Genomic DNA, 331283 nt, shown 5'->3' on the forward strand with positions numbered 1-331283 from the left:
TCCGGGTCATCTCCCCTATTGATGGCACACCAGCAGCCCGTGCGGGCATCCAGTCCGGTGATGTCATCACCATGGTGGACAATAAAAGCATTGCCGACCTCACGTTGGATCAGGCCGTCCGCAAAATGCGCGGCAAGCCGGGAACGCAGATCATCCTGACCATCCTGCGCCCCAAGACCGGCAAACAGCAGAATTACACCCTCATACGGGAGATCATCCATGTGCAGATCGTCCGTTCGGCCCTCTATGGGCAAACAGGCTATATCCGCCTCAGCGAATTTGATGATACCCTTGAGAAAGAAATGCGCAAGGCTTACGGCAAGCTTGTTCAATCTGTTGCCAAGACGCCCTATAAAACCCTGAACGGCCTTGTGCTAGACCTCCGTTCCGACCCGGGCGGAAAGCTGGACCAGGCCATTGCCGTGGCTCGTGACTTCATCAAGAACGGTGAGATCGTCTCCATCCGTGGCCGTCACCCGGAAGGTAACCAGCACTGGGATGGTGTCGATAAGGACATCACCCACGGCCTGCCCATTGTCGTGCTGACCAACGCGGGGTCGGCTTCCGCCAGTGAAATTGTGGCCGGTGCGCTGAAGGACCATCGCCGTGCCGTCATCATGGGGGATCGGACCTTCGGCAAAGGGTCCGTCCAGACGATTATCCCCATCGCCGACCAAGGGGCTATCCGGCTGACAACGGCCCGCTATTACACACCTTCTGGCCGGTCCATCCAGGGGCTGGGCATCACGCCGGATGTGCCCGTACTAGCAAGCCGGGATGATGACAGCCTCTTTACATACCATGAGGCCGATCTCGCCCACACCATCACCAACACAGATGGCAAGCTACCCAAGGAAGCCCCTCGGACAGACCTGCCCGCTTTTGCCAAAACCGTAGAGCGTCTTCCCCCGGCCAAATGGCCCACTTTCGACCCCACGAAGCCGGAAACCGACTTCCAGCTTCAGCAGGCTCTACATTTCATCAACGCACAGGCTGGCGGGCCTGATGCTGCCCATGAGGCCACCCTGCTCGCCCATCCGCAGCTCCCCCATGACGCTACCCCTAGCGAAAACAAAGACGATGCTGCGACAAAGGCAAAGAAGTAAGACCATGACCTTGCGTGAAACACTGGCTTACCGCCCCAATGTCGGCATTGTCCTCTTCAACGGGAAAGGCGAAATCTTCATGGCCCGCAGAGCAGACCTGCCAGGTGATATCTGGCAGTTCCCTCAAGGTGGCATTGATGAAGGTGAAGAGCCGGAACAGGCTGTCTGGCGGGAAATGAAAGAGGAAATCGGCACGAATAATGCCGCCATGATCGGCAAACGTGACGGCTGGTTTCTTTACGACCTCCCGGACCACCTCATCGGCAAGGCCCTGCACGGAAAGTATCGAGGGCAAAAGCAACAATGGTTCCTCTTCCGCTTTACCGGCCAAGACAGCGACATCAAGCTGGATACGTTTGAGGAAATTGAGTTCACTACATGGCGTTGGGTGCCGCCGGAGGATGTCCTCAGCGGCAAGTATAATCTAGGCTTCAAGAAAGAGGTTTATGAACGGCTCTTGCCGGACATCCTTGCCCTCTATCAAGCAGCTTCCAAGGCCTGAGCCTTCACCAGCCGGGCATAAAGCCCGGCTTTGGCCATGAGTTGGGCATGAGTACCCATCTCGACAATCTGGCCCTGATCCAGCACTACAATATGATCGGCACTCTGTACGGTGGAAAGCCGATGGGCCACAATGAGCGTCGTGCGCCCTTGCCGCAGCTGGGTCAGAGCTTCCTGCACACGGGCTTCATTCTCTGAATCCAGCGCACTAGTGGCTTCATCTAGCAGGAGCAGACGAGGATTACGCAGCAGGGCACGGGCCAGCATGATGCGTTGCCTCTGCCCGCCAGAAAGCCGCTGCCCACCGGGGCCGATGACTGTCTCCAATCCCTCCGGCAGATCATGCACAAAATCCAGTGCTGCCATGTGGCAGAGCGCATCCACTTCTGCCCGTGTTGCGGAAGGACGGCCAAGCTGGATATTCTCCCGCACACTCATGTCGAACAAGGCCGTTTCCTGGCTAACATAGGCCAAATGATCCCTCAGGCTGGCCAGTGTAAGGGAGCGTATATCTACTCCCTCCAGCGTGATCGCCCCTTCCGTCACGTCAAACAGGCGAGGGATCAGGGCCAGCATGGTGGACTTCCCCGCTCCGCTCGGCCCGACCAGAGCCACACTCTGCCCCGGCTTCACCTCCAGCGTGAGATGCCGCACCCCGTAATGGCCATCTTCATAACGGTAAGACACATTTTTAAAAACGAGATGCCCCGTCCCTTCTGGCAGAGGGCGGGCATCTGGATAGTCCTTTACGGTTGCTGGTTCATCCATGACGGCAAAAATGCGTCCCAAACCGGCTAGCCCTTCCTGCATGGAGGTATTCAGCGACCCCAAGGCCCGCAATGGCCGAGACGCCGCAAATAGGGCCGCAATAAACGCCGTGAAGTCACCCAACGTAGCCCCGCCCATCGCTGCCCGCCAGCCAGCAAAGCCCAGCACGAAAGCAATCGCCACCCCGCCGATAACTTCCAGCATTGGGTCCAGACGGGCACGATTGCTTGCAATGCGGAAGAACATATCATGCAGACGATCCAATGCAGAACCAATGCGTTGGTGCTCATGCGCCTCCATGCGGTAAATGCGTATCTGCCGGGATAGAGAAAAACTTTCCGTCAGCAGAGCGGAGGCTTCACCCACCTGCTCCTGCATCCCACCAGAGGCCCGCCGTACCCGCCGCCCCAGCTTTTGCACGGGGATGATGGCCAGCGGGTAGAGCACGACCGCAATCAGGCTCAGTTCCCAGTCTGTCCAGATCATAGACGCCACAAGCCCAATGATGGTAATGACATCACCCAACGCATTGACCGAGCGGGTCAATGCCTCTCGCATGGCGAGGGCATCGGTCGTAAAGCGAGCAGCCCAGCGGGCGGGGGCTTCCTTCTCGATCCGGGCGACATCAGCTTGCAGCGCATGGGTGAACATACGCTCTTGAAGACGCCGCACGACCTGAAGAACCAATGCCTGCACACTGACATTCTGCCCGTACTGCGCCAAAGCCTTAGCCCCCGTCACCGCCACTACCAGCATGGGAATCTGGTACAAGATGCGGGGATCATGCGCTGTGAACATGTCGATCGCCCGTTTGATGACAAGCGGATAAGCCGCTGTCAGCAGGGCCATGACAACCGTCAACATGATTATGACCAGCAGACGGAGCCGATTATGGGCGATGTCTTCCCGCCAGAGCCGCCGCATCAAAGAGAAGGTGGTATCATGCGCAGCCCCATCAGCGGGAAGCTGCCTATCTGTCTGCTGTGCCATGTAAGCCTTCTATCAGGCTCCTTACCGAGGTGAAAGCTGCCTACCCAGCCACTCCCGACAGGCTACAGCATCCGGGCGACAGCCCCGCTCCAACCACCAATGCTGCGCTTGCTTCAACCGCTGTCCCATTTCCGGCCCCGGCGTCACGCCAAGCGCAATCAGGTCCCGCCCTGCCAGAGGGAATACCGGTTGCTCCAGCATCGCCAGACGATGCCGCAACTCATCCCAGCCGGTGTCAGGCCGCCCAAGCTCCTGCGCCTGCACCAACCAGCTCCGCAGCAACAAAATGGACCTATCTTGCTGGAAAAGAACCCGCCTCAAAGCGTCATCCTCCAACGTGGCCACCAGCTTTGGCTCCGGCTTTGCAAAAGCGGTTAACATGGCCCGGCTCTCGTTGGAGAGTTTCAAATAAGCACCGATCTCGGCCACGCCCTGCCCACCTACACCACCGGGCGGATATAGCACTGCTAGCCTATGCAATGGCTCGGGGGGATCATCACAAGCCAGCAGACGTTCCAGATCAGACAAAGGCGCATGATGGGGCAGAAGCACAGCAAGGCTACCGGTCTCCTCCATCAGCCCCAACGTCCGCAGAAGCTGTGGACCTGACAGAATCTTCAACAACTCCATCGCTACACGTTCGACCGAAAGACGGGCCATCATATCTTTTAGATGAGCGATGGCCTGACAGGCTTCTTCATCCGGCTGGCCTCGGCCATACCGGGCAAAGAACCGAAAAAAACGCAGACACCGCAGGGCGTCTTCCTCAATGCGCTGGGCAGCCTTACCCACAAAGCGCACCCGCCCCGCCCGGAGATCATCCACCCCTCCGAAATAATCGTAAAGCTGCCCTTCTTGATCCAACGACATGGCGTTGATCGTAAAATCTCGCCGTTGGGCGTCTTCCTGCCAATCATCTGTCCACGCCACGACAGCATGACGGCCATCGGTGCTGACGTCACGCCGCAGGGTGGTAATTTCATACGGATGATGGTCGATCACCGCTGTGACGGTGCCATGCTCAAGACCAGTTGGAATCACCTTGGCCCCAACCTGTTCAAGCCGCCTCTGCGCCTCCTCTGGCGGGAACGGGCTAGCCAGATCAAGGTCATGCACCTCACGCCCGCAAAGGAGGTCTCGCACGCAGCCCCCCACCAACCGGGCTTGTGGCAGAGCCTCCCAAATGCGGCTCAATCCAGCATAACCGGGCACGGTAGAGAGAGCGGCCCGAAGAACTTCAGACGTTGGGCTCAAGGCCATCACAAACAGGACTCCTCAACATCATCCACAGTCTCATCTGGCAAACGGGAGAGAGGAAAGAATATCCCTCGGCTCCAGACGCCCAGACAGGGCTCTCCTTCCACACAACCCGGCACAGCTAGAGCGGCAAGCTCGAACAGCACAGCACGGCTTATGCGGGCTAGAATGGGCTGGCCTCCGGCTCCGGTTCGCATGTGGATGTAGGGTACGGTCGCTCCATCAGCCGGGCGGTCCCAGTCACAGAGGAGAGGATGTTCTGCATCTACACAAACAATCTCATCCAGATTAGTCCGCAGACAGAGCGTCTGCGTCTTCTCCGAACATCCCCGGAAATCCAGCTCCACAGCTAGAAAAGGGACATCATCCACCTGAATGACCCCCGCCTCTGTCGGTGTCCGCAGCCAATAACGACCTTTATGGTCTCGATCGAGACAGGACGCAAACAGGCACAGCATGGCCTTACGACGAATGGGCGTCCCCCGATACAGCCATGCCCCATCCCGCCGAATGTGAAAAGGCAGATGAAGGACCATATCATCCTCGGACATCACGGCTTCATCCGGCCCCTCAAGAACGGGTATAGGCCTTTCATAAGGCTTGATGCTCATGATTGCCTCCTTACTCCCTCATCACAACCCGTCACCATGCCATCCTTCCATCACGATGAACCCCTATGATGGTCCACCACTTTCCTGCGGCACTCCCTTTTTAAAGAGCCCCCTTACATGGTAGCTTACCGTCTGCTCCAGAGTTGGGAATGATCCCGGCCTGTTAAAACCCCCCTACCCTCTGGTTTCCGAATCTGTAATGACCCAGCATCCTCCCATTACCAGCTCACCCTCCGCCCCACAGGGAAAAACGCCTCACCCTGACGATACCGTGCGTGCCTTTGACGGGCTGGCCCCCCGGCTGAAAAAACTCACGCAGGAAATCGGCCGAATCGTCCTCGGGCAGGAAACAGTCATCCAGAATGTGCTGACAACCCTGCTTGGCGGTGGCCATGCGCTGCTGCTTGGTGCGCCCGGGCTGGGCAAGACACTGCTGGTGAATAGCTGCGCTCACGTTCTAGGGCTGGAGGATAGCCGCATCCAGTTTACGCCCGACCTCATGCCCTCGGACATTACCGGGGCGGAGATTCTGGAGCAGGATGAACAGGGCAAACGGCATTTCCGGTTTCTACCGGGGCCCCTTTTCGGGCAACTGGTTCTAGCTGATGAAATTAACCGAGCTAGCCCCCGCACTCAGTCGGCCCTGCTACAAGCCATGGCGGAAGGGCATGTCACGCAGGGAGGCAAGACATGGGCTCTGCCAAAGCCCTTCCATGTTCTGGCCACCCAGAATCCCATCGAGCAAGAGGGGACTTACCCCCTACCAGAAGCCCAGCTAGACCGTTTCATGATGCGTATTCCGCTGGACTTCCCCGCTCGGGACGCCGAACGGCGGATGCTGCTCCAAACCACAGGTGCCACAAAACGGAAAGCCGAGTGTCTATTCTCCACAGCCGACCTGCTCGCTACACAGAAGCTCGTGCGTACATTGCCTGTTGGGGAAACAATCGTGGAGGCCATCCTCACCCTTGTGCGGGGTCTGCGCCCGCAAGATGAGACTGCTAGTGATGACGTCCGCAATGCGCTGGATTATGGCCCCGGCCCCCGTGCCGCCCAGTCCCTCATGATCGCCAGCCGAGCACGGGCCATGCTGCATGGGCGCCTTTCCCCCTCGCTGGAAGATATCCGCATGCTCGCAGAACCTGTTTTGGCTCACCGTCTAGGTATCAACTTCGCCGCCCAGACGCAGGGTGTGGATGCCCGGCAGCTCATCGCTGCACAGCTAAAGCGCATCGGCTAGGCCGGCCCGTTACGACATCGCCCAGAGTACGGACATGGCCAGCTCCTCCTTCTTCCAGCGGTTCTTCAACCCCCGCAGCAAAGAACCCGATACAGGCCCGCAGCCCATCCCCCTGCCAGAGCTGGTACTCGCAGCCCGTGGGCTAGCACGGCAGCTACGCAGCGGGCCACACGGTAATCGCCGGGCTGGAGATGGGCATGAATTCTGGCAGTTCCGCCCCCATCAGCCGACAGAGCCTGCCTCCCTGATCGACTGGAAACAATCTGCCCGCTCGCCAGAGCCTGATCTGCTCTGGGTACGTGAACGGGAGCAACACACCCCCCGCCCCCTCTTCATCTGGGTAGACCCTTCAGCCTCCATGCGCTGGCGTTCCACCACCGCCCTACCAAGCAAATATGGTGCCGCTCTGGAAGATGCTCTCGCCCTTGGGCAAGCAGCTATGCTGGGGGGAGAAGATGTTGGTATTCCCGGCTCCCGCACCCGTTTTTCAGGTCATCAGGCACTCCCCCGGCTGGCCCATGCTCTTACGCAGCTTCCTACGCAGGATGGCACAGGCACAGATGCCGTATTGCCCGGTTTTGCCAGTATTCCCCCTCGTGCTGCCCTACTGCTTGTCAGTGATTTCCTCTGGCCAGAAGAGAGCATACAGCGCTGCCTTGCCCATCTGGCCACCCATCCCGGCCCTATCGCCCTGCTAGCCGTACTGGACCCACAGGAACATCATCTGCCTTTCAGCGGGTCCGTCCAGTTCAGCAGCTGCGAGGCTGAACCGGACCTGACACTCCCTGCCATAGAGAGCCTGCATAACGCCTATCAGCTACGGCTCACCGAACATTTCAGACAACTCGAAAAAGTCGGACGGGGGAAGCGGCCATTTTTCCGCTTCCACATCACCAATCAACCCGCCCTGCCGGTTCTGGCAGGCTGCCATAACTTTTTGCGGGAGCGGGCATGACCTTCCTTTCCCCTTACCTGCTGCTGTTTCTACTCGTTCTCCCCGCCTTATGGTGGCTGGTCCGAGCTATTCCGCCCCAGCCCCGGCGGCAACGTTTCCCCTCCCTCATTCTGCTGCGTACGCTCTCCCCTACCCGGCAGGATGCAGCACGCACACCGCTCTGGCTTCTGATCCTACGTATGGCAGCTCTGGCCCTGCTGATTCTGGCATTCTCCCAACCGCTCTACATTCCCCAGCAGAACCACCAGACACCGCAAAACCTGCTGCTCATTCTGGATAATGATTGGGCGGCCACTCCCCATTGGGAAGACCGGAAGAAACATGCCCTTGCCCTCGGCGAGGCCACCCTCCGTTCTGGTGGGCATGTCGCCCTCCTGCTCAGCGCACCAGAGGCCGATGGCCATATGCCGCGTCTCCTCCAGCCTACTGACCGTATAGCTCTTCAACAGGTGCTATCCGGCCTGTCAGCACAGCCGTGGCCCAGCGACCGGGAAGCCCTTGCCCGGGAGATTCAGGCCCTAGCCCCAGAATTGCGTGATGCCACTGTCATCACCCTGTCTGATGGGCTGGCACAGCCCGGTGATGAGGCCCTACAATCAGCCCTCCAACCAGCCCAGCACAAAGAAGATATACGCTGGCCTCGCTGTGACCTTTTCCGCCTCTCCATACAGCATGGCCCCCATTTAATGGTTCAAGCCGAGACACTCCCCGACTGCCCCAAGCAGACATTCCGCCTGCTGGGCATGAAGCTAGGGGCCGGCAACCATTTCACCATTCAGGCCAACGCCCTCCTCCCCACAGGTACCCCGCATGAGCTGGACCCCCTGCTACCGGAAGCGACAAACCTTGATGCCCTAAACCTGCCCTCCGTTCCCGGTCCGGCGGGGATCGTGCTACTGCCCGGCAGGGCAGGGCAGCGTCGGATTGGCCTTCTACGCACTAATGGGGATGATACCCCACTGACAGGTAGCAACTTCTATCTGGCCCGGGCCATGCAAGCCATCATCCCTTATCAGGAAGGAACAGCAGACAGCCTCCTCCCTCGTCACCCGGACATCATTATCGCTACGGATGGCACCCTCTCCGGCACAGCCTTGGATGATGTACTAGCCTGGGTTCGCAAAGGGGGTATCCTCATCCGCTTTGCAGGGCCTGATCTTGCACGCCAGAGCCAGCAAACCATGAAGGACGATGAAGCTGCCCTCCTGCCCGTACCACTCCTCTCCGGCATGCGGCAGCTTGGCGGGCCGATGTCGTGGGGGACCCCGCAGAAGCTAGCTCCTTTCCCGGTAAATACCCCTTTTGCTGGTCTGGCCATTCCTGATGACGCTACCATTTTCCGCCAACTACTGGCCCAACCTACAGATGACCTGTCCCGCCATGTCTGGGCCACATTGACGGACGGCACCCCGCTTGTAACAGCCCGGCGGGAAGGCCATGGTTTAACAATCCTCTTCCACATCACCCCAACGGCGGATTGGTCCAGCCTGCCCCTCTCGGGCCTGTTCCCCCAGATGATGGAACGCCTCATTACCCGTACACCCACCATGCAGCAGACAGGCGATGCCTCTCACACTCAGTCGGACAGCCTTGCGCCGTGGCGGGTCCTGAACCCTGACAAAACACTCGGTCTGCCAGCCCCGTCTGTCCGCCCTCTTCTCAAGGCAACAGACCAGACAGTTGATGCCCTTCACCAAGTCGGCTTCTATGGCGGGGCAGCACAGCATCACCCGCTCAATCTCGCCGATCATCAACGACCTCTGGCTGATGAAACAGCTCTCGGTTCGCTCCGACCCGCTGGGCAAGCCGTAATAGAGCGTCCCCTCTGGCCAGCCCTTATGCTGCTCGCACTCGGGCTTCTGCTGCTAGACCTCTGCCTTTCTCTGGGCCGGTCCGGGCTTTTCCGCCTATCCCGGCGGGCTATTCTCAGCTTAGGGGGTGGGCTGCTGATCGGGGGGCTTCAGACCTTCTCCCTCCATGCAGCAGACACCGATCAAACCGTCCCCCCTGCCGCCTTGGCGACCCGTCTCGCCCACATCCAGACGGGTGATGCCACGACAGATGACGCCGTTCAGCAAGGGCTTGAAGGGCTGACGGCTTTTCTAAACCAACGCAGCACAACGCATTTGGACCGACCCGTTGGGGTCGTGCCGGGGCAGGATGATCTTGCCTTCTATCCACTGCTTTACTGGCCCATCATACCCGGCACCCATCTGGATGAGGCGGGCAAAACCGCACTGAAGAATTATCTCCAACATAACGGCATGATCCTGATTGATGAAATGGGCGCAGGGGGTGCCATGGATGGCACAGATGGTTCCGCCACGCGTGCGGCCCTCAAAAATGCGACAGAAGGGCTGCCTATCCCTCCGCTCGCCCCCCTAAATGAGCAACACACCCTTTCCCATACCTTTTATCTGCTGCACGATTTCCCCGGTCGCATTGCAGGCCAGCCCGTCTATGTCAGCCGACAAACGAATGATGACAGCGAGGATGTCAGCCCTGTTATCATCGGCAATGCCGACTGGGCCCATGCTTGGGCCGTGGATAAGAATAGGGAACATCCCTTCGCCGTCATTCCCGATGGAGAGAGCCAGCGTACCCTGGCCTATCGTTTTGGTTTCAACACCATCATCTATGCTCTGACAGGCAATTATAAAAACGACCAACGCCATTATCCAGAAATGCTAAAACGCCTCAAAAACGGGGCGGATGATGGGTCAGATGGCCCCGATGAAAGTGAGGCTCCATGACAGGCGCACCTTCTTCCATCATTTGGGCACCTTGTCTGCCGCTCTGGCTACTCACGACACTAGCTACCCTCTGCCTGCTGATCGGCCTTTATGGTGCATTACGGAGGAGCCAAGGCGTCCTCTGGCGGATGGGAGCCCTACTGCTAGGGCTACTCTGGCTGGCCAACCCACGACAGACACATCCGCACATGCAGGTCCAACCACAGGATGCGCTCCTTGTGGTGGACATATCCCCCTCCATGGGGATTGGCGACCGGCAGAAGCTTGTCCAGCAAGCCCGAACACAGCTGCTGCATCAGGGGCGAACACTACATAATCTAACCATCCATGAGCTGGAGGTTCCTGGTGGGAACGGACAGGGAACACGCCTTTTTGAGGCCATGGACCGAGCGTCCCTCTCCCTGAACAATCCGGCAGGAATCTTCCTGCTAACTGATGGGATGGACCATGACATTCCCAGCCAACTCCCTCCTTCCCTCAAGGATATGACAGGGCGTGTCATCCCCCTACACCTTCTACTTGCTGCCAAGGGGGAAGAAACAGACCGGCGCCTCAGGGTTCTCAGTGCTCCGCCTTATGTCATTATCGGCCAGACGGCACATATCCGTATTCAGGTGGATGATCTCGGCACAACAGAGGGGCAGCCTGTCGATATTCTAGAACATGGTCCCGACGGCCAAACCAAAATACTCGCCCATACGCAAAGCGGCCAGCCTGTGGATTTGGACGTACCCGTTACCCATGCTGGCCTGACTCTAAAAGAACTCATTGCCTCTCCCCTACAGGGTGAAGCCTCCCTACGGAACAATAGTACCATCATCCGCCTCCAAGGTGTGCGGGACAGACTACGGGTGCTTCTAGTTTCCGGCGTACCCAATCAGGGGGCCCGTGTCTGGCGTACATTGCTGAAAGCCGATCCCTCTGTCGATCTCGTGCATTTTACCATTCTGCGTTCCCCAGATACGGAGGATGACACACCTCTTTCCGACCTCGCCCTGATCCCCTTTCCCACGCACGAGCTATTCGCCCAGAAGATCAACAGCTTCGATCTCATCATTTTGGATGGCTTCCGCAACCAGAACATCCTACCGGAAAGTTATCTGGAAAATATTGCCCGTTATGTCCGCAAAGGTGGGGGGCTGCTGGTCGTCGGCGGGCCGGAAATGACACAGATCGGTACCCTGCAAGATACCCCTGTCGGTTCTGTTCTACCGGCTCATATTCCGGCAGAAAATGGTGTCATCACACAACCTTTCTCTCCAGAGCGTACGGCACTGGGCCTTTCCCACCCTGTTACGCGGGCTCTGCCAGAACATGGCCCATGGGGTAATAAATGGGGGCCATGGTACAGGGCTCTCCGCACGGACCAGACACAGGGCCGTACTCTACTAGCCACACCTTCCGGCTCGCCCCTGCTTGTGCTGGATCAACGAGGACAAGGGCGTGTGGCCATGCTCCTCTCGGACCAGATATGGCTCTGGTCCCGTGGGGAAAAAGGCGGTGGCCCACAAGCCGAGTTACTGCGCCGCCTCTCGCACTGGCTGATGAAAGAGCCGGAGCTGGAGGAAAATCAGCTAGAAGCCCACATCGACCACGGCCGCTTGACCGTAACCAGAACCACCCTCACACCGCTGCATGATGTGCAAGCGGATGTCATCGGGCCCGATGGACACCATACAGCTCTTCCTCTCACCCATCATATGCCGGAGCATGAAAACCTCTGGTCGGGGAGCCTGATGCTGCCCTCCCTGCCCGAACAAACCGGGCGGATATGGACCATCCATCAGGATGAACTCAGCACGACCGTGGCCTTACCCGATACCAACCCACTGGAGGATCAAGACCTCCGCAGTACCGCTACCGGGCTGGCCTCTCTTGTCGCCCACTCTGGTGGGGCTGTGTTCTGGCTGGGGACTGGCAATGTGCCAGAGATAAGACAGATTGCCGAGGGCCATACACTGCATGGTAAAGGCTGGGCCGGTTTGCCTCTACACCAAACAGCCCTCTCCACCGGCAATACTAGTACAGCTTTTCTACCGGGATGGCTGCTTCTCATCCTCATTCTTGCAATGATGGGCCTTGGCTGGTGGCGTGAAGGACGGTAGAACAACAATAATCCTGCGTTGTGGCCCCGTGGTTCTGTAAAACTGACAGGCCCTTGCCACGGCCTGACGTGATCCCTGCGGCCCGTCCCGTGGCTGGTAGAAGAGAAGGCACTGTTCCCGATCATGCGCCCATTGAGTTCATTCCTGCCCCGTCTCGCTTTCGCCATCGGTCTTTCGGCTGCTTCGGTTGTGGTTATGCCACACCGTGCCCATGCACAGTCCGCTGATGAAGCTGAAGCCGAACAGGAAGCCATGGATGCCCAGAAACAGGCTGACGCCCGCAAAGAGGCGCGCCGCTCTGCCCCGCCTTCGGCTCTGCCTGGTGCTGACACTAATGATGGCGATAACAGCCACGCTCGAGTGGACATCAATCCAACCGCTGCCCTCTTTGATGCCATCAATCGTGGCTCTCTCCTTGGTGCAAAAGAGGCACTGAGCCGTGGTGCGGACATCAATGCCCGTAACGTACTGGAGCAGACCCCGCTGGACCTCGCCATTGACCTCGGCCGCAATGACATCATGTTCCAGCTTCTTTCCCTGCGGACCTACAACCCGGACGGCAAGCTCATCACCAGCACTACGCATGATGAAACCGACACTCATATCTCCGTCAGCGGTCAAGCCAGCCTCGCTGCTAAAGCTCCGGCACCTGTTGTAGAAAATCCGGGGCAGCCACTCCCATCAGTCGGCTTCCTGGGTTTTAATGGGCCATCCGCCCCTCCAACTCGGAAGGCCGTAGCTCATGCGCCACAACGTGGTGCCCGCCCGGTTGCACATCATACAACCCACCACAACACGCCCGCCCACAAGGCAACGCCACAGTAAGCGACTGTTTCGTTCATGAAACCTACAAAAAAGCCCTTCTCCGGGTTCCCCCGGGAAGGGCTTTTTTTATGACCTCTACGGCCCCTTTAGGAAGACGCCATAAGGGGCAGCGCACTGTAATAAATGATGGAAATACCTGCGAGGCAGATGAGGAACACCAACAGGTCCCAACAGAAACTAACAAAGGCAGATCGCTTCTGCGGGCGCATGATGACGATGTGAAACAAAATGGCAAAAACCAGTGCTATAACAGCAATGACCAACCCTGTATGTGTCTCAAAAAAATCCACGCTCCACCCTCCTTCATATCCTGAAGTGCCTGCCTTCAGGCACTCCTACGCAACAGGTGCGTCTCTTGCCGTAAGGTATCAATGGGTAGGAACTGCCCGTCCCGCTCAAAATACCAGAATGTCCAACCATTGCAGGATGCCGCATTAGTCAACAGAGCCCCCAGTTTATGGATAGACCCCCGATGCTGGCCAGAAACCAACGTGCCATCTGGCGAGACACGGGCTTTCAACCGCCGTTGGCGATCGTACACAACCGTACCGGCAGGCAGACTACCATTCTCCACGAATGACCCGAAAGGAATACGGGGCATCTCTCGCTTGGCTGGGGTGATCTCCAACTGATCCGGCGGAAGAACCTCCACCCGCTCCAGACGCGCTTCTGCCGCCTTGATGTAATCCGGGTGACGCTCAATAGCGAGATAACGACGCCCCAGCTTTTTGGCCACGGCAGGCGTCGTTCCCGTTCCACAGAACGGGTCCAGCACCACATCGTCCTCTACGGTCGAGGCCAGAAGAGTACGATGCAGAAGGCTTTCCGGCTTCTGCGTTGGGTGTAGCTTCAGCCCATGCTCGTTCTTCAGCCGCTCATTCCCCGTGCAGAGAGGCAGGTACCAATCTGAACGCATCTGAAGGTCCTCATTTAGAGCCTTCATCGCCTGGTAATTAAAACGATACTTACTCTCCGGGCCACGAGCCGCCCAGATCAGCGTTTCATGAGCATTGGTAAAGCGACGTCCCCGGAAATTAGGCATCGGGTTCGACTTACGCCAGATAATATCATTCAGGATCCAGAAGCCCAAATCCTGCATGATCGCCCCAAGGCGAAAAATATTATGATAAGAGCCAATGACCCAAATGGTGCCATCCTTGTGCAACAGGCGTCGTGCCTCACCCAGCCATGCACGGGTAAATTCATCATAGGCCTCATAGCCCGTGAACTTATCCCAGTCGTCATCCACGCCATCCACCACGCTCTCATCCGGGCGGCGCAATTCTCCCCGCAACTGGAGATTATAGGGGGGATCGGCAAAAACACAGTTCACACTGGCATCCGGGAGGGTCTTCATCACCTCCACACATTCCCCACGTAGAATCCTGTTCAGGGGCATATCCGCTTTCATGCTGCGTGAACCTTTGCTGCGATCATCTGCTTCACAGGGGCAAAGCTGCGCCTGTGGTGGAGGGTTACACCCTCTTCTTTTAATCCTGTCAGATGATGTGCCGTGCCGTACCCAGCGTTTCGCTCCCAGCCATAATCACCATGCCGTGTGGCGAGGCGGGTCATGAGCCTGTCCCGTACAACCTTAGCCAGAATGGAGGCCGCAGCAATGGAGAAGCTCTTACCATCCCCTTTGATAACCGTCTCCACCATGCAAGGCAGCTTAGGAGCACGATTGCCATCAATCAGGGCAGCAACAGGCCATTCCCCCAGCTCTTCAGCCAGACGATACATGGCACGCTGCATGGCCAAATGGCAGGCCTGGCCGATATTCAGCCGGTCGATCTCCGGGACAGAAGCCGCACCAAGAGCAGCACAAACCGTATCGTCCTCTAGCAGGGCCGCATAAGCCTTCTCACGCCGACGGGCTGTCAGCTTCTTGGAATCATCCAACAAACCGGACAACAAGGGCGATGGCGGCGTGCGGAACACAACAGCTGCCGCCACGACAGGCCCAGCCAAAGGGCCACGACCGACTTCATCCACACCGGCCACGAGCCCGTTATACTGTTCTTCCAGGCTATAATCCGGCATGGGGTCCTTCTTCCGCTCGCCTCATACGGCACATCATCTGTAATGCGCCGATTCTGAATCACTACGAGTCGAAAGAAAAGACCTTTTTTGAAATAAAATGAGTCAAGAGTAGAATTTGGAATAATACTGCCTAAAAAATAGGCATATACCCATCAAATCGCTCTATTAGAGCTGTTCCTGCCCATCCTGAGAGGGAGCAGTATCGTCCGTTCCAGCATCATGATGCACATCCTGACCCGGCTGCGCTTTATGCGGCGCAGAGGCCGCAGGCTGCTCTACCTGTTTCTGCTTCAAAAACAGGTCGAACCCTGGAGGAGGATTAGAAAACAAGACGGCCGCCTGCAGAAGGTTCAGAAAGATATAGGCAGCAAACAGCCCACCTCCTCGGTGAAGCACCTTTCTACGGCACCAAAAATACCCCGGTAGAAACAGCCACCACCAGAAAGATGGCGGCCTCACCCCGGCACGAGCTAGCGTCTGCCGATCTTTTACGAGGGTCAGAAACAAAATGGCAGAAACGCAGAGGCTCGTTATGGGTCGCCCCGGTGTCACGGCCCAGTGTGTCTGCTGACCGACCACGAGTAGTAGAAGATCAATCAACCCGGGCACCAGCATCAGCCAAGCCCAGACGGAGGAGACATGCCCCTCCTTTTTAGCTTCATCAGATGGGAGCGGCTTCTCGGTAGAAATGAGTATCCGAACACCAGCGGAAGGCGACACTAATCCAGCCTTACTGGCGGGTCGCCACTCATTTCCGAACCCCGGATGCCAGACGAGGGTCTGCGGACGGATATGACGATGAACGATCAGCCGTACCATCTCGCTGTGCGATACCGGCCCGACCTGCTGACCATCACGTTCGTAATACCACTGCATGAACCCTCTCCAGCTCCCTCTTTCCTTGGTTTAGCCACGCTTTCTGAAAATAAGGCGACCAATCACCAGCCCAACGAGGGAAACAATCCCCAGAGCAACAAAAGGACGCTCCTGGATGAAAGCTGTCACTGCTTCCAGGCGGCTCTCATTGGCATCATAAAGGTCTGCAAATTCATGCTTGGCACGGCCGCCCAGCTGATCAATCTTACCGCCTGCCTGCATAGCAGCATCACCAGAGATTGCACCAACTGCATCCTTAACCCGGCCCTTGGCTTCCTGCACGAACCCTTCGGCCTTCACAGAAGTTGTATCAACCATATCCATCGCTCCCAATCAGCGCCGTGCATTTTGCATGCATCATTTCACGTGCGGTGTCCTGCGCACCATGCGGCAAAGCACCACCCCGCAGATATGTAACCCTTAGGGGTTTTCTTCAAGAGGGAGAGGCAAGCACTCCGAAAGGAGAAAGGTATTTTTATGATTACCGAATGTTTTGGTGCAATTCCAACCAACCATCTTTAATATGCGCCAGACCTTCTGACATTATGTCGATAATGTGTATGCCCCTCGCTACTTCTACCATCAGGAGCGCCCTTCTGCCATGAGCACCGCCCCAGCTTCAGAAATAAGACAGGCCAGAAAGGGGAAAAAATGGTGGATTATCGGGGCAGTCCTGCTCGCTATCCTTCTTTTCCTGTTCCTGCGCCCCAACATCGGTGACAATCGCTCCGCTCATGCCCGTGGCGATACTGTGCAGGCCGTTGCCGTGGATACAGCCCATCGGGCCGATGTTCCCGTTATTCTCCAGCTGCTTGGTACGGTCGTACCCATTACCAACGTCACCATCACACCTCGTGTCAGCGGGCATATACTGGCCGTCTATTATGAAGAGGGGCAGCATGTTCATCGTGGTGAGGAGCTGGAACTGATCGACCCCCGCCCCTACGAAGCCACTTTGCACCAATATATGGGCACTCTTGCTGCCGACCGCGCCCAGCTGGCTAAAGCGCGTGTGGACAATGCCCGTTACCAGAAGCTGATAAAACAGAACTCCACCTCCGCCATGTTGGCAAAGGATCAGGAATTCACCGTCAAACAGCTAGAAGGGCAAGTTGCCTTTGATGAAGCCAATGTCCGCAACGCTACGCTCAATGTCCTTTATTGCCATATCGTCGCCCCCGTGGATGGCCGGGTGGGTATCCGTGCGCTGGATGCTGGAAACTATGTCACTGTCGGGCAGTCTGGCGGGCTAACGACCCTAACGCAGATGCAACCCATTTCCGTTATTTTCACCTTGCCGCAAAACAACCTGCCAGATGTGCAGGAGCAGCTTGCCAACCACCCCAGCCTAACCGTGGAAGCATGGAGCAGCGACAATACCACTCGTCTCGCCGTTGGTACGGTCAAAGCGCTAGATAGCCAGATTGATACTGCAACCGGCACAGTCCGCCTGCGTGGCATCTTCCCCAATGAGGGCGAACGCCTCTTCCCTAATGAGTTCGTCAATACTCATCTTCTCGTCCAAACGCTGAAGGGTGCTCTCGTTGTGCCCGGTAATGCCATCCAGACAGGCCCTGATGGTGCCTTTGTGTATGCCGTGCAGCAGGACATGACCGTTGCCATCCACCCCGTAAAGACCGGCTATAGTGATGACCATCTAACTGTCATCCTATCTGGCCTAAAGGAAGGGGACCGGGTCGTGACGGATGGCATCAATCATCTGCGGCCTGGTAGCAAAGTCGTCATTGCCGCTGGCCCCGGCACCCCCGAGCCCCCGGCCAACACGCCGTCACATTAATGACTGCACGGATGCCCACGCCCTTTTCCTGCCCGTCGACTGGAAGTACGAGCCTGTGAATCCTTCACGTCTCTTCATCGAACGCCCCGTTGCCACCAGCCTACTCATGCTGGCCATTATGCTGGCTGGCCTGCTGGGCTATCACTTCCTGCCCATCTCGGCCCTACCGGAAGTGGAATATCCTACCATCACGGTCTCCACCTTCTACCCCGGGGCCAGCCCGGACGTGATGAGCACATCTATTACTGCTCCGCTAGAAACCCAGCTGGGCCAGATGGCCGGGCTGGACCAGATGACATCACAATCTTCCGGCGGGGCCTCGGTCATCACGCTACGTTTCGGCCTGAATATGAAGATAGATATTGCCGAACAGGAAGTGCAGGCCGCCATCAATAATGTTGGCTCGCTGTTACCCAGCGATCTCCCCGCCCCCCCCATCTATGCCAAGGTCAATCCGGCCGATACACCGGTCATGACATTGGGCATCACTTCCCGCATCATGCCGCTGCCGGAGGTAGAGGATTACGTCAATACACGGCTAGTCCAGAAGATCAGTCAGATCTCCGGTGTTGGGCTGGTGACACTCTCTGGCGGTAATCGTAAGGCCTATCGGGTCCAGATCAATGTTCCTAAGCTGACCTCCTACGGCATCGCCTTAGATACGGTCCGGACCATCATCGGTACCGTAAACGTCAACTCCCCAACCGGGACATTCGATGGGCCACAACACGCCACATCTCTGCGGATTGATGGGCAGATTCAGTCCGTCCAGCAACTTATGGATCAGATTATCGCCTATCAGAACAATGGGCCGATCCGCCTCCGGGATGTCGGGCGTGTTGTAGAAGGCGCAGAAAACAGCCAGCTTGCTGCATGGGCTAACAAGACGCCCGCCCTTATCCTCAACATCCAACGTCAGCCCGGGGCGAATGTCATTGCCGTGGCGGATAATGTACGGACCATTCTACCACGCCTGAAGCAGGACCTCCCGCCAGGCATCGACATCATCCCTCTGACCGATCGCACCACCACCATCCGCGCTTCCGTTAATGATGTAGGGTTCGAGCTAGTCCTCGCCATGCTCCTTGTGGTGGGTGTTATCTTTGTCTTCCTTTGCAATGTGCCAGCCACCATCATTCCCGGCCTCTCCGTTCCGCTCTCGCTGATCGGTACCCTGTCGGCAATGTACATGATGGGTTTCTCGCTGGATAATCTATCCCTTATGTCCCTCACCATTGCTTCTGGCTTCGTGGTGGATGATGCGATTGTGGTGATTGAGAACATTTCCCGCTTCGTAGAGGCTGGGGAAGACCGCTATAGCGCAGCCCTGAAGGGTGCAAAGGAAATCGGCTTCACCATCATTTCCCTGACTGTGTCGCTCATTGCTGTTCTCATTCCACTGCTCTTTATGAGCGATGTAGTGGGCCGCCTCTTTCATGAATTCGCCATGACGCTGGCCATCACCATCACTATATCGGCTCTTGTCTCCATCACGCTCGTGCCCATGATGTGCGCCCGTATGCTGAGCGAGCATAGGCTGGATGAAGAAGGCCAAACCCACCGGAAAGGCTGTCTAGCCCTCTTCGCCCGGCGAACTAATCAGATGATGGAATGGGCCATCGGTCATTATGACCGTGCGCTAAATGTTGTCTTCCGGCATCAACCCCTGACACTGCTAACAACAGTGGGCAGCCTCATCATCACATGTCTCTTGGCATGGTCCATACCGAAAGGCTTTTTCCCGCCACAGGATACGGGCGTCATTCAGGCCATTTCTGTCATGCCAGCCAATATCTCCTTTGAGGGGATGCAGAAAAAACAAGCCGAACTGGGGGCCCTCCTCCTTCAGGACCCGGATATTGTCAGCCTGTCCTCCTTCATCGGCATTGATGGCCAGAATATGACGCTTAATTCCGGCCGTTTTCTCATCAATCTCAAACCGAAAGAAGAGCGGGGGGACTCTCTGACTGGGATACAGGCCCGACTAGAAAAAGCCGCTACCTCTCTGCCGGGTGTTCATCTTTACACCCAGCCCGTGCAGGACCTTTCGCTGGAATCCTCCGTTTCGGCCATGCAGTATCAGTTCCTGCTAGAAACGCCCGATTATAGTGATTTCTCGCTCTGGGTACCCCGCTTCCTTGATGCGCTGAAGCATGAGCCATCACTAGGTGGTGTCACTTCGGACCTTCAGGCGGACGGGCTGACAGCCATGCTCACGCTGGACCGAACCAACGGTGCCCGCTATTCCATCACACCGCAGACGGTCGATAACCTTCTTTATGACAGTTTCGGCCAGCGTCAGATTTCCACTATCTACACGCAGTCCAACCAATACCGTGTGATTCTGGAAACTGATCCACGCTTCCAAAAACATGAGAGTAGTCTCTCCCAGCTCTACCTACCTGGTATCTCTTCCGAGGCAGGCGGCAGCACGACCGGCCCCAGCCGTCAACCTACATCGGGCCTTGTGCCTCTGCTTCAGGTCACGACCCTCTCCCGCATGGTCTCTCCGCTGCTCATTACCCATTACGGGCAGTTCCCGGCCACGACCATCTCCTTTAATGTCGCACCGCACCATGCTCTGGGCGAAGCCACCACGGCCATTGAACATATCCGCGAGAAAATCGGCCTGCCTGCTACCTTCCAGACGGCTTTTCAGGGTACAGCGGCGGCCTTTCAGAACTCTCTGACTAATGAGCTGGGGCTGGTTATTGCCGCTGTTGTGGCTGTTTATATCGTGCTGGGTGTTCTGTATGAGAGTTTCATCCATCCTGTGACGATCCTCTCAACCCTCCCTTCCGCAGCTATTGGTGCCCTCCTTGGGTTATATATGTTCGATATGCCGCTGGACATCATGGGTATCATCGGCATTGTGCTACTGATCGGCATTGTGAAGAAAAACGCCATCATGATGATCGACTTTGCCCTTCAGGCCGAGCGTCAGGATGGCTTGCCCCCTATCCAAGCCATCCGTCAAGCTGCCCTGCTACGGTTCCGCCCTATTCTCATGACAACCCTCGCTGCCCTGTTCGGGGCATTACCTCTCCTGCTGAGCGTAGGAACAGGGGCGGAGCTGCGCCGCCCGCTCGGTGTGGCCATCGTTTTTGGGCTTATGCTGTCGCAGCTTCTGACTCTGTTCACCACGCCCGTCATTTATCTTTTCATGAATACATGCAGCCAGAAGGTGAAACGTCTTTTCCAGAACCGTCCTGACAGAAACGGCCTGCCTGCTGATACGCCGTGACGCTTATACGCCTCTTCGTCACCCGACCGGTCGGGACCATCCTCATGACGCTGGCCATGTTTTTGGCGGGCTGCATCGGCTATGTGAACCTGCCTGTCTCTGACCTTCCGGACGTTGATTTCCCGGTTGTTATGGTCATTGCCAACCAACCGGGTGGCTCCCCTTCCGAAATTGCCAGTACAGTTGCCGAGCCACTAGAGCGTCATCTTGGGGCCATTGCCGGGATTAGGGAGATCACCTCCCAATCTACCGTTAATCAAACCAGAATCCTTCTTCAGTTCGATCTTTCACGGGACATTGATGGTGCTGCCAGGGATGTTCAGTCTGCCCTAAGGGCGGCTCGACAAGACCTGCCCACTACCCTGCGCAGCGACCCCAGCTATATGAAGGCCAATGCAAACGGGCCGCCCATCATGGTCCTCTCGCTAACCTCATCCACACGCACGCCCCAGCAGCTCTACGATTTTGCCAACAATATCATCATGCCCGGCCTCAGTCAGGTCGAAGGGGTTGGCAATGTGGATATTCACGGCAGCGCCCTGCCCGCTGTGCGGGTGGAGATCAACCCCCTACGGCTCTTCCGCTACGGCATCGGTTTTGAAGATATCCGAGCAGCCCTGACATCCGCTAATGCTCACACGCCCAAAGGCTTTATCGAAATTCGGGGCAAACGCCTCATCCTCGCCACGAATGACCAAGCCACAAAGGCAAATGCTTACCGATCCCTCATCATCGCCTACCGCAATGGCCAGCCTGTGCGCCTCTCCGATGTCGCAGAGGTCGTGGATAGTGCAGAGGATCTCCGTCAGGCAGGGTATGTCAACGGAGAGCCGGATATCATCTGCACCGTCTATCCCCAAAGCGGGGCGAATATCATCAGAACCACCGATGGGCTGAAAGCCCGCCTGCCTATGCTACAGGCCGCCCTTCCGGGCAATACGCATCTGGAAATCCAACTCGACCGCTCCATCACCATCCGGGCCTCTCTGGCCGACACACAGCGCACGCTCATCCTGTCCGTCATTTTGGTCGTGTTCGTGGTGTTGCTCTTCCTGCGGGATGGTGTGTCTGTCCTCATCCCCGCTATCGTTGTGCCTGCCTCTATCATCACCACCTTCGCCCTGATGGAGCTGCTTGGGTATCAGCTAGACACCATGTCACTCATGGCCTTAACCATCGTAACCGGCTTTGTGGTGGATGATGCTATTGTCGTGCTGGAGAATATTACCCGTCACCGGGAAATGGGCAAAACAGCACAACAAGCCGCCATAGATGGCGCCGGGGAAGTCGTATTCACCGTTATTTCCATCACACTCTCTCTGGTCGTAGTGTTCGTGCCTATCCTGCTTATGGATGGCGTGTCTGGCCTATTCTTCCATGAATTTGCTGTGACGATCATTCTAGCGCTCTGCGTTTCCATGATGCTGTCTCTCAGCCTAACCCCCATGCTCAGTGCCCTGCTGCTATCCTTGGAGGGGAGTAACCGTTCCGATACGGGCCATCTCCGCCGTAGTCTGCGCTGGTGCGGGCAAAAACTGGATGAAGGCTTCCACAAGCTGACAAGTGGCTATATGCGCTCACTTCGGGTGGTCATGCGCCACCCGGTACCTGTGCTGCTCTCCTTACCTCTCAGCCTTATTTTGGCGGGCTGGCTCTTCACCACCCTCCCCAAGGAGCTGTTTCCTCAACAGGATGAAAGTATGCTCATGGGGCGATTAGTGGCCGATCAGGACATTTCCTTCCATGCTCTTCAGGCTCTAACCACCAAGGTAGAAAAAAGGCTGGCAAAAGACCCCGACGTTGTCAGCGTTATCGGCGGCCCCGGGAAACGCTCCGCCAACTCTGTGAACCTATTTGTCACGCTGAAGCCCAAAGCTGAACGCACGGACGATATTTCCGTCACGATCAACCGGCTCAACCACATTTTCCACCGCAAGGCGGACTTCTCCATCCGGCTACGCCTGCCCAGCATGATCGGCGGAGGGGCCCGCTCCACCGATGGTGCCTATCAATACAGCCTGCAAGGAGATTCTGCCGAAGAACTGTACCGATGGACACCACGGGTTGTAGAGGCTCTCTCCCACCTGCCCATGCTGGCTGATGTCACCTCCGACATGGAACAGGGCGGCCGTGGTATCACACTGGCCATTACCCGGGATACGGAAGCCCGCTACAATATCACCCCTCAGCTTGTCAGCAACGCCCTGTATGATGCCTTCGGCCAACGGGCAGCGTCCGTCATCTACGAACCCCTAAACCAATATCGTGTCATTATGGAGGCAGCCCCCGTTTTCTGGTCTGACCCGGACTTTCTGGCGCAGATGCGTGTCAGCATCACGGGGGGAACGGCCAACGGGGCTTATGCCTCCAACAACATCCGCGTACGGTCTAACAAAACTTCCGCCTCTCTTTCGCAGAGCCAACTGTCCTACATGAACTCCGTGGCCAATGCGCTCGCTGGGGGAAAGTCGGCCTCTAGCGGGTCCGCCGTGACGACGAGCAGCGAGACCATGGTGCCCCTGCCGCTGCTCGGCCCCTTGCGGAATGTCAATGCGCCTCTGTCCGTTAACCATCAGGGGCAGTTTGTGGCTACGACCATATCCTTCAACCTTGCACCAGGTGCCACATTAGGGCCTGCCATTCAGGCCGTGGAGCAAGCCATGGTTCGGCTCCACCTCCCCAACGCCATACAGGGCGGCTTTACCGGCAATGCTGCCAGCCTCAAGAAATCCGTCAGCCGGGAACCTCTATTGATCCTTGCAGCACTAATTGCCGTTTATGTCGTGCTGGGCATCCTCTATGAAAGCCTGATCCACCCGCTGACTATCCTTTCTACGCTCCCCTCTGCGGGTGTAGGGGCATTGCTGGCTGTTGGCTTTTTCGGGCAACCTTTCTCGCTTCTGACACTGATCGGCGTCATCCTGCTGATCGGTATCGTCAAAAAGAACGCCATCATGCTCATCGACTTTGCCATCCATGCACGCCATCACGGCAAAGGCGCACAAGAAGCTATTCTGACAGCCAGCCATCTGCGCTTCCGTCCTATTCTCATGACAACCTTTGCGGCAGCTCTGGGGGCCGTTCCTCTGCTGATAGGCAATGATTATGGCAGCGAAATGCGCCAACCACTCGGCCTATCTATTCTAGGGGGGCTATGCCTCAGCCAGCTTCTAACCCTCTATACGACCCCAGTTGTTTATCTCTCGCTTGACCGGCTGAGCTACAAGGTAAAACAGTACGTCTTCAAAAAACGCACATTGAGCAATCCAAAATCATAAATCTGGGTCAGAACAAGGCAGCATAGTACCGTCACTTGGACTTAAACCCTGTGTGAGTGAATGGGCATACGTCCTGAAGAAATCAAAAAGAGCAACAATCTTGGCACAGCTGCGGACGATGACGGCGTCGTATCATTTCTATTCTCCATTACCGTCTCTGAAAGAAACATATATTGAGCCTTCCAAGCAAAGACTAAAATAAAGCTATATTGCCTGAACGATATTCAAAATGAATCTATTAAACATGAATATCTGAAGAAATCGTAAGAGATTACAGCTCCATGTGGGTGCCGACAGGTTTGTTCATACAAAACAGGTACCCACATATGGGCGTATATTTAGAGCCTTTCCATATAATCCATTTCTGACAAAAAGCCTTCCTGCTGTAGCCATTGCAGACAGGAAATAGCGTAGCCACACAAAACATCACATCCTGCCTTTCTTTCCCCACACGATACCGCTAGCACCTACCAGCCTCCTCCGTAGCCCACTGATGTTCCTTATTCTAAAAAAGTAATAATGCTCATGAATGTGCCTTCATCTGATATAACGCCCCCTCAGGTAACCAATTGCCGTCTCCATCGTCATAACCGGATTTTCATGTCGTTTCCTTTTCGTGCCTTACGTTCTGCTGTTCTGACAACCGGCCTGCTCGCCACTTTGGGAGGGTGTATGGTCGGGCCGAATTATCACCGGCCAAAAGCGATCATTTCAGCACACTTCAAGGAAGCACCACCTCCGAAAGGCTGGATAAAAGCCAACCCCTCCATGAGCAATATGCCCAAGGGCGATTGGTGGACCGTATTCAACGACCCAACACTGAACCAGCTTGAGGGGGAAGTCAGTCGCTCCAACCAGAGCCTAAAGCAGTACGAAGCACAGTACCGCAAGGCACGGGCCATGATTGACTCCGTACGGGCCAGCCTTTTCCCAACGCTGAACGGCAAATTCGGCTTCAACCGCAACTCTAGCGGTGGCAGGACTATCAGCGGCCTAAATGCGGACCCACACACCTTTGTCAACACGACCAACACGTGGACTATGGGGCCCAATGCCAGCTGGACGATTGACGTCTGGGGTATGATCCGCCGGCAGATTGAACAGCAGGTTAGCTCGACACAGTCCAGCGCTGCCCTGCTGGCCAACATGCGGCTTTCCTACCAGCTAGAACTCGCCACCGATTATATGAACCTGCGCTATCAGGACAGCCTGATCGACCTGTTCACACGCAATGTTGGCCTATATCAGCACAATCTTGAAATTCTCAGCAATCAGCTAGCGGCCGGTGTCGCCGACCCTACGAGCGTGCTGCAGGCCAAATATCAGCTAGAATCAACTCAGGCCAGCCTGGCTAATGCCCATGTGGCTCGTGCTCAGTATGAACATGCCATTGCCGTGCTGATCGGCCGTCCTCCTGCCGATCTAACCATCGCACACGCCCCACTCCCATTCACCCTTCCGCCCATTCCCCAATTTCTACCTTCAGACCTATTGCAGAGACGCCCGGATATCGCCCAGGCAGAGCGGGAAATGGAAGGCTATAATGCCGAAATCGGTTATGAGATCGGCGCATTTTATCCACAAATCAGCATTTCTGCCAGTTACGGCTATAGTGGCAATCCCATCCAACATCTGATCCAGCTAGCCACACGCACATGGTCCCTCGGGGCAGCCGCCAGTGAAACACTCTTTAACGGAGGGGCTCGCTCCGCCGCTGTGCGAGAGGCCGAAGCCGACTACGACAACGCCGTTGCCAATTACAGGCAGGTCGTCCTCAAGGCCCTTCAGGATACAGAGGATCAGCTCTCCAACCTACATTATCTAGGCGATCAGATGACCTACCAGAATCAGGCTGTCGAGAGCGCACAGCGGGCCGTAGAGGTCTCCATGAACGAGTATCTGGCCGGGACACAAATCTATACCACCGTCATCACAGCGCAGCAGACAGCCCTGCAATATGAAGAATCTCGCCTACAGATCCAGCAGCAGCGGCTCAATAGTGTTATTCGCCTCATTACAGATATCGGCGGTGGCTGGGATACCAACCAGCTTCCCAGCAAAGATTCCCTACAGACGGACAATCCTTTCCTGCCCAGCTTTATTCAAAAAGATAAAAACTGATCTCATAAAAAAGGCGCCCCCTTCCTTCTGGAAGAGAGGCGCCTTTTTCCGAGGCAGAATCGCCCGGTGTCTTCAGGAAGCCTGCCGCCCCTGACATGACTTCTTCTTTCGACCCAGAAATGTCCCTACAAAAAAAGCAAATCCAGCCCATCCCCAAGGATGGTCCATTACTAGATCCTCAATTACGTCCTGTACCAGTCCCAGAATCGGGCGGCTTACGTCTTTCAGATTAGAACTCATGGCATTACCTGCTTTTCTATCGGGTACTCTTACCCCGTGAAAAAAGGCCGATGCCTAATGGCACCGACCTTTCCTTTATTCTCCCATTGGAGAAAAAGCTCAAGCAGCTTCCTGTTCTTCTTTCTGAACAGCACCACTATCTTTGCCTTTGGCTTCGACATTGCGGTCGAGCAGCTCGATCACAGCCATGTCAGCGTTATCGCCATAACGCACGCCAGCCTTCAGCACACGGCTGTAGCCGCCTGCACGGCTAGCATAACGCTGGCTCAGCTCGGAGAAGAGCTTGCTGACGATGGCATCGTCACGCAGCTGTGCAAAAGCCTGACGACGTGCGTGCAGCGTGCCACGCTTTGCCAGAGTGATCAGCTTCTCGACAACCGGGCGCAGCTCTTTAGCTTTCGGCAGAGTCGTGGAGATCTGCTCATGCTTGATGAGCGCAACAGCCATGTTGCGGAACATCGCAGCGCGATGAGTGGAGGTGACGCCAAGTTTACGTCCGCTCAGATTATGACGCATGTTGTTTCCCTAATCCTTCTACCCGAACTTCCCAGCCGGGGTTCTTAGAATGTCTCGTCGAGACGCCGGGCCAGATCCTCAATGCTCTCCGGCGGCCAAGCCGGGACATTCATCCCCAGCGAAAGCCCCATGCCTGTGAGCACTTCCTTGATCTCATTCAGCGACTTACGACCAAAATTCGGAGTCCGCAGCATTTCCTGCTCGCTCTTCTGCACGAGATCGCCAATATACACGATATTGTCGTTCTTCAGGCAGTTTGCACTACGCACGGAAAGCTCAAGCTCATCCACCTTACGCAGAAGGTGACGGCTGAACGGCAGATCATCCTGCGGCTCTTCATTCTGAACCGGACGCGGCTCATCAAAGTTGATGAAGAGCTGAAGCTGATCCTGCATGATGCGAGCAGCCAGTGCCAGTGCGTCTTCCGGAGTCACGACTCCGTTTGTCTCGACACTCAGCAGCAGCTTGTCATAGTCGGTGACCTGCCCCACACGGGTCGGCTCCACCTTATAGGAGACACGCTGCACAGGTGAATAAATCGCATCAATGGGGATCAAACCGATTGGCGCATCATCCGGACGGTTAGCAGAGGCAGGGACATACCCCTTGCCCATATTCACCGTGAATTCCATGCCAAGCTTGACATCATCGTCAAGCGTACAGATCACCAGATCCGGATTCATGATCTCGATATCATGGCCCGTCTGAATCTGCCCGGCCTTCACTTCTCCCGGCCCTGTAGCCGTGAGAACCATACGCTTCGGCCCTTCACCATGCATACGCAAAGCAAGCTGCTTAACGTTAAGCACGATGTCGGTCACATCCTCACGCACTCCCGCCACAGACGAGAACTCATGCAGGACTCCGTCAATCTGGATGGCCGTAACGGCAGCACCCTGAAGGGAGGAAAGAAGAATACGGCGCAGAGCATTGCCCATTGTAAGACCAAAACCGCGTTCCAACGGTTCTGCAACAATGGTTGCCATGCGAGAGGGAACCGGGCCGGGCTCGACTTCAAGCTTCTCCGGTTTGATGAGAGACTGCCAATTTTTCTGGAGAACCAAGATCATGGCCTTTCAAACAACGAAGCCCGCCATAGGATGGCGGTGCCAGGCCCGCACTATCGTGCGGTACGAACTCACCAAGGTTAATCTGGCTGCACCATCCATTCGTGACAGCCAGACCTACCAGATTTTTGCGTCCAGTATTAGACGCGGCGACGCTTGCGCGGACGGCAACCGTTATGCGGTACCGGTGTCATGTCGCGGATAGATGTGATCGTGAACCCGACAGCCTGAAGGGCACGCAGTGCGCTCTCACGCCCAGAACCAGGACCGGAAACTTCGATCTCCAGTGTCTCCATGCCGTGCTCACGAGCCTTACGACCCGCATCCTCGGCAGCCACCTGTGCGGCATAGGGAGTGGACTTACGTGAGCCCTTGAAGCCCTGTGCGCCAGAAGAAGACCATGCGATGGCATTGCCCTGGGCATCAGCAATCGTAATCATCGTGTTATTGAAGGTGGAAAGAACGTGAGCAACACCAGAGATGATGTTTTTACGTTCCTTCTTACGGATACGCGGTGCGGCAGCTTTGGCCATAATATGCTTGTCCTACTAAATCTGCGATAGCGTGAAAGAAGCAGCGCCTATTAGCGTGTTGCTTTCTTCTTACCTGCAATGGCAACAGCCTTACCCTTACGGGTGCGGGCGTTGGTATGCGTACGCTGACCACGAACCGGCAGACCACGACGATGACGCAGGCCACGATAGCAGCCAAGGTCCATCAGACGCTTGATGTTCATCGCCGTCTCACGACGGAGATCACCTTCCACACGATAATCGCTGTCGATCAGGTCACGGATCTTCGTCACCTCATCGTCAGACAGCTCATTCACGCGCTTGGCATTGTCAATGCCGAGCTTCTCACAGATAGCCTGTGCGCTCGACGGACCAATGCCATAAACATAGCGCAGACCGATGACCACCCGTTTGTTGGTCGGAATGTTTACGCCGGCAATACGTGCCACGCCAATTCTCCCATCCACACGGCTCACGGCCGTGTTTACAAAAATCTTTGTCTGACCGGACCATGGCCGCTCACCGGCGTCGGTCCCCAGAACGATTCCGCCCCTATTGCTAGGACTGCACGTTCATCTCATGCTGGGCGAATATACTGCCCTGCCAGACAAGTCAAACCATAAAGATCACTTTTCCGTGATCAGCTCATTCATTCAGGAAGCGATCTGATCAAGAAAGGCATCAATTGCCTTCCCGACTGTCTCAACATCCTGCATACCATCAATACGCTTCAAGCGACCATTCTGCTCATAATAAGGCAGAATGGGAGCTGTCTGCTTCCGATACACCTCCAGACGAGCATGGATGACCTCTGGATGATCATCAGCACGCCGGGAACCATCCTCATGCTGACGCTCCGAAAGACGCTTCACCAACGCTTCCTCGTCGACATCAAGAAGAATGACCGCATCAATCTTCAATCCCTGCTCCTTCAGCATGGAATCCAAGACTTCAGCCTGGCTTTCAGTCCGGGGGAAGCCATCAAGGATAACCCCCTCCCCACAATCAGGCTGGGCAATACGGTTCTCGATCATCTGAACAATGATCGGGTCGGGGACAAAATGTCCCTTTGCCATCAGCTCTTTGACCTCAAGGCCAATCGGCGTTTCTGCCTTCACCTCGGCACGCAGCATATCCCCTGTAGAGATCTGCTTCATGCCACGGTTGGCTTCAAGCCGTTTGGCCTGTGTTCCCTTACCCGCACCAGGCGGACCAAGAAGAATAATATTCACCGTACGTTCCTTCTTTCCTTACCGGCCCGGCCACGTGCACCTTTACGACCACGCTGCTTGCGGATTAGCCCCTGATACTGATGCGCCACCAGATGGGACTGTACCTGCGTCACCGTATCAATCGTTACTGACACGATAATGATCAGGCTGGTTCCGCCAAAATAGAACGGCACGTTATATTTATTGATCAGGAACTGCGGCAGCAGACAGACCAAAACCATGTAAGCGGCACCAATGGTCGTCAGCCTTGAAAGAATCCGGTCAAAATAACGCGCCGTATTGGCACCCGGGCGAATACCCGGCACAAAACCACCCTGCTTCCTCAGATTCTCAGCCGTTTCTTCAGGGTTGAAGGTCACAGCTGCATAAAAATAGGAGAAAAAGACAATCATAAGGGCATAAAACGCCATATAAAGCGGCTGCCCTTGAGAGAGCCACTGCCCAATATGCCCCAAGAATCCACCATTATTATGCATGAATCCAGAAAGCGTCGCTGGCACCAGCAACACTGATGACGCAAAGATTGGCGGAATGACGCCCGCAGTATTAACCTTCAACGGCATATGTGTGGAATCACCGCCGTAGATGCGGTTACCAACCTGCCGCTTGGGATACTGGATTACGACACGCCGTTGTGCCTGCTCCATAAACACAATGAAGGCAATAACCAGAAGCGCCAGCAGCAGAAAGACCACTACAAAAATCGGGGACAACGCACCAGTACGCCCCAACTCCAGCAGGCTGCCCAAAGCATGAGGCAGATTAGCTACAATACCCGAGAAAATGATCAGGGAAATCCCGTTACCAATCCCACGAGAAGTAATCTGCTCGCCTAGCCACATCAGAAACAATGTGCCTGTCACCAGCATCACAACGTAAGAGACGAGGAAACTCGGCCCCGGTGAGATGACCGCACTCAACCCTGCATTGGTATGCAGGCTGCTCAGCCCCATAGCAAAACCATAGGCCTGCACAATAGCAATCAGAACCGTCAGATAACGGGTATACTGGTTCAGCTTTTTCCGCCCACTCTCCCCTTCTTTCTTCAACGCTTCCATAGAAGGTAGCGCCGTAGAAAGAAGCTGGATGATAATGGAGGCACTGATATAGGGCATGATGTTAAGGGCAAAAATCGTCATGCGCCCCAAAGCACCGCCCGTGAACATGTCAAACATGCCCAGGATACCGCCCTGATGTTCCCCGACCAGCTGTCCCAGCACGGAGGCATCAATACCCGGAACCGGGATGAACGTTCCCAGTCGATAAACAATCAACGCACCTAGCGTAAACCAGATCCGTTTTTTCAGCTCCGTCGCCTTCGCAAAGGCACCCATATTCAGGTTACCGGCCAGCTGTTCTGCGGCAGAAGCCATCTCCCCGTCCTTTCATGAAAACAGCGTCGCCGCACATAGTACGGGACGCTGTTCACTAGTTCACCATCGTCCCAGCAAGCCGGGCAGGACAGGCTCAAGCTTCAGCCTGAGCATCCTTTTTCACAGCAAGAACCTTCACAGAGCCACCGGCTTTTTCCACTGCAGCCACGGCAGCAGCAGAAGCACCAGAGACCTCAAAGTTCACACCCTGAGACAGTTCACCCTTTGCCAGAAGACGCACACCAGCAACCTTACGGCTACCAACCAGACCTGCCTGGTAAAGTGCTTCTTCCGTCACAGGAGCAGACGCAGAAAGCTTACCAGCTTCCAGAGCCTTGCTCACTGCACCGATATTGACCGCAGCATATTCCTTACGGAAAATGTTGACGAAGCCACGCTTCGGCATACGGCGATAAATCGGCAGCTGACCACCCTCAAAGCCATTGATGGACACACCGGAGCGTGCCTTCTGACCCTTGTGACCCTTGCCGGAGGTCTTACCCTTTCCGGAACCGATACCACGACCGAGACGCTTCTTGCGATAGCGAGCCCCAGCGTTATCACGCAATTCATTCAGGTTCATATCAACCCTCCACCTTCACCAGGTGGGACACCTTGCGGATCATGCCACGGACAGAAGAGGTATCTTCCAGCTCACGGCTGGAGCCGATGCCACGAAGACCCAGCCCCTTCACCGTTTCCGCCTGACCCGGTTTGGAACCGATCACAGAAGCGATCTGCGTCACCCGGATTGTCTTGCCTTTTGTCTCAGACATTGGCAGCCTCCGTCTCTGACTGCTCACGACGTCCGAACAGCTCGAATGTCTTCTTGCCACGGCGAGCCGCAACCTGACGCGGGCTGCTTGCACGCTCAAGGGCGTTAAAAGCAGCTTTGATCATGTTATGCGGGTTCCGGGTTCCAAGGCTCTTAGCGACAACGTCACTGATGCCCAGGCTCTCGAAGACAGCGCGGATCGGACCACCAGCGATGATCCCCGTACCAGCCTCAGCTGCACGCACAACAACCTCACCAGCACCGAAGTGGCCCACTGCATCATGATGCAGGGTGCGACCCTCCTTCATCGGTACACGGATCATATTGCGGCGAGCACGCTCGGTTGCCTTACGAATGGCTTCCGGCACCTCACGGGCCTTACCAGCACCGTAACCAACGCGGCCCTTCTGATCGCCCACGACGACCAGAGCAGCGAAGGCAAAACGCCGACCACCCTTAACAACCTTGGCGACACGGTTGATGGTTACCAGCTTATCAACCAGCTCATCACCCTGCTCGCGCTCACGACCACCACGGCCGCCTTCTCTTGGCTCACGTGCCATGTGTGATCCTCCTTAGAAAGACAGCCCGCCCTCACGGGCAGCCTCTGCCAGGGCTTTCACCCGGCCATGATAGAGATAGGAGCCACGGTCGAACACGACTTCCTTGACCCCAGCCTTGACAGCGCGCTCAGCCACCAGCTTACCAATAACGGTAGCTGCTGCGATGTCCGCACCCGTTTTGCCGGCTTCACGAACAGTCTTCTCAAGCGTAGAGGCGCTGGCCAGCGTAATGCCACGGGCATCGTCGATGACCTGGACATGGATATTCTTGCTGGAACGGAAGACCGACAACCGCGGCCGGCCGCCGCTCTTGCGACGAAGCTGGAAACGCAGCCGCTTGCGGCGGCGTTCCTGCAATCCTTGCAGCGATGCCATTACTTCTTCTTACCTTCTTTCTGACGCAGAACTTCGGTCTCATAACGGACACCCTTGCCCTTATAAGGCTCGGGCTTACGGAAGCTGCGGATATCCAGAGCCACCTGACCAACGCGCTGCTTGTCGTTACCGTCAACCAGAATGGCTGTCGGACGGGGGGTCGTGATTTTCACATCAGACGGGATCGGGTAGACCACATCATGAGAGAAACCAAGGTTCATGACCAGATTGGAACCCTGAACAGCAGCACGGAAACCCGTACCCTGAATCTCAAGCCCTTTCTGGAAACCTTCAGAAACACCCTTGATCATGTTGGCGAACACCGCACGGGATGTCCCCCACATCGTCCAGCTCTTATTGGTACGACCACCCAGTGGAGACACGGTAACTTTGCCATCGGCAATCTTCACATCAACATGAGAAGACACCGGCACACTCAGTTCACCGCGCTTACCCTTAACGCAGAACATACCGTCTTTAACAGCTGCTTCCACGCCTGCGGGGAGGTCAATAGGATACTTACCTACGCGAGACATATTCCCTCCTTAGAAGACGCGGCAGAGGATCTCGCCACCAACATTGGCAGCCCGAGCCTCAACGTCTGAAAGAACACCACGCGGCGTGGAAAGGATGGAAACACCCAGACCAGCATAAACACGGGGCAGCTCTTTAATTTTGGAGTACACACGGCGACCTGGACGGGATACACGATGAATCTCGCGGATCACAGGCTGGCCATCAGCGTACTTCAGCTCGATGCGGAACTGGGAAATGCCCTTACGGACTTCCTCGGTCGTATAACCGCGGATATATCCTTCGCGCTTCAGTGCTTCCAGAACACTTGCACGCAATTTGGACGCCGGAGCAACGCAGGCAGCATGGCGGGCACGCTGAGCGTTACGGACCCGGGTGAGCATATCACCCAAAGGATCAGACATAGACATTCAGACTACCCTTTTACCAGCTGGACTTGACCATGCCGGGGATCTGCCCCGTAGAAGCAAGGTCACGCAAAGCAATACGGCACAGTTCAAACTTACGGTAGTTCCCACGGGGACGACCAGTCAGTTTGCAACGCAGACGCACGCGAGTCTGGGACCCATTGCGCGGCAGCTTGGCCAGTTTCAGTGTCGCTTCGAAGCGCTCCTCCATGGAGAGAGAGCGGTTCTTGATAGTATTTTTGAGAGCGGTCCGCTTTTCATGGTCACGCTGCGCCATAGCAGCACGACGATTATTACGGTTCACCGCAGAGACTTTCGCCATCTCGAATCTTCTCCCGGAACCTGTCAGGCCTATCCCGACGGTTTTCCAATCACCGGACTTGTAACGGAAACTCCCCCCTCATGTGAAGGGGGAAAGTCCACTTTTCCGTGATTGATACGAAAAATTGTCGCTCAGGACACGAACGGCAGATCAAATGCCTTCAGAAGAGCCTTAGCTTCTTCATCAGTCTTTGCCGTTGTCACAAAGATGATGTCCATACCACGGATGGCATCAACTCTGTCATAATCAATTTCCGGGAACACAATCTGCTCTTTCAGGCCCATGGCAAAATTGCCACGACCATCAAAGCCCTTGTTCGCCGGAAGACCACGGAAGTCACGGATACGCGGCATAGCGATCGTCACCAGACGATCCAAAAACTCGTACATACGAGCCTTACGCAGCGTTACCTTACAACCGATCGGCAGTCCTTCACGAATACGGAAACCCGCAACAGCCTTACGTGCCACAGTCTTGACAGGCTTCTGACCAGAAATCAGAGCCATCTCTTCAACAGCAGCATCCAGCTTTTTCTGATCAGCAGCAGCTTCACCGACACCCATATTCAAGACAATCTTCTCGAGCTTGGGAATCTGCATGTCGCTCTTATACCCGAACTGCTCACGCAGCTTAGCGCGGAGCTTGTCCTGATATTCCTGCTGCAGACGGGGCAGAACGGCATTCTTATTATCGCTCATCGTTCGCTCCTCAGCCTTCGATCACTTCGCCGGTCACCTTGGCGACACGAACCTTGCGACCATCTTCCAGAACACGGAAACCAACACGAGTCGGTTTACCACTCTTCGGGTCGATCAGCTTCAGATTGGACAGATGAATCGGCATCTCACGCTCGATGATGCCGCCACCCTCGCCCATGCGGTTTGGCTTTGTATGGCGCTTGGCAACAGCCACGCCACGTACAACAGCCTTTTCCACCTTCGGCAGGACAGAAAGAACTTCCCCACGCACACCGCGGGAACGTCCTGTCAGGACCAGAACCTGATCACCTTTTTTGATACGTGCAGCCATTACAGCACCTCCGGAGCCAGGGAGATGATCTTCATGAACTTGCGGGCACGCAGCTCACGAACAACCGGGCCAAAGATACGCGTACCAATCGGCTCCTGCTGCTTATTCAGCAGGACAGCAGCGTTCCGATCAAAGCGGATGGCAGAGCCATCAGCACGGCGCACCGGATAAGATGTACGAACAATGACGGCCTGATGGACATCACCCTTCTTCACCTTACCACGGGGAATTGCTTCCTTGACGGATACGACAATGATGTCGCCGACCGAGGCAGTCTTCCTCTTGGAGCCACCCAGCACCTTAATGCACTGCACCCGACGTGCGCCGGAGTTGTCAGCTACGTCAAGGTTGGTCTCGGGATGAATCATCTGTCTACCCCCTTATGCGCCGACAGAAGACGAGGCTGCCTCAGCAACATCGACTCCATTGCGGGAAATGACCGTCCACGTCTTACGCTTGGAAAGGGGTGCGCACTCAACGATGCGAACCACATCACCAATCTTGCATGCATTGGCATCATCATGCGCTGCATACTTTTTGGAACGGCGGATAAACTTCTTGTAGAGCGGGTGCATCACACGACGATCAACAAGAACGGTAACCGTCTTGTCCATCTTATCGCTTGTCACTCGCCCTGTCAGGACGCGCCTTGGCATCGTCCGTCTCCTCTCAGGACTTAGCGGCGGACGTTTTTGCGCCCGCACGGTTCTTCGACTGGGTCAGCAGTGTCTTGATACGAGCGACAGCACGACGCACGATCTTAACACGGCTGGTGTTCTCGGACTGGCCTGTAGCCGCAGAGAAACGCTGGTTAATCTGCTCACGCTTCAGATCAATCAGGAGAGCCTTGAGCTCATCCTCACTCTTTGCGCGCAGCTCAGCAACCTTATAGGTCGTCTCAGCCATTCTCAAGCCTCCCCGATACGCTGAATGAACTTGGTCTTAATCGGCAGCTTTGCAGCAGCCAAGCTAAGGGCCAAGCGAGCAACCTCCGGTGGCACCCCTTCGATTTCGAAGAGGATGCGGCCCGGCTTCACGCGGGCTGCCCAATACTCGGGGTTACCTTTACCGGAACCCATACGCACTTCTGCAGGCTTTGTCGAGACCGGAGTGTCCGGAAAAATCCGAATCCAGACGCGACCAGCACGCTTCATCGCACGTGTAATGGCACGACGGGAGGCCTCAATCTGGCGAGCCGTAATACGCTCCGGCTCCAGAGCCTTCAGACCATACGCACCAAAATTCAGCTGCGTACCGCCCTTGGCCATCCCATGAATACGGCCCTTGTGGGCCTTACGAAACTTTGTCCGCTTTGGAGAAAGCATGATTTTCTATCCTCACATCAAGCACCTCGGATAAAGAACGGGGGATAAACCCCCGCCTTTTAACGCTGAGGAGCCTGCTCCGCAGCACGACGGTCCTGAGCCATCGGATCGTGAGCCAGGATCTCACCTTTGAAGATCCAGACCTTCACGCCACAGGAACCGTAAGTGGTGTGCGCTGTAGAAGTCCCATAATCAATGTCGGCACGCAGTGTATGCAGCGGTACACGACCTTCGCGATACTGCTCGTCACGAGCAATCTCAGCGCCACCAAGACGACCGCTGCAGGTCACGCGGATACCCTGGGCACCCAGACGCATAGCAGACTGAATGGAGCGCTTCATAGCCCGACGGAAAGCAACACGACGCTCCAGCTGCTGGGCGATGTTGTCAGCCACCAGAGTCGCATCGATTTCCGGCTTACGGATCTCGACGATATTCAGAGCGACATCAGCTTTAGCCATGGCACTAAGGGTCTTGCGCAGAGCGTCAATGTCCTGCCCCTTCTTACCAATAATGACACCAGGACGTGCCGCATAGATCGTCACGCGAGGCTTCTTGGCGGGGCGCTCGATAACCACACGGGAAACACCAGCACCAGAAAGCTTCTTACGCAGGAACGCACGCAGCTTAAGGTCTTCATGGAGCAGACGGGCATAATCCCCGCCTGCATACCAGCGACTGTCCCACGTACGATTGACACCGAGCCGCAGCCCGATCGGATTAACCTTATGTCCCATAGATCAGGCTGCCTTCTGCTCTTTGGAGTTCTTGCCGGCCTTGGGGGCTTCTTCAGCCTCGGCACGCTCAGCAACAACAATCTTCAGGTGGCTGAAAAACTTCTCAACACGAGCAGAACGGCCACGGCCACGTGCATGGAAGCGTTTCATCACGATGGACTTGCCGACCTCAGCAGTTTTCACCACCAGCTTGTCAACATCAAGCTGATGATTATTCTCTGCATTGGCCACGGCACTCTCAAGAGCCTTCTTGACCTGCTGGGCAATGCGGCGACGTGAGAACGTCAGTGCAGCAATGGCCTTATCAGCCGGCTGGTTGCGGATCGTAGCAGCAACCAGATTCAGCTTACGCGGGCTAACACGAATATTACGGGCAACAGCCTGCGCTTCGGTATCAGCCAGGGTACGGATATGCTTAGGCTTACTCATACTCAGCCTCGCTTCGACTTCTTATCGGAACCATGACCGGTATAAGTACGGGTGGGTGAGAACTCACCGAACTTATGACCAACCATATGCTCCGTTACCTGCACAGGCAGGAACTTCTGACCATTATAGACGCCGAACGTCAGCCCGACGAACTGCGGCAGGATGGTGGAACGACGAGACCAAATCTTGATCACCTCATTCCGGCCCGATGCACGAGCCTTCTCAGCCTTACCAAACAGATACCCGTCGACGAACGGGCCTTTCCAGACGGAACGTGCCATCTTCTATGCCCCTCTCTTACTTGCCGGTTTTACGACGACGGATAATCAGGCTGTCCGTCTTCTTGTTGGTACGGGTCTTGTAGCCCTTGGTTGGCACACCCCACGGGGTGACAGGGTGACGACCACCAGAGGTACGTCCCTCACCACCACCATGTGGATGGTCAACAGGGTTCATGACCACACCACGGTTATGCGGACGACGGCCCATCCAACGGCGGCGACCAGCTTTACCGAAATGCTGGTTCATGTTGTCTGGGTTAGAAACCGCACCAACAGTTGCCATGCATTCAGCGCGCACGATGCGCAGCTCACCGGACTGCAGCTTAATCTGTGCGTAGCCAGCATCCTTACCCACGAGCTGGGCATAATTACCAGCAGAACGAGCAAGCTTGCCACCAGCACCGGGCTTCAGCTCGATGTTATGAATGATCGTACCAACCGGCATAGAGGCCAGCGGCATCGCATTACCCGGACGGACGTCAGCATGATGGGAAGCAACTACGCGGTCACCAGCCTTCACACGCTGCGGAGCCAGAATATAGGCCAGCTCACCATCTTCATAACGCACCAGTGCAATGAAGGCTGTACGATTGGGGTCATATTCCAGACGTTCAACCGTACCGACAACATCGAACTTGCGGCGTTTAAAATCAACATAACGGTAAGACTGCTTGTGCCCGCCACCACGGAAGCGCACAGTTGTACGCCCGTAGTTATTACGACCACCAGTTTTGTTCTTACCTTCCGTAAGCTGCTTGACGGGCTTGCCCTTCCAGAGCTCGCTCCGATCAATCAGCACGGTTCCACGAGTGCTTGGTGTCGTGGGATTAAAGTGCTTCAATGCCATGGTATCTTACCCCGCGCCTCAACCAAGCTTCGCTGTAAGGTCAATTGACTGACCCTCAGCAAGCTGGACATACGCCTTCTTGATGTCAGAACGGCGACCTGGACGACCTTTGACACGCTTTGTCTTACCCTTCTGGATCAGGGTGCTGACACCAGCAACCTTCACATTGAAGAGTTTCTCAACAGCGACCTTGATCTGCGGCTTCGTTGCTTCCAGTGCCACCTTGAACACAACCTGGTTCTTTTCAGAAGCCATGGTTGCCTTTTCAGTGATCAGCGGCGCACGCAGCACATCAAACAGAGCTTCCTGAGACAGACCAGCAGCCGCCTTACGTGCATTCAGAACTGTTTTCGTTGTCATGCCAGACGCTCCTTGAGACCCTCAAGAGCAGCTTGGGTAATCACCAGCACGTCATGCTTGAGAATATCATAAACATTTGCCCCGATCGTGGGCAGGAGATCAATCTTGGGCAGATTGGCAATCGCACGAGCAAAGGGCTGATCTGCCACCTGATCCACGATCAGAGCAGAAGAGCAACCAAGTGCCTTCAAACGAGCTGCAGCCTCACGAGTCTTCTCGACGCCAGCCAGATCCTTCAGAATGATCAGCTTGCCATCGGCAGCCTTCTGAGAAACAGCAGAACGCAAGCCAAGACGACGCACCTTCTTAGGCAGATCGAAGCCATGATCACGCACGACGGGACCATGAACAACACCACCAGTACGGAACTGCGGCGCTCTCAGAGAACCCTGACGGGCGGAGCCTGTTCCCTTCTGACGGTAGGGCTTCTTGGTTGTGCCCGAAACGACACCCCTACCCAGTGTTGCGTGTGTACCAGCGCGACGTTTGGCAAGCTGCCAGTTCACGACGCGGGCCATGATGTCCTTGCGGGGAACAATCCCGAAAATCTCTTTCGGCAGTGCGACTTTGCCGTCACTCCCGTTTTCGAGGGTTTTGATATCGTATTCCATATCCCTCACCCGGCGGCCTCAACGGTCGCTGCCGGATATGGCGCGTCCGCATTGCGGGCCTTCTTGATTGCATCGCGAACCAGAACAACACTGTTCTTGGCACCTGGGATAGCACCGCGCACCATAATCAGGTTGCGCTCTTCATCCACAGCAGCAATTTCGAGGTTTTGTGTTGTCACACGCTTGTCACCAAGGTGACCAGCCATCTTCTTGCCCTTAAAGACCTTACCAGGATCCTGGCGCTGACCTGTAGAGCCGTGAGAACGGTGACTGATGGACACACCGTGTGTGGCTTCAAGCCCGGCAAAGTTGTGGCGCTTCATAACGCCAGCAAAACCTTTACCCTTACTCCGGCCTGTGACGTCCACCTTCTGACCAACCACAAAATGGGCAGCAGAAAGCTTCGTACCCGGCTCCAAAACGGCATCTTCTGCCACACGGAACTCGGCCAGTTTCTTCTTAGGCTCAACCTTCACACGGGCAAAATGCCCACGGTTCGCTTTCGTGACGTGCTTGGCCTTTGCAGCCCCCATACCGAGCTGGATAGCCGTATAGCCATCACGCTCCTGTGTACGGGCATCCACAACCTCGACATTATCAAGGTGCAGCACCGTCACCGGCACATGTGTGCCGTCTTCTTTAAAGAGCCGGGTCATCCCCAGCTTTTTTGCAATCAATCCGGTACGCATCGTCTGGACCTTAGAGTTTAATCTCGACATCTACGCCAGCGGCGAGATCGAGCTTCATGAGGGCGTCCACGGTCTGCGGGGTCGGCTCGACAATGTCGAGCAGCCGACGGTGAGTTCTCATCTCGAACTGTTCGCGGCTCTTCTTATCCACATGCGGTGAACGATTCACAGTAAACCGGGCAATATGCGTCGGCAGGGGGATAGGCCCCCGAACCCGCGCACCCGTACGCTTCGCCGTATTGACGATCTCTTTCGTGCTATTGTCCAGCACGCGATGATCATACGCTTTAAGGCGAATGCGGATGTTCTGGTCGTCCATGATTTCACTTCATCCTTAATAAACCGGATGCCGTCCTACTGCATTTCTTTCAGAAATGGAACCCCGGCCGAAGAAAATTCGACCGGGGCCCCACATTCTAAAGCCAGCAGGGACTTAGGCGCTGATGGAAGCCACCACGCCGGCACCCACTGTACGGCCACCTTCACGAATAGCGAAGCGGAGACCTTCGTCCATGGCGATCGGAGCGATCAGCTCGACATCCATGGTTGCGTTATCACCCGGCATCACCATTTCGGTGCCTTCCGGCAGAGTCACAACACCAGTCACGTCCGTTGTACGGAAGTAGAACTGCGGACGATAGTTAGTGAAGAACGGTGTATGACGGCCACCCTCTTCCTTCGTCAGGATGTAGGCCTCAGCCTTGAACTTGCTGTGCGGGGTGATGGTGCCCGGCTTTGCCAGAACCTGACCACGCTCAACATCTTCACGCTTCGTACCACGCAGCAGAGCACCGATGTTATCACCAGCCTCACCACGATCCAGCAGCTTACGGAACATTTCAACGCCCGTAACTGTTGTCTTGACAGTGGCACGCAGACCAACGATCTCGACTTCGTCACCAACGTTGACTTCACCACGCTCAACACGGCCGGTCACAACCGTACCACGGCCGGAGATGGAGAACACGTCCTCGATCGGCATCAGGAACGGACGGTCAACCGGACGCTCCGGCTGCGGGATGTAGCTATCAACAGCCTTCATCAGCTCAAGGATAGCTTCCTTACCCTGCGCCGGGTTGCCATCTTCCAGAACGGCAAGAGCAGAACCCTTGACGATGGGGATATCGTCGCCCGGGAAGTCATAGGAGGACAGAAGCTCACGAACTTCCATCTCCACCAGTTCCAGCAGCTCCGGATCATCAACCTGGTCAACCTTGTTCAGGAAGACCACCAGAGCCGGCACACCGACCTGACGAGCCAGCAGGATGTGCTCACGCGTCTGCGGCATCGGGCCGTCAGCAGCGGACACAACCAGGATGGCACCATCCATCTGGGCGGCACCGGTGATCATGTTCTTCACATAGTCAGCGTGGCCGGGGCAGTCCACGTGAGCATAGTGACGGTTTTCCGTCTCGTACTCAACGTGAGCTGTGGAAATCGTAATACCACGAGCGCGCTCTTCAGGAGCCTTATCGATCTGGTCGTAGGCACTGAAGGTTGCACCACCGGTCTCGGCCAGTGTCTTTGTGATTGCAGCCGTCAGCGTGGTCTTACCATGGTCAACGTGACCAATCGTGCCGATGTTAACATGCGGCTTATTACGCTCAAATTTAGCCTTTGCCATCGTCTCTCTCCAAAACCTTGGCCCGGCAAGGGCCAAAGGTATGACTGAAACTTCATGCTGGCCATTCTGGAAATCAGAAAATGGCCAGAAGCCCTACTGCCGGTAAAATTACCAGCGATAATGGCTGAATGCCTTGTTGGCTTCAGCCATACGGTGCGTGTCTTCCCGTTTCTTGACGGCTGCACCACGGTTATTCACCGCGTCCATCAACTCATTGGAAAGACGGTCCTGCATGGTGTTCTCACCACGCTTGCGGGACGCCTCAATCAGCCAGCGAATAGCCAGCGCCTGACGACGTTCTGCACGAACCTCTACCGGAACCTGATAGGTCGCACCACCAACACGGCGGGAACGAACCTCAACAGCCGGCTTTACGTTATCCAACGCTGAGTGGAACATTGCCACCGGGTCAGCAGAGGACCCGCCACGCTTACGTAGCACTTCCAGTGCTCCATAAACGATACGCTCAGCAGTAGATTTCTTACCATCATACATCAACGCATTCATAAAACGCGTAATGACGGCATCTCCGAATTTTGGATCGGGAAGGATCTCACGCTTAACAGCGCGATGACGGCGACTCATTCCAAATACCCCTTATTTCGGCCGCTTGGCGCCATACAGCGAACGGCGCTGACGGCGTTTTGCGATACCCTGCGTATCCAGCACACCACGAAGAATGTGGTAACGCACACCGGGAAGATCCTTCACGCGACCACCGCGGATAAGAACGACACTATGTTCCTGAAGGTTGTGGCCTTCACCAGGAATATAGCTCACCACCTCATACCCGTTGGTCAGGCGCACCTTGGCGACCTTACGCAGGGCGGAGTTCGGTTTTTTCGGCGTTACAGTATAAACACGTGTGCAAACACCACGCTTCTGCGGACATCCCTGCAGAGCAGGAACCTTGTTCCGCTTCGCGGCCGGCTCCCGGCCCTTTGCGATCAACTGGTTGATGGTCGGCATGCGCCCTTCCCAATCCTTGTCCATATGCTGGCAGGGAGTATCCCTGCCACGACATTCCGTTCTAACCGACACGCGGCTGAACCGCCTGTCTTCGCACGATTGCACAGAAGAAAGGAAAGAATCTTCCCTCCTCCAAAGCTACTTGCCTCTGGACTTAACCTTTTTTTCTAAGAAACAAAAGTAGTACCAGATGCTATTTTTTATTCTGGGACGATTCCTTCACCTTAATAGGCGGGAACTGTCTAAGGCGCGGACCCTAAGTGGGCTTGCCCCAAGAGTCAAGCCTCTCCGCTTTCGCAGAGAGGCTTAACCACCAGAATTCCTTACTCAGCAGCGTCTTCTACCTCAGCCGGCCCCTTGTTAAGGCGAGCTGGGGCTTCATCCACTGCGAGATTACGCAGACGCCGCATGGCTCCCCCCGTCCCTGCCGGGATGAGACGACCCACGATCACGTTCTCCTTGAGACCACCCAGTGTGTCGATTCTACCAGATGTGGCAGCATCGGTAAGCACACGTGTGGTCTCCTGGAAGGACGCTGCGGAGATGAAAGACTGCGTCTGCAGGGATGCCTTTGTGATGCCCTGAAGGATTGGCATGGCCTTGGCTGGCTCACGCCCCTGCTCCAGCAGCATCCGGCTGTCCCGCTCAAACTCAATCCGGTCGACAGTCTCACCAATAAGGTAAGTAGAGTCACCCGGCTCCAGAATTTCCACCTTCTGCAGCATTTGACGAACAATCACTTCGATGTGCTTGTCGTTAATCTTCACACCCTGCAGACGATAGACGTCCTGAATCTCGTTAACGAGGTAGTCCGACAGGGCCTCCATACCCATGACCTTGAGAATATCATGCGGCACACGAGGACCATCCACAAGCGGATCACCCTTCTGAACAAAGTCACCTTCCTGCACGGAAATATGCTTGCCCTTAGGAATGAGATAATCCGTCCTTTCACCCGTCTCGTCATTATGCACGATAACACAACGCTTCGACTTATAGTCCTTACCGAACTCGATGCGGCCATCACCTTCGGCAATGATCGCATGATCCTTCGGACGACGAGCTTCGAACAGCTCGGCCACACGTGGCAGACCACCGGTAATATCACGCGTCTTGGAACCCTCACGCGGAATACGTGCCAGCACGTCACCCGCATGGACCACAGCCCCGTTCTCCACAGACAGAATACTATCAGGAGACAGGAAGTAACGAGCCTCGTTACCATTGGCCAGACGGACCACGTTACCATCAGCATCCTTAAGCTGCAGGCGAGGACGCAGATCCACACCCTTAGCAGCCTGCTTATAGTCCACGACCACGCGTGAGGTCAGACCAGTCACCTCGTCAACCCGCTCAACCAGCGTAATACTGTCGATCAGATCCTGATACTCGACTGTACCGGCCTGCTCGGTGATGATCGGCAATGTGTACGGATCCCACTCTGCCATCTTATCACCACGCTTGACCTCCTGCCCTTCGGCCACCATCAGGCGGGCACCGTAAGGCACACGGTAACGGGCTTTCTCCGCACCGGTCTCGTCAATAAGCAGAATCTCACAGTTCCGGGACATAACCACAGGAACATTCTGGGAGTTCTGAACGACGTTACGGTTACGGATGGTCACCTTACCATCACGGAAGGCTTCGACCATGGACTGTTCAGCACCACGGGTCGCCGCACCACCAATATGGAAGGTACGCATCGTCAGCTGTGTACCCGGCTCACCGATGGACTGAGCAGCGATAACGCCAACAGCCTCACCAATATTAACCGGCGTACCACGCGCCAGATCACGGCCATAGCAATGGGCGCAGATGCCAGCCTTGCTATCACAGGTCAGAACGGAGCGAATCTCAACCGCTTCGATTCCGGCCCCTTCGAGCAGTTCGACATCAGCCTCATCCAGAAGGCGATTCCGGGGAAGCAGCTTCTCACCCGTCATCGGATGGAAAGCATCCTGAGACAGGGTACGCCCCAGAGCACGCTCTGCAAGGGAGGCTACGACCTCACCACTATCCGTCACAGCCCGGACAACCAGACCACGCTCGCTGCCACAGTCTGTTTCGGTGATAATGCAATCCTGCGCCACATCCACCAAACGGCGTGTCAGGTAACCGGAGTTAGCCGTCTTCAGCGCCGTATCGGCAAGCCCCTTACGGGCACCATGGCTGGATGTGAAGTAATCAAGAACCGACAGGCCTTCTTTAAAGTTGGCCACAATCGGCTGCTCGATAATCTCACCAGATGGCTTCACCATCAGGCCACGCATACCGGCCAGCTGTTTCATCTGAGCCGGTGACCCACGGGCCCCGGAGTGACTCATCATCCAAACAGAGTTGGTCGGCTTACCCGGTACCTGCTTGGAGATCTCCTTAAGCATGGCCGCCTGCACTTCATCCGTACAACGGGACCAAGCATCCACCACCTTGTTATAGCGCTCGCCAGCGGTAATCAGACCTTCCTGATACTGCTGCTCAAACTCTTTAACCTCTTCCGTGGTCTTGTTCACCAAAGTGGTCTTTTCGGCCGGAACGATCATGTCGTCCTTACCGAAGGAGATACCAGCCTTAGCAGCATGACGGAAACCGAGAGCCATGAGACGATCACAGAAAATAACCGCCTCTTTCTGCCCACAATGACGATACACAGTATCAATCACATCGGACACCAGCTTCTTTGTCAGCTGACGGTTAATCAGACTGAACGGAACGGCCGGATGCTTCGGCAGAATCTGGGCGATCAGGGCACGTCCCGGTGTTGTCAGAATTGTCTGACGAACCGGCTTACCGTCCTCATCCTGAGCATCCAGACGCAGACGAATCTTATCATGCAGCTTCAGGGCATTGGACAGCAGAGCAGCTTCAATTTCCGCAACTGCCGCATAGGCAGGCGGAGCCGCCTTAATGACCTTGCCATCCTTGATCTCGGCTTCATCCGGCGTGAGGCGATATTCAGGCACCTCAAGGCTCAGATAATACAGACCAAGCACGATATCCTGAGACGGCACAATGATCGGCTTACCATTGGCCGGGCTGAGGATGTTGTTAGTGGACATCATCAGCACGCGGGCTTCCAGCTGGGCTTCCAGCGAAAGCGGCACATGCACAGCCATCTGATCACCGTCAAAGTCCGCATTAAAGGCGGTGCAGACCAGCGGATGCAGCTGAATAGCCTTACCTTCCACGAGGCTAGGCTCAAACGCCTGAATGCCCAGACGGTGCAGGGTCGGCGCACGGTTCAGCATTACCGGATGCTCACGGATGACCTCTTCAAGGATATCCCAAACTTCCGGACGCTCTTTCTCGACCATCCGCTTTGCAGCCTTGATGGTCGTGGCGTGACCGTACTTCTCCAGCTTGGAATAGATGAACGGCTTGAACAGCTCCAGCGCCATCTTCTTGGGAAGACCACACTGATGCAGCTTCAGCTCCGGCCCCACCACAATCACGGAACGACCAGAATAGTCCACACGCTTACCGAGCAGGTTCTGACGGAAGCGGCCCTGCTTCCCCTTCAGCATATCGGAAAGAGATTTCAGCGGACGTTTATTGGCACCGGTGATTGCACGACCACGACGACCATTGTCGAACAGCGCATCAACAGCTTCCTGCAGCATACGCTTTTCGTTACGGACAATAATATCCGGCGCACGCAGTTCGATCAGCCGCTTCAGACGGTTGTTACGGTTGATGACACGGCGATACAGGTCGTTGAGGTCGGACGTAGCAAAACGGCCACCATCCAGCGGCACAAGCGGGCGCAGTTCCGGCGGGATCACGGGCACGATGTCCATGATCATCCATTCCGGACGAGCGCCACTCTCTACGAAGGACTCGACCATCTTAAGACGCTTGACTAGCTTCTTGCGGGCCGCTTCGGATGTCGCCTTGCGCAATTTCTTGCGCATGATCGTCTTTTCCGAATCGCCTTCCATCACCTCGGCGTCGTAGTCGAACGGATCCGGCTCACCACGCTCACGGGCGGCACGGCTCAGCTCGGCTTCCTGTGCGTTCGGCAGACCCCAGTCATAGCTGGACAGCGCACGCTTGATCACCTCAGCGCCAATGCCAACATCCAGACCATCATCAGCGAACTCATCCATCAGCTCTTCGCAGCGGATTTCATCCAACAGATACTGGTCACGACGCTTGCCGTGCTTGTAGGATTCGACCTGATCAGATTCACAGACGCCCTTGTCGAGCACCAAGAACTTCTCGAAATACAGAACCGGCTCAACATCCTTGAGCGGCAGGTCCAGCATCGTGGCGATACGGCTCGGCAGAGACTTCAGGAACCAGATATGAGCAACCGGTGAAGCAAGGTCGATGTGCCCCATCCGCTCGCGGCGGACCTTGGCCAGCGTCACCTCGACACCGCACTTCTCACAGACGATCCCACGGAACTTCATCCGCTTGTACTTACCGCAGAGGCACTCATAGTCCTTGGTCGGACCAAAGATCCGAGCACAGAAGAGACCATCACGCTCCGGCTTGAAGGTACGATAGTTGATCGTTTCCGGTTTTTTGATCTCGCCATAAGACCATGACCGAATCTGCTCGCTAGAAGCAAGCAGGATTCGAATCTGGTCAAATGTGCCTGACTGACCAGACTGACCGAGAATCTTCATGAGTTCGTTCATTTGCCGAAACCCCACTGTGCCGGACGGCGTCCCGCCGGCACGTTAAACATGAACAATGAAGAAGAAGCGGAAAGCACTGCCCTCACAGCCCTCCCTGCTCAAGTTCGACATTCAGACCAAGCGACTTCAGTTCCTTCACCAGAACGTTGAAGCTCTCTGGAATACCAGCTTCAAAGTCGTCCTGCTCACGAACGATCGCCTCATACACCTTCGTACGGCCGGACACATCGTCCGACTTCACGGTCAGCATTTCCTGAAGCGTATAAGCTGCACCGTATGCCTCCAGTGCCCAGACCTCCATCTCACCGAAGCGCTGACCACCGAACTGTGCCTTACCACCAAGCGGCTGCTGGGTAACCAGCGAGTAAGGACCGATCGAACGGGCATGAATCTTGTCATCAACAAGATGATGCAGCTTCAGCATGTAGATGTAACCCACAGTAGACTGACGCTCGAACCTCTCGCCCGTACGCCCGTCAATCAGCTGGGACTGACCACTTTCACTGACACCCGCCTTCTTGAGCATTTCTTCAATGTCAGGAATGGAAGCACCATCAAACACCGGCGTAGCAATCGGCACGCCTTTGCGCAGATTGTTGGCCAGCTCAATCAGCTGATCATTGTCCATCGTGGCGATATCTTCATCGAAGATCTTCTCGCCATAGACATCTTTCAGACGATCCAGCAGCTCCTGACGGCGTTCACCCGTACGCTGGTATTCATCAACCATCGCACCGATGCTCTGACCGATATTGGCACAAGCCCAGCCCAGATGTGTCTCCAGAATCTGCCCCACATTCATGCGGGACGGCACGCCCAGAGGGTTCAGCAGCAAGTCAACCGGCTGACCATTCTCAAGGAACGGCATGTCCTCAACAGGAACAACACGGGAAACCACACCCTTATTACCATGACGACCAGCCATCTTGTCGCCCGGCTGAAGCTTACGCTTCACAGCAATGAAGACCTTGACCATCTTCATCACACCCGGTGGCAGTTCATCACCACGCTGGAGCTTCTCGACCTTATTGTCGAACCGGTTGTTAATGCGCTTGATGGCACCATCAAACTCACGGCAGAGCGTTTCCAGCTCGGCCATAACAGCCACATCGGCAACCGGGATGTTGCGCCACGTCACACGGGGATGCTCACCCAGCAGCTCTGCCGTGATCGGCGTACCAGCACGAACACCCTTGAAGCCTGCAGCAGCTTCCTGCCCGATCAGACGCTCCTTGAGACGGTTATAGAAGCTACGCTCCTGAATGCCCCGCTCATCGTCACGGTCCTTGGCCAGACGCTCGATCTCGGCGCGCTCGATCGCCATGGCGCGCTCGTCCTTATCCACACCACGACGGGAGAAGACACGGACATCAACCACCGTCCCGCTCGTGCCCGGGGGCAGCTTGAGGGAGGTGTCACGCACGTCAGAAGCTTTTTCACCGAAGATGGCACGTAGAAGTTTTTCTTCCGGTGTCATCGGGCTTTCGCCCTTCGGTGTGACCTTACCGATCAGAATATCGCCCGGGTTAACCTCGGCACCGACATAGACAATGCCGGCCTCATCGAGGTTGCGCAGAGCTTCCTCACCAACATTCGGAATGTCACGGGTGATCTCTTCCTGACCCAGCTTGGTATCACGGGCCATGACCTCGAATTCTTCAATGTGAATTGAAGTAAAGATGTCATCACGAGCAATACGCTCAGAGATCAGGATGGAGTCCTCAAAGTTGTAACCGTTCCACGGCACGAAGGCCACAAGCACGTTACGCCCCAGAGCCAACTCACCGAGCTCGGTGGACGGACCATCGGCAATGATGTCACCAGCAGCAACCATATCGCCAACCTTCACCAGCGGACGCTGATTGAGGCAGGTAGACTGGTTAGAACGCATATATTTACGCAGACGGTAAATATCCACGCCCTGGGTAGCACCCTGTTCGTCCGTGGCACGGATCACGATACGGGCACCATCCAGCTGGTCCACTACACCGCCACGCTTGGCAATGATAGTCGCCCCAGAGTCATGCGCCACAGGGCCTTCCATACCGGTACCAACCAGCGGAGCATCGGCCCGCACCAGCGGCACAGCCTGACGCTGCATGTTGGAGCCCATCAGTGCACGGTTGGCGTCATCGTTTTCCAAGAACGGAATAAGCGCAGCAGCCACGGAGACCAGCTGCTTCGGTGACACGTCACAGGCAGTCACCTGCTCCGGCGGCACAAGGCGGAAGTCACCAGTCTGACGAACAGCTACCAGCTCATCCGTCAGGCGGTTATCGCTCTGCTTAGCATCGGCCTGCGCCACCAGGAGACGTTCTTCTTCCATTGCGGACAGATACTTCCAGCCATCCTGGAAAACGCCGTCCTTCACCAGGCGGTAAGGCGTCTCGATAAAGCCGTACTTGTTCACCTTGGCATAGGTGGCCAGAGAGTTGATCAGACCAATGTTCGGCCCTTCCGGCGTCTCAATCGGGCAGATACGGCCGTAATGGGTCGGATGAACGTCACGCACCTCGAAGCCTGCTCGCTCACGGGTCAGACCGCCCGGACCAAGTGCCGACAGGCGGCGCTTATGGGTCACCTCGGAGAGAGGGTTGGTCTGATCCATAAACTGGCTAAGCTGGGAAGACCCGAAGAACTCACGCACAGCAGCAGCAGCAGGCTTAGCGTTGATCAGGTCATGCGGCATGACCGTATCAATATCGACAGACCCCATACGCTCACGGATAGCACGCTCCATGCGCAGCAGACCGATACGATACTGGTTCTCCATCAGCTCACCAACGGAGCGGACACGACGGTTACCGAGGTTGTCGATGTCATCGACCTGACCACGGCCATCCTTGAGATCGCACAGAATTTTAACCGTCCGCAGAATATCTTCCTTACGCAGCGTCCGCAGCGTATCGGGAGCATCCACATCCAGACGCATGTTCATCTTCACACGGCCGACAGCGGACAGGTCGTAACGATCCTGAGAGAAGAACAGGCCACGCAGCATAGCTTCCGCTGTCTCACGGGTCGGCGGCTCACCAGGGCGCATGATGCGATAAATATCGATCAGAGCCTCTTCCCGTGAGGTATTCTTATCCGCCATCAGCGTGTTACGGATCCACGGACCATGCGTACCATCAATGGCCAGAACCGGAAGTTCCTTCAGGCCCAGATCTTCCAGCTCGGTCAGCTTCTCTTCGGTCAGCTCCTCACCAGCTTCGGCATAAATCTCACCGGTTTTCTCATCGACAAGGTCATGAGCAATGAAGCGGCCCAGAATATCCAGACGCCCCACCTGCACAACACGGGTCTTCTCAGCGATTTTACGAACGAGACGGGCTGTCAGCTTAGTCTCAGCATCCGCAACCACTTCACCAGTATCGGCATCCACCAGCGGGCTGAGAAGTTTCAGACCACGGAAGGCATCCGGCTCGAACGGACGAGCCCATTCGCTGCCCATGCGAGTGAAAGGCACAATACCGTAGAACGTGGCGAGGATCTCATCCTCATCCATACCGGTGACTTCGAGCGCATCAACATCACCACCTTCAGCCAGCTTGCCCTCACGAGCTGTGAGATAGTTCTGCCCTTCCAACGCATAAAGCAGTGTTGTGACTGGCAGCTTGCGCTTACGGTCGATACGGACATGAATGATGTCTTTCGCATCGAACTCGAAATCAAGCCAAGAACCACGATAAGGGATGATACGAGCAGCGAAGAGATACTTCCCGGAGGAATGTGTCTTGCCCTTATCGTGATCGAAGAACACACCGGGACTACGATGCATCTGAGAAACGATGACACGCTCTGTCCCGTTGATGATGAAGGTCCCGTTATCCGTCATGAGCGGCATATCGCCCATATAGACCGGCTGCTCCTTCAGGTCGTGAATGGAGCGGGTCCCTGTATCTTCGTCAATATCCCATGTTGTCAGACGCAGAATGACCTTCAGCGGTGCTGCATAGGTCAACCCACGCTGGATGCACTCTTCCACATCGTATTTCGGTTCTTCGAATTCATAATACTGGAAGTCTAGCCGACCACGGCCAGCGAAATCATGAATCGGAAAAACTGAACGGAACACCTCCTGAAGGCCAGCCGGCTCGCGGCTGTCGGGGCGAACATTCATCTGCAGGAAAGCTTCATAGGAAGCCCGCTGCACGTCAATCAAATTAGGCATCGGCGCAATTTCGGGAATGCGCCCGAAACTCTTGCGGATCCTCTTACGCCCTGTGAACGATTTTGTGATCGCCATCTTATCCTGCCTCTGAACCAGACCTTCAAGTCGTCCGCTATATGACCATCCCATTACCCCATGGAATATCAGACGACTTGAACGGCTGGCTTAATTCTGTCCATGACGCGTGACGGAATGCCCTGTATAGACACTTTTCCTGTCAACGGCAAATGGGGCGGGCACCATAAAGCACCCGCCCACTCGCTCCAACGGCTTCCCCTAAGGGGACCGCATGGATGTAACTCTTACTTGATCTCGACTGTAGCGCCGTTATCTTCCAGAGCCTTCTTGATCTTCTCTGCCTCGTCCTTCGTGGCGCCTTCCTTGATGGTCTTCGGAGCGCCTTCGACCAGGTCCTTAGCTTCCTTCAGGCCCAGGCCTGTGATGCCACGGATTTCCTTGATGACGTTGATCTTCTTGTCACCAGCCTTGGCCAGCACGACGTCGAACTCTGTCTTCTCAGCAGCAGCTTCACCACCAGCAGCCGGAGCAGCAGCAGCAACAGCCACCGGAGCAGCAGCGGAAACGCCCCACTTCTCTTCGAGCAGCTTGGACAGCTCAGCAGCTTCCAGAACGGTAAGAGCGGACAGTTCGTCAACCAGTTTTGCCAGATCGGCCATGATAATATCCTCTAAGATGCGTAAATATCAGGCGGCTTCGCTCATGCGGGCCACCTTGTTAATCAAGCGGCTTCCGTGTCGCCTGTTCTGGCATAGGCACCAAGAACGCGAGCAAGCTGCCCAGCCGGAGCCTGGGTGACGCCTGCAATGCGGGTTGCCGGGGTACTGATCATACCAACCAGCTGTGCACGCAGCTCGTCCAGAGATGGCAGGGATGCCAGTGCCTTGACGCTATCAGCCGTAAGGGTCTGATTGCCAAGGGCACCACCAAGTACCACCAGCTTGTCATTCTTCTTGGCGAACTCGACCAGCACCTTTGCCACGCCAACCGGCTCATCCGACCAAGAAATGGCCGTCGGGCCTTTAAGCAGCGGCGCAATGCCGTCGAACTGGGTCCCATCCAGAGCACGGCTGACCAGCCGGTTCTTCGCGACCCTGTATGTCGCACCCACAGCGCGGATGTTACGACGCAGCTCTGTCGCATCAGCAACCGTCAGACCCAGATTCTGGGTGACGATAACCATGGACGTGCTACCGAACACTTTGCTGAGGGACTCGACAAAGGCCCGTTTTTCCGTACGGTCCAAAACCTTGTCTCCTCGGTTAGTCCGATTATCTCGGACCAGGTTACCCATAGGTCCTGCCCTGCCCTGCGGCACAACAAGACCCGCTCGCCTGTCCATATTGAGGAAGACCGCATCGCACCCGAGGGCTATAATACGTTCTACCCGTCTCACGCCTGCGCCCATCAAGGGCTTTAAGGAACCACGTCCCACATGCGTTCTAGGACAGGAAAAAGGAGCAGCGAACTGCTCCCACACCATTCCAAAGAATGGCGATTCCTTAACCTCTCGTCAATCAGCCTTCGAAGCTGGAGAGATCAATACGCACACCTACTCCCATTGTGGAAGAAAGTGAAGCTTTTTTCAGGTAAGTTCCCTTCGCACCGGACGGACGGGCCTTCTGCAGGGCATCCACCAGGGCCTTCACGTTCTCAGCAAGCTGAGACTCGGAGAAGGAAGCCTTACCAACGCCAGCGTGAACAATACCAGCACGCTCTGCGCGATATTCCACCTGACCAGATTTAGCAGCCTCAATAGCACCCTTGACATCCATCGTCACGGTACCGAGACGGGGGTTCGGCATCAGGCCACGCGGACCAAGGATCTTACCCAGACGACCCACCAGAGCCATCATGTCCGGTGTAGCAATGCAGCGATCGAACTCGATCTCGCCAGCCTGCACCTTCTCGGCCAGGTCTTCAGCACCGACAACCTCGGCACCAGCGGCAGTTGCTTCCTCAGCCTTCGGGCCACGAGCAAACACACCAACGCGCAGTGTCTTGCCTGTACCGTGCGGCAGGGAGATCAGACCACGGACCATCTGATCGGCATGACGAGGGTCAACACCCAGACCGATAGCGAATTCAACCGTCTCATCGAACTTAGCCGTTGCGTTGCCCTTTACCAGAGCCACAGCTTCGTTCAGGGAGTACAGCTTATCAGCCTCAACCTTGGAGCGCAGAGCAGCAATACGTTTATTCTTGGCCATGTCTTAGCCCTCCACCACATCAAGACCGATGGAACGGGCGGACCCAGCCAGCATACGCACGGCACCATCGATGTCGTTTGCGTTCATGTCCTGGAACTTCTTCTCAGCGATTTCACGCAGCTGGGAAGTCGTCACGGACCCGACGGACGCAGCACGGCCAACCGTCTGAGACCCCTTAGTGATCTTAGCAGCCTTCAGCAGGAAGTAAGTATTCGGCGGTGTCTTCGTGATGAAGGTGAAGGTGCGATCCGCATAGGCAGTGATCACAACCGGGATCGGCATACCCGGCTCGAGACTCTGCGTCTTTGCGTTAAATTCCTTACAGAACTGCATGATGTTCAGACCGCGCTGACCCAGCGCCGGACCAACCGGCGGAGACGGGTTAGCCTTGCCAGCCGGAATCTGCAGTTTGATGTAGCCAACTACTTTTTTGGCCATATCCGGGACTCCCTGATTTATAGTTCCCGAACCGTGGTTGAGACGGCAGGGATCATCCCCGCCTCCCACGTTCGACTGAGAGGGTGCCTAGACCATTCCCCCTATAGCGTCAAGCTGGAATCAGGGATGAACTGGCACGGCGGCCTTCCCTGTCAGGTCACTTTCAGCAGCTGGCGGCTGAATCTCAGACCCTTTCTGCTGAGTTCCCACCGGGACCTCACCAGCAGGCCGAGCATGATGAAGCCCCTCATACTGCAATGGTCCAATCGGGTCGATGCTCTTAATGTCCGGCAGCAACGTGTTCGACCACCCTCCACCGAGGGCACGGATCAGCCTAACCGTGGACTGCACCTGCCTCGTCTGCGCCTGCACCTCCAGCAGGCGGGCCTTTAGGGCATCCTGCTGTGCTACCAGTGCATCCAGATAGTTTGTCAGCCCACCTGTATAGAGAGCCATCGTCATGGCCTGCGTCCTCAAGGCGGCATCCACAGCCTGATGCTGCTGCAACTGCTCCTGATGGTACAAGGCTGTCTGGCTCAGACCGTCTTCCACGTCCTGAAATGCAGCTAGAACCGTGGCTCGGTAGGAATCCACGCGCTCCCGATACTGCGACCAGGCCCGTTGCAGGGCAGCACGCCGCATTCCACCCGTAAAGAGCGGCTCCACAGCCTGCACAGCCACCCGCCAGAACGCCTTAGCAACACTAGCGAGGTCAAACCCAGCATCCTCGAACCCGCCTGTCGCACTGATGGTGATATGCGGATAAAAGGCTGCTCTGGAGACGCCAATAGCCCGTGCTGCCGCAGCCATTTGCCGCTCACTCACAGCAACATCAGGTCGCCTTTCCAGCAGGGTGGAGGGGATCCCCTCCTTGACCCGGATCGTATCAAAATGAAGCCGGAAATCCTTGATCGGCTGAATGTGGAAGCTGGTAGGTACCACATTTACCATGACGGCAATGGCATGTTCCTGCACCTGCCGGGTCGCCAACAAATAGCTCTGTGCCGCCTGAGCGGAATATAGCTCATTCTCCGCACGGGACACATCTAGCCCTGCTCCGATGGCTCCGCCCTGCCGGAGACGGGTGATCTCCACTGCCGTACGGAAATACCGGATAGAATCGTCATACACGGCCAGCTGCGCATCAATCCCTCGCAGTGCCATATAATTTGATGCTAGCTCTGCCTGAAGGCTCAACCTCGTCAGGGCATACTCAGCTGCTCCGGCCTGTGCCAGATTCTTCTGCATATGTGTCTGATTACGGATGGCATCCCAGAAGTCCGGCTCCCACGTGGCTGCCCCGCTGTAGGCAACATTGGATTCATAAATGGGCGTGTTATTGCTACGTCGTAAGAAAAGCCGCCCTTCCGACTGCTTATTCCGGCTCATCTGCGCCCCACCGGCGATCTGAGGATACAGTCGGCTTTCTGTCTCACGGGCGATGTCACGCTCCTGCGTGAAAACCTCTGCTGCCGCCTGAAGGTCAGGATTATAAGTGTTCAGCCGTTCCTCAAGCTCATCAAGCTGGGGATCGTGAAAAATCTTCCACCACTCTCCCCTGACGACCGCATCAGCAGGCTTCGCATTGCCCATGATGCCTTTGCCTTCCCAGCCATCAGGATAGATGAAATGCGGCGTCTGATATTTTGGTGCCAGATCACATGATGTCAGAAAAAACGACAATCCACCCGCCAGCAGCGGCAGCTTCCGCCATGCCCTCATCATCAGTGCTGCCCCTGTCTGGTCGGCGCAGGTGCTGCTCCACCCTCACCCGGTTTTGGCTGGTCATCCGTGCTGTTTTCTTCCGGTGGCGGCATAGCACCAACACGGCGCAAATCGTTTGGCGTCACATTCGGAACTGGCTTTTCTAATTCCTTCGGTTTGACGTCATTATAACCACGGGTCGGCGTCACAACCCGGACCTCATCGCCGTCCAGCATATCCGCCGTTGGGTTGGCCACGATCTCATCATTCAGAGACATGCCGGAAAGCACTTGTGTCGTCATACCGAAATTCGTGCCGACCTGCACAGTTTCCAACCTGATGTGATTATTGACGACCTTAGCCACCTGCATCCCCTGCGCCCGAAAAATGAGCGCACTCGTCGGCACGATCAGCACATCCGGGTCACCCGGAGCCTGAATATGGGCCGTAGCATAGGAGTTGGGCCAAAGCAGGCCATCGGGATTGTCCAGAACCAGCTCGGTTGTCACTGTCCGGGTGGCAGCATTGAAGGCATTGGCCGTTGCTAGGAAACGGGCCTTGAACACACGTCCCGGATATTGAGGGACACTCAACTCCGCACTGATGCTAGGTGAAATGACACTCGCAAAATCCTGCGGGACGGACACGAAAACACGTATCCGGTGCACATCCGCCACAGAGAAGAGTTCAGCAATGGCACCACGGGAATTGAGATTACCCCCCGCAGCATTCACATAGTCCCCAACATTAACCAGACGGGATGTCACGATCCCATCAAACGGAGCTACGATCCGCTTGAAGTTTTCCAGAGCCTCCACCCGTTCAACTTCATGAGCGGCGGCATCAAGCTCGGCCTTCTGGGCGGCAGCATTGGCGGCTTGCACGTCCACTTCCTGCCGGGACACAGCCTGTGTTCCCCGCAAAGCCGTCCAACGTTTTGTGGTGATGAGCGCCAGCTGATAGCGGGCATTGACGACCTCATAATGCGCCTTAGCCGCTGCGTATTGGGCATCAATACTTGGCGTGCTGACTTCTGCCAGCAGGTCGCCACGTTTCACGTGGGCACCGTAATCCTTGTACCACATCTTCACATAGCCGGAGACCTGCGCATAAATCGGTGCCTCGTACCATGCGGCCAGATTGGCGGGTAGGTCCACAGTCCGGGTCGCTGGTCCCGGTTGGGCCTTTATCAGCACAACACGGGCAATAGAACTATCCTGCGCCTCCCGCACCAGTTCCCGCTTATGCCAGGCCCGTTGCACGAGACCCAGCACGACCAACCCAACCAGCACGGCCAGAACTATCAGAATCAGCAAACGCCCCTTACCACGGGCCACAGATGTTGTCTGATTGGTAGACGGATTCATGAAGGTTCTCCTTCTGGAGTGGTCTGGTCACCCTTCGGGGCACCGCCATGGATCAGAGCAAAAACACAGGGAACAAACAGCAGCGTCGCTACCGTTGCCATCAATAGCCCTCCGATGACCGCCTTGCCCAGTGGCGCATTGGAGGAATTGCTGATGGACATCGGGACCATACCGATCATCATCGCCAGGGCCGTCATCAGCACGGGGCGGATACGTTCGAACCCAGCTTCAGAGGCGGCAAGAACGGCATTGCCATGCGCTTCCAGACGTTCCCGGGCGAAAGCCACAACCAGCACGGCGTTAGCGGTGGCCGTTCCCATACACATGATAGCCCCTGTTAGAGCTGGCACGGACAGTGTGGTATGGGTCAGGAACAAGCTCCACGCGATACCACCCAAAGCCGCTGGCAGGGCCATGATGATAACGAACGGGTCCAGCCATGACTGAAAATTCACGACAATGATCAGATAGACCAGCACAATGGAGAGCAGCAGCCCGCCAATCAGCTGAACGTAGGCATTATTCATTGTCACGACCTGGCCACGCACCACCATACTGGAACCACGTGGCAGATTGGGGCGGACTTTCTCTACCTCCTGCCCAACAGCACGGGATAAGGTCCCAAGGTCCACACCTTCCGCAGCGACATAAATGTCGAACACCGGCATGATATTATAGTGGGAAACTTCCGCTGGGGTGCCCGTCTGTACGATATGGCTGACCCCTCCCAGAATCTGCATAGTTCCATTCTGGGGGTTCCCATCCCCCCTATCGATGGGCATTTTCTCAAGGTCATTGAGTGTCTGGAGATAGGTGGCGGGAGCCTGCACATCAATCAACTGGGATGTGCCCTGCGGGTTGAGATAGTACGTCTGACCAACCTGCGAACTCCCCGAAAGGGTCGTCAGGACATTAAAGGCAATATCTTTTTCGGTAATCCCCGTGCCCATAGCAAAACTACGATGAGCATTGATGAGCATGGTCGGCTGTGTCATCGGCTGCTGCACGCTGACATCCACAGCACCGGGAATCTGCCGAAGATGCTGCGCTAGATGAACAGCAAAATCATAATTATGTTGGAGGTCACGCCCAACGATCTGCACATCAATGGGGGACGGCAAACCAAAGTTGAGAATCTTCGCTGTAAGGTCACCTGGCTGAAAGGTAAAACCTATCCCCGGAAAGGCCGTCCCGAGGGACCGACGCAGCTGCTTCCGGTAATCGGAGATTGGACTCTCTGAATCCTCCAGCTGGATAGTAACATCACAATCCTGCGCCCCCGTCGTGGGAGAAGGCACCATGGCCTGATTCATCTGGCTCATCGGCAAGCCGCAGTTATTGACGATCAACTTCACCTGACCGGGTAAAGTCTCCCGAATTTTCTTCTCAATCAGCCCGCTTAATTTTGCGCTTTCTTCAATCCGGGTGCCAACCGGTGCCCGAAAATGCATCTGCATGGTCCCAGATTTGATCTCCGAGAAGAAATCCTGCCCAACAAAGAAAAGAAGAAGGAGAGACGCCAGCGCACCGGAAAGGAACAGAGCGATAAATTTCGTTCTGATCGACAGAACAGTCAGCAGGATCTCATGATACCCCTGCCTGAACTGTTCGAAATAAGACTCAAATTTTTCCTGAAACCTGCCAAAGAAGCCCCTCTTCCGGCTAGCGTAATCTGGATGTCGCTGTTTTTCCACCTGAGCAGCAAGCAGCCAGTTCGCCATTGTTGGCACGAGCGTTCTGGAAAGAATGAAAGAAGCAATCATCGCGAAAATGATGGCCTCGGCCATGGGCATGAACAGCCAGCCCGCAACGCCTGTCAGCTCGAAGAGAGGGAACCAGACGATACAGATACATGTTGTCGAAACAAATGTCGGAATAACGATCTGATTAGCAGCATCGACAATGGCAGGCTCAAGCTCTTTTCCCATATGAAGATGAGCATCGATATTCTCGATCATCACCGTGGCATCATCCACGAGAATACCGACAGCCAGTGCTAACCCGCCCAGCGTCATCACATTGATGGACTGCCCTGCCAGACTAAGGCCGATCAAGGCGGAAAGCATAGCCAGAGGAATAGACACCGCCACGATCACAGTCGAACGCCACGAACCCAGAAAAAGCAGAACGGTCAGGCTGGTCAGGATGGCAGCGGTGATCATTTCCCGCACCACATCGACAACGGATTCCTTCACGAAACTGGAAGCATCCGTCAGCACATCCATGCTTGTACCGGGAGGCAACGTCTTCTGAATATCAGGCAGTAACTTCTTGATCCCACTCACCACATCCAGCGTCGAGGCATTACCGCTTTTCAGAATAACGATCATCACCGCCTGCTTCCCCCGCACCAGCACGGCATTAGTCTGCGGCGGGCCGCCCTTATGCACCCAAGCTACATCCCGCAGGTAGATGACGGAATTGCCTACCTGCTTGATAGGCATTCGGTTGAAGGCTGCAATATCCAAAGGTGCAGAATTGGTCCGCACCATGAAATCCATAGCCCCGACCTTCTGATCCCCAGCCGGAAGAACAATATTCTGCTTATTCAGTGCACTAGCCACATCGACAGCGGAAAGCCGATGGGCCAGAAGCTTAACCGGGTCAATATCTACCATGATATCCGCCGCTACCCCCCCATAAGGGTTGGGAATAGCCGTACCCGCCACGGAAACAAGTTCAGGACGGATGAGGTTGGAAGCCATATTGTAGACTTCCGAAGCGGACATGTTGGGGTTGTTAACCTGTAGGGTCAGCACCGGAACGGAAGAGGCATCCAGTGCCAAAATAAGCGGCGGCGTGGCTCCGGTAGGAAGCTGCTTGATGACCGTCTGCGATACAGATGTAATCTGCGTCTGTGCTACGCTAACATCTGTGCCAGGTTGGAAGAAAACCTTGACGATCCCTCGCCCGTAATAAGAGCTGCTCTCAATATGTTCGATATTATTTACGGTCGCTGTTAACGTTCGCTCGTAATAATAAACGATACGACCTGAAACTTCCTCCGGCATCAACCCGGTATAGGACCAGACAACCGCAACAGTCGGAATCTTGATGTTAGGAAAAACATCCGTTGGCGTCCCCAGAATGGCCCTCACCCCGAAGATGAGGATCATGATGGACATGACAACAAACGTATAAGGCCGCCGCAGGGCTGTCAGGACAATGGCATTCATGACAGGCAGTCACCCACACTAGAGATATGCAGTCCTAGCGGAGTAAGAGAATCATCCCCCGCCCCTAATATCCCGCAATAGGCTCGTCTCTCTGTCTCAATACCGCTGAGCAATCTGTCTCTCCACCTGGAGGGGCCCCGAATATTCTGGGTCCCCCTTGCGCCGCATTCGGGGGATTATAACGACGACGCCCAAAGAAAAAATGCTTTTCATCTGAAAAGATTTTTAAGAAGCATGGCTCAGTTGCCAGCACTTTATTTACGCCTATCTGTTACCCTTGCCCCGTGCCCTGAGCGTCTTCCGGACGTGGGAAGATGAGACGGAATACTGTACCACTCCTCACCTCTCCCTCGCGGTTTTCCTCAATTACGAGGCGAGCTTCATGCAGCCGGACAATAGCCGCAACGAGGCTCAGCCCTAGCCCACTACCGGGAATGTGACGACTTTTATCCGCCCGGTAAAAACGGCTCATGACAGCATTGCGCTCTTCCACAGCAATGCCAACCCCCGTATCTCGCACCTCAAACCACGGTTCACACAGTTCATTACAGCCTGCCCGCAGGGTCACTGCACCACCCTCCTCCGTAAATTTGAGGGCATTATCAAGCAGGTTGGCGAGAACCTCATTTAGGAGATCCGCATCACCCCATAGTTCCACAGGCCCTTCATGCGGCAAGACAGACAGAGTCAACCCTTGCGTTTCCGCATTAGGTTCATACAGGTCGGCCATATCGGCAATCAACGGCATAACATCCATACGCCTAAAACCGGCCCGCCTCTGCCCATTTTCAATCTCCCCAATCCGCAGCAAAGCCGTAATAACCGAAAAACACTGCTCCAGATCACGCTGACACAGTGCCATCGCCTGCTCAAAGCGTGCTTCTTCCTCTGCTGTTGCAGCCATCATCGGAACAAAACCGTTCAGCCTGTCCAATCGGGCCTGAACACGGGCCAAAGGCGTGCGGAGGTCGTGGGCGATATCGTTGCCCACATCCCGCATTTCGCCCATCAGCTGCTCCAGCCGGTCCAGCATCCGGTTGACGGACCCTGCCAGACGGTCAAGGTCATCATGACCACGCCCGACAGGCAACCTTTCCCGCATCTGCCCTTTAACAATCTGCTCAATGGAATGATGCATCTTGGTGATGCGCCCCAACGCCCGGCGGCTCAATACCATTCCGGCGGTCAGGGCAAAAAGTACGACTGGCAACATGGAAAACAAGGCACATTGCCGAGCAACATGCCGTAGCTCATCCACCATATGGCGAGACCGCCCCAGCACCAGCAGGCGGGTCTTCCCCGGCTGCATCCCCGGCACTTCCACCACCAGAAAACGCATGACCGTCACGGAATGATCCGGCAAAACGAAGGACAGGTTTTGCGTAGACTGACTAGCTGTCAACCCCGCAGGCCATGCTGTCATATCTCCTGCAATGGGGTGATGTTCCTTATCGAACAAGGCCGCCGCATTAAGGAAAATACGCAGCTCACTTGTACTACGTTCCTTCAGCCGAACTTCCAGGTCCCCCGGAGCCTCCTGCATAAGGACAGAAGCCGAACGGCGCAGCAAATCATTGGTACGAAGCTGCTCATAGGTACTGATCTGCCCATAAAGCAGGACCAGCTCCAGCAGCATCCCCAGCACCACGACACAGACAAGCCCCAGCGTCAGCCGGAAAGCCGCCGTGCGGAACAGGTCACTCCGGAACACGTAAACAGAACCCAGCACCACGGATGCTGTGAATCAGTGGCTCTTCACCGTCCTTATCCACCTTGCGCCGCAATTTGCCGATATGCACATCCACGAGATTGGTGCGGGGCACAAACCGGTAATTCCAGACATCTTCCAGCAGCATGGTACGGGTCAGAACCGTATTGGGACGACGGATCATATATTCCAGCAAACGGAACTCCCGGGGGAGAAGATCAATCTCCCGCCCGTCCCGCCGTACCCGCCGCTCTAGAAGGTCCATTTCCAGCGGGCCCAGTTTCAACATGGAAGTGCGCCCATAAACAGGCCGCCGCAGCAGAGCTTCTAGCCGAGCCGCCAACTCTTCCATCACAAACGGTTTTGTAAGGTAATCATCCCCGCCCGCTTTCAAACCACTGATACGGTCATCCACTGCGGATAGAGCCGATAGGACAAGAACCGGCATGGTCATGCCCTGTTCTCTCAGGGTCTCCAGCACGCTCAGCCCGTCCAACCCCGGCAACATACGATCCATTACCAACAGGGCATAATCCCCCTTGCGGGCCATCTCCAGCCCTTCGGTTCCTGTCGCCGCACGGAGGACCTCATAGCCCCGCCCGCTCAGGTCCCCCACGATCTCCTCAGCAAGACTGTCATCATCCTCAACAAGCAGAATCCTCACGGGAGCCTGCTCATCACCCTCTGGCAACGTATCACTCGGCCAGGGCTGTCGTTCCATCTTTCTAGTTTTCTTTCCTGCCGCCATCTCATAGCCTCTCTTCTGACGGGTACGATACCATGTCCGCCATCAGCTACCAGCCCGCTCCGCTGCGGACTGCCCAGCCGCCACGCCGCTAGCCCAAGCCCATTGGAAGTTGTAGCCACCCAACCAGCCTGTCACATCCACGGCCTCGCCAACCATATACAGTCCCGGCACCGTGCGGACCTCCATCGTCTGGGACGAGAGGTCCCTCGTATCCACACCTCCCCGCATAACCTCTGCCTTGAGGTAACCTTCTGTCCCAACGGGGTTCAGCACCCAGTCATTCACCTGTGCAGCTAAAGCCCGAATCGCCTTCCCCGGCTGTTCAGCTAAGGGGCGTTCATCCAATTTCCCAGCAACCAGAACACGCACCAGCCGAGAGGGCAGAGCTTCTAGCAGAGCTGGCGCATGAGCCTTAGGCCGCTGTTGGCAGACTGCCCGCATAACCTCATGAGCATCCTGACCGGGTAGCAGATTCAGGCGCAGAGCCTGCCCGCTCTCCCACCATGACGAAATCTGAAGGATAGCCGGACCAGACACACCCCGGTGAGTAAAGACCATCCCGCCAGTAAAGACGGGCTTCTTCTGCCCCACCAGCGCAGCCGTGACCTGAAGAGACACACCGGCAAGATCTGGCCAAGGTTCCTCAAGGAGAAAAGGAACGAGAGCCGGAGCCGGCGGAACGACCCTCAACCCAAACTGCCGAGCCATTTTCAGGGTAAAATCCGTTGCGCCCAGTTTGGGAATGGACAACCCACCTGTCGCCAGAATGACAGACCGTGCCTGAACAGCCCCCCATGACGTATCCAGCGTAAAGATATAGCCATCATGCCTGATGTCGCTCAGAGAACACTCAAGCTGAAACTGTACTCCTGCCGCCAGGCACTCATCTTCCAGCATGGTGACGATCTGTCTGGCTGATTCATCGCAGAAAAGCTGACCGTCTTCCTTCTCATGCCAGCGGATACGGTGTTTTTCGACAAGGGAGAGGAAATCCCGTGGCCGATAACGCGCTAGAGCTGACCGGCAAAAACGTGGATTTTCAGAGCGATAATGCGTCCAATCCGCTTTTAAATTAGTGAAATTACACCGTCCCCCACCGGAAATGAGAATCTTCCGGCCCGGCTGATCGGCATGGTCAAGCAGGATAGTCGTCGCCCCTCTCTGCCCTGCTGTAGCAGCGGCCATCATTCCGGCTGCCCCCGCCCCTATGACGGCCACGTCCCATACTGTCATGCCTGCATCACCTTTCTCGGCGTTCGCTCAAAAATCAAGATCGGCATAATGGGCAGGAGGCTTCACACCGCTAACACGATCACTCAACAGGTCCCGGAAACAGGGACGGGACTTAATGCGGGCATACCAGTCTCGCACACATGGGGCTCGACGCCAGTCGATATCTCCCAGAAAGTCCAATGCGGAGATGTGGGCTGCGGCTATAAAATCTGCTGCTGTCAGAACGGAACCACCAAGCCATGTCCGTGTTTCGGCCAGATAACCGATATAATCCAGATGGAAACGAAGATTCTTATAACCAGCCTGAAGCACTTTACCATCGGGATGGCCCTGCCCGAAAAGACGCTTCTCGACCTTCTCCCCCAACAGATTGACCATAACCTCCTGCTGGAACAGTCGCTCGAACCAGTCCATCAGGCGGCGGACCTCCACACGTTCAGTCAGGCTACGCCCCATGAGGGAGACCTCTGGATAGGCATCCTCCAGATACTCAGCAATGACCCGCCCACCGGGCACGACCATGCCGTTATCCTCCACCAGAACAGGAACCTCACCTGCGGGATTTAAGTCATGAAAGCGTTCGTTCTGCTCCCACGTCTTTTCCACGACAAGCTCGAAAGGCAGTTTCTTCTCTGCCAGCATAAGCCGTACAAAACGCGATTGCGGAGACAGGGGTAAGTGATGCAGTATACGCATATGTTTTTCCTACGGCATTTTTGCACCAGGGAACAGAGACCATTCCGATCAGTCCAGACACAGCTACGGTGACCCCAAGTTCATGTCCAGCCCATCAGCATCTCAGTCATTTCATCTGTCAGATGCGTCTACAGTGCAAGCCCCGGCATCCAACGCTATGACCATTCGTGCCCGGGGTCGTTCCTTTTTGGCACTTATCCTCTCTCCAGAGGCACCCCTAAAGGAATGGCTGGCTGGCCTTGATGAGCATATGAGGCGGGCAGCCGGGTTCTTCAACCGTCAGCCTGTCATTCTGGACCTCAGCTTGCTAGATGAACATACCGAAGGTCTAGCCGACTTCCAGCAGGAACTACGCCAACGCCATGTGCATCTGATTGGCATAGAAGGTGGAGACCGCCACTGGGAAGCACTCCAGTCGTGGGAATGGCCCATCGAACTTCAGGGAGGACGCCCAAGCGGCCCCGTGAAACTCCCTGATAATGAAGAAGATAAACAGGACAGCGGCTCCACCGCCGCAACATTGCGGGAGCCCCTCATCATCAACCGTGCTGTGCGGTCCGGGCAATCCATCCAGAATCCTGATGGTGATGTCATTGTGCTGGGAGCCGTCTCTTCCGGGGCCGAGATCATTGCCGGGGGGTCTGTCCATGTCTATGGCCCACTGCGCGGGCGGGCTATAGCCGGTGTAGACGGCCACCCCCACGCCCGCATTTATACCGCCAAAATGGAAGCCGAACTGCTAGCTATTGATGGCTTCTATATGGTCGCCGAGGAAATGCCAGAGGAATCAATTGGGCAAGCGGCACAGGTTTATCTAGAAGATGAACGCCTAAAAGTTGTCCCTCTTCAGGCAGGAACCATTAGGGCATGATATTTATCTTTCCAGCAAAAAGGAAAATCCCATTTTGCCGGTAGAATGTCTTATCAATGCCTAGTCAATGCGGTAGAGTACGAAGCAATAGAATAAGGTTCGCTTTTCCTGAACCTTGACAGTCTGTAACAGTGTTAACAAAGGCTTACGGGCCACTACGGGAAAGCTGAAGAGTCCATGGCAAAGATCGTCGTTGTTACATCCGGCAAGGGGGGGGTTGGTAAGACAACCACAACAGCCGCCCTTGGGGCCGCTCTGGCAAGAAGTGGGCAAAATGTGGCGGTGGTCGACTTCGATGTCGGGCTGCGTAATCTGGACCTCATCATGGGGGTGGAACGCCGCGTCGTGTTCGACCTCATCAATGTTATTCAGGGTGAAGCCACACTCAATCAGGCTCTGATCCGTGATAAACGCTGCGAGACCCTGTCTATTCTGCCAGCCTCCCAGACCCGCGATAAAGATGCCCTAACAAGCGAGGGCGTAGAGCGGGTGATGAACGAACTGCGGGAACGTTTCGACTGGATCCTCTGTGACAGTCCTGCCGGGATTGAACGCGGCGCCCGTCTGGCCATGCACCACGCCGACCATGCCGTGATTGTCACCAACCCTGAAGTCAGCTCCGTGCGCGATTCAGACCGTATCATCGGTATGCTCGACAGCCAGACAGCCCGTGCGCAAAAGGGTGAGACGGTGGAAAAACACCTGCTCGTAACACGCTACGACCCGAGCCGCGCCTCCCGTGGGGAAATGCTGAGTGTTGAGGATGTCGTCGGTATTCTCTCCCTTCCCCTGCTTGGCATCGTGCCCGAGAGTGAGGACGTCCTCAAGGCATCCAACGTTGGTGCCCCTGTCACTTTTGCCTCACCGGAAAGTGCTCCCGCCCTTGCTTATTTCGAGGCTGTGGACCGGCTGGAAGGCAAAGACGTCCCCGTCACAATTCCGACAGAGAAACGTGGTCTGTTCGACCGCATCTTCAAAAAGAGGGGCTCATGAGTTTTCTGGACAGCTTTTTTTCCCGGAAACGCTCCGAGGCAAGCAGCAATGTGGCGCGGGACCGACTACAAATTCTTCTAGCGCACGAGCGTCAGGCTCAGGAGGGGGGCGATTCCACCCTCCTGCGCACTCTCCATGCCGAAATCCTTGAGGTTCTCGCACGTCATGTCTCCATTGATGAAGACAATGTGCAGATCAAGATGGATCGAGGCCAGAAATGTTCCAAGCTGGAAATCGACATTCAGGTGCCCCAGAGTGGCCTGAGGGCGCAGGTATCCACCGTGACACCTAATGAGGACCTCTGAAACAGCTTTAATCCACACTTAGCCGGAGACCCTGAGCGGGGCCCTTCCCCGCCGTTGTCCTCGGCCATGACAGACTATCGCTAAGCACTCGTCATAGTTCCTGATTTGTGCCCTGCCCGCCTGTAGTAGACAGAATGTCGGGTTAAGTAATTTTTAACTATTAATTATAGTTTATTTTGTGTTCTGAACAACACACAATTGTGTCTTTCATGCTGCGGTTTGTTCATAACACCCTTTATTCCATAGCCAGGACAGAAGCCGTTCTATATCAGGTCAACACTTAGTTTTTTTCTATTTTCACTATTTGAGATGGTTCTTGCTCAGAATCCCCTACTCTGCACGCAGAATTATGATCTCATCTGCTGGAAAGTTGTCCCGATGCGTTCCCTGCTTCTTTCGCGCCGTTTCGCTTCCCTGCCCTCCCTGCTTGGAATCGGGCTGGGCTGCATCCCCATTCTGCCGCTTCAGGCTAATGCCGCAGATAGGGACCCAACTATTGAGCAGCCACACACCTCCCATAAAAAGACCCCTTCATCAAGGAAGGTCACCAAAAAGCAGGCTGCCGCACCGCTCCTGCAACGACATGTTCAGCAGGTGCAGGGTGGCACGGAAACCCTCATCGTCACCGGTACACGAGAGATTGGGAAAAAGGCCCGTGATTCCATTGCTCCCGTTGATGTTGTCTCCAGCAAACAGCTCACCAACACTGGGCAGCCAACCCTGCGCGATGCCATGCAGCTCCTGCTGCCTTCCCTTACCGTTCCCACAGGTGGGTTTGATGCAGGGGCTCTGACTGATTCCATCAGCCTACGGGGGCTAAGTTCCAATGAGACGCTAATCCTCGTAAACGGGCACAGGCGGCACACCACGGCCAACATCTACGCCGATACTGGCCCGCAGCAAGGCACCACCCCTACCGACATCGATATGATCCCCCTCTCCGCTATCGACCATATCGAAGTGCTGAGAGACGGTGCCTCTGCCCAATATGGGTCAGACGCTATTGCAGGCGTGGTAAACATCATCCTCAAAAAACAGGATCATGGCCTGACGATACGCTCCAACAGCGGCATTACCAGTGATGGCGATGGCTACCAGCAAGGTCTCTTCATTGATGGCGGGGCCGCGTTTGCGCAAGACCGTGGTTTCATCCATGTCAGCGGTGATCTCGTCCATCAGGATCACAGTTTCCGCTCCGCACCAGATAGCCGGACTGGAACAACCATCAACAAAATCCTAAGCCAACCAGAGCAGACCCGTGAATCCGTGGCCATCAATGCAGGCTACGACATTACCAACACGCTCCAGCTTTACAGCACGGCTACCTATGCCCACCGCCATGCGGAAGCCTTCCAGAATTATCGTCTGCCCTCTTCCCTCTCCAGCACACCCGGTTATGCCGCCATTTACCCTGACGGCTACTCCCCCCTTCAGACGCTGGAAGAGAATGATTTTGAAATCACAGCGGGGCTAAAAGGCCGCCTTGCAGGCTGGCATTGGGACCTTTCCAGCACCTACGGGCGAGATTTCGACAATATCGGCCTGAAGAATGACGCCAACAAAGCCCTGCCTGCCTCTGCTCTTCAGACAACCTATAAAAGGGTGCAGGGCTTTAATGACACGCAATGGAATAATGAGCTGAACCTGAACCGGAAGCTCTATCTCCCCTTCTGGCCCCATAGCATCAACCTCGCCGGGGGGGCAGGCTACCGTTATGAAGCATATTCCATCGCCGAAGGCTCCAGTGCCAGTACATACGGCGGCGGGACAAGCCTAGCCCTTGCTGGCACAAGCCCCCGGAGTGCAGGCAATTCAAACCGTGATGTAGTTTCCGGCTATATTGATATCGCTACCCATCTAACAAAAAACTGGCAGCTAGACATGGCCGGGCGGTATGAACATTACACAGATGTCGGCAATACCCAGACTGGCAAGATTTCCACACGCTATGATGTATCAAAACGTCTGGCCTTCCGGGCAACCTTTAGCAATGGCTTCCATGCCCCCACTCTGGCACAGGAGCATTATTCAGCCCTGACCCTCTCCCCGACAGTTGCCCGTGGGCTTGTAGCGGCCACATCCCCCGGCGCCCTTGCCAGTGGTGCCCAGCGTCTGAAACCGGAGCAGAGCACGAACGTAGAAGGCGGCATCATTGCCGAGCCCTTCAAAGGGCTGCATGTCACGACTGACTTTTACCAAATCGACCTCCGGGGGCGCATCCTGCCCGGAAACAATATCTACGGCGTGGAAGCCGCCAATGTTCTGGCAGCCAATGGCATTACGGACCTGCCCGCCAACATCAATAATAACAACCTGTCCACCCAGTGGTTTGCCAATGTGGCCAATACCCGCACGCAGGGCATGGACATGACCATCACCTACACCACCAAGTTCCGCCACGCTGGACATATCGACTGGGATGCCGCCCTCAATCTCAACCGTACGAGGTTGCGCCATCAGGCCGTTCGTAGCGATGGCACACCGGTTCTCAATGCGCCAAGCCGAGCCTACATCACCACGGCCTATCCCCGCAGCAAGATCATCTTTGGTGGCACATGGGTATCACCGGCCCATCGCTGGGCCGTAGCCCTGCATGAAATCCGGTACGGGCAGACAACGTCCGCTCTTACTTATTATAAGAACAACAACACCTCGACCGCCTCCACCACCAACTATCTCCAGTTCCATAACAAGCCGAAATGGACAACCAATCTTTCAGTGACTTACAAAATCACCAAAGTGTGGAGTACGACACTGGGCGGAAATAACATCTTCGCAGCATTCCCCAGCAAGGTGCCCCGTGGGAACCGCTATCTGGGGGCACCCAAATATTACATGAGTACCTCCCAGCTCGGCATTAATGGTGGCTATTACTATCTGGATGTGTCAGCCCGCTTCTAAGAAACGGGCCAGACCTCACATCTCGGCCCATGTCCGCAGCAGGTTGTGATAAACATTAGTCAAACGCAGTACTTCTGCATCCTTGGGGCCATGGCTCTGGGTCAGGGCCATGATGCTCTGGTCCAGGTCAAACAGGATGGACCGATGTTCCTGCGACCGGATGACGGACTGCGCCCAGAAGAAAGAGCCCCAGCGGCTGCCCCGTGTCACGGGGGTGACCGTATGCAGGGCCGTGGTGGGATAGACAATCATGTCCCCCGCAGGCAAGCGCACACGCTTTTCTTCTGATGGCCCATGAAGGACCAGCTCGCCCCCGTCATATTCATCAAGATCAGAAATAAAAAGCGTACTGGACACATCCGTACGGATGCGATGCCCTGTACCGGGAATAGGCCGCAGGGCGTTGTCGACATGCGCCCCGAAATTCATCCCCACATCATAACGATTGAAGAGTGGCGGCACGAGGCGGAGCGGTAAAACGGCACTGTTATAAAGCGGGTTCGTCCCCAACTTACGCAGCACAAAGGTGGAGAGTTCCTTCCCTAGTGGGCTGTCTGGAGCGATCTGAAGATTATTCTTCACACTGCCAGACTGTGCCCCGGCCGTCCCCCTGCCATCAACCCACTCTCCCGCTGCCAGACGGGACCGCAGATCGGCCAGTTCTTCTGCCGTGAGAACACCCGGAATATGCAACATCATGAGATCATGCCTTTCAGGCAGGCCCGGCGGCACCGCCACTTACAGGAAAAGGAGCAGACGGGGCCGCCTGCTCCATGTGAAACCTTCACACCATCGTCCAGAGCTTTCAAGACCGGACATACAGAAGGCATGGCCGGCCCCGCCCCTCAGTAATCCATGGTCAGACGACCAAGGAACGTCCGCCCCGGTGCCGGTGTGGCATAGCCCGTGAAAAGACTATTGTAATTCAAGCGGTTCGCCAGATTGTACCCGTTGAGGGACACCTGCCAGTGCCGCCCAAAATGATGGGTGATGACGGAGTCAAAATCCACATTAGCGGGCACCTTGGCCGTGTTGTCGTTATTCAGATACACACCCTGACGCCACGTCAGACCACCGCCGATAGTGAAGTTCCACGGCGTACCGGGAAAGGCCTCATAAGCAGACCAGAGCGTCGCCTGATTGTGCGGTACATACTGAATCTGGTTACGCATCCGCCCGCCACCGTTGGAAGACGTTTTCGGATCATACAGCGCATAGGTGGCTGTGATATTCCAGCCCGGCAGGATCATCCCGCCAAGGGAAAGCTCCATCCCCTGGTTACGCTGCTGGGCACCCGTGTTGATGGTAGAGTTAGAAACCGGGTCGGTCGTCAGGGCATTGCTCTTGTCCAGACGGAAGAGCGAGATGGTCGCCCCCAGACGGTCATGAAGCAAGCTGAACTTGCTACCCACTTCATACAGACGAGCACGCTGCGGGCGTGTATCCACAGTTCCTTGTGCCCCCGGACGGACTGGTATGGCCCCGCTGGTCACATACATACCCGTCGGTGTGGTAGAACTGGCATAGGTGAAATAAACCGTCTGCCATTTTGTCGGGGTCAGCACGAGGCTAGCCGTGGGATTAAAGGTATTGGTCGTCTGTGGGAAACTCCTATCCGGATTATTCGGCAGGTTAGACAGGCCATACGCCCGGTAATTGCTCTGCCAGCGGTCCCAGCGGAACCCACCTTTAATAGACGCCCATTTCGTCAACCAGATCTGATCATACAGGAAGATACCTGTATCAAACCCATACCCCCGGCTGTTCGGCTTTTTACCGATACCCGCAATATTCGGCATAGAATCCGCTTTGGCTGAAACACGACGGACCATAGCATCTGGCACATTATACGGGTCCGGGTTCAGCATGTTCGCCGTTGGGACTGCCTTAGTAAGAGACACACCCTGATACGTATCCTGCTGACGGGAATCATGGACATATTCCATATCAAACCCAGTCACGACCTGATGCCGCAAGAAACCCGTATTGAAGTCAGCCTGCAAGGAAGCAACATCCTGAAAGGACCAGCTATTCTGCTTATAGGGCAGCGGCACACTTCCGTTAGTATTGCGCGTGATCACACCAGCACCGTAATTGCCACTATTCAGCGCATTAACGCATTTCGTACCGCACTGAACCTTGGAGGCCTCAAAGTCACGGCTATACTCACCAAAGCGCAAGTCGTTATGGAATGTCAGGTGGTCATTGAAGATGTGCTTTAACCGCAGCGTCTCCATCGTATCATCGGTATGGTTGTGGTCCTGCTGCTTGCCATACCAGTTCTGGCGGGGCACACCATATTCCGAGATCGGCCGCCCATAAGCGGAACCACGGGCCTTGATCACCGGCATACCGTAATCGGGCACGCTATTATCCGTCTCATGCATGACCTGAAGTACGACGGTCGTCTTCGTCCCCAGCCCAAAAGCGATGGAGGGGGCAATACCCCAGCGATGATCCCAGACATGGTCTCGCCCGACTACATCATTAGACGCACCCAGCCCCTCCAAACGGAAAGCCGTTGTATCGTTGATGCGCTTATTTACATCCACCGTGCCACGGAAATAATTCGCAGACCCACCGCTGAAATCCACATTATAGTGGTCATTAACAGTTGGCGTCTTCGTGACGACATTGATGGCACCGCCTGTCGTCCCATTACCAAAAACCTGTGAGGACGGCCCCTTGATAACGTTGACCGAATCATAATTGAAGCTATCACGAGAATAGACGCCAAAGTCCCGCAAGCCATCTTCATAGATGTCATTCTGTGCCGGGAATCCACGGATGAGGAACTGATCCCCATTCAAACCGCCAGCCCCTTCCCCAACGGACGCCGTAATGCCGGGGACATTGCGCAAGGCTTCATCCAGCGACTTGACGTTCTGCTGCTTGATGAGTTCACGGGGTACCACATCAATCGTCTGCGGCGTGTGCATGACATCCTGCGGCAGACGCCCCATGTCGTTGCTGGCATGCATCGTATTGAATGGATGGCCGATAACATGGATGCGCTCCACATGCGTAGCCTGAACACCAGTCTGTGTTGGTGCCTGGGCTGCTGCCTTAGATGCCGGTGCCCCAGCGTTATGCGTCTCCTCTGCTGTAGCCGAGCCAGCCTGATGTGGGGCTGTTGTATCAGCGGCATATGCGCCCCCAGCGACACCCCCCAGTGTCAGAACAGCCGAAGCCGGCTTGAGGCATTGATGGATAAAACGGCTCATATCAAGGTGCTCCACAGCAGAGTAATACGATCTCCAAAAAGAGGAAGACCCTGATAGATGATAATTATTCTCAATTTCAAACCTTAAACGCTCTTTCTAAACGCTTCGTAATGATATTGTGTCTTAATTGCCACAATCCCCCTATCCCCATAAAAATGGCTTTTTTCTCCTATTTTTCTGCAAAACCCTGCTCACAAAAAAGGTAAGAATCTATCTATTTTGTAGAAATGATAGGATATACCGAACAAAGAGATAAAGTTATTCTGCCCCCATCTCTCTGACGGCAGGTGCCTCTCAGGCCAGATGCAAAAGGCATCCGGCCTGAAAAAACATACTCAGTAATCCATCGTCAGGCGGCCAAGGAACGTCCGCCCCGGTGCCGGCGTGGAATAACCACTAAATAGCGTATTGTAATTCAGACGGTTCGCCAGATTATACCCGTTGAGGGATACCAGCCAGTGCCGCCCAAAATGATGGGAAATGACAGTGTCGAAATCCACATTAGCGGGCACCTTGGCCGTGTTGTCGTTATTCAGATACACACCCTGACGCCACGTCAGACCACCGCCGATAGTGAAGTTCCACGGCTTGCCGGGGAAGGCCTCATAAGCAGACCAAAGCGTCGCCTGATTATGCGGCACATACTGAATCTGATTATACTTCGCTCCACCATTATTACTGGATGTTTTGGGGTCATACAGGGCATAGGTTGCCGTGATATTCCAACCCGGCAGGATTAGCCCTCCCAGAGAAAGCTCCATCCCCTGGTTACGCTGCTGGGCACCCGTATTGATGGTAGCATTAGAAACCGGATCAGTCGTCAGGGCATTGTCTTTATCCAGGCGGAAGAGCGAGATGGTCGCCCCCAGACGGTCATGCAGGAAGCTGAACTTGCTTCCCACCTCATAGAGGCGAGCATGCTGTGGCCGGTTATCCACCGACCCGCCATTCTTACCCGGCCGCACCGGCACAGCCCCACTGGTGACGTACATACCGGTTGGTGTCGTAGAGCTGGCGTAGGTGAAATAGATTGTCTGCCATGTCGTTGGCGTCAGCACGAGGCTCGCCGTGGGGTTGAAAGTATTTTTCGTCTGCGGGAAACGGCGGTCATCATTGGGTACAGGGCGGTTCTTTTCGTTTGGCGTCATGGCTGGCCCGCCGGTTATGGTGTAGCCACTCTGCCAACGATCCCAACGGAACCCACCTTTGATAGACGCCCATTTCGTCAGCCAAATCTGATCATACAGGAAGATACCTGTATCAAAACCATAGCCATGGTTATCCGGCTTTCTACCCAGCCCGGCAATATACGGCATGTTCTTGATATTCTCTCCCCCCGGGACGCGCCTCGCCTGCGCATCCGTCACCTCATATGGGTTGGGGTGGAGTAGATTAGCCGCCGGGATAGCCTCGGCATAAACATCCTGATGACGGGAATCATGGACATATTCCATATCAAACCCAGTCACGACCTGATGTCGCAAGAAACCGGTCTTAAAGTCAGCCTGCAAAGAGGCAACATCCTGGAAGGACCAGCTATTCTGCTTATAGGGCAAGGGCACGCTATTGCCCGGCGTCGTACGATTTACCAACCCCTTGGCAAAATTACCGCCATTGATGGCATCAATACACCCTGCCCTACACACAACCTTAGAAGCCTCAAAATTGCGGCTATACTCACCGAAACGCAAGTCGTTATGGAATGTCAGATGGTCATTGAAGATGTGCTTTAACCGCAGCGTCTCCATCGTATCATCGGTATGGTTGTGGTCCTGCTGCTTGCCAAAGAAGTTGTGACGGGGCACGCCATATTCAGACAATGGCCGCCCATAGGCTGACCATTTTGTCTTGATGACAGGCATACCAAAGTCAGGCACGCTGTTGTCGGTCTGATGCGTGACCTGCAAAACAACGGTTGTCTTCGTTCCCAGCCCAAAGGCGATGGAAGGGGCGATACCCCAACGATGATCCCAGACATGGTCCCGCCCAACCACATTGTTGGAGGCTCCCAATCCTTCCAAACGGAAAGCGGTTTTGTCGTTGATGCGCTTATTTACATCCACCGTGCCACGGAAATAATCCGCAGACCCACCGCTGAAATCCACATTATAATGATCGGTGAGTGTCGGCGTCTTCGTCACGACATTGATGGCGCCGCCTGTCGTCCCATTACCGAAAACCTGTGAGGACGGCCCCTTGATAACGTTGACCGAATCATAATTGAAGCTATCACGAGCGTAGACACCAAAGTCCCGCAAGCCATCTTCATAGATGTCATTCTGTGCCGGGAATCCACGGATGAGGAACTGATCCCCATTCAAACCGCCAGCCCCTTCCCCAACGGACGCCGTAATGCCGGGGACATTGCGCAAGGCTTCATCCAGCGATTTGACGTTCTGCTGCTTGATGAGTTCACGGGGTACCACATCAATCGTCTGTGGCGTGTGCATGACATCCTGCGGCAGACGCCCCATATCGTTGCTGGCATGCATCGTATTGAATGGATGGCCGATAACATGGATGCGCTCCACATGCGTAGCCTGAACACCCTGTGTCTGTGCATCACCGCTGGGTTGCGCCGAGTGGTCTGTTCTCTGCCCTGTGGCGGGCATGGTCTCTTCCTGCGGGGAAGCGGACGCTGCGCAGGCCCCGCCTGCCACACTCCCCAAGGTGAGCACCGCTGAAACTGGTCGGAGACACTGATGAATAAATCGACTCATGGAACAATCTCTGTCTGAAAGGGGGTCACGCACGTCCTGAAAGGACAGCTGCTCCATAAATGCGAATAAGTCTTAATTTTAACTTTAAGAGATTCTTTCACCGGCACAGAGGGACAGTAACTGTGTTAAAAACGACACGTTTATTTTAAAAAGTTATTTACTATCTATAGAATGGCAGTTCGTAATCGGTATAGCCAGTTAGACCTTTAGGGTGACAATCCCCTCCTCTCACGACATCCCCATAAAAAAACTGCGCCCCTCTGATCAAAGAAGGGCGCAGCCAGAACATCGTCTGTCGTGATGGTCCGTTCAGTAATCCATGCTCAACCGCCCGAGGAAGGCACGCCCCGGTGCTGGTGTTACCCGGTTTGTAAAGAGCGAGTTATAATTGAGGCGATTGGAAAGATTGTACGCATTCAGCGAGACAACCCAATGCCGGTTGATACGGTGCGAAATATAGGAATCAAACTCCACATTCGCCGGTACCTTAGCCGTATTGGCAAGATCCAAATACACACCCTGACGCCACGTCAGCCCACCACCAATGGTGAAGTTCCACAGCTTGCCGGGGAAGGCCTCATAAGCAGACCAAATAGTCGCCTGATTATGCGGCACGTACTGGATGTTCCGCCCACGATTAGCACCAGACATGACCCGAGGATCATACAAAGCGTAAGTAGCTGTCACGTTCCAGCCCGGCAGGATCACACCACCAAGGGACAGCTCCAGCCCCTGATTACGCTCCTTCACACCTGTGGCAAGTATCTGCCCAGCAACTGGATCGGCCGTCAGAGCATTATTCTTATCCAACCGGAAGAGCGAAATCGTAGCACCAAGGCGGTCATGCAGCAGACTCATCTTGGAACCAACTTCATAAAGCTGGGAGCGTTCAGGCTGGCTAGCGACCTGACCATTTACAGGGCGGATTGGCAGGGCGCCGTTTGTCACATACATACCCATCGGGGTCGTGGAGCTAGCATAGGTAAAGTAGAAGGTCTGCCAGCTATTAGGGGTGATCAGCAGGCTAGCCGTTGGATTGATAACACCTGTCGTATCACGATAATCCAGAGCTGCAGAAGGGGCCTTCCCCAGCGGGCCACGTTGAGCTGCACTTTCCTGCCCGTCTGCGCCCCATGTCTCATACCTGGTCTGCCAACGATCCCAACGCAGCCCACCTTTGGCAGACAGCCACTTCGTGAACCATACCTGGTCGTACAGGAACAGCCCCGTATCAAAACCATAGCCGTGGGAATCAGGCCGCCCAAGACTATAGTTGGTGTTCTTCCAGCAATTTCCAGAATCAGCACGGCATGTTGAATAAGCGTAATCATCACGCTTCGGATGATAGGTGTTCTGCCACGGGATGGCCCGGTGCGCTCCGACAGCATCATAGGCATATTGCCGCCGAGAATCCTGCACATACTCTATATCGAACCCTGTCACGAGCTGATGCCGCAGGAACCCCGTATTAAAATCCGCCTGCAAGGAGGCAACATCTTGGAAAGACCAGCTCGACTGTTTGTACGGCATCGGCCCACCATTAAGGCCGATACCAGCCGCCGGATTAACCTTCTTATAGCCCGGGTTATAAATCTGCATTTCCGAGCATGAAGCATTGGCACACTGCGGTGTAGAAGCCGCAAAGTCACGGCTGTACTCTCCGAAGCGGAGGTCATTATGGAATGTGAAATGCCGGTTGAAGACATGCTTCAGCCGTAACGTCTCCATTGTGTCATCACTGTTATCGTGATCTTGCGATTTGCCATAAACATTGTTCCGGGACACGCCGAAAGACGATTTCTCCGTGATCGGATGGCCTTTGACAACCGGCACACCATAATCTGGCACATTGCGGGATGTCTGATGCATGACCTGAAGAACAACGGTTGTTTTGGTGCCGATACCAAAAGAGATAGACGGCGCAATACCCCAACGATGGGAATGGACATAGTCCCGCCCCACAACCTCATTGGAGTTCGCCATCCCCTCCAGACGGAAGGCTGATGTATCCCCGATACGTTTATTTACATCCACGACACCACGATAGAAATTGCCTGACCCACCGCTAAAGTCAGCCCCATAATGGTCACGCAATGTCGGAGTTTTGGTGATGATATTGATGGCACCGCCCGTTGTGCCATTCCCGAAGACCTCCGATGAGGGCCCCTTAATGACATTGACGGAATCCTGAAAGAAGCTGTCGCGAGTATAAACACCAAAATCCCGCAAACCATCTTCATAAATATCGTTCTGTGCAGGGAAACCACGGATGAGGAACTGATCGCCACTCATCCCGCCAGCCCCCTCCCCAACCGAGGAGGTAATACCGGGAACATTCTTCAGGGCTTCATCAAGAGACTTCGCATTCTGCTGTCTGATCAGCTCCCGCGGCACGACATCAATCGTCTGTGCCGTATGCATGACATCCTGTGGCATACGGCCCATATCGTTACTGGCATGCATCGTATTGAACGGATGACCAATAACATGAATCTGTTCAACGCCCTTGGCCTGAAGGCCCTTTCCTTCATCCGTATCCTCGGCAGGTGCCGTTGTATCCTGAGTGACATTTACCGCAGCCCCCGGCTCTGCATGAGCCCCTCCAACGACACTACCTAATGTCAGAGCAGCTGATAATGGCTTAAGACCACTACGAATAAAACGACTCATAAACCCCACCCAAGAAAGATATTGTTGGGGTTCATCTAAATGATAATCATTTTCATTATATACTAAAGTTTAATTTAAAACCCCTGAGAGCGTACCGCTCCTCTCACTAGAAACAGCTACAACCCCCCATTTTCTGCCATATTGAGAAAAGGGAATAAGCGGATAAATCAATTAATCCGATGTAATGATATGGCTCCTCTTATGAAGAACCATAGCTCTATTCCTACTCGAACGCACGAGGATAGCATAGCCTGACCAAATGGCGGCGGCAGAGCAAATCATCAGGCGTACCACTCTGCTTGCAGGCTAGTTCCAGCTCTTGCGTTGCTTGTGCTGCCTGAGACAACGCCACCAACGACCACCGCCTCATCCCTGCCAGAAACGCATCTTTACGGCGAAAGAAAACGGGCGGCTTCAACATACCCATCGCCTCCTGACGAGACTGCCCATTCTGCACCAGTAGGAAAGCTTGCTGAAACCGCTCCAACACGGACATTGTCACACGGGTAAAGGCTACAGAGGTGGCACCATCTCCCATAGCCCGCTCAAAAGCCCGATCCGCCTCCAGCCGATTTCCTGCCAAGGCAGCATAAATAGCATCATCCAACGAAGCTTGCCCGGAATCCCCTACACAAGCCTGCACATCCTCTACACTCAAGGTGCCACCAGGCTCGCCATACAGGCGTAATTTCTCGACTTCACTGCGGACCAATGCCCGGTCATTACCCAGATGCCCCAGCAACCAGGCCATACCGTCCCGATCCATACGGATTCTATCTTCTGCCAGAAGATCCACCACCGTACGGGAAAGAGAACGCCCCTCTTCCGGATAACAGCCAATGGAGGCCACATTTTTTGCTTTTTCTGCAAACTGCCGCAATTTGGACCGGGCACCAAGCCCCTGCCCCTCCAGAACAATCAACGTATCACTCTCATGCTCCAGAACGGCCTTTAGTGTGCCCAGAATGCCATCCTGTGCTCCTCGCAGCCAGACAACACGCCGCCCACCTGTCAAAGAAAGGGCAAGAGCCTCTTCCCCCAACCTGTCCTGTTCTTCCTCTTCTAGGCGGGCCAGCCGGAATGGGTCATCCAGATCATCCAAAACGGTCTGAACAGCCTCTTTCGCCCGCTCACGGATCAGCCCGCCGTCATCCCCATGAAGAAGAATCACACGCCAACTGCCAGCTTTCTCCAGTGTCTGTCTGACAGCCTGCGCCGTGATCTTCACAGACCGTTATCCTCTTCCTCCTCCAGATTCCGGCTGTCCTCACCGGTCCGTGTGGAGGCGTTGTTATTGCTACGGCCTGTTGCATTAGCCGGGAAACCATCAACACCAAGATAGCGCAGGTCTGTCCGCTGGGTTCCGGGCAAACGATCCAGATACGGGTCCCGCCCCGGACGGATGGATTTCTCCGCTCCTAACGACTGATGCGACCGGAACCACACAGCAACCTGCATAGTGATATCATGCGCCAGATTTTCGCCAATCCGCTTATAAAGCGTCTCGTTATTTAGCGTCTCGGCGAAATACTGCTCGATATTCATGTTGTAGCCATCCAACGTCCGAGCATAACCCTGCGCCAGCACAGTATTCGCATCCCCAACACGATAGAGACGCCAATCTGCCCAACCAACACCACGGGTATGACCGGATGTATTGTCCTGATGGATATCAACCGATTCAAGCGAAGCCGTAGCACTCACCTGCAAAATGTAACCCTCTGGGCGTTCCGGCCCATCGCCTGCCATTTCTTTCTGCAAGCCAAGGCGTAGCTCCTGACCGAAACGGGTCGGAATATTTGCTACGTAAACATCCTTCAGCTGATTACTGACGGCTTCATTCTTCTGTCCCGCCTGCTTGCCATAAAGAGGCTGGAAGCCACACGCTCCCAGACTGGCAAGCCCGGCCCCTGCCATCAAGACGCCGAGGCTCCAGCGGACCATCTTCCTCATCTGGGAGATATTGCTCATCCAGCCTCTCACACTCAGCCTGCCACCACGAAATTGACGATCCGGTTCGGCACGTGAATCTCCTTGACGATCCGCTTGCCCTCCAGTGCCTTCGCCACATTCGGCTCCACTCTGGCCTGCGCCAATACGGCATCCTTCGCTTCATCTGGTGCGCATGTGATGGTGCCACGCAGCTTGCCAAGAACCTGCACAGCAATGGTCACTTTCTTGACAGCCAACAGACTTTCATCCGCTTCCGGCCAGCTCCGTTCCACCACCATCGGGCCTTCCGGCTCCAGAAGTAGCATCAGCTCTTCTGCCAGATGCGGCATCATGGGGGAGATCAGCATGGCAAGCACATAAGCAGCCTCACGGCGGGCAGCAGGCAGACCGTCTCCGTCCTTACCCTCCGCGTCACCCAGTGCAGAAGACAGCTCGTGCAGGCGGGCTACAGCCACATTCGGCGTGAAACCTTCTAGCGCCTCCGTCACGGCAGCAATCGTCCGGTGCGTTACCTGGCGCAGCTCTTCCCCGGCGGCACCGTGAGCCGCATCGGCCTTATCCTTTGCCGCCACAGCCTGAACCTGCCGGTACAAACGCTGCATGAAACGCCCAGAAGCCGCCACGCCTGCCGCCGTCCATTCCATGTCACGCTCTGGCGGGCTGTCGGACAGCACGAACCAGCGGGCCGTATCAGCCCCATAACGCTCGATGATCTCTACCGGGGACACCGTGTTCCGCTTGGATTTGGACATCTTCTCCGAGCGTCCAACCGTAACGGGATTGCCATTATCCTTACGAACAACCGCATCACCACGATGCTCAACCTCTTCCGGATAGAGCCACTGGCTCCCATCACGGTAGCTCTCATGCGTGACCATACCCTGCGTGAAGAGGCCAGCAAATGGCTCGCTCACATCCAGATGGCCGGTCTTTTTCATCGCACGAGTAAAGAAGCGGGCATAAAGCAGGTGCAGGATGGCATGTTCAATACCACCGATATACTGATCCACAGCCAGCCAGCCATCAGCGGCTTTACGGTCGGTCGGTGTTGCTGCCTTGGGCGCTGTGAAACGAGCGAAGTACCATGAACTATCCACGAACGTATCGCAGGTATCCGTCTCGCGCCGTGCTGCTTCACCACATTTCGGGCAGGAAACATGCTTCCATGTCGGATGATGGTCCAGCGGATTGCCTGGCGTGTCAAAGCTGACATCCTCCGGCAGCGTCACCGGCAGCTGATCTTCCGGTACGGGAACAGCCCCACAGGAGTCGCAATAAATGATGGGGATCGGGCACCCCCAATAACGCTGACGGGAGATACCCCAGTCACGCAGACGCCAGTTGGTCACCCCCTGGCCAACACCAAGCGCCTCCACCCGCTCAATAGCGGCTCGGATGGCCTCTTTCGTACTCTTCCCGCTCAGAAAACCAGAATTATAGAGCGTTGCCTCACCCGTGACGGCCTTCTTGCCCACTGTGAAGCTGGCTTCTTCCTCCCCTGCAGGCAACAGGACGGAAGGAACATCCAAACCATATTTACGGGCGAAGTCCAGATCACGCTGATCCCCACAAGGGCAGCCGAACACAGCACCCGTGCCATATTCTGTCAGAACGAAATTGGCGATCCAGACCGGAGCCGTTTGCTCCGGGTTCAACGGATTCACCACACGCAGGCCTGTGTCGAAGCCGCGCTTCTCCATCGTGCTCAACGCTTCTTCGGACGTACCGACACGCTGGCATTCTTCAACGAAGCTCTGCGCTTGCGGGTTACTCGCTGCAATCTTGCGAGCTAACGGATGATCCGCTGCAATACCGATGAAGCTCAGACCGAATAGCGTGTCAGGCCGTGTTGTGAAGACCTCAATAGAATCCCCGTCCACATCATAACCCTGCGGTGGGTTATGCAGGCTGAAACGAACTTTCGCCCCTTCGGACCGGCCAATCCAGCGTTCCTGCATAGTGCGGACACGCTCCGGCCATTTATCCAGTTCCTTCAACCCCTCCAGAAGGGGCTCAGCAAAGTCGGTGATCTTCAAGAACCACTGGGAGAGTGTCTTCTTCTCCACCAGCGCACCAGACCGCCAACCTCGTCCATCCACGACCTGCTCATTAGCAAGCACAGTCTGGTCCACAGGGTCCCAGTTAACGGATGAATCACGCCGTTCCACCAGTCCAGCAGCCAACATATCGAGAAACAGCTTCTGCTGCTGGCCGTAATAGTCCGGCAGGCAGGTTGCGATCTCACGCTTCCAGTCCAGAGAGAAACCAAGCCGCTGGAGCGTACCACGCATAGTATCAATGTTCTGGAGGGTCCACTTACCCGGGTGCACGCCCCGTTCCCGTGCGGCATTTTCTGCAGGCAGGCCGAAGGCGTCCCAGCCCATCGGGTGCATCACGGCATAACCACGAGCACGCCTATAGCGGGCGACAACGTCACCCAGCGTGTAGTTGCGCACATGCCCTACATGCAACTGCCCCGACGGATAGGGGAACATTTCTAGAACATAATATTTCGGCTTATCGGCCGGGGGAACATCCGGTACGTGGAAAATGTCGGCTTCCGCCCACCGAGCCTGCCAGTGAGGCTCACGGGCATGAAAGTCGAAATTGGAAGACTCAGAAATGTTATTGGCTGTCATGTCACTCATTGGATTATCTTATTTCCCACCGCCATTCTCGGCCCGCAGCTGACGTGCCCGCTCCAGAATACGGGCTGTGATGTCCGCTGCTGTATTGGGGGCTGCGGGTGTATCTTCCCACTCTCCCCCATTAATGCGTGTCTGACGGAAGACGCTCAGCCGGATAGCATCCGAACGCAAGCGGCGGTCCAATACGTAGGCAGCAATCTTGAAGCGTTCATCCTGCGCACCCGGGGGCTGGTACCAGTCTGTCAGGATGACACCCCCCTGTGCATCGGCAGAGGCCATCGGCATGAAGGAAAGCGTATCAATCGCCCCACGCCAGAGATAAGCATTCACCCCACCACGGAGCTGATCATCACCACCCTGTGCGCCACGGTCCACGCCCAGAAGATGGTTACGAGGCAGTGTCAGCGACGACGGATCGCGCGGCTTTCCACCGCAGCCAGCCAGCCCGCCAACAGTCATCACCGCCAAGAGCGACAGTACCATAGGACGGCGTAGACCGTACCAGAGGACAGAAGAACGGGATACTGGGCGTGATGATGAAAGGAACATGGGCAAACCTGCAAAGGCCGTGCCAGGGCCGGTCTTGAACAAGGCTTCCAGCATGGCAGGGGTGGAAGCGTCGACTGTCAGAACAATCCCTTCTTATCGTGTTCCCCCTCATAGGCCAAGGGACATGGTACGGTGACAGGCTTGCGAAAGTGTAAAAAAAACGCTAGCTAGATGCTGCGTGTCCACGTAGCTCAGCAGGATAGAGCACAGGATTCCTAATCGCAATTGGGCACCGGGATGGCAAACCACCCGGTGAATTCGCTCAAAGTCGGGGAACGCTAACGCCGTTTTGGCCAAGCCAATCCCGAGCCAAGCCTACCCTATTAGTGGGCAGGAAGGTGTAGAGACTGTACGGGCGACACCGTGGCGGGCAGATGCCTGTGGTGAAGAGACAGTCCAGACCACGAACGGCCCTTCTACCAAAAAGGAGCCGGCGGTGAAAACCGAAGTGGTATGAATCCTGGGGTCGAGGGTTCGAATCCCCCCGTGGACACCACGCCAAACACCAATAGGATAGACTAGGATGACAGCCGGAGCAGACCCTCTCCTGCCCGCAAGGAAACCCGCATGACCCAACGAGATACTGAGGCCCTGCGGGCTTTTCAGGAATGGTTTCTTTCCATATCCGGCCCCGGCCTGACACACATTCCCCTCCACCAGCCGACCGCCCACAAAGACGGTATGATTGCCATCACTCTCTATCGGCGTAACGGCTATCAGGCGGAACTCTGCTACATTCCACAGGGTCGGAAGTATAGCTTTGCCTTTCCTGAGGAAAAGTCCGCCATCATGGCTTTCCTTGGTGGCTCGTTTGACTGTGATACATCTACAGTACCTAATTTTATTGAATCACATGGGCGTGATCTTGTACCAGATCGGCTCCTGGAACATCGAGGAACCGACCCCCATAAACCACGACTGGAACAGGCACACCCATCGCTGAAGCTGGCAGAGGAACTACGCACCATAGACCTTACAAACGGCAGTGCAGCCCGTGTTGTCTTCTTTTCCCCCCAAGGGAATGGTGTTGTTTTGGTCTGTAGTTTTTATGAAGACGACACCGACCCTAGCAGTGTGAACTATCTCCAAATGTTATCTGAGGGATATAGCGATTCCTCTGGAGATTCTTAAAACGTTCATTTATATTTGCTTAATCTTGCCTGCCACAGCATAGCCGAAGGATTCCCTGCGTCATGGCCAATTTCTACACTTACGACCCCAGTTACGATAACCTTTTCGCCATTGATAAAGACAGCGCTCCTAGCGGATGGCGTAAGGTTCTCAGAGGTAACACAGTCCACGATAATGATACGTCTGGCAATTATGTCAGTGGCACCGGCCCCTTAACAGGTAAGAACAGCCTTCTTTATTCATATAATGGCCTTTCACAGAACGGGATTGCCGTTGATGGTGGCTCCATAGCTATTATTGGGTCGAACGGCCTAATGACAGGTGCCACGGCACTTTATAATGCCTCTATTGAAGCTCTGGGTGGTGGCGTCATCTCCCGTGGGATTGTCGGCTCATCAGGGGCCATCTTTGCTGGCGGTGTGACCGGTGCCGGTGCTAACGGAAAGTACGTTAGTGCGGGTGGTACTGCGTTAGACCCCGTTGTCGGCTCCGGTGGGTATGCGCTTGCTGGCGGTGGTGCGGCCGACTTCGTCGTTAAAGGCTATACGGTGAATGGGTCCGGTGGTCTGATCAGCGGCGGGACGTTCAACCCGGGCAGCCTTTTCGGGATTGGTAACGGGGGAGTAGGTAGCGGCGGAACGCTCTTCGGTAGTCAGGCCGTTTTCTCCGGTGGGACCTCCAAAGATCAGCTATTTGCCCATAGCCGGGGTATCCAGCTGGTCCTCAGTAAGGGTTTGTCTTCCAACGCTACCATATTGGGTGGTACGCTTCTCAACTCTGGCGGAACCACCGCCGGTGCTACCATCAACAGTGGTGGGACAATTCAGGTCACCGGTGGAACGTACTTCAGCTGGCTTAACGCTAACTACGCCCTGCAATACGGTAGCTATGGTTTCGGCTCCTCTTATGACGATGTCGTTACATCCGGTGCGACTGAGATCGTCGGTCGTGATGGGACCGTAACGCGCTCCGTCCTCTCAAAAGGGGCGCAGGGAACGGTTCTTTATGGCGGGACAAGCGTGGCCCCCAACATCACCGGTGGTACAGAGACTGTTAGTTCCGGCGGGACGCTCCTCAATGGGGCTGTCAGAAATGGTGGTTCTGCCCTTGTTGCCTCGGGTGGCTACATTTCTGGCCTGAGTGCCAGCCAGGGCTATGCTGAAATTAAATCCGGTGGCGTTGGGTCTGATTTTGTCGCCAACAATGGCGGTACCATCCAGGTCGATAACGGCGGTAGCGCCAGTCACCTCGTTGTAAGTAACGGCGGTACCCTGACACTCCTCTCCGGCGGGACCATCAGAAACGGTGCTACCATCATCACCAATGCGACTGACCGCACCGTCTTCCCGGGCGGGGCATCGGTAGACTATATCGTGGCCAGTGGTGGTACATCGGTTATCACGTCCGGTGCTACAATTGGTGGCAACGCTGTCTATGCTGTTGGTAGTGGTACGGCTCTTGTTTCCGGCTCGGGTGCTGCCGTTGGTACTGCTATGGCCGGCTCTGGGTCGGACCCCAATAACGCTTCCGCCACCGGCGGTGCTGTTGTTATCGGCAACGGGGGTGTTGTCTCCTCCGCAACAGCCCAGGTGAATGGTGCCGTTGTCCTCGGCTCTGGAGGGGCGATCGCTAACGGGCTCTCCATCGTTGGCGGTACGGGCAGCCTCATGTCCGGTGGCTTGATCAACAACAGTATACCGCTACAGGTCTCTGCTGGCACTGCGACGGTTGCACAGGGGTCCTGGTATGGCGCCCCAACAACCACATCGGCTGTTGGTGGGTCCCTGTTTGTTGATTCCGGCTACAGCTTCAAGGAAATTGATGTTGGCAGCAATGGGACAGCCACCATTAATGGCGCCGATGTCTTCACCATAAACGTTGCCCCTAGTGCTGTTGACAACATTCGCGGCACAGGAACAATCCAGTACCTTTACGCCTCGAACGGGACGAATAACATCTCCAGTCAGGCTATCGTAGGTACCCTCAACGGAACGGGCGGAACGAACGACGTCTCCAGTGGGGCCTACGTCGTTAACCTCAATGCGACCGGCGGAACGAATACTATTTACGCCGCAGGCACCGTTGGGACTTTGACAGCCTCGGGTGCGACGAACACCATCTCCGGTAGGGGTGTCATCGGTGACCTCAACGCAACGGGCGGGACGAACAATCTTACCAGCGGGGCTATCCTCAACCTCAACGCTACGAATGCAACGAACCTTATTTCCGCTGGGGCGTTCCTCTACACCTTCAACGCAATCGGTGGCGTAAATAGCGTCAGTTCTGGTGCTCGCATTACCACCATGCTCAGTGCCAGCCAGGGCGCGTCTCTCGCCATTGCCAGCGGTGCTGTAGTACCGAATGTCACGCTTAATGGCGTCAATACGGACATCCCTCAGGGTGGTGCAGGCGTTAAGGTCCTTTCTGCTGTCAATGGGGCAACGAGCATCATCAACTCCGGTGCTCAGCTCAACAGCGTGTACCTCTCATCCGGTCAGGCCACTGTCGCCTCTGGTGCGTTCATTAGCCGCCTGACCATCATGAGCGGGGCTTCCGGTATTCTGAACTCCGGGGCATCTGTCCAGCACATCGACGTTGCTAAGGGCGGATGGGTCAGCGGGGCACGCATTGCCAATGGTGGCGAGCTGACTGTGTCCTCTGGCGGTACGGCTGTGCAGACCCTCGTCACGTACGATGCGGGTTCTGGCCAGCATGTTTCCAGCAGCCCCAACACCATGGTTCAGTCCGGCGGTACCCTGTCCGGCGCTACAATTATCGGTGCCACAAGTAGTGCTGGAACAAACAACCTGGGCGGCCTGCTGAACATTGATTCTGGTGCTGTACTCGTCAACACCTCCATGGGCTACAACGCCCGTATCCGTGTTGCTGGGCTGAAATACAGCAATTCCGGCAGTGTTAGCCTCAAACAGGGTATCCTGACGGTTTCCGAGAACGGCCAGACTTGGCAGATGAACCTGACAGGTAACTACGCTGACAACGGGTTCATCATCAATGATGACGGAAACGGCAATACCGTTATTGTCTATCAGAAGTGCTTCCTTGCTGGCAGCATGATCCGCACCCCCAAGGGGGAGAAAGCTGTGGAGCGGCTGCGTAAGGGCGAGCAGATCTGCGTTTTTAAAGACGGGAAAGAAGACGTTCGCGAGATTACGGCCGTCATCCAGCGTCGTGCCCGTGTTAACACGTCCCAGCCTGAGGATATGGCCGGTTGGTCCGTCATCGTGGCGAAGGATGCCTTTGGCGCAGGTCTGCCCAATAAGGACCTTTCTGTCACGCCGGAACATTGCTTCTACTTCGAAGGACGCTTCGTTCCTGCCCGTATGCTCGTCAACGGCACATCAATCCGCTACGATCACAGCCAGGTAGAGTATGACTACTACCATGTGCAGACGGCGCCTCATTCTGTCATCTGGGCCAATGATGTTTTGACAGAAAGCTGGTTGGATACAGACGAGGAAGAACTCTACAAGCCAGACGGTTCCTCGGAAGACATCCTGAGCTTGGCAGAGCGTCAGCGGCTTAACTGGGACGAACATGCTGCAGCACCGCTGGATGTTTCGCAGGCCTTCGTGAAACCACTTCACGAGACCTTCGCTGCACGGGCGGCTGAACTGGGCATCACAAAGGTCGAAACGGCTGCTGATACCTCCCATGATGGCATGACAGCGGACCCTGCCCCCTATATCCGGCTGGAAGATGGGCGGACTATTCGCCCGCAGCGGCATGAAGCAGGCCGTTATCTCTTCTCGCTGCCTGCTCATGCACGGCGTGTCATGCTTGGCTCTCGGACGTTCCGTCCTTCCGAAAATATCGGGCCACATATGGATGACCGCCGTGAGCTCGGTATGCTGGTTGGTCAGGTCTCTGTCTGGGCTGGAAGCCATGAACATGTCATTACCCGCCATCTGACAGAACGGCACCTGAAGGGCTGGGATGTTATCGAGGCCGGGCCGCACCGCTGGACGCAGGGAGAAGCAGAACTTCTTCTGCATGATGCTCCGTCCGCTAATGTTGGCCAGAACATGCTCAGCATCGAAGTACAGGCCGGCGGTCCTTACCGGCAGGCTTAAAACCTGCTACCCAAGGGAATAGAACTGTTCCCTTGGGGGCTGAAACGTCATAGGCTGTTTCATCACTTCCCAATGCAGGACTGATGGCAGCCCATGACGACAGCCCTTTTCCTGACAATTATAGAAGCCATCCTGCCCATATTGGTCACACTTGGGTTAGGCTATCTGGCTGCATGGCGTAGGGACTTCGACTCCCATCAGGCTGGTGTTCTCATCCGGCTTGTCATGCTCTATGCCCTACCCTTGGCTCTTCTAGCCTCTATCCTCAGCACACCACGGGAACGGGTTCTCTCAGCAGGGCCGTTAGCAGGCCTCATCCTCATGGCCATGCTCGGCGTCTATAGTGTTCTCTTCGCTATTTTGCGCTGGGGGCTAGGACGCAAACAAGGTGAAGCCGCTCTAATCACCATGACCGTAACGGGCCCGTCTGTTCCTTTTATTGGGATTCCTGTTCTTGGGCAGCTCTTTGGCCCGACCAGTGCCGTACCTATCTCTGTGGCATCTCTCGTCATGAATCTGTGTCAGATCCCTCTGACACTCATCCTGATGAACCATGACCAACAACGCCGGCAACGTCAGGATGATGAAGCACAATCCACATGGCAAACCACATTGCGGGAGCTAGGTGGCCACCTCCTCCACTCCTGCAAAGAGCCTGTTGTCTGGGTACCTATGCTGGCCTTTCTAATGGTGCTGGCTAATATCCACCTCCCGTTGCCACTCAAAAGCTCCCTCCAGCTTTTGGGTCATGCCACAGGGGGAACAGCGCTGTTCGCCTCTGGTGTGGTCCTCTGTGCCCGGCAGGTTCGGTTCAGCCTACCTGTGGGCCTCATGGTGCTGGGTAGGAACATTCTCATCCCGCTTGGCGTCTGTGCGCTCGCTTTCCTGTGGCATCTCCCCTCCCTCGCCATGCAACAAGGGGTCCTCGCCATGGCTATGCCCAGTGCTGCCATGAATGTCATTCTCGCCATGCGCTATCACATGATGGAGCGTGAAATCGCCTCGGTCCTTTTTTTCGGTACAATTAGCTCCATATTGACTCTGGCATTCTTCATCTGGCTGACAAACGCATGACACACTCTTCCTCCTTCCCTTCTTTCCTTTTTGTCTGCACTGGCAATATTTGCCGTTCGCCCCTGGCCGAACTCGCCATGCGACGGGAGGCTGAACAACGTGGCCTGACGGTTGATATTGATTCCGCCGGGACAGGAAACTGGCATGAAGGTGACCGACCAGACCCGCGCGCCCGTGCCACAGCACGGCGCCATGGTCTGGATGGTAATCCCTTACGGGCTCGCCAAGTCAGGACTATGGACTTTGATAGATTCGACCATATCATTGCCCTAGACAAATCCCACCTTGCTGCCCTGAAAAAGCTTCAACCCTCTGGCAGCAAGGCTCATGTCAGCCTTCTGTTGGACCATGTCCCCGGCCAGCAAGGACGGGATGTTATAGACCCCTATTATGGCTCTGAAGATGGTTTTGAAACCACATGGCGGGATGTCGAGGCAGGGTGTAAAGCCTTAGCCGCCCGTTATCTGGATACACCATCCTCCCGCTAAGCGATAGCCGGGCCCTGCCTAGTACCGGCCATCTCCTTACTTTCTGAAAGTATGCATCATGACTGCATCATCTTGGACAAAACAGCACCTGCTTCTGCTGGAACCTCTTCCAGAACCCACCTTGGCATCACTGGCAGAATATTTCATCATTCATCCTTTCACCAATATGGATGATCTAGCAAAGATTGCGCCGGATATTCGGGCCATCGCTACGGGAGGCTCCTACGGCGTAGCACCCGAGGTCATGGCTGCTCTGCCACATCTGGAGATTATTGCCGTCAACGGGGTTGGGCTGGACAAGATCGACCTTACAGGAGCCCAGAAACGACATATCCGGGTTACCGTTACCACAGACATTTCCACCAACGATGTCGCCGACATGGCCATGCTCCTCCTGCTGGCCCTGAAGCGTAATCTCAAAACTAATGAACAGTTCCTGCTTGATGGCAACTGGGCGGCCGGGAAACTGCCCCCTCTGGCCCATTCTCTCAATGGCCGGAAGCTGGGCATTGCTGGTTTTGGCCGCATCGGTCAGGCCGTTGCACGGCGGGCGCAAGCCAGCAATATGGAGGTTGCTTATTTTAACCCCCATCCTCGTGAAGGTAGCACCCTGACATTCGAACCCAGCCTCAAAGCGTTGGCGGCTTGGGCGGATATCCTCGTCATCACGCTTCCTGCCACCGCAGCGACAAAAAATATCGTCAATGCTGACATATTGGCAGCACTCGGCAAAAATGGTGTGCTGATCAACACAGCCCGAGGCAGTGTTATTGATGAAGAGGCCCTGCTGACAGCCCTAAAGAGCAAAAGCATCGCCGGGGCCGGGCTTGATGTCTTCCAGAACGAACCGACAATCAATCCGGCTTTCCTGACGCTGGATAATGTCGTTCTCCAACCGCATCAGGCTTCCGCCACAATCGAGACACGGCTAGCTATGGGGCAGAATATCATCGACAATCTGCTAGCCTATTTCAGTGGAAAGCCTCTACTCACACCGGCCTGCTGATTGGCCCTCCAAATGCATGACAGCCCGGAGTACCGCATCAAAAGGTACTCCGGGCTGTCTATCGCCTAGTCTGCCAAAGCAGAGATGATCAGAACCATTCCTTACGGTTCTTAACATACGTCAAATAAAAAGCCTCATCGGATTTTGTCATGTAAATAATGCCTTCAATAAAGGCAATAGCAGCGATGATGAGGCTCGGGAGACCCAAAAGGATAATCCCGAACACCGTCACCAACAGCATGATAATACCGGCACGGTTGTAACCCAGATAAAATTTGTGAACACCCAACCCGCCACAAAAAAGGGCCAACAGCCCAGCGATCATTTTGGATTTACCACCAATCTCCTCAAAGACGTTCCCCAATCCCCCTTGCCGGGTTTCTGGAACTACAAAGATAGACTGAGCCTCACCATCCTGCACTTCAAAATCAACTGCAGTGCCGTTACGCAGCAAGGCAACTTCAGACCCGAAGCTGCTCCCCTTGAAAGAATAACGTTTACCGTCACCCCCGCTGATAATACCCTCGCCCTGCTTCACATCGTAATTCAGAATGGTCCCACGCATCTCGTCTCTCCATCTCCATTAAGAAACCAGAGAGTAAAGGAGAACTGGCCAGACACAAAGCAACATTTCTGTCAGACATCATCGGACAGACATAAATTGCATTAATCTGTAACGTATACGCTCTATTCGGCAAACTGTTCCGCAATAATCCGTTCGGACAGGCTATGGTCAGGGTCGAATAGAAGCGTTACTTTCTTTTCATTATCCAACCGGACAACCACTTCATCCACATCACGAATCTCCTCCGGCCCTGCAACAGCCGAAGCGGGACGCTTCTCTGTGTCAGATAGGGTAAAACGGACTGTCACCCCTGCAGGTAAGAGGGCACCCCGCCAATGCCGAGGATGAAAGGGAGAAATGGGTGTCAGAGACAATAGCTCCGCCCCCAAAGGAATAATTGGCCCATGAGCTGAACGATTATACGCTGTCGAACCTGCGGGGGTCGACAAAATGATGCCATCACATGTCAGGCGGGGCATCCGCATCCGGCCATCAATCTCAATGCCAATATGGACCGTCTGACGGGTTTCCCGATACAGGAACACGTCATTAAAGCCTATACCCTCATGAATCTCCCCAGAGTTGGTCCGTGCCCACATATGCAACGGGGCGATTTCCGTATGCTGAGCATAGGCCAGACGCTGCGGAAGATGATCTTCTTCCGGGCAGTTCATAAGGAACCCGATCGTCCCGTAATTCATACCGAAAACGGGAACATCACTACCGCAGATATGCAGCAATGTCTCCAGCATGAAGCCATCCCCGCCTAGGCACACCAGCACCTCGGCCTGCTCCAGCGGAACATTACCGTACCGCCCGGTAAAGCGCTTCAACGCCTCCTGTGCAGCCTCAGTGGGAGCAGCAACGAAAGCTATATTCATACGCCGCCTCAGGGAGCCTCACTTCCCTGGTGCTGGATTACATCATAAGCCGCTGAACCGGGATACGCCCCCTTGCGAACATCCAGCACCGAAGGACAAACCAGCCTATCTTTATCATAGAGGGCCAGCACCCAGATTTTCCGCCCATCCAGACTGAGCAGCCCATGCACTTTCACGTCATTGGACAGACGAACGAAAGGCAATAGGGACTCCGGCATGACGACATCCCGCCCATCAGAGAGCAGAACGCCATCACCCGTGATCCGACTGACCGTGCCGGTAAAGACCGGCACCGGCTTTACGTCATACTGGCAGTCCGCCGCATGGGAGGCCACAGGGAACAGGCCAGCCAGCCCGGCTATCAGTACGGAAAGAGCAGAAAATCGGGTGATCATCATAAACCTCAATGTCTGAAGTGGCGCATCCCCGTAAAGACCATAGCAATACCCGCAGCATCCGCAGCGTCAATCACTTCCTGATCCCGGATGGACCCACCGGGCTGAATAACAGCCGTTGCCCCTGCAGCGACCACGCTCTCCAACCCATCGGCAAAGGGGAAGAAGGCATCAGAGGCAGCAACGGACCCCTTGGTCAAAGCCTCAGACTCCCCAGCTGCATGAGCAGCATCTTCGCTCTTGCGGGCGGCAATCCGCGCACTATCCACACGAGACATCTGCCCGGCACCGATGCCCACCGTAGCCTGATTCTTCACATAGATCACGGCGTTCGATTTCACATGTTTGGCAACACGGAAGGAGAACAGAAGGTCTGCCATTTCCTGCACTGTCGGCTTACGCTTCGTCACAACCTTCAGCATATCTTCCGTGACATGCCCGTTATCCCGGCTCTGGGCAAGGAACCCGCCAGAAACGGAGCGGAAAGACAGGCCCGGTGCCCGAGCATCCGGTACGCCGCCCGTCAACAGCAGACGCAGATTCTTCTTTTTGGCCAGAATAGCCTTTGCCCCTTCATCAGCATCAGGAGCCACGATCACCTCGGTGAAGATCGCACTGATCTGCTCAGCCGTGGCCTCATCCAGCTTACGGTTCAGAGCCACAATACCACCAAAGGCAGAAACCGGGTCACAGCGCAGAGCAGCCTTCCATGCCTCCACCAGCGTAGCCGCAGAAGCCACACCGCACGGATTGGCATGCTTGACGATCACCACGGTCGGCTCATCAAACTCAGCCACAGCCTCAAAGGCAGCATCCGTATCATTAAGGTTGTTATAGCTCAGGGCCTTACCCTGAATCTGCTTTGCCGTCGCCAAGCCGGGCCGTGTGCTGCCATCCCGATAGAAAGCCGCTGCCTGATGGGGGTTCTCACCATAACGCAGCAGCTCGTCACGCTGGCCGGACAGTGTCAGAACGGGCGGCAGAGCAACCTTGCCTTCTTCCCCATCCTTCTGGGTAAACCAAGCGGAGATCATCCCATCATAAGCTGCCGTATGCGTGTAGGCAGCAGCAGCCCATTCCCGGCGTTCTGCCAATGTCGTGCCCCCCTGCGCCAGAGCCGCAAGGAAACCCGCATACTGGGCAGGGCTTGTCAGAATAGCAACAGACGCAAAATTCTTAGCAGCCGCCCGCACCATGGCCGGACCACCAATATCAATATTCTCGACACACTGTTCAGCATCCGCACCGGAAGCCACAGTAGCCGCAAAGGGGTAGAGATTGACGCAGACCAGATCGATCGGCGCAATGCCATGTTCCTGCATCTGCGCCTTATGCTCTGCCTTGTCCCGCCGGCCAAGGATACCACCATGAATCCAGGGCACCAATGTCTTGACCCGACCATCCAGAATCTCGGGGAAGCCTGTATGCTCGGAGACTTCCTTTACCGGCAGGCCGGCTTCACGCAGCGTACGGGCAGAGCCACCTGTGGAAAGGATTTCAACATTCTGGGCCACAAGGGCACGAGCCAGATCAACCAGCCCTGTCTTGTCGGAAACGGACAGAAGGGCACGACGGGGAGAAAAGCGTGTATCAGTCATGTTTGTGGCATATCCCCGGCCTTCCCGCTGTGCAAGACAGATTCATGTAAACAGACCGCAAAAAGCCACTTTCTCACCATCTATGCCTTATCGGGCCGCTTTCTCTTCCTTTTCAGCCTTAGCATCAGCCGCCATGCGCTGTTCGGTGGCGGCCAGCACAGGCTGCCACCCTCCGCCCAAGGCACGATACAGACTAACAGCAGCCAGGGTTGTTTCCATCCGCAGATCCGCCAACGTTACCTGACTAGAAAGCAGCATGGATTCCGCCCTATCCACCTCCAGAAAGGGTACAGCTCCATCCGCATATTGCAGGCGGGCGGCGTTATAGGCCTTACGATTCTGCTGCACTAACTCCGTGACATGCTGATAACGGAGCTGAATCTGGGCTAGCCGCGTGATGGCATCATCCACATCCCGCCATGCATTCAGGACTGTCTGACGATACGCCAGAGCAGCTTCCTGCTGCTCTGCTTTCTTCAAGGCCAATGTACCCCGCAGGCGTCCACCTTCAAAGATCGGTACATTCACAGTCGGGCCGAGGGTGAAATATTTGGCCGCAGGCATGAAGAAATCGCCCGCCGAGAGGCTCTGCGTCCCTAGATTGCCCGCTAAGTTGATATCTGGATAAAATGCCGCCTTTGCAGCACCAACTTCAGCCGTGGCCGCATGGAGACGGGCATCCGCCACCATAATATCCGGCCTCCGCTGCGCCAGACTAGAAGGCACATCCACCCCCACCGAAACAGGTACGTCTAGCTGGGGCCGCACTGGCATCAGCTCTTCCTCCAGCGCACGAGGTGGGAGGTCTAGCATGACACTCATCGTATTAATCAGGGCAGCCTGCATGTCTCGCAAGGGAGGCAGGGCACTGTCTGTCTGCTCTACCTGACCACGAGCCTGTGCAACCTCTAGATCGTTCGCTGCGCCTTCCTTCTGACGGGCCAGAACGAGGGCCAGATCATGCCGCACAAGGGCCTGATGCCGCTCTGTCAGGCCTATCTGCGCCTGAACCGCCCGCAGGCGTAGATAGGCCTCCACGAAATCAGCAAGACGGGCCAGCGCAATACCCTGAGCATAAGCCTGCTGCTCCTCCACATGGGCCTTTCCGGCCTCCACAAGGCGGCGAATACGGCCAAAAACGTCCAGATCCCACGAGACAGAACCAATATTGGCATATTGCTCATATTGCAGATTAGAACCCGGTGCGGGCTCAGCAAGTGTCAGAAAACCTTTCCGGCTCTGCTGTGTCCATGTGTAAGACCCGGCCCAGTTCAGGCTTGGCACACCCTCTGCAGCCACAACCTTCAGCTGCCCACGGGCCTGAAGAACACGGGTGGCCGCCTGTCGGATATCCAGATTCTCGCGTGAGAGCCGTTCAATCAACCGGTTCAGAACCGGGTCATGCCATTGCTGCCACCAGCTAACATCCACCGTAGCGGGGCTTGTAAAACCACGGCTCCGCTTCTCCCGTGCATCTGCCGCCTTCTGCCACGCCGCAGGCTGATCAGCCTCCTTCGGAGTGTGATAGTCCGGCCCCATCCGCACACAGCCACCAAGAGCTAGCAGAACTAGCCCCACCGTTCCCTTCCAATACCGGACCGACAGACCCTTCATACTCATTTATCCGTCACCGCCCGGTCTGTCCGTGTCTGCGCCCTAACCACAGAACTCAGCCCCGTCTCCACGGTCGTCTCAACAGAGAAACCCATCCGCAGCAGACGGGCTAGGGGCTGCCCCGGCACCAGCGTGATCTTGACGGGTAAGCGTTGAACAATCTTAGTAAAATTGCCCGTAGCATTCTCCGGTGCCAAAGGCGCAAAGGCCGCACCAGAGGCCGGTGGCACGCTATCTACAACACCATCAAGGTCGATATCATAGGCATCCACATGGATACGGGCCTTCTGGCCGGGGCGCATGTTCTGGAGGGCAAGCTCCCGGTAATTCGCCTCAATCCAGAGCTGATCCATCGGCACGAGGACCATTAAAGCCGCCCCATCGGGCACATAATTGCCACTTTGGACGGTACGTTCCCCGACCATGCCATCAAAAGGGGCACGGATGGCCGTATAAGACAGGTTCAACTCGGCCTGGTGCACCCGTGCCCGATCAACATCCACCTGACGGCGGCTTGAATCCTGCCGAGCTTCCAACACACGAAGCTGTGCCTCGGCAGCATCTCTTTGAGCTTCCGCCGCCTGAAGAGAGGCTGTCAAATCATCCAGACTGGCACGGGTCCGCTCGCCCTCCTCCCGGCTTCCTGCACCATTGAGAGCCAAATGGGCATAGCGATTAGCATTCTGTTTGGCAAAAAGAAGCTGAGCGGAAAGCTGAGCCACCCGAGCCTTTGCTTCAGCAATAATAGCAGGCTGACGGGCCACGCTGGCGGCGGCATCCATCACGAGAGCACGATCATGCGCTTCTACCGCCCGGGCTTGATCCAAAGTCGTCTGATAATCACGCGGGTCAAGCTGCACCAGAACATCCCCAGCATGGACGGTTTGGTTATCATCCACAGCAACAGACATGACCTGACCGGGCACACGTGGCGCAATGACGCTGTAATGTGCTGTCACATAGGCATCGTTCGTCCAGACCCGTGCGGCGGGAATAAAAACGATGGCCAACACACTAACAACGAAAGCAAAAATAATTCCCCCGGCCAGCAGGAAGGGCCAGCGTCGCCGCCTTTCTCTGGCCAGTGCATCTCCATCAGCCGGAACATCCTTTGTGACACTAGCCTGCGGACGAGCATCCCCGGCCCTTTTGTCTGCTTTCTGTGTCATCCCTGTTTCTCCCGCTTTGTTATAGCCTGCATCCTGCGCCTGCTTTTCCCTCATGTCCTGATGGTCTCCTTATAATGAGCCACCGGGTGATCAGGAGATTTCGTTGCTCCACGAGGCGCAAAAACAACCCACGGCGGGTAGGTCCGCACCGGGACGAGCAGAATGAAGACCATCAGCACTGCTAGCAGAGCCGCCAAAACGCAGAACAAGTCCGACAGGGTCAACACGGCTGCCTGATGGTGAAACTGCTCTTTGAGGTAACTCATGCTGCCCCGAAAGCGAGGGCGTCCATCCGGCAAAAGCGGGGTTGGACTCTGGATAAGCGGACTACTGCCCTGCACCAAGGCATAACGATACTGCCCCAGATGATCCGCCAACCTATCTGAATGAAGGCCACCCCGCCACCGGCCCACCAGCTCCATCAACCATGTGCCACCAACCATCATGAAGGCCCGAGGCATATTCACCAGAGCCACAGCAAAAGGGGATTCTTCTGCCACCACGGCATTAGTGGACATCAGCAGCAGGGAGGATAGCACCATCACCCCGCCAATACCCTGAAGAAACTGCCAGATGTAAAATTCCGGTCGCTGCCACACGGAGGTAACCAGTGAATCCCCACAACAGGCGATGAACATGCACAGCATGCCGAAAAACCCGACAATCCGGCAATCCACATCCCGCCGGTTGAGCAGATAGCCCACCAGCGGGGCTATGGCGATCTCCACAGCGGCAACTTCCAGCGTGACGAGATAGCTTTGCTCGGGCCGGTATCCCACAACCTTTGTAAGGAACTGCAACGGCACAGCGGACGCCGAGAGGGACACCACCACGAACAGGCTGATCCCCCCAACCCCGTAAATATAATTATTCCGGCTGAGAAGCTGAAACCGGAAAAACGGCAAAGGATGCGTCCATTCATTCCAGATCAACAGTGGGACAGCTGCCAGCCCGATAGCCCCCAATACGCAGACCAACGGGGAATTAAACCAATCCAGCCAGTCCCCAAGGGAAAGAACGGTCGTCAAACACCAAGCTGCTACAGCGAAGAACAGCAGGCCATACCCATTAAAAATCTGAAGCCGGTGATGCTGTGGCTCCATGATGGGCATACCATACCAGATGAGCAACCCTGCCAAGGCCCCCAGCGGAATGGCCTGAAGGAAGATAAACTGCCAGCTGAGCAGGTCTGTCCACAATCCAGCAAGCATTGTCCCAAGATAAGGGAAACATGTGGAAACCAGCGTATAGGCCACTAGCCCATAAGCCCGCAGATTAAAGGGTAATATCTTAAGGATAGAGAACATCAGCAGTGGGATGGCAAAACCACCGGCCAACCCCTGCATACTCCGCAGAATGTAAAGCAAAAGCGGCGTCTGACAGAACGCCATAGGTACAATACTGCATACAGCCAATGTCAGCACAAAGAAGGCCCAGCGTCGCAAGCTAAAGGTTATGGCCATCCACGGGGAAAGCCCAGCTCCGATAACCTGTGCCGATGTATAGAGACTGACAAACCAGCGAGATGGGTCGTGACTGAGCCCCATACCGCCCATGATGTCATTAAGGCCCTGCGCCGATACCTGTTCGTTCAGTGTCGTCATGATAGCTGTCAGCAGAACGCCTGACAGGCCGATAATTGACGTCATATGGGCACGAACAGTTTGCAACAGTGTCTCCTGACTGAATGGTCAGGACTGTATCAGGGAACTGAAACGGGTTTAACCACAAGATCACATTTTCATGATTATTCGACCAGTCTGTTACATAGATGCAACAAGCCCATTCTTTCACCCATATTGCCCCAGATAACCGCTTAAAAAAAATAGCGGGGCATACAGCCACACTGCATGCCCCGCCATCTTCGAGATGGGAAGGTAAAACCTTCCCATCACATCAAACGCCCGTCTTAGCGCAGGCCCAGAGCCTTCGTACGCTTGGCAACTTCCTCAGGGGAAGCATCGCCAGCCGTCAGCCAGGAACCGCCGACACAGCCAACAGTCGGCAGAGCCAGCCAGTCCTTGTAGGTGGCTTCGGTGATGCCACCTGTCGGACAGAAGCGCACGCCAAGGTTACCGAACACGGCAGACAGCCCCTTAAGAGCCGGGATGCCGCCATTCGTCATGGCCGGGAAGAACTTGAAGCGACGCAGCCCCAGGTCCAGACCCATCATGATATCGCTAGCATTGGCTGTACCGGGCAGGAAAGGAACGTCACGCTCCAGCGCACCCTTAGCCAGAGCCGGCGTAATGCCGGGGCTAACGATGAACTTTGCGCCGGCCTTCATGGCCTTGTCCATCTGTTCGGTGTTCAGCACCGTACCGGCACCGACCAGCGCACCCTCCACTTTGGACATCTCAGAGATGACATCCAGAGCAGCCGGTGTACGCAGTGTCACTTCCAGAGTGGAGATACCACCAGCGACCAGAGCCTCGGCGATCGGACGGGCCTTAGCCACATCCTCAACAACCAGAACAGGCATAATCGGGCTGCGGTCCATCACCGCATCCAGTCTCTCGATGTAGCTCATACCTCGGTTCCTTTCTCAACATCATCACCGATTTCTTCAAGTTCACGATCCATCATGAACAACATCGGTGAAGCACCCTCCTCAGCGGACGGAGCCGCCTCACGCATGAGGGCGAAAAGTTCACGCCCCGTACCGGCTGTTGCACGGTGCGGCTTGGTCGGCGTGCGGGCTGCCCATTCTTTTTCATCCACCAGAGCTTCCAGCTTACCGGTGCGGGCACAGACACGGATGACATCGCCATCACGCACCTTGGCAAGCGGACCGCCCACCTGTGCTTCCGGCCCCACATGCACCACCGCCGGGACCTTACCGCTGGCACCGGAGAGACGGCCATCTGTCACCAGTGCGATCTTGAAGCCCTGATCCAGCTCAACACCGAGGGACGGGATCAGATTGTGCAGCTCTGGCATCCCATTGCCACGAGGGCCCTGGCCGATAACGATAACCACAACGTCACGATGCAGCTCGCCAGCCTTCTGGGCCTCCTTCACAGCGGTCTGGGACTGGAAGACACGAGCCGGTGCTTCGATAGTCAACAGATTATCTGCCACAGCGCTGGATTTGTACACGCCACGGCCCAGATTGCCCTGAAGCAGCTGGATACCACCGACCGGATGGAACGGCTCTTTTGCACCACGCAGGATTTCCAGATCGCTGGACGGCTTGGCAGGGGTATAAACGACGTTCTTGTCGTTACCCATCAGGGCACGCTTAGCGTAGTCATCCAGACCGTTCTCAGAGATGGTCGGTGCATCACGATGCAGCAGACCAGCGCTGGACAGCTCGGAGATGACTGTCGGCAGGCCACCAACTTCGTTGAACTTGTTCACATCGGACGGACCGCTCGGATAGACCTTGCAGAGTGTCGGCACAACAGCGGACAGCTCGGCAAAGTCTTCCCAGTTCACGATGATACCGGCGGCACGGGCCACAGCCGGAATGTGAATGGTGTGGTTTGTGGACCCACCTGTTGCCATCAGACCAACGATCGCATTGACGATGGCCTTCTCATTGACAACCTCAGCCATCGGGCGAGGATTTTTACCCTTATTGCTGATCTCGACCAGACGATGCACACTAGCACGTGTCATAGCCTGACGCAGCGGGGTATCAACCGGGATGAAGGAAGAATCCGGCATCATCAGCCCAAGGAATTCTGCCATCATCTGGTTAGTATTAGCTGTACCGTAGAAGGTACAGGTCCCTTCGCTGTGATAAGAGGCCATTTCGGCCTTCATCAGCTCATCTTTGCCAATCTTGCCCTGCACATAGAGCTGACGGACACGGACCTTCTCCTTATTCGGCAGGCCGGATGTCATCGGGCCAGACGGGATCAACATACCCGGCAGGTGACCAAAGCGCAGCGCACCCATCAGCAGGCCCGGTACGATCTTATCGCAGATACCAAGCAGGGCGACACCGTCATACATGGCATGGCTAAGGCCAACAGCCGTGGACTGGGCGATCACATCACGAGAGAACAGGGAAAGATCCATCCCTTCCTGCCCCTGCGTGACACCATCACACATGGCCGGAGCCCCACCAGCGACCTGAGCCGTGGCACCAACCTCGCGTGCAAAGACCTTCATCTGCTCTGGATAACGGCCATAAGGCTCGTGTGCAGAGAGCATATCGTTATAGGTCGTAATAATCCCCAGATTGGGACGCTGCTCAAACACCAGCTCCTGCTTATCGGCAGCGCTGGAGGCAGCAACGGCGTGAGCCAGATTGCCACAGGTCAGCCGGGACCTATCTGCACCTTTTTCACGATTACGCTCCATAAGAGTGAGGTAACGACGGCGGGACGTCTTGGACCGCTCAATAATTCTGGACGTTACACTCTCAACAACGGAATTCAGAGACATTGAAGCACTCGCTGTTCGGCTGGACACCCCACAGACAGACGGATAATTCCCCCTGAGAGACACGGCATCATATTATCATCCGCTCGCTTTCCATTTCTAACAGGGAAAGCATGCACTGCCTTTTGTAAGGAAAGACGCCTCCACGGGCAAGCGGGCCACCTATGCACATCTTAGCCATCACCATCTCACCCATGGCAGGGGGCCACCATAAAAAACCTTAATTTTTGAGAGTTTCCCAAGAAAAAACCCAGCTGAAGCCTCATGCTGCCATGCATGAAACTCCAGTCTGGGCTTTGTGAAACGAACCCCTCAACATGGCTGAACGGAACTCAGCTGGGCGAGTCACGCCCCTGCTCCTCCTCCTGGAAGCTCGGCCACTGCCCATCCGCCAGAGAAACAAGAGAAGGTGTAGCAACATGGAGGCGGCGGCCATACACCCAGTCATTCGTCAGGACATTGCGGACATATTGCCGTGTTTCCGCACTCGGCAGACACTCAATAAACATCAGAGGGTCCTGAAGGTCCTTCTGCCCGCTTTCCCACCGGATGATTGCCTGCGGCCCCGCATTGTAGGACGCCAGAACCTTCAACAATGAAGCTCCATCGCTCTGCTCACTCTGGGCAAGGCTGCGGGCCAGATAGAGCATGTAAAGCTGGCCAACCTCCAGATTATAACCCGGCTCTCTCAAACGCTGCTGCATGGCCTGATTAAAATCATCGCTGGAGGCTGCTGCCACTGTCTGCGGTAGATGGTACTGCTCACTCACGAAGCTGGCCGTCGTCGGTCGTACCTGCATCATTCCATAAGCCCCAGCGGCGGATGATGCAGCAGCATCAAAATTAGATTCCATCCGAGCCACCGCATAAACCAGAGCCGAAGAGAGGCGGAAGCCATGATGTGGATGGAGGTCCGGCAATGGCCCCAGAACATCCTTAAAGCCTTTATGATCCAGCTTGGCTAACGCCTGCTGCATCTGGTCGGCCAAGGCACGCATCCCCGCCTTCCTGACAACAAGCTGGAGAGAATGTGCCCGGACAGGGTCCATCAGCGCATCCTGCCACATCTGCCGGGCCAGCATTTCGGCCCGCCCCTGCTCCCCGATCTGAATCAGTGCGAAAAGGTGCGCCCCCTCGCCCATGGCGGCAACAACGTTAATATCAACTTCACTCAGGGTCGCTTGCTTGACCCCTGCCCGCCCAATTGTGGAAAGAACGCCAGATACAGCAGTCGCAGCCTGCGACTTATCCGAATGGAGCAGACGCCCCGCCAGCAGGCCGTAAAAACTCTCGCTCTGCACGGAGGCCCGACGCAACCATGTCTGGTATAAGGCCTCGTTACCGTGCCGCTCTGCTACACGCCCGGCCCAGAAAGACGCTGCTGCCTGTATGTCACCATCCGTTTGCTCGGCATTCGCAGCAGTCTCAAACAGGCTATAGGCGGCATCAAGCTGCCCCTCCCGCCAGGCCGCCAGACCAGCCGCATAGGCAGGAAGACCAACCCGATGCTCCCCTTTCTCCAATCCGGCAGACCCGACACGCAGTGCCGTCCGTGTATCCCCCTGACTGAGAGCCTGCATAGCAATCTCACCATGCAGCTGCGCCGCATAAGCGGAGGACATACCCGGAACAGTGCGTAGCTGAACAAGTGCGTTATGGACACCCTTCTCGCCTGAGGATGCTTTGTCCATCAGATCACGTTCCAGCAATCCGTTGCGTGTCAGCGTCTGAGAAAAAGGTACAACCCGGTCGGAGTGCTGGATATCAGCAACATCCCAGTACCCGGAGGAGAAAGTCATATTGGGGGCAGATACCCCTTTGCGAAGCTCTTCCAGCTTCTGCCTCAGCAACGGCGCATCAGGAAGAGCGGGATAACGGTGAAGCCAATCTGTAAGCTGAGCCTCGGACGGGTGAAAATATATACTCAGATAACATTCTGCCAGATAATCCGGCAAAAGGAGCTGCCCTGCCGGGCTATTCGTTTCCGAACCGTGGGCAAGCTCCCCAATCCGAGCGATATCCCCGGCACGGACTGCTGCAAAGAGCGCCTTATAGTGTCTGGCTACAGGAGCCGACAACGGATGTGGCAGGGAACCCCCCGCTACGGAAGAAGGTGGTGCATCGTGGCCCTCACCGTCTGGATGCTCCGGCACATGGGACGGAAAAGGAAGAGCCTGCCCCTGCGCCGGAAAAACAGTGTTTCCCGCCAGAATGGCAGCACCGAGAACGGCACCACGCCACACTGCGGGAGACCCACATGGCAATATCCATCGCATAATGCTGGGGGGAGTAACCCGGTTTTACGTTTCTGACAACCCTTGATGTTCAGGCAAATAATTCCAGCGTGCCTTTTACAGTAACCGCTCCCTAGTGAAGAATCCAGAATATTCTTTTGATTTTACACGCTGTTAGCCTTTTTTTTACACTCAACCACCAACGGGATTAAAAAACCGTCAATTTTATCTCCGCCGTATCTCTCGTACCCTCTTTCCAGAGTCTTTTACTAGGCACGACTCGGTAATTCACCCCTCCTCTGTAGACAGCGTCTCTCCCAAAAGAAGCATATCCCCCCACAGTGCCTTCCGCCGGCCAACATTCTCACCCAACTGAGCCGGGTGCCAAAGAGGTAGGAGAGGAACAGGCCCCTCCAGCCCTGGGATATGCGCCTCATGCCAACGACCACGCAGTTGGCTTAGGCGGGACGTTTTCTGCAACAGCATGAAGGCAGACGTACTGCCCATCGTGACGATCCGCCTAGGCCGGGCCAGAGCAACCGCCTTGTGCAGGATAGGCAGGCAGGCTTCCACATCGCGTTGTGAAACACTCTGCCCTCCCGGTGGCCGCCACGGAATGGCAGGTGCCATAGAAAGCTGCGCCCTCTCTAACCCCACGGACGACAGAATTTTGTCCAGCAGAGCCCCGACAGGCCCGGCAAACAAAGTCCCGTACCGGTCCTCGTCTTCATTTGGAACATCCCCAACCAGCAAGAGAGGCGCATCCTGTACAATGACCGGTGCTAGATGATGCTTTGCTGTCCGCATCAAACTGACCCCGGGAAGTTGCTGACTAGCCTTCATCAGGGCAGGCGCATCCTGAGCACCAGCAATCTCCGCCAGCACCTCTTCCAGCCCTTTTACGATACGCCGGGGCGTGACAGGTCGCTGTACGGGAGATACAGGCGAACGAGCAAGGCCCCGCCTAAGCTGGACAGGGCTTTCGTCCCAAACATCCCACGGCATATCTTCCATGAGGCCATCAATCCCCCATTCCTGATGCAGGCGAAGGGCAGCGAGGGCGTCCTGAGTGGAACAGGCTGGGAAAGATGCCATAATGAACAGGGACTCTTCTCTAACGGTTCCAAGGGAAAAGAGACGGCTACCGCCCCCTCATGGTCTTTAACCTCCCAATTTGTTACATAGCCTTATCAGAAATGAACACCCCTCCCCGGACACGACGACAGGACAGACCAGTCCTCCCAGCCTGTCCGCCTCTTTCTGCAAGGATGTCCTGCCATGGCGCTGCATCAGGATATGGCTCACGCCAAGATCAATCTGTACCTTCACGTCACCGGTCGCCGTGAAGATGGATACCACCTGCTGGACAGTCTGGCAGTCTTCGCTGGAGCGGGCGATCGCCTTTCCCTTTCCCCCGCCACACAGGGCCACGAGGAACATCTTACGTTGCAAGGCCCTTTCTCGGAGGGGCTGGAGGCCAATAGTGACAATCTCGCCCTGAAGGCCGCCCGAGGCCTCCGTCAGGCTCAGGAAGCTACCGGGAACACATTCCCAGCCGCTTCTCTATTGCTAGAAAAACACCTTCCCATTGCTTCCGGCATTGGGGGAGGGTCTGCCGATGCTGCCTGTGCTCTGCGGCTCCTAACCCGTTTCTGGCATCTACCGCCAGAAATGGCCCTCCGTGTCGCTCCTACTCTTGGGGCGGATGTTCCGGTCTGTCTGGCACAAAAAGCCACACGCATGGAGGGCATTGGCGAAATCCTGACAGCAGCCCCACCTCTGCCTACAATGGGTATGATACTGGTCAACCCGGGTGTTAGCGTCTCAACACCCAGCATTTTCAAACGGCTGGCAGCAACGGGCGGCATCAAAACCCGTGGACCGCTTAGCCTCCCCAAAGAAGGCTGGCCCACGCTGGATGCTCTCATCACCTTTCTGAAACAAACCGACAATGACCTCCAGCCCCACGCCATTGCTCAGGAGCCTGTTATAGCCACAGTTCTGGAGCATCTGGCGGCCCTGCCGGGTGTGCGATTCAGCCGTATGAGCGGTTCTGGCGCAACCTGTTTTGCTCTGTTCGATAGTGCAGACTGTGCCCTTAAGGCTGCGGAACACCTTGCAGAACAGCACACCGCCCGGACATGGTGGCACTGGGCTGGCCCTGTCCTACCCTGACCTCACCTGCACTTACCACCACAATAAAAAAGGCCCGCTACAGAAGCGGGCCTTCTCTATAATAAGACTAAAGAACCAGAGAACAGCTTACTGCGCCGTTCCCTTCAGGCGGGCATTACATTCGGAATAATAACCGCCGCCCTTCTGAATCCATTTCAGGCTACCATTCCGCCCGCTGCTCTTGTTGGCATTATACTGTGCCAGACATGTCTTCATGCGGGCCTTGCCCGGTGTAAGGGAGGCGAACTCTGGCGCAACTCGAGCTGGGAAAAGAGCAGCACCACTAGCAACCGGAGCAACAGCAGGGGCGGCAGCTGGTTTGCTGGCTCCAACCGGTGCAGGCTGAGCCGGGGCTATACCGCCATTTTTAGCACAATATCCCAACTTGAAATCAGCATATTTCTGTCCGCCCAACGCATTAGCCTTTTTGGCTTCGTCAAAAGCCTGACGGCAGGCTGTTGCGGACATTTTCCCCGCCGGGGCCGAGGCCGGAACCGCAAAGGCACCCTGCGCACCCAATACAGAACATACCACCACAGGCAGGCACAGACGTAGAAGCTTCATAGACGTACCCCTTCTCATTGTTCGTGATCAGGCTGAATGCCGGACACCAAAAATAGACGATTCCAGCCTTATAGGGCTGCTCTGCCTCCGACAAGAGGCAAAACATCCCCTCAAGCTCGCCTTAGTTCAACCGTTCCCCATGCTGGGTCAGATCAAGACCCATCTGCTCTTCTTCAGAAGAGACACGCATCCCGATCAGCCGGTCCACAACCCAGAAGATAAGTGCTGTCAACAAAACAGACCAAATGATCGTCACACCAACGGCCTCAACCTGCCGGAGCAGCTGGCTCCATCCGCCGCTCACACCAGCCGGATTAGAGGCCGTAGCTGAAAGCGGCCCGTAGGCGAACACACCTGTAAGGAGGGCACCAACAATCCCCCCCACACCATGCACACCAAAAGCATCAAGGCTATCATCGTAACCCAGCTTATTCTTCAACACCGCTGCGCTGTAGAAGCAGATTCCTCCAGCAACCAGCCCGATGACCAATGCCCCACCGGGCAACACAAAACCGGCAGCCGGGGTTACGGCCACAAGACCCGCCACCGCACCGGAGACAATACCCAGTGCCGTTGGCTTGCCATGCCGCCACCATTCCACAAGCATCCAGCCGACACCACCGCCAGCCGCAGCGACTTGTGTTGTCAACATGGCCATACCTGCACGGCCATTGGCACCCAGTGCCGACCCGGCATTGAAGCCAAACCAACCCACCCAGAGCAGAGCCGCCCCGATGATGGCATAGGCCAGATTATGCGGGGACATATCATCACGCTTCAGGCCATAACGACGACCGATCATGATGGCGCACACAAGACCGGCCACACCGGAATTGATATGCACGACCGTTCCACCGGCAAAATCCACAGCACCAAGACCAGCGACCCACCCCAGAGGACTCCACACCCAATGGGCAATGGGAGAATAAACCAGCAGGGACCAAAGGATTGTGAATACGCAAAGTGCCGAGAAGCGGATACGCCCCGCAAAAGCACCTGTCAGCAGGGCAGGCGTGATAATGGCAAAGGTCATCTGATACATTAGATAGACACTTTCCGGGATGGTCATGGGAGTCTCAGCCGAGGTGCCAGCCCCCAGCGTAAACGCTCCGTCCGCTCCCTGATGGATATGGTCCGCAATCCCACACAGGAAGAAACGAGACATATCCCCGATCCATGCCGTGCCCGTCGTAAACGCCAGACTATAGCCCAGCACGATCCAGACAATACTAACAATACAGCATATGCCGAAAGACTGGATCATGGTGGAAAGCACGTTCTTCCGCCGCACCATACCGGCATAGAACAACGCAAGACCGGGAATGGTCATCAACAGTACCAGAGCCGTGCTGACCAGCATCCACGAGGTATCACCTGTATCAATCGCGTGCATCAGAGAGCCCCCTCACCGGTTTCGCCTGTCCGGATACGGACCATCTGTTCCACATTGGCAACCATGATCTTCCCATCACCGATGCGCCCTGTCCGTGCTGCCTCGGTTATAGCATGAATGATATCAGGCACACGCTCATCCGGTACGACCGTTTCTATCTTAATCTTGGCGATGAAATTGATCGTATATTCCGCCCCACGGTAGATCTCCGTCTGGCCTTTCTGGCGCCCGAAGCCACGCACCTCCGTTACCGTCAGGCCATGCACGCCAAGCTCAGCGAGAGCCTCCCGCACGTCATCCAGTTTGAATGGCTTTATGATCGCCGTTACAAGTTTCATCCCCTGCGGCCCCTCTCCCATGGCTCTTTCACTGCTTGAAAGTGAAATCGTGCCACCTTCATAACGATTTCTGCAAGACTTTCTTTTCGGCAAGGATAGCGTTAGACACGATAAACCTGCTCCCCCAGCAAAAAGTGCCGCTATAGTGGGAGCGTCCAGCCATCTGTCGGGCCGGAAAGGAGCATCTGTTATGGGCACAGATTACGACCTCTGCATCAATGGTGGTGGCCCCATTGGGGCAACGCTGGCCTGCCTGCTGGCGCAAAAGGGACTACGCATCCTCCTGCTGGAACGCTCCCCCCTCTCTACCGCCCCAGCCCAAAACCCCGATGGCCGGGCCTATGCCCTCGCCGAGGGTATCCGCCCCCTACTGGAGGACGCCGGAATCTGGCAGGCTCTGCCACTCTCCCCACAACCCATCACCACCATTCATGTCACGGACGGTCAGGGCCGTATTCCTTCGACCTCCCGCACCACCATTACAGACGGGCTGAGTTTTACCGGCGAGGACGCCCCAGAAGACCGCCCCTTCGGCTGGATGGTAGAGGCCCACAACCTGCTGGCAGCCATTGCTCGCACCTTGATGAATCAACCGGGTCTTGATGTCCGGGCACCAGCAACAGGCCGCTTCACCTTCTCACCTGAACAAGCCCAGATTACCCTTGATACAGGAGAGAGCGTTACGGCCTCTCTTGTCATTGCGGCAGATGGGCGGCGGTCTCTGCTCCGCCAACAGGCGGGTATCGGTCTGACCCGTATTCCTTACAACAAGCTTGCCCTCGTAAGCGTGCTAGCCCATGAAAAACCCCATCACGGCAGTGCGCTTGAGAACTTCCTGCCTCAAGGACCTTTTGCACGCTTACCTCTACCCGGTACAGAAGCCCATCCCCACCGTTCTGCCATTGTTTGGACGGACCGACCGGAACGCATCGAACATTTTACACGCCTTGATGCCGCCAGCTTCACCCGACTGGTGAAAGACCGCCTCTGCGGGGAAGACCTCGGTGCTATCGAGGTAGCTGGCGAACATTGGACATACCCGCTAGCCTCCCAATATGCCCACCGCTATTACGCCACACGCCTTCTTCTGGCAGGAGATGCCGCCCACGGGCTGCACCCTGTCGCCGGACAGGGCATGAATCTCGGCTTCCGTGATGTCCGTACTCTCAATGACCTCCTAGGCGATGCTTACGCCTGTGGAGAGGACCTTGGGGCCCCGGCACTGCTCCAACGTTATCAACGCCTCAGCCGCCCGGGCAATCTCGCCATGCTAGCGGGCTGCGACATGATGGAGCGGCTCTTCAGTACAGACATGCCCATCATCCGTCATGCCCGTCATGCTGGGCTGATGGCGCTAAAACGCCTACCTGCTCTGCGACATGGTTTTGTTCAGCGAGCCATGGGATTATAAGACAACCGCTATGGCCAATTTTCTCGACAGGTTTCCACAATCCTCATCAGAGCCCGGATTTCTGGAAGAGTTCTGGGTCAATATGCGGGCACAGGCTTGCTGCTGTTCCGATGCGCTGATTCAAGGTCTTTTTGCCGTCAATATCTGCAATCATGCAGATTTTGCTTCGGCACTGGCCTCCCTGATCAGTGCCAAGCTCGCCGATCGTGCCATGACGGAGCCAGCCCTAATACACCTGATCGCCTCCATATTGGAGGCCAGCCCCGACATCATCCGTTCCGCTGCTTCGGACATCGTGGCAACCCTCCAAAGGGACCCGGCTTGCCCGGACCTTGCCACTCCCTTTCTATTCTTTAAGGGCTTTCATGCCCTGCAATCCTACCGCATCGCCCATCATCTTTGGCAGGCGGGGCGCAGGCCATTGGCTTATCACTTCCAGAGCCGTGTGAATGAGAAATTCGGGATCGACATACACCCGGCGGCCCGGATCGGCCAGCGCATCACCATTGACCACGGGACAGGCATCGTCATTGGGGAGACTACGATCATCGAGGATGACGTATCACTCTTTCAGGGTGTTACGCTTGGCGGAACTGGCAAGAACAGTGGGCAACGCCATCCCATCATTCGTCAGGGCTGCATGATTGGTGCCGGTGCCAAAATACTGGGCCATCTAGAAATTGGTGCCCATGCCCGTGTCGGGGCTGCTTCGGTCGTATTGGGTAACGTACCGCCTCATTCTACCGCTGTCGGCAACCCGGCCCGCATCGTCCGTTTTGGCGATATGGATCAGGACTTCACAAACTACCAGATATAACCAACCGCCCCTACTTATCCCCAGTTCAGGGGACAGGTTGGGGCATCATCCTGTGTGCCAGAGCGGGAGAAATGTGGATAAAATCCACTATCTCTTGGGAGTCCGCTAAATCCGGCTGTTGATGACTTATTCTAGTCTGGGTGGCCCTTCCCATCCGTTGCACAGCCCCTATGAAAAGGGCCGGACCCGCGCTTATGCACCAGTCCGGCCCCTTCTCAACCAGAGGCGTTACAAGCCCTAGCTCTTACTGATGAGAGAAATGGAAGCTCATTCCATAATCATATGTCTGGCCCGGCTTCAGCTCGATGCTCGGGAAACTCGGCATGTTCGGGCTGTTCGGGTAGAATTCCGGCTCGAAGGCCAGAGCATCCCACTTGTTGTACGGACGACCTGACGGCCCCTGATAGTTGCCGTACAGATGGTTAGCAGAATAGAACTGCATCCCCGGCATGTTGGTGGCTACGTCCATCACACGGCCGGAGCGGGGATCCGTCACACGAGCAACGACACGCTCCGTATTACCCGGCTGGGACGGACCGATCAGCACCATGCACTTATCATAGCCGCCCTGGGGCACCATCTGCGGGTCACGACTCAGCAGGCCTTCACCCACGGCATGGGGCTGACGGAAATCAAACGGCGTTCCATCAACAGAAGCCAGCTCACCCGTCGGGATGGAGTGATCGTCTGTCCGCAGGAAACGGTCAGCATAAATCTGCACCACTTCCGGGGCGATGGTCCCTGACCCCTCACCATTGAGGTTCCAGTAGTTATGCGTGGACAGGTTAACAACGGTTGGGGCCTTCGTGACCTCCGCATTGAACTTCAGGCTCAACGTATCATTACCGCTTAGACGGTAAGTGACCTGGGTCTTCAGCTCACCGGGGAAGCCCTGATCACCATCGGGGCTAACCAGCTTCAACACGACATAGGCCCCCTGAGAATCTACGCCCTTGCGCACGATCTTCCAGAGCTTACGGTCGAAACTATCGATGCCACCATGCAGGGTATTTGGCCCTTCATTGACATTCGTATGGTACTTCTCACCTTCCAGAGTGAAAGTACCACCGGCAATGCGGTTGGCGACACGTCCCAGAACGGCACCGAAGTGCGGGTCGGAGTTATGATTTTCATACCCGGCAAGGTTCGGGAAACCCAGAGCAATATTATCCAGACGACCATTACGATCCGGCACATCCACTTCGTGAATAATCGCCCCATAAGTCAGCACGACAACCTTCACACCATGATCATTAGTCAGGGTGACAGCCTTCACCTTCTGGCCAGTAGAAAGACGGCCCCAACTCTTCGCCTGGACCGTTGGTGCCGCGGAAGCCATGCCAGACAGGGCCACACTAGCAACCAAGGCACTGGCAGAGAGAAGCCAACTACGACTCTTTAGAAAACGGGACATAAAATCTCTCATAACCTTATGAAAATACATAACCCATCAGCGTGAGATGGATAGAAAACCCGTTTCCCGCCGGGGTTGACTTTCATCAGAAACCCCAACGATGCAAAAATGCAATACTTCTTTTCCTTAATATTCCTGAATATCCGAAAGGGGTAGGCAGCATGAGGTAAGTGCCATATGCTTGCAGGGTGTCAGTCTTTCGATTTGACACATGCAGAATCAAAATTGTGTGTTACGGCCCGTTCCCGTTTAGGCTCGCCATTGTCTTCCCTTATGGATGGCCATGGCAACGCCCCCCATAGCCGGGCCTTGAGAAAGAAGAAACAGGAGCGGCAACAGCATGGCGTGCACAGGCAGCACAGAACGGCATCATCGGGGCAAACTCCCTGTACTTTCCGCATTGGTCGGCTGCCTGGCTCTGCTGTCCCTTAGCGGGTGCGGCTCCCTCCATGCCAAACCACCAACCGACCCGGACGATCTGGCGGACTATAAGGCCGTCAACGATCCTTACGAGCCGTTCAACCGCAAAATGTTCAACCTGAACATGTGGGTCTATCACAAGGCCCTGCGGCCAGTAGGCCACTTCTGGAAGAACAATATCCCCCAGCCCATCCGCACATCTGTAGCTACACTGAATGAAACATGGCGCCAGCCAGCCGTGTTCTTCTCCGATGTAGGGGCAGGCCGCCCACGGCGGGCCGGTGATTCCTTCATGCGGTTCCTGCTGAACATGACAACAGCCGGTTTCTATGACGTAGCCCAGCATCTCGGCTACAAACAGCATGAGACCGACCCCGGCATGGTGATGGCCCTCTGGGGCATCAAGTCTGGGCCTTATATCTTCCTGCCCGGCTTGGGGCCCACCAATTTCCGTGACGCCGCAGGCTATGCCATCGGGCAGGGCCTGACACCCATCAATTATGTTCCAAGAGGATATGGTCTCATTAGCTTCAATTGGGGCTATAATATTCTCGGTACCTTCAATACCTTTGCAGATAGTACAGACCAACTAGACCAACTAGAACACCAAAGCCTCGACCCTTACGCCTTCATGCGGAGTGCATGGCAGCAGCAACGTCAGAGCCAGATAGACGCCCTTAAGGCTGACCACCGCGCCACTACCCCTGACTGGTACTGACCATTCCATCCTCCCCGAGGATAGCCTTTATTGGAAGGATCCCTATATATGATGCTCCGTCAGCTTACACGCCGCACCATTCTGGGAGCTGCCAGCCTGTTCGCTCTCGTCCCTACGCTAGCCTTTGCCGCACCCTCCGGCGATGAGGCCAAGGCATTCGTCAACGACTTTGGCGGGAAACTGGTCAATGTTCTCAATAGTGACGGCTCCCTAGAGAAGAAGCGCGAGGTCCTTCTGCCACTTCTGCTTGCCAATGTGGATGTGCAGGGAATCGGCCGCTACTGCCTTGGCCGTTTCTGGCGGGTCGCTACGCCAGAGCAGCAGAAGCTTTATCTTGAACTGTTTCAGGATGTCCTGCTGAATGCTGTCATGGCCCGTGTGGGAGAATACCAGAACATTTCCATCCGTCTGGTAGATACTGTGCCCTCACCAGCTGGCCAGAAAGTAACCCTTGAAATTTCCCGCCCCCATCAGCCATCCATCATGATGACGGCAGTCATTGATGGCGAGCCACCCAAAGTCGTAGACCTGTACGGGGAAGGTGCCAGCATGCGCCTGACGCAGCGCAGTGATTATACGACCTATCTCACCCGTCATGGTGGACAGGTGCAGACGCTCATCATGGCTCTCAAGCACCAGCTGGGTCGTGACTGAGCACATCCGTGCGACGAATCAACCAGTGGAAGGGGGGCTCCGGCCCCCTTTTCTCTTTAGCTGAATGGAGCCCTACCTTTCAGCTGCTACCCCACACTCCCCACGACCATCGCCCTGAATGACTGACGATCTCGCACTTTTTGACTTCACCCTCCCCCGGGATCATATCGCCACAGAGCCTGCCCGCCCTCGTGATATGGCGCAGCTCCTGCATGTTATCCCACCCACCCTTGCCGGAACCGATGAGGCATCCCTCGCCCTCCATCGCATCCGCAACCTGCCTGATCTGCTAAAAGAAGGCGATCTGCTCATAGCCAACGATACAGAGGTTATACGGGCCAAGATGGAAGCCCGACGGGGTGAAGCAAAAATCGGTATCACGCTGGATCGCATCCTGCCAGAAGGCCAATGGCACGCCCTAGCTCGCAATGCCCGCAAGCTCCGCCCCGGCGATCAGCTCCGCTTCGAGGACGACCCCGTCACCGCCGACGTGCTAACCAACGAAGGCGATGGTGCCGTCACCATCCGTTTCTCGGTAGAAGGTGATGAGTTCGATGCGTTTCTAGAGCGTCGGGCTGCTCTAGCCCTGCCGCCCTATATTGCTCGCCCTCACGGCCCAACCGAGGCGGACAATAGCGATTACCGCACTATTTTTTCCCGCTTCCGTGGGGCAGTGGCTGCTCCAACAGCGGGACTGCACTTTACAGAAGACCTGCTGAAGGCTCTGGCCGCCAAAGGGATCAGCAAACAGACCCTGACCCTGCATGTCGGGGCGGGCACGTTCCTGCCCGTACGCAGCACCATTGCCGAACATAAAATGCATGCGGAATGGGGACATATTGACAAAGAAACGGCCTGCCTCATCAACGAGACCCGTGCCAATGGGGGACGTGTCGTTGCCGTGGGAACGACCAGCCTGCGCCTTCTGGAAAGTGCCGCTGACGAACAGGGGATCGTCCATCCATGGACGGGCGAAACCTCCATCTTCATCAAACCCGGCTATCGCTTCCGGGCCGTAGATGCGTTGCTAACCAACTTCCATCTGCCCCGTTCTACGCTTTTTATGCTGGTTTGCGCTTTTGCCGGTACACAGACCATGCGCCATGCCTATCATCACGCCATCGCCGAGGGGCTGCGCTTCTATTCCTACGGCGATGCCTGCCTTCTGGAACGTGCCCCATGACGACTGAATCCATCCGCCCTACCCTAACCCCGTCCGACCATATGCACTGGCAGAAAGACGCCCAATGCGGGCAAGCACGTGCTGGCTGGCTGCATACCCGCCACGGCAGTGTGCCGACACCGACCTTCATGCCGGTTGGTACTGTCGGGACCGTCAAAGGGATTACGATGGATAATGTCCGGGCTACCGGGGCTGGCATCGTGCTGGGCAATACTTATCATCTCATGCTGCGCCCAACGGCTGAACGTGTCCAACGTCTCGGCGGGCTGCACCGCATGATGGACTGGCCCGGCCCCATCCTGACGGATTCTGGCGGATTTCAGGTCATGTCTCTGGGGCCATTGCGGAAGATGGATGAGGATGGTGTCACCTTCCGTTCCCACATTGATGGCAGCTCCCACCGGCTCACGCCTGAAAGCTCAACGGACATCCAATACAAGCTGGATGCCACCATCACCATGGCTTTTGATGAATGTCCTGCCCTCCCCGCTACAAAGGATGCTCTGGAAGCCTCCATGGAACGCTCCATGCGATGGGCTGCCCGTTCCCGTGAGGCCTTTATCGCCCGCCCTGGTTATGGGCAATTCGGCATCGTGCAGGGCGGCACAGAACAAGACCTGCGGGAACGCTCCGCCCTTGCCCTGCGTAAGATCGGCTTTGAAGGCTATGCCATCGGCGGGCTGGCCGTGGGCGAAGGGCAGGAACTGATGTTCTCCACGCTGGATTACACCACCCCCATGCTGCCCGAGGACCAGCCCCGTTATCTGATGGGCGTTGGCACGCCGGATGACCTGCTGGGTGCCGTCATGCGGGGCTGTGACATGTTCGACTGTGTCATGCCCTCCCGTGCCGGCCGTACTGCCCGCGCCTATACGGAGCGGGGCACGCTCAATCTCCGCAATGCCCGCTTTGCCGAGGATACCCGCCCCATCTCCCCCGAGGATGACAGCCCCATGGCAGGCCGGTACAGCCGAGCCTATCTGCACCATCTCTTCCGGGCTAATGAAATGCTGGGGCCGATGCTCCTGACCCTCCATAATCTTGCTTATTACCAGCGGCTCATGCGCCAGATACGAGCCGCCATCGTGGCTGGAACGCTGGAACAGACTGCCGCCGAACTCCGCCAAAACTGGGCCAAAGGCGACTGGAGTGAAGATGAATGGCCCATGCCCCGCTATCAGCAGGGCTAAATATTTCCCCCTAATGAGTGGCCAGTTCTCGCACGACTGGACTGGCCACCTGATAAGCTGCCCCGGTAGGGGCACAAAGCCCGGTAGATTTTCCCCATGTACGGCATTGGCCAGCATGATGACCGGGCCCCTCATTCAGGGGCATATCTAACCTGCAACGCCAGTGCCTGATCTACCTACGTCACGAAGAAAAATCGTAAAAATAACCGCAAAAAAGCACAAGAAATTCATGGTCTATAAAGACGGAATACGCCGGAATTACAAGAAAATCCCTTTCCATCTATAGTACCAACTGCCACACTTCCTAGATGAACGAAAACTCGCCCCCTCCCCAGCTTCAGAAACGTAGCCTCAGCCTATATGGGCATAGGACATCCATCGCACTGGAACCCGAATTCTGGCAGGTAGTGGAAAGCATGGCCCGTTCCCAGAATCTCGCCCTTGCTGCCTTCATAGCCCGGCTGGACCGGCACCGCCCCCCAGAACAAACTCTAGCTTCACTGCTCCGCCTTACTGCGCTGCGCTTTGCCCTTCGTCAGCCTCCCACCAGCGCAAAAGGCCACGATATTCCTGTTCCGCCTCTCCCATCCCCATGATAGAGTTTTGGACCATGTGAACAGGGAGAGGCGATAATGGCTTTCTGGGGTAAGATGTTTGGTGGCATTGCCGGATTTGCCGCAGGTGGGCCCATTGGCGGCATTCTAGGAGCCGTCTTAGGGCACATGAGCGATACGGACAGACTCCTCACCCCACTTTCTGGCACATGGGGGGACCGTTTCCCTGCACGGGGGCAGCCAGACCCACATAATGCCGCCTTCTTCACCGCAGCCAAGCTCTCCGCCCTCATGGGCAAGACAGATCAGCTTTACGGGTTGGGTGTTGTCACGCTCTCAGCAAAACTGGCTCGCATTGATGGCCCCGTAAACCGGGCAGAGATTGATGCCTTCAAAGGGGCTTTCCGCTTTCCTGAAGAGAACCAAAAAGAAGTTGGGCTGCTCTTTGACAAAGCCCGAAACAGAACAGACGATTTCGAGCTGTACGCACGGGAACTAGGCCGTGCTTTTGCCGACAAGCCAGAACCGCTGGAAACGCTACTTAGTGTTCTTTTCCGTATCGCCAAGGCAGACCTACCCGCTGGTGCGCCTCTGCATCCTGCAGAAATGGATTATCTCCTCCGCACACACAGGGCTTTCGGCCTCTCAAAACGAGCTTGGGAACGAGCTGAAGAAGGGCAGTCCCGGGCTGCCTCCACCTCTTCCGCAGCAGAATGTTATCGCATTCTGGGGATCAGTGCGACAGCGAGTGACGGCGAGGTCAGAGCCCGCTGGCGCATATTGATCCGTGAGTATCACCCCGACCGTCTCGCCCAGCGGCCTATGAGCGATGCTCAGCGTCAAGCAGCGCAGGAACGTGTAGCGCGCATTAATGCCGCATGGGACCAGATAAAACGGGACCGTGGCCTGTAAAGCAGGCCCTTCCCCTTAGGGCTGGGGCTGTCCCCCCAACGGTACAGCCACCCAACGCAACCCCTCACCATCCTGCACGAGCAACAGAATATCCGCCTTCTTCAGCTCACGAGCACGGTCCAGCGCAGCCTGTAGGGCCTCTGGCGTATTGACCTCCTGCTGCCCGACCTGAAGAATCAGATTCCCTTCCGCCAGCCCACGGCTAGCAGCGGGGCTAGCGTCATAAACCCGCATCACCAACACGCCACGTTGGCTATCCGTCAGACCGTACTGTGTGCGTGCTGTCTGGTCGACTACACCCAGCTTCACACCGAGTTCCCGCAGGGTTTTTACCGGATGCTCAGGCGGATGCGTATCGGACGGAAGAGGGTCTTTCTCCTCGGGATTCCGGCCCAGCGTTAGGTCCAGCTTCTGATACGCCCCCCGCCGCCAAAGCATGAAATGTACCGTCTCACCCGGCTGATACCCCGCTACAAGCCGCGGTAAGGTCTGACCTGTCACAGGCTGGCCATTCAGAGTGGTCAAGATATCGCCAACCTGCAACCCCGCCTTCTGGGCAGGCCCTCCCTTGTCGATTTCTGCCACAATGGCCCCTGTGCCCCGCTCCTTGCCCGCATCAACCTTATGGAAATCCAGGTCTTCTGCCATGCTCCGAGTAACATCCTGATAGCGTACCCCCAGCCAACCCCGCCGGACATAACCAGTCTGCCGTAGCTGGTTAATGATGCCTCGTGCATCATCAGAAGGAATAGCAAAACCAATCCCGATAGAATCCCCGCCAGAGCCACCATAGATCAGCGTATTGATCCCAATAACCTCACCTTTGAGATTAAAAAGTGGCCCGCCTGAGTTCCCATGATTGATAGCCGCATCCGTTTGAATGAAGTCATCATACAAACCGTGCTCCACATTACGCTTGCGGGATGAGATGATGCCTGCCGTCACCGTGCCACTCAGCCCGAACGGATTACCAATGGCCAACACCCAATCACCAATGCGGGCCTCATCACTATGCCCCAGAGGAACAGAAGGCAAAGGCCGATCCGCCTTCACCTGCAGCACGGCTAGATCCTCCTTACTGTCCCGGCCGACAATCCGGGCTGGATATTCTGTCCCATCCGACAGGGTTACGCTCACCTGCTGGGCATTATCGATAACGTGATTATTCGTCACCACCACACCGGAAGGGTCGATGATGAAGCCAGACCCCAATGCCTGCACCTGTCGGGCTGGCTTGCCATCCCCATGACGGCGATGGAGATAATCATGAAAGAACTTCTCCAGTGGCGATCCCGGAGGGAAAGGCGATGATTGCGGACCAGACGGCGTACTGCCATCCGGGCCTTCCGGCTGGTGATCATCAGGATGGATCACACTAGAGACGGAAATATTAACCACCGCTGGCAAGAGCCTATCCACCAACGCCGCAAAACCGGGCATCATGGCCGCCTCATGCGCTGCACGAGCGGTTGCACCGCTCCCTTGCTGCATCTCTTCCACCGGCAAGGTCGGCTCAGGCTCGGCGGCTTGCGCCCAAGCTCCAGCAGTATTCCCCAGAACACCAGATACGACAGCGCAGGACAGCCAGCGGGCTACCCTCTTGCGGGAGGAAAACGGAAGACAGGAAGACATGAATCGGATCATGCTGTAAAATCTACTCCACGGCAGAGCGGACGTCATCCTTCCAGCCGATAAGTTTATGTTTTTTTGCCTCACAAAGGGCATCGCATGAGAGGTCTTGCCCCATGACAGCTACCGACATGTCTTCCCTGAAAGACCTCATCTCCGAATTTCTCACAACGGAAGGGCCCTCAACCCCAACCAGTATAGAGGCCCTCACATTAGAGAATGGCCATCTCCACCTCATTCTGCGGACTACCGCAGACGGTGCAGCCTTTCTTCATAAAGCTCAAACCGCATTGGAAGAGAGGCTCAAGCAGCATCCTTCTGTCAACAGCCTGACCCTATCCTTGACCGCCCATCGCCCTACTACGGCTACGCCCCGCAAGGCTAGCGCAGAGGGCGGACATCGTCCTCTGGCCTTAGGGAAGCGACCAACAGGCCGCTCGGCCCCACCGGAGGCCTGCCTGCCAAACGTTCGGGCCGTCATTGCCGTAGCCTCTGGTAAAGGTGGTGTGGGAAAATCCACTACTGCCGTTAATCTGGCATGCAGTTTAGCCCGCCTAGGCCTAAAAACTGGCCTACTGGATGCAGACATCTACGGTCCTTCCCTGCCCCATATGCTGGGGGAGGACCAAAAGCCCACTGTAGAGGATGGCAAATTACGCCCACTGGAACGCTGGGGCCTGGAGAGCATGTCCATCGGTTATCTGGTAGACAAAGAACAGGCGATGATCTGGCGTGGCCCAATGGTCATGGGGGCCCTGACCCAGCTCATGAGTGATGTCTCGTGGGGGGCTTTGGATGTGCTCGTGGTCGATCTGCCACCCGGCACCGGCGATGCACAATTGACCCTGACCCGCAAACTTTCAGACAAATTGCAGGCTGGTGGTGCTGTCATTGTCTCCACCCCGCAGGATATTGCCCTTCTGGATGCCCGCAGGGGTGTAACGCTATTTGAAAAAACAGATACACCTATTCTGGGACTAATTGAAAATATGTCCTACTTCTGCTGCCCACACTGCCAAGAAAGAACCGATCTATTCGGGCATGGTGGGGCACGAAAAGAAGCAGAAAAACTCAATATTCCTTTCCTAGGTGAGATCCCTCTTCTACGGGACATAAGATGCAGTGCGGATGAAGGCACGCCTCTTGTCCTGCGAGAGCCAGAGCATCAAGCATCTCAAGCCTATAGGGCTATAGCCCTTGCCCTGAAGGACAGGCTATTCCCTTCCCAAGGCTAACCCTCCAGAGACGTCCTATCCTCTTCTGATTGAGCACTGAAAAAACCATGTTCCGTTTCTCTCTTTCACACGCTCTTCTCCCGACCGGGCTCGCCGTCCTGTCTCTGCTCAGCGTAAGTGCCTGCACCAGAGCCGACCAGACTGTCAGCCATCGTGGCCTTTCGTCTGATGGGTATGGCTTCGTGCAGGATGGTCCTGTTCTGGCACCCCCGGAACATCTCATGCAGCACCAGGCACCTGCCGTCCCCACAGACCGTTAATGTTACAGGGCGCGTGTTCGCTCATTTTCTATCCCTGCTTGGGCTAATGCCGGGATTTTTTTCTCTATTTTATGATTTTCCACTTGATTCCTAAGAGAAAAGATGAGATGTACGCCCCCGTCGCCGGATTAGCACAGTGGTAGTGCAGCGGTTTTGTAAACCGAAGGCCGGGAGTTCGAATCTCTCATCCGGCACCACAGTTTCCCCTGAAAATATGCCGTTTTCGAGCGTTTCAGAATGGGCGCATAAGGCAGTAAATCCGGCGGATTCGACGCGATAGGCCGGCACAAAACCCGGCGCACTTCGAATCGGGCTCTACTGGAGTCGCTTGGTAAGCCATCCCGTATTCATCTCGGTCATTTTCGTCAGGTTATGCACCGACTTCGGGTCGCATCGTGTATCGGTGCTCCCACACACCATGCCTTAATCGGCTACGACGTACAGCTACAATACCCAATCGCTCACAAGCAGTGCTGCGTCTGGAACCGTAATTAAAATACGGTCGCTCTCGTCATATCATCTAGCCTTTATGCTCACGACAGCATCTCCTGAGTCGCCATAAAAATAATGGTTCTCCATTTCCAAATTGCCGTCACTCCCCCCTGCTTTCCTTCCCTCGGTAGAATAAGTTAGAAGCGGCATAATTTCATTACCCTCCCATAACAGAGGCATCCCCTACCTTATGAAAAACACACTGCCCGGCTTCCTCAGGCTTTCCCGTCTGTTCGACATGTTCGAGGGAGCGGCCATGCTGATCCTGTCTGTCTGTATTACGCTGGTAGCGTGCCTTGGGCTGTTGCATGTCGTGGTGGCAGTAGCAAGGCTGATCATCCATGCTGGCCTCAATCCGACAGAGCCAGCTGTCCTTCAGGAAATCTTCGGCCTCTTCTTCACTGTTCTAATTGCGCTGGAGTTCCGCCATTCCATTCTCGTTCTCCCCGGCTCTGAATCGCAGGGGATGATCCGTATGCGCTCTGTTCTTCTCATCGGCATGATGGCCGCTGTGCGCAAATTCATCGTGCTAGACCTGAATGGCGTGAATGTCAGTGAGCTTCTGGCTCTTTCAGCCGCTGTTCTATCCCTCTCCGCTGCTTACTGGCTTGTCCGTGGTAAAGCCATGGCCCGTACGGACCCTTCTGCTGTTCCCCAGCAGACATCATCACCCAAGCAATAACCACCTTACAAAAAACCCCCTTTCCAGCCGCAGCGCTGGAAAGGGGGGCAAGAAGGCCCGGCTCCCTCATCAGGAGCCGCAGGCTGTATTCAACATCAGAACAACTGAATGTGCGACTTGAAACCGAGCATGGCCGCATCCTTCAGAACCCGCTGCATACCCGGGTTGAAGAAGTACTGGAAGTCCGGCGCGAAGGTCACACCCCGCATGACATGGATGCGGTAAGTCACTTCAAATGTGCCGCCCCAACGCTGCTCACCATAAGACCCCCACATGAGCGGTGCACCGCCACTCTGGTAATAGGCACTACCTGCGGCTGGGACCATACCATGTGCGATCTGGAACCGCTGAGCATCACGAGTGTAACGGCTGGAGCCTGTGTAGGAGAAGGAAACACCCACCGTATCCAGCGGGCGAGCCGCCCAGAAACCCGTATCAACCAGCCCGAAAGCATAAAGCTTTCCACGCATGGCCGTATCAGCCTTATTCCAATAGGCATCAAAGAAGGCAACAAGACCACCTTCAAGCGTATCAGCCGTCTTGTTCTTCATGATCATTTGATCCGCTAGGAACCACAGACCCCAATTGAAGTTACGGCGAATACCTGTACCCGGTACCTCATCACCAACCCCCTGACAGGTCGGGCAATTGGGAACGGTCATCCGAGTCCGCCACGCATTACGGCGGTTCGGTGGGTTATACACGCCTAGATAATGATCTGATGTATCTGGGGCAAAACCAAATTTATAATGCCCCGGCAGCTTCGCCTTGCCGAATTCGGGCTCCCACCCAATTTCAATTGGGGTCAGCACACCACTGATATTGGCGCCATTAAATTTGAAACCCGTACGGTTTTCCTGCACCCCATAGATGCCTCGTTCGGGGAAATAGATACCAACCTGAATATAGGTGCTGTCTGTGGGACGCCCACGAACACGGGCCCCCCAGCTCGTCCCTGGGTAAGATGACCGTGTGTATGTATCTGTCACCGCCTTGGGATTTCCGCAGAAGGCATTGTTCATGAAGTTACAGTAGATCGGGCTATTAGCGAAGTCCGTATTGGTGGACATACGGCCTGCAGCAATATTCAGCCGCCCCCCCCAAAGGGTTTCCTCACCATAGAAATGGATAAGGTGGAACGCCACATTACCACCACCACCATAGATTTCCTGGCTGGGGTTCACATTATCGCCAAACATCCTGCTGGCCGGAATACCGTAACGACCAACACCAATGATATGGGTCTGAAACCCACGGATCCCGGCTAATTTGTTCCAGTCAATATCATTTTCAAGACTGTACTGCCCAGCATTGGAAGACCCCTGCCTTAGCCCCAGCCCTTTTGTAGGGGAGGTAATAGCACCAGCAAATTCGTTGGTATTATCCAACATGAAGGCCACGCCACGCTCACGCAGCCATTCATTCCAATGCATTTTTTGCAGGATGGCCTCCGGCCGAGGGAGCGGCGGACCATCATTATTGAGCGGATCCCCCTCATGCAGAGGAATGTTCACACGCTCTAGCAGTTCTCGTCCGTTCTCACCAAACACACCGAACTCTTGGTCCGGATAATTGGAGTAAGGACGCCGCCGCAAGCCCATGTGGTGGATATAGGCCGCAGCGGCCTTCTCCGCATTTACCATCTCTGGCTTCTTAACCACGGAAGGCTGGGATACTGGCCGACCATCCCGTGCGAAAGCAGCCTGCTTCCCCGGTGCTGTCTCTGTCCGCTTCACAACAGAAGGCGTCTGCATAGCATGGGATAATGCACCCTGTGCCGAATAGAGCAGAGGCTGACCACCCCTGCCATTATCTGCTGCCCATGCAGATGCAACCCCCAAACATACGACGGCCGCTGCTGAAAAACAGGAAGAACCTGCTCTCATAAATACTTTTTTCTCAAAAAGACGCAGAATAGCCAGCATGGAAGACGCTGCCATATTCCTAATTCTCCCCAATAACCAACCCAGACTACCACAAAAGCGCATTACAAAGCGGTGTGAACTGCCTTCTATAAGGAAAATCTGACAAAAAAAAGTGATTTACACGGGTCGTTCGCTTTGAAAAAAATCAAGTGACTTATTAAGCACATCACGGCATAGCCTTTCGGGGCTGACAGCCGTCTGGAGGATATCCTCCTCCGAGCAACAAGCGAGCATTCTGGCCACCCGGTCCATCATGCCGGGATATAGCCTCATAAAAGCTTCCACCAGACATGTTCCGGATACAACGGCAGTGCCGTTATAAGCTCTGGACCCTAGCTTCAGCACTGCTAGATTCTCCATGAGAATCCCGGAGATCGCCAAACGCATCTTCTGCAATGCCCTACGAGAGAGAACATCCATACCATAAAGCCAGGTCACCAGAATATTTGTCAGAATACCTAATGAAAGCACTTTGACATCCTGCTTTGTCAGCTCATAAAAACCACTACTGGCATGGCCGGGCAATGTATCAACAAACCATGCAGCGAGGTCAAAGCAAGCAGAGAGACGACCAATATTCACAGCTTCATTGAAAGAGCAATGCTGAAACATATCAACTGGGATAAAGGAAATAACAATTTCATCCACCTCCCGTATCAATGGTGGATGATGACGCAGAATTGAGTCATAAATACTATTGTTGCCGCTACCATCATTCAGCCCGATAAGGCACCGTTTCTCATGCCCCGGCCTCCCCGTGCCGGGGAAGGGCCACGGCCCTTGCAAAAGGACAGGAAGCATCTGCACCCCCATGCCCACAAGCCCAGCTGATTCGTGATATCCCGCCAGAAAACGATCCGCTGGCTTCTCAATACGGCCCTGCGGCTGGAAAACAGCACCATACGCAGTTTTAGTGATGACACCAATCAGATCCGTTCTCTGTTCTCTGCCTGCCATCACCTGCCTCCAGATACTCCAGGGCGATCAGCCACAACCATGCAGTGCCACCACGGATAACCTTGCTCTACCCGTCACATAGAGCATAGGTTGGGGTCAAAACAATGTAAAATTACCCCTATCTTCCTGCTTGGCCACTATCTGACCATGCTGCAGCATGTCCCTTATCTGGGAGAGCCTTACACCATCAAGAACAACTCCCATGCCATAACATGGATTTCCAGCCCCTGGAGCAGCCTGTTCCACCTGCTCCAGCACGGTACGGACAGCCTCAACCTCCTGTGTTAGGGCATCAAGACTCTGGAGCCGTTCCATCTGGCCGTGGTCTAGCTGCCCTGTTCCGACATAATCCGAGACAACGGCCTGAACATCGGCCAGCCGACTACAGACATCATCCAGAATGGCCCCCAGCCTCTCCATCAGCACGGAAGTCCTTATGGTATCTGCCCCTCCGACAGGCTGGGCTCCTGTTTCCTTGGACATTATCTTTCTTTCTCCATACCAGTGCCTCCGGCTTGTAAAACCAGACCTCAGCACAGGTTTTGCAAGACTTTCCCTGTTGTCGGCCAGAAACGGATACGCCGTACCTGACTACCACCAAAGCTGTAGGACACGCAGCGGATATCTTCCTTCCGGAAATAATCCAGAAGGAAACCGACATTCTCCTGCCCAACATCGCTTGCGATGGACAGCACAGCGGCCCCGCCAAAAGCCTTGCATTGCAGACGCTCTCGCCCACCCCCTGCTTTTATGATCCCGGCCTCCAGTGCTTTCATAGCGTTGATCCCATACAGATAAGCTGCTGAATCCATGCTTCCTAGGCAGTCCTCCCCCGGCAGGAGAAAATGGTTCATTCCCCCAACACCTGCCTGAAGATCATACATGCAGACCGAAATGCACGACCCCAGCAACGTGCCGAACACCACGCTGGGATCGTCCGAAATGGCGATCTCCCCCTGAATAACAGTCGTGATCTTCAGCGTTTCCGTCACCTGATGGGCCCGAAAACTTTCTCTAGGGTTTCCTTCAGCTTGGCGACCGTATACGGCTTAGCCAGAAAGTTATTAACTCCAGCGGCTACGGCCTTCTGCACAAGCCCAGCATTGGCCTCACCTGTAAGGATGATGAACGCCAGTTTGGCTGTCTTCGGGTTGGAGCGCACAGCCTCCAACAAGGCTAGGCCATCCATTCCCGGCATATTGAAATCGGAAATCACCAGATGAATAGGATTGGTTTCTAGATAATCCAGGGCCTCTTTCCCATCCTTGCGTTGCACGACTCCCTTAAAGCCAAGAGCCGCCATATGGCTGGCAAGAACCTGCCGAATGGAAGCCTGATCATCTACAATTAAAGCTCGAATCTGAGATGCGGACGGCATTTATGAACCTTTCTGCCTTCTGATAATCACTCGTCAGGATCGCCTGACATAAAGAGCGCCATATCGGGCACTCCTGTCTTCTAATGCATGCCCATAGCAAGACCGGGGATCTCCATCAGGGATCCCACCTTCTCTACGGCGCCCAGCTCAGCAGCGACACGGGGCATGCCATACACAACGGAGGAAGCCCTGTCCTGCCCGATGGTCCGGGCCCCAGCCTGCCGCATGGCCAGCAGCCCTTCGGCTCCATCCCGCCCCATTCCCGTCAGGATAATGCCCAGCGAGGTACTGCCTGCCGTCTGGGCGATGGAATGGAAGAGCCTATCCACCGAGGGCCGATGCCCACCAACAGGCTCTCCCGCTCGCAATTTTGTGAAGAGCCGCGGCGCGTGGCCCTCCAAAACAAGATGCGTCTCTCCACCGGGAGCGATGCGGACCATACCGGGGGCCAGCATTTCCCCATCCTGCGCCTCGGCAACAGAAAGCTGAGGGATGAGGCTATCCAACCGTGCAGCAAAGCTGGATGTGTAAAGTGATGGCATATGCTGGCAAATAACGATGGGTGGGCTGTTAGCCGGGAAATCCTTGATCACCTCTTCCACCGCTTCCACCCCGCCAGTGGAGGAGCCAATGCCCACTACATCGAACGATGTACGCCATGTAGCGGCAGCACTTCCCGTGAGGGGTGCCATCCGCACCGGCCGTCCCCCCGCTGGAACAACCTGCCGCAGGCCGGGCTGGTACCGGGCAGCCTCCAACACGATCTGCCCCAAACCGGCAAAAGCCTCCCCTGCCCCGCCCTGTTTTGGGAAACATTCAAAAGCCCCCATCTGAAGGGCCGTAATGGCCGTATTGGCCCCCCGTGTGGTCATGCTGGACACCATCACCACCGGGATCGGTCGCAGCCGCATGATCTTCTCCAGAAATTGAAGTCCATTCATGCCCGGCATTTCAATATCCAGCGTAATGACATCCGGCTGGTCAGCAATGATGAGATCCCGTGCCTCGATTGGGTTCGAAGCCATGCCAATAACATCAATCTCGGGATATTTGAGAAAAGAGCGTTTGATTAGCTCTCTAGCGGTTCTTGAATCATCCACTACAAGAACCTTGACCCGTTCTTTCATGGCCTCAACCCTTTTTCATGTAGATTGTCGGTGCCACAGCCTCAAGGTGACAGTCCCTAACGCAGTCCACCCGCTCGGAATGACCAACATAGAGAAACCCACCCGGCACCAGCCGGTCCGCAAGCCTTTTCCAGAGAGCATTACGGGTTTCGTCATCAAAATAGATCACGACATTCCGGCAGAAGATGACGTCAAACTGGCCCTTGAAAGGCCATTCCCGGTTAAGATTGAGCGGCCGGAACGTAACAAGACGCCGTATCTCCCGCGCCATGCTAACCTGCTCCATCTCCACAGGTTCCATATAGGCATCCTGCCAGCGTTGGGGCACACTTCGGACCTCCTCTGCGGGGTACTGGCCGATGCGCCCCGTCTCCACCACAGCGTGATTGATGTCCGTAGCTAAAATCTTCAGGTCCATTCGCAAGGCATCCGGCAGCTCCGCCATAACGGACATTGCCATGCTCCATGGTTCCTGCCCGGTCGAGCAGGCCGCCGACCAAAGCCGCCCACGCCCCCCGGCACGCAGTTTTTCTCCCAGCTGCGGCAGGACATGCTCTTCCAGATGCTCAAAATGGCTTTTCTCCCGGAAGAATTGCGTCACATTGGTTGTCAGAACACAGATGAGCTCCTTTAGCTCTTCCTGTCCCTCCCGCCCGCTGACATAATCCAGATAATCACGAAAGGAAGCCCGCCCAGTCGCACGGATACGCCGGGACACACGGGAGAAAACAAGGCTGCGCTTGGAGATGGGCAGATTAATTCCCGCTTCCCTCCGGGCGATGTCCTGCACCCGCCGGAAATCGACCTCCGAATAGGAAAAGCCGCCCTGTGGCTCCATAGTCGTCATCGGCCTGCCCTCACCCTGCTGCCGTGCTGACAGCCTGATCCCCCAGCAGACGGCTCAGGACAGTATCCAACCGCAAGATGCGGATGACATACTCCCCTATACTGACAAGGCCGCTTAGCTCCGCCGCACCACCATCAACAGAAATGGGCTGAATTTCATCCAGAGCAATCTCCGTAATGCCGATGACACTATCCACCAGCAACCCGCATGTGGCACGGCTCGCACCATCCTCTATGATGATAACCACACGCCGCTCATTATCAGCCTGCGGGGCTGTGCCAAGATAATTGGCAAGATTGACAACCGTAACAATATTACCACGGATATTGATGGCTCCCTCCACATAAGCAGGGCAATGCGGCAGATAGGTCGGGTCCTCAAACTCCCTGATCTCTTTGATGCTCAGGATAGGAATGCAATATCGCTGCTCCCCCACCGTGAAAATGATCATCTGCTCCCGCCCTCCTGAGGATACGGGGGAGACTCCGTTCACCTGTCCGTCCGTCTGTTTCTTTTCTTCCAGAGACATAAGATCCATGACTTTCTTTTCTAACCCGCCCGTTACGCTGCCCGCTCTGCGATGGCTTCCAGCGCGCGGGTATCTACACGTTTCGTTGCAGAAACAATAAGCGTTGACACATCAAGAATGAGCGACACGCTACCATCCCCAAGAATGGTGGCAGCCGACACGCCCTTGATCTGGCGGTAATTCTTCTCGATGCTCTTGATGACGACCTGAGCTTGATCCCGGACACCATCCACAACCAATGCCGCACGGGCCCCTGCCTCATTCTCCACAACGAGAACGATCATCTGCCCTTCTTCCCCGGCACGGCCCATATGGTGAGGCTCTTCCTGCGTGCCGTTCTCCTCAGGGAGGGTTAGCTCATCTCCCAGATAGATCAACGGGATACACCGCCCCCTTACGGAAACGACATGGCTACCATCAGGGATGGTGTACACATCTTTCTTCATCTGCACCGTAACCAGCTCCACAACAGATGAAACCGGCACAACCATGGTAGAGCCACGGCACTCAATGAGCATTCCATCCAGCACGGCCAATGTCAGCGGCAGGCTAAGGGTGAAAAGTGTCCCTTTACCTGGCGTGCTCTGGATGTTCACACGCCCACCAAGATTCTGAATGGCCTGTTTGACCACATCCATCCCCACACCACGACCGGAAAGATCAGATACGGTTTCTGCCGTGGAGAAGCCGGGAGCAAAAATCAGCTCATTAATCTCATTCTCCCCAAGCGATGCGCCCGAGGCAACAATGCCCCGCTTGATAGCGGTCTGGAGAACACGCCGGGTATTGATCCCACCACCATCATCACGAATCTCGATCAGAATGCGCCCAGAACGATGCCGGGCAGAGAGCCAAATGGTGCCCTGCGCCGGTTTCCCTGCGGCCTGACGAGCCTGTGGGCTTTCAATGCCGTGGTCTACTGCATTACGCAGCATGTGGGTTAGCGGGTCTGTCAGATTTTCGATCAGGGTACGGTCAACCTCTGTTTCCTCCCCTTCCAACACGAGGGCGACATCCTTATTCGCCAGACTGCTGGCCTCTCGCACCACACGTTGCATCCGCTGAAACACATTGCGGACGGGCTGCGCACGGATCGCCATGACAGCCTCCTGAATATCCCGTGTCAGTGTCTTGATAACAGCCAGACGCTTGAGCAGTTCCGGGTCATACAAGGCCCCATCCCGTGTCAGGGCGGATTCAAGAGAGGCCTGCCCGATGACCATCTCACCGACCATGTCCATCAGCATACCAATCCGCCCGATATCCACGCGGATGGAAGCATTCTGTTCCCGCTTACGCCCTATTTTCGCTGGAGCCGAGGCAGGAGCAGACGCCGGAGCTGAAGGAGCGGGGTCAGCCTGTGGTACACTCTCCACCATCTCAGCTGGAACCGGAACAACCGGTACATCTTCCTGCACGGCGGCATCTTCTGCGGGCTCCGGCTCGACGGCTTCTCCGGCCTGACCGTCTCGGGCAATCTGAAAATCACAGACATCACCAACCCAATCAAATACCGCCTGGATATCTTCTTCTAGCGCACTACCCGGTGGCTCTGGCAGGCGGACTGTCCAGCCCAAACGGGCATCCTCAGCGGGGAGGTCTACCAGAGCGGGCAGCTCCTGCGTGCTACAAACGACATCCATAGCACCGGCCTCTTCTACCGGCAGAAGCTCTTGCAGCCCCAACAGAAGATTCCGAGCATCGTCACCACGGCTATATAGTTCGCTATGCGGCCGGAAGGTCACTGTCAGCCTTTGCGGCGGTGTCTCGCCGAAACCTTCAGCGTGATCGTCAAAATCAAATCCGCCCAGATCAACTGTTACGGGAGTGAAATCTTCTGGTACTGGTGTTTCGCCAACCTCGGAAGACGCTGGTGCATCCCCTCCCTGACCAATAATTGCCTCCAACTTGCGGACATTCTCATCTATCCGCCCTTCATCGACCTCATCACCCGTATGTTTTGCCTCAGCGACAAGATCACTCAGGACATCCATCGCAAGGAAGAACGTCTTGATGATGGCCTGGTCCGGTTCTACCTTGCCAGACCGCAAGCCATCCAGCGCACTTTCATACACATGGGCGAAGCGAACGAGACGGTCCAGACCGAAGGACGCCGCTCCACCCTTGATGGAATGTACCGCCCGGAAGATGGCATTGATGGTCTCTTGGCTGGACTCTTCCTCGGAGATTTCGCCCAGCCCCCTTTCCAGCTCGGGGAGGAGCTCATCACATTCCTCAAAGAATATCTTGAGAATATCGTCCATGACATCGCCCATATCACGCTCCCTTATGCTGTAACCCGCCGAATGGCCCATACGAGCTTCTCGGCATTGAAGGGTTTGGCTATCCAGCCCGTAGCCCCGAGGGACCGGGCGCGGTTCTTTTTCTCCTCATCCGTTTCAGTGGTCAGGCAAATAATGGGAATACGGGAAAAAGCTTCCAGCTTCCTCACCGCCTCGATGAACTGGAAACCATCCATACGAGGCATGTTGATATCTGTAATGATGGCCTGCGGGGCTGGAGATGCCTGTTGCAGTACCTCCAGCCCCTCGACACCATCGCCACCCTGAATGACATCATAGCCAGCTTCGCTAAGTGCCTTGCGTAGAACACCCTGCATAGTGCGGGAATCATCTACCGTCAGGACTCTTACCTTCTGTTCAGCCGTCATGGCGGCTCTCCTTCTCATCCATCGCTTCCAGAAGCTGCTGCTGAACACCAAACAGCGCAAAGGCTTCCGCTGCTTTTTCAGAACACGGACCGACTTTCAGCCCGCTGGCCAGAAGAAGCTGAAGGCAGAGCCCTCCGACGTAATCGACCGCGGATGCATCCAACAACGGCACTGCACCTGCTGCCGCCCCGGTCTCTTCCAGCAGGAGAGCCTTCAGCCCTGCTGCCGCACTCGTATCCAGACGCTGCGGCAGAGAAATGAGAGGACTCCCTCCCTGTACTGCCTCCGCCATTAGAAATGATCCCACCCTGTTTCATCATCCGAATGGGTCGGCAGAACCTTGCCATCTTGCTGAATCTCGCCGCGCTGACTGCTCAGCATCGGTGTTCTGCTCTTTGGAGGCATCTGGGCGGGGGCCTCATTGGCAAGGGCCGGCCTCTCATGAGAGAGTTGCAATTTCTGGTTGGAGCCAATGGTAAAGGTCGCCAATGTCTGACGCAGCTTAACGGTCTGCGTTGTCAGATTGTGGCTAGCAGCTGTGGATTCTTCGACCATAGCGGCATTCTGCTGGGTCATGCCATCCATGCTGCTCACAGCATCCGATACCTCTGCCAGACTACGGGCCTGCTCTTCAGTCGCTTTAGAGACAACCTCTACCCTGTCCGCCAGTGCTTCCGTCCCTTCTTCCACGTCCTTAAGCAGGCCGCTAGTCCGGGCGACAAGGCGGACACCTTCCTGCACATGGGCCGTGGCTGTCTCCAGCACATCACGGATCATATCGGCCGCCTTGGCAGACTGTTCCGCAAGGGACTGAACCTCCTTAGCGACCACAGCAAAGCCACGTCCAGCCTCACCAGCACGAGCGGCTTCCACACTGGCGTTAAGAGCCAGAACATTAGTCTTAAAGGCAATATCGCTCACAGAGCGTGTGATCTGCACGATATCGTCAGACGAGGTCTTGATGGAGTTCATCGCTACGCTGGTCTGTTCCATCCCATTGGAGGCCGTTTTGACTTTCTCCAGCGTTGCCTTGGTCTCGCTACTGGCGTGCGAGCAGTTGCTGGCTGTAACTTTGAAGCCAGAAGCAATGGATTTAACAGACGCTGTCACCTGCCCGAGACTTGCCGCCTGACGCTCCGTGCGTTTTGCCAGATCATCCGATGCTGTAGAAATCTCGCTAGCCCCATTGGCGATCATGTTGGAGCTTTCTGCCACGACAGACAGGGCACCACCCAGCCCGGTCAGAGACTCATTAAAGGCCTCCCGCACAGGACCAAACTCACCGTCAAACAGGGCGCTCGTAATGCGAATGGACAAATTACCCTGCGCCAGCATCTGCATGACACGGTTCAGCTCTTCCACAACGGCATGAGTGCGAGCCTCACGCTCCTTGAGCTTCTCCGTAGTGTCCAGAGCTTTATTGACAGCCTCATTATGCGCTTTTTCTGCTGCTTTCTGCTCCTGAAGGCTCAAGGCGAAAGAGGCTAGCATCTTGCCAACCCGTCCGACACAGTTTGTCCTGTTCTCATACGGGCTGAGGTCGGGCGTTTCCCCACGACCCAGAGCAATGCCCATATCTGTCAGTTTCTCGATAGGTTCAGTCAGAGCTTTGGTCAGGAACAGCCAAACAGCCCACGTAAGGGCCATACCAAAAAGGAGCGTTGCCATATTAATGATGGAAACACGGCTGAATATACCACTCTGGATATAGCCGACAGTCTCTACAAAGAGCTGTACAGCGAGATAAAGCTCGATGGCCAGCATTGCTACCCGTACCTGCACACGGAACGGAGCTGACTTATACAACCAGTTGAACATGAAAATGTCCCATCCCTCCAGAAATTTCATTCCTTCCGCCAGCATGACCAAAGGCTTGGCTGATGACAGAGTCTCAAGACATAATTTCTCAAAAAAACCATACAAAATGCATGGATTAGACTTGCCTATGCCAAAAACATGATGAAATTTTTAACGGAATAAAAGACATTTTTCAAAATAGATGAACAATATTCCTTAAATTAAGGTTTACGTTAATATTTAGGTTATGCCTTATTTACAGTTGGCTATTTGTTAATAGCTATGTAGCCATTCATATAAGCTTGGACAGCATTCTATGGTGAGGTTCCTCCCCTCCTACGAGTCTTCAACCTCTATACGGTCTAACGCTCATCTTGCCTTGCAGACCTGCCCTTGTTTGGCATCCTTCTGACAGTCCGTCATGCTAGCAATAGCACTACCCGCTCCCCCAAAGCGGAGAGACTGTGTCGTAGATGCCTGCTTTTCAGAGGAAGGACGGGCAGGCACGGTCTCCCGTCCCTTCAGGTGAAATCTCGGCAGATGCACCTTGCTGAACAACCTAAAAACGCCCCGGACTGGAAAAGAGGGACGCCCCGCCATTGCAGGCTCCGGAAATATCCCTCCCGCAAGCATTAAAAAAATCAATGAGATGACAAATACCCTATGTGGAGCATTGTTTTGTATCATAATATCACCCTAGTCTATATAGAAAATACACCCAGAGAGAGGCTTTATGACTACCGTATTACACTATGAAGCCCTGAAAGAAAGACAACGTAGCCTTCGGCATGATTTCCCCGAAACCATGGGGTTGCGAGTCCACCGTGCTATCAGCTGGATTGGCCGAGCCGAACAGTGCGGAAATGATGAAGATGCCCGCTTCATTTTCCTCTGGATTTCTTTCAATGCCGCTTACGCTGATGAAACCGATTTTCAAGGGACTACCATCGGCGAACGGGCTACCTTCATCAATTTCTTCAATAGGTTGACCCAGCATGACATGAAAGAAAAAACCATCTACACCGCCTTATGGCATCGCTTCTCCGGCCCTATCCGCACCCTCATGAACAACCACTATATATTCCATCAGTTCTGGCAACATCAGAATGGTATGGAGGGCTTTGAAAACTGGGAAGAGACATTCCAGACATCCACGCGGTCATTCCAACAAGCCTTTCAGGATGGCAATGTCCCCAAAGTTCTCCGTTTCGTCTTCGATCGCCTCTATGTTCTACGCAACCAACTGGTACATGGTGGGGCGACGTGGAACAGTAGCATCAACCGTCACCAAGTACGTGATGGAGCCGCCATCCTCGCCTTTCTCATGCCCCTTTTCGTGCAAATCATGATGGCTAACCCTCACGAAGACTGGGGCCGCCCCTTCTATCCGGTCGTAGATTAACAACACAGACCATCAAGCGAAGGTAGTCAGGTATAATCAAAAATAATCTGGCACTTCGCTTGAGATAGAATACTACTGAGTGCCGCTGTTGATGCTTCAGATGCGTCTGTAATGATGAGATAACAACCCGGCTTAACATATTGAGCCAATGTTATAATCTCCGAGGCACTATAAACAGAAGCCGAAACCTTTATTCCTGCGCCCCGTTGAGCCAAGGTCATGATTTCTGAAATAGATTTGCGTGGCATCACGCACTCCTTATCTCTAAATATAAGAATTTTTTCGTACGACACTAGGAAATCATCACTCAAGAAATCTCCCTTCCGTTACCGTAGATGACTATACGCCTCTCTACCCCAAAGTCTCTACCCTAAAACGAGGCTGTTACTGCCACCTATGACCATTTCTGACGTAACAACGAGCTAAATCTCATCACTATTCCTTTCATACCCCATACCAACATATAAGAAGCTATTACTATGTATGCACTCTATGCAGCCGTGTTAATCACCTAACGGGCAATCTTCGTACTTAACGCCATTATACAAGGCCAAGAAACTTGAAAAAACAACACGTTAACGCTTATGTAGAAGCACTAACCGTTAAATAGACATAACAGCTATAAACTAAGGAGAGCGTATTATGAGAAAAGAAAAACTGGCCGACATTATAAAACTTGCCCGCCGCCTCTCTGTCTCCGCTGAGGGCATGACCCTAGATGAAATAGCCAGCTATATGCAGGTCAGTCGCCGCACAGCCGAGCGCATCCGCGATGTTCTTCAAGAAGCATTTCCCGGTATGGATGTCCTAACAGATGGGCCCAAGCACCGCTTCCGCTTGCCTGCCGGTATCATGGACCGTTTTATGAACACACCAACTGCCGATGAGATGGCCGCCCTGCAACATGCAGCAACATCACTTGAGAGACAGAATGCCACAGGACGGGCCCTTCTCCTCTCCGAACTTTACAACAAAATTGAGAGCATGCTTCGCCCACCAGCCCGCACCCGTCTCGCACCAGACATCAATGCGCTTGTACTGGCAGAAGGCGATGCTATGCAGGCTGGCCCTCGCCCTACGGCTGATGCGCCCCTTCTAAGCACAATCCGCCATGCCCTAAAAGCAGGACATGCTCTGCATTTTACCTATCAATCTACCCAAAATGCAAAAAAGCGTACTGTTTCACCTTGGGGACTTCTATACGGTAAAGCCTATTACCTAGTCGGCCCCATGCAGGGCGTGGAAACCCCGGTCCTCTGGAGGCTAGACCGCCTCCAAGATGTAACAGAAGCAGGACTAGCTACCCTTCCCCCAGAAAACTGGTCCTTACAAGACTTTGCCAACCGTTCCTTTGGGGTATGGCAGAACAAGCAATATGACGTTGCTCTCCGCTTCTCACCCACCGCCGCCGCCGACGCCCGCCGTTTTCTCTTTCATCCCAGCCAAACCGTAACGGACGAAAAAGACGGTAGCCTACACGTCACCTTTACGGCCAGCGGACTACACGAAATGGCCTATCACCTCTTCACATGGGGCAAGGAAGTCACCATCCTCGCCCCTACTGAACTTAGGACAATCCTGCTAGAGATGTGTCAAGCAATCCTAGATAACGGTACTACTTGAAGACAATCACTTAAACTCTGAAGAAATCCTCAAGGAAAACTTTCAGACTTTTCCTCTGATCATCAACATCACCGGCGATTTGCCAAGAGAATACGCTACCCCTTTGACAATCATACAAAAACCACGCTCCCGCCCCATTACTGACCAAAGGTAACATCAAAGGTGGATAATCAGGGAGCAGTCGTAGCTTCTGCAACGCATTCCCGATGTTCAAATAATAATCTTTGGGGACCCCTAAACCATAGAACTCTTTCCCATCAAGATAGATAGTACCCATACATCTAAGATAATCTTTATAGTCATTATCAAAAGAAAATCCGATAATATGCTCAGAATTTTCAATATCACTATCACTAGATGTGGTAAAAATAGCACCCTTTTCGAGCAGGGTTTTTTTTACATTTTCCACAATACATTCCTCTCAGACAAAAATATCAGTTTATCACAAAGACTTTGTTCTATCCTGCCAATACTCATGTGTATTACGGCCAAAGTCTCTGATATCAGAGACAACACCAGTCTCCTGACGAAACAAATTCACTGCTGTATTTACGTTACTCATAATAGAATTTGTCACTTCAGCATACGGAGCATCTGACTTCTGCCCGATCTGATGCAATTCTACGACTTCTCCTGTTGGCGTTAATGGCGGAAGACCACGTTCCATACGCTCAGCATTTGTCCAGTTACGCACCGGATCAACCTGCTGCATGTCGATATCGGGCCGCACAAGAGCTATAGCGTCACCCACCTTGGCACCCTTTAGCCCTTCTTCTGCGTAAACACTCGCTTCACCTATCCCCGAAAGAGATATGATAATGCTACCAATCATCGTCTTATCCAAGCCTAACGCCTGCACAATAGCTCCGGCTTCCTGTGCTGTAACCTTAATCTCGTGCTTAACAGCCTCAATCTCAGCTTTAAAAGCATCTGGAATTGACTCACCGTCCAAAACACGCAAGGCTGTACCGACTACACTACCACCAAGCATCCCCCCCATGATGCCACCTTCCGGTCCTCCCACCATGGTGCCCAAAATTGCCCCTGCGGCCATACCACCATATCGCCCCCAAGAACCATCTGAAACATGTGTCTCTTGAGTCTCTTGAGTCTCTTGAGTCTCTCGAATACTACTCTGATTATTATTCATCATGCTACCGCTCCATCCTGACTAATGTAACCTCTCCACCGGGCACAAGTGGCGGTACGATCTACGTTATCAACCCCTGCCCAGTCGACCAACAAAAAAGAAGTCAACTGTCTCTGTGTTGTCCCAGGCAGTCTAAAATGCCGCTGAATTAATCTACCTACGGCAACATCCAAGTCTTGCTCAGACTGTTTTCGCCCAGCAATCAAAGCGATCTGGCGGCGTAACCCCACTATATCGGTTACAAGCTTTGCCAAAAGATAATTCTCAACTTCTGAAGACCGTGGCATTTCAGAAAAAGTCCCTGCCTCATATCGTCGTATATAAGACATCAATTTCTGACTAATCGCTTCATCAGGCCACCTTTGTGCCTGTTTCTCCAGAGCGGTGATATCCGGCTTACTCGCCATATTTGTCCATGGCCACATGAGAAACTTAATAGCGGCGGACTGAAAGGCTTTAACCTCCAAACTTGTCAACTTAGCCTTACCAGTTACCACCATTGGCTTGGATAACGTTTCTTCATCAAAACGATCCATATGGCACAACACAGCTTGCAACCACCCTGACTGCCTAACAACGGCTACACCGTTCTCCAACCGTGCCATTTCTTTGATCTGCTCATCATTTAAACCAATAGAGGCTCCCAACACACGGCGATCTTCCTCATCTGGCAAACGAAGAGCAATCTTCGTGCCTGTATTCCGAATAGCAGCGCGATGAACCGCTTGTGGAGACTGGTCAACGATGACAAAACCTTCACCGTAGGTTCTCATCTCTGCAATAGCATCTGTAATCATCTCAACAGATTTACCAATTACACCCCCCTGCTGCTCATCACCTCCTTGCGTTGCACCAGCACGCAAAAGATTATGGGCCTCTTCCAGCACAGTGACATGACGCAAAGGTGCATTCATCTCCCCCTGAGCCTGTCGGTATTCCACTAGCCGCATGACCAACATTCCCATGATGAGAGACCTTGTTTCAGCGGACCCAACACGGCTAAGGTCTACAAGGGCGGCTTTATCAAACAGGACTTCATCACCTGTCTCATCTGCTACAAAAATTCTGCCACTAAATCCACTTGTCAAAGACCTAACACGGGTACAAAGGGCCCCTGTATATTCGGCTTGTAAACGCTCACCGTACCCTGCTGCGGCAATCACATCTTCCAAGGCGGCAAGCAGCATCACAAAATCAGGATAAGCGGGATCACCATCACCCAGATAAACTGATGCCTCTACATTCCAGCCTGCTCGCTCATAAGCGACAATAACAGCCTCTTTCAACAAAATCGGCATAGCATTATAGAGCGGCCAGCAAACGCAGAATATCCCCGTTAAGCGGTCGATATGCTCCAACAAGGACAACTCTTTCGGGCAACGGAATGGATTTAATTTTAACCCATTCGCCCGTCCTGTCCCAGCATCATAGCAATTGACCTGCTCATACCCACCGAAAACCTGAGCATACTCCCCCTTAGCAGGCTCCACGACCAGAAAAGGAATCCCTGCTTCAAGCAATTGGTGCAACATAAGATACAGCGTATTGCTCTTGCCGGACCCCGTGGTGCCAGCCACAAAGGCATGTGTTCTCAACTGTTCCCGGTCGAGCCATATCTTTTGTGGCATATCCTCCCATAGGTGACGGATACAACCAAGCTTCAGAGCGGTCTGCCCCCGCCCTCTCCGCTGGTCGGACATCGTGCCATCAACATGCTGTATAGAACGCCCAAAAGGTTCAGCCTGCAATACGGGCAGGGTGGAGGCCGAGCGTCTCGGCAGACTCAACATCATAGCAGCTTCACGTGTGCTTACTATGGTAGCCGGTGAAAGACAGTTGCCCACATTCCCGTTCATCCCAGGAAGAGCCTGAGCACTCAGACGAGGATGATGAAAATCCCCTAACCACTTGCGCGGCAATTCAGCCGCTGCACCACTCCATGTAGTAATGGCATGAGTATCTTTACCAGAAGCTACCCCGCGCATCAGCCCTATGTAGGTACTCGCCAAGCTTTCCGAAACAGCCGGCGTATCCGCCACAAAATAAGCAGCCGCATTCCAACCACCATAAGAATGAGCTTCATCAAGCCGTTCAAGACGATAATCAATCGTTTTCAAAAATTGTTCGGCACTCTTGTTCTGCTGCTCGAATGTATGAGTGATGCCACGATTAACACCATCTGTTGTAGTATTCCCCTCACTTGTGGAAGTACCACCGGTTTTAGCCCAGGATGTAGAGGAATTAGTCCCACGACTCTCCCCCCAGCTCTCACTCTTCGTATCCGTCTTATGCGGAGCAATAGACGAACCCAGAATGTTCCCTATCTCTCCCGCACCGATGCCAGCTACAACCTCCCTAAGTAGACCGCCACCCGGTACCATGGCATCAGCCAGAACACCTAGCCCTGCTGCTAGTCCTGTCGTCAGACCACGAACAACAACACGCCCTCTAGAATCCTCGGTCGTGCCTGTACTTCCACCTATATTGGAAGTATGGTTCTCCCCCTCAGTAACCGTTTCAGAAAAACCCTCATTTATTGATTTTGTTAAGCTTTCTGCAACAGAGTGACTTTCCGACTGGTTATAAGCCGTTGTCGTCTTAACCAGAGGTGAGATTAGAGTCGCAAGACGCTCACAACTCGACCTCAGGACGCTCAGCTCTCCTGGCGATACTGGATCAGCCAATATTAACGCCTGATAGCGTTTCCCTTCTGCAGCATCAATAAAATGTTCCAACCCCTGAATAAACATGGATCGGTCCTCACTCGAGAGCCCAGGAACACTAGTTACCGCCGTCACGCTCCCCCATGAGTCCATCACCATCGTACCACACAAGGAGGCCGAGATCATCTTGGTGGCATCGCCATCCTGCTTTTCTAACTGGCTACCCGGGAAATGACCACGGAACACCTCCTGCAACAATGCGCCATGCTGCTCCCCAATGCCGGCACCAGATGCCCCACGTACACCAATGTACAGGTTCGTTTCCTGCCCTGTAGAATAAAGATAGAAAAAAATAGAACTCTTTACGGCACCAAGTGTAGCGTAGGCTGCTGTCGCACTCTCCAACACAGCCTCCCGGTTCTCCTGCACAAGGCGAGTAACCCGGAACAAACGTACATCACCGCCTAGAGTAAATCCTTCTTCATCTTTGAGCTGCGGACGCAGAACTGTGCAGCTGCCTAGCTGGGGCAAATAGTCCTGAGTGACAACGGACTTTGCCAGAGACAAATTACGTTCCGCTCTTTCCCGAGCCACAGCTAGTGTCTGATCAATCATATTCTGCTCCTGCAGCATTATCATTTTTCATCAAAGGCAGATTTGCGCCCGTTTATGGGGCAGAATGCACATACATATACGCAGCCACACCACCTACAACCAAAAGCAGCGCTACTCCCCCAACCAGCAAGACCTTAGTCAGGCCGCAGTCGTTTGGGGATACACTCGAACCACAGCCAAAAGGGCCAGTTCTTCCCTTTCCTGTCTGGGGGGATTGGGATGCCTTGACCTTCTCAGCAACAGGAAGCTGCCCTGTTTTGCGCAGCCGATCCCGAAGTTCAATCAACGCCCTGTAACGTCTCTCCGAGAAATTATCACGCGTCCATGCTGTTTGCTCATACAAATCCTTCTCGACCGGATTTTTTATCTCCGACTCTGGCAACGGATCGGCCAACATGGTCACAGCATAATCTACAAACAAATCATTAGGACGCCGCCTTTTGCACCACGCCAATGTCGTATAGAGATCGGCGGTACTAGTCGCTGGATTATTCAAAATCAACAGCATTGCCATACGTGCGTTGCCAACAGGCTCTTGGCTACTTCCAAAGAGATTTTCAAAATCGACAGGAAGCTGGCCGCGTGTATCCTCCCCTTTAGCCGAAGAGGTCGGCGTCTTAATGAGCTGCGCAGATGAACCAGACCTCGCATTTCCTGTCACAGATGAGGCTGCGGGCGATACCTGCTTCTCCAGCTTGCCAATAGCTTGTAGAATAGCCTGACGCTTTTTCAGCAGAGTTTGTACCTCATTTCCCGGCAAAAAAGAGCCGGGAGCTACACAACCCTTCTTATAACGTTGCCACAGCGGCTCATTCAACATGTCGAGTGACAACTTTTCAGCCGACATCTTGACTTCCCCATCTGAAGACTGGGTAAGCCACTTACGGCGAACCTCAGTATCAGGAAGCGATGTATTCTCAAAATCCTCAAAAAATTGAGACAATGATTCTGCTCTTTCACCCATATTCTTATTCTCCTTTCTCTGTAACATAATCTAATCAAGATTTTTTATTGAGTATTTCGTCCAGACGACCTCTTATTGCACGAATTTCTTCCAGATTTTTCTCTGCTTCGGCTTGTGCCCTAGCTTGTTCGGCTGCATCGCTTTCCCGCTTTTCAATATCCCGGTCCAGCTCATCCAACTTTTCTGGCAAAAGCTTGTTCACACGTTCCTTGAAGAGTTCCACGTAATCAGCACGATACGTTAGAATCTTCTCCTCTGCCCGCGATGTAGCGTCGTCAAAAGTCTCTGAAACATCGAGAGCCCGTTGGTTCCAAACTGCGTTTACGTTACCAACCTTGTAATCATAAACTTCCTTCTCTGAGCCCCAAGAGAACGGATTCCACCATCTGGATGTAGAAACCTTTCGGGCCTCCTTCACGACCTCGCTCGAATCAAGTTTCATATCCATACTAAACGTCACATTTTCCAAAGCACTCCACAATGGACGATTCATCGTGCCATCATCAAGGCCAGCAAATACGGCTTTTATCTTCTCAGCATAAAAAGATTCCAGCTCAGCCGCAATCTGTTGGTTTGAGTCCTCCATACAGCCATTGAGAAAGGCTAAATAAGTCTGAAAATAGCCTTTAAATTCTCTCATAAGAGAATTTAACTCGCTATTGACCCGACTAACATCATCAAGCCCGGTCAGGCGCCTCCCAGCCGTATTAAGAAACATTTCACGCTCAGTCCGTTTTTCCTGAATCGCCTTCACAAAAACTTGAGGGAGCTCTTCACGCTGTTTCAGCTCATCAAGAAAAGACTGACTTTCCCATACCTTCGTAGACTCGTTCCGCAACCGCTCCACAGCGTTCCGAATCTTCTTTATTTTTTCACCACTTTCCGAAATTAACTTTACAAACTGCTCCTCACTCCTTCCAATTTCCAACACTTCCTTTGCAACACTCGCAAGGCGATGCAGTCGGAACGAATAATTATATTTACGAGCATATCCTTTAATAGCTGCTTCCAAAGCAGTAATACCAGACCGGCATGCAAGTTCATTATTTCGATCAATCGCTACAGAGAAAGTAGTCGGGGCCTTCTCACTCAGATCAATACCCGGCCAATTACTCTCCGGATCCGGCAGGAAAGTCGTCTCCATACCAGTTAAATCGCCTTTTTCCTGACGCGTGAAACTACTAACTGGATTGGCCTTCTTTCGTGACAACAAGGCTAAGCGGGCTGATACAGGATAAATAAAGGGACTCTCAATACCAACACCTTCCAAATAATCGCGGCACTGTCCCAATATTCTATCAATGTCCTCCCCTTTTTCTGGATCAAAAGCGTCTGCTTTATTCAGAACGAAAAGGAACCGGTCTCGTGCCTGTGGATCGTCCTTTATGACCCTTCCAATCTCCTCCAATAATCTCCTATCATCATTAATACCCATCTGTTCAGAATTAAGAACATATAGAATAAGAGGTTTCTTTTTATTATCTTTTATCTTTGCCATGGTAATAACACCATGACTCTCATCACGGCTGTTATTAGGACCAGGTGTGTCCGTAAGAACAACATTAAGGTTCTTCTCATCCATCACGAAAGGAAGAGGCCCCTCCAACGAAATCGTATCTACCTGCTGATGACGATTCCACTTTCCCATCGTCTCAAGAGTGACATTCTCAGGACCGCCCATCTTTTTAGCATCGGAAGCACCCGGCGTGCCACGATAGGCCGTACCTGCATAAGATGCCCTCGGCACATTCTTAATTTCCGTTATGACAGCCGTTGTCGCCTCATTGGCAGACGGCATTAACTCTTTGTGCAAAAAGGCATTAATGAGAGTCGACTTGCCAGAAGACATAGTAGCGACAACATAAATATCAAACCTATCCCCTAGAGCTTCATCAATTTTTGCCTTTTTATCTGGATGTTCCTCCAATAACTTTTTAAAAAATAGTCTATCATATTGCTCATCAAGCCAATTCCTAAATTCCCCGAACTTCTCCTGCGGGGACGGCATGGCCTTATACTGCTTAAAAGTAATCTTAAAGCCCTGCTCATTCGCTTGGCGAACCATCTTCTCGACATCTTGTAGGTCGGACTCTGTTCCTGCGAATGTCAAATCAATGACATTCTCCCCTTGGTAGCGCTGCTTTAGCTCACCAGGCAGTTTATGGATCCACGTCTGAAGCATCTTCTGGCTCAGTACTGCTAGCTCGTTCGGCTTCTCAAGCTTTTTCCCATTTACCTCAATGGATCGATTATCTGGGCTAACTGGGTCATAAACCAAAGAAACATCAAGCATTAGATCACACAGCCATTACTAGAAAGATTAACCGGACAATAAGAACGCTAGGACCGAAAAAAAATCTTGGCAAGTCCATTTATCAGACCATACCTATAATCATATTACGTCATTTCCGGTCGCACATAACGACATGGGTGGAAATAAAAGATATATAAATAAATTTAAAATTTTTGTTTAAAATATTATCATTAGTAATGATCAAGAAAGGCAGAATAACATGAAATTTTCTCTATCCTTAGATGGGTATTGTGCAACAAGGATGGCAGAATGGCTCCCAGACGCCCATACATAAGAAGCGCAAGTGTCTGCTGGACTATAGCCAATGAGTTGAACGGCCCTAATAACCGTTACTGGACATGCCGCCCCGTCACAGTACCGGCCTATTTCTTTAACTAAACAATCAATCTTAAGGAATGATCATGCCAACACAGTTCTCACGCCGCAGGAAACCACTCTACACCCTTCTTGCCTTTGCACTGTCAGCCCTCTCATCTAGCGCGAGCTATGCGGCGTCTACAATTCGGGATGTCCGTGATACAGTCCAAGCCATTCCCGTCAAACTAGATGCAGAAGCGCAAGTACCCATCAAAAAAGGGGAGGTCCTTCAACTCCTCAAGCTCTATCACGACAACGCTAATGCATGGTCATGGAACGAATATCTCGCCTTTGAACCCTGCCCCCGCAATGCGACCCTTCGCTGTGCTGTGCCTTTCCAAGATACACAAGGGAAAGAGTACACCCTGAAAGATGCCCTTCATAACGAAGAAGATGCGCTAACCACCATCGGGTTTTACAGAGTAGAGAGCAGCCAAGGCCGTTGGAATCTCTTCATGATCCGCATGGAACGGCCGCTAGGTGATTCAACCTATGCGAAAACAGAGACAACAGCCCATATCAGCCTGTTCAAACTAGCTCCGCAAGCATCGGATGTCGCCATGCCAGAGAATAACTACTTTGAAGAAATCGCCACCCTTCCCATGGGCGGCTACTGCAATAGCACCGTGGCCCTCAGCACATTCCTCAACCAGCCCCTTCCCCCCGGGGTCGCACCCGATGGCTGCATGCAAGGCCAGTGAGATCATCTCCCCCTCCCATAACTACGGAGGGGGGCAGCAACCTCACGGAGCAATATTAGAATCAATCGGACTATTCATACGGTTAATCGTATCGGGACTGAGCTTGCGGATGCCAGCCAGATACTGAGATAGAATATTCGCACGGTCAGGCTGCATGTTGCCAATGACATCCGAAATCCGGCGAGGAATCATATGCTGTGCCACGGGAACAAGCACCCTCATGTCCAGAATATTGAACATGGCAGCAGCATCACGAGGTGGCATCTGCTCATAAATATGAGCCAACCGGGCAATGCTCTGCTCTACATCCTGCCGACGCTGTTCCTGCTGGGCTGAAAGTTCGGACGCATTCCGACCCAACGCCTGTAACTTCTCATCCAGCTCCTTCTGTTGCTGCTCAAGAGCCTTCTGCTGCTGCTGGAAACTCTCTTCCTGCCCCTGTACGGCCCGCCGATGAGTAGCCAATTCTCCACTTAGCCCCTGTTCAGCCAAACGAACACGGGAGTCCGGCTGCTCCTCGTCAACTTGACCCGTAGCGGGGTCATCATCTGCCAGACCATTGGCGGGCGTCCATCCCTGAAGATGATTCATGAAAAGACGCTGCTTGCTCGGCCGCAGACTCTCAGGTGCCTTCACACCGGCAGGGGCAGGCGTTACAGGCGCAGCTTTTGCGCCCGTACCATGAGGGGAAGCCTCCCCCGATTTACTAGAAGGCGCCTCACTCTGAGCAGAGGGAGTGCTAATCTGCGCCGCAAGAGAATGGAGGTTCAACGCCAGCAGCACCGTCATCAGGCAAGAGGCGAGATTGGTGATCTTGCTCAGCGAAAATCCGGGTTTTCTCATGGGTCTGACAGTCCCTCTCATGACGTTTCCCCTCAATCCTTCATCAGATTGATAGCCCGCGCCAACATGGACCGGGTAACCTGCATGGTATTGAGATTGGCCTCGTAAGAATGTTGGGCATCGTGGCTATCCATAATCTCAACGATAGAGCTGACATTGGGCATCTTCACATACCCCTGCTCATTGGCAGCCGGATGGGCGGGGTCATACCGCATCTGAAAGTCAGACTGATCCTCCCCGACAGACCGTACCGCCACGCTGGAGACGCCACTGGCACGGTCTAACGCTTCTCGGAAGGTTACTGTTTTACGGCGATACGGGTCAGCACCAGGGGAAGACCCTGTTGTCTCTGCGTTGGCAAGATTTTCGGCAGCAACACGCAAGCGGGCTGTCTGTGCTCGCATCCCGGCGGCTGAAACACCAATTGTATCGGAAAAATCCATTCTATCCTCCTCTCTCCTGTCCCGCTTTGCCCGCCCGGGCCTTACTGTCCGCCGCCACCTGCACCAAGAGCCATGCCGTAAAGCCCCATGTATCGGCCATAAACAGTAGTGGCGAAACGCTGCTGATCACTCGTCTGGGCAATCTTCCCCAGCTCGTCCTCCAGCACTACACGGTTACCGTCTAGCGAGGCCCGCCCGCCCTGCTTGCGGGCATGCGTCTCCCCCGCAGGCCCCAACATATGCCCCGGCTGCGTGCGCTTCAGTGCTATGGTATGGGCATTCTCCAAAACACCTTGAAACGGCGATACATCCTTAGGGCTGTAATGGGGCGTATTGGCATTGGCCACATTACCCGCCAGCACGGATTCACGGTTCTGAAGCCAGCTCATCCGCCGTTCCGCCAGATTTAGAAGGTCCGTTCCGCCTGTATGCGTCATGCTCATCTCACTTCACTCCTGCTTCGTGGGTTCACGGGGCCTGCTGTACAGACACAAGAAGACGGAACATCCGCCCGGCATCACCCTCAAAAGGCCGATCTCCTACACGGTTGCGTATCCATTCCAATGCTCCCGCATCCCCAGCACGGGAGGCATCCGAGGCAAAACGGAGGGCAAGAAGCTGCTGGTCCACCGTCAACTCTCCCTGTGGCGGCAAAAGCTGCTCCGCCATGCTGCGCAGGTCTGTAATGGCAGGGGACCATTCTTCCCGGTTCTCATGGATATGCGCCCGCATATCCGCCGCTTGCGGGTCCTGATCCGCCCCCAGCAGATACAGGGCCACTTCCGGCTTGCCCGAGGCCGCTGCCATACTGGCCATAAGGCGGGTCCGTCTAGCAGTTTCCTGTGCAGGCAGAGACGTATTGCCTGTGCTTGCCAGTATGTCAGAAGCCTTATCAAACAGGCCTCGCCTGATTTCATTCTCGGCCAAAGCATCCCCGGCTGCGGCTTTGTCCTGTGGGTTTGTCATCATGGGGATGGCCGTACTCATGGCGTCTCCGGCCTGTTCATCCAGCCCCAACCTGCCTAGCAGCTTACCGTAAGCCAACAGCAGGTCCCCTTTCTTCGCACTAGCGGGCAAGTCCGGCATATGCGCCCTAAGAAGAGCAGCCTCATGCAGCAAGGTAGCTTCATCTTGCGGTGTAACCTTGTGCCCTGCACCTGCCGGCTCGGACAGTCCCTGCACAACACCGGAAAGTGCAGCGGACAGCAGGGCTTGCATACGGGCTTCATCGTGTGGTGGGGGGGCCTGTCGAGCCTGATCCAACGCCTGAATCGCTGGCTCCCACTGATGCGCCCGTATATCGGCCCCGGCCCGCAACATATTCACAATACCGTCCCGGCCAGACAAACGAGCATCCGGCAACAGGGAGGCATATTGCCGGGCAGCTTTCTCGGCAGAAAGATGACCATCCCGGAAGCTCAGAGCCACACCCTCTTCCATAGCTTTCTCGGCAATGACGGGATCATGATCCACCGAAAGTGCTTCCAGAAGGCTAGTGGCCTTTTTCTCGTCACCATCACGCAACGCCCGCACCGCCTGAATGAAGCGGAACTTGCTGTCTTCCGGCAGATGGTTCAGGGCTTCACGCTCTTCTGGCGTTCCACGGCGCGCGATAAGTTCTGCCGCCACAGGCAATAAGGACGACCGCAATGGTTCGGGATAATTCAACAAGCGGGGCATATCCCGGGCCAGCAAACGAGTAGCATCACTGGCTTTCTCGCCAGAAAGAGCCTCATACAAGCCCTGCCACAGTTTCGTAGCCCGCATGGCCTGCTCCGGCCATTCCTGTACCAACTGAGCCGCAGCGTTCATCTGGCCCGTCAGCAGGTCAGTCGCTGCCAGAAAAAACCGTATATCCGGACGAAACGCCTCTTCTGGGTCATCCTCCAAGGCTACATCCATGATGGCCCGTGCATCCGGAAAAGCACCGACACCCAAGGCAGCCTGCGCCGCTTCTAGCCGTTTCCTAAAACGATCTTTTGGGGATGAATCTGCTGCAGCCACAAGAGCCTGACGGTAACGCTCCTGCGCTTGCGATGCTGTCAGATGTTTCAGGCCAAGCCAGTTCAAGTCCACATCACTGGCATAGACAGCTCTGTCCATATCCGCCAACGGGCGGTCATCAGCCCGTTGGAGCAGGTCTCCCTGCATGATGGCCCGCATGACCACCTGCGGCGGCTCATGTTGGGCAATCACGACACCTTCCAGAGATGGCCAGACGTCATAATCCTTGCCTTTACGCAAAGAAAGCAGACCACCATCATCCAGAGCGGTCGTCCCCACGACCAGCGGTGTTCCTGATGCCGGGTCCTTAATAGAAAAGACACGCCCTGGACGCCGCATGGGGAAAAGCAACCCATTCCCCCGTGGTTGAGGAGTAATTTCTGGTCTATCTGTATAATCCATGCCAGGTGGCGGCTGATCGCCCAACACCCATCCATCACTCTGCTGAGAAAGATAAAGCTGGCGTGTATCTGGCACGGGTAGGCTGATCATTGTTAGGTCCGGCAGCGTTGTCACACCCAACCGGGAAAATATACCATCCCCATGCAGGGCTGAGACATCCATGGGCTGGCGGGCATCCACCAAAATGATGAAACGATCCCCACTCTGATAAGCCGCAATACCCATCTGCTCGGGAACAGGAAGTAAAACCCTATTACGAGACGACACGGAAGCAGCCGGCTCATTACCTACCGTCTGAGAGACGTGACTGGATTCTGTGCCACGAGGCCCGGCTGCGCTGGCCTGCTCCCGACCCGCTTCTTCCAGAAACTGATTAAGGGACTGATCCTTGTGGTCTGCTGGAGCGGCTGGGTCCTGCTTCTTCGCAACAGCCCCTCCCTGTGCAGCTCCCACGCCTAAAACATGCGCCCCCCACCCCGAAGGCACCCCCTGAAGAAGGGGATCACCCGGTTTTACGTGATCCTGCACATGTAGAGACGATGAATCTGGCTTATTTGGTTGCGCCTGCTTCTGCATCACATGCGGGCGATTATGATGGGCACTCACAGGAGCCCGCTTATGGTCTGCTACAGGCTTCGGAGATGGGGACTTAACTGAGGCAGCATCCATAAAAGAGGACGCCCCGGACGTGGTCTGCTCTGCCAGAGCCGTGCCACATAGCAACCATGACGAACCACCAGATACAGCCCCGCCAAGTATGATCAGACTGGCAACACCATAGCCAGCCCTGCGCCAGATTCCATCTCCCGCCATGGCTCTAGAGACAGCCTTATGAACAGCGCATAGCATGGTGCCACATTCCCCCGTGGTGCTTGATCCGTTTCCGCAATCCCCTACGTCATGCGGAATGCCAAAGGCTCCGCATGACGCAACCGGCCATTAGGCCAGCAAATTAACAAAACTAGCTGTGGCGGAGTTTTTGCGGACCCCCTTGGCACTAGGAACGACCTGACCGGTCGCATCAAACTGCATGGAAGCCTCAGCCCCATTGCTGCGATGGGACGAAAGCTGCACACGGGCGGCTTTCTCCGACATGGCCGCCTTGCGCATCTCATTCGCCTGCTGAACTGTTTTAAGCCGCATGGCTGTGCCGATTTCGGAAGCTACTGATGTATCCGACATGATCTTTCCTCCCTGATATTTCATTCTGTATCGCTCTAACCGCCCCTCCTGATACCGAATACAAAAAGAAAAACAAAGCCATTTGCATACATATATGTGAAAATAACCTTACATAAACCTTATGTTAAGATAAAAAACATGGCGCTATCAAGGTGAAGATATTACAAACATGCCATTAACCCATGAAGAAAAAGGAGGTTAGAATCAGCCATGTCTCTATCCAGCATTACCAGTTCCGCAGCGCACAATTTTGATGCCGGACAGGCCTATGGGCGTGCGCAGCAACTCAGCCAATCCAGCAATTCCACCAGTAGCGCACTCGCAAGCGAGGGCGACAATACCGATGCGGTCTCCAGCTTTAGCTCTGTTCTCAACAATGCCATCCAGGGGGCCATCAACACAGGTAAGGTTGCTGAAAGCCAGACAGCTCAAGCCCTTTCTGGCAAAGGCAACATGTCCGACGTCGTAGCCTCTGTGGAGGAAGCCAAACTGACCCTCCAGACCGTCACGACCCTGCGGGACCGGTTCGTCAGTGCTTATCAGGATGTCATGCGGATGTCGGTCTGACCGATACAACAAAAACAGGAGGACAGTTCATGGGACACGCTGTTGATGTTCAGGAAGTCCTGCGTCAGACGCTTCTTGTTGCCGTCAAGCTGGGGGCTCCTTCTCTACTAGCCTCCCTGCTGGCGGGGCTTTGTGTATCCCTCTTCCAAGCCATGACACAGATTAGTGAAGCTACGCTGTCCTTCGTGCCGAAATTCATTGCCGCCACAGCCACACTAATCCTGACAGCCTCCTTCATGCATGCCACTATTCATGCCTATGCCGAAATGATCTTTGACCAGCTCATCAAGGCTGGGGGCGTCTGAATGTTATCCCTCTCCGACTTCTTCGGTTCGCCTGATCTAACAGCGCCGCATGGCTCATTACCTGTGCTGACAGGTATGTTTGCCATCATTCTCTGCCGGGTCAGTGCCGTTGTCATGCTGGCACCGGGATTAGGAGAGAGTGGTGCCCCGGCACGGGTGCGGGCTGGCCTCTGCTTAATGATCACGCTGGCACTGTTACCCGTACTCCAAAGCCGGCTGACGGCTGTATCGGGGGAGGCATTGCGGATGCCTGCCATGGCCCTCAAACTGATTGCAGGAGAGCTGCTCTGCGGCTTCTTCCTTGGGGCTCTGGCCCGGCTACTCACCATGTCTCTCGCCATTGCAGGGCAGATCATTGCCGTTTTTACTGGCATGGCCAGTGTCATCCAGACCGATAACCAGCTTGGGGCCTCCAGCACAGCAGTTAGCCACATGACAAGTGCTCTGGTGCCCATCATTCTCTTTTCCACTGGCCTCTATGCTTTTCCGCTTCTGGCTCTTTCTGGATCTTATACACTCTTCCCAGCGGGGCATGTAACAGCCATGATCATCGGGGATATGGCCATAGATATTACCCGGGCTATCAGCACCAGTTTTCTCATCGCCATGCAATTAGCCGCCCCCTATTTGCTACTCGGGACACTCTGGCCGGCTATGTTGGGTGTGCTGAACCGCCTCATGCCCTCCATACAGGTTTATTCTCTCGCTATTCCGGCCCAGATTCTGGGGGGAATCCTACTCATGGCCCTTCTGATCCAGATTCTGACAGGCACATGGACAGAAAAAATGCAGCTTTACCTTTCCACACTCCCCGGCCTCATGGCCCCCACCACACCCCCCGCCTAACCCCACATGGCAGAAGAGAATGGCAGCGGGGGCGGTGAAAAGTCACAAGCTCCAACAGAAAAACGCCTCCAAAAAGCTCGAGAAGAAGGCAATATTGCCCAATCTAAGGAGCTTCTAATCCTTGTCGCACTGGGTACCTTTCTTCTCGTCTTTGCATTGAGCATCCCCGCCTCGGCACGCCGGTTCATGCGGGAGATGAGCAGTCTTTTCCTCAATTTTGGTCGTGTTCCCAACGATCCCGCAGCCTTGTACGGTTTCACCCTCCAAGCCATCATGACAGGGCTGCATCTCATAGGCCCGCTGGTAGGGACAGGGGCCTGTGCCATATTGATGGGCGGCCTCCTTCAGACGGGGTTCCTCTTCCGCCCCGAAGCGTTAAAGCCAGATATCACCCGCCTCTCTCCCCTGAAGGGCATTAAACGAATTGTCAGCCTCAATAATCTCATTGAGCTGCTCAAAACCATCGCCAAAATCACCGTGTTTGGCCTGATCCTCTATAAAGTTGCCCTCCAGACCATCGATTTAGCACCACAAACAGAACGATGGACAACCTATCAGCTTATTGATGCCATGAAGTCCTGGTTCATTTATGCGGGCTTTATGGTTCTGGCCATACAATGCGTCATCACCGGGCTGGATGAGGTCTGGTCCCGTTATCACCGTTTCTCCAAACTGCGTATGAGCTTTCAGGACATCAAAGATGAAATGAAGCAGAGCGAAGGTGATCCGCAGGTCAAAAACCGCCTTCGACAACTCCGGCTCAGCCGTTCCCGCCGCCATATGAAGAAGGCCGTCCGAGAGGCTACGGTTATTGTGGTCAATCCAACCCATTATGCCGTTGCTATCCGCTATGACCAGAATAGCGGTACGGCACCGCAGATCGTGGCCAAAGGAACAGATGAGCTGGCCTTCCGCATCCGCGAGGTTGCCCGGGAGGAGAAGATTCCCATCATGTCTAACCCACCTCTGGCACGCGCCCTACATGCCTTGCCGCTGGACAGTGAAATCCCTGAAGAATTCTGGAAACCAGTAGCGACCATCATTGCCTATGTCGTCAGACTCAGAACACCCGGCTCCCGTACAATGCGCTCACCAGAGGCAGAACCACCAAAGCTTTAACACCCTGTTCAGGAAATGAGCATGTTATGTTTGATTTATTCAAAGCCATTTCATAGGGTTTTCTCCTAAATAGCCTTCATCACCAGGTCACAGACAAGGATAGAATCATGGCAGGTGTGTTCAATGCACTTACGACGGCTGTCAGCGGTATCAATGCCCAGTCAGACGCCTTTACCAACCTGAGTAACAATATCGCCAACAGCCAGACAGTCGGTTACAAAGCCAACACGACATCCTTTGCCGACTTCGTGGCTGGCAACATCACAGGCAATTCGGCCTCGCAGGCGGAGTCCAACACGGTTCAGGCCATTACCGTCCAGCATGTCGACAATTCTGGGACAGCCACCAGCAGCAGCAATGGTCTGGCCATGGATATTTCTGGCAGCGGCATGTTCGTTACCTCCAAACCGACAGGTGCCGGTACAGCCAATGCAGGCGCAACCAACTTCTCCGAGCAGAAATTCTACACGCGGAATGGTGATTTCCAGCAGGATAAAAAGGGCTATCTCGTCAACACATCTGGATATTATCTGGATGGCTATATGGCAGACTCAACAGGAACGCTGAGCAATATTCTCACCCCCATTAATGTCAGCAACATCGGGTTCAAACCGACAGCCACCACAACCATGACCCTGAATGCGGCTGTCGGAAAGCTACCTGCGGACTCCACAAATTACACACCACAGAGCTATACGACAGCCCCCACCACGACATACGACTCTAGCTCCAACCCGCATAAAATTGCCGTGCAATGGCAGGAGAGCGATACCAACCCGCTTATCTGGAATGTCTCTGCCTATGATGCTGATGGCAACGGCACTGTTGCACCGAACAGCTATCAGGTAGCTTTCGACCACTCTGGTGCTTTATCTTCCATCACCGACCTACAAACGGGTAAGACTGTTGGGTCCTCCACCTCTGGCTCCGCTGCGGAAATCCCCATCACCGCCCATTATGCGAATAATGAAGAGCAGACCATGACGCTCTCCCTCGGTACGATTGGCGGTACCAGCGGCACCACTATGGTAACCTCCAACAATTCTGCAGCTCCCAATCAGGCTAATCCCCTTACCCTGTCCGGTACAAAACTGACCATGAGCCCGACCACTCTCGGAACCTCCACGGACAGTCAGCAAAGCTATATGAGTTCCCCGCTGACCATCAGCAGTAAGGACAAAAACGGAACAACCACCAACACGCCTGTTTCCGTTAAATGGACCCAGACAGCCGCCTCCCCGCCTACATGGTCCGTACAGGCTGTTAACCCCTATGACAGCTCCGCCACATCTGCGGTCCAAGCGGACAAAGTTCATTCTGTCGTCTTCAACAAGGATGGCAGCATGCAGAGCTTTGACGGCCAAGCCGTTACCAAGGGCAATCCTGTCACGGCAAATCTGACCATCAATGGCAACAATTACAGCCTGGACCTCTCTAATGCGTCCCTGACAACTGGCACATCCACAGGGGCCGATACCAGTGCCCTGACCAATGACAGCATTACCTCAGGCACCTACAAAGGCGCAGAGATTGAAAGCGATGGCTCTGTCATGGCGCAGTTTGACAACGGATACAGCCAGCTCATTGGCAAGGTAGCCCTGACGAACTTCAACAACGTCAATGGGCTTCAGGCTGTGGATGGCCAGGCTTATCTTGCGACCGCACGGTCCGGCACACCCAAGACTGGTCTTGTTGGGGAGAACGGAACCGGGTCTCTTGCCGTTGGGTATGTAGAATCCTCTACAACGAACCTGACAGGCGATCTCTCGGCCCTTATCGTGGCGCAGGAGGCTTACAGTGCTAATACAAAGACCGTGACAACAGCGGATAATCTGCTTCAACAAACCATCGCTATGAAGCAATAAAATCCTAGAAACATCCCATAAACTAAAGGGCGCAGAGGTATATAACATCCTCTGCGCCCTTTCGCTTTTATAGCCCCACACACCTCATATGCCCATTAGGCGGCATCAAGCCTTGATGCGAGAGCGGCCTTTCTTCCCACGGTCATAATGACCCAGCCCGGTTCTGGAGGCCTCCAGCTTCTTCATCGTAGAATAGCTCTCACAAGCCATGGGATAGTCCGGTGATAGCCCCCAATAAACACGGTAACCATCAGGGCTCTGCCGATGCTGCCGTTCAATATGACGCTTCAGCATGCTGAAGGCCCCGCCACAATGCAGACAGATGATCTCATCACTAAAAACGGAATCTTCCGGTGCACAATAAGGCTCGCTCCGGTCTGCAATCCACTGGCCGGGCTTTTCTTTCACTTCCGGGGACATACCCTGCACGAAGTGGCTACCAAGCCCGCTCATGCCATAGCTTTCCTGCTGCGGCAAGCGAGCTGGGAGCCCAGTGAACGACTGGTTGCTACCTTCCTTCTCGGAAACCAGACCAGCTTCCATCTTACGAGCAAGAGCAGCGATCTCATCGGCTGCACTGGCCATATCATGAATGATGCCAACATCTGCAAGACCAGACAGGACATTCAATACCGCACCAGCCCGTTCGGGATAATGCTGGGATAGTGCCAAAAGAGTTTCTGTCATTACACGCAGACGATCCGCCTGACCGACAATATCACTCAATGTCTGGGATGACGAAAATTCTTGCTGGAACCGTGAGAGAAGACGCCCGATCCCTTTCTCAATGAACGTACTTGCTGATTGTAATGTCATATCCCACTCCCTTCTCCGGCCTACGCCTTGCGCTACATTAAATGATTGTTGCGCCCTTGCCTATAAGACCTTTTTCAAGGCCATTGCTCTAATAAAAGCAAGCTGATCCCAGTTCAAACAGACAAAGCCCATCAATCTGATAAGCATGACCATACTGCAGGAAAAAGCCAAAAAAATGGCCAACATGACCATTTCTTGAAAATAGCCTTCAAAAAAATAAAGCCCACCGGAAACACTCTCGGCGGGCCTACTTCTAACATCCTAAAAAGACGGGATTGTCATAACTATCCAACAGCATAGTCGCCTGACTACCCTTATAAAGGCAAAGGCAAGGTCATTCCAACATGCTATCCCCGCTGAATGCCACCATACCAGCCATACCTAAACCGATATTTAGGGCGAGTTCGTAAAGACTTCTGTCCTGTCCACACCCTGTAGGGCAAAGCGTGGGGGGGCCGCAACGCCTCATCATTCTGCCTTGCCTATAAGCAGAATCTACCATGCTACCTTCAGCGAGCGCACGTATATCGGAAAGGAAATCCTTCATGCGTCCTTCCGTTTCCGTAGGACAGAAAGAACCAGCTATACGATGCATTAGGCAATCCTTCTCTAAAATTTTGTCATGGTAGACATCTGCCCTCATATCACGTCCTCACGAACCCGGTATACAGGCCAATCATGTCGTAAAGTGCGTAGAAAGCAATCAGAAAGCTTTCCACATAAAGCGTTCTGACGGGCCCCATGTAGCACAGCATCCTTAAATATATCTTAAATACCCGACACCAGTGGAAAACTTTTACGGTTATTAAAGGATATAACAAAAACAACATCTCTGTTTTCTAGCATTTAATACTTCATGCATATCATATCATGACAAGATCATAACTTAACTGCCAACCTGTTCACGCGATGCAGGAAATATAACATGAACTGTCTCAAACGCTCGGCCATCACCATTAGTCTTCTTGCTATAACCTGTGGCATGTCTCTACCAGCCAAGGCACATGGCTTTTATGGTGGCAGTGAATATCTGCTCAACCCACCGCCGCCGCCGCCGCCACCCATGAGAGAGTTCACCCATCTTCCACCGCCACCACCGCCGCCGCCATCCTTCACAAATACATGGCAGCAGGACCGATACCGCCAAAATGACAAGCCAGCCCCATGGGCAGCCCCACTCTGGGGAAACTATCAGGACCCACGCTTTTCCAGTCAGAATGGCTGGGATGAACCTGCTTTCGTTCCGTGGAACACCTATATCCAGACACAAGCCCCCTATCCTGGTATGACCTACCCTCCAGCACCACCAAGCCGGAGCTGTGTCGATCAGAACTGCACTGGCCCCTGAGCTCATCCTGCCATGCATTTCTGTATTGTCGGAGCCGGCTTCAGCGGAGCCGTTACGGCCCGCCATCTGGCTGAACGAGGCCATCGCATCACCGTCATTGATGAACGCGCGCATTGCGGGGGTAACTGCCACACAGCACGGGACCCGCAGACGGGCATCATGCTCCATCACTATGGGCCTCACATATTCCACACAGCGCAGGAAAACGTCTGGCAGTATGTGCAGCGTTTCGGGAAATTTGCGCCCTACATCAACCGGGTAAAGGCCATCAGTCAGGGCCGGGTCTATACCCTGCCCATCACCTTACTGACCATCAATCAGTTTTTCGGCCGGACCATGCACCCCGCAGAAGCACGGGAATTCATTCACCAACAGGCTGTGCAGGACATTACGACCCCCCGCAATTTTGAGGAGCAGGCCCTCCATATGATCGGCCCTGCCCTCTATGAAGCCTTCTTTAAAGGCTACACAACCAAACAATGGGGTCTTCCACCAACCGACCTGCCGGCGGCCATCCTGAAACGGCTACCCGTGCGGTTCAATTACGATGACAACTATTTCAGCCATCCTTATCAGGGCATCCCAATAGAAGGCTACACCGCCCTTATAGAATCCATCCTTACCCACCCCCACATCACCGTGAGACTAGACACGGCCTTCGAGACATTCCGGAATCAGAATAATTTAGACCACATAATCTATACCGGCCCGCTGGATCGCTACTTCCGATTCTGTCATGGCCGCCTCGGCTATCGCACGCTGGATTTTGAACGCATTGATGCAGAAGGAGATTATCAGGGAACAGCCGTTATCAACTACTGTGATGCCACCACCCCCTATACCCGCATCAGCGAGCATAAGCACTTCGCCCCTTGGGAAGCGTCACTCTTCAGCAAAACAGTCTGTTTCCGTGAGTATAGCCGCCTAGCCGGGCCGGAGGACACACCCTATTATCCCATCCGCTTGGCCCGGGAAACAACCATGCTAGACCGCTATGTCCGCACAGCCATGGTCACCAGAAACGTCTCTTTCCTCGGCCGACTAGGCACTTATCGTTATCTGGACATGGATGTCACCATCGGCGAGGCATTGGAGGCTTGCACCATCATGGACCAGCACCTCGCCTTGGGCAAACCACTCCCCGTCTTCTTCACCGACCCGCATTGAGGCTCATCGATGAACGGCAGTCAGCCTTCGCTAATGGCCATTTCCAGCCCTTCTAGCACGTTACGGGCTGTATCTATCAATGGCGCAAGGCTGAGGGTGGGGTCCAGTATTGCCCTTATGCCGTACCTCTGCGCCTGATCAGCCATCCGAGCAAACAGCAGTCTATCTTCTGTCTCAACCATGCCAGCCTCCACAGCATTAGCCCGCTGGATCAGCGACCAGAGACGCTGGTTTTTGGCAAGGGCCTGATTCCGCTGGATGACATCCGTCTCATGCGCCGCACTTTCCAATGTGGCAATCAACCGCCGGAAACATTCGGCATCCGCCTCCCTGTCCGACAGAGACGAACTAGCCGCCAAGCGGTAAGCGTTCATGGCATTATTCTGATACATATTTCCCCCTCACAACCTCCCTATCCATCGTACAGGCAGCCATCACGCCACGACTGCCTGTTTTGAACCACCATGCCGTGTCAGATAGTTATCAGCTGGTAGATTGCACGTTGGACAGCGGAATCTCCGCATCACCCATCACCACATTCATCCCGGAACTGCCCTTCTTCATGCCCGTAACCGTACCCCGAACCGTAAAGGGAACATCCGCCGTATTGCCACGGCCATCCACACTCTTCACAGCGACACTGTAAGCACCATCGCTCAGAGATGTACCGTTGTCATCCTTGCCATCCCAGTTCCAAGAGGTCTGACCGTTATTCGCCCGCACCACATCGTGATAGACCACCTGCCCAGCACTGTTCGCCACGGAGATACCAACCATCTGCCCAGCCCCAGCCTGGAAGGACAGACCCGCAGACCCAGACTGCAATGGCAATGTAGAGCCAGACACACTGACCTGACGCCCCACCAGCCCTTTATCCTGCGTTAGCTGGGCAGTTTCATTCAGAGAGATAAGCGTATTGAGGTTGCTGTTAGTCTGCACCTGCTGTTCCACACTGGAGAACTGAGCCAGCTGTGCCGCCATGTTTTCCGTATTCATCGGGCTGCTAGGGTCCTGATGCTTTAACTGGGCCGTAAGCAGAGTCAGAAAGTTGTTTTCATTCTTTGCCATGGAGGCAAAAGCACCTTCCGTACTCCCCGCAGCTGAGCCACTTTGCCCTGCAGTGGAGAGAGAGGACGCCCCGCTACGAGCGGCACTATCCGTTGCCTGCTGCAAGGCCAGAAGATTGCTGGAAGACAGTGAATTGACCATGAGACTCTCCCTCCGAGATCGTGTGTCAGACTGAAATATTGAGATGGCCCGTGCGGACGGACCGAGTTGTGGCCGGGGCGGCGACATCGTCCCCCTCTGCCCGAACAAACGGCTCCTGCTGTAACGGAGCAGAGAGATCACGCCCCTGCCGGGAACGCTGATCCTGCTGCCTGCCACTCTCCCCACCAGCAAAGAAGCCTCCCTCCTGCTGGAAGGAAGACTGACCGGTATGCTGCCCCGATGCCTGATAGCCCCCCTGCCCCTGATGCTGCGATGTGTTCCGGTCCTGCCCCCCGGCCATGTGGCCTGCATCGGCAGGAAGGACATCAATCTTCATAAGACCAGCATGCAGACCGGCTTCATCCAACTGTCTGGCCAGAACATGATGTGTCTTCTGAAGTGCCTCGGTCGTGCCATCATCCTGCCCCTGCAGGGAAAGGGCAGACATACCCGCCGCCGAACGGTCCAGCTGAACATGAACTGAGGTTGAATCCGCCGTCATGACCGTCATGGTCAGTGTTCCGGCCTGTCCAACTGCGGCACGCCCAGTCAGCACCCCCGCAGCGGAACTCCCCTGCAAGACAGACAGGCCCGTTTCCGTAGCTGTCTGCCGTGTCTCGGACGTTACGACACCAGCCGTCCCGCCATGTGCTTCCGACTGTATAAGGCGACCTTCAGATGATGTCACAAGGCCAGCAAAAGATGAGAGATTACCCGGCATGTCCTGCCCGCTATCTCCAGCAGAAGCGTCCGTGTTCACAGTACCGCCATGCCCGGCCATACCCTGCTCACTACCAGACCTTCCTTGATCCCCACTCCCTGCCAAAGAAGGCTCCGGCTCTTTGGAAGACGCCTTCACCATGAGGCTAAAAAGGCTATCTGGCTGCCCTTCCGGCCCGTTACGGGTATCATCCTGACGAGATGTGGCAGATGCACCATTCACCATAAATGCCGAAACAGGCAAAATGCCTGCCGTGCTGGGCTGAAAACTCATCGTCTGCACGGTAGGGAATGTCCGGTCCTTCATGGCCTGTGTAGCCGACATCGCTGTAGCAGGAGCCTGAGCGGCCTGTTGCGACGCCATCAGAGTCGTTTCGGTCTGCCTCTCACCGGTGGCATGACCAGATGACACATTGCCATAACCTATGGGCTGCTGCTGACTATGAGAGGAGGCCCCCTCCATTGCGCCAGCGATAAACGACGTCATTGCGGATGTTGGAGCTGTTGCAGCACTTCCCACCGTGCCCATAGACAACAAAGCTTGGGACAAATGGCTTGTAGTGGACGATGCCGACATAGCCGTGGCACTAGCGGTTGCCTGCGTCGAGTTTCCCGCTAAAGCATTCCCCGTCAGGGCCATGCCCAGACCTGCACGAGAAAACTGATCATTATGGCTCAGGGCCTCTATCGACCCCGCATTAGAAAACGCCATCGCCATCCCCGTTCCGCCAGTCTGAGAAGACTCCAACGCACCAGACGATGAAACCTGAACCGGCTGCGGCGATGCCATGAGAGCCGCCAGAGACAGGGCCTGCATGTTCAGAGATGCGGCGGTCGCTGCATCATGATCCTGCGGGCTGTTCTGTTCCTGCTGCTCAGCAGCATGAGGATCAGCACCCGCCTTTTCATCCTCCGTTTTTTCTTCCTCTGCCCGGCTCACTCCGACGGAGGATAAACCAGCCGCCTTATCCTGTGCTTCTACAGCAGAATGTGACGCATCATCTGGCCGCCCTGTGCTCTTTGCCGGCTCATCAGTCCCTTTTTTCTCCGGCACTGTATCCCGCCCGCTTTCAGCTGGTGAGGATATATTTGCTTCACTATGATCGGACGGGGCCTGATCCGCCAGAACGCCGGCAAAGTTCTTCCCGGATGAAGAACGCACGCTCCCTCTACCAGCAGGCATGGTCGTTGAAGAACGGCCCGTGCTAGCGGTGGGCAAAGGGAGAGTTGAGAGTGAAGGACGGGGCATTACCATGGCGTTCTCACATTCATTCGGGCAGCATCATGTCTGTTAGGTCAGTTCACTCAACATGCTGTCGACTGCAGCAAAATCGGGCATAAATTCTTCGGGAATCTCCTTCCGGCCGATCTCGATACAAACCTGCGGAGGCTGCCCCTGAAGATACGCCACCAACACGGTGCGGATCGTCTCATAATAACGATTATCCATCTTCACGATGGCCCCCATCCGTGCGGCCAGAGGCCCCACGACACCATAAGCCAGCAGCACCCCAAGGAAGGTTCCCACAAGAGCCCCAGCGATCATTTCACCCAGAACGGCAGGCGGCTTACTGATGGCAGCCATGGTTTTCACCACCCCTAGAACCGCCGCCACAATACCCAGAGCAGGCAGCGCATCGGAAATACCGGAGAATGATTCCGCGATGTGCAAATCCTCATGCAGGTTCTTCTTCAGCTCCCGCCCCATAATCTCATCCAGCTGGTGGCTTTCATCCAAATTCATGCTGATGAGCCGCAAATAATCGCAGATCATGTCGCGGGTTTTCTCATCCTGCTTGATCCGCGGTGAGGTCGCAAAAATGCTGCTTTCCTGCGGCTCCTCAAAGTCATTTTCCAAAGAGGCAATGCCCTTCATATTGGCTTGCCGTAGGAGGCGGTACATCAATGCCAGGAGGTCCATGTAACTCTGCTGGCTGTGGCGAGGCCCCTTCACAACCAACATCAGATACCCGAAGACCGACTTTAATGCGGCCATGCTGTTGCTCATCACAAACACGCCCACGGCGGCCCCGAGAATGGTCAACAGCTCAAACGGCATAGATGCCAGCAAAGGGGCCAGCGCACCGCCTGAGGCCGCAAAGGAACCAAACACGCAAAGCAGTGCAAAAATCAGTCCACCGATATACAGCATCCTATCGTTCCTCTCTCAAAACGGCTTTGGGACCGCTTTTCTTCTTCCCATCCTGTATTGTCATTGTGCGCCTCCCTGTGAGGGCGCAGCTGTGTTCCCCTGAAAAGATGCAGGCAACGCATGGAGACGATGGATAAGTAGGACAATCCGCCGGTTCTCTGGTGCTTCAGGGTGGGCAGGGTCGGCCAGACTACGATCTGCGCGCCCTTCCACGCTCCTAATCCGCCTATCCGGATATCCAGCCCGCACTAGCAATTCCCGCACACGGTCTGCTCTCATCTCCGACAACGTCCAATTGGATAGGCCATGCGGATTGACCCTCCGCAGATGGTACGGAACGCCGTCTGTTTCCCCGACAATGGAGATATCTTCTGGCAGGCCGCCAAGCCACGCTCCGATCTGCTCCAACAGGGCCATGCCTTCCTTGTTGGGCATGGTCTCACCATTATCGAACATCGGTTTATGGGCAGTATCCTGCACCTCGATGCGGATCTCATCACTCCCCATTCGGAAACCGAGATTATCCTTCAGGCTACTCAACCCGGCCTCATGGGCGATGCTGGCCTTCAGCCCTTCCATCGTCTGCCGAAGATGGGCATCTTCCTGCACTGCCTGATGCAGAGCCCCCCCAGTGCCCGTAGCACCATAGCCATGCAACGCACTAGAAGACTGTACAAACGAGGTGCCAGCACTGCCATCCACCGCTTCATTACCCTGACCAACCTGCCCGATATTCTCTGCTGCGCCGCTCTTGGGCCCACCTAACGGAATGATCTCCGGCCGGCCAACACCTACTTCATCCGGACGATCTGCCGTACTAGAGGGCAGGATGCTGATACCGCTATTGGTCAGAATTCCTTCATCGGCTTTACCACCCCTCCGCCCCTGATCCTCTGGATGATTTTCAGAGGAATCCGGCTTCGGCGGTGGTTCATGGTCAGAATTATGGACCGTCCGCAAGGCAGAAGGCGCCGAAAGAGGGGATGTTTCTAGCAAAGCCTGATCCGACGTTGCCTTGCCGGTTCTGTCCGCCATTGGGTTAAAGAACAAGGCAATTCCACGCTTCTGCTCATCTGTGGTGATATTCAACAGCCACATGAGCAGAAAGAACGCCATCATGGCGGTCATGAAGTCGGCATAGGCCACCTTCCAAGCACCACCGTGATGACCAGCCTCCACCACTTCTTCCCGCTTGATGATAATGGGACGGCTATTCTTCCTGTTAGCCATGATGACAGCACCATCCTCCTGCTTCACCCATCAGCATCAGGCAACTAACCGCCCCAGCCATCATCAACGACCCCGATTATGGGCAATACCCACACGCACGGACGGCATGCCGGAGAACGATGCCGTACCGGTATGGGTCAGTTCGATGGACGTATCCAACCAGACTTCACCACCGATTTCCCGCCAACGTTTGCAGAAGGTGTAATCCTCACTGAGGTACGTACCGCTCTCGGCATCCACACTGCCCTCAAACAGTGCAAAGCGACGGCCATCCTCACCTGCTGGCGCATCAATACGCCTATATTCCAGCTCCGGATAAGCCTTGATCATACGGCTGATCGCATGACGGCTGATCATCATAAAACCTGTTCCAGCATAGGCTGTCTTCAACAGGGGACCATGCTCGTAGGTCTCATGCATAGCGGAAGTCTCGCCGACATAACGCAGCGAGGCTGTCTGCTGGCGTTCACCAGCTAGAATGTTATGTTTTGTCTCATCATCCCAGAAACGGTCACGCAGTGGATACAGCCCGGCGATCACGTCTTTCCCAGATTCAAAGAGACGTGTCGGTGCATTAGCAGGGAAGCTGATATCAGCATCCACAAAAAGAAGATGCGAGCAGTCTGACCGAAAATAGAAATTGGAAAGAAGCGTATTGCGCGCCCGTGTCACCAGAGCATCATCACCAACATGCATAACTGTCATGGGAATACTCTGACCGCTGGAGGCATAGCCGATAACGGACAGCATGTAACCAGTCGTTACCATCCCACCGAAACAGGGTGTTGCCAGCATAATCTTCCCTGAAGGTGTCGTCCCCGTCTGCATCGTTGCTATTTCCTCCATGAAGCCTGCCCTTAGAAAAAGGACATGATAAAGCTTATCTAGACATGAGGATACCGCAGCAAATTATTGAGCCTCAAGGCTTTTATAAGGAATAAAATTAAATTAGCGTCAAAACAAAGGCGATTTAACAATAATAAAACCGCAAAGAAGGTTCTATGTTATCTATTCTAAACCTTTTATTTACATTTCTAACCCTTCCAGAAATTTCTGATGCTGTGCCCGCTCATCAAGGCTCATTTGTTCCTGCTGCTGCACTCTCTGAACCCGCTCCAACTTCTCATGACGCAGCAAACCGTCTGTTGCTTCCTGCTCCCGCACCAGTCCCATCACTCGATTCCGTGCCACTCCACTCACCTGTCGGGCGTCTTCCAGTGCCTGTTCCAGCCGCTCCAACTCTTCTTGCGCTATGGGCAACCAGTAACGGTATCCGTTCCATAATGTCAGATCCTGCGCTTCTTCTTCTCGGGCTTTGCTGACAAGAATCCGGTTCTCCTGCATCTGGCTCTTTAGCTCTATGATGCTATTTTCAATCCGCTTTTCCTCTGCCAAGCAACGAGCCAACTCTATCCGAGCCAGATTGCTGTTCCGCTTCTGGAGCGTGCCAAGCGATGTCAGCGCCTTAAAGCGTGCCGGTTTCATGATCTCTCCTCCTTAAGCCTTACGCCGCATACCCGTTCGACCCTTCACCCTGTGACAAAATCTGTCGCAGACCAGCAAAGGCGTCTTCGAGTGACACACACTCCGTCTTCTTCTGGATGAGAAATTCCTCTAGCTGCGGGCCAAGCTGTACGGCGAGATCCGCCTCAGGGTCATTACCGGCCTTATAAGCCCCCAACCGCACAAGGTCCCGCACTTCCTCCCACTGGGAAAGAAGCCGCCGTGCCCGAACTGTCAGTTCATTTTCATCCTCGCTATTACAGCCTGGAACAGAGCGGGAAAGAGACCGCAGAATATTGATGGCGGGATACCGACCCGATTCGGCAATGGAACGCTCCAGCACAACATGACCATCCAGAATCCCCCGGACCGTATCGGTTACCGGTTCGTTCTGGTCATCACCTTCCACAAGAACGGAAAAGAAAGCCGTCATCTGACCTGCCCGGCCTTTCTCATCCAGAGCGCCCGGACCGGCTCGCTCCAACAGGCGAGGCAACGTAGCAAACACGCTAGGCGGATAACCACGGGTGGCTGGTACCTCGCCGGCAGAAAGACCAATCTCCCGCAGGGCCTGACAAAAGCGCGTGACGCTATCCATCAGCAACAGAACGGACTTACCTTGATCCCGAAAATATTCAGCCACCGCCATAGCACTATAGGCAGCTTCTCGACGCATCAGTGCAGAACTATCCGATGTGGCGACAACCAGAACAGACTTTGCCAACCCTTCTGGCCCCAGATCATCCTCCATAAATTCCCGGACTTCCCGGCCTCGCTCCCCCACAAGGGAAATAACCGTGACATCACAGGTCGTTTCTCTCGCCAGCATCCCCATAAGTGTGGATTTCCCCACGCCAGACCCAGCAAAAAGCCCAAGACGTTGCCCCTGACGGCATGTCGTGAACAGATTCAACGCTTTGATGCCTAGATCAATCCGTGGCCCAAGACGGGCCCGGCCTGCTGCTTCTGGCGGGGGGGCATGGCGCTGCTGCCGTATGGCCGATGGCAGAAGAGGCCCTTTACCATCCAAAGGCTGGCCCATAGGGTCCACAACACGGCCAATCCACGACTTATTAACCGCCAAACTGCTCGACGCACCCTGCTGCCCATGCCCATGCAGAACATGGAAAACAGGGCAGCCAGCACCAATGCCCTCAATGGATTCGTACGTCATGGCTAGAGCCTGCCCGTGACGGAACGCAATAATCTCCGCCAGAACATCCCGACCATCCAACGTTCTAATCCGTATCTGGTCTCCCACGGCTGTAAACAGGGTCATGCCAGTTACGGTAACGCATAGCCCTGACACATCCACAACACGGCCCAACAATTCCCCTATCGGGGCGTCCGCTATTGCGGGATGGATGACACTTGTCAGGGCGGTTATAATGTCCCTCTGCCGAGACAGTTGGACAGACAACATCACATGCCGTTCCTGTACATCCCGGCATTGGGCCTCAATATCTGGCAGAAAGAGCGGATCAAACATCAGAAAAGCCCAGAGGACGACGTCCCGTCGCTACTGCCGCCAAACAGAGCGAGAATGCCATCCCCACCATCATCCCCTCCAAAAAGATCGATCATACTGGCGGGCTTATCATCACTATTGTAGCTAGGATGTATCTGTATCTGTGTCAGATAACGTTCTGCATAACGCTGAACAGCATCAGGTTTGGAAAAGCTGTTCATATCTACTTTGTTGCTAATGATCCGTTTCTGCTGGTCAAAGTCCAGAGCACCAAACTGATCGGGGTCATACCCGCTGACAACCTCCGCCACACGTAGCAAGGTAGGGTCCGCCATCAGGTCATTCACTGTCTTCACCGTACCGGACTGCATCTTCCGGGTGAAATAGAGCGCATCACCCACGCCATCCTTCTGCTGGGCATCGCTCGTTTCATACTGGCGTTGCTCATAAGAGCTTACGGTCGTGGCAATCATGTCGGATGTAAAAGGCGTTGCAGAAGCCGTGCCATGCCCTGCCCCCATACTAGAAAATGCATCAGCAAAAGCCAGCCAGCTAGCGTTCTGCGATGTCCGCGCTAGGGAGGAGGATGAGGTGGGGTCCTGCGTCAACAAGGCTTTCTCTATCGCCTGCTGCGACCCGAGAGAGCTCAAGTTATAAGCCTTCAACACTACCTGGTTAGCGGAATAATTCCGCATTAACTGGTCTGCCGTGGTGATGGACGGTGCCTTATCCTGAAAATCCGCCACCATACGTTTAGCCGTATTGTCGCCCTTCACGCTGTCAGCCGCTGCTTTGACCTCATTCTTCTGGGCCATCAAAAACTGCGCCACGGGTGAAATGCCACTAAGTCCCATAAGCCACCTCCCTCCATAGAAGCATGTCGCTGACATGACCTCTGCCAGCATTCCGCTCAACATTAAAGCATTAATAATTAACATAAGGCTAAAAAGGACTTACTTTAACCATAGTATCATATGATGCGCCCTACAATCATTCCATATATCCACTATAAAGCATGTGATAAGAGCGGTACGACAAGAAGGATAGCCATGAAACATTACGTCATCAGCCTTACCCGGACACCGGACCGACTAGAGAGGTTTCGGCGGGTCAACCAGCATGCTCCCGACATCATCCACGCCCCCGGCATTGATGGCAAAACGCTGGATAGGCAGGGCGTCATCCAAGCTGACCTCCTTAGCAAGGACTGCCGTTTTACGGCGGGAGCTGTCGGGTCGGGGCTCACTCATGTTGCCTTGTGGGGTACCATCGCCAAGAGCGGAGAGCCTGCCACCATCTTTGAAGATGATGCGTTCCTCTGCCAAAACTTTGAGCAGAAAAGCCAACAGATCATCAACCAGCTACCAGAGGACTGGGAGGTCATCCTGTGGGGCCAAAACTCCGATGCGCCCCTGCATTATGAAGTCCTGCCGGGGCAGACGGACTGTTTCGCCCATTTCAATCAGAATGATGTTCGCCGTGGCATCGAAGAGTTCCGCCATCAGACGGTCGAAACACTGCCCTTCCGCCTGAAGCAGGCCTTTGGCATATGTGGTTATGCTGTATCTCCCCATGGGGCGCACTCTCTCATGAAACGCTGCCTGCCCATGACGACACTGCCCATCAATTATCCCTCACTTGGCAACAGAACCCTGCTGAGTACCAGCATTGATCACCTCATGAATCGCCATTATGTGGACATGAAGGCCTATTGTTGCGTCCCGCCTCTTGTCCTGACGGACAACTTAACAGCCCAAAGCCTGAACCGGGACTAAGCACCATGCCCATAAAAATCACCTGCCCGCCTGCGCTCTCAACGCTTGCCTGCACGGCTCTGCTAAGCCTAACGCTGACTGGGTGCACACGGCCAGCTGCCCCGTATCTGGAGAAAGGCAGTCTGCTCAGCCACGCCGGTTTCGTGGCACATGCCGCTAATACGACGGCCCGTTTTGCCCTCATGAACAGTCTACCACCCGGAAGCCTAACCTACCGCATGAGCCCAGAGGGACAACGCATCTATCTCTATGCCGACCCACTAGCTTGTGGCTGTGTCTATATGGGGGATGAAGCCGCTTACAGCACGTTACAGGCGCATATGCGGGCCATCATGCAGCGCAAACACGCTCATCATCCGCCGCAGGACCCACCTCTACCCGCCATGACCGCTGAAAATTATCGGGACACGACCCCATGGGACTGGACTGTCTGGAGTCCGGCAGCAGACCCGGACAATAACCAGCCCCGCCACATGATCGGTGGTTACTGGTAAAAAACGCAACGGGCCAAAAGCCCGTTGCTCAAGCTCGGTCATTCAGCGAAAGCGACCCGCAGGATGTATCCGACCCTGCTTCTCCTGTCCGGCTATAGCCATGCCGATTGGCTTCTACCGCACTCTCAATAAGCAGCTTCATCACGGCTTCCTGCGTCACAAGGGCTTCCTGCAACAGCTCACTATTCTGGGTAGACACCTCAACAAAACGCCGCTGCACCTGCTGGAAGCTGGAAGACAGATTCTCCGCCCGTACGCCATTCTTACGTGCCTGAGCAACAAGAGCGGCCAACTCCTCCATCGTGGAGGTTTTTTCCGGTAGAAGTGCCGCAGCGGCCGAGACATCATTATTCTGCAAGAAATGATTCTCCCGCACCATGATATCAGCGGCTCTGGTAAAGGCCCCCATGAGGTGGGGCAGGAAGGAACCATCCAGCCCCTGACCATCCTTGTCCCCTCTGGAGAAATGTTCAGCAAACCGACGCACGGTTTTACCAAGCTTCCGTAACGTCATGGTCTGTTCCCTTTTACTCTGCCACCGCTCTGGGCCGCTTTTTCCTGCATGGCTTTCATCCGGCCATAAACCTGATGAGCAATCCCCACACCACCGCTACGGGCGACCTCTTTCCCCAACTCCAGCACCTGCATGGAGCGGAACTGTTTCTCTGCATTGCCACCCCCGAAGGGGGCTGCGGAATTATCGACCGTATCAAACATAGGCTGGAGCATTTCCCCCAGAGCCATGGCCTCGAAATCCTGTGCGGTTTTACGCGTCTTGCTTTCATCCTGCTGTGAAAGGGGCTGGCTCCGGGCCGCCGGCTTTCCCACAGCATGAGTCGCCATAGGCATGGACGCTACATGCGAGACTGACGAAACACTCATGATTCAGCTTTTCCTTCCATATAAAGACAGAGGACCAGACCGGAACTGCCCTGCTCCTGTGGTCAGCGCACTTCCAACTCGGCCTGTAACGCCCCATCCGCCTTGATAGCCTGAAGAATACTAATCATGTCTCTAGGACCGACCCCTAAAGCGTTAAGACCGGTCACGAGGTTGGCCAGAGATGGGCCATCCGACAGAATACCCATCTTATGCTCACGGTCTGTCGTAACGTTGACCTGCGTTCTAGGAACAACCGCCGTCTGCCCTGCACCAAAGGCATTAGGCTGGGACACTTCGGGGCTATTCGTCACCTGCACGGTCAAATTCCCCTGCGCAATAGCCACCGTGGTGATGCGGACATTATCCCCGATGACAATGGTACCGGCGGCTTCATCTACAATGACCTTGGCCATCGTATCCGGTGTGACGGTCAAATCCCCGATCTCATACAGAGCTTCGGACACATTGCGCCCCGCCAGATTGACCGCCACTGTTCTGGGGTCATCCACACGGGCGGTTCCCCGGCCCATATGCCGGTTGATGACCGTGGCAATACGAACAGCTGTCGTATAATTCGAGTTCTTAAGAGAGAGATGGATGACCCCACCAGCACCCAGCAGCACAGGCACCTCCCGCTCCACCACGGCGCCGTTGGCGATGTGACCGCTGGTTGGCACGTTCCGGGTAGCGACCGCCCCCGGCCCTCGGGCTGTAAAAGCATTCGTCACAAGAGAGCCCTGCGCCACGGCATAAACCTCTCCATCAGCCGCCTGAAGGGGGGTGACAATCAACGTACCACCGGTCAAACTCTGCGCATCACCCACAGCAGAAACCGTCACGTCGATGCGGCTTCCCCCATGCGAAAAAGGCGGCAAACTGGCCGTAACCATGACAGCAGCGGTGTTATGCGTCTGTAACTGGATGGCCTTGTCGCGTATGTTAACGCCGAGACGATTGAGCATCCCGACCAATGTCTCACGGGTAAAAAGCGTGTTGGTCAACCGGTCTCCGGTGCCATTCAGGCCGACAACCAGCCCGTATCCCACCAGCTGGTTATCCCGAATGCCTTCATAATCCACAATATCCTTGATGCGGACCGCAGACGCATGGGCCGAGCCACCCAAAAACATGCCAGACAGCACGCACCCGAAGGTCACCAACATCATATAGCGACAGGCAGGCCGAGCTCCATTCAGACCTCGGGACAGCCAGGCGCAACAGCTCTTTAAAAACATCAAGCATAGTCTCCTACGCTCCAATCTAACCTTATATATGGAATATACAAGGTAAATTATTTATGATTAAGCCTTGTTAGCCTGAATATTTCCTGATGGAAAGCCTTGATGAGCACATGATAGCCTTCTCCCGGTACCACAGCCTCCGCCCCGGCTCCTTGTCCCGCTCTGCCATACAATATGTTTTAGGCCTGCTGCTGGGAGCGATCATTAGCCCACCCGCCACGGCACAGAATCTCTTTTCCCCTCTGGACCCTGCCCAGTCGCACCTCTGCCGCAACGCCACAGAGCAGGTAGAACGTGCCCTACGCCTGCCGGATGGTTTTCTCTCCGCCATCAGCCGGGTGGAAACGGGGCGACCGGATAGAAATGGCAACCTTATCCCATGGCCTTGGAGCATAAATGCTGCTGGCACGGGCCATTATTATGCCTCCCGACAGGAGGCCGTGGAGGCCGTAAAAAGCTTTCAACAACAAGGGATACAGTCCATTGATGTCGGCTGCCTACAGGTCAATCTTCTCCACCATCCAGCAGCCTTTCCCTCTCTGGACATGGCTTTCGACCCCTACAGCAATGCTCGCTATGCAGGGCTGTTCCTACAGAAACTGAAAGATCAGACAGGCAGCTGGCCACGAGCCGCCGCCGCCTATCATTCGCAGACAGGCACACTTGGAACCCCCTATCTGCAACAAGTTCTCCAGCAATGGGCCACACCATTGGACACGCCCCAACCACACACACCGCTACCCACCCCACCGTACCCGGCCGCAACCATGCCGGTAGCGGGGAACCATTCCAGCATCAGCCAAAACCACCCGGCACACACAACGGTGCCTTACCGGCCTTTCGTTATTCAATCAGCCTCCTCCCTTTCATCGGGAGCGCATCCTTCTGGAGGGGGCATTACCCATGCAACTAACGGGCCAGCTAGTTTTCTGGCCGCACTGCGCCATCAAGAAACGACACAGCCTTTACCGCCCACGAACCAACCTACCGCCACAGCCACACCGGGCCAGAACACCCCACAAGGGCACCGCCCTTTCCGTCCCTTTCGGGGGTATTTCCGACCTGCCATGCCACCACCACCGCATCAAAGGATAAAAAGCTCACAGAATGGGCGCAGCCTCGCCACCTATCGGGCTATGCCTGTCCATACCGTCAGCCCCATGCCTTATGTTCCGGCCTATTGAAGACCTGTTCACAGTCCCTCGTGACCTGATGAGGAAGACAGACTCTCTTTAAGTAGCCACCTCAGCGTTTGAGGTGTGGCAGAAGCTCCATCATCATATTGGAAAGACTCACAAAGCCTTCCTGCAACTGAGCCACCTGCTGCTGAAGCTGCATCATATAATGCCGCTCTAAATGGTTGCTCTGGATGAAGCCAGCCTGCAACTGCCGCAGGCGGTCACCACCCTGTATGGCTTTGCGTATCACGCTGTTTTTATAGGTAATTGAATAATCATACGGCACTTCATGCCAGCTCGTATCATTAGCGCCACCAGCTGCTAAACGATGATGATAAGAGCAGAGGAAGTCCCCAATGATGCCGATTTCTCCAGCAAGCATAATGCGGATGAACAGGTCATGATCCTCGACATAATCGAGCCGCGTTTCCACATCCCCTGCCACAGCCAAAGCAGACCGCCGAAAGAGAAACGTAATAGGCATGACAACATAAGCGTGAGACAGATACAGGCTATAATCCACCACAGCGCCGCTCTTGAGGCCATATTGATCGGTTTTTCTGTCTGTAATGATACGGCCATCTTCAACATGTTCGTACACATCGTAATTGCTGGTTGTGATACCCGCAAAGAAACCAGCTTTGTCCTTCTCGAGATAAGCGACTGTCTCTGCCAGGAAGGCAGGCTCCAACGTGTCATCATCATCATGAATGAGGATGTAGGGCTCATCAGAGACGGCGAGCGCAAGGGCCAATGCCTTGCTACGCCCGACTGACCGGGGCAGATCCACACAGGAGAGACGCTCCCCCCATGGAGCACTCTGCTCCGCCACGCAATCCCGCAAGGCGTTCATATCCCCACCATCATTGATGATGTGAATACGGAAATCCTGAAAACTCTGCCGCTTCAGACAGTCCAAAGCCCGACGCAAAAAGAGTGGACGGTTTTTTGTTCGTAATAGAATCGCTACTTTATGGGATGACATGCCTCAGGCCTCCATAATCCGCTGTCGCAGGCGGTGGCCTACGTCTTGCAGAACCGGGGCCAAAGATAGTTCCTGCGCCCGGAAGATACGCATGGTGGGGTACCACGGGGTCCGCTCCCCCTGATCCCCCCACCGCCAACAAGCATCCCAGCGACTGACAAGCCAAACCTCCCGGCCCAGTGCCCCCGCCAAATGCAGCGGTGCCGTATCTACGGAAATGACAAGGTCCAGACTTTCCATCAGGGCTGCCGTATCGGCCATGTCCTGCACGCTCCCCATCAGATCATGCACGACCGGCCCGCCTGCCTGTTCCAGCTCCTTACGCCGGGAGCCATATTGCAGGCTAAACACATCAGCCTGCACAGGGCCCAACGCCTCCATCATTTCGGCAAAACTGGTGGATCTCCGCCGGTCTGCCGCTACATCTTCCGCACTGGTTCGGGCATCCCCGGCCCATACCAACCCCACACGCAAACGCCGCCCGGTAGGTGATGGACCATCTATACGGCCATTCTGTGCCACGGCCTGTTCCACAAGATGGGCAAAATGATCCCGCCGCCGTTCTAGAACCTCCAAATACGGACTAAAGGCCGGGACATCGGCGGGGCTTCTGAGGCCACAAAAATAAGGAAGGTCCGGTATCGGAGAGGAAAAATCATACTCGCCCGCCAATTCTGGATGATCCAGAATATCCGTTATCGGGCAGACCTCCACCATAGGGTAGCTCTCCCGCAGTAGCCGGACTAACACTGGTGGAACAGCCAGCGTAACCCGCCCCGCCTGACGGGCAATCTGCGGCAGGAAGCGGATGAACTGGATCGTATCGCCCAGCCCCTGCTCCTGATAGAAGAGGATATTCTTTCCCTTGAGTGGGACATTCTTCGTCAACCGTGGCAGGTCCTGATAAAACCAACATTCGAGACTAGGCACACGGGGCACACGCTTTACATAACGGGCAAAACCTTCCTCGTACTCACCAGCCTTCAGAAGGGCGATGGCATAGCCAAAGGATACGGTCTCATGCCGGGAAGATAGTTCCATACCCCGGCGGTAGTAGGTTAGTGCCTCCCGGGAGCGGTTCAGCCGTTCCAGCGCGCAGCCCATATTATTATAGAGCGAGATGGAAGGCGGTTCATCCCGCAACCATACGGCCAATATCTGCTCGGCCTGATCGGCCATGCCAGCTTCCAGAAGTGCCATAGAGAGATGCGCCCCTACCAGTGGCCGATGTTCCGGCAGGGTCTGGGCAACCTCCATAAAGAGGGCCATAGCTTCCTCTCTCTGCCCCGCCGCCATGAGCGCATCCGCTAAAAAAACCTTTATCTCGCCCCGCACGGAAGCCATCGCCGGTTCTGTTTCTGGCAACAGGAGCAAAGCCTTGCGGAATACGGCAATCACTACCTCATATCGAGAGCAAAACCGATTCAGAAAAAGCCCCGCAGCCAGTATAAGGGGCACATCCTGCGTACTCTGTGCTGCCTGTATGGCTAACCCTACAGCGTGTTCTAATTCACCACAGGCAACCAGCTTCTGGCAGTAGGCTGTCAGTTCCTGTGGTGTTAGCGCACTCTGTTCATCCTCCGTCCCGGCTACGTGCTCCCCCCGTTCCACTTGCACCATCCTGCTGCCCTTCTTCATGGTTTCATTCCTAAATGACCTTAAAAGCCATATTTCATGAGAATAACATGTCCTTATAAGCCTTGATGGGCAAGGCTTTAATGGTTAAATTAAAAATCCATAGATAACATGCCTTAATAAACCCTGTTACAGGCCTTTCCCACAACTGGGGGGGGCTCTGGCAGCACAGCATCAGTCAGGATGACAATGTCCGCTTCCTCTTCCTCTCCGCAGCAGTCTGGCCCTTCTGCTCCCAAGGCGGCTACTGGTGCAGGAGAAGCTAGCGGCCTTGGGGGATGGATAAGCGGCTTAATACGAAATCCCGCCGAACTCTTCAGGCCGAATGGTGCCGCCTCCGGGATTGTCACCCGCCTGCCCGGAACGGACATTCTGCTGGCTCTGGGCGTGATCCTGCTGATCTCCATTCTCATCGTACCACTTCCCACTCTGATTCTAGATATCGGGCTCTCCCTTTCCATTACCTCCTCGGTGCTGATCCTCATGGTGGCGCTGTTTCTGGAGCGTCCGCTGGACTTCACCTCCTTCCCGACATTGCTCCTACTGACGACTATGTTCCGCCTCTCGCTGGAGGTAGCCACAACGAGGCTCATCCTCAGCCACGGGAATGAAGGAGCCTTTGCAGCCGGGCATGTCGTGGCCTCCTTCGGGGGCTTCCTCATGGGGAATGATGTGGTGATCGGCGGAATCGTCTTCTGTATCCTGCTGGTGGTGAATTTCATGGTCATCACCAAAGGGTCGGGCCGTATTGCCGAAGTCTCGGCTCGCTTCTTTCTGGATGCCATGCCCGGCAAGCAGATGGCCATTGATGCCGACCTCGCCTCTGGGGCCATCAATGAGCGTGCGGCTCGATCCAAACGTAAGGAACTGGAAGAGGAAAGTGCCTTCTATGGCGCTATGGATGGTGCGGCAAAATTTGTCCGCAATGACGCCATAGCGGGAATCCTTATCACGGCCATCAACATTCTTGGCGGGCTGACCATTGGTGTGCTGCGCCATGACATGCCTATCAGTGAAGCGGCAAAAACTTTCACGACCCTAACCATCGGTGACGGTCTGGTCTCCCAGATTCCTGCGCTACTGGTCTCACTAGCAGCTGGTATTGTCGTCACAAAAGGCGGGACGGATGGCTCTGCAGACGTCACGCTTTTCCGTCAGCTTGGGGGTAATGCCAAGCCGCTCGCCATTGCGGCCACCCTGTCGGCCCTGTTTGCCGTTATGCCCGGCCTGCCTGCCCTGCCCTTCCTTATGATTGCCGCTGTTGCCGGGATCGGGGCGTGGATCCGTTATAAAACACCACAAAAGGATGAAAGCGAGCAGGACCTCACCCAGCCGCCTGCCCCCACGACACAGCCCATTTCCGACCTTCTGAAGATTGACCTCCTCCGGCTGGAAATCGGCTACGGGCTGCTACCGCTTGCCAGCGGCGACAATGCCCAGATCACCAAACAGATCAAAGCACTCCGCCGCAAGATGGCAGCGGATATGGGCTTCATTACCCCCTCGGTACGGATTCAGGATAATATCCAGCTGGCGACAGACCAGTATATCATCAAACTCAAAGAGATTGACATTGCTTCCGGGGAGGTTCGTCCCAATCATCTTCTAGCTATCTGCCCATCTCACAAGAATGACCAGAACACCCTGCCCGGTGAGAAAACAACTGAGCCCTCCTTCAATCTGCCTGCCGTATGGATTGATCCTGACCTGAAGAAACAGGCAACAGACTGGGGGTATACTGTGGTGGACCCAGTCACCGTCATCATCACCCACCTGACGGAATCCATCAGCCAGAATCTGGGCGATCTGCTGACCTATGCCGCTACACAAGCCCTACTGGATGACCTGCCCTCTGAAGAGCAAAAGCTCGTCAATGACCTCATCCCCTCACAGGTTTCACTCAGCACGGTGCAGCGTGTCCTCCAATCGCTGTTGCAGGAGCGTATCTCCATCCGAGACCTGCCCACCATTCTGGAAAGCATACAAGAAGGGCACGCCCTCGCCGCCAAGGGCATCAAGGCGCTGACAGCCCATGTCCGCATCCGTCTCGCCCGACAAATCTGCAATAGTTATGTTGGTGCCTCCGGCTGTATCTCCATGATTACCCTCTCCCCCGACTGGGAGAGCAACATCCTCAACAACACGGTTGGGCAGGGTGATGACCGCACATTGGCCATGCCCCCGGCCATGCTGGACCGCTTTGTTACGGCGCTGCGTAGTGCCTTCGACCAAACAGCCTCATTAGGGGAAATGCCCGTTATCGTCACGACCTCTGCCACACGGGATTCCGTGCGGATGATCGTAGACCGTATCCGCCCCTCGGTCGCTGTCATGGCGCAGGCAGAAATCTATCCCCGCACCCGTATCCGTACCGTCGCTACAGTGAACTGAATTCTCCCGACAGATTACAACTCCCTCAACACCGGACCCTGACCCATGAGCAGCTTTTCCACCTATCAGACCTCCCACCAGCTTCCTCCCGGTTCTGCTGGCCCGGCCCGGCCAGATGGCGCACCAGGAGCCAGTGGAGACGTAGCCCTTCCGGCCAATGCCCTCAGCATCCCGGACATTCTGGCGTGGCATTCCATACCGCAGGAGCTGATCAACGCCATGGCGGGCAGCAGTCTCGCCGCAGGGCTAGAACGTATGATCGACTTTTCTCCTTTCCCCCTACAACTGGGGGTGCCGATGGCACTGGGGGGGGCCTCAGGCTCCGGCAAGTCCCTAACTCTAGCCAAACTAGCCGCCCGCTATGCCCGACAAGCCCGACAGTCTGGCGGCAGAATAAGGCGGCCCCTCGTCCTCGCATGCGACAGCACGCCGGGCAGTTACATCAAACTTGCCTCCATCCTGCGTGGCTGCGACATTGACCTCATGAAGGCCTATGGCGGCATAAATCCCCGCTTTATCGACAGCTATAACCGCATCATTCTGGTGGATTTGCCGGGGCTCTGCGTCTACTCCCCTAAGGCCATGACAGAAATGAGAGATGTCGTAGCCCGCACAGAAGCCAACCTTTCCCTCGTCATCCCGGCGGGGATGGACCCGGAGGAAAGTACGGACATTGCCGCTGCCTTCCAGCAATATGGTGCAAAATCGATGATTGCCAGCCGTATGGAACAATCCGGCCGCATTGGCAGCATCATCACAGCGGCAGCTTGCGGCCTGTCCCTAACCTATGGCAGCTACTCCGGCAGCATCAATGAAGGCTTTACCCAGCTGACACCTGCCATTCTTGCCCGGCGGCTTCTGGTACTGCCGGGGTGAGTAAGGCGGGGACTATCCCCCGCCAAAACTGCGAACCAGCCCGCCCGATACCATCTGAAACCCATCCACAAGCACAAAGAAAATCAGCTTGAAAGGTAGAGAAATGGTCGGAGGGGGCAACATCATCATGCCCAAGCTCATCAACACGCTAGAGGTAACAAGGTCGATTACCAAAAAAGGCAGATAGAGCAGAAAGCCCATCTCAAACCCACGACTTAGCTCTCCAACCATGAAGGCCGGAACAATGACCCGCCACGGCGGAGGTGGTGCAACCCCGTTGGCTGGTGCAGGCTGAGGCTTGAGCCCGGCCAGATGATAGAAGATGGCTACATCATTCGGACGGGCATTATGGATCATAAAATCCCGGAACGGCTCCGCCGCTGCCTGAAGCCCAGCCATCTCTTCCACACGGCCATCCATCAGAGGTTCAATGCCCTGCTGCCATGATCGTTCCAAAGTAGGTTGCATGACAAACAAAGTCAGGATCAAGGCCAGAGCCACCAGCACCATATTAGGCGGCGTCCCCTGCGCACCGATGGCACTCCGCAGAAGGGAGAGCGTGATGATAATGCGTGTGAAGGCTGTCATCATCACCAGCAGACTGGGGGCTAGAGACAGAAACGCTACAAGGGCTGTAAGCTGGATGAGGCGGCTTGTTGTCCCGGCCTCACCAATGCCACCACCTTTTCCCATGTCCAGCGTAACGGATTGCGCTGTAGCCGGATGAGCTAAAAAACACAGCAGCGTGATAGCCCCTACTAGACCAAACACCCCTACCGCCCCTAACAGCACAGCCCGCCGCAGACGCCGCCAAACCACTGCTATTTTTACCCTGCTCTCAGAGGCCAGGCGGCCTTCCATCGCACAGTCCGCCATCATGTCATCTCCCGCCTCTGTCCCTGTCCTGCTCGTCCCGTAGGGCATGATTCTGCCGTAGGACCCGCACCAGCCCCCAACCAACCGACGCACAGATCAGACGGGCCACCTGTCAGAATAATGGCTGTCGCCCGCCGCCCTTCTGCATCCCGGACAGCTACGGAGAACAGGGTCCGTTTCGTCCCCAGGGGGATAGCTTCCTGCACCTTCAGGGCACGTTCCTTCATGCCGCCATCGTTCAGCAAGGCTGGCATACGGTGCTTCAGCCGCCGCACACACCAAGGAGTGATAAAAATCAGCCCTACGACAAGCAAAAGGGCTAGAAGCGGGTTCATGTGAAAACCCATGACAGCGTGCATCATGGCACCAGAACCGTGCGTCTCTCCACCGGGGGCTACCATCATGTGCTAGCGGATGAAGACATGATCTCCGTCATTGTCACGGCGATGTTATCATCCTCAATGATGGTGATTTCACCACGGGCGATCAGCCTGTCATTGGCGTAAATATCAATGGAGGAACCAAGTTTACGATTCAACGGCACCACAGCACCGCGGCCAAGACGTACAAGGTCCCGGACCGGCATTTTCACATCACCCACAACAGCCGTAATCTTGACTGGAACATCGAGGATCGCTTCCCGCTCCCGTTCCTTTTCCTGCTGGGTGTCATGTAAGGTTCTGCCCTCTTCCTGCACATCCGAGGCAAAATCAGCCAGATCGACCTCTGGTGCGTGCGTCTGCTGCGCCGTTTCAGCTGTGTTGTTATCCTCTGCCATCGTTACTCTCCTTCATGCTCTGCTGTCTGTTCTTCATCCGTGGGCGGGTTGACTGCGGGGCGAGCCTCCGCAGCGGGTGGGCGGGTTAGGGCCTGCATGGCATCCTCCACACGCTGGCGAACCCCCTCCGCCCATTTTTGCTTGTCCAGAACAATTCGTGTCTCTTCTGCTGCAACTGTGAGATGTCCCATCTGCCGGTCCGCTTCCACATGCAGGGACACACCCTTCAACCCGGCCAATGCAGCCCGTAAAGCGGCCTCATCCGCTCCCGAGCAGGTCAGACTGACCGGCCCCTCACACCGCCGGACAAGTGCGGCGGCATCCTCTGCCAGATGGCGGCCCAGTTTTGTGCGGGACAAATCACCAGCGACCAACTCTTCCACCGTCTGGCATACGCCCTGCACAAACAAATCAGCCATCTGTGTCGCAATGTCATGACGGCGGCTTTCTTCTTCCTCCATGAAGGCCAGAACCTGCCGCACAGCCTCTGCCATCTGGCCGGAAAGCTGCTGACCAGCTGCCTGCTCGCCCGCATCATGTCCCTGCTGCCAGGCATCCCGTTTTAACTGCTCCAACTCATCGGGATGGAGCGTGACAACCGGCTCCGCAGTAGGGGCTTCCTCCTCCTGATCAGCCTCATCATCCCCCTGCTCCACACCTGCCAACATGACAGGATCATGAGCGGAAAAATCCTCCAAACTATCACTGAAAGCCCGGCTCCCGGCAAAAGACGTAGCCTCCAAGCCTGTTTGATGCTGCACATCCTGTCCCATTGGCGTCACTCGATGATCTCATCATCGGAAGAGGAGGGCGAAATATCAATTTCCCCATCATTAGCCATTGTCTTGATAAGGGTAATAAGCTCCATCTGGGCTGCTTCAGCATCCCTCATACGGACAGCCCCCAGCCCTCGGATCTCATCTTCCAGAAGGCCAGCGGCACGTTTGGAAACACAGCCAAAGAAGAGCTGACGAATGCCCTCATTCGTACCCTTAAGGGCCAGAGGCAGCCTGCTTTTGGCCTCACCATCACGATTGATGGCAGCCATAACACGCATCATATCATCCGGTGTCAGACGCTTAATGTCATCGAAGGTGAATTTCAGCTTATTCACCTTCTCCATATCTTCCTCGCTCCGGCGGCCAAGCTGTTCTGTCAGGAGTGCTTCGGTCTTCCGATCGAAATTATTGTATACCTCCGCCACAAAAGCGTAGCTGTCCCGCTTTGTGGAACGACCAAAGGCAGTAATAAGTTCCTTGCGCAAGGTTGTTTCCAAACTCTCCAACACATCTTTGCTAACCGGGCTCATATGCAAGATGCGCATGATGACATCCGTAGCGAAGTCTTCCGGGAAGAGTGAAAGAACACGGGCCACATGGGCCGGTGAAATGTAACTCAGAATAACAGCGACCGTCTGCGGCTGTTCGTTACGCAGATAATTGGCAAGAGCTGTTTCGGGCATATTGCCCATCTTTGCCCAGACACTCCGCCCAGAAGGCCCCCTAATGTCCTCCATAATCTTCTCGACCATTTCAGCCGGGAGGGCACGCTTCAGATAATCTTCTGTCGTTTCGTAACTACCAACAAAACCATCCGAACTTGCGAATTTCTGCGAGAATTCGCTACAGACAGCCTCCACAATCGAGGCCTTAACCAGCCCCAGAGACGACATAGCCCGCGAAATATCCCGCACCTCATCTTCCTGAAGGGAACGGAAAATACGGGCAGAATGTTCCTGCCCAATGGCCAACATCAAGATCGCAGCCTTCCGGCTACCGCTCATCCCTGCCGTCAAGCTGGGTGGTGCCACGCTGGATGATGAAACTTCATTGCCTGCCTCCGCAGGGAGTGCCTGTTCTGCCATGGTTGCGTCTCCTCAGCTTTCTGCCGCCTGTTTGGGGGGCTCCGGCTCAGCCAGCCAGTTGCGAACAACAGCGATGGCGTCTTCAGGATTCTCTTCAACACGCTGCACCACACGGGCCAGGGCCTCACGGCGCATCTCGCCTTCCACCCCTTCCACACTAATGCGGTCGCTACGTCCTGCCTCACCCTCGGCAGAACCTCCGCCGGCTCCGGCCGCAGAGCCACCGGTGGCGGTACCATCTGTTTCAGCTCCCTTGCGGGCACGGCGCAGGATGGGCCCGAGCAGCATAGCAGCGGCCCCCAGAAGAAGCAGAATGGGGACAATCCATTCCGCCAAATAGATCATCATCTCCCGGGTGAAGAATGGCGTATCTTGCTGAGGCAGATCAGCCCCGCCATCCACACGGAACGGCATAGACACCACATTAACCTCATCCCCTCGGGCCTTATCGTACCCGATAGCCGTCTGCACAAGCTGGGTCAGCCGTTTGACCTCTGTCTCATCCAACGGCTTCCACGATGGCTTACCTGCCTTATCGGTCGTGACTGTTCCATCGACCATGACAGCAAGACTAATACGGGACACACGAGGCCGGGTCTGATTAATGACACGGGTCCGTTTGCCGATCTCATAATTGTTGGTCTCGTCCGTCCGCTCCTCGCTGGAGCCAGTACGATTATTGCCTGCATTAGCATTCGGTAGGTTATTACCTACGCTGGTATTCTGGTTGGCTTCGGTATTGGCACTCTTGTCCGTACTCGTACTCTGAGAGCGTAGAACCTGCTGGTTGGGGTCGTAGGATTCATCCGTCTCATGAATGATGTCCGTATTCATGGTTACGGCGGCACGGGCCCGAACATGCCCCATACCCAGCGTGGGCGTTAGGATATCTTCCACCGCCTGCGCAAGTCGCTGCTCCTCGGAATGACGCTGCTTCTCGAGCGAAGATTCCTGCCCGGCGAGACTGTCCGGATCACCCGGACGAGCCAGCACGTCACCTCGTGTATCCACAATAGAAATGCCGTGTGTCCGCAACCCCGGCACAGCAGCCGACACCAGATTCTGGATCGCCGCAATTGCATCTTCCGATACGGCACCAGACCGGCCTACATCCAAAATGACGCTCGCCTGAGAAGGATTCGTTTCTGTAGAGAAAAGATCACGATGCGGTAGAACAAGATGAACCCGCACGTTCCGCACGCCATGAATTAAACGAATAGACCGCTCCAGCTCACCTTCCAGCGCTCTGGTTTCATTAATGCCTTGTTCAAACTGGGTACTGGTCAGCGTGCCGCTCTTATCAAAGAGTTCATACCCTACGGCACCACCACCGGGTAGACCGGCCTTTGCCAGCAGAAGACGAGCCTGCGCCACATCATTACCTGGAACGTACAGGCTGCGACCATCCGGCCCTGTTGTTGTCGGAATATGAGCCTTAGCCAGATCATCCACCATCTCGGCGGCTTCATTCAGCTCCAAATCACCATAAAGCAGAGCCATTGGCTCTGATCGATTATGGAAAGCAATCACCCCCAAAGACAGCAGAAGAAGCACACCGACAACCCCAAGGGCTGCAAGCCGCATACGGCCCAGACTCTTCAGCCCTTCCATGATCTTCGGCAAACGGAGCTTATCAAACTGCATATGACGGGTATCTACCTGCTGCTTTCACCCCGGACGCCAGACATGCTGTTTCCGGTATTCACCATAATCCGCCCTACTCGGAAGAGGACACCTTAACTACACCACCAATTAACCTTGCTATGATGGCGTGTAAAGTAGATATAAAGGTTAATTGTGGCAACTTTTGCAAATAAACCTTTAAGGAGCGTAATACGGATTGGAAGGCGGCACTTTGCCTTCCGGCATCATGAGGCGATTTGCATTCTGCTGTGTCGTCAATCCTCGTGGCCCTTCGTAAACTTCATGAGCCATGTTGGGAGTCAGTTCTGGCCGTGCCCAGCAATCAACACCATTCCAACTCTGTGTGCAGTAAGGCTGAGGGGGCAAGACACGTTCCGGTGGGTTGCACCAATCTTCTCCCTCGGCCAGATAACCGGCCTGACAGTCCCGCCCTGTCAGTTTACTGGCGAGATAATCCGGCGCACAGGCTGACAGCCCAGCAACAACAGGCAGCATGACCAACATACGCCGCCACAGACCATGAACGGAGCAAAGCCGCCTCATCATTCGTTTCTCTTTCATGACAGTCCCATCACTGCCGTGAGGGCAACAGAGGCCCGTGCTGGGACATGGTCTCATACTGTATATGATCCACCGTACCATCCGACGACACGGCATCCTGTCCGGCTGGCAGGTTCACGCCTCCATCACCAAAGGCAACGGGAACGGAGAGAACGGCATGATGAAAATGCCGAACGCCCCCTAAATACTGCGACACCAGATTCACCCGGTCCGGTGTCATATGGGCCATGATGCCAGAGAGCTTGCGGATGTTCATAGAGGCGGCAATGGCAATAAGCACATGCGGGTCCATCACATTGAAAACTGCCGCTGCCTCACGAGGGCGCATTGCCTCGTAGATACCTACCAGCCGGGCTGCTGCCTCCTGCGGGACCAGCTTGTGATTATCCACATGGTCAGACAGATCAGCCATGGACTGATTCAGCAGATGGAAACGAATCTCCAGTGCCTTGCGGGCCGAGCCCAAAATGCGCTGCTGCTCCTGCATCTGCTGCTCCACCCCATCGGCAGGCAAGGCATCACCTCCCGCTGCTATGGCAGGTCGCACGGTTGGCATCCCGCCGAGCAGCGTCAGCATCATGCAGAAGAAGGACCAGCCCTTATAGTGATGGAAACGCCTGCTGAGCATCAGCCCCCCAGTGGAATGTCAGCGTCCTGATCCGCCTCGCTGATATCAGGCGTCTGGGAAGGCCAATGCAGGTCTGGCTCATCATCCCCAGCCGGTATGCTAGCCTGCGGCTCTACCTTGCTGGCGTCAGCCTTTCTGGCTCCTCCCTTACGAGAAACAGAAATACGCACATCGCCTTCAAAATGGGCATCCTCATGGATGGCACAGCCTGTCGGGCTCCCCATCTCAATCACGCAATCCGAAATACGAGCACCGGCCCCGGCAGAAAGACGCGGCGTTGTGAAGGTCACACCGGATACGCTACCATCAATGATGATGGATGTCGCTTCTACCTGACCATCCTTCATAACGCCCGTTTCTGTGACGCAGAGCTGGCCAGCCTGAAGCTCGACATGCTCTACTTCACCGGCGATAGTCAGGCTCCCTTCCAAGGTCCCGCAAAGATTATCTACAACCAGACCGCTGGGAATGAAGCCTTCCGGCTGTTTTGAATCCGACATTCACTACCCCTTTATTTTTACGCCATCATTATGGCCATGCCAGACAGGCTAAACGAAGGCCATTTAAGGCGAATATTAGGAACATACCTTAAGGTTAGTCAATTAATAAACCTTGTAGGCATGATCATATCAAGTTCTTTTCATGGCTGTGCCATCAGAAAGGAAGAACGCTATCCAACACCTTCTGCCCGTACCGGGGCTGCTGATACTGCGAAAGCTGCCCCCGCCCGCCGTAAGAAATACGAGCCTCGGCAATACGGTCATGCGTTACGATATTATCTTCCGAAATATCCTGCGGTCGCACCACGCCACTGACCATGATCTGCCTCAGCTCACCATTTACCCGGACTTCCTGCCGGGCCACGACCACAAAATTACCATTAGGCAGAACCTGCGTGATGACACCTCCTAATGTCAGCGTGACCGTATCAATACGCCGGATCGTCCCCGCCCCGTTATTGGAACTAGAGCTGTTCGTCTGAAGAGCATCAGTACTCGTCAGATGAGACATAAGCCCCCCCTTCAGGCCGAAGAAACTCGGAATCCCGAAGGCTTCGGCACCACTGCCGGATGCTGTCGTATTGTTGGTCACGTTGGCCGTATCAGCCACCTGGATTTTCACAGTCAGAAGGTCTCCCGCCTGTGCCGCCCGTTGGTCCTTAAAAAAGGCACGGCTTCCCGGCCGCCAGAGGCTTCCGGCTTCAGTCGGCGGGGCCTGAAGCGGCGGGGTCGGCATGGTTACGGGGCGATAATCTGGTGCTAAAGTGGGATCGGCTGTCCGTGTCATCCGGGGGAGATGCCCCAACTCACTAAGCGTCTCTGCCCCCATACAGCCCGTCAACCCAAGCAGGGTAGTGGCAAGGCCTGCCATCCTAAAACCCTTGCGGAAGGAATGGATCATGGCCGGCTCCCATCACCCAGCATCAAGTTATTGATGCCAAGACGTTTCACTTCTTCCGAATCTGGGGGAATGGCTGTGGAGGATGCATCAACCCGCACCTCACCAGAGGCCATGACCTTGCCGATGAGGACCATCCGGCTCCCCAGATTCAGGGCATGGATGAACTGACCACTCCCGCCATCCTCCAAAGCTCTACCCGTAGCGGTCAGGCGGATACCGGTGCTGTTATAGCTGAGCAGGACCGGGTCCCCCCGATGCACCAAAACGGCCCGCCGCAGGTCTGTCCCCTGCACGGGCTGCCCTGTTCCAACCGTGCGGACAAGTGCCATACCGATCATCTTCTCCGGCTCTGGCAAAGAGCGGGCTAAGGGAGGCACAGTTCCTGTAAAAGCTGGGTCCATATGCATATCGTCTGGCTGGATGATATGACCAGATGGCAAAGCGTGGTCATACACCATCACCGGCTGTACCGGGCGGATACTACCCCGCAACGGGAAACTGCCCGCCCCCATCTCTCCCACAGAATGAGCAGGCTGCACGGTGGCGGAAAAAAGCCCCGTCTTATGGTCCCAGTTCAGATTCATAAGCGTAGCTGGGTCTGATTCGTTCTCACCAGCAACGAGCGGCGTAAAACTGGTCACATCCACCACGATGCTGCCACCGCCCTCATCCTGCGAGATCGCCTTGCGGACGAGAGCGGCATAATCCTCCCTCCCCAGCACATGCCCGGCTCTGGTCAATGTCAGACTGGTGGATGATGATTGGTCATCCCAGTCCACACCATACTGATCCGCCAATGCGATAAGCTGGCTGCCCCCAATAGTGATGCTCTTACCCGGTGCAGGAGCGGGGCCAAGCAGTCGGTCCTGCCCTGCACCCAGCCCATCGAAAACATCGGACAAATAGACGGAAGAGCCATGGACCACACCGGAAGGCCGCAAAGTGGCCGCCATGAGCGACCCTGAAGCCACCCCACCAGCCAGAACCAGCCCCACACCCAGCCGAGAAAAAGCCAGCAAAAAGCGCCGTCCGCCTCTCCAATATCCAGTGCCGAGAAAAGCCATGCTGCTCCAGCCCTTAGCGCAGGTTGGTCAGTGTCTGGAGCATCTCATCAGAAGCCGTGATGCTTTTACTGTTCATCTCATAGGCACGCTGTGCCGTGATGAGATCAGTAATTTCCGTCACCGCATTAACAGCCGATTCCTCAACAAAACCCTGGCGGATAGTCCCAAAACCTGTTGTCTCCGGGTTACCAATGATGGGGTCACCCGAGGAAGTCGTTTCTGTAAACAGGTTCTGCCCCATAGCGGCCAGACCATTCTCGTTCTGGAAGGTCGTCAACTGGATCTGTCCGGCGACCTGAGAATTCGGCTGCCCGGAAAGCGTGTATTGCACCTGTCCGGTCTGGTCGATGGTGATGTTCTCGGCATTGTTGGGGATGGAAATATTCGGAGTCAGCGGGTAGCCATCCGCCGTCACGATCGTGCCATCCTGAGAAAGGGAGAATGTGCCATCACGGGTATAGGCATATTCCCCATTCGGCAGAAGAATACGGAAATACCCCCGACCCTCTACGGCGAGGTCCAGCGCATTGCCAGTTTGCGACAATGTGCCTTGCTCATTAATGCGATAGATCGCCGCCGTGCGCACACCCAGACCCACCTGTGCCCCAGCAGGCACCCGGTACCCGGTATCGGAACTCATCGTCCCGACCCGGCGCAGGTCCTGATAAATCAGGTCCTGGAACTCAGCCCGGCGTCGCTTGTAGCCGGTCGTCGTCATATTGGCGATGTTGTGGGATATGGTTTCCACATTGGTGGACTGGGCCTGCATACCCGTTGATGCAACATCAAGTGATCTCAGCATAAATGAACATCCTCACAACTCTGCCATCACCCACGTTTCCAGCAACGCAAGGCCACCCTGACAATGGCAGGCACAGAAAACACATTAACCGTGCCTCCCCCATAAACCGACACAAAAACCATTATCAAGGTTAATTGTAAGAATAAATCATTAATTAAGCCATATATTAATGTTCAAATGATGGGATACTCTTCCATAAAGCATGAACAGATGGCATGATGTCTCTATTCTTGTCATGATATAACCTTTAGGAACAGTCTCCATGGATGTGACCGGTTATCTCGCCCTTTCGCGCATTGATGCGCTGACACGAGGGCTGGAGGTTACGGCCAATAATCTGGCCAACAGCAGCACGGATGGCTTTAAAGAACAGCGGGTTCTATTTTCTGACTATCTATCCCGCCAGCATGGTGATCAGCTCATTAATGGTGAAAAGACCCTGACCTACAATCAGGACAGATCCACCTATATGGATATGCTTCAGGGTGAACTGCGCCAGACAGGCAACCCACTAGACCTTGCCATCAACGGGTCTGGTTATTTCATGGTCCGCACCCAGCAGGGAATCCGGCTGACCCGCAACGGACAGTTCCACCGTAGTGATGATGGAACCCTGGTCGATTCCCTAGGTAATGCCTTGCTGGACGACCAGCGCCAACCCATCACCCTGACCCCTGATGACCAAGTTCTTCCCCTTGGCATTGGTGCGGATGGCATCATCTCGACAGAAAAAGGCGACATAACCCGCCTCGGCCTTGCGACGGTTGATAACCCCAATACGCTTCATGCTGAAGGGAATCATCTCCTCCGCCCAGCCAATGAAAATGACCTGCGCGCTGTGCCTGCCCAAGAGATTCGCCAAGGCATGCTGGAATCCAGCAACGTGAATGCCGTGGAAGAGACCACAGCAATGATCAAAACCCAACGGGAATATGACCTCAACTTCCAGCTACTTCAGACGGAATTCACTCGCAGGCTGAACGCCATCGACAAGATTGCGACAGAGGTAACGGCGTAGCTAATTTTAGCCATTTCAAGGCCTATTTAACAAATACAGGCTTTGTATTTAACTTCCCTTAAACTCAGAACCTTAGGGTGAGATGTGGATGACGTCGCTGGACCATCATCCAGACGTGTCTGGCCGTAGGGCCAGTCCCTCACTCCGGGAGAAAGACTGAAACCATGGATCTTGGCCTGTCCCTCAATATTGCCACATCCGGTCTCAAGACGATTGAGAACGAGCTTTCCACAGCATCCAACAATGTTACCAATGCATCCACGCCGGGTTATGTTTCGGAGACCGCCAACACATCCTCCACAGTCGTCTCCGGTGTGGGGGTTGGCACAACCTCAACCGCCAATCGGCTGAACATCTCCAAACCCCTTCAGGATGCGTTGTATCAGCAGAATGCCCATGTCTCCGGGCTAACAGCCACCAGCAACTCCCTTGCTGCCGTTTCTGCCGTGCAGGGAACCACAACGGGGTCTGATGGGGCCAATACCATCGGCACGCTGACCAACAATCTCCAGAATGTCAGCACGGCGTTCGTCAGTCTCTCCAACACACCGCAGAACAGTGCATCACAACAGGGTGTCATTTCCGCTGCGCAGACTCTTGTCAGCAACATCCATACCCTGTCCTCGGTCTATCAGGCTCAGCGTCAAAGCGCACAGGATGCCGTCACCAGTACAGTCTCTGGCATCAATACCGACCTGACCACAATCGGGCAGCTTTCCCAACAAATCATGCTAGCCCGCAGCTCTCACGCCGATACGGCAGACCTCGCCAACAAACGCCTAGAGGCCATGCAGAGCCTCTCCAACAAGCTAGGGGTTAACTTCACCGAGAAGCCAAATGGAGACATGCAGGTCACTACGCAGGACGGCACACGCTTGCCAACACGGCCGGACCAGCTTGGCCTCTCTGATGGGCAGTTCCTAGCCCCCAGCACAACATGGCCTCTTTCCACAAAAGCCACGGCTACCCTAAGCCCCAGCATGTACCATGCCACAGATGGCAGCGATCAGGGTGTGTCGGGCATCATGCTGGCCGGGAAAGACATCACCTCCCATCTGACAGATGGAACATTGGGAGCGAACCTGACCCTGCGGGACTCAACCTACCCGCAAATGCAAGCGCAGCTTGATGCCTTCTCCTACACACTCATCAACCGTTTCAACACTGCGGGGGTGCCCCTCTTCACCAATGGCAGCGCACAGTCTCTCTCCAGCGATCCAACGAAAACGGCACCAGCAGGACTGGTCGGGCTTTCCTCCCAACTCTCCGTCTCTGACACTTATCAGAAGACCCCATCCCTGCTGACAGCAGATGGACCGGACGGTCACAGCAGCACACTTGCCAATGCCGTCCTCAGCAAAGCCATGAGTGGAAGCCTAGAAGCCACATCCGGGGCACTGGCTGCGCCATCCTCCGCCCTCGGGCCGGATGGCACACAGGCCACAGGCTACGATGGAACGCAAAGCCTCGTCCAACTGGCTACATCCCTCACCACTAGTCAGGCAGGGGTGATTAGCCAGACCAGCAGCACCCTCTCCACGGCCACATCCATACAGACCTCTCTTTCCACCAAGGTTTCTTCTGTTTCCGGTGTAGACGTCAACAGCCAGATGGCTGCCATTGTGGCCCTAAAAAACTCCTACTCGGCCAATGCCAAGGTCGTCTCCATGGTGCAGTCCATGTTCAGCACATTGCTGGATGCCGTCCACTAACAGCCTACCCGGCCCCACAAGCCGGGTAGTTTTCCCCTCCCACCCCACAACCTACACAGGAGTGCAGCCCCATGAGCATGAATGTCAGCCAGTATGGTGCCGCCGGAACAAACCTGATCCTCAATGCGGGCATTAGGCAAATTGAATCCGAGCAGACAGACATTGCGTGGCAGACCTCACAGGGGACCACATCCTCCAGCATTTCTGGACTGGGGAGCGACCAACAGACCATTCTGTCCCTCAGCCCGAAACTGGCTGAACTAAATGGCTATCAAGACAATCTCTCGTCCGTCCAAAGCCGCCTATCCCTCAGCTCCACGGCTCTCAAACAGGTTACTGACCTTGCACAATCCCTCAATACCCAGCTGCTAGGAATGCTCTCCTCGGAAGGCAGCACCAGCACTGCCACATCCACCGCAGCCGACAGTGCACGAATGGGCCTAAGCAGCCTTGGAACAATCCTTAACACGTCTGATGGAAACGGCTTCATCTTTGCGGGCCAGAACACATCCACAGCCCCTGTCACATCGCCTTCAACGCTCAGCAACAGCCCGCTGGCGCAGACGATTTCCCGCCTCGTCTCTGGGCTTAATGATAGCAACAGCAACGAGGTCTTCAGTCAGGCTACAACCGCCAGCGCAGATAACAGCACGGGGATGAGTGTTTTTTCTCAGGCTCTTTCCCAGCCTGCCGATCAGGCTGGTCGCCTCCAATCCTCTGCCATCATCGGGCCAGATGGTTCCAGCGTCCAGACGGGGCCAGTCGCCACGGAAGGGGGGCAAGCCAGCAGCACCTCCACCGGCTCCCCCGTACGGGACCTCATGCGGGACATGATGATCATGACCTCCATGAAAGGGATGGCCTCGACCACACCCGGCTTTACCAGCCTTGTCCGCCAACTACACGATTCATTGGGCAAGACAACCAATCAGCTCATCGACATGAATACCAGCGTCGGTGTGACACAGAACACCCTGACCAAGCAGCAGGGTATCTATTCCAGCCTTCAGCTGATGGTGAAGGGACAGCTCTCCAATGGTCTCAACGTCAATCTTGCTGAAGTGGCATCCCGGTCTTCCGATCTCACCCTCCAGCTAAAAGCCTCTTTCTCTCTCATCGCCGATACCAAAAATATGTCACTCGCCGATTATCTCTAAACTCCATCCCCCACGAGTATGAAAAAACGGGCCATTCACCGCTTGAGCAGGTGGGTGGCCTTGGTGTTTCAGGCGGGACGCATGAACAGGACAGTGACATGGCCGAACAAGCCCTGAAGAGTCTGGGGTTCGATCTACCCTGAAAAATACCCCCACATAAAACCTGAACGCTATCCCAGACTTGTTGCCGAAGGGACAGTTCGAATACAAGGAGGGTCATGTTGCCACAGATAGGGACCCTCCAATGCCTCATATGACTATTGCCATAGGCTTGAAGGAAAACAATCTGATCCCCGCTCTAGTCTCCATAAAATCAATACTGGAAACAACCCGGAATAATCGAGCCTTGGCTTTTGCCATCTTTCATGATGGCATCAATGAACAGATCACCAGTCTGGTGAAGATGTTTCTATCCTCTTTCGAGGTAGATTTTTCCCTCATCAACATGCCTCGCATCCTCGCTGGTTTTCCCTACAAGGACATCATCTGCGAGTACCTGCTCTATCCTCTCCTCATACCCCAATATTTTACCTCACGGAATTTCATCATGAGCATCGGGGCGGGCTCGCTGGTGCGGGAGGATGTCCTTTCGCTACTGGAGCAGTTCCCTACCGAGAAAAAAATCGGGGCTGTCCGCTGTATGTACCATGCTCATACAGACCTTGATCGCTTTCACAATCTTACAGACACGGCCCGGACTGTTCTCCAAATAGAAGACACGGACCGTTACTTCAGCCGCAACCTGCTTCTTTTCAACAGGCAGGCCATCTCCGCAGAGGAAAGCCAAGCCTGTATCCAGCTACTAGACGAGGGATGGCATACTAAAGATGAAGCTATTTTGAATTACCTCTTCTGTAACTCATTGCATCTCTTCCCACAGCAATGGAACTTCCAGATGCCCCTCTTCTCGAAACCAGATGAGGCCTTTGCCCCTTCCTGCCGTCAGGCCATTGCTGAGAGCCGCCACAACATCAAACTTGGCCAGTTTTCCAGCTTTCTCGCCCCGGATGACATGGATGCCGCTTTAAAGCAGAGCAATGACCTTGTCCAAGAGTACAAAAGGATGGCTCTCTCAGTCATACATGATACCCAGAACAAGTTGGCACATCTTCTGTTCGACCCTATGTGGACAACGCTTGAAAAGATCACATAACACCCCGCCTTACTGCCCTGCCCGATCTCATTGCGCTTTCTCAGGTTACCCCATCATGAAGACCGTCCCCATTGTCATGTCTCTGGACAAGGCCTATGTCATCCCCGCCATTGCCACGATACGGTCTGTGCTCGACTCAGTGTCTGACAAAAGCTGCATACCGTTCGTTATCTTCCACAAAGAGCTAGACCCCTTCACCATCAAGGTGGTGACATCTTTGGTAAACGATGCTGGCGGGACAATAACCTTTACGAATGTCCAACACCATTTTGCGGACTACCGGCTCTCCGCAGAAGAAATGTACTATGCGCTGCTCATACCGAGCATGATGACAGATTATGAATTCGTCTTCTTTCTAGATGCTGACCTCATCGTGACTGGTGACATTCTCTCCCTCATCCACGAAATGCCAAAAGATAAAAAGATAGGGGCCGTGCGCTGTTTTTTCCGCAACACGATTCTCCCCGATGACTCACCAGCCGAGCTACATACGCACACACTTAAAACCGGATTGACCGACACACGCCGCTATTTCAATGCTGGCCTTATGCTCTTCAACATGAAAAACATAACCCAATGGGACATTAACCGCGGCTTCCAGCTCATCAAAAAACACTGGACAGGACATGCCGAAAGTATCCTCAATGTAGTGTTCCACGAGTCTGTGCATTTTTTCTCAACCCGCTGGAACTTCGCCATGACGTTCGTCTTCGAAATGGCTATGCCCTTCCAGCCGGATGTGCAGGACGATATCGATGAAAGCAGAAAGAACATTCAGGTGCAGCATTTCCTGTATGTATCCAAACCGTGGCACAAATATCACTACCAGCTGCTAGCGGTAGCCGGGTGCCCGGAACTCACCCAGTATCTCCAAAATTACAAGCAAATCCTGCGCACCACCATGAATGATGTCTCCAACCGGGCAGCCCGCTTTGTCTATGGCCCCTCATGGCAGGCTACAAAAGCTTATTTAAACCCTGAAGAAACACTCCAGCTGCCATAAAAAACGCCACCGTGAAAACACGGCGGCGTCTTCCGCGGCTTTGTCCAGAGAGATGCCGCTCCCCGAAAGGGCCGGCCACCTTTCCCTTACTGGAACAGGGAAAGGATGTTCTGAGACTGACCATTGGCAATGGAGAGAGACTTAATGCCAAGGGACTGCTTGGTCTGCAGGGAGGTCAGCTTAGCGGACTCAGCAGACATATCAGCATCTGTCAGAGCACCAGAGGCAGCCGTCAGAGAGTCGGAAGACTTCTGGCCGTAGGAGCTCATGGTGTCGATGGTCTGCTGGTTAGAACCCAGATCAGACGTAACGTTCGTCATGGCAACAATGGCCTTCTGAACACGCCCGACCATAGCAGCAACAGCCTCAGTCGGATTCTTACCCGTGTAGGCAAGGGCAACACCAGAGGAGGTCGTTGTCAGGAAGTTATTGGATGTCGGGTCACCTTCGGCCTGACCATTGGTCGTCAGACCCAGAACATCTGTCAGCGTAGCACCGGAACCACCAGTCGTAGAAGCAATCAGGCTGCCATAGCCTGTCAGTGTCTGTGTATCACCCTGAAGACCTGTAACAAAGGTCAGGCTGTTGGCAGTGATGCCCAGGCTGGTGCTGGTGCTAGCAGCCGTACCACCGAACAGCAGGTTGATCCCCTTTGTCGTAGCGTTACGAGCAATGGTATCGATGCTCTTCATGTAGCCTGTCAGCTCCTTGTCGAGCTGGCCCAGGGAGGACTCGTTGCCCATGTTGTTACCAACAGTGGTAACAGCATTCTGGACGTTCTGCAGAATGTTGATGATGCTGTTAGCAGCAGAGTTGGTGGAGCTGACAATCTGGGAAGCATAGCTCAGACCATCATTAACCGCGCTCTGACCAGCAATATCACCCCCGATCTGGGAGGAAATACCGAAAGCAGCCGGGTTATCAGAAGCGTTGGCAACCTTCTTACCGGTGGATACGGCATTTTCCGTCTTGGCCAGATCGCTCTGCGTGGTGTTCAGTGTTTCCAGAGCAACCATTGAGGACTGGTTGGTATTGATAGAAAGACTCACAGTCTTTTCTCCTTGTGCATCTGTATTACAAAACAACGAGCTCGTCGTTGACAGATGAATAGAAACACAGAAACCTTACATGTTTCTTACAAAGGGCATTTCAAAATAACGGAGCAAAGAAAAATACCGCTCTTTAGCCATCAGATTCATTTTTCCGTAAATAAGGCCTTGGGCTGCGCAGCCGCCCCGGGGCGGGCACAACAATCTGATCAGAGAAATGAGGAACAGACTCTTCCTCTAGTTGAACAGATTCGACCACTTTGGTTTGCTCAAGGGCTTTCTGCTGTTTTTCCAACTGCTCTTCTAACTGGTGCAGCATGGCCTTTGCTGCTTCCACCGCACCATTTAGGTCAGATTCCTGTTTTTCCGAATGTGCCAGAACACCAGACAGAGACTCGGCAGTCTCTTTCGTCATTTTCTGCTGGTCGATAAGGTCTTCTTCTACATTGCGGGCACGCTCCAGCAAGACAGACAAACGCCTGTCCCCCTGTGTCACCTCATGCCGGACACGCTCGAACATATGATTCATCTGCTCTGTCGAGGCATCAAGCGTAGCAACCATCTCATTCAGTGCTGTGTAGGAGTCCCGGATGACACCCAACCGCCGGACGATAAGGCGTGAGCTGATGATCCCGGCTATCAGGACAACCATCAAAAGAATCTCGATGATGAGCTGACTATTGTTCAGAAGCATGATGTCCCCTCTGTTCTGCTGACTGCTGCTCCACCGAAATGGAACTAAGAGACGCCAGCAGCTCCGGCGTCAGATCTTCTTCCAGCGGGATAAGACGCTGATCTATCCGGACAGCCTGCATCCGATGCAACCGGCCCAGCGTACCTTCAAAAATTGGTGTTCCATCACATTCCATCCTTACAGAATGTGGGGTTTCTCCCTTGCTTGGCAGGTGGAGGACACTCCCTTTCTTCAACGCCAGAATCTGGGACAGCGGGAAAGACGCCGTCTCGAACACGGTAGAAACAGTCACACTTGTTTCCATTATTTCGGAAATGAGATGATTTTCCCATATGGAGTCATTGCCGAAATTTTCCCCCATAAACTGCTGGGAAAGTTTCTCTCTTACAGGCTCCAGCGTGGCATAAGGGATGACGATATCCATATCCCCACTCCTGTCGCCCATATCAATATGAAACCGGGCCGCAATAGCTGCATTGGAAGGACGGGCAATCACCGCCAGACTGGAGCTAATCTCCAACCGCTCGAAATTCAGATCAACCTTACCAACCGGGGCAAAGGCCTCAGACAGATCTGCCAATGTAATGACGATCAATTTCTCAATAAGGGCTCTCTCAAGCGCTGTATGAGGGCGATTCTCAATAATCTTCGGGCCGGCTCCCCGCTCTCCGCCCATCAATATGTCCACAATGGAATAAGACAGGGACGAATCAACAACGACCAGCCCGTAGTTTCGCCACTGCTCCGCCCGGAAAACGGAGAACAGAGAAGAAGATGGTACTTCGCCCATGTAATCCCCAAAACGCAGGGACCGCATGTTCTCCATAGTGATATCGACATTATCATTGGTAAAGCCACGCAATGTCGAAGAAAGAAACCGCACAAGCCGGTCGAACACATTCTCCAGCATGGGCATGCGCTCATAGGCTACAAAACCAGCCTTGATGATGCGCTCCATCCCGCTTTCTTCCCGCATAGCAGAGCCGGAAAACGCATTACCGAGCATGGCATCAATAGCGGACTGGTCCAACGCATGGCCGTCCTCTTCACCATCATCCCCCTCATGCGCAGCGACCCCGGAGGAGGATACGCCTTCCTCTTCCGGGGTATTATTCCATGCGGCATGGTCTTCTGTGTCCGGGCCGGGCTGCTCCACTCCCTGCCCTTCTGTCAGGCCAGACTGATCAGCCTGCGCCTGCTCCTCTTCATCCGCCATTGAGTCCAGATCCACCTTACTGGGTTAGAAGTTCCGTAATATAAATGTTTGTGACATTCAGCGGGGCAAAGGCCACACGCAGGCGTCTCAGCAACGCTTCCCTCAGGCGGTAAAAGCCACTGCCATGCAGGTCCTGCGGGCGGCTTTCATGCAGATATGTCTGAAAAATATCCTGCACCTCAGGAATACGCCCCTGAAGAGCTGCCAAAGTTTCGGCGCCCTCCACCTCTACGCTGGCTGTCATCTTGACATAAACCGTCCGCCCGGCACCGTTATCCAGATTTGCCGTTGCGGAAGGAACAGACAGAAGAAGGCGGTGCGAAGCCTCCTCCTTTCCCTCTGCTGCCATAGCCTTGGCTGCAGGCTTCCCCCCCCCACCGAACGGAGGGAGATGGGCTTGCCAGGCTCCCACGCCCCCGCCAATCAACAACAGGGGCACGGCGGCCAGAATAGCCATTTTCTTCTTGGAAAAGCCTTTCTTGCCGTCAGTCGTAGCGCCTGTTTCATCGCCTCCAGCTGCCGAAGGGTCTGCCTCTTCACTCATGCCATTCCGCTCCGTTCTTAATCCTGATGGACCGGTTGTCTGGCCACCTTTTCTACAAGACGGCGCCCATCCATCTCACCAGCCATGGCTGTCACACCCAGACCGGCAGAAACGGGTATGCTGGCCTCCCGGATAGCCTGCTGGACAGGTGCAACCTCATCCTCTGCACGGGCACCAAGTGGCAGGAAGGCTTCTTCATTCAGCCGATACCCCATGCCCCAACTCGTGATGAAAGGCTTCTGAATCCCTCTTGCGCGCAGTTTTTGGCGAATACGGCACACCATAACATCAATGGTCTTGCTGATTGGCTTTTCCCGACCGGCATACAGGGTAGACAAAATGGCCGCCTTGTTCAGCAGGCTACCCCGGCGGCGTACCATAAGGGACATAATGTCATATTCACCCTGCGTCAGCGGCAGAAGCTCATCATCTACCAACACCTCACGGGTATCTTCCTTCACCGTCAGACGACCCACCGTGATGATCTGACTGGTCACGCCGTGATCCATAACACGCCGGACAATGGCCTTTAGCCGTGCAAGAAGTTCCACCGGCCCGACCGTAATAGGCACACAGTCATCCGCGCCAGCAGCAAGGGCCTCCGCCACGTTATGGGCTGTAAGGTTTCGTGCAATGACCAAAATCGGCAGGCTGAAACGGTTGTTACGAATCGTACGGATTAGCAGCGGGTCTGGGTTAGTCTGCTGAATGACAGCCACATCGGACTGATCATTACGCAGAGCACTCAGTACACCCTCCCGCCCGGAAATACGCAGAAAGATTCCTCCTTCTGAAACAGCTTCAGACAGAGTGGAGCAAGGCCGCCCATCCATATTCTTCGGACTATCACCAACGCAGATCAATCTCATGGCAGTTTTCCTTTTTTTCATCGTTCTACGTCTCCTACTATCAAGGCATAATGCTAACGTGACATTAAAATATCCTTCCATATTTTAAATGCAATCAGAATATTCCTTTAAATGAAGAGAAAAATTGCCACAAACCCTATCACATCAAGGCCTTTTTATGTCCTTTTTAAAAAAGACTACTCTCACTTTTCCCTTGACGTCAGCCCTCTCTGTTAATGAACTAGACATCTCCACAACCCAATCACGGAAGGGGACCACACATGGCCCACATCCATCTCATCAATGGTGCAAAACCTTTTGCCCACTCCGCAGGAGAGCTGAACAACACCCTCCAGGACCTTGCTGCGGCCTGCCTGCACGATCATGGCTTATCTGTCAGTCAGACTGTCATTGATGAGGGCTATGATGTTGAGGACGAGATTAAGGCCTTTCAGAAAGCAGAGACCATCATCTACCAATTCCCCGGCTGGTGGATGGGCACGCCATGGCCTCTAAAGAAATATATGGATAGCGTCTTCACGCAGGCTCATGGCGTATTTTACAGCAACGATGGTCGCAGCCGGCACGATCCTTCAAAACATTATGGGTCAGGTGGCCTGCTGCAGGGTAAACGCTTCATGGTCTCCACCACATGGAATGCCCCTCTCGAGGCATTTGAGGATAAAGAACAGTTCTTCGGTGGTGGTGGAATCGACGCCGTGCTGTTTCCCTTTTATCGGGCACATGCCTTTCTCGGCATGCAAAAACTACCCACCTTTCTCGCAACCGATGTAATGAAGAATCCGAATATAGACGCTATAAAGGCCGCCTACCGCCGCCATATCGAACAGGTCATCATCACCCCATAAACTGCTAGGTCAGGAAGATCAGACACCGGGGGCAAAGCCATGTCCTGCACCCAGCTTTCTGCCCTTCGGGCAGCCGTCCTCCGCCATTGCCCGGAAAAGGTAACGCATACAACGTTCGACTTCCTGACCCTCTATCTTACAGTGAAGGCCAGTATCTGATCTCCACACTGGACCTTCCCGTCTCTGGCCAGATCACTCATGCCTCGGTAGAAACTCCTTATCTGGCCCTATGTGTCAGCGTCTCCCTAACAGAGCGATCTAACGGGCATGACACCCGTCCAATATCGGACCAAACTCCGCCTGCATGATTGAACACAAAATAGACACATCGCAGACTCACAGTCGACCCGTCTCATAGCCGCTTTTCCTGAGAAGGGATCGTTCCATGCGTACCATTGGTTTTGCTTGTAACTCTGCTGAAGAGGCGCTCATCCCCTTCCATTTCGACCGCCGCTCTCCACGTCCCAACGATGTGGTGATGGAGATCCTCTATTGTGGTGTTTGTCATTCCGACCTGCATTGGGCACGCAATGACTGGGGGCAAACAATTTACCCCGCCGTCCCGGGGCACGAGATCGTAGGGCGTGTCATTAGTGTTGGGCCGGATGTTACCCACCACAAAGTGGGCGACATTGTTGCTGTTGGCTGCATGGTTGATAGCTGCCAAACATGCGACCAATGCCAAAAAGGGGAAGAACAATATTGCCGTGAAGGAATGTGCGGCGGCACATATGGCGGCATGGATGCCGTGGAGAAAACCCCCAACATGGGCGGCTACTCCAAACATCTAGTCGCCCGTGAAGAATTTGTACTGAAGGTACCCAAAGGGCTGGATATTTCCAGAGCCGCACCACTGGTTTGTGCGGGTGTCACGACATGGTCGCCGCTTCGTACATGGCAGGTTGGACCGGGCAAGCGAGTAGCCGTCATCGGTTTTGGCGGATTAGGGCAGATGGCCGTAAAACTGGCTGTTGCCCTGGGGGCCGAAGTCACCGTTCTCTCCCGCAGCCATGCAAAAGAGCAGGAAGCCCTTGCGCTAGGAGCCAAAAGACTACTGGTTTCTACCGATGAAACAGCAATGAAGAAGGCAGCCCATAGTCTCGACCTCATCCTCAACACCACCCCGGTAAAACACGATGTCACACCCTATCTGCCCCTGCTAGATGTGGACGGCACAATCATTATGATCGGGCAGATCGGCCCCATGCCGGAGAGTTCCAGCGTGCCGCTTATTTACGGCCGCCGCCGTGTGGCTGGCTCTTTCATCGGGAGCATCCGTGAAACACAAGAGGTTCTGGATTTTTGCGCTAGCAAGAATATCCTACCAGAAACGAAGATGATCCCCATTCAGGACGTCAACAAAGCGTTTGAACATCTCGAAAAAGGTGACACATACTACCGTTTCGTTATCGACATGAGCACATTGACAGTAGATTGATCATCCAATCCGCCCCACCCCAACCTCGGGTGGGGCGGCCCATGTCATTTCCCTGCCAAAACCGCCTCTAAATACGGGCCTGTTCTGCTAGCGGGATTCCGGGCTACCTCTTCCGGCGGGCCGGAAGCAATAATCTTCCCGCCCTTTTCCCCACTGCCGGGGCCGATGTCGACCACCCAGTCACTCGCCGCCGCTACACGCATGTTATGTTCGGTCACCACCACGCTATGCCCCTGCTCCACCAGCGACTGAAGCTGCCCCAGCAACCTGTCCGTATCGGAGGGGTGTAGGCCGGTCGTAGGTTCATCCAGAATATAGAGCATGGGGGCGGGCCGGCGCTTCTGTAGCTCTGTTGCCAGTTTGAGCCGCTGCGCCTCGCCGCCGGAAAGTTCCGGTGCGGGCTGGCCAAGGCGGAGATAGCCAAGGCCGGACTGCTCCAACGTTTCCAAACCACGAGCCAATGCACCATCGCCAGCAAAGAAGGTGCAAGCCTCTTCCACTGTCATAGCCAGCACATCAGCGATGTTTTTCTCCCGCAACGTGATGGCGAGCACCTCGTCCTTATAGCGTGCCCCATGGCAGACCGGGCAAGGAGCCTCCACACCGGGCATGAAGAGCAAACCAACCGAGACCGTTCCCAACCCCTCGCAATGCGGGCACCGCCCCTTGGTCACATTGAAGCTAAAGCAGCTTTCATCCAGCTTCGCCTTGCGTGCCGCGTCCGTAGCCGCAAAAAGTTTGCGTATCTGGTCAAAAATGCCCGTGTAAGTGGCCAGATTAGAACGTGACGTCCGCCCGATAGGCTTCTGCGTAATAATGGCCAGACGCCGGACATGCTCCAGCCCCGCAACGACACACCCCTCCGGCTGGGCCTCCACACCCTCATCCGCCAGCGGCGTGGTGTCATCACCATCCTGCGGTTCGTCCGCTTCCTCGACCTTCTGGCCCAGCGCACGCCCCAAAAGACTTACCAGAGCCTGACTGATCAGACTGGACTTGCCAGAACCAGAAACACCTGTCACGCTCACCAGCACACCAAGCGGTAGCTGCAGGGACAGGTCCTTCATGTTCCGCCATGTGATGCCCTCAAGCTGGAGCCACCGCTCCACCTGCCGACTAGGTCCACGCTCCAGAGGTGGCGGGGTAAAGAGATAAGGCCGTGTGCGAGAGGCTTCCACCTGCCGCAAACCATCTGGCGGCCCACTGTAAAGCACCTGCCCGCCATGGCTGCCCGCCCCGGGGCCGATATCCACCAACCAATCTGCTCGCCGCATAACGACAGGATCATGCTCCACAACCAGCAGGGAGTTTCCAGCCCGGGGCAGACGGGCCAGCACGTTCAACAAGGCCTCGATATCCGCCGGATGCAGTCCAGCGGCGGGTTCATCCAGCACATAGGCCACGCCAAACAGGGCAGAATGAACCTGCGTCCCCAGCCGTAGACGCTGATATTCACCGGGAGAAAGACTATCCACAGTCCGGTCTGTCTGCAGATAGCCAAGCCCTAGCTCCAGCAAAATCTCCAACCGCCGGAGCAGAGCCGTACCGATTTCCTCAATCACACGCCCCTGCGCATCGCCCCGCCGCTCCCCGGCCAGCTGGTCTTTCAGCACGGCATAAAGCTGTTCCAGCGGCAGGTGAAACAGGGAGGCAATATCCTGCCCCGCAAATGTCACGGCCAGAGCCTCAGGCTTTAGACGAGCACCATGACAGACCGGGCAGCGTGTCGCCTGCATGAAGGCCGCCGCACGGGCACGCATCTTCGCACTCTTTGAGCCGTGAAAACTCTGCATCACATGGCGGCGTGCACTGGCGAAGGTACCCTGATAAGTCGCCGGTTCTCCCCGCTTCATGGCCGCCTGACTCTCGGCGTAGTTCAGGCCCCGGTAGATCGGTTCTGTCGGGGTTTCATCCGTGTACAGAATCCAGTCCCGTGTTTCCTTGGGCAGGTCCTGCCAAGGTGTATCCAGATCGACCCCACGCATCATGAGAATGTCCCGCAGGTTCTGCCCCTGCCACGCACCGGGCCATGCGGCCACGGCTTTTTCCCGCAGGGTCAGTGTCGGGTCGGGCACCATCTTTTCTTCCACGACATCATAGAGCCACCCCGTGCCCTGACAACGTGGACAGGCTCCCTGCGGCGTATTGGCGGAGAAATCGTCACTCTCCAGCATGGACGCACCAGCTGGATACGTTCCTGCCCGGGAATAGAGCATACGCAGCAAATTGGAGAGGGTCGTCACACTGCCCACGGACGACCGGCTGCTCGTGCCCGCCTGCTGCTGAAGGGCAATGACAGGAGGCAGCCCTTCGATGCTGCGGATTTTCGGTGGGGGCAGCTGGTGGAACAACCGCCGTGCGTAGGGAGCGACCGTCTCCAGATACCGCCGCTGCGCCTCGGCATAGAGCGTCCCGAACGCCAGCGAAGACTTGCCCGAGCCAGAAACACCGGTAAACACCACCAGACAACCCCGTGGTACCTCCAGCGAGACATCCTTCAGGTTATGCTCCTGCGCACCTTCTATACGGATCATGTCTGCTGTTTTCCAATAGTGAGAAGGCTGATTATCCGATGGCACCATAACCGTATGCTCCTTCTGACCAGTTCTCGACATATCAGTCAAAACTGGTCGTTATCATGAAAAAAATACTAACATGCCTATTCTCAGCAAAACAGTTGAGACCCACACGCCCCACCCCGGATTTTCAACACCAGGCGATAACATAATAAATCATGAACCAGATAACGGACGAACCTGACCTACCCGATGATAAATGCCTTGTTCTTGGAGGCGATCTAACAGAAGCTGTCTGGACAAGCGACGGCCAACCCATCTTTTTGGAAGACCTACCCATAACGGACCAGCTCCGCACCAAACTGGATGAGTGGATACGCCTTACCAATGATTTTGAATATTACCTACCGAAAAAAGAGCGTGCACCTTTTGACCTAAAAGGTTTTACAGCTACCGGGCTGACTCTTGCCAAAGAGCTAAAAGCTGAGCTCCCGGACTGGACCATACTCTATTGCGATGAATGGCTCTGGCAGAACCAGGATAATCTTTTCCTGTCGGATGATGACTGCCGCTATGAAGTTACGGAAAACACCCCGGCTACACCTCCATATCAAGGGCCTTCACGTCATGAGAGCAACACACACTTCATCAACAACCCTGTCCGTCAGGCCGAACCGTCCCAAACAGACAGGCTACGACTGGATTACCAAAACCTAAGAGGGACCCTACCCTCCACTATGGCCCTGCGAACCTATCGTGCCATCAGCTGGATTGGACGGGCAGACAGCATTCAAAATGATACAGATGGAAAGGTCATATCACTCTGGATTGCCATGAGCGCCCTTTACACCGATGACCGGGAAGGTTCTGCCAGCCATGAAGACCAGAAAACTATCCGTGACAGCTTTCTTCAGAAACTGATCGAGCATGACACAGACAATACCCTGCAAAAGCTGCTATGGGACGGACTGCTCCCTGCCATTCGTAGCCTTAGTGAGGATCATTACCTTTTTGCACCATACTGGCATCATAAACATGGCCATGACGGTTATGAAGACTGGGACAAACATTTTCACCTATCTGTCAGTCATCACGAAGCTGCCATAAGGGCGAAAAACGCCACTAATGTGCTGAGCATCCTGTTTGACCGGCTGCATGTCCTGCGTAGTCAGCTTCTCTACGGGGGGGGCTACATGGCAGAGCAGCCTCAACCGACAGCCCATCGAACAGGCCGCCATAGTACTTGGTACCCTTCTGCCAACCTTCATCACCATCATGATACACACTCCCCGTGAAAACTGGCACCGTCCCTTCTATCCAGTATTTAGCTAAGTAGCCCAACGTACCATCGCCATTTACTTTCTTTCCCTTCCTTGATTAAAAAAATAACTCGGCCACCCTGAAAGGAATCCCCATGCTGACAGGACAAATCCGCAACCAGATTGACCAGATATGGAACGCTTTCCACTCTGGTGGTGTTTCCAATCCCCTGTCTGTCATTGAACAGCTAACCTTTCTAATCTTCATAAAGCGCCTGGATGATCTGCAGCTGACCATGGAAACCAGAGCGGAAACGCTTGGCGAGCCCATCACGAACCCCATCTTCCCCGCAGGGACGGATGAGGAAGGCGAGCCTTACAGCAACCTCCGCTGGTCCCGTTTCAAGAATTTTGAACCCCGTGAAATGATGCGAGTTGTGGATGAGCACGTCTTCCCCTTCCTGCGGTCTCTGGGAGAGAAAGGCTCATCCTACGGCCAGCACATGAAGGATGCACGACTTGGCTTCTCCAGTGCCAGCCTTCTGGCCAAAGCCGTGGCCATGCTGGATAAGCTGGACATGAACAACCGGGACACAAAAGGCGATGTGTACGAGTACATGCTCGGCAAGCTGGCCAGTGCTGGTACCAATGGCCAGTTCCGTACACCTCGACACATAATACAGCTCATGGTCGCACTAAGGCGACCTACTCCAACAGACACCATCTGTGATCCTGCCGCTGGCACATGCGGCTTTCTCATGGAGGCCGGGGAATATCTCCGTCACCACGAGCCCCAGATGCTACGCAATGCGGAACAGCGTGACCATTTTCTAAACCATATGTTCCATGGGTTCGACTTTGATGCCACGATGCTCCGCATTGGCTCCATGAACATGCTTCTGCACGGGCTGGACAATGCTGAGGTTTCCTATCGGGACAGCCTGTCTGAACGTTATGGCAAAGATGAAGGCCTCTATTCTCTTATCCTCGCCAATCCTCCTTTCAAGGGGTCGCTTGACGAAACAACAGTCGCAAAAAATCTTCTCCAATTCAGCAAGACGAAGAAAACCGAACTGCTCTTTCTGACCCTTTTCCTCCGCCTCCTGAAAGTGGGAGGACGTGCAGCGGTCATCGTGCCGGAAGGCGTCCTATTCGGCAGTTCCGCCGCTCACAAGAAGATACGGAAAACGCTGGTCGAATCCCACAAGCTGGAAGGCATCATCAAACTGCCATCTGGCGTTTTCCGTCCCTACGCTGGCGTATCCTGCGGGATCATCCTCTTTACCAAAACAGGCGTTGGAGGGACGGATAATGTCTGGTTCTACGACATGCAAGCCGATGGCTTTTCTCTGGACGACAAACGCACGCCCCTTCTGGACCCGGAGCAGCTTGGCCCTACCCCGGCTCACCCGTTGGACGATGCAGAGCATGAAAAGAACAACCTGCCTGACATACTCGCCCGTTGGAACGCCCTGACAGCAGAAGCTGACCGCCCCCGCACGGCTCAAAGCTTTCTTGTCCCCAAGGAAGATATAGCGGCCAAAGATTATGATCTTTCCATGAGTCGATATAAAATGATCGAACAGGAAGAAATCAATTATCCCACCCCTACCGAACTTCTGGCCGAACTGAATGAGCTAGATGCCAACATCACCGCCGGAATGGCCGCCCTGAAGGAGATGCTGGGATGACCGCACAAACGTGGCCAATGGTGAAATTGGGTGATGTAGCCAATATCAACCCTCCTGCTCCCCAACATCTCCCCCATGACACTATAGTCAGCTTTCTTCCCATGAAAAATGTATCAGAAGATGGCTCACTTGTACTGGACGAATGTCCATATAATGGAACAAAGAAAGGTTATACTAGTCTAAAAAAGCAAGATATCATCGTTGCTAAAATCACTCCGTGCTTTGAAAATAAAAAAATAGCCATTGCACATATACCTAATAAATATGGGTTTGGCTCAACAGAATTTCATGTAATCCGCTGCTCTGAAAAATTAAATAATAGATTCGCTTTTTACTTCTTGCGACAAGATAGGATTAATAAGCTCGGTCAAGAGTATATGACGGGGAGCGCAGGGCAAAAGCGCATCCCCCAGACCTTTCTAAAAGACCTTCTAATCCCCCTCCCACCCCTTTCAGAGCAGAAACGTATCGCCGCCATTCTGGATAAAGCATATGATCTATGCCAGCTTCGTAGACACGCCTTAAAGAAGCTGGATGTGCTGGGTGAGGCTATTTTTCATGATATGTTTAGATACATTGAAAAAGATAATGCGAATATACGCATTACGAAACTAGAAAATATTATTGAGATACTAGACAATATGCGCCGTCCTATAACAAAAAAAGATCGCAACCCCGGCATTTTCCCATATTACGGAGCAACCGGAGTTCTTGACTATATTGATAAATACATTTTTAATGAACCCCTAGTCTTACTTGGTGAGGATGGGGCTAAATGGGGTAAATCAGAAAAAAGTGCTTACCCTATTTTAGGGAAGACATGGGTAAATAACCATGCGCACGTTCTCAAACCTAATAGGAAAAAAATAACCGATATTTTTCTAATATTCTTTCTTAACAAGACCGACCTGACACCTTTCGTGTCAGGTACCACCGTGCCCAAACTAAATCAAAAAAATACAAAGCAGATTCCCATCCCCCTCCCACCCCTCGCGGAACAGGAGCGTTTTGCTGCCCGCATTGCAAAGATTGAAGCACTTCAGGAGCATCACAGGCAGGCACTGGCAAAGCAAGAAATGCTGTTTCAGTCTCTCCAACAACGGGCTTTTCGAGGAGAGTTATAACCGCCCGGCTTCCTCACCCAACGTCCATCCCCTTTCTCAGGAAAAACCATCATGCATCAATTCACATTTCTAAAGACCGATTTCCCAATCATCTACAAATACGCCACAAAAGCTGAACAGGCAGCACTCTCCGACCCACGAGGGGCCTGCTTTTGGGCACGGCTGGCACTAGAGACTACCATCAAATGGCTCTACACAAATGAACCATTCCTTGCTCAGGAAAACCTGATTCTTCGGGAAACAACCCTTGCCCAGAAACTCAGTACCGATTCATTCTACCAGCTTGTCGGCCCCACCCTGGCCTACAAGGCACGCTATGTGAAAGATCAAGGGAACCGTGCCGCCCATGACCATAAACCCATTACACGGCATGATTCCACATCGACAGTCAGCGAATTTTTTCACATCGCCTACTGGCTGGCCCGCACCTATAGCCGTTCGGCAAAACCTGCCGAAACCCTGCAGTTCGACCCCACAAAACTAGAAGAAACGCTCACCATCACCTCTTCCACTGTCAGCCAAATACAAGAAATGCGGCAAGAACTGGACAAGGAAGAACAACTCCGCCGGGAAGCAGAAAAAAAACAGATTGAGTCCGAAGAAGGTCGCAGAAAAGCAGAAGAAGAACTTGCTATCATCCGTGCAGAGGTAGAAGCATTACGCCTCGCCAGCCAGAAAGTACCAGACCGGCACAATTATGACGAAGCAACGACCCGCAGCCTTCTCATTGACCTTCTGCTAAAAGAAGCAGGCTGGTCACTGGAGGGAGCCGATGATAAGGAGTTCCCGGTTGCGGGGATGCCCAACAGCAGCGGTCAGGGACGTGTGGATTACGTCCTCTGGGGGGATGATGGCAAACCGCTCGCGCTCGTAGAAGCCAAATCAACCCGCAAAAACGCAAAAGCAGGCCAGCATCAGGCAAAACTGTATGCTGACTGCCTCGAAAAAACCTACGGCCAGCGTCCCCTCATCTTCTACACGAACGGTTATGAGCATTGGCTGTGGGATGACCACACATATCCCCCGCGGCAGGTGGAAGGCTTCTTCAAGAAAGATGAAATAGAGCGCATCATCCAGCGCCGTCAGACCTGCCGTCCTCTCGCCGAAATTCCAGCCTCCACGAAAATCGTGGACCGCTTCTATCAGATACGGGCCATCGGCCGCGTTGGCGAAAGTTTTGAGCAGGATCACCGGCGCAAGGCACTACTCGTCATGGCAACTGGTACGGGCAAGACCCGCACGACAATTGCCCTGATTGATCAGCTCATGCGTGCCAACAGGATACGGAATGTCCTGTTTCTAGCCGACCGTATTGCCCTTGTTGAGCAGGCAGAACGGGCCTTCAGAGAGCACCTGCCTACGGCTCCTCTTGCCAATCTTCTCAAAATATCACGCAGCTCCACCAATACGATTACAGGGGCGCATGTCATTTTTTCCACTTACCAGAGCATGATCAGCAAGCTGGAGGAGATGGACGGTGATATCCGCCGCTTCGGCCCTGGTCATTTCGACCTCATCATTGTCGATGAAGCACACCGCTCCATCTACCGCAAATATAAGGCCCTTTTTTCCTATTTTGACAGTCTTCTGCTCGGCCTGACTGCTACACCCCGCGATGAAATCGACCGCGACACCTATCAACTTTTTGACCTGAAAACGGGCACGCCGACAGATGTCTATGACCTGGAAGACGCCATTGCAGATAAGATGCTTGTCCCGCCGGAAGGGATCGCCGTCTCGCTTCGTCTCCCCCGGGATGGGCTACGTTACGATGAGCTAAGTGATGAAGAAAAAGAACAATGGGCAGCTCTGGAATGGGGTGATGAAGGCAACTTACCCACTCAGCTGGAAGGCAGTGATTTCAATAAATCCATCTTCAATGCCGATACGATTGATCTCGTCATCGAACAGCTCATGACAGAAGGCATCCATGTAGAGAATGGCAACAAACTGGGCAAAACCATCATCTTTGCCCGCTCCAGTCGCCACGCCCAAGCCATCATAGACCGCTTCAATGTCAATTATCCGGAACTAAAGGGCCATTTTGCCCAACAGATTGACTATTCCATCTCCCACGCTCAAAGCCTGATTGACGATTTCTCCAAATCCGACAGTAATCCTCAAATCGCAGTCTCAGTGGATATGCTGGATACAGGCATCGACATCCCAGAAATCGTCAATCTGGTATTCTTCCGCCCCGTTTACTCTCATACGAAGTTCTGGCAGATGATCGGAAGGGGAACACGACTGTGCCCCGATCTCTTTGGCCCCGGTAAAGACAAGACCTGCTTCCGCATCTTTGACTATTACGACAATCTGAAAACATTCAACACGGAACTGAAACGCCCTGCAGTCGCCCTACAACCTTCCCTGAATGAACGTCTGTTCTGCTCACGGCTGGATTTACTTGCCGCCCTTGAAACGACACAGAACCAACACACTACTCTACAAAACAGCCTGAAAACCCGCCTGCGCAACGAAGTGCAGGCCCTGAACCCCAATAATGTCCTTGTACGCCCCCACCTTCGTGTTCTGGAGCACTTCCAGTCTGACGATGCGTGGGCCACCCTGAGCGCCGAGGATCGTACAGTTCTGGCAGATGACCTGGCAGCTCTCCCCACCGCCTTCCGTGAACCGGAAGACAATCTGCCTGCCAAACAGTTCGATCTTCTCATAATACGGGGACAACTGGCCTTACTGCAAAAAGCAGCCAGTTTTGTCGGTATCCAGAAACAGATATGTCAGGTTGCCTCCGCTTTGGAGGGGCTTGCCAACATCCCCCTCGTCAAACACGAACTGCCTCTGATCAATAAGCTACAGGATGCCGCATGGTGGGAAGGTATCACTGTCGACATGCTGGAAGATGTGCGCTGCCGTCTCCGGACACTCGTCCAACTCATTGAGACAAAAACCAACCCCATATTATATACCTCTTTTCAGGATGAACGCGGCCCATCAGAGGCAGTGTCTCTGACACTTACTAACACAAGTGTCGATAAAAACCGTTTCAAACGACAGGTCCGGAAGTTTCTTGATACCCATCTTGACCATGCAAGCCTCCTGAAAATCCGCCGTGGCGAACCTTTGACACAACAGGACCTCCAGGCACTCGAACAGCTCCTGCAACAGGGCGATCTGGCCATGGATGACACCGTACGGGCAGATATAGAAGCAGAAGGTGGCCTCGTACGCTTTCTTCGTTCTCTAACGGGATTGGACCGTGTTTATGCCCGTCGGGCTTTCGACAATTTCATCCAGAGCCACCAGCCACTGACAGCCGATCAGATTGAGTTTCTGGAACTTGTCATCAGCAGTCTCTGTGAAAATGGCTTCCTGTCTCCTACTACTCTATTTGAAAGCCCCTTTACCGACATCAACATGCACGGCATCAGCGGATTGTTTGGTAAGGAAGAGACTCAAACCCTCCTTTCCATCGTCCGTTCATTTGAGCTTGTCACGGACAAAACTACTACTGCATCTCAACCGTAAAATGGATATGTCAAAGGGACCAATAGCCCAAGGCTGCCATTGGTCCCCTGCATAAATCAAAACAACTGGGCACCAGTCTCTAATCCTCACAACAGGACAGACCAATCACCCCTCCACGAGGAAGGACTGCAACATAACAATCAACTTTTCAGGGAAAACATCCTGGTGGAGGGGGTTGGATTCGAACCAACGTAGGCGTACGCCAGCGGATTTACAGTCCGCCCCCTTTAGCCACTCGGGCACCCCTCCGAACTCAGGATGTGCGTGTGATAATACGCATTTCTTACTATGTCAATGCGATCAAGAAAGATTATACAAAGGATTATGGCTAGAAAATCATCCTCCCGCCGTGTGGCACTGCCCGAGGCGCAAAATCTCTCCCGCAACCGCTCCCGCCGCAGCACAACCAAACACGGAGCCCCCGCTACTGGTAAAGGCTACTGGATCTACGGCCAGCATGCCGTGGAGGCTGCCCTCCTGAATCCAGCACGAATCATCTATAGCCTTCTTGCTACGAAAGAAGCCGCAGACTCCCTGCCCGACACAGCACATCAGCCCCGCATCGTCAGCCGGGAAGAGCTGGATGCCCTCTGCGGCAAGGACGCCGTGCATCAGGGCGTCTGCCTAAATGTCGAACCGCTGGAAAACCCCGCCATTGTGGATGTCATCGACCGCCCCGGCCCCATTCTGGTGCTGGATCAGGTCACAGACCCTCGCAACATTGGGGCCATCTTGCGCTCGGCCGCTGCCTTCGGGGCCGCTGCCCTCCTAGTGCAGGACCGCCATACGCCCGATGAAACCGGCACCATGGCCAAGGCTGCCTCTGGCGGGCTAGACGTCGTGCCCATCATCCGGGAAACCAACATCTCCCGTGCTTTGCAAGGACTGCAAAAAGCCGGATTCTGGGTTGTCGGGCTGGATGCAGGCGGCACAAGACTGGACCGTAATCAGCTCGGCGACCGCCGTATCGCTCTGGTTCTGGGGGCCGAGGGGGCCGGTCTGCGCCGCCTGACACGGGAAACCTGCGATGAGATCGCCTCAATCTACATGTCCGGCCCGATGGAGAGCCTGAACGTCTCCAACGCTTCCGCCGTAGCCCTGTACGAGCTGACCCGCCCGCTGGACTAATACCCTCCTACAAAAAAAGGGGTGGGACCGGAAATACCAGTCACCACCCCGCCTTCAGGCGATATTATCAGCCCATCACTTGGCGAACGGATAATCCGTATAGCCCTTGGCTCCAATCGGGCCGTACCATGTCGCCATGTCATCATCCTGAAACGGCAGATCATCCTTCAGGCGACGCACAAGGTCCGGATTCGCAATGTAAGCACGACCAAAGCTGATAGCATCAGCCTTACCCTCCGCCACGGCCTTCAGGGCTTCATCCCGTGTATATTCCTGATTCAGCACCAGCGGACGGGTAAAGACCTTGCGAATTTCCGGTGACAGTTTCGGCTGATCGGTAGCACCACCAAAAGTAAACGTGCTGGACGGGTTGGATTCACGGAGTTCCAGCCATGCCACACCCAGATCATTCAGCATCTTTGCTGCCGGAATGAAAACAGCCTCCGGATTGCTGTCCACCGTGCCCTGCACCTCCCCATTGGGAGAGAGGCGGACGCCAACATGCTCGGCCCCAATTTCCTTGATGACAGCTTCCGTCACCTCACGCAGCAGGCGCAGGCGGTTCTCAACAGACCCGCCGTAAGCGTCCGTCCGGTGATTAGTGCTGTCCCGCAGGAACTCATCCAGCAGATAGCCATTGGCAGAATGAATCTGCACACCATCAAAACCGGCCTTCATCGCATTGCGGGCCGCATGGGCATAGCTTTCCACAATCCCCGGAATCTCATCCAGACGCAGCGCACGGGCTTCCTCATAAGGGGCCTTGCCCTCATAAGTATGAATATGCCCCGGTGCCGTTGAGGGAGACGGTGCCACTGGCTGCTCGCCTGTAACGGAGGAATGAACCATCCGCCCCATGTGCCAGAGCTGGCAGACAATCTTGCCGCCCTTCTCGTGCACGGCATCGGTAACGGCCTTCCAGCCCTTCACCTGCTCCTCATTCCAGATACCCGTGGCATAGGCCCAGCCAAGACCCTGACGGGAAATACCCACCGCCTCGGAGATAATCAGGCCAGCACTTGCTCGTTGAGCATAATACTCTGCCATGATGGATGTCGGTACGGCATCTTTGCCTGCCCGTGACCGTGTAAGCGGTGCCATGACGACACGATTCGCCGCCTTGATGGACCCAAAGGAAATAGTGTCAAAAAGTGTTGGCATGGTGTTTTCTCCTAAAAAACATAACCAGGCAGATAACGGAGACGGAGACACACAGTGTCACCGCTCGTTCTTCTCAAACGCTAACACTTCCTTTTTGTTCTATCAACATAGAACAATAAAATTTGTTCCATATAAATAAAACTATAAAACCTTGACAAAATGCCCCGGAACTCCCGATACACATGACCATGGCTGTGCTGTATCACCACCCCGTCCCGGAAGACATCACCCTCCTGCCCCTCCTGCGGGCCGTAGCAGACCCCGTGCGTCTAGGCATCATCTGCCATCTGCACAGTCTGGGCGAAGCTAACTGCACGACCCTTCTGCGTGGCAGGCCAAAGTCCAGCATGTCGCATCATTTTCAGGTCCTGCGAGAGGCCGGCATCCTGCACACCCGTGTGGAAGGGGTCCAGCACCACAACACACTCCGTCTTGATGTGTTGGAAGAACGCTTCCCCGGCCTGATGGCCTCCATCCTGCGGGAATGTCCTACCTCTCTACCAGAGAACGGCTGACCCACCGCCAGCCTATCCTCATGGCCTCATGCCATCACCGTTCAGCAGGGCTTGCCACTGTCAGCTCTGCCACAAGGCGGGCCTGCTCTGGCTGCCAAAGCAGAATGCGGGCATTTCCCTGCTCATCCCGCAACGTAACGGCCAACGCACCATCAGGGCGGGCCGTAACAGCCATGACCTGCTCACCCACATGACGAGGCAGTTTCAGCAAGGCTGGCCCTGCCAGTGACGATGGCCCCGCCATCGTCTGTACTGCAGCCGAAGGTGACGCCGAATGATTCATCATGCGATGGATGATGATCCCCACCAGCAGAACCGTCCCCAGAATAATCATCATCCCCATGATGATGACAGCCGCCACCAGAGCTCTAGGGGTACGAGGCGGGTTCGACTCGCTGTTTTGTCCCGGCTCGACTAGATTAGGGGACATGTCCGACTCATTCATTTCCGATTCTCTCCCAGCGGATGCACCCGCACTCTTCTCTTTCACCATCACGCACGAGCAAGCGGGGCAGCGGGCTGACCGTATGCTGGCCGATGCCATCGGCACCCTGTCCCGCTCCCGTGTTAAAGCTCTGATCGAGACAGGGCACCTTACCTGCAACGGCACGCCCCGGCGAGACCCTGCCTTCACCCTGCGTGAGGGGATGCAGCTAGAACTACGCCTCCCCCCGCCAGAACCCGCTCGCCCGCAAGCAGAAAGCATCCCTCTGGACATCCTCTTTGAGGATAGGGACCTCATTGTACTGGATAAACCAGCCGGACTGGTCGTGCATCCTGCCCCCGGCAATGAAACGGGCACTCTCGTCAACGCCCTTCTCGGCCATTGCGGGCCGGATTTTGAAGGCATTGGCGGCGAGAAACGCCCCGGCATTGTCCACCGGCTGGACAAGGATACATCCGGCGTGATGGTCGTAGCCAAAACCCCACTCGCCCATGAGGCCCTATCCGAGGCCTTTGCCAACCGCACAATGGAACGGGCTTATCTCGCTCTAACATGGGGTCTTCTTCCCCCCTCAGGCGAATTTGAAGGGGCCATCGGTCGCGATAAGCGGGACCGCAAACGCATGGCTGTGGTCACCCAAGGCGGCAAGCACGCTCTGACACGTTTCACTACAAAAGAGACCTTCCATGCTGGTGTGTCCCTTGTGGAATGTCGGCTAGCAACCGGGCGAACCCATCAGATCCGTGTTCATCTCTCCCATAATGGGCACCCCCTACTGGGCGACCCGGTCTATCTGCGCCGTGTACCGGCTGCCGCTCGCAAACTACCCGTAGATGTACGCCACCAAGCCCTCGACTTCCCCCGGCAGGCTCTACATGCCGCCACGCTGGGTTTTATCCACCCACGAACAAAGGAAGAACTGCATTTCTCCGCCCCTCTTCCAGACGATCTTCAAGCTCTGATAAGGGCTCTCTCGGAAGGGTGCCCCACATAACTTTTTATTAAGTTTGACTTCCTGAATGAATCAATTAGAGAATTATAGGACAAGAAGCGTCCCATAAAGAATGAACATGTCTCTATTGCCATATTTGCGATAGAGATACGAGCAGACCAGCATTAGGATGGACGGGCTGGTCTCATCGTTCCTGTGGTGGAGGGGCTGGTCCGGTTTACCTGCCTTTTCATCAGCCGGGTGCAAGGAGTCGAAATCGTATGAAGTCTCCCTCAACTCTTCCCGCCATCGGTCCAGAGACCAATCTTTCCCGTTATCTGCAGGAAATCCGGCGGTTTCCCCTTCTCACTTCCGAACAGGAATTGGCCCTTGCCCGCCGCTGGCGTGACGAGCACGACAGCACTGCCGCTCACGAGCTAGTCACATCACATCTGCGCCTCGTTGCAAAAATCGCCATGAGCTACCGGGGCTATGGCCTGCCCGTTAGCGAGCTGATCAGCGAAGGCAATATCGGCATGATGCAGGCTGTCCGCCGTTTTGACCCGGAACGGGGCTTCCGTCTGGCAACCTATGCCATGTGGTGGATCCGTGCGGCCATTCAGGAATATATCCTCCATAGCTGGTCTCTAGTGAAGATGGGTACGACCGCTGCCCAGAAGAAACTCTTCTTCAATCTTCGCCGTCTCAAGGGGCAGATGCAGGCTTACGAGGAAGGCGACCTCCAACCGGAGCAGATCAACCATATCGCCAAGACCCTTGGCGTGCCGGAGCAGGATGTCATCTCCATGAATCGCCGCCTTACCGCACCGGACCACAGCCTGAATGCCCCGCTGCGTGTGGATGGTGAACAGGAATGGCAAGACTGGCTGGTAGACCAGAACGAAAATCAGGAAGACACACTGGCCGAGAGCGAAGACATGGCCGGTCGCAAGGCCCTGCTGACCGAAGCCATGCAGACCCTCAATGAGCGTGAACGCCACATTTTGACAGAACGCCGCCTGAAGGAAGACCCTTCCACACTGGAGGAGCTCTCCCATCATTATGGTGTCTCCCGTGAGCGTATCCGCCAGATTGAGGCTCGTGCCATGGAGAAGTTACAAAAGGCTATGGCCTCCGCCGTTAAGGAACGGCGTAAGGAGCAGGGGTTCTCAGAAGACGAGGAGTAACCCCTCCTCCAAACTTTGAGACTTTACAAAACGCAGCCCGACCCTGTTCCCGCTGCGTTTTTTTATGGCAACCATTCCACACACAAAAAAGGCGGCACCCCGAAGGGTAACCGCCTTTCCTGCAAAACCAGTATGACCTGATCTTACTTGGCGCGCAACACCTCAACACCCGGAAGGGTCTTACCCTCCAGCCACTCGAGGAAGGCACCGCCAGCCGTAGAGACATAGCTCATACGGTCGGCTACGCCAGCGTGACGCAGAGCGGAAACGGTGTCACCACCGCCAGCCACCGTCAGCAGCTTGCCTTCTTCGGTCAGCTTGGCAGCGGCACGAGCCACTTCCACCGTTGCCTTGTCGAACGGAGCAATCTCGAAAGCACCCAGCGGACCGTTCCAGACCAGAGTCTTCAGGTCGGCCAGATGTTTGGAGATCAGCTCAGCCGTCTTCGGCCCAGCATCAAGGATCATGGTGTCTTCAGGCACCTTGTCCACCGGCACGACCTCAGAGGCAGCACCCGCCTTGAACTCACGAGCCACGACAGCATCAACCGGCAGAACCAGCTTGCAGCCTTTTTCCTTAGCGTGAGCAGCAATCTTGCGGGCTGTCTCATGCATGTCGGATTCCTGAAGGGACTTACCGACCTTCACGCCTTCTGCAGCGAGGAAGGTATTGGCCATCGCCCCACCGATGAACAGAACGTCCACCTTATCCAGCACGTTACCAATCAGGTCCAATTTCGTGGAGATCTTGGAACCACCGATCACGGCACCAACAGGACGCTTCGGACTTTCCAGCGCAGCGGAAAGAGCCTTCAGCTCAGCTTCCATCAGGCGGCCAGCATAAGCGGGCAGCAGATGGGCCACACCCTCTGTAGAGGCATGGGCACGGTGAGCAGCAGAGAAAGCATCGTCCACATAGATATCCCCGTTGGCAGCCAGTGCCTTGGAGAACTCAGGATCGTTCTTCTCTTCCTCAGCGTGGAAGCGTGTGTTCTCCAGCAGAAGAACATCGCCATCCTTCAGCGCATCCACGGCTTCTTTAGCCTTGGGGCCTACGCAGTCCGTAGCGAAAGCAACCGGGCGACCCAGAAGCTCACCCAGACGTTTGCCAACAGGTGCCAGCGACATCTCAGGAACGACCTTGCCCTTGGGGCGGTCGAAGTGACTGAGAAGGATGACCTTAGCCCCCTTCTCAGTCAGCTCACGGATGGTCGGCAGCACACGCTCGATACGGGTCGTATCGGTAATGGCACCCTCATGCATGGGGACATTCAGGTCAGCGCGGAGAAGTACGCGTTTGCCACGTACCTCCGCCTTATCAAGCGTGCGAAAAGCCATGATCAGAGTTTCCCGAACAGAGAAGCCGTGTCAGACATGCGGTTGGAGAAGCCCCACTCGTTATCGTACCATGCGCAGATACGAACCAGCTCACCACCGTCAACCAGTGCTGTCTGCGTAGCATCGAAGGTGGAGGAGAACGGAACGTGGTTGAAGTCGTGGCTCACCAGCGGCTCCGTGTTGTAGCCAAGGATGCCCTTCAGGCGGCCTTCAGAAGCCTGACGGAGAGCCTCGTTAACTTCCTCAACGGAAGACGGCTTACGCTTCGGCACGAAGTCCAGAGAGACGAGGGACACGTTCGGCGTTGGCACGCGGATGGCTGTACCATCCAGCTTACCCTTAAGCTGCGGCAGAACCAGACCAACAGCACGGGCAGCACCCGTGGATGTCGGGATGATGTTGACAGCAGCAGCACGGGCACGACGCGGGTCTTTGTGCAGTGTGTCGATGGTGCGCTGGTCACCCGTGTAGGAGTGAACGGTCACCATGTAACCACGCTCAATGCCGAATGTCTCATCCAGAACGGAAGCAACCGGGGAGAGACAGTTGGTTGTGCAGGAAGCGTTGGAAACAATGGTCATGCCCGGCTTCAGGGCATCATTGTTCACGCCGTACACGATTGTGGCGTCAGCGTCCTTACCCGGAGCGGAGATCAGCACGTGCTTGGCACCAGCTGTCAGCAGGGCAGAAGCCTTGTCACGGGCCGTGAAGAGGCCTGTGCATTCCATGGCCACATCAACACCCTGAAGCGGAATCTCTTCCGGGTTGCGATGGGCTGTCACCTTGATCGGACCGATCGTGCGGCCCTGATGGGTCTTGATGAGCAGATCGCCATTGACGACCTCGACCTCAGCCGGCAGGCGACCGTGGACGGTGTCATACTTCAGAAGGTGAGCGTTGGCTTCCACGGAGCCGAGATCGTTGATCAGAACCGGCTCGACGTCAGTGCGTCCGCTTTCGATGATGCCACGAAGAACCAGACGCCCGATACGTCCGAACCCGTTGATTGCAATTTTAACGGCCATTGGTCGCTTCCTCCGTAATTGGTAGCTAAAGGACTTCTTATCCATAGCACCACTGCCAGAGAGGGACAGAGGGAAAATGAAGTTTTTAAAGCAGCCCTGCTTCCCTCTTGCGTCATGCCCCGCTTCCTGTAACTAATTGTTTTATGATGGCTCTTTTTGTCCCCCGCTCCATCCTGCGAGTCCGTTTTACCGTTCTGCTCCTGCTGGCAGCGCCTCTCTGTGCCTGTAATCCTATCGATCAGCGCACATTTGATGCCCAGGCTGGCAGACCGCCCAAGACAGCGGCCCCACCTCTGCCAACCCCCACCCCTGAAAAACCAGCCTTCCTTCAGATTGCTGGCGGCACACCAGAGCAAGACTACGGTCCAGCGGTAGAAAAAGCCACAAAACTGGCACTGAGCCGCAAGACGAACATCCTGTTTATCGTCCAAGGCATGGCTCCCATGCAGAAGACACCGGAGGCTGAAACACAGTCCCTTCAGCATCTGACGCAAACTCTCGTCAATCCGGTTGCCAGCCATATTCTGGCTGCCGGGGCCCGCCCCATCCAGCTCGAGATGCGGGTCGGCTCCAACCCGACCCTTCAAAGCGACATGGTACGTATTTATGTTCGATAGGCTCCCTCGTCTTACCTGTGCCGTTCTTCTTAAGCAGGCAGACCGCAATCTGTTGGGATGGCTAGCATGGCACCTAGCCCTTGGGATTGAACATATCGCCATCATGGATAGCGGTGCCTTTGATGATGCCCGGCAGATTGTCCAGAGCCTCCAGCAGGACTGGCCCCTCTCATGGCACCCGGTAGAAGCCGAACCGGACCAGACTCCCGAGGAACATCGTCTGGAGATGACCCGGCAGGCCATTTCCCATCTGCACCACGTCACCCAAGCCATGCCGCAGGAGGTTATTGACGAGGAAAACGGCGAAACCACCCCTGTGGATGACTGGGTCATCGTTCTGGATGCCGATGAATATCTAGCCCCTAGCCGTGAACTGATCTCCCTGCTGTATCAGGCTAAGGAAGAAACTACCGCCTTTGCTCTGCACTGGCGAATTTACGGTGATGCAGGCCTGCTTACGCCTCCGCCAGGCCATGTCGTTGCCAACCATACATGGCACGCCCCACCTATGTTTGCCGACCATCGGTTTGTCCGTCTTATAGCCCGGCTAGACTGCCTACCCACCCCAGCCAAACTGACCGACCCGCACATGCTGGGGCTATCCCCCGAGCAGATCCTCCGTCCTAATGGGCGTCCCTTTATACCCGGCGACGAAGCTCTCCACTCGGAATTGTGGGAGGGTGGATGCATCCAGCATTACATCTGCGCTCTGGCCCATAATGAAGAGGAACTCCCTCCTCCCATGCGGGCCTATTACAACCGCAATGAACAGATGACGGCACCGCAAACGCGGGACCTGCAAACCATGCGCCAGCTGGCCAACCAGCTAAGAGAGAGCGCCCTGCGGGCAGGCCTCTCCCGCTTGCAGAAGCTTGTAGAGCCTCAGCTGGAGGAAGCTCAGCTAAAACATCAGGAAGATGAAACGGATTTAGCCATCCGGAGCCACGTACAGCATGACACGTTCCACTATGACCGGATACGCTCCTCTGTCCGAAGTGACCTACTCCTAAACCCACAATTCTCTACCCGTTATGAAACAGGGCAGACCGTTCTTCTTCGCTTCCCAGAAGGAAGATTGCTGGAAGGCGATCCACCGAATCACCATGAACCACTCATCGGATTCCGGCTGGAAAGCACCCCGCACCTCCTTACCCTCTATGGGCAGGACCGTTCACCCTTCACCCTCGGGGATGCACCCTGTCCGTTTGGCATGGCCAGCCTGCGCATTACACCCAGCACACAACAGCAGTTTGTCCATCTGCCACACGAGACCGGTCATGGCAGCACACCGCTGGAAATAATACCAACCAATGCGGTACCTGCCTTCCTTTACACCCCTCTACCACCTATTGATGAACCAGATGGGCTGAGTGTTCACGGGCTCCTCACATGGCTTGCAGGGCATCCCGACCTCCAGCCCTATGATCTTGCACGGGCGTTGCTGCTGCTCTCCCCGGCCTCTGCCCAACACCTACATAATCTGGCCCCTATTCTGGCAGAATTTCTACCATCTCAGCCTAAGCCAGACTTCCTACCCTAAATTGCACTCTAAACAGGGGGCTTAAACGCCCCCTAGAAAAGATGAGGCAGCCCCCACAGGGCCATCGCTACCAGCCCGCCCCCCAGACACAACCCGACTAAAAGCAACAGAAGAGCTGATGGGCTTCTAGCGTCTCGGGGGCGCTCAGCCAAGGCAGCGAGGCTAGCCCGTAAAGCGGCCAACTCTTCCTGATGCGCCCGTTCTTCATCCTGATGCCGCCGCACTACGCCGCTCTGCTGCCTAATAAAACTGACTGCCTCCGCCGTTGTTTGGAAAAAACAGTCCACCATGTGCGGTAGGATGGTGGTAGCCGTATCACTACTATCAGCTGCAACATCATACGCTAAGACACGATAGACTGGACATTGCAGCAGGCCTTTCACGAAAGGTGAAGAATCCATCTCGGCCAGACGGCTTCCAGCAATCACCAGCAAGATAACATCCTGCTCCACACCATGCAGATAAGAAAGCTCTGCACAGCCATCATGATCCGGTATCGACCGTACCGTTACATTCCGTTCTGTCCAAAAACCACCGAGCGACTGTCGGACAGCTTTCAGCCTCTCCAACCCGACACCAACACCCAGCAACAGCATCCTAGCCCCCTCACGAACGGGAAAACTACGCCGTTGCGGGGGCATCTCCCGCAAAAGCTGCAAAAGCTCTTCTCGTTGCCTTTCCGCCGCCTCTTCGGCATCCCGTATGATGGACAAAACTTCAAATCGAGGAGTAATCTGCCCCCGGTGCAGATGCGCCCTCAACAGGCCGCAGACACGGACATGCTCCCCCGCATGCAGCCCTTCCCCCTCCAACAAAGAGGGGGACATATCCAGCAAAAGAGATGTACCTGTCTGCCCATCTAACAGAGGCGTCCCTTCTCGACGACGCCAGCAATCCGGTGGCACGTCCCCTATCACCCCACTAACAATGATAGGCACCTGCCACTCTGCAAAACGGGCACAGATATCCGTAAGACGCCGCCGGAACAAAGCCTGTACTTGCTCCGGCTCCATGACAGGACATGTCTCTTCCGACCGCAGCGGAGGAAATACGGAGGACCGCCGTGAAAACACCTCCATAAACTTTTCCCTCCCCAAATGACAAAAGGCCCCAGAACCAGACTGGAGCCTCTTCTATCATTTCCTGCTCAGGCCAACGAAGACCCTTTTCCTTCATTCAGAGCCCTGCATCAGGCTTTCTGGCTGAACAGTTCCTCATAAATCTCCGGCTTAAACCCCACCATGACCGTCTCTCCTTTCTCAAGGACAGGGCGGCGCACCAAGGTTGGGTGTTCCAGCATCAGGGCCACGGCACGGGTTTCCGTCAGGTCCTGCTTCGCTGCATCATCAAGACGGCGAAATGTCAGGCTGGAACGGTTGAGGAGCTTCTCCCACCCTACAATCTTGGCCCATCCCTCTAACCGAGAAGCTGTCAGCCCATCTTTGCGAACATCATGATAGCGGACAGCGATGCCCCGCTCTTCCAGCCAGTTCATGGCCTTCTTGACGGTAGAGCAGGTCTTGATCCCATACAGAACAACCGTATCAACCATACCGAATGTGCCTCTCCATAAGGAAACGGACTATTTCATTTTTCATGAAAAATAGGGACAATATATGGCCTCAACAGAAAACTGGAAGCCTAAAAGAATGGTGCTGCTGGCGAGGATTGAACTCGCGACCTCTCCCTTACCAAGGGAGTGCTCTACCACTGAGCTACAGCAGCATTGCTGTCCTATGGCGGGTTAACTAGCCTGTTCGTCCCCGCCATGCAACCCCTAATCAGTCGTCGCGGTAAATCTTTTCATGCCGTTCGTGACGCTCCTGCGCCTCCAGCGACAATGTGGCAATCGGGCGAGCTTCCAACCGCTGAAGGCCGATGGGCTCACCTGTTTCCTCACAATAGCCATAAGACCCATCCTCAATCCGGGCCAGAGCCATATCAATCTTGATGATCAACTTACGGGCACGGTCACGGGTCCGCAGCTCGAAGGCGCGATCCGTTTCCACGGTGGCACGGTCCGTCAGATCAGCCTCACGGATACCCCCCTCAGACAGACTGGCCAAAGTCTCCCCGGCCTCCTTGAGAAGGTCCATCCGCCAATGAAGAAGCTTCTGCCGAAAATACGCCAGCTGCTGTTCATTCATGAACTCTTCATCTTCTGAAGGGCGGTAGTCAGGTGAAAGCGTGATCATTCAGAACTCCCTCTCGCAGAGCCTCCCCCACCCCACCGCTCCATAGCGACACGGACAGAGAAGTTGATGACCGGTTTATATCGGTCCGGTCAGAAATCGCCAAGACAGAGACCCGGGTTTTTTTGGTGAATATTCCATTTCAGGGAGAGAATAGTGCCAGTTTTCTCAACCTCACGCTTTATAACCCATATATTATATGGGACTTCCATTGTTCATTTATAAAAATGCTACAAGTATTTTATTTAACATTAACATAATGGGGCACCCTAGAGGTGGGAATCCCTCAGTTTTTTGCCAGAGCACCCCACCGGCTAGCCCGCACCCGCAGAACACGGCGACGCTCCATCTCCAGCACCTCGAAAAGCCAGCCAGAGAAAACGACCTTATCCCCCTTAGCCGGCACACGCCGCAGCAGAGCCATCACCGCCCCACCGAGTGTGTGATAACGGCCATCCTCAGGCGGAACGGGAATATCCAAACGCACACACACATCATCAATCGGCATGGTGCCATCGAGGATATATTCTTCTTTCCCATCGGCTTCCGTGACTTTTCTTGCCGACACGTCCAGCGCTTCATCCCCAATAATGGCCTCAAATACATCTGAGGGTGTCACAATCCCTTCAAAAGACCCGTATTCATCAAAAACGAATACAATCCCCAGAGAAATACCTTTGAGGCGTTCAATCATCCCCTGCGCTGTTAAGCTATCGGGGATAGCAGGCGGTGTCCGCAGGACAGCTTCTACGGAGAGAGGCAGGCCCAGAAGCAGCCTGTCCATCACATCTTTAGCCAGCATGACACCAACGGGGTGATCTACATCACCATCACACACCACAATGCGCCCATAAGAAGACTGGCGCAGCTTTTTGGCCAGTGTTTCGGCATCGGCATTGCGGTCTACCCAAAACAGTTCATTACGAGGCGTCATGATGGCCCGAACGGGACGGTCAGCCAAACGGAGCAGACGCTCGATAATCGCCCGTTCTTCCGTCTCCAATATGCCCGCCTGCATACCTTCTTGCAGAACGGCCTTCAGCTCCTCCTCCGTCACGGTTACACGGGGCATGGAGCCAATACCGATCAGCCGTAGAACGAGGTCTGTTGTCTTGCTCAACAACCAAACGACCGGCCTCGTACACCAGGCCAACACCACCAGAGTAGATGAGAGACGAATGGCAATGGTTTCCGGACGCCGCAAAGCAATCTGCTTGGGCACCAGTTCACCAAAAACCAGCATGGCGAATGTAATCAACGCCACAACGATGATGATGGACAGCTCCCCCGCAAAAGGCTCCGGAACCGCCCAATGCTCAATAAGCCGCTGAACCCCTTCTTCCAACTGGCTGCCACCGAAGGCACCCTCCAGAATGGAAACGAGAGTCATGCCGATCTGTACGGTCGGCAGGAAATTCTGAGGATTTTCTGCTAATTTAAGCGCCCGTTCTGCGCCTGCTACTTTCTTCTGTGCCAGATTGGACAGCCGGGCCCTCTTAGCCGAGATAAGAGCCAGCTCTCCCGTAGCGAAAATGCCATTGAGAAAGATCAGAAGAAGAATTGTCAGAACGGGAATCATCATAGGACTTATCCTGCCCTGATCTGCTCCACGCTACAAGACGCAGTGGAGCCCTCATCAGGGCAGGAAAGGAAAAACAGCCCTTACCTTACTTGGCAGCCGGAGCAGCAGAGCCTTCCGTACGGCCATTAATGCGGACACGTGGCCCACGAGCAGGCTTCTTGCCGCTCTTGGCTTCCTCGCCCTCAATACGCTCGAGCTGACGGGCTACTTCATCATCATAGCCATAAGAAGCCGGACGCTGATTGGCCAGAGAGATTTCTGGAGCCATGGGCTTTTCCGTCTCCGGTCCCTGAAGAGCCACTTTGATGAAATGCAGAGGGCGGCGGACCGCATCCATCACCGCAGTGGACTCATAACCGGAATGGACCATGCAATCGGCGCATTTCTCATAAGCGCCCGTGCCGTACTGATCCCACGCTGTATCGTCCATCAGCTCCTTAAAGGTCTTGGCGTAACCTTCACCGAGCAGATAGCAAGGACGCTGCCAGCCAAAAACCGTACGCAGCGGCTTACCCCATGGCGTGCAGTGGTAGGTCTCATTTCCTGCAAGAAAGTTCAGGAACAGTGGAGACTGCGTAAAGCGCCATTTATGGCCCTTGCCCAGACGGAAAATATCCCGGAACAGTGTCTTGGTCTTCTGGCGGTTCAGGAAGTGTTCCTGATCCGGAGCACGCTCATAGGCATAACCCGGTGCCGTCATAACACCATCAACACCCAGCTTCATGACTTCATCAAAGAATGCCGCCACACGCTCCGGCTTCACACCGTCAAAGAGCGTGCAGTTAATGGACACACGGAAGCCCTTGGACTTAGCCAATTTAATGGCCTTGACCGCACGCTCATACACGCCTTCCTGGCAGACAGACGAATCGTGCATCTGCTGGTCACCATCCAGATGGATGTCCCATGAGAAGAAAGGTGATGGTTTGTAATCATCGATCTTCTTCTCCAGCAGGAGGGCATTGGTGCAGAGGTAAACGTACTTCTTGCGTGCAACCAGCCCTTCGATGATCTGCGGCATCTCCTTATGCAGCAGCGGCTCGCCACCGGCCACGGCGATCACGGGGGCACCTGCCTCGGTATCAGCGTCCATGCACTCTTGATAGCTCATGCGCTGATTGAGAATCTTTGCGGGATAATCAATTTTGCCACAACCTGCGCAAGCCAGGTTGCAGCGGAACAGCGGCTCAAGCATCAGCACCAGCGGATAGCGTTTGCGTCCAGTCAGGTGCTGCTTGAGAACGTACCGTCCAACTCGGACAGCCTGCATCAATGGTACGGCCATTATAATCCTCTGATCATTTCTCCACTGGGGGCTGCATCACGGTATCAGAACACCCGTGCCTAGCGTACGGAATATCCTTCCATCGCTGGGACCCACCACGAAACCTGCCGGTTCCTTTGCAGAAGCAGCAAGGAAATGCAAGCACAAGAGGACATCCTTCCTCCCCTTCTGCACGCCCCTGATGCCCCATGCCACTGCTATAACGCCGTCAGACTCGTTCATTCAATCATAGTGCGCTATACTACCCTGCCAACTGTAGCAGATTCACCACAGTTACGCAGCATCCCGTAGGGACCCCGTGCCAAGAGTCCCATGGCCTCTTGCATGAACAGGCACATAGGAGGAAAGAGCATGCATATGAAACGTTGTCTTATGTTTTCCACTGGCATGATGGCCTTGCTAGCAGCTGTCCCCACCGCCATCGCCCCCTACTCCGCACAGGCGGCCGGCCGCTCTGCGGCTACTGCCCCAGCGGCGGCTCCTTCTACACCGCAAGCCCCGATTGCTGGCCTCTATAAAGCGCTGGAACAGTCCGAACATTCCGGGGCTGGCATTGGCAAGCGTAGCGCCATGATCGCCCCGCAAGTTGACCGGGCTTTCAACATGGATGCTATTCTCAAGCGTTCAGTCGGTCTGCATTACGACCAGCTCTCTCCCAGTGAGCGCGACGCCCTTATCAGCGCCTTCAAGCGGTTTACCATTGCCCGCTATGCGTCCACGTTCAAACCGGGGACAGACGCTACCTTCACCGTTGCCCAGAGCAGCGTGGACGAAGGGCGCACCATCGTCCATACGACCATTGGCAACAAGAACGATTCTCCCGAGTCTGCCACCCCCATTGATTACGTAATGGTTCAGGGCCCAGATGGCTGGCGTATCGTGGACATCCTGCTAGATGGCCATATCAGCCAGGTTGCTGCCCAGCGGGCTGACTTTAAAACCATCTTCAGTCAGAGTGGCGCCAGCGGACTGGCTCGTACGCTGACAAAGAAAGCAGATGACTTCCTGCAAGAATAAAACTGGACTGCATGGCTTTTCTCTTTTCAGACCCTTCCAAGACCATATCTAACCACTGGAATCGCCATGGCAGGGCTGGCAGGTTTTTCCTGCCAGCCAAGCAGACGGCCTTTATCCACCAGCAGGGGGCCATTCTGCCATATCAACATTATCATTCTAACGGACATCCTTGCTGATGCCTTCACTGCTTACGATAGCGTCTGCCGTGAGCGGCGCCTTTTCACTGGCCGGGTACATACAGGGCGCCGTAGGGACAGTCCTACTGGAACGATTCCGCCGGACCGTTCATGTCCCTGGTGATGCGTCTCCGTCCCCTCAACAGGGAAAACTCACCCCTCGTGAAGATTCCCTGCCGGGCGTGAGCATCATGAAACCCCTGCACGGGGACGAGCCTCTTCTGGAAGACGCACTGGAGACGTTTTTCCAACAGGATTACCCAGCGGCACGGCAAATCGTCTTTGGCCTTCAAGACAAGAACGACCCCGCTATAAAGGTCGTCCAGAAGCTACAGATGCGTTATCCAGAACAGGATGTAGCTATCGTCATCGACCAGACAGAACATGGCCCTAACCGCAAGGTGGGCAATCTCATCAACATGTTCCCCGCCTGCAAACATGACATACTAATCATTTCCGATTCCGACATTCATGTCAGTACGGATTACGTCACCAGCATTGTGCAGGCACTTCAGCAAGAGGGCGTCCAACTTGCCACGACTCTCTATGCGGGGCTGCCAGCCAGCCAGACGCTTGTCCGCAAACTAGGGGCCTGTAGCATCAACACCAATTTCCTACCCGGTGTCATGATGTCCCGCCTTATGGGGCGACAGGACTGCCTAGGGGCCACCATGGCCCTACGGCGGGAACATCTCGCAGAGATCGGCGGGCTGGAGGCCCTAGTCCAGCATGTAGCTGACGATGCTGTGCTCGGGCAGTGCATCCGCCGCAATGGTGGGAAAATCGCCTTGGCCCACACCATCTGTCAGACCACCGTAGCTGAGACAGATATGGGCGATCTCTTCCGCCACGAACTACGCTGGGGGCGGACTGTCCGCAGTGTGGAACCGGTCGGCTATGGGCTTTCCGCCCTCCAGCTACCGCTCTTCTGGGGAAGCCTCTGTGTCCTTTTTGCACCAGCCCGCTTATTTTCCTGGGCTCTGCTAGGGGGCGGGCTTCTCTGCCGCCACGTCATGACACGCCGCATCGGACAGCTTACAAACTGCGCTATGCTCGGCCTTTTACCCCATCTCATCTTCCGGGATTGGCTCTCAGCCCTTGTCATGATTGGTAGCGCTCGTGGCACACATGTAACGTGGCGGGGGCAGTCGCTGCACATCTCCCGTGGCAAAAAACTTCCGAAGTCCCTATAACAAGCTCAATTCACCTTGAGTGCCCCTTTCTCCCGTCAACGATACCGGCGTTGACAGGCCGACATTATCAGGAGTGTCCGTTCATGTTGAGAACACTGTTTCTGCAGCCCCCATCTTTTGATGGTTTTGATGGTGGTGCTGGCTCACGTTATCAGGCCAAGCGGGAAATCCGCTCCTTCTGGTATCCCACGTGGCTGGCCCAGCCTGCAGCAATGGTACCCGGTTCACGCCTGATTGACGCCCCCCCGGCCAAAATGGGCATGGGGCCGATCCTTGAGGATGTGAAGAATCGTGATCTGGTGATCATGCACACCTCCACCCCCTCCTTCCCGTCTGACGTCCGCGTAGCCCAGATGCTGAAGGACGCCAACCCGAAGCTGAAGATCGGTATGGTTGGTGCCAAGGTGGCCGTGCAGCCGGATGAAAGTCTGGCACAGGGCAGCCCGATTGACTTCGTGGCCCGTAATGAGTTCGACTTCACCATTAAGGAAATTGCCGAAGGCAAACCCCTTGCTGAGGTAGACGGTATCACTTGGCGCAATGAAAATGGTGAGATCATCACCAATAAAGACCGCGCCATGATTGAAGACATGGACAGCCTGCCCTTCGTCACGGAAGTGTACAAACGTGACCTGAAGATTGAAGATTACTTCATCGGCTACCTAAAACACCCGTACATCTCCATCTATACGGGCCGTGGCTGTAAATCTCGCTGCACCTTCTGCCTGTGGCCGCAGACAGTGGGCGGGCACCGTTACCGTACACGCAGCCCCGAGCATGTGGCAGCCGAGATCAAGCTCGCCATGAAATACTTCCCGCAGGTGAAAGAGTTCTTCTTCGACGATGATACCTTCACCGATGACCTCCCCCGTGCCGAGGCCATCGCCCGTGAGCTGGGCAAGCTGGGTGTGACATGGTCCTGCAATGCCAAAGCCAACGTGCCTTACGAGACGCTAAAAGTTCTGCGGGACAATGGCCTGCGTCTGCTGCTCGTTGGTTATGAGAGTGGTAACCAGCAGATCCTGCACAACATCAAGAAGGGCATGCGCATCGAGACAGCTCGTGAGTTCACAAAGAACTGTCACAAGCTGGGCATCAAGATTCACGGGACCTTCATCGTTGGCCTGCCGGGTGAGACAAAAGAGACCATCCGTGAGACCATCGAATACGCCAAGGAAATCAACCCGCATACCATGCAGGTTTCCCTTGCTGCACCGTATCCGGGTACATTCCTGCACAAGCAGGCTTCTGAAAATGGCTGGCTGAACGAAGAAGAAGCCGAGCTGATTGACGATAACGGCGTGCAGATCGCCCCGCTGCATTACCCGCACCTCTCCCATACGGAAATCTTCAAGAGTGTGGAGACCTTCTATAAGGAGTTCTACTTCCGCCCTTCCAAGATTTTTGCCATCCTCAAGGAAATGGTTACCGACCCGCAGATGCTCAAGCGGCGCCTGCGTGAGGGTGTAGAGTTCTTCCAGTTCCTCCGTCAGCGTCATTCTTCCTGATGGCGGTCTGAAACTACCGAGCAGAAAAAGGCGGCTCTATCAGGCCGCCTTTTTTATACCCCGCGCCGACATTCCCATGCGGGCCTGATTAAGGCATCATGAGATGCAATCCGCCGCACATCATGTGCCCGCAACATCCATTCCCCTTCTCCCATGAGCCAGACCATGACTGTTGCCCCCGACCGCCGTGTCATTTTCTCTGCTGATGATTTCGGCATGAGTGTGGAAGTCAATGAAGCTATTGAAGAGGCCCACCGTAATGGCCTTCTTAGTACGGCCAGCCTCATGGTCGCTGCCCCCGCTTTTGAGGACGCTCTAAGACGGGCTCAGAGAATGCCCAACCTGAAGCTAGGGCTGCATCTTGTTGTTATTGAGGGCGACTCCCAGCTCCATCTGCCCATCATCACGGATCAGAAAGGCTGGTTCGGCAGCAATCAGCTTGCTCTAGGCTTCCAATATTTCTTTTCCCCCGCCACACGCTCCGCCCTGAAGAAGGAAATCCACGCCCAGTTCCAGCAATTTGCCCGTACAGGGCTGGAGCTGAACCATGCCAATGCACATAAACACATGCATTTGCACCCGACCATCGGGCGTATAATGCTCCATGTTGGCAAAGCATACGGGCTAAAAGCCGTCCGCACACCTATGGAGCCCGCTGCCCCGCTAGGAGAAAAACCCAGCCTTGGGGATCGTGCTCTAGAACAATGGACCCGCATCCTCCGCCGCCAGATTCATCAGGCGGGCATGAAGACAAATGACTCCTGCTTCGGCCTGCGTTGGTCTGGCCATATGACGCCAGAGCGCATCCATCACCTCATCCCGCAACTGCCACCCGGTGTCAGTGAAATCTATTTTCACCCAGCGAAAGGCCAGAACAGCCAGATGGCAACCCTCATGCCCGGTTATCAGCCAGAGCAGGAACTCGCCACACTGACCAGCCCCGTGACAAAAGACCTTCTGGCGGCCAACGCTATCCAGACCACAACATGGGATGCCCTCTGAACCACCTCTCCCGTTGCTCCCATAAAAAAAGGCCAGCTTCCCGGGAGGAAACTGGCCTTTTCTTTCATCTGACCGATTTATCAGACCTTCAGAGAGAAGCCTGCATCAGGCCGGCCACCGAGACGGGTTATGACATGGCCTGCAGCCTCGTTCCCCAGCGTAGCACACTCCACCAAGGGACGCTTCCGGCTGTAACCAGCCAGAAAACCAGCTGCAAAAGCATCACCCGCACCCGTTGTATCAACAACTTTCACGGGCTTTGTCGGCACCTCATGCCGTGTCTCACCCGCCTGAACAACGGCACCCTTCTCCCCACGTGTTACCACGCCCAGCGCTACATCGCCGGAAAGGGCCTTCAGAGCCTCATCGAGATGTTCCGTCTCATACAGAGCCAAAATCTCTCCCTCATTAGCGAACAGAATATCAACTGATTCCGCTACAAAGGAACGGAACGCCGCCTGATGACGCTGGATGCAGAACGCATCAGACAATGTCAGAGCCACTTTACGCCCGGCCTCATGAGCCAACCGAGCCGCATGATAGAAAGCCTCCTGCGCCTGTGGACGGTCGAACAGGTAGCCTTCCAGATAGGTAATGGCTGATTCTGCCACGACCTCTGCTACGACATCCTCCGGGGTGAACTCCACACAGGCACCCAGATAAGTGAACATAGTACGCTGACCATCCGGTGTGATCAGCACGATGCAGCGGGCTGTCGGGATATTCTCGTTCCCAGAAAGTGGAGCTGAGGGAAAAGCAATGCCCTGTGCCTTCATATCAGCAGTGAATTCATCACCAGCCTTGTCCGCCGCGACCTTACCTAGATAGGCTGTCTTCGTGCCCATCCGTGCGGCTACGACCGCACTATTCGCCGCTGAACCACCACCGGCTACCTGCTCGACACGAATACGCTCTTCAATCCGTGCCATTGTGGGGGCGTCAATCAGGGTCATGCTACCCGGTGCAGCACCAAATTCGGCCAACGTCTCGGCACTGACAGTGGCCAGTACATCCACAATGGCGTTACCGATGCAGAGAAGGTCATATCTGGGAGCGGTAGAAGACATAAACAGCGACTTTCTTTCATTTTTCAGGCAATCTATCTGCTACCATAACGCCCGTAGCTGGCATATCAATGCATCTTTGACACCCAGCATTGACAGGCCAGCGAAAAGCCCCCTTTACTGGGACGGTCACTCTGGCCGGGAACGCCTTTTGGCTCTATTTCGGTTACACATCTTCTGCTGGAACGGGGTTCCAGCATCATAGTTCAACAGACCTGTGGCCCATACAGCCCCACCCAACTGTCTGACCAAAGGAAATCATGTCTCTACCTACGCCTCCTTCCCCCATGCCCGGTTCCGCTCCCCGCCAGCGGGCCTCCTCCAGCCGCTTCCATGGTCAGGATAATGGCGGCTATACCGATAACGCCCGCACGCTTATCGTACACAGTGGCGTCACCATCCGTGGCAACATCGAGAACATCGAACGTCTCATCATTGAGGGAACCCTCGAGGTGGAGCATCTGACCGTCAAAGAGATTGTCATCTCTCCTGAAGGGTCGTTCCGTGGTGCTGCCGAGGCAGGAACTGCGGAAATTTCTGGTACGCTGGAAGGCGAGCTGACCGTCCGCAACACACTCACCGTCCGTGCTAGTGGGCGTCTCATCGGCGATGCAGAATGTCGCCGCCTACAGGTAGAAGAAGGCGGACAGATCACCGGCAAACTGGGCATGATCACCTCCCCACTCCCAGGGACAAAAGAACACGTCCATACTCAGCCCCATGATATGGCTGATGCACCGGCAGGAGCGCAGAAAGGCTGACATACAGTTCAGCATCATGAGATAGAAAAGGCTGCCACCCCACATCGGGATGGCAGCCTTTTTTTCGTGGCAGATTACCACGCCCCCGTCACTTCACTCAGTGGCGGCGGTCACGGATCTTCACATAGGCAATAGCCGCATGTTCGGCACAATAGGGCTTACCAGACAAAGGCGTCGCCCCACAGAAATGGAACTCTGGCGTACCCGGGTCACCGATGGGCCACTGGCAGGTCGGCCCCTGACGTGAGGCACGCTCCACTGCCCCCCGTACACGGCGGGGCGGGGCCACTTTACGCTGCGGAATAGGTGGTGCAGCCGGACGAGGGGCCGGAGCTGGCTCGGCTTCTTTCGCCTCCTCCACAGCCACGGGAGAAACCGTATCCTCTTTCAGCGCAGCCGCCTTAGCGGGCTTCTCTTCACTGGCGGGTTTATCAGCCTTTACCTTGCTCTTGGTCGGCTTTGCTGCCCCCTCCGCAGGGGCTTTCACCGTTTTGGCAGCAGGTGCCTTTTTCTTCTCCACAGGCTGAGCAGAAGGTGCGGGCGTTCCTACCTCTGTCTCTGCCGTAACAGGTGCAGCTTCAGCCTTCTTAGCACGGGAGCGAGCAGGCTTAGCCGCCCCCTCTACAGCTGTCTTGTTGCGGATAGGAGAAGGACGAGGCGGCAAGCCAAGACGATGAGCCTTACCGACAACCGCATTTTTTGTAATAGCAAGCTGGCGGCCGATCTCAGCCGTTGAGAGGCCCTGCTCCCAAAGCTCCTTGAGCCGTGCGATCAGCTCGTCTGTCCATTCCATAGCCATCCACGTTTTCTCCACTCATTCCCACAGCATAGTATCGTGGCGATCCTGCACCGTATATTTAGCAGAAACTGGGCCAACCCAAAACCGGCCCGCTGCCCTCATGCACCCCGGACAGAAAAGGTTATGCCCTGTCCACTACCTGCAACTGCCCCTTGCTGACAAACAGAACCTTTTCTCCCCTCAACAGGGCTTGTGCCTCATGGCCGAAAAGCTTGGCTCGCCATCCTTTAAGAACCGGCAAATCCGTCTCCCCCTGTGCCAGGCGATCCAGCTCGTCAGAAGATGCAATCAGCCGTGCCGCCACACGCCCCTCCTCACTCCGTGCCGTGAGAAGAACCTTGAGAAGAGCCAACACACCAGACGGTGCCCGAGGACGTTCTGCTCTGCGTTTATTCGGCAATTCCGGCCGTTCACTCTCCGGACACTGCTCTCCTCGTTGCACCGCAGCCAAAATCCCACGCCCTAGCTCACTTCTGGAGAAATCAGCCGTAACGCCACGTATCCGGGCCAGAGACCCACTATCTTGCGGGCGGGAGACGGCAATCTCCAACAAGCTTTCATCTCGGATGATGCGCTGGCGGGGTAAATCGGCCTGCTGGGCAGCTTCCTCCCGCCATGCGGCAACCTCCCGCAGAATAGCTAGCACTTTGCGGTTATTAGTCCGTGGCTTCAACTTCACCCAGAGGCCTCTAGGATCGGGCCGGAACACGCTAACTTCACCTAGGGCCGCAAGTTCATCCTTCACCCACGGGAGACGACCCTGCTCCTCCAGCTGATGAAGCAGTTTTTCGTAAATAACCCGCAGATGGGTCACATCTGCACTGGCATAAGCAATCTGAGCTTTAGAAAGCGGACGAGCCGCCCAATCGCTAAAACGGTGCGACTTATCAATGCTCTGGCCTGTCATGGAAGAAACAAGATTGTCATACCCAACCTGCTCACCAAAGCCAGCCACCATAGCCGCCACCTGTGTATCAAACACATTAACAGGCAGTTCATCAAACAGATGTAGGAAAATCTCAAGGTCCTGCCGAGCAGCATGAAAAACCTTCACGCAATCCGGCTCAGCCAGAAGAGCGGCTAGTGGGGAAAGATCAATGCCCGGTGCGCAGGCATCAATCAGGGCCACATCCTCAACACCGCCAAGCTGAACAAGGCATAGACGAGGCCAATAGGTCTTCTCCCGCACGAACTCCGTATCAACCGCCACAAATGGCTCGTGACGCAACTTCTCGCAAAGAGATGACACCCCGGCCGAGGTGGTAATCATAACGGGGGCAGGAAAATCAGGCTTTTTTGACATGGCGGCCATCTTACACTCTCTGCTGGAGGCTGACCATCGCCTCCACCGGCATATCCCCATAAAAACAGCCCGACAGCAGAGGGTCACTCCGCCATCGGGCCATGATCAAACCTCATACGGGATATGAAGAACTATATTACCCGATATGAGAGTCCAGCCATGCTTTGAGCTGGCTCTTGGGCAGGGCACCCATCTGCTGGGCCACCGGCTTGCCAGCCTTAAAAAGAATCATCGTCGGGATGCTACGTACACCAAAGGTTGTAGGTGTTTCAGGGTTGGAGTCGATATCCACCTTTGCCACGGTGACACGGCCTTTATAATCCCGGCCGATCTCATCCAACGCCGGAGCGATCATGCGGCACGGGCCACACCATTCCGCCCAGAAATCCACCAGAACAAAACCCTCAGCCTTGAGAACATCTGCCTCGAAGCTCTGATCAGTCACTGCTACCGTATGCTCGCTCATGATATAATCCTTCCCCTCACAAACACTGTAATCCACACCTGGTATCTCTGATATGAATCAGACAGGTGACCAGCTGTGCCGCCCCTGTGCCGCAACGGGGGCCTTACACGCTCTTTTTTAATCAAGTACCTCTCTAGTACTGTTACCTTTGCAGATGAGACATCTGCTTGAGAAACAGGTATTGCCGCACAGCGTAATATGTTTTCTCTATATTAGACAGAGGGTAACAGACTCCTAACACCATTCTCCTCACCCCAAGGGCATATTCTGCTTATCCAGCAGAGATTCCGGCAGTTCCGTCACGGAGGGGCCATCTACCCAGACAAGGAAGCAGCGGACTGGATGCCCCGGATACAGCCCCTGCATAACACGCCGATAACTGGCCATCTGCCCCAGATAGGCTGCTGGCACACGCTCCACCCGAGAAGGGGAGCGGCCCGTCTTATAATCGCAAAGCCATACAGTCTGGCCATCAAAGCAGAAACGGTCCACTTGCCCCAGCACGACCCGCCCCGTGCCATCCCCCGGACGGCCCAGAGTGCCAGAAACCCCCTGCTCAGCTCGACTCCCCGGCCCGAAAAGTGGCGCAAGAACATCCATCCCCATAACAGACACAACATGCTCTGCCAGACTGATGACATCCTCTTCCGCCAGCCCTGGCATGGTATGCCGCAACCATGCTTCGGCCTTCCTCTGCTGCTCTGCTACTGGCACATCTGGCAAGAACTGTAACAACCTATGTACCAGCGTTCCACGCTCCATAGCATCCTGACGACGACGGGCAGGCTGGGGAATAACGAGCCCATCCTGCAGAATCTCCAGCGGCGACCGAGACGCAGGCAACGGACCATAAGCTGCATCTTCCGGCCGACTCGGTGCCAGCGGGCGGGCCAAGGCATCTTCATGCGGTGCGGGCGTTACCTGCCAATCTGGTGCCTGTCCTATCCAAGCAGGCAGCATAGGCTTAGCCTGTGTAGAGCCGGACCGCCCTTTCCCAGAAGATGGTGCCGCCGTAACGGGCATCTCCAGCACGAAACGATCCCCCACCCAATCATCCTCAAAAGAGGTAACGGTGACGGCTGCTTTTTCTTTCTTCAAACGTTCCATACCCGCAAGACAATACTCATACCAAGTGGTACCCTTTTTGCCCTTATTGCCAGGCTCCCAACCGCAGATAAGCAACGCATCACTGGCACGGGTCAGAGCTACATAAAGCAGACGGTTCTTCTCCTCCTCCTGACGGGCCTGCTGCTGAGCCTGCAATGATTTTATCTGATCCGTCTCTACATCCTTATGCGGCACCCAAAGGGGACCATACAGCTCATCCCCAGCAAGGCTGGTGTCGGGCATGGCGACATCCAACTCTACCCATGAAAGAGAATCAGCCCTCCCCACCTGACCAGTCGTGTCGGGCAGGATAACCAAGCGAGCCTGCAACCCTTTGGACCCATGCACCGTCATAATCCGCACGGCATCAATCTCGGCTTCACCCTCTCGCTTGCTTTCCACATTACTAGCCCGTAGCCAGTGCAAAAAACCCTGAAGAGACGGCGGATGCTGGGTTTCATACGTCAGGGCGGCTGTCAGCAGCTCATCCACGGGCTCGGCGGCTTCGGCACCAAGACGGGCCAGAAGACGGGCACGCCCCCCCTGTACACCCAAAGCCTGCATGAGGATGTCATAAGGCGTATCGTAGTCCACACGCTTATAAAGGGCCTGTAACCGCTCCCACGCTGCCTGCCATTCTGGCCGTTCTTTGTGTCGTCGGGCTAGAAGACTCCAAAGCGGCATACCGTCCCGCCCCAGCTCCCGCCGCCGTCCATCCGCCGTTGCCAGAGCCATGAGGGAATCATCACTCAACCCACCCAGAGGAGACGTCAGCACGCTGGCCAGACTGAGGTCATCCTGCGGCAGCAAAAGTGCATCACAGAGTGTCATTAAGTCCTGAACGGCAGCCTGTTCCACCAGCCCGCTTCCAATGAAACTTGCCACCGGTACACCCCGTGCCTTCAGAGCCCGGATCAACGCCCGCAGAAAGTCAGAGCGTTTGCGTACCAGAATCATCACCTCACCGGCTTTTAGCGGTGCTGTACCGGGCTGGAGCGGGCGGCCTATCTGCTCCTGAATATGTCTGGCTAATGCATCAGCCAGACGCTGCGAGGCACTCCGCTTATCCTCATTCTTCTTCGGTGCACGCCACGGGTTGGCTTCTTCCCCAGCCAGGTCAATGTCTTCCTCTGCCTTAAGGGGGACTAGAGGCCACAACTCCACACGCCCACCGCCGCCAGAACGGGCCGACTGATGCGCAAGCGCACTGTCATCCCCCTGTTCCCGCAAGCCATCCAGAGCGGTATTATCATCACCAGCAAAGACGGCATCCACAAAATCAAGAACAGGCGGCAGAGACCGGAAAGAGACGTTCAGCTGCGGGTCTTCCCAAAGAAAACCAGCACCTTTCACACGGCGGGCGAATTCATGCCGCCATTTATGGAACTGCTCCGGTTCTGCGCCCTGAAAGCGATAGATGGATTGTTTAAAATCCCCCACCGCAAAGACGGTCCGAGGCCGAGGCGTCTCCTCCCGCCCCCCAACGCCAGAGAAAAAATCCGCCGTCAAAGCACCGGCAATCTCCCATTGCAGGCTAGAATTATCCTGCACTTCATCCAGCAAAAGATGATCGATACCGCCGTCCAACTTGTACAGAACCCATGCCGCCCCCGGCTCCCGCAGAACATCACGAGTCCGGGCGATCAGGTCATTATAATCAACCGCTCCACGGTTCCGTTTCTCATCAGCAAATCGCCCCATGACCGGCAGCGCAAGGGACAGAAAAGCCACATTGAGCTCTAAAAGCCGTTGGGTGCGAAGACGCTCTTGCAACACCTGCTGACGTCTGCTCTCATCCAGACAGCGCTGCACCAAGTTAGGAGCCGCCTTACGGGCCTTAGCCCCTAGATGGTGGCTCATGTCCTTGATCTCGCCTTTCTGCTTAAACAAGAGCGACAACAGCACCGTATCATCCCGCTCGGCAGGGTTATCACACTCCAGCCAGCTCAGAAACGTTTTAAACTGTTCCCTTTTAGAAACCGCCAGACACGACAAAGCCTCCTGAATATCAGCCCGCCATGCCGCTTCATCTTCCAGTCGGCAGGCTTCAGCCTTCAAGGCTGCGAAAGACTCACTCCCCGCTTCTAGCAGCCTCTGATAGGCCTCTTTCACCCGATCCGGCCACATCTCCCAAATTCGCAGCAAAGGCTGAAGCAAACCAGACTTCTGATTAAACTGCCTAAGCAAGCCCAACATACTGTTAAAATCCGTCAAACCCGCCAGAGTCTGCACAGGGTCCTGATCCTGCGCCAGACTATCCTCCAACGCACGACGAAGAGCCATCTGGCCGTCCGCTTCTTCCATCAGGACAAAATGCGGGTCCAGCTCTGCCTCCAGCGGGAAACGCCGCAAAAGAGACTGACAAAAGGCATGGATGGTCTCAATCTGTAAACCGCCCGGCGCATCCAGCACTTTCAGGAACAGGCCACGGGCACGTTCCCGTGTGGCAGGCGTATTGGGAACATCCAACGCCGCCAACGCATCCCCCAGTTTTTCATCCGAAAGAGATACCCAGTGACCGAGATGGCTTTGCAAACGATGGGCCATTTCGGCGGCAGCAGCCTTTGTGTAGGTCAGACACAAAATGCGGGAAGGCTCTGACCCTTCCAACAACATAGGCTGGCCATCAGCACCGATCTGCTCCAAAGGTAACATGAGGCGAAGGAGCCGGTCGATCAGCAGCTTCGTCTTTCCTGACCCTGCCGAGGCCGAAACGAACACGGAAGCCATAGGGTTCGAAGCCCGCTTCTGGGCTTGATTGGCGGCATCAAGGGCCTTCTGATGATCGGCCTTACCTTGTACTGAAAACGCAGTCATGCCTCATCGCCTCCTGCCAGCTGCCACTCCGCAACGCGGGCAAGCTGGGTATAGTCACTATAACGAGCCGTTTTCCCGGCCCAAGGCTGGGACCGATAAGGCTGGGATGGGTTATCATAATCCGCTAGAAGGGTCCGCAACTGCTCAAGGACTGGACTTACCAGATCATCCAGCGATGCCCCTGACCTTGGACCAGGAATGGGTTTTTTCTCACCAACCGTCATCCCTCCGCTCAGTTTCCAGTAGGTTAACGCTTTCGTTTTCAAAGCAGGTAGCCCTTCAAAAGCACCCTTTTCCAGAAAAGCAGCTTCCAGCACCAACTGGGATGACCACCCCTCAACTACCTCTTTGTTTCTGGGAACACTCCCCGTCTTGTAATCAAAGATGCGCCCTGTCGGGGCCTCGCCCGGCTCATCCCACAAATCAATACGATCCGCCCGGCCGATGATACGAAACTCACCACCCGGCAAGCCCCGCAACGTGTAGTCCAGCGGCACCTCGGTATAGGATGTACAATTCAAACGCCCTACTCGACGCCAATACTCCTGCGCCAACACCCAATCGGCAATACGGTGCAGGCGGGGCCGCCACCAACTGGCAAGAGCCGGATTCACCACCGCTTCATCAAGCACCTCGTCAAAATGACGGTGCAGCGTCTGTTCTGCATGTTTCGGCCATGTACTGGGATGCTGCTGGACCATGCGCTCCAACGCTGCATGAACAATATTCCCATAATCAGCATGCTCCGCCCCCTCTTCCAAGGGGGGTAGAGCCCGCAGACCCAGCACATAACGAGCATAGATAGCGTATGGGTCCTGCTTGAGCAGATCAACCTTGGTGATGCTCAACTGCCGAGGGCGCAGATGTAGAGGGGGGCATGGTTCTGGCGGGGCCACTGGCATCGCCTCACCGAGGGGCATATCCAACATGGTCTGCCATGCCAAAGCTGGGTGATGGGGAAGCGTGATCTGCTGCCCTTCAAGAAACGCCGAAAGACGCATCAACCACCGGGCAGGAACGGATGGAGACCCTTCCCGCCGCCGTGCATGCGAGAGAATGACAGTCTTCGACGCTAATACAGCCGCCACAAAGTCATGCGCCTGTGCCCCAATGTGCCGCTCTGGCGAGGGCAGGCCAACACGCTGACGCATGGGGCGGCTCATCCATGGGCCAGATTCCGCAGCTGGAGGCCAGACACCTTCATTCAAACCGCCCAGAATAACAGTATCAAAGGCCAGAAGGCGCGCTTCCAACACACCATAAATGGAAATTCGGGGGTGGGCGAGTTCCACACCACCCTGATAGCCCCGCAGACCCGTCAGCGTCTTGCCTGCCATGCTGGCCGTCAGCAAACCTTCCAGAACTTTTAGAGGCTGAGGAGGAAGATCACCCGTATGGCTCATCAGCTCAACAAAATGTCGAGACAAAGCCCCACCATCTTCTCCCAACCAAAGCCGGGAACCAGGGCGGGACTGGTCAGCTTCGTGCCCCTCATCCTCCACTGTGGCGAGCCGCTCGGCAGTCTCCAGAAGGGCCGCTAGCAGCTCTGGTACAGAGGCGGTCTCTGCCACCCCTAACAAAGGCCCAAACGCTTCCTCCACCTTATCTAGAAAGAGTTCGAGACGTTCCGGACTATCTGGTGCATCGGCCTGATAGCCGTTATCTGTCCGCTGCGCTTCCTGCAATACGTCAAGAGCACGGCGCAGCCCCTCTAACCCTGGCTGAGGTGCAGGACCACGCAGAAGCCGCCTCTCCAGAAGGCGAGCACTGGCACGGGCACGGCCGGGGGTCATCCCCAAAGCCACCAGCGGATGCTTGAGGACAGACAGAAGCGCAACCGGGCTGAACCGAGCTGCGACTGCCTGAGCAATAAGCCGTAGAAAAACAGCCGTTGGAGTACGAACCAGCGGCTCCCCAGCACTATCATCCGCATGAATGCCAAAACGCAGCAACTCAGCCCGGACACGATCTGCCAACCCACGATCCGGCGTTACCAACGCACCAGTCCGCCCCGGCTGGCTGGCTACATCCCGCAGGATCAACGCAATGGCCTGCGCCTCCTGCTGCGAGTCCGCTGCTGGTAACAGGCTGATCCCAGAGGGTGTAACATCCCCCACAGGCTGCCCCCAACGGGCAATGCCTGCCTCCGGCAACATAACATGCTGAAAGAGATTTTCCCGTTCTGGGCGCAGCAAGTCTCCCCACAGGGCAATATCCGACCGTTTCACCCCGACCCGTGATAAAAACTCATGAAACAGGGCCTGAGGATGCGTTGGAGGAAGCTGCTCCCACAACTCTTCATCCATATGACAATCCAGCCCCTGAAAGACCACCATACCTTTCGGCAGTGCTGCTACGGCCTCCAATGCTGTGGCCACACCTGCGGAGCCATCCACAAACCCCACAGCCCAGAGCGGATAATCCGGTGGCATATCTGCCCAAAGGCTGGCCTGTGCCTCAATCAGAGCAACTTGCCGAGCCATGATATTGCTACGCCCTTCCTCCTGAAGGATGGCAGGCCATGCTTCCGTAACAATCTGGAGAAACTCCAACGTCTTTTGCCAGTGCCCGGCAAAGTCATCCGTCACAGCTTTTGGTAGAGTCTCGTGGAGGTCCACACCATTCCGCTCAGCATCATCCATCAATTCTGCCAGAGCCTGCGCCAATGGCCAGACACGATCAATCGTGCCGCCTTCCCGGCCGGATGTGGTGGTGAAAAAAGGCGCTGCCAGAATCAACCGTGCTAGCATCGCCAGCCGGAAAACCGGCCCCACAGCGGGCGGTAAGCTCTCATCCAGCGTCATGGGGAAGAGGCTCTGCTGTTCCAAATCACCTAAAGACACAATGGCCGGAAGCAAAGCTGGTTGGCCATCCAAAACCCGTAGGAAAGCCTCCATGAGGGCACGGGCTACACGGCGACCAGGCACGAGAATCGTACCGCTATCACCACCACTTCGCCCAGTCGAGCTAGCTTCACCCCCCACACGGTCTAACCAGTTCCGCACGACCGTATCCAGAAATGGGCAAGACGCTGGAACAGTCGCAATATTCAATGGATATGCTTGTGTCATGGCGTCAGCCCCTCCACCAACGTTGCCGAAAGAGCCTTCAGTCGTTCCTCCGGCCAACCACGCAGAGTTACAACACGTTCCTCCTCACCCCGCCCATGCACGAACATGAAATACAGTGCATCCTCAGGCATCAACTCTTCAGCACGTTCTGGCCATTCCACCAGCATGATACTCTCACAAGCATCATCCCAAGACAGTTCATACAATTCATCTGGGCCGGATAGACGCCAAAGATCATAATGGAACACCATTCCAGCCTTGGTGTCATAGGGTTGGACCAACGCAAAAGTCGGGCTGGGGACTTCCAAAGATTCATCACCTGCCAGATGGCGGATCAATGCCCGAGCAAATGTGCTTTTACCGGCACCCATCTCCCCCTGAAGGGCCAGACAGTCCCCGCTGCCGAGCATCCCTGCAAGATGCCGTGCCAGAAGAACCGTCTGCTGCGGAGAAGAAAGATGCACGTCCATAGGAAAAAAAATGCCCTGTATCGCTACCTAATATGATGTCTGCAATCATTGCCGAAGCGTCATCCAGACACAAGAGAAAGCCTCTCCCGGCTACGTCCGTTTCTGTCGGAAGAATAAACAGGAAGCCACGCTACCGGGCACGCAAAAAACAAACCTCTACTCGGGAGGCAAAAAAATGCTTATGAATACTAGCATGACACATGCAGCTTCTACCCACACGACAGATGTCGCCATTATTGGCGCAGGCCCAACGGCACTTTTTGCCGCTTTTGAATGTCGGATGCTACGTCTGGACTGTATCCTAACGGATGTTCTCGACAGTGTGGGGGGGCAATGTGCCGCCCTATACCCGGAAAAACCGATCTATGACATTCCGGCCCATCCCTCCATCACCGGCGGAGACCTTATTGCCGCCCTAGAGGAGCAAATTGCCCCCTTCAACGTGCCCCGCCTGCTTGGCAGCCGGGTTAGCCATCTGGAAGGTAAGCCCGGGGCCTTCACCCTGAAGAATGAGCGTGGCGACACAATCCATGCTAAAGCCATCATCATCGCTGCCGGGGCTGGTGCCTTCGGGCCGAACCGCCCTCCACTGGACGGGCTGGACGCTTATGAACGCAGCGGTGCCGTGCAGTATTACGTAAAGAAACGGGCCGACTTCACCGGCAAGCGCATCGTCGTGGCCGGGGGCGGGGATTCCGCACTGGACTGGGCCCTCTCCCTTTCCGACCTTGCCGAGAAAGTTTATCTCGTCCACCGGCGGGACCGCTTCCGTGGAGCACCAGAGACACTGGCGCAGATTGAAGCAAAAATCACCGCCGGGGCTATCGAGAAGGTCGTCCCCTACCAGCTGCATGGCCTGAAGGGCGAAAACGGCCAGCTGACCCACGTAGACCTCATCGCCATGGATGACACAGTCCGCTCTCTGGAAGCGGACGTGCTGCTGCCTTTCTATGGGCTTTCAACAGACCTTGGCCCGGTAGCCTCGTGGGGGCTGGAAACACAGCGCAGCACCATTGCTGTGAACCCAGCCACCATGCAGACCAGTCTTGAGGGCATCTTTGCCATTGGTGACGTGGCCCAATATCCCGGTAAAATGAAGCTGATCCTTCAGGGCTTCTCTGAAGGGGCCGTGGCCGCCCATGCGGCGCATCATGTCGCCCATCCTGACAAGGCTCTGCGCTTTGAACATTCCACAAGCCGGGGCCAGCCGGGCACGCCTTGATACGACTTCGCCGCCCATGAAAAAAGCAGGTACCCGAACCGGGCACCTGCTTTTCTTTTATCTACTTGATGACAGGTCCGGTCAGGCAACTTCCTTCAGGAAAACAACCTTTGAAGCCCCGCCCTCAACAAGGGTTTCAATGGCCTTGTTGAACACACGCCCATGCTCGGTCCCCATATGGGCCTTAAAGGCCGCCTCATCCCGGTAACTTTCCTCGACATGGAACAGGTCCGGCTCATCCTCCAGCGTATAGACGATAAACCGCACGCAACCCGGCTCGGCCCGCACATTTTCGGCCAGGGCTGTCAGCAGGCTAGCAACCTTCTCCCGATGGCCGGGGAGTGCTCTCATGGTGGCATAGAGGCTCTTGGTCATGACATTTTTTCCCTTCTTCCCTTATGAAGCCCCACCATCATGCCACAATAGGGCAGAAACCTGATACAGCCTGACATAGAAAAAGGCCGGAGCAATGCCCCGGCCTTTCCGTATTTCCCGAAACGGATGCTAAGCCTTAGCCCTTTGCACCACGAGCGGCACGCTTGCGCTCGTGCGGGTCCAGATAACGCTTACGCAGACGGATAGCAGACGGTGTAACTTCCACCAGCTCATCATCTTCGATGTAGGCAATAGCCTGCTCAAGGCTCATCTTGCGGGGCGGAACCAGCACGACGGCATCATCCTTACCGGAGGCACGCATGTTTGTGAGCTTCTTCTCACGCACGGCGTTCACTTCCAGATCATTCTCACGAGAATGCTCACCAAGGATCATGCCGGTGTAGATCTTCTCACCCGCATCCACGAAGAGCGTCCCACGATCCTGAAGGGAGAACAGCGCATACGGCGTTGTCGCACCATCCTCGGCAGAGATCAGGGAGCCATTGCGGCGACCTTCAATCGCACCAGCATGCGGCTGGTAGGAATGGAAGAGACGGTTCATCAGACCGGACCCACGGGTGTCGGTCAGGAACTCGCCGTGATAGCCGATCAGACCACGAGACGGGATCATGAATGTCAGGCGGACCTTGTCACCACCGGACTGACGCATGTCCTGCATCACACCCTTACGCAGAGACATCTTCTCCACGACCACGCCGGAATAAGGCTCGTCCACGTCGATGACGACTTCCTCGAACGGCTCTTCCTGCTCACCCGTTTCCGGATTCTCACGGAACAGCACACGGGGACGACCGATGGTCAGCTCGAAGCCTTCACGGCGCATGTTCTCGATCAGAACGCCCAGCTGAAGCTCACCACGACCAGCCACCTCGAACGCCTCGCTTTCCGGGCTGTCCGTCACCTTGATGGCCACGTTGCCTTCCGTCTCCTTAAAGAGGCGGTCACGGATCTGACGAGACGTTACCTTCTTGCCTTCACGACCACCCAGCGGACCGTCATTGATGCGGAAGGTCATGGAGAGGGTCGGCGGGTCGATCGGTGTGGAGGGCAGCGGCTCCTCGATGGACGGCTCGGCCAGCGTGTCAGGAATGGTAGCCTCGGAAAGACCAGCAATGGCGACAATATCACCAGCTTCAGCTTCCTCGACGGGCACACGGTCCAGACCACGGAAGGACAGCAGCTTGGTGATACGGCCTGTCTCAACCACGCTACCATCGGCACGGAGGGCACGGATCGGCATGTTCACCTTAGCACGGCCCTGCTCGATACGGCCTGTCAGGATACGACCAAGGAAGTTGTCGCTCTCCAGAATGGTGGAGACCATGGCGAACGGCTTGTCCTTATCCAGCCCCGGGCTCGGAACATGCTTAAGGACGAGGTCGAACAGCGGATGCAGGTTCTCGCGCGGGCCTTCCAGCTCTGTATCCGCCCAGCCCTGACGGCCAGAAGCGTAAAGCATGGGGAAGTCCAGCTGCTCATCATTGGCACCAAGGGCAGCGAAGAGGTCGAACACCTCATCGTGCACCTCGTCCGGGCGAGCATCGCCACGGTCCACCTTATTAACGACAACCATCGGGCGCAGGCCACGGGCCAGAGCCTTACCCAGCACGAATTTTGTCTGCGGCAGGGCACCCTCAGCGGCATCCACCAGAATCACAGCACCATCCACCATGCTCAGGATGCGCTCCACCTCACCGCCGAAGTCGGCGTGGCCCGGTGTGTCGATGATGTTGATGCGGGTGTTCTTCCACACCACAGAGGTACATTTGGCGAGAATGGTAATCCCGCGCTCACGCTCGAGATCATTGCTATCCATCGCACGCTCGGTGACGGCCTGATTCTCACGGAAAGTACCAGACTGCTGGAGTAGCTGATCTACGAGTGTTGTTTTCCCATGATCGACATGGGCAATAATGGCAATGTTACGGATGTCCATGAACGATCTTTCAGGAAGTGACAGATTGGGACAGAATGATGCCCTTACTGCACCGAAACTGATTTTTTTGCAAATCCGAACCGTGTATTAACCCCGTACAGCATCAGATTTTATGCCTTCATTTTTTCATTCCTGCGGCAAAGGACCAGTTTCATGACCGATCACACGCCCAAAGGCCCCACCGCTCCCGGCACGGAAAAACTCAGCCAACTTGGTCGCCAGACCATCCAGCCGGAGTCGCCCGATGTTGCCGAGCTGGAACGTGTCCCAGCCCCCCATAAGGGACGGCGTTATGTTGTCCGCTTTACCGCACCAGAATTCACATCCCTCTGCCCAGTGACAGGCCAGCCGGATTTTGCCCATATCGTCATCGACTACATCCCGCGGGACTGGATTGTGGAGAGCAAGTCTCTCAAACTCTATCTCACTAGCTTCCGCAATCACGGGGCCTTCCATGAGGATTGTTCTGTAACCATCGCCACACGCCTTGTAGAGCTGCTAGACCCAGAATGGCTGCGTATCGGGGCCTACTGGTACCCCCGTGGCGGTATGCCGATTGATGTCTTCTGGCAAACAGGCCCTGCCCCGGCTGATGTTTGGATTCCTGCACAGGATGTTCCCGGCTACCGGGGCCGCGGCTAAAACCGCAATGAAGGGCACGGACCAAACCGTGCCCTATTTCTCCCCTCAGAAACCGAGCGTCACATCCCCGCCAATCAAGATACGATTCTGATGCCGGAAATCAGCAAAAGGGCGAGTGTTGTTGAGCGAACGATCAAACCGAATTTCTGGGCGGATCTGAAGCAACTTGATGTGATGGCCGATATTCGGCCGCCAGACGGCGTTAAAAGACAAATCGCCATACGTAGTCGCGGGGGCGGTGTAAGTGCGTGCGGGCAGGCCCAACAGTGACCGCCCATACCCCGTATCTTCCGGGTACTGCACGACGAATTGACCCGTACTGTCCCGATATACTTCTGCTCTAGCGTTAAAGGTCAGGGTCGAGGTTGCTGCATAGGCCCCCCAAACAACGCCACTCCATGTGTTGGCATCCAGCCCTTCATCATGCACCTGCGTAGCCTCGGCTGTCAGGCTCCATTTGGGATTGATCTGCCATGTAGCGTTGATGTCATTCCAAAAACGCTGTGCCTCATGCGCCCGGTGGCTACCCAGCAGGCGGCGGGGGTCTTCTGGCCCGACACGCAGCAGATAGGTCACGGACAAGGCACCACCAGCCAACTGACTGGCATTGAACCCCACATAACCTGCTGGCTCACCATTATTATTCCCACGGCCAAAGGACTTCTGATTCCCTGCATCCATCCCAAACAAAACGGCATAATGGGAGTTCAGATGCCATTGCCCATAAAAACCAACATGCTCAAAAGGATTGGAATACTGCGCCGTGTAGGACATGGTGTAAAAAGCACGTCCTGCCGGGTTCAGCACTTCCACCCCCATGGGGGACGAAAGAATCCCAAGCTGCATATCCAATCCGTCTTTTGTCAGCCACGGCATATGCAGAGCGATGTTCGCCTGAATGGGCGTTAACTGATAACGGTGATGGTCCAGCCAGCGGTCAGAAATCCCTGTGGTAATGTACGCTCTGGCATCGGAGCCATAAAGCATCTGGATATTAGCCCCAAGACCATAACCATCACCAATCGAATCCACGGGTTTTGTGATCGTCAAAGCAACCTGATTGAGCATCCCCGTATCGCTGTGGGACTGGAGAAGCTGGCCAAAATTCATGCCATTATCAGGGTGGCCCGTATTGGCCATCGCCCCACCTTCTACCTGCAAGCCAACATCAATGTCGGAGAACCAGCTTTTCCCTGCTGAAGGCACTGTGGCAGGCTGTACAGCACTAGGTGCCGCTACCGGTGCTGGAGATGAGACTACCGCACCTGAAGAAGCAGAGCCGGCCTGCGTAGCCTGAACGGACCCACCTTGCTCGCTAGGGGCGGCCTGTGCGCCCTCCACACCCAGATCGACCCCGCCACACAAGCTCATCATCATTACAACATACCGCCAGTGCTGCATGATCCATCCCACCTATTGTTCCGCTTCCGTAAGTATATCCATCTTCTGAAAAACGGAACAACAGCAAAAACGACCTTCGGCTCAAAAACTAGACACAAAAAAGGGGACCGCACAGTCAGGCAGTCCCCTCTATCCGTCTTTCATCCCCACTTAGAAAGAAATGGACGATTCCAGATCAATCAGCATGGCGTCCTTGTACCGCTTCACAGCTCCCGGGCTCCAAAGATACTGAAGCCCCGGCCGCAAAAGCAGCCAGCGTGTGGGGCGATACCCGTAATTAAGCTCGATGGCTTCTTCCGAATGTGGAGCATATAGCCCAGCACCCCGCCCCGTGTGCTGGAGATGTTCTATCCAATGTGTAACCTTCGGGTTAGCCCAAAGGGCTTTCATGCCGAAGCTGATCGTATCATCGGGGCGGCTAGCAAAGGTACCTTTACGGGTGATACCAGCCGTCACGAAATAAGGGGCAATGGCCGTACGGGGATCACCCCATGTGAAGGAAGCAAAAAATGCTGTGCCACGATGCGGGTCTGCACCATCACGCTGCAACATACGGTCGAACTGGAACCACCCACCAAATCGCCCCCGCACCTTGGAGACTGGTGCGTCCTGCGCTGCCGAGGCTGGGATGTTATAGGTTCCCATCTGGCCATAAACGTTCTTGACCTCGGACGTATCCCAATAACCACCGATCTTTATGTTCGTCTGCAACGGGCCGCTATAATCATCACTGCCACCCTGATGCCAACCAAGCTGAAACGGCAAAAACGTGCCGGTCGCCCCATGTAGATTCATCTTCCAACCATTCCGCACACCGGAAATAGTCGGGTCCACACTGTAAGCCCCAAACTGCACCAAATAATGGTCATTCCCCGCCGGGTAGAGCTTGATCCACGCCCCCGGATGAGCCGTTGGGTAGAAGCCATAGCCTGAGTTCATGGCGATGGACTGCGGCATACCGCATATGCCGTTATTCTGGAACTGGCAGTACAGGTTGGCCCCCCAATAGGTAGAAGACTGCTCAAAGTCATTCTCCGTATTGATCTCACCAACCTCGGTCTGCACATAGTTATTCCAGTGCATTTCCCAACTGAGACGGCCAAGGCGCATGGTTTCACCCGCGCCATAAATTTCCATCGGGCTATTAATGACGGGCAAGGTATTCCCCAACCCTGCCCCCTGACGGGCAAGAGTCAGGAAATGCAGCACACCAGCATTGAAGGCGACACCTGTCAGCTTCTTCAGATCGAAATCCAAAGACAGGGCTTCTTCATCCGCATAGCGGGCCGCACGGGATTTCCCCCCGAATGGATTACCTGCCGAATCCTGAAAATAACGCCCGCCCACCGTCACACCGTGATCGGCCAGCCAGCTCCGTGCGCCCCATGGGTCCCCGAAAAACCCATCCTGATTAACAAAATCATGCCAACTATTAGGGAAAAGCCCCTTCTGCTGCGCCGGGGCTGCCTGCTCGGAGGCCCCACGGGAAAAAGGATCTCCCGGGATCGGAAGCGGCACAGACCCGAAGGCCCGCTGCTCATCCGTTTTCGTGACACCGTAATGCCCTGCCTTTAGCAGTTCCTGCCGTTGAGCCGGTGTAACATCACCAACGGAGCCCCCGCTCTGTCTGACAGCTGATGAAGCAGAGGCGGAATCCTGTGCAAAAACGGCATGACTCCCGAGCATCAAAGCAATACCCATTACTGCCGTACCAGCCGCCTTCTGCCACATTCCACGCATACACTAGCCTTTATAGCCGTTGATCGGAGAGGGACCTGAAGGACAGACGCACCATGGCAGCCTTCAGCACGACAATGCCAGAACAGGCTACAGACAGCACCGCCGTAAGGGATAACACTGTCCCTTTAATAAAATTTATCGCTAACATCCAGTGATGAAATCTGTCTGTACCATATCGGTCCGATCTACAGCGTCAATTTCATGTGACTTCTTTTACAATTTTCCCCTGTTGCTGATCACGATGCTGCCGCCCCAGACGGCGGGTAAGTGGCAGCAGAAGGGCCATGATGATGCACAGCCCCCCACACCCCAGAAACAACCCTCTAAACAGGGCCACATAACCAGCCAAACTACCGCCAGCATCCGCCGGGACACTGGCAAGGTCCGCTACAAGACTACCCAGATACATGCCAATACCCCAGAGCAGGAATAACGCTCCCATCAGAACCGCACTAATACGAGCCGGGGCATAACGGGCCACAATAGCCAGACCAAGCCCTATGGTCAGAAGCTCCCCGAGGGACATGGTGCCATAACCTGCCACCATCACCCATGGCGACACCAACCCCGCACTATGGCCAGACGCCACCCACCAAATGAAAAAGGCTAGCGTCACCAAACCGTATCCCAACAGAATTTTCACCGCTGGAGAGGCATCATGCCCCTTGCTTGCATGACGCCGATACAGCCACGCCAACACTGGGCTGAACAGCATGACAGCTATCGGATTCAGTGCCTGGAACTGCCCAGCGGACATAGTGAACAGCCGCCAAGGGCCCAGCTGATACACACCGGACACATCCCGCATGGCAAAGAGTGTCAGAGAGGTTTGCATCTGCTGATAAAAAATCTGATAGGCCATCGTCTGAGTACAAAGGATGTAAGTCAGCAAAAGGCCGGGTCTCTCACTCTCCTCTGCCCGCACATAAAGCCAGACCCAGAGCAAGATCAGCCCCCCTCCAGCCAGAATGATGCAAAGCCTAACCAAGGCCGGGCTGTGCAGCACCCATGTGCAAAAAGCCCAAACAGCCAGCAGAACAAGCAGGATTCCTCCACCCAGAGCACCTTTTCTCACAGGGCCGGACAAACGCTCCATCAATGGGATCGGCAGGGCTGTAGGTCCATGCTGTTTTAAGGCCTCAGCCACCCGCCCTGCTAGAAAGCGGCGCATCCGTCCGCCACGCACAGCATAATAGCCCAGCCCGACCAGAAGCCCCCCAGAGCACGCCAGAAAAGCCACAGCCGCCCCATAACGCTGCTGGAGCCATGGCATCAGCAACATGGAAACAGTCGAACCGACATTGATGGCCATATAGTAGAGCGTAAAGGCGGCATCCAGCGCTGTGCCATCCCCGGCATAGATGCGGCGTACTAATGTCCCCGCATTAGGTTTAAACAGCCCATTTGACAGGGCAATTAGCGTCAATGCCGGGAGGAAAACATCCGGATAGCCAAGAGAGAGAGCCAGCATCCCATACCCTGCCGTCAGCCCAATGGCTCCCATGAGCATGGTCAAGCGTGACCCTAAGCACTGATCCCCAAGCAGCCCCCCCAATACTGGGAGACTGTACATAAGAAACCCCAACCCACCTTGCATGAGGTTAACGTCATGGTCATGCATATGGAGCTGAACGACCATAAAGACGGTCAGAACGGCCTGCATCCCGTAATAACCGAAACGCTCCCATAGCTCGATGGCCATGACGACAGCAAAAGCTTGCCGCCGTGCGGATAGAAAATTCACCGCAGAGTGCTGTTGATCGGTCATGAAAGCACGCTACTCCATTACGGGAAGGAAACTGATACTTCCCTCACATAGCGCAAAATTCAACCACCGGCGAGGTGGAACCCATCAACCTGCAAAATCCCCACCACGCCCAACACGCACACAGCCACGACAAACACAATGGCTACCAATGCACCCAGAACGCTGGACTGCCTGACACGCTGCCAGAAAGACGCTCCCCAGACCATGGCCCTCTCTTCTCCCGCTTCGCCTCGCCCTTGTATGGGGCCAGCACCAGCATGGCAGAAACAGGCCACTCACACCTTACATAAACTGTGGAATGACCTGCACTACCCTTCACATAATTTCACACCCCGCCCGACAGGGCCGCCTGTGCCTGATGTCAGCTCTTTGCTTCCGCTTCTCCATCAGCTTCACGGCGCAGAAGGGCTTCTAGCTCTGGCGAGATAGTCCCCAGCGTGACACGCAAGGTCACCAGCAGGTTACCTGCCGCATGGTTCTTATCCGCAGCAATACCACGCCCTCCCAGCCGCAGGACCGTACCACTATCAGAATGCGGCTTAACCTTCAGCGCAACCGTTCCGGCAGGAGTGCGGACATGCACCTTGCCCCCCAGCACAGCTGTACGAAGGTCAACATCCTGCGTGACACGCAGATTACGACCCTCACGCTTATAATAAGGGTCTTCAGCCACATGAATCTTCAGCAACACATCACCAGCAGGCCCGGGGCGACCATCCATACCAGGCTGCCCCGGCTGGCCTTTACCCTTCAGCCGAAGGGTTTTGCCATCCTCAATACCGGCCGGAATGGCGACGGCAACCTCACGCCCACCACTAAGGCTGACCTCACGACGAGTTCCAAGGGCACACTCCTCCATGCTGATGCGCAACTCACCATGCAGGTCCTCACCCCGGCGGGGCCGGGAGGACCGAAAACCACCACCCCCGCCAAAAGCACCGAAAATATCCCCTAGGTCCTCGGGGTTGAAGCCACCGCCAGAGAATCCCCCAAAGCCGCCAAAACCACCAGCACCGGCACCAGCCCCACCGCCGAAGCCACCACCAAAGGGGCCACGCACCTGACCATCCGCATCGATCTCGCCACGATCAAACTGGCCACGCTTTTCCTCGTCTCCAATAATCTCGTACGCCTTGCCGATCTCCTTGAAGCGTTCCTCGGCCTTGGTATCACCGGGGTTACGATCAGGGTGATACTGCTTGACTAGCCGACGGTAGGCACTGCGGATTTCCTTTTCCGAAGCCGTATTGCTTACGCCAAGAACCTTATATGGGTCAGTCGCCATTACTGTCCTGCATCCTCCAGATCCGTATCATCCAACAGGTCGATCAGCACGGCCAAAACCCTGCTTTTGGAGTAGCCTTCTGCCTCCGCCTCCTTGATGAGAGTCCGCACCCGGGGGCGCAGAAAATCGGCGGCTGACTGTGCTGGCGTACCTGTCATGGGAAAAACCTTTCTTTTCTAAAGAAGTGGTGTGCCTATAAGGTAAGGTCAATAGAAAACGAGGTTTTGCCTCTGCATTTCCCGCAACTCTACCCAACCTTACCGGAAGACAGTTCTCCATGCCGCCTACTGACAGTCTCCCCCCTGCCAGAACACCCCGTCGGCTTATCATTACAGGCAGTGACAGCCGCTATTTTCCTCTGCTTCAAGAGCTCATTGCCTCTATTCGCCGCTTTCCAGCTCTGGAGCGGATAGACATTGCCTGCATTGATGGCGGGCTGACACAGTCGCAAAGTCTTCAGCTAGAGCAGCAAGGTCTTATTGTCCGCAGCCCGAAAGCCTTCCCCCATGTCTCACGCCGGGCACTCCGCAAACGACCCAATCTAGCCATTGAACTTTCTAAAATGTGGCTGGATCAACTCTTCCCAACACACGATACGCTCGTCTGGATTGATGCGGACGCTTGGGTGCAGGACAGTCAGGCCGTAACCTTGCTCTTTCAAGCTGCTGAACAGACACCATACGCTTTGGCCATCACGCCGGAAATCTTCCTCCACAAGCCGCTCTTCCGGCTACGGTGGCTACCTTGCAACCTCGTACAACTCCGCTCCATCCTGTACAAAAATGCCCGCTTGGCACGGCTCCCCCGTTCGATCTGCCGCAGTATTGGCGTTCGCCCGACCCTCAATGCCGGTGTATTCGCTCTCTCCCGCATGGCCCCTCACTGGCCCCGGCTCCAGCACTGGCAAGGAGTGGCCCTGCGTCATGGCAAGATATTCAGCTCCGGCCAGCTTGCCATAGCTCTGACGAGCTATCATGAAGGCTATACTACTGCCCTAATGCCCGCCGGATGCAACTACCTAGGACCGTGGCAGACTGACCCACATACTGGCCTGCTCTGCGATGTTACCTTCCCTCATAACCCTGTCGGGATCGTTCATCTTGCCGGCTATGACGCCATGCGGCTGGACCCGACCGTCACACTGGATGTCCCTGACCGGACGGGAAAGACACGTGCGCTTAATCTGCGCTTCAGCACGATGCAAGCCAGCCGTTCCGACTTAAACTAGAGCATCCCTCTGACTTACCGGCTGAAGGCCCGCAGAATCATATCTCTGCTTTCATGCTGTTCCACCTTCAAGGTGGTGTTGGAAAGCTCCCGCCCCTGCCAGCCAGCACCAAAGGCAATATAAAGCGAAATGGCATCATCCATGCGCTTACCCGTTGCCGACACTGCGGCCACCCGGCGGGACAAGTAGGTCTGCTGGGAGTTCAGAACATCCAGATAGCCCGTCAACCCGGCAGCATAGAGCTTACGGGCACGGGACAAGGCCAATCCAGCCTGCGTAGCGGCCTCCCGCTCTTCTCGCACAAGCTCATTATCCTGATGCCAGTCATCCAGGCTATCTTCTACTTCCCGGAAGGCATTCAAAACAGTCTGGCGATATTGCAGGCGACTGGCCTCTGCCTCGCTTCTAGCTTGGGCAATCTGGGCACTATATTTGCCCCCGTGCAGGATAGGCAGAGACGCCATCATCATCACATTCCAACTCATCCCCCCAAGTTGAAAGGCCTGATAGGCAGCTGACGCATTGGGATTGAATGTCAGTGGAATACTGAAATTGGGATAAAGATTGGAAATCGTGATCCCGATGCGGGACACGCTGGCCGCATAACGCCGCTCAGCAGAGCGGATATCTGGCCGGTTGGTCAACACGGTTGAGGGGAGCATAGCCGGGAACGGCGGCAGGGTCGGAATAGGTTTACGTTCTTCTAGGTCGGGTTGCTCCTTACCGGGCATCTCACCCATCAGCACATTAATGGCATGGATGAGCTGTTCCTGCCGTGCCCGCAAGGGGGGAAGGCGGGCCAACTCTGCATGTTCTTCTGTCCGGGATTGGGCAATAGCCAAAGTATTACCGACACCGTTGTTGAAGAGCCGCTCCACCAGGTTAGTGCTGTCACGGGCTGTGCGAATGGAGTCCTCCGTCACGCTCATCCGTGTCTGGATGGTCCGCAGCTCAATATAATCTGTCACTAGCTGGCTTAACAAAGACAGAAGCAGCCCCCGCCGCTCCTCAATGCTAACCTCTACCAGCCTTTTACGCTCCTGCACCTGCCGGGAGATATGACCAAAAATATCAATCTCCCAACTCGCCCGAGCACCATAGGTCAGCACAGACGCATGGGGGTGGTTGTTCGGATTACCCGGGCGCAAGGGCCAGTTATCAACATTAATGGAGTAACGGCTGTCCCCTCCCCCGGCATTGGCATCTAACTGCGGATACCAATTGGACTGCGCTTGCCGGCGGATGGACTGCTCAGCCAATACATGCTCGGTTGCGACCTGAAGGTCGTAATTCCCCTTGATGGTCTGTTCGACCAGCCTATCCAGAACCGGGTCATGGAACTGCGCCCACCAGTCTCGAAGATTAGCTTCCGTCTCGGCAATTTCTTCCTTCGTTGCCGGGTGGGGCTCACTAGTGAAATGGCCCGGCACCTTCATCTTGTCCGGCTTATATTCCGGCCCGACCATGCAAGAGGTCAGGAAAAGGCAACTACTGATAGCAAGGGGAACAAACCGTTTCTTCATCTTACAGGTGATCCTGCAACCATGTCGTTAGCAGGCCCCTGCCTCCGGCTTTTTCCTTCCCTACGGCCACGGTGGCTGTCATGCCAGCGGAAAGAATGACCTCCGGCGGCATTTCATCAATCTCGATACGTACAGGAATACGCTGCGCCAGCCGCACCCACGTGAAGATCGGGTTTACGTCCGGCAGGCCAAGCCTATCCGACACACCGTTCGCATCATTAATACCTCGGCCTATACTGACCACATGCCCCTTGAGGATATGGCGGTAGCCCATCAGCTTGATGCGAGCCTTATCCCCAACATGCACGCCATGCATCTTGGTTTCTTCAAAGTAACCATACACCCAATAGCTATTGGCATCGATCACAGCCATGCGGGACTGTCCGGCTGTCACATAGTCGCCAACACGCAGATTGAGGTTAGTCACATATCCATCCACGGCAGAATAAACCGTAGAACGCTGAAGGTTCAGCAAGGCCGTATCCAAAGCGGACCGTGCTTCCTCCAGTCGGGCGCGGCGCACTTCCATCTCGGAGTCAAAGACGTCCTGTTCCTCCCGGGATACAACGCCTCCCAATCCACGCCGCCGCTTCGCATTCAGGACACTCAGCTTGTAATCTTCCGTAACACCAGCAAGACGGGCTCTAGCCTCATCAATCCTGAGTTTGAAACGCAGCGGATCAATCGTGAAAAGTGGATCACCTTTATGGACAAACTGGTTATCCACGACAGGGACAGAAACAACCGTTCCAGACACTTCAGGAGTCGCCGTAACGACATAGACACGTACCCGGCCATCACGTGTCCAAGGGTCAAGGACATATAGGTCCCATACGACGTATCCCAGCCCAATGGCCAGTGCGATGATGATCAATGTCAGTATTGGGCGTAAGAGACGCCGGAACCAGTTCATACCCCCGCTCCACCTCAGACGAAAATAACCAGCAGACAGAGAACACAGACGTATAGGGCGATCTCAAACAAAGCGACATGCCAAAACCAGCCCAGCGCACCAAGACGCCAAAGCCCGTAACGCAGAGCCAGTGTCACCAGCACAGCACAAACGGCATAAACAGCTATGGGAGAAACAAACACACCACAGAGGCTGACTTCCGAAAGCATCATACGCCGCATCCCCCGAAAGACCGGGACCATGCGGGTGATGTATCTGACGCTATGCTCACATTGCTCCCCATCGCACCTGCAAAAGGTCTGGTGTTCATCCAGACAGGTCGGTTCTTCGTTTTATCGAAGGTACCATACCGGACTTCCACCTGAGAGACAGCACGAAATGCCATCAATCCACCGTCCTGCTTCCAGCCATAGGGGGAAACAGCCTGCGCTGCTCCGCACCATCACTTACAGGCCCCCAATCCGAGCAGAATCGCACCGAAAAAAACAGCCCATGGCAGAAGCGGCCCCTGAAGGCCGCTTCTTTTCTCTCATACGTCGATGGAACCGGTAAAATCACTTTTTCCGGCGTGTAAAAGCCCCTTTAGCAAAACGCCAGGCATGCCCACCAAGGGTACGCCCCACCGGCCCACTAGCGAGACCCAGCAGGGATGTCAGAGCGAAATTCTGCTTCAGTTCATGGAGCTTCCTATCCCGCTCCATACGAGCGCGCTCCTCCGCAGTGCCAGTATGACCAGCACGCAGTGCCAGAAGCAGGAAGATAACAACAAACAGGATATCAATCCCCAGCACGCAGGTCGCAGACAGCAGAAGGCCCAAATGACAAACCTGCCGGAAAAACGCCCAGAATACCCAATGGAGCGTGACAGCCGCAAAAGCGAGAAACACGAGTGCTACAACAAGAAAGCACAACCGGATTCCATGCCGCTTTGCACATTCCTTGAAAATCTTTCCCTGGGCAGCAAGCACTGCCTGCCCAAGTTCCAGTAGACCATTCATGATACGACTGCTGCCCTTCCAAATTTACGAAACACTAAGGCTCATGCCGAAAAGAAGACAGAACGCACCCTTTCGCAGGCCATCGCCCCATGTATAGCACCACACGAAAAAAAGCCAAAGTACCCCTCTTATATGAAGAAGAGGCCCTCGACCAAAATCAAGCTAATACACCCCTTCTATTGTACCCTCAAAAAAAGGCATAAAGATGTCTTATTTCGTTTCTCATCATCATCTGTAACGAAGTTTCAAGAATCACTATGTAATAAGCTCTCGTATCCGCCAGTCTCCTAAACCGACCTTTCCTTGGTTCACACTGCCACCTCAACAGTCTGTACGGTGCCGCACACGTTATGAGAATATCCCGCTCCCGGAACTACCCAAGCCCCTCCTCCGACAGAAACCGCCGCCTATTCAACGTTATTATTGCGGCCGTTCACCTAATCGGAACACTCTTTGGAAAAGGTCGTCACTCTATCTGCCACTTATCAGCATACTGCCTGTTTCTTGCCGCTATGGCGGGTGCTGCCTCCCTTTTAGCCCCCACCGCTACAGCCAACACACAGACAGACTCCCTCCCTCAGGGGAAAACATATTATTGGGCTATCCCGGAGCAGAAACTCGTTGGCCCAGTCCTACGCAGCTCCAGCTCCCTAGAGCTCAAATTCCTAGGCCGTGAAGATCGAGGACTGGACGAAATAGAGCAGCAGTCTCTCGCTTACCCGCAAACCATTCAGGCCATCATGCTGGACAGCACGGAGTCGGCCATCGCCTGTGCACGCTCATGGCTACAGCCCCTGCACACGCTAGACCGATGCGGCCAACCAGCTGGTTTCTTCCGCAATATCCTCTTCCGGGACACATCCCGCGTCACATCACCACCACACTGGACAACCCTATGGGATGTTGCCCGCTATCCTGGCCAGCGGACCTTCTTCCGAGGGCCCCGCATGACACTGGAAATCGCCCTTCTGGCCGATAACGTCCCCCCCAGTAAAATCTATGCCGAACTTTCTACCAATGCCGGAATCGACCGTGCCTTCCATAAGCTCAACCAGTTGAGGCCTTATATCGTCTGGTGGCACTCCCCTACCGATGCCCAACGCATCCTACAGAGACAGACCGTCCTGATGGGGGTCATCCCCGGTGCCATCATTCTCTCCCCCCAGACGAAAGACACACTTACACGGCCCTATCAACCGGACATGAACCATATTCTTTATAGCCCCGCCGTATGGGGCATTCCCGCAACACTCCCACCCGAAAAGACCGATGAGACACGTGCTATTCTTCTGCGCAATCCGCCTCATCTTCCCTATCTTCCCGATACTTTACCCGCCGAATCACTTGAAATCAGCGACAATTTCTGGGCAACACATGCGCTGCTGCTGAGTGAACGCTTTAACGCATGGCTCACTCGCTCCACGCCCCCGTGCCATTCCTCCTCTATGCCATCGATGATGGAGACGCCCCAAAGATGACAGACCCTCTTCCCTTCTGGCAGACTACTTCCTTACAAGACATGACACCCAGCCAGTGGGAATCGCTCTGTGATGGCTGCGGCCGCTGCTGCCTAAACAAACTGCGTGATGAGGATACAGACGAAATCATCTGGACTGATGTCTCCTGCCGCCTGCTCGACACACAGACCTGCCGCTGCACCAATTATGAACGACGCCAGAGGAAAGTCCCGGACTGCATTTCCCTCACCCCTGCCATTCTAGAAGAAGTCGACTGGCTCCCACCAAGCTGCGCTTATCGTCTCCTACGGGATGGATTTGACCTGCCAGACTGGCACCCCCTCCGTACCGGGACAAGCGATAGCGTCATAAAGGCAGGAGCCTCGGCCAGTGGACGCTGCATCAGCGAGCGGCGGGCTGGAATGCTGGAAGACCACATTACCGACTGGCCCGGAAGCTGGCCTGAAAATGCGCCCCCCTGCATTGTGCACCATAAGCATGACAATAGCTGACCCTTCATGCTGAGTCCGCCTGTTCTCTGGCGTGTATCTTCACGGGCACGGCGAATTATCCTTCGTCTGGATATTCGCAAACGGGCCATCATCGTTACTCTACCTGCCGGAGTAACCCGTCAGCAGGGTATGCGCTTCCTGCAAAGCCAATCCCAATGGCTGACACAGGCCATGTCAGAGCTGCCTCTCTCTGCCATAGAGCAAGGGCAAATATGGTTAGAGGGACAGTCCATCTCCATTCTCCCCACTACTACGCTGGATGGACGCACACGCCTGACAGACAACGGACTACATATCGGCCACCCGCCCGAAGAACACCCTCGTTATCTCTCCGCCTTCCTGAAGCGTCGGGCAGAAAGAATTTTTCCGTCCCTCTTCCAGCAAGAAAGCCTCAGAATGGGTGCTTCACCGGCAAAGCTCACCCTGCGTGATGTCAAAAGCCGCTGGGGGAGCTGCACAAAGCAAGGCCGCATCATGCTCAGCTGGCGGCTCATCATGGCTCCGCCGGACATTTACACTTATGTGATGGTGCATGAGCTTGCCCATCTCAGCCATTTCAATCACGGGCCAGATTTCTGGGCTCTTGTGGACCAATATGCCCCGGGCGGACAGCTAGGGCGTAAAAAAGCTGAAAAATGGCTCTCGCAGAATGGTGCTCATTTATTGGCCATGATATAGACACACCATTCCCTGTGCGCGCTTGGCGGAATGGTAGACGCACGAGACTTAAAATCTCGAGTTCGGTTAGAACGTGCGGGTTCAAGTCCCGCAGCGCGCACCACGGGCTTCCTTTTCCTAGCCTATACCGTTGCATTTCTGCTCGTCACCACCCTATCCTCCTGTAAAAGCGTATCTGTCTGGTCCCAGTGCCTGATTGATCTCACAATCTCTTTGCAGACCTGCTCCGTCCAGCAGAGTAAGGAACGTCATGGTGTTTGCCCGAGTCCGTCGATTTTTCAAACCCTCCCCCCCTCACCAGCAGGAACCTGAACTGCCGGCCAATCTTGCGGAAATCTACCGTCAGGCCCGCAATGGCCATGTGCTGGAGCAGGTTCTGTGGGGGAAAGTGTTGCTAGATAGCCAATACGTCCCTCGTGACGTGGACAAAGCACGGGAATGGTTCACCATAGCGGCCTCTGCCAATTATGGCCCTGCCCACAATATGCTTGGTCGTTGCTCACAATTCGGCTGGGGGTGCCCGCTGGACCTCGCAGAGGCCGTCAGCCATTATCGCAAAGCAGCTCAACTGGATGATTTATGGGGTACCTACAATCTCGGCATCTGCCATATGCGGGGCATGGGGGTAGAGGCTGACCGGCGAACGGCCTTTCTTCTATTCCGCCGTGCAGCACTACGGGGCCATGCGAAATCCATGAATCTGCTGGCCCGTTTCATTGAAGAAGGGTGGGAAACCCCGGCCAATCCGATCGCTGCGCTGGAATGGTATCAACGTTCTGCCGATGGCGGGGATTATCGCGGGCAGCATAACTACGCCACAGCCCTGCTGGGCATGGGGCAGCCGGATGAAGCCCTCCGCTACTGGCGTATAGCCGTAAAGGACGCCACACCGGACATTCTTCAGGCCATGCAACGAGAGCTGGAACAGCCCGATGCTCCGCAGGACCCAGAGCTTATGGAGACGCTCCAGCACCGACTACGCACCGTCCTGCCGAAAACCGACTGACGGCTTCCGGCACGGCTCTCACCTTACATTCAGAGAGATACGGAATGGACCCAACCAAACGGGTCCGGCTCCTCCCCACGCTGTAGGCCACATAGAGCGGTACGCAGCTTCATGGTGACCGGACCGGCTGTCTTACCATCACCAAAGGCTACGGAGCCTGCTTCCCGACGGAACTCGCCAATCGGTGAAATAACCGCCGCTGTGCCGCAGGCAAAAGCTTCCGTAATCTCACCAGCTGCCGCAGCTTTGAACACGTCTTCAATAGCCACAGGCTCCTCAACCATTGTCAGCCCCATTTTACGGCCCAACTTGAGGATGCTGTCCCTCGTGATCCCTCGCAGGATCGTCCCGCCCAGTGGCGGGGTCACCACACTGCCATCCTTGCGCACAAACATGACATTCATCCCGCCCATTTCATCAATGAAGCGGCGTTCCTTCGCATCAAGAAACAGCACCTGACTACAACCATGATCAGCGGCTTCCTGCTGGGGCAGTAGGCTGGCTGCATAATTGCCGCCACATTTGGCCTCACCCGTTCCGCCGGGTGCTGCACGAGTATAGCTCTCGGACACCCAAACCGGGATGCTGCCATTGCCGCTGAAATAGCCACCAACAGGGCTTGCCAGCACAATGAACAAATATTCATTAGCCCGCTTCACCCCCAGAAAGACCTCATTGGAGATCATGAAGGGGCGCAGATACAGGCTCTGCTCCGGGTTGGACGGGACCCAGTCATGATCCACCTTCAGCAGCTCCTTGATAGCACCAAGGAAAAGCTCTTCTGGCAGTTCCGCCATGGAAAGACGGCGGGCAGATGCCGCAAAGCGGGCTGCGTTAGCCTCCGGACGGAACAGGGTGACAGCCCCACCCTTGCCACGATAGGCTTTCAACCCCTCGAAAATCTCCTGACCATAATGCAGCACGGTAGAAGCCGGATCGATCTGCAAAGGCTGACGGGGAATAATTTTGGCATCATGCCAGCCTTTTTCATCCGTATAACGAATGACAGCCATATGGTCCGTAAAGACACGCCCGAATTTCGGGTCCGCCATCAGATCCTGCCGCTGCTCTGCGGATGTTGGCGTGGTTGTCCGTTCGATTCTGAACTCTACCATGATACCTTCTGCCTTCCCGATCAGTTCCAAGGGATTACATTTCAGAAATTATAGGGTGTGTCGTCAAGGGGGCAGTATATGAAATACTATATCTATTAATAAGATATTTTTTGAAACTTTATTTCACACACACCTAAACCCGCACAAATTGAAGACAAGAAAAAACCCCCACCCGTGAAGGTGAGGGTTTTCCCCGGCGTTGGCCAGTTTTCCGTAAGGCTGAAAAGATCAGCGCTTGGAGAACTGGAAGGAACGGCGAGCCTTAGCCTTACCGTACTTCTTACGCTCAACAACACGGCTATCACGTGTCAGGAAGCCGGCCATCTTCAGCACGCCACGCAGCTCCGGCTCGTAGTGAGTCAGGGCACGGGAGATACCATGACGGACCGCACCAGCCTGACCGGAAAGACCACCGCCAGTGACCGTGCAATACACGTCAAACTGGTTGTAGCGATCTGTCAGCAGGAAGGGCTGTGTGATCAGCATACGCAGCACAGGGCGTGCGAAATAGTTCGTGACAGGGCGGCCGTTAACGGTGATCTCACCTTTACCCGGCTTGATCCATACACGAGCCACAGCGTCCTTACGACGACCCGTTGCATAGGAACGGCCCTGCGCATCGCGCTTGGCTTCATAAACAGGAGCTGCATTAGCAACAGCAGGAGCCGCATTGGCCAGGTCCTGCAAAGTGCCGGTAAGCTCGGCGGCGGGGCGCTCTTGAGTTTCTGACATAATGGCAGGCCTTACTGACGTTTCAGGGTATTCTTGCGGTTCAGGGAAGCAACATCCAGCTTGACGGGCTTCTGCCCCTCATGCGGGTGCTCCGTACCAGCGTAGACATACAGGTGCTTCATCTGAGCGCGCTGCAGCGGACCACGAGTGATCATACGCTCAACAGCCTTCTCCACGACCTGACCAGGGTTCTTACCCTCAAGACGCTGCGTGATGGTGCGCTCTTTGATCCCACCCGGATGGCCGGTGTGATAATGGAAGAGCTTCTGACCGACCTTGTTGCCTGTCAGGGCGATCTTCTCAGCGTTGATGACAACAACCGCATCACCGCAATCAACATGCGGTGTGTACTGCGGCTTATGCTTGCCGCGCAGACGGTTGGCAATGATGGTGGCGAGACGGCCCAGAACCAGCCCTTCGGCATCGATCAGGATCCAGTTTCTCGTCACCTCCGCGGGTTTCAGCGAAAGTGTGGTCTTCATGACGTATCATTTCCAGTTTGAGATGCCACAACAATAGCGGCATCAGGAAAAAGACTATCCCCGACCAGTGCCTACCTTAATAATCGAGACAGACACCCTGAAAGCCGGAAACAGATTCAGGATGTGGGCCTTATTGCGGGAGTGAAGGAAAAGGTCAAGCCCTTTATTTTAGAACATATCTCCATAGATGGCAGAAAACAGCCACTTTCTAAGTGTGGTAACTTAATACCGTAAAATAATATGCCTTTTATCCCCTCTCCTACTCCAGATAGCCCTCTCCCCCATTTGCTCATGCCCCTGCCAAAGGGTATTGTGCCGGTTCATATAAGACTGCCCAAGTGAGGTATGTTCAACATGCAACGGTTACGGCTTCCCCTCTGTCTGGCCTTTCTCATCCTGATTCTGGGTGGGCTGGGTGTCTACCGTGAGGCAGGAATCCGTCTCTCCCACGCTCTGGACCGCTTTAGAGCCGCTCTGCCCGCTGGGGCGAACTTCCATTATACAAAAGTACGACCTGCCTTCTTGCTGGGCGGGGTGACGCTGTATGATGTCTCTTTCCATTATAAAGATACGGATTTCCACGCTCGGAGGGTCCGTTTCGGCTATCCCAAGCTGCTTTCCAGCGGGACGCTAAGACTGGCCAGCCTGCTGCTGGACTCCCCAAGCTATACCGACCATACCCACCAGATTACGGCCACAGAGGCCTCCTTCCATCACCTCCACATCCCTTCATCTGCTGAAACGCTTCATGAAGGGCATGGCGAGGCGGACAGTATGCACTCCCTAGCGGCCATTATGTCTTTTGAACCAGAAGACGTTACGGCACTGCGCTTTGAGCATATGCAGCTCACACACCTTCATGTCACGCAAGTGGATAATCCCTCTTCAGCAGCACCAACTGTAGAGAACGTGGCGTCATCACGCCCTTTCACGATACGGACCCTCTCGGCTGAGAGTCTTGTTGTGGAAGGTTATGGCCAGGGTCTGCGTGTTCATACGCTCATGAATGGCCTTTCCATGTCCGTTTCCCTACCAAGCGGTAAGGAAAGCATCGTCCCCCCTGTATTGCGGCAGATTCTCCTCCCCAATAATACCGGGGCTCCTGTCCAGATGGATGCGCCCATGGAGATGAATCTGGCACTTCAGCATCTGGAAGCCCGGGAAGGCTATATCCAATGGCTAAAGCGGCCTTTCCAGCACTCTGGCAATCCATCGGAAGCCTTCTGGCAGGACCCTGCCGCTACCCTATGGGAAAAGCCAGGTAAGCTGGAAATTGACGGCCTGTCCCTTCTGTTCAACCAACATGATCTACGCCGCACCCTTATTCTGAACCATCTGGCAGGGGAAAGACGGGCTGGGGAAAATAATGACCTCCGTACGGAAGGAGAATTGCGAGGGCTGACAACCCGTCTTTCGCCACCTCCCTCGCTACAGGCCGCTCCCATCAGCCTACCGACGGATTATCACATCGTTTCTACCTCTCAGAAAAAGATGAGCGAATGGCAGGAGACTCTTCAGCTCCGCACCCTCTTCGGCAAAGACAGTCCCAGCCTGATGACTGTGGAATTCAATCTGCCCGACATCAATCCGCTCCATCTGGGTGATAACAGCGTGTCCCGTTTTCTGCAGGCGGGGCAATGTCTGGGAACAGAACTGACCATACAAGGGCTCGATATCTTCGCCTATTACGGCATCCTCACCCATCAGTCTGATACTCCGCCCGATTCCGCCAAACCGGCAGACAAGCCAGAGGCAGCAAAACCCGTTCTGGATGCTCCAAAGGGCTCCATGATGGCTGAACAGGGCTATATGGTTACGCCCCGCTTTAATGCGCTGGCCCTTCAGAAACCTATTCTGGCCCCCGTGCTGGACTTCCTACTGGCACCTGAACGCCGAACCATTACCTTTAAAACCGGCCCGCTGTCCCTTGAGGAACTATCCCGCATCTCCAGCGACAGCAACGACACGGCACGGTTCGACCGGCTGCATGTGATCGGCGTCACGACACAAGACCAATAAACGCACCGCAGAAGAAACCTGCGCTAGTCACTCAATTTTTTAAGGGGAAGGGCTGGGGCGAATGACGGGATTCGAACCCGCGACCACCGGTACCACAAACCGGCGCTCTACCAACTGAGCTACATCCGCCACACAGCGACACGACATCTATTAAATCCTGCTTGCTCCGTCCAGCCCTCAAAAGCATTTTTGTCATATTTTTTTTAAAAAATGGACTTTCCTTCCCCTCATCGCTCCACAGAACGCACGAGGCTTTCCGTACTTTCCGGCCACAATGCTTCACAGCTTTTCTCGTGGAGCCTATAGTCACAGCATCATTGGCCGTACCGGGCCTGACAGTACGGTAGCACTTCCAGCAGGGCTGCCCCTACATCTTCATCCGTAACAGAGAGAAGGACCCGCCGCATTTATGGCCACTGATTCCTACATCCAACAATGGACCCAGCGACCGGTCAAAGAGATTTTAGCAGGCATGGTAGGGACGTTTGCCCTCATCCCGGAGGTCATCGCCTTCTCTTATATTGCTGGTGTGTCCCCTGCTGTTTCACTTTTTGCCTCCTTCGTCATTTCCGTCTCCATCGCTATTTTTGGTGGCAGGCCGGGAATGATCTCCGGTGCTGCCGGATCAGTCGCCCTTGTGCTAGCACCGCTCGTCCATACTCATGGCGTGCAATATATGCTGCTGGCAACGCTGATGGCGGGGGGACTACAAGTCATCTTCGGCCTGATGCGCCTTCATTCCCTCATGCGGTTTGTTTCCAGCGAGGTCCGTACCGGCTTTGTCAATGCGCTGGCCATCCTCATTTTCTCCGCACAAGTACCACAGATGCTAGGGGTGAGCTGGCAGACGCATCTGCTCATCATCATTGGGCTGGTCATCATCTATCTTCTGCCCCGGCTCTCCAAGGCCATTCCTTCACCGCTCATCTGCATCATCGTGTTGACGGCCATCACCGCCATTCACCCAATGCCAGTCCGTACCATTGCGGACCTCGGGCCGCTGCCGACTGGTCTGCCACAATTCACTCTGCCTCAGCTCCCCCTGAATGCAGAGACCCTCGCCACCATCTTCCCCTATGCACTGGCGGTGGCGGCTGTCGGGCTGCTGGAATCCCTGATGACGGCAAGCGTAGTTGATGAGCTGACAGACACACACGGTTCACCGCAAAGAGAGTGTACCGGTCTGGGTATTTCCAACATCTTTGTTGGCCTGTTCGGCGGGATTGCCGGATGTGGCATGATTGGCCAGACGGTCGGCAATCTACGCTATGGCGGGCGGGGGCGTCTCTCTACCTTTACAGCCGGGGCCTTCCTCCTGCTGCTGATGGTCGTGCTGCATCCGTGGGTTGCCCGTGTGCCGGTTGCCGCTCTTGTCGCCATCATGATCATGGTCTCCATCAGCACCTTTGCGTGGGGTAGCCTGAAAGACCTATTCCATCATCCCAAACTCACCAGCCTTATCATGCTCGTTACCGTTGGCGTGGTTGTCCTTACCCACAATCTAGCGGCGGGCGTGCTAGTCGGCGTGCTGCTCTCTGGCCTGTTCTTTGCATGGCATACGGCTCGGCTGGTACAAGTCCGCTCCACAGAGGAGCATGACATACTGACCTATCACATACAGGGGCAGATTTTCTTCGCTTCGGCAGACCTTATGGCCGAGGCCATGACCTACACCACCCATGCCCACCGTGTCACGCTGGACCTCTCCCATGCTCGGTTCTGGGACATCACAGCCGTGCAAACTCTGGAAAAGATCGTCAGCAAATTCCGCAAACACGGCAAGGAGGTCACAGTCTGCGGGCTAGACAACGCCCAACATGGCATCCTTACAGAACAATCCGATGAAGAAGCCTTCACCATCTGAAAAGCCTTAGCACTCTGACATGAAAAAGGCCTCCGGCACGACTGTCCCGGAGGCCTTTCTTTATGGGCAGGGCTTATCAGTCTGCCCGCTGTGGCGTGAGAGGGAGAGCTGGAAACTGCCGCATAAAACGCTGCTGATCCGCTGGGAACAGACGAACCTGAAGATGCAGCATCTCCTCATCATCCAGCCGTTCCATCACCTCGCCATGTTCATACAACCAAGCCAATGCGGCACCATCCGTGACGGAAAGACTCACAGCAAAATGCTTCATAGACCGTGTCATGAAAGCATCTATGGCCTCCATGAGGTCCGGCAGGCCTTCCCCTGTCAGGGCGGAGACAGCCACACTCCCCTCACGCCGGGGCACGGCGTCTGTTCCCCCTAGAAGGTCCGCCTTGTTGAGAACCTCAATCGTTCGTTCCGACCATGCTTCATCCAGCATGTCATCCGCTGTCATGTCACGCAGAACAGACAGCACGTCTTCCCGCTGGGACGCACTATCTGGATGGGCTGCATCACGCACATGCAGGATAATGTCCGCCTCGGCCACTTCTTCCAACGTTGCCCGGAAGGCGGCAATCAATTCGGTTGGCAGGTCGCTAATAAAGCCCACCGTATCGGAGAGGATCACCCGGCGGCCAGAAGGCAGGGTCAAGTTCCGCATCGTTGGGTCCAACGTGGCGAAGAGCTGATCCTGAGCGTGGACACCCGCCCCGGTAATGCGGTTAAATAAAGTGGATTTCCCCGCATTGGTATAACCAACCAAAGCCACAACCGGAAATGGCACCTTACGGCGAGCATGACGGTGCAGACCACGGGTCCGACGGACCTGTTCCAACTCCTTACGTAATTTGACAAGACGCTCATCCAGCATCCGTCTATCCGCTTCGATCTGCGTTTCACCCGGCCCACCGAGGAAGCCAAAGCCACCACGTTGCCGCTCAAGGTGCGTCCAGAGCCGGACAAGGCGGGATCGCTGATATTCCAGATGTGCCAGTTCGACCTGAAGCACACCCTCCCGCGTGGCGGCTCTTGCTCCGAAAATATCCAAAATCAGGCCGGTACGATCGACCACCTTGCAGCCCATCTCTTTTTCCAGATTGCGCTGCTGAGCAGGCGAAAGGCGGGCATCCACCACCACCACACCAACGGACTCCGCCTTGACGATCTCTGTCAGCTCTTCCAGCTGCCCCACCCCTAGCAAAGTAGCCGGCCGCTTTGCCCGCAGGGGATAGATGGCTGTATGGACAATCTCCAACCCGATGGATGCTGCCAGCCCTACTGCTTCCTCCAGCCGGGCTTCTGCTGCACGACCCTCCAGAAAATCCTGTTTCCCAGCGGGGAGAACAACGGCGGCGAGCGTGGGTTTACGGGCGGTTTCCTGGGGCTGACGTCTCAAATCCGGAATATCCTGTCTTCAAAATCCTGTATCTGCCTTCATGCAGGCCTGCTTCATATGGGAGGCAGCCGTGCCGGGGACAAGAACCCCCTCAGCGGGGGTAGGATCAGGGCAGGTCTGAAAGAGCTGCCACAGGCATGATGGTACTGACCGCATGTTTGTAAACAAGCTGCACATGCCCATCTCGGCGGAGCAGCACGCTCTGGGTATCAAACCGTGTAATGACCCCCTGCAACTTGACGCCATTGACCAGAAACACCGTCACCGGCTCTTCCCGCTGCTGCACATGAGCCAGAAACTGCTCTTGCACGTCACCTTTTGTCTGTTCTGACATGGATTCCTTCATCATTTCCCATCCTGCCCGTCACGTTCCGATGATGCGGCAGACCGGTCTTCCTGTGTTACGCCAAGCTGCTTGAGCTTACGGTGCAGGGCGCTCCGCTCCATGCAAACAAAATTGGCTGTCCGGCTGATATTACCACCAAACCGCATCAGCTGGACCTGTAAATATTGTGTCTCGAACTGGTCTCGTGCTTCCCGCAAAGGCAGGCTCATTACATCAGCATCCGCCGTCAGACAGGTCATAGACGGGGCACCCTCCCGCACGACCTCCGGCAACATGTCCGCCCGGATGACATTCTGCGCCTCGCCATCCCCGCTGGGGGCCAGAATAAGCATCCGCTCCATCAGGTTCCGCAACTCACGGATATTGCCCGGCCATTCATAAGTCTGAAGGCAAGCCAACGCATCCACAGCGAGCGTCCGAAGCGGCAAACCGGAGGAACGGGCGCAACTTTCCAAAAAATGCTGTGCCATGACCGGAATATCCTCCGGCCTCTCCGAAAGGGCTGGAACCTGCAACGGCACAACGGCCAACCGATAATACAGGTCCTCCCGAAAGCGGCGATGGGCAATTTCAGCCTGAAGGTCCCGGCTGGTAGTAGCCAGTACCCGAACATCCACCTTCACGCTATGACTGCCCCCGAGACGCTCGAACGTATTGACCTGCAAGGCCCGCACGATCTTACCCTGCGTCTCCAGCGGCATATCCGCCACTTCATCCAGAAGCAAAGTCCCCTTATGGGCACGCTCCAGAAGACCCGGACGCCCCGGACGGTCACCTCCTCCCTCAACACCGAAGAGTTCCTCTTCCAGATGTTCCGGGGCCAGAGCGGCGCAGTTCAACACCACAAACGGGCCTTCTGCCCTTTTGGATTCGGCATGAATCAACCGCGCTACCACTTCCTTACCCACACCCGCTGGCCCGCTGATCAGCACACGGGAATTAGTGGGTGCTACCCGGCTAATCTGCCCTCGCAGCGCATTAACCAGTGCACTGCTGCCCATGAGCGTGTTCTGCTCACCAGCCCGCAGACGCAGCTCGGCATTCTCTTTACGCAATCGGGCGGCCTCTAGCGCACGCCGGACAATGACCAGAAGACGATCCGACTGGAAGGGCTTCTCCAAAAAATCATAAGCCCCTTGGTGCAGGCTGGAGACGGCTGTCTCGATCGTTCCATGACCGGAGATCATGATGATGGGAATATCAGGCCGCTCCTCCCGGAACAGGCTTAGCAGAGCCATGCCATCAAGACGGGAATTCTGAAGCCAGATATCCAATATCACCAACGAAGGTCGATTCTCACGAAACGCCCGTATGGCCGCATCCGCATCCGCAGCACCACAGGTGACATAACCATCATCCTCCAGAATCCCGGCCAGCAGGAGACGGATATCCGGCTCGTCATCAACGATCAGAATTTCATGCTCCATGGGATACCTTCATGCTCCGCTTGCGCCCTCTGCTGCAAGCTCCTTCTCCGCCAGCGGGAAACTCAGTGCCACCAGGGTACCAGCTGTTCCCACCTCGCCAGTACCGGCGAGTGCCTGACGCTCCTCCTCCGTCAGGGACCGCAGATGCAGCCGCCCCTTATGAGCCTCCATCGCCCGATGTACGATAGCCAGCCCAAGCCCAGTCCCCTTCTCCTTATGGGTAACATAAGGCTCGGTCAGACGTTGATGCTCCCCAGCAGGTAGGCCAGCACCATTATCAGCAACGCCAATGATTGCCGCTCCATCCTCAAGCGTCAAGCTAAGGACAATCCAACCCAATATTGACCGCCCCTCTCCGATACGCCGTTCTGTCATCAAGATGGCGTCCGCTGCATTCTGTAGCAGATTGATAAGGGACTGACCAATCAGGCGATGATCACACCGCACCATAACCGGCCCGCCAGCGGGAACGTCCAACCGATAAGCAATCTCTGGATGGGCATTCTGCTGGAGGAACATGGCATCCCGGCATAGGCGAACAAGGTCATACTCGGCCATTTCCGGCCGTGGCATACGGGCAAAAGATGAAAACTCATCCACCATACGCCCAATATCACCCACCTGCCGAACGATCGTGCTGATAAGCTGGTCGTAAATTTCCGGGTCGCTCACAATTTCCTTATGGAACCGCCGCCGCAGCCGCTCCGCAGCCAGCTGGATAGGCGTCAGCGGATTCTTGATCTCATGGGCAATACGGCGGGCCACATCCGCCCATGCGGCCTTACGCTGGGCAACCTGCAACAGGGTAATATCATCAAACGTGACAACATAACCCGCCGTGTCCTCATGTCCGTTCTGGTCCGACACAGCACATACAGACAAAGTACGCCCAGCCCCAGCACCGCCACCACCACCCGGACCGCCCGGCGCACGGGCACTGTCGGTGTCGATCTGAATTTCAGCGCAATGCTCTCGGCCGGGATAATCCCGAACAGCCTGAAGCAGCTCAGCAAATTCCGGCACACAGTCTACAAGCGGACGGCCCTTAGCGGCCTCTAGGTCCCGCTGAAGAATGAAAGAAGCGGCCCGATTGGGAAGCTCGAGATTCTGGTCATGATCTAGCCCGATCACACCGGCCGAAACACCCGCTAGAACGGTCTCCGTAAAACGGCGGCGTTCATCAATCTGATCATAAGCCAGCATTAGCTCCGAGCGTTGGCTGGCAAGCTGGCTGGCCATCAGGTTGAAGGCACGGGACAGGGTCACCAGTTCATCCTCCCGGCTCCCCCGGCCCTCCACCGGGACACGGGCTGTCAGGTCCCCTTTAGAAATACGACGTGCCGCCCAGATCAACAGACTGAGCGGGCGGGTAATCCTATTGGCCTGCGACAAACCGCTGAGCATCCCCACCGCCAACACTAATAGGCCCATCAAAGCCAGAATAACGACAAGCGTTAGCTGGGTCTTGCCACGATTATTGAGCATCCGCTGGTAGTCCTGCACCAGCGTGTTTGTCCGTGTCATGTGATGAAGAATATCCGGGTCCACCGGCCGGGTTATGACCAGCATCAGGCCCGAATTACCCCCTAGCGAGACCACACCCCGCACAAGTTGGGCCTCTGGCTGGTCCAGCAGCACGACCTCACCCGTCCGGGCCATAGCAGCTACGGAACGGGGGGGGAGTTCTTTTTCCGGGTCGCCCGCCCGGATGGCCATCAGCCCCCCCGTAGCGATAATCTTGTAAGTGATCGGGTTAAAGATGATGGCATCATTCAACCCTCGTTCCGTCACCTCATCTTCCAAAAGAGCCTGAAGGCGGGGCTGGTCATGGAATAAGTCCGTTCCATGAGCGAACATCTCATCGTTCTGAACCGTCAGAAGCGTATTCGCCAATGCGAAGGCTTCCGTTCTCGTATTCTCGTTATGCTCCCGCAGATACCCCGCCGCTACAGACCGGGCCTCGCTCAAAGCCGTATTGACCCGGTTTGAAAACCAGATTTCCACACCATAATGGAAGAATAGGGCGGACAGTGCCCCTACCATCAGCGCCGGGGCTACAGCCACCACACCAAAAAGCATAACAAGCTGACTATGCAGCCGCGCCCCTGCCTGCCCCATGCGCCGCTCGGCGAGCATACGGCCAATCTGCCGTACCCCAGCAGCCGCAATGAGCAGAAGCGTGATGAAATCCAGCAGAAAAAGAAGAGCCTGTGCCCTCGGCACCCGGGCCAGAGACACCCCTCCCGCAAGGACGATAAACGTCACGAAGGTAAGAACCAACGCTATGACTGTCAGCACCACCACACCATCGGGGCTGGTCAACCGCCCGATGGAGGCCCGTATCTTGCCGGCAAGACGTCTGATCGTCACGATCTCTTCCCTTCTCAACGCTCCCCGGACCGTGATCCGGAGCGGGGGACGATAATGTGAAGTTCCTTGATGCGTTTACGCAACGTATTGCGGTTCAACCCCAGAAGGGAAGCTGCCCGAAGCTGATTCCCACCCGTATGATGCAGTGCCATAGTGATAAGCGGCCTTTCTACCGCTCCCACCACGCTGCCATGCAGATTGCAGCTGCCCGCTTCCAGACCAGCCCGCACATAACTGCGCATGACAGGTTCGAACATCGCAGCCAGACCTCCGTTCCGATCACTGGAAAGAGCCCGCACAGCCCGCAGGCGGTCCGGCCCGAGGCACTGCGCCACGGGGAGAGAGGCTAGCCAGTGTTTCAGACCATCCTCCAACCCACCGTGCCGCAGCAGCGTGGCCTGATCATGGCGGCTCGCCACCACAATACGCACGGCCTCCTCCCGCTTGACCTGCGGCCTATGTGCCAAAAAGGCAGCAAAACGCTTTTGCAGTTCCGGGCATAGGCAATCCAGCTCATCCAGCAGCAGCGTGCCACCACGGGCCTGCTCCAGCCACCCATTGCCCGCCGTGCCAAATAACCGCTCTTCCCGCAGGGCGCGGGGTACGGCTGTCAGCCCCGCAACAACAAAGGCTCCTTCTGAGCAAGGACTATGGGCGTGAATCCGCTGGGCTACATCCAGCCGCTCCTGCGAGCTGGCACCATACAGAAACAGAGGCCGCATCGCCCGGACCTCACGGGCCGTTTGCTCGCCCATCACGCTGCGTGCCGGGCTAGGGCACCTTCTCGGTCACGCACGATGCCAGCGGCAATAGCTTCATCATAAAACTGCTCGAGCAAAGCGATGACAGCCGGGGCTGTATCCAACCGGTTCACCTCCGCCCGGAAAGCCGCAGACCCCGGAAGCCCGGCGGAATACCACGAGACATGTTTACGAGCGAGGCGCAGGCCGGGCCGCTCACCGAAATAATCCATCATCATGTGATAATGCTTCAGGACGATTTCTTTTTCCGTTGCGAGATCAGGGTCTGGCACATCCACACCACTCCGCAAGGACTGGACCAACTGGGCCGGGAACCAAGGCCGCCCGTAGCAGCCACGCCCCACCATCACCCCATCTGCCCCTGATTCTGCCAGTGCCTGACGGGCCGTAGCCATGCTGACAATATCACCATTAACAATCACTGGCAGCTTTACGGCATCCTTGACCTTACGGACGAACTTCCAATCCGCATGGCCGTTGTAGAACATCTGACGAGTGCGCCCATGTACCGTAATCAGGCGGATACCCACATCCTCGGCAATACGGGCTAAAGTGGGAGCATTGAGATGTTCATGGTCCCAGCCCATCCGCATTTTCAGGGTGACGGGCACATCTACAGCCTTAACGGTGGCCTCTAGCAAACGGGCAGCCAGCCTCTCATCCTTCATAAGGGACGAACCGGCCATCTGACCAATAGCCACCTTTTTGACCGGACAGCCAAAATTGATGTCTACAACATCTGCTCCACCAGCCACGGCAATCTTTGCTGCCTCACCCATAGCCTGCGGGTCGCACCCGGCCAATTGAACGGCATTAACGCCACCAGCCCCCGCACTGCGGGCCATGCTCAGGGTTCTCTCATTCTCCCGCACCATCGCCCAAGAGGCAATCATCTCCGACACGACAAGCCCCGCCCCCAGCTCTCTGGTCAGTCGGCGGAACGGCAGATCCGTAACACCGGACATAGGTGCGAGGATGACGGGGTCATCAATCACGCAGCCCGGCCCCAGAGTGATGGGCGGCAGAGGAATCGGCATTGGCATGGATATCGGATACCTGTCAGGTTTTCATGGAGTAAATTGAAGCGAGATTTTACCGTTACCCCCGGCAAAGCGCAAACAACACTCCCGTTACCCCCATCGGCGGCGGGCCCGCCTCATAGAAAGGATCTCCCGGTCATGACGCTGCACACCAGCCGGGGTGACCTCAAAGCGTCCATCCTCCCGCTGCCGAGCCAGCCCCATACCCGCCAGCCGCAACAGGCAGGACCTGTCCTTAAGGGGGGCTCGGAAGTCGGGCATACGGCCCTCCGGCGGCGGACCGACCGGGCGGCCTGTCTCACCACTCAATACCAGCCTGTGTAGGGCCGAGCGGCAGCAGGTTTCCAGATACAGTTCGTCCCAGCTCATGATATCCTGTCCTCCTCATGGGTGCTGACCATGTAATTAACGCATCTTTGACATTCCGTAATGCCAGCACCTGAAATCTGGTCCAATCGGGTTCTAATCTAGACACTCTCTGACAATGATGCCCGCTACGTCTACGATGAAGGAGACTCCCGCAAATATGTCTACAGGGCTTCTTTTGCCGCCATGCTAGTCATTCATGGTAAGGGTATGGACTGGCCCACGGTCTGCTCAATATGGCCCGGACCATACAGGACAGCTGACAGGAAATCCCTTGACAAGACCGGTCATGCGTTCTGAAAGGTTTTCTAACCGTCAGTGAGGGAAGAGTGAATGCTTGATATCGGAAAAACAGCCACATGGCTTCTACGCCGCCTCAACCCTGAAACTGCACATGAGCTTGCTATTCATAGCATTGCCCATGGGCTCGCTGGTCGTGGCAAGCCCGATCATTCAGCCCTCCGGACAGAAGCACTGGGGCTTTCCTTCCCTAATCCGATCGGTCTGGCAGCAGGATTCGACAAGAACGCCCGTGCCGTAAGAGGCCTGACCAAACTTGGCTTTGGCTTTGTGGAGACTGGAACGGTTACACCCCGCCCCCAGCCGGGCAATCCCCGCCCTCGCCTCTTCCGACTGGTCGAAGACAGAGCCATCATCAACCGCATGGGCTTCAATAGTTGCGGGATTGATCAGTTCTGCCAGAATCTGGCGTCGCTCTTCCGACCGAACAGGCACGGTCAGGTAGGGCCCGCCGATGCACCGCTGGGTATCAATCTAGGCATCAACAAAACAGGCGCCGACCCGCTGGTGGACTATCCCGCTCTCGTAGGGCGGACAAAATCTTATGCCGATTATCTGACCATCAATCTCTCCTCCCCCAATACCCCCGGGCTGCGGGACCTTCAGGCGGCCGATATGCTGGCCCGCCTACTAGAGGCCATCCAGACTGCCCATCCGGACCGTCCCCCGCTACTGGTAAAGCTGGCACCTGACCTTGAGGATGAGGCCTATGCTCCTATTCTTCAGGCGGTGATTGACGGTGGGGCCGATGGTCTCATTCTCACCAACACCACTCTTGCCCGCCCAACATCCCTAAAAGACCCACACCGTGACGAAACGGGCGGTCTCTCCGGTGCGCCGCTGGCAGACCGAGCACGCCATGTGCTCCAGCTTGTAAGCGAGCTGAACAAAGGCCGCCTCTGCCTTGTTTCCTCCGGTGGTATCGAAACCGGACGGGATATTCTCGAACGCCTGAAGATGGGGGCAAACCTCGTGCAGATCTATACAGCCTTCATCTACGAAGGCCCCGCTGTGTTGACACGGCTAAAGCAGGAACTGCTGCACGAAATGAGCCGTTCTGGCATTCGCAGCCTTGCCGCTCTTCAACGCTGAACCACTGTAACGCAGGACCTATATTGCACCATGAAAACGGCTCTGGTCGGCATTGTAAAAAACGAAGAACATGACATCCTGTACTGGTTGGCTTGGCATGCCCTCCTTGGTGTGGATAGTTTCATTCTCTTTGATGATGATTCTGATGATGGCACGAGAGATCTCATCGCCGCCGCTAGCGTACATTGGGATATACGGCTCTTCCATATTCGTGAGCACAGCCTCGACCTAACCAATCAAGGCTTTGTGGACCGCCAGAAGCAAGTCTATCTGGATGCCCTCACCGCTATGAGCGGGCAACATTTTGACTGGGTCGGTTTTCTGGATACGGACGAATATGTCAGGCTGGACAACCATGCCAGCCTACCGGAATTCCTCGGTTCATTACCTGATGATGCCGGGGCCGTGGCATTGCACTGGCAGGTTTACGGCCATAATGATCTCATCTCGACCCCTAGCCTGCCCCCTTCTCATAGCTTCAGCCGCCATAGCACGGCTGAGGAACCCATAAACCGGCATGTTAAAAGTTTCATCCGCCCGGCCTGCTGGGACAAAGGTAAATGGGTCAATGTCCATTATTTTGAACTGAAAAAAGGCCGCTACGTCACCGCATCCGGTGCGCCTGTCACTTGGTCGCCTACACCCGGCATCACGGCGGAGCCACCGGACTGGTCTATTGCCTACCTGATGCATTTCCAGCGCCGCAGCCTGGAACAGTTCGTAAAACGTGCCCTCATCAGAAAGGACCTTCAACTCTCATTGGGTGACCACCGGCTTACCCAGTGGAATGAGATTGAAGACCCCTCCCCCCGGGAAAAAACGGCTGATGTCCTCCGTTGGGTAAAACCCATCATCATGACAGGGGCCATGACTGCGCTTGAGGGAATACGCCGCCAGCATCCGCCTGTCTCTGGCCTGACACCTCCCCCATCCCGACAGAAGCCAACCGGCTTCCGCATCTTTTCTCTGCATCCAAAAGATGCCCGCCATCTCGGTGTCAGCGGGGGTATACTCCATGACACGGGGCAGGCTGACCAGCAGAGCCATGATTTCCAGCTCTTCCTTCTCCAGAGCTTAAAGCATCGGGAGGCAGCCTTTCTCTTTGGTCTGGATGGATCAGATCGGATTCAAGACTTTTTCATCCTACGTGATGGCCGCCTCACCGGCTTGCCACGCTATGATATCCTGCCCGTTGTCGAGCAGTCTGCCATTGCATTAAGGCAGCGAGGCGGTCAGGGGCATTTTCTATGCTCACCCCCAAAAGAACCGCTGACACCTGACAGGCTAAAGGCTGGCCTTTGGGAATGCTTCCTTAGCATCCCTCAGGAAACTACACCCTCCGGGGGCTCGTGGCTGAATGTACCCGCCCTGAACATGCTGGAAATGGCTCTAACGCCATCTTCTTTCACACTGGGAAACATCACCGCTCTAACAGCCATCGACCGGGAAGCCACAGTATGGCTGCTTCCTTTTCTGGCACTCCACCTGGAAACGCTTCAATACAAAGAGCTACGTAGCCATCTGGGTGCTCTGGCACCGTTCATTCTGTAAGGCTGCGATCCTTTTACGGACTTTACTCTCCGCAATAAAAAAGGCTCACCATTTAGATGGTGAGCCTTTTTTGTGCCTTCCAGCCTGATAGTGTTTCAGCGTCCTAGCTTGCGTAGCTTCACTCCGCTCATCAGGCGTTCCTCAATCTTTGCGAGGGACATGCCCTTTGTCTCCGGCACGTACAGGTAGGTCATGCCGATAAAGATGAAGTTCAGCACAGCCAGCAGCCAGAATGTGCCAGAAGCACCAAAAGCCTCCATCAGCGGCAGAAAGCTGACACTCACGCCCATATTAGCCAGCCAGTTCGTCAATGTGGAAACAGACATGCCAAAGTCACGCCCCTGAATAGGCTGAATCTCCGCACACAGCACCCACATCAGCGGTCCGGCTGACATAGCGTGCCCCGCACAGAAAATCATCAGCACAAACACAGCAATCATCTGAGAGGCCTGTTCAGCCATTCCCTCATGCAGCAGACCGGCCAGCACCCCCATCGCCAGAGCCATGACAGAGAACCCAACGTAAAGGATAGGCTTACGCCCCCAGCGATCCACCAGACCAATTGCCACGAATGTGGCGAGCATATTCACCAGGCCAATAATGGCCGTACACCACATCTGTGCATGTGAATCAAAATGCGCTGCCTGGAGAATCTTAGGCGCATAGAACATGACGATATTAATGCCCGCAAGCTGCTGCATAGCCTGAAGGGCAACCCCCAGAAGCACAGAGCGACGGAAGTTGCTATTCCGCCTCAGCAAGGACCAGCCTTCCTGTTTGGTCTCCAACTGCTGACGGATGGCCTGAATCTCCTTAGCGGCTTCCAGCGGGTCATTACGCAGGTCCATGAGAATCCTGCGGGCCTCCTTATGCCGCCCTTTCATGACCAGCCAATGCGGGCTGTAAGGCAGAAACAACACCCCGATAAAGAACAGTGCTGCCGGACACGCCGCAAAACCGAACATGCCCCGCCAACTACCACGGTAGGAAAAATAGGTATCCGCCAGAAAGGCTACGAAAATCCCAATCGTCAGCATCAGCTGATACGTGGAAATCATAGCCCCACGGGATTCCTCGCTGGCAATCTCGGAAAGGTAAAGCGGAGCCGTAAAAGCGGACAATCCTACAGCATAGCCCATCACCACACGAAACGAGATCATGGAGGGAATAGACCAGCTTAGTGAGCAACCAAGAGCCCCCACCACGAACACGCCTGCCCCACAGATGAGCGCACGCTTCCGGCCAACTTTCTGGGCAAGTTTACTCGCACTGACAGAGCCCAAAGCAGCCCCTGCCATCATGGCACTAACAACCCATGAAAGGGCAATCGTGGATGGATGAAACTCCCGTGAAAACAGGTCCAGCGCACCAGAAACCACACCGATATCAATACCGGACATCAACCCGCCCAGCGCAGCTACAATACCGATGACAAGGATCTTGAATTTCGTAGGGTCGAAAAATGACGCATCATCATCACCCGTTCCGGATGATACGGAATGGGAATCAACTTCATCTACCATGCAAAGAGCCTACCCTCTCTGTAACAGATCACCCCCATATGAAACCGGGCAGAAAAGACGAACCGTCCTCCCTGCCCGGCAACAAATGAACAGAGCTAATCTTTAATCAACGACCAAGATCACGCAGCTTTACACCACTCATGAGGCGTTCCTCAATGGTTTCCAAAGAAACATCCTTTGTTTCCGGAACAAAGAGGTAAAGTAACACGATACCAATGGCGTTGAATGCAGCGAACAGCCAGAAAGTATTTGGGCCACCGACCAGCTCCAGCACACTAAGGAACGTTGTGCCGATCAACAGGTTACTTAGCATGTTGGTACCCGTGGAAATGGAGATGCCAAGGCTGCGGCCTGCAGCAGGCTGAATCTCCGAGCAGATCACCCACATAAGCGGCCCAGCGGACATGGCGAACCCACCTACGAAGATAATGATCATACCCAGTGCCAAAAGCTGGAGCGACAAACTTGTCGTACCGTACCAGAGCAGGAAGGCCAGAATGGCCATACTCGCTGCCATGCTGACATACCCAGCATACAGGATAGGCTTACGCCCCCAGCGGTCCGAATAACCAACAGCAACGAATGTCATCAGCACGTTCACAAGGCCGATCAGAGCCGTGCACCACATCTGTGCCTCGAGACTGAAATGGGCTGTCTCCAAAATACGGGGAGCATAATACATGATGATGTTGATGCCAGCGAACTGCTGCATGATCTGAAGCAGCATACCAAGCCCAAGAGAGCGGCGGTAATTGCTGTTGGTCCGCAGCAGTTTCCAACCCTCTTCTTTGGTCTGCAACTGCTCACCAATCGCCTGAAGCTCCCTATGGGCCTGCGCTGGGGCATCACGAAGACGGGTCATCGTCTGGAGGGCTTCTTCCTTACGTCCCTTGATCATCAGCCAACGTGGGCTCTGCGGCAGGAAGAGGAAAATCACCAGAAACACGATAGCTGGCACGGCTTCCACCATCAGCATGGAACGCCATGCACCAGAGGATGCAAACCAGCTATTGGAGAAGAATGCCAGAAAGATACCGATCGTCTTGAGCAACTGATACAGCGAGACCATGGCACCACGCTGCTCCTTCCTCGCTACCTCGGAGAGATAAAGCGGGGTGGAGAAGTCAGAAAGCCCCATGCCCATGCCCACCAGCACACGGCAGATGATCATCATGGCGATGGACTGCGACGCCGCACAGCCAAAAGCACCGATAGAGAAAAAAGCTGCTGCTGTCGTCAGCGTGTACTTGCGCCCCAGACGCTGGGTAAGCTGGCCGCCTGTCAGAGCGCCGATCGTCGCACCGACCAACATACCCCCGACAATCCACTCCAGAGCAACTGTAGAGGCATGGAACTCCATACCAAATGGACGCAGCACACCGGAGATGACACCAATATCCATACCGCACATCAGCCCTGCCAGAGAGGCAAGAATGCAGATGAAAAGCACTCTCCGTCTGGCAGCGGGATCAACAACATGCTGTGGAGATTCAGCTGTCCTGTTCATAACATCGGACCTTTTTAGTGGAGGGAAGACTCCCTGAATGGAATCATCCATATCATAAAAAACAGTTTAACCTATGAGCTACATTTTCTTGCCAGATCACAGTTATGAGAGGTAAGGTAACATACTGATTTTTAGTCATTTTTTCAAAAATCGGTAAGCCCTTTCCGGCCTAAAAAACAGCTCTATTCCTAACTTTTCCTTACCGGCGATGCCTCGGCACAGCGGGCGCAGACTCCCTCAATCTCCACCGTTGCAGCCTCGGCACGAAACCCTTGCCCTCGGGCAGACTGCAACAGGACAGCCGCCACAACATCCTGCTCCAGCTCCTGCACCTGACCACAACCACGACAGATGAGAAACTGAGCCCGGTGAACACCCCAAGCCTTATGGGATGTGCAACAGTCTTCACAATCCAACCGATGGCGGCACCCCACAAAGGCACTAAGCCGCTCAATGCGATGGATCAGCCCCTGTTCCAACAGGAAATCCAAAGCCCGATAAACCGTAGGCGGCACGGCTCGTGGCTGATAAACACGTAGCAGGGAGAGAATATCATAAGCACCCAGCGGTTTTGTTTCGGACAGGACCAACCCCAACACCAGGCGGCGGACAGGCGTCAACTTCTGCCCGTGATGCTGGCACCAGTGGGCAACCTCTTCCAACCGGGTTGCCACCTCTACACTGAACTCTGCTCCCCCAACCTCTTTGGTGGTTCCTGCCGCTTCGTTCCCTGCCTTCATGCTCTATCACCCAGCGGGGGTGCGGCCCAGCGACATGCGGCTAGCCCATTACGGGCAAGCTCCCGATGCAAAACCATCACCGGGGCACGCAGCTCACCAATCATCGGGTCTGCAACAATATCCTGCGCCAAGGCTTCTACAACCGTAACGGAACGATGCCGCCCCCCACTACACCCAACAGCAATAGTGACGTATTTCTTTCCTTCCTGTGCAAAGCGGGGCAGCACAGTCCGCACCAAACCCAACACATGATCATAAAAGGACTGAAAGAACGGATCCGCCTTCACATAATCCGCTACATCGGCATCCAACCCCGTGTGGGGGCGTAGACCCTCATCATAATGAGGGTTCCGGAGGAACCGGGCATCCAGCACGATATCCGCCTCCCGTGGCAGGCCAGCCGGATAGGCAAAAGACATCAGAGCCACGGACAACATGGTCCCCACCCCGGCACTGAAGCGAGCCTCAATCATTTGACGCAAGGCAGGCAGGGGCAGATCGCTTGTATCAATCACAAAATCAGCAACAGCCCGTAGCGGCTCCAGCAATCCCGCTTCCTGCTCCAACGCAGGGCGGAGGCCACCCTCCCCAGCCAGCGGATGCCGCCGCCTTGTCGCCGTGAACCGGCGCAGCAGGATATCATAATCAGCCGTAGCAAAAATCAGCTGAGTTACGCAGTCCGGCTCCCGACGAGCCTGCATCAGAAAATCCACAATCCGATGGGCCTCAAAGCCACGGCTGCGCACATCCACCCCAATGGCCAGACGAGGGCCAGAACGGGTAACAAGGGCCTCGAACAGATCAAGCGGCGGGTTGTCTACAACCTCATGGTCAAGGTCTTCCAACATACGCAGGATGGAAGCTTTCCCAGCACCGGAAAGCCCCGTCACCAGCACAATACTTCCTGAAGACCGGCCCTGTGTCCTCATGCCCATGCCCTGTTTCCCTGCACCACACTGGCGGAACTGCCACGATGCCGCCAGCATAACACAGTCTCCGACCTATAAGAAACAGGCCTTCCATCCACCTGCCCCATACAGCCTACCCTATGGAGAGGGCACAACACTAACAGAGATGAGGCGAGGAAGACGAATGACAAAACGGGCACCACAGACACGGCTCTGCTTCGTCAGCGGGTCTATGTCCTCCCGGTTCTCGGCATGAATAGTGCCATCAAACGCCAAGATGATTTGCCGGCTTATGGCTAGCCCCAGACCAGAATGTTGGCCGAAATTCTCCCCGGCAGGTCGTTCTGAATAGAAACGGTCGAAGATGCTATCCAGCTTCGCTGGCGGGATACCGGGGCCTTCATCCTCCACAGCAATCTCGACAGTCGGGCCACCGGGGATGATCGTGCCATCTTCCGCTAGTCTGGGCGGGCCCTTCCTAACCCGGACAACAAGCCGAACGACACTATTAGGTGGCGAAAAAGACTTCGCATTGCCGATGAGATTATGCAGAACCTGAACAAGTCCATCCCGCCCGACCAAAACGTGGAGGGCTTCCTCCCCTTCAGGCACAGCTAGCATCAGCCGAACAGAATTCGGCTTGCTTGTGGCACGATTCACTTCCACGAACAGCCCCAGAAGCTCGATAACATCCACCGCCACCCGTGCACCCCGCTGGAGCTCTCCCTCCACCCGGCTAGCAAAGGAAATATCGGTAATCAGCCGCTCCAACCGCTGAACATCCCCCCCCAGAATACTGAGCAACCTATCACGTGCCTGCACATCCGCAATGCGCGGCAAAGTATCCAGAGCGGAACGGATGGAAGAAAGCGGGTTTTTTAGCTCATGGCTGACCTCCGCGGCAAAACGCTCCACATCATCCATTCTGGCCCACAGGGCCAAAGCACTTTCACGCAAGGCCCGAGCGAGTTCGCCAATCTCATCACGCCTGCTAAGCAGTGTATAAGGCAGACCATCCACCCGCCCTTTTCCAGGTTCCCGCATCTCCCTCGACCGGGCGACAAGGCAACGCAAAGGGCGAGCCAACGTCAGAGCAAAATACCATGAGAGCAGCACGGCGGCCCCCATGCTCAACAGTAGTACGATGACGATAAGCCAGCGTACTCCCATAATAGCCCGGTCGATATCTGTATTATACCGAGTAAGCTGAAGAACACCGACAGTCTCCCCCTGCACGATGACAGGTTCTACAACCGTCATGACCAATTCGTGCTGAGCGGTCATCCGAATGTAAGGTGGTAGCTCCTCCTGTGCGCTAAGATGGACATCCTCATCTGTATCTTGTCCAAAATTCTGCGATGTTGTGGAGTTATCTAGCGGGACCTCCCCCTCCCGGGTGCTGAGGGGAATCAACGACAACACCCAGTCGTAAACACGATCAGCCAGACTAACATTGGGCTGCCAGCGGGCCCCACTGATTGCGCGATCGCCTTGGCTACTTTCTGTCAAAACAGACCCGTTAGGCGCATAAAGCCTGACCTGCGCATTACGGCTGAAGCGGATCATATTATCCAAAAAGAAATGCGCTTTGTCTTTATCAAGACTGACCTCGTCACCATCCTCCCCGGTCCGTTGAGCCTGCTGAAGAACAGAAGCGTAAATGCGCGCCTGCTCCCGCAAGGCCTCTACGCTGTCATTCAGCAGGGTATTCCGCAGCGCATTGATGGAGAGCAACATCCCCCCCATAAAGAGCAGGGGCAGGAAGTTGACCAGCATCAGGCGGTTTGTCAGCGGTGATACCCACTGCCTGAACCTCACCGCCCGAAAGCGAAGCCATATGCGCCGCAGAGTACCAATCGGCTCTTCGCTACCAGCTACCATGCCAGTGCCTCACCGACGTAGGAGAAGAGTGACTTTACAGGGCACGCCATAATGATCACCTCACTCCCGGTACCGGTATCCGACTCCATAAAGAGTCTCGATATGATTGAAACACTCATCCACCCGGCGAAACTTCTTGCGAACCCGCTTAATGTGACTATCGATCGTACGATCATCCACATAAATGCTATCCCCATAGGCAGCATCAATGAGCTGATCACGAGATTTCACTAGCCCTGGGCGTACTACCAATGCTTTAACGAGCAGAAATTCAGTAACCGTTAAGGCTACTTCCTGCCCATTCCAGAGGCACTGATGCCGGGCTTCATCCAAGGCTAATGCGCCCCGAACAAGGATACTGCTACTTGCTCCTGCCTCCCCCGTGATCTCCGCCTGACTGACCTCATGCCGCCGTAGCAGGGCCCGAATCCGCTCCACCAGAAGACGAACAGAGAACGGCTTGGTGATATAATCATCCGCTCCCAGACGCAGCCCCATGAGCTGATCCATCTCCTCATCTTTGGAGGTTAGGAAAATGACCGGCAGGCTGCTCGACCGCATACGCAGCCGCCGCAGCAGCTCCATCCCATCCATACGGGGCATCTTCACATCCAGCACTGCCAGAGAGGTCGAACGCGACAAAATGCCCTGCAAGGCACTCTCCCCATCCGTGTAGACATGAACCGTGAAACCCTCAGCCTCTAGTGTCATCTGAACAGAAGTCAGGATGTTCCGATCGTCATCTACAAGAGCAATAACCGGAACCTGCTGCGTTTTTGAACCATGTTTCTCTTCCGTGTGAGACGGAACCACGGAAGGGAAAGGGGGCTTCTTCATGCAAACTCCTGTGCCTTGGCAACGTAACAAGCAATAAAAAATCTCAACACAAAGTTAAGATAATCTACGACAAATATTAACAGGAAGAATACTGCCAACATATGCCACTATTCTGACAACATTATACATTGTTTTTCGGTAATTCCGCTAGCACATTATGTAAATATGATTTTTTACGCTTGAAACTGGTATCGATGTCACATTCTCCCCGACACTCCCCTCCCCCTTGCTTTTGCAGCATACAGCACTATCTCCTATAGGCACGAAGGGGGACTTCCCCATACCGCCACGGCCATGAAAACCCGAGGGGATATAGTGAGTCGAGGAGGTGCAAAAAGTCACCCATGAAGACGAGAACAGGGTCACGATATGACAGAGCAGACTTCGCATACCGAAACACCACAGACCGACGCCACACAGCACACAGCCCAGCCGCATGATGCAGCATCTCAGGCTGAACATCACGAAGGCCACGCCGAGGGCGAGCAGGCCGAAGCGAGCGGTGCCGAAGAGCGTATCGCTGCCCTTGAAGAAAAACTGAGCGAGATGGAAGACCGCTGGAAGCGGTCCGAGGCAGACAACCAGAATCTCCGGACACGCCACAAGCGGGAAGTCGAAGATACCCGCCATTACGCTGTTCAAAAATTTGCCCGTGATGTCGTTGAAGCTGCCGATAATCTCCGCCGTGGCCTGGCCGCCCTGCCGCCTTATAAGGAAGGCGAAGACGCTCTAATTACCGAAATGCGCAAGGGCTTTGAGGGAACAGAACGCTCCTTCCTCTCCATTTTGGAACGCCACGGCATCACCCGGCTGGACCCAACGCATAAACCGTTTGATGCCAACCTACATCAGGCCATGCAGGAACAGGAAGTCGACCACCTCCCACCAAATCACATCGTTCAGGCATGGTCGCCGACATGGATGCTGAAGGACCGCCTGCTTAAGCCGGCCATGGTCGTTGTCTCCAACGCCTCCTCCACAGGGCAGCCTCCTAAGGAGGACTGATCCCTCTGGTACGGTCCGCCCAAAGCCTCATGCCGCATAAAATACTCATTATCCGTCATGGGGCTTTGGGAGACCTCTTTCAGGCGTTTGAGGCCTTCGCCTCCATTCGCCACGCTTTCCCCCACGCCCATATCACCCTCCTGACGGCCAGTCCCTACCATGAGCTGGCGTCATGCTGCCCGTGGTTCGATGCCATCGCCACGGATGACCGCCCCCCCATCACCAATCTACGACACTGGTTAAGAATCCGCCGTCTCCTACGAGAGATGGATATGGTGTTCGACCTACAAAACTCTGGTCGCACAGCCCGTTATTTCCGCCTTATACGCCCAGGCACTGCATGGTCTGGCCAGAACCGACGAGCCAGCCTACCACACCGCAACCCACAAGCCCGCCAGATGCACACGCTCATGCGGCAAGCCGACCAGCTTCGGGCTGCCGGTGTGCCTTTGCAGCCCCGCACTGTTCCGGATTTCCTGACAGGCCAAGGGCCACGACTGCCCTCACCCTATATCGTGCTAGTGCCCGGTGCTGCCCCGCATCGACCGGCCAAACGCTGGCCCGCCCCCTATTTTGCGACACTCGCCCAGACCATCACAACATGGGGGTATCAACCCGTCATCATTGGCAGCACCATGGACCGCCCACTAGCAGAGACCATCCATGCACAAACCCCGCAGACTCTGGACCTAACAGGCCGGACAAGTCTACCTGCTCTAGCGGGCCTACTCCATCGGGCTACATTCTGCATCGGCAACGATACCGGGCCACTCCACATAGCCGCTGCGATGGACTGCCCCACCCTGACACTCTTCTCCGCCACCAGTAACCCAAGACGCTGCGCCCCTCTTGGCATCACACCGGGACGTAGCCGAGTGCTGGCATGCCCCGATCTGCCCGCCCTAGCACCGGAACGTGTCATAAAGCTGTTGGAGAGCTGGGGGCACCCGCTCATGCAGGCTCGTACAATGCTTCACAACAAAGATTAACTGAAGAAACATACGCCCCTATTTCATAGGGCAAACCGGGTATAACTGACAAAAAAACCACTCTTCCCCCTCTGACTTCATATTAGGGCTTGCAGGACAGAGCCATAAAAGGCCATTTTTGCCCCCATCTCTATCTGCTGCCCTATCCCCAAACAGGAGGGCAGCATCCTTTCTGCTCAATGACCAAGGAGTTCCTCCATGCCCGCCATTACCCTGCCCGATGGAAGCATTCGCACCTTCGATGGGGCAGTGACCGGGACAACCATCGCCGAGGCCATCGGGCCGGGACTTGCTCGTGCCGCCATGGCCATGGAAGTGGATGGAAAAGCCGTAGACCTCGGCTTTACAATCAATGAGGACAGCACCGTCCGCTTCATCACACGCAAAGATGATGATGTGCTGGAGATGATCCGTCACGATGCCGCCCATGTCATGGCCGAGGCCGTGCAAGAACTCTGGCCGGGTACACAGGTCACCATTGGCCCGAGCATTAAAGACGGTTTCTATTACGATTTCTTCCGGGATAAACCTTTCACACCGGCAGACTTCGAAGCCATTGAAGCCAAAATGGCCGAGATCATCGCACGGGGTGATGCCTTCACCCGTGAGGTCTGGGACCGTGACGAAGCCATCGCCTTCTTTGAGAAGCGTGGTGAAAAGTTCAAAGCTGAGCTGATCCGAGACCTACCAGAAAGTGAAGACATCTCCATCTACCGTCAGGGTGAATGGTTGGACCTCTGCCGTGGGCCGCATCTCCGCAGCACGGCGGATGTGGGCAATGCCTTCAAGCTGATGCGTGTGGCCGGGGCCTACTGGCGTGGCGACCACCGCAACCCCATGCTGACCCGCATCTACGGCACAGCATGGCGGGACAAAAAAGAGCTGAAAGCCTATCTTCTGCGGCTAGAAGAGGCCGAGAAGCGGGATCATCGCCGCATTGGCCGGGATATGGACCTCTTCCATATTCAGGAAGAAGCAGTCGGGCAGATTTTCTGGCACCAGAAAGGCTGGCGTCTCTACACCGCCGTGCAGGATTACATGCGCCGTGCCCAGAACCGGAACGACTATCAGGAAGTTCGCACCCCGCAGCTCGTGGACCGGACCCTCTGGGAAGCCTCCGGCCACTGGGATAAATACCGGGAACATATGTTCATCGCCACAGTAGAGGATGAGGACAAGACCCTCGCCCTCAAACCGATGAACTGCCCCTGCCATGTGCAAATTTTCCGTCATGGCCTGCGCTCCTATCGTGAGCTCCCCCTGCGTATGGCAGAATTCGGAGCCTGCCACCGGTATGAGCCGTCTGGCTCCCTACATGGCATCATGCGGGTGCGTGGCTTCACGCAGGATGACGCCCACATCTTCTGCACGGATGACCAGATCGCCGAAGAAACAGCCCGTTTCGTCACCATGCTGGGCGAGGTCTATAAAGACTTCGGCTTCGAAAGCTTCCGTGTGAAATTCTCCGACCGCCCCGAAACCCGTGCCGGGTCTGACGAGGTGTGGGACCGGGCCGAAGGTGCCCTCAAGCGGGCCTGCGAGATGGTCGGTGTGGATTATGAGCTGAATCCCGGTGAAGGGGCCTTCTATGGTCCGAAGCTGGAGTTCGTCCTAACCGATGCCATCGGGCGTGACTGGCAGTGCGGTACGCTCCAGGTGGACTATGTTCTGCCAGAGCGGCTGGATGCCTCCTACATTGGCGAGGACAGTGCTCGCCACCGCCCTGTCATGCTGCATCGTGCCATCCTTGGCAGTTTCGAGCGATTCCTTGGTATCTTGATCGAGCAGTATGCAGGCAAGTTCCCGCTCTGGCTGGCCCCAACACAGGTTGTGGTGGCCAGCATCGTGACGGATGCCGCCGACTATGCGCTGGAGGTCACCGAACGTCTGCGCAAGGCTGGTCTCCACGCCGAGGCAGACATCCGCAATGAGAAGATCAACGCCAAAGTGCGTGAGCACAGCTTGGCCCGTGTGCCGGTCATGCTCGTGGTCGGCCGCCGTGAAGCTGAGGAAGGTACAGTGAGCGTCCGCCGCCTTGGTGAACAGGCGCAGAACGTCATCGCTACCGATGAGATTATCGCCGCACTGGCCGCAGAAGCCACACCGCCGGATATCCTACGGGCAGCCTCTACAAAAACGGTCTGATCGCCACTGTCTCTGCCCCCTTGCACCATACCGGTGCGGGGGGTATGAATCTGAACAGGTAGTTTGAGTCCCGTTGCTTCTGCCGTTGTGACGGGCCCGTAGTATCAACAGGAGATGACCATAGCTAGACCGCCGTTTCACGCCGCCCCGAACCGCGATGGGCCGCGTGTCAATGAAGAGATCCGGGTGCCGCAGGTACGTGTTATTGACGCCGAAGGTGAGATGATCGGCATCATGCCGACGCGTGAGGCCCTTTCCCGCGCTTTTTCTGAAGGGATGGACCTTCTGGAAATCAGCCCAACGGCGGAGCCTCCGGTTGCGAAGATCCTCGATTACGGCAAGTTCAAATACGAACAGCAGAAAAAGCGTAACGAAGCCCGTAAAAAGCAGAAGGTCATTGAGATCAAGGAAGTGAAAGTTCGTCCCGGTACCGGGGAACACGACTTCCAGACCAAGGCTAAGGCTGTGCGCTCCTTCCTGGAGGAAGGCGACAAGGTCAAGGTTTCACTGCGCTTTAAAGGGCGTGAAGTGGCCCATCAGGACCTCGGCGCCAAAATGATGCACCGTATCCGTGAATCGGTGGATGACATCGCCAAAGCTGAACAGATGCCCCGGCTTGAGAATCGCCAGATGATCATGATTCTGGCCCCCAACAAGCAGCGGGACAGCAAGTGAGTTTCTACGCTATCCTGTCCTGAAGACGGCGGAAGAACACATAAAAAAGACCCCGGCCCTGTAGACGGAGCCGGGGTCTTTTTTATCCTCACTTTTATTGTACGCCCCTTCCATAAAAGAGAGGCGTACGGGCCTTCATGGTCCCTTCAAGCTGCATGGTTCTCCACCAGCGCATGGGACCGCTGCCGCCCCAGCAACGTGCAGAGCGTTGAGGTCGGCGCACTCTGGTTCAACGTATAGAAGTGGAAATGCTCCACCCCTTCTGCCTTCAGACGCTGGCAGATGCGGTCTACCACCACGGCACTCAGGCGAGAGCGGATCGGGGGCAGATCATCTACCCCCTCAAAAAGGGCTTTCAACTCATCCGGGACAGAGGCACCGCACATTTTTGCAAAACGCCATGCCTGTGACGCCCGACCAATCGGCAAGATACCCGGCACGATCGGTTTGGTGATCCCCGCTTTCACCGCCCGGTCCCGAAACCGCAGAAATTTTTCCGGGTCGAAAAAGAACTGAGTAATAGCCCGATCCGCCCCAGCATCGAACTTCTCTTTCAGATGATCGATATCAGAACTAGCCGATTCTGCTTCTGGGTGAGTTTCGGGGTAAGCCGCTACGGAAATCTCAAACGGGGCAATTTTCTTCAAGCCCGCTACGAGATTCGCCGCATAGTGATACCCTTCTGAATGTGGAGCGTAGGGAACAGGCGGAGCACCTTTCACAGCTGGCGGGTCGCCCCGCAGAGCCACAATATGCTTTACCCCGATATCCCAATATGCTCTGGCCACATCATCAACATCCCCACGGGAGGCATTCACACAGGTAAGATGCCCCGCCAATGGTGTGGCTACCTTTCCTGACATCTGCCGCAAGGTCTCAAGAGTGCGGTCCCGGGAAGAACCGCCAGCCCCATAGGTGACGGACATGAAGCGAGGCTCATAGGCCGTAAGCCGCTGAGCAACCCGCAGGAGAGAAGCGGCTTTTTCGTCCGTCTTCGCCGGGAAAAATTCAAATGAGACCTCAGGCATGATGCCAGTTCCTTTTACATACGGTTCTATGTAACCCTTGATTGCTGATCCAACGGTAAGCGGCCCATCCAGAGCTTCACCGTCAATTCTCCATCGAGAGAGACAGGGGGGTCTGCTTCCAGCCCTGCCGCCTCAAACCATTGCTGCATGCGTTCATCACTAAAGCCGAGATACATGTGGGCATCCCGTGTGCGGAGTTCCTCACGGTCATGCAGGGCGAAGTCCACCACCAGCAGGCGCCCGCCGGGGCTAAGAATCCGAGCCGACTCGGCAATGACGGCAGCCGGGTGCTGCGCATAACGCAACGCCTGATGCAGGATGGTTAGATCAGCCGAGCCAGCAGCCAACGGCAGAGCATAAAAATTCCCCTGCCTCAGCTTGATCTCTTCACCATCTGCCGTCCGATTCTCTTCCAGCTTGACCCGGGCCAGCCTCAACATGGAGGGGCTACGGTCAAACCCGATGGCACTTTCACACTGCGGGGCCAGAAGCTCGAGCATACGCCCTGTTCCTGTCCCAATATCCACAACACGCCCAAGCGGCCCATCGCCCACCAGTTTTATGATGGCCGATTCGACAGACTGTTCCGAAACATGCAGGGAGCGAATCGCATCCCACTCCGCTGCATGGACCTCAAACCAATCCTCAGCCTCCCCCATGCGGACATTCCGCACGGCTTGAAGGCGCTGCCGGTCCGCCCGGCCCATCTCATCATCATCCTCTTCGTGATAACGCCGCCAATGGTCCAACGCCGCAAAGATAGGTTCCAGATCATTCTCATCCCCAAGGGCGAGAAAAACCCAACTTCCTTCCTTGCGCCGTTCTACCAATTCAGCCTCGGCCAGCACTTTTACATGCCGGGAGACCCGCGGCTGGCTTTGGCCCAAAACTTGGGCCAACTCGCCAACTGACAACTCCATTTCACGCAGTAAGCGCAAAATTCTCAAACGCGTAGGCTCAGCAAGAGCCTGAAAGATTATAAGAGCACGATCCATGCGAGATATATATAATGACTTCATTATATATGCAATATGTGTTGACACTTTTAAAAAGCCCTGCCACTTCTGGTTCTCACAACGCATCCCGGTTCGCTTTTTCATCTTTCATGAAAGGTGAGCAGGACGCTTCTCCAGCTGCTTCTCCCGAGGCAGTCTTGATCTATCGGTGGGGCATAGACCGCCCGTTTGCCTTTCTCCCCCCAGCGGCTTTCCTCTGCAGGGTGGTGGAAGGCAAATGGACCGGCCCCACCAAACGCCAGGAGGCATGTCATGACCGTACGCGTCGCAACATTGGGCTTTCCCCGTATCGGTGGCCGCCGCGAACTAAAAAAAGCTCTGGAAAGTTTCTGGGCCGGTAACAGCAGCGAAGCCGAACTGCTTCAGACTTCCGCCAGCCTCCGTAAGGAGAACTGGACCCGCCAGAAGGAGCAGGGAGCGGACATCATCCCCTCCAACGATTTCTCCCTCTATGACCATGTGCTGGATACCAGCGCCCTAGTCGGTGCCGTGCCGGAGATCTATGGCCATAAGGGCGGTAAAGTGGACCTCACCACTTATTTCGCTATCGCTCGTGGCCGTCAGGTTGCCGGTGGTGAGGTTGCCGAGGGCCATGCAAACTGTTCCTGCCATCACCATGAAGCCACCGATGTTCCCGCTGCGGAAATGACGAAATGGTTCGACACGAACTATCATTACCTCGTGCCGGAATTCAAAGAAGGCCAGAGCTTCAGCCTCTCCTCCACCAAAATTATCGATGAGTATAAAGAAGCCAAGGCTCTGGGTATTGAGACACGCCCTGTCCTGCTGGGGCCGGTAAGCTTCCTGCTGCTGGGTAAGGCCCATGGCAAGGCTTTCAACAAGCTGGACCTGCTGCCGGGGCTGCTCGCCGTCTATACCGAGGTACTGCGTGAGCTGCGTCAGGCTGGTGCTGAATGGGTTCAGATTGACGAGCCGACTCTGGTGCTGGACCTTGATGATGCTGCCCGTAAGGCTTTTGCCTTTGCTTACCAGGGCCTCACAAGTGCCGTTCCGGACATCAAACTGCTGCTGACAACCTATTTTGGTGGTCTGGGCGACAATCTGGATACAGCACTCTCTCTGCCGGTCCACGGCCTGCATGTTGACCTCGTCCGTGCACCGCAGCAGCTGGAAGAGGTTGTCGCCAAGGCACGCCCGGACCTGCTGCTCTCCCTCGGTGTGATTGATGGCCGGAACATCTGGAAGGCTGATCTTTCCAAGATTCTGAAGCACATTGCTCCGATTGCTGCCAAGCGTGACATCATCGTAGCTCCGTCCTGTTCCCTGCTACACACGCCGATTGATCTGGAGCGTGAAACGCAGCTGGATGCCGAGATAAAAAACTGGCTGGCCTTTGCCGTGCAGAAAATTGCCGAACTCGCCACCATCGCCAAGGCCCTCAATGAAGGCCATGAGAGCGTAAAGGCCGTTCTGGAAGCCTCCGATGCTGCTGCCGAAAGCCGCCGCACTTCCACACGCATCCATAATCAGGATGTGAAGAAGCGTGCCGCCCAGAAGGATGCCAAGCTGACACAGCGTCAGTCTGCTTTCCCTGTCCGCCAGAAGGCGCAGGAAGAGGCCCTGAAGCTGCCGCTCTTCCCTACCACGACCATCGGTTCCTTCCCGCAGACGAAGGAAGTGCGCCAGGCCCGTGCCCGCCACGCCAAGAAGGAACTTTCCACGCAGGATTATGTGGCCTTCCTGCAGAAGGAAACGGAATCTGCCATCAAATGGCAGGAAGAAGTTGGTCTGGACGTACTCGTGCATGGTGAGTTCGAGCGTAACGACATGGTGCAGTATTTTGGTGAGAAGCTTTCAGGCTTCGTCTTCACCAAACATGCTTGGGTGCAGTCCTACGGCTCCCGCTATGTCCGCCCGCCCATCATCTTTGGTGATGTCTCCCGCCCAGCAGCCATGACGCTCGACTGGTGGCAGTATGCACAGTCCTGCTCCCAAAAACCGGTCAAGGGCATGCTGACAGGCCCGGTCACAATCCTGAACTGGTCCTTCGTCCGTGACGATCAGCCACGCTCCGAGACATGCCGTCAGATCGCCTTCGCCATCCGTGACGAAGTGCAGGACCTGGAGAAGGCTGGCTGCCCCGTCATCCAGATTGACGAAGCCGCCCTGCGTGAAGGTCTCCCCCTACGCCGCAAAGACTGGCAGCATTATCTGGATTGGGCTGTAGAAAGCTTCCGTGTCACGGCCAGCGGTGTGCAGGACAAGACACAGATCCACACCCATATGTGCTACTCTGAGTTCAACGACATCATCCAGGCCATCGCCGACATGGATGCTGACGTAATCTCCATCGAGACGGCACGCTCCAAAATGGAACTGCTGGAAGCCTTCACCGATCACAAATACCCCGCCGAGATCGGCCCGGGCGTGTATGATATTCACTCCCCCCGTGTCCCGTCTGTCGAGGAAATGGTCGAGCTGCTGCGTGCCGCTGAGAAGAAGGTGCCTCGCCGCCAGCTGTGGGTGAACCCGGATTGCGGCCTGAAGACCCGTAACTGGAAAGAAGTCCGCCCGGCCATCGCCAACATGGTCAAGGCTGCTGAAATCCTGCGTGGCTGAAGGTTGAAAGAGATGGAACCCGGCTTCGTTACCTAGCACGATCCATCCAAATGAAGCCGGGTTCCGGGGGGCGATTTAGAACAGTCTCCCCCACATGAAAAGGGCTCCCTCACTGGGGAGCCCTTTTCTATAGGAACGTAATACTAATATTTATTTTTTCTTGGTTATTCTATCCACACGCGAATTCACAATATCCTTAATTGCTTTCTTCATTACCTCTCCAGCCTCGCCTGAGCATGAAAGGCAAACCTCATTAAAGAAATCATCTGCTACTGTGTAATTACGACATCCAGGCACCCTACATACCAAAATATTTCCATTACACACTGAGCAGACACATACATCTCTAGTAAAATTACACTTTTTTACAACTATACCTCTAACTTTATTGTGACAATGAGGACATACCCCAAAAGGTTTTAACTGGACCATCCCATTTCCCCCTATAATCTTTACTGCGACAATATACACTCAATATGTAGTAAAAACTATTCATCACCTCTTACCTACTGTTCCTCATCAATGAGCCACAGATGCCCCAGCAGTAGGCACAACATGGCAGGCAAAGGACACGCCTTCTTTGTCCTCCCGAGCGAACGTGACCTCATCGCCTTTAGCCCACCAGCTATAGCGATCTCCCACATATTTAGCCCCATCACCCGCCACAACATTGGCAAAAACCATCACCCGACCATCCACGGGCAGGACGGCCAGAGCCATAATATCCGCACTCAGATAGGTAACAGTAAAGCGACCCGCAGGCAGGGAGGTCCGCAGGGACCGAACATCATCGCCCGCCTTTTTCTCGTCCAGACTACATGTGTAATCAACATCCTGCCGCCCTACGATCTCATCAGCCGGAAGGGGAATCAGGAGATGATTACCCGTTTTATGTGTCGGCGCAGCCTTCTTACGAGGGGATGTAGGCTGGGCGGGCGTAGCCTGCTGGGGGTGGTTAGCGGCACTCTCCTCTGCCTGTGCCTTTTCTCCACGAGAGCAGGCCACCGCCAATAGCAGCCCACACATAAAAACAACTCTCAGCCGATCAGATACCATCAGTCGCAACTCCCCTCAGTTCAGCAAGACGCTTCTCAGCCCTGCGCTCTTCTCTCGGTGGGCGAGGCTGGCAGGCCATGAAATATAGCCCCGTTACAAAAGCCAGCTGCGAAAGCAGGCCCAAACGGTTCCAAAGCCATGTGGTGGGAGAAGAAGGAGCGATAAAAACAGATATGGTTTCGTAAATAAGAAAAGCCAGACAAATCAGCCGCAAACTGCGCATCAACGGGCGAAGAGGGTTGAGCGTATTGGACTGCACCAAGGGGCGGAACCGCTGGAAGCCGATGAACAATACAATACTGCACAGAAGCACCAGAACAGATTGCACACTCTCGCTGATGGAGGCTCCATAAATCAGCAATGGCGCAAAAAGACAGGCAACCTGTAGGATGACGGAACCAAGTTCAAAATTGATGCCAATGCTCCAAGCCGATATGGGTTCAGGCATACGGTCTGCAATGGGCTGGAACAGCCTGTCCAGAATGAAATCATCCAGTGCCTGAAGAAACCCCTCCTTCATCCTGTCTCCTTTTCTCTGGTATCATGCCCATCTGGCACAATCTGCCCTGACCAGGACTATAACAGAACACGCCCCCTTGACGATATGTCACCGGCACACTGAAAACAGACGACAGACACCTTCCTCTGCTGAAAGGATGCGCAGCCCTCATGGCTTTACCCGCTTCACTGTTCCGTCCAGCCCTGCTTGCGGTCACTCTTCTGACCACTAGCCTCACGGCTCTGCCCGCTCTGGCTGACACGGCTACCCAGCCTGCTACGCCCAGCCCTGCGGCTCCCGCTCCATCTGCCACGGCTCCCGCCATGCTCAGCACAGCCGATGAGGAAGGCGTCACCCGGGCCACACTGAAAAACGGCCTACGTGTCATCATCGTCCAGAATCACTTGGCCCCGGTCGTACAGACGATGATGAATTACGAGGTCGGGTCTGTCGATGCGCCCAAGGGTTTCCCCGGCACGGCCCATGCTCTTGAACATATGATGTTCAATGGTTCCAAAACCCTCAGCCGGGACCAGCTAGCCACGCTCAGCGCACGGTTGGGTAATAACGACAATGCCGATACCACGGCAGATGTCACACAATATTACTTCACGGCCCCTGCCAGCGATCTCGATATTCTTCTGCGTATTGAAGCGGGCCGGATGGAAGGTCTGACCCTCAGCAAGGACGAATGGGCTCATGAGCGTGGTGCCATCGAGCAGGAAGTCTCCCGGGACCTTTCCAGCCCGATCTACCGTTATCTCTCGCAGGTGCGGGGTCTACTTTATAAGGGTACACCTTACGAAGCCGATGCTCTGGGGAGTCGCCCCACCTTCGATGCCACGACAGTCGACCAGCTCCGTCAGTTCTATGAAAGCTGGTATGCCCCTAATAATGCCGTGCTGGTCATCACCGGGGATGTAGACCCGACCGAAACACTGAAGAAGGTTGAAGCCGCCTTCGGTGCCCTACCCTCTCGCCCTCTTCCAGCTCGCCCAGAGGTCACACCCAAACCCGTCGCTCATCGGGACCTCTCCCTGCCAACGGACCTACCAGCTGGACTAGTCACGCTGGCGTGGCAGATGCCTGGACAGCGTGATCCCCGCTATGCAGCTGCAACCCTCCTGGCTGATGTGCTCGCCAGCCAGCGGGCTGATCTATTTGCCCTCGTACCACAGGGCAAAGCACTGGAAACCGGCTTCATGTATGCGCCAGAGGCGCAAGGCGGTATTGCCACAGCCTATGCCGTGTTCCCGCAGGGCGGCAATCCAACCCCTGTCCGGGTCAATATGGCAGCCATTCTGGAACATTACCGTTCATCTGGCCTCCCGGCAGACCTCATCGAGGCCGCCCGGCGCAGAGAAATTGCTGCTCTGGAGTTCAATGCCAACAGCATCAGCGGGCAGGCAGAAAGCTGGTCTCAGGCTGTCGCCATCCAGCATCTGAACAACCCTCGTGACATAATCCGCGCCTTCCAAAAGGTCACCAAAGCGGATGTCGATACCCTGGCACGGGAATGGCTAGACCCCAGCCACGCCATCAGTGCAACACTAACGCCCAGCAACTCGGGCAAGCCGCTAGCTGATAAGGGCTTTGGTGGTGCAGAATCCTTCACCAACCCACCAAAGGAGCATGTCACTCTGCCAGACTGGGCAGAACAGGCCCTTGCCCGCCTGACTCTACCAGCAGCCTCACCCCAGCCTTATGCAACGACACTCCCCAATGGCCTGCGGCTTATCGTCCAGCCCGAACATGTAAGCCACACAATCGAACTATACGGCACCATCCGCCAGAACCCTGCGCTGGAACAACCCTTAGGGAAGGAAGGCGTTGCCTCTCTAACGGACCGGCTCTTCCTCTATGGCAGCACCAAACATGACCGACTGGCCCTAGCCCGGGCTCTTGATGATATTTCCGCCGAGGAGGAAGCCGGCAGCAGCTTCAGCCTCAGCACCCTAACGGAGTCCTTCGGCACTGGCCTGTCCCTTTTGGCAGAACATGAGCTGCACCCCGCATTCCCCTCTAGCGCCTTCGCCATCACACGGGAGCAGGAAGCTCGCAGCCAGAAAGGCACGCTCCAGTCTCCAGCCTATCATTTTGGCCGAGCCATCAAGAAGGCTCTTGTCCCGGCAAAGGACCCCACCCTGCGTGAAGCAACGCCAGAGAGCATCCGTGCCCTTACACTCAACGATGTGAATGCCTATTACCGGAATACCTACCGGCCAGACCTGACGACCATCGTCATCATAGGCGATATCACACCGGAGGAAGCCACCCAGAAAATCACAGCCGCCTTCGGGGGCTGGCAGGCCACAGGCCCTACGCCACAGGTTGATCTTGCACCAATTCCGCCCAGCCGGGCTAGTAAGGCTGTCATTGCCGACCCAGGACGCTCTCAGGACAAAGTGACCCTCACAGAAACACTAAACCTAACCATTACCAACCCAGACCGTCACGCTCTGGCGGTAGGTAATACCATTCTGGGAGATGGCTTCTCCTCCCTTCTGATGCAGGACCTCCGTGTTCGCACGGGGTATGTCTATGGGGTTGGTAGCAGCCTGAATTACAGCCGCACACGCAGCAGCTTCTCCATTACCTTTGGGGCAGACCCCGCTAAGGTGCCCGCTGCGCAAGCCCTTGCTATAAAGGACCTAAACCGGCTGAGAACAAAGCCTGTTTCTGCCGAGACGCTAGACCTCGCCAAAGCCACCCTGCTCCGCAGTTTCCCGATGAGCCGGGCCAGCTTTGACTCCCTTGCAGAACTCTGGCTCTCCCTCATTGACCTAGACCTGCCCCTGGATAACCCAGACAGAGCTGCAAAGGCTGTTTATGACATGACGGCTACAAACGTGCAGAAGGCCTTTGCCCAATGGATCCGCCCGGCGGACATGGCCCGCATCATCATGGGTCCAGCCCCTGCAAAATAAACTTTATTCCCTGCCGTGCAGAGATGGCAGGGAATAAAACCGCCTGAAACAAAAAGGGCACCCTAACAAGGGTGCCCTTCTTTCCATCCACCATAAAACGGATGGTACTGTCACAACGGCTCTATCAGAGCAGCTTTTCTTCCATCAGATAATCTACAGCCTGTGCAATACGGTTGCCGTACAGATGCTCCCGCATGGTCCGTTCCTGCGCCTTTTTAGCCATCTCAAAACGCAGATCATCATCCCGGAGATAACGATTCACGATCTGCTCAAAGTCATCACGGTTGGAGAAGATCGGAATCTCATCCGCGCTATAGTACCGCCGCAATTCATGAGTTTCTTCATGAAAGACCTGAAACGCCCCAGCTGCAGCAGCCTCAAACGTACGTGGCCCCGGTGTGGAAGGGGAGATCATGAAGCGTTTATTTTCAAAATGCAGGGACCGCCCCAAATTCAGCACAATACGTGAACGGCTATACAGTTCGATGAGCTGCTGCTTTTCAATCCGAGCATCGGAGAAACCCACACCCATCTCGCCCCAGCCCGGCCCGATGATGCGGATATTAAGCTGCTGAAGCACCGGCATGAGGTTGCGCACAACTTCCTTACGGGAACTGAAAGCCACACCGCAGAAAAGCACATCAATGGTTTTTTCTACCTGCTGGTCGATCGGCACATAATGCTGCTTCGGGCAGGCCCCCAGCGGCAGATGGAAGACCCGATCCCGCTGATAGAAATTATGCCCCCAGCGATCGCAGGAGAAGATCACATCAAAGTCATTGGCGATCTGGTAATGCGCATCCTGCTCATAAGGGTCTTCCGTAGCCCAGAAGGTCGTCACAGCACCGACCTTCTTCGCAGCCCGCGATACCTCACCAAAATAAGTGCTCTCTGGCAGATAGGACCCTGAGGCAAAAACGAGGGCCGGACGCAACGTCTGGATAGCAGAGGCTGCTGCCGTCACATGGACGGAAATCACATTCCCTTTGCCAAAGCAGTTTTCCAACCCCTCCACGATGGTTGCGCGCACCTGAGCATTGGCATGGCTCTCGTAACGGCCACCACTGCACAGTAGAACCTTCTGTTCTTTTCTGCTCACTTTGTTTTTTTTCCGATTGTTCTTCACGGCGGTCTGCCCTTCACCTGCGCTCATCTGTCACTCCCCCCACAACGCCTTGCCCCATGTCAGTTCAGGGAGGCATCCACAATCTGTTTCAATTTGCGTCTGAAATCCTCTAGGTCGGTATCCCGCTTTACAGCCTCCAGGGCAGACTGGCGGATACTCTGCCAGAGTGTTTCATCGCCATACAGCTGCTCCACAGCTGCGGCAAAACCTGCCGGGTCGGCTCCGGATGCGCTCAACAGGCTTTCCCCAGCCTGCCAGCCTACCTCCTCCCGGAGCAGGTCTGTTACGACCATGGGCAGCCCCCGAGCAGCGGCCTCGTGGACCTTAAATGGCAACCCACCAGCGAAACGTGTCGGTGCCACAAACACCCGATACTGGTCAAACAGGGCATCCAGATCATCCACCGGCCCCAGAATCTCAACACGATCATGCTGCCCTAGCGGGGTCATATCTACCGCTGGGTGAACATAGCCTGCAATATGCAGGCACACACCCTCCGGTAGAGCCTTGATGAGGGGTAATACCTCCTCAACAAACCACTTCATACTATCATAATTGGGAGATGCCTCACTATGGAAAGCTCCCAGGAAAAGAATGTCTCGCCGCTCCCCATAAGGCCGGGGGGTCGGTCTAACCGCCATCCCATGGCCTAGAACCATCACATTAGGATAGCCTGCCTGACGAATCAGATCGGCATCATGCTCGGTCACAGCCACGATCTGCTGGCAGTAATGGGCGCAGCGCAATTCCTCCGCTAGCAATTTTTCCTGCTCCGCTGCCCATTCCTGCTCTGTTAGTTCTGGTGCCGGGCTACCATCGGCCATAAGACCCGTCACACGCTGCTGGAGAAGGGTTCTTGGGGCTGCCACGACCTCCGTATCCAGAACGGACCCGCAATGCGGTAGGAAGCGACTTGCCTCATTCAGCAAGGGCAAGAGACGAGCCATGTTATGAGTCCGCCCCACCCAGAGCAGGTCATAATACCCGGCCCGTTCCTCCAGAAATGCCGGCAGTGTGGACATATCTTGATTGAAAACCAGCTCCACTTCCTCCGGGAAGTCCCGGTAAAGCAGGAAGGGCGGCGTTTGTTCCCGCATAACGGGGAAGACCGTCACATGATAATCCAGCGCCACAAGTGCACGGACAATATCATTGGACCGCACATAACCAGACCCCAAACCCCGTAAGGGAATCCGGTCCTCAATCAACAAGACACGCTGACGCTCCGGTCGGCGTCGCTCACGACCCAGCAGAGCATTGCGGATATGCTGAGGCTGCTGCTGCCGGAGAAACTCCTGATGCTGCTGGGCGAAGACCTTCCAGTGCCGCTGGATAAGCTGATGAGACCCGCTCTGCCCAGAACTGCCGAACTCTAGATGCTCGACCATTGCCAGAGGTTCATAAACGATCCGTGCCCCGATCTTCTGAAGCCGGACACACAGGTCCGTATCCTCGAAATAGGCAGGCCAATAGCGGGTGTCATACCCGCCCAGCCGCCGTAGAAGCCCCGTCCTAACCAACAGAAAAGCCGCCGATCCGTAATCGACCTCCCTGCTGAAACTAGCCTCCGGAATATTGGGGTCATCCTGCCGCCGGTACCCGTAAGTTGCCCCGTCCCGCCAGATGATGGACCCTGCCTCCTGAAGGTACAGATTAGTCCGTACCAACCGGGCAGCTACCGCACCGGTTGTATCAAGGCGATACAGACGCTTCAAAGCATGATGCAGAGCATCAGGGTAAAGCCGTACATCGTTGTTTAGATAGAGGACGACCGGCGCCGTAACATGGGCCAATGCCTCGTTACAGCCCAGCAGATAACCGATATTCACCTTGTGCCGAAGGATGATCGCTCCCTCGACAAGCTGCTCCAGCCCGGATGTCTCATCACGGGAGCCTGAATCCACAAGGATCAGCTGGATCGCCCCATCATACCCAGCCCGCAGAGATGCCAGAGCCTGAAGGGTCAGGTCGATCTGGTCATGCACGACCATAATGACGCTGACCTCCGCCATGCCACGCACACGGAAATCCAGCTTCCGACGTGCCAGAGCGGGAAGATACAGAGCTGCATCATCCCGAAAAAGCTGGCGTGTCTCCTCCTCATCAGGCAATGGCTCTTCATGCTCCACTGGCACAGCCTGACCATGCTTTTCCGCTACCAGACGAGCGAAGGGACTATCGTACACCCCCCCCTCACAATCCGACCAGACAAGCGGATGCCGCTTGTAAGAGGCTAGATCAATCCCTTCTGCGGGGGAGCGACCCTCATGCGCACCGAATAGAACGAAATGTTCATACCCATTCCGCAATCCCGTACCCCCTACGGAGGGCAGAATGTCCGGTGATGTCCTACGGTAATAGGCTTCATCAAACCAAGCAGACGGACTGAACGCATCCGGTGTCGGATTGGTCAGATAATGATGCAATGCGTTGCCGTACTCGCCGGCATCAATAGCCTCCTGCACCTGCGGATATGTCTTCAGATACCACGCAGCATCAAAATACCACGAGATTGGTTCAGCATCCACGATATGAGACGGCAGAGCCAACCACGAGGCTAGTAGCCCCTCCGAGCCAAACCATTCCTCGTAGCGCTCTGCCATTTTCTGAAGCAGGACAACATCAACAAAAGGCCCAGCCCGGAAACCATGCATCTCGCCATAGGAGAGATAATGATCATACCCATTACGGAAGCCACGTTCTGCTAAATACCGGTCTGTGAGCTCCATATACCGGCGGCGATAAGCCACCTCATCAAACAGCCAGTGCGGTGACAGACGGTGATACCCTTCCGCACAATAATGCTCGAAGCCAGACTTCCAGCGTTTTTCCAGCAGGCCACGCCGGACCTCCGGATAAGCCTGCCTGTACCAGATTTCATCGAAATACCGGTTGGGCGAATGCCCCCTATGGCAGCCTATATCTTCGTAGAAACGCTGCGGATCATCATAACCATGCTGAAACATCAGCTCCTGCGCATCGGGATAGCGCAGTAAGTACCATTGCGGTTGAAACTCCAGCCACCGGGGGGATAAATCCCCCGACGAACCAGCTTTCATCTCCGTCATGTCGGAACTCATTGCCTGGATTGACGGTGAGATAGATCTAGCACCAACCGCCGGATACGCTCCTGCTGCTCGTCTTTTGGCATTTCACGATACAGCGTCCGACAGCGTCCGCCTTCCATCTCCATGCAGACATCCGTCACGACCGTGCCGAACAACTCCCCGACGATGTTCACCAAGGCCAGATGCCAGACACCAGACATTGGGCGGACCCGCCCCTTCCACGGTCTCAACATCCCCTCAAACCCAGAGCAAAGCGGCGCATCATTATGGGCTGTCCGCACGTCATCCCGTGCGAAGCGGGACATAGCAAACAAGACGATCTCATCCGTCTCTGCCCCAACGAGGGCCACATAAGCCGTACCAGAACGGCCCTGCCCCGCCATGAAGCTCCAGCCCCGAACGGCAACACCGCCTACTTCTTCCGGTGAGATACCCTGATCTTTACTCTCATCGGCTGTCAGCAATTCCAGACGGTCGAAGAAGTAGAACTGCGTTCCATGCTCCTGCGCAAACAGGCGCCCCCTTGGGAAGCGAGTCAACGGCACACCACGCAGCACGTTGTCATTATTCACAACCCGGTAGAAGTCGCTCAGGATCGTATCATTACTCGGCTTGAACGACCGGATGCTCCTGACCTTGCTACCTTCGACCTCCAGGCCGTAGGAAAGAAGCTGGAACGCCCCACGGCCATTGATGGAGTTGACGATACCGATCCGGTACCAGCCCTCACACCATTTACCACGCAGAGCCGCCTTGACCGAGAAGCCCGAACGCCGTGGCACATCGGCACCAAACAGCTCGCAAATATCTCCGCGGCTCTCCCGCTCGCTCTTCAGGAAGATCAACGGATTCTGCTCATCCTCGCTGATCAGCACAACATGCAGCTGCCCCGCTGTCGTGATGCTGGGGAGGAACAACCAACCACGAAGATGAAACTCATCAGCCGGTTTGAATGTCTTCTCTGCACCCTCGACAAGAACATGATGGCAGATATCATCCAAGTAGCAATTAGCACCCTGAATGGCGAACCAGTCGTTGATATGTGTCGGTAGGCTAATGGCCACATCCCGCACCAACGGCGGATCGAAAATATGCCGGGGCGGAGCCTGATTCTTCCAAGAGGCTATGGGCAGAATACCAAGCTGCCCAGCATCCAACATAAGATCGGACACGCCAAGCAGACGCTTCGGTGCCAAGCTCTGATACAGCTTGAACAACCCCGCAGCATATTCACCTTCATGCGTCCAGAGGTCAGGTGTAATGGCCTTCATCATCTTCTGGCGGATATCTTCGGAAGACCGCAGGAGCTCCAGCCGCTCCAGCACGACATCTGGCCGACCAACCGGTACTTTGAAGCCGTTGACGCTATCCGTCACCCGGTCATCCAGTGCGCCAATTGCCGTGACGATAGGCACAAGCCCATACTGCCATGCCTCGGACAAGGAGATGCAGTAGGTCTCGGGCCATATGGACAAGAACAGAGCTACATCAGCCTGTTTCATGACATCCGTATTACCAATGTCATACCGCCCATGAACCGTCACATTCGGGCGGTTCAGGTTGTTTAGCACTGGCTGATAGTCTGGATGGACATAACCCAGGATATGGAAATGGAAGTGATCCGGATGGGCTGCCTCGATTAGGGAGAGAATGGTATCTGCTCCCTTAGTCCGGGCAAAATTGCCAACAATGGCCACACCCAACGGACGTTCCCCGAGAGGCTCATACGTATTGGGGATAACCGGCACCGTTACATCAGGGCTTGGGATCCCATTAACCAGACTGACCTTCCTATCCAGGACAGGGTAAATTTGATGCATGAAGTCCCGGGAATGAGCCGTACCAAACATGATGGCATCAACATGATGCAGCATCCGGTCGATGAAGGCACGGCGTGTCTGTTCCCCGCCATACTCAACCCCCTCGGCCTGCTTCAGCATGATATCCATGGCGAGAACAGATTTAAACTGATCCTCCACATGCCGCATTTCCTGATTCAGCAGGTTATAACGGGACGATACCAGCCAGAAATCATGCGCCGAGAACAGCACGCCCACCCCACTTGCCTTAGCAATGAGTGGCAATGACAGGGCGTGGTGCCCGAGGTGCTGGAAGTGGACAATGTCGATATTGTACTGGCCCAGCACGCTGGAGAATACTGTTTCTTCCTGCGCATCGCAGACAACATCATCCCAGCTACGTTCAGCAACGTCGAAACGCTCCAACTCGTGCCCGTTGGCAGAGAGGAGGCGGCAGCTTGTCCCCCGCCGCAGCCAGAAGAAGAACTCCACATCCCGGCCAAGGAAGGAGCAAAGCTCCCGCTGGTAAACCTCGACCCCACCCCAGACCTGCTCATGAATGGTGGAGTGAGTGCACATCAACACCCGCAGGCGGTCACGCCGTGGGGTTGGCACCACATTGGCCGGCGCATGGCATTTGAACTCCGCCTGCGTAATCTTACGGATGACCTGCAAACGATGGGCATAAAGATGCCGCCCGATAACCGACTTCTGCGCCGCGCGGGCAGAATCCTGCCGCAGCTTGCGGTCGTTCAGCAAGCGGGCAATATGCTCCACCACTTCATCGTCATCATAAGCCAGATGGACGCCATCTACACTTTTAAAGTGTTCGACATCCATACCCGGAGCGACTTCAACAACCTGTGCTGTTCCCGCCAAACCGAGCTCAAAATAGCGTGGGCCCGGTGCTGTGGCCTGGCTGACATCGCCGTGGCTGGCATAGTCCCGGAACATTGTCAGCGTTACGGCACTGACATTTGCAAAATCAATAAAGGCCTCATGGCTGACAGGCCTCTGAAGGGCCAGTGCAGCAATATCATCCGGTAGAGGCGGCAGATACTCATTCCCCGGGCAGACAAGCTTCAGTCGCACATCGGGGAAGCTGGCCAGCACACGCCGCAGGGTGCGCACCCGGTTGGGCCACATCGTGCCAGCAAAAAACAAATCATACTCACAATCCGCAGCATTCAGCACAGGCCGTTCATGCAGGCTCGGGCTTGCGGCTAGTGGCAAATAATGCCCCTTACCTTGGTAAACCGGTACAGAAGCAGGATCGTTAGTGAAAATATAATCGAACAGCGGGGCGAGCTGGGCGTTTACCTCCTGCATGAAGGGGTCTTCAAACGTCCAGAGAATCACAGTCTTAAAAGCAGGCCGTACACGGCGGATCAGGGCCTGATTAATGCGCTGCCCATCAATACAAAGCAGGGTATCGTGCTGCCCGGAGGCCGCAGCACTTGCCAAACTCAGATTATCAGCAACAAGGATGTTCTCTTTCCCGAACAGCTCTTCCGCTGCACGCTGTATTGCCAATGTCAGGTAGGCATTCGGGTTATGGGTATAATTTGTGTTGTAAATGATCGCCATTGCTAGCCCTAAATCTTTTAGAGAGAACCCATCTTGCAGCCGATTGCGCAGACGGGCCATGATAACAACTTACTTACAAAAAACGAACCCATTCGGAACACAACCCCAACAAAATGTTAAGGCCGCCCTTATAAAACGATAAAAGGGCGACCAGCTGGCCGCCCTTTTACCACCCTAAATCATAAAGAAAACATTAAAATTTTCCCCATAATCTAGGTTATACCTCTCAATCTTCGGAAGTGCGACGACGAATAGCCGCACCCAGAATATCACCAAGAGAAGCACCAGAGTCGGAAGAACCGTACTCGCTGATCGCCTGCTTGTCTTCCTCGACCTCACGGCCACGAATCGTCAGGGACAGCTTACGGGAAGAACGATCCAGACCAACAACCTTGGCATCGACCTTCTCACCAACAGCGAAGCGTTCCGGACGCTGCTCGCTCTTGTCACGGGCCAACTCACCACGGCGGATGAAGCCTGTCAGGACATCATCAACCTTGACCTCAATCCCGTTGCTCTGAACAGCCGTCACAACGCAGGTGACAACATCACCCTTGTTGATGCGGTCCAGCACATCGGCAGCCGGGTCTTCCTGAAGCTGCTTGATACCCAGAGAGATACGTTCTTTCTCGGCATCCACGTCGAGAACCTTGGCCTGAACAACCTGGCCCTTCTCGTAGCGCTTCATGACCTCTTCGCCGGCCTCATCCCAAGACAGGTCAGACATGTGAACCATGCCATCGATGTCAGCGGACAGACCAATGAACAGACCGAACTCAGTGATGTTGCGGATCTCGCCTTCGATGACAGAGCCAACCTTGTGCTCTTCAGCGAACTGCTCCCACGGATTGCGCTGAACCTGCTTCAGGCCCAGAGAAATACGGCGCTTTGCGCTGTCCACATCCAGCACCATGACTTCGACTTCCTGAGACGTAGCCACGATCTTGCCCGGATGGACGTTCTTCTTCGTCCAGGACATTTCGGAAACGTGGACCAGACCTTCAACGCCCGGCTCCAGCTCAACGAATGCACCGTAATCCGTGATGTTGGTCACGCGGCCCGTAAAGCGGGCATTGACCGGATACTTAACGGCCACGTTCTCCCACGGATCAGCCTCAAGCTGCTTCATGCCCAGGGAGATACGCTGTGTATCGGAGTTGAAGCGGATCACCTGCACGCGGACAGGCTGGCCGATCTGAAGAGCTTCAGACGGATGGTTGATGCGCTTCCAAGCGATGTCGGTGACATGCAGAAGACCATCAACGCCGCCGAGGTCAACGAACGCACCGTAATCGGTGATGTTCTTGACGACGCCATCAAGGATCATGCCTTCCTTCAGGCCCTGGATCAGCTCAGAACGCTGCTCAGCACGGGTCTCTTCCAGAACGGCACGACGGGACACAACGATGTTGCCACGGGCACGGTCCATCTTCAGGATCTGGAACGGCTGCGGCTGGCCCATCAGCGGCCCAACGTCACGCACGGGGCGGATATCAACCTGGCTGCCCGGCAGGAAGGCCATGGCGCCACCCAGATCAACCGTGAAGCCACCCTTCACACGACCATAAATCGTGCCGTTGACACGCTGGTTGTGTGCAAAGGCGCTCTCCAGAGCGGTCCATGCCTCTTCACGACGGGCCTTCTCGCGAGACAGCACGATGGAACCGTCACGGTCCTCGTAACGCTCGATGAACAGTTCAAACACATCACCCGGCTTCACATCCGGGGTTGTGCCCGCAGGACCGAACTCACGCAGAGCCACGCGGCCCTCGCTCTTCAGGCCAACGTCGACAATAGCGTGATCGTCCGTCAGGCGGATGACACGACCGCGGACAACGGTACCGTCAAACGCACTGTCGCTACCCAGTGTTTCATCCAGCAGGGCAGCAAAATCTTCTTTACCGTGTTCCGGTGTATTCTGAGTGGCAGAAGCCATGTATTTCCAGCATTCCAGAGTGCCGCAGCCTATAGACCCGACACCCAGCCATGCGCCACTTTTCAAGCCCACAACCTCTAGGGTGGATCAACAAAAAGTGCCGTCTCCTCCCAGCCCCACAGCCCGAAGCGGAAGTCATCATAAATCGTATATCCCCTACCCTATGGCAGGGAATTCGTAATGCCGTGGGCTGTACGACATCACGCTTCCCTCACCAACACGCATAAAGGGGGAACTGTCAACAGCGAAGATATGAAAATCAACGCCGGATGATGCCCTTTTCCTGTAGAATCTGGCAGACATGGTCCAGCACACCAGCCGCATCAAGATCGTCCGTAACGACCATCACGGCATCCTCGGCAGGCCGCAGCGGCGCAGCCGCACGGGCAGCGTCCTGTTCATCCCGTGTATTGATGGCGGCAATCTCCTCGGCCAATCTGGCCGGATCTGTGCATGGCTGCCCATGACGCTGCTCATACCGCCGCTGCGCCCGAACCTCCGGTGAGGCCGTGATGAAGAACTTAGCCGGCGCATCCGGGAACACGACTGTGCCAATGTCACGACCATCTACTACCGCCCCACGGGCACGCCCGAAATGACGCTGCCGCTCCAGCAGGGCCGCCCGGACCTCGGGATGACGGGCCACAATGGACGCCGCCTGATCTACCTCCGGCTCCCGCAAATCATTCCGGCGCATATCTTCCGGCACAAGCTGGCGGGCTTGTTCTGGCCCATCATGAGCTGGGTCCCCCCCCTGATCCAACACCCGACGGGCAACGGCCCGATAAAGAAGCCCCGTATCCAGATAGGGAAGCTCCAGCACCTCTGCCAACTGGCGGGCTAACGTGCCCTTCCCTGCGGCAGCGGGGCCATCAATAGCGATGACTGGATATTTTGCGCTCCGCTTGCTCATGGCTTCAGCCCCGCTCCGAGCGTATTCATCAGCGATACGAATCCGGGGAAGCTGGTCTCGATAAACGCTGTATCGTCAATATGAACAGGCCGTTCAGCCGCAAGCCCCAGCACGGTAGCACTCATGGCTAGACGGTGATCCATATGGGTTTGGACCTTCCCACCACCGGGCAGGCTCGTCTGCCCTTCAATAATCAGGTCATCCCCTTCGACATGCACTTTGGCGCCATTGGCCTCCAGCAACGCTACAGTAGAGGCCAGACGGTCACTCTCCTTCACCCGCAACTCGGCAAGACCACGCAGGCGGGATGTTCCTTCCGCAAAAGCACAGGCAACGGCCAAAACCGGATATTCATCGATCATGGAAGGCACACGCACAGCGGGCACGTCCACAGCCTTAAGCCGTCCCGCACGGACATGCAGGTCTCCGATAACCTCGCCGCCCTCGGTCCGCTCATCACGAAGCTCAAGGGAGGCCCCCATTTCCTTCAATGTCTTGAAAAGACCCGTCCGCAATGGATTCTGCCCCACAGCCTCTACAACAATCTCCGAACCCGGCACGAGCAGAGCCGCCACAACTGGGAAAGCCGCTGATGATGGATCCCCTGGTACCAGCACATCCTGCGCCACAAGACGGGCCGGGCCTTTCAGCGTGATGCGACGCCCAGCCTCGGGCAGCTCTTCAACCTTCACCTCTGTACCGAAATGGCGCAGCATATTTTCAGTATGATCACGGGTTGGGGCAGGTTCTTCTACCACCGTTTCGCCTTCACAATTCAGGCCAGCCAGCAGAATAGCCGACTTAACCTGTGCTGACGCCACCGGAAGACAATAATGCAACGGCTTACCCTTACCCGTGCCCTCTACGGCCATAGGCAGTTTATGTCCTGCACGTGTAACGAATCGTGCCCCTGTCTTGCTCAGCGGTACACTGACCCGCCCCATCGGACGACCACGCAGAGAGGCATCCCCCGTCATGATGCTCATAAAAGGATGAGTCGCCAGAACACCGCTCAGCAAACGGGCTGCCGTGCCGGAATTACCCATATCCAGCACATCAGCAGGCTCTTGCAGCCCATTTACACCGCAGCCATCCACAATCCAGCGGCCATCCTTCTGCACGACCTTCGCCCCAAGGGCACGCATGGCCTCTGCCGTACGCAGAACATCCTCACCTTCTAGCAGGCCGGAAATATGAGTCCGCCCCTCTGCAAGGGCAGCAAACATCAACGCACGATGGCTTATGGATTTATCTCCGGGAACACGGATCCGCCCGGCCAGCCCAGCTGGGGCGGAGGAGACGGTCAAAGGACGCTGTGCTGTCATAATCCTGCTTCACATCATCAAGGGTAAGATCATACAATTAGGCCAGACTACTCCATTCATCTGGAAAAGTCTGTCCCCTTCATGTCGCAATTCTGCCGATAGGAACGCGCCATGCAGAGGGGCTTCCCCCCGCTACCACCACACAGAGAAATATTTGACAGCGGGGCATTTCAGTGGCATGGCCCAGACACTTCTATTCTGTGGCAATATGGGCTCCAACATTATGGCAAAACCAGAACTCGGTCTGAAACGGACATGCGTTGACTGTAATGCACGCTTCTATGATCTCAACCGCGTACCGGCTGTCTGCCCGAAATGTGGGACAACCCAGCCAACCAATCTTTCCCGTCTGAAGAAAGAAGACGAGCTCGCTGACGAGAAAGACAAGAATCTCGCTCAGGAAGAGCATGAGGATGATATGGACATTGATACCGGTGATGACGATGATGTCATCTCCGATGACAATGATCTGGATGATGATGACGATATCAGTCAGGACATCGAAGTCTCGACCGACAAAGATGACCGGGACGATTCATAAGGGCCGTCCCCCTTTGTATGGAGTGACCCGCTTTCGGCAGGGCTCCTCCCCTCGCAGGAGCCGCATCCTTCCCTGGATGCGGCTTTTCTGTATGACGGGCCTTTTACTAGCCAGCACAACAGCGCAAGCCCACAGCGGGCAGGCTAGCCCTCACGACATCACACCCCGCCCCTCCACACCGGCAGCCCTTGCTCATGAGCTAGGGCAGCGGGACAGTGCTACCGCCGCCCTACAGCAGCATTGCTCCCTCCCCATCACGGCCAGCCTGCTCGACAAACATGCATCACCTGCCCTGCAACGAGATGCCCAACAGGCCTTACAGGTGCCTCCCACGGCACGACTGGAATCCCGGCACGTTCAGCTCCTTTGCGGCCCACAAATACGATCGGAAGCATGGAACCTATACCTGCCCGATCGTCTGACACCACAAGCCCGCCACCTATTGGCCAGCACGCACGTACCGTTCGGAAAGGCCATTGGAGAGACAAATTTCATCCGCCAGCGGCTAGGTAGCCATTTCACCGATCTACCCCCCGGCATTGGCCTAGAAAATCGGGCCATCCTCCGCCGCAGGACAGATAAACAAGGTTTTGCCTATCTGATTGAGCGTTATACGGCTGCCGCTCTGGATGTTAGGAAGCCGCAGGCGACCAGTTCAAATGCTGACCACCGTCAGGAGCCAGCATCTGGCCCGTAATAGAAGGCAGCATCAGAAACATGCGGGCAATGGCAGCAATCTCATCCGGGGAAGCTCCCCGTTGAAGAGGCGTACTGCGGCACATACTCTCGAAATGCTCCAAAGACTGCCCCTCTGCAGGCAAGACCGGCCCCGGCCCAATGGCATTAACCCTAATGCGCGGTGCCATCCCCAACGCCATGCTACGGGTCAGGCTCCATAAAGCGGAACGGGAGACGGTATAGCTGACGAAATGGGGCGTCAGATTCCAGACACGCTGGTCCAACATATTGATGATCAGCCCCTCAGCACCTTCTGGCAGAGATTTGGCCACGGCCTGAGAGAGAACGAACGGGGCCCGGAGGTTTGGCTCCATATGCGCATCCCAGCTTTGGCGGGTCACGCCGCCCAGCTCGTCCCGTTCAAAAACAGATGCGTTATTAATGAGAACACCGACCGGCCCCAGCTGCGCCTCAACCTCGGCCAGCATGGGCAGCAGAGCCGTTTCCTCGGCCAGATCAGCCTGCACGACACAGCCACGGCCCCCAATATGCTTCAACAAAGCCTCGGCTTCATCACGGCTACGGCGGCAATGGATAGCAACGGCAAACCCTTCACGGGCCAACATCTCCACCATAGCACGGCCAAGACGACGTGCCCCGCCTGTCACCAACGCAACACGGGGCATATGAGGCGACAGACCAACCATGCTTACAGAACCTTTCTGGACGAGAGGGCCGCCGCCAATGTGCCTTCATCTAGCACATCCAGCGCACCCCCCATCGGGACACCATGCCCCAGACGGCTTACTGCTACCCCATATGGGGCCAGCTTTTCCTGTAGCCAATGGGCTGTGGTCGCACCCTCTACCGTGGCACCAAGAGCAAGAATGACTTCCTCTACTCCACCGGCCTGAATACGCTCCATAAGACCCGTCAGATTGAGATCATCCGGCCCACAACCAGAAAGAGCGGACAAGACACCGCCTAACACTTGATACCGCCCCCGGTGCATCCCGGCCCGCTCCAACGCCCAAAGATCACCCACGCTCTCCACCACACAAATGACAGAGGAATCACGCTGGGGGTCTGCACAAAGGGAACAAGGTGTGCAGCTATCCAAATTGCCGCACTGCGGGCAGGTATGGATCGCCCTTGCTGCCTCCTGCATGGCGTTTATCAGAGGCTGAAGGCGTGTTTCTGGGGCCTGCAACAGAGCCAGAGCCGCCCGGCGGGCCGAGCGAGGACCAAGACCGGGCAGGCGGGCCAGACGAGACATCAGGGCTTCAATTTCAGGGCTTATGCGCACGTCGGACCCCTATCTCCTTGTCCTCTTCAGAAAGGCATATCCATGCCCGGCGGCAACTGTAGGCCACCAGTGACTTTCTTCATCTCTTCCTTACTAATCGCTTCTGTCTTTTTGCGGGCATCCGCAAAGGCAGCCAGAATCAAATCCTGCAAAGTTTCCATATCCTCTGGATCGGCCAACTTAGGATCAATGGTGATACCGGTCAGCACGCCCTTGCCTGTCAGTGTCAGCCGTACAAGCCCGTTGCCAGCTTCGCCATCAACCTTCATGGATTCCAGCGCAGCCTGAGCCTCTTTCATGCGGGCCTGCATCTGTGTGGCCTGCTTCATCATACCGGCAAGATTCTTCATTGTGTCACTCCTTAGTTACAGGGCTAAACTAGGGCCGTAGTCAGCCTCTGGGGGTCAGTAAAAATCATCCTCATCAGGATAATCAGCATCCAACGGGGCAAATTCCAAATAAGCGGGAACATCCTCGCCCAGCGGGACGACGGTTTCCGGCGGGAGGCCGTAATCATCCAGTGTATGATCCCTCACCTCACCAATCTGCGCCTTTGGGAAATGCCGCATGATGGCTTGAACGAGAGGATGCTGCTTGGCCTTATCCTTATATAAGGCAACAACCTCCGCCCCTTGCTCATCCAACGTGGGTTCCCCCTGCTCATCGGAGGCAATAACCTGCCAGCAACCGGGATACAGCCCATCCAGCAGGTCTGTAAGAGACCGGAAGGTCTGCCGCTTCTGCTCCTCATCCGCCTCGGCAATCCGCAGTACAAGCCTCGGTGGGGCAAACTCCACGAGGTGCCCCAAATGCCGCAAGGTCCCATGCAGGCGGGCCGCTTTCTGCTGCCGCACGAGAGCAACCAGCTCCCGCCAGCTACGAGGGATAGGCGGGATCGTATCATTCTGCTCGTCAGACTTCTGCGCAACAGGCGTCCCATTCTCTGTAGCCAGACGAAGAGGGCTAGGCGGAGGGGTTTCCTGAACCGGCTCCGGCTGGGATTTCAGAACCGTGCTACCTTGCCTGACCGGCCCACTCCCCTGTGGGGACACCGAAGCTGATGGCCCAGCCCCCGGGCCAGTACCGCCGGAAGGGGCCGATACGGTTCGGGACGATACAGAAGCCGTCTTTTCTGAGCCTCCCACTATAGGTGCCTGTGAAGACGGACCTCCAAGAGCTGGGCCGCCCCCGGTAGTAGAGATATCCCCACCAGATGGAGCCTCTTGAAGTTGGCGAATCAACTTATCTGGCGTCGGCAACATACTGGCATGACAAAGACGGATCAGCACCATCTCAGCAGCTTGACGCCTGTCTGGGGCCATTTCCACCTCGGCCACCCCTTTCAGAAGCAGCTGCCATGCCCGCCCCAGAACCGTAACACCAACATGGTCTACAATCGCCCCGCCACGGACACGCTCCATTTCTGGCAGCTCCCCCCCGTCCCGCAACTCAGGCAAAGCCTTAATGCGGGAGAGGAGATGAAGCACGTCCATCAGGTCCATCAGCAGCTCGCCTAGGTCCGCACCACGAGCATAAGCCTGCCCGGCTATCTTCAACACATCAGCAACCTGCCCATGGAGGGCCGCCTCCAACAAGTCGAACACCATGCCACGATCCGCCAGCCCTAGCATGTCTGCTACGCTGGCCGTATCGGAAGCACCTTGTGCAATAGCTTGATCCAGCAGAGACAATCCATCACGCACGGACCCATCCGCCGCCCGAGCGATAAGAGCCAGTGCCCCCTCTTCCAGCTCGGCCCCTTCTTTACGGGCAATACGGGCAAAATGCTCGGCCAGCATAGTCTGCGGCACACGCCGGAGGTCGAAACGCTGGCAGCGGGACAGCACCGTGACAGGGACCTTCCGCAGTTCAGTCGTGGCAAAGATAAAAGTGACCTGTGCAGGTGGCTCTTCCAGAGTTTTCAGCAACGCATTGAAGGCATTGCGGGACAGCATATGCACTTCGTCAATCACGAAGACTTTCATGCGGGCCTGCATAGGCCGGAAACGGGATGCCTCGATGATCTCCCGGACGTCATCCACACCAGTACGGGAGGCGGCATCCATCTCCAGCACGTCGGGATGGCGGTCTGCCAGAATCGCCGTACAGTTAGGGCAGACGCCGCATGGATCGGCTGTTGGGCCCCCTTTGCCATCAACCCCGGTACAATTCAGAGCTCGGGCAATAATGCGAGCTGTGGTGGTCTTTCCTACACCCCGTACACCTGTCAGCATAAAGGCATGAGCCACACGCCCCACAGCAAAGGCACGGCGAAGGATACGGACCAGCCCTTCTTGCCCGATCAGATCATCAAATGTTCGAGGACGATATTTACGAGCAAGAACGCAGTAAGGTGTTCCACTCTTTGAAGGCTCTACCTCTGCCGGGGGTTCGTCAGAGAAAAAACCGGCTCCGCCTTCAGGAGGGAGGGGAATATCTTCTTCACTCACGGCTGCAACGTGCCTCCCACAGCTTTCATTGTCTGGAAAGGACGCCCCGGAGGCCCGGTGGCCTGCTTTGCTGCTCCCTGCGTCCAGAGGCCTGCATGGCAATCAGAGGAGAGAGACCGGACACCCGACCCGATACGATCTTACTACGGCTGCTCCCTTCCGGGCCTGACCGGGTTTGCAAGTCAACCGCCCAGGGCCGATCTCCCAAGCGGGCTTCTAGCACAGGAACAGGGGGGGCAGGCAAGGATTACTTTCACCAATACCCCATATCCCCCCTCAGGGGGCAACCGCTCCCCCACCAGGATGGCGCGGGTCTGCCACACCATAGAACGGCCCTATCGTTTTCGAAGGGGCCGCCTTGCCATCCAGCCGAGGGCCGCCCACCAGAATGGCTTCCGTAATCCCCCAAGGACGATGGGCAACAAAGTGGTAGCCCTCTTGTTCCAACGTCTTCTGCACGTCTGGACTCAGGGCCCCTGTTTCCATCTCCACATCATCGGGCTTCCACTGCTCATGCAGGCGAGGCAGGTCAACGGCCTGTGCCAGATCAAGCCCATAATCCACAACGCCGAGCAAGCTGGACAGCACAATGGTGGGGATGCGGGAGCCTCCAGGGCTGCCCGTGACCATCACGACACGCCCATCCCGGCTAATGATGGTTGGTGCCATGGAAGAAAGTGGCGTCTTACCCGGCGCAATGGCATTCGCCACGGAACCAACAATGCCGAACATATTTGGCTCCCCCGGCTTGACGGAAAAATCATCCATCTCATCATTCATCCAGATGCCGGTTCGCCCCCCCATGACACCTGCACCAAACCAGCCATTCAGCGTATAAGTTGTAGAAACGGCCATGCCACGAGAATCAATCGTGGAGAAATGGGTCGTTTCATGCTTCTCCATGGCCGGTTCAGCAGCTGGTTGCACCATGCCGGGAGCAGGGCGACCAACCTGCAGCTCATCAGAGGACACAGCCCTATTGCTGGGCAATGCGGCCCGTATTTGCGCCGCATAGGCTGGATTGAGCAAACAAGAGACCGGATTGACCACAAAGGCCGGGTCTCCTAGGTCCCGCCTATCAGAATAAGCGTGGCGCATCGCCTCCAGCTCCAACCGGACAGCAGGCGCACTATGCAAGCCAAGGCGACCCATATCATAGCCGGAGAGGATATTGAGGACCTCACACACAGCCACACCACCACCACTTGGCGGCGGGGCCGTTTCAACCTGATAGCCACGATATTGGCAAGTGATCGGCTTCATGAACCGGGGCCTATAGGTGTGGAAATCCGCTTCTGTTAGGAAGCCCCCCCCTAGACGCGCGGCACGGAGGATTTCTGCGGTGATAGGACCACGATAAAAAGCATCCTCACCATTCTTGGCGATCAGCTCCAGCGACTGGGCCAAACCAGGCTGAACCAGCCGATCCCCTATCGTGAGTTCACTACCATCAGGCCGCAGAAAGATGCCACGGGCATACTCATCCTGCTGAAAATAACTGGTCGATGTATGCAGCAGCTCTACATCACCCTCTTCCAGCACAAAACCATCCCGTGCCAAGGCGATGGCCGGGGCCATATCCTTCGCTCGGCTTAACCGCCCCCAGCGTTTACGGACAGCTTCCAGCCCGGCGACCGTCCCCGGTACGGCCACGGCTTTCCAGCCCACTGTGGAAAGGCCCGGTTTTACATGGCCGGTTTCATCCAGATACATCGTGGGCAAGGACCGCAGAGGAGCATGTTCCCGGAAGTCTATGAACACGGCTGGCCCGTGTGGTGGCCGTAGGGTCATGAACCCACCACCACCAAGATTCCCCGCTGCTGGATAAACCACGGCCAAGGCATAGCCCACGGCTACAGCAGCATCGGCCGCATTACCCCCTTCCCGCAGGATACGGGCACCAGCCTCGGAAGCCAGATGCTGGGCGGAGACGACCATGCCCCTCTCCCCCTTCACCAGCGTGCCGGGGCGGGTAGTATCCGGCCCGAAGGCCAGAGGGTCATGCGCTGCACTTAATGGTTCGGCATGAGAGAGGGAAACGCTACCAAGCAGCATCCCTCCCAGCACTAGCCGAACAGTCAGTTGACGCAGTGCCATCATGGGCGCCTTTCCTTTCCGCAGACTGGTTTCAGAGAGAGTAAGGAGGCTTCGTATAACCACGGGGGGACAGGGTGAAGATTTCGTACCCATCTTCCGTCACACCCAATTGATGCTCGAACTGGGCAGACAGGGAGCGATCCCGTGTTACGGCGGTCCAATCATCGGCCAGCACCTTCACATCCGGGCGACCAAGATTAAGCATTGGCTCGATGGTGAAAACCATGCCTGCCTTCAGCACAGTACCCTGCCCGGGGCGGCCATAGTGTAGAACACTCGGTGCCTCATGGAAGTTGCGGCCGATACCATGCCCGCAGAAGTCCCGCACCACACCAAGGCGATTCTTCTCGGCAAAACTCTGAATGGCATGACCAATATCGCCCAGCGTAGCACCGGGGCGGACCTGCTCGATCCCTAACATAAGGGCCTGGTAGGTCAGGTCGATCAACTTCTCGGCTTTGCGGGGGGCTTTGCCCACCACATACATACGAGATGTATCGCCGTACCAACCATTCAGAATGGACGTGACATCAATGTTAAGGATGTCACCTTCCTGCAGGCGGCGGTCACCGGGAATACCGTGGCAGACAACATGGTTGAGGGAAATGCAGCAGGATTTCGGGAACCCATGATAGTTGAGAGGTGCCGGTGTCGCACCGTGCTCCAATGTGTAGTCATGGACGATCCTATCCAGCTCGCCCGTTGTAATGCCGGGGCGGACATGCTCGGTGATCATATCCAGAGTGGCAGCAGCAAGCTGCCCGGCTGCCTTGAGATGTTTAAAATCGTCCGCTGTATAATGCTGGATGCTGCGCCCGTCTCGAGAAGACATGAAGTACCGTAATCCCTGTTCTTGTCTATAATAGTGCTATCGGCTCGGCCATAATGCCAGAACTACCTGCAGAATGCGCCCTGCCCTGTTCCAGCGCAAGACCCCGCAGACACAGACGGGATATCAGGCCCATCCTATACCGGGAATAACGGCCAAACAAAAAAGGCCCTTCCCGCATCATGCACGGAAGGGCCTTGGGTCATGCCATTAGGAACGATGATGCCCCCGGCGGGATGCCCAAGAATGATGCAACCCACGCGGCGCACCACGTGAGCGATAAGAGACCAGCATAACCCCCCGGCGCAGATGGGACCGATGCAGCCCACCCCCACCACGGCGGGCCATAGCGTAATAACGGCCCGACCTCTTGATCAACGGTAACGGGTCCTGCCCGGAGGCAGAAAAGCCTCCATCCAGCAGGGAGATCATCGTCTGGTTCCGGCTCTCATTACTCGAAGCACCCAGCACGACACCGATCAGCCGCACCTGCCCCTGCTGTGCCGAACTAACGAGATTATGGCCAGCCAGATCGGTATAACCGGTCTTGAAACCGTCAGCCCCCTGATACACTCCGAGGAGCGGATCATGATTGGGGATCATATGGCGGCGGAACGGGAACTCCCGCACACCGAAATAATGATAATATTGTGGGAAATCCCGCATCAGTGCCCGCGCCAATACGGAAAGATCCCGGGCTGTGGTGACCTGATCGGGGTCTGGCAGACCCGAGGCATTGCGGAATGTCGTATGCGCCATGCCAAGCCGCCGTGCCTGCTCGGTCATCAGTGCGGCAAAGCGGGCCTCATCCCCACCACCCAAATACTCACCTAGCACGCAAGCAGCATCGTTGGCGGACTTGGTTACAAGGGCCAGAATGGCTTGTTCCACTGCCAAATGCGTCCCCGGGCGCAGGCCCAGTTTAGACGGTGCCTGTGTGGAGGCGTGAATGGAAACCGGCATACTGTCCCGAAGAGTGAGGTTGCCACGTTCCAACGCTTGGAACGTCATATACAACGTCATCATCTTCGTAAGGGATGCAGGGTAACGCTGAAGGTCGGCGTCCGATTCGGACAGTACAGCACCTGTCCGGGCATCAATGACCAAAGACGAGACATGACCAGCAAATTGCGCCCGTGCCGTACCAGAGAAAGCAGCCAAAGCGACCACACACGAAAACAGGGCACGACTGAAAAACGGGCGCATCAGATGGAAATATCCTTAGGTTGGCAGGAATCCACAAAAAATCAGAAAGCGCATGACCTTAATATTCTGTCCCCAGCCCTGTCCAGAATTTTCCATCTTCTGCACCTGATATCGTACCCACCTATTTAAGAGTGAGGAAAGATTTCCATCACAAAGCTGTTACGAATCAGGCTGACAAAACAAGATACAACCAGCAGAAAAACGCCATATCCATCTGAAACCATACTTAAACTGAGACAGCCGCTCAGTATCGTCGCCATATGATTCCTACATTTTCCTGCTAGACTAAGGGCTGTATCTGCAAATAAATCAGGAGAGTTTCCCTATGCAGCGTAGGCCATATACCATGGCACATGGGCGCCCCATGGCCTCCAGTATGGGCGATACCCATATCGCCCTCCCTCCCCATGCTGCACGGGAAGATACTCTGACCTCCCAAAAGACAGAGTTCGCCTATCCTTCCATGTACAGGGTCGTCCTCCTCAACGATGATTACACCCCCATGGATTTCGTAGTCTTCGTGCTGGAACAGTTTTTTGATAAATCCCCGGCCGAAGCACAAGCCATTATGCTGGAGGTCCATAACCGGGGCAGCGGCGTTTGTGGGGTCTTTACCTACGAAATTGCCGAAACCAAGGTTGGCCAGGTGATGGACCTCGCCCAGAAGAACCAACACCCCCTCCAATGCACCCTTGAGAAAGCCTGAAGCCATCGCCACTTAATATGGATTGACAGATTTCTGTGCTGCCATTTCATCATTCTGACATTCCTTCATGGCACAAGGAGCGCCTATGTTGTCTTCCACACTTGAACAGACGCTTCAGCGTGCGCTCATTCTGGCAGGTCAGAATCATCATGAATTCATTACGCTAGAACATCTCCTCTTCGCCCTGTGCGATGACCGGGATGCTATGGCGGTCTTTGCAGCCTGCCGGACCGACCTTGAGCTGCTCCGGCAAGATGTCGACCATTTCCTTTCTCATGAGCAACAGGCCATCATCCGCCCCGAGCTTGATGATGCCCCCCAGCCAACGGCAGCCTTCCAGAGGGTGATCCAGCGGGCGGCTGTTCACATCCAAAGTGCCGGGCAAGCCGTCATGACCGGGGCGCATGTTCTGATCTCCATGTTCGCCGAGAAGGAAAGTCACGCTGTTTTCTTCCTCCATCAACGAGGCCTCACACGGCTAAACGCCATTCATGCCATGCAGCATGATGACGTAGCCACCAGCCCACACCAGGCGGATTCTACCGGACGCAAAGCCAGAACCACCCGCAAGGAGGGCAATGACACCAACGAGACCGCCGAGGCTGATACAAAAGACGCCCTACAGACCTACTGCACGGACCTCAACGAGCGGGCCCGTCATGACAAAATCGACCCGCTCATCGGCCGAGAGAAGGAGGTGGAACGTGTTGTCCAAATCCTATGCCGCCGGACCAAGAATAACCCCCTGTTGGTCGGTGATCCCGGTGTAGGTAAGACGGCCATTGCAGAAGGGCTGGCCCAAAGAATTGTGAAAGGCAGAGTCCCCGCCGTGCTCGCCAATGCCCAGCTCTACAGTCTGGACCTTGGGGCCCTGCTGGCTGGAACACGCTATCGTGGCGACTTTGAGGAACGGCTCAAAGCCATCATGAGCGAGCTAGAGCAAAATCCCGGCAGCCTGCTCTTCATTGATGAGATACACATGCTCATCGGCGCAGGAGCCACGACCAATGGGTCCATGGATGCCTCCAATCTTCTCAAGCCCGCTCTCGCTGCTGGGAAGCTGCATTGCATTGGTTCCACCACGTATCAGGAATACCGGCGGCATTTTGAGAAGGATCACGCCCTGACCCGGCGTTTCCAGAAGATTGATGTCACTGAACCATCACCAGCCGATGCGATCCGTATTCTGCGAGGCCTGAAGGAGCGTTACGAGGAACACCACAATATCCGCTTCACCGATCCGGCTATCCGCAGTGCTGTGGAGCTTTCCGTCCGTTACATTCACGATCGCAAGCTGCCTGATAAGGCCATTGATGTCATTGATGAAGCCGGAGCAGCCTGCCGCCTTCTGCCCAACAACCGCAAGAGACGCACAGTCGGCACTCGGGATATCGAGGCCACAATATCCCGCATTGCCCATATCCCTCCCCGGCATCTCTCCACGGATGACCGAACCTCCATACGCCACCTGCCGACAGACCTTCGCAAAGCTGTTTTCGGTCAGGATGCAGCACTGGATGCACTCTCTTCGGCTGTCATGCTGTCCCGGGCTGGGCTGCGGGATGTGGAAAAAACTATCGGTAGCTATCTCTTCTCCGGCCCTACAGGGGTTGGCAAGACAGAAGCAGCCCGGCAGTTGGCCCAGTCACTGGGCATCAAGCTAATCCGTTTTGACATGTCGGAATATATGGAAGCTCATTCCATCTCCCGGCTAATCGGTACACCACCGGGTTACGTAGGGTTTGAACAAGGTGGCCTGCTGACCAGCGCCATAGACCAGACACCCCATGCCGTCCTACTACTGGATGAGATTGAGAAAGCCCATCCAGACCTTTTCAACATCCTGCTTCAGGTCATGGATCATGGCAAGCTGACGGACAATACCGGCAAAACGGTGGATTTCCGCAATGTCATTCTCATCATGACCAGTAATGCCGGGGCCAGTGACCTCTCCAAGGAGGCCATCGGCTTCGCCCGTTCAGCACGGTCCGGCGATGATGAAGAAGCGATCAAACGGCTCTTCTCACCAGAATTCCGCAATCGGCTGGATGCCATCATTCCCTTTGCCCCGCTAACGCCAGCGGTCGTTACTCATGTTGTGGAAAAGTTCCTGACCCAACTCACCACCATGCTGGCAGCAAAGAATGTCTCCCTGCATCTCACAACCTCCGCTAAGGCGTGGTTGGCTGAGCGAGGCTATGACAAATCCAGCGGTGCCCGCCCACTAGGACGCCTGATTGAAAATCACATCAAGAAACCGCTGGCTGAGGAAATCCTCTTCGGCAAGCTGATGGAGGGCGGGACGGTCAAAATCGGCGCACGTGATGGGCAGCTGACCTTCGCCATCTCTGCCCCTACGGAAGTCCCCTCTCCCAAAAAGGGGCGTAAAAAGGCTGGAACACTGGCCCCGGCTTAATGCCGGGGCACAGCCATCTTATTCGTAACGCTGGCCATTCACGCTAACGTACCCAGCCCACGGCCAACGGCGGCTTGTGCCGTGATGGGTCCAATCTAGCCCCTGCCGACTGGGGCCATCATAATAATACCGCCCCTGTACTTCGACCTGATCCCCAACCTTCACCCACGGCCATGATGGTGCTTTCATCTCATCAAGGTTGGATACCACACGAATGGGCTGGCCTCCGGCAACGGACATCAGAAAATAGCCATGCATACCGCTCCGGCTACGGCGGGCCCGATAGACTTTCACCACATTCCCGCAAACATGTTCCGGCAAGTCCAGATGCTGGCCGTAAGGCACCTGTTTATGGGCAAACTGCTGGGCGTACCCTGCCTGATCCTTCACAAACTGCGCATTATCACACTGGGCTGGCATTGTTGCCTCTGCCGCTGCTGAATGGCTCAATGCTACAGTACCGAGCAGGGCCGCAAGAAGGCCTGCTCTCAGCATGGTCGGATGAAAAAACCGCATATCATCTCTCTTTCCTCCCCCTTCCCCCACGGGCGAGGCAGGAGTATCCTTGAGGGGTTTCATCATTACTGGGATACACAACCAGACATGATTTCCATCCATTACCGGATGTCCCCCTAACGGCTCAACCATATTCATGGCCGGGCACTCCATCACCACCTTATGGCAGGGAGGAAAAGACCATGCCCCTACATCACCTGAAAACACTCCGTGACCGGCTGAAGACAACACGGGGCAAAACCAGAGAAACACCCGTTACCTTCGCAGACAGCCAGCCGGTTTTCGAGATCGTGGCCCTTGGCGTACGAAGCGGTGTAGCCGATGGCAATCTTTCCTCCTATCTGGTCCGTCCTCTAGGCACGAATGAGGCTGTCATCTGTGACGCAGGAACCCTAGGACATGGGCTGAAACGCGCCGAGGCCCGAGGCGTTCTAGATGATATTCCCATCATGCCGGATTCCACACTTAGCCGGGCTGGCCATGTGCTCAAGCAAACTGTCCGGGCTTATCTCATCAGCCATGCCCATCTCGACCACGTGGCTGGGCTGGTTCTTTCCTCTCCCGAAGATACGCCCAAACCCATCTATGCTTTGCCAGAAACGAACGCCCTTCTAGCTGAACATCTTTTCAATGGCCGTATCTGGGGTGCCATGGGGGATAAAGGACCAGAACCCCGCATCGGAAAATACAGCTATAAAGATATGGAAGCCGGGAAAAGCCAGAACATTGAAGGCAGCGGGCTGGAAATCACGGCTTGGCCTCTCAGCCATGCCAGCACGACTTCCACGGCCTTCCTCATTCAACACCATGGACGGGCCATTCTCTATCTGGGTGATACGCAAGCAGATCAACCAGATGGCCCACAGAACCTCCAAAAACTTTGGAAGGCTATTGCGCCTCTGCTGCGAGAGAAAAAGCTGCACACCATCATCATGGGCGTAACCTATCCGGATGCACAGCCAGAAAACGCCCTCTGTGGCCAGCTTCGCCCTAAAGACCTGCTACAAACTCTGCGGGACCTGGGACATATTTGCGGCGGGCGTCACCATATCCGGGGGCTGCGTGTTCTTGTTAGCCATGTAAAAGAAACATTCCATGAAGGCAGCAACCCAGTGCAGCATCTTTATCGGGAACTGCAAGACGGCAATGATATTGGTATCCATTTCATGATGGCAGAGCAGAGCGCACGCTATCTTGTCTGACGGGTACAACGACAACAACATGATGAAACGGCGGACCTTCCTCACCGGCCTCGGTTTGGGAGGTCTCGCTTTTTCCGGTCCATCTCTCGCAAGAGGAGATGGACATCATCCTGCACGGACTAAACAACGGCATCTGCCTCATGGTCATGAGCACGCACCTGCTGCCCCGCCATCCGATGCGCCCGCTCTCAGTACGCTCTCAGACACAACACGTCAGCAGATTACCCAACTTGTCAGCATAGCTCCTCATAAATCACGGCAAGAGCGCATCATGCTGATCTCACAATTCATGAAGGGCACGCCCTATCTGGCGCAGCCACTTATTGGCTCAGCGAGTACAGCCGAAGAGCTTATTCTTTCATGGCGGGGTGTAAATTGCATGACCTTCGTGGAAATCATTCTAGCCGCTAGCCAAAGCTTTAATGTGGAGCAATTCATACACGCACTAATTGCCACACGATACAGCCATCATCATGTCAGCTTTACAGAACGACGACATTTTCTGAGTGACTGGTTACATGGCTCACCCGTTCTTTGTCGTGATCTGAGCCCGAAATTTTCGTATGCACAGCGGGTTGAGAAAACACTGAACCTGAAACTCTCTTCTTCCAACAATCCAGATAACGGGCATGAAAAGACCCAAGACCGTTATGTGCCGGGTATTCCACTGAAGAAACGCCTCATCACCTACCTGCCAACACGACCATTGCTTGATGATTTACAAACCGGTGGTGTTCGCAAGATTGTAAAAACGGGCGATGTTATCGGTATTTATAGCCCATTGGCAGGGTTAGATGTCTTCCATATCGGGCTAGCAATTTGGCACGGTAGAACCCTGCTCTTCCGCAACGCCTCTTCCCTTCCCGAACATCGCTATGTCGTGGACACCCCCCTTGACCACTACTTACAAGAACGCCGAGGGGCCATCATATATCGCCCCCGCTAGATACCAGCAGGAAACAATACAGTCATAATATATTGATAAATACAATTAATAAGGGAATCTCTCCCCCTCGTAAACGAGAGGGAGGTAATCCTTCGCATGGAAAACCATGTTACCGTGGTTTCCCAACCGATTTGCCTAGACTCAATACTAAAAATAATACTTAAATAATGTCAATAGATATGAAGGAAAACATTTTATGATACCTATCTCCGAATCCCTCCTATTCGGTCTTGATGTTGGAATCAGCTCATGTGGCTGGGCCGTACTCAAGCACTCAGACACAACAGGACACATAGAAGCCCTTGGAAGCTGGTGCTTTGATGCCCCCGAAACAAAGACAGAACGCACACCCACCAATCAGATCAGACGCTCCAGCCGCCTTCTCCGCCGTGTCGTCCGCCGTCGCCGCAACCGGATGACTGAGATACGCCGTCTCTTTGCTCGGCATGGCCTGATCGATAATGACCGACCAGATGCTCTCCACCAACCTGCCATTGACCCATGGGAAATGAGGGGGCAGGGCCTTGATCGCCAACTGACTCCCGAAGAATTTGCCGTGGCTTTGGCTCATATTGCCAAACATCGAGGCTTCAAATCCTCTGCGAAGCGTGTCAAAAGCAATGCCTCGCCTGACGACAGTAAAATGTTGGCCGCGCTTGCAAAAACCAAAGAGCTATCAGCCCAATATCGCACAGTCGGCGAAATGTTCGCCCGTGATTCCGCCTATGTACAGCGGCGGCGCAACCGGGATGGTCTCTTTGACCGTACAATAAGCCGGGATGACCTCATCGATGAGGCAAAAATCCTCTTCAATAGGCAACGTAAGCTAGGCAACCCCGTTGCCAGTACCGAAATTGAGGAAGCTTTTACCCGCATCGCCTTTTGGCAGAACCCCATGCAGGACAGCGGCGTACTGGTAGCCTCCTGCCCTTTCGAGCCGAAAGAAAAACGTTCATCCCGGTTCTCACCGTCCTTCGAGCGGTTTCGTCTTCTCTGCCGCCTTATCAATCTCCGTGTTACCGATGGCCCAGAAGAACGCCCTCTGACAGAAGAAGAGCTACGCCTTGCCTACGAGCACGCAGGTAAAACACGCAAACTGACAGCCGCCGCCATCCGTAAGCTCATCGGTCTACGGGATGATCAACACTTCACCACCATACCACCAGAGCAAGAAAAACAAGACATCACAAGCCGGACGGGAGAGACGTTTGCAGGCACGGCAACGTTCCGTTCCGTACTGGGAGAATCGTTATGGCGGCAGTTACTGCCACATCCTGAATGGCTTGATAACGCTGCATGGATCATCAGTTTCCATGAACTAACGGAAACTATCATAAAGAAACTGGGCGAAATCGGCCTTCCTGTCGAAGCCTACGAACTCATCTGCCATGCTCTGAAAAGTGACAAAAGTCCATTTGCAAAATTCAAAGGGGCCTCCTCCCTCTCCGACAAAGCAGTACGGGCTCTTATCCCCTACCTTCAGCAGGGTCTAACGTACGACAAAGCCTGCCAGAAGGCGGGATATGATCACGCTGCATCCCGATTCAGCGGCCGTGCAACAATCGATACAAAAGCCAAATTTAACGCTCTCATGGCTGAGGTCCGGGACAGTATTGCCAACCCCATCGCCAGAAAAGCCTTGAGTGAAGGGATGAAACAGCTCTGGGCCATGCGAAACCGCTGGGGTCTACCGGGGGCCATCTGTATTGAACTTGCTCGTGATGTAGGTAACAGCCTTGAAAAACGTAAGGAAATTGAGCGTAACCTCAAAACCACGGCCAAACAGCGTGCCAGAGAGCGTGAAGAAGCCTGTGAACTACTGAACTTGAAGGAGGTTTCTTCAGATATCCTCCTACAGTACCGCCTCTGGAAAGAACAGGGAGGCCACTGCTGTTATTCGGGCAAGTCCATTACACCGGACATGCTCATGGCACAGGATAATCGGATTCAAATTGATCATATCCTGCCTTGGTCTCGTTTTGGGGATGACAGTTACAGCAATAAAGGGCTTTGCCTCGCAAAAGAAAATCAAGCAAAAAAAAACCAGACACCCTATGAGTGGATTCATGGCCAGGGAACCACGGCCCAGAAGGAACAATGGGACAAATTTGTCGCCGATGTGGAAAGCCGTAAAAACACCAAGGGCCTGAAAAAGCGCAATTTCCTTCTTAAAGGCAGCAAAGAGATAGAGAAACGTTTCCGTAGCCGCAATCTCAATGATACACGCTATGCGGCCCGCCTAATGGTCGAGGCGGCACGCCTGCTATATCCCGCCGGACAGCGCGGCGAAAAAGGGGGAACAAGGCGGGTATTCACCCGTCCTGGGGCTCTAACAGCTGCTCTCCGTCATGCTTGGGGTGTTGAATCCCTCAAAAAGATCGATGGGGAACGCCTCCATGATAACCGTCATCATGCACTGGATGCCGCCATTGTGGCTGCTGTCAGCGAAGCGGAAATCCAGAAACTCACGAAGTCTTTTCAGGAATGTGAGCAGAAAGGCCTATCCCGCCCCATGCGGGATGTTGCCCCACCATGGGACGGATTCCGGGATCAGTTAAAAGAAAAATACGAGACCATTTTCGTCGCCCGTCCCGAACGCCAGCGGGCCCGTGGGCAAGGCCACGAAGCCACGATCCAACAGGTCCGGGAAGAAGAAACAGGCCCGGTCATCTATGAACGCAAAGCCGTCAGCGCCCTAACCTTAGCTGATCTTGCCAAAATCAAAGACCCAGACCGCAATGCCGGTCTTATCGCCTCCCTCCGCCAGTGGATTGAAGCTGGGAAGCCAGCAGACAAGCCACCAAGAACCCCGTGCCACCAGAGCGCAGCAGGCCATGAAATACGCAAAGTACGCCTTGCTACCAAAACTAAACCAGCTGTTCCTGTCCGGGGGGGCATGGCGAACAGAGGTGACATGACACGGGTTGATATCTTCAAAGTCATCGGGAAAAAGGGGAAGCCAGAATGGTACATGATCCCCATATATCCCCACCAGATCATGAATCGTTCCCAATGGCCAGCTCCCCCTAATAAAGCTGTCGTCGCGGGTAAGTCCGAAGCAGACTGGCCTATCATGGGGGCGGAAGCTCTGTTCCAGTTTAGTCTCTATCCCCGCAGTTATGTGCGTCTTTTTAACAAGGGTACTGTCAAAGAAGGCTATTTCTGCGGCTGTAACCGGTCCACAGCTTCTATTACTCTGGCCGATTCAACCGGTGCTGCACCGTTACAACAAGGCATCGGTATAAAAACTCAGGAGCATATCCAAAAATTTTCCGTTAATCGCTTCGGCGAATTGTCACCCGTTAAACAGGAGACACGAACATGGCATGGCGTTGCGTGCACATCTCCCGACCAACACGATTGAAGCTAAAAGACGGACAAATGCTTATTGTGCAGGATGATGACACCATCACCCTGCCATTAGAGGACATAGCCTGCTGCGTACTCGACACGCCACAGATCACTCTTTCTGGTGCCCTGCTTTCCACGCTTGCCGTGCAGGGCATCATCTTGATCGTACCGGATGCCAGACACCACCCAGCCGGACTTCTCCTCCCCTTCCACCAGCACTATGCACAAGCAGACATCATACAGTTTCAGATATCCGCTTCTTTGCCACTCCGTAAACGACTTTGGCAGCTGCTCGTCACTGCGAAGATCAACAATCAAGCGGCCGTTCTGAACATGCAAAGGCATGGTGAGGCCAAAAGGTTGCAAAACATGATAGACCTCGTGACCTCAGGCGATAAGGCTAACATCGAGGCACAAGCCGCCCGCTTTTACTGGTCCCGGCTTTTTCTCAACTTCACTCGCGCCAACGAAGCTGATAAGCGCAATGGCCTTTTAAATTATGGCTATGCCATCCTTCGTGCAGCCTTGGCACGTGCCTGCGTTGCTGCAGGACTTATCCCTTCACTAGGAGTGCATCATGCATCTCGCACCAACGCTTTCAATCTTGTTGATGATCTCATAGAACCTTTCCGCCCCTTCGTGGACCAGATGGTAGCCCAATACCATCCGGAACCAGCCACTGCTTCAGCCAGTCTTGAGGACCGCCAGTTCATGGTTGGCATCCTGTCACAATCTGTTCTGATAGGCCAAGAAACCATGACCATTCTTGCAGCGACTGAAATTGTTGCCTCTAACCTGGTTAAAGCCCTTGAACATAACAGTGCTGCCTTACTGCGCCTGCCTGTCTGCATCGCTGGGGGTAGCTCATGAAAGCAGAGGAGACCCGATTCTTGTGGCTAATAATCTTTTTCGACCTCCCCGTCCGCACCAAAATTCAAAGACGGCAGGCAGCGCAGTTTCGTAATTTCCTACGTGATGATGGATTCATCATGCTACAATATTCCGTCTATGTTCGTGTCGGACGGGGACAAGACAGTCTCGATAAACATTTACGCCGGGTTCGGACCGCCCTCCCTAAAGAAGGAAGCGTCCGAGCTTTGCAAGTAACGGACAAACAGTATGGAAGGATGGAGATTATGCTCGGCCTTGCCAAAAAAACCGAAGGAATAGGCACGAAACAGATGGTGTTGCTATGATTTTCGATTGTAAAAACAATGAAAAATCATGCAACATCAATCTGTTTCGCAAGAGCTAGCCTACCATAGGCAAATCGGTAGGGAAACCACGGCTCCCTAAAAGAAGAGCTTTTTTCTTATTAAAGCCTACCATAGGCAAATCGGTAGGGAAACCACGGCTGGTTCGGCTCGATGGGCCGGAAAATCTGAAGCCTACCATAGGCAAATCGGTAGGGAAACCACGGCTTCCACCGTCTGGCATACGCCCTGCACAAACAAATCAAGCCTACCATAGGCAAATCGGTAGGGAAACCACGGCCTCGGGAACAGCACACCCTCATATTGGCAAAGCCTACCATAGGCAAATCCCTAGCCATCCAGGCGATATTAATCCAAGCGATTTGGATTGATGTGTTTTTTTTGGGGTGTATATTTGGATGCGGGGGTAGGATTTGAACCTACGACCTTCAGGTTATGAGCCTGACGAGCTACCGGGCTGCTCCACCCCGCGGTAGTGGGTGGTATATATAGAGAGAGGGTGAGCGAGGG

The 331283-nt window shown here is 55.3% G+C and carries 291 protein-coding genes, 6 tRNA genes and 1 other RNA gene (1 of these 298 only partly in view); 99 read left to right on the top strand and 199 right to left on the bottom strand.

The features are described 5' to 3' along the window. Positions 1-1106, top strand: partial view of a S41 family peptidase gene (locus tag CPA57_RS05495; RefSeq protein WP_182081883.1) — the 3' portion only. Its footprint begins 403 nt before the window's first position; 1106 of the gene's 1509 nt are visible here — the last part of the coding sequence; its start codon lies off the left edge, out of view; the stop codon is at positions 1104-1106. Between the two features lie 4 nt (positions 1107-1110). Then, entirely contained in the window at positions 1111-1608 is a 498-nt protein-coding gene (locus tag CPA57_RS05500) for an RNA pyrophosphohydrolase (RefSeq protein ID WP_182081884.1), read from the top strand. Here the strand turns inward: CPA57_RS05500 and CPA57_RS05505 are convergent. The 3 genes from CPA57_RS05505 to CPA57_RS05515 all read right to left on the bottom strand — a co-directional run bounded on the left by CPA57_RS05505 (position 1587) and on the right by CPA57_RS05515 (position 5173). Beyond that, positions 1587-3299: an ABC transporter ATP-binding protein gene (locus tag CPA57_RS05505; protein WP_182082085.1), complete on the bottom strand. Its 1713-nt coding sequence runs from the start codon at positions 3297-3299 to the stop codon at positions 1587-1589. The two genes, CPA57_RS05500 and CPA57_RS05505, sit on opposite strands and share 22 nt — an antisense overlap. Positions 3300-3386: 87 nt before the next feature. Beyond that, positions 3387-4625, bottom strand: coding sequence for a CCA tRNA nucleotidyltransferase (locus CPA57_RS05510; protein WP_182081885.1), 1239 nt, complete (start codon positions 4623-4625; stop codon positions 3387-3389). Beyond that, positions 4625-5173, bottom strand: coding sequence for a DUF1285 domain-containing protein (locus CPA57_RS05515; protein ID WP_229709318.1), 549 nt, complete (start codon positions 5171-5173; stop codon positions 4625-4627). Before CPA57_RS05515 ends, CPA57_RS05510 begins: the two co-directional genes overlap by 1 nt. A gap of 259 nt (positions 5174-5432) precedes the next feature. On the opposite strand from CPA57_RS05515, the gene CPA57_RS05520 reads away from it, so the two are divergent. From CPA57_RS05520 to CPA57_RS05540, 5 genes are all read left to right on the top strand, one after another. Continuing rightward, positions 5433-6473 (top strand): AAA family ATPase, encoded by a 1041-nt coding sequence (locus CPA57_RS05520; RefSeq protein WP_182081887.1) that lies wholly within the window; start codon positions 5433-5435, stop codon positions 6471-6473. 34 nt (positions 6474-6507) lie between these two features. Further along, positions 6508-7428, top strand: a complete 921-nt coding sequence (locus CPA57_RS05525; protein WP_182081888.1) for a DUF58 domain-containing protein — start codon at positions 6508-6510, stop codon at positions 7426-7428. Continuing rightward, the gene (locus CPA57_RS05530) at positions 7425-10181 is read left to right on the top strand and encodes a DUF4159 domain-containing protein (protein WP_182081889.1); all 2757 of its coding nucleotides are present in this window, start codon (positions 7425-7427) and stop codon (positions 10179-10181) included. The genes CPA57_RS05525 and CPA57_RS05530 overlap by 4 nt, the downstream gene beginning before the upstream one ends. Next, the gene (locus CPA57_RS05535) at positions 10178-12286 is read left to right on the top strand and encodes a glutamine amidotransferase (RefSeq protein ID WP_182081890.1); all 2109 of its coding nucleotides are present in this window, start codon (positions 10178-10180) and stop codon (positions 12284-12286) included. Before CPA57_RS05530 ends, CPA57_RS05535 begins: the two co-directional genes overlap by 4 nt. Positions 12287-12409: 123 nt before the next feature. Next, positions 12410-13111 carry an ankyrin repeat domain-containing protein gene (locus CPA57_RS05540; protein WP_182081891.1) on the top strand — a complete coding sequence of 234 codons (702 nt, stop codon included), beginning with the start codon at positions 12410-12412 and terminating at the stop codon, positions 13109-13111. 86 nt (positions 13112-13197) lie between these two features. Here CPA57_RS05540 and CPA57_RS05545 read toward each other — a convergent pair whose 3' ends face one another. From CPA57_RS05545 to CPA57_RS05565, 5 genes are all read right to left on the bottom strand, one after another. Beyond that, positions 13198-13401 (bottom strand): hypothetical protein, encoded by a 204-nt coding sequence (locus CPA57_RS05545; RefSeq protein WP_182081892.1) that lies wholly within the window; start codon positions 13399-13401, stop codon positions 13198-13200. Between the two features lie 35 nt (positions 13402-13436). Beyond that, positions 13437-14522, bottom strand: a complete 1086-nt coding sequence (locus CPA57_RS05550; RefSeq protein ID WP_182081893.1) for a site-specific DNA-methyltransferase — start codon at positions 14520-14522, stop codon at positions 13437-13439. Next, positions 14519-15154 carry a ribonuclease HII gene (locus tag CPA57_RS05555; protein ID WP_182081894.1) on the bottom strand — a complete coding sequence of 212 codons (636 nt, stop codon included), beginning with the start codon at positions 15152-15154 and terminating at the stop codon, positions 14519-14521. Before CPA57_RS05555 ends, CPA57_RS05550 begins: the two co-directional genes overlap by 4 nt. Positions 15155-15319: 165 nt before the next feature. Continuing rightward, positions 15320-16030, bottom strand: coding sequence for a DUF4339 domain-containing protein (locus tag CPA57_RS05560; RefSeq protein ID WP_182081895.1), 711 nt, complete (start codon positions 16028-16030; stop codon positions 15320-15322). 30 nt (positions 16031-16060) lie between these two features. Next, complete coding sequence (locus CPA57_RS05565; RefSeq protein ID WP_182081896.1) at positions 16061-16348, bottom strand: CsbD family protein; 288 nt, start codon at positions 16346-16348, stop codon at positions 16061-16063. A gap of 283 nt (positions 16349-16631) precedes the next feature. Between CPA57_RS05565 and CPA57_RS05570 the strand changes: the two genes are divergently transcribed. The 4 genes from CPA57_RS05570 to CPA57_RS05585 all read left to right on the top strand — a co-directional run bounded on the left by CPA57_RS05570 (position 16632) and on the right by CPA57_RS05585 (position 26471). Beyond that, on the top strand, positions 16632-17828 hold the full coding sequence (locus CPA57_RS05570; RefSeq protein ID WP_182081897.1) for an efflux RND transporter periplasmic adaptor subunit: 1197 nt from the start codon (positions 16632-16634) through the stop codon (positions 17826-17828). A gap of 55 nt (positions 17829-17883) precedes the next feature. Continuing rightward, on the top strand, positions 17884-21072 hold the full coding sequence (locus CPA57_RS05575; RefSeq protein WP_182081898.1) for an efflux RND transporter permease subunit: 3189 nt from the start codon (positions 17884-17886) through the stop codon (positions 21070-21072). Beyond that, complete coding sequence (locus tag CPA57_RS05580; protein WP_182081899.1) at positions 21069-24350, top strand: efflux RND transporter permease subunit; 3282 nt, start codon at positions 21069-21071, stop codon at positions 24348-24350. Before CPA57_RS05575 ends, CPA57_RS05580 begins: the two co-directional genes overlap by 4 nt. Before the next feature lie 600 nt (positions 24351-24950). Next, positions 24951-26471: an efflux transporter outer membrane subunit gene (locus CPA57_RS05585; RefSeq protein ID WP_182081900.1), complete on the top strand. Its 1521-nt coding sequence runs from the start codon at positions 24951-24953 to the stop codon at positions 26469-26471. 339 nt (positions 26472-26810) lie between these two features. Here CPA57_RS05585 and rplQ read toward each other — a convergent pair whose 3' ends face one another. The 43 genes from rplQ to CPA57_RS05800 form a co-directional block, all read right to left on the bottom strand. Next, positions 26811-27227 carry a 50S ribosomal protein L17 gene (gene rplQ / locus CPA57_RS05590; RefSeq protein ID WP_077396247.1) on the bottom strand — a complete coding sequence of 139 codons (417 nt, stop codon included), beginning with the start codon at positions 27225-27227 and terminating at the stop codon, positions 26811-26813. A 44-nt stretch (positions 27228-27271) separates the two neighbouring features. Continuing rightward, entirely contained in the window at positions 27272-28291 is a 1020-nt protein-coding gene (locus CPA57_RS05595) for a DNA-directed RNA polymerase subunit alpha (protein WP_182082086.1), read from the bottom strand. 143 nt (positions 28292-28434) lie between these two features. Next, complete coding sequence (rpsK, locus tag CPA57_RS05600) at positions 28435-28827, bottom strand: 30S ribosomal protein S11 (RefSeq protein ID WP_043557862.1); 393 nt, start codon at positions 28825-28827, stop codon at positions 28435-28437. 50 nt (positions 28828-28877) lie between these two features. Continuing rightward, positions 28878-29255: a 30S ribosomal protein S13 gene (rpsM, locus tag CPA57_RS05605; RefSeq protein ID WP_043558318.1), complete on the bottom strand. Its 378-nt coding sequence runs from the start codon at positions 29253-29255 to the stop codon at positions 28878-28880. A gap of 204 nt (positions 29256-29459) precedes the next feature. Further along, entirely contained in the window at positions 29460-30038 is a 579-nt protein-coding gene (locus CPA57_RS05610; RefSeq protein WP_182081901.1) for an adenylate kinase, read from the bottom strand. Beyond that, positions 30035-31411, bottom strand: a complete 1377-nt coding sequence (gene secY, locus CPA57_RS05615; RefSeq protein WP_182081902.1) for a preprotein translocase subunit SecY — start codon at positions 31409-31411, stop codon at positions 30035-30037. Before secY ends, CPA57_RS05610 begins: the two co-directional genes overlap by 4 nt. A gap of 94 nt (positions 31412-31505) precedes the next feature. Further along, entirely contained in the window at positions 31506-31994 is a 489-nt protein-coding gene (gene rplO, locus CPA57_RS05620; protein WP_077396244.1) for a 50S ribosomal protein L15, read from the bottom strand. A gap of 1 nt (position 31995) precedes the next feature. After that, on the bottom strand, positions 31996-32187 hold the full coding sequence (gene rpmD, locus CPA57_RS05625) for a 50S ribosomal protein L30 (RefSeq protein ID WP_077396243.1): 192 nt from the start codon (positions 32185-32187) through the stop codon (positions 31996-31998). Then, positions 32180-32749 (bottom strand): 30S ribosomal protein S5, encoded by a 570-nt coding sequence (rpsE, locus tag CPA57_RS05630; protein ID WP_043557855.1) that lies wholly within the window; start codon positions 32747-32749, stop codon positions 32180-32182. The genes rpmD and rpsE overlap by 8 nt, the downstream gene beginning before the upstream one ends. 12 nt (positions 32750-32761) lie before the next feature. Continuing rightward, the gene (gene rplR, locus CPA57_RS05635) at positions 32762-33124 is read right to left on the bottom strand and encodes a 50S ribosomal protein L18 (protein WP_077396242.1); all 363 of its coding nucleotides are present in this window, start codon (positions 33122-33124) and stop codon (positions 32762-32764) included. Beyond that, positions 33124-33660: a 50S ribosomal protein L6 gene (gene rplF / locus CPA57_RS05640; RefSeq protein ID WP_182081903.1), complete on the bottom strand. Its 537-nt coding sequence runs from the start codon at positions 33658-33660 to the stop codon at positions 33124-33126. The genes rplR and rplF overlap by 1 nt, the downstream gene beginning before the upstream one ends. A gap of 9 nt (positions 33661-33669) precedes the next feature. Continuing rightward, positions 33670-34068, bottom strand: a complete 399-nt coding sequence (gene rpsH / locus CPA57_RS05645; RefSeq protein ID WP_077396240.1) for a 30S ribosomal protein S8 — start codon at positions 34066-34068, stop codon at positions 33670-33672. A gap of 13 nt (positions 34069-34081) precedes the next feature. After that, entirely contained in the window at positions 34082-34387 is a 306-nt protein-coding gene (gene rpsN, locus CPA57_RS05650) for a 30S ribosomal protein S14 (protein ID WP_077396239.1), read from the bottom strand. Between the two features lie 131 nt (positions 34388-34518). Further along, positions 34519-35085, bottom strand: a complete 567-nt coding sequence (rplE, locus tag CPA57_RS05655) for a 50S ribosomal protein L5 (RefSeq protein ID WP_077396238.1) — start codon at positions 35083-35085, stop codon at positions 34519-34521. 10 nt (positions 35086-35095) lie between these two features. Then, positions 35096-35416 carry a 50S ribosomal protein L24 gene (gene rplX / locus CPA57_RS05660; RefSeq protein WP_077396237.1) on the bottom strand — a complete coding sequence of 107 codons (321 nt, stop codon included), beginning with the start codon at positions 35414-35416 and terminating at the stop codon, positions 35096-35098. Beyond that, a complete protein-coding gene (gene rplN / locus CPA57_RS05665) occupies positions 35416-35784 on the bottom strand; it encodes a 50S ribosomal protein L14 (protein WP_043557844.1) in 369 nt (122 codons plus the stop codon). The genes rplX and rplN overlap by 1 nt, the downstream gene beginning before the upstream one ends. A 12-nt stretch (positions 35785-35796) precedes the next feature. Further along, positions 35797-36072, bottom strand: coding sequence for a 30S ribosomal protein S17 (gene rpsQ, locus CPA57_RS05670; RefSeq protein WP_077396236.1), 276 nt, complete (start codon positions 36070-36072; stop codon positions 35797-35799). Positions 36073-36085: 13 nt separating this feature from the next. Next, positions 36086-36322 carry a 50S ribosomal protein L29 gene (rpmC, locus tag CPA57_RS05675; protein WP_077396235.1) on the bottom strand — a complete coding sequence of 79 codons (237 nt, stop codon included), beginning with the start codon at positions 36320-36322 and terminating at the stop codon, positions 36086-36088. Between the two features lie 2 nt (positions 36323-36324). Continuing rightward, positions 36325-36741, bottom strand: coding sequence for a 50S ribosomal protein L16 (gene rplP, locus CPA57_RS05680; RefSeq protein ID WP_043557840.1), 417 nt, complete (start codon positions 36739-36741; stop codon positions 36325-36327). A gap of 59 nt (positions 36742-36800) precedes the next feature. Beyond that, a complete protein-coding gene (gene rpsC, locus CPA57_RS05685; RefSeq protein WP_077396234.1) occupies positions 36801-37478 on the bottom strand; it encodes a 30S ribosomal protein S3 in 678 nt (225 codons plus the stop codon). 3 nt (positions 37479-37481) lie between these two features. Continuing rightward, on the bottom strand, positions 37482-37907 hold the full coding sequence (gene rplV, locus CPA57_RS05690) for a 50S ribosomal protein L22 (RefSeq protein ID WP_077396233.1): 426 nt from the start codon (positions 37905-37907) through the stop codon (positions 37482-37484). 2 nt (positions 37908-37909) lie between these two features. Continuing rightward, complete coding sequence (rpsS, locus tag CPA57_RS05695) at positions 37910-38188, bottom strand: 30S ribosomal protein S19 (protein WP_043557836.1); 279 nt, start codon at positions 38186-38188, stop codon at positions 37910-37912. Positions 38189-38204: 16 nt separating this feature from the next. Beyond that, positions 38205-39035, bottom strand: a complete 831-nt coding sequence (gene rplB / locus CPA57_RS05700) for a 50S ribosomal protein L2 (RefSeq protein ID WP_077396232.1) — start codon at positions 39033-39035, stop codon at positions 38205-38207. A gap of 18 nt (positions 39036-39053) precedes the next feature. Then, the gene (locus tag CPA57_RS05705; protein ID WP_181005181.1) at positions 39054-39350 is read right to left on the bottom strand and encodes a 50S ribosomal protein L23; all 297 of its coding nucleotides are present in this window, start codon (positions 39348-39350) and stop codon (positions 39054-39056) included. 41 nt (positions 39351-39391) lie between these two features. Continuing rightward, positions 39392-40006 carry a 50S ribosomal protein L4 gene (rplD, locus tag CPA57_RS05710; RefSeq protein WP_077396231.1) on the bottom strand — a complete coding sequence of 205 codons (615 nt, stop codon included), beginning with the start codon at positions 40004-40006 and terminating at the stop codon, positions 39392-39394. Between the two features lie 5 nt (positions 40007-40011). Continuing rightward, positions 40012-40695 carry a 50S ribosomal protein L3 gene (gene rplC / locus CPA57_RS05715; protein ID WP_077396230.1) on the bottom strand — a complete coding sequence of 228 codons (684 nt, stop codon included), beginning with the start codon at positions 40693-40695 and terminating at the stop codon, positions 40012-40014. Positions 40696-40705: 10 nt separating this feature from the next. After that, the gene (rpsJ, locus tag CPA57_RS05720; protein WP_018980179.1) at positions 40706-41014 is read right to left on the bottom strand and encodes a 30S ribosomal protein S10; all 309 of its coding nucleotides are present in this window, start codon (positions 41012-41014) and stop codon (positions 40706-40708) included. A 114-nt stretch (positions 41015-41128) separates the two neighbouring features. Further along, positions 41129-42319 (bottom strand): elongation factor Tu, encoded by a 1191-nt coding sequence (gene tuf / locus CPA57_RS05725; protein ID WP_182081904.1) that lies wholly within the window; start codon positions 42317-42319, stop codon positions 41129-41131. A 108-nt stretch (positions 42320-42427) separates the two neighbouring features. Continuing rightward, a complete protein-coding gene (gene rpsG, locus CPA57_RS05730; RefSeq protein WP_043557827.1) occupies positions 42428-42904 on the bottom strand; it encodes a 30S ribosomal protein S7 in 477 nt (158 codons plus the stop codon). Between the two features lie 12 nt (positions 42905-42916). Beyond that, positions 42917-43288 (bottom strand): 30S ribosomal protein S12, encoded by a 372-nt coding sequence (gene rpsL / locus CPA57_RS05735; protein ID WP_023979007.1) that lies wholly within the window; start codon positions 43286-43288, stop codon positions 42917-42919. Positions 43289-43611: 323 nt separating this feature from the next. Next, positions 43612-47928 (bottom strand): DNA-directed RNA polymerase subunit beta', encoded by a 4317-nt coding sequence (gene rpoC / locus CPA57_RS05740; protein WP_182081905.1) that lies wholly within the window; start codon positions 47926-47928, stop codon positions 43612-43614. Between the two features lie 82 nt (positions 47929-48010). Further along, positions 48011-52177 carry a DNA-directed RNA polymerase subunit beta gene (gene rpoB / locus CPA57_RS05745; RefSeq protein WP_182081906.1) on the bottom strand — a complete coding sequence of 1389 codons (4167 nt, stop codon included), beginning with the start codon at positions 52175-52177 and terminating at the stop codon, positions 48011-48013. A 227-nt stretch (positions 52178-52404) separates the two neighbouring features. Then, complete coding sequence (gene rplL / locus CPA57_RS05750) at positions 52405-52779, bottom strand: 50S ribosomal protein L7/L12 (protein ID WP_077396226.1); 375 nt, start codon at positions 52777-52779, stop codon at positions 52405-52407. A gap of 62 nt (positions 52780-52841) precedes the next feature. Then, a complete protein-coding gene (rplJ, locus tag CPA57_RS05755; RefSeq protein WP_077396350.1) occupies positions 52842-53366 on the bottom strand; it encodes a 50S ribosomal protein L10 in 525 nt (174 codons plus the stop codon). Positions 53367-53637: 271 nt separating this feature from the next. Then, positions 53638-54330, bottom strand: coding sequence for a 50S ribosomal protein L1 (gene rplA / locus CPA57_RS05760; RefSeq protein WP_077396225.1), 693 nt, complete (start codon positions 54328-54330; stop codon positions 53638-53640). Between the two features lie 3 nt (positions 54331-54333). Next, the gene (rplK, locus tag CPA57_RS05765) at positions 54334-54768 is read right to left on the bottom strand and encodes a 50S ribosomal protein L11 (RefSeq protein WP_077396224.1); all 435 of its coding nucleotides are present in this window, start codon (positions 54766-54768) and stop codon (positions 54334-54336) included. A gap of 120 nt (positions 54769-54888) precedes the next feature. Then, positions 54889-56493, bottom strand: coding sequence for an efflux transporter outer membrane subunit (locus CPA57_RS05770; RefSeq protein WP_182081907.1), 1605 nt, complete (start codon positions 56491-56493; stop codon positions 54889-54891). Further along, on the bottom strand, positions 56493-57839 hold the full coding sequence (locus CPA57_RS05775) for an efflux RND transporter periplasmic adaptor subunit (RefSeq protein ID WP_182081908.1): 1347 nt from the start codon (positions 57837-57839) through the stop codon (positions 56493-56495). The genes CPA57_RS05770 and CPA57_RS05775 overlap by 1 nt, the downstream gene beginning before the upstream one ends. Further along, a complete protein-coding gene (locus tag CPA57_RS05780) occupies positions 57836-61015 on the bottom strand; it encodes an efflux RND transporter permease subunit (protein ID WP_182081909.1) in 3180 nt (1059 codons plus the stop codon). Before CPA57_RS05780 ends, CPA57_RS05775 begins: the two co-directional genes overlap by 4 nt. 271 nt (positions 61016-61286) lie before the next feature. Next, a complete protein-coding gene (locus CPA57_RS05785; protein ID WP_182082088.1) occupies positions 61287-62726 on the bottom strand; it encodes a sensor histidine kinase in 1440 nt (479 codons plus the stop codon). Next, complete coding sequence (locus tag CPA57_RS05790) at positions 62713-63444, bottom strand: response regulator transcription factor (protein ID WP_182082087.1); 732 nt, start codon at positions 63442-63444, stop codon at positions 62713-62715. The genes CPA57_RS05785 and CPA57_RS05790 overlap by 14 nt, the downstream gene beginning before the upstream one ends. A 69-nt stretch (positions 63445-63513) precedes the next feature. Next, complete coding sequence (locus CPA57_RS05795) at positions 63514-64704, bottom strand: BaiN/RdsA family NAD(P)/FAD-dependent oxidoreductase (protein ID WP_182081910.1); 1191 nt, start codon at positions 64702-64704, stop codon at positions 63514-63516. A gap of 27 nt (positions 64705-64731) precedes the next feature. After that, on the bottom strand, positions 64732-65400 hold the full coding sequence (locus CPA57_RS05800; protein ID WP_182081911.1) for a glutathione S-transferase family protein: 669 nt from the start codon (positions 65398-65400) through the stop codon (positions 64732-64734). 82 nt (positions 65401-65482) lie between these two features. Between CPA57_RS05800 and minC the strand changes: the two genes are divergently transcribed. The 4 genes from minC (at position 65483) to CPA57_RS05820 (ending at position 70470) form a co-directional block, all read left to right on the top strand. Continuing rightward, the gene (minC, locus tag CPA57_RS05805; RefSeq protein ID WP_407647564.1) at positions 65483-66271 is read left to right on the top strand and encodes a septum site-determining protein MinC; all 789 of its coding nucleotides are present in this window, start codon (positions 65483-65485) and stop codon (positions 66269-66271) included. 177 nt (positions 66272-66448) lie between these two features. Beyond that, entirely contained in the window at positions 66449-67264 is an 816-nt protein-coding gene (gene minD, locus CPA57_RS05810; RefSeq protein WP_182081912.1) for a septum site-determining protein MinD, read from the top strand. After that, positions 67261-67569 (top strand): cell division topological specificity factor MinE, encoded by a 309-nt coding sequence (gene minE, locus CPA57_RS05815; protein ID WP_077396216.1) that lies wholly within the window; start codon positions 67261-67263, stop codon positions 67567-67569. Before minD ends, minE begins: the two co-directional genes overlap by 4 nt. A 378-nt stretch (positions 67570-67947) precedes the next feature. Further along, positions 67948-70470, top strand: coding sequence for a TonB-dependent receptor plug domain-containing protein (locus CPA57_RS05820; RefSeq protein ID WP_182081913.1), 2523 nt, complete (start codon positions 67948-67950; stop codon positions 70468-70470). Positions 70471-70485: 15 nt separating this feature from the next. On the opposite strand, the gene CPA57_RS05825 is transcribed toward CPA57_RS05820, so the two are convergent. From CPA57_RS05825 to CPA57_RS05860, 8 genes are all read right to left on the bottom strand, one after another. Then, positions 70486-71169 carry a Fe2+-dependent dioxygenase gene (locus CPA57_RS05825; protein WP_182081914.1) on the bottom strand — a complete coding sequence of 228 codons (684 nt, stop codon included), beginning with the start codon at positions 71167-71169 and terminating at the stop codon, positions 70486-70488. A 146-nt stretch (positions 71170-71315) separates the two neighbouring features. Continuing rightward, on the bottom strand, positions 71316-73694 hold the full coding sequence (locus CPA57_RS05830) for a TonB-dependent receptor (RefSeq protein WP_182081915.1): 2379 nt from the start codon (positions 73692-73694) through the stop codon (positions 71316-71318). A gap of 335 nt (positions 73695-74029) precedes the next feature. Further along, positions 74030-76414, bottom strand: a complete 2385-nt coding sequence (locus CPA57_RS05835) for a TonB-dependent receptor (RefSeq protein WP_182081916.1) — start codon at positions 76412-76414, stop codon at positions 74030-74032. A gap of 309 nt (positions 76415-76723) precedes the next feature. Beyond that, positions 76724-79084 carry a TonB-dependent receptor gene (locus CPA57_RS05840; RefSeq protein WP_182081917.1) on the bottom strand — a complete coding sequence of 787 codons (2361 nt, stop codon included), beginning with the start codon at positions 79082-79084 and terminating at the stop codon, positions 76724-76726. Between the two features lie 223 nt (positions 79085-79307). Further along, positions 79308-80312, bottom strand: a complete 1005-nt coding sequence (gene holA / locus CPA57_RS05845) for a DNA polymerase III subunit delta (RefSeq protein ID WP_182081918.1) — start codon at positions 80310-80312, stop codon at positions 79308-79310. Beyond that, positions 80309-81055 (bottom strand): hypothetical protein, encoded by a 747-nt coding sequence (locus tag CPA57_RS05850; RefSeq protein WP_229709289.1) that lies wholly within the window; start codon positions 81053-81055, stop codon positions 80309-80311. Before CPA57_RS05850 ends, holA begins: the two co-directional genes overlap by 4 nt. Positions 81056-81069: 14 nt before the next feature. After that, positions 81070-83685 carry a leucine--tRNA ligase gene (gene leuS, locus CPA57_RS05855; RefSeq protein WP_407647565.1) on the bottom strand — a complete coding sequence of 872 codons (2616 nt, stop codon included), beginning with the start codon at positions 83683-83685 and terminating at the stop codon, positions 81070-81072. 9 nt (positions 83686-83694) lie between these two features. After that, entirely contained in the window at positions 83695-84234 is a 540-nt protein-coding gene (locus tag CPA57_RS05860) for a DUF3576 domain-containing protein (protein ID WP_407647566.1), read from the bottom strand. Between the two features lie 289 nt (positions 84235-84523). Here CPA57_RS05860 and CPA57_RS05865 point away from each other — a divergent pair, with 289 nt between their 5' ends. The 6 genes from CPA57_RS05865 to CPA57_RS05890 all read left to right on the top strand — a co-directional run bounded on the left by CPA57_RS05865 (position 84524) and on the right by CPA57_RS05890 (position 92024). Continuing rightward, positions 84524-84691: a hypothetical protein gene (locus CPA57_RS05865; protein WP_182081919.1), complete on the top strand. Its 168-nt coding sequence runs from the start codon at positions 84524-84526 to the stop codon at positions 84689-84691. A 110-nt stretch (positions 84692-84801) separates the two neighbouring features. Further along, positions 84802-85365, top strand: a complete 564-nt coding sequence (locus CPA57_RS05870) for a hypothetical protein (protein ID WP_182081920.1) — start codon at positions 84802-84804, stop codon at positions 85363-85365. A 62-nt stretch (positions 85366-85427) separates the two neighbouring features. Next, positions 85428-89456 carry a Hint domain-containing protein gene (locus CPA57_RS05875; RefSeq protein ID WP_182081921.1) on the top strand — a complete coding sequence of 1343 codons (4029 nt, stop codon included), beginning with the start codon at positions 85428-85430 and terminating at the stop codon, positions 89454-89456. 93 nt (positions 89457-89549) lie between these two features. Next, complete coding sequence (locus tag CPA57_RS05880) at positions 89550-90530, top strand: AEC family transporter (RefSeq protein WP_182081922.1); 981 nt, start codon at positions 89550-89552, stop codon at positions 90528-90530. After that, a complete protein-coding gene (locus CPA57_RS05885) occupies positions 90527-91018 on the top strand; it encodes a low molecular weight protein-tyrosine-phosphatase (protein ID WP_182081923.1) in 492 nt (163 codons plus the stop codon). Before CPA57_RS05880 ends, CPA57_RS05885 begins: the two co-directional genes overlap by 4 nt. Positions 91019-91076: 58 nt before the next feature. Further along, positions 91077-92024, top strand: a complete 948-nt coding sequence (locus CPA57_RS05890; RefSeq protein ID WP_182081924.1) for a 2-hydroxyacid dehydrogenase — start codon at positions 91077-91079, stop codon at positions 92022-92024. A gap of 88 nt (positions 92025-92112) precedes the next feature. Here CPA57_RS05890 and CPA57_RS05895 read toward each other — a convergent pair whose 3' ends face one another. The 11 genes from CPA57_RS05895 to CPA57_RS05945 all read right to left on the bottom strand — a co-directional run bounded on the left by CPA57_RS05895 (position 92113) and on the right by CPA57_RS05945 (position 105967). Beyond that, the gene (locus tag CPA57_RS05895) at positions 92113-92589 is read right to left on the bottom strand and encodes a TM2 domain-containing protein (protein ID WP_182081925.1); all 477 of its coding nucleotides are present in this window, start codon (positions 92587-92589) and stop codon (positions 92113-92115) included. Between the two features lie 122 nt (positions 92590-92711). Then, positions 92712-93470, bottom strand: coding sequence for an NAD kinase (locus tag CPA57_RS05900; RefSeq protein WP_182081926.1), 759 nt, complete (start codon positions 93468-93470; stop codon positions 92712-92714). Positions 93471-93478: 8 nt separating this feature from the next. Next, positions 93479-93868, bottom strand: coding sequence for a hypothetical protein (locus CPA57_RS05905; protein WP_182081927.1), 390 nt, complete (start codon positions 93866-93868; stop codon positions 93479-93481). Positions 93869-93873: 5 nt separating this feature from the next. Beyond that, positions 93874-95463, bottom strand: coding sequence for a bifunctional phosphoribosylaminoimidazolecarboxamide formyltransferase/IMP cyclohydrolase (gene purH, locus CPA57_RS05910; protein WP_182081928.1), 1590 nt, complete (start codon positions 95461-95463; stop codon positions 93874-93876). 87 nt (positions 95464-95550) lie between these two features. Further along, positions 95551-97083, bottom strand: coding sequence for an efflux transporter outer membrane subunit (locus CPA57_RS05915; protein WP_229709290.1), 1533 nt, complete (start codon positions 97081-97083; stop codon positions 95551-95553). Beyond that, complete coding sequence (locus CPA57_RS05920) at positions 97080-98300, bottom strand: HlyD family secretion protein (RefSeq protein ID WP_229709291.1); 1221 nt, start codon at positions 98298-98300, stop codon at positions 97080-97082. The genes CPA57_RS05915 and CPA57_RS05920 overlap by 4 nt, the downstream gene beginning before the upstream one ends. Then, a complete protein-coding gene (locus CPA57_RS05925; RefSeq protein WP_229709292.1) occupies positions 98297-99916 on the bottom strand; it encodes an MFS transporter in 1620 nt (539 codons plus the stop codon). The genes CPA57_RS05920 and CPA57_RS05925 overlap by 4 nt, the downstream gene beginning before the upstream one ends. A gap of 239 nt (positions 99917-100155) precedes the next feature. Next, positions 100156-100776, bottom strand: a complete 621-nt coding sequence (gene eda, locus CPA57_RS05930; protein ID WP_077396200.1) for a bifunctional 4-hydroxy-2-oxoglutarate aldolase/2-dehydro-3-deoxy-phosphogluconate aldolase — start codon at positions 100774-100776, stop codon at positions 100156-100158. Next, positions 100773-102641 (bottom strand): phosphogluconate dehydratase, encoded by a 1869-nt coding sequence (gene edd, locus CPA57_RS05935; protein WP_182081929.1) that lies wholly within the window; start codon positions 102639-102641, stop codon positions 100773-100775. Before edd ends, eda begins: the two co-directional genes overlap by 4 nt. Before the next feature lie 329 nt (positions 102642-102970). Continuing rightward, the gene (locus CPA57_RS05940) at positions 102971-104914 is read right to left on the bottom strand and encodes a transglycosylase SLT domain-containing protein (RefSeq protein WP_182081930.1); all 1944 of its coding nucleotides are present in this window, start codon (positions 104912-104914) and stop codon (positions 102971-102973) included. 246 nt (positions 104915-105160) lie between these two features. Then, complete coding sequence (locus CPA57_RS05945; RefSeq protein WP_182081931.1) at positions 105161-105967, bottom strand: uracil-DNA glycosylase; 807 nt, start codon at positions 105965-105967, stop codon at positions 105161-105163. Between the two features lie 183 nt (positions 105968-106150). Here CPA57_RS05945 and CPA57_RS05950 point away from each other — a divergent pair, with 183 nt between their 5' ends. Next, complete coding sequence (locus tag CPA57_RS05950) at positions 106151-107047, top strand: 4-(cytidine 5'-diphospho)-2-C-methyl-D-erythritol kinase (RefSeq protein ID WP_182081932.1); 897 nt, start codon at positions 106151-106153, stop codon at positions 107045-107047. Between the two features lie 87 nt (positions 107048-107134). On the opposite strand, the gene CPA57_RS05955 is transcribed toward CPA57_RS05950, so the two are convergent. From CPA57_RS05955 to CPA57_RS05965, 3 genes are all read right to left on the bottom strand, one after another. Further along, positions 107135-107611 (bottom strand): hypothetical protein, encoded by a 477-nt coding sequence (locus CPA57_RS05955; RefSeq protein WP_229709293.1) that lies wholly within the window; start codon positions 107609-107611, stop codon positions 107135-107137. A gap of 121 nt (positions 107612-107732) precedes the next feature. Continuing rightward, positions 107733-109004, bottom strand: coding sequence for an ammonium transporter (locus CPA57_RS05960; protein ID WP_182081933.1), 1272 nt, complete (start codon positions 109002-109004; stop codon positions 107733-107735). Further along, a complete protein-coding gene (locus CPA57_RS05965; RefSeq protein ID WP_182081934.1) occupies positions 109004-109342 on the bottom strand; it encodes a P-II family nitrogen regulator in 339 nt (112 codons plus the stop codon). Before CPA57_RS05965 ends, CPA57_RS05960 begins: the two co-directional genes overlap by 1 nt. Before the next feature lie 190 nt (positions 109343-109532). On the opposite strand from CPA57_RS05965, the gene CPA57_RS05970 reads away from it, so the two are divergent. Continuing rightward, on the top strand, positions 109533-110753 hold the full coding sequence (locus tag CPA57_RS05970; RefSeq protein WP_182081935.1) for an FAD-dependent monooxygenase: 1221 nt from the start codon (positions 109533-109535) through the stop codon (positions 110751-110753). Positions 110754-110835: 82 nt separating this feature from the next. After that, positions 110836-111570 (top strand): serine O-acetyltransferase, encoded by a 735-nt coding sequence (gene cysE / locus CPA57_RS05975; protein WP_229709321.1) that lies wholly within the window; start codon positions 110836-110838, stop codon positions 111568-111570. Between the two features lie 244 nt (positions 111571-111814). Here cysE and CPA57_RS05980 read toward each other — a convergent pair whose 3' ends face one another. Beyond that, positions 111815-112984, bottom strand: a complete 1170-nt coding sequence (locus CPA57_RS05980; RefSeq protein ID WP_182081937.1) for an aldose epimerase family protein — start codon at positions 112982-112984, stop codon at positions 111815-111817. 340 nt (positions 112985-113324) lie between these two features. Here CPA57_RS05980 and CPA57_RS05985 point away from each other — a divergent pair, with 340 nt between their 5' ends. The 6 genes from CPA57_RS05985 (at position 113325) to CPA57_RS06010 (ending at position 118615) form a co-directional block, all read left to right on the top strand. Next, the gene (locus tag CPA57_RS05985; protein ID WP_182081938.1) at positions 113325-114122 is read left to right on the top strand and encodes an MlaA family lipoprotein; all 798 of its coding nucleotides are present in this window, start codon (positions 113325-113327) and stop codon (positions 114120-114122) included. 48 nt (positions 114123-114170) lie between these two features. Further along, a complete protein-coding gene (locus CPA57_RS05990) occupies positions 114171-114776 on the top strand; it encodes an MlaC/ttg2D family ABC transporter substrate-binding protein (protein WP_229709294.1) in 606 nt (201 codons plus the stop codon). A gap of 118 nt (positions 114777-114894) precedes the next feature. Beyond that, a complete protein-coding gene (queA, locus tag CPA57_RS05995) occupies positions 114895-115959 on the top strand; it encodes a tRNA preQ1(34) S-adenosylmethionine ribosyltransferase-isomerase QueA (RefSeq protein ID WP_182081939.1) in 1065 nt (354 codons plus the stop codon). Positions 115960-116000: 41 nt separating this feature from the next. Further along, positions 116001-117149 (top strand): tRNA guanosine(34) transglycosylase Tgt, encoded by a 1149-nt coding sequence (gene tgt / locus CPA57_RS06000; RefSeq protein WP_182082098.1) that lies wholly within the window; start codon positions 116001-116003, stop codon positions 117147-117149. Between the two features lie 308 nt (positions 117150-117457). Next, on the top strand, positions 117458-117745 hold the full coding sequence (locus tag CPA57_RS06005; protein WP_182081940.1) for a ribbon-helix-helix domain-containing protein: 288 nt from the start codon (positions 117458-117460) through the stop codon (positions 117743-117745). Between the two features lie 36 nt (positions 117746-117781). Further along, entirely contained in the window at positions 117782-118615 is an 834-nt protein-coding gene (locus tag CPA57_RS06010) for a TerB family tellurite resistance protein (RefSeq protein ID WP_182081941.1), read from the top strand. Positions 118616-118630: 15 nt separating this feature from the next. Here the strand turns inward: CPA57_RS06010 and CPA57_RS06015 are convergent, their stop codons facing one another. Further along, a complete protein-coding gene (locus CPA57_RS06015; protein ID WP_182081942.1) occupies positions 118631-120247 on the bottom strand; it encodes a Do family serine endopeptidase in 1617 nt (538 codons plus the stop codon). A gap of 113 nt (positions 120248-120360) precedes the next feature. Between CPA57_RS06015 and CPA57_RS06020 the strand changes: the two genes are divergently transcribed. From CPA57_RS06020 to CPA57_RS06035, 4 genes are all read left to right on the top strand, one after another. Further along, positions 120361-121479 (top strand): Mrp/NBP35 family ATP-binding protein, encoded by a 1119-nt coding sequence (locus CPA57_RS06020; RefSeq protein WP_182081943.1) that lies wholly within the window; start codon positions 120361-120363, stop codon positions 121477-121479. A gap of 47 nt (positions 121480-121526) precedes the next feature. Beyond that, a complete protein-coding gene (locus CPA57_RS06025) occupies positions 121527-121739 on the top strand; it encodes a hypothetical protein (protein WP_182081944.1) in 213 nt (70 codons plus the stop codon). A gap of 122 nt (positions 121740-121861) precedes the next feature. After that, positions 121862-121936 (top strand) — tRNA-Thr (locus CPA57_RS06030). Between the two features lie 485 nt (positions 121937-122421). Beyond that, positions 122422-122913, top strand: a complete 492-nt coding sequence (locus CPA57_RS06035; RefSeq protein WP_182081945.1) for a phosphate-starvation-inducible PsiE family protein — start codon at positions 122422-122424, stop codon at positions 122911-122913. Positions 122914-123008: 95 nt separating this feature from the next. On the opposite strand, the gene CPA57_RS06040 is transcribed toward CPA57_RS06035, so the two are convergent. The 13 genes from CPA57_RS06040 to CPA57_RS06100 all read right to left on the bottom strand — a co-directional run bounded on the left by CPA57_RS06040 (position 123009) and on the right by CPA57_RS06100 (position 134651). Beyond that, positions 123009-124853: a carbohydrate porin gene (locus CPA57_RS06040; protein WP_229709295.1), complete on the bottom strand. Its 1845-nt coding sequence runs from the start codon at positions 124851-124853 to the stop codon at positions 123009-123011. A 102-nt stretch (positions 124854-124955) separates the two neighbouring features. Beyond that, positions 124956-125795, bottom strand: coding sequence for a hypothetical protein (locus tag CPA57_RS06045; RefSeq protein WP_182081946.1), 840 nt, complete (start codon positions 125793-125795; stop codon positions 124956-124958). Positions 125796-125891: 96 nt separating this feature from the next. Next, positions 125892-126278, bottom strand: coding sequence for a hypothetical protein (locus tag CPA57_RS06050; RefSeq protein WP_182081947.1), 387 nt, complete (start codon positions 126276-126278; stop codon positions 125892-125894). A gap of 47 nt (positions 126279-126325) precedes the next feature. Further along, positions 126326-126787 carry a chemotaxis protein CheD gene (locus CPA57_RS06055; protein ID WP_182081948.1) on the bottom strand — a complete coding sequence of 154 codons (462 nt, stop codon included), beginning with the start codon at positions 126785-126787 and terminating at the stop codon, positions 126326-126328. Further along, the gene (locus tag CPA57_RS06060; protein WP_182081949.1) at positions 126784-127173 is read right to left on the bottom strand and encodes a response regulator; all 390 of its coding nucleotides are present in this window, start codon (positions 127171-127173) and stop codon (positions 126784-126786) included. Before CPA57_RS06060 ends, CPA57_RS06055 begins: the two co-directional genes overlap by 4 nt. 80 nt (positions 127174-127253) lie before the next feature. Continuing rightward, the gene (locus CPA57_RS06065) at positions 127254-128300 is read right to left on the bottom strand and encodes a protein-glutamate methylesterase/protein-glutamine glutaminase (RefSeq protein ID WP_182081950.1); all 1047 of its coding nucleotides are present in this window, start codon (positions 128298-128300) and stop codon (positions 127254-127256) included. A gap of 4 nt (positions 128301-128304) precedes the next feature. Next, positions 128305-129147, bottom strand: coding sequence for a CheR family methyltransferase (locus tag CPA57_RS06070; RefSeq protein ID WP_182081951.1), 843 nt, complete (start codon positions 129145-129147; stop codon positions 128305-128307). A gap of 10 nt (positions 129148-129157) precedes the next feature. Further along, positions 129158-129685, bottom strand: a complete 528-nt coding sequence (locus tag CPA57_RS06075; protein WP_229709296.1) for a chemotaxis protein CheW — start codon at positions 129683-129685, stop codon at positions 129158-129160. A 23-nt stretch (positions 129686-129708) separates the two neighbouring features. Then, positions 129709-131991, bottom strand: a complete 2283-nt coding sequence (locus CPA57_RS06080; protein WP_229709297.1) for a chemotaxis protein CheA — start codon at positions 131989-131991, stop codon at positions 129709-129711. After that, positions 131964-132347, bottom strand: a complete 384-nt coding sequence (locus CPA57_RS06085) for a response regulator (RefSeq protein WP_182081952.1) — start codon at positions 132345-132347, stop codon at positions 131964-131966. The genes CPA57_RS06080 and CPA57_RS06085 overlap by 28 nt, the downstream gene beginning before the upstream one ends. Further along, positions 132337-132639: a hypothetical protein gene (locus tag CPA57_RS06090; RefSeq protein WP_182081953.1), complete on the bottom strand. Its 303-nt coding sequence runs from the start codon at positions 132637-132639 to the stop codon at positions 132337-132339. The genes CPA57_RS06085 and CPA57_RS06090 overlap by 11 nt, the downstream gene beginning before the upstream one ends. Further along, positions 132639-134165 carry a methyl-accepting chemotaxis protein gene (locus tag CPA57_RS06095; RefSeq protein WP_182081954.1) on the bottom strand — a complete coding sequence of 509 codons (1527 nt, stop codon included), beginning with the start codon at positions 134163-134165 and terminating at the stop codon, positions 132639-132641. The genes CPA57_RS06090 and CPA57_RS06095 overlap by 1 nt, the downstream gene beginning before the upstream one ends. Positions 134166-134513: 348 nt before the next feature. Continuing rightward, on the bottom strand, positions 134514-134651 hold the full coding sequence (locus CPA57_RS06100; protein WP_182081955.1) for a hypothetical protein: 138 nt from the start codon (positions 134649-134651) through the stop codon (positions 134514-134516). 226 nt (positions 134652-134877) lie between these two features. Between CPA57_RS06100 and CPA57_RS06105 the strand changes: the two genes are divergently transcribed. Beyond that, a complete protein-coding gene (locus CPA57_RS06105) occupies positions 134878-135546 on the top strand; it encodes a HEPN domain-containing protein (protein ID WP_229709298.1) in 669 nt (222 codons plus the stop codon). A gap of 26 nt (positions 135547-135572) precedes the next feature. On the opposite strand, the gene CPA57_RS06110 is transcribed toward CPA57_RS06105, so the two are convergent. Then, positions 135573-135857, bottom strand: a complete 285-nt coding sequence (locus CPA57_RS06110; protein WP_182081956.1) for a hypothetical protein — start codon at positions 135855-135857, stop codon at positions 135573-135575. A 331-nt stretch (positions 135858-136188) separates the two neighbouring features. Here CPA57_RS06110 and CPA57_RS06115 point away from each other — a divergent pair, with 331 nt between their 5' ends. Beyond that, positions 136189-137169, top strand: a complete 981-nt coding sequence (locus CPA57_RS06115; protein ID WP_182081957.1) for a helix-turn-helix transcriptional regulator — start codon at positions 136189-136191, stop codon at positions 137167-137169. A 10-nt stretch (positions 137170-137179) separates the two neighbouring features. On the opposite strand, the gene CPA57_RS06120 is transcribed toward CPA57_RS06115, so the two are convergent. From CPA57_RS06120 to CPA57_RS06140, 5 genes are read right to left on the bottom strand one after another with little or no spacing between them, the layout of a single operon-like run. Beyond that, a complete protein-coding gene (locus tag CPA57_RS06120) occupies positions 137180-137578 on the bottom strand; it encodes an SMI1/KNR4 family protein (protein WP_182081958.1) in 399 nt (132 codons plus the stop codon). 33 nt (positions 137579-137611) lie between these two features. Further along, positions 137612-138322, bottom strand: coding sequence for an HNH/ENDO VII family nuclease (locus tag CPA57_RS06125; RefSeq protein WP_182081959.1), 711 nt, complete (start codon positions 138320-138322; stop codon positions 137612-137614). After that, positions 138319-141597: an ATP-binding protein gene (locus CPA57_RS06130; protein ID WP_182081960.1), complete on the bottom strand. Its 3279-nt coding sequence runs from the start codon at positions 141595-141597 to the stop codon at positions 138319-138321. The genes CPA57_RS06125 and CPA57_RS06130 overlap by 4 nt, the downstream gene beginning before the upstream one ends. Before the next feature lie 52 nt (positions 141598-141649). After that, positions 141650-142561 (bottom strand): hypothetical protein, encoded by a 912-nt coding sequence (locus CPA57_RS06135; protein WP_182081961.1) that lies wholly within the window; start codon positions 142559-142561, stop codon positions 141650-141652. A gap of 34 nt (positions 142562-142595) precedes the next feature. Continuing rightward, complete coding sequence (locus CPA57_RS06140; RefSeq protein ID WP_182081962.1) at positions 142596-144854, bottom strand: dynamin family protein; 2259 nt, start codon at positions 144852-144854, stop codon at positions 142596-142598. A 422-nt stretch (positions 144855-145276) separates the two neighbouring features. Here CPA57_RS06140 and CPA57_RS06145 point away from each other — a divergent pair, with 422 nt between their 5' ends. Next, a complete protein-coding gene (locus tag CPA57_RS06145) occupies positions 145277-145933 on the top strand; it encodes a hypothetical protein (RefSeq protein ID WP_182081963.1) in 657 nt (218 codons plus the stop codon). A gap of 42 nt (positions 145934-145975) precedes the next feature. Here the strand turns inward: CPA57_RS06145 and CPA57_RS06150 are convergent, their stop codons facing one another. The 5 genes from CPA57_RS06150 to CPA57_RS06170 all read right to left on the bottom strand — a co-directional run bounded on the left by CPA57_RS06150 (position 145976) and on the right by CPA57_RS06170 (position 150807). Next, on the bottom strand, positions 145976-146776 hold the full coding sequence (locus CPA57_RS06150) for a MotE family protein (protein WP_182081964.1): 801 nt from the start codon (positions 146774-146776) through the stop codon (positions 145976-145978). Between the two features lie 32 nt (positions 146777-146808). After that, on the bottom strand, positions 146809-147219 hold the full coding sequence (gene flgC / locus CPA57_RS06155) for a flagellar basal body rod protein FlgC (RefSeq protein WP_077396152.1): 411 nt from the start codon (positions 147217-147219) through the stop codon (positions 146809-146811). Between the two features lie 41 nt (positions 147220-147260). Then, the gene (locus CPA57_RS06160) at positions 147261-147662 is read right to left on the bottom strand and encodes a flagellar basal body rod protein FlgB (protein WP_182081965.1); all 402 of its coding nucleotides are present in this window, start codon (positions 147660-147662) and stop codon (positions 147261-147263) included. 25 nt (positions 147663-147687) lie between these two features. Continuing rightward, positions 147688-150438: an ATP-binding protein gene (locus CPA57_RS06165; RefSeq protein WP_182081966.1), complete on the bottom strand. Its 2751-nt coding sequence runs from the start codon at positions 150436-150438 to the stop codon at positions 147688-147690. Between the two features lie 126 nt (positions 150439-150564). Then, on the bottom strand, positions 150565-150807 hold the full coding sequence (locus CPA57_RS06170; protein WP_077396147.1) for a hypothetical protein: 243 nt from the start codon (positions 150805-150807) through the stop codon (positions 150565-150567). A 210-nt stretch (positions 150808-151017) separates the two neighbouring features. Between CPA57_RS06170 and fliE the strand changes: the two genes are divergently transcribed. The 5 genes from fliE (at position 151018) to CPA57_RS06195 (ending at position 155509) form a co-directional block, all read left to right on the top strand. Next, positions 151018-151374: a flagellar hook-basal body complex protein FliE gene (fliE, locus tag CPA57_RS06175; protein ID WP_182081967.1), complete on the top strand. Its 357-nt coding sequence runs from the start codon at positions 151018-151020 to the stop codon at positions 151372-151374. Between the two features lie 29 nt (positions 151375-151403). Further along, the gene (locus tag CPA57_RS06180; RefSeq protein ID WP_077396143.1) at positions 151404-151679 is read left to right on the top strand and encodes an EscS/YscS/HrcS family type III secretion system export apparatus protein; all 276 of its coding nucleotides are present in this window, start codon (positions 151404-151406) and stop codon (positions 151677-151679) included. After that, on the top strand, positions 151680-152525 hold the full coding sequence (locus CPA57_RS06185; protein ID WP_229709299.1) for a flagellar biosynthetic protein FliR: 846 nt from the start codon (positions 151680-151682) through the stop codon (positions 152523-152525). It begins immediately after the preceding gene. A gap of 6 nt (positions 152526-152531) precedes the next feature. Continuing rightward, complete coding sequence (locus CPA57_RS06190) at positions 152532-153644, top strand: EscU/YscU/HrcU family type III secretion system export apparatus switch protein (protein ID WP_182081968.1); 1113 nt, start codon at positions 152532-152534, stop codon at positions 153642-153644. 107 nt (positions 153645-153751) lie between these two features. After that, the gene (locus tag CPA57_RS06195; RefSeq protein ID WP_182081969.1) at positions 153752-155509 is read left to right on the top strand and encodes a flagellar hook-basal body complex protein; all 1758 of its coding nucleotides are present in this window, start codon (positions 153752-153754) and stop codon (positions 155507-155509) included. Positions 155510-155614: 105 nt separating this feature from the next. Here CPA57_RS06195 and CPA57_RS06200 read toward each other — a convergent pair whose 3' ends face one another. Next, positions 155615-156325, bottom strand: a complete 711-nt coding sequence (locus tag CPA57_RS06200) for a MucR family transcriptional regulator (RefSeq protein ID WP_182081970.1) — start codon at positions 156323-156325, stop codon at positions 155615-155617. A 925-nt stretch (positions 156326-157250) separates the two neighbouring features. Between CPA57_RS06200 and CPA57_RS06205 the strand changes: the two genes are divergently transcribed. Then, positions 157251-157673 (top strand): hypothetical protein, encoded by a 423-nt coding sequence (locus tag CPA57_RS06205; RefSeq protein ID WP_182081971.1) that lies wholly within the window; start codon positions 157251-157253, stop codon positions 157671-157673. Between the two features lie 12 nt (positions 157674-157685). Continuing rightward, positions 157686-158840, top strand: coding sequence for a UDP-galactopyranose mutase (glf, locus tag CPA57_RS06210; RefSeq protein WP_182081972.1), 1155 nt, complete (start codon positions 157686-157688; stop codon positions 158838-158840). A gap of 20 nt (positions 158841-158860) precedes the next feature. On the opposite strand, the gene CPA57_RS06215 is transcribed toward glf, so the two are convergent. The 9 genes from CPA57_RS06215 to CPA57_RS06255 all read right to left on the bottom strand — a co-directional run bounded on the left by CPA57_RS06215 (position 158861) and on the right by CPA57_RS06255 (position 167976). After that, a complete protein-coding gene (locus tag CPA57_RS06215; protein WP_182081973.1) occupies positions 158861-159232 on the bottom strand; it encodes a flagellar biosynthesis regulator FlaF in 372 nt (123 codons plus the stop codon). A 91-nt stretch (positions 159233-159323) separates the two neighbouring features. Further along, positions 159324-160049 carry a flagellar hook assembly protein FlgD gene (locus CPA57_RS06220; protein ID WP_182081974.1) on the bottom strand — a complete coding sequence of 242 codons (726 nt, stop codon included), beginning with the start codon at positions 160047-160049 and terminating at the stop codon, positions 159324-159326. 25 nt (positions 160050-160074) lie between these two features. Beyond that, on the bottom strand, positions 160075-161931 hold the full coding sequence (locus CPA57_RS06225) for a hypothetical protein (protein WP_182081975.1): 1857 nt from the start codon (positions 161929-161931) through the stop codon (positions 160075-160077). Between the two features lie 129 nt (positions 161932-162060). Further along, positions 162061-162921 (bottom strand): flagellar motor stator protein MotA, encoded by an 861-nt coding sequence (gene motA / locus CPA57_RS06230; RefSeq protein WP_182081976.1) that lies wholly within the window; start codon positions 162919-162921, stop codon positions 162061-162063. Positions 162922-162981: 60 nt separating this feature from the next. Then, positions 162982-164151, bottom strand: coding sequence for a flagellar motor protein MotB (locus CPA57_RS08960; protein ID WP_229709300.1), 1170 nt, complete (start codon positions 164149-164151; stop codon positions 162982-162984). A gap of 63 nt (positions 164152-164214) precedes the next feature. Then, entirely contained in the window at positions 164215-164997 is a 783-nt protein-coding gene (locus tag CPA57_RS06240; protein WP_229709301.1) for a hypothetical protein, read from the bottom strand. A 180-nt stretch (positions 164998-165177) separates the two neighbouring features. Further along, positions 165178-165636 (bottom strand): hypothetical protein, encoded by a 459-nt coding sequence (locus CPA57_RS06245; protein WP_182081977.1) that lies wholly within the window; start codon positions 165634-165636, stop codon positions 165178-165180. A 19-nt stretch (positions 165637-165655) separates the two neighbouring features. Beyond that, positions 165656-167077 carry a flagellar protein export ATPase FliI gene (gene fliI / locus CPA57_RS06250; RefSeq protein WP_182082105.1) on the bottom strand — a complete coding sequence of 474 codons (1422 nt, stop codon included), beginning with the start codon at positions 167075-167077 and terminating at the stop codon, positions 165656-165658. A gap of 65 nt (positions 167078-167142) precedes the next feature. Further along, positions 167143-167976: a DUF1217 domain-containing protein gene (locus CPA57_RS06255; RefSeq protein ID WP_229709303.1), complete on the bottom strand. Its 834-nt coding sequence runs from the start codon at positions 167974-167976 to the stop codon at positions 167143-167145. 195 nt (positions 167977-168171) lie between these two features. Between CPA57_RS06255 and CPA57_RS06260 the strand changes: the two genes are divergently transcribed. Both CPA57_RS06260 and CPA57_RS06265 read left to right on the top strand, forming a co-directional pair. After that, on the top strand, positions 168172-168897 hold the full coding sequence (locus CPA57_RS06260; protein WP_182081979.1) for a glycosyltransferase family 25 protein: 726 nt from the start codon (positions 168172-168174) through the stop codon (positions 168895-168897). A 5-nt stretch (positions 168898-168902) separates the two neighbouring features. After that, entirely contained in the window at positions 168903-169391 is a 489-nt protein-coding gene (locus tag CPA57_RS06265; protein WP_182081980.1) for a hypothetical protein, read from the top strand. Positions 169392-169419: 28 nt separating this feature from the next. On the opposite strand, the gene CPA57_RS06270 is transcribed toward CPA57_RS06265, so the two are convergent. The 3 genes from CPA57_RS06270 to CPA57_RS06280 form a co-directional block, all read right to left on the bottom strand. Further along, complete coding sequence (locus CPA57_RS06270; protein WP_182081981.1) at positions 169420-169905, bottom strand: hypothetical protein; 486 nt, start codon at positions 169903-169905, stop codon at positions 169420-169422. Next, on the bottom strand, positions 169902-170273 hold the full coding sequence (locus tag CPA57_RS06275) for a rod-binding protein (RefSeq protein ID WP_182081982.1): 372 nt from the start codon (positions 170271-170273) through the stop codon (positions 169902-169904). Before CPA57_RS06275 ends, CPA57_RS06270 begins: the two co-directional genes overlap by 4 nt. Before the next feature lie 62 nt (positions 170274-170335). After that, positions 170336-171439: a flagellar basal body P-ring protein FlgI gene (locus CPA57_RS06280; RefSeq protein ID WP_182082106.1), complete on the bottom strand. Its 1104-nt coding sequence runs from the start codon at positions 171437-171439 to the stop codon at positions 170336-170338. Positions 171440-171624: 185 nt separating this feature from the next. Between CPA57_RS06280 and CPA57_RS06285 the strand changes: the two genes are divergently transcribed. Further along, on the top strand, positions 171625-172698 hold the full coding sequence (locus CPA57_RS06285) for a lysozyme family protein (RefSeq protein ID WP_182081983.1): 1074 nt from the start codon (positions 171625-171627) through the stop codon (positions 172696-172698). A 61-nt stretch (positions 172699-172759) separates the two neighbouring features. On the opposite strand, the gene CPA57_RS06290 is transcribed toward CPA57_RS06285, so the two are convergent. Then, entirely contained in the window at positions 172760-173677 is a 918-nt protein-coding gene (locus CPA57_RS06290) for a glycosyltransferase family 2 protein (protein ID WP_182081984.1), read from the bottom strand. A gap of 3 nt (positions 173678-173680) precedes the next feature. Beyond that, a complete protein-coding gene (locus CPA57_RS06295; protein WP_182081985.1) occupies positions 173681-175315 on the bottom strand; it encodes a tetratricopeptide repeat protein in 1635 nt (544 codons plus the stop codon). 186 nt (positions 175316-175501) lie between these two features. Between CPA57_RS06295 and flhA the strand changes: the two genes are divergently transcribed. Both flhA and CPA57_RS06305 read left to right on the top strand, forming a co-directional pair. Next, positions 175502-177703 carry a flagellar biosynthesis protein FlhA gene (gene flhA / locus CPA57_RS06300; protein WP_182081986.1) on the top strand — a complete coding sequence of 734 codons (2202 nt, stop codon included), beginning with the start codon at positions 175502-175504 and terminating at the stop codon, positions 177701-177703. 45 nt (positions 177704-177748) lie between these two features. Further along, on the top strand, positions 177749-178579 hold the full coding sequence (locus CPA57_RS06305) for a hypothetical protein (protein ID WP_182081987.1): 831 nt from the start codon (positions 177749-177751) through the stop codon (positions 178577-178579). Between the two features lie 12 nt (positions 178580-178591). Here the strand turns inward: CPA57_RS06305 and fliP are convergent, their stop codons facing one another. The 12 genes from fliP to flgG all read right to left on the bottom strand — a co-directional run bounded on the left by fliP (position 178592) and on the right by flgG (position 188197). Further along, positions 178592-179458, bottom strand: a complete 867-nt coding sequence (fliP, locus tag CPA57_RS06310; protein WP_229709304.1) for a flagellar type III secretion system pore protein FliP — start codon at positions 179456-179458, stop codon at positions 178592-178594. Then, positions 179455-179859 (bottom strand): hypothetical protein, encoded by a 405-nt coding sequence (locus CPA57_RS06315; protein ID WP_182081988.1) that lies wholly within the window; start codon positions 179857-179859, stop codon positions 179455-179457. Before CPA57_RS06315 ends, fliP begins: the two co-directional genes overlap by 4 nt. Continuing rightward, positions 179856-180233, bottom strand: coding sequence for a flagellar motor switch protein FliN (fliN, locus tag CPA57_RS06320; protein WP_229709305.1), 378 nt, complete (start codon positions 180231-180233; stop codon positions 179856-179858). Before fliN ends, CPA57_RS06315 begins: the two co-directional genes overlap by 4 nt. Before the next feature lie 2 nt (positions 180234-180235). Further along, positions 180236-181015, bottom strand: coding sequence for a FliH/SctL family protein (locus tag CPA57_RS06325; RefSeq protein WP_182081989.1), 780 nt, complete (start codon positions 181013-181015; stop codon positions 180236-180238). Further along, positions 181012-182097: a flagellar motor switch protein FliG gene (locus tag CPA57_RS06330; RefSeq protein WP_182081990.1), complete on the bottom strand. Its 1086-nt coding sequence runs from the start codon at positions 182095-182097 to the stop codon at positions 181012-181014. Before CPA57_RS06330 ends, CPA57_RS06325 begins: the two co-directional genes overlap by 4 nt. A gap of 12 nt (positions 182098-182109) precedes the next feature. After that, positions 182110-183741 carry a flagellar basal-body MS-ring/collar protein FliF gene (gene fliF / locus CPA57_RS06335; RefSeq protein WP_229709306.1) on the bottom strand — a complete coding sequence of 544 codons (1632 nt, stop codon included), beginning with the start codon at positions 183739-183741 and terminating at the stop codon, positions 182110-182112. Between the two features lie 177 nt (positions 183742-183918). After that, positions 183919-184302, bottom strand: coding sequence for a hypothetical protein (locus tag CPA57_RS06340; RefSeq protein WP_229709307.1), 384 nt, complete (start codon positions 184300-184302; stop codon positions 183919-183921). A 10-nt stretch (positions 184303-184312) separates the two neighbouring features. Next, complete coding sequence (locus tag CPA57_RS06345; RefSeq protein WP_182081991.1) at positions 184313-184930, bottom strand: MotE family protein; 618 nt, start codon at positions 184928-184930, stop codon at positions 184313-184315. After that, the gene (locus CPA57_RS06350) at positions 184930-185430 is read right to left on the bottom strand and encodes a bactofilin family protein (RefSeq protein WP_182081992.1); all 501 of its coding nucleotides are present in this window, start codon (positions 185428-185430) and stop codon (positions 184930-184932) included. The genes CPA57_RS06345 and CPA57_RS06350 overlap by 1 nt, the downstream gene beginning before the upstream one ends. 154 nt (positions 185431-185584) lie before the next feature. Continuing rightward, positions 185585-186331 (bottom strand): flagellar basal body L-ring protein FlgH, encoded by a 747-nt coding sequence (flgH, locus tag CPA57_RS06355; RefSeq protein WP_077396097.1) that lies wholly within the window; start codon positions 186329-186331, stop codon positions 185585-185587. Next, positions 186328-187350 (bottom strand): flagellar basal body P-ring formation chaperone FlgA, encoded by a 1023-nt coding sequence (flgA, locus tag CPA57_RS06360; RefSeq protein WP_182081993.1) that lies wholly within the window; start codon positions 187348-187350, stop codon positions 186328-186330. Before flgA ends, flgH begins: the two co-directional genes overlap by 4 nt. 58 nt (positions 187351-187408) lie before the next feature. Beyond that, positions 187409-188197, bottom strand: coding sequence for a flagellar basal-body rod protein FlgG (flgG, locus tag CPA57_RS06365; protein WP_043558144.1), 789 nt, complete (start codon positions 188195-188197; stop codon positions 187409-187411). A gap of 262 nt (positions 188198-188459) precedes the next feature. Between flgG and flgF the strand changes: the two genes are divergently transcribed. The 5 genes from flgF (at position 188460) to CPA57_RS06390 (ending at position 194240) form a co-directional block, all read left to right on the top strand. Continuing rightward, positions 188460-189215, top strand: a complete 756-nt coding sequence (gene flgF, locus CPA57_RS06370) for a flagellar basal-body rod protein FlgF (protein ID WP_182081994.1) — start codon at positions 188460-188462, stop codon at positions 189213-189215. Between the two features lie 164 nt (positions 189216-189379). Beyond that, positions 189380-190927: a flagellar hook-associated protein FlgK gene (gene flgK / locus CPA57_RS06375; RefSeq protein WP_182081995.1), complete on the top strand. Its 1548-nt coding sequence runs from the start codon at positions 189380-189382 to the stop codon at positions 190925-190927. A 71-nt stretch (positions 190928-190998) separates the two neighbouring features. Then, complete coding sequence (locus CPA57_RS06380) at positions 190999-192084, top strand: flagellar biosynthesis protein FlgL (protein WP_182081996.1); 1086 nt, start codon at positions 190999-191001, stop codon at positions 192082-192084. Positions 192085-192328: 244 nt separating this feature from the next. Beyond that, positions 192329-193237, top strand: coding sequence for a glycosyltransferase (locus CPA57_RS06385; RefSeq protein WP_182081997.1), 909 nt, complete (start codon positions 192329-192331; stop codon positions 193235-193237). Between the two features lie 55 nt (positions 193238-193292). Further along, positions 193293-194240, top strand: coding sequence for a glycosyltransferase family 8 protein (locus CPA57_RS06390; RefSeq protein ID WP_182081998.1), 948 nt, complete (start codon positions 193293-193295; stop codon positions 194238-194240). Between the two features lie 86 nt (positions 194241-194326). On the opposite strand, the gene CPA57_RS06395 is transcribed toward CPA57_RS06390, so the two are convergent. From CPA57_RS06395 to CPA57_RS06415, 5 genes are all read right to left on the bottom strand, one after another. Beyond that, positions 194327-195289 (bottom strand): flagellin, encoded by a 963-nt coding sequence (locus CPA57_RS06395; RefSeq protein ID WP_182081999.1) that lies wholly within the window; start codon positions 195287-195289, stop codon positions 194327-194329. 133 nt (positions 195290-195422) lie between these two features. After that, positions 195423-195983, bottom strand: a complete 561-nt coding sequence (locus tag CPA57_RS06400) for a hypothetical protein (RefSeq protein WP_182082000.1) — start codon at positions 195981-195983, stop codon at positions 195423-195425. Continuing rightward, positions 195967-197199 carry a flagellar motor switch protein FliM gene (gene fliM / locus CPA57_RS06405; RefSeq protein WP_182082001.1) on the bottom strand — a complete coding sequence of 411 codons (1233 nt, stop codon included), beginning with the start codon at positions 197197-197199 and terminating at the stop codon, positions 195967-195969. The genes CPA57_RS06400 and fliM overlap by 17 nt, the downstream gene beginning before the upstream one ends. 16 nt (positions 197200-197215) lie before the next feature. Continuing rightward, the gene (locus CPA57_RS06410; protein WP_182082002.1) at positions 197216-197743 is read right to left on the bottom strand and encodes a flagellar basal body-associated FliL family protein; all 528 of its coding nucleotides are present in this window, start codon (positions 197741-197743) and stop codon (positions 197216-197218) included. Positions 197744-197760: 17 nt separating this feature from the next. Continuing rightward, positions 197761-198612, bottom strand: coding sequence for a response regulator transcription factor (locus tag CPA57_RS06415; RefSeq protein WP_182082003.1), 852 nt, complete (start codon positions 198610-198612; stop codon positions 197761-197763). 260 nt (positions 198613-198872) lie between these two features. On the opposite strand from CPA57_RS06415, the gene CPA57_RS06420 reads away from it, so the two are divergent. The 3 genes from CPA57_RS06420 (at position 198873) to CPA57_RS06430 (ending at position 200898) form a co-directional block, all read left to right on the top strand. Further along, positions 198873-199460 (top strand): NAD(P)H-dependent oxidoreductase, encoded by a 588-nt coding sequence (locus CPA57_RS06420; RefSeq protein WP_182082004.1) that lies wholly within the window; start codon positions 198873-198875, stop codon positions 199458-199460. A 167-nt stretch (positions 199461-199627) separates the two neighbouring features. Further along, complete coding sequence (locus tag CPA57_RS08965) at positions 199628-199768, top strand: AraC family transcriptional regulator (protein WP_229709325.1); 141 nt, start codon at positions 199628-199630, stop codon at positions 199766-199768. A 77-nt stretch (positions 199769-199845) separates the two neighbouring features. Next, positions 199846-200898: an NAD(P)-dependent alcohol dehydrogenase gene (locus tag CPA57_RS06430; protein ID WP_182082005.1), complete on the top strand. Its 1053-nt coding sequence runs from the start codon at positions 199846-199848 to the stop codon at positions 200896-200898. Positions 200899-200942: 44 nt separating this feature from the next. Here CPA57_RS06430 and CPA57_RS06435 read toward each other — a convergent pair whose 3' ends face one another. Then, complete coding sequence (locus CPA57_RS06435) at positions 200943-203432, bottom strand: excinuclease ABC subunit UvrA (RefSeq protein WP_326831357.1); 2490 nt, start codon at positions 203430-203432, stop codon at positions 200943-200945. Positions 203433-203632: 200 nt separating this feature from the next. Between CPA57_RS06435 and CPA57_RS06440 the strand changes: the two genes are divergently transcribed. From CPA57_RS06440 to CPA57_RS06455, 4 genes are all read left to right on the top strand, one after another. Further along, the gene (locus tag CPA57_RS06440) at positions 203633-204709 is read left to right on the top strand and encodes a hypothetical protein (protein WP_182082007.1); all 1077 of its coding nucleotides are present in this window, start codon (positions 203633-203635) and stop codon (positions 204707-204709) included. Positions 204710-204828: 119 nt separating this feature from the next. Next, the gene (locus CPA57_RS06445; RefSeq protein ID WP_182082008.1) at positions 204829-206364 is read left to right on the top strand and encodes a type I restriction-modification system subunit M; all 1536 of its coding nucleotides are present in this window, start codon (positions 204829-204831) and stop codon (positions 206362-206364) included. Next, entirely contained in the window at positions 206361-207488 is a 1128-nt protein-coding gene (locus CPA57_RS06450) for a restriction endonuclease subunit S (RefSeq protein ID WP_182082009.1), read from the top strand. Before CPA57_RS06445 ends, CPA57_RS06450 begins: the two co-directional genes overlap by 4 nt. Before the next feature lie 51 nt (positions 207489-207539). Continuing rightward, positions 207540-210977, top strand: a complete 3438-nt coding sequence (locus CPA57_RS06455; protein WP_182082010.1) for a DEAD/DEAH box helicase family protein — start codon at positions 207540-207542, stop codon at positions 210975-210977. A 163-nt stretch (positions 210978-211140) separates the two neighbouring features. On the opposite strand, the gene CPA57_RS06460 is transcribed toward CPA57_RS06455, so the two are convergent. After that, positions 211141-211226, bottom strand: a tRNA-Tyr gene (locus CPA57_RS06460). A 75-nt stretch (positions 211227-211301) separates the two neighbouring features. Between CPA57_RS06460 and rlmB the strand changes: the two genes are divergently transcribed. Further along, complete coding sequence (gene rlmB / locus CPA57_RS06465) at positions 211302-212105, top strand: 23S rRNA (guanosine(2251)-2'-O)-methyltransferase RlmB (protein ID WP_077396069.1); 804 nt, start codon at positions 211302-211304, stop codon at positions 212103-212105. 75 nt (positions 212106-212180) lie between these two features. Here the strand turns inward: rlmB and CPA57_RS06470 are convergent, their stop codons facing one another. Next, on the bottom strand, positions 212181-213266 hold the full coding sequence (locus CPA57_RS06470) for an alkene reductase (RefSeq protein WP_182082011.1): 1086 nt from the start codon (positions 213264-213266) through the stop codon (positions 212181-212183). 188 nt (positions 213267-213454) lie between these two features. Between CPA57_RS06470 and CPA57_RS06475 the strand changes: the two genes are divergently transcribed. Beyond that, positions 213455-213781, top strand: a complete 327-nt coding sequence (locus CPA57_RS06475) for an ArsR/SmtB family transcription factor (protein ID WP_182082111.1) — start codon at positions 213455-213457, stop codon at positions 213779-213781. 34 nt (positions 213782-213815) lie between these two features. Here the strand turns inward: CPA57_RS06475 and CPA57_RS06480 are convergent, their stop codons facing one another. Continuing rightward, the gene (locus tag CPA57_RS06480) at positions 213816-214226 is read right to left on the bottom strand and encodes a DUF6476 family protein (protein ID WP_229709308.1); all 411 of its coding nucleotides are present in this window, start codon (positions 214224-214226) and stop codon (positions 213816-213818) included. Here CPA57_RS06480 and CPA57_RS06485 point away from each other — a divergent pair. Together CPA57_RS06485 and rpoH are read left to right on the top strand one after the other, a co-directional pair. Beyond that, the gene (locus CPA57_RS06485; protein ID WP_182082012.1) at positions 214210-215220 is read left to right on the top strand and encodes an RluA family pseudouridine synthase; all 1011 of its coding nucleotides are present in this window, start codon (positions 214210-214212) and stop codon (positions 215218-215220) included. The genes CPA57_RS06480 and CPA57_RS06485 overlap by 17 nt on opposite strands. Positions 215221-215438: 218 nt before the next feature. Continuing rightward, on the top strand, positions 215439-216344 hold the full coding sequence (gene rpoH, locus CPA57_RS06490) for an RNA polymerase sigma factor RpoH (protein ID WP_182082013.1): 906 nt from the start codon (positions 215439-215441) through the stop codon (positions 216342-216344). A gap of 143 nt (positions 216345-216487) precedes the next feature. Here the strand turns inward: rpoH and CPA57_RS06495 are convergent, their stop codons facing one another. Continuing rightward, a complete protein-coding gene (locus CPA57_RS06495; protein ID WP_182082014.1) occupies positions 216488-217681 on the bottom strand; it encodes a phosphoglycerate kinase in 1194 nt (397 codons plus the stop codon). 2 nt (positions 217682-217683) lie between these two features. After that, a complete protein-coding gene (gene gap / locus CPA57_RS06500) occupies positions 217684-218706 on the bottom strand; it encodes a type I glyceraldehyde-3-phosphate dehydrogenase (RefSeq protein ID WP_077396058.1) in 1023 nt (340 codons plus the stop codon). Between the two features lie 143 nt (positions 218707-218849). Here gap and CPA57_RS06505 point away from each other — a divergent pair, with 143 nt between their 5' ends. Both CPA57_RS06505 and CPA57_RS06510 read left to right on the top strand, forming a co-directional pair. Next, positions 218850-219323 (top strand): hypothetical protein, encoded by a 474-nt coding sequence (locus CPA57_RS06505; RefSeq protein WP_229709309.1) that lies wholly within the window; start codon positions 218850-218852, stop codon positions 219321-219323. After that, positions 219313-220863 (top strand): glycosyltransferase family 2 protein, encoded by a 1551-nt coding sequence (locus CPA57_RS06510; protein WP_182082015.1) that lies wholly within the window; start codon positions 219313-219315, stop codon positions 220861-220863. The genes CPA57_RS06505 and CPA57_RS06510 overlap by 11 nt, the downstream gene beginning before the upstream one ends. A 32-nt stretch (positions 220864-220895) precedes the next feature. Here CPA57_RS06510 and CPA57_RS06515 read toward each other — a convergent pair whose 3' ends face one another. The 6 genes from CPA57_RS06515 to hpnH all read right to left on the bottom strand — a co-directional run bounded on the left by CPA57_RS06515 (position 220896) and on the right by hpnH (position 225922). Continuing rightward, complete coding sequence (locus CPA57_RS06515) at positions 220896-221942, bottom strand: hypothetical protein (RefSeq protein WP_182082016.1); 1047 nt, start codon at positions 221940-221942, stop codon at positions 220896-220898. Between the two features lie 110 nt (positions 221943-222052). Further along, positions 222053-222415, bottom strand: coding sequence for an arsenate reductase (locus CPA57_RS06520; RefSeq protein WP_182082017.1), 363 nt, complete (start codon positions 222413-222415; stop codon positions 222053-222055). Positions 222416-222513: 98 nt separating this feature from the next. Next, positions 222514-222588: transfer RNA gene (locus CPA57_RS06525), tRNA-Thr, on the bottom strand. 56 nt (positions 222589-222644) lie between these two features. Then, positions 222645-223058: an RNA polymerase-binding protein DksA gene (gene dksA, locus CPA57_RS06530; RefSeq protein WP_182082018.1), complete on the bottom strand. Its 414-nt coding sequence runs from the start codon at positions 223056-223058 to the stop codon at positions 222645-222647. 283 nt (positions 223059-223341) lie between these two features. Then, positions 223342-224637 carry a hemolysin family protein gene (locus CPA57_RS06535; RefSeq protein ID WP_182082019.1) on the bottom strand — a complete coding sequence of 432 codons (1296 nt, stop codon included), beginning with the start codon at positions 224635-224637 and terminating at the stop codon, positions 223342-223344. 85 nt (positions 224638-224722) lie between these two features. Beyond that, positions 224723-225922, bottom strand: a complete 1200-nt coding sequence (gene hpnH, locus CPA57_RS06540; RefSeq protein WP_077396048.1) for an adenosyl-hopene transferase HpnH — start codon at positions 225920-225922, stop codon at positions 224723-224725. Between the two features lie 351 nt (positions 225923-226273). On the opposite strand from hpnH, the gene CPA57_RS06545 reads away from it, so the two are divergent. From CPA57_RS06545 to hpnK, 4 genes are all read left to right on the top strand, one after another. Then, on the top strand, positions 226274-226939 hold the full coding sequence (locus CPA57_RS06545; protein WP_229709310.1) for an ABC transporter substrate-binding protein: 666 nt from the start codon (positions 226274-226276) through the stop codon (positions 226937-226939). A gap of 175 nt (positions 226940-227114) precedes the next feature. Continuing rightward, entirely contained in the window at positions 227115-228308 is a 1194-nt protein-coding gene (gene hpnI / locus CPA57_RS06550; RefSeq protein ID WP_182082020.1) for a bacteriohopanetetrol glucosamine biosynthesis glycosyltransferase HpnI, read from the top strand. An 83-nt stretch (positions 228309-228391) separates the two neighbouring features. After that, entirely contained in the window at positions 228392-229816 is a 1425-nt protein-coding gene (gene hpnJ, locus CPA57_RS06555) for a hopanoid biosynthesis associated radical SAM protein HpnJ (protein ID WP_182082021.1), read from the top strand. Positions 229817-229981: 165 nt separating this feature from the next. After that, positions 229982-230818 carry a hopanoid biosynthesis-associated protein HpnK gene (gene hpnK / locus CPA57_RS06560; protein WP_182082022.1) on the top strand — a complete coding sequence of 279 codons (837 nt, stop codon included), beginning with the start codon at positions 229982-229984 and terminating at the stop codon, positions 230816-230818. An 80-nt stretch (positions 230819-230898) separates the two neighbouring features. Here hpnK and CPA57_RS06565 read toward each other — a convergent pair whose 3' ends face one another. Next, on the bottom strand, positions 230899-231885 hold the full coding sequence (locus CPA57_RS06565; protein WP_182082023.1) for an adenosine kinase: 987 nt from the start codon (positions 231883-231885) through the stop codon (positions 230899-230901). Positions 231886-232142: 257 nt separating this feature from the next. Between CPA57_RS06565 and CPA57_RS06570 the strand changes: the two genes are divergently transcribed. Further along, complete coding sequence (locus CPA57_RS06570; RefSeq protein ID WP_182082024.1) at positions 232143-232643, top strand: bactofilin family protein; 501 nt, start codon at positions 232143-232145, stop codon at positions 232641-232643. A 97-nt stretch (positions 232644-232740) separates the two neighbouring features. Here the strand turns inward: CPA57_RS06570 and CPA57_RS06575 are convergent, their stop codons facing one another. The 6 genes from CPA57_RS06575 to tsaE all read right to left on the bottom strand — a co-directional run bounded on the left by CPA57_RS06575 (position 232741) and on the right by tsaE (position 242676). Next, entirely contained in the window at positions 232741-233442 is a 702-nt protein-coding gene (locus CPA57_RS06575) for a GcrA family cell cycle regulator (RefSeq protein ID WP_407647567.1), read from the bottom strand. A 121-nt stretch (positions 233443-233563) separates the two neighbouring features. Then, positions 233564-234754: a ribonuclease D gene (rnd, locus tag CPA57_RS06580; RefSeq protein ID WP_182082026.1), complete on the bottom strand. Its 1191-nt coding sequence runs from the start codon at positions 234752-234754 to the stop codon at positions 233564-233566. Positions 234755-234881: 127 nt separating this feature from the next. Beyond that, entirely contained in the window at positions 234882-235211 is a 330-nt protein-coding gene (gene trxA, locus CPA57_RS06585; protein ID WP_077396035.1) for a thioredoxin TrxA, read from the bottom strand. Positions 235212-235460: 249 nt separating this feature from the next. Then, complete coding sequence (gene addA, locus CPA57_RS06590; RefSeq protein WP_182082027.1) at positions 235461-239135, bottom strand: double-strand break repair helicase AddA; 3675 nt, start codon at positions 239133-239135, stop codon at positions 235461-235463. Beyond that, positions 239132-242206, bottom strand: coding sequence for a double-strand break repair protein AddB (gene addB, locus CPA57_RS06595; RefSeq protein WP_229709311.1), 3075 nt, complete (start codon positions 242204-242206; stop codon positions 239132-239134). The genes addA and addB overlap by 4 nt, the downstream gene beginning before the upstream one ends. Next, the gene (gene tsaE / locus CPA57_RS06600; protein WP_182082028.1) at positions 242203-242676 is read right to left on the bottom strand and encodes a tRNA (adenosine(37)-N6)-threonylcarbamoyltransferase complex ATPase subunit type 1 TsaE; all 474 of its coding nucleotides are present in this window, start codon (positions 242674-242676) and stop codon (positions 242203-242205) included. The genes addB and tsaE overlap by 4 nt, the downstream gene beginning before the upstream one ends. Positions 242677-242869: 193 nt before the next feature. Between tsaE and CPA57_RS06605 the strand changes: the two genes are divergently transcribed. Next, positions 242870-243898 (top strand): NAD(P)/FAD-dependent oxidoreductase, encoded by a 1029-nt coding sequence (locus tag CPA57_RS06605; protein WP_182082116.1) that lies wholly within the window; start codon positions 242870-242872, stop codon positions 243896-243898. 81 nt (positions 243899-243979) lie between these two features. Here CPA57_RS06605 and CPA57_RS06610 read toward each other — a convergent pair whose 3' ends face one another. Next, on the bottom strand, positions 243980-244273 hold the full coding sequence (locus CPA57_RS06610; RefSeq protein ID WP_182082029.1) for a putative quinol monooxygenase: 294 nt from the start codon (positions 244271-244273) through the stop codon (positions 243980-243982). Between the two features lie 136 nt (positions 244274-244409). Further along, complete coding sequence (gene typA / locus CPA57_RS06615) at positions 244410-246230, bottom strand: translational GTPase TypA (protein ID WP_043558056.1); 1821 nt, start codon at positions 246228-246230, stop codon at positions 244410-244412. Positions 246231-246383: 153 nt separating this feature from the next. Here typA and queF point away from each other — a divergent pair, with 153 nt between their 5' ends. Further along, the gene (gene queF / locus CPA57_RS06620) at positions 246384-246872 is read left to right on the top strand and encodes a preQ(1) synthase (RefSeq protein WP_182082030.1); all 489 of its coding nucleotides are present in this window, start codon (positions 246384-246386) and stop codon (positions 246870-246872) included. Positions 246873-246917: 45 nt separating this feature from the next. Here the strand turns inward: queF and CPA57_RS06625 are convergent, their stop codons facing one another. The 6 genes from CPA57_RS06625 to CPA57_RS06650 form a co-directional block, all read right to left on the bottom strand. Beyond that, on the bottom strand, positions 246918-248273 hold the full coding sequence (locus CPA57_RS06625; protein ID WP_229709312.1) for an outer membrane beta-barrel protein: 1356 nt from the start codon (positions 248271-248273) through the stop codon (positions 246918-246920). Between the two features lie 150 nt (positions 248274-248423). Continuing rightward, positions 248424-250013 carry a carbohydrate porin gene (locus tag CPA57_RS06630; protein WP_229709313.1) on the bottom strand — a complete coding sequence of 530 codons (1590 nt, stop codon included), beginning with the start codon at positions 250011-250013 and terminating at the stop codon, positions 248424-248426. A gap of 199 nt (positions 250014-250212) precedes the next feature. Further along, entirely contained in the window at positions 250213-251781 is a 1569-nt protein-coding gene (locus tag CPA57_RS06635) for a peptide MFS transporter (RefSeq protein WP_182082031.1), read from the bottom strand. 59 nt (positions 251782-251840) lie between these two features. Beyond that, positions 251841-252056, bottom strand: coding sequence for a hypothetical protein (locus CPA57_RS06640; protein ID WP_182082032.1), 216 nt, complete (start codon positions 252054-252056; stop codon positions 251841-251843). A gap of 86 nt (positions 252057-252142) precedes the next feature. Continuing rightward, a complete protein-coding gene (locus tag CPA57_RS06645) occupies positions 252143-253066 on the bottom strand; it encodes a DnaJ C-terminal domain-containing protein (RefSeq protein WP_182082033.1) in 924 nt (307 codons plus the stop codon). Further along, the gene (locus CPA57_RS06650; protein WP_164468757.1) at positions 253066-253224 is read right to left on the bottom strand and encodes a hypothetical protein; all 159 of its coding nucleotides are present in this window, start codon (positions 253222-253224) and stop codon (positions 253066-253068) included. The genes CPA57_RS06645 and CPA57_RS06650 overlap by 1 nt, the downstream gene beginning before the upstream one ends. A gap of 119 nt (positions 253225-253343) precedes the next feature. Between CPA57_RS06650 and CPA57_RS06655 the strand changes: the two genes are divergently transcribed. Continuing rightward, positions 253344-254294, top strand: a complete 951-nt coding sequence (locus tag CPA57_RS06655) for a glycosyl transferase (RefSeq protein ID WP_182082034.1) — start codon at positions 253344-253346, stop codon at positions 254292-254294. Positions 254295-254308: 14 nt separating this feature from the next. Here CPA57_RS06655 and CPA57_RS06660 read toward each other — a convergent pair whose 3' ends face one another. The 4 genes from CPA57_RS06660 to CPA57_RS06675 all read right to left on the bottom strand — a co-directional run bounded on the left by CPA57_RS06660 (position 254309) and on the right by CPA57_RS06675 (position 257728). Further along, positions 254309-255817 carry an efflux transporter outer membrane subunit gene (locus CPA57_RS06660; protein WP_182082035.1) on the bottom strand — a complete coding sequence of 503 codons (1509 nt, stop codon included), beginning with the start codon at positions 255815-255817 and terminating at the stop codon, positions 254309-254311. A gap of 1 nt (position 255818) precedes the next feature. Next, complete coding sequence (locus CPA57_RS06665) at positions 255819-256730, bottom strand: HlyD family efflux transporter periplasmic adaptor subunit (RefSeq protein ID WP_077396018.1); 912 nt, start codon at positions 256728-256730, stop codon at positions 255819-255821. 14 nt (positions 256731-256744) lie between these two features. Beyond that, a complete protein-coding gene (locus tag CPA57_RS06670) occupies positions 256745-256939 on the bottom strand; it encodes a DUF1656 domain-containing protein (RefSeq protein WP_077396315.1) in 195 nt (64 codons plus the stop codon). 345 nt (positions 256940-257284) lie between these two features. Continuing rightward, positions 257285-257728: a hypothetical protein gene (locus CPA57_RS06675; RefSeq protein ID WP_182082036.1), complete on the bottom strand. Its 444-nt coding sequence runs from the start codon at positions 257726-257728 to the stop codon at positions 257285-257287. Between the two features lie 512 nt (positions 257729-258240). On the opposite strand from CPA57_RS06675, the gene CPA57_RS06680 reads away from it, so the two are divergent. The 5 genes from CPA57_RS06680 to CPA57_RS06700 all read left to right on the top strand — a co-directional run bounded on the left by CPA57_RS06680 (position 258241) and on the right by CPA57_RS06700 (position 261381). Further along, complete coding sequence (locus CPA57_RS06680; RefSeq protein WP_182082037.1) at positions 258241-259206, top strand: extracellular solute-binding protein; 966 nt, start codon at positions 258241-258243, stop codon at positions 259204-259206. Further along, positions 259203-259697 (top strand): YcgN family cysteine cluster protein, encoded by a 495-nt coding sequence (locus CPA57_RS06685; protein ID WP_182082038.1) that lies wholly within the window; start codon positions 259203-259205, stop codon positions 259695-259697. Before CPA57_RS06680 ends, CPA57_RS06685 begins: the two co-directional genes overlap by 4 nt. 6 nt (positions 259698-259703) lie before the next feature. Continuing rightward, entirely contained in the window at positions 259704-260375 is a 672-nt protein-coding gene (locus CPA57_RS06690; protein ID WP_182082039.1) for a M48 family metallopeptidase, read from the top strand. 16 nt (positions 260376-260391) lie between these two features. Then, positions 260392-260478 (top strand) — tRNA-Leu (locus CPA57_RS06695). A gap of 147 nt (positions 260479-260625) precedes the next feature. Then, on the top strand, positions 260626-261381 hold the full coding sequence (locus CPA57_RS06700) for a tetratricopeptide repeat protein (RefSeq protein WP_182082040.1): 756 nt from the start codon (positions 260626-260628) through the stop codon (positions 261379-261381). Positions 261382-261410: 29 nt separating this feature from the next. Here the strand turns inward: CPA57_RS06700 and CPA57_RS06705 are convergent, their stop codons facing one another. From CPA57_RS06705 to rplM, 3 genes are all read right to left on the bottom strand, one after another. After that, complete coding sequence (locus CPA57_RS06705; RefSeq protein WP_182082041.1) at positions 261411-262496, bottom strand: branched-chain amino acid aminotransferase; 1086 nt, start codon at positions 262494-262496, stop codon at positions 261411-261413. 228 nt (positions 262497-262724) lie between these two features. Next, positions 262725-263228 (bottom strand): 30S ribosomal protein S9, encoded by a 504-nt coding sequence (gene rpsI, locus CPA57_RS06710; RefSeq protein WP_043558030.1) that lies wholly within the window; start codon positions 263226-263228, stop codon positions 262725-262727. An 11-nt stretch (positions 263229-263239) separates the two neighbouring features. Then, positions 263240-263710: a 50S ribosomal protein L13 gene (gene rplM / locus CPA57_RS06715; protein ID WP_043558027.1), complete on the bottom strand. Its 471-nt coding sequence runs from the start codon at positions 263708-263710 to the stop codon at positions 263240-263242. Positions 263711-264064: 354 nt separating this feature from the next. On the opposite strand from rplM, the gene CPA57_RS06720 reads away from it, so the two are divergent. Next, positions 264065-265729, top strand: coding sequence for a hypothetical protein (locus CPA57_RS06720; protein WP_182082042.1), 1665 nt, complete (start codon positions 264065-264067; stop codon positions 265727-265729). A gap of 53 nt (positions 265730-265782) precedes the next feature. Here CPA57_RS06720 and CPA57_RS06725 read toward each other — a convergent pair. After that, a tRNA-His gene (locus CPA57_RS06725) sits at positions 265783-265858 on the bottom strand. Between the two features lie 280 nt (positions 265859-266138). Here CPA57_RS06725 and CPA57_RS06730 point away from each other — a divergent pair. Next, a complete protein-coding gene (locus CPA57_RS06730) occupies positions 266139-267593 on the top strand; it encodes a SulP family inorganic anion transporter (RefSeq protein WP_182082043.1) in 1455 nt (484 codons plus the stop codon). 76 nt (positions 267594-267669) lie between these two features. Here CPA57_RS06730 and hflX read toward each other — a convergent pair whose 3' ends face one another. The 7 genes from hflX to CPA57_RS06765 form a co-directional block, all read right to left on the bottom strand. Beyond that, complete coding sequence (gene hflX, locus CPA57_RS06735; protein ID WP_182082044.1) at positions 267670-268992, bottom strand: GTPase HflX; 1323 nt, start codon at positions 268990-268992, stop codon at positions 267670-267672. Between the two features lie 106 nt (positions 268993-269098). Beyond that, complete coding sequence (hfq, locus tag CPA57_RS06740) at positions 269099-269326, bottom strand: RNA chaperone Hfq (protein ID WP_182082045.1); 228 nt, start codon at positions 269324-269326, stop codon at positions 269099-269101. An 11-nt stretch (positions 269327-269337) separates the two neighbouring features. Then, complete coding sequence (ntrX, locus tag CPA57_RS06745) at positions 269338-270765, bottom strand: nitrogen assimilation response regulator NtrX (RefSeq protein WP_182082046.1); 1428 nt, start codon at positions 270763-270765, stop codon at positions 269338-269340. Positions 270766-270774: 9 nt separating this feature from the next. Then, on the bottom strand, positions 270775-273129 hold the full coding sequence (locus CPA57_RS06750) for a sensor histidine kinase NtrY-like (RefSeq protein ID WP_407647568.1): 2355 nt from the start codon (positions 273127-273129) through the stop codon (positions 270775-270777). A gap of 20 nt (positions 273130-273149) precedes the next feature. Continuing rightward, positions 273150-273890, bottom strand: a complete 741-nt coding sequence (locus CPA57_RS06755) for a helix-turn-helix domain-containing protein (RefSeq protein ID WP_182082047.1) — start codon at positions 273888-273890, stop codon at positions 273150-273152. After that, positions 273890-274939, bottom strand: a complete 1050-nt coding sequence (gene dusB / locus CPA57_RS06760) for a tRNA dihydrouridine synthase DusB (protein ID WP_182082048.1) — start codon at positions 274937-274939, stop codon at positions 273890-273892. Before dusB ends, CPA57_RS06755 begins: the two co-directional genes overlap by 1 nt. Positions 274940-275026: 87 nt before the next feature. Continuing rightward, positions 275027-275305: a hypothetical protein gene (locus tag CPA57_RS06765; RefSeq protein ID WP_182082049.1), complete on the bottom strand. Its 279-nt coding sequence runs from the start codon at positions 275303-275305 to the stop codon at positions 275027-275029. Between the two features lie 330 nt (positions 275306-275635). On the opposite strand from CPA57_RS06765, the gene CPA57_RS06770 reads away from it, so the two are divergent. Both CPA57_RS06770 and CPA57_RS06775 read left to right on the top strand, forming a co-directional pair. Then, positions 275636-276694: a quinone-dependent dihydroorotate dehydrogenase gene (locus tag CPA57_RS06770; RefSeq protein WP_182082050.1), complete on the top strand. Its 1059-nt coding sequence runs from the start codon at positions 275636-275638 to the stop codon at positions 276692-276694. Between the two features lie 30 nt (positions 276695-276724). Next, a complete protein-coding gene (locus CPA57_RS06775; protein ID WP_182082051.1) occupies positions 276725-278245 on the top strand; it encodes a glycosyltransferase family 2 protein in 1521 nt (506 codons plus the stop codon). A 95-nt stretch (positions 278246-278340) separates the two neighbouring features. On the opposite strand, the gene CPA57_RS06780 is transcribed toward CPA57_RS06775, so the two are convergent. From CPA57_RS06780 to CPA57_RS06805, 6 genes are all read right to left on the bottom strand, one after another. Further along, on the bottom strand, positions 278341-279768 hold the full coding sequence (locus tag CPA57_RS06780; RefSeq protein WP_182082052.1) for a sugar porter family MFS transporter: 1428 nt from the start codon (positions 279766-279768) through the stop codon (positions 278341-278343). 106 nt (positions 279769-279874) lie between these two features. Then, positions 279875-281275 (bottom strand): sugar porter family MFS transporter, encoded by a 1401-nt coding sequence (locus CPA57_RS06785; protein WP_182082053.1) that lies wholly within the window; start codon positions 281273-281275, stop codon positions 279875-279877. A 188-nt stretch (positions 281276-281463) separates the two neighbouring features. Beyond that, complete coding sequence (locus CPA57_RS06790; protein ID WP_182082054.1) at positions 281464-282015, bottom strand: Fur family transcriptional regulator; 552 nt, start codon at positions 282013-282015, stop codon at positions 281464-281466. Beyond that, entirely contained in the window at positions 282012-282944 is a 933-nt protein-coding gene (gene rapZ, locus CPA57_RS06795) for an RNase adapter RapZ (protein WP_407647569.1), read from the bottom strand. Before rapZ ends, CPA57_RS06790 begins: the two co-directional genes overlap by 4 nt. A 117-nt stretch (positions 282945-283061) precedes the next feature. Next, positions 283062-284804: an ATP-binding protein gene (locus CPA57_RS06800; protein ID WP_195805430.1), complete on the bottom strand. Its 1743-nt coding sequence runs from the start codon at positions 284802-284804 to the stop codon at positions 283062-283064. 60 nt (positions 284805-284864) lie between these two features. Next, positions 284865-285641, bottom strand: coding sequence for a response regulator transcription factor (locus CPA57_RS06805; protein ID WP_077395978.1), 777 nt, complete (start codon positions 285639-285641; stop codon positions 284865-284867). A gap of 369 nt (positions 285642-286010) precedes the next feature. Between CPA57_RS06805 and CPA57_RS06810 the strand changes: the two genes are divergently transcribed. The 4 genes from CPA57_RS06810 to infC all read left to right on the top strand — a co-directional run bounded on the left by CPA57_RS06810 (position 286011) and on the right by infC (position 290455). Then, positions 286011-286646, top strand: a complete 636-nt coding sequence (locus CPA57_RS06810; RefSeq protein WP_182082055.1) for a nucleotide exchange factor GrpE — start codon at positions 286011-286013, stop codon at positions 286644-286646. A gap of 29 nt (positions 286647-286675) precedes the next feature. Continuing rightward, a complete protein-coding gene (locus CPA57_RS06815) occupies positions 286676-287635 on the top strand; it encodes a glycosyltransferase family 9 protein (protein WP_182082056.1) in 960 nt (319 codons plus the stop codon). A 198-nt stretch (positions 287636-287833) separates the two neighbouring features. Next, positions 287834-289780: a threonine--tRNA ligase gene (gene thrS / locus CPA57_RS06820; RefSeq protein ID WP_182082057.1), complete on the top strand. Its 1947-nt coding sequence runs from the start codon at positions 287834-287836 to the stop codon at positions 289778-289780. A 114-nt stretch (positions 289781-289894) separates the two neighbouring features. After that, positions 289895-290455, top strand: coding sequence for a translation initiation factor IF-3 (gene infC / locus CPA57_RS06825; protein WP_077395972.1), 561 nt, complete (start codon positions 289895-289897; stop codon positions 290453-290455). Between the two features lie 146 nt (positions 290456-290601). Here infC and metF read toward each other — a convergent pair whose 3' ends face one another. Continuing rightward, positions 290602-291483 carry a methylenetetrahydrofolate reductase [NAD(P)H] gene (gene metF / locus CPA57_RS06830; RefSeq protein WP_182082058.1) on the bottom strand — a complete coding sequence of 294 codons (882 nt, stop codon included), beginning with the start codon at positions 291481-291483 and terminating at the stop codon, positions 290602-290604. 26 nt (positions 291484-291509) lie between these two features. Next, a complete protein-coding gene (locus CPA57_RS06835) occupies positions 291510-292502 on the bottom strand; it encodes an ArsR/SmtB family transcription factor (protein WP_229709314.1) in 993 nt (330 codons plus the stop codon). Between the two features lie 249 nt (positions 292503-292751). On the opposite strand from CPA57_RS06835, the gene metE reads away from it, so the two are divergent. After that, a complete protein-coding gene (metE, locus tag CPA57_RS06840; protein WP_182082059.1) occupies positions 292752-295079 on the top strand; it encodes a 5-methyltetrahydropteroyltriglutamate--homocysteine S-methyltransferase in 2328 nt (775 codons plus the stop codon). Positions 295080-295598: 519 nt separating this feature from the next. On the opposite strand, the gene CPA57_RS06845 is transcribed toward metE, so the two are convergent. Beyond that, entirely contained in the window at positions 295599-296135 is a 537-nt protein-coding gene (locus tag CPA57_RS06845) for an MliC family protein (RefSeq protein WP_182082060.1), read from the bottom strand. Further along, positions 296125-296655, bottom strand: coding sequence for a hypothetical protein (locus CPA57_RS06850; RefSeq protein WP_182082061.1), 531 nt, complete (start codon positions 296653-296655; stop codon positions 296125-296127). The genes CPA57_RS06845 and CPA57_RS06850 overlap by 11 nt, the downstream gene beginning before the upstream one ends. Before the next feature lie 149 nt (positions 296656-296804). Between CPA57_RS06850 and CPA57_RS06855 the strand changes: the two genes are divergently transcribed. Continuing rightward, positions 296805-299561 carry a M16 family metallopeptidase gene (locus CPA57_RS06855; RefSeq protein ID WP_182082062.1) on the top strand — a complete coding sequence of 919 codons (2757 nt, stop codon included), beginning with the start codon at positions 296805-296807 and terminating at the stop codon, positions 299559-299561. Between the two features lie 124 nt (positions 299562-299685). Here CPA57_RS06855 and CPA57_RS06860 read toward each other — a convergent pair whose 3' ends face one another. The 6 genes from CPA57_RS06860 to aroA form a co-directional block, all read right to left on the bottom strand. Next, positions 299686-300714: a CgeB family protein gene (locus CPA57_RS06860; protein ID WP_077395960.1), complete on the bottom strand. Its 1029-nt coding sequence runs from the start codon at positions 300712-300714 to the stop codon at positions 299686-299688. A gap of 32 nt (positions 300715-300746) precedes the next feature. Further along, positions 300747-303755 (bottom strand): glycosyltransferase, encoded by a 3009-nt coding sequence (locus CPA57_RS06865; RefSeq protein ID WP_182082063.1) that lies wholly within the window; start codon positions 303753-303755, stop codon positions 300747-300749. Positions 303756-303763: 8 nt separating this feature from the next. After that, positions 303764-307201, bottom strand: coding sequence for a glycosyltransferase (locus tag CPA57_RS06870; protein WP_229709315.1), 3438 nt, complete (start codon positions 307199-307201; stop codon positions 303764-303766). Between the two features lie 166 nt (positions 307202-307367). Then, a complete protein-coding gene (gene rpsA / locus CPA57_RS06875) occupies positions 307368-309077 on the bottom strand; it encodes a 30S ribosomal protein S1 (protein WP_182082064.1) in 1710 nt (569 codons plus the stop codon). Positions 309078-309336: 259 nt separating this feature from the next. Further along, complete coding sequence (locus CPA57_RS06880) at positions 309337-309990, bottom strand: (d)CMP kinase (protein ID WP_182082065.1); 654 nt, start codon at positions 309988-309990, stop codon at positions 309337-309339. Beyond that, the gene (gene aroA, locus CPA57_RS06885; protein WP_182082066.1) at positions 309987-311315 is read right to left on the bottom strand and encodes a 3-phosphoshikimate 1-carboxyvinyltransferase; all 1329 of its coding nucleotides are present in this window, start codon (positions 311313-311315) and stop codon (positions 309987-309989) included. The genes CPA57_RS06880 and aroA overlap by 4 nt, the downstream gene beginning before the upstream one ends. A gap of 223 nt (positions 311316-311538) precedes the next feature. On the opposite strand from aroA, the gene CPA57_RS06890 reads away from it, so the two are divergent. Together CPA57_RS06890 and CPA57_RS06895 are read left to right on the top strand one after the other, a co-directional pair. Continuing rightward, on the top strand, positions 311539-311856 hold the full coding sequence (locus CPA57_RS06890) for a TIGR02300 family protein (RefSeq protein ID WP_077396310.1): 318 nt from the start codon (positions 311539-311541) through the stop codon (positions 311854-311856). 91 nt (positions 311857-311947) lie between these two features. Beyond that, positions 311948-312553 carry a hypothetical protein gene (locus tag CPA57_RS06895; RefSeq protein ID WP_182082067.1) on the top strand — a complete coding sequence of 202 codons (606 nt, stop codon included), beginning with the start codon at positions 311948-311950 and terminating at the stop codon, positions 312551-312553. Here the strand turns inward: CPA57_RS06895 and CPA57_RS06900 are convergent. From CPA57_RS06900 to CPA57_RS06935, 8 genes are all read right to left on the bottom strand, one after another. Next, on the bottom strand, positions 312489-313241 hold the full coding sequence (locus CPA57_RS06900; protein WP_182082068.1) for an SDR family oxidoreductase: 753 nt from the start codon (positions 313239-313241) through the stop codon (positions 312489-312491). The two genes, CPA57_RS06895 and CPA57_RS06900, sit on opposite strands and share 65 nt — an antisense overlap. A 2-nt stretch (positions 313242-313243) precedes the next feature. Further along, positions 313244-313810, bottom strand: a complete 567-nt coding sequence (gene recR / locus CPA57_RS06905) for a recombination mediator RecR (protein ID WP_195805437.1) — start codon at positions 313808-313810, stop codon at positions 313244-313246. A 56-nt stretch (positions 313811-313866) separates the two neighbouring features. Then, positions 313867-314190, bottom strand: coding sequence for a YbaB/EbfC family nucleoid-associated protein (locus CPA57_RS06910; RefSeq protein ID WP_077395948.1), 324 nt, complete (start codon positions 314188-314190; stop codon positions 313867-313869). Between the two features lie 54 nt (positions 314191-314244). After that, complete coding sequence (locus tag CPA57_RS06915) at positions 314245-316290, bottom strand: DNA polymerase III subunit gamma/tau (RefSeq protein WP_182082070.1); 2046 nt, start codon at positions 316288-316290, stop codon at positions 314245-314247. 108 nt (positions 316291-316398) lie between these two features. Next, positions 316399-316495: signal recognition particle sRNA small type (ffs, locus tag CPA57_RS06920), an RNA gene on the bottom strand. 71 nt (positions 316496-316566) lie between these two features. Further along, positions 316567-318345, bottom strand: coding sequence for a gamma-glutamyltransferase (gene ggt, locus CPA57_RS06925; RefSeq protein WP_229709328.1), 1779 nt, complete (start codon positions 318343-318345; stop codon positions 316567-316569). 73 nt (positions 318346-318418) lie between these two features. Further along, complete coding sequence (gene map / locus CPA57_RS06930) at positions 318419-319219, bottom strand: type I methionyl aminopeptidase (RefSeq protein ID WP_182082072.1); 801 nt, start codon at positions 319217-319219, stop codon at positions 318419-318421. 207 nt (positions 319220-319426) lie between these two features. After that, positions 319427-320422 carry a D-alanyl-D-alanine carboxypeptidase family protein gene (locus CPA57_RS06935; RefSeq protein WP_182082073.1) on the bottom strand — a complete coding sequence of 332 codons (996 nt, stop codon included), beginning with the start codon at positions 320420-320422 and terminating at the stop codon, positions 319427-319429. A gap of 325 nt (positions 320423-320747) precedes the next feature. On the opposite strand from CPA57_RS06935, the gene clpS reads away from it, so the two are divergent. Together clpS and clpA are read left to right on the top strand one after the other, a co-directional pair. Further along, positions 320748-321128 (top strand): ATP-dependent Clp protease adapter ClpS, encoded by a 381-nt coding sequence (clpS, locus tag CPA57_RS06940; protein ID WP_229709316.1) that lies wholly within the window; start codon positions 320748-320750, stop codon positions 321126-321128. Between the two features lie 85 nt (positions 321129-321213). Then, entirely contained in the window at positions 321214-323544 is a 2331-nt protein-coding gene (gene clpA / locus CPA57_RS06945; RefSeq protein WP_182082074.1) for an ATP-dependent Clp protease ATP-binding subunit ClpA, read from the top strand. An 18-nt stretch (positions 323545-323562) separates the two neighbouring features. Here the strand turns inward: clpA and CPA57_RS06950 are convergent, their stop codons facing one another. Continuing rightward, on the bottom strand, positions 323563-324060 hold the full coding sequence (locus tag CPA57_RS06950) for a DUF3465 domain-containing protein (RefSeq protein WP_182082075.1): 498 nt from the start codon (positions 324058-324060) through the stop codon (positions 323563-323565). Positions 324061-324242: 182 nt separating this feature from the next. Here CPA57_RS06950 and CPA57_RS06955 point away from each other — a divergent pair, with 182 nt between their 5' ends. The 5 genes from CPA57_RS06955 to cas2 all read left to right on the top strand — a co-directional run bounded on the left by CPA57_RS06955 (position 324243) and on the right by cas2 (position 330755). Continuing rightward, the gene (locus tag CPA57_RS06955) at positions 324243-325262 is read left to right on the top strand and encodes an MBL fold metallo-hydrolase (protein ID WP_182082076.1); all 1020 of its coding nucleotides are present in this window, start codon (positions 324243-324245) and stop codon (positions 325260-325262) included. Further along, entirely contained in the window at positions 325255-326208 is a 954-nt protein-coding gene (locus CPA57_RS06960; RefSeq protein WP_182082077.1) for an N-acetylmuramoyl-L-alanine amidase-like domain-containing protein, read from the top strand. Before CPA57_RS06955 ends, CPA57_RS06960 begins: the two co-directional genes overlap by 8 nt. A 196-nt stretch (positions 326209-326404) precedes the next feature. After that, positions 326405-329572 carry a type II CRISPR RNA-guided endonuclease Cas9 gene (gene cas9, locus CPA57_RS06965; protein ID WP_182082078.1) on the top strand — a complete coding sequence of 1056 codons (3168 nt, stop codon included), beginning with the start codon at positions 326405-326407 and terminating at the stop codon, positions 329570-329572. Then, entirely contained in the window at positions 329530-330429 is a 900-nt protein-coding gene (gene cas1, locus CPA57_RS06970; RefSeq protein ID WP_182082079.1) for a type II CRISPR-associated endonuclease Cas1, read from the top strand. The genes cas9 and cas1 overlap by 43 nt, the downstream gene beginning before the upstream one ends. Positions 330430-330449: 20 nt before the next feature. Further along, the gene (cas2, locus tag CPA57_RS06975) at positions 330450-330755 is read left to right on the top strand and encodes a CRISPR-associated endonuclease Cas2 (RefSeq protein ID WP_229709317.1); all 306 of its coding nucleotides are present in this window, start codon (positions 330450-330452) and stop codon (positions 330753-330755) included. A gap of 413 nt (positions 330756-331168) precedes the next feature. On the opposite strand, the gene CPA57_RS06980 is transcribed toward cas2, so the two are convergent. Then, a tRNA-Met gene (locus CPA57_RS06980) sits at positions 331169-331245 on the bottom strand. Positions 331246-331283 lie beyond the last annotated feature (38 nt).

The sequence above is a fragment of the Bombella favorum genome (genome assembly GCF_014048475.1).
Lineage (GTDB): Bacteria > Pseudomonadota > Alphaproteobacteria > Acetobacterales > Acetobacteraceae > Bombella > Bombella favorum.

What these genes read in the sequence shown, in the direction of transcription:
- CPA57_RS05500 (WP_182081884.1), top strand. Translation starts at nt 1,111, where the DNA reads ATGACCTTGCGTGAAACACTGGCTTACCGCCCCAATGTCGGCATTGTC.
- CPA57_RS05505 (WP_182082085.1), bottom strand. Translation starts at nt 3,299, where the DNA reads ATGCGGCGGCTCTGGCGGGAAGACATCGCCCATAATCGGCTCCGTCTG.
- CPA57_RS05510 (WP_182081885.1), bottom strand. Translation starts at nt 4,625, where the DNA reads ATGGCCTTGAGCCCAACGTCTGAAGTTCTTCGGGCCGCTCTCTCTACC.
- CPA57_RS05515 (WP_229709318.1), bottom strand. Translation starts at nt 5,173, where the DNA reads ATGTCCGAGGATGATATGGTCCTTCATCTGCCTTTTCACATTCGGCGG.
- CPA57_RS05520 (WP_182081887.1), top strand. Translation starts at nt 5,433, where the DNA reads ATGACCCAGCATCCTCCCATTACCAGCTCACCCTCCGCCCCACAGGGA.
- CPA57_RS05525 (WP_182081888.1), top strand. Translation starts at nt 6,508, where the DNA reads ATGGCCAGCTCCTCCTTCTTCCAGCGGTTCTTCAACCCCCGCAGCAAA.
- CPA57_RS05530 (WP_182081889.1), top strand. Translation starts at nt 7,425, where the DNA reads ATGACCTTCCTTTCCCCTTACCTGCTGCTGTTTCTACTCGTTCTCCCC.
- CPA57_RS05535 (WP_182081890.1), top strand. Translation starts at nt 10,178, where the DNA reads ATGACAGGCGCACCTTCTTCCATCATTTGGGCACCTTGTCTGCCGCTC.
- CPA57_RS05540 (WP_182081891.1), top strand. Translation starts at nt 12,410, where the DNA reads ATGCGCCCATTGAGTTCATTCCTGCCCCGTCTCGCTTTCGCCATCGGT.
- CPA57_RS05550 (WP_182081893.1), bottom strand. Translation starts at nt 14,522, where the DNA reads ATGAAAGCGGATATGCCCCTGAACAGGATTCTACGTGGGGAATGTGTG.
- CPA57_RS05555 (WP_182081894.1), bottom strand. Translation starts at nt 15,154, where the DNA reads ATGCCGGATTATAGCCTGGAAGAACAGTATAACGGGCTCGTGGCCGGT.
- CPA57_RS05560 (WP_182081895.1), bottom strand. Translation starts at nt 16,030, where the DNA reads ATGCAGTGGTATTACGAACGTGATGGTCAGCAGGTCGGGCCGGTATCG.
- CPA57_RS05565 (WP_182081896.1), bottom strand. Translation starts at nt 16,348, where the DNA reads ATGGTTGATACAACTTCTGTGAAGGCCGAAGGGTTCGTGCAGGAAGCC.
- CPA57_RS05570 (WP_182081897.1), top strand. Translation starts at nt 16,632, where the DNA reads ATGAGCACCGCCCCAGCTTCAGAAATAAGACAGGCCAGAAAGGGGAAA.
- CPA57_RS05585 (WP_182081900.1), top strand. Translation starts at nt 24,951, where the DNA reads ATGTCGTTTCCTTTTCGTGCCTTACGTTCTGCTGTTCTGACAACCGGC.
- rplQ (WP_077396247.1), bottom strand. Translation starts at nt 27,227, where the DNA reads ATGCGTCATAATCTGAGCGGACGTAAACTTGGCGTCACCTCCACTCAT.
- rpsK (WP_043557862.1), bottom strand. Translation starts at nt 28,827, where the DNA reads ATGGCCAAAGCTGCCGCACCGCGTATCCGTAAGAAGGAACGTAAAAAC.
- secY (WP_182081902.1), bottom strand. Translation starts at nt 31,411, where the DNA reads ATGGCTTCTGCCGCAGAACAGCTGGCCGGTAACCTGAATATGGGTGCC.
- rplO (WP_077396244.1), bottom strand. Translation starts at nt 31,994, where the DNA reads ATGAACCTGAATGAATTGCGTGATAACGCTGGGGCTCGCTATCGCAAG.
- rpmD (WP_077396243.1), bottom strand. Translation starts at nt 32,187, where the DNA reads ATGTCTGAGACAAAAGGCAAGACAATCCGGGTGACGCAGATCGCTTCT.
- rpsE (WP_043557855.1), bottom strand. Translation starts at nt 32,749, where the DNA reads ATGGCACGTGAGCCAAGAGAAGGCGGCCGTGGTGGTCGTGAGCGCGAG.
- rplR (WP_077396242.1), bottom strand. Translation starts at nt 33,124, where the DNA reads ATGGCATCGCTGCAAGGATTGCAGGAACGCCGCCGCAAGCGGCTGCGT.
- rplF (WP_182081903.1), bottom strand. Translation starts at nt 33,660, where the DNA reads ATGTCTCGCGTAGGTAAGTATCCTATTGACCTCCCCGCAGGCGTGGAA.
- rpsH (WP_077396240.1), bottom strand. Translation starts at nt 34,068, where the DNA reads ATGTCTATGTCTGATCCTTTGGGTGATATGCTCACCCGGGTCCGTAAC.
- rpsN (WP_077396239.1), bottom strand. Translation starts at nt 34,387, where the DNA reads ATGGCGAAAGTCTCTGCGGTGAACCGTAATAATCGTCGTGCTGCTATG.
- rplE (WP_077396238.1), bottom strand. Translation starts at nt 35,085, where the DNA reads ATGAGCGATAATAAGAATGCCGTTCTGCCCCGTCTGCAGCAGGAATAT.
- rplX (WP_077396237.1), bottom strand. Translation starts at nt 35,416, where the DNA reads ATGGCTGCACGTATCAAAAAAGGTGATCAGGTTCTGGTCCTGACAGGA.
- rplN (WP_043557844.1), bottom strand. Translation starts at nt 35,784, where the DNA reads ATGATTCATCCCGAGACCAACCTTGACGTAGCTGACAACTCCGGCGCA.
- rpsQ (WP_077396236.1), bottom strand. Translation starts at nt 36,072, where the DNA reads ATGCCAAGGCGCGTCCTGACAGGGCGAGTGACAAGCGATAAGATGGAC.
- rpmC (WP_077396235.1), bottom strand. Translation starts at nt 36,322, where the DNA reads ATGGCTGAGACGACCTATAAGGTTGCTGAGCTGCGCGCAAAGAGTGAG.
- rplP (WP_043557840.1), bottom strand. Translation starts at nt 36,741, where the DNA reads ATGCTTTCTCCAAAGCGGACAAAGTTTCGTAAGGCCCACAAGGGCCGT.
- rpsC (WP_077396234.1), bottom strand. Translation starts at nt 37,478, where the DNA reads ATGGGACATAAGGTTAATCCGATCGGGCTGCGGCTCGGTGTCAATCGT.
- rplV (WP_077396233.1), bottom strand. Translation starts at nt 37,907, where the DNA reads ATGAGTAAGCCTAAGCATATCCGTACCCTGGCTGATACCGAAGCGCAG.
- rpsS (WP_043557836.1), bottom strand. Translation starts at nt 38,188, where the DNA reads ATGGCACGTTCCGTCTGGAAAGGCCCGTTCGTCGACGGGTATCTGTTT.
- rplB (WP_077396232.1), bottom strand. Translation starts at nt 39,035, where the DNA reads ATGGCATTGAAGCACTTTAATCCCACGACACCAAGCACTCGTGGAACC.
- rplD (WP_077396231.1), bottom strand. Translation starts at nt 40,006, where the DNA reads ATGGAATACGATATCAAAACCCTCGAAAACGGGAGTGACGGCAAAGTC.
- rplC (WP_077396230.1), bottom strand. Translation starts at nt 40,695, where the DNA reads ATGCGTACCGGATTGATTGCAAAAAAGCTGGGGATGACCCGGCTCTTT.
- rpsJ (WP_018980179.1), bottom strand. Translation starts at nt 41,014, where the DNA reads ATGGACGACCAGAACATCCGCATTCGCCTTAAAGCGTATGATCATCGC.
- tuf (WP_182081904.1), bottom strand. Translation starts at nt 42,319, where the DNA reads ATGGCAAAGGCTAAATTTGAGCGTAATAAGCCGCATGTTAACATCGGC.
- rpsG (WP_043557827.1), bottom strand. Translation starts at nt 42,904, where the DNA reads ATGAGTCGCCGTCATCGCGCTGTTAAGCGTGAGATCCTTCCCGATCCA.
- rpsL (WP_023979007.1), bottom strand. Translation starts at nt 43,288, where the DNA reads ATGCCGACCATCAACCAGTTGATCGCAAAGGGCCGGGAGCCGGCCGCG.
- rpoC (WP_182081905.1), bottom strand. Translation starts at nt 47,928, where the DNA reads ATGAACGAACTCATGAAGATTCTCGGTCAGTCTGGTCAGTCAGGCACA.
- rpoB (WP_182081906.1), bottom strand. Translation starts at nt 52,177, where the DNA reads ATGGCGATCACAAAATCGTTCACAGGGCGTAAGAGGATCCGCAAGAGT.
- rplL (WP_077396226.1), bottom strand. Translation starts at nt 52,779, where the DNA reads ATGGCCGATCTGGCAAAACTGGTTGACGAACTGTCCGCTCTTACCGTT.
- rplA (WP_077396225.1), bottom strand. Translation starts at nt 54,330, where the DNA reads ATGGCCAAGAATAAACGTATTGCTGCTCTGCGCTCCAAGGTTGAGGCT.
- rplK (WP_077396224.1), bottom strand. Translation starts at nt 54,768, where the DNA reads ATGGCCAAAAAAGTAGTTGGCTACATCAAACTGCAGATTCCGGCTGGC.
- CPA57_RS05770 (WP_182081907.1), bottom strand. Translation starts at nt 56,493, where the DNA reads ATGATGAGGGCATGGCGGAAGCTGCCGCTGCTGGCGGGTGGATTGTCG.
- CPA57_RS05775 (WP_182081908.1), bottom strand. Translation starts at nt 57,839, where the DNA reads ATGAATCCGTCTACCAATCAGACAACATCTGTGGCCCGTGGTAAGGGG.
- CPA57_RS05780 (WP_182081909.1), bottom strand. Translation starts at nt 61,015, where the DNA reads ATGAATGCCATTGTCCTGACAGCCCTGCGGCGGCCTTATACGTTTGTT.
- CPA57_RS05790 (WP_182082087.1), bottom strand. Translation starts at nt 63,444, where the DNA reads ATGGAACGACAGCCCTGGCCGAGTGATACGTTGCCAGAGGGTGATGAG.
- CPA57_RS05795 (WP_182081910.1), bottom strand. Translation starts at nt 64,704, where the DNA reads ATGACAGTATGGGACGTGGCCGTCATAGGGGCGGGGGCAGCCGGAATG.
- CPA57_RS05800 (WP_182081911.1), bottom strand. Translation starts at nt 65,400, where the DNA reads ATGCGTATACTGCATCACTTACCCCTGTCTCCGCAATCGCGTTTTGTA.
- minC (WP_407647564.1), top strand. Translation starts at nt 65,483, where the DNA reads ATGTCCAGCCCATCAGCATCTCAGTCATTTCATCTGTCAGATGCGTCT.
- minD (WP_182081912.1), top strand. Translation starts at nt 66,449, where the DNA reads ATGGCAAAGATCGTCGTTGTTACATCCGGCAAGGGGGGGGTTGGTAAG.
- minE (WP_077396216.1), top strand. Translation starts at nt 67,261, where the DNA reads ATGAGTTTTCTGGACAGCTTTTTTTCCCGGAAACGCTCCGAGGCAAGC.
- CPA57_RS05820 (WP_182081913.1), top strand. Translation starts at nt 67,948, where the DNA reads ATGCGTTCCCTGCTTCTTTCGCGCCGTTTCGCTTCCCTGCCCTCCCTG.
- CPA57_RS05825 (WP_182081914.1), bottom strand. Translation starts at nt 71,169, where the DNA reads ATGATGTTGCATATTCCGGGTGTTCTCACGGCAGAAGAACTGGCCGAT.
- CPA57_RS05830 (WP_182081915.1), bottom strand. Translation starts at nt 73,694, where the DNA reads ATGAGCCGTTTTATCCATCAATGCCTCAAGCCGGCTTCGGCTGTTCTG.
- CPA57_RS05835 (WP_182081916.1), bottom strand. Translation starts at nt 76,414, where the DNA reads ATGAGTCGATTTATTCATCAGTGTCTCCGACCAGTTTCAGCGGTGCTC.
- CPA57_RS05840 (WP_182081917.1), bottom strand. Translation starts at nt 79,084, where the DNA reads ATGAGTCGTTTTATTCGTAGTGGTCTTAAGCCATTATCAGCTGCTCTG.
- CPA57_RS05850 (WP_229709289.1), bottom strand. Translation starts at nt 81,055, where the DNA reads ATGAGCAATATCTCCCAGATGAGGAAGATGGTCCGCTGGAGCCTCGGC.
- leuS (WP_407647565.1), bottom strand. Translation starts at nt 83,685, where the DNA reads ATGAGTGACATGACAGCCAATAACATTTCTGAGTCTTCCAATTTCGAC.
- CPA57_RS05860 (WP_407647566.1), bottom strand. Translation starts at nt 84,234, where the DNA reads ATGTTCCTTTCATCATCACGCCCAGTATCCCGTTCTTCTGTCCTCTGG.
- CPA57_RS05870 (WP_182081920.1), top strand. Translation starts at nt 84,802, where the DNA reads ATGACCCAACGAGATACTGAGGCCCTGCGGGCTTTTCAGGAATGGTTT.
- CPA57_RS05875 (WP_182081921.1), top strand. Translation starts at nt 85,428, where the DNA reads ATGGCCAATTTCTACACTTACGACCCCAGTTACGATAACCTTTTCGCC.
- CPA57_RS05880 (WP_182081922.1), top strand. Translation starts at nt 89,550, where the DNA reads ATGACGACAGCCCTTTTCCTGACAATTATAGAAGCCATCCTGCCCATA.
- CPA57_RS05885 (WP_182081923.1), top strand. Translation starts at nt 90,527, where the DNA reads ATGACACACTCTTCCTCCTTCCCTTCTTTCCTTTTTGTCTGCACTGGC.
- CPA57_RS05890 (WP_182081924.1), top strand. Translation starts at nt 91,077, where the DNA reads ATGACTGCATCATCTTGGACAAAACAGCACCTGCTTCTGCTGGAACCT.
- CPA57_RS05895 (WP_182081925.1), bottom strand. Translation starts at nt 92,589, where the DNA reads ATGCGTGGGACCATTCTGAATTACGATGTGAAGCAGGGCGAGGGTATT.
- CPA57_RS05900 (WP_182081926.1), bottom strand. Translation starts at nt 93,470, where the DNA reads ATGAATATAGCTTTCGTTGCTGCTCCCACTGAGGCTGCACAGGAGGCG.
- CPA57_RS05905 (WP_182081927.1), bottom strand. Translation starts at nt 93,868, where the DNA reads ATGATGATCACCCGATTTTCTGCTCTTTCCGTACTGATAGCCGGGCTG.
- purH (WP_182081928.1), bottom strand. Translation starts at nt 95,463, where the DNA reads ATGACTGATACACGCTTTTCTCCCCGTCGTGCCCTTCTGTCCGTTTCC.
- CPA57_RS05915 (WP_229709290.1), bottom strand. Translation starts at nt 97,083, where the DNA reads ATGAGTATGAAGGGTCTGTCGGTCCGGTATTGGAAGGGAACGGTGGGG.
- CPA57_RS05920 (WP_229709291.1), bottom strand. Translation starts at nt 98,300, where the DNA reads ATGAGGGAAAAGCAGGCGCAGGATGCAGGCTATAACAAAGCGGGAGAA.
- eda (WP_077396200.1), bottom strand. Translation starts at nt 100,776, where the DNA reads ATGAGCTACATCGAGAGACTGGATGCGGTGATGGACCGCAGCCCGATT.
- edd (WP_182081929.1), bottom strand. Translation starts at nt 102,641, where the DNA reads ATGTCTCTGAATTCCGTTGTTGAGAGTGTAACGTCCAGAATTATTGAG.
- CPA57_RS05940 (WP_182081930.1), bottom strand. Translation starts at nt 104,914, where the DNA reads ATGCGATGGATATTGCCATGTGGGTCTCCCGCAGTGTGGCGTGGTGCC.
- CPA57_RS05945 (WP_182081931.1), bottom strand. Translation starts at nt 105,967, where the DNA reads ATGGCATCTTTCCCAGCCTGTTCCACTCAGGACGCCCTCGCTGCCCTT.
- CPA57_RS05950 (WP_182081932.1), top strand. Translation starts at nt 106,151, where the DNA reads ATGGCGCTGCATCAGGATATGGCTCACGCCAAGATCAATCTGTACCTT.
- CPA57_RS05955 (WP_229709293.1), bottom strand. Translation starts at nt 107,611, where the DNA reads ATGAAGCTTCTACGTCTGTGCCTGCCTGTGGTGGTATGTTCTGTATTG.
- CPA57_RS05960 (WP_182081933.1), bottom strand. Translation starts at nt 109,004, where the DNA reads ATGCACGCGATTGATACAGGTGATACCTCGTGGATGCTGGTCAGCACG.
- CPA57_RS05965 (WP_182081934.1), bottom strand. Translation starts at nt 109,342, where the DNA reads ATGAAACTTGTAACGGCGATCATAAAGCCATTCAAACTGGATGACGTG.
- CPA57_RS05970 (WP_182081935.1), top strand. Translation starts at nt 109,533, where the DNA reads ATGGGCACAGATTACGACCTCTGCATCAATGGTGGTGGCCCCATTGGG.
- cysE (WP_229709321.1), top strand. Translation starts at nt 110,836, where the DNA reads ATGCGGGCACAGGCTTGCTGCTGTTCCGATGCGCTGATTCAAGGTCTT.
- CPA57_RS05980 (WP_182081937.1), bottom strand. Translation starts at nt 112,984, where the DNA reads ATGTCCCGTTTTCTAAAGAGTCGTAGTTGGCTTCTCTCTGCCAGTGCC.
- CPA57_RS05985 (WP_182081938.1), top strand. Translation starts at nt 113,325, where the DNA reads ATGGCGTGCACAGGCAGCACAGAACGGCATCATCGGGGCAAACTCCCT.
- CPA57_RS05990 (WP_229709294.1), top strand. Translation starts at nt 114,171, where the DNA reads ATGATGCTCCGTCAGCTTACACGCCGCACCATTCTGGGAGCTGCCAGC.
- queA (WP_182081939.1), top strand. Translation starts at nt 114,895, where the DNA reads ATGACTGACGATCTCGCACTTTTTGACTTCACCCTCCCCCGGGATCAT.
- tgt (WP_182082098.1), top strand. Translation starts at nt 116,001, where the DNA reads ATGCACTGGCAGAAAGACGCCCAATGCGGGCAAGCACGTGCTGGCTGG.
- CPA57_RS06005 (WP_182081940.1), top strand. Translation starts at nt 117,458, where the DNA reads ATGAACGAAAACTCGCCCCCTCCCCAGCTTCAGAAACGTAGCCTCAGC.
- CPA57_RS06010 (WP_182081941.1), top strand. Translation starts at nt 117,782, where the DNA reads ATGGCTTTCTGGGGTAAGATGTTTGGTGGCATTGCCGGATTTGCCGCA.
- CPA57_RS06015 (WP_182081942.1), bottom strand. Translation starts at nt 120,247, where the DNA reads ATGTCTTCCTGTCTTCCGTTTTCCTCCCGCAAGAGGGTAGCCCGCTGG.
- CPA57_RS06020 (WP_182081943.1), top strand. Translation starts at nt 120,361, where the DNA reads ATGACAGCTACCGACATGTCTTCCCTGAAAGACCTCATCTCCGAATTT.
- CPA57_RS06025 (WP_182081944.1), top strand. Translation starts at nt 121,527, where the DNA reads ATGTTCCGTTTCTCTCTTTCACACGCTCTTCTCCCGACCGGGCTCGCC.
- CPA57_RS06035 (WP_182081945.1), top strand. Translation starts at nt 122,422, where the DNA reads ATGAAAAACACACTGCCCGGCTTCCTCAGGCTTTCCCGTCTGTTCGAC.
- CPA57_RS06040 (WP_229709295.1), bottom strand. Translation starts at nt 124,853, where the DNA reads ATGGCAGCGTCTTCCATGCTGGCTATTCTGCGTCTTTTTGAGAAAAAA.
- CPA57_RS06045 (WP_182081946.1), bottom strand. Translation starts at nt 125,795, where the DNA reads ATGGCAGGCAGAGAACAGAGAACGGATCTGATTGGTGTCATCACTAAA.
- CPA57_RS06050 (WP_182081947.1), bottom strand. Translation starts at nt 126,278, where the DNA reads ATGTCCAAGGAAACAGGAGCCCAGCCTGTCGGAGGGGCAGATACCATA.
- CPA57_RS06060 (WP_182081949.1), bottom strand. Translation starts at nt 127,173, where the DNA reads ATGCCGTCCGCATCTCAGATTCGAGCTTTAATTGTAGATGATCAGGCT.
- CPA57_RS06065 (WP_182081950.1), bottom strand. Translation starts at nt 128,300, where the DNA reads ATGAAAGAACGGGTCAAGGTTCTTGTAGTGGATGATTCAAGAACCGCT.
- CPA57_RS06070 (WP_182081951.1), bottom strand. Translation starts at nt 129,147, where the DNA reads ATGACGACTATGGAGCCACAGGGCGGCTTTTCCTATTCGGAGGTCGAT.
- CPA57_RS06075 (WP_229709296.1), bottom strand. Translation starts at nt 129,685, where the DNA reads ATGGATCTTATGTCTCTGGAAGAAAAGAAACAGACGGACGGACAGGTG.
- CPA57_RS06080 (WP_229709297.1), bottom strand. Translation starts at nt 131,991, where the DNA reads ATGGGCCATTCGGCGGGTTACAGCATAAGGGAGCGTGATATGGGCGAT.
- CPA57_RS06085 (WP_182081952.1), bottom strand. Translation starts at nt 132,347, where the DNA reads ATGACGGCTGAACAGAAGGTAAGAGTCCTGACGGTAGATGATTCCCGC.
- CPA57_RS06090 (WP_182081953.1), bottom strand. Translation starts at nt 132,639, where the DNA reads ATGGCGGAGGCAGTACAGGGAGGGAGTCCTCTCATTTCTCTGCCGCAG.
- CPA57_RS06095 (WP_182081954.1), bottom strand. Translation starts at nt 134,165, where the DNA reads ATGTTCAACTGGTTGTATAAGTCAGCTCCGTTCCGTGTGCAGGTACGG.
- CPA57_RS06105 (WP_229709298.1), top strand. Translation starts at nt 134,878, where the DNA reads ATGACTACCGTATTACACTATGAAGCCCTGAAAGAAAGACAACGTAGC.
- CPA57_RS06115 (WP_182081957.1), top strand. Translation starts at nt 136,189, where the DNA reads ATGAGAAAAGAAAAACTGGCCGACATTATAAAACTTGCCCGCCGCCTC.
- CPA57_RS06125 (WP_182081959.1), bottom strand. Translation starts at nt 138,322, where the DNA reads ATGATGAATAATAATCAGAGTAGTATTCGAGAGACTCAAGAGACTCAA.
- CPA57_RS06130 (WP_182081960.1), bottom strand. Translation starts at nt 141,597, where the DNA reads ATGATTGATCAGACACTAGCTGTGGCTCGGGAAAGAGCGGAACGTAAT.
- CPA57_RS06135 (WP_182081961.1), bottom strand. Translation starts at nt 142,561, where the DNA reads ATGGGTGAAAGAGCAGAATCATTGTCTCAATTTTTTGAGGATTTTGAG.
- CPA57_RS06140 (WP_182081962.1), bottom strand. Translation starts at nt 144,854, where the DNA reads ATGCTTGATGTTTCTTTGGTTTATGACCCAGTTAGCCCAGATAATCGA.
- CPA57_RS06145 (WP_182081963.1), top strand. Translation starts at nt 145,277, where the DNA reads ATGCCAACACAGTTCTCACGCCGCAGGAAACCACTCTACACCCTTCTT.
- CPA57_RS06150 (WP_182081964.1), bottom strand. Translation starts at nt 146,776, where the DNA reads ATGAGAAAACCCGGATTTTCGCTGAGCAAGATCACCAATCTCGCCTCT.
- flgC (WP_077396152.1), bottom strand. Translation starts at nt 147,219, where the DNA reads ATGGATTTTTCCGATACAATTGGTGTTTCAGCCGCCGGGATGCGAGCA.
- CPA57_RS06160 (WP_182081965.1), bottom strand. Translation starts at nt 147,662, where the DNA reads ATGAGCATGACGCATACAGGCGGAACGGACCTTCTAAATCTGGCGGAA.
- CPA57_RS06165 (WP_182081966.1), bottom strand. Translation starts at nt 150,438, where the DNA reads ATGGCGGGAGATGGAATCTGGCGCAGGGCTGGCTATGGTGTTGCCAGT.
- CPA57_RS06170 (WP_077396147.1), bottom strand. Translation starts at nt 150,807, where the DNA reads ATGTCGGATACATCAGTAGCTTCCGAAATCGGCACAGCCATGCGGCTT.
- fliE (WP_182081967.1), top strand. Translation starts at nt 151,018, where the DNA reads ATGTCTCTATCCAGCATTACCAGTTCCGCAGCGCACAATTTTGATGCC.
- CPA57_RS06180 (WP_077396143.1), top strand. Translation starts at nt 151,404, where the DNA reads ATGGGACACGCTGTTGATGTTCAGGAAGTCCTGCGTCAGACGCTTCTT.
- CPA57_RS06185 (WP_229709299.1), top strand. Translation starts at nt 151,680, where the DNA reads ATGTTATCCCTCTCCGACTTCTTCGGTTCGCCTGATCTAACAGCGCCG.
- CPA57_RS06190 (WP_182081968.1), top strand. Translation starts at nt 152,532, where the DNA reads ATGGCAGAAGAGAATGGCAGCGGGGGCGGTGAAAAGTCACAAGCTCCA.
- CPA57_RS06195 (WP_182081969.1), top strand. Translation starts at nt 153,752, where the DNA reads ATGGCAGGTGTGTTCAATGCACTTACGACGGCTGTCAGCGGTATCAAT.
- CPA57_RS06200 (WP_182081970.1), bottom strand. Translation starts at nt 156,325, where the DNA reads ATGACATTACAATCAGCAAGTACGTTCATTGAGAAAGGGATCGGGCGT.
- CPA57_RS06205 (WP_182081971.1), top strand. Translation starts at nt 157,251, where the DNA reads ATGAACTGTCTCAAACGCTCGGCCATCACCATTAGTCTTCTTGCTATA.
- glf (WP_182081972.1), top strand. Translation starts at nt 157,686, where the DNA reads ATGCATTTCTGTATTGTCGGAGCCGGCTTCAGCGGAGCCGTTACGGCC.
- CPA57_RS06215 (WP_182081973.1), bottom strand. Translation starts at nt 159,232, where the DNA reads ATGTATCAGAATAATGCCATGAACGCTTACCGCTTGGCGGCTAGTTCG.
- CPA57_RS06220 (WP_182081974.1), bottom strand. Translation starts at nt 160,049, where the DNA reads ATGGTCAATTCACTGTCTTCCAGCAATCTTCTGGCCTTGCAGCAGGCA.
- motA (WP_182081976.1), bottom strand. Translation starts at nt 162,921, where the DNA reads ATGCTGTATATCGGTGGACTGATTTTTGCACTGCTTTGCGTGTTTGGT.
- CPA57_RS08960 (WP_229709300.1), bottom strand. Translation starts at nt 164,151, where the DNA reads ATGGCTAACAGGAAGAATAGCCGTCCCATTATCATCAAGCGGGAAGAA.
- CPA57_RS06240 (WP_229709301.1), bottom strand. Translation starts at nt 164,997, where the DNA reads ATGGAGGAAATAGCAACGATGCAGACGGGGACGACACCTTCAGGGAAG.
- CPA57_RS06245 (WP_182081977.1), bottom strand. Translation starts at nt 165,636, where the DNA reads ATGAAACCGGCACGCTTTAAGGCGCTGACATCGCTTGGCACGCTCCAG.
- fliI (WP_182082105.1), bottom strand. Translation starts at nt 167,077, where the DNA reads ATGTTGTCTGTCCAACTGTCTCGGCAGAGGGACATTATAACCGCCCTG.
- CPA57_RS06255 (WP_229709303.1), bottom strand. Translation starts at nt 167,976, where the DNA reads ATGGGACTTAGTGGCATTTCACCCGTGGCGCAGTTTTTGATGGCCCAG.
- CPA57_RS06260 (WP_182081979.1), top strand. Translation starts at nt 168,172, where the DNA reads ATGAAACATTACGTCATCAGCCTTACCCGGACACCGGACCGACTAGAG.
- CPA57_RS06265 (WP_182081980.1), top strand. Translation starts at nt 168,903, where the DNA reads ATGCCCATAAAAATCACCTGCCCGCCTGCGCTCTCAACGCTTGCCTGC.
- CPA57_RS06270 (WP_182081981.1), bottom strand. Translation starts at nt 169,905, where the DNA reads ATGACGTTACGGAAGCTTGGTAAAACCGTGCGTCGGTTTGCTGAACAT.
- CPA57_RS06275 (WP_182081982.1), bottom strand. Translation starts at nt 170,273, where the DNA reads ATGAGTGTTTCGTCAGTCTCGCATGTAGCGTCCATGCCTATGGCGACT.
- CPA57_RS06280 (WP_182082106.1), bottom strand. Translation starts at nt 171,439, where the DNA reads ATGATGTTGGTGACCTTCGGGTGCGTGCTGTCTGGCATGTTTTTGGGT.
- CPA57_RS06285 (WP_182081983.1), top strand. Translation starts at nt 171,625, where the DNA reads ATGATAGCCTTCTCCCGGTACCACAGCCTCCGCCCCGGCTCCTTGTCC.
- CPA57_RS06290 (WP_182081984.1), bottom strand. Translation starts at nt 173,677, where the DNA reads ATGTCATCCCATAAAGTAGCGATTCTATTACGAACAAAAAACCGTCCA.
- CPA57_RS06295 (WP_182081985.1), bottom strand. Translation starts at nt 175,315, where the DNA reads ATGAAGAAGGGCAGCAGGATGGTGCAAGTGGAACGGGGGGAGCACGTA.
- flhA (WP_182081986.1), top strand. Translation starts at nt 175,502, where the DNA reads ATGTCCGCTTCCTCTTCCTCTCCGCAGCAGTCTGGCCCTTCTGCTCCC.
- CPA57_RS06305 (WP_182081987.1), top strand. Translation starts at nt 177,749, where the DNA reads ATGAGCAGCTTTTCCACCTATCAGACCTCCCACCAGCTTCCTCCCGGT.
- fliP (WP_229709304.1), bottom strand. Translation starts at nt 179,458, where the DNA reads ATGATGGCGGACTGTGCGATGGAAGGCCGCCTGGCCTCTGAGAGCAGG.
- CPA57_RS06315 (WP_182081988.1), bottom strand. Translation starts at nt 179,859, where the DNA reads ATGATGGTAGCCCCCGGTGGAGAGACGCACGGTTCTGGTGCCATGATG.
- fliN (WP_229709305.1), bottom strand. Translation starts at nt 180,233, where the DNA reads ATGGCAGAGGATAACAACACAGCTGAAACGGCGCAGCAGACGCACGCA.
- CPA57_RS06330 (WP_182081990.1), bottom strand. Translation starts at nt 182,097, where the DNA reads ATGGCAGAACAGGCACTCCCTGCGGAGGCAGGCAATGAAGTTTCATCA.
- fliF (WP_229709306.1), bottom strand. Translation starts at nt 183,741, where the DNA reads ATGCAGTTTGATAAGCTCCGTTTGCCGAAGATCATGGAAGGGCTGAAG.
- CPA57_RS06340 (WP_229709307.1), bottom strand. Translation starts at nt 184,302, where the DNA reads ATGAAAGAGAAACGAATGATGAGGCGGCTTTGCTCCGTTCATGGTCTG.
- CPA57_RS06345 (WP_182081991.1), bottom strand. Translation starts at nt 184,930, where the DNA reads ATGCTCAGCAGGCGTTTCCATCACTATAAGGGCTGGTCCTTCTTCTGC.
- CPA57_RS06350 (WP_182081992.1), bottom strand. Translation starts at nt 185,430, where the DNA reads ATGTCGGATTCAAAACAGCCGGAAGGCTTCATTCCCAGCGGTCTGGTT.
- flgH (WP_077396097.1), bottom strand. Translation starts at nt 186,331, where the DNA reads ATGATCCATTCCTTCCGCAAGGGTTTTAGGATGGCAGGCCTTGCCACT.
- flgG (WP_043558144.1), bottom strand. Translation starts at nt 188,197, where the DNA reads ATGCTGAGATCACTTGATGTTGCATCAACGGGTATGCAGGCCCAGTCC.
- flgF (WP_182081994.1), top strand. Translation starts at nt 188,460, where the DNA reads ATGGATGTGACCGGTTATCTCGCCCTTTCGCGCATTGATGCGCTGACA.
- flgK (WP_182081995.1), top strand. Translation starts at nt 189,380, where the DNA reads ATGGATCTTGGCCTGTCCCTCAATATTGCCACATCCGGTCTCAAGACG.
- CPA57_RS06380 (WP_182081996.1), top strand. Translation starts at nt 190,999, where the DNA reads ATGAGCATGAATGTCAGCCAGTATGGTGCCGCCGGAACAAACCTGATC.
- CPA57_RS06385 (WP_182081997.1), top strand. Translation starts at nt 192,329, where the DNA reads ATGCCTCATATGACTATTGCCATAGGCTTGAAGGAAAACAATCTGATC.
- CPA57_RS06390 (WP_182081998.1), top strand. Translation starts at nt 193,293, where the DNA reads ATGAAGACCGTCCCCATTGTCATGTCTCTGGACAAGGCCTATGTCATC.
- CPA57_RS06400 (WP_182082000.1), bottom strand. Translation starts at nt 195,983, where the DNA reads ATGCTTCTGAACAATAGTCAGCTCATCATCGAGATTCTTTTGATGGTT.
- fliM (WP_182082001.1), bottom strand. Translation starts at nt 197,199, where the DNA reads ATGGCGGATGAAGAGGAGCAGGCGCAGGCTGATCAGTCTGGCCTGACA.
- CPA57_RS06410 (WP_182082002.1), bottom strand. Translation starts at nt 197,743, where the DNA reads ATGAGTGAAGAGGCAGACCCTTCGGCAGCTGGAGGCGATGAAACAGGC.
- CPA57_RS06415 (WP_182082003.1), bottom strand. Translation starts at nt 198,612, where the DNA reads ATGAGATTGATCTGCGTTGGTGATAGTCCGAAGAATATGGATGGGCGG.
- CPA57_RS06420 (WP_182082004.1), top strand. Translation starts at nt 198,873, where the DNA reads ATGGCCCACATCCATCTCATCAATGGTGCAAAACCTTTTGCCCACTCC.
- CPA57_RS06430 (WP_182082005.1), top strand. Translation starts at nt 199,846, where the DNA reads ATGCGTACCATTGGTTTTGCTTGTAACTCTGCTGAAGAGGCGCTCATC.
- CPA57_RS06435 (WP_326831357.1), bottom strand. Translation starts at nt 203,432, where the DNA reads ATGATCCGTATAGAAGGTGCGCAGGAGCATAACCTGAAGGATGTCTCG.
- CPA57_RS06440 (WP_182082007.1), top strand. Translation starts at nt 203,633, where the DNA reads ATGAACCAGATAACGGACGAACCTGACCTACCCGATGATAAATGCCTT.
- CPA57_RS06445 (WP_182082008.1), top strand. Translation starts at nt 204,829, where the DNA reads ATGCTGACAGGACAAATCCGCAACCAGATTGACCAGATATGGAACGCT.
- CPA57_RS06450 (WP_182082009.1), top strand. Translation starts at nt 206,361, where the DNA reads ATGACCGCACAAACGTGGCCAATGGTGAAATTGGGTGATGTAGCCAAT.
- CPA57_RS06455 (WP_182082010.1), top strand. Translation starts at nt 207,540, where the DNA reads ATGCATCAATTCACATTTCTAAAGACCGATTTCCCAATCATCTACAAA.
- rlmB (WP_077396069.1), top strand. Translation starts at nt 211,302, where the DNA reads ATGGCTAGAAAATCATCCTCCCGCCGTGTGGCACTGCCCGAGGCGCAA.
- CPA57_RS06470 (WP_182082011.1), bottom strand. Translation starts at nt 213,266, where the DNA reads ATGCCAACACTTTTTGACACTATTTCCTTTGGGTCCATCAAGGCGGCG.
- CPA57_RS06475 (WP_182082111.1), top strand. Translation starts at nt 213,455, where the DNA reads ATGGCTGTGCTGTATCACCACCCCGTCCCGGAAGACATCACCCTCCTG.
- CPA57_RS06485 (WP_182082012.1), top strand. Translation starts at nt 214,210, where the DNA reads ATGTCCGACTCATTCATTTCCGATTCTCTCCCAGCGGATGCACCCGCA.
- CPA57_RS06480 (WP_229709308.1), bottom strand. Translation starts at nt 214,226, where the DNA reads ATGAATGAGTCGGACATGTCCCCTAATCTAGTCGAGCCGGGACAAAAC.
- rpoH (WP_182082013.1), top strand. Translation starts at nt 215,439, where the DNA reads ATGAAGTCTCCCTCAACTCTTCCCGCCATCGGTCCAGAGACCAATCTT.
- CPA57_RS06495 (WP_182082014.1), bottom strand. Translation starts at nt 217,681, where the DNA reads ATGGCTTTTCGCACGCTTGATAAGGCGGAGGTACGTGGCAAACGCGTA.
- gap (WP_077396058.1), bottom strand. Translation starts at nt 218,706, where the DNA reads ATGGCCGTTAAAATTGCAATCAACGGGTTCGGACGTATCGGGCGTCTG.
- CPA57_RS06505 (WP_229709309.1), top strand. Translation starts at nt 218,850, where the DNA reads ATGATGGCTCTTTTTGTCCCCCGCTCCATCCTGCGAGTCCGTTTTACC.
- CPA57_RS06510 (WP_182082015.1), top strand. Translation starts at nt 219,313, where the DNA reads ATGTTCGATAGGCTCCCTCGTCTTACCTGTGCCGTTCTTCTTAAGCAG.
- CPA57_RS06515 (WP_182082016.1), bottom strand. Translation starts at nt 221,942, where the DNA reads ATGGAGGTGTTTTCACGGCGGTCCTCCGTATTTCCTCCGCTGCGGTCG.
- CPA57_RS06520 (WP_182082017.1), bottom strand. Translation starts at nt 222,415, where the DNA reads ATGGTTGATACGGTTGTTCTGTATGGGATCAAGACCTGCTCTACCGTC.
- dksA (WP_182082018.1), bottom strand. Translation starts at nt 223,058, where the DNA reads ATGATCACGCTTTCACCTGACTACCGCCCTTCAGAAGATGAAGAGTTC.
- CPA57_RS06535 (WP_182082019.1), bottom strand. Translation starts at nt 224,637, where the DNA reads ATGATGATTCCCGTTCTGACAATTCTTCTTCTGATCTTTCTCAATGGC.
- hpnH (WP_077396048.1), bottom strand. Translation starts at nt 225,922, where the DNA reads ATGGCCGTACCATTGATGCAGGCTGTCCGAGTTGGACGGTACGTTCTC.
- CPA57_RS06545 (WP_229709310.1), top strand. Translation starts at nt 226,274, where the DNA reads ATGCATATGAAACGTTGTCTTATGTTTTCCACTGGCATGATGGCCTTG.
- hpnI (WP_182082020.1), top strand. Translation starts at nt 227,115, where the DNA reads ATGCCTTCACTGCTTACGATAGCGTCTGCCGTGAGCGGCGCCTTTTCA.
- hpnJ (WP_182082021.1), top strand. Translation starts at nt 228,392, where the DNA reads ATGTTGAGAACACTGTTTCTGCAGCCCCCATCTTTTGATGGTTTTGAT.
- hpnK (WP_182082022.1), top strand. Translation starts at nt 229,982, where the DNA reads ATGACTGTTGCCCCCGACCGCCGTGTCATTTTCTCTGCTGATGATTTC.
- CPA57_RS06565 (WP_182082023.1), bottom strand. Translation starts at nt 231,885, where the DNA reads ATGTCTTCTACCGCTCCCAGATATGACCTTCTCTGCATCGGTAACGCC.
- CPA57_RS06570 (WP_182082024.1), top strand. Translation starts at nt 232,143, where the DNA reads ATGTCTCTACCTACGCCTCCTTCCCCCATGCCCGGTTCCGCTCCCCGC.
- CPA57_RS06575 (WP_407647567.1), bottom strand. Translation starts at nt 233,442, where the DNA reads ATGGCTATGGAATGGACAGACGAGCTGATCGCACGGCTCAAGGAGCTT.
- rnd (WP_182082026.1), bottom strand. Translation starts at nt 234,754, where the DNA reads ATGGCCGCCATGTCAAAAAAGCCTGATTTTCCTGCCCCCGTTATGATT.
- trxA (WP_077396035.1), bottom strand. Translation starts at nt 235,211, where the DNA reads ATGAGCGAGCATACGGTAGCAGTGACTGATCAGAGCTTCGAGGCAGAT.
- addA (WP_182082027.1), bottom strand. Translation starts at nt 239,135, where the DNA reads ATGACTGCGTTTTCAGTACAAGGTAAGGCCGATCATCAGAAGGCCCTT.
- addB (WP_229709311.1), bottom strand. Translation starts at nt 242,206, where the DNA reads ATGACACAAGCATATCCATTGAATATTGCGACTGTTCCAGCGTCTTGC.
- tsaE (WP_182082028.1), bottom strand. Translation starts at nt 242,676, where the DNA reads ATGGACGTGCATCTTTCTTCTCCGCAGCAGACGGTTCTTCTGGCACGG.
- CPA57_RS06605 (WP_182082116.1), top strand. Translation starts at nt 242,870, where the DNA reads ATGACACATGCAGCTTCTACCCACACGACAGATGTCGCCATTATTGGC.
- CPA57_RS06610 (WP_182082029.1), bottom strand. Translation starts at nt 244,273, where the DNA reads ATGACCAAGAGCCTCTATGCCACCATGAGAGCACTCCCCGGCCATCGG.
- typA (WP_043558056.1), bottom strand. Translation starts at nt 246,230, where the DNA reads ATGGACATCCGTAACATTGCCATTATTGCCCATGTCGATCATGGGAAA.
- queF (WP_182082030.1), top strand. Translation starts at nt 246,384, where the DNA reads ATGACCGATCACACGCCCAAAGGCCCCACCGCTCCCGGCACGGAAAAA.
- CPA57_RS06625 (WP_229709312.1), bottom strand. Translation starts at nt 248,273, where the DNA reads ATGCAGCACTGGCGGTATGTTGTAATGATGATGAGCTTGTGTGGCGGG.
- CPA57_RS06630 (WP_229709313.1), bottom strand. Translation starts at nt 250,013, where the DNA reads ATGCGTGGAATGTGGCAGAAGGCGGCTGGTACGGCAGTAATGGGTATT.
- CPA57_RS06635 (WP_182082031.1), bottom strand. Translation starts at nt 251,781, where the DNA reads ATGACCGATCAACAGCACTCTGCGGTGAATTTTCTATCCGCACGGCGG.
- CPA57_RS06645 (WP_182082033.1), bottom strand. Translation starts at nt 253,066, where the DNA reads ATGGCGACTGACCCATATAAGGTTCTTGGCGTAAGCAATACGGCTTCG.
- CPA57_RS06650 (WP_164468757.1), bottom strand. Translation starts at nt 253,224, where the DNA reads ATGACAGGTACGCCAGCACAGTCAGCCGCCGATTTTCTGCGCCCCCGG.
- CPA57_RS06655 (WP_182082034.1), top strand. Translation starts at nt 253,344, where the DNA reads ATGCCGCCTACTGACAGTCTCCCCCCTGCCAGAACACCCCGTCGGCTT.
- CPA57_RS06660 (WP_182082035.1), bottom strand. Translation starts at nt 255,817, where the DNA reads ATGAAGAAACGGTTTGTTCCCCTTGCTATCAGTAGTTGCCTTTTCCTG.
- CPA57_RS06665 (WP_077396018.1), bottom strand. Translation starts at nt 256,730, where the DNA reads ATGAACTGGTTCCGGCGTCTCTTACGCCCAATACTGACATTGATCATC.
- CPA57_RS06670 (WP_077396315.1), bottom strand. Translation starts at nt 256,939, where the DNA reads ATGCTTTCGGAAGTCAGCCTCTGTGGTGTGTTTGTTTCTCCCATAGCT.
- CPA57_RS06675 (WP_182082036.1), bottom strand. Translation starts at nt 257,728, where the DNA reads ATGAATGGTCTACTGGAACTTGGGCAGGCAGTGCTTGCTGCCCAGGGA.
- CPA57_RS06680 (WP_182082037.1), top strand. Translation starts at nt 258,241, where the DNA reads ATGGCGGGTGCTGCCTCCCTTTTAGCCCCCACCGCTACAGCCAACACA.
- CPA57_RS06685 (WP_182082038.1), top strand. Translation starts at nt 259,203, where the DNA reads ATGACAGACCCTCTTCCCTTCTGGCAGACTACTTCCTTACAAGACATG.
- CPA57_RS06690 (WP_182082039.1), top strand. Translation starts at nt 259,704, where the DNA reads ATGCTGAGTCCGCCTGTTCTCTGGCGTGTATCTTCACGGGCACGGCGA.
- CPA57_RS06700 (WP_182082040.1), top strand. Translation starts at nt 260,626, where the DNA reads ATGGTGTTTGCCCGAGTCCGTCGATTTTTCAAACCCTCCCCCCCTCAC.
- CPA57_RS06705 (WP_182082041.1), bottom strand. Translation starts at nt 262,496, where the DNA reads ATGGTAGAGTTCAGAATCGAACGGACAACCACGCCAACATCCGCAGAG.
- rpsI (WP_043558030.1), bottom strand. Translation starts at nt 263,228, where the DNA reads ATGTCAGAAACTCAAGAGCGCCCCGCCGCCGAGCTTACCGGCACTTTG.
- rplM (WP_043558027.1), bottom strand. Translation starts at nt 263,710, where the DNA reads ATGAAGACCACACTTTCGCTGAAACCCGCGGAGGTGACGAGAAACTGG.
- CPA57_RS06720 (WP_182082042.1), top strand. Translation starts at nt 264,065, where the DNA reads ATGCAACGGTTACGGCTTCCCCTCTGTCTGGCCTTTCTCATCCTGATT.
- CPA57_RS06730 (WP_182082043.1), top strand. Translation starts at nt 266,139, where the DNA reads ATGGCCACTGATTCCTACATCCAACAATGGACCCAGCGACCGGTCAAA.
- hfq (WP_182082045.1), bottom strand. Translation starts at nt 269,326, where the DNA reads ATGTCAGAACAGACAAAAGGTGACGTGCAAGAGCAGTTTCTGGCTCAT.
- ntrX (WP_182082046.1), bottom strand. Translation starts at nt 270,765, where the DNA reads ATGGAGCATGAAATTCTGATCGTTGATGACGAGCCGGATATCCGTCTC.
- CPA57_RS06755 (WP_182082047.1), bottom strand. Translation starts at nt 273,890, where the DNA reads ATGGGCGAGCAAACGGCCCGTGAGGTCCGGGCGATGCGGCCTCTGTTT.
- dusB (WP_182082048.1), bottom strand. Translation starts at nt 274,939, where the DNA reads ATGCCAATGCCGATTCCTCTGCCGCCCATCACTCTGGGGCCGGGCTGC.
- CPA57_RS06765 (WP_182082049.1), bottom strand. Translation starts at nt 275,305, where the DNA reads ATGAGCTGGGACGAACTGTATCTGGAAACCTGCTGCCGCTCGGCCCTA.
- CPA57_RS06770 (WP_182082050.1), top strand. Translation starts at nt 275,636, where the DNA reads ATGCTTGATATCGGAAAAACAGCCACATGGCTTCTACGCCGCCTCAAC.
- CPA57_RS06775 (WP_182082051.1), top strand. Translation starts at nt 276,725, where the DNA reads ATGAAAACGGCTCTGGTCGGCATTGTAAAAAACGAAGAACATGACATC.
- CPA57_RS06780 (WP_182082052.1), bottom strand. Translation starts at nt 279,768, where the DNA reads ATGGTAGATGAAGTTGATTCCCATTCCGTATCATCCGGAACGGGTGAT.
- CPA57_RS06785 (WP_182082053.1), bottom strand. Translation starts at nt 281,275, where the DNA reads ATGAACAGGACAGCTGAATCTCCACAGCATGTTGTTGATCCCGCTGCC.
- CPA57_RS06790 (WP_182082054.1), bottom strand. Translation starts at nt 282,015, where the DNA reads ATGAAGGCAGGGAACGAAGCGGCAGGAACCACCAAAGAGGTTGGGGGA.
- rapZ (WP_407647569.1), bottom strand. Translation starts at nt 282,944, where the DNA reads ATGAGGACACAGGGCCGGTCTTCAGGAAGTATTGTGCTGGTGACGGGG.
- CPA57_RS06800 (WP_195805430.1), bottom strand. Translation starts at nt 284,804, where the DNA reads ATGGTAGCTGGTAGCGAAGAGCCGATTGGTACTCTGCGGCGCATATGG.
- CPA57_RS06805 (WP_077395978.1), bottom strand. Translation starts at nt 285,641, where the DNA reads ATGAAGAAGCCCCCTTTCCCTTCCGTGGTTCCGTCTCACACGGAAGAG.
- CPA57_RS06810 (WP_182082055.1), top strand. Translation starts at nt 286,011, where the DNA reads ATGACAGAGCAGACTTCGCATACCGAAACACCACAGACCGACGCCACA.
- CPA57_RS06815 (WP_182082056.1), top strand. Translation starts at nt 286,676, where the DNA reads ATGCCGCATAAAATACTCATTATCCGTCATGGGGCTTTGGGAGACCTC.
- thrS (WP_182082057.1), top strand. Translation starts at nt 287,834, where the DNA reads ATGCCCGCCATTACCCTGCCCGATGGAAGCATTCGCACCTTCGATGGG.
- infC (WP_077395972.1), top strand. Translation starts at nt 289,895, where the DNA reads ATGACCATAGCTAGACCGCCGTTTCACGCCGCCCCGAACCGCGATGGG.
- metF (WP_182082058.1), bottom strand. Translation starts at nt 291,483, where the DNA reads ATGCCTGAGGTCTCATTTGAATTTTTCCCGGCGAAGACGGACGAAAAA.
- CPA57_RS06835 (WP_229709314.1), bottom strand. Translation starts at nt 292,502, where the DNA reads ATGAAGTCATTATATATATCTCGCATGGATCGTGCTCTTATAATCTTT.
- metE (WP_182082059.1), top strand. Translation starts at nt 292,752, where the DNA reads ATGACCGTACGCGTCGCAACATTGGGCTTTCCCCGTATCGGTGGCCGC.
- CPA57_RS06845 (WP_182082060.1), bottom strand. Translation starts at nt 296,135, where the DNA reads ATGGTATCTGATCGGCTGAGAGTTGTTTTTATGTGTGGGCTGCTATTG.
- CPA57_RS06850 (WP_182082061.1), bottom strand. Translation starts at nt 296,655, where the DNA reads ATGAAGGAGGGGTTTCTTCAGGCACTGGATGATTTCATTCTGGACAGG.
- CPA57_RS06855 (WP_182082062.1), top strand. Translation starts at nt 296,805, where the DNA reads ATGGCTTTACCCGCTTCACTGTTCCGTCCAGCCCTGCTTGCGGTCACT.
- CPA57_RS06860 (WP_077395960.1), bottom strand. Translation starts at nt 300,714, where the DNA reads ATGAGCGCAGGTGAAGGGCAGACCGCCGTGAAGAACAATCGGAAAAAA.
- CPA57_RS06865 (WP_182082063.1), bottom strand. Translation starts at nt 303,755, where the DNA reads ATGACGGAGATGAAAGCTGGTTCGTCGGGGGATTTATCCCCCCGGTGG.
- CPA57_RS06870 (WP_229709315.1), bottom strand. Translation starts at nt 307,201, where the DNA reads ATGGCCCGTCTGCGCAATCGGCTGCAAGATGGGTTCTCTCTAAAAGAT.
- rpsA (WP_182082064.1), bottom strand. Translation starts at nt 309,077, where the DNA reads ATGGCTTCTGCCACTCAGAATACACCGGAACACGGTAAAGAAGATTTT.
- CPA57_RS06880 (WP_182082065.1), bottom strand. Translation starts at nt 309,990, where the DNA reads ATGAGCAAGCGGAGCGCAAAATATCCAGTCATCGCTATTGATGGCCCC.
- aroA (WP_182082066.1), bottom strand. Translation starts at nt 311,315, where the DNA reads ATGACAGCACAGCGTCCTTTGACCGTCTCCTCCGCCCCAGCTGGGCTG.
- CPA57_RS06890 (WP_077396310.1), top strand. Translation starts at nt 311,539, where the DNA reads ATGGCAAAACCAGAACTCGGTCTGAAACGGACATGCGTTGACTGTAAT.
- CPA57_RS06895 (WP_182082067.1), top strand. Translation starts at nt 311,948, where the DNA reads ATGACGGGCCTTTTACTAGCCAGCACAACAGCGCAAGCCCACAGCGGG.
- CPA57_RS06900 (WP_182082068.1), bottom strand. Translation starts at nt 313,241, where the DNA reads ATGGTTGGTCTGTCGCCTCATATGCCCCGTGTTGCGTTGGTGACAGGC.
- recR (WP_195805437.1), bottom strand. Translation starts at nt 313,810, where the DNA reads ATGTCTCGTCTGGCCCGCCTGCCCGGTCTTGGTCCTCGCTCGGCCCGC.
- CPA57_RS06910 (WP_077395948.1), bottom strand. Translation starts at nt 314,190, where the DNA reads ATGAAGAATCTTGCCGGTATGATGAAGCAGGCCACACAGATGCAGGCC.
- ggt (WP_229709328.1), bottom strand. Translation starts at nt 318,345, where the DNA reads ATGCTGCTTGGTAGCGTTTCCCTCTCTCATGCCGAACCATTAAGTGCA.
- map (WP_182082072.1), bottom strand. Translation starts at nt 319,219, where the DNA reads ATGTCTTCTCGAGACGGGCGCAGCATCCAGCATTATACAGCGGACGAT.
- CPA57_RS06935 (WP_182082073.1), bottom strand. Translation starts at nt 320,422, where the DNA reads ATGCGCCCGTTTTTCAGTCGTGCCCTGTTTTCGTGTGTGGTCGCTTTG.
- clpS (WP_229709316.1), top strand. Translation starts at nt 320,748, where the DNA reads ATGCAGCGTAGGCCATATACCATGGCACATGGGCGCCCCATGGCCTCC.
- clpA (WP_182082074.1), top strand. Translation starts at nt 321,214, where the DNA reads ATGTTGTCTTCCACACTTGAACAGACGCTTCAGCGTGCGCTCATTCTG.
- CPA57_RS06950 (WP_182082075.1), bottom strand. Translation starts at nt 324,060, where the DNA reads ATGCGGTTTTTTCATCCGACCATGCTGAGAGCAGGCCTTCTTGCGGCC.
- CPA57_RS06955 (WP_182082076.1), top strand. Translation starts at nt 324,243, where the DNA reads ATGCCCCTACATCACCTGAAAACACTCCGTGACCGGCTGAAGACAACA.
- cas9 (WP_182082078.1), top strand. Translation starts at nt 326,405, where the DNA reads ATGATACCTATCTCCGAATCCCTCCTATTCGGTCTTGATGTTGGAATC.
- cas1 (WP_182082079.1), top strand. Translation starts at nt 329,530, where the DNA reads ATGGCATGGCGTTGCGTGCACATCTCCCGACCAACACGATTGAAGCTA.